378 protein-coding genes, 5 tRNA genes and 10 pseudogenes (1 of these 393 running past the window's edge) are annotated in these 461,373 nt (G+C 65.3%); 203 read left to right on the top strand and 190 right to left on the bottom strand.

Annotated features, from left to right (window positions below; all coding sequences use genetic code 11):
- Positions 1–51: 51 nt before the first annotated feature.
- The 4 genes from CVN68_RS12575 to CVN68_RS12560 are packed head-to-tail and all read left to right on the top strand — an operon-like array spanning position 52 to position 6,496.
- Entirely contained in the window at positions 52–1,446 is a 1,395-nt protein-coding gene (locus tag CVN68_RS12575) for a glycoside hydrolase family 140 protein (protein WP_100282513.1), read from the top strand.
- Positions 1,443–4,574 carry an alpha-L-rhamnosidase gene (locus CVN68_RS12570; protein ID WP_100282512.1) on the top strand — a complete coding sequence of 1,044 codons (3,132 nt, stop codon included), beginning with the start codon at positions 1,443–1,445 and terminating at the stop codon, positions 4,572–4,574. The genes CVN68_RS12575 and CVN68_RS12570 overlap by 4 nt, the downstream gene beginning before the upstream one ends.
- 12 nt (positions 4,575–4,586) lie before the next feature.
- Positions 4,587–5,252 carry an aspartate/glutamate racemase family protein gene (locus CVN68_RS12565; RefSeq protein WP_100282511.1) on the top strand — a complete coding sequence of 222 codons (666 nt, stop codon included), beginning with the start codon at positions 4,587–4,589 and terminating at the stop codon, positions 5,250–5,252.
- Positions 5,249–6,496: an MFS transporter gene (locus CVN68_RS12560; RefSeq protein ID WP_100282510.1), complete on the top strand. Its 1,248-nt coding sequence runs from the start codon at positions 5,249–5,251 to the stop codon at positions 6,494–6,496. Before CVN68_RS12565 ends, CVN68_RS12560 begins: the two co-directional genes overlap by 4 nt.
- A gap of 156 nt (positions 6,497–6,652) precedes the next feature.
- Here the strand turns inward: CVN68_RS12560 and CVN68_RS12555 are convergent, their stop codons facing one another.
- From CVN68_RS12555 to CVN68_RS12540, 4 genes are all read right to left on the bottom strand, one after another.
- A complete protein-coding gene (locus tag CVN68_RS12555) occupies positions 6,653–7,930 on the bottom strand; it encodes a four-carbon acid sugar kinase family protein (RefSeq protein WP_100282509.1) in 1,278 nt (425 codons plus the stop codon).
- Positions 7,927–9,201 (bottom strand): ribulose-bisphosphate carboxylase large subunit family protein, encoded by a 1,275-nt coding sequence (locus CVN68_RS12550; protein WP_100282508.1) that lies wholly within the window; start codon positions 9,199–9,201, stop codon positions 7,927–7,929. Before CVN68_RS12550 ends, CVN68_RS12555 begins: the two co-directional genes overlap by 4 nt.
- Complete coding sequence (locus tag CVN68_RS12545; protein ID WP_158298873.1) at positions 9,201–11,024, bottom strand: beta-L-arabinofuranosidase domain-containing protein; 1,824 nt, start codon at positions 11,022–11,024, stop codon at positions 9,201–9,203. The genes CVN68_RS12550 and CVN68_RS12545 overlap by 1 nt, the downstream gene beginning before the upstream one ends.
- A 77-nt stretch (positions 11,025–11,101) precedes the next feature.
- Entirely contained in the window at positions 11,102–12,217 is a 1,116-nt protein-coding gene (locus tag CVN68_RS12540) for an extracellular solute-binding protein (protein WP_233503328.1), read from the bottom strand.
- Between the two features lie 116 nt (positions 12,218–12,333).
- Between CVN68_RS12540 and CVN68_RS12535 the strand changes: the two genes are divergently transcribed.
- The 15 genes from CVN68_RS12535 (at position 12,334) to CVN68_RS23215 (ending at position 29,762) form a co-directional block, all read left to right on the top strand.
- Positions 12,334–13,506 (top strand): CaiB/BaiF CoA transferase family protein, encoded by a 1,173-nt coding sequence (locus CVN68_RS12535; protein ID WP_100282506.1) that lies wholly within the window; start codon positions 12,334–12,336, stop codon positions 13,504–13,506.
- 4 nt (positions 13,507–13,510) lie between these two features.
- Positions 13,511–13,966 carry a MaoC/PaaZ C-terminal domain-containing protein gene (locus tag CVN68_RS12530; RefSeq protein WP_100282505.1) on the top strand — a complete coding sequence of 152 codons (456 nt, stop codon included), beginning with the start codon at positions 13,511–13,513 and terminating at the stop codon, positions 13,964–13,966.
- Positions 13,967–13,970: 4 nt separating this feature from the next.
- Positions 13,971–14,990 carry a sugar ABC transporter substrate-binding protein gene (locus CVN68_RS12525; protein ID WP_100282504.1) on the top strand — a complete coding sequence of 340 codons (1,020 nt, stop codon included), beginning with the start codon at positions 13,971–13,973 and terminating at the stop codon, positions 14,988–14,990.
- The gene (locus tag CVN68_RS12520; RefSeq protein ID WP_233503327.1) at positions 14,972–16,489 is read left to right on the top strand and encodes a sugar ABC transporter ATP-binding protein; all 1,518 of its coding nucleotides are present in this window, start codon (positions 14,972–14,974) and stop codon (positions 16,487–16,489) included. The genes CVN68_RS12525 and CVN68_RS12520 overlap by 19 nt, the downstream gene beginning before the upstream one ends.
- Positions 16,486–17,622, top strand: a complete 1,137-nt coding sequence (locus CVN68_RS12515) for an ABC transporter permease (RefSeq protein WP_100282502.1) — start codon at positions 16,486–16,488, stop codon at positions 17,620–17,622. Before CVN68_RS12520 ends, CVN68_RS12515 begins: the two co-directional genes overlap by 4 nt.
- Complete coding sequence (locus tag CVN68_RS12510; protein ID WP_100282501.1) at positions 17,619–18,779, top strand: CaiB/BaiF CoA transferase family protein; 1,161 nt, start codon at positions 17,619–17,621, stop codon at positions 18,777–18,779. The genes CVN68_RS12515 and CVN68_RS12510 overlap by 4 nt, the downstream gene beginning before the upstream one ends.
- A gap of 86 nt (positions 18,780–18,865) precedes the next feature.
- On the top strand, positions 18,866–21,529 hold the full coding sequence (locus tag CVN68_RS12505) for a TonB-dependent receptor (protein ID WP_100282500.1): 2,664 nt from the start codon (positions 18,866–18,868) through the stop codon (positions 21,527–21,529).
- Positions 21,530–21,887: 358 nt separating this feature from the next.
- Positions 21,888–22,694, top strand: a complete 807-nt coding sequence (locus CVN68_RS12500) for an IclR family transcriptional regulator (RefSeq protein WP_158298872.1) — start codon at positions 21,888–21,890, stop codon at positions 22,692–22,694.
- Positions 22,694–23,884 (top strand): extracellular solute-binding protein, encoded by a 1,191-nt coding sequence (locus CVN68_RS12495; protein WP_100282498.1) that lies wholly within the window; start codon positions 22,694–22,696, stop codon positions 23,882–23,884. Before CVN68_RS12500 ends, CVN68_RS12495 begins: the two co-directional genes overlap by 1 nt.
- Positions 23,881–24,936, top strand: coding sequence for a Gfo/Idh/MocA family protein (locus tag CVN68_RS12490; protein WP_100282497.1), 1,056 nt, complete (start codon positions 23,881–23,883; stop codon positions 24,934–24,936). The genes CVN68_RS12495 and CVN68_RS12490 overlap by 4 nt, the downstream gene beginning before the upstream one ends.
- 33 nt (positions 24,937–24,969) lie before the next feature.
- Positions 24,970–25,701 carry an SDR family oxidoreductase gene (locus CVN68_RS12485; protein WP_100282496.1) on the top strand — a complete coding sequence of 244 codons (732 nt, stop codon included), beginning with the start codon at positions 24,970–24,972 and terminating at the stop codon, positions 25,699–25,701.
- Entirely contained in the window at positions 25,698–27,755 is a 2,058-nt protein-coding gene (locus CVN68_RS12480; RefSeq protein ID WP_100282495.1) for a beta-galactosidase, read from the top strand. Before CVN68_RS12485 ends, CVN68_RS12480 begins: the two co-directional genes overlap by 4 nt.
- Before the next feature lie 29 nt (positions 27,756–27,784).
- Positions 27,785–29,368, top strand: a complete 1,584-nt coding sequence (locus tag CVN68_RS12475; RefSeq protein ID WP_233503326.1) for an alpha-L-fucosidase — start codon at positions 27,785–27,787, stop codon at positions 29,366–29,368.
- Positions 29,369–29,370: 2 nt separating this feature from the next.
- Complete coding sequence (locus tag CVN68_RS23220; protein ID WP_158298871.1) at positions 29,371–29,574, top strand: hypothetical protein; 204 nt, start codon at positions 29,371–29,373, stop codon at positions 29,572–29,574.
- Between the two features lie 38 nt (positions 29,575–29,612).
- On the top strand, positions 29,613–29,762 hold the full coding sequence (locus CVN68_RS23215; RefSeq protein ID WP_158298870.1) for a hypothetical protein: 150 nt from the start codon (positions 29,613–29,615) through the stop codon (positions 29,760–29,762).
- Here CVN68_RS23215 and CVN68_RS12470 read toward each other — a convergent pair.
- Positions 29,749–33,108, bottom strand: a complete 3,360-nt coding sequence (locus CVN68_RS12470) for a glycosyl hydrolase (protein WP_158298869.1) — start codon at positions 33,106–33,108, stop codon at positions 29,749–29,751. The two genes, CVN68_RS23215 and CVN68_RS12470, sit on opposite strands and share 14 nt — an antisense overlap.
- A gap of 135 nt (positions 33,109–33,243) precedes the next feature.
- Here CVN68_RS12470 and CVN68_RS12465 point away from each other — a divergent pair, with 135 nt between their 5' ends.
- Positions 33,244–35,301, top strand: a complete 2,058-nt coding sequence (locus CVN68_RS12465; protein WP_100282492.1) for a beta-galactosidase — start codon at positions 33,244–33,246, stop codon at positions 35,299–35,301.
- Here the strand turns inward: CVN68_RS12465 and CVN68_RS12460 are convergent.
- Positions 35,277–38,096, bottom strand: coding sequence for an alpha-L-rhamnosidase (locus CVN68_RS12460; protein ID WP_158298868.1), 2,820 nt, complete (start codon positions 38,094–38,096; stop codon positions 35,277–35,279). The genes CVN68_RS12465 and CVN68_RS12460 overlap by 25 nt on opposite strands.
- A gap of 86 nt (positions 38,097–38,182) precedes the next feature.
- Between CVN68_RS12460 and CVN68_RS12455 the strand changes: the two genes are divergently transcribed.
- Complete coding sequence (locus tag CVN68_RS12455) at positions 38,183–39,370, top strand: SGNH/GDSL hydrolase family protein (RefSeq protein WP_100282490.1); 1,188 nt, start codon at positions 38,183–38,185, stop codon at positions 39,368–39,370.
- Here CVN68_RS12455 and CVN68_RS12450 read toward each other — a convergent pair whose 3' ends face one another.
- Positions 39,371–40,426, bottom strand: coding sequence for a glycoside hydrolase family protein (locus tag CVN68_RS12450; protein ID WP_100282489.1), 1,056 nt, complete (start codon positions 40,424–40,426; stop codon positions 39,371–39,373).
- Entirely contained in the window at positions 40,423–41,178 is a 756-nt protein-coding gene (locus CVN68_RS12445; RefSeq protein ID WP_199560077.1) for a FadR/GntR family transcriptional regulator, read from the bottom strand. Before CVN68_RS12445 ends, CVN68_RS12450 begins: the two co-directional genes overlap by 4 nt.
- A 593-nt stretch (positions 41,179–41,771) precedes the next feature.
- Between CVN68_RS12445 and CVN68_RS24465 the strand changes: the two genes are divergently transcribed.
- Positions 41,772–42,185, top strand: coding sequence for a DUF4832 domain-containing protein (locus CVN68_RS24465; protein WP_100282488.1), 414 nt, complete (start codon positions 41,772–41,774; stop codon positions 42,183–42,185).
- On the opposite strand, the gene bla is transcribed toward CVN68_RS24465, so the two are convergent.
- From bla to CVN68_RS12415, 5 genes are all read right to left on the bottom strand, one after another.
- A complete protein-coding gene (gene bla / locus CVN68_RS12435; RefSeq protein ID WP_100282487.1) occupies positions 42,112–43,071 on the bottom strand; it encodes a class A beta-lactamase in 960 nt (319 codons plus the stop codon). The two genes, CVN68_RS24465 and bla, sit on opposite strands and share 74 nt — an antisense overlap.
- A gap of 105 nt (positions 43,072–43,176) precedes the next feature.
- Entirely contained in the window at positions 43,177–43,926 is a 750-nt protein-coding gene (locus CVN68_RS12430; RefSeq protein WP_233503325.1) for an isocitrate lyase/PEP mutase family protein, read from the bottom strand.
- Between the two features lie 90 nt (positions 43,927–44,016).
- Entirely contained in the window at positions 44,017–45,147 is a 1,131-nt protein-coding gene (locus tag CVN68_RS12425; protein ID WP_233503324.1) for an alpha/beta hydrolase, read from the bottom strand.
- Positions 45,148–45,236: 89 nt separating this feature from the next.
- Positions 45,237–46,040, bottom strand: a complete 804-nt coding sequence (locus CVN68_RS12420) for a LytR/AlgR family response regulator transcription factor (RefSeq protein WP_100282484.1) — start codon at positions 46,038–46,040, stop codon at positions 45,237–45,239.
- Positions 46,037–47,146 (bottom strand): sensor histidine kinase, encoded by a 1,110-nt coding sequence (locus tag CVN68_RS12415; RefSeq protein WP_100284378.1) that lies wholly within the window; start codon positions 47,144–47,146, stop codon positions 46,037–46,039. The genes CVN68_RS12420 and CVN68_RS12415 overlap by 4 nt, the downstream gene beginning before the upstream one ends.
- Positions 47,147–47,544: 398 nt before the next feature.
- On the opposite strand from CVN68_RS12415, the gene CVN68_RS12410 reads away from it, so the two are divergent.
- Positions 47,545–47,973 (top strand): UrcA family protein, encoded by a 429-nt coding sequence (locus tag CVN68_RS12410; RefSeq protein ID WP_100282483.1) that lies wholly within the window; start codon positions 47,545–47,547, stop codon positions 47,971–47,973.
- A 139-nt stretch (positions 47,974–48,112) separates the two neighbouring features.
- Here CVN68_RS12410 and clpA read toward each other — a convergent pair whose 3' ends face one another.
- On the bottom strand, positions 48,113–50,434 hold the full coding sequence (gene clpA / locus CVN68_RS12405; RefSeq protein WP_100282482.1) for an ATP-dependent Clp protease ATP-binding subunit ClpA: 2,322 nt from the start codon (positions 50,432–50,434) through the stop codon (positions 48,113–48,115).
- Between the two features lie 138 nt (positions 50,435–50,572).
- Positions 50,573–50,770, bottom strand: a complete 198-nt coding sequence (locus tag CVN68_RS12400) for a DUF1192 domain-containing protein (protein WP_100282481.1) — start codon at positions 50,768–50,770, stop codon at positions 50,573–50,575.
- Positions 50,771–50,844: 74 nt separating this feature from the next.
- On the opposite strand from CVN68_RS12400, the gene CVN68_RS12395 reads away from it, so the two are divergent.
- The gene (locus CVN68_RS12395; protein WP_233503323.1) at positions 50,845–51,843 is read left to right on the top strand and encodes an NAD(P)H-quinone oxidoreductase; all 999 of its coding nucleotides are present in this window, start codon (positions 50,845–50,847) and stop codon (positions 51,841–51,843) included.
- A gap of 1 nt (position 51,844) precedes the next feature.
- On the opposite strand, the gene sciP is transcribed toward CVN68_RS12395, so the two are convergent.
- Entirely contained in the window at positions 51,845–52,144 is a 300-nt protein-coding gene (gene sciP, locus CVN68_RS12390; RefSeq protein WP_100282480.1) for a CtrA inhibitor SciP, read from the bottom strand.
- Positions 52,145–52,243: 99 nt separating this feature from the next.
- On the bottom strand, positions 52,244–52,438 hold the full coding sequence (locus CVN68_RS12385; RefSeq protein ID WP_324869772.1) for a hypothetical protein: 195 nt from the start codon (positions 52,436–52,438) through the stop codon (positions 52,244–52,246).
- 178 nt (positions 52,439–52,616) lie between these two features.
- Here CVN68_RS12385 and mnmA point away from each other — a divergent pair, with 178 nt between their 5' ends.
- On the top strand, positions 52,617–53,738 hold the full coding sequence (mnmA, locus tag CVN68_RS12380; protein WP_407695504.1) for a tRNA 2-thiouridine(34) synthase MnmA: 1,122 nt from the start codon (positions 52,617–52,619) through the stop codon (positions 53,736–53,738).
- A 26-nt stretch (positions 53,739–53,764) separates the two neighbouring features.
- Here mnmA and CVN68_RS12375 read toward each other — a convergent pair whose 3' ends face one another.
- From CVN68_RS12375 to pdxH, 3 genes are read right to left on the bottom strand one after another with little or no spacing between them, the layout of a single operon-like run.
- A complete protein-coding gene (locus tag CVN68_RS12375; RefSeq protein ID WP_100282479.1) occupies positions 53,765–54,553 on the bottom strand; it encodes a PhzF family phenazine biosynthesis protein in 789 nt (262 codons plus the stop codon).
- Positions 54,550–55,464, bottom strand: a complete 915-nt coding sequence (locus tag CVN68_RS12370; RefSeq protein WP_100282478.1) for a cation diffusion facilitator family transporter — start codon at positions 55,462–55,464, stop codon at positions 54,550–54,552. The genes CVN68_RS12375 and CVN68_RS12370 overlap by 4 nt, the downstream gene beginning before the upstream one ends.
- Positions 55,461–56,039, bottom strand: a complete 579-nt coding sequence (gene pdxH, locus CVN68_RS12365; protein ID WP_100282477.1) for a pyridoxamine 5'-phosphate oxidase — start codon at positions 56,037–56,039, stop codon at positions 55,461–55,463. The genes CVN68_RS12370 and pdxH overlap by 4 nt, the downstream gene beginning before the upstream one ends.
- A 93-nt stretch (positions 56,040–56,132) precedes the next feature.
- On the opposite strand from pdxH, the gene ku reads away from it, so the two are divergent.
- Both ku and ligD read left to right on the top strand, forming a co-directional pair.
- Positions 56,133–57,023, top strand: a complete 891-nt coding sequence (gene ku / locus CVN68_RS12360; protein ID WP_100282476.1) for a non-homologous end joining protein Ku — start codon at positions 56,133–56,135, stop codon at positions 57,021–57,023.
- A gap of 17 nt (positions 57,024–57,040) precedes the next feature.
- Complete coding sequence (gene ligD, locus CVN68_RS12355; protein ID WP_100282475.1) at positions 57,041–59,506, top strand: DNA ligase D; 2,466 nt, start codon at positions 57,041–57,043, stop codon at positions 59,504–59,506.
- Positions 59,507–59,627: 121 nt separating this feature from the next.
- On the opposite strand, the gene CVN68_RS12350 is transcribed toward ligD, so the two are convergent.
- Entirely contained in the window at positions 59,628–60,068 is a 441-nt protein-coding gene (locus CVN68_RS12350; RefSeq protein ID WP_100282474.1) for a hypothetical protein, read from the bottom strand.
- A gap of 92 nt (positions 60,069–60,160) precedes the next feature.
- Here CVN68_RS12350 and CVN68_RS23210 point away from each other — a divergent pair, with 92 nt between their 5' ends.
- The 9 genes from CVN68_RS23210 to CVN68_RS12300 all read left to right on the top strand — a co-directional run bounded on the left by CVN68_RS23210 (position 60,161) and on the right by CVN68_RS12300 (position 68,302).
- Positions 60,161–60,697: a hypothetical protein gene (locus CVN68_RS23210; protein ID WP_158298867.1), complete on the top strand. Its 537-nt coding sequence runs from the start codon at positions 60,161–60,163 to the stop codon at positions 60,695–60,697.
- A 132-nt stretch (positions 60,698–60,829) separates the two neighbouring features.
- Positions 60,830–61,450: a YqiJ family protein gene (locus CVN68_RS12335; RefSeq protein WP_100282471.1), complete on the top strand. Its 621-nt coding sequence runs from the start codon at positions 60,830–60,832 to the stop codon at positions 61,448–61,450.
- Positions 61,451–61,454: 4 nt separating this feature from the next.
- Positions 61,455–63,143 (top strand): flotillin family protein, encoded by a 1,689-nt coding sequence (locus CVN68_RS12330; protein WP_100282470.1) that lies wholly within the window; start codon positions 61,455–61,457, stop codon positions 63,141–63,143.
- Between the two features lie 156 nt (positions 63,144–63,299).
- Positions 63,300–63,914 carry a glutathione S-transferase family protein gene (locus tag CVN68_RS12325; RefSeq protein WP_100282469.1) on the top strand — a complete coding sequence of 205 codons (615 nt, stop codon included), beginning with the start codon at positions 63,300–63,302 and terminating at the stop codon, positions 63,912–63,914.
- A 71-nt stretch (positions 63,915–63,985) separates the two neighbouring features.
- Positions 63,986–64,861 carry a UDP-2,3-diacylglucosamine diphosphatase gene (locus CVN68_RS12320; RefSeq protein ID WP_100282468.1) on the top strand — a complete coding sequence of 292 codons (876 nt, stop codon included), beginning with the start codon at positions 63,986–63,988 and terminating at the stop codon, positions 64,859–64,861.
- 23 nt (positions 64,862–64,884) lie between these two features.
- Entirely contained in the window at positions 64,885–65,907 is a 1,023-nt protein-coding gene (locus tag CVN68_RS12315; RefSeq protein WP_100284374.1) for a glycosyltransferase family 4 protein, read from the top strand.
- A 116-nt stretch (positions 65,908–66,023) separates the two neighbouring features.
- Positions 66,024–66,707: a DUF1013 domain-containing protein gene (locus tag CVN68_RS12310; RefSeq protein WP_100282467.1), complete on the top strand. Its 684-nt coding sequence runs from the start codon at positions 66,024–66,026 to the stop codon at positions 66,705–66,707.
- Positions 66,708–66,763: 56 nt separating this feature from the next.
- Positions 66,764–67,624: a dienelactone hydrolase family protein gene (locus tag CVN68_RS12305; protein WP_100282466.1), complete on the top strand. Its 861-nt coding sequence runs from the start codon at positions 66,764–66,766 to the stop codon at positions 67,622–67,624.
- Positions 67,625–67,678: 54 nt separating this feature from the next.
- A complete protein-coding gene (locus CVN68_RS12300; protein WP_100282465.1) occupies positions 67,679–68,302 on the top strand; it encodes a glutathione S-transferase family protein in 624 nt (207 codons plus the stop codon).
- Between the two features lie 142 nt (positions 68,303–68,444).
- Here CVN68_RS12300 and CVN68_RS12295 read toward each other — a convergent pair whose 3' ends face one another.
- The 6 genes from CVN68_RS12295 to CVN68_RS12270 form a co-directional block, all read right to left on the bottom strand.
- The gene (locus tag CVN68_RS12295) at positions 68,445–68,876 is read right to left on the bottom strand and encodes an NIPSNAP family protein (RefSeq protein ID WP_100282464.1); all 432 of its coding nucleotides are present in this window, start codon (positions 68,874–68,876) and stop codon (positions 68,445–68,447) included.
- Positions 68,877–69,001: 125 nt separating this feature from the next.
- The gene (locus CVN68_RS23970) at positions 69,002–69,220 is read right to left on the bottom strand and encodes a hypothetical protein (RefSeq protein ID WP_100282463.1); all 219 of its coding nucleotides are present in this window, start codon (positions 69,218–69,220) and stop codon (positions 69,002–69,004) included.
- A 462-nt stretch (positions 69,221–69,682) separates the two neighbouring features.
- A complete protein-coding gene (locus tag CVN68_RS12285; protein WP_100282462.1) occupies positions 69,683–70,171 on the bottom strand; it encodes a hypothetical protein in 489 nt (162 codons plus the stop codon).
- A gap of 257 nt (positions 70,172–70,428) precedes the next feature.
- Positions 70,429–70,638, bottom strand: coding sequence for a DUF1289 domain-containing protein (locus CVN68_RS12280; RefSeq protein ID WP_100282461.1), 210 nt, complete (start codon positions 70,636–70,638; stop codon positions 70,429–70,431).
- Entirely contained in the window at positions 70,635–72,095 is a 1,461-nt protein-coding gene (locus CVN68_RS12275) for a DEAD/DEAH box helicase (protein ID WP_100282460.1), read from the bottom strand. The genes CVN68_RS12280 and CVN68_RS12275 overlap by 4 nt, the downstream gene beginning before the upstream one ends.
- 92 nt (positions 72,096–72,187) lie before the next feature.
- On the bottom strand, positions 72,188–72,646 hold the full coding sequence (locus CVN68_RS12270; RefSeq protein WP_100282459.1) for a hypothetical protein: 459 nt from the start codon (positions 72,644–72,646) through the stop codon (positions 72,188–72,190).
- A 74-nt stretch (positions 72,647–72,720) separates the two neighbouring features.
- Between CVN68_RS12270 and CVN68_RS12265 the strand changes: the two genes are divergently transcribed.
- Both CVN68_RS12265 and CVN68_RS12260 read left to right on the top strand, forming a co-directional pair.
- Positions 72,721–74,169 carry an FAD-binding oxidoreductase gene (locus CVN68_RS12265; RefSeq protein WP_100282458.1) on the top strand — a complete coding sequence of 483 codons (1,449 nt, stop codon included), beginning with the start codon at positions 72,721–72,723 and terminating at the stop codon, positions 74,167–74,169.
- Between the two features lie 51 nt (positions 74,170–74,220).
- Positions 74,221–75,000: a SapC family protein gene (locus tag CVN68_RS12260; protein WP_100282457.1), complete on the top strand. Its 780-nt coding sequence runs from the start codon at positions 74,221–74,223 to the stop codon at positions 74,998–75,000.
- Positions 75,001–75,093: 93 nt separating this feature from the next.
- On the opposite strand, the gene CVN68_RS12255 is transcribed toward CVN68_RS12260, so the two are convergent.
- The 5 genes from CVN68_RS12255 to CVN68_RS12235 form a co-directional block, all read right to left on the bottom strand.
- Entirely contained in the window at positions 75,094–75,729 is a 636-nt protein-coding gene (locus CVN68_RS12255; protein WP_100282456.1) for a TMEM175 family protein, read from the bottom strand.
- 41 nt (positions 75,730–75,770) lie between these two features.
- On the bottom strand, positions 75,771–76,334 hold the full coding sequence (locus CVN68_RS12250; protein WP_158298866.1) for a hypothetical protein: 564 nt from the start codon (positions 76,332–76,334) through the stop codon (positions 75,771–75,773).
- A 79-nt stretch (positions 76,335–76,413) separates the two neighbouring features.
- Complete coding sequence (locus CVN68_RS12245) at positions 76,414–76,626, bottom strand: hypothetical protein (RefSeq protein ID WP_100282455.1); 213 nt, start codon at positions 76,624–76,626, stop codon at positions 76,414–76,416.
- Between the two features lie 76 nt (positions 76,627–76,702).
- Complete coding sequence (locus CVN68_RS12240; RefSeq protein ID WP_100282454.1) at positions 76,703–77,890, bottom strand: glycosyltransferase; 1,188 nt, start codon at positions 77,888–77,890, stop codon at positions 76,703–76,705.
- Between the two features lie 53 nt (positions 77,891–77,943).
- Complete coding sequence (locus CVN68_RS12235; protein WP_199560075.1) at positions 77,944–78,291, bottom strand: glycine zipper 2TM domain-containing protein; 348 nt, start codon at positions 78,289–78,291, stop codon at positions 77,944–77,946.
- 118 nt (positions 78,292–78,409) lie between these two features.
- Here CVN68_RS12235 and CVN68_RS12230 point away from each other — a divergent pair, with 118 nt between their 5' ends.
- The 4 genes from CVN68_RS12230 (at position 78,410) to CVN68_RS12215 (ending at position 83,260) form a co-directional block, all read left to right on the top strand.
- Positions 78,410–78,835 (top strand): cupin domain-containing protein, encoded by a 426-nt coding sequence (locus CVN68_RS12230; RefSeq protein WP_100282452.1) that lies wholly within the window; start codon positions 78,410–78,412, stop codon positions 78,833–78,835.
- A 796-nt stretch (positions 78,836–79,631) separates the two neighbouring features.
- On the top strand, positions 79,632–80,033 hold the full coding sequence (locus CVN68_RS12225; protein WP_100282451.1) for a low affinity iron permease family protein: 402 nt from the start codon (positions 79,632–79,634) through the stop codon (positions 80,031–80,033).
- Positions 80,034–80,108: 75 nt separating this feature from the next.
- Positions 80,109–81,002: a phytanoyl-CoA dioxygenase family protein gene (locus tag CVN68_RS12220; protein WP_233503322.1), complete on the top strand. Its 894-nt coding sequence runs from the start codon at positions 80,109–80,111 to the stop codon at positions 81,000–81,002.
- A 746-nt stretch (positions 81,003–81,748) separates the two neighbouring features.
- Positions 81,749–83,260 carry an OprO/OprP family phosphate-selective porin gene (locus CVN68_RS12215; RefSeq protein WP_100282449.1) on the top strand — a complete coding sequence of 504 codons (1,512 nt, stop codon included), beginning with the start codon at positions 81,749–81,751 and terminating at the stop codon, positions 83,258–83,260.
- Between the two features lie 94 nt (positions 83,261–83,354).
- Here the strand turns inward: CVN68_RS12215 and CVN68_RS23205 are convergent, their stop codons facing one another.
- The gene (locus CVN68_RS23205; RefSeq protein ID WP_233503321.1) at positions 83,355–83,516 is read right to left on the bottom strand and encodes a hypothetical protein; all 162 of its coding nucleotides are present in this window, start codon (positions 83,514–83,516) and stop codon (positions 83,355–83,357) included.
- Between the two features lie 453 nt (positions 83,517–83,969).
- Here CVN68_RS23205 and CVN68_RS12210 point away from each other — a divergent pair, with 453 nt between their 5' ends.
- Entirely contained in the window at positions 83,970–85,493 is a 1,524-nt protein-coding gene (locus CVN68_RS12210; RefSeq protein ID WP_199560074.1) for a hypothetical protein, read from the top strand.
- Positions 85,494–85,511: 18 nt separating this feature from the next.
- On the opposite strand, the gene CVN68_RS12205 is transcribed toward CVN68_RS12210, so the two are convergent.
- Both CVN68_RS12205 and CVN68_RS12200 read right to left on the bottom strand, forming a co-directional pair.
- Positions 85,512–86,282 carry a S8 family peptidase gene (locus tag CVN68_RS12205; RefSeq protein WP_100282447.1) on the bottom strand — a complete coding sequence of 257 codons (771 nt, stop codon included), beginning with the start codon at positions 86,280–86,282 and terminating at the stop codon, positions 85,512–85,514.
- Between the two features lie 112 nt (positions 86,283–86,394).
- Entirely contained in the window at positions 86,395–87,552 is a 1,158-nt protein-coding gene (locus CVN68_RS12200; protein WP_100282446.1) for a serine hydrolase domain-containing protein, read from the bottom strand.
- A gap of 56 nt (positions 87,553–87,608) precedes the next feature.
- Between CVN68_RS12200 and CVN68_RS12195 the strand changes: the two genes are divergently transcribed.
- The 5 genes from CVN68_RS12195 (at position 87,609) to CVN68_RS12175 (ending at position 93,479) form a co-directional block, all read left to right on the top strand.
- Positions 87,609–88,493, top strand: coding sequence for a LysR family transcriptional regulator (locus CVN68_RS12195; RefSeq protein ID WP_100282445.1), 885 nt, complete (start codon positions 87,609–87,611; stop codon positions 88,491–88,493).
- A 94-nt stretch (positions 88,494–88,587) separates the two neighbouring features.
- Positions 88,588–89,622: an N-acetyltransferase DgcN gene (gene dgcN, locus CVN68_RS12190; RefSeq protein ID WP_199560073.1), complete on the top strand. Its 1,035-nt coding sequence runs from the start codon at positions 88,588–88,590 to the stop codon at positions 89,620–89,622.
- A complete protein-coding gene (dgcA, locus tag CVN68_RS12185; RefSeq protein ID WP_100282443.1) occupies positions 89,580–90,569 on the top strand; it encodes an N-acetyl-D-Glu racemase DgcA in 990 nt (329 codons plus the stop codon). The genes dgcN and dgcA overlap by 43 nt, the downstream gene beginning before the upstream one ends.
- The gene (locus tag CVN68_RS12180) at positions 90,566–92,125 is read left to right on the top strand and encodes an N-acyl-D-amino-acid deacylase family protein (protein ID WP_233503320.1); all 1,560 of its coding nucleotides are present in this window, start codon (positions 90,566–90,568) and stop codon (positions 92,123–92,125) included. Before dgcA ends, CVN68_RS12180 begins: the two co-directional genes overlap by 4 nt.
- Positions 92,126–92,234: 109 nt before the next feature.
- Positions 92,235–93,479: a dicarboxylate/amino acid:cation symporter gene (locus CVN68_RS12175; protein WP_100282442.1), complete on the top strand. Its 1,245-nt coding sequence runs from the start codon at positions 92,235–92,237 to the stop codon at positions 93,477–93,479.
- On the opposite strand, the gene CVN68_RS12170 is transcribed toward CVN68_RS12175, so the two are convergent.
- Positions 93,476–95,083 carry a class I SAM-dependent methyltransferase gene (locus tag CVN68_RS12170; protein ID WP_100282441.1) on the bottom strand — a complete coding sequence of 536 codons (1,608 nt, stop codon included), beginning with the start codon at positions 95,081–95,083 and terminating at the stop codon, positions 93,476–93,478. The genes CVN68_RS12175 and CVN68_RS12170 overlap by 4 nt on opposite strands.
- A gap of 162 nt (positions 95,084–95,245) precedes the next feature.
- Here CVN68_RS12170 and dacB point away from each other — a divergent pair, with 162 nt between their 5' ends.
- Positions 95,246–96,676 carry a D-alanyl-D-alanine carboxypeptidase/D-alanyl-D-alanine endopeptidase gene (gene dacB / locus CVN68_RS12165; RefSeq protein WP_100282440.1) on the top strand — a complete coding sequence of 477 codons (1,431 nt, stop codon included), beginning with the start codon at positions 95,246–95,248 and terminating at the stop codon, positions 96,674–96,676.
- Between the two features lie 27 nt (positions 96,677–96,703).
- Complete coding sequence (locus CVN68_RS12160; RefSeq protein ID WP_199560072.1) at positions 96,704–97,042, top strand: ribosomal protein L7/L12; 339 nt, start codon at positions 96,704–96,706, stop codon at positions 97,040–97,042.
- Here the strand turns inward: CVN68_RS12160 and CVN68_RS12155 are convergent.
- Together CVN68_RS12155 and CVN68_RS12150 are read right to left on the bottom strand one after the other, a co-directional pair.
- On the bottom strand, positions 97,039–98,046 hold the full coding sequence (locus CVN68_RS12155; protein WP_100282439.1) for a serine hydrolase domain-containing protein: 1,008 nt from the start codon (positions 98,044–98,046) through the stop codon (positions 97,039–97,041). The genes CVN68_RS12160 and CVN68_RS12155 overlap by 4 nt on opposite strands.
- Entirely contained in the window at positions 98,043–99,545 is a 1,503-nt protein-coding gene (locus CVN68_RS12150) for an MFS transporter (protein ID WP_100282438.1), read from the bottom strand. Before CVN68_RS12150 ends, CVN68_RS12155 begins: the two co-directional genes overlap by 4 nt.
- 298 nt (positions 99,546–99,843) lie before the next feature.
- On the opposite strand from CVN68_RS12150, the gene CVN68_RS12145 reads away from it, so the two are divergent.
- The 5 genes from CVN68_RS12145 (at position 99,844) to CVN68_RS12125 (ending at position 108,529) form a co-directional block, all read left to right on the top strand.
- Complete coding sequence (locus tag CVN68_RS12145) at positions 99,844–102,918, top strand: TonB-dependent receptor domain-containing protein (protein ID WP_199560071.1); 3,075 nt, start codon at positions 99,844–99,846, stop codon at positions 102,916–102,918.
- Positions 102,919–103,073: 155 nt separating this feature from the next.
- Positions 103,074–103,862 carry a ZIP family metal transporter gene (locus CVN68_RS12140; protein WP_233503319.1) on the top strand — a complete coding sequence of 263 codons (789 nt, stop codon included), beginning with the start codon at positions 103,074–103,076 and terminating at the stop codon, positions 103,860–103,862.
- A gap of 214 nt (positions 103,863–104,076) precedes the next feature.
- On the top strand, positions 104,077–105,702 hold the full coding sequence (locus CVN68_RS12135; protein ID WP_158298863.1) for a hypothetical protein: 1,626 nt from the start codon (positions 104,077–104,079) through the stop codon (positions 105,700–105,702).
- Positions 105,699–107,297: a Dyp-type peroxidase gene (locus CVN68_RS12130; protein WP_100282435.1), complete on the top strand. Its 1,599-nt coding sequence runs from the start codon at positions 105,699–105,701 to the stop codon at positions 107,295–107,297. The genes CVN68_RS12135 and CVN68_RS12130 overlap by 4 nt, the downstream gene beginning before the upstream one ends.
- Positions 107,294–108,529: a cytochrome P450 gene (locus CVN68_RS12125; RefSeq protein WP_100282434.1), complete on the top strand. Its 1,236-nt coding sequence runs from the start codon at positions 107,294–107,296 to the stop codon at positions 108,527–108,529. The genes CVN68_RS12130 and CVN68_RS12125 overlap by 4 nt, the downstream gene beginning before the upstream one ends.
- 50 nt (positions 108,530–108,579) lie before the next feature.
- On the opposite strand, the gene CVN68_RS12120 is transcribed toward CVN68_RS12125, so the two are convergent.
- Positions 108,580–109,614: an aldo/keto reductase gene (locus CVN68_RS12120; protein WP_100282433.1), complete on the bottom strand. Its 1,035-nt coding sequence runs from the start codon at positions 109,612–109,614 to the stop codon at positions 108,580–108,582.
- A gap of 288 nt (positions 109,615–109,902) precedes the next feature.
- Here CVN68_RS12120 and CVN68_RS12115 point away from each other — a divergent pair, with 288 nt between their 5' ends.
- Together CVN68_RS12115 and CVN68_RS12110 are read left to right on the top strand one after the other, a co-directional pair.
- Complete coding sequence (locus tag CVN68_RS12115) at positions 109,903–113,124, top strand: TonB-dependent receptor (RefSeq protein ID WP_100282432.1); 3,222 nt, start codon at positions 109,903–109,905, stop codon at positions 113,122–113,124.
- 136 nt (positions 113,125–113,260) lie between these two features.
- Positions 113,261–114,154: an ROK family protein gene (locus CVN68_RS12110; protein WP_199560070.1), complete on the top strand. Its 894-nt coding sequence runs from the start codon at positions 113,261–113,263 to the stop codon at positions 114,152–114,154.
- 118 nt (positions 114,155–114,272) lie between these two features.
- Here CVN68_RS12110 and CVN68_RS12105 read toward each other — a convergent pair whose 3' ends face one another.
- Complete coding sequence (locus tag CVN68_RS12105; protein ID WP_100282431.1) at positions 114,273–114,896, bottom strand: DNA-3-methyladenine glycosylase family protein; 624 nt, start codon at positions 114,894–114,896, stop codon at positions 114,273–114,275.
- Positions 114,897–114,959: 63 nt separating this feature from the next.
- Between CVN68_RS12105 and CVN68_RS12100 the strand changes: the two genes are divergently transcribed.
- Positions 114,960–115,277 carry a 2Fe-2S iron-sulfur cluster-binding family protein gene (locus tag CVN68_RS12100; RefSeq protein WP_100282430.1) on the top strand — a complete coding sequence of 106 codons (318 nt, stop codon included), beginning with the start codon at positions 114,960–114,962 and terminating at the stop codon, positions 115,275–115,277.
- Positions 115,278–115,283: 6 nt separating this feature from the next.
- On the opposite strand, the gene CVN68_RS12095 is transcribed toward CVN68_RS12100, so the two are convergent.
- Genes CVN68_RS12095 through CVN68_RS12085 form a run of 3 tightly spaced genes read right to left on the bottom strand, consistent with a single transcriptional unit; the run spans position 115,284 to position 118,323 of the window.
- Positions 115,284–115,946: a hypothetical protein gene (locus tag CVN68_RS12095; RefSeq protein ID WP_100282429.1), complete on the bottom strand. Its 663-nt coding sequence runs from the start codon at positions 115,944–115,946 to the stop codon at positions 115,284–115,286.
- Between the two features lie 17 nt (positions 115,947–115,963).
- Positions 115,964–116,710 (bottom strand): 23S rRNA (guanosine(2251)-2'-O)-methyltransferase RlmB, encoded by a 747-nt coding sequence (gene rlmB, locus CVN68_RS12090; RefSeq protein WP_100282428.1) that lies wholly within the window; start codon positions 116,708–116,710, stop codon positions 115,964–115,966.
- Entirely contained in the window at positions 116,710–118,323 is a 1,614-nt protein-coding gene (locus tag CVN68_RS12085; protein ID WP_100282427.1) for a M20/M25/M40 family metallo-hydrolase, read from the bottom strand. Before CVN68_RS12085 ends, rlmB begins: the two co-directional genes overlap by 1 nt.
- Positions 118,324–118,445: 122 nt before the next feature.
- On the opposite strand from CVN68_RS12085, the gene CVN68_RS12080 reads away from it, so the two are divergent.
- Positions 118,446–118,532, top strand: a tRNA-Tyr gene (locus CVN68_RS12080).
- Positions 118,533–119,106: 574 nt separating this feature from the next.
- Here the strand turns inward: CVN68_RS12080 and CVN68_RS12075 are convergent.
- Both CVN68_RS12075 and CVN68_RS12070 read right to left on the bottom strand, forming a co-directional pair.
- A complete protein-coding gene (locus CVN68_RS12075; RefSeq protein WP_158298862.1) occupies positions 119,107–120,096 on the bottom strand; it encodes a GGDEF domain-containing protein in 990 nt (329 codons plus the stop codon).
- A 479-nt stretch (positions 120,097–120,575) separates the two neighbouring features.
- Positions 120,576–123,182: an ATP-binding protein gene (locus CVN68_RS12070; protein ID WP_158298861.1), complete on the bottom strand. Its 2,607-nt coding sequence runs from the start codon at positions 123,180–123,182 to the stop codon at positions 120,576–120,578.
- Positions 123,183–123,782: 600 nt separating this feature from the next.
- Here CVN68_RS12070 and CVN68_RS12065 point away from each other — a divergent pair.
- Positions 123,783–124,046, top strand: a complete 264-nt coding sequence (locus CVN68_RS12065; protein ID WP_100282424.1) for a hypothetical protein — start codon at positions 123,783–123,785, stop codon at positions 124,044–124,046.
- Between the two features lie 491 nt (positions 124,047–124,537).
- A pseudogene (locus tag CVN68_RS12055) lies at positions 124,538–125,063 on the top strand (IS5 family transposase).
- A 346-nt stretch (positions 125,064–125,409) separates the two neighbouring features.
- On the opposite strand, the gene CVN68_RS12050 reads toward CVN68_RS12055, so the two are convergent.
- Positions 125,410–125,604 carry a hypothetical protein gene (locus tag CVN68_RS12050; RefSeq protein ID WP_100282422.1) on the bottom strand — a complete coding sequence of 65 codons (195 nt, stop codon included), beginning with the start codon at positions 125,602–125,604 and terminating at the stop codon, positions 125,410–125,412.
- A 117-nt stretch (positions 125,605–125,721) separates the two neighbouring features.
- Between CVN68_RS12050 and CVN68_RS23200 the strand changes: the two genes are divergently transcribed.
- Entirely contained in the window at positions 125,722–125,871 is a 150-nt protein-coding gene (locus tag CVN68_RS23200; RefSeq protein WP_158298860.1) for a DUF4054 domain-containing protein, read from the top strand.
- A gap of 119 nt (positions 125,872–125,990) precedes the next feature.
- On the opposite strand, the gene CVN68_RS12045 is transcribed toward CVN68_RS23200, so the two are convergent.
- Complete coding sequence (locus tag CVN68_RS12045) at positions 125,991–126,224, bottom strand: hypothetical protein (protein ID WP_158298859.1); 234 nt, start codon at positions 126,222–126,224, stop codon at positions 125,991–125,993.
- 434 nt (positions 126,225–126,658) lie between these two features.
- On the opposite strand from CVN68_RS12045, the gene CVN68_RS12040 reads away from it, so the two are divergent.
- Together CVN68_RS12040 and CVN68_RS12035 are read left to right on the top strand one after the other, a co-directional pair.
- Positions 126,659–127,252, top strand: coding sequence for a DUF6250 domain-containing protein (locus CVN68_RS12040; RefSeq protein WP_199560069.1), 594 nt, complete (start codon positions 126,659–126,661; stop codon positions 127,250–127,252).
- A gap of 12 nt (positions 127,253–127,264) precedes the next feature.
- Positions 127,265–129,979 (top strand): exo-rhamnogalacturonan lyase family protein, encoded by a 2,715-nt coding sequence (locus tag CVN68_RS12035; RefSeq protein WP_100282419.1) that lies wholly within the window; start codon positions 127,265–127,267, stop codon positions 129,977–129,979.
- Between the two features lie 86 nt (positions 129,980–130,065).
- On the opposite strand, the gene rdgB is transcribed toward CVN68_RS12035, so the two are convergent.
- Both rdgB and rph read right to left on the bottom strand, forming a co-directional pair.
- Positions 130,066–130,695 (bottom strand): RdgB/HAM1 family non-canonical purine NTP pyrophosphatase, encoded by a 630-nt coding sequence (rdgB, locus tag CVN68_RS12030; RefSeq protein ID WP_100282418.1) that lies wholly within the window; start codon positions 130,693–130,695, stop codon positions 130,066–130,068.
- Positions 130,692–131,405, bottom strand: a complete 714-nt coding sequence (gene rph / locus CVN68_RS12025) for a ribonuclease PH (RefSeq protein ID WP_100282417.1) — start codon at positions 131,403–131,405, stop codon at positions 130,692–130,694. Before rph ends, rdgB begins: the two co-directional genes overlap by 4 nt.
- An 86-nt stretch (positions 131,406–131,491) precedes the next feature.
- Between rph and CVN68_RS12020 the strand changes: the two genes are divergently transcribed.
- The 7 genes from CVN68_RS12020 (at position 131,492) to CVN68_RS11990 (ending at position 138,275) form a co-directional block, all read left to right on the top strand.
- Positions 131,492–131,992, top strand: coding sequence for a DUF6438 domain-containing protein (locus CVN68_RS12020; RefSeq protein ID WP_100282416.1), 501 nt, complete (start codon positions 131,492–131,494; stop codon positions 131,990–131,992).
- A gap of 118 nt (positions 131,993–132,110) precedes the next feature.
- Entirely contained in the window at positions 132,111–133,154 is a 1,044-nt protein-coding gene (gene hrcA, locus CVN68_RS12015) for a heat-inducible transcriptional repressor HrcA (protein ID WP_100282415.1), read from the top strand.
- A 13-nt stretch (positions 133,155–133,167) separates the two neighbouring features.
- Entirely contained in the window at positions 133,168–133,734 is a 567-nt protein-coding gene (gene grpE / locus CVN68_RS12010) for a nucleotide exchange factor GrpE (protein ID WP_100282414.1), read from the top strand.
- An 85-nt stretch (positions 133,735–133,819) separates the two neighbouring features.
- On the top strand, positions 133,820–134,218 hold the full coding sequence (locus tag CVN68_RS12005) for a hypothetical protein (protein WP_100282413.1): 399 nt from the start codon (positions 133,820–133,822) through the stop codon (positions 134,216–134,218).
- A gap of 44 nt (positions 134,219–134,262) precedes the next feature.
- Positions 134,263–135,072: a ferredoxin--NADP reductase gene (locus tag CVN68_RS12000; protein ID WP_233503712.1), complete on the top strand. Its 810-nt coding sequence runs from the start codon at positions 134,263–134,265 to the stop codon at positions 135,070–135,072.
- Positions 135,073–135,131: 59 nt separating this feature from the next.
- Positions 135,132–137,879 carry a [protein-PII] uridylyltransferase gene (locus tag CVN68_RS11995; protein ID WP_100282411.1) on the top strand — a complete coding sequence of 916 codons (2,748 nt, stop codon included), beginning with the start codon at positions 135,132–135,134 and terminating at the stop codon, positions 137,877–137,879.
- Positions 137,880–137,891: 12 nt separating this feature from the next.
- Entirely contained in the window at positions 137,892–138,275 is a 384-nt protein-coding gene (locus CVN68_RS11990) for a VOC family protein (RefSeq protein WP_100282410.1), read from the top strand.
- 94 nt (positions 138,276–138,369) lie between these two features.
- Here the strand turns inward: CVN68_RS11990 and CVN68_RS11985 are convergent, their stop codons facing one another.
- Both CVN68_RS11985 and CVN68_RS23195 read right to left on the bottom strand, forming a co-directional pair.
- Positions 138,370–139,689: a Gfo/Idh/MocA family protein gene (locus CVN68_RS11985; protein ID WP_100282409.1), complete on the bottom strand. Its 1,320-nt coding sequence runs from the start codon at positions 139,687–139,689 to the stop codon at positions 138,370–138,372.
- 139 nt (positions 139,690–139,828) lie between these two features.
- Positions 139,829–140,494, bottom strand: coding sequence for a hypothetical protein (locus tag CVN68_RS23195; RefSeq protein ID WP_158298858.1), 666 nt, complete (start codon positions 140,492–140,494; stop codon positions 139,829–139,831).
- 103 nt (positions 140,495–140,597) lie between these two features.
- Here CVN68_RS23195 and CVN68_RS11975 point away from each other — a divergent pair, with 103 nt between their 5' ends.
- Entirely contained in the window at positions 140,598–141,554 is a 957-nt protein-coding gene (locus tag CVN68_RS11975; RefSeq protein ID WP_158298857.1) for an AraC family transcriptional regulator, read from the top strand.
- On the opposite strand, the gene CVN68_RS11970 is transcribed toward CVN68_RS11975, so the two are convergent.
- The 3 genes from CVN68_RS11970 to CVN68_RS11960 form a co-directional block, all read right to left on the bottom strand.
- Positions 141,527–142,393: a glycoside hydrolase family 16 protein gene (locus tag CVN68_RS11970; protein WP_100282406.1), complete on the bottom strand. Its 867-nt coding sequence runs from the start codon at positions 142,391–142,393 to the stop codon at positions 141,527–141,529. The two genes, CVN68_RS11975 and CVN68_RS11970, sit on opposite strands and share 28 nt — an antisense overlap.
- On the bottom strand, positions 142,393–142,926 hold the full coding sequence (infC, locus tag CVN68_RS11965) for a translation initiation factor IF-3 (protein ID WP_100282405.1): 534 nt from the start codon (positions 142,924–142,926) through the stop codon (positions 142,393–142,395). The genes CVN68_RS11970 and infC overlap by 1 nt, the downstream gene beginning before the upstream one ends.
- A 164-nt stretch (positions 142,927–143,090) precedes the next feature.
- Positions 143,091–143,552, bottom strand: coding sequence for an acetyltransferase (locus tag CVN68_RS11960; protein WP_100282404.1), 462 nt, complete (start codon positions 143,550–143,552; stop codon positions 143,091–143,093).
- Between the two features lie 159 nt (positions 143,553–143,711).
- On the opposite strand from CVN68_RS11960, the gene CVN68_RS11955 reads away from it, so the two are divergent.
- On the top strand, positions 143,712–144,527 hold the full coding sequence (locus tag CVN68_RS11955; protein ID WP_100282403.1) for a TorF family putative porin: 816 nt from the start codon (positions 143,712–143,714) through the stop codon (positions 144,525–144,527).
- Between the two features lie 15 nt (positions 144,528–144,542).
- On the opposite strand, the gene CVN68_RS11950 is transcribed toward CVN68_RS11955, so the two are convergent.
- From CVN68_RS11950 to thrS, 3 genes are read right to left on the bottom strand one after another with little or no spacing between them, the layout of a single operon-like run.
- A complete protein-coding gene (locus CVN68_RS11950) occupies positions 144,543–145,667 on the bottom strand; it encodes a hypothetical protein (protein WP_100282402.1) in 1,125 nt (374 codons plus the stop codon).
- A gap of 9 nt (positions 145,668–145,676) precedes the next feature.
- Positions 145,677–146,360, bottom strand: coding sequence for a helix-turn-helix domain-containing protein (locus tag CVN68_RS11945; protein WP_199560068.1), 684 nt, complete (start codon positions 146,358–146,360; stop codon positions 145,677–145,679).
- Positions 146,361–146,367: 7 nt separating this feature from the next.
- Positions 146,368–148,365, bottom strand: coding sequence for a threonine--tRNA ligase (gene thrS, locus CVN68_RS11940; protein ID WP_199560300.1), 1,998 nt, complete (start codon positions 148,363–148,365; stop codon positions 146,368–146,370).
- Between the two features lie 153 nt (positions 148,366–148,518).
- Here thrS and CVN68_RS11935 point away from each other — a divergent pair, with 153 nt between their 5' ends.
- Positions 148,519–149,553 (top strand): glycoside hydrolase family 43 protein, encoded by a 1,035-nt coding sequence (locus CVN68_RS11935; protein ID WP_100282400.1) that lies wholly within the window; start codon positions 148,519–148,521, stop codon positions 149,551–149,553.
- A gap of 307 nt (positions 149,554–149,860) precedes the next feature.
- On the opposite strand, the gene CVN68_RS11930 is transcribed toward CVN68_RS11935, so the two are convergent.
- On the bottom strand, positions 149,861–150,679 hold the full coding sequence (locus tag CVN68_RS11930; protein WP_100282399.1) for an LD-carboxypeptidase: 819 nt from the start codon (positions 150,677–150,679) through the stop codon (positions 149,861–149,863).
- A gap of 41 nt (positions 150,680–150,720) precedes the next feature.
- Between CVN68_RS11930 and CVN68_RS11925 the strand changes: the two genes are divergently transcribed.
- The 3 genes from CVN68_RS11925 to CVN68_RS11910 all read left to right on the top strand — a co-directional run bounded on the left by CVN68_RS11925 (position 150,721) and on the right by CVN68_RS11910 (position 153,018).
- Positions 150,721–152,118 (top strand): glutamate ligase domain-containing protein, encoded by a 1,398-nt coding sequence (locus CVN68_RS11925; RefSeq protein WP_100282398.1) that lies wholly within the window; start codon positions 150,721–150,723, stop codon positions 152,116–152,118.
- Positions 152,119–152,219: 101 nt separating this feature from the next.
- Entirely contained in the window at positions 152,220–152,366 is a 147-nt protein-coding gene (locus tag CVN68_RS23190) for a hypothetical protein (RefSeq protein WP_158298856.1), read from the top strand.
- A gap of 576 nt (positions 152,367–152,942) precedes the next feature.
- Positions 152,943–153,018: transfer RNA gene (locus CVN68_RS11910), tRNA-Ala, on the top strand.
- Between the two features lie 221 nt (positions 153,019–153,239).
- Here the strand turns inward: CVN68_RS11910 and CVN68_RS11905 are convergent.
- Entirely contained in the window at positions 153,240–153,815 is a 576-nt protein-coding gene (locus tag CVN68_RS11905) for a TetR/AcrR family transcriptional regulator (RefSeq protein WP_233503318.1), read from the bottom strand.
- Between the two features lie 143 nt (positions 153,816–153,958).
- Here CVN68_RS11905 and CVN68_RS11900 point away from each other — a divergent pair, with 143 nt between their 5' ends.
- On the top strand, positions 153,959–156,922 hold the full coding sequence (locus CVN68_RS11900) for a DUF2339 domain-containing protein (protein ID WP_158298855.1): 2,964 nt from the start codon (positions 153,959–153,961) through the stop codon (positions 156,920–156,922).
- 2 nt (positions 156,923–156,924) lie between these two features.
- On the top strand, positions 156,925–160,362 hold the full coding sequence (locus CVN68_RS11895) for an acyl-[ACP]--phospholipid O-acyltransferase (RefSeq protein WP_233503317.1): 3,438 nt from the start codon (positions 156,925–156,927) through the stop codon (positions 160,360–160,362).
- A 273-nt stretch (positions 160,363–160,635) separates the two neighbouring features.
- Here the strand turns inward: CVN68_RS11895 and CVN68_RS11890 are convergent, their stop codons facing one another.
- From CVN68_RS11890 to CVN68_RS11845, 10 genes and pseudogenes are all read right to left on the bottom strand, one after another.
- Positions 160,636–161,337 (bottom strand): hypothetical protein, encoded by a 702-nt coding sequence (locus CVN68_RS11890; protein WP_100282394.1) that lies wholly within the window; start codon positions 161,335–161,337, stop codon positions 160,636–160,638.
- Between the two features lie 401 nt (positions 161,338–161,738).
- A complete protein-coding gene (locus CVN68_RS11885; RefSeq protein WP_100282393.1) occupies positions 161,739–162,137 on the bottom strand; it encodes a TrbC/VirB2 family protein in 399 nt (132 codons plus the stop codon).
- Positions 162,134–163,121, bottom strand: a pseudogene (virB11, locus tag CVN68_RS11880) (P-type DNA transfer ATPase VirB11). Before virB11 ends, CVN68_RS11885 begins: the two are co-directional and overlap by 4 nt.
- The gene (locus CVN68_RS23965; protein ID WP_233503316.1) at positions 163,118–164,203 is read right to left on the bottom strand and encodes a TrbI/VirB10 family protein; all 1,086 of its coding nucleotides are present in this window, start codon (positions 164,201–164,203) and stop codon (positions 163,118–163,120) included. The pseudogene virB11 and the gene CVN68_RS23965 overlap by 4 nt, the downstream one beginning before the upstream one ends.
- Complete coding sequence (locus tag CVN68_RS11870; protein ID WP_100282392.1) at positions 164,203–164,892, bottom strand: TrbG/VirB9 family P-type conjugative transfer protein; 690 nt, start codon at positions 164,890–164,892, stop codon at positions 164,203–164,205. The genes CVN68_RS23965 and CVN68_RS11870 overlap by 1 nt, the downstream gene beginning before the upstream one ends.
- A complete protein-coding gene (locus CVN68_RS11865; RefSeq protein WP_100282391.1) occupies positions 164,889–165,683 on the bottom strand; it encodes a virB8 family protein in 795 nt (264 codons plus the stop codon). The genes CVN68_RS11870 and CVN68_RS11865 overlap by 4 nt, the downstream gene beginning before the upstream one ends.
- Positions 165,680–166,921, bottom strand: coding sequence for a type IV secretion system protein (locus CVN68_RS11860; RefSeq protein WP_100282390.1), 1,242 nt, complete (start codon positions 166,919–166,921; stop codon positions 165,680–165,682). The genes CVN68_RS11865 and CVN68_RS11860 overlap by 4 nt, the downstream gene beginning before the upstream one ends.
- Entirely contained in the window at positions 166,918–169,272 is a 2,355-nt protein-coding gene (locus CVN68_RS11855; RefSeq protein ID WP_100282389.1) for a VirB4 family type IV secretion/conjugal transfer ATPase, read from the bottom strand. Before CVN68_RS11855 ends, CVN68_RS11860 begins: the two co-directional genes overlap by 4 nt.
- Positions 169,251–169,535, bottom strand: a complete 285-nt coding sequence (locus tag CVN68_RS11850; RefSeq protein ID WP_100282388.1) for a type IV secretion system protein VirB3 — start codon at positions 169,533–169,535, stop codon at positions 169,251–169,253. The genes CVN68_RS11855 and CVN68_RS11850 overlap by 22 nt, the downstream gene beginning before the upstream one ends.
- A 1-nt stretch (position 169,536) precedes the next feature.
- Entirely contained in the window at positions 169,537–169,821 is a 285-nt protein-coding gene (locus CVN68_RS11845; RefSeq protein WP_233503711.1) for a TrbC/VirB2 family protein, read from the bottom strand.
- A gap of 1,278 nt (positions 169,822–171,099) precedes the next feature.
- On the opposite strand from CVN68_RS11845, the gene CVN68_RS11835 reads away from it, so the two are divergent.
- Positions 171,100–173,013: a hypothetical protein gene (locus CVN68_RS11835; protein WP_233503315.1), complete on the top strand. Its 1,914-nt coding sequence runs from the start codon at positions 171,100–171,102 to the stop codon at positions 173,011–173,013.
- An 11-nt stretch (positions 173,014–173,024) separates the two neighbouring features.
- A complete protein-coding gene (locus CVN68_RS11830; protein ID WP_158298853.1) occupies positions 173,025–175,670 on the top strand; it encodes an RHS repeat domain-containing protein in 2,646 nt (881 codons plus the stop codon).
- Between the two features lie 722 nt (positions 175,671–176,392).
- On the opposite strand, the pseudogene CVN68_RS11815 reads toward CVN68_RS11830, so the two are convergent.
- Positions 176,393–177,149, bottom strand: a pseudogene (locus CVN68_RS11815) (IS5 family transposase).
- A gap of 377 nt (positions 177,150–177,526) precedes the next feature.
- Between CVN68_RS11815 and CVN68_RS23960 the strand changes: the two are divergent.
- The 5 genes and pseudogenes from CVN68_RS23960 to CVN68_RS23180 all read left to right on the top strand — a co-directional run bounded on the left by CVN68_RS23960 (position 177,527) and on the right by CVN68_RS23180 (position 184,834).
- Positions 177,527–177,847: a hypothetical protein gene (locus tag CVN68_RS23960; protein ID WP_233503314.1), complete on the top strand. Its 321-nt coding sequence runs from the start codon at positions 177,527–177,529 to the stop codon at positions 177,845–177,847.
- Between the two features lie 124 nt (positions 177,848–177,971).
- Positions 177,972–178,180, top strand: a pseudogene (locus CVN68_RS23955) (IS481 family transposase); the annotation flags it as partial.
- A gap of 1,376 nt (positions 178,181–179,556) precedes the next feature.
- Positions 179,557–181,554, top strand: a complete 1,998-nt coding sequence (locus tag CVN68_RS23185; protein ID WP_158298851.1) for an RHS repeat domain-containing protein — start codon at positions 179,557–179,559, stop codon at positions 181,552–181,554.
- A gap of 158 nt (positions 181,555–181,712) precedes the next feature.
- A complete protein-coding gene (locus CVN68_RS11795; RefSeq protein WP_158298850.1) occupies positions 181,713–184,460 on the top strand; it encodes an RHS repeat domain-containing protein in 2,748 nt (915 codons plus the stop codon).
- Positions 184,457–184,834: a hypothetical protein gene (locus CVN68_RS23180; RefSeq protein WP_158298849.1), complete on the top strand. Its 378-nt coding sequence runs from the start codon at positions 184,457–184,459 to the stop codon at positions 184,832–184,834. The genes CVN68_RS11795 and CVN68_RS23180 overlap by 4 nt, the downstream gene beginning before the upstream one ends.
- Before the next feature lie 436 nt (positions 184,835–185,270).
- On the opposite strand, the gene CVN68_RS11790 is transcribed toward CVN68_RS23180, so the two are convergent.
- Together CVN68_RS11790 and CVN68_RS23175 are read right to left on the bottom strand one after the other, a co-directional pair.
- The gene (locus CVN68_RS11790; protein WP_158298848.1) at positions 185,271–185,645 is read right to left on the bottom strand and encodes a tyrosine-type recombinase/integrase; all 375 of its coding nucleotides are present in this window, start codon (positions 185,643–185,645) and stop codon (positions 185,271–185,273) included.
- A gap of 98 nt (positions 185,646–185,743) precedes the next feature.
- Positions 185,744–186,175 carry an Arm DNA-binding domain-containing protein gene (locus tag CVN68_RS23175; protein WP_158298847.1) on the bottom strand — a complete coding sequence of 144 codons (432 nt, stop codon included), beginning with the start codon at positions 186,173–186,175 and terminating at the stop codon, positions 185,744–185,746.
- Between the two features lie 921 nt (positions 186,176–187,096).
- On the opposite strand from CVN68_RS23175, the gene CVN68_RS24185 reads away from it, so the two are divergent.
- The gene (locus tag CVN68_RS24185) at positions 187,097–187,222 is read left to right on the top strand and encodes a hypothetical protein (protein WP_267893697.1); all 126 of its coding nucleotides are present in this window, start codon (positions 187,097–187,099) and stop codon (positions 187,220–187,222) included.
- Positions 187,223–187,687: 465 nt separating this feature from the next.
- On the opposite strand, the gene CVN68_RS11780 is transcribed toward CVN68_RS24185, so the two are convergent.
- Genes CVN68_RS11780 through CVN68_RS11760 form a run of 5 tightly spaced genes read right to left on the bottom strand, consistent with a single transcriptional unit; the run spans position 187,688 to position 193,037 of the window.
- On the bottom strand, positions 187,688–188,125 hold the full coding sequence (locus CVN68_RS11780; protein ID WP_100282378.1) for a DMT family transporter: 438 nt from the start codon (positions 188,123–188,125) through the stop codon (positions 187,688–187,690).
- Between the two features lie 26 nt (positions 188,126–188,151).
- Positions 188,152–189,414: a Gfo/Idh/MocA family protein gene (locus CVN68_RS11775; RefSeq protein ID WP_100282377.1), complete on the bottom strand. Its 1,263-nt coding sequence runs from the start codon at positions 189,412–189,414 to the stop codon at positions 188,152–188,154.
- The gene (locus CVN68_RS11770; protein WP_100282376.1) at positions 189,411–190,253 is read right to left on the bottom strand and encodes an FAD:protein FMN transferase; all 843 of its coding nucleotides are present in this window, start codon (positions 190,251–190,253) and stop codon (positions 189,411–189,413) included. The genes CVN68_RS11775 and CVN68_RS11770 overlap by 4 nt, the downstream gene beginning before the upstream one ends.
- Positions 190,254–190,270: 17 nt before the next feature.
- Positions 190,271–191,584, bottom strand: a complete 1,314-nt coding sequence (locus tag CVN68_RS11765) for a Gfo/Idh/MocA family protein (protein ID WP_100282375.1) — start codon at positions 191,582–191,584, stop codon at positions 190,271–190,273.
- Positions 191,585–191,597: 13 nt separating this feature from the next.
- On the bottom strand, positions 191,598–193,037 hold the full coding sequence (locus CVN68_RS11760) for a 3-keto-disaccharide hydrolase (protein WP_100282374.1): 1,440 nt from the start codon (positions 193,035–193,037) through the stop codon (positions 191,598–191,600).
- Between the two features lie 277 nt (positions 193,038–193,314).
- Here CVN68_RS11760 and CVN68_RS11755 point away from each other — a divergent pair, with 277 nt between their 5' ends.
- Positions 193,315–196,323: a TonB-dependent receptor gene (locus tag CVN68_RS11755; protein WP_100282373.1), complete on the top strand. Its 3,009-nt coding sequence runs from the start codon at positions 193,315–193,317 to the stop codon at positions 196,321–196,323.
- 194 nt (positions 196,324–196,517) lie between these two features.
- Here CVN68_RS11755 and CVN68_RS11750 read toward each other — a convergent pair whose 3' ends face one another.
- The 4 genes from CVN68_RS11750 to CVN68_RS11735 all read right to left on the bottom strand — a co-directional run bounded on the left by CVN68_RS11750 (position 196,518) and on the right by CVN68_RS11735 (position 200,872).
- Entirely contained in the window at positions 196,518–197,210 is a 693-nt protein-coding gene (locus CVN68_RS11750) for a gluconate 2-dehydrogenase subunit 3 family protein (RefSeq protein ID WP_100282372.1), read from the bottom strand.
- Positions 197,207–198,913 (bottom strand): GMC family oxidoreductase, encoded by a 1,707-nt coding sequence (locus CVN68_RS11745; RefSeq protein WP_100282371.1) that lies wholly within the window; start codon positions 198,911–198,913, stop codon positions 197,207–197,209. Before CVN68_RS11745 ends, CVN68_RS11750 begins: the two co-directional genes overlap by 4 nt.
- Positions 198,910–199,650, bottom strand: a complete 741-nt coding sequence (locus CVN68_RS11740) for a 3-keto-disaccharide hydrolase (protein WP_158298846.1) — start codon at positions 199,648–199,650, stop codon at positions 198,910–198,912. The genes CVN68_RS11745 and CVN68_RS11740 overlap by 4 nt, the downstream gene beginning before the upstream one ends.
- 367 nt (positions 199,651–200,017) lie before the next feature.
- Complete coding sequence (locus tag CVN68_RS11735) at positions 200,018–200,872, bottom strand: AraC family transcriptional regulator (RefSeq protein ID WP_199560067.1); 855 nt, start codon at positions 200,870–200,872, stop codon at positions 200,018–200,020.
- Between the two features lie 637 nt (positions 200,873–201,509).
- On the opposite strand from CVN68_RS11735, the gene CVN68_RS11730 reads away from it, so the two are divergent.
- The 4 genes and pseudogenes from CVN68_RS11730 (at position 201,510) to CVN68_RS11720 (ending at position 208,474) form a co-directional block, all read left to right on the top strand.
- Positions 201,510–203,543, top strand: coding sequence for a hypothetical protein (locus tag CVN68_RS11730; protein ID WP_100282368.1), 2,034 nt, complete (start codon positions 201,510–201,512; stop codon positions 203,541–203,543).
- Positions 203,540–203,596 (top strand): annotated as a pseudogene (locus CVN68_RS24460) (hypothetical protein); the annotation flags it as partial. The gene CVN68_RS11730 and the pseudogene CVN68_RS24460, both read left to right, overlap by 4 nt.
- Before the next feature lie 21 nt (positions 203,597–203,617).
- Positions 203,618–208,045 carry an autotransporter domain-containing protein gene (locus tag CVN68_RS11725; protein WP_233503313.1) on the top strand — a complete coding sequence of 1,476 codons (4,428 nt, stop codon included), beginning with the start codon at positions 203,618–203,620 and terminating at the stop codon, positions 208,043–208,045.
- A gap of 6 nt (positions 208,046–208,051) precedes the next feature.
- The gene (locus CVN68_RS11720; protein WP_100282366.1) at positions 208,052–208,474 is read left to right on the top strand and encodes a globin family protein; all 423 of its coding nucleotides are present in this window, start codon (positions 208,052–208,054) and stop codon (positions 208,472–208,474) included.
- Positions 208,475–209,331: 857 nt separating this feature from the next.
- Here CVN68_RS11720 and CVN68_RS11715 read toward each other — a convergent pair.
- On the bottom strand, positions 209,332–210,156 hold the full coding sequence (locus CVN68_RS11715) for an SMP-30/gluconolactonase/LRE family protein (RefSeq protein ID WP_233503312.1): 825 nt from the start codon (positions 210,154–210,156) through the stop codon (positions 209,332–209,334).
- 50 nt (positions 210,157–210,206) lie between these two features.
- Here CVN68_RS11715 and CVN68_RS11710 point away from each other — a divergent pair, with 50 nt between their 5' ends.
- From CVN68_RS11710 to CVN68_RS11690, 5 genes are all read left to right on the top strand, one after another.
- Entirely contained in the window at positions 210,207–211,637 is a 1,431-nt protein-coding gene (locus CVN68_RS11710; protein WP_100282364.1) for an MFS transporter, read from the top strand.
- Positions 211,589–212,554, top strand: coding sequence for a 2-dehydro-3-deoxygalactonokinase (locus tag CVN68_RS11705; RefSeq protein WP_158298843.1), 966 nt, complete (start codon positions 211,589–211,591; stop codon positions 212,552–212,554). Before CVN68_RS11710 ends, CVN68_RS11705 begins: the two co-directional genes overlap by 49 nt.
- The gene (locus CVN68_RS11700) at positions 212,551–213,288 is read left to right on the top strand and encodes an SDR family NAD(P)-dependent oxidoreductase (RefSeq protein WP_100282363.1); all 738 of its coding nucleotides are present in this window, start codon (positions 212,551–212,553) and stop codon (positions 213,286–213,288) included. Before CVN68_RS11705 ends, CVN68_RS11700 begins: the two co-directional genes overlap by 4 nt.
- 202 nt (positions 213,289–213,490) lie before the next feature.
- Positions 213,491–216,154, top strand: a complete 2,664-nt coding sequence (locus CVN68_RS11695) for a TonB-dependent receptor (RefSeq protein WP_158298842.1) — start codon at positions 213,491–213,493, stop codon at positions 216,152–216,154.
- Between the two features lie 114 nt (positions 216,155–216,268).
- Positions 216,269–217,180 carry a dihydrodipicolinate synthase family protein gene (locus tag CVN68_RS11690; RefSeq protein WP_100282361.1) on the top strand — a complete coding sequence of 304 codons (912 nt, stop codon included), beginning with the start codon at positions 216,269–216,271 and terminating at the stop codon, positions 217,178–217,180.
- Between the two features lie 18 nt (positions 217,181–217,198).
- Here the strand turns inward: CVN68_RS11690 and CVN68_RS11685 are convergent, their stop codons facing one another.
- Entirely contained in the window at positions 217,199–217,999 is an 801-nt protein-coding gene (locus CVN68_RS11685) for an IclR family transcriptional regulator (RefSeq protein ID WP_100282360.1), read from the bottom strand.
- Between the two features lie 211 nt (positions 218,000–218,210).
- Here CVN68_RS11685 and CVN68_RS11680 point away from each other — a divergent pair, with 211 nt between their 5' ends.
- The 3 genes from CVN68_RS11680 to CVN68_RS11670 all read left to right on the top strand — a co-directional run bounded on the left by CVN68_RS11680 (position 218,211) and on the right by CVN68_RS11670 (position 221,050).
- Entirely contained in the window at positions 218,211–219,389 is a 1,179-nt protein-coding gene (locus tag CVN68_RS11680; RefSeq protein ID WP_100282359.1) for a mandelate racemase/muconate lactonizing enzyme family protein, read from the top strand.
- A gap of 147 nt (positions 219,390–219,536) precedes the next feature.
- Positions 219,537–220,721 carry a golvesin C-terminal-like domain-containing protein gene (locus tag CVN68_RS11675; protein WP_100282358.1) on the top strand — a complete coding sequence of 395 codons (1,185 nt, stop codon included), beginning with the start codon at positions 219,537–219,539 and terminating at the stop codon, positions 220,719–220,721.
- 38 nt (positions 220,722–220,759) lie between these two features.
- Positions 220,760–221,050, top strand: a complete 291-nt coding sequence (locus CVN68_RS11670) for a hypothetical protein (RefSeq protein ID WP_158298841.1) — start codon at positions 220,760–220,762, stop codon at positions 221,048–221,050.
- 842 nt (positions 221,051–221,892) lie between these two features.
- On the opposite strand, the gene CVN68_RS23170 is transcribed toward CVN68_RS11670, so the two are convergent.
- Genes CVN68_RS23170 through CVN68_RS11660 form a run of 3 tightly spaced genes read right to left on the bottom strand, consistent with a single transcriptional unit; the run spans position 221,893 to position 225,487 of the window.
- The gene (locus tag CVN68_RS23170) at positions 221,893–222,138 is read right to left on the bottom strand and encodes a hypothetical protein (protein ID WP_158298840.1); all 246 of its coding nucleotides are present in this window, start codon (positions 222,136–222,138) and stop codon (positions 221,893–221,895) included.
- Complete coding sequence (locus CVN68_RS11665) at positions 222,135–224,771, bottom strand: RHS repeat domain-containing protein (protein ID WP_100282356.1); 2,637 nt, start codon at positions 224,769–224,771, stop codon at positions 222,135–222,137. Before CVN68_RS11665 ends, CVN68_RS23170 begins: the two co-directional genes overlap by 4 nt.
- A 29-nt stretch (positions 224,772–224,800) precedes the next feature.
- Complete coding sequence (locus tag CVN68_RS11660) at positions 224,801–225,487, bottom strand: hypothetical protein (RefSeq protein ID WP_100282355.1); 687 nt, start codon at positions 225,485–225,487, stop codon at positions 224,801–224,803.
- A gap of 2,330 nt (positions 225,488–227,817) precedes the next feature.
- Here CVN68_RS11660 and CVN68_RS11650 point away from each other — a divergent pair.
- From CVN68_RS11650 to CVN68_RS11640, 3 genes are read left to right on the top strand one after another with little or no spacing between them, the layout of a single operon-like run.
- On the top strand, positions 227,818–229,488 hold the full coding sequence (locus CVN68_RS11650; RefSeq protein ID WP_158298839.1) for an NAD(P)-binding protein: 1,671 nt from the start codon (positions 227,818–227,820) through the stop codon (positions 229,486–229,488).
- Positions 229,481–230,281, top strand: a complete 801-nt coding sequence (locus tag CVN68_RS11645) for a hypothetical protein (protein WP_100282352.1) — start codon at positions 229,481–229,483, stop codon at positions 230,279–230,281. Before CVN68_RS11650 ends, CVN68_RS11645 begins: the two co-directional genes overlap by 8 nt.
- 1 nt (position 230,282) lies before the next feature.
- Positions 230,283–232,922, top strand: coding sequence for an ATPase domain-containing protein (locus tag CVN68_RS11640; RefSeq protein ID WP_100282351.1), 2,640 nt, complete (start codon positions 230,283–230,285; stop codon positions 232,920–232,922).
- Here CVN68_RS11640 and CVN68_RS11635 read toward each other — a convergent pair.
- Complete coding sequence (locus CVN68_RS11635; RefSeq protein ID WP_233503311.1) at positions 232,834–233,307, bottom strand: helicase-related protein; 474 nt, start codon at positions 233,305–233,307, stop codon at positions 232,834–232,836. The two genes, CVN68_RS11640 and CVN68_RS11635, sit on opposite strands and share 89 nt — an antisense overlap.
- Before the next feature lie 82 nt (positions 233,308–233,389).
- On the opposite strand from CVN68_RS11635, the pseudogene CVN68_RS24455 reads away from it, so the two are divergent.
- The 5 genes and pseudogenes from CVN68_RS24455 to CVN68_RS11610 form a co-directional block, all read left to right on the top strand.
- A pseudogene (locus CVN68_RS24455) lies at positions 233,390–233,671 on the top strand (tyrosine-type recombinase/integrase); the annotation flags it as partial.
- A gap of 357 nt (positions 233,672–234,028) precedes the next feature.
- Entirely contained in the window at positions 234,029–234,967 is a 939-nt protein-coding gene (locus CVN68_RS11625) for a radical SAM protein (protein WP_100284365.1), read from the top strand.
- Entirely contained in the window at positions 234,964–235,548 is a 585-nt protein-coding gene (locus CVN68_RS11620; RefSeq protein ID WP_100282349.1) for a 3'-5' exonuclease, read from the top strand. Before CVN68_RS11625 ends, CVN68_RS11620 begins: the two co-directional genes overlap by 4 nt.
- Positions 235,545–236,126 carry an AAA family ATPase gene (locus CVN68_RS11615; protein ID WP_100282348.1) on the top strand — a complete coding sequence of 194 codons (582 nt, stop codon included), beginning with the start codon at positions 235,545–235,547 and terminating at the stop codon, positions 236,124–236,126. Before CVN68_RS11620 ends, CVN68_RS11615 begins: the two co-directional genes overlap by 4 nt.
- Positions 236,127–236,139: 13 nt before the next feature.
- Positions 236,140–236,979 (top strand): aldo/keto reductase, encoded by an 840-nt coding sequence (locus CVN68_RS11610; protein ID WP_158298837.1) that lies wholly within the window; start codon positions 236,140–236,142, stop codon positions 236,977–236,979.
- 29 nt (positions 236,980–237,008) lie between these two features.
- On the opposite strand, the gene CVN68_RS11605 is transcribed toward CVN68_RS11610, so the two are convergent.
- From CVN68_RS11605 to CVN68_RS11595, 3 genes are all read right to left on the bottom strand, one after another.
- A complete protein-coding gene (locus CVN68_RS11605; RefSeq protein ID WP_199560065.1) occupies positions 237,009–237,767 on the bottom strand; it encodes a hypothetical protein in 759 nt (252 codons plus the stop codon).
- A 330-nt stretch (positions 237,768–238,097) separates the two neighbouring features.
- Positions 238,098–239,429: a hypothetical protein gene (locus CVN68_RS11600; RefSeq protein ID WP_100282345.1), complete on the bottom strand. Its 1,332-nt coding sequence runs from the start codon at positions 239,427–239,429 to the stop codon at positions 238,098–238,100.
- 82 nt (positions 239,430–239,511) lie between these two features.
- Positions 239,512–239,970, bottom strand: a complete 459-nt coding sequence (locus CVN68_RS11595) for an Eco29kI family restriction endonuclease (RefSeq protein ID WP_100282344.1) — start codon at positions 239,968–239,970, stop codon at positions 239,512–239,514.
- A gap of 68 nt (positions 239,971–240,038) precedes the next feature.
- Here CVN68_RS11595 and CVN68_RS11590 point away from each other — a divergent pair, with 68 nt between their 5' ends.
- The 3 genes from CVN68_RS11590 to CVN68_RS11580 are packed head-to-tail and all read left to right on the top strand — an operon-like array spanning position 240,039 to position 242,274.
- Entirely contained in the window at positions 240,039–240,458 is a 420-nt protein-coding gene (locus CVN68_RS11590; RefSeq protein WP_100282343.1) for a very short patch repair endonuclease, read from the top strand.
- Positions 240,455–241,630 (top strand): DNA cytosine methyltransferase, encoded by a 1,176-nt coding sequence (locus CVN68_RS11585; protein WP_100282342.1) that lies wholly within the window; start codon positions 240,455–240,457, stop codon positions 241,628–241,630. Before CVN68_RS11590 ends, CVN68_RS11585 begins: the two co-directional genes overlap by 4 nt.
- Positions 241,627–242,274 carry an Eco29kI family restriction endonuclease gene (locus CVN68_RS11580; RefSeq protein ID WP_100282341.1) on the top strand — a complete coding sequence of 216 codons (648 nt, stop codon included), beginning with the start codon at positions 241,627–241,629 and terminating at the stop codon, positions 242,272–242,274. The genes CVN68_RS11585 and CVN68_RS11580 overlap by 4 nt, the downstream gene beginning before the upstream one ends.
- A 24-nt stretch (positions 242,275–242,298) precedes the next feature.
- On the opposite strand, the gene CVN68_RS11575 is transcribed toward CVN68_RS11580, so the two are convergent.
- Entirely contained in the window at positions 242,299–242,511 is a 213-nt protein-coding gene (locus tag CVN68_RS11575; RefSeq protein WP_100282340.1) for a helix-turn-helix transcriptional regulator, read from the bottom strand.
- Between the two features lie 1,473 nt (positions 242,512–243,984).
- On the opposite strand from CVN68_RS11575, the gene CVN68_RS11565 reads away from it, so the two are divergent.
- From CVN68_RS11565 to CVN68_RS24450, 5 genes and pseudogenes are all read left to right on the top strand, one after another.
- On the top strand, positions 243,985–244,338 hold the full coding sequence (locus CVN68_RS11565) for a hypothetical protein (protein ID WP_100282338.1): 354 nt from the start codon (positions 243,985–243,987) through the stop codon (positions 244,336–244,338).
- Positions 244,339–244,765: 427 nt separating this feature from the next.
- Positions 244,766–244,891, top strand: a pseudogene (locus CVN68_RS23945) (integrase core domain-containing protein); the annotation flags it as partial.
- 132 nt (positions 244,892–245,023) lie between these two features.
- Positions 245,024–246,508, top strand: a complete 1,485-nt coding sequence (locus CVN68_RS11555) for a S1 family peptidase (RefSeq protein ID WP_100282336.1) — start codon at positions 245,024–245,026, stop codon at positions 246,506–246,508.
- 14 nt (positions 246,509–246,522) lie between these two features.
- Positions 246,523–247,635, top strand: a complete 1,113-nt coding sequence (locus CVN68_RS11550) for an AAA family ATPase (RefSeq protein WP_100282335.1) — start codon at positions 246,523–246,525, stop codon at positions 247,633–247,635.
- Positions 247,604–250,072, top strand: a complete 2,469-nt coding sequence (locus CVN68_RS24450; RefSeq protein WP_407695503.1) for an OmpA family protein — start codon at positions 247,604–247,606, stop codon at positions 250,070–250,072. Before CVN68_RS11550 ends, CVN68_RS24450 begins: the two co-directional genes overlap by 32 nt.
- Here the strand turns inward: CVN68_RS24450 and CVN68_RS11540 are convergent.
- On the bottom strand, positions 250,032–253,280 hold the full coding sequence (locus CVN68_RS11540; RefSeq protein WP_100282334.1) for a DUF7379 domain-containing protein: 3,249 nt from the start codon (positions 253,278–253,280) through the stop codon (positions 250,032–250,034). The genes CVN68_RS24450 and CVN68_RS11540 overlap by 41 nt on opposite strands.
- A 328-nt stretch (positions 253,281–253,608) precedes the next feature.
- Between CVN68_RS11540 and CVN68_RS24445 the strand changes: the two are divergent.
- Positions 253,609–254,367: pseudogene (locus CVN68_RS24445) on the top strand (IS5 family transposase).
- A 27-nt stretch (positions 254,368–254,394) separates the two neighbouring features.
- Here the strand turns inward: CVN68_RS24445 and CVN68_RS11530 are convergent.
- The 5 genes from CVN68_RS11530 to CVN68_RS11510 all read right to left on the bottom strand — a co-directional run bounded on the left by CVN68_RS11530 (position 254,395) and on the right by CVN68_RS11510 (position 261,160).
- The gene (locus tag CVN68_RS11530; RefSeq protein WP_100282333.1) at positions 254,395–254,643 is read right to left on the bottom strand and encodes a patatin-like phospholipase family protein; all 249 of its coding nucleotides are present in this window, start codon (positions 254,641–254,643) and stop codon (positions 254,395–254,397) included.
- 237 nt (positions 254,644–254,880) lie between these two features.
- Positions 254,881–256,158, bottom strand: a complete 1,278-nt coding sequence (locus CVN68_RS11525; RefSeq protein WP_100282332.1) for a VgrG-related protein — start codon at positions 256,156–256,158, stop codon at positions 254,881–254,883.
- A gap of 40 nt (positions 256,159–256,198) precedes the next feature.
- Complete coding sequence (locus tag CVN68_RS11520; RefSeq protein WP_100282331.1) at positions 256,199–258,886, bottom strand: hypothetical protein; 2,688 nt, start codon at positions 258,884–258,886, stop codon at positions 256,199–256,201.
- A gap of 829 nt (positions 258,887–259,715) precedes the next feature.
- Positions 259,716–260,933 (bottom strand): tyrosine-type recombinase/integrase, encoded by a 1,218-nt coding sequence (locus tag CVN68_RS11515; RefSeq protein WP_100282330.1) that lies wholly within the window; start codon positions 260,931–260,933, stop codon positions 259,716–259,718.
- Positions 260,934–261,084: 151 nt separating this feature from the next.
- Positions 261,085–261,160 (bottom strand) — tRNA-Thr (locus tag CVN68_RS11510).
- Positions 261,161–261,365: 205 nt separating this feature from the next.
- On the opposite strand from CVN68_RS11510, the gene CVN68_RS11505 reads away from it, so the two are divergent.
- The 6 genes from CVN68_RS11505 (at position 261,366) to CVN68_RS11480 (ending at position 270,483) form a co-directional block, all read left to right on the top strand.
- Positions 261,366–262,619, top strand: coding sequence for a PAS domain-containing protein (locus CVN68_RS11505; RefSeq protein WP_100282329.1), 1,254 nt, complete (start codon positions 261,366–261,368; stop codon positions 262,617–262,619).
- An 84-nt stretch (positions 262,620–262,703) separates the two neighbouring features.
- Positions 262,704–267,326 carry an NAD-glutamate dehydrogenase gene (locus CVN68_RS11500; protein WP_100282328.1) on the top strand — a complete coding sequence of 1,541 codons (4,623 nt, stop codon included), beginning with the start codon at positions 262,704–262,706 and terminating at the stop codon, positions 267,324–267,326.
- Positions 267,327–267,452: 126 nt separating this feature from the next.
- Positions 267,453–268,097, top strand: coding sequence for a PepSY-associated TM helix domain-containing protein (locus CVN68_RS11495; protein ID WP_100282327.1), 645 nt, complete (start codon positions 267,453–267,455; stop codon positions 268,095–268,097).
- A 15-nt stretch (positions 268,098–268,112) separates the two neighbouring features.
- Positions 268,113–268,634: a DUF2271 domain-containing protein gene (locus tag CVN68_RS11490; RefSeq protein ID WP_100282326.1), complete on the top strand. Its 522-nt coding sequence runs from the start codon at positions 268,113–268,115 to the stop codon at positions 268,632–268,634.
- Positions 268,635–268,648: 14 nt separating this feature from the next.
- Entirely contained in the window at positions 268,649–269,509 is an 861-nt protein-coding gene (locus CVN68_RS11485) for a DUF4198 domain-containing protein (protein WP_100282325.1), read from the top strand.
- 86 nt (positions 269,510–269,595) lie between these two features.
- On the top strand, positions 269,596–270,483 hold the full coding sequence (locus CVN68_RS11480; protein WP_100282324.1) for an FAD:protein FMN transferase: 888 nt from the start codon (positions 269,596–269,598) through the stop codon (positions 270,481–270,483).
- Here CVN68_RS11480 and CVN68_RS11475 read toward each other — a convergent pair.
- The 4 genes from CVN68_RS11475 to cobT form a co-directional block, all read right to left on the bottom strand.
- Positions 270,480–271,163 carry a Fe2+-dependent dioxygenase gene (locus CVN68_RS11475; RefSeq protein WP_100282323.1) on the bottom strand — a complete coding sequence of 228 codons (684 nt, stop codon included), beginning with the start codon at positions 271,161–271,163 and terminating at the stop codon, positions 270,480–270,482. The genes CVN68_RS11480 and CVN68_RS11475 overlap by 4 nt on opposite strands.
- Before the next feature lie 140 nt (positions 271,164–271,303).
- The gene (locus tag CVN68_RS11470) at positions 271,304–273,769 is read right to left on the bottom strand and encodes a TonB-dependent receptor (RefSeq protein ID WP_100282322.1); all 2,466 of its coding nucleotides are present in this window, start codon (positions 273,767–273,769) and stop codon (positions 271,304–271,306) included.
- An 88-nt stretch (positions 273,770–273,857) separates the two neighbouring features.
- On the bottom strand, positions 273,858–274,115 hold the full coding sequence (locus CVN68_RS11465) for a ribbon-helix-helix domain-containing protein (protein ID WP_100282321.1): 258 nt from the start codon (positions 274,113–274,115) through the stop codon (positions 273,858–273,860).
- Between the two features lie 37 nt (positions 274,116–274,152).
- Positions 274,153–275,976: a cobaltochelatase subunit CobT gene (gene cobT, locus CVN68_RS11460; RefSeq protein WP_100282320.1), complete on the bottom strand. Its 1,824-nt coding sequence runs from the start codon at positions 275,974–275,976 to the stop codon at positions 274,153–274,155.
- Between the two features lie 161 nt (positions 275,977–276,137).
- Here cobT and CVN68_RS11455 point away from each other — a divergent pair, with 161 nt between their 5' ends.
- Positions 276,138–276,914 (top strand): hypothetical protein, encoded by a 777-nt coding sequence (locus tag CVN68_RS11455; RefSeq protein ID WP_100282319.1) that lies wholly within the window; start codon positions 276,138–276,140, stop codon positions 276,912–276,914.
- Positions 276,915–276,992: 78 nt separating this feature from the next.
- Here CVN68_RS11455 and CVN68_RS11450 read toward each other — a convergent pair whose 3' ends face one another.
- Positions 276,993–279,173: a M3 family metallopeptidase gene (locus CVN68_RS11450; protein ID WP_100282318.1), complete on the bottom strand. Its 2,181-nt coding sequence runs from the start codon at positions 279,171–279,173 to the stop codon at positions 276,993–276,995.
- Between the two features lie 149 nt (positions 279,174–279,322).
- On the opposite strand from CVN68_RS11450, the gene CVN68_RS11445 reads away from it, so the two are divergent.
- The 5 genes from CVN68_RS11445 to CVN68_RS11425 all read left to right on the top strand — a co-directional run bounded on the left by CVN68_RS11445 (position 279,323) and on the right by CVN68_RS11425 (position 286,268).
- Entirely contained in the window at positions 279,323–280,069 is a 747-nt protein-coding gene (locus CVN68_RS11445; protein ID WP_233503308.1) for an ImuA family protein, read from the top strand.
- Complete coding sequence (locus tag CVN68_RS11440) at positions 279,987–281,831, top strand: DUF6504 family protein (protein ID WP_100282317.1); 1,845 nt, start codon at positions 279,987–279,989, stop codon at positions 281,829–281,831. Before CVN68_RS11445 ends, CVN68_RS11440 begins: the two co-directional genes overlap by 83 nt.
- Positions 281,828–285,169: an error-prone DNA polymerase gene (locus CVN68_RS11435; RefSeq protein WP_100282316.1), complete on the top strand. Its 3,342-nt coding sequence runs from the start codon at positions 281,828–281,830 to the stop codon at positions 285,167–285,169. The genes CVN68_RS11440 and CVN68_RS11435 overlap by 4 nt, the downstream gene beginning before the upstream one ends.
- Positions 285,170–285,180: 11 nt before the next feature.
- Positions 285,181–285,738, top strand: a complete 558-nt coding sequence (locus tag CVN68_RS11430) for a 2'-5' RNA ligase family protein (protein WP_158298835.1) — start codon at positions 285,181–285,183, stop codon at positions 285,736–285,738.
- A 62-nt stretch (positions 285,739–285,800) separates the two neighbouring features.
- Complete coding sequence (locus CVN68_RS11425) at positions 285,801–286,268, top strand: VOC family protein (protein WP_100282314.1); 468 nt, start codon at positions 285,801–285,803, stop codon at positions 286,266–286,268.
- Here CVN68_RS11425 and CVN68_RS11420 read toward each other — a convergent pair.
- The gene (locus CVN68_RS11420) at positions 286,265–287,269 is read right to left on the bottom strand and encodes a fumarylacetoacetate hydrolase family protein (protein WP_100282313.1); all 1,005 of its coding nucleotides are present in this window, start codon (positions 287,267–287,269) and stop codon (positions 286,265–286,267) included. The genes CVN68_RS11425 and CVN68_RS11420 overlap by 4 nt on opposite strands.
- Before the next feature lie 92 nt (positions 287,270–287,361).
- Between CVN68_RS11420 and CVN68_RS11415 the strand changes: the two genes are divergently transcribed.
- On the top strand, positions 287,362–290,742 hold the full coding sequence (locus CVN68_RS11415; RefSeq protein WP_233503307.1) for a PAS domain-containing protein: 3,381 nt from the start codon (positions 287,362–287,364) through the stop codon (positions 290,740–290,742).
- A gap of 128 nt (positions 290,743–290,870) precedes the next feature.
- Positions 290,871–292,160, top strand: coding sequence for an adenylosuccinate synthase (locus tag CVN68_RS11410; protein WP_100282312.1), 1,290 nt, complete (start codon positions 290,871–290,873; stop codon positions 292,158–292,160).
- 36 nt (positions 292,161–292,196) lie between these two features.
- On the opposite strand, the gene CVN68_RS11405 is transcribed toward CVN68_RS11410, so the two are convergent.
- From CVN68_RS11405 to CVN68_RS11360, 11 genes and pseudogenes are all read right to left on the bottom strand, one after another.
- Complete coding sequence (locus CVN68_RS11405) at positions 292,197–292,499, bottom strand: hypothetical protein (RefSeq protein ID WP_100282311.1); 303 nt, start codon at positions 292,497–292,499, stop codon at positions 292,197–292,199.
- Between the two features lie 131 nt (positions 292,500–292,630).
- Positions 292,631–293,697, bottom strand: a pseudogene (aroC, locus tag CVN68_RS11400) (chorismate synthase).
- On the bottom strand, positions 293,694–294,221 hold the full coding sequence (locus CVN68_RS11395; RefSeq protein WP_100282310.1) for a GNAT family N-acetyltransferase: 528 nt from the start codon (positions 294,219–294,221) through the stop codon (positions 293,694–293,696). The pseudogene aroC and the gene CVN68_RS11395 overlap by 4 nt, the downstream one beginning before the upstream one ends.
- Positions 294,218–295,021 (bottom strand): enoyl-ACP reductase FabI, encoded by an 804-nt coding sequence (gene fabI / locus CVN68_RS11390; protein WP_100282309.1) that lies wholly within the window; start codon positions 295,019–295,021, stop codon positions 294,218–294,220. The genes CVN68_RS11395 and fabI overlap by 4 nt, the downstream gene beginning before the upstream one ends.
- Positions 295,018–295,968 carry a YihY/virulence factor BrkB family protein gene (locus tag CVN68_RS11385; RefSeq protein ID WP_100282308.1) on the bottom strand — a complete coding sequence of 317 codons (951 nt, stop codon included), beginning with the start codon at positions 295,966–295,968 and terminating at the stop codon, positions 295,018–295,020. Before CVN68_RS11385 ends, fabI begins: the two co-directional genes overlap by 4 nt.
- Positions 295,969–295,974: 6 nt before the next feature.
- Positions 295,975–296,913, bottom strand: coding sequence for a DnaJ C-terminal domain-containing protein (locus tag CVN68_RS11380; protein ID WP_100282307.1), 939 nt, complete (start codon positions 296,911–296,913; stop codon positions 295,975–295,977).
- Between the two features lie 96 nt (positions 296,914–297,009).
- The gene (locus CVN68_RS11375; RefSeq protein WP_100284361.1) at positions 297,010–297,900 is read right to left on the bottom strand and encodes a transglutaminase family protein; all 891 of its coding nucleotides are present in this window, start codon (positions 297,898–297,900) and stop codon (positions 297,010–297,012) included.
- Between the two features lie 5 nt (positions 297,901–297,905).
- The gene (locus CVN68_RS11370; protein ID WP_100282306.1) at positions 297,906–300,389 is read right to left on the bottom strand and encodes a circularly permuted type 2 ATP-grasp protein; all 2,484 of its coding nucleotides are present in this window, start codon (positions 300,387–300,389) and stop codon (positions 297,906–297,908) included.
- Positions 300,390–300,462: 73 nt separating this feature from the next.
- A complete protein-coding gene (locus tag CVN68_RS23165; RefSeq protein ID WP_158298834.1) occupies positions 300,463–300,612 on the bottom strand; it encodes a hypothetical protein in 150 nt (49 codons plus the stop codon).
- 27 nt (positions 300,613–300,639) lie between these two features.
- Positions 300,640–301,647 carry a cobaltochelatase subunit CobS gene (cobS, locus tag CVN68_RS11365; protein ID WP_100284360.1) on the bottom strand — a complete coding sequence of 336 codons (1,008 nt, stop codon included), beginning with the start codon at positions 301,645–301,647 and terminating at the stop codon, positions 300,640–300,642.
- An 82-nt stretch (positions 301,648–301,729) separates the two neighbouring features.
- Positions 301,730–302,425, bottom strand: coding sequence for a winged helix-turn-helix transcriptional regulator (locus CVN68_RS11360; protein ID WP_100282305.1), 696 nt, complete (start codon positions 302,423–302,425; stop codon positions 301,730–301,732).
- Between the two features lie 78 nt (positions 302,426–302,503).
- On the opposite strand from CVN68_RS11360, the gene CVN68_RS11355 reads away from it, so the two are divergent.
- The 10 genes from CVN68_RS11355 to CVN68_RS11310 are packed head-to-tail and all read left to right on the top strand — an operon-like array spanning position 302,504 to position 308,410.
- Positions 302,504–303,214: a DUF899 family protein gene (locus tag CVN68_RS11355; protein WP_100282304.1), complete on the top strand. Its 711-nt coding sequence runs from the start codon at positions 302,504–302,506 to the stop codon at positions 303,212–303,214.
- A 20-nt stretch (positions 303,215–303,234) separates the two neighbouring features.
- Positions 303,235–303,675 (top strand): VOC family protein, encoded by a 441-nt coding sequence (locus CVN68_RS11350; protein WP_100282303.1) that lies wholly within the window; start codon positions 303,235–303,237, stop codon positions 303,673–303,675.
- Between the two features lie 10 nt (positions 303,676–303,685).
- The gene (locus CVN68_RS11345; RefSeq protein WP_100284359.1) at positions 303,686–303,916 is read left to right on the top strand and encodes a DUF4287 domain-containing protein; all 231 of its coding nucleotides are present in this window, start codon (positions 303,686–303,688) and stop codon (positions 303,914–303,916) included.
- A gap of 22 nt (positions 303,917–303,938) precedes the next feature.
- Positions 303,939–304,421, top strand: coding sequence for a VOC family protein (locus tag CVN68_RS11340; RefSeq protein ID WP_100284358.1), 483 nt, complete (start codon positions 303,939–303,941; stop codon positions 304,419–304,421).
- 11 nt (positions 304,422–304,432) lie between these two features.
- Positions 304,433–305,086: a glutathione S-transferase family protein gene (locus tag CVN68_RS11335; RefSeq protein ID WP_324869646.1), complete on the top strand. Its 654-nt coding sequence runs from the start codon at positions 304,433–304,435 to the stop codon at positions 305,084–305,086.
- Between the two features lie 15 nt (positions 305,087–305,101).
- On the top strand, positions 305,102–305,827 hold the full coding sequence (locus CVN68_RS24520) for a DUF1428 domain-containing protein (protein ID WP_100282301.1): 726 nt from the start codon (positions 305,102–305,104) through the stop codon (positions 305,825–305,827).
- A 14-nt stretch (positions 305,828–305,841) separates the two neighbouring features.
- Positions 305,842–306,618, top strand: a complete 777-nt coding sequence (locus CVN68_RS11325; protein WP_100282300.1) for a VOC family protein — start codon at positions 305,842–305,844, stop codon at positions 306,616–306,618.
- Positions 306,618–307,271: a glutathione S-transferase family protein gene (locus tag CVN68_RS11320; RefSeq protein WP_100282299.1), complete on the top strand. Its 654-nt coding sequence runs from the start codon at positions 306,618–306,620 to the stop codon at positions 307,269–307,271. Before CVN68_RS11325 ends, CVN68_RS11320 begins: the two co-directional genes overlap by 1 nt.
- 10 nt (positions 307,272–307,281) lie before the next feature.
- Complete coding sequence (locus CVN68_RS11315; protein WP_100282298.1) at positions 307,282–307,758, top strand: SRPBCC domain-containing protein; 477 nt, start codon at positions 307,282–307,284, stop codon at positions 307,756–307,758.
- Entirely contained in the window at positions 307,751–308,410 is a 660-nt protein-coding gene (locus tag CVN68_RS11310; protein WP_100282297.1) for a dihydrofolate reductase family protein, read from the top strand. The genes CVN68_RS11315 and CVN68_RS11310 overlap by 8 nt, the downstream gene beginning before the upstream one ends.
- Here CVN68_RS11310 and CVN68_RS11305 read toward each other — a convergent pair.
- Positions 308,407–309,024, bottom strand: coding sequence for a J domain-containing protein (locus tag CVN68_RS11305; protein WP_233503306.1), 618 nt, complete (start codon positions 309,022–309,024; stop codon positions 308,407–308,409). The two genes, CVN68_RS11310 and CVN68_RS11305, sit on opposite strands and share 4 nt — an antisense overlap.
- A gap of 36 nt (positions 309,025–309,060) precedes the next feature.
- Here CVN68_RS11305 and CVN68_RS11300 point away from each other — a divergent pair, with 36 nt between their 5' ends.
- From CVN68_RS11300 to CVN68_RS11290, 3 genes are all read left to right on the top strand, one after another.
- Positions 309,061–309,348: a BolA family protein gene (locus CVN68_RS11300; RefSeq protein ID WP_100282295.1), complete on the top strand. Its 288-nt coding sequence runs from the start codon at positions 309,061–309,063 to the stop codon at positions 309,346–309,348.
- Positions 309,345–310,247: a pirin family protein gene (locus CVN68_RS11295; protein ID WP_100282294.1), complete on the top strand. Its 903-nt coding sequence runs from the start codon at positions 309,345–309,347 to the stop codon at positions 310,245–310,247. Before CVN68_RS11300 ends, CVN68_RS11295 begins: the two co-directional genes overlap by 4 nt.
- A gap of 118 nt (positions 310,248–310,365) precedes the next feature.
- Positions 310,366–311,274, top strand: coding sequence for an alpha/beta fold hydrolase (locus CVN68_RS11290; protein ID WP_100282293.1), 909 nt, complete (start codon positions 310,366–310,368; stop codon positions 311,272–311,274).
- A gap of 159 nt (positions 311,275–311,433) precedes the next feature.
- On the opposite strand, the gene CVN68_RS11285 is transcribed toward CVN68_RS11290, so the two are convergent.
- Together CVN68_RS11285 and CVN68_RS11280 are read right to left on the bottom strand one after the other, a co-directional pair.
- The gene (locus CVN68_RS11285; protein ID WP_100282292.1) at positions 311,434–311,811 is read right to left on the bottom strand and encodes a DUF6157 family protein; all 378 of its coding nucleotides are present in this window, start codon (positions 311,809–311,811) and stop codon (positions 311,434–311,436) included.
- A 1-nt stretch (position 311,812) separates the two neighbouring features.
- A complete protein-coding gene (locus CVN68_RS11280; RefSeq protein WP_100282291.1) occupies positions 311,813–312,895 on the bottom strand; it encodes a DUF2332 domain-containing protein in 1,083 nt (360 codons plus the stop codon).
- Between the two features lie 62 nt (positions 312,896–312,957).
- Here CVN68_RS11280 and hisG point away from each other — a divergent pair, with 62 nt between their 5' ends.
- The 5 genes from hisG (at position 312,958) to CVN68_RS11255 (ending at position 318,523) form a co-directional block, all read left to right on the top strand.
- Positions 312,958–313,608 (top strand): ATP phosphoribosyltransferase, encoded by a 651-nt coding sequence (gene hisG, locus CVN68_RS11275; protein ID WP_100282290.1) that lies wholly within the window; start codon positions 312,958–312,960, stop codon positions 313,606–313,608.
- The gene (gene hisD / locus CVN68_RS11270; RefSeq protein WP_100282289.1) at positions 313,605–314,903 is read left to right on the top strand and encodes a histidinol dehydrogenase; all 1,299 of its coding nucleotides are present in this window, start codon (positions 313,605–313,607) and stop codon (positions 314,901–314,903) included. Before hisG ends, hisD begins: the two co-directional genes overlap by 4 nt.
- 2 nt (positions 314,904–314,905) lie before the next feature.
- Positions 314,906–315,367 (top strand): transcription antitermination factor NusB, encoded by a 462-nt coding sequence (nusB, locus tag CVN68_RS11265; RefSeq protein ID WP_100282288.1) that lies wholly within the window; start codon positions 314,906–314,908, stop codon positions 315,365–315,367.
- Between the two features lie 29 nt (positions 315,368–315,396).
- Complete coding sequence (gene thiL, locus CVN68_RS11260; RefSeq protein WP_100282287.1) at positions 315,397–316,245, top strand: thiamine-phosphate kinase; 849 nt, start codon at positions 315,397–315,399, stop codon at positions 316,243–316,245.
- 100 nt (positions 316,246–316,345) lie between these two features.
- Positions 316,346–318,523 (top strand): sodium-translocating pyrophosphatase, encoded by a 2,178-nt coding sequence (locus CVN68_RS11255; protein ID WP_100282286.1) that lies wholly within the window; start codon positions 316,346–316,348, stop codon positions 318,521–318,523.
- An 89-nt stretch (positions 318,524–318,612) separates the two neighbouring features.
- Here CVN68_RS11255 and CVN68_RS11250 read toward each other — a convergent pair whose 3' ends face one another.
- The gene (locus CVN68_RS11250; RefSeq protein ID WP_100282285.1) at positions 318,613–319,650 is read right to left on the bottom strand and encodes a glycosyltransferase family 2 protein; all 1,038 of its coding nucleotides are present in this window, start codon (positions 319,648–319,650) and stop codon (positions 318,613–318,615) included.
- Positions 319,651–319,759: 109 nt separating this feature from the next.
- Here CVN68_RS11250 and CVN68_RS11245 point away from each other — a divergent pair, with 109 nt between their 5' ends.
- The 3 genes from CVN68_RS11245 to CVN68_RS11235 are packed head-to-tail and all read left to right on the top strand — an operon-like array spanning position 319,760 to position 322,656.
- On the top strand, positions 319,760–321,049 hold the full coding sequence (locus tag CVN68_RS11245) for a glycosyltransferase (protein WP_100282284.1): 1,290 nt from the start codon (positions 319,760–319,762) through the stop codon (positions 321,047–321,049).
- A gap of 55 nt (positions 321,050–321,104) precedes the next feature.
- Positions 321,105–322,061, top strand: a complete 957-nt coding sequence (trhO, locus tag CVN68_RS11240) for an oxygen-dependent tRNA uridine(34) hydroxylase TrhO (RefSeq protein WP_233503305.1) — start codon at positions 321,105–321,107, stop codon at positions 322,059–322,061.
- A 37-nt stretch (positions 322,062–322,098) separates the two neighbouring features.
- Positions 322,099–322,656 carry a glutathione S-transferase gene (locus CVN68_RS11235; protein WP_233503709.1) on the top strand — a complete coding sequence of 186 codons (558 nt, stop codon included), beginning with the start codon at positions 322,099–322,101 and terminating at the stop codon, positions 322,654–322,656.
- Here the strand turns inward: CVN68_RS11235 and CVN68_RS24440 are convergent.
- The 5 genes and pseudogenes from CVN68_RS24440 to CVN68_RS11215 all read right to left on the bottom strand — a co-directional run bounded on the left by CVN68_RS24440 (position 322,653) and on the right by CVN68_RS11215 (position 326,851).
- Positions 322,653–323,420 (bottom strand): acyl-CoA dehydrogenase family protein, encoded by a 768-nt coding sequence (locus tag CVN68_RS24440; RefSeq protein ID WP_407695550.1) that lies wholly within the window; start codon positions 323,418–323,420, stop codon positions 322,653–322,655. The genes CVN68_RS11235 and CVN68_RS24440 overlap by 4 nt on opposite strands.
- Before the next feature lie 78 nt (positions 323,421–323,498).
- Positions 323,499–323,794 (bottom strand): annotated as a pseudogene (locus tag CVN68_RS24435) (acyl-CoA dehydrogenase family protein); the annotation flags it as partial.
- Entirely contained in the window at positions 323,791–324,570 is a 780-nt protein-coding gene (locus tag CVN68_RS11225; protein ID WP_100282282.1) for an SDR family NAD(P)-dependent oxidoreductase, read from the bottom strand. The pseudogene CVN68_RS24435 and the gene CVN68_RS11225, both read right to left, overlap by 4 nt.
- A gap of 9 nt (positions 324,571–324,579) precedes the next feature.
- Positions 324,580–325,677, bottom strand: a complete 1,098-nt coding sequence (locus tag CVN68_RS11220; RefSeq protein WP_100282281.1) for a CaiB/BaiF CoA transferase family protein — start codon at positions 325,675–325,677, stop codon at positions 324,580–324,582.
- 22 nt (positions 325,678–325,699) lie between these two features.
- Positions 325,700–326,851 carry an acetyl-CoA C-acetyltransferase gene (locus tag CVN68_RS11215; protein ID WP_100284357.1) on the bottom strand — a complete coding sequence of 384 codons (1,152 nt, stop codon included), beginning with the start codon at positions 326,849–326,851 and terminating at the stop codon, positions 325,700–325,702.
- 272 nt (positions 326,852–327,123) lie between these two features.
- Here CVN68_RS11215 and infA point away from each other — a divergent pair, with 272 nt between their 5' ends.
- The 5 genes from infA to CVN68_RS11190 all read left to right on the top strand — a co-directional run bounded on the left by infA (position 327,124) and on the right by CVN68_RS11190 (position 329,158).
- The gene (infA, locus tag CVN68_RS11210) at positions 327,124–327,342 is read left to right on the top strand and encodes a translation initiation factor IF-1 (protein ID WP_003049127.1); all 219 of its coding nucleotides are present in this window, start codon (positions 327,124–327,126) and stop codon (positions 327,340–327,342) included.
- A gap of 11 nt (positions 327,343–327,353) precedes the next feature.
- Positions 327,354–327,923 (top strand): Maf family protein, encoded by a 570-nt coding sequence (locus CVN68_RS11205; RefSeq protein WP_100282280.1) that lies wholly within the window; start codon positions 327,354–327,356, stop codon positions 327,921–327,923.
- Positions 327,916–328,863 (top strand): ribonuclease E/G, encoded by a 948-nt coding sequence (locus CVN68_RS11200; protein WP_100282279.1) that lies wholly within the window; start codon positions 327,916–327,918, stop codon positions 328,861–328,863. Before CVN68_RS11205 ends, CVN68_RS11200 begins: the two co-directional genes overlap by 8 nt.
- A gap of 3 nt (positions 328,864–328,866) precedes the next feature.
- Positions 328,867–329,052 carry a DNA gyrase inhibitor YacG gene (locus CVN68_RS11195; RefSeq protein WP_100282278.1) on the top strand — a complete coding sequence of 62 codons (186 nt, stop codon included), beginning with the start codon at positions 328,867–328,869 and terminating at the stop codon, positions 329,050–329,052.
- 30 nt (positions 329,053–329,082) lie between these two features.
- Positions 329,083–329,158: transfer RNA gene (locus tag CVN68_RS11190), tRNA-Phe, on the top strand.
- A gap of 35 nt (positions 329,159–329,193) precedes the next feature.
- On the opposite strand, the gene CVN68_RS11185 is transcribed toward CVN68_RS11190, so the two are convergent.
- From CVN68_RS11185 to CVN68_RS11155, 7 genes are all read right to left on the bottom strand, one after another.
- On the bottom strand, positions 329,194–329,706 hold the full coding sequence (locus CVN68_RS11185; protein WP_100282277.1) for a hemerythrin domain-containing protein: 513 nt from the start codon (positions 329,704–329,706) through the stop codon (positions 329,194–329,196).
- Positions 329,707–329,729: 23 nt separating this feature from the next.
- Positions 329,730–330,653: a DMT family transporter gene (locus CVN68_RS11180; RefSeq protein ID WP_100282276.1), complete on the bottom strand. Its 924-nt coding sequence runs from the start codon at positions 330,651–330,653 to the stop codon at positions 329,730–329,732.
- Positions 330,654–330,785: 132 nt separating this feature from the next.
- Entirely contained in the window at positions 330,786–331,586 is an 801-nt protein-coding gene (locus CVN68_RS11175) for a rhamnogalacturonan acetylesterase (protein ID WP_100282275.1), read from the bottom strand.
- Positions 331,583–333,178, bottom strand: coding sequence for a family 43 glycosylhydrolase (locus CVN68_RS11170; protein ID WP_100282274.1), 1,596 nt, complete (start codon positions 333,176–333,178; stop codon positions 331,583–331,585). Before CVN68_RS11170 ends, CVN68_RS11175 begins: the two co-directional genes overlap by 4 nt.
- A gap of 11 nt (positions 333,179–333,189) precedes the next feature.
- The gene (locus CVN68_RS11165) at positions 333,190–334,503 is read right to left on the bottom strand and encodes a family 43 glycosylhydrolase (RefSeq protein ID WP_233503304.1); all 1,314 of its coding nucleotides are present in this window, start codon (positions 334,501–334,503) and stop codon (positions 333,190–333,192) included.
- A 14-nt stretch (positions 334,504–334,517) separates the two neighbouring features.
- Positions 334,518–337,814 (bottom strand): TonB-dependent receptor domain-containing protein, encoded by a 3,297-nt coding sequence (locus tag CVN68_RS11160; protein ID WP_233503303.1) that lies wholly within the window; start codon positions 337,812–337,814, stop codon positions 334,518–334,520.
- 350 nt (positions 337,815–338,164) lie between these two features.
- Positions 338,165–338,857, bottom strand: a complete 693-nt coding sequence (locus tag CVN68_RS11155; RefSeq protein ID WP_100282272.1) for a helix-turn-helix transcriptional regulator — start codon at positions 338,855–338,857, stop codon at positions 338,165–338,167.
- Positions 338,858–338,942: 85 nt separating this feature from the next.
- Between CVN68_RS11155 and CVN68_RS11150 the strand changes: the two genes are divergently transcribed.
- Positions 338,943–339,347 (top strand): GFA family protein, encoded by a 405-nt coding sequence (locus tag CVN68_RS11150; RefSeq protein ID WP_100282271.1) that lies wholly within the window; start codon positions 338,943–338,945, stop codon positions 339,345–339,347.
- On the opposite strand, the gene CVN68_RS11145 is transcribed toward CVN68_RS11150, so the two are convergent.
- From CVN68_RS11145 to CVN68_RS11135, 3 genes are all read right to left on the bottom strand, one after another.
- Positions 339,344–340,222, bottom strand: a complete 879-nt coding sequence (locus CVN68_RS11145) for an NAD(P)H-hydrate dehydratase (protein WP_100282270.1) — start codon at positions 340,220–340,222, stop codon at positions 339,344–339,346. The genes CVN68_RS11150 and CVN68_RS11145 overlap by 4 nt on opposite strands.
- On the bottom strand, positions 340,219–340,989 hold the full coding sequence (locus tag CVN68_RS11140) for a histidine phosphatase family protein (protein ID WP_100282269.1): 771 nt from the start codon (positions 340,987–340,989) through the stop codon (positions 340,219–340,221). The genes CVN68_RS11145 and CVN68_RS11140 overlap by 4 nt, the downstream gene beginning before the upstream one ends.
- Before the next feature lie 63 nt (positions 340,990–341,052).
- Positions 341,053–341,385, bottom strand: a complete 333-nt coding sequence (locus CVN68_RS11135) for a winged helix-turn-helix transcriptional regulator (RefSeq protein WP_100282268.1) — start codon at positions 341,383–341,385, stop codon at positions 341,053–341,055.
- Between the two features lie 94 nt (positions 341,386–341,479).
- On the opposite strand from CVN68_RS11135, the gene CVN68_RS11130 reads away from it, so the two are divergent.
- Entirely contained in the window at positions 341,480–341,785 is a 306-nt protein-coding gene (locus CVN68_RS11130) for a putative quinol monooxygenase (protein WP_100284355.1), read from the top strand.
- Here the strand turns inward: CVN68_RS11130 and CVN68_RS11125 are convergent.
- From CVN68_RS11125 to CVN68_RS11120, 3 genes are read right to left on the bottom strand one after another with little or no spacing between them, the layout of a single operon-like run.
- Positions 341,782–342,732: an aldo/keto reductase gene (locus CVN68_RS11125; protein WP_100282267.1), complete on the bottom strand. Its 951-nt coding sequence runs from the start codon at positions 342,730–342,732 to the stop codon at positions 341,782–341,784. The two genes, CVN68_RS11130 and CVN68_RS11125, sit on opposite strands and share 4 nt — an antisense overlap.
- A complete protein-coding gene (locus CVN68_RS23160) occupies positions 342,729–342,875 on the bottom strand; it encodes a hypothetical protein (RefSeq protein WP_158298833.1) in 147 nt (48 codons plus the stop codon). Before CVN68_RS23160 ends, CVN68_RS11125 begins: the two co-directional genes overlap by 4 nt.
- Positions 342,875–343,108: a hypothetical protein gene (locus tag CVN68_RS11120; RefSeq protein WP_100282266.1), complete on the bottom strand. Its 234-nt coding sequence runs from the start codon at positions 343,106–343,108 to the stop codon at positions 342,875–342,877. The genes CVN68_RS23160 and CVN68_RS11120 overlap by 1 nt, the downstream gene beginning before the upstream one ends.
- Positions 343,109–343,209: 101 nt before the next feature.
- Here CVN68_RS11120 and CVN68_RS11115 point away from each other — a divergent pair, with 101 nt between their 5' ends.
- The 4 genes from CVN68_RS11115 (at position 343,210) to metH (ending at position 348,908) form a co-directional block, all read left to right on the top strand.
- Entirely contained in the window at positions 343,210–344,163 is a 954-nt protein-coding gene (locus CVN68_RS11115) for an ArsR/SmtB family transcription factor (protein WP_100282265.1), read from the top strand.
- The gene (gene metF / locus CVN68_RS11110) at positions 344,160–345,077 is read left to right on the top strand and encodes a methylenetetrahydrofolate reductase [NAD(P)H] (RefSeq protein WP_199560064.1); all 918 of its coding nucleotides are present in this window, start codon (positions 344,160–344,162) and stop codon (positions 345,075–345,077) included. The genes CVN68_RS11115 and metF overlap by 4 nt, the downstream gene beginning before the upstream one ends.
- Positions 345,078–345,163: 86 nt before the next feature.
- Complete coding sequence (locus CVN68_RS11105) at positions 345,164–346,210, top strand: homocysteine S-methyltransferase family protein (RefSeq protein WP_100282264.1); 1,047 nt, start codon at positions 345,164–345,166, stop codon at positions 346,208–346,210.
- 97 nt (positions 346,211–346,307) lie between these two features.
- Positions 346,308–348,908, top strand: coding sequence for a methionine synthase (metH, locus tag CVN68_RS11100; protein WP_100282263.1), 2,601 nt, complete (start codon positions 346,308–346,310; stop codon positions 348,906–348,908).
- Here metH and CVN68_RS11095 read toward each other — a convergent pair.
- A complete protein-coding gene (locus tag CVN68_RS11095) occupies positions 348,895–349,290 on the bottom strand; it encodes a GFA family protein (RefSeq protein WP_100282262.1) in 396 nt (131 codons plus the stop codon). The two genes, metH and CVN68_RS11095, sit on opposite strands and share 14 nt — an antisense overlap.
- A gap of 216 nt (positions 349,291–349,506) precedes the next feature.
- Here CVN68_RS11095 and CVN68_RS11090 point away from each other — a divergent pair, with 216 nt between their 5' ends.
- Positions 349,507–351,372: an ABC-F family ATP-binding cassette domain-containing protein gene (locus CVN68_RS11090; protein WP_100282261.1), complete on the top strand. Its 1,866-nt coding sequence runs from the start codon at positions 349,507–349,509 to the stop codon at positions 351,370–351,372.
- 66 nt (positions 351,373–351,438) lie between these two features.
- On the opposite strand, the gene CVN68_RS11085 is transcribed toward CVN68_RS11090, so the two are convergent.
- Positions 351,439–351,702: a DksA/TraR family C4-type zinc finger protein gene (locus CVN68_RS11085; RefSeq protein WP_100282260.1), complete on the bottom strand. Its 264-nt coding sequence runs from the start codon at positions 351,700–351,702 to the stop codon at positions 351,439–351,441.
- Between the two features lie 114 nt (positions 351,703–351,816).
- On the opposite strand from CVN68_RS11085, the gene CVN68_RS11080 reads away from it, so the two are divergent.
- Positions 351,817–353,403 carry an MFS transporter gene (locus tag CVN68_RS11080; RefSeq protein WP_233503302.1) on the top strand — a complete coding sequence of 529 codons (1,587 nt, stop codon included), beginning with the start codon at positions 351,817–351,819 and terminating at the stop codon, positions 353,401–353,403.
- Between the two features lie 10 nt (positions 353,404–353,413).
- On the top strand, positions 353,414–354,439 hold the full coding sequence (locus CVN68_RS11075; protein WP_100282259.1) for an alanine racemase: 1,026 nt from the start codon (positions 353,414–353,416) through the stop codon (positions 354,437–354,439).
- Here the strand turns inward: CVN68_RS11075 and CVN68_RS11070 are convergent.
- From CVN68_RS11070 to CVN68_RS11055, 4 genes are all read right to left on the bottom strand, one after another.
- Positions 354,436–355,419, bottom strand: a complete 984-nt coding sequence (locus tag CVN68_RS11070) for a 2OG-Fe(II) oxygenase (RefSeq protein ID WP_100282258.1) — start codon at positions 355,417–355,419, stop codon at positions 354,436–354,438. The genes CVN68_RS11075 and CVN68_RS11070 overlap by 4 nt on opposite strands.
- 82 nt (positions 355,420–355,501) lie before the next feature.
- Positions 355,502–358,777, bottom strand: coding sequence for a TonB-dependent receptor domain-containing protein (locus tag CVN68_RS11065; RefSeq protein ID WP_100282257.1), 3,276 nt, complete (start codon positions 358,775–358,777; stop codon positions 355,502–355,504).
- A gap of 251 nt (positions 358,778–359,028) precedes the next feature.
- Positions 359,029–360,201 (bottom strand): acetyl-CoA C-acetyltransferase, encoded by a 1,173-nt coding sequence (locus tag CVN68_RS11060; RefSeq protein ID WP_100282256.1) that lies wholly within the window; start codon positions 360,199–360,201, stop codon positions 359,029–359,031.
- 37 nt (positions 360,202–360,238) lie between these two features.
- Positions 360,239–361,249, bottom strand: coding sequence for an alpha/beta fold hydrolase (locus CVN68_RS11055; protein ID WP_100284352.1), 1,011 nt, complete (start codon positions 361,247–361,249; stop codon positions 360,239–360,241).
- A 68-nt stretch (positions 361,250–361,317) separates the two neighbouring features.
- On the opposite strand from CVN68_RS11055, the gene phaR reads away from it, so the two are divergent.
- A complete protein-coding gene (phaR, locus tag CVN68_RS11050) occupies positions 361,318–361,884 on the top strand; it encodes a polyhydroxyalkanoate synthesis repressor PhaR (RefSeq protein WP_100282255.1) in 567 nt (188 codons plus the stop codon).
- 33 nt (positions 361,885–361,917) lie between these two features.
- On the opposite strand, the gene CVN68_RS24295 is transcribed toward phaR, so the two are convergent.
- Both CVN68_RS24295 and CVN68_RS11040 read right to left on the bottom strand, forming a co-directional pair.
- Positions 361,918–362,958, bottom strand: a complete 1,041-nt coding sequence (locus tag CVN68_RS24295; RefSeq protein WP_324871786.1) for a methyl-accepting chemotaxis protein — start codon at positions 362,956–362,958, stop codon at positions 361,918–361,920.
- Positions 362,959–363,046: 88 nt separating this feature from the next.
- Positions 363,047–363,856 (bottom strand): class I SAM-dependent methyltransferase, encoded by an 810-nt coding sequence (locus tag CVN68_RS11040; protein ID WP_100282253.1) that lies wholly within the window; start codon positions 363,854–363,856, stop codon positions 363,047–363,049.
- Between the two features lie 27 nt (positions 363,857–363,883).
- Between CVN68_RS11040 and CVN68_RS11035 the strand changes: the two genes are divergently transcribed.
- Complete coding sequence (locus tag CVN68_RS11035) at positions 363,884–364,093, top strand: hypothetical protein (protein WP_233503681.1); 210 nt, start codon at positions 363,884–363,886, stop codon at positions 364,091–364,093.
- 245 nt (positions 364,094–364,338) lie between these two features.
- Here CVN68_RS11035 and CVN68_RS11030 read toward each other — a convergent pair whose 3' ends face one another.
- Both CVN68_RS11030 and CVN68_RS11025 read right to left on the bottom strand, forming a co-directional pair.
- A complete protein-coding gene (locus CVN68_RS11030; RefSeq protein WP_100282252.1) occupies positions 364,339–365,481 on the bottom strand; it encodes an aspartyl protease family protein in 1,143 nt (380 codons plus the stop codon).
- A gap of 44 nt (positions 365,482–365,525) precedes the next feature.
- The gene (locus CVN68_RS11025; protein WP_100282251.1) at positions 365,526–367,091 is read right to left on the bottom strand and encodes a CpaF family protein; all 1,566 of its coding nucleotides are present in this window, start codon (positions 367,089–367,091) and stop codon (positions 365,526–365,528) included.
- A 123-nt stretch (positions 367,092–367,214) separates the two neighbouring features.
- On the opposite strand from CVN68_RS11025, the gene CVN68_RS11020 reads away from it, so the two are divergent.
- Complete coding sequence (locus CVN68_RS11020) at positions 367,215–367,700, top strand: DUF6265 family protein (RefSeq protein ID WP_100282250.1); 486 nt, start codon at positions 367,215–367,217, stop codon at positions 367,698–367,700.
- Here CVN68_RS11020 and CVN68_RS11015 read toward each other — a convergent pair.
- From CVN68_RS11015 to CVN68_RS10985, 7 genes are all read right to left on the bottom strand, one after another.
- Complete coding sequence (locus tag CVN68_RS11015; RefSeq protein WP_100282249.1) at positions 367,657–367,911, bottom strand: ATP synthase F1 subunit epsilon; 255 nt, start codon at positions 367,909–367,911, stop codon at positions 367,657–367,659. The genes CVN68_RS11020 and CVN68_RS11015 overlap by 44 nt on opposite strands.
- Positions 367,912–367,915: 4 nt before the next feature.
- Positions 367,916–368,413 carry a hypothetical protein gene (locus CVN68_RS11010; RefSeq protein ID WP_100282248.1) on the bottom strand — a complete coding sequence of 166 codons (498 nt, stop codon included), beginning with the start codon at positions 368,411–368,413 and terminating at the stop codon, positions 367,916–367,918.
- A 1-nt stretch (position 368,414) separates the two neighbouring features.
- Positions 368,415–369,887 carry a F0F1 ATP synthase subunit beta gene (gene atpD, locus CVN68_RS11005; protein WP_100282247.1) on the bottom strand — a complete coding sequence of 491 codons (1,473 nt, stop codon included), beginning with the start codon at positions 369,885–369,887 and terminating at the stop codon, positions 368,415–368,417.
- 19 nt (positions 369,888–369,906) lie between these two features.
- Positions 369,907–370,479, bottom strand: coding sequence for a hypothetical protein (locus CVN68_RS11000; protein ID WP_100282246.1), 573 nt, complete (start codon positions 370,477–370,479; stop codon positions 369,907–369,909).
- Entirely contained in the window at positions 370,479–371,369 is an 891-nt protein-coding gene (locus CVN68_RS10995) for a F0F1 ATP synthase subunit gamma (RefSeq protein WP_100282245.1), read from the bottom strand. Before CVN68_RS10995 ends, CVN68_RS11000 begins: the two co-directional genes overlap by 1 nt.
- A 127-nt stretch (positions 371,370–371,496) precedes the next feature.
- Complete coding sequence (gene atpA, locus CVN68_RS10990; protein WP_100282244.1) at positions 371,497–373,026, bottom strand: F0F1 ATP synthase subunit alpha; 1,530 nt, start codon at positions 373,024–373,026, stop codon at positions 371,497–371,499.
- A gap of 2 nt (positions 373,027–373,028) precedes the next feature.
- A complete protein-coding gene (locus CVN68_RS10985; RefSeq protein ID WP_100282243.1) occupies positions 373,029–373,583 on the bottom strand; it encodes a F0F1 ATP synthase subunit delta in 555 nt (184 codons plus the stop codon).
- 186 nt (positions 373,584–373,769) lie between these two features.
- Here CVN68_RS10985 and CVN68_RS10980 point away from each other — a divergent pair, with 186 nt between their 5' ends.
- Both CVN68_RS10980 and CVN68_RS10975 read left to right on the top strand, forming a co-directional pair.
- The gene (locus CVN68_RS10980) at positions 373,770–374,078 is read left to right on the top strand and encodes a hypothetical protein (RefSeq protein WP_100282242.1); all 309 of its coding nucleotides are present in this window, start codon (positions 373,770–373,772) and stop codon (positions 374,076–374,078) included.
- Positions 374,079–374,234: 156 nt separating this feature from the next.
- Entirely contained in the window at positions 374,235–374,678 is a 444-nt protein-coding gene (locus CVN68_RS10975) for a hypothetical protein (RefSeq protein ID WP_100282241.1), read from the top strand.
- A 154-nt stretch (positions 374,679–374,832) separates the two neighbouring features.
- On the opposite strand, the gene CVN68_RS10970 is transcribed toward CVN68_RS10975, so the two are convergent.
- Positions 374,833–376,296 carry a DEAD/DEAH box helicase gene (locus CVN68_RS10970; protein ID WP_100282240.1) on the bottom strand — a complete coding sequence of 488 codons (1,464 nt, stop codon included), beginning with the start codon at positions 376,294–376,296 and terminating at the stop codon, positions 374,833–374,835.
- Positions 376,297–376,496: 200 nt separating this feature from the next.
- Positions 376,497–377,036 (bottom strand): hypothetical protein, encoded by a 540-nt coding sequence (locus CVN68_RS10965; RefSeq protein ID WP_158298832.1) that lies wholly within the window; start codon positions 377,034–377,036, stop codon positions 376,497–376,499.
- Between the two features lie 139 nt (positions 377,037–377,175).
- On the opposite strand from CVN68_RS10965, the gene CVN68_RS10960 reads away from it, so the two are divergent.
- Complete coding sequence (locus CVN68_RS10960; RefSeq protein ID WP_100282238.1) at positions 377,176–377,658, top strand: PilZ domain-containing protein; 483 nt, start codon at positions 377,176–377,178, stop codon at positions 377,656–377,658.
- Here CVN68_RS10960 and CVN68_RS10955 read toward each other — a convergent pair.
- A complete protein-coding gene (locus tag CVN68_RS10955; RefSeq protein WP_100282237.1) occupies positions 377,655–379,283 on the bottom strand; it encodes a glycoside hydrolase family 43 protein in 1,629 nt (542 codons plus the stop codon). The two genes, CVN68_RS10960 and CVN68_RS10955, sit on opposite strands and share 4 nt — an antisense overlap.
- Positions 379,280–380,770, bottom strand: coding sequence for an MFS transporter (locus CVN68_RS10950; RefSeq protein WP_100282236.1), 1,491 nt, complete (start codon positions 380,768–380,770; stop codon positions 379,280–379,282). The genes CVN68_RS10955 and CVN68_RS10950 overlap by 4 nt, the downstream gene beginning before the upstream one ends.
- 141 nt (positions 380,771–380,911) lie before the next feature.
- Between CVN68_RS10950 and ada the strand changes: the two genes are divergently transcribed.
- Complete coding sequence (ada, locus tag CVN68_RS10945; protein WP_100282235.1) at positions 380,912–381,952, top strand: bifunctional DNA-binding transcriptional regulator/O6-methylguanine-DNA methyltransferase Ada; 1,041 nt, start codon at positions 380,912–380,914, stop codon at positions 381,950–381,952.
- Positions 381,949–382,419 (top strand): DUF1203 domain-containing protein, encoded by a 471-nt coding sequence (locus CVN68_RS10940; protein ID WP_100282234.1) that lies wholly within the window; start codon positions 381,949–381,951, stop codon positions 382,417–382,419. Before ada ends, CVN68_RS10940 begins: the two co-directional genes overlap by 4 nt.
- A gap of 26 nt (positions 382,420–382,445) precedes the next feature.
- On the opposite strand, the gene CVN68_RS10935 is transcribed toward CVN68_RS10940, so the two are convergent.
- The 4 genes from CVN68_RS10935 to CVN68_RS10920 all read right to left on the bottom strand — a co-directional run bounded on the left by CVN68_RS10935 (position 382,446) and on the right by CVN68_RS10920 (position 388,588).
- Positions 382,446–383,990: a S1C family serine protease gene (locus CVN68_RS10935; protein ID WP_100282233.1), complete on the bottom strand. Its 1,545-nt coding sequence runs from the start codon at positions 383,988–383,990 to the stop codon at positions 382,446–382,448.
- A gap of 93 nt (positions 383,991–384,083) precedes the next feature.
- Complete coding sequence (locus CVN68_RS10930) at positions 384,084–385,619, bottom strand: hypothetical protein (RefSeq protein ID WP_100282232.1); 1,536 nt, start codon at positions 385,617–385,619, stop codon at positions 384,084–384,086.
- Between the two features lie 60 nt (positions 385,620–385,679).
- Positions 385,680–387,848 (bottom strand): primosomal protein N', encoded by a 2,169-nt coding sequence (locus CVN68_RS10925; RefSeq protein ID WP_100282231.1) that lies wholly within the window; start codon positions 387,846–387,848, stop codon positions 385,680–385,682.
- 56 nt (positions 387,849–387,904) lie between these two features.
- Positions 387,905–388,588 (bottom strand): DUF2490 domain-containing protein, encoded by a 684-nt coding sequence (locus CVN68_RS10920; protein WP_158298831.1) that lies wholly within the window; start codon positions 388,586–388,588, stop codon positions 387,905–387,907.
- Positions 388,589–388,748: 160 nt separating this feature from the next.
- On the opposite strand from CVN68_RS10920, the gene CVN68_RS10915 reads away from it, so the two are divergent.
- The 4 genes from CVN68_RS10915 (at position 388,749) to CVN68_RS10900 (ending at position 391,039) form a co-directional block, all read left to right on the top strand.
- Positions 388,749–389,138, top strand: coding sequence for a hypothetical protein (locus CVN68_RS10915; protein WP_100282229.1), 390 nt, complete (start codon positions 388,749–388,751; stop codon positions 389,136–389,138).
- 20 nt (positions 389,139–389,158) lie between these two features.
- Positions 389,159–389,815: a fructose-6-phosphate aldolase gene (fsa, locus tag CVN68_RS10910; RefSeq protein ID WP_100282228.1), complete on the top strand. Its 657-nt coding sequence runs from the start codon at positions 389,159–389,161 to the stop codon at positions 389,813–389,815.
- A gap of 75 nt (positions 389,816–389,890) precedes the next feature.
- Complete coding sequence (locus CVN68_RS10905) at positions 389,891–390,136, top strand: hypothetical protein (protein ID WP_100282227.1); 246 nt, start codon at positions 389,891–389,893, stop codon at positions 390,134–390,136.
- 9 nt (positions 390,137–390,145) lie between these two features.
- The gene (locus tag CVN68_RS10900; RefSeq protein ID WP_100282226.1) at positions 390,146–391,039 is read left to right on the top strand and encodes a tyrosine recombinase XerC; all 894 of its coding nucleotides are present in this window, start codon (positions 390,146–390,148) and stop codon (positions 391,037–391,039) included.
- On the opposite strand, the gene CVN68_RS10895 is transcribed toward CVN68_RS10900, so the two are convergent.
- The 3 genes from CVN68_RS10895 to CVN68_RS10885 are packed head-to-tail and all read right to left on the bottom strand — an operon-like array spanning position 391,036 to position 393,008.
- Positions 391,036–391,626, bottom strand: a complete 591-nt coding sequence (locus tag CVN68_RS10895; RefSeq protein ID WP_100282225.1) for a DedA family protein — start codon at positions 391,624–391,626, stop codon at positions 391,036–391,038. The two genes, CVN68_RS10900 and CVN68_RS10895, sit on opposite strands and share 4 nt — an antisense overlap.
- A gap of 4 nt (positions 391,627–391,630) precedes the next feature.
- Positions 391,631–392,590, bottom strand: coding sequence for a glutathione synthase (gshB, locus tag CVN68_RS10890; protein WP_100282224.1), 960 nt, complete (start codon positions 392,588–392,590; stop codon positions 391,631–391,633).
- A gap of 43 nt (positions 392,591–392,633) precedes the next feature.
- On the bottom strand, positions 392,634–393,008 hold the full coding sequence (locus CVN68_RS10885; protein ID WP_100282223.1) for a YraN family protein: 375 nt from the start codon (positions 393,006–393,008) through the stop codon (positions 392,634–392,636).
- 112 nt (positions 393,009–393,120) lie between these two features.
- On the opposite strand from CVN68_RS10885, the gene CVN68_RS10880 reads away from it, so the two are divergent.
- Complete coding sequence (locus CVN68_RS10880; protein ID WP_100282222.1) at positions 393,121–393,318, top strand: hypothetical protein; 198 nt, start codon at positions 393,121–393,123, stop codon at positions 393,316–393,318.
- Here the strand turns inward: CVN68_RS10880 and rsmI are convergent.
- On the bottom strand, positions 393,315–394,151 hold the full coding sequence (rsmI, locus tag CVN68_RS10875) for a 16S rRNA (cytidine(1402)-2'-O)-methyltransferase (RefSeq protein ID WP_100282221.1): 837 nt from the start codon (positions 394,149–394,151) through the stop codon (positions 393,315–393,317). The two genes, CVN68_RS10880 and rsmI, sit on opposite strands and share 4 nt — an antisense overlap.
- A gap of 53 nt (positions 394,152–394,204) precedes the next feature.
- On the opposite strand from rsmI, the gene CVN68_RS10870 reads away from it, so the two are divergent.
- Positions 394,205–395,374, top strand: coding sequence for a penicillin-binding protein activator (locus CVN68_RS10870; RefSeq protein WP_233503680.1), 1,170 nt, complete (start codon positions 394,205–394,207; stop codon positions 395,372–395,374).
- A 41-nt stretch (positions 395,375–395,415) separates the two neighbouring features.
- Here CVN68_RS10870 and hemW read toward each other — a convergent pair whose 3' ends face one another.
- The 3 genes from hemW to CVN68_RS10855 all read right to left on the bottom strand — a co-directional run bounded on the left by hemW (position 395,416) and on the right by CVN68_RS10855 (position 398,372).
- On the bottom strand, positions 395,416–396,561 hold the full coding sequence (hemW, locus tag CVN68_RS10865) for a radical SAM family heme chaperone HemW (RefSeq protein WP_100282219.1): 1,146 nt from the start codon (positions 396,559–396,561) through the stop codon (positions 395,416–395,418).
- Positions 396,562–396,680: 119 nt separating this feature from the next.
- Positions 396,681–396,754, bottom strand: a tRNA-Gly gene (locus CVN68_RS10860).
- An 85-nt stretch (positions 396,755–396,839) separates the two neighbouring features.
- A complete protein-coding gene (locus tag CVN68_RS10855; RefSeq protein WP_100282218.1) occupies positions 396,840–398,372 on the bottom strand; it encodes an MFS transporter in 1,533 nt (510 codons plus the stop codon).
- 101 nt (positions 398,373–398,473) lie between these two features.
- On the opposite strand from CVN68_RS10855, the gene CVN68_RS10850 reads away from it, so the two are divergent.
- Entirely contained in the window at positions 398,474–399,778 is a 1,305-nt protein-coding gene (locus CVN68_RS10850; protein WP_100282217.1) for an oligogalacturonate lyase family protein, read from the top strand.
- Between the two features lie 1,053 nt (positions 399,779–400,831).
- On the opposite strand, the gene CVN68_RS10845 is transcribed toward CVN68_RS10850, so the two are convergent.
- The 11 genes from CVN68_RS10845 to CVN68_RS10795 all read right to left on the bottom strand — a co-directional run bounded on the left by CVN68_RS10845 (position 400,832) and on the right by CVN68_RS10795 (position 418,066).
- Complete coding sequence (locus tag CVN68_RS10845; RefSeq protein WP_100282216.1) at positions 400,832–403,243, bottom strand: glycosyl hydrolase 115 family protein; 2,412 nt, start codon at positions 403,241–403,243, stop codon at positions 400,832–400,834.
- Positions 403,243–404,355 (bottom strand): beta-galactosidase BglB, encoded by a 1,113-nt coding sequence (bglB, locus tag CVN68_RS10840; protein ID WP_100282215.1) that lies wholly within the window; start codon positions 404,353–404,355, stop codon positions 403,243–403,245. Before bglB ends, CVN68_RS10845 begins: the two co-directional genes overlap by 1 nt.
- Complete coding sequence (locus tag CVN68_RS10835; RefSeq protein WP_100282214.1) at positions 404,355–407,327, bottom strand: glycoside hydrolase family 35 protein; 2,973 nt, start codon at positions 407,325–407,327, stop codon at positions 404,355–404,357. Before CVN68_RS10835 ends, bglB begins: the two co-directional genes overlap by 1 nt.
- Positions 407,324–407,638, bottom strand: a complete 315-nt coding sequence (gene rhaM / locus CVN68_RS10830; protein ID WP_100284350.1) for an L-rhamnose mutarotase — start codon at positions 407,636–407,638, stop codon at positions 407,324–407,326. The genes CVN68_RS10835 and rhaM overlap by 4 nt, the downstream gene beginning before the upstream one ends.
- A gap of 70 nt (positions 407,639–407,708) precedes the next feature.
- The gene (locus CVN68_RS10825) at positions 407,709–409,166 is read right to left on the bottom strand and encodes a rhamnogalacturonidase (protein WP_100282213.1); all 1,458 of its coding nucleotides are present in this window, start codon (positions 409,164–409,166) and stop codon (positions 407,709–407,711) included.
- Positions 409,166–410,362, bottom strand: coding sequence for a rhamnogalacturonan acetylesterase (locus CVN68_RS10820; RefSeq protein WP_100282212.1), 1,197 nt, complete (start codon positions 410,360–410,362; stop codon positions 409,166–409,168). The genes CVN68_RS10825 and CVN68_RS10820 overlap by 1 nt, the downstream gene beginning before the upstream one ends.
- A gap of 4 nt (positions 410,363–410,366) precedes the next feature.
- Positions 410,367–412,232: a rhamnogalacturonan lyase gene (locus CVN68_RS10815; RefSeq protein WP_158298830.1), complete on the bottom strand. Its 1,866-nt coding sequence runs from the start codon at positions 412,230–412,232 to the stop codon at positions 410,367–410,369.
- A 142-nt stretch (positions 412,233–412,374) separates the two neighbouring features.
- Positions 412,375–415,404, bottom strand: a complete 3,030-nt coding sequence (locus CVN68_RS10810) for a TonB-dependent receptor (RefSeq protein ID WP_100282211.1) — start codon at positions 415,402–415,404, stop codon at positions 412,375–412,377.
- Between the two features lie 266 nt (positions 415,405–415,670).
- Positions 415,671–416,459, bottom strand: coding sequence for a rhamnogalacturonan acetylesterase (locus CVN68_RS10805; RefSeq protein ID WP_100282210.1), 789 nt, complete (start codon positions 416,457–416,459; stop codon positions 415,671–415,673).
- The gene (locus CVN68_RS10800; RefSeq protein ID WP_100282209.1) at positions 416,456–417,220 is read right to left on the bottom strand and encodes an SDR family NAD(P)-dependent oxidoreductase; all 765 of its coding nucleotides are present in this window, start codon (positions 417,218–417,220) and stop codon (positions 416,456–416,458) included. Before CVN68_RS10800 ends, CVN68_RS10805 begins: the two co-directional genes overlap by 4 nt.
- 15 nt (positions 417,221–417,235) lie before the next feature.
- Positions 417,236–418,066 (bottom strand): IclR family transcriptional regulator, encoded by an 831-nt coding sequence (locus CVN68_RS10795; RefSeq protein WP_100282208.1) that lies wholly within the window; start codon positions 418,064–418,066, stop codon positions 417,236–417,238.
- Positions 418,067–418,270: 204 nt separating this feature from the next.
- Here CVN68_RS10795 and rhmD point away from each other — a divergent pair, with 204 nt between their 5' ends.
- From rhmD to CVN68_RS10765, 6 genes are read left to right on the top strand one after another with little or no spacing between them, the layout of a single operon-like run.
- The gene (gene rhmD, locus CVN68_RS10790) at positions 418,271–419,467 is read left to right on the top strand and encodes an L-rhamnonate dehydratase (RefSeq protein WP_100282207.1); all 1,197 of its coding nucleotides are present in this window, start codon (positions 418,271–418,273) and stop codon (positions 419,465–419,467) included.
- 15 nt (positions 419,468–419,482) lie between these two features.
- On the top strand, positions 419,483–420,343 hold the full coding sequence (locus tag CVN68_RS10785; protein ID WP_100282206.1) for a fumarylacetoacetate hydrolase family protein: 861 nt from the start codon (positions 419,483–419,485) through the stop codon (positions 420,341–420,343).
- Positions 420,322–421,089 (top strand): SDR family NAD(P)-dependent oxidoreductase, encoded by a 768-nt coding sequence (locus CVN68_RS10780; protein WP_407695542.1) that lies wholly within the window; start codon positions 420,322–420,324, stop codon positions 421,087–421,089. The genes CVN68_RS10785 and CVN68_RS10780 overlap by 22 nt, the downstream gene beginning before the upstream one ends.
- Before the next feature lie 49 nt (positions 421,090–421,138).
- The gene (locus tag CVN68_RS10775; RefSeq protein WP_100282205.1) at positions 421,139–422,041 is read left to right on the top strand and encodes an amidohydrolase family protein; all 903 of its coding nucleotides are present in this window, start codon (positions 421,139–421,141) and stop codon (positions 422,039–422,041) included.
- Positions 422,042–422,052: 11 nt separating this feature from the next.
- The gene (locus CVN68_RS10770; RefSeq protein ID WP_100282204.1) at positions 422,053–423,282 is read left to right on the top strand and encodes an MFS transporter; all 1,230 of its coding nucleotides are present in this window, start codon (positions 422,053–422,055) and stop codon (positions 423,280–423,282) included.
- A gap of 14 nt (positions 423,283–423,296) precedes the next feature.
- Entirely contained in the window at positions 423,297–424,367 is a 1,071-nt protein-coding gene (locus CVN68_RS10765) for a glycoside hydrolase family 43 protein (protein WP_100282203.1), read from the top strand.
- 84 nt (positions 424,368–424,451) lie between these two features.
- Here CVN68_RS10765 and CVN68_RS10760 read toward each other — a convergent pair whose 3' ends face one another.
- From CVN68_RS10760 to CVN68_RS10745, 4 genes are all read right to left on the bottom strand, one after another.
- Positions 424,452–425,717: a BNR repeat-containing protein gene (locus tag CVN68_RS10760; protein WP_100282202.1), complete on the bottom strand. Its 1,266-nt coding sequence runs from the start codon at positions 425,715–425,717 to the stop codon at positions 424,452–424,454.
- Entirely contained in the window at positions 425,717–426,871 is a 1,155-nt protein-coding gene (locus CVN68_RS10755; RefSeq protein ID WP_100282201.1) for a glycoside hydrolase family 88/105 protein, read from the bottom strand. Before CVN68_RS10755 ends, CVN68_RS10760 begins: the two co-directional genes overlap by 1 nt.
- Before the next feature lie 117 nt (positions 426,872–426,988).
- Complete coding sequence (locus CVN68_RS10750) at positions 426,989–429,715, bottom strand: TonB-dependent receptor (protein WP_100282200.1); 2,727 nt, start codon at positions 429,713–429,715, stop codon at positions 426,989–426,991.
- A 378-nt stretch (positions 429,716–430,093) separates the two neighbouring features.
- Positions 430,094–431,029, bottom strand: coding sequence for a Gfo/Idh/MocA family protein (locus CVN68_RS10745; RefSeq protein WP_100282199.1), 936 nt, complete (start codon positions 431,027–431,029; stop codon positions 430,094–430,096).
- A gap of 135 nt (positions 431,030–431,164) precedes the next feature.
- Here CVN68_RS10745 and CVN68_RS10740 point away from each other — a divergent pair, with 135 nt between their 5' ends.
- The 4 genes from CVN68_RS10740 to CVN68_RS10725 are packed head-to-tail and all read left to right on the top strand — an operon-like array spanning position 431,165 to position 436,237.
- The gene (locus CVN68_RS10740; protein ID WP_100282198.1) at positions 431,165–432,970 is read left to right on the top strand and encodes an IlvD/Edd family dehydratase; all 1,806 of its coding nucleotides are present in this window, start codon (positions 431,165–431,167) and stop codon (positions 432,968–432,970) included.
- Positions 432,971–433,010: 40 nt separating this feature from the next.
- Positions 433,011–434,162: an aldose epimerase family protein gene (locus CVN68_RS10735; RefSeq protein WP_199560265.1), complete on the top strand. Its 1,152-nt coding sequence runs from the start codon at positions 433,011–433,013 to the stop codon at positions 434,160–434,162.
- Positions 434,163–434,177: 15 nt separating this feature from the next.
- Positions 434,178–435,320 (top strand): cellulase family glycosylhydrolase, encoded by a 1,143-nt coding sequence (locus CVN68_RS10730; protein ID WP_100282197.1) that lies wholly within the window; start codon positions 434,178–434,180, stop codon positions 435,318–435,320.
- Positions 435,320–436,237 (top strand): family 43 glycosylhydrolase, encoded by a 918-nt coding sequence (locus tag CVN68_RS10725; RefSeq protein ID WP_100284346.1) that lies wholly within the window; start codon positions 435,320–435,322, stop codon positions 436,235–436,237. Before CVN68_RS10730 ends, CVN68_RS10725 begins: the two co-directional genes overlap by 1 nt.
- Before the next feature lie 63 nt (positions 436,238–436,300).
- Here the strand turns inward: CVN68_RS10725 and CVN68_RS10720 are convergent, their stop codons facing one another.
- Positions 436,301–438,151: a methyl-accepting chemotaxis protein gene (locus CVN68_RS10720; RefSeq protein ID WP_407695541.1), complete on the bottom strand. Its 1,851-nt coding sequence runs from the start codon at positions 438,149–438,151 to the stop codon at positions 436,301–436,303.
- 419 nt (positions 438,152–438,570) lie between these two features.
- The gene (locus tag CVN68_RS10715; RefSeq protein ID WP_100284345.1) at positions 438,571–439,317 is read right to left on the bottom strand and encodes a FadR/GntR family transcriptional regulator; all 747 of its coding nucleotides are present in this window, start codon (positions 439,315–439,317) and stop codon (positions 438,571–438,573) included.
- A 195-nt stretch (positions 439,318–439,512) separates the two neighbouring features.
- On the opposite strand from CVN68_RS10715, the gene CVN68_RS10710 reads away from it, so the two are divergent.
- Genes CVN68_RS10710 through CVN68_RS10690 form a run of 5 tightly spaced genes read left to right on the top strand, consistent with a single transcriptional unit; the run spans position 439,513 to position 445,567 of the window.
- Entirely contained in the window at positions 439,513–441,147 is a 1,635-nt protein-coding gene (locus tag CVN68_RS10710) for a sodium:solute symporter family transporter (protein ID WP_100282195.1), read from the top strand.
- The gene (locus CVN68_RS10705; RefSeq protein ID WP_100282194.1) at positions 441,138–442,010 is read left to right on the top strand and encodes a 2-dehydro-3-deoxygalactonokinase; all 873 of its coding nucleotides are present in this window, start codon (positions 441,138–441,140) and stop codon (positions 442,008–442,010) included. The genes CVN68_RS10710 and CVN68_RS10705 overlap by 10 nt, the downstream gene beginning before the upstream one ends.
- Positions 442,007–442,636, top strand: coding sequence for a 2-dehydro-3-deoxy-6-phosphogalactonate aldolase (locus tag CVN68_RS10700; protein ID WP_100282193.1), 630 nt, complete (start codon positions 442,007–442,009; stop codon positions 442,634–442,636). Before CVN68_RS10705 ends, CVN68_RS10700 begins: the two co-directional genes overlap by 4 nt.
- A gap of 40 nt (positions 442,637–442,676) precedes the next feature.
- A complete protein-coding gene (locus CVN68_RS10695; protein WP_324871761.1) occupies positions 442,677–444,170 on the top strand; it encodes a tryptophan halogenase family protein in 1,494 nt (497 codons plus the stop codon).
- Positions 444,167–445,567 (top strand): tryptophan 7-halogenase, encoded by a 1,401-nt coding sequence (locus tag CVN68_RS10690; protein WP_100282192.1) that lies wholly within the window; start codon positions 444,167–444,169, stop codon positions 445,565–445,567. Before CVN68_RS10695 ends, CVN68_RS10690 begins: the two co-directional genes overlap by 4 nt.
- A 5-nt stretch (positions 445,568–445,572) precedes the next feature.
- Here CVN68_RS10690 and CVN68_RS10685 read toward each other — a convergent pair whose 3' ends face one another.
- The 3 genes from CVN68_RS10685 to CVN68_RS10675 form a co-directional block, all read right to left on the bottom strand.
- A complete protein-coding gene (locus CVN68_RS10685) occupies positions 445,573–446,997 on the bottom strand; it encodes an efflux transporter outer membrane subunit (protein WP_100282191.1) in 1,425 nt (474 codons plus the stop codon).
- A gap of 134 nt (positions 446,998–447,131) precedes the next feature.
- On the bottom strand, positions 447,132–450,317 hold the full coding sequence (locus CVN68_RS10680; RefSeq protein WP_100282190.1) for an efflux RND transporter permease subunit: 3,186 nt from the start codon (positions 450,315–450,317) through the stop codon (positions 447,132–447,134).
- A gap of 6 nt (positions 450,318–450,323) precedes the next feature.
- Positions 450,324–451,541: an efflux RND transporter periplasmic adaptor subunit gene (locus tag CVN68_RS10675; RefSeq protein WP_100284343.1), complete on the bottom strand. Its 1,218-nt coding sequence runs from the start codon at positions 451,539–451,541 to the stop codon at positions 450,324–450,326.
- 390 nt (positions 451,542–451,931) lie between these two features.
- Between CVN68_RS10675 and hisS the strand changes: the two genes are divergently transcribed.
- From hisS to CVN68_RS10645, 6 genes are all read left to right on the top strand, one after another.
- The gene (hisS, locus tag CVN68_RS10670) at positions 451,932–453,176 is read left to right on the top strand and encodes a histidine--tRNA ligase (RefSeq protein ID WP_100282189.1); all 1,245 of its coding nucleotides are present in this window, start codon (positions 451,932–451,934) and stop codon (positions 453,174–453,176) included.
- Positions 453,173–454,246: a peptide chain release factor 1 gene (gene prfA / locus CVN68_RS10665; protein ID WP_100282188.1), complete on the top strand. Its 1,074-nt coding sequence runs from the start codon at positions 453,173–453,175 to the stop codon at positions 454,244–454,246. The genes hisS and prfA overlap by 4 nt, the downstream gene beginning before the upstream one ends.
- A 69-nt stretch (positions 454,247–454,315) precedes the next feature.
- A complete protein-coding gene (gene prmC, locus CVN68_RS10660) occupies positions 454,316–455,155 on the top strand; it encodes a peptide chain release factor N(5)-glutamine methyltransferase (RefSeq protein WP_100284342.1) in 840 nt (279 codons plus the stop codon).
- 123 nt (positions 455,156–455,278) lie between these two features.
- A complete protein-coding gene (locus tag CVN68_RS10655; protein ID WP_324871756.1) occupies positions 455,279–456,316 on the top strand; it encodes a DUF4167 domain-containing protein in 1,038 nt (345 codons plus the stop codon).
- Positions 456,317–456,419: 103 nt separating this feature from the next.
- Positions 456,420–457,790 carry a DUF4139 domain-containing protein gene (locus CVN68_RS10650; RefSeq protein ID WP_199560296.1) on the top strand — a complete coding sequence of 457 codons (1,371 nt, stop codon included), beginning with the start codon at positions 456,420–456,422 and terminating at the stop codon, positions 457,788–457,790.
- Positions 457,791–457,840: 50 nt separating this feature from the next.
- On the top strand, positions 457,841–459,367 hold the full coding sequence (locus CVN68_RS10645; RefSeq protein ID WP_233503678.1) for a DUF4139 domain-containing protein: 1,527 nt from the start codon (positions 457,841–457,843) through the stop codon (positions 459,365–459,367).
- 2 nt (positions 459,368–459,369) lie between these two features.
- Here CVN68_RS10645 and CVN68_RS10640 read toward each other — a convergent pair whose 3' ends face one another.
- Positions 459,370–459,669 (bottom strand): hypothetical protein, encoded by a 300-nt coding sequence (locus CVN68_RS10640; protein ID WP_100282184.1) that lies wholly within the window; start codon positions 459,667–459,669, stop codon positions 459,370–459,372.
- Between the two features lie 65 nt (positions 459,670–459,734).
- On the opposite strand from CVN68_RS10640, the gene CVN68_RS10635 reads away from it, so the two are divergent.
- Positions 459,735–460,163, top strand: coding sequence for a CBS domain-containing protein (locus CVN68_RS10635; RefSeq protein ID WP_100282183.1), 429 nt, complete (start codon positions 459,735–459,737; stop codon positions 460,161–460,163).
- On the opposite strand, the gene CVN68_RS10630 is transcribed toward CVN68_RS10635, so the two are convergent.
- On the bottom strand, positions 460,160–461,373 hold the 3' portion of the coding sequence (locus tag CVN68_RS10630) for a lipopolysaccharide biosynthesis protein (protein ID WP_233503677.1). 265 nt of this gene lie beyond the right edge of the window; 1,214 of the gene's 1,479 nt are visible here — the last part of the coding sequence; the start codon falls outside the window, past its right edge; it ends in the stop codon at positions 460,160–460,162. The two genes, CVN68_RS10635 and CVN68_RS10630, sit on opposite strands and share 4 nt — an antisense overlap.

Genomic DNA, 461,373 nt, shown 5'->3' with positions numbered 1-461,373 from the left:
CGCTCCGGCGAAGATACGCCGGGCCGGGGAGCCGAAGGAGAGAGGTCACCGATGACGCTGTTGCTTGGGCTGCTCGCCGCGCTGACTGCCGCCGCCGATCCGGGGCCTACGCCGCCGCTCGCGGTATCCGCCAACGGCCATTATCTCGAGGCGAAGGGCGAGCCATTCTTCTGGATGGGCGACACCGGATGGCTGTTGCTCAGCCGGCTCGATCGCGACGAAACCGAACGCTATCTCGCGACGCGCGCACGGCAGGGCTTCAACGTGGTGCAGGTGATGATCCTGCACACGCCGCAAATGACCAGCCGCTACGACGCGCCCGCGCTGATCGACGGCGATCCCGGCCGGCCGCGGGTCACGCCCGGCGCCGATCCGCAGCGCCCGGGCGAATATGATTATTGGGACCATCTCGACTGGGTGCTTTCGCGCGCCGAGGCGCATGGCATCTACCTCGCAATGGTTCCGGCCTGGGGCACTTTGGCCAAGGACAAGCAGCTCAACGCGAGGACCGCGCCTGTCTATGGGCGCTTCCTCGCCGAGCGTTATCGCAACCGGCCGAACCTGATCTGGCTGAACGGCGGCGATACCGGGTCGGAGAACAACACCCTGGTGTGGGAGAGCCTCGGCTCGACGATCAAGCGAATCGACCCGGACCATCTGATGACCTTCCACCCGATCGGCCGCACCGATTCTTCCTGGCAGTTCCACGAGGCGCCGTGGCTCGATTTCAACATGGTGCAATCGGGGCACCGCTCTTATGCGCAGGACGGGCCGAGTGTGCGCAGCGAAGACAATTGGCGCTATATCGCCGAGGACTGGATCAAACTGCCGACCAAGCCGGTGATCGACGGCGAGCCCTCCTACGAGAACGTCCCCCACGGGCTGCACGAGCCCGGCGCGCCGCGCTGGGGCGCCGCGGATGCGCGCCGCTATGCATGGTGGGCAGTGCTCGCCGGCGCGTTCGGGCACACTTATGGCGAGAACAACGTCATGCAGATGTTCGTGCCGGGCAAGTACGAGGCGAGCTTCGAAGCCGATCAGCGCTGGGACAGGGCGATCGACGCGCCTGGTGCGAACCAGATGCGGCATCTGCGCGCCTTGTTCGAATCGCGGCCGATGCTCGAGCGCATGCCCGATCCGTCGCTGATCGCCGATAATGGCGTCCGCTACGAACGCGTGCTGGCGAGCCGCGGACCGGGCTATGCGATCGCGTACAGCTATACCGGGCGGCCCTTCACGATGCGGCTCGGCGCGATTTCGGGGCGGCAGGTGCAGGCGCGCTGGTATTCGCCGCGCGACGGGAGCCTCACGCCCGTCGGCAGCTTCGCCAATCGCGGCACGCGGCGCTTCGATCCACCAGGCGACACCCGGCCCGGCAACGACTGGGTGCTGCTGGTCGAGGATGCGGCCGCACGCTTCCCCGCTATTGCGGTGCGGGCACGGTGACCTTGCGCGTGCTCGATCTCCGCGCGGAAAACGTCGCAGGGCTGTTCGGCACCGAAGTGCCGCGCCCGCGGCTTTCGTGGCGGGTAGAGGGCAAGCGGCGGGGCCAGGTGCAGGCCGCGTATCGCATCCGCGCCGCGGAAAGCGCGCGCGCATTGAACGGCGACGCACTGCTGTGGGACAGCGATATGGTCGAGAGCGATGCGAGCCTCGACATTCTCTATGGCGGGCCGCCGCTCGCGGCGATGCAGCGGGTGTGGTGGTCGGTCGAGGTGCGCGGTGCCGACGGCGAGACGGCGCATTCGGAAGTGGCGTGGTTCGAGGCCGGGCTGCTCGCGCCGGAGGACTGGCAGGGCGACTGGATCGAGGCCGAAGACGAAGCGGCGGCGGCGGATCGCGCCGCTGGGCTGACGTGGATCTGGAGCGAGACCGCGCTCGATCCGCGGCTTCACGCCTTTCGTCTCGATTTCGACACGCCGGCGGATCTGGCGCACGCCGAGATCCTGCTCGCGGGCAAGGACCATCTGCGCGGCGTCTGGGTGAACGGCGAAGCCGCGCCGCTCGACCGGCATTTCGATTGGGATAGCTATCTCCCCTTCTGGGGCACGCTTGCGCCTTATGTCGGCGTGGTGCGGCCGGGGCGCAACAGCATCTGCGCGCTGGTCGAGGCCGACACGGCCGGCTTCTTTCCGGTCGACGGCGGGGCGTTCGCCGCGCTCGTCCGCCTGCATCGTGCGGAGGGATCGGTCGAGCGGATCGTCAGCGGCCCGGCGTGGCGGCTGATGCCCGACCCGCCGCGGGGCTGGACCGAGCCGGGGTTCGACGCTTCGGGCTGGCACGCGCCGGTCGCGAGCGGCGCCAATGTCCATAACGACCCACGCCCGGCCGAACCGGCGATGCTGCTGCGCACCAGCTTCACCGCGCGCGGGCCGGTGACGGCGGCGCGGCTCTATGCGACTGCGCTGGGTGCCTATGAAGCGCGGATCAACGGGCAGCGCGTTTCCGGCGCGGTGCTGGCGCCCGAGGTCAGCGTCGCGCGCGATCATGTGCTGTATCAGGTCTATGACGCGACTGCGCTGGCCCAGGCGGGCGAGAACGTGCTCGGCGCGATCGTCGCCGACGGCTATTATGCGAGTGCTTTCGGCTGGCGGATCGAGCGCTACGGCTTCGGTCCCGCACCGCGACGCTTTCGCGCCCAGCTTCGGCTCGACTATGCCGACGGCAGCAGCGAATGGATCGCGACCGGGCCCGAATGGCGGATCGCTACCTCGGAGATTCTGAGTTCGGAAATCTATGACGGCGAAGTCATGGACGCGCGGCTTGCGCGGTCCGGGTGGGACGCGGCGGGGTTCGATGATTCCGATTGGGCGCCGGCACAGATCGGGGACCGCCCCGAAACAAGGCTCGTCGCGCAGACGTCGCCGCTGATCGAACGCACCGGGCGTCGGCAGGCGGTCTCGGTCGGCGAGCCGGTGCCGGGGCGCTATGTCTTCGATTTCGGCCAGAACTTTTCCGGCTGGGCGCGCATCCGCGCGTCCGCACCCGCGGGGGTCACGATTACGGCGAGCTACGCGGAGTTGCTGAACCCGGACGGCACTGCGGATCTCGCCAACCTTCGCCTCGCGCGCGCGACCGACCGCTTCACTCTGGCCGGCACCGGGGAAGAGCGGTTCGAACCACGCTTCACCTATCACGGCTTCCGTTATGTCGAAATCGAGGGCTATCCGGGCGTGCCGACCGCGGACGATGTCGAGGGCGTGATCGTCCACAGCGCCTGCCGCGAGACCGGCACCATGACCTTTGCCGACGCGCCTTTGCTCCAGCGCATCTGGGAAAACGCATTATGGAGCCAGCGCTCGAACTTCTTCGCGGTGCCGACCGATTGTCCGCAGCGCGACGAACGGATGGGCTGGACCGGCGACATTCAGGTGTTCCTCGACGCGGCGGCGTTCAACATGGAAGTCGATCCGTTCATCCGGCGCTTCCTGCTCGAAGTGCGTGCGGCGCAGCGGCCCGATGGCGGCTATCCGATCGTGGCGCCCCAGCCGCTCTCTTTCCCGGACGTGGTGACCGCCGGGTGGAGCGAGGCGGGGATCATCCTGCCGTGGCAGCTGTGGCAGCGTTATGGCGACACCGCGGTGATCGACGAGAATTGGGATGCGATGCAGGGCTGGATGGCCTTTGTCGCGCGCGACAATCCGGAGCATATCTGGCGAAGCGGGCGCGGGCTCGATCTGGGCGATTGGCTTTCGGTCGACGCAGTCAAACCCGACGACGAGACCACGCCGCGCGCGCTGTGCGCGACGGCCTATTGGGCATGGTCTGCCGAATTGATGGCGCAGATGGCCGAGGCGACCGGCCGCGATGCCGATGCCCGGCGCTACCGGGCGTTGCGCGCGGCGATCGGCGCCGTGTTCGCTGCCGAGTTCGTTGCGGCGGACGGCGTTTGCGGCAATGGTAGCCAAACCAGCCAGATCCTGTCGCTGTTCATGCGGCTGGTGCCTGAGGAGCGCTGCGCCGCCGCCGCACAGGTGCTCGCCTCAGAGATCCGCGGGCGCGGCATGAAGCTGTCGACCGGCTTTCTCGGCACGCCCTATCTGCTCGACGTGCTCGCCGATGCCGGGCTGTGGGAAGAGGTGAGCGGGCTGCTCCTCCAGACCGGCTATCCGAGCTGGGGCTATATGCCCGAGCAGGGCGCGACGACGATGTGGGAGCGCTGGAACGGCGACACCGGCGACCTGTCGATGAACAGCTACAACCACTACGCGTTCGGCGCGGTGGTCGGGTTCTTCTATCGCCGCCTCGCCGGCATCGCCCCCGCGGCACCGGGATTCCGCAGAATCGCAGTGCGGCCGATATGGCTGCCGGCGGTGGGCCGGGTCGCGGCGCGGTTTGAATCCCCCATGGGCCTGATCGCCACCGCGACCGACGGCGACTCCGAGGGCTTGACCCGGCTCTCGCTCACGATCCCCGCGAACACCGTCGCCGAAGTCGAGTTGCCCGCGCGCGAATGGCGCGAGGCCGGCACCCCGATCGACCTGCACCCCGACATTCGCGCCTTCGCTCGTTCCGACGACCTCGTCCGTTTCGAGCTCGGTTCGGGCGACTATGATTTCTCGATTTTGCCTTGAGAGGACCGTGTCGTGCCTACGCTAGGACTGATCCACAATTCGCCGATGCTGGCACCCGTGTTCAACGAAATCGCGGCCCGGATCATGCCCGATGTGCGGATCCTGCACTTCGTCGATGAGAGCACGATCAAGAACACGATCGCCGCGGGCTGGCTCGAAAAGGCGACAATGCGGCAAGTGATCCGGCTGGTCGGCTCGACCTTCGACGCGGGATGCGACGTCGCGCTCGTCACTTGTTCGTCGATCGGGCCGGCGGTCGACATGGCCGCCGAACTCTACGAACAGCCGGTCCTCCGGGTCGATCGGGCGATGGTCGAAAAGGCAGTCGCGACCGGGCGCCGGATCGGCGTGGTCGCAACCCTTGCCACCACCTTGCGTCCCACCGCCGACCTGGTCCGCCGGGTTGCCGCGGAGCAGGGCAAGCACGTCGAGATCATCGAACTGGTCTGCCCCGGGGCTTTCGACGCCGTGATGGCGGGCGACGGCGCGACGCATGATCGCATCGTCGGCGAGGGGCTGACCGAGGGCATGAAGGGAGTCGACGTCATCCTGCTCGCTCAGGCTTCGATGGCGCGCGTGGTGGCGAGCCTGGAAGGCGCGGTCCCGGCTCCGGTTTTCTCGAGCCCCGAACTCGGCATGGTGCGCGCCGCGGAAGTGCTTCGGGGACTCGCCAGGTGAAGAAGCGCCACGGCGTCCTTGCGCTGCTGGCCGTACTTTCGGTCATCACCTTCATCGATCGCATGGCGATCGCGGTGACCGGGCCGACGATCCAGAAGGACCTGAACATCACCCCCGATCAATGGGGGTGGGTGCTGAGCGCCTATGTGATCGCTTACGCCGTGTTCGAAGTGCCGTCGGGCGCGCTCGGCGACCGTTATGGCTATCGCAAGGAACTGACCCGGATCACCGTCTGGTGGTCGTTCTTCACTGCGGCCACGGCGCTGTGCCGCAACTTCTGGCAATTGACTGCGGCGCGGTTCCTGTTCGGGCTCGGCGCGGCGGGCGCCTATCCCAATATGTCGGGCGTGCTCTATCGCTGGCTGCCGGCGCGCGAGCGGGCGCGGGGGCAGGGCGTGATCTGGGCGGCGAGCCGGTTCGGCGGCGCGCTGGCGCCGCTGCTGCTGGTGCCGATGAACAAGCATTTCGGCTGGCAGGCGGTGTTCGTGATCCTCGGCGTGATCGGCTTCCTCTGGGCGATCGTCTGGTGGCGGCTCTATCACGATCGCCCGGCCGACCACCCGGGGATCACTGCGGAGGAGGTCGCCGAAATCGGCAGCGACGAGGCCGCGGGCCATTCGGGCACGCCGTGGAAGAAATTGCTGAGCCTGCCGCAATTGTGGCTGATCGCGCTGGCTTATTGCTTCTATGCGTTCGGCAGCTGGTTCTTTTTCGGCTGGTTCCCGACCTGGCTGGTCAAGGGCGCAGGCTTCACCGTGGCCGAGATGGGGCTGTACGGGTCGATCCCCTTCCTGCTCGGCATCGTCAGCAATCTTGCCGGCGGTGTGCTCTGCGATCGGTTGGCGCAGCGGATCGGCATCCGCAATGCCTATCGCCTGATCACCAGCATTTGTCTCGTCGGGACGGCGGCGTTGCTGTTTGCGATGAGCCTTGCGACGGGCAAGCTCGCGATCATCGTGCTCGCGGGCGCCGCCTTCGCAGTGATGGATCTGATGCTGCCCGCCGCCTGGGCGATGTGCATGTCGATCGGCGGGCGCTACGGCGGCACCGCGAGCGGCGTGATGAACACCGCGGGCAATCTCGGCGGGTTCGTCTGCACGGTGGTGATTGGCTATGTCATCGCCGGCACCGGCAATTACGACGTGCCGGTGCAGGGCGTCGCGGTGATGGTGCTGATCGCGGCAGGGCTGTTCGCGCTGATCGATTGCACCAAGGGCTTCGATCACAAGGTGGCGCCGATCTGACCGGGGTCGTGACACGATCACTCTCAGCCGTCATCCCGGATGTCAGGCTTTCCCGGAAAAACCGCAGGTTTTACGCTGGAAAGCCTTACAGTCCGGGATTCACCTCTCCGCCGGGACACGCCTCACGGTGGATGACGGTATTGAATCGCAGCGGTGTCAGCCGCCCAGCCGCACCGTCTCGAAGAAATCCTCGCCGCCGATCTGGCCGCCCTTGAGCACCAGCTCGAGCCCGTCCACTGCGGGGTCGGCGGCATGGGCGCGGACCAGCGGGGCGCCGGGCTCGATCGGCGCGGCCCAGGTCAGCGCGTCGATTCCGAGCTCGGCGACGCCGTGGCTCGACGTATCGCCGCCGGCGAACAGCAGCCGGCGAAGACCGGTGCGCCGGATCGCCGCCGCGGTGATCCGGCCCAGCGCCGCACCGAGCCGGTCGCCTGCAGCGGTCGCGTCTTCACCCAAGGGTCCCTGTGCCGAATAGATGACGCAGCGCCCGCCCTCGGCGAGCGCGGCGCAGGCAGTGTCGACCAGCCGCATCTCCGCCGCCGCGTCGCCGTGCAGCAGCGCCGGGACATCGGCTTCGAGCGCAAAATAGCCATTGGCGGCCGAGCGCGCGATTTGCCGCGCAGTGACCGGCGAACAGCTGCCGCTGACGACGAGCAGGCGCTCCGAAGCGGGGGCGCGAACCGCGGGGGCCGCAGCGTCGATCAGCCCGGCGTCGCGCCATGCGAGCACCAATGCGCGAGTCACGCCCGAACTGCCGGCGGCGAAGCGGACGCGATGGGTGCGCAGCACGGCGCCGGTCGCCGCGAGATCGGCCATCGAGACACCGTCGAACAGCACTGCGTCGGCTTCGCCGGCAACTTCGCGCCAAGCCGCTTCCGCTTCCCCCGTCTGGATCCGGTCGAGCGGCACGAGGGCGATCCGCGCGGTGGTCTGGTGGGCGAGATGGCGGATCAGATCGGCCTCGCGCATCGGAGTGACCGGGTGGCGCGACATGGTCGGGTGCCGATCGATGCGATACGTCTCGGCGCCCGCCGCGGCGAACAAATTGCCGAACGCAACATAGCGGCGCAGATGCGGTGCGCCGACCACGATCGCCGCGGTGCCGCCGACGCTGGCGCGGCCGATATCGATCGCCCGGCCGATCGAGCCGGTCCGCGGGCTGGAATCGAAGGTCGAGCAGGTCTTGTAATGGACAAGTCCGGCGTCGCTCAGCGCGGCGAAGGCGGTGGGCAGGTGCGCGCTCATCCACTCGGGCGAGCGGCTGCGGCTGTCGCCGGCGATGCCGATCGCGCGGGCCTGGGAAAATCGCGCGCGCAGTTCGGCATCGGGATGGCGCAGGAAGAGCACCGCGGGGACGCCACCCTCGGCGAGCTGCTCGAGGACATCGGTCGATCCGGTGAAGTCGTCGCCGTAGAAGGCGTAGAGCAACGTCACCCGCCAAAGGCTCCCATCGCGGCGCGCAATTCGGGTGCGTCCCTGGCCGCATCGGCCAGCGGCACCCCCGCCACCGCTGCCTCCCAGGCGAGCAGCAACGCGCGTACCCCGGCTGCCGGGCCGTGGGGATGCGCCATGATCCCACCGCCGGCGGCGAACATCAGATCGGTGGTGCCGAGCGCCTGATAGGTCGCGGCCGCCTGCATCACCGACTGGCCCGAGGAGAAGACCGGCAGGATCTCGCATCCCGGATGCGGCGCATCGAACATCGGCGTCAGGCATTCGCGGGCCGACGCGATCACGCTCTCATTGGTCTCGCAGAACTTGTTGTCGATGCCGTTGACATGGGTGTGGTCGATCCCGGCGAGCCGCCACAATTTCTGGAACGCGATATAGCTCATGCCGAGTGCCGGCGAGCGGCCGAGCATGCCCCAGCCGTTGCGATGGCCGTGGATCGGCAGCTGTGAATGCGCGCGCAGGACCTTCATCGCGGGCAGGCCGATCGAATTCATGCTCGCCATGATGCAAGTGCCGCCTTCGGCCAGCACATGATCATGGCGCGCGAGCATCTCGTCGATCTCGCCGGTGAGGTTGGCGGCGTACATCACCTTTTTGCCGGTCCGATCGGCGTGGTCGCGGATCACCCGCATCACTGCGGATATCCGTGCGTCGAACGGACAATGCGGGCCGTCGGCCTGCAACTCGTCGTCCTTGATGAAATCGACGCCGGCTTCGACGAGCACGCGTACCTGCTCGGCCGTGGCTTCGGGGGAGAGGCCGACGCTGGGCTTGATGATCGTGCCGATGATCGGGCGATCATGGACACCGGCCAGCGCGCGGGTGCCCGCGACGCCGAACTGGGGACCTTGATAACGATCGAGAAACGTCGGGGGCAGCTTCAGGTCGACGAGCTTGAGGCCGGAAAACGCCTTCAGCTCGGAAAGATTGCCGGCGATCGCCGCCAGCAGATTGGGGAGCGACGGGCCGAAGTTCGCCAGCGGCCATGACAAGGTGACGCGCGCGGTGCGCCGCCGCGCGTCGTCGCCGCCTTTCGGAAGCCCCGAGCCGGGCAGCGAAGGCGCGGCGACATCGCCGAGCTCGACCAGTTCCTCGACCCGTGCGGCATGCGCCTCGCGCAGCGCATCGGTCTCGCCCGGAACGCGGACGAAGGTGCCGGTCGATTGCTCGCCCGCCATGGTCGTCGCCGCCTGCTCGAGCGGGAAGGCGGTTTCGATGAGATAGGTAGCGGTGACCCGATCGCTGCTGGTCATCACGCGGTCTTGAAATAGGTGGCGGTGCGCTCGGTATCGACCGCGTGATAGGGCACGAAGACGAGATCGCGGCCGTCGACGCTGGTGCGATAGGCTTCCGGCTGGCCGGGCATCGACTGAAGCGCGCGGGGCAAAGCGACGACCTGGTTCTCGATCCCCTCCCATGGATTGATCCCGACATACATCACCGCACCGCGCATCAGCGCCTGTAGGTTCGGGTTCTGGTCATCGATGGCGAGCGTGCGCAGCGGCTGGGGCAGGACCAGATCGATCGTGTCGCCGGCCTTCCAGACGCGATCGACTATCGCCAGCTGGCCGGGCGTGGCGGGCCGCGCCTTGCCATTGACCGCAATGGTCGCACCCTTGCTCCACGCGGGGATGCGCAGCTTCATCGCGAAGCGGCCATTGCCCGGTTTGCGCACGGTGAGGCGCACCTTGTCCGCTGCGGGATAATCGGTTTCCTGAACCACCTCGACTGCGCCGCCGGGACGGTCCCATTTCACTTCCGACGGCGCGTACATGTTGACCAGCAGCGCGTCGTCGTCGTGGAAATAGAGATTGAGCACGTAGTCGGCGACGCCCTGCACCAGGGTGCCCGAGCAGCACGGCCATTTCTGGTGGTAATAACGCTTCTCGCCCTTGCTCCCGTAATCGGAATAATAGGGATAGCCGCCGTCGCTGTCAGGCATGCGGCTGGCGAGCATCGTGTTGTAGAGCGTGCGCTCGAGCCCGTCGCCATAGACCGGCTCGCCGGTGAAGCGGATCAGGTAACGCGCGAGCTTGAGGTCGGCAAAGGCGCCGCACGGCGTCTCGAAATGCGCCTTCGAGCTTTGCAGGCTCGCGGCCAATTTCCCCTGATGCAAATGGACGAACTGTTCCTCCGGTCCCCAGCCGCCGCTGGCGAAGCGCTGCGGCTCCATGAACTTCCACGCATTTTCCAGCGCCTTGCGATATTTGGCGTCGCCGAGATGGAGATAGGCCTGCGCACCCGAGCTCAATGCGATCGTGTGGCTGTAGGCATGCTTCTCGGGCAGCACGTCCTGCCCCGCGGCGAGCGGGTCGAACCATTCCTTGTCGAGCAGATAATGGATCGCCATCTGCCGGTACTTGTCGTCGCCGGTGATGTCGGCGACGTGGAACAAATTCTCCGACATGATGTACGTCTCGTCGTACGGCGGATTGACCTTGCCGATCCGGTCGCGCGAGACCGGCGAGATATAGGGGCGGCATTTTTCGATGATGATCGGCAGCAGGGTCTTCGCCTGCTCGACGCCGCTCAGTCGGTAGGCATCGATCATGCCGACGACGTATTTGTCCATGACATAGGCGGCCCACTGCGCCTGCGCCTTCGGGCCGGCATAGGGGTTGGACGCCCTGACGAACGCCTTGCCGAAGCCGTCGACCAGAGCTGCGACCTTGGCGTGCGCGGCCTTGTCGCCGGTCGCCGCGCCAAGGCGGGCGAGACCGGAGATGTACTGGCCGAGCGTCAGGCCGGGGACGAAGCCGTCCTGATCATACCAGCCGCCCATGTTGGGACCCGGCGCCGGCAGGCCGGCATTCTCGCGGAAGACCTTGAGTACGCGATCATTGTCCAGCGCCAGATAATGGGCATGGACCTGGTCATATTGGCGCTTGATCCGGCCGCCGGTGAGCCGCACCGCGCCATAGGGAAATTCGTGCACCGCTTCCTTGCCCGCCAGCGCAGGCGCGGCGCCGGCGGCATGCGCCGCAAACGCAGCGGGAAGCGTGCCTGCCGCACCGGCGCAAGCCGCGCAGTGCAGCATCGCGCGGCGGGAGAAAACCGCACTGTCGGAGCCGTTCATATCCATCCTCTGCTTTGCTTGTTCGGTGATCGGCACGCTTTTGGAGCCTGTTTGGCGGAACTCTATCACTCTATCGTTTATCTTCGCAATGCCGTAGAAGCGAAGCTATTCGAAAGTTCGTTGAGCGCGGCGACGGTCGCCGCTGCAGGCGCACCAAGGAGGATCGCGTCGTCGAGCAGCGCCGATGCCTGTTCCTGAAAGGCCATGTACCCGTCATGGCGTGGACGGAGCCACGCGGCTTCCAGCGTCGCGCGGGTGGCGGCGTAGAAATCGTGAGTCTCGGCGTTGACCTGTGCGTCGCGCCACGCGCGGTCGTGTCCCGGCTGGCCGCCGGCCGCGGCATAGAGGCCGGCCTGCACGGCGCCCGAGGCGACCCACGCGGCGAACCGCGTCGCTTCGGCTATGTGCTTGCCGAGCGCGGAGACCGCGATGCCGGTGCCGCCCAGCGCCGAACCGGCGACGCCGGCCGGTCCGAGCGGCGCAAGATCGGCGAACGCGATCCGGTGCGGCCGGAAGCCGGCACGGGCATAATTCGCATAGCCGTAGATGAACGGGGTGGCGGCCAGCCGCGAATCCGGCGCGGTCATCGCCTCGAACACGGCGATCGGATCCTGCGTCCGCGCATGTTCACGGACCACGGCCGCGAGCTCGAGCAGGCGCTCATAAGCTTCGCCGGCGACCTCCGGGTCGAACAGCCGGTCTCCGATGGAATCGGGCGAACCGCCGAGCTGACCGCAGAGCGTGAACAGCGTCATCAGCGCATGCGGCGGCCGCAAGGGACAAGCGAGCCGGCCCGCGCGCCCAAGCGCCAGGATTTCGTCCCAGCTGGCCGGTGGCGCGTCGATACGATCGGGCACATAGGCCTGGACCTGCGCCGCCGCGTCGATCGGGAGCGCCCATTGGCGGCCGTCGAAACGATAGCTTTCATACGAGCGACCGACCGAGCCTGCCGCCGTTTCCGCGAGCTGCGCCGTGTCGAGGAAGGGCGCGAGACAGCCTTGCTTCACGATCTGGCCGACATGGGGATGATCGATCACGATCAGGTCGAATCGACGGGCGAGATCGTCCAGCGGATAATGTTCGAAGTCCTGCAGCGAACGTGCTTCCCACGCGATCGGTGCGCCACCCAGCTCGACCCAGCGTGCGGACGCGGCGACCAGCGGGTCGAGGCCGCGCGCGTGGTTCCAGGTCATCCCGCTCAGCATCGCGCGCCCCCGTCAAAGCCTCGATCAATCACGTTGACATGATTTGCCAGCGAACATACCGTGCATCTACAAATAGACAAATGCAAATGGAGCGGATGCGGCGAATGGAACTTCACGAAGACGCGGTCGCGTCGGTCGAGGCATTGCCGCTCGACGGGATCGTCGTGCTCGACCTCAGCCAGTTCCTCGCCGGTCCTTCGTGCGCGCTGCGTCTTGCCGATCTGGGCGCCAAGGTCATCAAGGTGGAGCGACCCGCAGGCGGCGATACCGGCCGCTCGCTCGAATTGGCCGGGCAGCGCTTCGGCGATGCCAGCGCGCTGTTCCACACGATCAATCGCAACAAGCAGAGCTACGCCGCGGATCTCAAGGATCCGACCGAGCGCGCGCGGGTCGAGGCTCTGGTGCGCCGCGCCGACGTGGTGGTGCATAATTTCCGCCCGGGCGTGATGGACCGGCTCGGCCTCGGTTACGAGCGCATCGCCGAGCTCAATCCGCGCATCGTCTATGCCGGTGTGTCGGGCTATGGCGATACCGGCCCGTGGCGCGATCGGCCGGGCCAGGACCTGCTCCTCCAGGCGCTGTCGGGCATGGCAACGCTCTCCGGCGATCGCGACCAGCCGCCGATGCCCGCGGCGCTGGCGATCGTCGACATGACCGCGGGGGCGCAGCTGGCGATCGGGATACTCTCGCTACTCGTCCGGCGCGGCGTCACCGGGCGCGGGGGCCGGGTGGACGTCAGCCTGCTCGATGCGGCGGTCGATCTGCAGTTCGAGCCGCTCACTGTCTTTCTCAACGGCGGCGGCGCGCCCGAGCGCGGCGTGCGCAACGCCAATGTCTATCTGCCTGCGCCTTACGGCATCTACGACACCGCCGACGGCCATCTTGCGCTGGCGATGATGCCGGTCGATACGCTCGGCGAAGTGATCGGCAATGCGCGGCTCGCCGCGTGGCCGAGCGACCAATGGCTGGGCGAGCGCGACGCGATCAAGGCCGAGGTCGCCGGGCATCTCGCCACCGGCACGAGCGAGTATTGGCTGGGCCTGCTCGAAGCGGCAGGTTTGTGGGTTGCGCCCGTGCTCGATTGGCCGGCGTTGCTCGATCAGCCCGGCTTCAAGGCGCTCGACGCGATCCAGACGATCCACAGCGGCGGCGAGACGATGCGGACCACCAGTTCGCCGATCCGGATCGACGGACACCGGCTGAAGGCCCGCGCGCCGCGCCGCGGCTTGGCGAAGGCAATGCGCGGATCGATGCCGAATTGGGTGTCGCGGAGGTGAAGGCATGATCGTCGAACAATATTTCGAAGACTATGCCATCGGGTCGAGCCGCGAGAGTTTCGGGAGGACGATCACCGAGGCCGATTTCGTCGTTCATGCCGGGCACACCGGCGATTTCTTCCCGCACCATATGGACGCGCATTGGTGCGCCACCCAGCCGATCGGCCAGCGCATCGCGCACGGCACCCTGGTGTTCTCGGTCGGCGTCGGGCTGACCGCATCGACGATCAACCCGCACGCGATGTCGACCGGCTATGACCGGCTGCGCTTCGTCCGCCCGGTACATATCGGGGATACCATCCGCACGATCACCCGCATCGCGGAGAAGCGCGACCACAAGCGCGCCACGCACGGCGTGGTGGTGGAGACGGTCGACGTCCGCAACCAGCGCGACGAGACCGTACTGGCCTGCGAGCATCTCTATCTCGTCACGCGGCGCACGCCGTTCGCGGCGGGCTGAGGCGATGCGGCGCCGTCGCTTGCCAGGCATTGCGGGGGCGGGCGTCATTCTGGCCGTCGGCGCGGCTTCGATCGCGGCGCTGGCGGTGCAAGTGCGAAGCGGTCCTGCGGCGCCCGCCGCGGCAGTGAAGGCGAATGCCCCCCGTTATGGGCTGGCGAGCGCCGGGCTTGGCTATCCCTTCGCCGCGGCGATCGCCAAGGGCTTCGCAGACGCCGCGCGCGAGGCCGGGGCGCAAGCCGTAGTGCTTGATGCGCGCGGCGACATCCAGAAGCAGGCGAACGATGTGCAGGACCTGATCGTCCAGCGGGTCGAAGGCATCGCGATCATGCCGCTCGATGCCGTAGTGGCGCAGGGCTGGGTCAATCGCGCCGGCGCCGCGGGGGTGCCGATCGCCGCGGTCGCCGCGCAGGTCGGCGATCCGCGTGCCCGCGCGATCCACGATGTCTATCCCGGGCTGGTGGCGCTGGCGACGCAGGACGAAGTGACTGCCGGGGAAGCCGCCGGGCGGCTTGCCGCGACTTTGCTGCCCAAAGGCCGGCAGTCGCGAATCGCGATCATCGAAGGGGCGGCGGGCTTTCCCGAAGTCGAGCAGCGCGCGCGTGGGTTCCGCCAGGCGCTCGATGCCGCGGGCGCCGACTACCGCATCGTCGCGTCGCAGCCGGGCAACTGGACTTCCGACAAGGGCGAGGCGGCGTGCCAGAATATCCTGAGCGCACAGCCCGATGTCGACCTGTTCTTCAACGAGGCAGACGACATGCTGATCGGCTGCGCGCGCGCGGTGCGTGCCGCCGGATCCAAGGCGCGGCTGGTCGGGCTGGGCGGCTCGAAGCTCGCCGTCGCTTCGATCAAGGCCGGGGCAGTCGACGGGACGGTCTGCTTCAAGCCCGAGGCTTTGGGCGCGCTGATCTTCGCGGCGCTGCGGGCGCGGGCGGAGGGTGGCGACCGGCGCGAGCGCCGGTTCCTCACCTATCCGCTGCCGGCCGTGACCCGGGCGACCGTCGGCCAATGCGTGGGGCAATGGTGATGGCGCTGCTCGAGACACAAGGCGTCGCCAAGCGCTTTCCGAACGGGACCGTCGCGCTGGCGGGCGTCGATCTGATCGTCGCACCGGGGCGAGTGCACGGGCTGCTCGGCGCGAACGGCGCGGGCAAGTCGACCCTGATCAAGATCCTGTCCGGAGTGCTGGCGCCGAGCGACGGCGTCATGCTGTGGCGCGGCGAACCGGCCAGATGGCGCAGGCCGATCGAGGCGCGCCGCGCGGGGATTGCGACGATCCAGCAGCATATCCCGCTGGTGCCGACCCTGTCGGTGCGCGAGAATATCCTGCTCGATCGCGGTGGCGTGCTGCGCGAACGGCAAGGCGATCGCGACGTGGTGCGTGCGCTGCTGGCGCGGATCGACTGCGCGATCGATTCCGAGGCGTTGGTCGGCGAGTTGCGCATCGGCGACCGCCAGATGGTCGCAATCGCGCAGGCGCTGGCGAGTGGCGCCGAACTGGTCATCATGGACGAGCCGACCGCATCGCTCGCCGGCCACGAACGCGAGGCAGTCTATCGCATCATCCGCCGGCTGGCGCATGACGAGGGGCGGGCGGTGCTGTTCATCTCGCACTTCCTCGACGAGATCGTCGCGCTGACCGACACGATCACCGTGCTGCGCGACGGCCGCGCGGTGCTTGATGCGGAAACCGCAAGCGTTAGCGAGGCCGACATCGCCGCCGCGATCGCCGGCGAAAAGTTGAACGCGCTCGAGCGGACGCATCGTGCGGCGCCGACCGGCGAGGTCGCGCTCCGGGTAGAGCGGCTGGTCACCCCGCAGCTGGCGCAGCCTGTCGATCTGCGCATTCGCCGGGGCGAGATCCTGGGCGTGGCGGGCCTGCTCGGATCGGGTCGCAGCGAACTGCTTCACGCGATTTTCGGATCGGATCGGCGCGCGCGCGGGGCCGTGTCGCTCGACGGGAAGATCATTGGCCGCAGCCCCGAGGAAGCGGTGGAAGCCGGCATCGCACTCGTCGCCGAGGAACGCGTGGCACAGGGGCTGGTGCCGGGGTTCGAGATCTGGCGCAATCTCAGCCTGCCGCATGCGGGCGCATCCGGCTGGTTGCTCGACGAGGATGCCGAGCGCTCTGCGGCCGAACATGCCGTCGAGCGGCTGGCGATCAAGGCGGCGGGCATCGACACGCCGGTCACCGAGCTTTCCGGCGGCAATGCCCAGAAGGTGACGATCGCCCGCTGGCTGCGCCCCGAGACCCGGCTGCTGCTGCTCGACGAGCCGAGCGCGGGCATCGATGTCGGCGCGCGGACCGAGATCATGCGGCTGATCCGTCAGCTTGCCGACGAGGGGTTGCCGATCCTGCTCGTCTCTTCCGACTTCTCCGAGCTGCTCGCGCTCACCGATCGGGTGCTGGTGCTGCGCGATCGGCGGATCGTGGCGGACCGGCTGGCCGCCGAACTCGACGAAGACACTCTCATCCTGCTCGCCGGCGGATCGGCCGGCAGCGACAACAGGGAAATTGCCGCATGACCGCACGCGCCCATTGGCGGCGTTCGCTGAGCCTCAGGGAGGCCGGCGTCTATTATGCGCTCGCCTTGCTGATGGCCGCGCTGGCGGGCTTCGCCGCCGCGCGCGGGCTGCCGCCCTATTTCTCCGCGGGGAACATGACGAACATCGTCTACCAGGCGTCGCTGGTCGGGATCATGGGCGTGGCGATGACGATCGTGCTGATCACCGGCGCGTTCGACCTGTCGGTCGCCTCGGTGGCGGCGCTGGCCGCGGCGGTGCTGATCGGGCTGGCGCCGTCGATCGGGTTTCCATTGGCGGTGCTTGCGGCGCTGACCACCGGCGCGGCGATCGGGCTGGTCAACGGCATGATCGTCAATCTGGTCGGGATCAACGCCTTCATCGTGACGCTCGGATCGCTCACTGCGGTGCGTGGGCTCGTGCTGACGCTTACCGACGGGCGTTCGCTGATGGTCGAGGATCCGCAGGTGCTGGCGCAGTTGTTGGCGTTCGAGAGCGGGCGAGTGGCGGCGTTCTGGCCGATGCTGGCGCTGGCGGCCGGCCTGGTCGCGCTGGGAGCGTGGCAGATCAACAAGATGCGCGCTGCCGGTCGGCCAGTGCGGCCGGGCGCGGCGATCGGCGGACTGGTGCTGGCGGCGCTCGCGCTCGCGGGCGGGCCGGGGCTGCTGCTGCCCAACCCGGTCCTCTACCTCGTCGCAATCACCGCGGTCGCGGCCTTCGTCCTCCGGTTCACCGTGACGGGGCGGCGCCTTTATGCGGTGGGGGGCAATGCCGAGGCGGCCCGCCTGTCGGGCATCGACGTCACTGCGTACAAGATCGGCGCCTTCGTCCTCTCCGGGCTTGCCGCCGGGTTCGCCGGGGTGCTGTTCGCCAGCCGCCTCGGCGCGATCAACCCTACCGCGCTGCAAGGCGCCGAGCTGACCGTGATCGCCGCGGCGATCCTCGGCGGTACGTCGCTGTTCGGCGGTGCGGGCAGCGTGGTGAAGACCGTCGTCGGTGCGCTGATCCTGTTCACCCTGACCAATGGATTTAACATTCTCAATCTCGGCGCGAACTATCAGGGCCTGATCGAGGGCCTCGTCGTGATCGTCGCGGCGGCGATCTATACCATCGGCGGCAAGGGGGCCGGGCGATGAGCGGCCCGCGTCCGCTGGAGGGCCTGCTGGTCCTCGACATGGCGCAGTTCCTCGCCGGCCCTTCGGCGGCGCTGAAGCTCGGCGATCTCGGCGCGCGGGTGATCAAGATCGAGCGGCCCGGCCTCGGCGACATCGGCCGGACGCTCTATCTCAGCGATACTCAGGTCGGCGGCGATTCCACGCTGTTCCACGCGATCAACCGCAACAAGGAAAGCTTCGCCGCCGACCTCAAAGACCCGGTGGACCTCGAAGCCGTGCATCGCCTCGCCGCGCAGGCCGATGTGGTCATCCAGAACTTCCGCCCCGGCGTAGCAGATCGACTCGGCATCGGCGCCGCCGCCATGCGCGCGCGGCACCCGCGGCTGATCCATGCGACGATCTCCGGCTATGGCGACGAAGGCCCCTGGGCGCATTTGCCGGGTCAGGATCTGCTCGCTCAGGCGGTTTCGGGCGTGATGTGGCTCAATGGTTCGGCCGGCGACGGCCCGGTGCCCTTCGGTCTGTCGGTCGCCGACATGCTCGCCGGGCATGTGCTGGTACAGGGTATCTTGGCGGCTCTGGTGCGGCGCGGGATCACCGGCGAGGGCGCGACGGTCGAGACGAGTCTGCTGGAGGCGATCGTCGACTTCCAGTTCGAAGTGCTGACCACCCATCTCAACGACGATCTCCGCCCCCCGCAACGCGCCGCATTCAACAACGCGCATGCCTATCTCGCCGCACCCTATGGTGTCTACGCGACTGCGGACGGGCACCTCGCACTTGCGATGACGCCGTTGGCGGTGCTGGCACGGCTGCTCGAGCTCCCGGCGCTTGGCCAGTTCGCCGACGGCTTCCACGAGCGCGACACGATCAAGCGGATCATCGCCACGCGGCTGGCGGAGCATCCCACCGGGCATTGGCTCGACGTGCTGCGCGCCGAAGACGTGTGGTGCGCGCCGGTGATGGACTGGCAGGGGCTGCTCGAAGCCGAAGCGTTCCAGCGGCTCGACATGCTCCAGCGCGTCGAGCGCGACGGCATCGGCCTGATGACGACGCGCAGCCCGCTGCGCATCGATGGCACGCGTAGCCGGAACCTCGCCGCGGCGCCCGCGCCGGGGGCCGATACCGCGCGAATCCGCCACGAATTCGGCTTGGGACAAGGCGGCGGGAAGGCCTGAACTTTCCATCTTGCCAAGCCCGGCAAAAAGCATATGACTCGTTCGCAAATAAAGTAATACTACACATATAAACGGGAGAGAGAGGCATGAAGGCGAAAACGCTTCTGCGCGCGAGCGCATGGACTTTGGCACTGGCGATTGCCGCCCCTGCCTGGGCCCAGGCGCAAGACGCTGCTGCTACGGACGTGCCCGAAGCCGAGCAGGAAATCGTCGTCACCGGCATTCGCGCCAGCCTTTCCTCCGCCCAGTCGCTCAAGCGCAACGCCGACACGGTGGTCGACTCGATCGTCGCCGAGGACATTGGCAAGCTTCCCGACGTCAACGTTTCCGAAGCGCTCCAGCGGATCACCGGCATCCAGGTCCAGCGCGACGTCGGTGAGGGCGCCGGCCGTGTGCAGATCCGCGGCCTCGGCAGCGTCGAGACGACGATCAACGGCCGCGATGCCTTCACTGGCGTCGATCGCACCTTCAACCTTCAGAATTTGCCAGCTGAATTGCTTTCGCGCCTCGACGTCTACAAGGCGCCGACCGCGAACCTGCTCGAGGGCGGTCTCGGCGGCACGATCGACATCCGCACGCGTCGGCCGTTCGACTTCCCCAATTCGGTCGTCACGGGAAGCGCGCGCGCACGCTATGCGGATCTCGCCAAGAAGTGGGATCCGATGGTGTCGATCCTGATGAGCGACCGCTATGATTCCCCCATCGGCGAGATCGGCCTGCTCGTCGCCGCCGCCTATCAGCAGCGCTCCTATCGCCAGGACTTCAACATCACCGGCGCGCCGGTGCCACGCACCGACCTGATCGCGGGCCAGACGGTCAATTCGCCCAACGGCAGCTACAAGGTGCAGGTGCTCGGCCAGCGCCGCCGTGTCGGTCTCAATGCCGCGCTGCAGTGGCAGGCGGCGCCCAATCTTATGTTCTATCTCGAGGGGCAATATTCGCGCTTCCGCACCGAGCAGGATCAGAACGGCCTGCTCATCCAGTCGAACCGCAACGCCAACCAGCCGACGCTGCGCGTGCCCGTCGCGGGCAGTTTCACTACGATCGAGGGCACCAACAATCTCGCGACCGGATCGTTCGCCAACCAGCCCTTCTCGCTGATTGGCGTCTCGCGCGACTTGCTCGACGAGAATCAGACCTATGCGTTCGGCGGTGAGTGGCACAATGATAGCGGGCTGAAGGTCAGCTTCGACCTGAGCTACGACAAGTCCTATTCGGAGCTCGATTATCGCGAGCTCGACCTGCTCGGTGTCGCGCCGCGCTACAATCAGGACACGACCACCGACGTGCCGTCGTTCAGCCTCGACGGCGTCGACCTCAACAATCTGGCGAACTTCACCGCCGGGCCGCTCACCCAGAACGTCAACCAGTCCTACGGCAAGCAATATGCCGGCCGGCTCGACGTGACCTATGATCTGCCGGGCGGCTTCCTGTCGCAAATCGCGGTCGGGGCGCGCTATGCCGATCGTTCGGCGATCTTCTATCCGACCCGCTTCTTCCAGAATCCGGTCAGCAACAACGTGTCGAACGTGTCGCAATTCCTGATCCAGAACCCCGTCGACGACTTCTTCCAGAGTTCGGCCTCGGGGGTCTCGTTCCCGCAGAGCTTCCAGATTGCCGATCCCGACGCGCTGCGCGGCAATTTCGAGACGATCCGCACCGCGCTCGGCATCACTGCGCTTCCCGCGATCACGCCGCTCGGCATCTTCGACATCAGCGAGAAGACGCTCGCCGGCTACGCCATGGCCAAATACCAGTTCGAGATCGGCGGCATTCCGATCGACGGCAATGTCGGCGTCCGGGTCATCAAGTTCCGCGGCACGCTGACCGGCAACACCGCGACCTTTATCAGCGTCACCAACCCGGTGACCGGCGTGGTCACCCGGACCCAGAACGGCTTCGCGCCGATCAACGAGGAGCCGCGCCGCACCGATGTGCTGCCGAGCTTCAACCTGCGCGCGCGCTTCACCGACGAACTCCAGCTTCGCCTCGGCGCGTCGCGGGTGCTCACCCGGCCGGGCTTCTCGTCGCTCACCCCCTCGCTGACCCTGGTGCCGGCGCAAGGCGCGGGCTCGGGCGGCAATCCGTTCCTGAAGCCGTTCACGGCGAACCAGGTCGACGCCTCGCTCGAATATTACTTCTCGAAGACCGGATCGGTGTCGCTGGCGGGCTTCTACAAATGGGTGAACGCTTTCACCTCGACGACGATCGAAACCAATGTCGATATCGGCGGAATCCTCTACAATATCACCCGCCCGATCAACAGCGGCAAGGGCTTCGTCCGCGGCTTGGAAGTGGGTGGCCAGACCTTCTTCGACTTCCTGCCCGGCGCGCTCGACGGCTTCGGCGTCCAGGCGAACTACACCTTCGTCGACTCCGAGACTCCGACCTTGCTCAACGGCGCGCCGACTCCGCTCGGCAGTCTCTCGAAGCACAGCTACAACGTCTCGGCGCTCTACGAGAAGTTCGGCCTGTCGGCGCGCGTCGCGTATAACTGGCGCTCGAAGTTCCTCGAGGGCACTTTCGCGGGCACGCCGCCCGCGATCCCGGCGGGCCCGATCTACCGCAAGGGCTATGGCTGGCTCGACGCCTCGATCAACTACGACATCAGCGACAACGTCACGGTCACCTTCGAGGGTAGCAACCTGCTGCGCACCCGGCGCGAGAGCTATTACACCACGCCGACCTTGTTCAACGACCAGACGGTCGACGACCGCCAGTTCATGATGGGCTTCCGCTTCAAGTTCTGATCGCATTTCGCAGGCCGGGCCTGCGCAACTCAGCCCCTCCCTGCCAAGGGAGTTATCTTGCGGCCCGGACCTCCTGTCCGGGCCGTTTTTTTACCTGGAGCAGGCCCAAAAAAGGGGTTTGACAGCGTTCATTTGCAAACCTAGCGTGTGTCCATAAACATAATGATTGAGGGTAGGAGGGATGGCTGCGGCGCTCCAGCATAGCCACGAACGGGCTCCCGGACCTCGCCTGCGCGCCGTCCGGGCGGGGCATGGCGATCGCCGCGCGCGTGCTCGGCTGGACTTGGCTCCCGCGGCTCCTAGTGTCTGCGCCATCGCGCGCCGGGCACTCCGTCCGGCGCTTTCGGAGACATTCTGGATGAAGCCCGATACCGCCCCCGCAGCCGAGGAGAAGCGGCTCAAATATTCGGTCCCCGCGCTCGAAAAGGGGCTCGATATTCTCGAATATCTTTCCGACCAGGCGGTGCCGATGACGCAGGCGCAGCTGGCGCGGGCGCTCAGCCGCCAGCCGGGTGAGCTGTTCCGGATGCTCGCCTGCCTCGAAGGGCGCGGCTACCTGCATCGCGATCCGGCCGCGGGCGGTTATTCGCTGACCTTGCGCCTGTTCGAGCTTTCGCGGACGCACAGCCCGCACGAGGCGCTGCTGCGTGCCGCGCGACCGCTGATGCGCACGCTCGCCGACGAGATCCGCGAATCCTGCCATCTCAGCGTCCTGCATCGCGGCGAACTGGTCGTGCTCGCGCAGGAAGAGAGCCCCGAGCCCTTTCGCCTGTCGATCGAAGTCGGCTCGCGCCACGCGCCGATGCGGACCACTTCGGGCCGCGTCCTGCTCGCCGCGCTCGACGACGAGCAGCGCGCCGATGTGCTGGGCCGCCAGCGCGAATGGAAGCCGATGCCCGCGGCGGACAAGCGTGCATTCGAGGCGCGGCTGGATGCGATCCGAGCGACCGGATTCGACCAGTCGGTCGGCGAGCGCTTTGCCGGCAGCGCCGACATCGGCGTGTTGGTGGGCCGGCCGGGAGCGTCGATCACTGCGGCGTTGACCGTGGCGCGGCTGGTGGATGCCGGCAGCAATGACGGCCTCGATCGCGTCCGCGGCCCGCTGGTGCAATGCGCCGGGGCGATCTCGCACGATGCCGGCCTCGGCGCGGTCGAAATCGGCTGATGGGCGAGGTGCTTCGCATCGCGATACGCCGGTTCGATCCGTTCGAAAGGGCGATCGCGCGCCAGTTCGCGGATTTCGCGGCGGGGCAAAGCGTGGAAGTTGCGCTCGAGGCGGTGCCGATGGACCTGAACGCGCTCCACGCCAGCCTTTTCGCCGGGCATGGCCTGGCCGACGGCAGTTTCGACATCGCCTTTTTGAATACCGACTGGTTGGCGGAGGCGCAGGCCGGCGGCCTGATCGAGGATCTGGAGCCGTGGCTGGCAAAGGCGCCGATCCCCGACTTTCCCGATGCGTGGAGCCCGTCGCTGACCGGCCTGCAGCGCTTCGCCGGCGGCTTTTGGGGCATGCCCTATCATGACGGTCCCGAATGCCTGATCTATCGCCGCGACTTGCTCGAGGCGGCAGGGCTGGCGGTGCCGCAGAGCTGGGAGGCGTTTCACGCCGCAGCGCGCGTACTGAACGATCCGGCGGGCGGCATCAGCGGCACCGTGCTGGCGCTGTTCCCCGACGGACATAACGGCTTCTACGATTTCTGCATCCACATCTGGTCGCGCGGCGGTGCGCCGTTCGATGCGACCGGGCGCCCCCGCTTCACCGGCACCGAGGCCGAGGCGGCGCTCGATTTCCTGCGGACACTTGCGCGGGACCGGGACGCGGTGCCCGCCGATGTCGCCGATCTCGACAGCGTCGCGGCGGGCTTGCGCTTTTGCGAGGGCCGGGTGGCGATGATGGCGAACTGGTTCGGGTTCGCGGCATTGGGCGAGGCGGCGGACAGCCCGGTGCGCGGGCTGATCGATGTCGCGCCGCTGCCGGCGGGCGCCGGCGGCGAGAGCATCTCGCTCAATGTGTTCTGGGTGCTGGCGATCGGCGCGGGCAGCGGCCGCAAGGCGCTGGCATGGGACTTCCTGCGCCACTGTGCGACGGCAGGGATGGATCGGATCACCACCGACGAGGGCGCGATCGGCGTGCGGCGCTCGACCTGGGCCGATCCGCAAGTGAATGCGCGCGTACCCTATTCGCATCGGCTCGACTGGCTGCATACGCATGCCCGCCACATCCCGGTCCGTCCCGACATCGCGGCGATCAGTGGAATCGTCGACGATATGATCGGTGCGGCGATCGGCGGCGATCGTCCAACGCCGGAGCTGCTCGCCGAAGCGCAGGCGCGCGTCGAGGCGCTCGCCGCATGAGCGATGCGCCGCTCCGCCAGCTTTGGCCGATGCCTGCGAGCCCAAGGCCGATCGTCATCCTCGGCGCCGGCGGCATCGTGCGCGACGCCCATCTGCCGGCCTATCGTCGAGCCGGCTTCACTGTGGCGGGGCTGTACGACCGCGATCGTGCGCGGGCCGCTGCGCTGGCCGGCGAATGGGGGATCGGCGCAGTATTCGGTACGCTCGAGGAAGCGGTCGCGCAAAATGCGGTGTTCGATATCGCGGCGCCGCCGACTGCGCATGCCGATCTGCTCGGCGCGCTGCCCGCGGGTGCGACCGCGCTGATCCAGAAGCCGTTCGGGCGCGATCTGGCGATGGCGACCGAACTTCGCGACCTCGCGAAGGCGCGGAACCTCACGGTCGCAGTGAACTTCCAGCTGCGTTTCTCGCCGATGATGCTCGCGCTCCGCGATGCGCTGGCGCGGGGCCATTTCGGCACGCTGACCGAGATCGAGGTGCATCTGAACCTGGTGACGCCGTGGCATCTGTTTCCGCACCTGAAGGCGGACGAACGCGTCGAGATCCTGAGCCATTCGATCCATTATCTCGATACCATCCGCGCGCTCGTCGGCGGCCCGGCGGCGGTATTCGCGCGCTCTTATGGCCATCCGGCGAGCGATCTCGCGCCGACCCGGACCAGCGCGATCCTCGATTATGGCGCGCCGCTCCGTGCGACGCTGTCGATCAATCACCATCATGATTTCGGGCGGAAATTCCAGGACGCGAGCTTCCGTGTCGAGGGGAGCGACGGCGCCGCGATGGTCAAGCTCGGGCTGCTGCTCGATTATCCGGCCGGCGAACCCGACGAACTCTGGCTCGCCCGGCGCGGCGCGGAATGGGCGCAGGTGCCGCTCGAGGGGGCGTGGTTCCCCGACGCGTTCATCGGCCCGATGGCCAATCTCCAGCGCTACGCCGCGGGCGAGGATCCGGTGCTCGAAACCGGTGTCGACGATGCGTGGCGGACGATGGCGCTGGTCGAAGCTTGTTACCAATCGATGGACAGGGCCGGCACGCCGGTCGCGCAGGGCTGAGCCGATGTACGGCCCGCCGCAAGGAGTGAGTGGATGACGCAATTGAACGGCCGCACGGTTCTGATCACGGCCGCCGCCCAGGGGATCGGCCGGGCCTCCGCGCTCGCCTTCGCCGAGGCCGGCGCAGAAGTGATCGCGACCGACATCGACGAGGCGCGGCTGGAGGAACTCGCCGGCGACCCGCGGATCCGCACCGCGCGCCTCAACGTGCTCGACGATGTCGCGGTCGACCGGCTGTTCGACCAGATCGGCGGAGTCGATGTGCTGTTCAACTGCGCCGGCGTGGTGCACGACGGCGCAGTCGCCGAGATGACCGACAACGACATCGACTTCGCGTTCGACCTGAACGTCAAGGCGATGATCCGCACGATCCGCGCGGCACTGCCGTACATGATCGAGCGGCGCGACGGTTCGATCGTCAACATGGCCTCGGTCGCGTCGAGCGTGAAGGGCGTGCCCAATCGCTGCGCCTATTCGGTCACCAAGGCGGCGGTGGTCGGGCTGACCAAGTCGGTCGCGGCGGACTATGTCGCACACAATATCCGCTGTAACGCGATCTGCCCGGGCACGGTGGACACGCCTTCGCTCAACCAGCGGATCGCGCAGGGTGGCACCTACGAGCAGACCAAGGCGACCTTCGTAGCGCGCCAGCCGATCGGTCGCTTCGGCACCCCCGACGAGATCGCCGAACTGGCGGTGTATCTGGCCGGCGCGGGCTATACGACCGGCCAGATCCACGTCATCGACGGCGGCTGGACGCAATGAGCAAGGCTCTGCTCGCGATAGCCCTTGCCTTTGCCGCGCCAGCCGCCGCGGATCCACGGCCCGCGCCGACGGTCCAGTCCGAACGGCTGTGGCTGGGCTCGGCCTGGTATCCCGAGCAATGGCCTGAGGAGGCGTGGGAACGCGATATCATCCTGATGAAGCAGCACGGTGCCAATGTCGTGCGCATCGGCGAGTTCGCCTGGGCACGGATGGAGCCCGCGGAAGGCCGGATCGATCTCGACTGGCTCGCGCGCGCGGTCGCGCTTGCGAAGAAGCACGGGCTCAAGGTCGTGCTGTGCACGCCCACCAATACGCCGCCGGCCTGGCTGACCTCGGCTTATCCCGACACTTTGCGCATCGATGGTGCCGGCGTGCGGCTCGGCCATGGCGGCCGACGTCAATTCTCGATCTCCAGCCCGCGCTACCGCGAGCTCTCGCGCAAGATCGTCACTGCGATGGCCGAGCGCTTCGGCTCCGATCCCGACGTGATCGGGTGGCAGATCGACAATGAATATACCGACGAGTCGTACGATCCGGCGGCACGCGCCGCGTGGGTGGAATGGCTCAAGACCCGGTTCGGCACGCTCGACGCGCTGAACACTGCCTGGACCACGCAATATTGGTCGCAGACCTATAGCGACTGGGCGCAGGTCCCCTTCAACGACAAGCCCGGCAATCCGGGCTGGATGCTCGAGCTCAAGCGCTTCATCACCTCAACCTGGGTCGGTTTTCAGAAGAACCAGCTCGACGCGATCCGCGCGCATGCGGATCCGAAGCAGTTCGTGACGACCAATCTCGGCGGGCTCGGCTGGGCCAACCGCTTCGATCGCTACGCGATCAATCGCGATCTCGATATGGCGTCGTGGGACAATTATGTCGGCACCGGTCATCTCGAGCCGTATCGCAACGGCGCCACCCACGATCTGGCGCGCGGCTGGAAGCGCAAGAATTTCTGGGTGATGGAGGCGCAGCCCGGCTTCGTGAACTGGGCGCCGGTATCCAACATTCTCGATCGCGGCGAAACTCGCGCGATGGCGTGGCACATGATCGGCCACGGCGCCGACGCGGTCTTGTGGTGGCAGTGGCGCCCCGCGCTCAACGGGCAGGAGCAATATCACGGCGCGCTGGTCGGCCCCGATGGCGCCCCTCTGCCCTTTTACGAGGAAGCGGCCGAGCTGGGCCGCGATTTCGCGCGCGCTTCGAAAGAAGTCGCGGGCACCCAGCCGGTGTCGCAAGTCGCGATACTCCAGGACTATGACAGCCGCTGGGCGATCGATTTCCAGCTGCACCACCGCGACTACGATCAGATCAAGCTGCTGCTCGATTATTATCGCCCGCTCAAGGATCGGCTGGGCGCTGTCGACGTGGTCGAGGCGGCGGGGCCGCTCGACAATTACAAGCTGGCGTTCGCGCCGAGCCTCAACATCATCACCGACGAAATGGCCGCACGGCTGAGCGCATGGGTGCGCGGCGGCGGGCACCTCGTGCTGGGGCCGCGCTCGGGAATGAAGGACGAATATAATCGGCTGTCGGTGCAGCGCCAGCCCGGGCCGCTGGCCGAACTGCTCGGTGGCCGCGTCGAACAATTCTATGCGCTGGACGAGCAGGTGCCGGTCAGTGGTGCGGACGGCGGCGCCACCGCGCGGATCTGGGCGGAACAGCTTTCGGCCAAGGGTCCCGATACGCAGGTGTTGATGCGCTACGGCAAGGCCAATGGCTGGCTCGACGGTCATCCCGCCGCGATCACCCGCGCGGTGGGCAAAGGCCGGATCACTTATCTCGGCACGATGCTGGATGATGTGGCGATGCGCCGTTTCGTCGAAGGACAGGTGCAGGGCGCAGGCGTGACGATGCTCGATCGCTTGCCTGACGGCGTCGAGCGGATGACTCGCACCGGCAAGGGCCGCGAGATCACGATCCTCGTCAACCACGGCAAGACGCCGCGCACCATCGCGCTGCCGGCGCCGCTGCAAGACGTCCTCAAGGGCGGGACGGTGCGCGCGGTTTCGCTCGGAGCCTACGGCGTCGCGGTGCTCGGCACCGGTCGCCGTTGAACGATCCGATAACAGGAGAAGGAATGCCGATGCGCCGATTGATCCGCATGTCGCTCGCCACCGCAGCGTCGCTGCTCGCCGTTCAGGCGGCATCGGCCCAGACCTACAAGACCGAGGCCGTCGACAAGCAAGTCGCGCGGGTCGAGGCCAAGCTCAAACGCGGCAAGCTCAAGCCCGATTGGGAGTCGCTCGGTGGCTTCAAGGCGCCCGAATGGTTCCGCGATGCCAAGTTCGGCATCTTCATCCATTGGGGTCCTTATTCGGTGCCGGGGTTCGCGAACGAATGGTATTCTCGCAACATGTATGTTCCGGGGAATGCGGCCTATACTTATCATCAGAACGTGTTCGGGCCGCAGTCGCGGTTCGGCTACAAGGACTTCATTCCGAAGTTCAAGGCGGAGCGGTTCGACGCGGGCGAGTGGATCGCGCTCTTCAAGCAGGCCGGCGCGCGCTATGTGATCCCGGTCGCCGAGCATTGCGACGGCTTCGCGATGTATGCCAGCGACATGACCGACTGGAACGCCGCGGTGATGGGTCCGAAGCGCGACGTGACCGGCGAACTCGCGAAGGCTACACGCGCCGCGGGGCTGCATTTCGGCCTGTCGTCGCACCGCGCCGAGCATTATTGGTGGTATGGTGCCGGCCGCGGCTACGAGAGCGATGTCAACGACGAGCGTTACACCGGTCTCTACGGCCCCGCCGCCCCCCGCACCTTGCCGGCCGACAATCCCGACGGTGAGCCCAATCCGAGCCATCTCGAAAACTGGTTCCCGCCCGACGACGCCTTCCTGCGCGACTGGCTCGCTCGCGGTACCGAGCTGGTCGACAAGTACCAGCCCGAGCTGATCTATCTCGACTGGTGGACGATGGCGCCGCGCTTCGATCCCTATCTGCGCCAGTTCACGGCATATTATTACAACGAGGCCAAGGCGCGCGGGCAGGGGCCGGCGATCACCTATAAGGGCGAGCATTTCCCGGCCAATGCGGCGCTGTACGATGTCGAGCGCGGCAAACTCGACGCGCTGCGGCTGCTGCCGTGGCAGACCGACACTTCGGTCAGCATCGGCAGTTGGGGCTTTGCCCAGAACGACCGCTATCGCACCGCCAAATCGCTGGTCGGCGACATGATCGACGTGGTGTCGAAGAATGGCAATCTGCTGCTCAATGTCGGTCCGCGCGCGGACGGGACGATCCCCGAGGAAGCGGTGCGCGTGCTGCGCGGGATCGGCGCGTGGCTCGCGGTCAACGGCGAGGCGATCTACGAGACGCGGCCGTGGAAATATTATGGCGAGGGTACAACCTTCGCCGCCACCGGCGAGAAGTCGGAAGGGGCGAACAAGGCGTTCACGCCTTCGGACATCCGCTTCACCACCCGCGGCGAGACGCTTTACGCGATGGGCCTCGAACGGCCGGCCGACGGGCGTGTGCTGATCAAGACGCTTTATGCCGGATCGCCTTATCTCGAGCGGCCGATCGCGTCGATCGAGCTGCTCGGCGGTGGCGCGGTGGAATGGCGGCAGACCGACAAGGGGCTGGCGATAACGCTTCCGGCAGCGGACGATCCCGAGCGCATGCCCTATGCGTTGCGGCTCAGGTTCGGCGGCTCGCGCTGACGATGCGGCGAGTCCTTGCGGCGGCGCTGCTCACAGTAGCGCCGCCAGCATGGGCGCAGGAAGGGGTGCGGCAACCGGCGTGGTTCGCCGCGCCCTTTCCAGCGATCCCGGTGCTGGGTGCCGGACGACGGCGGCCATTCGAGAACCGGAGTGTCCACCAGTTTCTAACCTTCGAGGCCGATGGCGAGGCGCTACGGGCGGGCTGACCAACGAACTCGGCACGACGCAGCTTGACGTCGGGTCGGTGCGGATCGAGCGGGTCGGCGGCGATGATATGGTCGACTTCGCCGCTGCGGTCGCTGACCCGCACAACTCCGATCGGCTGGACCCGCGGTTCGATCCCGGCGATCATCTCCCTCCCAACGCGGCGGCCAAGGTGCTCAGCCGCCGCTGAGCCGGGTCACGCTGCGGGCGAGGATCCGGACCGGGCCGAGCAACCCGGCAGGGTCGAGCTCGGCACCTTCTCCGCCGGGAAGCCATGGCTGGCCTTTGCGGAGCATCGGAACGACATGGGTGACCCGCTCGGTCTCGGCCTTGCCGTGATCGCCGATCAGCCGGTTGCGCCAAGTATTGGCGACGTCGATTTCGATCGTCACGCGGCCGCCCAGGCCAGCGGGGAGGGGGACATGGAACGGCGGGCGCCACGCATAGCCGATCTGGCGTCCGTTCACGCGCACGGTGGCGAGATTGGCGACTGCGCCGAGATCGAGAACCAGTTCGCGATCGGTGCGCGCCCGGGGCAAGGCGACCGCGATCGAATAGGTCGCGAGACCCGAATAGAAGCGCAGATCGGGTTCCTCGAGCTGGGTCCATGAGCGGAGATGATCAAGTTTTACTGCGTGTGGCCGGGAGAGCTCGGCGAAGCGAAGGTTCCACGGGCCACGGATTTCGATTGGCACGCCGATGTAGGTTATCCGCTCGACTCCGCGGCTGGTGCGCCGGAAGCGGGGACCCGTGGCGGAAATATCGCTGACCGGCCGCCTGTCTGACTTTCCGGCGAACAGCACGAACACCGATCCACCCGGATCGAGCATCACGGGAAGGCTGGTGACCTTGCCGTCATTACGCCACGCGCCCGCCGCCTCGATTGCGCCACGATCGGCGTCCCAGAGCTCAGGCGCCGCGCCCGCGCTGCGGAAGTGGCCGACGAAGCGCGCCTCGCGGTCCGACGGATTGAACAGGAAGAACATCGTCCAATCGGGGCTGCGGCGATGGGTCCATTCGATACCCGTAGTGCCTTCGGCCACAAAGGCGGGGGCGCCGAGAAGACGCGCAAGATCGGCGGTTTCGGCGATCTTGCCGCTGCCCCATAGATCGGCGGCGAGGGCGGTCAGTCGCTCGTCATCTGCGGCGCCATTTTCGAGCCCCGGCAGTCGCGTCGGGCGCGGGCCGATGACCGTCGCGCCATCGGCGACCAGTCGGGCGATGCGCTCGGCAAGCGGCAGCGTCATGCGATCGGTTTGCGGAAGCACCAGCACCCGATACGAAGCGCCTCCGGGCAACTCGATCCGTCCATCGCGTACAGTGGCGAGGCGCAGCAGCGCGTCGCGGTTGATCGAATCATAAGCGAAGCCCGCAGGCAAAGCCGGCGACAGATTGCGCGGCATCAGCGCCCGCGTCGGTATGTCCTCGCCGATGAAATACGCCACGTCGGCGACTGCGCTGCCGGCCTGGAGCAGCGCCTGCGCGCGAACGACATAATCACGCCAGCCTTGCCCGGGCTTCCACCAGCTTTGCTGCGCAGCAAAATGCGATCCGATGCCGTTCAGCGTCATCCCTGGCGCGCGATCGGGCCAAGGCTGCATTGCCCAGACGTGCAGATGAAGATGGTTGATCCCCTCGCAGAAATTGTGATCGCCGATCCGCTTGAACAGATACGGGTGCTCGCGCCACGTCATCAGTCCCTGCGTGAACGCCTCTGCGCCGGCGATCTTGTTGCCGTAGATGCGCGCGCCGGAGACCGCGTCCTTGACGTCGTTGGGCTTGTCGTTGCGCGGGGTGTTGACCCAGAATTCGCCCATCGGCTCGTCGACATAACGTGCATAATCGAGCCCGTCGGCGAGGAAGGTGGGGTTTTGCGGCTCGCCGCTGAACCGGCATCCGCGGGCGTGCGCCATCGCGGCGACGGGGGCGTAGAAATGGTCGCGCGCCAGTTCTGCGATCGTGCGCCGCAGGTCGAACAAGAAGGCCTCGCTCGCTTCCATGCTGTCGATCGGCACGCCGGCCATCGTCGCCAGCCAGGGCAGCACATCATAGCCGCGCCGGCGGGCGAAGTCGGCAGGGAAGACAGGCGACCAGTTCTGGGTGTGTGCTTCCCAGCTGTCGACATGGACAATCTTGAGCGCGCGCTTGCCCGCCGGGCCCAGCCGGGCGAGCGCCTTGCCGAACCAATTGTCGAACTGGAGCTTGGCGGCTTCGGGGTTGAAGCGGTCGCATTCGAGCCCCTCGCCCAAGCCTGCCGCAGCGTTCTTCTTGCCCGTGGTGGTGCAGCCGATCCGCAGGATGCGCCAGCGGCCCGCCGGTGCGCGCCAGCGCAGACGGCCGTTCACGTCCATCGACTTGCTGAGGTCGACCAGCGCCGCGCGGTTCACGCAGGATGCGGGGGGCAGGACCGTGTCGTCCATCCGGCGGCTGCGGCCCCAGGCGGCGCCCGATTTGATCGGGAGATGGTGGACCGTGGGCATCGACGAGAGGTGCAGCCCCTTCAGCCGCAGTGCGGTCTCCTGGCCGAAATCCTGGTTCTCGTCATAGTCGAACGGCCCCTCCGGCCGATGCACGAAGCGGAAGGCGCGCGCGGTCGTCTCGGGCACGGCATGGGTGAGGGTGGTGAGATCGGTTTGCCAGCCATGGCCGGGATAGTCGAGCCGGCCGACCGGCCGCCAGACGGCGCCGTCGTCGCTCGCTTCGACCCGCAGGCTGTTCGCGGCACGCAGCACGCCGGGGGCGAAGCCGGTCTTTGCGTTGGGCGTGCGGACCGTCACCGAGCGCAGCGTGAACGGTTTGGCGAAGCGATAGACGATCGAGCCGCCTTGTTCGGTGTCGATCAGCACCGCGTCGTTGGCGAGATCGGCGAGCGCGGCGGGGTTGGCCAGCGGCAGGTCGCTGGTCACCGTCGCGGCCTCGCTGGTCGTTTCCCATTCACGGTCGATCGGCACTGCGATCACTGCCACGTCGCGGTGATAGCCGAGCTTGGTATCGCCGGTAGGCAGGGCCATGTCGATCGTCCGCCCGCCATCGACGCGAGTCTCGCCCCAGATCAAATGCTGCATAGACAGTTGGGGGGTGATCCACGGGCCGCTGGCGGTGGCCCAGCCGTCGCACATGTTCATCGCCAGTTCGACGCCGAGCCGCTCCGCTTCGGTGGCGGCGTGTTCGACCATTTCCCACCAGACGGAGGTGAGCGCATCCGCCGGCGGACTGACCTGCGGCGTCTTGCCGCTCTTGCCGATGCTGAACATCGCCGCGCGCCCGATGCCGCCCGCCTTCATCGCGGTCAGATCAGCGGTGATCCCTTCCCTGGTCACCGCGCCGCCCATCCAGTACCAATAAGCCGCGAGATGTGCGTCGCGGGGCGGGTTGCGCCAGCGCTCGGCGAGGTCGGGCGCGGCGGTGGGGAGTGCCTGCGGCAATGCCGCGGCGACTCGCCAATAGCCGGAGGTGCAGGGCACTGCGGAGGAGAGCGCGAGTGCGCCGCCTCCGGCCAGAAGCTCGCGTCGCCCGATTCCGCCAATGCTGTTCAACTCATCCACTCCCATCGTCCCGCTTGCCATAAGCGAGACCGATACGTACGCATATCATATTACTAATCACGGAGAGTGTCGGTGGTCCAGCGCAGCTTTGGTCTCTTTGCGACAATTGCGACGGCTGCCCTCGTCATGGCTTTGCCGTCCGCGGCGCAGCAAGCCGCGCGCGAGCCCGCGAGAGCGGCTCTGGCCGCACCCAAGGTCCCGCTGGCGATAGGCGTCTCCTGGTATCCCGAACAATGGCCCGAGGCGCGCTGGGTGACCGATCTCGCGATGATGAAACAGGCGGGGTTCAACACCGTTCGGCTCGCCGAGTTCGCGTGGAGCCGGATGGAGCCGGGCGAAGGCACTTTCGACTTCGCATGGCTCGACCGCGCGATCGCGGCGGCCAATGCGGCGGGGATGCAGGTCGTGCTGGGCACGCCCACCGCGGCGCCGCCGGCGTGGATGAGCCAGTCTTATCCCGAGATCCTGCGCGTCGACGAAAACGGCATGCGCGCCGAACATGGCGGACGGCGGCATTTCTCGTTCGCAAGCGCGCGCTATCGGACCTTCGCGACGCGGGTCGCGACCGAGATGGCGAAGCGCTACGGGCGCGACGCCCGCGTAATCGGCTGGCAGATCGACAATGAGGTCGGCCCGCCTTCGTTCGATGCGGAGGCGCAGGCGCGGTGGCACACATTTCTCGAGCAGCGCTACGGCGCGATCGACGAACTCAACCGTCGCTGGACCACCCAATATTGGAGCCAGCATTACGACAATTTCGCGCAGGTGCCGCTCCGCGCCGGTGGGCAGCACAATCCGGGGCTGCTGCTCGACTTCAAGCATTTCGTCACGGCGACCTGGGTCGATTATGTCCAGGCGCAGGCAGGCGCGATCCGCGCCGTCGCGGACCCGCGGCAATGGGTGACCACCAACACGATGTTCTGGAACGCCGGGTTCGACCATTTCGCGATGCACCGCGATCTCGATCTCGCCTCGTGGGACAATTACATCCCCGACGGCCGCCCGGATTGGCTGGCGAACGCCGCCAATCACGATCTGGTGCGCGGCTATAAGCAGCGCAATTTCTGGCTGATGGAGACCCAGCCGGGCCGAGTCGACTGGGTGCCGGTCAATCGCGCGCTCGACCGCGGTCAGACGCGCGAGCTGGCGTGGCAGGCGATCGGTCACGGCGCCGACGCAGTGCTCTATTGGCAATGGCGCTCGGCACTGAACGGGCAGGAACAATATCACGGCGCGATGCTGGGGGCGGACGGCACGCCATATCCGATCTTCGACGAAATCGCCCAGGTGGCGCGCGATGCCGCTGCCGCCGCCCCGGCGCTGGCGGGCACCGAGCCGGTCGGCAAGATCGCGATGTTGTTCTCCTATGACAGCCGCTGGGCGATCGACTTGCAGCGCCACCACCGCGACTTCGATCCAATCAAGCAGTTCACGGCCTGGTATCGTCCGCTGCGCAGCCTCTCCCAAGCGGTACATATCGTGCCGGTCGACGCCGATCTGAAGCGCTATCCGCTGGTGGTGGCACCGAGCCTGCACGTGATCACGAAGCCTGAGGCCGACCGGCTGGCGGTCTATGTCCGCGGCGGCGGGCATCTGGTGCTGGGCCCGCGCTCGGGGATGAAGGACGATGCCAACGCGCTATGGCCGCAGCGCCAGCCGGGGCCGCTCGCCGATCTGCTCGGCGCGCGGGTCGACCAATATTATGCGCTGGACGCCGCGGCGCCGTTGACCGGGACGCTCGGCAGCGGCGAGGCCAGCATCTGGGCCGAGACGATCGAGCCGCGCATGAAGGATGTCGAAGTGCTCGAGCGCTACGGTCCGTCGAATGGTTGGCTCGACGGCAAGCCCGCGGCGGTGACGCGGCGGGTTGGCAAGGGGCGGATCACTTATGTCGGCGCCTGGCCCGATGAAGTAATGCTGCGCACTTTTGCCCAGCGCCTGCTTGACGAGGCGAAGGTCGCGCCGGTGGTCCCGGATGCGTCCGCCGCGCTCGAGGTGATGGAACGCGCAGGAGGCGGAAAGCGGGTGCTGGTGCTCGTCAATCACGGTGACACGCCGCTACGGCCAACGCTGCCCGCGGGTGCAAAGCCCGTTACCGGCGATCTGCGCGACGGTGTGCTGCCTGCGCACGGCATCGCGGTGGTGGCGCTGCCCGGGGCTCAGACCGCCGCTTCGAACCGGTAGCGGCCGGAGCCCAGGAGGACCTCGAGTCCACCGGGCACAGGTGTGCCGGGCACCGGCTTGCCGCTCTCGGTCACGCGCTCGGGGGCGCTCGTCGGCACCATCACCGTTCCGCCAGGACCGGGAGGGATCGTCGCTTCGAGCACGAAGCGGCCGCCGTCCTTGTGCCAACGGCTGACGATCTCGCCCAGTACGCTGCGATGGCGTGCGGCGGCGGCGCGGGTAGTGCCCACCGGGCGCGGCGCGATGGTGACGATGCGCTGAGGCTCCGCGGCGGCGAAGTCGATGCGGATACCCGCCAGCGCGCCGTAGAGCCAACCTTCGCCATGACCGAGCATGAAATGGTTGAGCGACTTGGTCGGGTTCGCATCCCATGCCTCGGCGAGTGCGGTTGCGCCGCCCTGCAACTGCTGGCCATAGCCGGGGCGGTCGGTGACGCGCATCATCGCGTCGATCACCTCGTCGCGTCGATACGCGGTCAACGCATCGATGACATAGCGGAAGCCGACATCGCCGGCGGTCACGCCATTGCCATTCGCGCGGACGGCCGCGACCAGATTGTCGAGGACGGCGCGCTCCCGACCCGCCGGTACCATACCGAGCGCCAGCGGCATGGCGAGCGCGCACTGGCTGCCAGTGTCGTAGCTGGCGCGATCGACGTGGAAGAAGCGTCGGTTGAAGGCGTCGAGGACCGCACCGGCCTGCGCGGTCCAGCGCGCCGTCTCGGCCGGGCGGCCGATGACGCCGGCGATATCGGCGAGCGCTCGCAGTGCTTGATAGCGGCAGGCGGTGCCGGCCAGGGCGCGGCTGGTCAGTTGGGACTCGCCGGGCGGTCTGGGACCGAGATCGTACCAGTCGCCCATGCCGAAATCCACGATCTCGTCGGTGGCGCGTCCAGCGAGATACGCCATATAGCGGCCCATCGAAGGATAGGCCATTTCGAGAACCGTGCGGTCGCCGTAAGCGCGATAGGCGGCCCAAGGCGAAAGCACCGCCGCGACGCCCCATTCGGGCGAGTTGCGCCAGATCGTGTCGCCGCCATCCTTGTCCAGAAACGCGACATATTCCGGCGCGATCCCGGGGACCATGCCGTCGGCCTGTTGCGCATCGGCGATGTCGATCGCCATCTTCTCATAGAGGGCGGCGGCATCTCGATTGTAGAGGATCGTCGGGGCGTTGAGATGGGTCTGTTCGAGCCAGCCCAGTTTCTCGCGGTGCGGGCAATCGGTGAGCACGCTCGCCATGTTGCTGCGCAGCGCCTGATCGATCAGTCGGTGCGTATCGACGAACAATTTCTCGCTGCTGTCGAAATTGCCCACCTGAATCAGTCCGGCGTGAACGAAGTCGACTTCGACCTTCTCGATCCGCGGGGCTTCGCCGCCGCCTTCGGGGGGCAGCAGTTCGGCTTCGAGATAGCGGAAACCCTGATGGATGAAGCGCGGCTGGAAGACCTCGGCGCCGCGACCGGCGAGGATGTATTCGAAACGAGTCTCGTTCTTCGGGGAGGCATTGAAGCTGCGCTGGCTGACTCCGCCATCCGGACCGAGCGCCTCGCCGGGCCGCAGGCAAATCCGGCTGCCTGCCGGCCCCCGCAGCACCATACGGGCACGCGCCGAGCAGTTTTCGCCGAAATCATAAACGACCCGGCCATTGGAGAGCGGCGTCACGCGAAGGGGTGTGATCGTGCGCTGGACTTCGATGCCGGGAATGCCCTGCGCGCGCAGCGTTCCGCTCGGTCCCTCTACCCGAAACGGTGTGCGCCAGTCTGCGCCTGCCGCCCCCGGCCGATCCCAGCCGGGCACTTCGAGCCGGCCGTCGACATCCTCGCCGCCATAGACATTCGAATAGCGGATCGGACCCTCGCGGGTCTGCCAGTTGCGATCCGAAACGATGGTGCGCGTGCTCCCGTCGGTCAGCTCGATGTCGAGCCGCGCGATCAGCTTGGGCTGGCCGAAGCTGTCGACGAACTTGACGTAGCGTCCGGGCACCCGCTCGACATTGTACATGCCGTTGCCGAGCATCACTCCGATCGCGTTGGGGCCGGGCACGAGCAGCGCAGTGATGTCGTGGCTCGTATAGAGGATCGTGCGGCGATAGTCGGTCCAGCCCGGATTGAGCATCGAACGCGTGACCGGCGCGCCGTTGATCGTCACGTCGCCATGGCCAAGCGCGGCGATCGAGAGGATCGCGCGGCGCAGACGTCCGGACAGGTCGAACGTACGGCGGAAGATCGGTAACGGTTCTGGCAGTTTGGCTGGCGAGCGATCATTGCCGCGGCTGTGCGGTCCGCTCGGGCGATCGGGCGTGGCGGCGATCCATTCGGCTTGCCATTGATCAGCGGCGAGCAGCCCGGTGACGAAACGCGCGGGCGCGGATCGGCCGCAGGACTTGCCCGCCTGGTCCCAGGTTTCGACGGTCCAGTGATAGTCACGATGTGGATCGAGCGCGAGCGGGGTAGGGGGTTGTGCAGCGGGGCGGGACCCGGCGACGCGGCCGCTGTCCCACACGTTGCCGCGTTCGGCATTGAGGGCGGCACGGCTTCTGGCCACCAGAATACGCGAGGCGGATTGGGTGAGAGCACGGGCATCCGCGTCGCGTGCCATGGGCTCCCACGTGAAGCGCGGCCGCAGCGTGTCGATCCCCACCGGCGCCTCGCGCCATTCGACGCGCAGGCGATCGGCGCGAAGGGCTCCCGCAGGTTCCTTCGCCGCTGCCGGCAGCGCCGCCCCGATTCCCGTCAGCCCCGTTCCCGCAGCCTTGAGTGCGCCGCGACGGCTGACCTTCAAACGCTCCGACAAAACGCGTCCTCTTCACATCCCGCGCTTGAGCCCGGCGGCGCTATGCGTATCATATTACTAATTGCTGTCCACGGGAGATCGCCGCCATGTCCGCACGCCGAATCGCTGCGCTGCTCGCTTTGTGTTTGCCGGCATCGCTGGCGATTGCCGGAGCGGCCGCGCCCGAGCGCTGGCAGGCCGCGTGGGTGGCGCCGCCGATCGGCTGGGAGCCCAAGACCAAGGGCGCCTATCCCGATCCGATCCACAACCAGACCGTGCGTCAGACAATCCGGATCGGTGCGCACGGCGCGCGCATCCGCATCCGGCTGACCAACGAACTAGGATCCGAGGCGCTGCAGGTCGGCGCGGCCAGCGTTGCAGTCGAGGGCAGCGCGCCGGTGACGCTGCGCTTCTCGGGAGCCGGTTCGATCGTCATCCCGGCAGGTGCGCCGGCTTACAGCGATCCGCTACCGTTCGCAGTTGCGCCCGGCACGCAGTTGGTGCTCAGCATCTATTATCCCGACAAGGTCACGCCGGCGGCGCATGCGCAGAAGGTGCGGCTGACCGACGGCGACACCACGCGCAGCACGGGGCAGGGAACGGAGACGCGCAGCGCCGGCCTCGCTTCGGCGGTGGAGGTGCCCGGGACCGCGTGGGGACAGGTGCTGGTCGCGTTCGGGGACTCGATCACCGAAGGCGCCGGCGCATCGGATTCGGCGCGCACGAGCTGGCCGGCGCAGGTCGCCGCCTTGCTTGTCGCGCGGCGGGACGCGCGCTGCTGGACGATCGTCAATGCCGGGATCAGCGGCAATCGCCTGCTCCACGACGGGCGTGGGCCCAACGCACTCGCCCGCTTCGACCGCGACGTGCTTTCGGTCCCAGGCGTCACCCATGTCGTGCTGTTGGAAGGGATCAACGATATCGGCGCAAGCAAGGGAAATCCTGCCCAGGCGGCCAGCGCCGAGCAGGTGATCGCCGCCTATCGCCAGCTCATCCACCGGGCGCATGCGCGCGGGCTAAAGGTGCTCGGCGGCACATTGTTGCCCTTTGTCGGCGCCGCCTATCAGGATGCGGCGGGCGAGGCGAAGCGCGTAGCGGTCAATCAGTGGATCCGCACCGCAGGCGTGTTCGATGGCGTGATCGATTTCGACGCGGCGACCCGCGATCCGGCGCAGCGCGAGCGGCTGATCGCCGGGTTCGAGATCGGCGACCATCTCCACCCCAACGACGCCGGCTATACGGCGATGGCCCGCGCGGCGGCGCCGGTCATCGCGCGGCAGGGGTGCCCGCGCTGATTACCAGGCGCGGGAGCGTGCCACTGCGATCCCGCGCACCTCATTGGGCCATTTGCCGCTGACTGCGCAGTAGAAATGGTAGAGATCGCCCTCGTGGAAGATAACCGAGGGCTTGTGCGCATAGGTGTCGTCCACCGATCCCGGCGGGCCGACATCGACGAGGATCTCCGGCACCTTGACGAACTCGGTGGGTGAGGACCCTAGCGCGAGCAAGTCGCGCGCGCGCTTGTCGGTCGACAGGCCGAAATAGAACATCCCCCATTTGCCGCGATGCTCGACCACCACGGGGTCGCTGGCGAAGCGATCGTCCCAACTGCCGGTGGCGCCGTTGCGGATCAGCGGGCTGGCGGGATGGCGCGTCCAGGTCCTGAGGTCCTTCGACGTGGCGAGCCCGGTCTGCTCCTTCCACGGCGTGCCGGTGGTCTTTGCGTTGTAATAGAGGTGATACGTATCGCCGACGCGGATCAGATAGGGCTTGTAGAGTCCGCCGCGCTCCCATTCCGCGCCGTCCTGCGGCAGCAGGATCGGGTCGCCGCGCTGCCAGTTGATCAGGTCGTCGCTCCACGCGAGCCCGATCACCGCCGGACCTTCTTCATAGCCGGCACTCGGATAAGCATGCCACGCCCCGAGATAGCGGCCCTTCACCTTGATCAGCCGCGCCGGGCTCTCGAGCGCGTTCTCGCGCAGGATCGACGCCATCGCGACATTGTAGCGCGTCACTGGCGAAGCGGGGTCGCGCTTGAGGATCAGCCGCCGGTTCGACCAGTTTACCAGATCGTGCGATTCGGCGACGGCAGTCTGATAGCCGGTGCCGTCGAAGCCGACATAGGTCAGATAGAAGCGACCGTTGGCGGAGAAGGCGAACGGGCAGTCGACCGATTTCTCGTCGAAGTTGCCGGCGACGCGCGACGGGCCGATCACCAGTTTCCCGTATTTGTGCGGCGTGCGATAAGGCCCGGCGGGATCATCGGCCGCCGCCAGCGCCTTGCCGCCATGCGCCAGCAATCCCGCCGCGGTGGCGCCGCTCAATATCGTCCGTCGATCGAAGCCGCTCACTGCGTCGTCCCGTGCTGACCGGCCCCGCCTTCGTTGCGCGGCGCCGCATCGTTGATGACGCCGAGCATCGCCGCCGAGGCGGCGGCGGCGTCTCCGGCCACGATCGCGTCCAAGATCGCCTCGTGCTTCGCCACCGTCTCGGCGTGGAGTTCGGGATGTTCGCGCGGCGCGATCGGGCTAAACGAGGCCGCCAGCGCGGTTTCGATCACCGAAGCGATCGAGCGCATCAACAGATTGCCGGAGGCGGCGCCAATTGCGAGATGGAAGTCCAGATCGGCCTGAGCGAAGCGCACTGCTTCCTGATCGACGATCCGCATGCGATCGAGCGCAGTGCGGATCGCGGCAATCGCGTCCTCCGCGCGCCGCTCGGCCGCCAGTGCCGCGGCGCGCGGCTCGATCAGGCGGCGAATCTCGGCCATGTCGCGTCGGAAGTCATCGTCCAACCCGATAGCGACCTTCCAGCTCAGCACCTCGGCGTCGAAGAGGTTCCAGTGGACCGGATGCGTCACGCGAGTGCCGACGCGGGCCTTGGCTGCGAGCAATCCCTTCGCCGACAGGGTCTTGAGCACTTCGCGAAGCACGGTCCGCGAGATCTGGAACCGCGCTAGCAGGTCTGCCTCGTTGGGCAGGTTGCTGCCGACCAGGTGCTTTCCCGCGAGGATTTCCATCCCCAGCGCACGCGCGACCTGGTCATGGCTCGATATCGCGCGTTCCGACAGCGACCGGAAACTGATCATGCTGGCGTCAATCATCGCGTGCGGCTCCCTCCAGCGCTCCGGCAATCGGTGCCGAAAAGTCCAGACATCCGCAAGGTATATAGTATTATTATCTTATCGTTCCCGCGGCGTCACGCGGGACCCGGGCTCGAATCACTGCTGGGGGTGGCCAGCCGTCGCGCATATAAAGCGGCGCCATAGCTTGGCGGATGCCGCGGCTCGATCGGGACGAAGGCCCGGTGCGATCGAGCAATTCGACGAACGCCGCCCGCACGAATTGCTGTTGCGACAGAACGCCGTCCGATCAAGATATCGGCACCCGAGCGTCTTCGGGAAGCCCAATCGGCTGCGGGGGCAGTCGCCAGCTCCAGCAGCTCGCCCGGCCGCCGCCTCCAGGATTCGCGTGCGCCCGGATCCCCCCGCGGTAGCCGCCTGCGAGACCAGATTAGCCAGGCGGGCGATCTCGCCGCGCCAGGCCCTGGATCGCGATCCAGTGCGCTGCCCTCGCCATAAGCGGGCAGCCCGAAGAAGGCGAAGTCGAGCGCGGCGGGCGTGATTCCCAGTGCGTTGCACACTGTGGCTACGCCCTCGCCCAGCCGCCGCACGGCTTCGTCTGCGCCGACCTCGAGATGATAGGTGGTGCTGGTCACCACCCGCGTCGCGACCTGACCTTCACCATCGATGCCGGCCCCGTCTTGGTGCCCCCCTCCCCCGGCGTCGCAGCGTCGGTCGCCGGCGGCTTCCGGATCGGGTCCCACAATGATTGCTTGCTTGCCAGCCAGACCGATGTCGGCAGGTTCAGCGAGGATGCCGGTGCGCGCGCTACCGAGCAGGATTATATCGGTCTTATCGGCGACCTTTCTCCGTTCGGCGGCGAGAGGTGCAACCCTGCCGACGATCCCGGCGCTGCACCGCGTACGACATGCTCAGATATCCTGCGCGAAGGTGCCCGCTACAATCTGGCCTACCTCAAACCCGACTATATCGGCGACTGTTCCACGATTCGTGATCGCCGGCGGCTGCTCCAACGAAGTGGCAGGTAGGATGGGCGCAGGCTGCCGCGAGCGCCCGACCGATGCCGGCGTGGAGCGGGCGGCGCTGCTCGAATTCCAGCGTGCTGCCGGTGATGTAGCTCGCCACCACCAATGGCGCACGGTGCGGGGGCCAGACGATCCCGACCAGATTGTCGGTGCCGAAGCCGCCGGCGCCGGTCTTGTCGGCAACCGTCCAGTCTGCCGGCAGTCCAGCTCGCAGGCTTTTGGCACTGGTGCGGGTATCCTTCATCCACGCTACGAGTTGCGCGCGGCTCGCGGGCGCCAGCGCCCGTCCGAGCACCAGCTGGCGGGCAAGGTCGGCCATTGCCTCGGGCGTGGTCGTGTCGCGCACGTCGCCGGGCCTCGCTTCGCCCATCGCGGTTTCCCAGCGATCGAGCCGCGTCGCGGGATCGCCGAACGCGCGCAGCCGGCGAGTGAAGCCCTCGGGACCGCCGATCGTGCGGAGCAGCAGGTTGGCGGCGCTGTTGTCGCTCAGCGTGATCGTCGCGTGACAGAGTTCGCGCACGCTCGCAGTGGTTCCGACACGCTGCTCGCAAAAGGGCGAGAGGCTGACGATATCGCCCGCCACCACCGATATGCGGCGGTTAAGGTTCTCGTGCTTATGCTCCACTTGCTTGAGGATCGCGGCGGCCAGCGCGAATTTGAACGTGCTGCACATCGGGAAGCGCCCGCTAGCACGCCAACCGAAGCGTTCGCCTGAGGCAAGGTCGATCACTGACAGACCGAGCCGTCCGCCGCTGGTCTGCTCGACCGCGCGGACCGCCTTGCGGAAGTCGGGTCCGAAGCGGGTCGGTGCGCCGCCGCGGGGTGCCGCGACTGCCGAACCTGCCGTCATCGCGCCACCGCTGACCCAAAGGAATTTGCGTCTGTCCATGCGTCGTCGTCTCCCTCACGCACGGTTGATGCGGTGGAGGAGTGCGCGGCACAAAGGATCAAATCTCGGTGGAGCCATGAGAGGAATTCATGGCTCTGCGATTTGCTATTCGGCAAACGCCTCCCGCGCGGCGTCTTCGAATGCCTTGAGCGCACGCATGTGCGGGAAGGGGCCATGACTGATCCGGGCAATGCCGGTCTCGGCGACTGTTTTGGCCGAGGGCGCGCCGGGGAAGGCCATGAAATTCACCGGTAGCGGTGAGGCGGCGCAGACGCGTTCGAGCAGCTTCAGGTCGGCGAGGCCGGGCACGAAGAACCCGCTGGCGCCTGCCTCGGCATAAGCGTGGGCGCGTTCGATCGCGGCGTCGGCCTTGGCCCGATCGTGGGTGTCGGGTTTTGCCTGCAGGAAGATGTCGGTGCGCGCATTGAGAAAGAAGTTCGGGCCTGCGCCCCGGCGTGCTGCCGCGATCCGCCGCGCCTGCACGGCGATCGGGTGCATGCCTTCGCCGCCGATCACCTGATCCTCGAAATTGCAGCCGATGGCGCCGGTCGCGGCGAGCGCTGCGAAGTTGGCGGCGAGCGGTGCTTCCTCGACGGCATAGCCGCCTTCGAAATCGATCGTGACGGGCAGGTCTACCGCCGCGACGATGCGTTCGGCATTGGCGAACGCCAGTGCGATGGGAAGGCCCTCGGCGTCGTTTACACCGTGTGCGGTGGCGACCGAGGCGCTGCCGGTAGCGATGGCCTTGGCGCCGGCCCGCTCGGCAACCTTGGCCGATCCCGCATCCCAGACGTTGAATAGTATGACCGGCTTGCCCGGAACGTGCAGTGCCGCGAATGAATCGAACTTCGTCACGTCAATCTCTCCCGTTGTTCCCTGCTTGTTCTAGTTTGCGCGCGCTGGAGAGGCTAGTCCTTTCGCAAGCGCAACCAGTCGCCGGCTGGGTCAGATCTTGCCGCAGTCGCTCGGTGCCGCAGCCCGGGCGAAGCGCGCGTCGATCCAGTCGAGCGTGACGCCGGCCGAGTCTGCGCCGCTGGTCTGGTGGCCCTTGCCCGCGATCGCCAAATAACGCAGCCGGGTGCCGTTGCCGCACATCTGGCGGGCGAAGCGCCGCGTCACCTCGGCCCCGACAATGGCATCGTTCGGGTTCTGCGCGATCAGCAGCGGTACGCCATACGGCCTCGCCGCCGGGCTGTTCTCGCGGGCGATCCGCGCCCATGGCTGGATGAGGCCGAGATCAACGTTCTTAAGTGCGCTGCGCAACGAGAGCGTGCCGAGCATGGTGCCTAGCCGGGGCTTCATGCCAGGCTCATTGCAATTATTGCGCGCGAGGCGGGTGATCACGCCTTGCGTCGTTCGGTTGCCGAGCGTCGAGAGCGGCGCACCGAAATGCTGCGACCAGCTATAGGCGACGAAGGCGGTCAGGAATGCGCGGACGCTGGGGTTGCCGCCGGCGCGCAGATTCTCGACGAGATCAGTAGGCGGTGCCGCGGCGGCGACTCCGACGAGCTGGAGGTCGGGCGCATAAATGCGAGCGAGCTGCCCGGTCCATAGCGCCGCGTGGCCGCCTTGCGATTCGCCCCAGACGGCAAAGCGTGTGCTTGCGGCGGCACCCGGGATGCCGCGTGCGGACCGCACCGCGTCGAGCACCGAACGGGCCGTGGCGACGCCGCCGAGATAGGGGTGCGGCATAGCGCTGCCGAGCCCCGGATAGTCCGGCGCGACGACGGTGTAGCCACGGCGGATCGCCTCGTTCAGCCCCGGCGTCGAGGCGAAGAACTTTTCGCTCAACGACGGTGCGCAACGCTCGACCACACCCGAGGTGCCGTGGGCCCAGGCCAGTACTGGCCGCGGCGTCGCCGGCCGCGGATTGCGCGGCGCTACGACCATTCCGGTCACTTCAATCGGGCGCTCGCGATCGTCGGTAGTCCAGTAGCGGACCCGCCAGGCCTGCATACCCGCGGGCGTGACGGCGACCGGCTCGGCCGCGCTCAGCATGCCTGCCGATTGGGCTATCGCCTGCTGATACGCCAGCACCAGCCACAGCGCGGCAAGGATCGTCAAAACAGGCCTCATCATCGCACATCCTCCTGCAAAGGCGGACGGGGCGCCGTGCGCTGCCGTTCAGCCCGTGGTGGAGCCGAACCTTCGCGGAAGTGCCCGCATCAGTGCACGAAGCGCGCGACCACGTCGCGGTAGGACCGGCTGACCTTCACTGACGCGCCTGAATCGAGCACGAGGAAGCACTCGCCGTTGGTGTGCGGCTTGACCTGACGGACGAGGTCGAGGTTGACGATCGTCGAGCGGTGGACACGCTGGAAGCGGCGCGGATCGAGGCGCTTTTCGAGATCCTTCATCGTCTCGCGCAGGATCAGGGTATTGTCACCGGTGTAGATGCACATGTAGTCGCCGGCGGCATCGATCCGCTCGATCGTGTCGACGTCGACGCGGAAGATCTGGCCGCGATCCTTGATGTTGATGAGCTTTTCGAAGCGGTTGGAGGCCATCTCGCCGGTATCGGCAGCGGCCATCTCGTCAACGGCGTCGGGCGCGACTTCGGCAAGCACTTCCTTGAGGCGATCGACTTCCTCGACGCCGCGCTTCTCGGTTAGCCGCTGGCGCACGCGATCCAGCGTGTCGGCGAGCCGCGACGGCTCCACCGGCTTCATCAGATAATCCATCGCCTGCGCCTCAAAGGCGCGGATGGCGTGGTCCGAATAAGCCGTCACGAACACAAACAGCGGTGGTTCGACTTCCATCAGCCCCTGGACGACCGAGAAGCCGTCGAAGCCGGGCATCTGGATGTCGAGAAAGACCAAATCAGGTTTGTGGGTCTTGATTGCGCGGATGGCCTCGCGACCATTGGAGCATTTGTCGATGATTTCGACATCCTCATGCTCCTGCAGCCGGAGCTCGAGCCCCTGGATCGCCAGGGGTTCGTCGTCAACGAGGATGGTACGGATGGTCATGCGGCCTCTCGGTTCGGTTCCTCAAGTTGGAACGGTATTTCAATCTCAACGCTGAAACCTTCCCCAAGTTTCGTTCTCGTTTCGAAACGATGGTCAGGCCCGAAGGTCTGCGCCAGCCGCTCCTTGATGTTGGCGAGCCCAACGCCGGTTGAGAGAGTCGGCCTCGGTTTGCTTTCGATCAATCCTGGGCCGGTGTCGGATACGGCGATCTGCACTCGTTCTCCGGTGAGCCGAGCCGTGACGGTGATATCGGCGCCCTCCTCTTGCGGCGTGACGGCATATTTGATCGCGTTTTCGACCAAGGGCTGAAGCAGCAGCGACGGCAGTCGTGCCTTGGCGACCCGCGGATCGATGTCGAAATGGGTGCGCAGCCGTTCGTCGAATCGCATCTTCTCGATCTCGAGATAGAGCTGGAGCGTCTCGACTTCCTGGCTGAGCGTGACGTGCGCAGTGGGCTCGTTGGCCAACGTATAGCGCAGGAACGAGGACAGCCGGCTGAGCATCACGTTGGCACGCTCGGTCTGCTTGAGCAGCACCAGAGTCGAGATCGAGTTGAGCGTGTTGAACAGGAAATGCGGGTTGAGCTGGTAGCGCAGCATTGCCAGCTGCGCCGAGGATGCCTGGTTCTCGAGTACCTGCATTTGATCGATCTGCTCTTCGACGATCAGATAGAAGTTGATTCCGAAATAGAGCGCCGACCAGCCCGCGAGCACGGTGAAGTTGATGAACACCGTGCCGACCACCAGCGCGAAGGTGACGCCGGAATCGCCTTCGCGGATGAAGGAGAAAGTGAAGGCATCGATCACCGCGTAGATCACCGTCGCGCTCGCCAGCGTCGCGAGCGTCAGCAGGATCCCGGTGATCCGCGGCAGGCGGCGATAGACGCCGTACAGCGTCGAGAGCAGCAGAGTCAGGCAATAGCCGACGATCGCCTCGATGATTGCGGCGATGATCCGCTCGACCGCGAAGCCGTTCGAGATCGAGACGACGCTGCGCAGCAGAAGATAGCCGCTCCACCCGGCTGCCTGGAGCATCCAGAAGGCGCGGCCCTTGTCTTCGAAGAAGGGGCGCGAGAGCGGGCCGGGCGTGCTCGCCTGCCCCGGCATCAGCCGCTGTGCGGTTTCCACTGTCTTGGCCACGCGGCTCCTCTAACACTCACTATCAGCCGCAGCAAAGAGGGGGCGAATCGTCCCGCGTTGTTCCGCCCTTCGAGCGCGGCGAGAGCGGCTCAAAAATCCTCCTTCGCGCAGCGGGAGGGCGGTGCCGGCCGGCCGCGTCCCCCCCGTCACCCCGGACTTTGTTCCGGTCCACCGCGCCGCAACTGCCCGCAAAGCGCCTCTATCGCATCGCGCAGACGCCTGGACCCCGGAACAAGTCCGGGGCGACGACAGAATGCGGGATAAAGGCATGTCCAAAGATGGGACAAAGCGGCGTTTAGGTACGGTGCGACCCGGGGGCTTTCTGGAGCGTTATGGGGCCGTTATGATCGCTCGGGGATCAAGCTATGAGAAAGCCGTTCAGCCTCGTTGCGCTCGCCGCGCTGGTCCTTCCCGTTACAGCCCAGGCGCGCGACTATGAACGATACTCGATCCGCGTCGACGCCTCGGCGTTCGATCTGTCGACGCCGGCGGGGATGGACGAACTGGCGCGGCGGATCGGCCGCGCAGTGAACCGGATCTGCGGCAGCGACCGCGCCTGCCGCGACGAGGCCTGGGCGAGCACCGAGGATCAGGTCGCGTCGGCGATCGACCGCGATTGGTGGATGCGCAGGATGGCCGAGGAGCGGATCGCGCAGGTGGAAGCATGCCGGTGGCAGGACTGTGATGCGCCGCGGCTGACATATCAGCCGCTGCCCGAACCGGGAGCTCCGGCCGGAGGGGTCACGGTGGTGATCGTCCACAATGCCGCGCCGCCGCCGGTGTACCGGTACTAACCGTCGTCCCGGCGAAAGCCGGGATCTCGTGCCGCATCGCGCCGCCGCCTGAGGCCCCGCATTCGCCGGGATAACGGTCAGCAAAAGAAACGGGCCCGAGGATGACCTCGAGCCCGTCGCTTTGTCCGATCCGCCGAACCTATTTCGCTTCGATTTTCTCGGCCTTCTTGCCGCCGCCCTTTTTGGGCTTGGGCGCGGCCGGAGTGACTTCGAAAGCCAGCGCATTGTCCTTGAGCTTGACCGACACCTCGCCGCCATGGACGAGCTTGCCGAACAGCAATTCCTCGGCCAGCGGCTGCTTGATCTTCTCCTGGATCAGCCGGCCCATCGGGCGCGCGCCATAGAGCTTGTCGTAGCCGCGCGCGGTGAGCCAGGTCTTGGCCTCGTCATCGAGCTGGATGTGGACGCCGCGGTCCGCCAGCTGGAGCTCGAGCTGGAGGATGAACTTGTCCACCACGCGCGCCACAACCTCGGTCGGCAGATAGTCGAACGGCACGATCGCATCGAGGCGGTTGCGGAATTCGGGAGTGAAGAGCTTCTTCACGGCCTCTTCCTGGACGTCCTCGCGGCTGCTCTCGCCGAAGCCGATCGACTCCTTGGCCATGTCCGACGCGCCGGCATTGGTGGTCATGATCAGGATCGTGTTCCTGAAATCGACCGTCTTGCCGTGGTGATCGGTGAGCTTGCCGTTGTCCATCACTTGCAACAGGATGTTGAACAGGTCCGGATGCGCCTTCTCGATCTCGTCGAGCAGCAGCACCGAATGCGGCTGCTGGTCGACTGCGTCGGTGAGCAATCCGCCCTGGTCATAGCCGACATAGCCCGGAGGCGCGCCGATCAGGCGGCTGACCGAGTGACGCTCCATATATTCGGACATGTCGAAGCGCTGGAGAGGGATGCCGAGGATCTCGGCGAGCTGGCGCGCGACTTCGGTCTTGCCGACGCCGGTGGGGCCGGAGAACAGATAGTTGCCGATCGGCTTGTCCGGCTCACGCAACCCGGCGCGCGACAGCTTGATCGCCGAGCTGAGCACTTCGATCGCCTTGTCCTGCCCGAACACGACACGCTTGAGATCGAGATCGAGATTGGCGAGCACGCGGGTGTCGTCGGACGAGACTGACTTGGCCGGGATCCGCGCCATCGTCGCGATGACCTGCTCGATCTCCTTGGTGGTGATCACTTTCTTGCGCTTGTTCGGCGGTACCAGCATCTGCATCGCGCCGACTTCGTCGATCACGTCGATCGCCTTGTCGGGCAATTTGCGATCGTTGATGTAGCGCGCGCTGAGCTCCACCGCCGACTTGATCGCGTCCGGGGTGTATTTGACGTGGTGATGCCCCTCGAAGGCGCTGCGCAGCCCGGTGATGATCTTGATCGTGTCCTCGACGGTGGGCTCGTTGACATCGATCTTCTGGAAGCGCCGGAGCAATGCCCGGTCCTTCTCGAAGTGATTGCGGAATTCCTTGTAGGTGGTCGAGCCGATGCAGCGGATCGTGCCGCCCGAAAGCGCCGGCTTGAGCAGGTTCGACGCGTCCATCGCGCCGCCGCTGGTCGCGCCCGCGCCGATCACGGTGTGGATCTCGTCGATGAAGAGGACTGCGTGGGGCAGCTTCTCGAGTTCGTTGACGACTTGCTTGAGCCGCTCCTCGAAATCGCCGCGATAGCGGGTGCCGGCGAGCAGCGCGCCCATGTCGAGCGAGTAGATCACCGCTTCGAGCAACACCTCAGGGACCTGGCCCTCGACGATCTTGCGCGCGAGTCCTTCGGCGATCGCGGTCTTGCCGACGCCCGGGTCACCCACATAAAGCGGGTTGTTCTTGCTGCGGCGGCACAGAATCTGGATCGTGCGATCGACTTCGGGGCCGCGGCCGATCAGCGGATCGACCTTGCCGGCCTTGGCCTTCTCGTTGAGGTCGACAGTGAACTGCTTGAGCGCGCTTTCGCCCTTGCCCGATTTGGTCTCGGACTTGGTCACCTTTTCCTCCTCGGCGCCCTTGGGGGTGCTGGTCTCGCCGGGATTCGAGCCCTTGCCGACGCCGTGGCTGATGAAGCTCACTGCATCGAGCCGGCTCATATCCTGCTGCTGGAGGAAATAGACGGCGTAGCTCTCGCGCTCGCTGAACAGGGCGACGAGCACGTTGGCGCCGGTCACTTCGTCGCGGCCCGAGGACTGGACGTGGAGGATCGCGCGCTGGACGACGCGCTGGAAGCCGCTGGTTGGCGAGGGGTCGGTCGAATTCTCGACCTTGAGCGCCTCGAGCTCGGTGTCGAGATAATGCGCGACGGTGTTCTTGATCTCGCCGAGGTCGACGCCGCACGCGCTCATCACCTTGGAGGCATGCTCGTCGTCGACGAGCGCCAGCAGGAGATGCTCGAGCGTCGCATATTCGTGGCGGCGGGACGAAGCTGCCTCGAGCGCCTTGTGCAGGGTCGATTCGAGGGCGGAGGCGAAACTAGGCATTTGGATACAACTCCAGTGGGCCCGAAAGGATACACGGCCCCTTTCCCACTATGTCGGGATGGCGGTGGCCCGCATCAAGCATGCTACCCTCGCACCGGAGAAAACTGGCATATCGCCCCAGTTCCGATGCCTTCACGCTCATCTCTTAAATAGAGCGTCTGCGCTTGCGCGGTGGTTAACGGCGTATTGAATCTTTGCTTTGCACCGCGTGATTTCGGCTTCGAGCAGTTCGACGCGTTCGTTCAGCTCGTCGACTGAATAGGGGTCGAGGTCCTGCTTGCCCAATCGAGCGGCGAGATCGTCGTTGCGACGCGGCAGATTTTCGTCGGCGTCCATGCCGTGAACGTTGACCCTGACCGGGGCGATGTCAATAAGGCCCGGGTTTCTACCGAGGGCGAAGCGACAAAGTGATGACCGTCCCCGAAACGATGCTGGCCATCGATCCCGAACAGCCCGGCGGTCCCGAAGTCCTGGTGCCGGTGAGACGCCCCGTCCCCGTGCCGGGCGAAGGCGAAGTGCTGATCAAGGTGGGCGCGGCAGGGGTCAACCGCCCCGAGGTGATGCAGCGCATGGGTCTCTATCCCACGCCGCCGGGGGCGCCGTCGATCCTGGGCCTCGAGGCGGCGGGAACGATCGTCGCGGTCGGCGACGGGGTGGCGCGCGAGACGATTGGTCAGTCGATCTGCGCATTGGTCAGCGGTGGCGCCTATGCCGAATATGTCGTCGCGCCGGCCGGCCAGTGCCTGCCCGTGCCGGCGGCATTGACGATGGTCGAGGCGGCGGCGATGCCCGAGACGTTGTTCACGGTGTGGACCAATGTCTTCGAGCGCGCCTACGCCGCGGACGGCGACTGGCTTCTCGTCCATGGGGGGACCAGCGGTATCGGGATGATGGCGATCGCGCTCGCCCGCCTGTTCCGCCTGACCGTGCTGGTCACCGCGGGTTCGGATGCCAAATGCCAGGCCGCGCGTGACGCAGGCGCCGCCGAGGCGATCAACTACAAGACCGAGGATTTCGTCGCCCGAGTGAAAGATATCACCGGGGGGCGCGGAGTCGATATCGTGCTCGACATGGTCGGCGGCGATTACGTCCCCCGCAACCTCGAATGCCTCGCGGAAGAGGGGCGCCACGTTTCGATCGCGGTCCAGCGCGGTGCCGAGACGACGATCCCGCTCTGGCGGGTGATGCGCAAGCGGCTGGTGCTCACCGGCTCGACGCTTCGGGCACGCGATACCGGGTTCAAGAGCCTCGTCGCGGACGAAATCGCGCGAACCGTGTGGCCCTTTGTCGAGCAGGGAAGGCTGAAGCCGGTGATCGATTCGACCTTTCCATTCGCCGAAGCTGCCGAGGCGCATCGGCGGATGGAGTCGGGCGAGCATATCGGCAAGATCGTGTTGACGGTCGGCTAGCTCAATATTTCTGCTGACGTTCGTAGAGCGAACGATAATGCTGGATGCGGGTCACCCGCAGCCCTGGCATGCCCGAGCGATCGATCGCCCGCTGCCAGCCGGCGAATTCCTCGACGGTGAGGCTGTAACGCTCGCAGACCTCGTCCACGCTCAGCAGTCCGCCATTCACCGCAGCGACCACTTCGGCCTTGCGGCGCACGACCCAGCGGGTCGTGCTCGGTGGTGGCAGCGTATCGAGCGTCAGCGGTTCGCCGAGTGGCCCGATCACTTTCGCAGGACGTATCTTCTGGTTTTCAATCATCTACATGCCTCATCGGGGCGGGGGCCCCCGTTACTCAACTCAACCACCAATATGCCCAGCGCTTGAACAACGGCTAAAACGCCACGGTAAACGCCGCCTTCACTCCTCTTTCCACCGCCTCAGCGTTGCCGCCGAAGCGCGGTGGAATGCGCCGTGGGCAGGCGCGAGCAGCGCCTCGGCCGGCGCTGCAAGCGCGAGCCGCGTCTGGACGCATGCCGTTGGACTTGCTGCCTGCCGCGCGGCGATGCCGACGAGCAGCACTGCCAGCTCGATCGGCATGGCGGTGACCGCCACGTCCCGTTCCAGTCTGGCGAAGCTCAAATCCACAGTTACGAATCCAGTCTCTTCTCTCTTGGTTGGCCAGCTTTAGCCAATCGGGATGAAGGCGCCGTAAAGCCGATGGGAACGCTCGCTTAACCTGCCTTTCCAATCCGTTGCGGCGCCGGGCTGGATCGGGCGGCGACAAGCGCTTATGTGCGCACCCGTGAACCCTGCAGACTTTCAACTGGCCGAGCCGCTCGCCAAGCGGCGGATCGTCGTCGCCATGTCGGGCGGAGTCGACTCATCGGTGGTGGCGGCGCTCGCGGCGCAGACCGGCGCAGAGACGATCGGCGTGACGCTGCAGCTCTATGATCATGGCGAGGCGGTCGGGCGCGCCGGCAGCTGCTGTGCCGGCCGCGACATCCGCGATGCCCGCGCGGTATGCGACAAGCTCGGCATCGCGCATTACGTCTTCGATCATGCATCGAGCTTCCGGAGCACGGTGATCGACGATTTCGCCGACGAATATCTCGCCGGGCGCACCCCCATCCCGTGCGTGAGGTGCAACATGGGGCCCAAATTCACCGATCTGTTCGCGCTTGCGCGCGATCTCGGCGCCGATTGCCTCGCCACCGGCCATTATGTCCGCCGCGTCGAAGGTGCACATGGCGCCGAGCTCCACCGCGCCGCCGATCCCGCGCGCGACCAGAGCTATTTCCTGTTCGCGACGACACAGGCGCAGCTCGATTTTCTGCGCTTTCCGCTGGGCGGACTGCCCAAGCCGCGCGTGCGCGAGCTCGCCGCCGAACTCGGCCTGGGCGTGGCGGGCAAGCCCGACAGCCAAGATATCTGCTTCGTCCCCGACGGGGATTATGCGAGCCTCGTCAAGAAACTGCGCCCGGAAGTCGAGACATACGGCGACATCATCGACGAGACCGGCCGCAAGCTCGGGGCGCACAAGGGGCTGATCCACTTCACCGTGGGCCAGCGCCGCGGGCTAGAAATCGGCGGGGCGGCCGAGCCTTATTATGTACTTCGCCTCGATCCGGTGACGCGCGAAGTGGTGGTCGGGCCCAAGCGCGCGCTGGCCGTGCGTGGGGCGCGGATCGAGAACGTCAATTGGCTCGGCGGCGATCACACCGGGCCGCTGGCCGCCAAGGTCCGCTCGCTGGCCAAGCCGGTACCGGCCTGGCTTGAAGGCGATCGCGTGGTGTTCGAAATGCCGGAATATGGCGTCGCCCCCGGACAAGCGGCGGTGTTGTACGCTGGAGATCGTGTGTTGGGTGGCGGATGGATTGCGGAGACCGAGCGGGCGGAGCTGGCTGCCGCTTAACGCCCGCCCTGAAAGGGAGGAGGATTTCAGAGCCGGAACTCGCCCTCGATCACCGTCACGCACTTGCCGCCGAGGATGACCCTTTCCCCCGCAAGCTCGCAGCCGACATGCCCGCCGCGCCGGCTCGCCTGATACGCCGTGAAGTGGCCGCGCCCCAGTCGCTGTGCCCAATAGGGCGCCAGCACCGAATGCGCCGATCCGGTCACCGGATCCTCGTCGATCCCGGCCGCCGGCGCGAACACCCGGCTGATCACGTCGGTATCGCGGCCCGGCGCCGTCACGATGTTGAGCGTGTCGCCGATCGCAGCGAGCGCGCGGAAATCGGGTGCAACCGCTAGCACTGCCTCGGCGCTGTCCAGCACGGTCAGGTCATAGCCGCGCGGATGGCGCAGCGTCTCGCCCCGCACCCCCAGCGCGTCGAGCAGCCCCGGCACCGCCACGGGCTCGGCCGCATAGGCCGGCAGCTCCATCAGATATCCTTTGCCATGCCGCGCCACTTCGAGCATTCCCGATTTGCGCGTGCGGAAGCGCACCAGATCGCGATCCTGCTCGCAGGTCAGCACATAGTGTCCGCTCGCCATCGTCGCGTGCCCGCACAAGGCGACTTCGACTGCCGGAGTAAACCAGCGCAGCTCGTAATCCGCCTCGCCCTCCGCATCGGGGACGATGAACGCGGTCTCGGACACATTATTCTCTTCGGCGATCGCCTGTAGCACGGAATCGTCGAGCCACGTGTCGAGCGGGATCACCGCAGCGGGGTTGCCGGTAAAGGGCCGGTCGGCGAATGCGTCGATCTGGGCAAAGGGCAGTTTCATCGCGTGTCCTTGAGCAAATCGGTCTCGGCGAGCGGATTGCCGGGCTCGTCCACCTGACCCTCGGGGTCGACATGGATCAGCACTTCGGTGCCGGGAAATTCCTCGGCCAGCTCCTTTTCGAGCCGCTCGACCACGTCGTGCGATTCGAGCACGGTCATGTGCGGGTCCATCCAGATGTGGAACTGGACGAAATCCTTCACCCCGCTGGTCCGGGTGCGCAGATCGTGCAGGCCGATCAGTTCGGGGTGGCGCGCGGCGATCTCGACGAAGCGCTGGCGCTTCGCCTCGGGCCATTCCTTGTCCATCAACTGGTCGATCGCGTCGACCGATGCCCGCCATGCGCCGAACAGCAGCCACAGCCCGATGACGATCCCGAACACCGCATCGGCACCGGCAAGCCCGGCATAGCTTTCGAGCAGCAGCGCGACGATCACCGCGCCGTTGAGGAACAGGTCGGATTGGTAATGGACCCGGTCGGTGCCGATCGCGATCGATCCGGTCCGGCGGACCACCGATTGCTGATAGCGCGTCAGCGCCAGCGTCACGACGATCGCGACCACCGACACCCCGATGCCATATTCGGCGTCGGTGCTCGGCTGCTGCGCCATCAGCCGCGCGCCCGCGCGCAGCAGGATCGCGAACGCCGAAACCGCGATCACCGCGACCTGGAACAGGGCCGCCAGCGCCTCGGCCTTGCCATGCCCGAAGCGATGATCGTCGTCGGCAGGCTGTGCCGCCCAATGCACGCCGCCGAGAGTCACCAGCGACGCCACCAGATCGAGCACACTGTCGGCAAGGCTGGCCAGCACCGCCACCGATCCGGTCCGCCACGCCGCCCATGCCTTGAGGCTGCCGAGCAGCACTGCACAGGCGACACTGGCCAGCGCCGCGCGCCGCGCGAGATTGCTCACGGGTAGAGCAAGCCTTCGGACCAGCTCTCGCCGTCGCGCTGGAACAGTCGGCGTTCGTGTAGCCGATGTTCGCGGTCCTGCCAGAATTCGATTGCGGAGGGCGCCACGCGATACCCGCCCCAATGCGGCGGCCGCGGCACCTCCCCGCCTTCGAACCGCGTGCGCGCTTCTTCGTACCGCCTCTCGAACGTCGCCCGTGCATCGAGCGGCCGCGACTGCTCCGAAGCCCAGGCGCCGAGTTGCGAATCGCGGCTGCGACTGGCGAAATAGGCGTCGCTCTCGGCATCGGTCACTTGCACGACCGGTCCCTCGATCCGGATCTGCCGGCGCAGCGATTTCCAGTGAAACAGCAATGCCGCGCGCGGGCTCGCGAGCAAGTCGCCAGCCTTGCGGCTGCCGCGATTGGTGTAAAACACGAAACCGTCGGGCCCATGCCCCTTCAGCAGCACCATCCGCGCCGAAGGCTGCCCGCCGGCATCCACCGTGGCGAGCGTCATCGCATTGGAGTCGTTGGGCTCGCTTGCGCGCGCTTCGGCGAACCAGGAATCGAACAGCTGGAAGGGATCAATGGTCATCGTGCCTGCCTCCTACGCCGACACCATTTTGGTGTCGAGGAACGGACTCCGCTCTGGCGAATTGAATCGGCTTCGCAACGAGGAGTTTCCCGCATGGCCGCGCGCGCCTATTGGCAAGGACAGATACGGCTGGCGCTGGTCTCGATCCCGGTCGAGATCTATTCTGCGACCAAATCGGGCGCGCAGATCAGCTTTCACCAGATTCACGAGCCTTCGGGTAAAAGGATCAAGTACGAGAAGACCGCCCCCGGCATCGGCCCGGTGGATGTCGACGAGATCGTCAAGGGCTTCGAAGTCGAGAAGGGCGAATATGTCCTGCTCGAACAGGACGAGATCGACGCGGTGAAGCTCGAATCGAAGAAGACGCTCGAACTCACCCAGTTCGTCGACGCCGACGAGATCGACGTGCTCTATTACGAGAAGCCCTATTTCGTCGTCCCCGCCGACGATCTCGCCGAAGAGGCGTTCATCGTGTTGCGCGAGGCGCTGCGCCGCAGCCGCAAGGTCGGGCTCGGCCAACTCGCGATGCGCGGGCGCGAATATGTCGTCAGCCTCAAGCCGTGCGGCCGCGGCATGGTGCTCGAGACGCTCCGCTATGCCGACGAAGTCAACAAGGCGCAGGGCTATTTCCGCGATATTCCGGACAGCGAACCCGATCCCGAATTGCTCGGGCTTGCCGAGACGCTGATCGACAAGAAGGTCGCCAAGTTCAACCCCGCGGGATTCCATGACCGTTATGTCGATGCGCTCAAGGATCTGATCGAGCGCAAGAAGAAGGCCAAGGGCAAGAAGATCATCGAAGACAAGGAGGATGGCGCACCGAGCCGCGGCTCGAACGTCGTCGATCTGATGGCGGCGCTCAAGAAATCGCTCGAAAAGCCCGAGGCAAAGACGGGCGCGGCGGTGAAGACCAGACCGGCCAAGGCGCCCGCCAAGAAGGCGGCAGAGCCCGCCAAAAAGGCGCCGGCCAAGAAGCGCGCATGATCGGTTCGGAGTAAGAGATGGCCGCGAAGTCCGACCCCCTCGAAAAATACAATGCCAAGCGCGACTTTGCCCTGACCGCCGAGCCCGCCGGCAAGATCGTGCGCACCGGCGGCAATCGCTTCATGGTTCAGAAGCACGACGCGAGCCGGCTCCATTGGGATTTCCGTATCGAGGTGGACGGCGTGCTCAAGAGCTGGGCGGTCACGCGCGGCCCCAGTCTCGACCCGGACGAGAAGCGCCTCGCCGTTCGCACCGAGGATCATCCGCTGTCCTATGCCGATTTCGAAGGCACGATCCCCAAGGGCCAATATGGCGGCGGCACGGTGATGCTGTGGGACGACGGCGTCTGGGAACCGATCGAAGGCAAGAGCGCCAGCGACCTCGAAAAGGGCCACCTCCATTTCCGCCTCGAAGGCGAGCGGATGAAGGGCGAGTGGCTGCTCATCCGATTGAAGCCGCGTGGCAAGGAGAAGAGCGAGAACTGGCTGCTTCGCAAGATCAGCGACAAACATGCCGGCGCCACCGATTTTCTCGTCGAAACGGGGCTGACCAGCATCAAGACCGGCCGGACCATGCAGGAGATCGCCGAGGGCAAGAAGGTCGAGAAGCGGCCCGCAAAGGCATCGCCGCAAACTACCGCGCGCGTCGCCAGGCATGCCGCGCCGGCGAAGGCCAAATTGCCCAAATTCCAGCACCCCCAGCTCGCCACCCTCGTCGACAGCGTCCCGACCGGCAATCAATGGCTCCACGAAGTCAAATATGACGGCTATCGCGCGCTGATTGCCACCGGCGCCAAGGGCCCCAAAATCTACACCCGCTCGGGCCTCGACTGGACCGACAAATTCCCCGGCATCGCCGAGGCAGCGCGCGGCCTGCCCGCCCCCGCCCTGATCGACGGCGAGATCATTGCCTATAAGGACGGCAAGCCCGATTTCTCGACGCTGCAGGAGGCGATCTCCGCGGGCGGACAGGACCTCACCTTCTTCGCCTTCGACTTGCTCGCCGATCGCGAGGATACCACCAGGCTTCCCCAGCTCGCCCGCAAGGAAAAGCTGCGTGCGCTGCTAGAAGGCGCCGACGCGCGCATACAATTTTCCGAACACATCGTCGGCGCCGGCGAGGAATTGTTCGAGACGATGTGCCGCGAAGGTTATGAAGGGATTGTCTCCAAGCGCGCCGACGCGCCCTATCGCGGCACCCGCACCAAATCCTGGCTCAAGGTCAAATGCATCCGCCGCCAGGAGTTCGTCATCGTCGGCTGGACGCCAAGCGATGCCAAAGGCCGCAGCTTCCGCTCGCTCCTGCTCGCCGTCAATGGGCCCGACGGCCTGGTCTATGCCGGCAAGGTGGGAACGGGCTTCAATCAGGCGAGGCTCCAGGATCTTCGCGATCGCTTCGACAGGATCGCCGTGGATCAGGCCCCCGTGAAAGTCCCCCGTCCCGAGGCGCGTGGTGCGCGGTGGATCGAGCCGAAACTCGTCGCCGAAGTCGCCTTCAGCGAATTCACTGCCGAGAACGTCATCCGCCACGCCAGCTTCATTGCATTGCGCGAGGACAAGAAGCCCGGCGAGATCGTCGCCGAGAAGCCGGCGCCGCTTTCCGAAAACTCCGCAGCCCCGCAATCCAGCATCAAGATCAGCAGCCGCGATCGGGTGATCTACCCCGAATCGGGGCTCACCAAGGGTGAGCTCGCCGATTATTACGCGGCAGTCGCGCCGATCGCGTTGCGCTGGCTCGGCAACCGCCCGATCAGCCTCGTCCGCTGCCCGCAGGGGCGCGCCAAGCACTGCTTCTTCCAGAAGCACGACGCCGGCAGCTTCGGCGACAATGTCCACCATGTCGACGTCCGCGAGAAGGACGGCAGCGTGCAGCCCTATCTCTATGTCGACGATCTCGACGGGATCATGGCCTGCGTGCAGATGGGCACGATCGAGTTCCACGGCTGGGGTGCCCCGGTCACCGATATCGAGAAACCCGACCGGCTGGTGTTCGATCTCGATCCCGACGAGGGGCTCGATTTCGCCATGGTCAAGAAAGCGGCCGAGGATTTGAAAGTCCATCTCGCCGATATCGGCCTGACCAGCTGGCCGCTGCTATCGGGCGGCAAGGGGGTGCACGTCGTGGTGCCGCTGATCCCGCAGGCCGATTGGCCCGTGGTGCGCAGCTTCGCCGAGCGCTTCGCCCGCGCGCTCGCCCAGGCCGAGCCGGAACGCTTCACCGCCAATCTCAAGAAGCTCAACCGCAAGGGCAAGATTTTCATCGACTATCTGCGCAACCAGCGCGGCGCGACTGCGGTCCTCCCTTATGTCGCCCGCGCCCGCGAGAATGCGCCGGTCGCCGCGCCGGTCACCTGGAGCGAGCTGCGCGACCTCGAGGATGCCAAGCGCTATACGATCCGCGACGCTGCCATCTTGCTCGAGCGCGCCACCAGCCGCGCGCTGCAGGGTTGGGGGGAAGCCGGGCAGGCATTGCCCGACCTCTAGCCCGGTGTTTAGCCCCGGGGAGTGGCGGTACGTATTCGCAGGATGTGAGGCCGGGTAGCAGGCAGAGCGGTGGGCCTTGCCGCGGGTGTCGCTCCTCGCGCTGTTTGCAGGGAGGGAATTTCTACCCCACCAGGCGCAGCGGCGCGCGCCGCCCTGCGGCGAGGCGTCCGGCCGCGGGCAGGAACTCTGTTTCCTCCCATTGGCGCCGGGCGGCCATCATGCGCAGCTGGGCGCGCACCGCGAGGCGATATTCGCGCGGGTCGGCAGCGATCGCGTCCATCGTCCAATGCCCCATATGCGCGCTGCTCGACTGCCGCATCGACAGCAGGTCGCTAGTGTAGCGGCGGGCGAGCGCGCGGTCATAGGGATCGCTGCTCGCACCGAGCGGCATCAGTGCCAGACGCGCCTCGTTGGCGAGGTGCCGCGCCATTGCCTGTGCGATTTCGCGCCGTGCCGCGACCAATTGGGGCATGTGCGGCGGATCGAAGGCCGCGACCTCGATCAGCTTCTCGCCCAATCGCAAGATTTGGCGATGGTCTTCGTAGAGATCCTGCAGCGTCATTCGGGCACTCCTGCAGAGTCTTATAGAGAGACGCGGACGCGGCTGACCGCTGCGCAACATTTTGTTAAGCCGGCGAAACCTCGGGGGAAATATTGCGAAACGTCTTCGCGGGCGCGCTGATTGCCGTGCTCGTCGTCATCCTGCTGATCTCGAACCGCGACTGGGTGCTCAGCGACCAGCGCCGCGCAGTGGCCGACATCGCGGTGATTCCGGAGGGGCAGGCGATATCCTCGCGAATCTGCCCGCTATCGTCGCGCTGCGCGGCGTCCACGTCTCGCGCACGCCGACCAAGGCCGGGCAGCTCTAGCCTGCCGGTGCTGGGCGGCCGGGCGCCGCAGCCGCGCATCGACTTCGACGCGCGACGGCCACGATACGGCTATTCGGTGCGCGAATGGACCTTCCTCGGCATGCCCTTCGGCTGGTGGACCGAATATGGCTATGTGCTCTACGCAGAGGATCGCTACGAGCTGGTCGAAGTGCCGCTCGCCGACTCCGTGGCCGCCCGGTTCCGCAAGGAGGTCGGCCGCGACATGGGGCAGGGTTTCTTCTTCCCTTTCTGGGCCCATGCCTGGGGCTGGCTCTATTATCGGTCAGTCGTGCGCCGACGCGCGGAGCTGGGGCTCATCTGACGGTCGGCAAGGTGAAGGTGCAGCGGCAGGCGGCTGTCGTCCGGCGCTGCAGCCCTGAATCGCCGAACCGATTTCGCTAGAGAGTCCGGGGACGCGGCTCTAGACTCACTTTCGACTCGGGGGAGTGGAGAAGTGCTTTCGTTTCTTGGTGCATCGGAGAATCTCGCCTTCGTCACGGCGATAGTCCTGATGTTGCTGATCGGGCTGGTGCAGCTCGTCGGCCTCGGTGATCACGTCGGCGGGGAGGTGCACCCGGATTTTCACGCAGATGCCGACAATCTGCTGAGCTGGCTCGGCGTCGGGCAGTTGCCGCTGCTGATGCTCATCGTCGTCTTCCTCGCGATCTTCGGCGCGGCGGGTTTGATCCTCCAGCAGGCGATGTTCGATTCGACCGGCGCGCCGCTCGCTGCGTGGATCGCCGTCCCCGCCGTGGCATTCGCATCGCTGCCGATCACCGGTCTGGCGGCGCGGGGCCTCGCTCGCATCCTGCCGCGTGACCACACCACCGCGGTGCCGCTCGAGGCGCTGGTCGGCAGGTCCGCGCAAGTGGTCACCGGGCGCGCCACGCTGGGTTCGCCGGCCCGCGCCCGCGCCGAGGACCATCACGGCCAGGCGCATTACGTCATGGTCGAGCCCGACCGAAGCGGACAGGTCTTCGAAGAGGGCGAGCGCGTGCTGCTCGTCCGCCGCGAAGGCGAGCTGTTCCGTGCCATCTCCCGCGGCGATTTCCATTTGCCGCGTCTCGAAAGCTGAAACGATGAATGATCTCGTCCCCCAGGAGGCCACCTCGATGCTTCCCTATTTCATCTATACCGGTGTCTTGATCGCCGCGCTGCTGATCATCGGCCTGTTCCTCGCGCGGCTCTACAAGCGTGCTTCGAAGGAGATTGGCTTCGTCCGCACCGGCTTCGGCGGCGAAAAGGTGGTGATCAACGGCGGCGCGCTGGTGCTGCCGGTGTTCCATGAGACGATGCCGGTCAACATGAACACCGTGCGGCTCGCCGTCGAGCGCAAGGCGGGCGACGCGCTGATCACGCTCGATCGGCTGCGCATCGACGTGAAGGCCGAATTCTACGTCCGGGTGAAGCCCGACGCGCAGGCGATCGCCACCGCCGCGCAGACGCTGGGCATGCGCACGATGCATCCCGATGCATTAAAGGAGCTGGTCGAGGGCAAGTTCGTCGATGCGCTGCGTTCGGTCGCGGCGGGGATGACGATGGCGCAGCTCCACGAGCAGCGCGCCGATTTCGTCCAGAAGGTGCAGCAGGTGTCGTCGGTCGATCTCGCGATGAACGGGCTCGAGCTCGAGTCGGTCTCGCTGACCGGGCTCGACCAGACCTCGATCGAGCATTTCAACGCCAACAACGCGTTCGACGCCGAGGGTTTGACCAAGCTCACCGAGCAGATCCAGCTGCGCAAGAAGGCGCGCAACGACATCGAGCAGGACACCCGGGTCCAGATCGAGACCAAGAACCTCGAAGCCGAGCGCCAGTCGTTCCTGATCGGCCGCGACACCGAATTCGCTCGTCTGGAGCAGGAGCGCGAGATCGAGATGCGCCGCGCCGCGCAGGGCGCCGAAGTCGCGCGTGAGCAGTCGCTGCGCCAGCAGGAAGCCGATCAGGCCAAGATCGAGTCGAAGAAGCTCGTCGACGCGCAGCAGATCGAGGCGGATCGCGCCGTCCAGCAGGCCAAGATCGAGCAGGACCAGGCGCTCGCGCTCGCGCGCCAGGAGCAGCAGATCGCGGTCCAGAACAAGAGCCGCGAGGAAAGTCAGGCGCGGGCCAAGGCCGACGAGGCACGCGCCGAGGCGGTGGTCGCCGAGGAACGCGTCGGCACTGCGCGCGAGGCCGAGGTCGCCGAGCGCCAGAAGCGGATCGAGCTGATCGACGCGTCGCGCGAGGCCGAGCGCGCCGCGATCGGGATCAAGGTGCAGGCCGAGGCCGAGAAGTCCGCCGCCGCCGACCGTGCCGAAGCCACGCGCCTCGGTGCCGAGGGCGAGGCCGAAGCCGCCAAGCTGCGGGCACAGGCTGATCGGGTGCGCTTCGAAGTCGAGGCGGCGGGGCAGCGCGCAGTCAACGAAGCGGCGAACATCCTGTCGTCGGATCAGGTCTCGCTCCAGACCAAGATGGCGTTGCTCAAGGTGCTGCCCGAGATCATCCGCGAGGCATCGAAGCCGCTCGAGGCGATCGATTCGATTCGGATCGTCCAGGTAGACGGGCTCACCGGCCGGGGTGGTGCGTCGGTGGGAGCCGCGAACGACGGCGACGGCGAACGCAACCTCGCCAATGCGGCGGTATCGGCGGCGCTCCGCTATCGCGCGCAGGCGCCGGTGATCGACGGGCTGATGAAGGAGCTCGGTTTCGACGGCAGCTCGCTCGACACGCTCGTCGCCAGCGCGATCGCCGAGCCCGCGGCGGCGGATCCTCCGGTAAAGGCGGCCGAATAGCGCTGCTTTGATCCTCCTCGTGGCGGGGGAGGATTCGGGAAGTCCGCAAACCGCGGCTTTCACGATAAGCCCGCCTTGTCGTGCGCGGCCGGCTATTTGTTTGACGCGGGGGCCGTGGACCGCGGAAAGGCGCGGCACCAACGAGAGGGAGCATCCATGCCGTTTGTGCTGCACGAATATGCGCTGTCGGGAAATTGCTACAAGATCCGCCTCACCGCGGCGCATGTCGGGCTGCCGCTGGAGCGGCGGCAATACGACATTCTGAAGGGAGAGACGCGCACCGCGGAATTCCTGAGCGAAGTCAACGCCAATGGCCGAATCCCGGTGCTCCAGCTCGGCGACGATTTCCTGCCCGAGAGCAATGCCGCCGCTTTCTATGTCGCCGACGGCAGCGATCTGATCCCGGCGGACCGCTTCGCACGCGCCGATCTGCTGCACTGGCTGTTCTGGGAGCAATATAACCACGAACCCAACATCGCGACGGTGCGCTTCTGGCGGACCCTGGTGGGCGAGGCGAACCTGACCGATCTGCAGCGCGCTTTATTGCCCGGCAAGGTCGCGGCGGGCGAGGCGGCGCTGGCGCTGATGGACGCGCATCTCGGGCGAAGTGATTTCTTCGTGCTCGACCGTATCACTCTCGCCGACATCATTCTCTACGCCTACACCCACGTTGCCGAGGAAGGCGGGTTCGATCTCCAACCTTATCCCAATGTCCGCGCCTGGCTCTCGCGCGTCGCGGCCGATCCGGCGCATATTCCGATTACCGCCTGATCCACGATTCCGATTGTAACATTCGCAGGGCATAGGCCTGTCGCAGGACAAGCTCCCGCGGGGGAACGATCATGGCGACGATCACCAGGCTTCCGTTCGACGCAGCGCAGTTCGGCGACTTCCATGCGATCCAGCCGGCGATCCCCGAGCGGGTGATCGGCGGGCGCCGGCAATATCGCACGGTATGGATTTCCGACGTCCACCTCGGCACGCGCGGCTGCAACGCCGAGATGCTGATCGACTTCCTCGACCATGTCGACAGCGAGACCATGTATCTGGTCGGCGACATGATCGACGGCTGGGCAATGAAGAAACGCCTCTATTGGCCGGCGACGCACAACGACATCGTCTGGCGCGTGCTCAAGCGCGCCAAGCGCGGCACCCGGATCGTCTATATCCCCGGCAATCATGACGAGATGTTCCGGCAATTTTCGGGGCTGCATTTCGGCGGCGTCGAGATCCTCCGCCAGGCGATCCACGAGACCGCCGACGGCCGTCGCCTGCTCGTCCTCCACGGCGACGAATTCGACGCGATCACCATGTCGCATCGCTGGCTCGCGCATCTCGGCGATGCCGCGTACGAGGGCATGATGGCGCTCAACCGCTGGCTCAACAGCGTCCGCCGGCTGTTCAACCTGCCTTATTGGTCGCTCAGCAAATACGCCAAGCAGAAGGTCAAGAACGCGGTCTCGTTCATTTCGAAGTTCGAGGAGATCGTCGCGCACGAGGCGGCGCATCGCGGGATCCACGGCGTGATCGCCGGGCACATCCACAAAGCCGAGATGCGCACGATCCAGGGCATTGAATATTATAATGACGGCGATTGGGTGGAGGGTTGCACCGCGCTCGTCGAGCATTACGACGGTACCATGGAAATTCTCCATTGGGCCGACGAGATAGCGGCGCGCGACGCGCCCGAATCCGGGGCCAGACTAGAGGCGGCGTGACGGCGGCGGCGGGAGTCGACGACGTGCGCATCGCCATCGTAACCGATGCCTGGGAACCCCAGGTCAACGGCGTCGTCCGCACGCTCCAGTCGGTTCGCCGGGTGCTGGAGGCGCAGGGCCACCGCGTCGAAGTGATCTCGCCCGATCGCTTCTATTCGCTGCCGTGCCCCACCTATCCCGAGATTCGTCTCGCGCTCGCCAGCACCGGCAGCGTCGGTGCGATGCTCGAGGCCTTCCGCCCCAATGCGATCCATCTCGCCACCGAAGGGCCGCTGTGCGTCGCCGCGCGGCGCTGGTGCCTGCGCAACGACATGCCGTTCACCACGGCGTACCACACCCAATTCCCCGATTACGTCTCGGCGCGCTCGGGCGTCCCCGCCGAGTGGATCTGGCGCTACATCCGCTGGTTCCACGCGCCGAGCCAGGCGATCCTTGCCTCGACGCCGTCGATCCGGCAGTCGCTGATCGGGCACGGTCTCACCCATGTGAAGCATTGGGGCAGGGGGGTCGACCTCGCCAATTTCCACCCCGGCGTCGCGCCGCATCCGGCGATGGCGGATCTCGTTGGCCCGGTGCAGCTTTATGTCGGCCGCGTCGCGGTCGAGAAGAACCTCGAGGCGTTCCTCAAAACCATCCATCCCGGCACCAAGGTGGTGGTCGGCGACGGTCCGGCGCGATCGGCGCTGCAAGCGCGTTTTCCCGAGGCGAAGTTTCTCGGGCCGATGTTTGGTGCCGAACTCGCCGCGACCTATGCCGCCGCCGATGTGTTCGTGTTTCCCAGCAAGACCGACACCTTCGGACTGGTGATGATCGAGGCGCTGGCCTGCGGCGTGCCCGTCGCGGGCTATCCGGTCACCGGGCCGGTCGATGTGCTCACTCCCGAAACCGGGGCGATGGACAGTGATCTCACCGTCGCCATCGCGGCCGCGCTGACCAAAGACCGCGCGACCTGCGCCAAATATGGCCGCAGCTTCACCTGGGAGGCCAGCGCGCGCCAGTTCCTCAATGCGCTCTATGCAATGGACGATCATGAGGCGGCCGCCTGACCGCCGCGGCAGACTGCCGATTTGCAACCTTGCTCTTGCGACGTTCCCGCATTAAGTCCGAACCATAGCCCGGCCGCCCGTGATGGGCGGCCCTTATTGTTTCTGGAGACGAAAAAGTGGCCCAGCCGCTGATGCCGCATGCGACCGCTTCCTGGCTGGTCGACAATAGTTCGCTCTCGTTCGAGCAGATCGCCGAGTTTTGCGGGCTGCACATCCTCGAGATCCAGGCGATCGCCGACGACACCGCGACGACCAAGCTCACCGGCCGGGATCCGGTCCGCGCGCACGAGCTGACGCAGGAAGAGATCGACAAGGGCCAGGCCGATCCGACCTATGTCCTCAAGATGCTCAAGGGTCCCGAGCAGATCCGCCGCACCAAGGGGCCGCGCTACACGCCGGTCTCGAAGCGCCAGGACAAGCCCGACGGCATCGCGTGGATCCTGCGCCACCACCCCGAGATTTCGGACGGCGCGATCGGCAAGCTGATCGGCACCACCCGCACCACCATCGCCGCGATCCGCGATCGCAGCCATTGGAACATCGCCAACATCACGCCGAAGGACCCGGTCACGCTCGGCCTGACGTCGCAGCGCGAGCTCGACGCGCTGGTCGCCAAGGCCGCCAAGGCCGCCGGCATCGAGGCGCCGACCGACACGCGGCTCGAGGGTGATCGCGAGGCGCTGATCGAGCAGCTCCGCGCCGAGCGCACTGCCGCCGCGCATGCCGCCGAAGCGGGCGAAGGCGCCGAGGGGGCGACCGGCCCGGTCGAGCACACCGCGGAGACGCTGTTCCGCCAGTGACGCGGCGCGTGTAACTTCCCTGCGCGACTCGCCGGGTCGCGCAAGGGAGATGCCGCATGTGTGACGAACTGACTGCCGCCGATAACGAGCGCTTCCTGAGCGACGCGATGACTCGCCGCGGCTTCGGCGCTGCGGCCGCCGTCGCCGGCATCGGCCTGTTGCTGCCGAACCCCGCCAACGCGCTGGCGATCAAGGGCCGCGACGTTGAGATCCCCACGCCCGACGGGACAGCCGACGCCTATTTCGTCGCGCCTGCCACGGGCAGGCATCCCGCCGTGCTGGTCTGGCCCGACGTCTTCGGGCTGCGTCCGGCGTTCCGGCAGATGGCCGATCGGCTCGCCCAATCGGGTTATGCGGTGCTCACCATCAACCATTTCTACCGCTCGACGGAAGTGCCGTTCGTTACCCCTGGCCAAGGGTTCGACCAAGCGCTGCGCGAAAAGGTCGGCCCGTGGCGCGAACTGCTCACGCCCGACGCGGTTTCGCGCGACGGCGGGGCGTTCGTCGCATGGATCGACAAGCAGCGGGAGGTCGACCGGAAGCGCGGCATCGGCAGCACCGGCTATTGCATGGGCGGGCCAATGGTGATGCTCACCGCGGCGGGTTCGCCGGCGCGGGTGCGCGCGGGGGCGACGTTCCACGGCGGCGGGATGGCGGCCGACGACATGCTGGCGCGCGTGCCCTTGATGAAGGCGAGCTTCCTTATCGCGATCGCCGCGAACGACGATGCCAAGGCGCCGGGCGACAAGGACAAGTTGCGCGCGGCGTTTGCCGCAGCCAGGCTCCCCGCCGAGATCGAAGTCTATCAGGGGGCGATGCACGGCTGGTGTCCGCCCGATAGCAAGGTCTACGATCAGGCGCAGGCCGATCGCGCCTGGGCGCGGCTGCTCGCCTTGTTCGACAAGGCGCTCGCTTGACGCGAACATTTGTGTCGTTCACGTAATGTTCTAATCCGAATCGGGAGAACGGCCATGTCGAACGATCTTGTTTTTTATACCAACCCCCAGTCGCGCGGGCGGATCACCCGCTGGATGCTCGAAGAGACCGGTGCGGACTATCGTACCGAAGTCGTCGATTATGCCAGGATGAAGAGCGCGGAGTATCTCGCGATCAACCCGATGGGGAAAGTCCCCGCGATCCTCCACCACGGCAAGGTGGTGACTGAAGGGGGCGCAATCTGCGCCTATCTGGCCGAGGCGTTCCCGGAGGCCGGCCTCGCGCCGCGGCCGGAGGAACGCGCCGATTATTATCGCTGGCTGTTCTTCGCGGCCGGTCCGGTCGAGCACGCTGTGACCAACAATTCGGCCAAGTTCGAACCCTCGCCCGAGCAGGCGCGGTCGTTTGGTTACGGCAATTACGCGACGACGGTCGACGTGCTCGAGCAGGCCGTCAGCGCACACGATTATATCGCCGGCGATCGATTCACGGCGGCCGACGTCTATGTCGGCTCGGCGGTCGGCTGGGGCACCTTGTTCGGCACGCTGCCGAAGCGCGACGCGTTCACAGCCTATTTCGAGCGGTTGAGCGGGCGCGAGGCGTACCAGCGCGCCGCGGCGAAGGACGATGCGCTGGTGCCGCAGCCGGTATCCGCCTGACCGACTGTTGAAAGTCCAGTAGCAACGGGTCGGTGCTCCTGCGGAGGCAGAAGCCTGAAGCAGCGTAGTGCTCAGCTATCCCGGGCTCCTGCCCTGGCAGGAGCCCGAACCCAAACGACCGCTGCCGGAATCATCGATAGCCTCAGCGCGACGGCGCGATCCGCGGCGAATAGTCGGCCATCGTCATGAACACGCTGTCGACCTTCGTCACCAGCTTGCCACCCGCTTCCGAGGCCGCGACGACCGCGCGCCACTCGGGATCCGCGCCGAATGCCTTCCAGTCCGCGTCCCGTGCCTCCCGGCTGGGATAGGCGAGCACATAGATCACCCGCCCCTCGGGCGCTTCGCTGGTCGGCTGCTCGTTCCAATAGGCGACATTACGCATGCCGTGCTTCTCGAACAGTTTGAGCGTGTGATCGCGAAACCGGGCATTGAGCGCGGCAAGCTTGCCGGGCGCGGGATAGTAGATCCGCAATTCATAGACCGCCGCCTGCGGATCGGGCGCCGCAAGCTGCGCAAGCGCAGGGGCTGCAGTCACGGCCAGAACGAGGCCGGCGAGGAAGGCAGAGCGCATGGCGAACTCCCGAAGCAATGAAGGGACGAGAGATCGCACGTCACGCAGTCTCTCTGCCACCGGTAAAATCCAGCGGCAGGCGAATGACCAAAAACGATGGCGGTAAACGCCCCAAGGGCGGACGTTCAGTCTTCTTCGCCGAACACGGACGGCTCTAGGTCCATAGTCGCACCGGCCATCCGCTCTTTGGCGCAGTGGGAGTGAAGGTAGATGTTCTGGAAGGGATCATCCCTCCCGCGTCTGCCCTCCGCCCATCGCCATAAACCTTCGACGCTGACCAGAAGCGCGCCCCTATCGCTGCGGTCGATACCCTCGCCACAGATCCAGCATTGAAAGTCGAGCATGCAGAGTAGGGTGCAATAGACCTTCGGTTATCGCAATGTCCGCTTTCCACCCTATCCCGGTCGTTCCGGATCTCTGAGAATCCCGCTGGCCGGGTCCCAGCGCTCCACGCATCGCGGCACAAGGCGATTTCGTGCAAGCATCTGGAAATTAAGGCGTAGGCTTCGCTCAGGTGCCCTTCCGGGCGCTTCTTGTGAGGCCTTATGCCTGTAATCAGAGAACTTCGCGAGCGCGCGTCTCATTACCGCGCGGCCGCAGCAATTTGCGATTCGCCATCAGCATTGTCCGACTCGCTGAATAAGCGCGCTTTGCTCAAGATCGCCTTGGACTTCGAGGATGCGGCGGGGCACGCGGAAGCGATCCAAAGCGGTCGTACCTAGGCCGTAGACTCATAAAGCAGCCTGTCGGCTAACGCCCCAGTTGCCGCCGTTGATTGTCGAATATTCGGTGCCCAAAAGCGGCCATCAGCGAGTGAAGGTGAAAACCTCCGCGCCCGTACCGATGACGAAGGAGCGTCCCGTCGGTGAAAAGCCGAACACCCTGACCTCGGGAACGAAACCGGTGAAAATGCCCGGCTCGTCAGCGGTGCCGACCGGAGTGATCAATCGGATTACATCGTCAACGCTGTTCGACAACTGGCCTTCCAATCGCCAGCCGTCGTCGGTGACTTGCGACAAAGCGCCCCCGTAAATTTCCCCAGCGATAATAATTTCTTGACCCGCAATCGGACCGATCCCCTTCACCTTACGGCCATGCTCATCGAACGGCAACGAAGGATTGGGATCGCGCGCGACCAGCTCTCCGGAGATACAGTCGATGACACCTCGACCATCGTGTGTTGCTACCAGCAAGAGGTCCGAACTACTCGCAAATCCGACGCCGAATAAGCCTCCGGCTCTGATGATGTGACGGGTCGGCCATGAAGTACTGACGTTCTGATGGGTTTCGTGCATGCCTGAAGGCTAGCGCGAGATATGTCCACTTTCTACCGACTAACGTTCAAAGCGGCCTGTCTCAAATCCACCCAGGAACGGACATCTCGCCCATCGCTTGCAATGTAGGATTTCGCCTGCTTCCCTACGCGCCGCCCGGCCAAGCCGAGCCTGCTCTTTGACGCCGTCGATCTCTTGCCTATTCGAGTAACGAAATTTCCTGCTCGCGCAATTTCATTGCTGATTCACCGCGAAAATAGTGAAGTTGCGCGGCAATCCTACATGCGGCGCACGCGACTCGCTGCCATTCGTGCAGGCAACTGCGCCATCACCCCGTCCCGGTCCGCGCCGTCGGTGGTGCCCCAGCGCACGATCTCGTCGAGCGTGCGGCCGCAACCAACGCACCAGCCGGTGGCGTCGTCGATCCGGCAGATATTGGTGCACGGCGAGCGGATCGGAGCCGATCCGGCGCCCGCCGCTTCGCTCACGCGCCCAGCGTGTACTTCAGGAAGTCGGGGACGGGGCCATTCCAGCCGTCGTCGGGTCCGTCCTGCGAGGATTGCGCGTCGCGTCGCGGCTCGCGGTTCGGACGCTCGTCGCGTCCGCGGCCACGGCCGCCGCGCTCTTCGCGTTCGCGGCGGGGTGCGGCCTCGCGCTGCGGCACTGGCTCGCGGGCCGGACGGGCCTCGCGCACCGGTGCTGCTTCGGCTTCGATCTCCGCTTCGGGCTCGGGCTTGTGGGCAGGCTCTGCTTCGACCTTGCGGCCGCCGCGACGGCGGGGCGCGGCCTTGCGCTCTTCCGCTGGGGCTTCCTCGCGCGCTGCGTCGCCGCTCGCCGACTTCATCCGCTCGATTTTCATCCCGGTGAGCTTTTCGATCTCCGAAATGTTCTCGGCGTCCTCGGGCGTCACCAAGGTATAGGCGATGCCGGTCGCGCCCGCGCGGCCGGTGCGGCCGATGCGGTGGACGTAATCGTCGGGATGCCACGGCGCGTCGAAATTATAGACGTGGCTCACGCCCTTGATGTCGAGCCCGCGCGCCGCGACGTCCGAGGCTACGAGGATGTTGACCGTGCCCGCCTTGAACCGGTCGAGCTCGGCGATGCGCTGCGACTGTTCCATGTCGCCGTGAATCTCGGTCGAGCGGAAGCCGCTCTTCTGCAGGCTCTTGTTGAGATCGCGGACCGTGGTCTTGCGGTTGCAGAAGATGATCGCGGTGGTCACGTCCTCGGCGCGGAGCAGCTCGCGCAGCACATCGCGCTTCTTCGGCGCGGCGACGTTGACCACCCATTGGCGGATATTGACGTTGGCGGTCGCCGGGCGCGCGACTTCGACGCGCTTGGGATCGGTGAGGAACTTGTCGGCGAGCTTCTTGATCACCGGCGGCATCGTCGCCGAGAAGAGCAAGGTCTGCCGGGTCTTGGGCAGCTTGGTGCAGATTTCCTCGATGTCGGGGATGAACCCCATGTCGAGCATCCGGTCGGCCTCGTCGATGACGAGCAGACTGCAGCCGGTGAGCAGGATCTTGCCGCGCCCGAACAGGTCCATCAGCCGGCCGGGGGTGGCGATGAGGACGTCGACGCCCTTTTCGAGCGCCTTGACCTGATCGCCCATCTGCACGCCGCCAATGAGGAGGGCCATCGAGAGCTTGTGGTTGACGCCATATTTGTCGAAATTCTCGGCCACCTGCGCGGCGAGCTCGCGCGTCGGCTCGAGGATCAGGCTGCGCGGCATCAGCGCGCGGGTGCGCCCTTCGCCGAGGATGTCGATCATCGGCAGCACGAAGGCGGCGGTCTTGCCCGTGCCTGTCTGCGCGATGCCGATCAGGTCCTTGCCCATGAGGACGGAGGGGATCGCCTGGCGCTGGATCGGAGTCGGCTCGGTATAGCCCGAGTCGGTGACCGCACGCAGAAGGTCGTCAGAAAGGCCGAGATCGGCAAAGCTCATGTATTTTTCCGGAAAAGGGCGTGGTTACCCATGCCGCCAAAGCCTTCACGCGCTTGCGGATTTGGCCGCCAATGTCAAGCCGGAGGCTGCTCTCAGCGCGCCGGAACCAGCGACGCGAAGCCTTGGACGGCGCACTGGCGGCCCGATCGCGAACGGATCGAATCGCGTTTGGCGCACATCTTCTTGTCCTTGTTAGCCTTGACATAGAAGCCGTTGTAGAAGCCGAGCGCGGGGCAATCGTTGCCGAGCTTGGCGCGGAGCAGCGCTCCGTTCTTCAGCAACAAGTCGACGCTGTCGAAGCGATTGACCGAGAAACCCGCCAGATCCTCCATCTTGACGCAATCGTCGGCCTTTTTTTCGACCAGTGCCGCCGGCCGCGCGGTGCGGACCACGATCGTCGCCCGGCTGACGGTCAGGCGCGGAATATGGATGGTGATTCGCTGCTGCTGAAGCAGGTGTGCGGCCACATCCCAGTCGAGCGGCTCCGGCGGCGAAGCCGGGGCAGCGAACAACAGCAGGAGACCGGAAGCGGCGATCAGCGGATTCAACATGTCTGGCGGGGTTTGTAAGCCATAGTTTTGAACAGTGGATGAACTGGCGCCCGTCATGCTAACCGGGCGCGGCCATGACACCAGCACAAAGCCAGCTTGTCGAGACCGTTCAACAACGCTTCGGCCCCAAGGTCGCGACGACCGAAGCCGAAGCGATCGCGCCGTGGCTGACCGACTGGCGCGGCCGCTATCATGGGGAGGCGCCGGCTTTGCTTTCTCCCGGCTCGACCAACGAAGTGGCCGCGATCGTCGCGCTGGCGGCCGCGGCTGGGGTGCCGCTAGTGCCGCAGGGCGGCAATACCGGAATGGTCGGCGGCGCCACGCCGCCCACCGACGGCTCGGCGCTGTTGCTGTCGCTTCGCCGGATGAACCGGATCCGCGCGCTCTCGCCGGTGAGCAATCTCGCCGTCGCCGAAGCGGGAGTGATCCTCGCCGATCTCCGGACCGCGGCGGAGGTGGCAGGGCGCCGCTTCCCGCTCGATCTGGGCGCGCGCGGGAGCGCGACGATCGGCGGGCTGGTCTCGACCAATGCCGGCGGCACGCAGGTGCTGCGTTTCGGGACGATGCGCAGCCTCGTCGCCGGCGTCGAGGCGGTGCTCCCCGACGGTTCGATCCACAATGGCGTCGCCGCGCTTAAGAAAGACAATCGCGGCTATGATCTCAACCAGCTGCTGATCGGCGCCGAAGGCACGCTCGGCATCGTCACTGCCGCGACCTTGCGACTGGTTCCCGGGGCGGCGGCGCGCGCAGTCGGATGGGTGGGCCTCGAAAGCCCCGCCGCGGCGCTGCAACTGCTGCGGATGCTGGAAGCCGGCACCAGTGCAGTCGAAAGCTTCGAGATATTGCCCGAAAAGACGCTGGCGCTCGTGCTGCGCCATGTGCCCGGCACGCGACGGCCGCTGGCAACTGCGCATCCATGGCATGTGCTGATCGAGGCGGTGGCGACCGATCCCACAGCCGAAGCGCCCGCGGCTTTGCTCGAGCGGCTGCTCGGCCCAGCGCTCGAGCGCGAGCTGGCCGGCGACGCAGTGATCGCCGCCAGCGAGGCGCAGGCGGAGGATTTCTGGCGCATCCGCCATTCGATCTCGGAGGCAGAGCGCGCGGGCGGGCCGGCGCTCCAGCACGACATTTCGGTGCCGGTCGACGACATGCCGCGCTTCATGATCGAAGGCGGTGCCGAGGCCGAGGCGCGGTTTCCCGGGACCGAAGCGGTGGCCTATGGGCATCTCGGCGACGGCAACGTCCATTTCCACGTCCGCGCGCCGGCGGGGGTGGATCCGCAGGTCTGGTATGCCGAGGACGGCCCGGGGATCTCGCGCCACGTCCACGACATGGTCGTTGCTGCGGGCGGGTCGATCTCGGCCGAACACGGCATCGGCCAGATGAAGCGCGCCGAGCTCGAGCGGTTGAGTGCGCCGTCGCGGATGACCGTGCTGCGCGCGATCAAGACCGCGCTTGACCCGCATAATATTCTCAATCCGGGAAAACTGGTCGCGCTTGCGCCCGACGCCGCGAGACCATAGACCTTCGCGCGAATTTCACGCTTCCAGCAATCATTCTCAGGAGAGTTTCGGATGGCCAGTGCGCCACAACAGTCGCTTCCGTTGTTCTACAACCAGCTCGAGCCGCTTTCGAGCCAGACGCACGCCGACTTCCGCATTCGCGTTCGTGACAAGGCGCCCTTCCTCGCGAAGCAGCATGCCGTGCCGGTCACCGTCGAGGAATTCCCGCTGGTCCAGCGCTTCCTGCCGATCGTGTTCTCGGTGGGCGACGATCCCGTTCCGCTCGCTTTGATGGGCCTGAACGAGGGTGTGAACACCTTCTTCGACGATGAAGGCACGCTGCTCGAGCCGAACTTCTACGTCCCCGCCTATATCCGTCGCTATCCCTACCTGCTCGCGCGCCTGCGGACCGATGCCGACGAGCTGTCGCTCTGCTTCGATCCTTCTTCGGACACGATCGGTGCGTTCGAGGACGGCGACAAGCTGTTCGAGAATGGCGAGCCGACCGAGACCACCAAGAACATTCTCCAGTTCAACGAGCAGTTCGAACAGGCCGGCGCGCGCACTGCGATGTTCATGAAGGACCTCAAGGAACTCAACATCCTGATCGACGGTGAAGTCACGATCCAGCAGGAAGGCAACGAGCAGCCCTTCATCTATCGCGGCTTCATGATGATCGACGAGAACAAGCTCAACGAATTGCGCGGCGATCAGCTGCGCAAGATCGTTCAGAACGGCATGCTGCCGTTGATCTACGCGCATCTCTTCTCGCTGGCGCTGATGCGCGACATCTTCGGTCGCCAGGTCCGCCTCGGCAAGATGCCGCAGCCGCAGCTGGTCAACCCGGCCTGACAATGGTCTGAGCGCGGCGGCCAGCTTTCGGCCGCCGCGCTCGTCACCAAACAACTCGGAAAATCGCTGTCCTGGTCGGCGGGTTGAAGTCCTTCAACCGCCCCGGTTCAGGCGTTGCAGCAGGACGCGCCAGACGAAGATGGTCAGCAGCGCCGGCTGGCCGAGAAACGGCACGAACAGGCCGACGACCAGGCTGGTGACCGCGCCGAGCAAGGTCGCATAGCCGCGCAGGCGCAGCATGCCGCGCTGCTCTGCCGAAACCTGTGCGCCGACCACCGGCGCGGAGGTGACGACGCGCTGGAGCCAGATATTGGCGAGCGCCGCCAGCGCCAGCCAGCCGCTATAGAATGCGACCGGCACGCGGTGGCCGTAATATTCCGACGATAATGCCGTGAAGAACGGCATCGCCGCGATCGTGCAGAGCAGCACCAGATTGGGGAGGACGATCCGCGGATCCCAATGGCGCGCGCAATCGAACACGCGATGATGGCCGGCCCAAAATGAGCCGATCACGAAAAACGATACGAAGAAGCTGATGAAATTCGGAATGAGCCGGGCGAGCGCGATCAGGAACTCGCGATCGCTGCCGGGCCCGTGCACTTCGGGCACGTGAATCTCGATGATCAGCAGCGTGATCGCGATCGCAAACACTGCGTCCGAGAAGAAGATCAGCCGTTCGAGCGCATGCCCCGGCCCGTGAAGTTCCGGCTCACGACGGATCCTGCGCATACTTTCCCCGCTCCTATGTCCGCCTCGCCGTTAGCGGAGGATCATTCGGGTGTCTTGGGAGCTGTGGGTTTGCCTGGAGCGGGGCGGCGCGCCGCGCGCGGCTTGGCGGCGCTGCCATCAGCGGTTTTGCGGGTGCGACGTGCGGGCGGCTTGGCCGCGGTTTCAGCGGTAGCAGCCGGCGCCTTGCGGGTGCGCGTAGCCGGGGAAGCGGCGGCAGCGGGCTTGCGCGTGCGGCGAGTCACCGGCTTCGCCGTAGCTTCGCCGGCGGGCTTTTCCGCCTTTGCCGGTGTCTTGCGCGTGCGTTTGACGACGGGCTTGGCAACCGCGGTCGCCACATCGGCAGCCGCCGTCGCCACGGTTTCGGCCGTGCTGGCGGCAGCGTCCGCTGCCTTGGCGGCACCCTCCTGAACCTTGGGCTCGTTCTTGAGCTTCGCGGCGATCGCGACCAGCCCGGCGGCGAGGATGTCGGCGACGAGCGGGTGCTTTGCCAGGTCGCTCAGCTTGCCCCGCACCGATTTGGGGAGTTTCACTCCGGCGATGCTCTTTGGGAGGAACGAGCCCTTGCCGGTTGCGCCCTTGTCGTCTTTCTTCTTCTTGCCTGCCATCTAGATCCTCCGCGTGTCGCGACGCCAGTGTCACGGATCGACGCCCGTCGGTCAACGTCGGATCGCGGTCGCGGCGGCGTCAATGGCGCGTGTCGTCGCTTTCCTCGCGCTCGAACACTATCTCTAGGCCCTCGCAAGCCTTGCCGGTCCCGGTATCGCTGACATTGCCGCCGGCGTCCTCGGTGGTGGTCTGGTCCAGCTGGTCGGTCAGCGCGTCGCGATCCGGCACTTGTCCGGCGGCATCTGCGTCGCGCCCGATGATCGCGCTGTCGGGCTTTGGGTGATCAGCCATCTCGTCTCTCCATGACCCGCCCCGAGCTGGGTCAACGGTGCGCCCTGCCTCTCGTTCCACCCGCGCCACGAATCGATCAGGCGGCGGCTTTGCTCCGACGCTCGCTCGCGAGCCGTTGGAGGAAGCCGTGGAGCCGTTCGCTATTGGCCGCCCAGGTGAAGGGCGCGACGGTGGCTCGGACGGCAGCGGGATCCGGGGGAGAGGCAAGCAACGCCGTCAGCGCGCCGGCGAAAGCATCGGGCGTGCGCGCGACGATGCGGCCACCGGTGTCGTTCCGCACGACCTGCCGCGCGCCGCCGACGTCGGGGATCACTACCGGAGTACCGCTCGCGAGTGCCTCGAGCCAGGCATTTGCGAGGCCTTCGCGTTCCGACGCCAGCGCCATCGCGTCGGCAGCAGTGAGCAGCGTCGGAAGTTCGACATGCGGCACCGAGCCGAGCAACCGTACGCGACTGCCGAGACCGAGCCGGGCAATCTGCGCGGTGAGCTGGGCGTGGAAGGGGCCCTCGCCGGCGATCCAGAGCTGGACGCCCGGCAGGGTGGCGATCGCATCGATGACGATCTGATGGCCCTTGAGCGGGATCAGCGCGCCGACCGAGAGGATCAGCGGGCCCTCGACGCCGATGGCGGCCTTGGCTTCGGCGCGGTCGCCGGAAGTGAAGCGCGAGAAGTCGACCCCAGTCACGATGCATTCGGTGCGATCCCCCGGGAGACCGAGCGATGTCATGTCGTCGCGCATCGCTTCGGAGACTGAAAGCAGGCCGTCGGCGGCATGCGCGGCGGTGCGGATCTGTGCGCCGGTTGCCGGGTTGCGCGCCCAGTAATGGATATCCGACCCGCGCGCCTTGATCGACACGGGCACGTCGAAACGGCGGCCGAGCTCGACCGCGGCGACGCCGTCGGGGAAAAAGAACTCCGCGTCGATCACGTCGAAGGGGAAGTCACGGTGGATGTCGCGCAACAGCGGGGTCACTGCGTCGGCAAGCGCGCGCGCGTGAAAGCGGCCGTTGGTGCCGGGATATACCCGAAAGCGGGGACGGCGGACCTGCAGCCCCTTCCAGTCTTCGGACTTCGGAAGCGCTGCGATGGCGCGGTAGCGCGGCAGGCGATCGAGAGGGGCGGGGGGGAGGCCCAGCGGAGCAACCACGCGAAGTGCCACGTCGTCGCGTTCGGCCAGAGCGAGCGACTGGCGCTCGACGAAGATGCCGAAATTGGGACGCGAGGCGTCGGGGAAAAGCGTCGAAAGGACCAGCACGCGGAGCATAAGCGGCGCATATACAGCGCCAAGGTTAATGCTCCGCGTGCTGGCTTCAGGCCTTAGCGGCAGCGACGGCGATTGTTGCCGGTGCTCCGCTCGATCTCGCGGCCGGCGAGCGCGCCGGCGGCGGCGCCGAGCAGGGTGCCGGCGGCGCGATCACCGCGGGTGTCGATCGAACGACCGACCAGCGCACCGGCGACGCCGCCGACGACCAGACCGGTGGTGCCGTTGGGCTTGCGGCAATAGCGGCGCCCGTCACGACCGCGCCATTCACGATAGGTGCTGCGGCGGCGCTGGGTGTCCAGCTTATATTCGTACGACTTGGCTTCGGCCTTGGGGGCCGGAAGGGCAACGGCGGTGGGGATCGCCACCGCAACGGCGCTGAGCGCCATAATGAACTTACGCATGATTCACTCCCATAGATCGATTGTAGTTGCAGAAACCGTAAGCGAAACGTCCCGCGGCCACGCGCGGTTTCATGAACCTGAAACTACGTGCCGCTCATCTGACGTTGGAATTAGGCACATGAACGCACCACGAACGATCATCGATACGCTCGGCCTTTCGCCCCATCCCGAGGGCGGCTGGTATCGCGAGACGTGGCGGGCACCGCCGGAAGGTGGGCGTTCGGCGGGCACCGCGATCCATTTCCTGCTCGAGGAGGGGCAGCGATCGCACTGGCACCGGGTCGACGCCGACGAATTGTGGCTCTGGCATGCGGGATCGCCGCTCGAACTGCGGGTCGAGCAGGATGACGGCGCGATTCAGACGATTGCGCTCGGCGGCGACGTGACCCGCGGCTATGTGCCGCAATGGCGAGTGCCGGCGGGTCGCTGGCAATCGACCGAGGCGCGCTCCGGCTGGGCGCTGGTGAGCTGCATCGTGGTCCCCGGTTTCGACTTTGCCGGTTTCGAGCTTGCCCCGCCTGGATGGACGCCCGGTTCGCCATGATCGCATCCGTCCCCGTTATTCACGTTATCCACAGGCCCGAGAGATCATTTCGTCCTTTGCGCGACTCGGGATCGGTGACAGCATCAGTCTTGTAAGGAAGACGGTTCGGCAGCGGGAAACCAAAGCAGGATCAACCACTTACACGGATCGAGCGAGCAAGGTGCCTTCGGGAACCATGCTGGAACGAGACGGGGATGCGAGAGCATCGGCAGTCACGGGATCAAGGCGATACGCAAGCGTCGCGGCGATATCGGAAGACGCCGGAGCCGGGCGGAACGGATGCCGAAGCCGGCGCGCAAGCGCAGGCGGAAGCGAAGGACCTGCCTGATGGTCGAGACCGAAGCCGATAGGCCCGCGCAAGCGGCAGATCGACCGAAGGATCGCCCGGAAGAGAGAAGCCCAAGGCCAAGGGTGCCGCGCAAGCGAAAGCCGAAGCCGATGGATCGCTCGGGAAATCGTGTCCAGCAAGGCTCCATGGCTCCGCCTTCGGGCGAAGTCATGAAGCGGGCCACCGAAGGCCGGAAAATAAGCCCGTTTCCTCGGAAACAGGCGGATCGACCGGCCCCGGTGACCGACGCGAAGCTCGCATGCCCTTGCCGGCGCGAGCGGAGCATGCCGCCGAAACCAGGCAGCGCGGTCCTTCGGGATCAGCAGCCGAAGTCCGGTGACATGGGGACTGGCAGCAATGCCGGTCCCCTTTTGCATGTCTGCGCTTGCGGCGCGTACCTCCTGCGCACGGGCTGCTGACCACCGCCTCTGCCGGCGCTACCAAATGTCGAAATCGGGAGGGAGCGGCATGAGCGGTGTGTTCGAGCGGTTCGCGCAGTCGGTCGCGGCGTGGGCAGGAAGGCCGGCGTCATTCGCAGTCGCCTTCCTGATCGTTATGGGCTGGGGGATCAGCGGCCCGCTGTTCGGCTGGTCGGATACGTGGCAGCTGGTGATCAACACCGGTACGACGATCGTCACCTTCCTGATGGTGTTTCTGATCCAGAACGCGCAGAATCGCGACGCCGCGGCGATCCAGGCCAAGCTCGACGAACTGATTCGCGCGCTGGACAATGGCCGCAACGAGTTCATCGGGATCGAGCATCTCGGCGAGAAGGAGCTCATCGCGATCCGCGACAAGCTCGAACGCGAATGCGGACGCGAAGCACCCGAGCCGCATCAGGGTATCGGCCGGCTGCTTCGGCGGCGGTGACCCTCGCGCCATAGCCGGAGGGCATTGGCGAGTGCCCGTACGCTTCTTGCCGCCACGCCGCTCGACGCGCCAAGGTTGCAGAGTCCGGACGTGGAGGAAAAGGTGGGATTCGAACAGCCTGGGCTGCGTAGTGGCGTCGCCGACGGCGATTATGCCGCGAAATTCCGGCGCGACGGCTATGCGGTGCTGCGCGGCTTTTTCGGGCGCGAGGACGTAAAGGAGATCGGCACCGCGATCGATCAGATCCATGCCGAGGGCGTCGCGCATGGGCGCAGCTTCCGCCACGGCAATCTGTTCTACAATGTCGCACCACAGGAGGGCGGCGAGCCGCTGGTGCGGATGGTGCAATGGCCGTCTTATCATCAGCCGGTGTTGAACCGGGTGCGGCTCGATCCGCGCTTCGCGGCGATGCTGCTGCCGCTGATCGGCGGCGATATCAAGCAGATCATCAACCAGCTCCACTGGAAGACGCCCGGCGGGACCGGCGATTTCGCGTGGCACCAGGATTCGCGCTTCCGCAAGCCCGACCCATGCTATCGCAATCTCGGCACTTCCTATGTCCAGACCGGCCTCGCGATCGACCCGCATACACCGGAATCGGGCTGCATGCGCTTTTTGCCCCGCACCCATCTGGCAGGCGACATCGATCTCGACACCGCGACCGAAGTGCTCGGCAATGCGATGGCCGACGATGTGTTGCTCGCGGCGGGTCTTTCCCCCGGCGAGGCCTTCGATCTGGTGCTCGAGCCGGGCGACCTGGCGTTGTGGAACCCCTATCTGGTCCACGGATCGGGGACCAACCGGTCGGATCACCAGCGCAGGCTCTACATCAACGGCTATGTCCGCGCCGAGGATTGCGACCGCGGCGAATGGGCATTCCGCGGCGGCGAGCCGGTGCAGCTCGGGCCCGAGCCGGCGCTGGTCCATTATGAGGAATTGCGCGAGCGCGGCGAACCGCATTACGTTTGAGCACAGCTGGCGCGGACGGCGTCCGGCCGGCCCGCCGTCGCTTGCCGGGCATGTGCCTGCGTCGCTTCGCCAGCCAACCAGAAGGTTGGCCGTCCTGAAGCAGCCAACCTTTCGGTTGGTTCTATAAAGTGCTGATTTGCATTGTTTTTTTGCGTTGCGAACGCCCGAGTCAACCGCGCGCGATTGACTCGATATCCTATTCGCGAGTCAAGCGACCGACCGACTGCGGAGACAATTTGTCGAGGCGATTGCGGCGTCGGCATGGCCAAACAAAAGCAGAACAAATCCTACATTGCCAGCGCTAAGAAGGAAGCGGTTGTAACCGTCCGGCTCGCGGGCTTTCAGGCTCGATACGGGCATGCTGATCCGGCGACGGATATGGCGAAGCGATCCGCCCGGGCAGCGGCGCCAGGGCAAGCCGCTATAACTGCTCCATAAAATAAGTCGGTCGAAGACGGTTCTCTCGCCTGTCGCCTATAAGGAAAACATCAAGCCAGGCGGCAAGAAGAGACCATCTCGAAAAGTTCGTAATTCGGAGGAGCATCGCAAGCTTCTCGCAGCATTGCCCAGATGGCGCAGGCTGCTCCTGAACGGTTCGAAAAATGGCCCCCCGCCCGGGTTGAATCCAACCAGAAGCGCGACGTGGGCCATCAAGGCACCGCCCGCACACCCACGAACCACGACCAGGCATTGGCCCGCAAATATGCGGCCAAGCCGTTTGCTCGACCAACCAACCGGAACCTTGCATGAAAATCCTGCTCAATACTGGTGCGGCCCTGTCCGCTCTCCTCCTCGCTACGCCGGCGCTCGCGCAGACCACGCCGGCCGATCAGGCCGAACTCGCTGCGCTCGTCCGCGCCCAAGCCGCTGAAATCGCGGCCCTGCGCACGCGGCTCGACCGGATCGAAGGCCGCCAGCCGGCGCTGGATGTCGCTGCTTCCGCACCCGCTGCCTCGGCGCGGTCGCCCGCACGGACGGAGCAGGCAGCAAATCAGCGCCCGATCGCTGACGAAGAGAATGCGACAGCGTCTTTTGCGCCGCAGATCGTCGCGGCAAGCCCGGCCGAGCAGGATGTCGCGCAGGCCCGTGCCGCTGCCCGGGACGCCGCCGGCGTCATGGTCGAATGGAAGGGCGGCTTGCCGACGTTCCGCTCGCCGGACGGCAAGTTCATGTTCAAGATGCGCGGCCGCATCATATCCCACGCCAGTTCCACCTTCGGTTCGGAGTATGAGGGGCGGAACATCACGACGACGGGCATGCGCGCGTTGCGTATCGGCGTCGAAGGCGGTGTGGGTCCGCACTTCTTCTACCAGTTCGAAAACGACTTCGCAGACAACGTATCCGATGTCGGCACGGCGTTCATCGGTTGGCGCGACACCATCGGCAAGATCTCCTACGATGTGCGCGTCGGCAATATGTTCAACGACCGCAGCTTCGAGGGGTCGAGCGGATCCGATGCGCCGCCTTTCCTCGAGCGCAACGTCGTCGCGACGTCGATCATTCCGCAGCGCGGCTTCTATGCCATCTCGATCATGCCGCGGCTGTTCTGGAGCACCGGGCATGCCTCGATCACCCTCAGCGGTGATTCAGTCGACGCCAGCCAGACGGTCGGCGACAGCCGCACGGTGATGGCGCGGGCGCACTGGAACCCGATCAAAACCGGGCGCTCCATCGTGCATCTGGGGCTGTGGGGCTTCGACGAAGCGCTGGCCAAGGGGCCGGGTACGCTCACCCGCAACACTGTCATCGGCGGCCGTTTCAACGGCGCCCTGCGCGTCTCCAGCGGCCCGCTGGTCGGCGGAACGGGAACGACCGGTTATGGCGCCGAAGTCGGCGGCTATGTCGGACCCTTCTGGGTGATGGGCGAGGCCGGCCAGCGCCAGGCGCGGCTGGACAAGGGACGGCCCGATTTCGAGAGCCGCGCGTGGAGCCTGTCGAGCGGCTGGTTCATCACGGGCGATCTGCCACCCTATAACCCACGTCTTGGCACCTTTGCACAGCCGAAGGTGCTGCGGCCGGTCTTCGATGGCGGCCCCGGTGCGATCGAGCTTACCGCACGCTACGAGAATATCGATTATTCGGACCTCCTGACCGGGGGCAAGGGTTGGGCGGCGACTGCCGGCGCAAACTGGTATCTCGACAGCGTGATCCGCCTTCAGTTCAATGCGATCCACTGGAACACCGACAATCGCGCAGGTGCCTATATCGGCAAGGATTCCGGAGAAACCGTAACCGCAGGCGTCGGGGTGACTTTCTAGCACCAATTTGGCTAACACCCATTTGGCCGGTCGGCGTCAGGACCCTCGAGTCCGCGACGCTGACCGGCCAACAGCATTGCCTGGAGCGGCGCGCTCAATCCAGCCGCTGCGGCTTGGTACTGCGGAACTCGGTCCGGGGTCCTTCCTCTGCAGCGCGATATAGCCTTGTCGGAGTTGCACCTGCCCCCGCCGCGGCGATCCGCGGCGGAGGCGTCTTGTCCGCGGGATCCAGTTCGACCGCGGCATAACGCAGCACGGGTTGGGTGATCGAGCCGTCAGGGGGCACTTCGAGCCTGGCCTGGGGGCCAGCGGCGCACCGTCGCCGGCGCCTGTGCATGGAACATCAGCCCCGAATTGCTGGTCTGCCAGATCTTGGTCCCCGGTGATAAAAGCGCATCGAAAGCAATTGCAACGTACCGAAGAAAAGGACTAGCTTCGAAAGGCTGGGACGTTGAAGGTTGGCCAGTAACTGTCAGCTGTCGTCCCGGCCACGAGGAGAATGACATGACCAGATCGACAAAGTCGGAACAGTTGCGTGTCCAGCTCAAGGCCCTCGACTTCTCATTGGCTCCCGAAGCGGCTCGGGGACGTGTTCGGCCCGTCGCAATTAAAGTGTTCATAGGCGATGATCGAGTCTTCGGCGAAGCGTAGGCTCGACATTTTCCAACCTTCAGAGACTACGGCATAGATCGCGGTGTTTCACGCCAGGTTGGAATTCGATGATCTGACGTCCCCCATCGACCTGATCGATGGGGGATTGTTTCTGGGGCGCTCCCGGATATTTCCCGTCCGCCATCGTCTGCTGCGCACCGACGTGCTCGAAAGCGACGATCGCATAGCCATCGTCTCCTGCGAGCGATTCGCGGACGATCTGGAAGGCATCGGGCTCTCCCGGCTATCCGATTCGGCGCTTCAGGACAGGCTGGCCGAGCTCGAAGAACATCTTCTGGACTTCGCCGTCCTCACGATCGATCGCCGACGGAGGACCATATCCTATCGCGCATCGCCGATGGTCTCGATCCCGATCTATCTGCTCGCCGATCAAGGCGGCGTGTCTGTCGACTGGGACTATGCGCGATTGCTCGGTACTCGAGAGGTCGAGATTGTCTGGGAGATTGCCTTGGCCCAGATCGCCGGCTTGTCGACCTACGGCCCGACGACGATCGTCGCAGGCATGCATCGTGCGACCGCCGGCGCGACGCTCACGGCAAGCATGCGCGGGGTGGATGTCGAATTGCCTGTCGCCGTGGATCACGACGGCCCGCACGAAATCTCTCCGGGCGCCGATATCGAGTCGCGCTTGTTCGAGGCGGTCAAGGCGATCATCGAGGCGCGGCCGTTCGATCCATCCCGAACCGCAGTCGAACTGAGCGGAGGCATGGATTCGGCGCTGACGTCGATCGCTGCGGCGAGCGTTGCGGGCCCCGGCCTGATGAGCCTCGGCGCCCAGTTCGATGGTGAGATGGGGGCCGCGCAACGCGAACGCCGCGCAATGCTCCGCGAATATGGCGGGTTCGACGATTTGAGCATCCCGGCGGAGAGGTTCGCGCCTTTTTCGCCGGCCAGCCTGCGCCGCAACCGTTACGGCGTCTGGCCCGAGGACGAGAATTATCCCGAGATGTTCGAGGCGATGTTCGGCATGCTGCAGGCCGCGGGGATCGATACGATCGTCTCCGGACTGGGCGGGGACGAACTCTATATCGCTTATCAAGGCGAGGAAGGCGCGCCGGGACCCGATGGCCCGCCTGCCTGCCCGTTCCTGACCGACCGGGGGCAGGTGATCGCTAACGGCGCGCGGAGCCGCTATCCGACGGGGTGGCTCCAGGAGACTTGCTGGAGCGGAGCGGCAAGCCAGTCGCAGCGAGTGCTGCGCTACGGCCTGTGGCCGATCCATCCCTATCACAATCCCCTATTGGCGCGCTTTGTCTCGCGCCTGCCGCGCAGTTATCGGCGGGATCGCCGCCTGCTTCGCGACACGCTGAGCAAGCTCCTTGGAAACCAGGTTTTCGCGGCAGACTATGTCAAGGAAACCTTCAAGCCGGTGGCGCTTCGCGGAATAGCCGAAAACAGGGACTATTTAATCGATCTCCTGCGCAGATCGCGGTTGTCGCAGCATCCGGATATCGAGGATCGCGCGATCCTCGCTGCCTTGTCGGGGGACATCGGCGCTTTGGATCCCGATACCTACAACGCGCTGTTCCGGGTGCTGAAGATCTTCTGCTTCTTCCAGTAAATCGATCCGGAACGCGGGTCAGCGCGCCGCGGTGGTCCGGCTGGCGAGAAACCGCGCGGTCTCGAGCGGCGCTGCGAACGAAGTGCCGGTGCCGGTGACCGAGCGGCCGTCGATGGCGGCGGTGGGGACCTTCACGCCGAGCTGCCAGGCATAGTTATAGCCCTCTGGCGTGGCATCGGGGCGGTTGGTGCCGCTCCAGGGCTTTCCGTCGGAATCGATTGCGCCGACGAGCACTGCGTTGGGGAACGCGGCGCGCGCAGGGGCGAGATTGCCGGGATGGTCGTAGCCGTTGTTGCCGGCGGCGAGCACGACGCGGATGCCCCTGGCGGCGGCATCGGCGATCGCGGCAGTGATCGATGGGTCCGGATCGAGCGCGAGCGAGATGTTGATCGCGTCGACGCCGAGATCGGTGGCGCGGCGGATCGCGCGGGCGACCGGCCCGGCGGAGGGCTGACACGGCGGATTGGCGCCGGCGGGGCAGCCGGCGGGGTCGTCGATCCTCAGCGAGATGATATCGACCTGGCCATGCGCGGCGCGGGCGAGGATCGTGGCGACCATCGTGCCGTGATCGTAGCGCGGCTGGAATTCGGCGCGGCCGGGATCCGAGGCCATGTCATATTCGGCGGAGACGAGCGCGGCGAGTTCGGCGGTCCTCGCGACGCCGCTGTCGATGATCGCGACGCGCGGGCGCTGGACCGACACGGCAGTCGGCGGCACCACCGGCGACGGCACGGCGACGGGGGCGGCTGCCTCGAGCAGCGCGACGAACGAGATCAAAAGCGAGTTCACGGAACCCCGACCCCCCGGTCAAAGCGATACACTTCGTCCTTGCTATCCTACCCAGCTTTAAGGCGGGATTGCGGTAATGTGCGGGGCCTATGCTTAATAATTTGTGGAGGAATTAGCGCGGCGGTGCAGCCAGTGCTTCCTCGACAGGCGTGAACGCCGAGCGGGCGCCGGTCGTGTCGGGCACGTCGGTGGCGAAAAAGGCGATTCCGGTGCCCGCCGCCCGATCGACCCACAGCCCCGAGCGAAGGCCATAGGCCTCGCCGCCATGGCCGAGGCGCGGGCGCGCATCACCGAACAGATTATCGCTGCAGCCCGGACGTGCGGTGGGGAGGAAGGTCATCGCAAGGCCGTAGCTGCAATAGAAGCCATTGCTGGTATCGCCATTGCTGCCGTCGAATACCCAGAGCGGAGTCTCGAGCAGCGCGACCGATTTGCGGGTGAGCAGGCGGACGCCGTCCGCCTTGCCGCGATTCAAAAGCAGGCGGCCGATCTTTGCCAGTCCGCGGGCGGAAATCCGCAGACCGCCCTGCGGCGAGAAGATCGCGCCGTTGGCGCCCGCGCGCCATTTGGCGAGGTCGCAGCTGCCGTCAGCGGCGGGAGTCACTGCACAGGCGGGCGCAGTGCCCTGGTTGTCGTCCTTGGTCGGCTGCTTCGCGCGATAGATCACGACAGCGCGTGCGGCGGTCGCGGGTGCGCAGCTGGCCCAATTGTAGCACGCGTCGAGCTTGAGCGGCTTGAGCACGAGCCGGTCCATCAGCCGGTCGAAGCGCTCGCCAGTGGCCCGCTCGATTACGGCGGCGATCACCGGGAAATTGAAGTTGGTGTAGCGGAAGAAGGTCCCCGGCGCGTGTTCGGCATCCCAGGCCCTGGGGTCGGCGAGCACGCCCGCCATGTCGGCATCGAGCGGCAGGACATAATCGACAGTGTCGGTCAGGCTCGATCGATGCGAGAGCAGCAGGCGCAGCGTGACCGGGGTCTCGGGAAAGGCGGGATTGCGCAGCTTCCGGCCGAGTGCCTGCGAAACATCGGCGTCAAGGTTCAGCTTGCCCTGCTCGACCAGCCGCAGCACACCGATGGCGACGACGAGCTTCGAGACCGAGGCAATTCGGACCGGATCGTCGGGCGTGACCGGTCGCTTCGCCGCCAGGTCGGCATAGCCCGCCGTGGCGACCCCAGTCTCTCTTTTGGCATCGAACGCGACGCGCACGGTGGCGACGGGTTCGGGAGCGGTTTGGGGTACGGCCGCGAGGAGCAAGGCAGGGAGCAACATGCAGTCAGGATGACGGGCGCTTTCCCTTTTCGCAAATAGCGATAGTCTTCACACCCATGAACCTGCGGCATATCGAAATCTTCCACGCGGTCTATGTGAACGGCTCGGTCAGCGGCGCGGCGCGCGCGCTCAACGTGTCGCAGCCTTCGGTGTCGAAGATGCTGCGGCACGCGGAGTCCTTGCTCGGCTTCCAGCTGTTTCAGCGGACCAACGGCCGGCTGGTGCCGACCGAGGATGCGCACACCCTGTTCACCGAAGTCTCGGAGATCCAGGACCGGGTCTATGCCCTGCGCGAGGCGGGCAAGAATCTGCGGCGCGGGGCAGGGGGCATGTTGCGCGTCTCGGCGCTGCCGAGCCTGGCCTTGCAGGCGCTGCCGACCGCGGTGGCGCAGTTCCTGAAGACGCGCGAGAACGTCAAGTTCGACCTCCAGACTGTCCACCACGACGATCTGCTGCGCAAATTGTTCGAGCGCGAGACCGACATCGCCATCGCCTATGAAGTGCCGCCCGCGGCGCCGATCGATCACAAGCCGCTCGGCGAAGGCGAGCTGGTGGTGTTCTATCGCGAGCAGGACATGCCCGACGCGCCGCCGCGCTGCGACATGCGCTGCCTTGAGGGGCACCGCTTCATCAGTCTCGCGACCAGCGGGCCGATGGGCCAATTGTTCACACAGGAAGTTCAGCGGCAGGGGATTGTCCTCGACGACGTGATCCTCGCGCGGACCTTCTACATCGCCGCGGCTCTGGTGCAGCAGGGCGTCGGCATGACCGTGGTCGACAGCTTCACCGCGCAGGCTTCGCTGGCGCCGGGGCTGGCGATGCGGCCGCTGAAACCGCCGATCACCTTCGGCGTGCATGCGATGTATCTGCACAATCGGCCGCTCACTGCGCTCGCCACCGATTTCCTCAAGACGCTGCGGAGCGTGATCGACGTTGCATAGCGGGGGGTGTAGCGAGCCATAACAAGGGGCTATGCCGCGCGCGTCAGACGTTATGCGCAGACTTTTAAGCCCGCGCGATACGGATGACCCGGTGATGATCCCTGCTCCCTATTTGCTCTATCTCGGCCACAGCACCGACGCCGTCGGCATCAAGACTTCGCGCGGGCTGGCGGCTTTCCGTCCGCAGGATTGCGTCGGGGAGTTCCGCTATGACGATTGCCCGCTGACCGTGGGCATGCCGCGGATGACGATCGCCGAAGGCGCGGCGGCGGGGGCGAAGACTCTGGTGCTCGGCATCGCCAATTCGGGCGGGACTTTGGGCCGCGACCTGGTTGACGATGCAGTTGCGGCGCTGGAGGCCGGGATGAACGTCGCCTCCGGGCTCCACCAGCGGCTGCGCGATCAGCCGCTGCTGGCGGCGCTCGCGAGGGAGAAGGGGCTCCAGCTGTTCGACGTGCGCGATCCGCCCGCGGATCTGAAGGTGGGCAACGGCAACAAGCGCGCCGGTCATCGGCTGTTGACGGTCGGCACCGATTGCTCGGTTGGCAAGATGTACACCACGCTGGCGCTCGCCCAGGGCATGCAGGCGCGCGGGATCAAGGCCGATTTCCGCGCGACCGGGCAGACGGGCATCCTGATCGCGGGCGGCGGCGTGCCGATCGACGCCGTGGTCGCGGACTTCATTTCGGGTGGAATCGAGCAACTCGCCCCGGCCCGTGACGACGACGGCTGGGACCTGATCGAAGGGCAGGGCTCGCTGTTCCATCCGAGCTTTGCCGGCGTGTCGACCGGGCTGCTCCACGGCGCCCAGCCCGAAGCGATCGTGATGTGCCACGATCCGAACCGGCTCCACATGCGCGGCATTCCCGGACGGGCGCTTCCGGATCTGGGCGAATGCATCGAGATGAATCTGGCGGTAGCGCGGCTGACCAGCCCGGATGTCCGCACGGTCGGCATCTGCCTCAACACTTCGGTGATGGACGCGGCTGAGGCCCGCGCACTGTGCGCGCGAACCGCGGACCGCTACGGTCTGCCCTGCACCGATCCGATCGCCTTCGGCGTCGATGCGATTCTCGACCAACTTTTATGTCCCGTACCCTCCGCGCGCAGCACGATAGCTTCCCGCTGAGCCAGCCCTTCCGGATCTCCCGCGGCGTCAAGACGCAGGCGGAGGTGGTCACGGTGGAGCTGGCGCAGGGCGGGGTGGTCGGGCGCGGCGAGGGCGTGCCCTATGCCCGCTATGGCGAGAGCATCGAGAGCGCGCTCGCCGGTATCGAGGACGTGCGCGTCGCGCTCGAAGGCGGCGCGGACCGCGCGCAGCTGCTCGGGCTGCTCCCGCCCGGCGCTGCGCGCAACGCGCTGGACTGTGCTTTGTGGGATCTCGAGGCGCGGCTTTCGGGCCGCACCGTCGCCGCGAAGATCGGCGCGCCCGAGCCCGAACGGCTGATCAGCGCGCTCACCATCGGGATCGATTCGCCGATGACGATGGCGGTCGCGGCGAGCAGGATCGCCGATGCGCCGCTGATCAAGGTCAAGGTCGACGCGACGATCCCCGACACCCAGATCCGCGCGGTGCGCAATGCCGCCCCGAATGCCAAGCTGATCGTCGATCCCAATGAGAGCTGGGACCAGCAGCTGGTGCGCGCCATGCAAGTGGTGCTGGTGGCGCTGCGCGTCGATCTGCTCGAACAGCCAGTGCCCGCGGACGCCGACGAATGGCTCGAGGATTTCACGCCGGAAGTGCCGATCTGCGCCGATGAATCGGTCCATGTCACCGCGGATCTCGATCAGGTCGCGCGGCGCTACCAGGTGGTGAACGTCAAGCTCGACAAATCGGGCGGGCTGACGGAGGCGCTCGCACTCGCCCGGGGCGCGCGGGAACGGGGGCTGGGGCTGATGACCGGCTGCATGATTAGTTCGTCGCTGTCGATCGCGCCGGCTTTGCACATTGCCCGGATGAGCGACTTCGTCGACCTTGACGGTCCGATCTGGCTCAGGGAGGATCGGCCGGGCGGGGTGCGCGACGAAGCCGGCCGGCTCTGGCCGCCGCAACCGGGGTTTTGGGGAACGCTATGAAGGTCGCGCTGCTGCTCGGGATGGCGACCTTGTCGCTGGGAGCGGCATCGCCCGCCCCGCGCACGGTCGACCTGCTGATCCGCGGCGGCACGATCTACACCGGTTCGGCCGAGCCCTTTGTCGGCGACGTCGCGATCCTTGGCGATCACATCGTCTCGGTCGGCCGCCATGCCGATGTCACCGCGACGCGGGTAATCGACGCGAAGGGCATGATCGTCGCGCCGGGCTTCATCGATCCGCACACGCATATGGGCGGCGAGCTGACCGCGGACGACCCGGCGAAGCGGCTGGTCCCCGCCTTCCTGATGCAAGGCGTGACCACCGCTTTCATCGGCAATGACGGCGGCGGCAGTCCCGAGGTGGCCAGGGTGCTGGGCAGCGCCGCGGCGAAGCCGGTGGGAATCAACTATGCCGCCTATGTCGGCTTCGGCGCGGTGCGCGAGAAAGTGGTGGGCGAGGCCGATCGCGTACCGACCGACACCGAGCTGGCGCAGATGAAGAGCCTTGTCGCGAACGCGATGTGCGAAGGCGCGCTCGGGCTGTCGACCGGGCTCTTCTATGCACCACAGAGCTTTGCGAAGACCGGTGAAGTGGTGGCGCTTGCGCGGGAAGCGGGCAGGCGCGGCGGAGTCTATGACAGCCATATCCGCGACGAATCCAGCTACACCGTCGGACTCGCCGCGGCGATCGACGAGGTGATCGCGATCGGCAAGCAGGGCGGGCTGCCCGCGCATATCAGTCATATCAAGGCGCTCGGCGTCGACGTGCAAGGACAGGCGCCGGCGATCATCGCCCGGATCGCGGTAGCGCGGCGTAGCGGCCAGAAAGTGACCGCGGACCAATATCCTTGGTCGGCCTCGGGCACGAGCCTCGTCGCCTCGCTGATGCCGCTTTGGGCGCAGGACGGCGGCCGGCCGGTCTTGCTCGAGCGCTTCGACGATCCTGCGCTCGCCGGGAAGTTACGCAGCGGTATCGTCGAGAATCTGCGCAAGCGCGGCGGCGCGGACAAATTGCTGATCGTCGAAGGGAAGTACGTCAATCGGACGCTGGCCGATGTCGCAAAGGCGCTGGGGCAGGACCCGGTGAACGCGGCGATCGCCGTCATCCGTATCGGCGATCCGGGGGTGGTCTCGTTCAACCAGAGCGAGACCGACATCACGCGCTTCATGCAGCAGCCCTGGGTGATGACGAGCTCCGACGCATCGGGCGGCCATCCACGCGTCTATGGCAGCTTCGCGCGGAAATACGCGAAATACACGAGGGCGGAGCGGGCAATCACGCTACGCCAGTTCATCGAACGCAGCTCGGCGCTGACTGCCGACACCTTCGGGCTGACCGGACGTGGGCATCTCCGCGCGGGGGCGTTCGCTGATGTCGTGGTGTTCGATCCCAAGACCTATGCCGCGCGGTCGACCTATGAGCAGCCGACCTTGCTTGCCCAGGGCATGCGGACGGTGGTGGTCAACGGCGTGGTCGCGCTCGACAAGGGCGTGCTGACCGGCAAGGCGGCAGGCCGCGCGCTGGCACACAAGCCGACTCCCGGGACTTGCCGGTGAGGCCCGTGCTCCTGCCAACCCGTGCTCCGGCGAAGGCCGGAGCGTTGGCCGCATTTCGATCTGCTCCGTCTCCAGCGCTCCGGCCTTCGGCGGAGCACGACGGTGCACGATGCTAGGTCGCTGGTTCGCCATCGCGCTCTGGAAGCGCGTGCTCGCCGCGCTGGCGCTGGGGCTGATCTTTGCGCTCGTCTGGCCGCAGGGGACACCGTACGTCCAGTTCATGGGCGATCTGTTCGTCCGCGCGATCCGGATGCTGGTGGCGCCGATCGTGCTGGTGACGATCGCTGCGGGGATCACCGCGCTGGCCGATCCGCGGCGGCTGGGCGGGCTCGGCGGACGCACGATCGGACTGTTCGCGCTGACCACCGCGATCGCGGTCTCGGTGGGGATGCTGGTGGCGACCCTGGTGCAGCCCGGGGTGGGCGCGGCGCTGGGCACCGCGGCGCCGCACGCGCTGGGCGAGCCGGTGACGCCGTATCAGCAGTTGATCGGGATCATCCCGCTCAACATCTTCGAGGCGTTGGCCAAGGGCGACATGCTCGCATTGATCTTCGTCGCGATCCTGATCGGAGTCGGCACGGTGGTGGCGGGCGAACCGGGCAAGCCCTTCGCCGCGCTGCTGCAATCCACGTCGGCAGTCCTTTTGAAAGTCGTCGGGATCGTCATGGAGGCGACTCCGTTCGGCGTGTTCGCGCTGATCGCCAATGCAGTGGCGGCAAACGGCGCGGCGGTGTTCGTCAATGTCGGGTGGCTGGCGCTGGCGGTGGTGCTGGGCTCGCTGATCCAGATCGTCGTGGTGCACAGCCTGATCCTGAAGCTGTTGGCGAAGCTGCCGATCCTGCCGTTCTTCCGCGGGATCGTCGACGCGCTGGTCGTCGCCTTCTCCACCGCTTCCAGCTCGGCCACTCTGCCGGTGGCGATGCGCGTGGCCGAGAAAAATCTGGGCGTGGGGCGCCCGGTCTTTTCGACGGTGCTGCCCTTGGGGGCGAGCATCGGCAAGGACGGCACCGCGATGTATGTCGGGCTGCTCAGCATGTTCGCGCTGCAGGCGTTCGGCACTCCGCTGAGCCCGCAAGTCTATGGAATGGTGCTGCTGACCGGCGCGCTTGCCGCGTTCGGGACGGCGCCGGTGCCCTCGGCGTCGCTGTTCATGCTCGCCGCGGTGCTCTCGGCAGTGGGCGTGCCCCCCGAGCAGACGGCTTTGGTGGTCGGCTTCGTGCTTCCGTTCGATCGGCTGCTCGACATGACCCGAACCGTGCCGAGCGCGAGCGCGAACCTGGTGGTGGCGACGACCGTGGCGCGCTGGGAGAGTGAGCTCGACGAGGAGGTCTACCGGTCGAAAGCCGAGGCCTAGGGCGATTGCAACTGGGCCGGCTTTTGGCACCAGAAGTGGATCATGCCGGCAAACAGGAACGGGTGCTCCGCTTCCACGGCATCCCATAGATCGAGATCGAGCGGGTCCGACGCCGCGCCGTGCATGGCCTGGAAATGCGCCACTGCTTCGGGCGCCGCATCGAAACCCGCGAGGCGCAGCCCTGCGCCGGCCACCAGCGCGGCGATTTCGGGAAAGCGATACTGCCGCTCATGGACGTGGAAGACGAGATCGCGGCAGCCGCTGAGGCTGTAGAAATCCTCGCTGCCGCGCAGCATTGCGAGCGGATCACCGGCGGGCAGCGACAGGATATGGGCGCGAAAGGCGCGGATGCCCTCGGCGTCGCCCTGCCAGCCACGCTCCGCGATCAGCGCGTGCGCGGCGCGGACCGGCGCGCGGGCACGGTGGCTGTAGAGCGCGACGCGGATCACGCCCCCCGGACGAACCGCGCCGGCGACGCTGGCGAGGCCCCCATCGGGATCGGCCATATGGTGGAGCACCCCGGTGGCGGTGGCGACGTCGAAGGTCTCGTCGAGCGCAGCCAGCGCGAGGATATCGCCGTACAGGAAACGCAGATTCGCGAGGCCGAGTTCGGTCGCCTTGCGCCGGGCGAAAGCGAGACTCATGCGGCTGAGATCGACCGCAGTGACCGTCAGGCCGGGATCCATCCGCGCCATGTCGATCGCTTCATAGCCGGTGCCGCAGCCCGCGACGAGCAACCGAAGCGGCGCCGGCGGGAGCGCCGCGCCGTCGATGCCGGGCAGGGCGTCGAGGAAGCGCCGAAAATCGGTGCGGCGCGATGCCGGCGGGGCCTGCCAGCGGGGATAGGGATGCTCCTCATATTGGCGCCGGACCGCCTCCGACAGGGCGCCGACGGGCGGCGAAAAGCCTGGGATCGCCGCGGCGAGCGCGCGTTCGACCGATAGGTCGCGCGCGCATGTTGCGAGCGGCTGCCAGTCCGGATGGTCGGGCAATTCGGCGGGCAAGGCGGTGAGCGCCTTCACCGGTCCTTCGCGCGGGATCTCGGGTTCGGGCCAGACATATTGACTGGCAAAGGCGTGGAACGCGAGTGCGGGCAGCAGCGGCGAGTGGGCGTCGTCCGAGCGGATCAGCGTGTCGCGCATCGCGACGAGGCGCGCCTCCATGTCGGGATCCGTATTGATGCAACGCGTGAGGAAGGCGTTCCACAGAGGGTCCGCGTCTTCGGCATGGCGCAGCAGCGCGGCAGTGACCCGCGCCAGCGGCTGGGGGTCGAGTTGGTCGTCGGCGAGACAGGCGAGGAGATCGGCCGCGAGACGCGCGTCGTAGTCGGCGGGCCGCAGCATCGCGAGCAATGCTGCGAGCGGGCGGCGGATCGCGTGACGCGCGGCGGCATTGCCCCCGGCGCGTCCCAATGCTGCACGCAGCACCTCGATCGCAGGGATGTAGTCGCCGTGATGCGCGGCGAGGCCGCTCAGCGCCAGATAGCCGGGCAGGAAGTCGGGATGCGCATCGACGCTGCGGGCATAAGCGGCGCGCGCTTCGGGCAGGCGACCGGACCGGGCGAGTTGCTGGGCGAGGAGAAAGGGCTCGGGAGCGGCGCGCATGTGGGCTTACCCTAGGGGGCTTCTCCCTCACCGTCATCCCGGCGAAAACCGGGATCTCGTGCCTCGATCGCCTGAGGACGAAGAGCAGGACGATGCCCGGCGGTTATGCCCTGTTTCGCGCTGGGCGGTTGCCCCGGCGCGGTTTGGCTATAGGCTTTGGGCATGAAACACCTGCTGCTTCCGCTCCTCCTCGTCGCCAGCCCCGCATTTGCGCAGCAGAGCCTGCAGCAGCAGGTCGAGGCGCGGTTCGCCGAGGCGGCGACCGGAACCCGCTTCGGGCTGGTCGTGCTCGACGAGGACGGCAAGGAGATCGTCGCGGTCAATCCCGACGGGCGCTTCATCCCGGCGTCGAACACCAAGATGTTCACTACCGCCGCCGCCTATGCGTCGCTCGCCGGGCTCGATCAGCCCGATGCCTCGGGGGGCGCCGCGGTGCGGATCGAGGGCGGCGACGTGATCCTCGAAGGCCATGGCGATGCGCGGCTGTCCAGCGCCGGCGATTGTCAGGTCGACTGCCTCGCCACGCTGGCCGACGCGGTGGCCGCGAAGACGAAACAGGTGCGGCACGTGATCGGCGACGATACGCTGTTCCCCGACCAGCGCTGGAGCCCGGGGATGAGCTGGAACAATATCCCCAGCCGCTACGGCACCGGCATCTCGGCGTTGACGCTCGACGACAATGAGCTGGTGATCCAAGTGATGCCGGGCACGCTCGGCGCGGCGGCCAGGATCGCGCTGCCGCTTGGCTATTTCACGATCGACAATCGGGCGCTCACGGTGGCCGGTGCGGAGCGCAAGCTCGGCTATGACCGCGACGTCAACAGCCGCGTGCTGCGGCTGACCGGCACGATCGGTGTGGATGCGAAACCCGAACCGCTTCGCGTCGGCATCGACGATCCGGCGCATTATGCGGCATGGCGGTTCCGCGGCCTGCTCGCGGCGCGCGGGGTCAAGGTGACGGGTGCGGTCTCGGCGCGACACCGCGCGCTCGTGCTGACCGACGATCCCGAAGTGCGCAAGAATGCGCCTGCGACGCGTCCGCCGGTGCAGCCCACGCTGGCCCGGCTGACTCCGCCGCCGCTCGCCGAGGATGTGGTGCGGATCAACAAGGAGAGCCAGAACCTCCACGCCGAATTGCTGATGCGGCGCGTGGGCCTCCGCCGGGGAGCCGGCTCAATCGCCGATGGCGTCGCCGAGGTGCGCGCAATGCTCGAGGCGGCGGGCGTGCCGCGCACCGCCTGGGATCTGTCCGACGGTTCGGGGATGTCGAGCTACAACCGGGTGGCGCCGCGCGGGGCGGTCAAGATGCTGCGCTGGATCGCCGCCCAGCCCTGGGGCGCGGCGTGGCGGGCGTCGCTGCCGATCGGCGGAGTCGACGGGACGCTGTCGAAGCGCTTCAAAGGGACGCTGCTGGAAGGGAAGCTGTTCGCCAAGACGGGGACGCTCAACGCCACCAATGCGCTGTCGGGCTATCTGATCGCGAAAAGCGGGAAGACGCTGACCTTCTCGACCTTCGCCAACGACGTGCCGGCCGATGCGAGCGCGACGAGGTTCCTCGATGCTGCGCTGGTGCTGGTGGCGGAGGCTAACTAGGGTTCGCCGACCCGCGCAGGAGCAAAGATGTTCGTTCCCATCCCCATCCTGATCGCCGCGGGCGTCCTGATCCTCGTGCTGATCGCCATGATCGCGCGGGCGGGGCGAAGGCGCGATCCGCTGATGGGCGGTGCGCCGCCCGCTTACCGCCGCACAAAGTCGGTACCGGGGCCGGCGCCGGCCGCAACGCTTCCGGCTACGAGACTTCCGGTCGCAACGTTGTCGCCCGAAGTCGAGCAGGAGGTTCGCGCATTGCTGGCCGCGGGCCGCAAGATCCAGGCGATCAAGCTCGCGCGCGACGCGACGCATCTCGGGCTCAAGGAAACGAAGGATCTCGTCGAGGCGATGGAACGGCGGGCCCTTTAGCCTTCCCCATCCCATGCTCCGATAACGGCGTCGCCTGTCTCGGGCCGTAGCTGGAAGATTCCGCTCTCGCGATGCCGGGTGGGGTGGACGCGGTTGGTGAGCAGGGTCCAGGCGAGGCCGCGCTCGAAATCGACCCACAGCCCGGTGCCGGTGAAGCCGGTATGGCCGATCGTCTCGTCGGAACAGGCCTGCCCGCCCGACCAGCCGGGGAATTTGCGCTCCCAGCCGCAGGTGCGGTGCGCATATTGCGGGGTCCGGATCGCTTCGAGCATCGCGGGCGATGCGCCGCTGCCGTCAAGCAGGCCCTGCGCGAAGCCGAGCACCCCGGCGACGGTGCCGAACAGCCCGGCATGACCGGTCTGCCCGCCCATCGCGGCACAATTTTCGTCATGCACCTCGCCTTTGAGCACCCGATCGCGCCACGTGCAGTGTTCGGTGGCGACGGCGGGGCCGGGGGGCGGGCCGAAGCGCAGGCCTTCACCCAGCGGCCACGCGCCGAGCGGCTCGCCGGTGATCCGTTCGATCGCGATGCCGAGCAGGAGGAAGTTGATGTCCGAATAGACCGGCGGGCCGTGGCGCCATTCGCGCTGGAGGACGAAGGCGCGCAGGCGGGCCGGATCGTCGCCATAGGTGTAGATCGGCTCGACCGCGGGAAAGAAGCTGCGATGCGCAAGGCAGTCGCGGAACGTCAGCTTGCGTTCGGCGGCATTGGCGATGTCATATTGGCGCAGGTCGGGGATCGCATCGGTGAGCGGGCGATCGAGATCGAGCTTTCCCTGATCGGCGAGCCGGAGGATCATCGTAGTGGTGGCGATCACCTTGGACACCGAGGCGAGATCGAACCAATGATCCTCGGTCAGGTCCTCTGGCTCGGGCACCAATGCGGCCTTGCCGGCATGGCGCACCCGGCGGCGGCCATCGGCCGCGACCATGCCGAGCGTGGCGCCGGGAATGCGGCCATCGGCAATCGCGGCTGCGGCGGGAGCGAACGCCGCATCGATCATGCGGCCTCGCGATCGTCGGGGCGCGGTCTGGCGCGCATCAGCAAGGGCAGGAACAGCAAGGCCGCGAGGCTGATCACGCCCGAGGCGAGGAAGAACAGGTCGAAACCGCGCAGGCCGCGGCTGTCGAGCCATTCGACGATCTGCCCGCCGGCGCCGGAGAGCAGGCGCGGCAGCAGGAAGGCGAAGCCCGACAGGAAGGCATATTGCGCGCCGGGATAAAGCGGGTTCACCAGCATCGAGAGGTAGACGACGAACACTGCGCCAGCCATGCCGTTGCCGAACTGGTCGGCGGCGGTGGCGACGTAGAGCAGCCATTCGTCGTGCGGCTGGTGCGAGAGCCAGACAAAGCCGAAATTGCCGATCGCAGCGAAGACCGCGCCAATGGTCAGCGTCACGCCCCAGCGCCAGCGCGTCACCATCCACCCGCCGAGCCCCACGCCGATGATGCTCGACACGAGCGCGACCACGCCGTCGGCGCGGCCGATCTCGCTCTTGGTATAGCCGAGGTCGAGGATCATCGGCTTGGACAGATTGAGCGCGAGCACGTCGCCCATCCGATAGACCGCGACGAAGCCCATCAGCGCGATCGCGAAGAAGCCGTAGCGCCAGAAGAAATCCACATAAGGCCCGATCGCCGCCGAGGCGCGCGCCGGGGCGTCGGGCGCGAGCTTGCGGATGCGCGGAGTGAGCGCGGCCATGACGAGGAAGGGCAGCATGCAGAGGACGAGCACGGCCGGCGTGACGTTGGTCTTCGAGCTTATCCCTGCGCCCGCGGCGGCGCCGAGAACCAGCCAACCGATAATCGCCGTCGCCAGCGCCAGGGCGAGCAGGATCGCGATTGCCGCGGCCAGTCCGGTGATCAGCGATGCGCTGCGCCCGCCGCCGCAGCCGGGCTGACGCGGCAGCGAGGCGAGGATCGGCAGCGGCACGAACGCGCCCGCGGCGATCAACAGATAGGAGGCCTGCCAGCCCGGCTCGATTCCGAAGCTCTGCAGTATCGGCGCGAGGCTGCCTGCGGCATCGGCAAAGAGCAGCGCCCCGCTGCCTGCCGCGACCATTGCGCTCCGATAGCCCCACAGGTTCGACGCGGCGACCGGCCCCTGCTCCTCGGGCGTGGGTGCGAGTTCGATCCGCCACGCGTCGGCAGCGACTTCAAGCGTGGTGGTCCAGAAGGCGAGCAGCACTGCGAACAATGCAGTGAGCGGCAGGCTGGTATCGGTGGGGAACAGCGCCATCGCGAGCATCGAAGTGAAGATTCCGAGCTGCGACAGCATGATCCAGCCGCGGCGCTTGCCGAAGAAGCGCGCAAAGCCGGGAACATCGTATTTGTCGAGCAACGGCGCCCAGAGAAACTTGAAGGTGGGCAGCAGTTGCACCCACGCGAAGAAACCGATGATCGCCAGCGCGACGCCGTGTTCGGCGAGCCGTACGCTGAGCACCGTCGAAAACATGTAGAAGGGCAGCCCGGCCGAGAAGCCGAGCAGTACGTAGAGCGCCATGCGCGGAAAGCCGCGGGGAATGCCGCTCGCGCCGGCAGCGGCAGACTCAGCCAAAAGGCGCGACCGATCGATTGTGCAGCCGATGTTGCGCCATGATGCTCCCCGAACAGCCGATCGGCACGCTCGCCCGGCCTCTTGCGTCAGTCAATGGCGAAGGTGTTGCAACGGCGACGCCCCCCGGGCGAACATGCCGCGTGGCTATGGCGGTGCGAACAGAAACTATGGCGGGGTGCAACATTCTTGTTACTTAATGCCGCGGTTCCGCCGTGGGCAGGCGGGACGATGGGGGCAGATTCACATGGTTGGTATTACGGCGTTCAGGAATCTTCTTGTTTCGGGGACGGCGTTCGCCGCGCTGGCCGGCGCAATGCCGGTGTTCGCGCAAACCAGTACCGATCAGTCTACCCCCGAGGCGGCGACGCCGACCGGCGCGGCGCTGCCGGTCTCGGATGCCGCGCAAAGCACAGAACCGCAGGCCCGCGACAACGAGATCCTCGTCACCGGCTCGCGCATCCGCCAGGATCCGAACAATTCGGCGCTGCCCCTGCAGATCATCACCACGCAGGAGATCCAGCGCAACGGCATCAGCAGCCCTGAACAGCTGATCATGTTCCTGAGCACCAACGGCAGCGGCGCGGACAATCTCGCCTCGAACGCCGATGTGACTTCGGGCGCGCAGCGCGGCACCAACGGGCTTTCGGCTGCGAATTTGCGCGGCCAGGGCGCCGCCGCGACGCTGGTGCTGCTCAACGGCCGCCGCGTCGCGGCGCACGGCCTCACCGGCGGGGCGGTCGACGTCAACCAGATCCCGTTCGCGGCGATCGAGCGAGTCGAAGTGCTGAAGGACGGCGCTTCGGCGATCTATGGGACCGACGCGGTCGGCGGGGTGATCAACTTCATCACGCGGAAAGACTATCAGGGTCTCGGCTTCAACGGCTTCACCGACGTCACCGAGGCGGGCGGCGGCAGCATCTACCGGCTCTCGGGCATCGCCGGCTATGGCGATCTCGCCGAGGACGGCTTCAACCTCATGGGCGCCGTCGCCTATAGCTGGAACAAGGCGCTGCGCGGCGAGGATCGCCCGTTCGTCAACGGGTACCAGCCCAATCGCGGGCTCTCGATCGACACCCGCGGCACGCCGATCGCGACTGCGTTCAACATCGGCGCCAACACCCGGCCGAACAGCATCACGGGGGCCGGCACCCTGCTCACCGGCCTGAACCTGGTCGCCCCCAATGGCGCCAATGCCGCCGCCGGCGGGATCAACATCCTCGACCTGCCGGGCGGCGCGGGCTGCGAATCGATGGACGGCGGACTGCCTTATGACGAGGCGCTGTGGAACGCGCCGACCGCTTATTATGCCTGTGCCTGGGATACCGGCCGCGCCGCCGTGCTCCAGCAGCCGATCAACACGTTGACCTATTATGGCCGCGGCGTGGTCAATCTGGGCATGGGCCACCAGATGTCGCTCGAGATCACGGGCTCGGACGCGACCTCGGCCAAGCGCTTCTCCAATGCGCAGCTCACGGCGAACACTACCAACCTCGCCATCGCCTATCCGCTCAACAGCCTGACCGCGACGACCTACAACAGCGTGTTCAACGCGATCCGCGCGGCCTTCCCGGCGCAGGCGGCGGCACTCGACGGCCGCTATGGCCGGCCGATCGGCTATCGCTGGCGCTGCATCGCCTGCGACACGCGCGAATATGTCACCAACACCAAGACCCTGCGTGCGGCGTTCGGCGTCGAGGGTCCGATGTTCGAGGGCTGGGACTATCGTGCGGGCGCGTCCTATGCGAAGAGCGAATCCTCCTCGGTGCTCGGCACCGGCTATTATTATCGCGGCACCCTGGGCAACGGCGACTATGATCCGAACGCCCCGGCCGTCGCCGGCGCGGCGCCGATCACCGGGCTAAGCGGGCAACAATATGTCCCCCGCGGCCTCGTCGGCGTGATGAACAGCGGCCTGATCAATCCGTTCAGCACCGCCCAGACTCCCGAGGGCCTCGCCGCGCTGGAGTCGGTGTCGGCATATGGCGCCACGCTCTATGGCGGCCAGTATGAAGTGAAGCAGTTCGACGTGTCGGTGTCGGGGCCGCTGTTCCGCATCTGGGGCGGCGACATCCAGCTGGCCGTCGGCGCCGACGTGCGCCGCGAGACCTACGAGTTCAACGGCTCCGACGCCGCGGCGGCGACCGCGCCGGTGATCTTCCTCGCGGCGTTCGACAACATCAACGCGCTGACCCCGAAGAACCGCACCGTCAAGGCGGCCTATGCCGAAATGCTGGTGCCGATCCTGCCCGGGCTCGAAATCACCGGGGCGGTCCGCATCGACGAATATACGGGCTTCGGGTCGACCACCAATCCGAAGGTTTCGGTCAAGTTCCGCCCGATCGATCAGATCATGTTCCGCGGATCATACAATACCGGCTTTCGCGTGCCTTCGTTCAACCAGATATTCAACGGCATCACCGAAGCGACCTATGCCGGCAGCGATCTAGCCGATCCGGTTTTGTGCCCGGGCGGCGTGCCCACCAGCACGGTCGGCAGCGGGCAGCCTTGTGCGCAGATCCGTCCGGAAATCTACACGGGCGGAAACCGCGAACTCGGCCCCGAGACCGCGAAGCAGCTCAGCGCGGGCGTCGTGATCCAGCCGGCGCCGTTGTTCAGCCTCTCGGTCGACTGGTGGATGATCAACGTCGACAACACGATCCAGACGCTCACGCTGCGCCAGTTGATCGACAATGCGGCGCTGTTTCCCGAGCGTTTCCTTCGCGACCCTCCGGGCACGGGGATCATCCTGGGAATCGATCAACGCTGGATCAACGCCGGTTCGCGCCGCACCCAGGGCCTCGAAGTCTCGCTCCGCGGTGGCCACGAGTTTAACGGCGGCAATCGCGTCATCGCCGGCCTCGACGGAACCTTGCTGCTCAAAAAGCGCGAGAAATTGACGCCGACCGCGCAATACGGCCCCAGCCTGATCGGGGTGTTCAGTTTCGCCGGCGATCTCGGCGTGCGCTGGAAGCACAATGCCTTTGTCAGCTTTTCGAACGAGGACGTCGCGCTGTCGCTCAGCCAGATCTTCCGCAAGGGTTATCGGAACGGCGCGCTGCCCGGCATCGCCGCGGGCACGGTCACCCGGCCGGAGTATAACGCGTTCGTGAAGGACTATATCGTCTACAATCTGTCGCTCAGCTACACCGGGCTCGCGCCGGGCTACAAGCTGACGGCGGGTGTGCGGAACTTGTTCGATACCAAACCGCCCTTTGCGATCACCTATGACGGCAACACCGGCGCGGGCGGCTCATGGGAGCCGCGCGTCGCGGACCCGCGCGGGCGCAGCTTCACCATGGGTGTCGAAGTCAAATTCTGACCTTCTCCGGGGGGAGGTGAAGGGCCGCGGCGGGATCCTGCCGCGGCCCTTTTCTTCGCCCGGGGAACCGGGCGGTGTGTCGATCGATTGCTGCTACGCCTGCGAGACTGCAAGCTGACATCGGGCAAGGAGATCGCTGCGTTGGTGCGAGCATCGTGAACGAGATCATCATCGCCGGGGCGCTGGGCAGCCTCTGCGCGGGCATGGCGACCGGGCTCGGCGCGATCCCCGTGCTGTTCATGCGCCAGCCTAGCGACCAGCAGCAGAATTTGCTGCTCGGCTTCGCGGCCGGCGTGATGCTGGCGGCGAGTTTCTTCTCGCTGATTCTGCCGGCGATCGAAGTGGCGCGGCAGCAGGGCGCAAGCCAGGCGGGCGCGTCGGCCACCGTGGTCGCCGCCGTGCTGCTCGGTGCCTTCGTCATCGCCAAATTGAACGACTGGGTGCCGCCGCTCGACAAGCTCGGCCTCGGCCCGCCGGGCATCGCCGCAGCCACGGCTTCGGTGCGGCGGATCTGGCTGTTCGTCGCCGCAGTGACGCTGCACAATTTCCCCGAAGGCATGGCGGTGGGGGTGAGCTTCGGCGGTGGTGATTTCGATGCCGGACGCGTCACTGCGCTGGGCATCGGACTGCAGAATATTCCCGAAGGGCTGGCGGTCGCCGTGGCGCTGAGCTCGATTGGCTATCCGCGCGGCCGCGCGGCGCTGATCGCCGCGGGCTCGGGGCTGGTCGAGCCCGTCGCGGGGCTGATCGGAGTGAGCATCGTCACGGTGGCGCAGGCTTTCCTGCCCTGGGGGCTGGGTCTTGCGGCGGGGGCGATGATCTATGTCGTCGCGTCGGACATCATCCCCGACGCGCATGCGCGGATCAACGGTGGCGGCAAGGTCAGCACCGGGCTGATGATCGGGCTTGCCGCGATGATGTTCCTCGATACGACCTTCGGCTAGGCTGGCAAATCGTAGTTACGGATCCATTCGCTGCGATTTACCGCAAGGCGACGGCCTAAGTATTTGATTTAACGTGTCACAGATCTTGGCCTGTTGGCGCCTTTACATCTCTACAGGTCGCTTCTGTCCTATCTTTGTTGGAATTGCTGTGTGACATTCCTGCGCGACTCGCAGACTGCCGGGGGCGGCGGCGCGGGCGTGTAGGGGGATGTACATGCGGCAAACCACCTTGTCCGTGGCGCTCGAGGTCAAACCTGAGAGCTACGATCATTTGTCGTCGCTGCTCGACAAGCTGCGCGAGAGGCGTGATCCCGATCCCTCGGGCGGCACCGGCCCGTTTGCCGACTTCCTGACGCGGGTGCCGGCGGTCCATTTCATGTCGTTGAGCGTCTTTCCGGGTTTTGATTACGATCCGCTGTTCGTGATCGAGGCCAATTTCGATGGCGAGAAAGGGCCTTTCTGGGCACAGCTCGAATCGGCGATCGGCCCCGAGCTTCGCGCCATGCTGCGCTGCTGCAAGCGTCCGCTCGACAATGACGGGCCGCTGTTCGATTCGATCACCGCGAAGGACGCGCGCGCGCCGATCGCGCCCTATCTCGAGCGGCGATCGCTCACCCCGACGGTATTCCACCACGGCAATCGCGGAATGACGCGCGACCGCATCCTCGCCGAGCACAAATTGTTCGAGGCGACGCGGGTCGAACTGGGCTGCGCCAATGTCGATGGACCCAATCCCTATCGCTCGCTCACCCCGCGCCAGATCCACGCGAAGCTGCGCGCTGCCGTGCACCCTGATTTCACCTGGCTCGACGAGACGGCGCCCAAACGCATTCCGCTTGCCCAGAATATCGGCGATTGGGTGCGGCTGATCGGCTTCATCGTCGCGGCGGTGTTCGTGCTGTCGCTGCCCGGGTTGTTCCTCAGCCTCGCCATGCCGTGGGAGCGCTATCTGATCCTGCTGGCGGTGGTGTTCGTCGGCATCGCGATGCGGCTCAAGCAGATCGGCGTCGCCTTGCCGGGAACCGCGGTGGCGACCAGGTTCAGCTTTCTCAAATTCTTCTTCAGCCAGCTGATCCCGCTCGTGCTGTTCGTGCTCTTCTATCTGGTCGTCGCAGTGGCGATCGGAACGCCGCTGTCGATGCTGGCCACCGCGCGCCATTTCGACGCGGCGTGGCACGGCATGGTCATCTGGCTGCTGTGGGGGCTTGCCGGCGCACCGGTAGTGATCGCCGGCATCGTGTTGTGGCTGCGTGTGATCGAGCGGCGCGATGCGTCACAGGACGCGCCGCCGGTCGATCCGGTGATGCTGCGCGAGATGGCGCGGCGCGAGGACTGGATCCCGCAGAACCACATGGGCTCGCTGGTGCTGATCAAACCGGGTATCCTGCGGATGATCCTGATCCGAGCGGGGCATCGCGGGCTCGGGCTGGTGCTGCGGATCATTGCCCGCAAAGGCTATCTCGGCTCGATGCGGACGATCCATTTCGCCCATTGGGCGATGGTCAACAACAGGTCGCGGCTGATGTTCTTCTCGAACTTCGACCAGACTTGGGAGAGCTATCTGGATGATTTCATCGAGAAGGCCCATGCCGGGCTCACGCTGGCGTGGTGCTGCGGCGTCGGCTTTCCGCCGACCCGCTTCCTCGTCAAGGACGGCGCCAGCCATGGCCGCCAGTTCAAGGAATGGGCGCGGCATTCGATGGCGGTCAGCCGCTTCTGGTACTCGGCCTATAAGGACCTCACCGCCGAACAGATCGAGCGGAATTTCCGCATCGCGATCGGGCTGCGCAAGCGAACACTCTCGGACAAGGACGCCGCTTTGTGGATCAACGACCTGTGAGCGCCGCATCGAAGGGTCCGCCGAGCTGGAAGCTCGCACCGCCGCACGACACGCTGACCCAGGGCATGGTGGTCAGCGGCTTCGCCTCGCTGCCGACCGGGCGCGCGCTGTTCCTCCAGTTTTGCTGGGACGAAGCGCACAAGAAGGGCGGCGGCTGGCTCGCGGCGCTGCAGGCGGTGGCGCCGATCACCGACGCCGACGGCAAGGACGAACGTTGCGCAGCGATCGGCCTCACCTGGGAGGGAATGCGCAAGATGGGGCTCGACGCGAGCGCGCTCGCCTCGTTCGACCGGCCGTTCAAGGAAGGCATGTTCCAGGAAGATCGGCTGCGCCGATTGGGCGACCGGCGCGAGGGCGAATGGCTCTCGACGGTGATCCCGGGCGGCCCGAGATGGAGCGGCAACATCCCGCTCGACAATGCCGCATGCGACCGCGCCGACGAGCACGCCTTCGACGATCTGGAGACCGTGGTCGAGACGCGGGTGATGACGCCCATCACGGTGCATGCGCTGGTGCTGCTCTACGAGAAGGACGAGGAAACCGCCGAGGCATGGTGCCGGACCGTCGGCGCCGCGCTGGCGCCGCATGACATCAAGATCGTCCACGATCTGCCGCTCGATCTGCGCCCCGACGAGCGAGGGATCGCCCGCGAGCATTTCGGCTTTGCCGATGGCGTGTCGCAGCCCGCGCCGTTCGAATCCAGAGTGGTCACGGTGAAGGGCGGGGCGGACTATCCCAAGGACCCGTGGAACGGCGTGCCGCTCGGCGAAGTGCTGATGGGGCATGAGAACGGGCATCATGAGATCGCGCTCGGTCCGGTTGTGGCCGACACGCCGGAAGGCCGCGCGGCCGGCTTGCCCGAGCATCCGCGCGGCGTGGGCTTCCTCGATCTCGGGCTCGACGGCAGCTATATGGTGGTGCGCGAGCTCAAACAGGATGTCGCCGCCTTCTGGAATTCGATGGACGCCGCATCCGCGCGGATCAACCGGCGCGATCCTGAGCATTCGGGGCACATCGACGCCGATTGGATCGCCAGCCGGGTGATTGGGCGCGACCTCAACGGAAATCTGCTTTGCCCGAACAGCGCGAGCGGCGTGCTTCCCGTCGACAAATACGATCAGCCCGACAACGACTTCCTGTTCTACGATCGCGACAAGCTCGGACATGGCTGCCCGCTCGGCAGCCATGTCCGCCGCGGCAATCCGCGCGACGGGCTCGCGCCGACGCCGAAGGACAAGCAGACCTTGCTCGACGCGGCGAACAATCACCGCATCCTGCGCCGCGGCCGCAAATATGGACCCGACATTCCCGACAAGAGGACCGATGACGGCAAGGAGCGCGGCCTGTTGTTCATCTGCCTCAACACCGACATCACTCGCCAGTTCGAGTTCGTCCAGCAAACCTGGATGCTGAATCCGAACTTCGCCTTCCTCTATGACGAAGTTGATCCGCTGATCGGGCCTAAGGGAATGCTCACCATTCCCGAGAATCCGCTGCGGCGGATCATCGAGGTCGACACCTTCGTCCAGATGGCCGGCGGCGAATATTTCTTCCTGCCGAGCATGCCGGCAATTCGCTATCTGGCGTCGCTATGAGCATCCTCACCTCGCGCGACGTGCTCCGCCCGGGGCCGAAGGGGTTCAAGGCGTGGATCCAGCGGGTGGTGTTCGCGCTGATGCCGGGCTTCTTCACTTTCCTGCGGCGCTGGAAGCCGGTGATGAAGCTGGGCAACAACTATCTCACCTCGCGCTATGACGACGTCCGCGAAGTGTTCGCCACCGATCCGGCGTTCGGGGTGGTCTATAAGCCGCATCTCGACGTGATCATGGGCGGTCAGCCCTTTTTCCTCGGCATGGCCGACACCGAGCAATATCGCCACGATACCGATGCGATGCGCCGGGTGGTACGCCCTGCGGATGTGCCGAAACTCGCGGCGCAGACCGAAGCGCTCGGCGAGCAGATCGTCGCCGGGGCGGACGGCCGGATCGATGTGGTCGACACCTTGGTGCGACGCGTGACCTTCACGATGCTCGGCGACTATCTGGGGGTGCCCGATCCCCCGGGCGGTGATCTGCGCGTGTGGGGGACGCGGCTGTTCGAATTCCAGTTCGTAGATCAGGGCAATGATCCCGCGCTGCGCAAGGAGGTAGACGAGATCGCCCCGGCGCTGCGCATGCACATCCAGAACGAGATCGCGCGGCGACGGATCGAGCCCGGCAAGGACGATGTGCTGGCGCGCTGCCTTGCGCTGCAGGCGGCGGGCGACCCCGCTTATAGCGACGATTTCATCCGCACCTCGCTGACGGGCTTCATCGTCGGCGGGCCGCCCCAGCCGCCGATGGTGGTGCCGCAGGCAATGGAGCAATTGCTGCGCCGGCCCAAGGTCCTCGCCGAGGCGCAGGCTGCGGCCCGCGCCGGCGATGACGATCGGCTGCGCCGCTACGTGCTGGAGGCGATGCGCTTTGATCCGCTCGCGCCGGGGCTGCCGCGCGTCGCGCTCACCGACTGGACGCTCGGCAGGGGGACCTCACACGCCGTCACTATCCCGGCCGGCGCGCAGGTACTCGCCGCTTTCGCCTCAGCGATGATGGACCCGCGCCGCGTCGCCGATCCCCGGTTGTTCGATCCGAACCGGCCGGCGAGCGACTATATGCATTTCGGCTTCGGGCTGCACGAATGCTTCGGTCGCCACATCAACCATGCGACGCTGCATCTGATGCTCAAGCCTTTGCTGAGGCAGCCGAACCTGCGCCGCGCGTCCGGCAAGGAGGGCAAGTTGACGAAGAATGGCCCCTTCGCCGAACGGCTGGTGGTTACGTACGGCTAGGGGCGGACCGACCTGTGCTCCTGCTTTCGCAGGAGCACAAAAGCTGTAGATTACCGTCGCGGCGAAGGCGCGCCGCGATAGCCCCCTTGGCGCTCGAGCATCCAGCCGGGATACTCCGCCGGCAGCTTGCTGGCCGCATCCAGCCGCGCCAGTTCATCGGCGGTAAACGCCACGTCGATCGCGCCGAGATTGTCCGCCAGCTGCTCGGGCCGCTTTGCCCCGACGATCACGCTCGATACCGCCGGCTGGTGGAGCAGCCAGCCCAGCGCGAGCTGCGCTACCGAATGTCCCTTCGCCGCGCTCAGTTCGCGCAACACGTCGATCACCGTATAGCCGCGCTCCTTGTCGACCGGCGGAAAATCGAAGTTTGCTCGGCGGCCTTCGTTTTCGCCTTCGCGCGAATATTTGCCCGACAGGAAGCCACCGGCGAGCGGGCTCCACACCATCAGGCCGACACCTTCGGACTGGAGCATCGGGATCACCTCGCGCTCGAGATCGCGCCCGGCGAGGGTGTAATAGGCCTGTAGCGAGGCGATCGGTGCGTAGCGCTTCGCCTCGGCGATGCCGACTGCCTTGGCAACCTGCCATGCCGCCCAGTTGGACAGGCCAATATACCGTACCACCCCGCGCCGCACGAGGCTGTCGAGCGCGTACAGCGTCTCCTCGATCGGAGTCGCCGCGTCGAACCCGTGGATCTGATACAGGTCGATATGGTCGGTCTGGAGCCGTGCGAGGCTTGCCTCGACCTGATCGTGGATGTGCCCACGCGAGGCACCGGCGCCGTTGGGCCCGGGGTGCATCCGGCCGACCACCTTGGTGGCGATCACCACCTCCTCACGGCGGATACCCAGCGTCTTCAGCGACTGGCCGAGGATCATCTCGGAGCGACCCTCGGCATAGACATTGGCGGTGTCGAGGAAGTTGATCCCGGCATCGAGCGCCGCATTGATCAATGTGCCGGCCTCGTTCTGCTCGAGCTGGCCGATCGTGCCCCACATGCTGCCGTCGCTGCCGCCGAAGGTCATGGTGCCGAGGCAGAGTTCGGAGACGATCAGGCCGGTACGGCCGAGCTGGTTGTAGCGCATGGGTGACTCCGGATGAGGTCGCACCGCGCAGATGTCATCGCGCCCGTCTCTCGGCAATGGTCCACGCGTTCAGCGCCGACACGATTCGGAAATATTCGGGCGCAGATCTCGTGCCGCGGCAGCTGCTCATTGCTGCAAAGCGGTAAGTATCTGGACCGCTTGAAAAGACTTGGTACTCAAATGTATGAGTTGACAGCCCGCAAGGCGAGGCATAGCCCTATGTGACCGCTAACATCGGATCCACCGAGGCGGTGAATACGGCCCGCAAGAGGCCCATGGAGGGGACAAATGGACACTCGCACTGCACGCCGTCATTCCACGCGCCGCACCGCCGCGTTCGCCGCGATCCTGCTCGCCGGAGCCGCCTGGCCCGCGCTGGCGCAGACTGCGCCGGCTGATCCGCAGGACCCGCCCGGCAGCTCCGCAGAGACGGTCGCCGACCCGAATGACGAGATCGTCGTCAGCGGGTACCGCGCCAGCCTCGAGAGCTCGACCAACGCCAAGAAGAACTCGACCGGCTTCAGCGACACGATCTTCGCAGAAGACATCGGCAAGTTCCCCGACACCAACATCGCTGAGAGCTTCAATCGCATTCCCGGCGTGACGATCAGCCGCGAAGTGACCGGCGAGGGGCTGAGCATCGCGATCCGCGGCCTCGGCACCAATTTCACCAAGGTGCTGCTCAACGGCGCGCCCGTTGCCGTTGCCTCCACCGGCCGGACCGACTCGCAGAACACCAACCGCGAAGTTGATCTCGACCTGTTCCCCACCGAATTGTTCACTTCGCTGACGGTCAACAAGAGCGGCATGGCGAGCATGATCGAAGGTGGCGCCGCGGGCACCGTCAACATGCGCAGCGCGCGCCCGTTCGACCGCGAAGGCACTCGCGTCACTTATGGCGCGCAGCTGACCAAAAACACCAATTCGGACAAATGGGGCTATCGCGGCTCGCTGCTCGCCAGCACGACGATGGGCGATTTCGGCATCCTTCTCGGCGTCGCCGGCGTGCACAATCAGGTGCGCACCACCGGCTTCGAGACGATCGGCTGGACAAACCCGAACCTGAGCACCCCCAACAGCATCGCGGGGACGACCGGCGGGGTCCAGAATGTGCCGACGCCCGCGCAGATCGCCGCGTCCCAGTGCCGCGCCAACAATGCCAGCTGCAACAGTACCGGCGGGGGCAATTGGACGATCCCCGGAACGGTTCCGGCGAATGCCGGCAATGGCCTCACGGCGGGCGCATCCGTAAACCAGGACTTGCTGCTCGCGCGCAATCCGGGCGCCACGATCCAGCAGATCGACAACGGCATCATCCCCCGCCTCGGCCGGCCGATGTTCGAGGAAGGCACCAAGGACCGGATCAACGCGATCGCCAGCCTCGAATATAAAGGCGAGAATTTCCACGCTTATGTCGACGCGATGTACGGCTGGAAAGACAACCAGCTCGAGCGCGTGGACATGAACTGGGTGGGACGTAACGGCGCGATGATCCCGCTCAACACCACCTATGACCGAAGTGATTGCGCTACGGGATGCGTGGTGACTGGCGGCACCTATGCCAACGCGCAATTCTTCCTCGAATATCGCCCGCATCTGGAGACGGTGAAGTTCTGGGGCGTCAATCCGGGGCTCGAGTTCGAATTCAACGACAGGCTGAAGCTCGACATCCAAGGCAATTACACCAAGAGCGATTTTCACCGCGAATCGCCGACGGTGCTGGTGATCACCCCGGCGAGTTCGGGGGTCACGGTCACCTATGACAATCAAGACGGCAACATGCCGGTGATCGGCACCAATATCGACTTGAACAATCCTGCCAATTTTGGCTGGCCCGGCGGGCGCGTGAACATTCAGGACGAGCGCCGCAAGACCGAGACCAAGGGCGTTCGCGGCAATTTGACCTGGGGCGATGCCGCCTTCAACTTCCGCGCCGGCGCCGCCTATGACGACGTCTCGCGCCGGATCAGCGCCTTCGACAACAGTCAGGCATGGCAGAACGCAGTCTGCGGCAACCGGCCCAGCGTGTTCGTGCCGGGGCCAAACACTCAGCCGCCGTGCAACGGTCTGGTCCAGCCAGGCGCCGCGCCTGCCGGCTATCCGACCTATCCGGCTTTCGGCACCGGCTTCACCGCCGGGCAGACCGGCCCGGTCACTTATGCCGGGTCGCTGATCTCGAACGCGCAAGTGCCGAGCTTCCTGCGGCCGACCTCGAGCGGGTTCGTCACGGTCGACTGGGAGCGCTTCAAGGCCGCTTCCAATTACGACGCGTTCCACGACAGCGCGCCGGAGGCCGGATCGGCGAACACCGGGGCCAATGGCGGCTATGTCCGCGAGAAGTCGCTTGGCCTTTATGCCGAGCTCAACGGCGATACGTCGCTCGCCGGCGGGCGCATCAACTATAATGTCGGCTTGCGCTATGTCCGGACCAACCAGACGATCGGCGGACGCGTGTCGGTCACCGATCCGCGCAACGGCACCGATCCCGATGGCGCCGGCCCGCTGCCCAATGCCTGCCCCGGCACCGGCAATCCGCGCGACGGCTCGTGCTACCCGAACGTGGTGAGCGTCCTCTACACCGAGAGCGATTATGACAATTGGTTGCCCTCCGGCAGCGCCGCGTTCCACATCACCGAAAACGCCGTGGTACGCGCCGCCGCATCGCGGACGATGACGCGGCCGAACCCGAACACGATGCTGCCGGGGCTGAGCTTCACGTCGCCATCGGCGGACGCGGCGACGATCGGCAATCCGGCGCTCAACCCCTATCTGTCGACCAACTTCGACCTGGGCTTCGAATATTATACCGGGCAGGAAGGCTATGTCGGCTTCACTGCGTTCCGCAAGGCGCTGACCGGATTCACGGTCAACAGCACGACGACCGCGCCATTCTCGACGCTGGCGCCGTTCGGCATCACCTATGACACGCTCTCGGCGACCCAGCAGGCGGCGATCACTGCGCGGGGCGGCCCCGCCGCCGCCAACATCACCCTGCAACAACAGGTCAACGCGAGCGGCACGCTCAAAGTCAACGGGCTCGAGGCGACCTGGGTCCAGCCGCTCGATTTCCTGCTCGGGCGCTATCTTGGAATCAACGGCTTCGGCTTCAACGCCAATCTGACGCTGATCGAACAGACCGGTTCGGGTGCGGCGCCGGCGGTGGCGGTGGGCGTGTCGCCGGTGACGTACAACATCACCGGCTATTACGAGCAGAACGGGTTGAGCGTGCGGCTGTCGACCACGTTCCAGCGCGGCTCGGTCTCGTCGGACCCGAACCAGAACGGCATCGCCCTCGCCCGCTTCTATTCGGACGATTATCAGCAGTTCGATCTGACCGCGAGCGTCGACTTCGCCGATCTGTTCGACGTCAAATGGGCACCGCAGCTCACTCTCGACGTGATCAACCTGACCAAGGCGCAGCAGCGGAGTTATTTCCAGTTCGAGAATGCGGCCTACACGCTCTACGAGCCCGGCCGCCAGGTGATGATCGGGCTCCGCGGCCGGTTCTGAGCCGCGGAGAAGGGGCGCGGCCGCCGGTATTTCCCCCGGCGCCGCTGTCCGTTTGCTGTCCGCGAACTGGCCGCTTTCGGGCGGCCTTTTTCGTCCTCGCTTTCCCCCGGCTATCGACTGAGCTACCGGGCATGTCATGGCTTCTACTGTTCCGTTGATCGCCGGGATCGAACTCGGCGGGACCAAATGTATCGCATTGCTGGGAACCGGCCCCGACGATGTCCGCGCGCAGCGGACGATTCCGACGACCGACCCGGAGGCGACGCTGGCCGCGATCGAGGCGGCACTGGACGAGTGGACGTTCGACGCGATCGGCATCGCCAGCTTCGGCCCGCTCCAGCTCGACTCCGTTGCGGCTGATTTCGGCGCGATCACTGCGACCACCAAGCCGGGCTGGACCGGCACCGATCTCGTGCGCCGGCTCGAGCGGCGCTACGGCCGGCCGATCGGCTTTCAGACCGACGTCAACGGCGCGGCGCTGGCCGAGGCGCGCTGGGGGGCAGCGCAGGGTCTGACGACGCATGCCTATATCACCATCGGCACGGGGGTTGGCGTCGGGCTGATCGCCGGGGGCCGGCCGGTGCAGGGCGTGGCGCACGGCGAGGCGGGGCATATGCGCGTGCCGCGCGCGCCGGGCGACGAATATGCCGGCTGGTGCCGCTTTCACGGCGACTGCGTCGAAGGGCTGATCTCGGGGCCCGCGCTGGCCGAGCGTTTCGGCTGCCCGGGCAAGGAACTGCCGCACGACGGGCCCGAATGGGATCTGTTCGTCCACGATTTGGGCGGGCTGCTCCACAATCTCGTCACCGTCGCGGCGCCCGAGCGGATCGCGATCGGCGGCGGCGTGATTACCGCCCGCGAGCACCTGTTCCCGCGGCTGCGTGCACGGCTGGCGGAGAGCCTCGGCGGCTATGGCTCGCTGATCGGCTATGCCAGGGAACTGGAGGCGCGGCTGGGACCGCCCGGGCTCGGCGCGATGGCGGGACCGCTCGGGGCGCTGGCAGTGGGGATGGGGGCAATGGGGACCTAGCCCACATCTTCCGCTCGTTCTCCTGCGAAAGCAGGAGCCCAGGATGACGGAGTACGCAGCTACCCTAGGCTCCTGCCTTCGCAGGAGCACTGCGCATTAGGGAAGCGATCAGGCCCCCTCAGATCACCTCCATGTCGATCTTGTAATGGTGCCACGCGAAGATCGCCGCGGCCCCCCGGTGCGGGCTCCACGGCGCCGACCATGCGCGCAGCAGCTTTTCCGAGGGCCGCTCGGCATGGCCGAGGATGCGGCCGATCTCGATCTGCACCGCGAGGTCGCCCGCCGGCCAGATGTCCGGACGCCCCTCGGCGAACAGCAGATAGATCTCGGCGGACCAGCGGCCGATGCCCTTGATCCGGGTGAGCGCCGCGACCGCCTCCTCGTCGTCGTCGGGGAGATTGGCGAGATCGAGCCGCCCGCTGGTCACTTCCTCGGCAAGGCTGCGGGCATAGCTCACTTTCTGGCGCGACAGGCCGACGGCGCGCAGCGTCTCGTCCGATGCGTTCGCGACGGTGTCCGGATCGGTCAGGTTGCCCAAAGCGGCCGCGAGCTTGTTCCAGATCGATTGCGCCGCGGCGACGCTGACCTGCTGGCCGATGATGGTGCGCAGCAAGGTCTCGTAGCCGCGATCGCGGATTCGCGGCGGGGGATAGCCGGCGCGCTCGAGCGCCGCGGCAAAGGCGGGCTCGACCTCGATCAGTGCGTCGATCGACTCCTTGAGCCGGGTTTCGCTCAGGCCCATGGCCGATATCCTTGAATCGAGGGGGCTTCGGCGGCATGGACACGGCCGACCAAGGAGGATTGCATGCCCAAGCTTATCGTCGTCACCAGGGAAGGGGAAGAACGCGAAGTCATGGGCGATGCGGGCCTCAGCGTGATGGAAGTGATCCGCGACAGCGGCTTCGATGAGTTGCTCGCGATCTGCGGCGGCTGCTGCAGTTGCGCGACTTGCCATATCCATGTCGATCCGGAATTTGCGGCCAAACTGCCGCCGATGAGCGAGGACGAGAACGATCTGCTCGACAGCTCCTCGGATCGCGACGAGCGTTCGCGCCTGTCGTGCCAGGTGCAGTTCACCAATGCGCTGGACGGCTTGCGGATTACGATCGCCGCGGAGGATTGACGAGGGTTAGAGCGCCTCGACCTTCAGCACCACCGTCGGGGCGATGTCGGTATCGGGCGTGACCTTCCAGCGGATCGTATTGTTTCCGCCGCTCGGCCTTGCGCCATCCGCATGGTTCTGGCTGACGATCTCGGCGTCGGTGATCAGCGTGAAGGTGCCGTCGAGGCGGGAATTGCTGCCGTCGTGGTCCGGACCCTGTCGCGCGGCGAAGCCCGGCGCCTGGACGCGGACCAAGTCCTTGCCGCGAAGCTCGATCGCGAAGAAGGGGAAGATCATCTTCGCGTCCTGATTGTACGGGAAGACGAAATTGTGGGTCAGCTTGCCCGAGATTTCGTAGTCGACATCGAACACGCCGTCGCCCCGATATGCCACGCTGCGATAGCCCGTTTCCTTGGCCATCTTTGCAGCGACTTCTCGAAATACGGCTTCCTTCCGCGCCTTCTCGGCCGCCGCTTCAGTGGGGTCGGGAACCGTCCCGTCATCGGTGAAATTCTCTGCCGATGTCGTCTCGAGCGCATCGGTGGCGATGATCTCGCCCTTGTATGCGTAGCTAAAGCTGCGATCCGCATGGATCGTCAGGGTCGACTGAAATTTACCAGGAAGTAGCAGGCACGCGGCAAGCGCGAGCGGCGTGATGAGCGCAGCAGCGAGCACCTTCCAATAGTTCATTCGGTCTCCCCTCTCGCTTACCCCCGCGCCGCGATCGCATAGAGCGCGACGGCCGCGGCGTTCGACACATTCAAGCTCTCGACCTTGGACGAGATCGGCAGCCGGGCGAGCTGATCGCAATGCGTCTCGGTGTTCTGACGCATACCTTCGCCTTCGGCGCCGAGCACCAGGGCGATCCGTCCCTGGCCCATCACTTCGGCGAGGGTGCCTTCGGCATGGCCAGTCAGACCGACGCGCCAGAAGCCCGCCGCGGCGATCTCCTCCAGCGCGCGGGCAAGATTGACCACCCGCACCCACGGCACCGTCTCGAGCGTGCCCGAAGCCGCGCGGGCGAGCGCGCCCGATTCGGGCGGCGCATGACGATCCTGGGTGATGATGCCGAGCGCGTCGAACGCCGCTGCCGAACGCAGCACCGCACCGACATTGTGCGGATCGGTGACCTGATCGAGCACCACCAATGGCCGCTGGTCACCCTCACCCTGGGCGAGCAGGTCGCCGAGCCAGATCTCCTCGAGTGGATCGACTTCGGCAACGAGACCCTGGTGCGGGGCGTCGCCGGGCACGAGACGACCGAGATCGGCGACGTCGGCATAGGTGATCGGAATCGTCGGCGGGATGTCGAGGCCGGCCAGTGCCTCGTGCGTCCCCCAGATCTTGCGCACCGTGCGTTCGGGGTTGGCGAGCGCTGCCAGCACCGCGTGGCGCCCGTAGAAGCGCGGGCGCGATGCGTGTGCCTTGCTCGGGCGATGTCCTTTGCGTGCCATCAGTCGAGATCATCCGGGTTGGGGTAAGCGAACGGATCGGTCACGTTCGGCTCGGTGGGGAAGGGCATGCGCGGCAGTGCCTTGTCGGCATTGGCGGCGTTGAGCAGGAAGCTTGCGAGGATCACCGCGCCCTGGCGCATGTCGTCAGCCTTGATGTGATCGAAGGTGTCGATGCTGGTGTGGTGGAGACGGCTGCCATAATCGAGCGGATCCTGGATGAACTGAAATGCGGGGATGCCGACCGCGGAGAAGAAGACGTGATCGGTGCCCCCGGTCTTGCGAATCGCGACGGTGTTGGCTCCCATCGAACCGAATGGCGCGAACCATTCACGGAAGATCGGCACCACGGCGCCATTGCCTTCGGCGTAGATCCCGCGAACCTTACCCGATCCGTTGTCGAGATTGAAGTACGCCGCCAGCTGTCCATAGCCCGGCTGACGCGTGATCGGCCAGCGATTTGCCCAGCCATAGAAGCGCGCGAGCCCGGTGTCGGCGCTGCCCGGCTTGCGCTGCCGCGCCGCGATATGCTGCTCGACATAGGCCATCGAGCCGAGCAGGCCCTGCTCTTCGCCGGCCCAGAGCGCGAAGCGGATCGTCCGCTTCGGCTTGACTCCCATCGCCTGCAGGATGCGCGCGGCCTCCATCACCATCGCCACGCCGGCGCCATTGTCGACCGCGCCATCTCCCGCGACCCAGCTGTCCATATGCGCGCCGGCCATCACATAGGCGCCCGAGGGATCGCTGCCGGGGATGTCGGCGATGATATTGTAGGCCTTGGTGTCGGTGTCGACGAAATGGACGACATTCTCGAGCTCGACCACCGGGGCTGGACCCTGTTTGGCGAGCCGCGCGAGGCGGCGATAATCCTCGGCGGCGATTTCGACGCCGGGGACCTGCTGGGTCTCGCCCGCGCCGAACAGATAGCCTGCGCCGTGCACCAGCTTGCCGTCGCGCGGCGACATGGTGGCATAAGCCACCGCGCCCTCGGCCTTGAGGAAGGCGTCGAGCTTGCTGGAATAATCGAGCCGCTTCATCCGGCGATCGCTCGCCTCGGGATCGTATTTGGGCTGGTCATAGACATCGAGCTTGGCCAGCTCGTCGCCGCTATAGCGCCGGAACGCCGGATCGCCCGGCTCGGAACCGTCATTGGGAAGCGTCACCAGTACGATCTTGCCGGCGAGCTGGCCGCGATAGCGCGCGAAATGGCGCTCCTCGCTCATCGGCGCGACGATCACCGGCGCGCTGATCTTGCCGGCGGTGGCAGGAGTCCAGGCGATCGGGATCGCAGTCAGCGCGATCGGCCGCGGGCTGACCATGCGGGCGCTCGCGCGCTCGATCCACCAGCCGCGGCCGAAATCGAAGCCTTCCTTGTGGGCGTTCTTGAGGCCCCAGTCGCGGAATTTGGACAGGGTCCAGTCCTCGGCGGCGCGCATGCCCGGCGAATTGGTGAGGCGTGGGCCGATATGATCGGTGAGATGCTGGACGGTACGCATCACTTCGGAACGGTTGAGCCCTTCGTCGAGGATGCGCCCGACTTCGGCGCGGTCCACCGATTGGGCGCCGAGCGGCGAGGCGAAAAGGGCGAGTGCGACGATTGCGGCAGCGGTGCGCATGGAACTCCTGCGGAATTGGAGGGATGCGCGCGACGCTATGCGGCGCAGGGCCTGCGCGCAAGGCGTTGACAGGCCGGGGTCGCTTCGGCATTGGACCGCCCTCGCTTCGCTGGCGGCACCATGGACAGGTGGCCGAGTGGTTAAAGGCAGCAGACTGTAAATCTGCCCGGGTTTCCCGTACGCTGGTTCGAATCCAGCCCTGTCCACCAGCCGCCGCGAAGCGTAACCTCCTGAAAAGATTAGGGATTTTCCCGCTCGGTTAGTGCCGGGCTGGAGCGCGTATCGCCCTTGCGATCATTCCCGTGCATTCCCACCGTTTCCCACGGTTTTCCGCCATTTTTTTTGGCACGTGCCGGAGGCTCCACCGTACACGGCGTGTACACGAACGTACATGGGATTGGGCCGAATCGCAGTGTGGGCTGCTCGTTGAGACAGGTGGCGAGCGGTGCCTCTGCTGGGCTCGTGGACGTGCGACCAGCATGGGGGTGGTCCAATTACGCTTCCTGACCGTCGCCATCTTCGCGCTCCCCCTTTATGCTTACCGCACTGCGGAGTGCGGCAAGCGCTATTTCTCGAAGGCGTTGGTCTGCCTCTAGATCGAACGATAGATTGAGTCGGGTTTCGACCTCGAGAGTGAGCGTCCGCTGGCCGCCGCCGCTTGTTCAATCCGGGTGCGCATCTGACCTGTTGTCCGGATCGGCAGCACTACATTTTTCAAGTCTGTGCCGTGGAATAGCGACGGCTTTCAGCACCTCGTTCAGACGCCTCCGCCCAGACGCGTTGCTACTGATTGCTGCCGACATCGATGAATCGATGCTCGCCCATCACGACGTTGCGGCCGCAGCGCTTTGCCAGCTCTAGCAGCACTTCGGCAGCGCCAAAAACCGATCCTGCATCCCGCCCTCGCGAAGCTGCCACGCCGGCTGAAAAGGTGATCGTTCCGAGCGGCTGATCGCTCTCGCGCACCCGCATTCGCTTTTTGGCAAGCCTCGATCGCGCGTCGTCGACGAGCGTCACGCTGCTCGCCAGATCGAGGCGTTCGAGCAGGATCAGGAACCGTCCTCCTTCCCAACGGCAGACAACGTACGGCGCGCAGCTCTCGGCGAGGTTGGTCGCAATGACCTGCAGCACGCGATCGCCAACCGCCGTGCCGTGCGCTTCGTTGACGTGCTCCAACTGATCCACGTCGATGAAAGCCGCGCAATAAGGGCTCCCGGCTATGGATTTCAGATGCTCGTCGAGACCCGTCCGATTGACCAGCCCAGTAAGAGGATCGCGATGGGTTTCCACCACGCGCAGCCTGCTCAGCTCCTGCCTTAACGCGTGCGCCTGTTGCATGGCGTCGACAAGCCGCTTCTCTGCCGCAGCAGTGACTGCAATCATACTGTTCACCGCAATTCGAATATTCGATTCCTGATCGACAAGGAGTGACGTCGATGCCTGGATGAGTTCCTGGCTCAAGGTTCCGGATGCATCGAGCGTGCCGCGAATGATCGAGAGTATCTTGATAGTCACTTCATCGAGTCGCGGCGTGAAGCGGTCGAGTAGATCGTTCACTTGAACCGCTTCCGTGTCGAGCCGGCGAACCTCGGCCGGCGTCAAGCTCGGCCGCTGATTGATCGCCTCGCGGACTCTTGCCGCGAACTGATCATCCCGCTCAAAGAGGAAACGGTGCCCGAAAGCATAGTTTGCAGGGCTATGCTCGAGATCGTGATCTTCGAGAAAGCGGATCACCTCGCTACCGATGTCCGATGTTGCTCCAGGGTCGGCCATCAACATCCTCTTGCAAACCTGTTATTTCGTCCGCGCCCGCGATTGTGCGCGGCATGGGGCTAAACCAGAGGTGGCCCTACCGAACTCTGATATTCGGGAACGCTCGACGAGGGTACTCCGTAGATCCAGGGTCGTCCGTTCAACTCGCCGGCGTGGGTAGCGGCTTTCATCTCGGAACGGTCCCGAGCCGTGTAGGGACGTCGCTTGCAGGATCGCCGACAGCCTCGAATCGTGCGATTCCGCATGATGGGCTCGCTACCTTTATTCTTTATCAAATTTCTCCTTTCGTTTCAATTCTTCGGCCACCTTGTCAAACTCGTCGTAGCGTGCCTCGCAGAGCTGACGATTTCTCGATTTCATCCCGCACTGCCTCCAGGCCGCGAAGGCCAAGCGTGCAGGTCCGCACGCGCGCGAGGTTTGCGCATCGACGCCGGGATGCTCATCAAGGCCTGGCAGACCGGCGTCGGTGCTGATCGCCTTCAGTTGACGATCTGGGCTACTTCACTCCGAAGGCGCATCTGTGAGACAGCACCTGCGGCCTTGGCGGCGCGTTCTTCGGCTGCCCAGATTGGGAGATCGTCCTCGAACGACGACGCCAGCTCGCCCAACGCGGCCTCGCCGAACAGGCCGGCAGAGCCAGCCAGCTTGTGGAACAGCCCACAAAGCTCCTCGACCTCACCTAGCGTGAAGGCGCCCGAGGCGATGATCTCGTCGGCGCGGGTGAAGGTCTCGCGCTTGCGCATCTCGAAACGGTCGCGCAGCGCCGCGCTGATCTTTAGCGGCTCGGCAGCGGCAGTGGCGGCGGGCACGGGCAGCCGGCCCGCGGGGGTCGTCCACTTCTTCAAGATCGTATCGAGGTCTGCAAGCGGCACCGGCTTGGCGAGATGCGCTTGCATTCCCGCCGACAGGCACGCCTCGACATCGTCGGAATAAGCATTCGCGGTCAGCGCGACGATCGGCAGTTCGCTCCCGGAGATGCCCATGGCGCGGATCCGGCGCGTCGCCTCGACTCCGTCCATCACCGGCATCTGCATGTCCATCAGCACTATATCGAACGCTTGCGGCGTGCCGCGCGTCTCCTCGACGCGCGCGAGCGCCTGGGCGCCGTCGGGCGCGATCACCGTTTGGTGCCCCAGTCGCGACAGCATCGCCTGCATCAGCGCCTGGTTGACGTCGTGATCCTCGGCCAGAAGCACACACAACGACTTGGCCTCTTCCGAAGCTCCATTGGGCGCAATCGCCGCGCCCTTAGATGCCTTCTCAGCAACGGCGGCATGCAGCGGCAGGCGGACGTGGAATATCGTGCCGATGCCGAGTTCGCTTTCCACGTCGAGCGCGCCGTCCATCAATCGCGCGAGCTGGCTGCTGATCGCCAAGCCCAGTCCGGTGCCGCCAAAGCGCCGCGCGGTGTCATCTTCGGCCTGCACGAATTGCTCGAAAATCGCCTTCTGCCGCTCCGTTGAGATGCCGATGCCGGTATCGGCGATGGCGATCTCCAGCTCCGGCCCCAACTTACCGCCGACCGCGCGCGCGTTGAGCGAAACGAACCCCTCATCCGTGAATTTGATCGCGTTGCCCAGCAGGTTGAGGACGATCTGGCGAATGCGCAGCCCGTCGGCCACGATCTGCTCCGGGACCGATTCGTCGATGTGTACCCGCAGCTCGATCCGCTTCTGAGACGCGGCCGGATTCACCAGCTTGACGCAGTTCTTGAGCGCGTGGCGAAGATCGATGTGCTCGGGCGCGATCTTCATTTGCCCGGCCTCGATCTTCGAGATGTCGAGGATGTCGTTGAGCAGCCGCATCATCGCCTTGCCTGAATCGACGATCATGCTGGCGTGGCGCTCCTGGTCCGGATCGAGGCCGCTGTCTGCCAGCAGTTCGGCAAAGCCGAGAACGCCGTTCATCGGAGTGCGGATCTCGTGGCTCATATTGGCAAGGAAGCTCGATTTCGCGAGCACGGCCGCCTCGGCACGGGCCCTTGCGGCGCTGAGCTCCAGCTCCAACCGCTTGCGGTCCGTCACATCTCGCAACGAAGCGATGACTTCCACGGGAGCGCCATTGACGGAGTCGCGGACCACCGCACTGTTCGCTTCCAACCATCTCCACTCGCCGGGATAATTGGGATTTCGCGACCTGTAGCTAATGATTCCACGCTCCATAGCGCCGCTCGCGAGGGATTCATGGAACTGCGCAAGTTCGGCGCTATCATCGGCATGAATCAACTTGTCCGTCTGGCGTCCCAACAGCATTTCGGGAGGCACGCCGACAACATTCAGGGTCGAGGGCGAAGCATAGACGCACACCCCGCGCGGATCGAGACGCAGCACCGCATCCGTGGCGTTCGTCGCGAGCAGGGCGAGCTGCTGCTCGACTGCATGGCGATGGATCAGATCCTCTTCCAGGCGAGCATTCGTATTGCGAAGCGCAAGCATGCGATGCCGCCGCTCACGCGCCATCAGCCCCGCCACGAGCAAGATCAGGATCAGGCTGCCGACCAGTGCTGTCTTAGCAAGCTGGTCGACCCAGCTAGATTTTACGCTGCGCTCCTGCAGGAGGCGCAACTCTTCTTTCCGGGTAGCATCTATCAACGCGCCTGCATGGGCAATCCCCGCCCGCGCCTCAAGGCCGTTGGTGACTGCCGACGCTTCCGCGACACGCCCTTGCTTCCGCAGGGCGACGGAATATTCCATGTGCGTCAACCATCCGGTGAGCGCTTTACGCAGCGCTGCGATACGGTACTGCTGGCCGGGATTGTCGGATGTCATCAAGGCGAGCGCTGCCACCGCCGGCAGCAACGAACGTCGTGTGGTGTCGAAGTCCTGCAGGTCTCCGGGAACTCCGCTCGAGACATAACCCCGCCGATGAACCTCTGCGCGCAATGCGATATTCTGGACGCGTGCAACTTGCTCGCTCACCTGGAAGGTGTATCGGACATGCTGCTGGGCCACCTGTTGCTGCCACGAAAGCCAAATCGCCGACGTGGCGCAGCAGATGAGCAACAATGCACCCAGCGTGGTAGCCACTGCCGAACGGCTAAGAGCGCTGATTGTCATGGCGTCCTCACAGGCAACGGTGTCTTTCAACTGAGGAACATGTCGCGCAAGCGAGGCCGGATGTGCCGGACGGGTGCTGACCACGCAGGGTCCGCTGCGATCAGCGACAACTTCTAGACACTACTAACTTACGAACTGAAACCAAGATACTCCGAAGTGTTCCAAGTACCTACCGGCTCCACGTTAACTTCAGAATAAGCTAGCCTACGTAGTTCCCGCTGCGCCGTCATTTCAGTCGCATCGGGATCGCTCCGGTATTCTGCACCAAACAAGATCGACTGCTCAAGCTCGCGAAGCGAACTTCGATCTGTTCCCTGCGGAAGGCGAACGGTAGGCGCCTTATTGATGGCAAGGTCCGTGCATCCCAGGAGCCCGTCTTCCTGGCGCGCAAAGCCCAGACGGTCCCCCCAACACCGGCCACGGGCAATGCAATTTGGGCAGGTCAACGGCGCCCGCTGCGGTTCGGGCGGCGCGGATCCGCTTCGGCATTGAGCACGGCTCCGAAGGCGGCCACTCACTGCTCTGAGGATCTGACGGCGGCGATTGGGTGGGAAGAAGACAGTCGGCTTTTGGCTGAAAAAGGTGAGAAGCGGACGTTGCGAGTTTGATGGCACGAGCTAAGCTAAGGCGGTGCCCACCCTGACCACGCTTAAACCGCTAGTCGACGAGGAACCGACGAACTTTACGGCGTTAGAAGTCTCGTGCGGCAAGTTCATTGATGCGTGGCTCGCTGACGGCGGCGAGCCAACCGACGATGAGGTCGTCGGCTTCTACAGTCTTTGGAGTCAATCTTTAGACGCGCGTGGTCGCGATGAAGACGACTTCTATGATTGGGCTTACCCCTTCTTCGTTCGCTACCGGGATGAAGTGCGAGCCTACCTTGATCGGGCGTAATGTCGACAACTGGTGGGAAGCGAAGGGCAGCTTTAGGCCGTGAACCCATAAACGTCTGAGGTGCTGCGGCTACGAAGGTTGTGTAGCTCTGCGCTTGATCTTGGAGAGGGCAAGGCTGCCGTAGTAGGCGGCGACCGTGACGAGCACCACGATCATGAAGGGAGCAAGATGATGCCCAAGCCACGCTCGTCGGCTCCTCGGCTTTGATCGCTGTCTGCGTAGGTCACCACGAAGCACGACAACCACCAGGCAGCAAACAAAGCTGGGGCGAAAAGCAGGTGTATGGGCCATGCCGTCGTCGATCGGCGTGCCAGGCGCTTGAAAATCGTTAGCAGGTAAATGGGGCCGAACGTCGCAGCCAGCCACCCTCCCAAACCCAAGATGAACCAGAGCAACGACATGCCTGGAGCATGTCTCGATCTTCGTTGAAGCGCAACTATAGACCCACCAGCAGGCTTCCATGCTGCACCCGGCTGTGATTCAGCATCGGCATGAGCCGATATGATCTGACCGACTTCGAGTGGCGCGTGATCGAGCCGCTGCTGCCCAACAAGCCGCGAGGCGTGCCGCGCGTCGATGATCGTCGCACGCTGAACGGCATATTCTGGGTGCTGCGCTCCGGTGCGCCGTGGCGCGACCTGCCCGAGCGCTCCCGATCCGGCTCGGCCTGACGGCAGGACAGACGCATGACGGGCCGATCGCCGATACGCTGCTCGACCACCTCGGCCCACGCACCATCGTGCTGGCCGACAAGGCCTACGACGCCGACCGCATCCGCGAGCTGATCCAGAACCAGGGCGCTACGCCAAACATCCCGCCGAAGAGCAACCGCAAGTGGAAGCCGTGCTTCAGCAAGCGTCTCTACCGCGAGCGCAACCTGATCGAGCGGTTCTTCTCCAAGCTGAAGCACTTCCGCGTGTCGCCAGGCGCTACGAAAAGCTCGCCGCCAACTTCCTCGCCATGGTCCAGCTCGCCTCAATGCGCCTGTGGCTCCGGGCTTATGAGTCTACGGCCTAGTCGAGCTCGCAGACCCTTTCCCCGTCTGGGTTGTACCAGCAATGGAAGCCGGGTCCTCCGGGTTGTCCCGGCTCAGCGGGCGGGCATCCGTCGATGAGAGTTGCGGTGCAAATCGAGAGGCTTGGATAGCCGAGGGCCTGCCATTTGACCCTGCACATCGCGACGGACTGCTGGATGCAGCGATTCCTCGGTTCGTCCTGCAACGGTGTTGAGTTAGCGGTGGAAGCGGCCATCAACAAAGTGACAGCAAGAACAACGGGTTGAAAGATCGGCGTAATCTTTCGCATGTGGTGTTCTCCCGAGTTGTGAGAACGTCAGGCTATTTGAACATCGTGTCTACCGCGTGTCAGCGTCGACGGCTGATCAGCTGGTAGGGGATTTCGACGAAGCTTAAGCCGAGCACCGCCGCGAGACCCAGTAGAGCGTAGGACAAGGCTGGCGTGTCGCTATACAGTGCACCCGCAACGCCGGCGAATGCGAACGCCGTCAGAAATGCTGAAGTGAGCGCGAGATATGCGACGAGAGTTCGATAAACGGGCATTGTGGATCTCCTTGTAACAATTCTCCTCCGCCGCCGCGGCGCCGTCCAGTACCCTGCTGAAAGAAATCTGGACTGACGGCGGTAACTTCGGGGACCACGCGTCTCCAAAATGACCCCATGGCCTATGTCCAGCCCACCGCCGCGACGCTGAAGCTGCGCTTCCCCGGCTTCGCCGCAGTCGATGACGTGCCGATCGAATACTGGCTGACCGATGCACACCTGACGGTCACCGACGACTGGATCGAAGTCGATCGCGCACCCGGTTAAATGGTCGGCTACTTCTCCAATGGGCTCATGAAGCGCTTGGATTAGGTCCGCTATCGGGCAACGCAAACCGTGACACCAATGGCCGACTTTGGGCGTTAGCTGCCGCGCCGCACCAACGCTCAGCTGTCGCCCCATGCCTTCTTCATCGCTTCCGGAATCTCATGCTGGGCGAGCATGCGGTTGAACGCGGTCGACCCCGATCCCGCCTCCTCAGCGCGATAGCGCGCCTGGTGCCGCAAGACGTGCGAGGCTACCGGCTCGGCGCCGAGCCGGAGATCACGGGGTGTCCTGAGGTTGGTGTCGCCGCCGAAGGCCCACGCAGCGGGGGGCACACGCAACCGTACATAAACCATACACGCGCTCCAAGAAGCTCAGATTTCTGCGCCGTTTCAGCAGACTGTAAATCTGCCCGGGTTTCCCGTACGCTGGTTCGAATCCAGCCCTGTCCACCAGCCGCCGCGAAGCGTACCTCCTCCAAATATTTTGCCTCTTAAGTCACCTCGGCGAGAGCCGGGCGACGGGACATTCGCGCGCCTCGCTGGCTTACGCGGAAGTCATCTCACAATATGATCAGAAATATCATATATCGTGAATTGGCTTCCAATTCTCTTTCGCGTGGCTATCCTGTGGCCGTGTAGCTGAACGGGTTCGAGGCGCAGCCGCTGGAGGAGGAAGGGTGGGGCGAATGCGACAGCCGAGGCGAAGTCTCGCGCCGCCCTGCGGCGTCGTGGCCGTCGGATGTCTGCTCCTTTCCGGCTGCGCGGCCGGTTCCATGGATCCCCGGCCATTGAGCGCGAATGCATCGCAATGGAAAATCGAGGCCGAACAGGCGGCATTCGTCACCTTCGGCGCCGGCATCGACATCGAGACCCCCGCTGGACTGTCCCTCTGGTATACGCGTGAGCTTCGCGGCCCCGTCGCGATCACCTTCGAGGCGCTGGCAGTGTCCGAGGGCGGCGCCGATGACTCGGTCAGCGACCTCAATGCCTTCTGGATGGCGCGGGATCCAGGCGTGCGCGGCGGATCGATATTCGCGGGGAAGCGCTCGGGCGCTTTCGCCGAATATGACGATTTGAAAACCTATTATGTCGGGATCGGCGGGAACCGGAACACCACGACGCGCTTCCGCCGCTATGTCGGCGCGCCGGGCAACCGGCCGCTATTGCCCGGGCACGATCTCAAGGGCGTCGAGAATCTGCTCGTCCCCAATCGCTGGACGCAGGTTCGGCTGATCGCCGATGGCCGCCACATCGCCGTCGAACGCGACGGGCGGCGGATCTTCGCGCTCGAGGATGCCAAACCCTATCGGCGCGGCTGGTTCGCGCTGCGCACCACCAAAAGCCATTTGCGCATCCGCAATCTGCGCATCGGAAAACCATAAAAGGGGAGAGGCATGCGCCTGACGCGACGGACGATGATGCAGGGGACGATCCTGTCGGCGGCAGTCGCGCAGGCAGGTCCGGCGCTGGCGCAATCGCGAGCGCGGCGTGGCGTCGAGGCGCCGCTCCGCTGGATCGACGGCGCCGCACCCGAGCTCCACACCGGTCAAACCTTCGGCGTCGCCTGGGCGCGCGGAACTCTGTCCAAGCGGCAGGCGCTGACGGTGTGGGGGCCCGGCGAGGCTTTGCCCTCGCAAAGCTGGCCGACGGCATATTGGCCCGACGGCTCGATCAAATGGACGGCGCATGCGGTGCCGGCAGGGGCCGGGGCCGACAAGCTCGCCGTTGTCCGCGGCCGGTCGATTTTGCCCGCCGCACCGGTATCGGTGCGCGAGACCGAAGACGCGATCGTGATCCGCTCGGGCGCGCTCGAATGGGAGATCGCGCGCAGTGGCCCTGCGGCGCTCCGCTCGGCCCGGCGCGGCGACCGCGTGCTGCTCGCCAATGCAAGGCTGCTCGGCGAACTGCGCGCCGGATCGCCTGAGGGCGAGCGGGTGGCGCTGACCGGAACGATCGAGCGCGCGGTGGTCGAGCAGAATGGCCCGGTGCGCGCGGTGGTGCGGCTGGAAGGCCACCATGTCGGCGGCGGGCGCTCGGTCCTGCCCTTCGAGGTGCGGCTCTACGCTTATGCCGGCTCGGACGCGCTGCGCGTGGTCCACAGCTTCATCCTCGATCTCGACGCGACCGATCACCTCTCCGCGCTCGGCGTCGCCACCGACGTGCCGATGCGTGGGCCGCTGCACGACCGCCATGTCCGCCTCGCCACTGCCGACGATGCGATGTTCGTCGAAGCCGTCCGCCCGCTCACCGGGCTGCGCCGCGATCCGGGCAAGGCGGTGCGCGACGCGCAGATCGCCGGGCGCGCGGTGCCGGCCGAGATGCGCGATCCGGTCGGCAAATTGCTCGAGCGGATTCCGGCCTGGGGTGATTTCAGCCTGTCGCAGCTTTCGGCCAACGGCTTCACGCTGACCAAGCGCACCGGCGAGGGCCATGGCTGGATCGATTCCGACGAAGGCCGCCGCGCCCCGGGCTTCGGCTATGTCGGCTCGCCGCAGGGCGGGGCGGGGATCGCCGCGCGCTATTTCTGGCAGCGCCACCCGACCCAGATCGACATCCGGGGCGCCGCTTCGGACACTGCGAACCTCACCGCATGGCTCTGGTCGCCGGACGCGAAGCCGATGGACGTGCGTCCTTATCACGGCACGATGGGGATGGAGAGCTTCGCGGCGCAGAACGAGGGTCTGGAAATCACCTATGAGGATTACGAACCCGGCTGGGATGATCCAAACGGGATCGCGCGCACCAGCGAACTGATGCTCTGGGCGTTCGACGCGACGCCCGAAACGCCGCGGCTGCAGGCACTCGCCCGCGCCGCGGCGACGCCGCCGCAATTGATGGCCGAGCCCGCGCATCTCCACGCTGCCGGGGTGTTCGGCGACTGGGGGCTGCCCGACCGCTCGACTCCCCAGCGCGCGTTGATCGAGGACCAGCTCGCCAACCTCGTCGATTTCTATGACGGTGAAGTCGACCGGCGCAGCTGGTACGGCTTCTGGGATCATGGCGACGTGATGCACAGCTACGACAGCGACCGGCACCAGTGGAAATACGACATTGGCGGCTTCGCTTGGGCGAATAGTGAACTCTCGCCCGATCTCTGGCTCTGGTACACCGCGCTCCGTTCGGGCGACGCGAAGAGCTGGCGGCTCGCCGAGGCGATGACGCGGCATACCGGTGAAGTCGATGTCTACCATCTGGGCCGCTTTGCCGGGCTCGGTACGCGCCACGGCGTCCAGCATTGGAGCGACAGCTCGAAGCAGCCGCGGGTCAGCAACGCCGCCTATCGCCGCATCTATTATTACCTCACCGCTGACGAGCGCGTCGGCGATCTGATGCGCAATCTGGCTACGTCCGAGCAGGCGCTCGGCAATGTCGAGATCGGGCGCAAGACCGGCGCGCCCAAGGAGCAATTGCCCGAGGGCGTGATCCAGATGTCGTTCGGAACCACCTGGGCGGTGTGCGCGGGCGCGTGGCTCACCGAATGGGAACGGACCGGCGACGCGAAATGGCGCGACCGCATCGCCGCGGGGATGGACAGCATCGGCCGTATGCCGAACGGCTGGCTGACCGGCGGCGCGCCCTATGACTTGAAGAGCGGACGCTTCCTCATCCGCGACACTATCGGGGTCTCGCACCTCAACGCCGTATTCGGCGCGGTCGAGATCCAGGCCGAATTGATCCAGCTCATCGAGATGCCGCGCTTTCGCGAGGCGTGGCTCGATTATTGCCGCTGGTACAATGCGCCGCGTGCCGAGTGGGCGGCGCGGTTCAGCCGGCCTTATGGGGGACGCAACTTGAAGCAGGGCCATTCGCGGCTCACTGCTTATGTCGCGAAGGCGACGGGCAATGCGGCGCTGGCGCGTCGTGCGGCGGAGGAATTCTATTCGGGCGAGGCGGGACAGCGCATGGCCCAAGGCGACCCGCGGGTGAAGCTGCGCGGCGGCATCGTCGAGTGGCCCGGCGTATCGACCAACGGCGCGGCGCAATGGGGGCTTGCCGCGATCCAGACGCTGGCGCTGGTGCCCGAAGCGCTCGATGCGGTGCCAATCCCCACGCGCGCGCCACGAACGGACCAGGCCAACCCGGAGCAGGCGCCGGGTTATCGGCCGTAACCGTCGTCCCGGCGAAAGCCGGGACCTCAGGCCTCGAGCCGTTCGCTTGCCGCCTGAGATCCCAGCTTTCGCCGGATGAGGTTGGCTTAGAAAACCGCCGCCACCAATTGCCGAAAGGCGTCCGCCCGGTGGCTCATCGCATGCTTGGCCTCGGGGTCCATCTCGCCATAGGTGAGGTCGTGGCCGTGCGGCACGAACACTGGATCGTAGCCGAAGCCCCGATCGCCGCGCGGCGGCCAGACCAACACGCCGTCGGCGCGCCCTTCGAACCACTCGACATGCCCGTCGGGCCAGGCCAGCGCCAGCGCGCAGACGAAATGTGCGTCGCGGCCGGTCTCGGGCGGCAAGGCGGCGAGCTTGTCCTCGACCCGCTGCATCGCGACCGAGAAGTCTTTGGCCTCGCCCGCCCAGCGCGCCGAGAAGATCCCCGGATCGCCGTTCAGCGCCTCGACGCAAAGCCCGCTGTCATCGGCCAGCGCCGGCAGGCCCGACAAATCTGCGGCCTGCAGCGCCTTCAATTCGGCATTGGCGACGAAGGTCACGCCCGTCTCCTCGGGCTCGGGCAAGTCAAGCTCGGCCGCGGAGATCGGCTCGATCCCGTACGGCCCGAGCAGCGCCTTGATCTCACGCACCTTGCCCGGGTTATGGCTGGCGATCACCAGCTTGCCGGGCGGTAGCTTGCGGATCGCCTGGGGTGTCTCGCCTTCTCCGCTCATCCTATTGCCTTCAACTGCGCGGCGAAGATCTGGTTGCAACCGATCCGCGCGAGGCGGAGCAGCCGGAGCAGGCCTTCCTCGTCATAGGTGGCACCCTCGGCGGTCGCCTGCGCTTCGGCGATCTTGCCGTCGGCGAGCAACACGAAGTTCGCATCGGCATCGGCCGCGCTGTCTTCGTCATAATCGAGATCGAGCACCGGATTGCCTTGATAGATGCCGCAGCTCACCGCCGCGACCTGCGTGAGGATCGGGTCCTTCTCGAGCAGTCCGGCGGCGAGCAGCTTGTTGGTGGCGATGCGCAGCGCCACCCACGCGCCTGAGATCGCCGCGGTGCGGGTGCCGCCATCGGCCTGGATCACGTCGCAATCGAGCGTGATCTGGCGCTCGCCGAGCAGCTTGAGATCGGTGACGGCACGCAGCGAGCGGCCGATCAGCCGCTGGATTTCCTGGGTGCGGCCCGATTGCTTGCCCTTGGCCGCCTCGCGCTGGCTGCGGGTATGGGTGGCACGCGGCAGCATGCCATATTCGGCGGTGACCCAGCCTTCGCCCTTGCCGCGCAGCCACGGCGGAATGCGCTCCTCGATGCTCGCGGTGACCAGCACGCGCGTGTCGCCGAAGCCGATCAGCACCGATCCTTCCGCGTGACGCGTGAAATTGGGCTCGATGCTGATCGTGCGCATCTCGTCGGGGGCGCGGCCGGATGGGCGCATCGGTTCATTCTCCTGAAAAGTCGAACGGGGCAAGTAGACGGTGGACAGCGAACGCGCCAGTGTCGGCGCATCACGGAAGGGGCGTTATGAAGCAGGCTTTGGGGTTCGGCGTGATGATGTTGGCGCTGGGCGGCTGCATTCCGGAGAGCCGCATACCCGCCGGGCCGGTGCCGATCGAAGGCGATTCGATCCGCTATGAGACCGGCCCGTGCTTCGGCCGCTGCCCGGTCTATTCGGTCACGGTGCGCCCCGACGGCAGCGGCGTGTTCGACGGCAAGCGCTTCACCGCGGTGACCGGCGAGCGCAGCTTCACGCTGAGCCGTGCGCAATATGAGGCCTTTGCGGCCAGGCTCGCGCCGTATCGCCCGGCGAGCGGCGAGGTCCGCTATGCGCACGGCGAGGCCAATTGCACCAACGCGCCGACCGACATGCCGAGCGTGGACGTGCGCTGGACGCGGGCGATCGGCGACAGCCAGGGGCTGTATTTCTATCTCGGCTGCCGCCGCGGCAACGAAGCCGTGGCCGAGGCGCTGGGCGGGGCAGTGGAATTGCTGCCGATCGAGCCAATGATCGGGCCGCGGCCCTAGCCTGATATCCCCTCCCCCGACCCCTCCCGTAAACGGGAGGGGTCGGGGGAGGGGCTGCGATTGCCGGGAACGATGGGCGAGTGGTTGAGCGCGTCGCCACCTTCGCTACATAGGATCCATGACCACCCCCCCGATCCACGAACTCACCGATCGCGCACGAGACGTGTTCCGGATCGTCGTCGAATCCTATCTCGACAACGGGGCGCCGGTCGGATCGCGCACCATTTCGAAGATCTCCACGCTCAGCCTCTCGCCCGCCTCGATCCGCAATGTCATGCAGGATCTCGAGGAAGCCGGGCTGCTCGCCGCGCCGCACACCAGCGCGGGCCGGATGCCGACCGAAACCGGTCTGCGCCTGTTCGTCGACGGGATGATGCAGGCAAGTGCGCCCTCCGCCGAAGAGCGGGCCGCGATCGAGGCCCGCGCGGGGCAGGCTGGCCCGGTCGAGGAAGCACTCGCCAACACCACTGCCGCGCTCTCCGGCCTGTCGGCCTGCGCGGGGCTGGTGCTGGTTCCCAAAGCCGAGCCGGTGATTCGCCAGTTCGGTTTCGTCCCGCTCAGCCACGATCGCGCGCTGGCGGTGCTCGTCGGCGACGACGGCTCGGTCGAGAACCGCGTGGTCGAGATTCCCGGCGGGATCGATCCGGGCGCGCTGCAGCAGGCGGCGAATTATATGAGCGCGATGCTCGCCGGACTCACACTCGCCGAGGCGCGGACGCGGATCGAACATGATCTGCGCCAGCAGCGGCAGGCACTCGACAGCGCTGCCGCCACTCTGGTCGAGCGCGGGCTCGCGGTGTGGAGCGAGGATAGCGGCCGCCGCCCGGTGCTGATCGTGCGCGGACAGGCGCGGCTGATCGACACCGCCGCCGCCGAGGATCTCGATCGCGTCCGCCAGTTGCTCGACGAGCTCGAAGGCAAGGAGGAGATCGCGCGGTTGCTCGACAGCGCCCGCGAAGGCGAGGCGACGCGCATTTTCATCGGATCCGAGAACAAGCTCTTTGCGTTGTCGGGGTCGTCGGTGATCGCCAAGCCGGTGCGCTCGCTCGACGGACGCGTGGTCGGCGTGGTGGGTGTGATCGGCCCAACGCGGTTGAACTATGCGCGAGTCGTACCCATGGTGGATTTCACGGCCGCCACACTGGCCCGATTATTAGCCTGACGAACAGGGAATCATGTCGAACGAGAATGAGAAGATGAGCGCGGAACTGACCGAAGCGGAGACCAGTCTTCGCGAGGAAACCGCGGAAGCCGCCCCCGAAGTGGCAGAGCATGACCGCAGTGCCGAGCTCGAGGCACAGCTCGCCGAGGCGCGGGCCGCGGTGCTCTATGCCCAGGCCGAGACGCAAAATGTCCGTCGCCGCGCCGAGAAGGAAGCGCAGGACGCCCGGGCCTATGCCGCGACCAGTTTCGCGCGCGACATCCTGTCGGTGTCGGACAATCTCAGCCGCGCGCTGGCGGCGATTCCGGCCGATCTGCGCGATGACGAGAAATTGAAGGGGCTGGTCATCGGGCTCGAGGCGACCGGGCGCGAGATCGATTCGGTGTTTGCGCGCCATGGGATCTCGAAGATCGTCGCGGTCGGCGAACCGCTCGATCCCAATCGCCATCAGGCGATGATGGAAATCCCTACCGTTGATGTCGAGCCCGGCAGCGTCGTGCAGGAAATCCAGACGGGATATATGATCAAGGACCGGCTGCTCCGTCCGGCCCTGGTCGGCGTCGCAAAGAAGCCTGACTGATCGACATCCGCTATTGCTAATCATTCGCAGTAAACGCTAGAGGTCGAATCGGCTCGCTGTCGGGTCGGCCTCGAGCGGGGGTGTCGTGTATCAGTATCTCGATCGATCGGTGTCGGACCTCCCGGCTTCGGAGGCCTTGCTCGTCTGGGCGATGCGGCAATGGGTCGGCGCGATGCGTGGCGGGCGCTGCCCGTGCGCGGCGCTCGGCCCGACGCTGGCGTCGCGGCAGCTTGCGGCGATGCTGCCCGACTTCAACATCGCGATGATGCTGCTCGACCGCGAGGGGCATGCGCAGCTCCAGTTCCGCACCGTCGCCTGCGGCCGGGTCAGCGATGACGAGGCCCTGCTGCTTTCGCTACATGCTGCGGCTGCACGCGGTGAAGAAATCCTTGTCGGGCGGATCGCCGAAGCGCTGGTAAAGCCCGACGCGCAGCGCGCGCTCCGGTTCGCCGCCGGACGCATCGCCCTGTTCATGGCGGCCTGAAAGCCGTCTCTCTCTCCCATCCCAATCAGGACCCTTCGATGAACATGCATGCCCGCCCGCCGCAGCTGCTTCCCGAGCATGCCGCTTTCCAGACCTGCGCGGTGCGCTGGGTGCGCCACTGGAACGAGCACCTGTTCAGCTTCGCGATCGAACGGCCCGCGAGCTTTCGCTTCCGCTCGGGCGAGTTCGTGATGCTGGGCCTCGAGGGCGAAGGCAAGCCGCTGATGCGGGCCTATTCGATCGCCAGCCCGACCTGGTCCGACGAGCTGGAATTCCTGTCGATCAAGGTGCCCGACGGCCCGCTGACCTCGCGGCTCCAGACGATCCGCGCGGGCGATCAGCTCTATCTCGGCAAGAAGCCGACCGGCACCCTCGTCGCCGACGCACTGCTCCCCGGCAAGCGGCTGTTCCTGCTGTCGACGGGCACCGGCCTCGCGCCGTTTCTCAGCATCGCGCGCGATCCCGACATTTACGATGCGTTCGGCCAGATCGTCATCGTCCACAGCACCCGCCGGGTGAGCGATCTCGCTTATCATGACGAGCTCACCGCCCAGCTCGCTGGCGACCCGCTGGTCGCAGATCAGGCGCTGCTCCAGTTCCATTATATCCCGACGGTCACGCGCGAGCCATTCCGCACCACTGGCCGGATCGGCCAGCTGATCGAGGAGGGGTGGCTGTTCCACCCGCCGGTCTCGGGCGAGCGTGCGCTCAACCCGGAGACCGACCGGGTGATGCTGTGCGGCAGCAGCGAGATGATCCGCGATTTCTCGGCGATGCTCGAACGCCACGGCTTCGACGAAGGCTCGAACGCCAAGCCCGGCACCTTCGTGGTCGAACGCGCGTTCGTGGGATAGGGAGAGGGGTGTAACGACGGCGGGGTGACGGATGCTGCCGCACCGCCTATCTCCTTCTCATGTCCTCGCGTTTCGATTCCGTCCCCAACCGCCGCGCGCTGATCGACCGGCGGGTCGTCGCCGAACGTCTTGCCGGGATCGAGGCGCAGGATGCGACTGCGCTTCGCCACGCCGCGACCGCCGAACTGAAGGCCGCGCTCGATGCCGGGCAGGCGGAGATTGCCCGCCGCCTCGCCGAGCATCCTTCGCGCGGGCACGAGATGGCGGCGGCGGGGGCGTTCCTGATCGATCAATTGCTCCGCTTGCTCTGGGATTTCACGACCCAGCGGCTCCATCCCAACCACAACCCCAGCGCCGGCGAGCGGCTGACGCTGATCGCGGTCGGCGGCTATGGCCGCGGCGAGATGGCGCCGCATTCGGACATCGACATCGGGTTCTTGACGCCGTGGAAGGTCACCGGCTGGTGCGAGCAGGTCATCGAATCGATGCTCTATTCGCTGTGGGACATGCAGCTGAAGGTGGGACATTCGTCGCGCTCGCTCGACGAGATGGTGCGACAGGCCAAGGGCGATGTGACGGTGCGTACCGCCTTGCTCGAGGCGCGCTATGTCTGGGGCGACATCGCGCTCTACGACGAGGCTGCAGCACGCTTCAAAACCGAGGTTCAGGCCGATACCGCGCGCGATTTCATCGCCCAGAAGCTCGCCGAACGCGATGCCCGGCACAAACGGATGGGCGACAGCCGCTATGTCGTCGAGCCCAATGTCAAGGAAGGCAAAGGGGGACTTCGCGATCTCCACGCGCTCTTCTGGATCGGCAAATACGCCTATAATGTCCGCGAGCCGGCCGAGCTGGTCGAGGCGGGGCTGCTCACGGCGCAGGAATACCGCCAGTTCCGTCGCGCCGAGAATTTCCTCTGGGCGGTGCGCTGTCAGCTCCACTTGCTCACCGGCCGCGCCGAGGATCGGCTGACCTTCGACGTCCAGCCAGAGATCGCCAGCCGGATGCGCTATGCCGACCGGCCGGGCAAGTCGAAGGTCGAGCGCTTCATGCACTTCTACTTCCTTCAGGCGAAGGTGGTGGGCGACCTGACTGGCGTGTTCCTCGCGCATCTCGACGAGAAGTTCGCTGCGCGCGGCAGCCGCTTCGGCTTCCCCCGTCTGTTCAAGAGCCCGCGCAAGCTCAACGGCTTCACCCTCGAGCGCAGCCGGCTGGCGCTTCCCCGCGATACCTTCTTTCGCGAGGATCCGGTCCGGCTGGTCGAGATCTTCCAGCTTGCCGATCTCCACGGGCTCGAGATCCACCCCACTGCGATGCGCGCCGCGGCCCGCGACGTGCGGCTGGTCGACGATGTCCGGGACGATCCGCGCGCCAATGCGCTTTTCCTCGACGTGCTGACTTCGCCCCGCACGCCCGAGATGGTGCTGCGCTGGATGAACGAAGCGGGGGTATTCGGCCGCTTCGTTCCCGATTTCGGCCGCGTCGTCGCCCAGATGCAGTTCGACATGTACCATCATTACACGGTCGACGAGCATTCGATCCGCGCGATCGGGCTGCTCAACCAGATCGAGAAAGGCGAGCTCAAGGAGGATCATCCGCTCGCCACCGGCATCTTCGAGCAGATCGTGTCGCGGCGCGCCTTGTTCGTCGCGGTTCTGCTCCACGACATCGCCAAGGGCCGCGGCGGCGACCATTCGGTGCTCGGCGCCGAAGTCGCCGAGCGGCTGTGCCCGCGGCTCGGTCTGAGCCCTGCCGAGACCGAGGCCGTCGCGTGGCTGGTCCGCTGGCATCTGCTGATGTCGGCGACTGCGTTCAAGCGCGACCTCAGCGACTTCAAGACCATCCTCGATTTCGCCGCGCATGTGCAGAGCCCGGAACGGCTGCGCATGCTGCTGATCTTGACGATCGTCGACATCCGCGCGGTGGGTCCGGGCGTGTGGAACAGCTGGAAGCGCCAGCTGCTCGCCAATCTGTTCGACTCCGCCGAGGAAGTGCTGCGGCTCGGCCACAAGCAGAAGGGGCGCGGCGAACGCATCGCCGCCAAACAGGCCGAACTGGCGGAGATCCTCGGCTGGACCGACGCCCGACTGGCAGCGCTGAAGCGGCGGCTGACCGAACCCTATTGGATCGCCGAGCCGCTCGACGTGCTCGAACGCAACGCCCGCCAGATCGACGCGGCGGGCGCCTCGCAGCTATCGATTGAGGCGCAGGTCTATCCCGATCGCGGCGCGACTCTCGTCACGGTCTATGCCTCGGACCATCCGGGGCTGTTCTACCGTATCGCCGGCGCGATCCACGTCGCCGGCGGCAACATCATCGATGCGCGCATCCACACCACGCGCGACGGCATGGCGCTCGACAATTTCCTCGTCCAGGATCCGCTCGGCCGCCCGTTCGACGAAGAGGCGCGGCTCAACCGGATCAAGACGAGCATCGCCGATTCGCTCGCCAATCGTTCGAGGCTGCAGGAGCGGCTCAAGACCCGGCCGCTCTCGCGCCCGCGCGCCGATGCGTTCGCAATCGAGCCCAATGTGCTGATCGACAACAAGGCGTCGAACCGTTTCACGGTGATCGAGGTCAATGCCCGCGACCGGCCGGCGTTGCTCTGCCACCTTGCCTTCGCTTTGTTCCAGTCGAAGGTGACGATCCATTCGGCGCATGTCGCCACTTATGGCGAACGCGCGGTGGACACCTTCTATCTGACTGATCTGATCGGTGATAAGATCGAGGGCGCGGCGCGGTTGAAGACGATCGAGCGCCGTTTGCTCGAGGCGGCTTCGGGTCAGGATATCGCGCAGGCCGCCTGAAAGGGGATTTGCATGCCGGTGATCGGAATTGGAGGCTTCTTCTTTCGTGCGCAGGATCCTGACGCGCTGGTGATCTGGTACCGCGAGACCCTCGGCATTGGCGTTGGCTGCGGCAAGGACGAGCAGGGCGAGACGAGCGACTGGTTCTGGTACCCCGAGCCTGGCCCGGTGGTTTTCGCGCCGTTCAAGGCGGCCACCGATTATTTCGCCTCAGACAAGAGCTACATGCTCAACTTCCGCGTCCGCGATCTCGACGGGCTGCTCGAGCAGCTCAATGCGCTGGGGATCGCGATCACTACCAAGGACGAATGGGACACGCCGGAGACCGGCCGCTTCGCGCGGATCCACGATCCCGAGGGCAATCCGATCGAGCTTTGGGAGCCGCCAGCGGCGTAGCGGCGCACGGAGACGGCGGTAGATCCCCCGTCGTTTGCGCTCCGCAAACCAGGCTCCCGAGCTCTAAAGCCAGGCCACGCGCAAAGCGACCCGCTTACGCCGGCAGGCGGTAAGGCGCGCGGTAGCGCGGCGTGATCAGGGCGTTGGCTTCGGCATCCCCCTTGAACCGGCCCGCCGGGGCGTCCCAGTGGACCTTGCGGCCGGTGCGCCACGCGACATTGCCCATCTGACAGACGGTGGCGGTATTGGCCGCCGATTCGATGGGGCAAGCGGGCGTGCGTGCGCGATCCTTCACACAGGCGATGAAGTCCGCAGTGTGCCGATCGAGCCCATTGTCCGAGGCCTTGGTGACGGGAATTTCGCGGGTCAGCGCCTTGTCGTCGCGCGTTTCCGGCGAGACCCACCATTTGCTGCGGTCGACCACCAGCGTGCCCGTCTCGCCCACGAAGGCCACGCCATGGTCATGGCCGCCGAAGGGGCCGCGACTGATGCCGACCGCATGTTCCCATTCCACAGAATAGTCGCCGAAGTCGAAGATGGCGGTCTGGGTGTCCGGAGTCTCCATGGCCGAGCCTGGATATCCGTACGCGCCGCCCAGCGAACTGACCGAGCGCGGCGCCTGCGCCTTCATGCCCAGCAGGGCGATGTCCATCAGGTGCACGCCCCAGTCGGTCATCAGGCCGCCCGCATAGTCCCAGTACCAGCGCCAGTTGAAGTGGAAGCGGTTGGGATTGAAGGCGCGCTGTTGTGCCGGGCCGAGCCAGCGGTCATAGTCGACGCCCGGAGGTGGCGGCTGGTCCGGCTGGATCGCGATGTTCTTCATCCAGCCCATATAGGCCCAGGCCTTGACCTTCCGGACCCGGCCGATGCCGCCGGAATGAACGTGGGCGATGGCGTCGGCCCAGTGCTGGTTGCTGCGCTGCCACTGGCCGACCTGCACGACCCGGTTGTGGCGCTGTTTGGCGGCGACCATCGCGCGGCACTCGGCGATGGAGTTGCCGAGCGGCTTTTCGCAATAGGCGTGCTTGCCCGCCGACATGGCGTCGATCAGCTGGAGCGCGTGCCAGTGGTCGGGCGTGGCGATGATCACCGCGTCCACGGATTTGTCGTCCAGCATGCGGCGATAGTCGTCATAAAGCCGCGGCGCGCGCCCGGAAACCTTCTGCAGCTCGGCGCCTCGGCCGGTGAGGACCTTGGCGTCCACGTCGCAGAGGGCGACGGGCGTGACGTCGCCCCCCTTGACCATCGCGGTGAGGTTCGCCCAGCCCATGCCCTTGCAGCCGATCAGGCCCACCTGGACCTTGTCGTTCGCGGACACACGGCGGCGCTGGGCGAAGGCCTCGCTCAGGGGCGTCAGGGCCGAGGCGGCGAGGCCACCGACGAGGAGCGTGCGACGATCGAAGCTGACGGTCATCCTGGTCTCCCCTTGATCATTGTTCCGATAATGTTAGCGCTAAAATGCCCCTTCGCAAGGGCGCAAAGTGCGGGTTACCGGACAGACGGGATGACCACATTCCAGTCCATCGTTCGCACAGGTTGACGGCCTGGCGACGTCAGCTGCAGTCGCGGAGGTTGCGGAAGGCGCCGCTCGAATTGTTTCCCACCCAGAGCGCGGCGCGGCCGCCGGTTCCCTGGGTCAGCAGGGGCAGGTCGAGTTGCGGCGTCGCGGCTCCATTGACGAACGCCTGCATCCGCCCGCTGCGAAAGCGAACCATCAGATGCATCCAATGGTCCGGATCGGGCGCCGAACCAATCGCGCTTTCGTAAACGCCGGGTGAGCGCTCGCGCAGCACCGGCCAGGGATGGTCCGGCAGCGACATATATTGCAGCCCATGGGCTGCCTGGGCGGGATCTTCCGCGCGGAACCGGAACGGCCGCACATAGACGACATCATATGTGTCCTTGTCCACGCCGCGGAAGGCGATGCCCACGAAGCTGCGGCCGAATTCGTTCGACCCGCGCACGTCCAGCGAAAGGCAGCCCTCGTTGCGGGCGATGCCGGTGATCCATGCCAGTCCCGCATCGGTCGAGGCGTTCAGCCGAATCTCGCCATTGGCGGCGGTAGCGGTGCGGTTGAAGAGCTCGAGACGATCGAGGGCGAGCGCGACCGGCGCCCCGGCGCGCTGCAGCGCCCCAACGGTCTGTGTGGGCGCCGATGTCGCAGCGAGCAGAATAGCGAGGCTGCATATTGTCCGGGCAGGGTTGGTGAATTTCCGCATGAGAGCATCTCCTTTGCTCCCGATGGTTACGGCGGCGGCACAATGGCGCGCTATCCGCCGCTTTCCGATTGGCTTTCACTATTTTCCGGTCAATCTTGCGGCCGTGAAAACGATAGCCAAGGGACGACCCCAGCAGGGTGGTGGAGCGCGGGTGGACCCGTTCCGTGCGCGCATCCCCTTTCACGACCCGCATTTTCCGCTGCGCACGAGCCATGTCGCGCCGCTGTCGCCGGCGTTCGGCTATCTGCATTGCCACCCGGAATATGAGATCGCCTATATTCCCGAGGATCACGGCGCGTACATGATCCAGGACGCCGAGATTCCGATCACGCCGGGCGATGTCTTCATCGTCAACGCCAATGAGATCCACCAGCCGATCATCCCGCGCCCGCACAATCAGGGGGCGCTGGTGACCTATTTCGGCGCGTCGCTGTTCGGCGATCCGGAGGAGTGCTCGCAGTGGATACAGCCGTTTCTTCATGCCGCCGAATTCGGATGCAACAAGCTCCCTGCCGATCCGCAGCTGCGGTCGCTCATTCTGCAATTGCATGCGACCGCCGATCCGCAGGTGCGCAATTGGCAGATCGCCAGCCGCGGGCTGATCACGCACATATTGTCGATCGTGGCACGGCTGTTCGCCGAGCAGTGCGATGCGTTGGGCGTGTCGGGGCGGATCGCGAAGACGCATCGCTTCGCTTCGGTCATGGCCCATATCAACCAGCGGCTGGGCGATCGCATCGAGGCGGAGGCGCTCTATCGTCTCGCGGGCTTGTCGCACTCGCGCTTTTCCGAAGCATTCCGGGATGCCTTCGGCGTCAGCGCGACGCGTTATATCCAGATCCAGCGCCTGAAACGGGCGAAGCGGCTACTGCGCTCGACCGAATTGAGCGTGACCGAGATCGCGTTCATGTGCGGATTCGGCACGATCAGCTTGTTCAACACGGTCTTCAGGAGAGAGGTGGGCGCTTCTCCGACGCTCTATCGCCGCCAGCGGGTGACGCCGGTCTCGATGCATGAGCGACGCGGGCCGGATCAGCGCTTCTGCCACACCCGGACGTAATCGACTTCCATCGTCGCGGGGAATGCCGCGTCGTCGATCCCCTTCTGCCCGCCCCAGCCGCCGACCGCGACGTTGAGGATCAGATATTCGGGGCTGGCGAAGGGCCAGGTCGCGGGATCGCGCTTATGGTCGTTGTCGAAACGCATATGTGCGTGGCCGTCCACGCCGATCAGGATGCGATCCGCGTTCCAGTCGAGCTGGTAGTTGTGAAACGCGGTGCAGGCATCGGGCACCATGACGCTGGAACCCTTCTGGGTCTTTGCGACGTGATTATAGGCCTTGGTGTGGACGGTGCCGTGAACGCGGCCGGGGTCCCAGCCGACATGCTCCATGATGTCGATCTCGCCAATCGCCGGCCAGCCGGCGCTGCCGTCCGAGGCGAGCATCCAGATCGCCGGCCAGATCCCGCGCCCGCAGGGGAGCCTGGCGCGCACTTCGATGAAGCCGTATTTCCACTGGGCGAGGCCGCTGGTGACGAGCTTGCCCGAGGCAAAGTCCTGTCCGCCGAAATCGGGCTTGTCGGAGAGGCGTTCCTTGCGCGCCGTGAGGATCAGGCGGCCATTCTCGACTCGCGCGTTCTCGGGCCGTTCAGCGGCGTAATATTGGCGCTCTTCATTGTACCAGCCGAGCTTGTTGCGGCTGGTGTCGTACGCCCATTTCTTAGAATCGGGCAGGCCGGGGCGGTCAAACTCGTCGGCCCACACTTGGCGATAGCCGTCGGGAAGCACGAGCTTCTCGTTGGTGCCGGCAGTGATCGGAGGGGAATGGACGGTTTGCCCCGAAGCGGCGGCCGGGAGGAGGGCGGCGAGGGCCGCAAGCGGCAGCCCTCGCCAGCACATCACTTGGGCGAGATGACCATCAGCATCTGGCGGCCTTCCATGCGCGGATAGCTCTCGATCTTGGCGATTTCGGCGGTGTCGTCCTGCACGCGCTTGAGCAGGATCATGCCGAGCTGGCCATGCGAAAGCTCGCGGCCGCGGAAGCGCAGGGTGATCTTCACCTTGTCACCCTCGCCGAGGAATTTGTGGATCGCCTTCATCTTCGTATCATAATCATGATCGTCGATGTTCGGACGCATCTTGATCTCCTTGATCTCCTGCGTCTTCTGCGATTTCCGCGCGATGTTGGCCTTTTTCTGGGCCTCGTATTTATACTTGCCCACGTCGAGGAACTTGGCGACGGGCGGATCGGCGTTGGGCGACACTTCGACAAGGTCGAGCCCGACCGACTGGGCCTGCTCCATCGCCTCGCGCGTGTACATCACGCCGAGATTCTCGCCGTCCTGATCAATCACCCGCACCTTGGGCGATTGAATGAATTCATTGAAGCGCGGGCCGTTCATCGGCGGCGGAGCCAGAGGGCGCCGGGACATGGGAGGACGTATAAGGACTGCTCCTGTACTTGTTGATCACACGAATTGGTGCGGCAGGATAGCGCGCGCGCGCTGTTCCGAACAGGGGAAGAACGCGCGAACTGCCGATTTGTCGCGTGCCGATGCCCGGCCGCAACAGTTCTGATATCGGGGCAAGGGGGGATTTACGCAAGCGGAGAGACTCTAATCCTCCCCGCATAGCGCAAATGGACCAGCGGATAGGGTCGTCCCTGCGGATCGGTTTCCGAGCGCCCGGTGCGGACGAATCCGCGCGCTTCGTAGAAGGGCAGGGCATTGCTCGCCTGTTCGCTCGCGTCGACCACTGCATCGGGCGCTAGCGAGAGCGCGTGATCGAGCAAGGCAGTGCCGATCCCTTGCCCGTGCACCGCGGGATCGACGAACAGCGCATCGATCATCGCGCCATCCATGACGAGGAAGCCCAGCGCCCGATCCGTGGCGTCGACGGCCAGCCACAGCGCCACGTTGGGCAAGAATTCTTGCGCGACCATGATGTCGATCACGGCGCGGTCCGCCGGCGTCAAAAAGCCATGCGTCGCGTCCACCGCCGCGCGCCAGATCTCCAGCGCGCGCGCTACGTCGTCCGGCCGGCCTTCGCGGATCCGCATCGTCTTCCTCCTTCGCTGCGTCGCAGCAACACTTCGTTACACACCGGCAGGATTTCTTGCGATACCTCGTAGAGTGCTGGAACGGAGCCCGCACGCCCAGAGGCTGGCCCGATCCCGCCCGCAGGGGACCACCACCCAAAACAAGAGGGGGAGTCCTACATGAAAACACGTCTCGCTTTGGCCATGCTGCTCGGCTCGGCCACGCCCGCTTTGGCGCAGGAAGAGCCGCCCAAGGCCATCACCGTCTCGGGCAGCGCCGCGCTCGTCTCCGACTATCGCTTCCGCGGCGTCTCGCAGACCGACGAGGAAATGGCGGTTCAGGGCGGCCTCACCGTCAGCCATGAGAGCGGCCTCTACGGTGGCGTCTGGGCATCGAACCTTGCCGGCTGGGGCACGTTCGGCGGCGCGAACATGGAGCTCGATCTTTATGCGGGCTACAAATTCCCGATCGGCGGTGGCGGTACGCTCGACGTCGGCCTGACCTGGTACATGTATCCGGGCGGCTTCCAGAACACCGATTTCGCCGAGCCCTATGTGAAGCTCTCGGGATCGCTCGGCCCGGTCACTGCGCTCGCCGGAGTCGCCTATGCGCCCAAGCAGGAAGCGCTCGGCAATTTCTCGGCGACGCCGGAGAGTAACGGCCAGTCCGAGGACAATCTCTACATCTGGGGCGATCTTTCGACCGGCGTGAAGGGCACGCCGCTGACGCTCAAAGGGCATGTCGGCTATTCGAACGGCAATCCCGGCCTCGGCCCTAACGGTACCAGCCTGTCGCCGACCGGGGAGTATCTCGACTGGATGCTCGGCGCGGATCTGGCGATCGCCGGCACTCCGCTGACCCTCGGTGTGGCTTATACCGACACCGACATCAGCGAGAGCGAGTCGGCGTATTTGCTGCCCAATTTCTCCTCGACCAAGGACGGGTCGAGCATTGCCGGAAGCCAGGTGGTGTTTTCGGTCTCGGCCGCCTTCTAGACGCGGCGCGCGCGTTCAGAGCGGCCAGAGCCTGTCCATCGGCCGTTCGAGAATCCGCGCGGCCACCGAATGCAAATTGGTGGGCGAGAGCCTGCCGGTGCGGGTGGCGCGATCGAGCCAGGCTTCGATCGCGCCGCCGGTGTCGCTCCATCTGTCCTGCCGGAGCATGCCGTAGAGACCGGCGGCGAGGACGTGGATGCCGTCGTCATTGTCGCGCCAGCGATCGGCGGGGTTGCGCGCGACGCCGAGCCGCTCGCTGATCAACTGGTCGAGCGCCTGCACCATGTCTTCGTTCAGATAGCCGTCGAGGCTGGTATAGCCCCATTTGGGATCGTGTTCGCGGACGATGCGGGGGATCAGCGGGTCCCTGGCCAGCACCGCGAGCGCGGCCTTCGCCACTGCGCCATCCATCAGGATCGGTGGGTGGAGCATCTCGTGCGCGGCGTTGCGGACGGTGATGGCGAGGTTCCAGTCAGCGGCCTGGAGGAAGGTCTGCCCCTGCACCTTGATCCCGTGCGGCTTGCAGAACTGGAGCAGCACCACTTCAATCTCGGGCGAGAAGCTGCGCCCGGTAAGCTTCTGCTGCAGGCGGACGACATCGAAGGGCGCGAGATCGCGCTGGAGCTGGGGAATGCGCGAGGCGATCTCGCCTGAACGCGCGTTACGGAAGCCGGGAAAATCCGCGTCGCGCATCGCCGTGAACACCGCGACGAGGCGGGGCGCGTTGGCGGCCAGCCATTTCCACTCGGCTTCGTCCCAATAGGGGCTCTGCCGGAGACTGGGACGGATGCGGGTTTCGGGATCGGCGAGCGCGGCGATGACGGCGTCGAGCGTGGAGACGTCGGTGCCCGAGATCTTGCTCGAGAGGACCGGGCCGAGCAGGCCGAAGCCGCTGGTGCCGGCCTCTTTCCACAATGCCGCGATCTCGCTGCGCACGGGATCAGGAAGCGGGAAGGCCTTGGCGTCTTCGGCGTAGAATTTCTGGTAGAGCGCCTCGCCCGATAGCGGCCCGAGAAAAGCTATCGCGTCATGGCCCTCCGAGCTGGTGACCTTCCAGCGGGTGATCGGCGCTGTCTGGGCGACGGCGCGGGGCGCAGCGAATGTGCCGAGCGTGGCGGCAAGGAAGAGGCGGCGATCCATGCGCCCGGTCTAGCGGATGGCGACTTCCGCGGATTGAACGGACTTTGCCTTGAGGCGCGCGGGCGGATGGCCGGTCACCGCTAATACCGAGCGGGTAAAATGGGCCTGATCGGCAAAGCCGTGCTCGGCGGCGAATGCCGCGAGGCTGCCCCGCCAGCGATCGAGCGCCAGCAGCGCGCGGCGGGTGCGCGCCTCGAGGCGAAAACGTTTGGGGCTGACGCCGTAAGCGCGCGCGAATCCGCGGCTGACCGAGGCGGGATCGAGACCCATCCGCTCGGCCCATGCGGCGATCGGGACGGCAGGAGCGTCGCGCAACGCGGCGGCGAGCAGATCGGGCCAGTCGTTTGCGCGCGCGGCGTCGGGGCGGAAGCTCTCGCGGACCAGCGCGGCGGCCGCCAGCGGATCGCGTTCCGCCACGCGGGCAACGGCGTCGGGATCGGCGACGCTGCCCGCGCCGGCGAGGCCGGGCAAGGCGGGCAGGTTGAGCACTCGCGCGCCGCCGCTGGCGAACCGATCCTGATGCGCAGCCCAGCGATCGTGGATCACCACGGTGCCCGGTCGCGCGACGAGGCGGCCATCGTCGCCGGCTTCCTCATAGCCGCCGGCGAGCACCAACGCGACATAGCCCTCGACATGGCGGTGCCGCGGCAGGCGCTCGCCTGCCGCGTGCCGGCCGATGCCGCACGGGCTCACCGATCGCTCACTGCGCGCGCAGATCCGGGGCGGTTGCCTCTTCGATCAGTTTGGCGACCACCTCGTCCAGTGACAGCATCTGCTGCCCCTGGCTGCCGAGAACGCGCAACGCCACGGTGCCTTCCTCGGCCTCGCGCTTGCCGACGACGAGCAGGTTCGGAACCTTGGCCACCGAATGCTCGCGCACCTTGTAGTTGATCTTTTCGTTGCGCAGATCGGTCTCGACGCGGATGCCCGCCGCGCGCAATTTGTCGGTGACTTGCTGCGCATATTCATCGGCGTCCGAGACGATCGTCGCGACCACGGCCTGGGTCGGCGCCAGCCATAGCGGCAGCTTGCCGGCGAAATGCTCGATCAGGATGCCGATGAAGCGCTCGTACGAGCCAAAGATCGCGCGGTGGAGCATCACCGGGCGGTGACGCTCGCCATCCTCGCCGACATAGGACGCGTCGAGCCGCTCGGGCAGCACCCGGTCCGACTGGATCGTGCCGACCTGCCATGTGCGCCCGATCGCGTCGGTGAGATGCCATTCGAGCTTGGGCGCATAGAAGGCGCCTTCGCCGGGCAGCTCTTCCCAGCCATATTCGTCGGTAGCGAGACCGGCGCGGACCACGGCGTCGCGCAGCTCGGTTTCGGCCTTGTCCCACATCTCTTCTGTGCCGAAGCGCTTGTCGGGGCGCAGCGCCAGCTTGATCGAATAAGTGAAGCCGAAGTCGCGATAGATGCGGTCAGCGAGCCGGCAAAATGCCTGCACTTCCTCGACGATCTGGTCCTCGCGGCAGAAGATGTGCGCGTCGTCCTGGGTGAACTGGCGGACGCGCATCAGCCCGTGCAGCGCGCCGTGCGGCTCGTTGCGATGGCAGCAGCCATTTTCGTACAGCCTGAGCGGCAAGTCGCGGTACGATTTGATCCCCTGACGGAAGATCAGCACGTGCGCCGGGCAGTTCATCGGCTTGAGCGCCATCCATTGCGCGTCGTCCGAGACGATCGGGCCCTCGTCCTCGACATTGGGAACCTCGTCGGGGATGACGAACATATTCTCGCGATATTTGCCCCAATGGCCGGACTGCTCCCATTGGCGCGCGTCCATCACCTGCGGGGTCTTCACTTCGCGATAGCCCGCGGCGTCGATCGCGCGGCGCATATAGGCCTCGAGCGCGCGCCAGATGGTGAAACCGTGCGGGTGCCAAAAGACCGAGCCGTGCGCTTCGGCCTGCAAATGGAACAGGTCCATCTCCTGGCCGAGCTTGCGGTGGTCGCGCTTGGCGGCCTCTTCGAGCCGCATCATGTGCTCGTCGAGCTGCTTCTTGTTGAGCCAGCCGGTGCCGTAGATGCGGCTCAGCATCGCGTTCTTCTGATCGCCGCGCCAATAGGCGCCCGAGACGCGCGTCAGCTTGAACGCGTTAGGATCGACCTTGCCGGTGGAGGCCAAATGCGGGCCGCGGCACATGTCGAGCCACGCGTCTTCGCCCTTGCCGGCGCGGTACACCGTCAGCTCTTCGCCTTCGGGAAGCTCCTGCGCCCATTCGGCCTTGAAGGTCTCGCCCTGCGCGGTCCAGCGCGCGATCAGGTCGGCACGCGACCAGACTTCGCGGATCAGTGGCTCGTCCGCGGCGATGATCCTGCGCATCTCGGCTTCGATCGCGGGCAGATCCTCCTCGGTGAAGGGGCGGTCCTTCGGCGCGAAGTCGTAATAGAAGCCGTCATCGGTCGACGGGCCGAAGGTGATCTGCGTGCCCGGGAAGAGATGCTGCACCGCTTCCGCGAGGATGTGCGCATAATCGTGGCGCGCGAGCTCGAGCGCGTCCTTCTCGTCGCGCGACGTGACCAAAGCGAGCTTCGAATCGCCTTCGAACGGGCGGCCGATGTCGCGCAATTCGCCGTCGACCCGTGCGGCCAAGGCTGCCTTGGCGAGCCCCGGACCGATCGCCGCGGCGATGTCCGCCGGGGTAGTCCCCGGGGCTACCTCACGGACGGAACCGTCGGGCAGCGTGATACGGAACATCTCGGACACGGGATCTCTTTCGAAAAAGGGTCAGGAGCGCGGCTTATGCCCGCGCAGGCGCGATATAGGCAAGGCGCGCGCTCAGGGCCAGTTCAGGCGAATAGTCTGAGGATTGTACTTGCGCGACGCGAGCCGATCAGGTTGAGGAATGTCATGCGGAACCACATCATCAATCGGCGCGCATTGATCGCGGGAGGCGCGGCGGTCACCATCGGGGCGGTAATGCCCGGCATCGCGCAGGCGAAGGAGGCGAAGATCACCAACCCCCTGATCCTCCAGCGAGCGGACCCGCAGATCCTGCGCCATGATGGCTGGTTCTACTTCACGGCTTCCGTCCCCGAATACGACCGGATCGTGCTGCGCCGCGCGCGGACTGTGGCGGGGCTCAAGGACGCACCGGAGACGGTGATCTGGCGCCGGCCGGCCAGTGGCAAGATGGCCGGCTATATCTGGGCACCGGAGATCCATCATTTCGACGGCGCGTGGCATTTCTACTTCGCCGCGGGCAATGGCGACGACAAATTCCATATCCGCACCTATGTCCTCCAGGGCCGTGGCGCGAACCCGCTCACCACCGACTGGTCGCTGCTCGGCCAGTTCGAGACGCCGTGGGACACCTTCACTCTCGACAGCACGATTTTCGAGCATAGTGGCGTCCGCTACATCTGCTGGGCGCAGCGCGAGCCGGGGATCGAGACCAACTCCAACCTCTATCTGGCACCGCTGAAGACGCCGACGACGCTTGCTGCGCCGCCCGCGCGGCTGACGGTGCCGACGCTCGATTGGGAAGTGCAGGGGTTCAAGGTCGCGGAGGGGCCGGCGCTGCTCGTGCGGAACGGCAAGCTGTTCCTGACCTATTCGGCGAGCGCCACCGATGCGCGCTATTGCATGGGGATGCTGACTGCGGACGCCGATGCCGACATCATGAACCCGGCGTCGTGGCGTAAAGCGCCGGTGCCGGTGTTCGCGACGGCGGAGGCGAACAAGGTGTTCGGCCCGGGGCATAACAGCTTCGTCGTCGACGAGCATGGCCGCGACCTGCTGGTCTATCACGGACGCGATTATCGCGAGATCAAGGGCGATCCGCTGTTCGATCCCAACCGGCATGCGCGGGTCCAGCCGGTGCATTACCGCGCCGACGGGACGCCCGATTTCGGGGTACCGGTGAAGAACGGAGCCATTCGCTGAAATCCTCCCTCGCGAAGCGGGGGAGGGGACTACGAAGTGGTGGAGGGGGCCTCTCCGCGAGCATCGGCCGGGCGCCAAAGCCCTTGCAATGTAGGATTTCGCTTGCTTGGTTCGTCTCGACGGGACTCGTCCCGCCGCTCTTTGACAGCACGGCAACGCACCGCATCGCGAGAGAATGTTACGAGATGAATCGCGTTTCCGTGAACTGAGTCAAGCTAAGGCCGGTCAAACCCGCTTTGGGCGCGCACCGAAGCCCCTCTTTAGCGGCGCGATCGAGTCGCCCTGTCACGAGGCGGATGACTGCTCCCTAGGCGACGCCAAACGGCACCACCCGGTTCAATTCGACATGGCCGATCTCGGCGCGGCCGAGATACGGGACCTTCATGTCGCGGCACCAGCGCGTGATGATCTGCTCGATCGTCTCGCCAAAATCATTGCCGTTGTCGACCACCGAGGTGACCGCGCCGAGCCGCACCCCGGCGATGCCCTTGAGCTGGGTGGCATGCGCCATCTGAAACAGCATCCGGTCGATCCGGTAGAGCGGCTCGTCGACTTCCTCGATCATCAGCACGTGATCAGTGAGGTCGGGCAGCCACGGCGTGCCGATCATCGTGGTCAGGATCGCGAGGTTGAAGGCGGCCGCGGGACGCCCGTCGGCAAGGCTGGGTTCGAGCGCGCGGCGATCCTTGTCGATCAGCCAGCCCAGCGCCCAGCCCGCGGCTTCGCCGGTGTCGTTCTTGCCGAGGCTGCTCGCCATCGAGGCATGGACCGGACGCCCGATCCGCCGGGCGTAGAGCGCGCCGAGCAGGAAGCCCATGTCGGAAAAGCCCATATAGGTCTTGCGCCCCGCCGCGGCGTTGAGCTGGGGCATCACCGTGTCGAGGATCCGGTTCGAGCCATAACCGCCACGGGCGAACCAGATCGCGTCGAACGCCGGATCGTTGGCGAATTCGAGGAACGCCGCCGCGCGCACGGCATCGGAGCCGGCGAAATGGCCCTCCTCGAGATAGCATTGCGGGTGAAACACGATGTCGTGATCGGGGTAGATGAGCGCCATGAACGCCGCCAGCCGCAGCGAGGATTCGCTGCTGACGGTCCGTGCCGGTGCTACCACTCCGATGCGCATGCGCTTGCCCCTTGCGTTCAAACCGCCGATAGCGCGACGCCATGCAGGACGGCAAATCTTACTTCTTCGTTGGCATCGGCGGGTCGGGAATGATGCCCCTCGCGATGATCCTCGCCGGGCAGGGCGCGACCGTCGCCGGGTCGGATCGCAGCCTCGATGCCGGCCGGCTGCCCGCCAAGTTCGACGATCTGAAGCGCCGTGGCGTCGGGCTGTTCCCGCAGGACGGCAGCGGGATCGTCTCGCCCGGGCAGGTCGTGGTGGCCTCCGCCGCGATCGAGGCGAGCGTGCCCGACATGGTTCGCGCCGCCGCACTCGGCAATGCGCAGATGACTCGCGCTGAACTCAACGCGGCTTTGTTCAACGCCGCGCCGCAATCGATCGGCGTGGCCGGCACGAGCGGCAAATCCACTGTCACGGGCATGATCGGCTGGATCCTCCACGCCTGCGGGCGCGACCCGACGGTGATGAACGGCGCGGTGATGAAGAACTTTGTCTCTCCGCAAGCCCTGTTCGCGAGCGCGCTGGTCGGCGCGGGCGACGCCTATGTCAGCGAAGTCGACGAGAGCGACGGTTCGATCGCACTTTATTGGCCCAAGGTCGCCGTGCTCAACAATGTCAGCCTCGATCACATGCCAATGACGCAGTTGATCGCGCTGTTCGGGGCCTTCATCGCCAAGGCCGGCACTGCGGTGGTCAATCTCGACAATGGAGAAGGCGCGGCGCTGGCCATGACCTTGCCCGCCGACCGGCTGGTCACCTTTGCGATCGAAGGCGACGCCGATCTGGTCGCGCGCGACATCGAGCAGCGGCGCTCCGGCGTGACGTTCGATCTGCACGCGAAAGGCGCCGCGCCGGTGCGGGTCACGTTGCAGGTGCCGGGACGGCACAATGTGTCCAACGCGCTGGCAGCGCTCGCTGCGGCCCAAGCGGCGGGCGTGCCGCTGGAGAAGGCTGTCCGGGCGATCGCGGACTTCACCGGGCTCAAGCGCCGCTTCGAACTGGTCGGTGAGGTCGGTGGTGTCGTGGTGATCGACGATTTCGGGCACAACCCCGACAAGATCGCGGCCACGCTCGAGACGCTCCACGCCTTTCCCGGCCGGCTGCTGCTGCTGTTCCAGCCGCACGGATATGGCCCGCTCAAGGTGATGCGCAGCGAACTGGTGGCGATGTTCGCATCGAAGCTGACGAAGGACGATCTGCTCGTGCTGCCCGATCCGGTCTACCAGGGCGGCACGGTCACCCGCGAAGTGACCAGCGCGGACATCGTCGCGGATGTCGCCGCCACCGGCAAGCGTGCGCTTCACATCCCCGATCGCGAGGCCGCCGCCGCGCATCTGGTCGCGCAGGCGCGGTCGGGCGACCGCGTCGTCGTGATGGGCGCGCGCGACGACACGCTCAGTCTGCTGGCGCAAAGCATGGTGGACAAACTGTCGGGCTAACTTTGCTAAATGTAAATGTAGCCCGCCTTGCCGATCGTCGGTGCGATCGCAGTGAGGGGGCTACCTCGTCGAGGAGACCGACGAGTGATTGCCAGCTGCATGTGTCCGGCACCGGCGTTCTGTTGTCGGTCGCCACGGTCTACAATTCCGATCTGATCCTCATGGCGTTTCCGCTGTGGTGCGCCTCGTGGGGCCCGGCGCAATGCGGGATCGGTTTGCGCGATCATCTTGCGGCGCGCGGCGCATGAACAATCACCTCCGCGTGCTGCGCGCCGAGCGCGCATGGAGCCAGCAGCATCTGGCCTGGTGCAGGTCAACGGCTTCAGCGGTGACGATCCACCCGCCAACCTGAAGCCGGGATTGCTGGAGGGAATCGTCGCCGATCTGAACAGCCAGACCTGACCACCGATACGCGTCCTGAGCTCAAGGCGATTCGTGCCCGGTGACTCTCGTTTACGCATGGAACGACCAATATCCGCGCCAGGACCGCGCGGATGTGTTCTTCGCAGTCAATATGCTGCGCTTCCGCACGCCACTTATACCGGGATTGGCGATTTCGCGCACTTCGTCATGCTCGATCAGCCCGCGGCGTTCCGCGCGGCAGTGGCTGCCTTCCTTGGGGCTGAGCCCAAAGAAGGACCTCGGGGATCCTGCGCCAGACGCAGGATCCAGCGTGCGAAGGACAGGTTCGGTGCCGCCATTTTCATCGGATCTGAAGGCTGTTCCGCGCGCGCAGCCATCCATCCTCCGCGCCTCAACGCAGTTGCATCGAAGAAAGCGTCTCGCTAATGGATGCGCCTCCCGGCACGCCGGGGACCAGCGGCGGGGCTGTAGCTCAGATGGGAGAGCGCTGCAATCGCACTGCAGAGGTCAGGGGTTCGATTCCCCTCAGCTCCACCAGCCGCCATTGATTTTATTGCTTTTTTCGCGAGAATCGCAGTTCGGTCATAATCTCGGTCATAATATCGACGGTAGTTAGCGGCGGCTCCGTGCGGACTTGCGCGAACTGTCTACCTAAATCTGGACCCCGGACACCGGTGAGTCTCCTGTAGTAAGGTGAGTCGCTGACGAACGGCAGCTTTGCGCCCACTTCCAGTCGTTCGGTCGTGCGGTGGAAAACGCTAAAAGCGGCCAGTATCGGCCGGCGATCCACTACGCGCGGCCTCAAGCGCTTCGCGCGCGCGAGCTAGCGCAGCCTCGCGTGGATGCTCTTCTTCGAGCAGCGCGAAAGTGCCGTTCAATAGGAAAACGCAGTGTCCGTGCACCGTCGCTAGCAGCGAGCGCGCCAGCGGAGGGGCAAGGTCCTCGCGATCCGGCGGCAGCACGCGAGCGATCTCCTGCTCGACGATAATGGTCAACCTGCGGCGATCCTGGGCGTAGCGATCGGGGAAAGGCGCGCCTTCCGGCAGCCGATGGTCGTAGATCGCCATCCACAGGTTGCGATTGGCGGTGGCAAAATCGAAATAGCTGTCGACGAGTACCGCGATGCGATCCTCGCCGGCGGTTTCCAACCGCGCCGCGATGGCCGCCGCCCATTCCAGGAAGGTCCGGGTGTTGATCGCCAGCATGAGATCGTCGTGGGTGTCGAACACATTGTAGAGCGTGCCCACCGAATAGCCGACTCGCTTGGCGACTTCGCGTGCGGAGAATGCCGCGTAGCCTTTTTCGGCCAGCAGCGCGTGCCCGGCGGCAATCATCAACGCCTCCAGCTCCGTGCGCGTGTGATCCGATCGACGTCCCATTCCCGTGAAATACCATCGATATTGAACACTGTGGAATTTTTAATTGAACACCGTTCAATTTATGCTACTGCAATGCCACGAACTGCGAGGGGTCGATGATGCTGGTGGCACTTGTCCTGATTGGCCTGATCATGGCCTGTGCGAAATTGTGGCACCGGGCCGAGGCCTTGGATGCGCGCCTGAGCGCCGTGGAAATGGGCGCGTTAGCGTCCCCTGCGCTGCCGGAACCGAGCACGCGCCCGATGGTGCGAACCGCCTATCGCTCGGCGCTCGAAACACAGACCGTCTGGGAACCGGAAAGCGTCCTCAATGAGGTGCCCGAATCCGCGCTGCCGCCGGTGCCACTGGAAACCGTGGACATCTTGCCGGTCGAACCGGTGGCGGAGACTCCTGCTCCGGACTGCGATGTCGAGCCGGTCGAGCCCTATTGGCCCACGCCGGAGAGCAGGGAACCCGGCCCGCGCAGCTTTTCCTTCGAGGATGTGTTCGGCCGCTATCTCCCGATCTGGGCGGGCGGCGTGACGCTGGCGGTCGCCGGCTTCCTCATCGTCAAATATTCGATCGACGCCGGATTGTTGTCGCCCCTGGTGCGCGTGATCTGCGGCCTGCTCTTTGGCGCGGGCCTCATCGCCGTGGCCGAACTGGCGCTCCGCAAGGACGATCTGGTCCGCGATGCGCGGATCCGGCAGGCGCTGTCGGGCGCCGGTATCGCGACGCTTTATGCCGCGATCTTGGTGGCGGCCAATCTCTATCATCTGGTCGGGCCGATGACGGCGTTCATGGGCCTCGCCGTGGTGACTGCGCTGGCGGCGATCCTGTCGATGCGCTTCGGGGCGCCGAGCGCGGTGCTTGGCCTGGTCGGCGGTCTCGCTGCGCCGGCGCTGGTGGGCGCGGGATCGCCCAACGTGCCGCTGCTTGCGACCTATCTCGCGCTGACCGTGGGCGGCTTGTGCGTGCTCGGGCGATCGCAGCGCTGGTGGTGGCTGGGCGCGCTCGCCGTCACCGGCGGCTTCGGCTGGGGAGTGCTGCTCATTGGCGGTGGCCTGAATGATATCGCCGCGACGCTGTCGGTGGGGGCGCTGACACTGGCGCTCGCCATCGCTTTCCCCTTGCTGCTGACAGGCGGCCAGGCGCGGGCATTCCAATTGGTCAGCGCCCTGGCCGGCTGCGCCCAGATCGCGGCGATCGTCGCGACCGGCGGCTTTGCCGGGCTCAACTGGGGCCTGTTCGCGCTACTATCGATCGCGCTCGTCTGGCTGTCGCGCCGCGAGCCGCGGTTCGCCGACGCATCGCTTGCGGGCTTGGCCACGGGACTGTTGCTGAGCATCGCCTGGCCGAGCCCCGCCGCTTTGCCACTGGCGTTCGTGCTCGGCGGAGGCGCCCTGATCTACGGCGCGCCCGCGCTGTGGCGGTTGTGGCGGAGCGAGGGACGACTGGGTGACGCCGTCCAGCTCGCCGCGATTGCGCTGGGCACCGTCCTCGTGCCGATCGCGCAGTTTTGGGATCAGACCGGACGCGCGACCTTCGTGCCGCTCGCATTGCTCGGCGCGGCGATTGCCGGGGGCGCTGCGGCGGTCGGTTGGCGGAACACCGCCCGCATTGCTGACGCCCGCTTCGCCGCGCTCGCGCTTGCCGGGCTCGGGCTGAGTCTGCTCGCGGCCGGGCTTGCGCTGCCGGCCTGGGCGCTGGCGCCGGCCACCGCGGTCGCTGCAGTGGCGGCGTTGCTGCTCGCCAGGACATCCTCCGACGATCGCGTCGAACAAGGCAGCTATGCCTTTGCGTTCGCGGCGCTGGCGTTCCTGCTTGCCCAAGGTGGCACGGACGAAGTGCTGCGCGCGGTCGTCCCGACCGACGTCCCGCTGACGCTGTCAGCATGCATCCGCTGGCTGGTGCCCGCTTTCGCCGCGCTCGGCTTCGCGCGGTGGTCGCGCGGCAATGGCGTTCGTCAGCTGGGCCAAGCCTATGCGGTCGCGTTCGGCTATGTCGCAATCGCGCAGCTGGTTCCACATCAATGGCAGGCGCTCATCCCCGCGGTTCTGCTCGCCGCATTCGCACTGGCCGGCATACGGGCACCGGTCGCAGCGCTCGGCGCCGCGGCGTTGCTTTCGGTGGGCTGGGCATTGCAGCCGCTTGGCGTCTGGCTGGCAGCGGCCAGCGGCGCGCTCGTCGGCGAGCCTTTCGTGGTGACCGCGCTTCCTGCCGCGGTCGACATCGCGGTCCGCATCGTCGCGCCGATACCGGGGCTCGTCTTCCTGCTGTGGCGCGGCGGATTGCCGGCACGGGTGGGGGAGATCGGCATGCTCGTCACCGCTTTGCTCGGCATGGTCGCGCTGCATGCCGCGTGGAAGCACGTGTTCGTCATCGACGCCGCAGACATGTTCATCGCGCGCGGCATGGCCGAGCGGACCTTGTGGGAAATGCTGCTCACCGCCGCGGGCATGCTCGCCTGGCGCGCGGGCTCGCAGCGCATCGCCGCGGGCTTGGGACTGGCCGCCCTGCTCCACTTCGGCTGGTTCAGCGTGCTACTCCACAACCCGCTCTGGTCGCAGCAGGCTGCGGGTCCATGGCTCGTGCCGGCTTATGCGACGGCGTTCTTCGCGATCTGGTGGTCGGCGCGCATCGTCGACGACGCGCCGGCCGGACGGGCTCGCGACTGGGCACGCATAATGCTGATCCTGCTGCTGGCCGCGTCTCTCCTCAGGCAGGTCTTCCACGGCACGCTGCTTTCCACCGGCCAGACCTTCCAGAGCGAGGACATCTGCCGCTCGCTGCTCGCGATCGTGCTCGCCATCGGGTTCCTGCAATGGGGTATCCGTCGGGGGCTGCGCGACTGGCGGATCGCATCGCTGCTCCTGATGCTCACCGCCATCGGCAAGGTGTTCCTGTTCGACGCGGCGGGGCTCGACGGCCTGCTGCGCATCGCGTCGTTCGCCGCCTTGGGCTTCAGCCTGATCGGGATGGGATGGCTGTACAGCCGCTATCTGCCCGATGCGGCCGGCGAAGCTCCGTTGACCGATGAGTCATACTCCGCCGATACCGTTCTTGCCGACACCCGGGGGTAATCATGTCCGCGCCAGATTTTTCGTTGCTCGCGAAGCGTCGCTTCGGTCCGCTGTTCGTCGTCCAGTTCCTCGGCGCGTTCAACGACAACGCGCTCAAATATGCGATGCTGTTCCTCGTCAATTTCACGCTCTACGCAGCCGATCCCAATCATTCGGCGATGCTGGCGGCGATCGCGACGGGCGTGTTCTTCCTCCCCTATTTCCTGTTCTCGGCGGTGGCCGGGCAGATCGCCGACGCCTGGGACAAGGCGAAGCTGGTGCGCGCGGTCAAGGCGGCCGAAGTGGTATTCATGGGCGTGGGGCTGGCCGGGCTCTGGTTCCAGTCGGTGCCGCTGCTGCTGCTCGCCTTGTTCTTCATGGGCTGCCACTCGACGATATTCGGACCGGTCAAATATTCGATCCTGCCCCAGCACCTTGCCCCCGGCGAGATCATGGGTGGCACCGGGATGATCGAGGCGGGGACATTCCTCGCGATTCTCGGCGGCCAGCTGCTTCCTAATTTCGTGCCGCCCTGGGAAGCCGGGCTGATTGCCACTGCGCTGGCGGTGGTCGGGCTGGTCGCGAGCCTCTGGGTGCCCGCCGCGCCGCCGACGAGCCCGAGGCTGCGCGTCGATCCCAATCCCCTCCGCTCGACCTGGCAGGTGCTGCGCACCGCGCATGCCGGGCGCGACATCTGGCTGTGCATCCTCGGCATCAGCTGGTTCTTCGCGGTTGGCGCGGTGCTCCTCAACGATTTCGCGCCCTTGGTGTCGAACACCCTGGGCGCGGGCAAACCGGTCGTCACCTTGTTCCTGCTGGTCTTCTCGGTCTCGATCGCGCTGGGCTCGCTCGCCGTCAACCGGTTGCTCAAGGGACGGGTGTCGGCGCGCTTCGTGCCGGTCTCGGCGCTGGTGATGGCGGCGAGCATGATCGACCTTTGGCTGTCGACGCGCGGCTTCGTGATCACCGCGCCGGGCGCCGACATCGCTGCCTTCGTCCAAGCGCCGGGAAGCTGGCGCGTGCTGCTCGACTTGGCGGTGCTGGCCTTTTCGGGCGGCATGTTCATCGTGCCGCTCTACGCCTTGCTCCAGACCAACAGCCCGGTCGCCGAGCGTTCGCGGATCATCGCCGCCAACAATATCGTCAACGCGATCGTCGCGGTGCTGGTGATGGTGGTGGTCGCCGGGATGGCGGCCTTCGGGGTGTCGATCCCCGCGGTGATCGCGGTCATGGGCTTCTCGACTCTGATCGTCGCTTTGATCTCGTGCTGGCTGCTGCCCGAGACGGTGATCAAGCGGCTGATCCGTGCGACGCTAAAATTCCTCTACCGCGTCGAGGTTCATGGTGCCGAGAATATGCCGAAGCCCGGCGACCGCGCGGTGGTGGTGGTCAACCACGTCTCGTGGCTAGACGGGCTGCTGCTCGCGGTGTTCCTGCCGGGCAAGCCGGTATTCGCGGTGCACACCGCGGTTGCCAACAGCTTCTGGATCAAGCCCGCGCTCAAGCTGTTCCGCGCCTTCCCGGTCGATCCGACCAATCCGATGGCGACCAAGGCGATGGTCAAGGCAGTCAAAGCGGGCAACACGCTGGTGATCTTCCCGGAGGGCCGCATCACCGTCACCGGCGCGCTGATGAAGGTGTTCGACGGGCCTGGCATGGTCGCCGACAAGGCCGACGCGCCGCTCGTCCCGGTGCGCATCGACGGGGCGCAATATTCTTCCTTCTCGAAGCTGCGCGGCAAGGTGCGGCTGCGGGCGTTCCCCAAGATCACGCTGACCGTGCTGCCGCCGCGGCATGTGGAGGTCGAAGGCGCAATGACTGGGCGCCAGCGCCGCGCGATCGCCGGCCGCCGCCTGTACGACGAGATGAGCGCGATGATCTTCGCGACGTCGGATACCGATCGCACGCTGTTCCAGGCCCTGCTCGACGCCAAGGACGTCAATGGCGGCGGCACGAAGATCGTCGAGGACATCAAGCGCGAGCCGATGAGCTACAAAAGGCTGATCATCGGCAGTATGTTGCTCGGCCGTGCCTTCGATCCGCTGGCCCGTCAGGGTGGGGCGGTCGGCGTGCTGCTTCCCAATGTATCGAGCGTGGTCGCGACCTTCTTCGCACTCCAGCGCATCGGCCGCGTGCCGGCGATGCTCAACTACACCGCCGGCCTCGCCAATCTGAAGGCGGCATGCGCTACGGCGGAGGTCCGCACGATCGTCACCGCGCGCGCCTTCGTGACGCAAGGCAAGCTCGAGCCGATCGTCGAGGGTCTCGAGGCCGACGGGCGCCGGATCGTCTATCTCGAGGACATCGCGGCTGGCATCAATACTCTCGCCAAGCTGCGGGCGCTGTTTGCCGCACGCTGGGCCGGGCGGCTCCATCGCCGCCTGGGCGTCGCGCCCGACAACCCGGCGGTGATCCTGTTCACAAGCGGCAGCGAAGACCTGCCCAAAGGCGTCGTCCTGACCCATCGTAATCTGCTCTCCAATTGCCAGCAGCTCTCGGCGCGGATCGACTTCAATTCGTCGGACTTGGTGCTCAATGCATTGCCGGTTTTCCACAGCTTCGGGCTAACCGGCGGTACCTTGCTGCCGATCCTGAGCGGCATCCGCACGCTGCTCTATCCCAATCCGCTGCACTACCGGATCGTGCCCGCGCTCGCCTACGACGCCAATGCGACGATCCTGTTCGGCACCGACACCTTTCTCGCCGGCTATGCGCGGATGGCGCACAGCTATGATTTCTACTCGGTCCGCTACATCTTCGCCGGTGCCGAGCGCGTCCGCGACGAGACTCGGAAAGTGTGGGGCGAAAAGTTCGGCGTGCGCATCTTCGAAGGCTATGGCGCGACCGAGGCCTCGCCGGTGATCGCCGTCAATACGCCGATGCACTTCAAGGCCGGCAGCGTCGGGCGTCTGCTGCCGAACATCGACGCGAAGGTCGATCCGGTTCCAGGCATCGAGGAGGGCGGCAAGCTTTCGATCCGCGGGCCCAACATCATGGCCGGCTATATGAAAGCCGACGCACCCGGCGTGCTGCAACCGCCCGAGGGTGGCTGGCACGATACCGGCGACATCGTCACGATCGACGAGCAGGGCTTCGTCACGATCCACGGCCGTGCCAAACGCTTCGCCAAGATCGGTGGCGAGATGGTCTCGTTACCCGCGGTCGAGGGCTATGCCGCCAGCGTGTGGCCCGATGCAGACCACGCCGCCGTTACGCGCGCCGATCCACGCAAGGGTGAGCAGTTGGTGTTGTTTACGACGCGCAAGGACGCGAAGGCGAGCGAGCTCCAGGCTTGGGGCAAGGCCAACGGCATCGCCGAACTCGCGATACCCCGCGATATCCGGTCGGTGCCGGAACTGCCCGTGCTCGGGACGGGTAAGCTCGACTATGTCACCATGACCGCGAGTGCCAGCGAGATGCCGGCCGTCACGTCGCCTGCGCTGCAACCGAGCCTACTATGAATCCGTAATGGGAAAGCGCGCGCGCATGCACTGACTTCGGATGGACGTGGGAAGATGTCGGCGCGAACGGCCGCTTTCCCATCTCCGGCTCCAGAAAGCTGCCGCTCCGCTTTCGGCCCAATAGCTGTCATCGCAGCGCCCGGCGCACTGAACGGCTGGAACTGGGCCGGTCGTGGACCGGCAGGTTTTCGGCGCGCTGACGTTTAATGCGAACCCCCATTGCGGTGACCAGCCGCGTGAATGATATGTGGATCGCCGCCACCGCGGCTGAAGCTATTTTTTGACCACCCGCCAAGGCACGACCGCCGTGGAAGGCCTCCAGCACGTCTCCAGGCTCGCTGCAAAGTCGTTCGCCCACTCTCCCGGACTGCCCGGCTTCAGCCAGCCTTCGTAGCGCGACCTGGTCAGGTACTCGCCAATCTCGAACGCTACCGTGTCAGCGTGCAGCACGATCTCGGGTGGCTGATCGGTCTGATTTATTGCCGATGAGAACTTAAGGTCTCGACCGGTGGCGAGATGAGCCATCGCCGTTGGGCATTTGCGGACATCGGCCTCGAGCCACTCCAGTCCGGATTTGTCGAGCAACCGGATTAGCGCGTCGTCGCTTTGCGGCTTCGCTTGTGCAATGGCAGCGAATAGCCGTTGCCCGCGGGCCCGCGGCCTCGGCGGCACACCTTCGAAGGGTGCGCGGACCATCCGGGCCACCAGTCGCTCGCCGCATGTTCGTCGTGCCTCGCCTTGGTCGACTTCGGTGCAGCCCCTGCGAACTGCAATCGCGTAAACCGGAAAGCCGTAATCGTCCCCCAGGTAGCGGACGGACATCGTCGGTTCGGACCGTTCGGGGAAAAAGAGAAGCGGGTTGAATGCGAGCGCGCGAGTGCGTTCCCGGAAGTCGTAAGATGGACCATCCTGTGCGGCCGAGGGCGCCACCAAGCCAATAACAAGTGCCGCGGCGATAGAAGCACGTCCGATCATGCCCCTAGGATGACACGGCGTATCAAGACTGCCTAGCCGGTTTCCCCGGGGTCGCGAACGGCAGCTTCCTGCCTCCCCCACATCCGGTTCAGCGCTCGCGGCTCGAACTTGAACCGACCGCAGGTATTGGGGAGCGGAAGGGTGCTCAGACGGGCAGGGTTTGGCGCCTAGCGGGCGCGAGCTGTGCCGCCACGTTCCGTTAAATCTCACGCCGAGTGTGGAGAAAAGTGTGGGGCAGCCGTCAGAGGGTCAAGATATTCATACGGTAAATCAAACAATAGAGCAAAATCTTGGATTCCTCCCGCGCTTCGCAATCGTAGCTCCGTCCCTCACCATACCGAAGTCTCGCACCCTCCGGTTTTGGTCTAACGATTCCGCATTTCTTGGCCGGTTCTCGTGGGTCAGCGCGGGGGTACTGAGGCGCCGGCGTACGGATCATAAGCTGGTACAGGAGGTGCCGGCGCTTTGGGAATCGACGTGAGGGGCGACAGTGTAGCCTCCGCCTGTCGAACCTCTACGGTGGCTGACCTGCCTCGAACCATGCCCAAAATACCGCCCGCTATTCCGCGCGCGCCAAACAAGACGAAGCAACCGATGACGACGGTCAGACCCTTGCGCCAATGGATGCGGCCGGCGAGCATGGAAAGCCCGATGCCGGCCACGACCAGGACCCCGACCGTGGTCGCAACTGTTCCCAATGCGGTTCCCTCAAGCCACGTCACTGCTTCCAAAAGCGGACCTGGCTCGACGGGGTCGGCCAGTGAGGGAGAGACGAAGATCGCAAATGCCTGGCTGGTCATGCAAGCGTCACCTCCGACACACGACGCTTTCCGCCGGTGCGCGACAGATGAACGAATACATCCACCGTGCTGCGGACGTAGTGCCGTACGTCTTCCCGGCCGAGCTGGGTCCCAGCCTGGAGCACCAGCAACACGATCTGCTCGATGGCACGCTCCGCGGAATCCGCATGGACCGACGTCATCGACCCCGGGTGGCCGGTGTTGACCGCGCGCAGGAAGGCATACGCCTCCTCGCCGCGTAGCTCGCCGAGAATGATGCGATCGGGGCGCATGCGCAGCGAAGCGGCGAGCAGATCCGTGGCGCTCACTCGGGCCTCGCCCAAGGCCCCGCGCACCGCGACCAGCCCGACCAGATTGTCGTGGTGCTGCTGGAGCTCGGGGGTGTCCTCGATCAGGATCAGCCGCTCCTCCGCGGGGATCTCGCGGATCAGTGCGTTGAGGAAGGTGGTCTTGCCGGTGGAGGTGCCGCCCGAGACGAGGATGTTCTTGCGCGCACGCACTGCGGTGGCGAGCATTCCGGCAATGTCGCCGGCTTTGAGCATTGCCGCGAGCCGTTCCCCTGCCGCGTCGCGCTCGGCTGCATCTCGCGTCGAATCGAAGGCGCCCGCTGTGACATAATCATCCAGCGAGAGATCGGAGGAGACGTTTGCGGATAGCGATCGCCATCGGTCCACGCGTCGCCGGCGGCGCGGCGATTTGCACGCGTGCGCCGTCGGGCAGGCTGGCGGAAAGCAAGGGGTGCTCGCGGCTGATGCCTTGATGCGAGAGCGCGGCGATCTGGCGGGAGAGCCGCTCGAGCGTCGCGCTGCCCAGCGCCGGCGCGTCGTGGCGCTCTATCGCGCCGCCCAGCGTCTCTACCCAGATTTCGTGCGCGCGGTTGACGTAAATGTCGGTCACGTCGGAGCGCGCGAGCATGCCGGCCAGCGGCGCGAGATAGGAGCGGAGATAGACCGGCTCCTCGCTCTCAGCCGCGACCTTGGTCATCGCGTCTCGACGCCAGTGAAGTCGAGGTCGCGCGCGACGAAGATCGAGATGCTGGTCGCCGCCTTGACCTTGAGCGTCGGCCGGATTTGATTGGGAAAGCGCATCACCCCGCCCTGAAGCCCGCCGCCTGGGAGGAGGACGACGGAGGAATCCACCGAGCGCGAGGCGAGATTGACGCCCACGTCGAGCGCGGATTGCAGAATCGCCCCTGCGAAGCGCTCGAAGAAATGGGTGTTCACGCTGGCCCGGATGCCGCCGCGTCCGAGCGTATCGCCTGCCGGCGAGCCGATCGCGATCGTCGCGCCGTCGGGGCGGATCAGCCGGATCCAGTTGACCAGCATGCGGTTCTGGCCGGCTTCGGCGTCCGAGCGATATTCGCCGATCAGCCGGCTGCCGCGCGGGATGAGCACCCGGTTGCCGTCGAAGCCGCGAACGTCGCGTGAGACGATCGCGCGGGCGAGCCCCGGCCGCGTCGAATCGAGCGCGGTCTCGAGCACTGCGGGGATCAACGTGCCCTGCGGCACCGTCGTCGCGCGATTGGCCAGCACGCCGGCGCCGGCACGCGCGCCGGCGAGGCTGCCGCCTGGATTGCCGAGCGGCGACATCTGGACTTGCGGTCCGCCCTGCGCATTGGGGCCGGCCGGCGCGGGGCCGGTGGTGTCGATCACCAGCGCCGGTTCGGTCGTCGCGCGCCGCGGCGGCAACGGCGCGGGTGCCGGCGCGGCCGTCGGCTGGGGGACGTAGATGACTTGCGGCGATGGCGGGGGTGGGGCCCGGTACGTCGGGGCCGGCTGCACCACCGTCACCGGCTGAATGACGGGCGGTGGCGGCGCGGGCTCGGGGGGAACATATAAAGCGGGCGGGGGCGCCGGCGTGGTGACGAGGTCGGCGGAGCGCGCGCGCACCGCGGGCGCCGTCAGTGACCGGCGCCGGGCGTCGAGCGCGACGAACAGCAGCAGCCCGACCAGCGCGACGCCGAGCATGATCGCCCAGACCGGCGGTCCCGATCGCGGCCGCGCGACTGCCGGAAGGACAGTGGCTTCGCTGGCCGTGCGGGGGTCGGTGGAAGGTGCCGTCGCCATCAGCGGCCCCCGGCCGCGACGCGCACGGCGGTCGCCTTGCGGTCGTCGATGCGGAAGATCAGCTTCTGCTGGACGCTGTCGATCACCATCCGGCCCTCGCGCATCATGCCGTTGACCAGCGTCTCCTTGCCCGCGTCGTTGACGGCATAGATCGCCGGCAGTGTGCGACCCGGCGGCCATTCGATATAGGTATGGGTGCCGTCGTCGTGCATGCCGCTCGGGATCAGCGCCTCGCTGCCGCGCATCTTGTAGCGACCGGTTTCGGTCTCGGCGGCGGTCTTCGCCGGATCGGGTGACGGATCGGGATAGCGAAAGCGCAGGGCATAGGCCATGTCGAGCGTCGGCCCGGGCAGCGGCACCAGCTCGAATGAATAGAGCCGCGCATCGGTGACCACCGTCATGTTGGTCGTCACTCCTTGCTGCACTGCCTTGACGAACAGGCGATCGCCGCGGCGATTGGCCGTGACTTGCCACGCGCCGCTGTCGCCGACCGCGACATTCTCGATGCGCTCGTCCGGGGCGAGCTCCACCACCACCTGATAGCCTGGCGCCGCGCGCAGGGTGAACACCGTGTCCGGACTATATTCGACCGACTGGAAGCGCGGATTGGGCGGGAGCGGGGGCAATGCGGACTGCGCCAGTGCAGCCGCGGGCGCGAAGATCAGCGCGATGACCAACCACCGTCTCACAACTCCACCTCGGGCCGGGCGGGACGCGGCGCCGGCTGCGGAGTCGCGGGCGCGAGCGGGGCCAGAGTCGCGCGGGGCTGCGGCATCGCGGTCGGGCCGGGTTCGGGGGGCGGCGGGGCTTCGGCGTTGCGCTGATAGCGCGTCACTTCGAAGCCCAGCGGGTTCACGAAGCGATCCTCGAGACTCATCGGCTCGCCCGCGTAACGATAGCGGATCACCGATACCCAGGCCCGCGGCGGCTCGGTGCGGCCGCCCGCATCGCGCCGGATCGTGTCGAAGCGGACCAAAGCCGCGTTCTGGCCGAGCGGCGACACGCTCTTCACGCGCGTCTCGATCACCGTGCTGCGGGGGAGCCTGGCCAACGGGCTGTCCGGGTTGGAAGCCTGGACACTCGCGACATAGGCCGTGCGCGCGTCGCCCTGCGACCACAAGGAGACCTTGCGGTAATTGGCCTGTACGGCGGAGATGTCGAAGCTCTCGCGCGCGATGACATATTGGACGAGGAAGCTTTGGGTGAGTGCGGTGTTGCCACTCACCTGCTGCGGGTCGAGCGGCTTGAGCGCCTGGACGAAGCCGGTCTGCTTGTCGACGAGCAACGTATAGGGCTCGACCGTCTTGAGCGGCATCAGGAGCAGCAGCGCGAGCGCGAGCATCAGCGCGACCGCAGTGGCGATGGCTGCAACGATCCACGCGGCGCGGCGCGAGGCACGCAAGGTCGTTTGCCGGTCCTCCGCCCAGCTCCCGGCCTCGCGATAATAAGCGTCGAGCGCTTCGCGCGCCTTGTTCTTCATGCGTTGCTGTCCCTTCGCGCCGCACCCGCGGAGACCCGGCTCTGGGTTCGACGGCGGTGGCTCTGGCCGAGCGGTGCCGGCGCCGCCGCCGGCATGTCGCGCCCGGTGGCGGTCTTGATCGCAGCCTGCGCCGGGATGCCGCCGACCCCGGTACCGGCAGCCGCTGCCTCACGGCGCTGGCTATGCGCCACGGCCTCGGCCACCGCGGCGGCGCGCGACAATTGCTCGGCGGGGGTGTGCGCGTGGCGTTCGGCGAGCGGCGCGCGGGCGCGACTGTCGGCGCGAAGATCGGCGATGATCTGTGCCGGCACGGTCCGCCAGCGCGGCGGCAGGCGGAAGGCGACGGCCAGTCGCGCCGCCATGCCGAGCCCGGCGACCAATGCCAGCGCGAAGGCGGAAGTCACCGCCAACAGCTCGGTCGGCGCGCCGCCGATCGGCAAGGTCGCCTCGCGCCGCGCGATCAGCTCCGTCAGCCACGGTTCGAGCAAGGCAAGCTCGACCGCGAGCAGCAACGTCGCGGCCACTGCGCCAAGCATCGCCGCAGCGAGCGCGCGTATCCACCCGTCGAACAGGCCGCGCGTCGCCTCGAACAGCAGGAAGGCTACGAAGAAGGGGCCGAGCGCGAGCAGCAGGCCGGCGAGTAGCCGGACCGAGGCGAAGGCGGCGATGGTGGCGGTCAGGAACACCCAGCGTGCGGTGCCCAATGCAGTCGGGCCGAAGATGGTCTGCGGATCGCGCTGAGGCGGCGGCACCACGACTTCGCGGCCGTCGACGACGCGGATCTCGCCGGTCGTGTTGACGGCGGCGATCTCCAGTCGCCCAAGTGCGAGCAAGGCCTGATCGACGAGCTCGAGTCGCGTGGCCATGCCGCCGGTCGTGCCGGGGAGGCCGGCCGGCGCGCCAACGCTGGAGACCAGTTCGGCGGGTCCATGGAAGACGGTGTCGTAGAGCAGGGTCCGATAGGCCGGCCAGCTGGTCGCCATCGCCAGCACGATGCCGACTTTGACCAGAGCGAGTACGCCGTCGCGCATCCCCGGCGTTTCGCCCAGCAGCATGCGATAGCCGACGAACGCAACGAACAGAGTGAGCAGCCCGGTGAGAAACAGCGACAGCGGCGATCCTGGCGCCGACAGCGCCTGATAGCCGGCAGCGCCGAGCGTCTGGGCCTGGCAGTCGACAAAGCCGAGCACGCTCTGGAGGAACGCGTCGTCGACCACGCCGGGGCAGGGAATGCTCATGCCACTTCCAGCAGGCGCGGCAGCCAGTCCGCCGGATCGTCGCCGCTGGTGGCGCGGATGTCGTCGAGCAGCCGGACGGTGCGTTCGCGCCCCGACAGGATGGTGAGCAGGTCGCGCTCGCCGGTCAGGTTGAGCCGGGCGACGACGCTCTCGTTGCCATGCTTGATCAGGAAGCAATGGGCATTGTCAGGAAGCGTGCGGATCAGCTCGAACTCGTGCGGCGTCAGGCCGAAGCCGTGGACATAATCGTCGGCGCGCGCCTTCGGGTTGGCCATGAAGATCTGGGTCGCGGCCTGTTCGATGATCGCGCTGGCGATGCGGCTCTCGAGCGCGTCCTGCGCGCTCTGGGTGGCGAAGCCGACGATGCCGTTCCTTTTGCGGATCGTCTTTTCCCAATCCTTGATCCGCCGGACGAAGACGTCGTCGTCGAGCGCCTTCCAGCCCTCGTCGACCACGATGATCGCCGCAGTGCCGTCGAGCCGCTCCTCGACCCGGTGGAAGAGATACATCATCGCCGGGGTGCGCATCGCCGGATCGTCGAGGATCTGGGTCATGTCGAAGCCGACCGTGTCGGCGGTGAGATCGGTCTCGTCGCTTTCGTTGTCGAAAAGCCAGGCGCGTTCGCCTTCGCCCCACCACGGGCGCAGCCGCGCCCACAAATCGGCGCCATGCGGACGGTGGCCGCCACGGAACAGTTCGGCGAGGTGGCGCAGGCGCCTTTGCTCGATCGGCTGGCCGAAATTGGCGTCGATCGCGTCCTTGATCCGCGCAATCTCTTCGATGTCGGCGCCGCCCGCCAGCAATGCGATCCAGTCGATCAGGAACTGGCGGTTGGCGGGATTGTCGTCGATCTGCAGCGGGTTGAGGCCCGAAGGCGTGCCGGGGCGCAGCAGATCGTAGCGGCCGCCGATCGCGCGCAGAAATAGCTCGGCGCCGCGGTCCTTGTCGAAGAAGATGATCCGCGGGGCGAATTTGCGCGCCTGGGCGAGGAGGAAGTTGAGCACCACGGTCTTGCCCGATCCCGACGGCCCGATCACCGTGAAATTGCCGAGATCGCCCTGGTGGAAATTGAAATAATAGGGACCCGCGGCGGTGGTCTCGAGCAGAGTCACCGCATCGCCCCAGTGATTGCCGGCGGCACGCCCCTGCGGCAGATTGTGGCCGCTGGCGAACCCCGCGAAATTGCTCGTCGAGATCAGGCCGCGCCGTGCGATATATTTGAAATTGCCGGGGAATTGCGCCCAGAACGCCGGCTCGAGGGCGATCTCCTCCCGAACCGCGATGATCCCCATATCGGCGAGCACCGCCTGGACCTCGGCGACGCCTTCGTCGACCTGGGCCGGCGTGCCGCCCTGCACCGCGATCGTCATGTGATGCTCGCCGAAACCGGCGCGGCCGGCGGCAACATCGTCCTTGGCGCCGGACAGGTCGGCGCGCAGGCTCACTGCCTCGTCCTCGGCCGAGCGCATCCGCCGGAGCGCGAGGTTCATCTTCGACAGCGCCGCCTGCCGTTCGACGAAGCCGAAGCTCTGCGCGACGGTCAGCTCGAACGGCAGCCGCAGCAGCTCGTCGAGCATGCCGGGCGCGGTCTGACCGGGATAGTCCTTGATCGAGATGAGCCCGGTGAAGCTGCGCGCCAGCGTGCCCGTCGGGCCGAGCTCGACCGTCTCCTGGCCGAAGCTCACCCGGCGATAGGGCAGATAGGCGCCGAGATCCTGCAGCGGCAGCAGCACTGGCCGCACCTCGCCATTGTACAGCGACGACAGGAATTCGAGCGGTTCCGAACAGGTGCCCTGCGGCGTCTGATAGACGCCGAGCAGCCGCGGGTCGTAGCTGCCCAAAGCCGCGAGCAGCGCATCGCGGGCGACGTCGAGCTGGCGCAATTCATGTCCGGTGCTCGCCTCCGTCGTGCCGCCGCGCAGCCGGTCGAGAAGGCCGATGCGACCCGGCAACGGGCGCCGGACGAGGGTCAGAAACAGGTCGTTGACGTACAATTTTTTCTGCGCGAGCCGCGCGTTCCACGTCGCGTCAAGCCGGGCCGAAAAGGCGTCGGGGAAATCGGCGGTCAGCCCCGCATCGACGCGCCGCCGGACGACATGGCTGTAGACTGCGAAGCGCGACGACCCGATCGACTGGAGCATCGCATCGCGCAGCCGCTTGCGATAGTTGATCTCATCGGTGTCGGCGGTCTCGAACAACAGGCCGCGCAGGTGGAGCACCTGCATCAGCAGCCCGTCGCGCGTCTCGATCGTGCGATCGTCGACGTGCCGGGCATAAGGCAAATGGCGCCCGGCCGGCGCCTCGCGCCGCACGACCCCGGGATCGCTGGTCAGGGCCGGTAGGAGTTGCATCGCCAGATCGCATAGTTGCGTACCCGCGGGCAGCGGCCGAGCCGGGTCAGCCACAGATCGAAGAAGCGCGGCTCGCGCAGGCAGAGGATCACGCCCGCGAAATGAATGGCGAGCGCCACCACGACTGCCCAGGGCGACTTGAAGATCAGGAACAATTCGGTCGCGATGACCGCATTGGCGATGAAATAGCTGTAGGTGACGCCCGCGAACATCTGCGGACGCGTGAGCGCGACGAACAACTGGTCTTGCTCGAGACCGTTCATCCTATTGTCCCAGTTGCGCGGTCGACTGGATCCCGGCGACGATGCTGGCAGCGCCGAACAGGATGAAGCAGCCCAGGATAACCGTTGCGCCATAGCGCCAGTTGATCCGGCCGGTGAGCATCAACAGCCCCACCGTGGCGACCGCGATCACCGCCACGACGGTTGCGACCGTTCCCAGCAACGTCCCCTCGAGCCAGCGCACCGCGGACACGATCACGCCCGATCCCGCGGGATCAGCGAGGCCCTCTTGCGCACTCACTGCATGGGGCAACACGAGCGCCGCCACGAGAAAAGCGCGTTTTAGCCACGCCAATTGATGTTTCACGGTGTGCCCCCCCGATTCGAGACCCCCATGTGCTGGCATTTTTCCTATTTGCCAATGCCGACGATGTTCTCGTCACCGCGCCTTGGGCCGATTTTAGATGTCAGACAATCGTAATATAACAGTAATAGTTTTCGACTTGAGATAAGCGATGTTCTATATTTTTCGCTGTTGACTTCTGCCCCGTAACAATGGACGCTTAATCATCGATTCTGATACCCGCTCCGTGTGCGTGGGCTTGCTGGGGGCGGGGATGAAAGTATTATTGCAGTTGTGGCGCGGTGTTATTAGCCAGCCGGCGTTGGGCGCGACAGTGGCATTGATTGGAGGCTGGATATCACCAGCGGTGGCCCAAGAGGCCTCAACCTATACTTATGACGCTTTAGGTAGGCTTATCCAGGTCACGGTCTCCGGCGGCCCCAATGCGGGCACGACCTCGACCGCACAGTTCGATGCATCGGGCAATCGGTCTCGTTATTCCGTCACGCAGGGAGGCGGAGGCGGGGGCTGTATTCTGACCGCAGAAAGCTACAACTATGAAAGTTCCGGTGAGGCCTCAGTCTACCCCGCCTTGGTGCGATCTGGCGCGTGCTCGACTCCCATCAGCGTCAGTTTCACGACGCAATACGTCAGCGGCGGAGGCGGTTACGATTCCGGTTGGCATTTAACGTCGGCCCCATTTGATCCGAATGATAACTCAACCAGCGGCACAAAGAGGACTGTGCGAGTAAGTCCGTATCCGGGAACCATTCCGGCGGGTGACCCGCTTCAACTGAAGATAGTGTGGGTAATTACATCGGGAAATGCCACCTTTGCGAGAGATTTCACGAACGTGACATTCTATAATGAAGATTGTTTCTGTTAGTTTCAGGCGCGAAAGCAGCGTCTGCGTGAGGCATAGCACACTTACGATGAGCTACGCTGAATGCGCTCTCCTGGTCCTCGTTGGCGGCCGCGTGTATAAATAACGTCGTTCAAGCCTATGCGCGGTGAGTTCAATGTATACGCAATGTTGCCGTCTCGAAGCGACGTGGCGCTAGGAAAGTGATGTCTCTGATTTGGAAGGCGTGTGACTAGTTGATGTCACAAAAGTCAATGCCGTGGTGACAATATGGGGTGACAGCTGATGCTCGGGGGATTTTGATCTTCGATCACGCCTATCGGATTAACTCACTGATTCACGTGATATGATGGGGGCTTCGTTCGGTTATGCGGTACATGTTTAGAATGGGCACCAGGAAGATGACGTTCGCCCTGCTGGCATGTGCGGCAACGGGCAATGCGCCGGCGACGGCATTCGCACAGGATCGGGTTGAAGCGGAGCCAGACGCGGGGGTGAACAGCGTGGGCGGTGGCGGCGGGGGCGGCATCGCCGAAGCGGTGCCGCTTCCGGCAGAGAAACTGATGGTCAGCCCCGGGGGTGTCGACATGCGCACCGGTCGGTTCGCCTATAGGCACGCCGACCTGTCGATCGGCGGCGATAAGGGCATGGCGCTTGAGCGGATTGGGACGACTCAGCGCGGCCAACCCGAATTCGCTTTCGGAAACTATTTGATCCACAATTGGCTGATTACGCTAACCCAGCGAAGAGTTGCGATCCCAGAGGCGCAATATATTAGCGAATACGATTATCTCACCACGGTTCATGTCGGGGCCAGTGCAATCAGCTTCCGCAAAGGTAGCTACCAAGGCAGCTTCCTTGAGCAATCGGTGATCTCGCGTGCTTATGTATCGATCGTCGAAAGCCACCAGTCCCCCACGCCACGGGGCGGAACCGAGCTAGTGCCAGACCTCTATCAATTCCGAGATGAGGAAGGATCGATATTCAACTTCAGGCGAATGTCCTTCGCGGGGGACTGCGGCGGAGAGTGCGTTTACGTCTCCGACATGACGAGGCCGGACGGCACGCGCTATCAGTTTGGCTATGAGAGTATGCCGCAAGCCGGAACCTCCAGGCTTCGCTCGGTAACAAGCAGCCTGGGATACGCTATTCTGTTCGACTATGGCCTGGCGGCACAGCCCAAGTTCGTTACTAGAGCTTGCGTCATCAATCTGGCGACTCGAGCGCAGCCCGCGGCATCGTCGTCTTCCTGCCCAGCCGACGCGCCGAGCGCCACTTACAACTACGCCAATGGCGTCCTAACCGGCTTCACGGACCAATCCGGCAACGCGACGACGATGAACGGCCTCGGCCAGATTTACGTGGCGGGATCCGCTCAACCCGTGGTCACTAACGTGATGAACGCGCAGGGAGTGGTGAGCTATCAGTCCTTCGCCGATGGGCGTTCGTACAGCTATGTGTGGGACATTGATCCAAACTTCGCGGGAGAGGCCAAAGGCAATCTTCCCGCGGGTGGATATTATGTGGACAACGAGAGCCGCAAGGTTACCGTCAAATACGGCGCCTATCGGCACAACCCCGGCACGATCGACTTTAGCTACGACATCACGCCGGGGCCTGAGCTGATTAGGGACGAGCTCGATCGCGAATCACGGTTCGAATATTGTCGCTATGATCAGATCGGCCATGTCGGCACGTGTAGCGTGGTCAGCGACCGCATTGCCTCCGTCGAGCCCTCCGGCATCCGGCGGGAGTTCGAATATGGCGTATCGCATAATCTCACAAAGGTGACTGTCCATCCCAAAATCGGGGCGGGGCTGCCGGATATTACGATGTCCGCAACCTATGATTGTACTAACTATTTGATATGCAATAAGCCACAAACTGTCACTGACGCCAACGGCAATATCAGCCGCTACACATACGACGCTGCCCACGGGGGCGTGCTAACCGAAATGGGGCCGGGGGTAGGCGGTTTGTCGCCGCTAAATCGCTATGTCTATTCGCAGCGTCGTGCCTGGATCAGCAACGGGGCAGGCGGGTATGTGCCGTCCGCGACTTCCGTGTGGTTGCTTAGCGAGGTTCATACTTGCCGCAATGGCGCTACGACGAATGCCGGCTGTGCCACAGGCGCCAGCGACGAGGTGGTGACCACCTACGACTACGGTCCCGACGCCGGCCCGAACAACCTCTTGCTACGTGGCAAGGTCGAGACGGCGGACGGCGTAAGCCTGCGCAGTTGCTACCAGTATGACGTCACGGGGAACAGGATTGCCGAGACCAGCCCTCGCGCGGCTCTGGCGCAATGCCAGTAAGGGGGATGCAGATGAAGCGGATCGTCGCGAGCGTCCTCGGCCTTTGGGGCCTGGCGCATACCGGGGTTGTGATGGCCCAATCGGCGCCCTCGGACTTTACCACCGGCTACCGGTACAACGCGGACCGGCAGCTGACGGGCACGCTTTCGCCCGATCCGGACGGGGGCGGGCCCCTGCACTATCCCGTGACTCGCAACACGTATGATGCGGCCGGGAGACTGATCCGAGCGGAGAAGGGTGAGCTTGCCGTCTGGCAGTCCGAAGCTGTGGCCCCCGAAAACTGGACCGGTCTCACGATCTTCAGCCAGGTCGACACGACTTACGACGCGATGGGCCGCAAGACGATCGAGAGGGTGTGGGGGAACGGTGTAAATTACGCCGTCACACAATATCACTACGACCCTGCAGGGCGATTGGATTGCGCCGCTGTTCGTATGCAGCAAGCGGTGTTCGAGGCGCTGCCGGCGAGCGCGTGCTCGCAGAGCGTGAGCGCGCCACCGTTCGATCGCATCACGCGCAACGTCTACGATGCTGCCGGGCAACTGGTGCAGGTGCGCAACGGAGTCGGCACCAGCCTCGAGCAAGCCTACGCTACGTACGGCTATGCGCCGAACGGCAAGAAGGAATTTGTAGTTGATGCCAACGGTAACAAGGCCCAATTCGTCTATGACGGGCACGATCGCCAGGTGCAGTGGCGCTTCCCCTCGAATGCGCCGCCGCCAGCCGGCTACAATCCATTAACCCAGGCCAACGCGCTGGCAACGGCGGGTGCGGTCAACAGCAACGACCGCGAGGAATATGGCTATGACGCCAATGGCAACCGGACCAGCCTGAGAAAGCGCGACGGCCGGACTTTCACCTATGGCTACGATGCGCTGAACCGGCTCACGAGCAAGATCGTGCCGGACGCATGCGTTTCCGGCTATGCCTGCACCAACGTCTCGGCGAACGCGACGCGCGACGTCTACTATAGCTACGATCTGCGCGGACTTCAGACGTCGGCGAGATTCGATGGCCCAAGCGGTGCGGACGCAGTGATCAGCACCTATGACGGGTTTGGGCGGCTGGCCAACAGCACGACGAGCATGAGCGGCTCCAGCCGCATGCTGAGCTATTCCTATGACGCCGATGGCAATCGCGTGCGCGTCACGCATCCCGATGGAAACTACTTCAATTATTACCGCGAGGGTCTGGGGCGGATTTACTATGTCGATGCTAACGGGGCGTCGCCGCTATTCTATCCACCTTATGACGCCGCGGGTCGTACCAGGGAGCTGAACCGTTGGAATTATTCGACTTCAAGCTGGGCGAACTATTCGGCCTACGGCTATGATGGTATCTCCCGGCTGACGTCCATCGCCCATGGGTTCGCCAGCCCCGGGAACAACGTGACTGTGAGCATGGGCTACAACCCCGTGAGCCAGATCGTCACGCGGACGCGCAGCAACAACGCCTATGGCTTCACCGATTATAGAAGCATCGACCACGGTTACGCAGTTAACGGGCTCAACCAATATACCGGGGTAGGAGGGAACAGCTACGGCTACGATTCAAACGGCAACCTGACGTCGGACGGTGGGACCGCCTATACCTACGATTCCGAGAACCGCCTGGTTGCCACTTCGGCGGGCGCCAGCCTCACCTACGATCCGCTTGGGCGGCTTTTTGAGACCTACAAGGCCTCCACCGGCACTACGCGGTTCCTGTACGATGGCGACCAGCTTACCGCCGAATATGACGGCTCGGGCAATATGCTCCGCCGCTATGTCCATGGCGACGGCGAAGACGATCCGCGGGTCTGGTACGAGGGCTCGGGCGCTTCCTCGCCGCGCTACCTCTATACCGACCACCAAGGCTCGATCATCGCGGTCACAGACGCTTCGGGCAACGTCACCAAGGTCAACGCCTATGACGAATACGGCTTTCCGAATCCGGGGAACGATCTGACCACTGCGGGCCGGTTCCAATATACCGGCCAGGCATGGCTTCCTGAGCTAGGGATGTACCACTACAAGGCGCGCATTTATTCGCCGACGCTGGGGCGGTTCCTGCAGACCGATCCGATCGGCTATGACGACCAGATCAATTTGTATACGTACGTGGAGAATGATCCCGCCAACAAGGTCGATCCGACCGGCACGGGCGGCGAGGAGATCGTTGTAACTGCAAAACGCGCGCTTTCCAGCGCCTGGAATTCGGTTGTGGAATGGTGGAACAGGCCGCGCACCGTCAATATTCGAGGATCGATTGCATACGCGAAGGCGGGCGGTTGTCTGGCCGAGAACGTGTGTGGGCTGAAAGGCGAATACGAAACCACTAATGGAGAGCAAATAACTAGTGTTGCGGCGCTGGCGGCACTGTTCGCCCTGCCCTTAACCGCGGCCGAGCTCGCGCCGCTCGGCGCCCTCTCGCAGGTTGAGCATACGGCCATTACCAGCCTTTTCGGCTCCTCGTACACAGGCACAACCCGAGTGATGGGGCAACTTGCTAACGGCAGCTTCAAAATCCCGTCCGGCCTGACGCGGGAAGCGCTCCTTAAATATCGTATGGTTGCTCGCAGAGCATTGGCGAACCCGGTGAAGGCTACTGGTAAAGCACGAGTTCTTCAGGCTCAAAGGCTAAGCATTGTTGAATCGGTCCTGAAGAGGCTGCCATGATACTAGATAAACTTAAGAGACTTCTTTTGGAACGTGGATGTGCACTTAATCGTCCACATGTTAATGCTGATAATATTTATCAATGCAGCCCAGTATACCTAGAGCTATTGAAGGTATTTGATGGCATGGAGACAGGTTCTTACGATGCAATCACCTACATTAGGTTTTGGTCATTAGAGGAGCATATCGCCACCTGCCGGCTAGAGAACGGACTTAAGTTGTGGACCATTGGAGACTACTTGTTATTGTCCGATGAAATTTACGTCGATGAAAATGGGATCGTTACGATGAGCGACATCGAGGCACTCACCCCCACTCGATTTGATAACTTCGTAGATAGCTATATTCGTGGGGAATATAATCTTTGAGATGAGAAGTTTGGCGGCCTAGACTTGGCAAAAATTTACCAGTCCTCAGTTGAAACCATTCGATCGGATGGCGCAAAACTAATCAATGAGAGTGCGAAATATATAGCAGAGGTCGCAAACGATTCCATAAATCGCACTGATCCGAGTGGTGAAAGCGGGGAGGGCGCTGTGATCACCGGTCAGAGGTGCCCGTGGACTGCCCGCGATGACTGGTCCGGTTGCATAGTTAGTTGATAGGCGCCTGCCGATGCCGGCCTGGACGGTAGGCGGAGCGCAGCGGAGCCGAGCGGCCAGGCTGGCATCTTGACCGTTTCTGGCGCTGGCGGGCGATAACCTAGAGTCAGGACTCATTGATCAGAGCCAGAAGATGACGGTTGCAGCGAGCGCGACGGCGGAGAAGAAAGCCGTCGGGCACCGGTCATAGCGGGTGAACGACGCGCCGCCAGTCTTTGAGGCGGCCGAACATGAGCTCGATGCGGCTGCGGCGCCTGTAGCGGCGCTTGTCGTACCTGACCGGCTCGTTTCGGGATTTCCGGCGCGAGATGCAGGGCTGGATGCCCTTGGCCTGGAGGGCGTCCCTGACCAGTCGGCGTCGTAGCCCCGATCACCGAGCAGCCACCGGGCTCTTGGCAGATCGTCGAGCAGCGCTGCCGCGCCGGTGTAGTCGCTGACCTGGCCGGCGGTTATGAAGAAGCTCAAAGGGCGGCCGTTGGCATCGGCAAGGGCGTGGAGCTTCGTATTCATGCCCCCTTTGGTGCGGCCGATCAGGCGTCCGAGATCCCCCTTTTTACCCGCAGGCTCGATGCTGTGCGGTGTGCCTTCAGATAGGTCGCGTCGATCATGACCGTCTTCGGCTCGGCATCTGCCGCAGCCAGCCCCTCCATCATGCGGACGAACACGCCTCGCTCGCCCACCGCTTCCCTCGGTTGTACAGCGTCTTGTGCGGTCCGTAGGCGCTGGGCGCGTCACGCCAGCGCAGCCCGTTGCGGTTGACGAGCACTATGCCGCTCAGCACCCGGCGGTCATCCACCCGCGGCTTGCCGTGGCTTTTGGGAAAGAACGGCTGCAGACGCTCCATCTGCTCGTCCGTCAGCCAAAACAGGTCGCCCATCCCAGTCTCCTCTCGGAGCCTGAATCAGATCGCAACCCTCACATCAATGGGTCCTGACCCTAGAAGCTGCAGTTTGAGAACCGTCTTGCGACTAGTAGGGCCCTCACAAAACCAACCGTTTCCACGGATTGACGACGGAACATGAACCTAGGGCAGCTTCCAAATCGCCAGCGATGTTCGCTGAACGGCGGAAATTGGGCGCAAAGCGGTCGCGAGCCGTGCCGCATCATGTCGTGAAATCTCACGCGAGATCATAATCATGCCGGGAGCTCCGAACCGCAGTCAGGAAATAAAAAGAGGGCCATATGTTGAAACGTCAATCTCTGGCAAGAAGGTAACGGTTTCATTGACCGGAAACTCAAATTTGGCGGTAATTGATGAGAATATTTGAAGCTAACTTCCTAGAAGATCACTCTGAAGATCTATATGGATTATGGGAGGTAAGATGGTATCTCGATGTTAAAAATGTACATACGATAGATGAGCAAATTATATTCTTAATAGACCTTGTTGAGCGCCGACTTGTTGATGTGTTCATCGCATATGATCCGAGTAATCATGGTGAGGCTCTGTCTCGCACTCCCGCATTAGATAAAGTGAACGATCTAGGATACTGGAACGCTCCGGAGCAAGGTTTTCGCGGTCCGCTATGCTATATTTCAGCCTCTCAGAATGGCAGTTCGTTGCAGAATGCCTAGGTGTTTGATACCACGGTTTGATGGTGCGATCCTTTCGTTGGAATGGAAGGAAGCCGTATGGGACAGGTTCGTCACAGGAGCGCCACGACTACGCACGCCGTCCGAGCAGGAATACAGCGATCGCAAGGAGGCGACCGTGGAACGCTTCCACTGCGAAAGCCATGAGCAGCTCCGGACGCAGCTCGCCGATTTCATGGCCGCCTTTACTTCGCCCGCCGGCTCAAGACGCTCAGCGACCTAACACCCTGCGAATACATTGCCAAAATCTGGACCTCAGAACCAGACCGGTTCATCGTCAATCCAATCCACCAGATGCCAGGACTAAACACCTAGGCAGCGTACTGCGGACACGATCACGCCGGACCCCGCCGGATCGCCCAGAGAATCCTGCGCGGCCGCAGCGGGCGCCCAGACGATGCCGAACATCCCGGCCAAAGACCACATAATTCTGCGAGACTGCACTTGATTTCACTCCCGATTCTGACTCGGAATTCGGGAGCAGACCGTTTTTTTGCTATATTTTTTCGTCAGCTGGAGGTCTTTTATTAGAACTACTGCTTATTAGAACTCCTGAAAGTCCGCGTGCTATCATCCAGGCTCTAGGTGCTGCATGCGAAGCCGGCCTGCCAAAACTGCAGCCGTGGAGAGATAATCTAAGAGGTCTTCTGGCAGCCGGTGTATACACAAATCCGTAACAAAGGTATGGTGATGTGTGTTCAACGTCGATGGGGCTTGCAATGAATTCGAAGACTGTGCGCTATGCAGTGTTTGGCTACCAAACTATAGCGTTTCTGGCACTTTGTGTCCCGACAGTTTGCCAAGGACAAGAGGCAACGTCATACTCGCACGATGCGCTAGGAAGACTTGTTGCTACATCCACCACGGGCGGCCCCTCTAATGGCGCTTCTGGATCATACTCCTATGATTCTGCTGGAAACAGAGTGCATGTTTCAGTAGTGGCTCCCGGTCCTCCGAGTTCCTCAACATGTACAATCTCCGTGGGTGGCAGCGGATCTGTGGATTATTATCACGATCCTTATCCGCATCTCTTCTATGTATTTCGTTCTGGTGATTGCGCGGCGCCTACAACAATAACATATGCGACGCGCAATGGTACTGCACGCGCCGGTGTGAGCTACGCCGCAACATCAGGAAGCTTAACTATCACATCGAATGTGACCATCATATCGATACCCAAGATTTCGGGATGGGAGGACCAGCCTGGTCAACCGCAAGCGGAAACGGAGTTTCATCTGGATGTCAACGTGGTTAGTGGCGCGATGACGGGGACCTACTCAGCTACCACGTATCGCGAGACGCTTTAGTCGGGACGTAATCACGAGATAGCGCGGTTGCAATAATGAGCAATGTCGAGCCGATATTTGAGTAGGATCTCTCTGTTGCTATGGTCGGCGAATTTTCGACGACAAATAAGCGTTGTTTATCGTTAAGGGCGCAGCGGTCAGAACTAGCGCCACAATTCGGAATTGGTAGTGTTTGATATCACGGGTACATTGGAAAAGTTATCCATATCGATTTAAGTATTCGCATGACGGGAAGGCCGCAGAGAATTCACGTAGGGATCGGGTCGATTAAATAGCCAGCTCGCGCTGTCGGCGTAAAAAATCACCGCGTCCAAGCCAATGACGATCATGACGTCTATGTAACGTGCCGCGCTGTGACCTAGAAGCGGGCAAAGTGCGAGGAAAATGATGGTTGAAAGTAGAAATATCGGCAAAACGGAATGTCGTTTGCTACCCGAGGTCTGGCGTTTAGCTAAAACGGTGAAGCGCGCCTCTTCTTGTGTGCTTACATTTGGCGTTCTGTTTGCGGAACCCTGTGCGGCACAATATGCGGTGCCAACGGCGACCGTTCCTATCCCGGTTGTACAGACCCTTGATGCCAACGGCGTCGATTTGTATTCCCGAAGAATGATCGTTGCGCACGATCCACTGGTCATCGCTCCCGGTCAGCCACAAGAGCTGTCTTATCAAAAAGTGATCGTCGGGGCGAACTGGAGCGACAGCCTACCTCGTTTCGAAGTGGCGCAAGATTGGCAATATGGCAGCCCCGCGGCCGGCGCTCCGATGATTAAGCTGTGTGACGATCCCTTTAGTGGCCTGGAGGGAGCGCAGGTCGTCACGCTCAGCATCTTCGGGCATTCAGAATCTTTCGTCGCATGTGGGGGGAGCGCCTATGTGCCGACGAGCAGCACTCGATATGTTTCCACCTTAGGCACTGGGTCTCGGCTGGTCTACGATCTGAATACCAATATTTACACCTTTACGAAGACAGATGGCACGGTCGCGCGATTTGGCAGCGTCCAGCCAGACGGGACGACGAGGCCCGCGTCGCCCATCCTGCTGGATATTGTTAATCCAGCAGGAAAGAAAACGACCGTGAGGTACCGGAGTGACTCTTGGCTTACCAAGGATTTCGAGACGTGTGTGCCCGACGCGGACGGTCAGTTTAGATGTCCCGCTAATGGTAGGCTCCATCAAGAGACTGTTCTAAGAATTGAAGAGATCGTAAATAATTACGGATTTGCCATCAAGTTTGGTTATGTGGTCAACGATGCTGCAAACTTTAACAATATGTATAAGTGGAAAATAATTACCAAGGCTTCGACATTTAACATGTCAAATGCCGACACTCCGCTGGGGTGGCAGATATATCAGGAGGATGATTTCACCAAGCCGGCGGGCTCTGGGAACCCGACCTACAGGAAATCGGTGACCGACTCGGAAAATCAAAGAACGGAATATACTTGGACTATGTACAGCTACGATGGGATTTACCCGCGACTGTCGCACATACAACGCCCTGGGCGTACCGCCCCGAACGTAAGCATAAGCTATAATCCGGTGATGTTGCCGGACCCTTATTATGGGCGAGATGCGGCGCAGGTATCATCCGTTTCAGCCGACGGTGTTTTGTCCAATTACCAGTACCAAAATCCTGGTGATTTGACCAAGGTGACGACTGCTGCGGGTGAAGCGACGTACACTTTCAATGTATTTCGTCGCATGGCTTCGATGACAGATCCATTGAACAAAACGTCGAACTGGCAGTACGATTCCATCGGGCGTGTGACCGAGTACACGAAACCTGAGGGAAACAAGGAGATCGTCCGCTACGACGAGTTCGGGAATGCCGACAAGAGCACCAGGCGTGCCAAGGCAGGTTCGTCATTGCCTGATATCGACGTCTTCGCGACATATTGGACCGGATCCGCGACGGTACGGAATCGGCCATCGACCATCACCGATGGCCGGGGGAATGTCTCGGCCTATAGCTATGATCCGACCCATGGCGGCGTTACGTTGGAAACGGGTCCGGCAGTGGCTCAGGTCTCGCCGCAGACCCGGCACGAATATGCGCAGCGCTATGCCTGGGTGAGAAGCAGTGGAGGATATGTCCGCGTCGAAGCGCCCGTGTGGGTCGAGACCAGGGCTGCATCTTGTCGGGTGACCGCTGCCGTAGCCGGTGGGTGCGCTGGTGGCGCCGCCGATGAGGTGGTCACGCAATATGATTACGGACCAGATGATGGGACGGTCGGCAACAATCTTTTGCTTCGCGGCAGAGTGGTCACGGCTCAAGACGGAGATGGCGTGATCCGAAGCTATCGCACCTGCTTTGGCTACGATGCGGTTGGCAACAAGATCTGGGAAACCAGTCCGCGCGCTGACCTCCCCCGATGCCAGTGAATCGTAATGTTGTGCCGCCTTATCCGCTCGCGATGGACCCTCCTTTTCGGTTCTTAAGCCGTGATGGGGCGCTGCCGCTGAGGAATGTGGCGGAGAGCAACGGGTCGGATGAAGAATCATCAGTGTCTGTCCAAAAAACAATTTCATGGGAGCAGTTCATGGCTTTTTGGGAGGGTGACGCTGTGGTGCGCAAGGTCGCGCGCGCGTCGATCGCGGCGCTTGTCGCGGTCGGGTTTGGTGGCGAAACGTCCGCACAGACGGCAGCATCGCCGTTCACCGCCGCGATCCGCTATGACACGGTACACCGCGTCACTGGCACCATAGACCCGGATCCCGATGGCGCCGGTCCTCTCCGCCATGCGGCGGTCCGGAATACCTATGATCCGGCGGGCCACCTAGTGAAGGTCGAAAAGGGCGAGCTGGCCGAGTGGCAATCAGAGGAAGTATCTCCCACGAGATGGGAGGCGCTTACCAATTTCACGGTGTTCCAAGCCGTGGACATCACATATGGTTCGATGGACCGTAAGGTGAAGGAGAGCGTGTCCTCTGCTGGCGTGGTCTATCAGGTTGCTCAGTACAGCTACGATCCGGCAGGGCGGCTGGAGTGCACGGCCGTCCGCATGCAGCAGGCGGTGTTCGGGGCGCTGCCGGCGAGCGCGTGTTCGCAGAGCGTTGGCACAGCGCCGTTCGATCGCATTACCCGGAATGTGTACGATGCTGCCGGGCAGCTGGTGCAGGTGCGCAAGGGCGTCGAAACCAGCCTCGAGCAAGCCTACGCTACGTACGGCTATGCGCCGAACGGCAAGCAGACGGTCGTTGTCGATGCCAACGGCAACAAGGCCCAGTTGGTCTATGACGGGCACGATCGCCAGGTGCAGTGGCACTTTCCGTCCAGTGCAGCGCCGCCAGGGGGATATAATCCATCGACCCCTGCCAGCGCGCTGGCAACGGCGGGTCCGGTCAACGGCAACGACCGCGAGGAATATGGCTATGATGCCAATGGCAACCGAACCAGCCTGAGAAAGCGCGACGGCCGGACGTTCACCTATGGCTATGACGCACTGAACCGGCTCACGAGCAAGATCGTGCCGGACGCCTGCGTCTCCGGCTATGCCTGCACCAACGTCTCGGCGAGCGCGACGCGCGACGTCTACTATGGCTACGATCTGCGCGGGATTCAGACATCGGCGCGGTTCGACAGCGCGAGCGGCGCGGACGCAGTGATCAGCGCCTACGACGGGTTCGGGCGGCTGGCCAACAGTACGACGAGCATGAGCGGCTCCAGCCGCACGTTGAGCTATTCCTATGATGCCGATGGCAACCGCACGCGGGTTACGCATCCCGATGGAAATTACTTCAATTATTACCGCGAGGGCTTGGGAAGGGTCTACTATGTCGACTCGAACGGCGCCTCCCCGCTTTTCTATCCGCCCTATGACGCTGCGGGCAGGGTGACGGCACTGAACCGCTGGGTGTCCGGGGGCTGGAACAACAATACCGGGTTCAGTTACGACGGAATCTCACGCCTGAGTTCTGCGACGGTTGCCCTGCCCGGCACAAGCTACAACCTGACCACGACGTATGCTTACAACCCGGCGAGCCAGATCGTCACGCGGACGCGCAGCAACAGCGCTTATGCCTTCGCCGGTTATGTAAGTGTCAATCGAAGCTATGCGGTAAACGGCCTCAACCAGTACGGGGCGGTGGGCGGGAACAGCTATGGCTACGACTCGAATGGCAACCTGACCTCAGACGGGACGACTGCCTATACCTATGATGCCGAGAATAGACTGGTGGTGACGTCGGCGGGCGCCAGCCTCACCTACGATCCGCTCGGCCGGCTTTTTGAGACCTACAAGGCCTCCACGGGCACCACGCGGTTCTTGTACGACGGCGATCAGCTTACCGCCGAGTATGACGGCTCGGGCAATATGCTCCGTCGCTACGTTCATAGCGAGGGCGAGGACGATCCGCTAGTCTGGTACGAGGGGGCGGGCGTGTCCTCACCACTCTACCTCTACGCCGATCACCAAGGCTCGATCATCGCGATAACCGACAACAGCGGCAACGTCACCAAGGTCAACGCCTATGACGAATATGGCATACCGAACCCCGGGAACGATGTGACGACGGCGGGCAGGTTCCAGTACACTGGCCAAGCCTGGATTCCCGAGCTTGGCATGTACCACTACAAGGCTCGCATCTACTCACCGACGCTCGGACGCTTCCTCCAGACCGATCCGATCGGGTATGATGATCAGGTAAATCTGTATGCGTATGTCGCAAACGATCCGGCCAATGGGGCGGACCCGACTGGGCTGGATACGGTCGTCACCGTGCAGAAGTATGGTGTGCACGCATATGTCGTGTTGAGGGACACCGAATCGTCGAGGACGGTGATCGTTCGAGGTGGGCCGAGTGGAGACTATCTTGGCCATTATCTTTCGCCCGGTTCTGCTGCGTCCTCTGGCTCTTCGTCGTCGGGCGGAAGCTCATCGTCTTCCTCATCTCGCGTATCTTCCGGGATCGCTTCCGGGACTAGTGCTGAGCGCTCGCAAGGCAGTTCCAGCGGGAGCAGTGGTAGAGGGGGGCTCCAGCTTGTTGGGGAGGTTCGGGCACCAGGCCAAAGTTTAGATAGGGACGCTTACAATTCTGGGGACTCGACTGTTTTGGGTTCCGCTACCGTAACTGGAAAGTTCTCTGACACACTGCAAGCTGCAAATACTTTTACAAATTCAGTAAATTCAGCTAATCTTGATTATCGATTGCTTGGTCAAAATTCAAACTCGTTCGCGGGAACGGCTTTCGAGCAACTTACTGGGCAGGTCCGTCCCGGTAATCCAGACTTGAAGCCTCTGCCTGCTTATTCGGTCGATCTTTGCAACCGGGGTGTGCAGTGCGAATGATCCTGATACTGGCTGTTGCGCTGGCTCCGACAGGATGCGGTTCACCTCAATTCACAGGACAGGGTAAGACCATGAGCGACGCTGACCGCGTTTCCGACGGTATTATGAAAACAAATTTCTCATCCCTTGATGATCTCAAGAGATATATGAATGATTCGGGTGTGGGTTACACACTGGAAACGGAAACCGACCCTTTGCTTGTGGTGCAGCCCTCACGTTGCTTAGTGAATGATAGGACTCAACTCCGTTTCTCATATTTGAGATTGGAGGGAACTAAGGGTGCCAAGGTATATCGCTATAGAGTTTATGAAAACGGCTCAGGATCATTGTGCATTGAAGAAGACTTCGGATTTAAGAATCCGTATCAGCAGTAAATCGCAATGCGTTATAGCGATTAATGATGCAATGGTCATTAGGGTCAGGACCCATTGATGCAGGCGTCGCGATCTGATTCAGGCTCCGTGAGGAGACTGCGGATCGGCGCGCAGCGGTCGCAAGCTATGCCGCATCCTACCGTAAGATCCCACGCCGAGTGTGGGGAAAAGTGTGGGGTAGCTGGCAGTGGCGAAGACGATTTTGCTGTTAAATCAATTGACTACAGAAGGCTTTAGGGTTCCTCCCGCGCATCCCACTTCCGAGCGTGCCGCATGACGATGGGGCATGCGGAACGTCGGTTCCAGTCGGGCGTGATGAGCTGGTATGTCCGAAATTGGGTGGTTAGCTGCCGGCCTGCTTTCTGGCGGCGGACACCAGTTCATGCGAATAGGTGACCATGGGCGCTCTGCATGAATCCGCCGCCACGATTGGCTTCTATGGTGACGCCGTTCCGTGGACCGTGTAATCTCCATATCCCATCCGCCGGAGGAGCATCATCATCGACATCTGCGAGAGCGGATTACCTTCGGACACGGCGAAGACGTAGTCGTCGCTTTTCAACTGCTCGCAGAGGGGCGCGACGATCCCAACAGCGCGATCGCTCAAGGGTATGCGATGCTCCCTACGCATTTTGGTTCGCTCCGCAGGGACGATCCACGCGCGGCGCTCTAGGTCGAATTCCTTACGTTTCGCCTTCAGGGTCTCGTTCGTGCGAGTGGCGCAAAGAATGGTGAGCTCCAGCGCCCTAGCGGCCAAGGCGGAGCGTTGGCGCAACTTGTAAATGAACTGGGGGATCTCTTCGAAGGGCATTGCCGCCTGATGCCCGCGGGCAGTGAGCTTACGACGCGGCGGTAGCAGGTGAGCAAGATGCCCCCGCCATCGCGCTGGGTTCTCCCAAGGTGAGGCGATCAGACCCCTGGCTCGAGCCGCATCCAGAACTCGCTCGATCCCCGAACTCGGCTCGCCGTCTCGTTCTGCGAAACCCATAGAGGCCTCAGAACATCAAGCACCGCGTCCGTGGTCACGTCCTGAAGTTCTAGGTGTCTCAGAATTCTTGCCTTGGTTCGGAAGGTCTCACGCCATTGCCGCAGGTGAACCGGATTAGTCCAGCCGGCTGAAAGTTCGTCCACCAATGCGTCGGCAAACTCTCCGAAGTTCTCAAACTTCTGTTTTCGAGAGGCCACCTTCGTCGCGGCCCGCTCGGCGAATGGATCGTGCCCCTCGATGATCGCCTGGCGCAACTCGGCCGCACGCTGGCGGGCATTGCTCAGGCTGACGTCGATCGCTGGGCCCAGCCCTATTTCTCTGCGCTTACCTCCGACACTCGAGACAAAGAACATGAGGGTCCACGGTTCGGTCTCACCCGAAGATACAACCCTCCGCCGTCGCTGTACGCGGCGGCTTTTTCGGCCTCACGGTTCAAATGAGCAGCTACTCCCCGCGCAGAGAGCTTGTTGTGCATGGCCGACGGTCCTCTCGCCCGGCCATAAAATCGGCGGGCTTCTGGGTCACGATTTCGGCCATAATATCGGCCATAAAATTGGCTGCGGAAAGCCCCAAACGAAGCCGAACAGCTCCGGATCGGATGCATTCGTTCCTCCGGCATAAATCCAGTTATTTCAATGTTATAATGGACGAATGCGCATCGCTGCGGCCCCCTGCGCACGTGGCCCTTCGATTCCCCTCAGCTCCACCAGCCGCCGCCCGATCGCCGACTGACGCAAATGCGGCGGGGCGCGGTCGCCTGTTCGCAAACGGACACGTGCCGGCCCGATGACCCCTCAAGGGGAGCTTTGGAAACCGATCGGCTAATCGAGCAACGAGCCGAGCCTTGCCGACGGAGGGCCGCCCATAGGGAGACATGCAGCCGCGGCTGCGCTGAGTAAGGCATATTCCTGCTTGGGGGTAAGATCCCCTCGGGCCGGGGGCGGACTTGACTGGTTTCGGCAGAGAGGTGCTTTAACGTCGCATGACGTTACCCGACGCCAACCTGTCCGCACGGCTTTTCAGGTCTCGCGCAGACTGGCCGGAAGAGGTGTCGCTCTATCCCATGGAGGAAATTGGCCAAGGCACCCTTCGCAGGATGGTGCGGATCGCGTTGAGCGACCCGGACGAGGCGATCTGGGCCTACGTAATATCGGCAGCGGGGCGGTCCTATAAGGGTCGGGAGATCTTGACGCTACGCCCTCTCGCCGATCGGCCGGTCTGACGGAGCGGTCCCAGGCATCGCCAACCCCGGCGAACAGGCCGTAATCGAGTTGTTGCCCGGCAAGACATGCTACCACCACGGTCCGGCAGGCGTCCTGCAGGTCAACAAGCGCCGCGGGCGTCATCCATTTGCCGGGCTCGCCGACGATCTCGACGACGAGCTCTCGGGTCGGGGGTGAACCGAATATGCGGATCATCCTGCCGGATCGCACGCGGTGCGGACCAGCCGAGAACCATCGAGCTTCTTCCATCTGCGCGAACACCTATCGTAGATGGTGTCCCCGCGAGACAAGTGCTCATGCGCAGAAATCGCGGCCTTAAACCGATGAGGATTCGGAGACGCCCGTCCTTGCAGGCCCGCAATTCGATCACTCGCGAAGATTGGCCGGTCGCAGCTCGGTTCGCATGTCGTTAGCAGACGTTGGCCGGCTGATGAACGGACGACTGCTTTCGGGCGACGCCGCGAGCATCTCGGATGGCCGACTTTAGGCGCGTTGCTGCCCCGGCAGTTCTTACGGCTGGAGCTGGGCCGTTAGCGGACCGACGGCTTTCAGGACCTTCTGCACGAATCGCTGCCGCACTGATCGCGTTCGGGGCTCGTAGTGGAGCGAAGCGGCGCCGCGAAGTAATACACTCCACTGCGTTTACCTTCGCACCAGCAACACCCCTGCGAGGATGAACGCTACGCCCAGGATCCGTGGAAGCGTGACCACCGTCTTGTCGAGGCCCAGCACCCCAAAATGGTCGAACACCACCGCGGCGGTGAGTTGGGCCGCGATGGTGAGCGTCAGGGTCAGGGCAAGACCAAGCCTCGGCGCGGAGAACGCGACCGCGGCAACGAAGAACGCACCGTAGAATCCGCCGATCCATGCCCAGGGTGGCGCTTGCCGGATCGTGACGAGCGGGGTCCGGTCGACCACCGCCCAGATCGCGAGCACCAGCGCCGTTCCACCGAGGAACGAGGCGGAAGCAGCGAGCCACAAGGAGCCCGTGCTGCGAGCGAGCATGGCGTTGCTGGGGGTTTGCACGGCGACGCACAGGCCGGCGATCAGAGTCAGGAGGACAGGCAGCAGGTTCTGCATCGGTAATCGGCCCTATGCGGGATTCGTCAGACGCGGACCAGATCTCCCGGCCAGGTCATCGCCTCGCCCCGATCCATCGCCTGTTCGCCGAGCAGCGAGGCGACGCTGGCCTGATAGGCCTGCGCGAGCATCCCCGGCAGCGGCTTGCCGGATCGCACCGCCTCGCCGAACCCCTCGAACTGCAGCATCGTCTCGTCATATTCGCCCCAGCCGAGCAACTCTCCCGGCGTGGTTACCGGCAGCTCGGGGAACCAGGTGGCGCCGCCGATCGGGATGGTGCGCTTATGCCCCCGCTTGACGTCCTCCTGCATGCGCTGGAGCGCGAGGACCTTGGGCGGCACTTCCGGATAGATCCGGCCGAGCTCGGGCTCGATCGTGCCCTTGCTGCCCTGGATCTGCTCCTCGCAGCCATAGCGGGCATTGTTGAGCAGCGAGGTATAGACGAATTTGCGACCGTCCGAATATTCGTAGACCAAGGCGACATGGTCATAGACCTCGCGCCCATCCTTCCAGAAGCAGATGCTGCCCGAGCCGATCACCCGGGTCGGCGCCGCGTCGAGGAACCAGCTGCCGATCTGCAGCTGGTGCGTCGCCAGCTCGGTCATCAGCCCGGCCGACGCGTCGCGGTACAGGCGCCAGTTGATCTTGCGATCGGTACTGCCGGGCGGGATCGGACGCCGCCAGCTGGTGTTGCGGTGCCAGCTCGCCCGGATCTGGGTGACAGGGCCGATCTCGCCTGCCTTCACCCGCTTGAGCGCGGCGAGATAGGTCGGGTGGAACATACGCTGATGACCGATCTGGAGCACCTTGCGGCTGTCCTGCGATTGCTTCACCATCGCACTGCAATCCGCGATCGTGCGCGCCATCGCCTTTTCGCACCACACGTGCAGGCCGGCACCAAATGCGTCGAGCGCGAGGGGGGCATGGCTGTCGAGCGGCGTGGCGATGACGACCGCGTCGAGGCCGCCGGCGTCGAGCATCGCGCGGTGATCGGCAAAGGCCGGCGTGCCGGCAGCGACGAGCGCCCGCCCCTTCGCCAGATGCGGCTCGAAAGTGTCGCACACCGCCGCAACGGCGCAGTTGCGGGTCTTGAGGATGTTGCGGATCAGGGTCCTGCCGCGATCACCGGTCCCGATCACGCCGAGCCGCACGCGATCGCGCTGGAGCGGTTCCGCCGCCGCCGCAGAGGCCGCCCAAGGCGCGGCAGCGCTCATTCCTGCGCCGGCCGTCGCGATCAGCACGTGGTCGAGGAACGCGCGTCGCGTCAGGTCGAAATCCTTGTCGGTCATTGCAGAACCACCTCGTACGCGTGAGCGGGCATCACCGGCTCGGGACTGAAATTGAATCGAAAGCGACGCCCTTGCGCGGGGTCGAGCAGACATTCGGCCTGCGCATCGGTGGCGACCAGCAGTGCCGTGCTCATCACTTCGCCACGCGCGCCAGAGCGGTCGATCGCGACCGTCGTGCGTGCCGCCGTCACCTGCGAGCCGTCGCTCGGCCGGAGCATCGGCGAGCGCTCGGGCGCGTCTGTGCCGGCGCCCACCGTGGAGGAAATCGAGAGCGCTTCGTCGCGGAGTTCGAACTCGACCAGCGTTCGTTCGGGATCGAGCGGGTGCGGAATCGTGATCGGCCAGCCGCCGCCGAGCGGATGCGCGCCGATCACGGCGATCGAGCTTTCGCCCGCGCACAAAAATGCCGAGGCAACCCCCGCGTCGCGTAGAACATCGCCGGCCCGATCGAGCGCGAAACCCTTGCCGAACCCGCCGAAGTCGAACGCCAGTGGCAGCGACGCCGCGACACGCGCCGCCTGACGATCGAAAACAACCGCGCCCCATCCCGCCCCGGGGCGCGCGACATCGGCGGCCGGGTCGAACAGCCCGAGCGCCAACCCCTGGGCAGCCTCGATCTCGACAAGCGCATCCAGCAACAGCGGATCGTCGACCTGGCAGGGACGCCCCGCCAGCAGGCAGTCGTTGAGCGCAGTGACCGGGGACGGACGATGAATGGTCAGTGCGTCGTCGGCGCGCTCGATCGCTCGCCGCGCCGCCCGCGCCACGGCGGGGTCGGCGTTACCGAACAGGTGAAGCTCGAACCGCGTGCCCATCGCCGCGAACCGCTCGACATACATCGGAATCCCCGGCGCAGTCAGGCCTTGACCTCCCAGCCGGGCTGATAGTCCACCGACCAAAGCTTCATCGCGTCCGAGCCCTTCGGCTTGCCCGTCGCAACGTCGAGCGAGAGCTGCGAATTGGTCCGATAGGCGATGTTGCCAAGGTGGCAAAGCGCAGTGCTGATATGCCCTTCGCGGACCGGCGAAGCGAGCGCAGGCGCGCGGCCGCGGATCACGTCGACCAGATTGCCGGCATGATAGATGTCGAGCGCGCCCTCTCCCACCGTACCGGTCGTCTCCGATGTTGCCGCGGCCTTCATTTCGCGCACCAGTTTTCCCGCGAGATCGAACTGCTCGTAGCCGTTGCGATCGACCACCGCCGAGCCCTTCGTCCCGAGCAGCAGCACCCCGCGACCCCGGCCATAGCGCAGCATGCCATTGCAGCTGTTGCCGTCCCAGCGGATCGTGCGCCCTTCGGCATAGGCCAGGTCGAGCGTCAGCGTGTCGTACATCTCCCAATCGTCGCCGCGGAAGAACTGGCGCGACCCGCGCGCAGTCACGGTCTCGGGAAACTCCAGACCCATTGCCCAGCGCGCCACGTCCAGTTCGTGCATCGCGTTGTTGCAGGTCTCGCCGGTCCCGTATTTCCAGAACCAGTGCCAGTTGTAGGGCACGAGATTGGAGCGATAGGGTCCGCGCGGCCGCGGCCCTTGCCACAAGTCCCAGTCGAGATGCGCCGGCGGTGCCACTTCGTGCCCGCGCCCGATCGACACGCGGTTGTTCGCGTACCAGGTCTGCGCCTCGTAGACATTGCCCAGTTCGCCGGCCTTGACCAAAGCGACGAGCTGCTGCGTCTCGGCGCTCGATCGCTGTTGGTTGCCGACCTGGAGCTTGCGGCCAGTGCGCTGCTGCACCGCGATCAGCGCCTCGCCCTCGGCAGGCGCCATGCCGATCGGTTTTTCGAGATAGACGTGGTGGCCCGAATCCATCGCGTCGATGCCCAGCTTGGCATGCCAATGGTCGGGCGTCGCGACTGTGACGATGTCGACTGCCTTGCGATCGAACAGCCGGCGATAGTCCCGCTCGGTCTGCGGAGCCCTGTGCCCCTTGGCAGTGAATTCGGCCGCGCGCTTCGCCAGTATCTGTGAATCGACATCGACCAGATGGCTGATCTCGACATTGGGCAGCTTGGTGAAGGCGCTCATATGCGCCTGTCCGCGGCCATTCACGCCGACCACTGCCACGCGCAGCCGATCGTTCGCGCCGTTGATCCGCGCATAGCTCTTTGCGCTCATCGCCACCCCCAGCGTCGCGCCCGCGCCTTTGATCATCGTCCGGCGATTCAGCATCGGCCTCCTCCTCTCAGAATTCGCGCAGCTTGACCGAGCGGAAGTCGACGCGGTTGCCGTGGTCCTGCAGCAGGATCGGTCCCGCATCGCGCTCGCCGAAATTCGGCCATTTCGCGTATTTGCTCTGCGCGACCAGCGCGCGATAATCGGGCGACCCGCGCTCGTACTCGACCACCTTGTAGCCATTGAGCCAATGCTCGACATGGCGGCCACGGCTCACGACGACCGCGCGGTTCCATTCGCCAGGCGGGTTGAACCTTTTGTTCGTGCTGTCGGGATCGGAAAGGTTGCGCGCGGTGATCAGGTCGTAGAGCGATCCGAGTGTGCGGTTGCCGTCGCGGCCCATTTTGGCGTCGGGGTGCCGCGCATCGTCGAGCAGCTGGAATTCGAGGCCGATCGCCGAACCCTCTCCCTTGAGGAGGTCGGGGTCGACGAAATATTTGATACCGCTATTGGCCCCCGGGGTCAGCCGGAAGTCCAGCGACAGCTCGAAGTCGCGATAGTCGGCGCGCGTCGTGATGATGTCGCCGCCATTGGTCGCCTCCGCACCGTCGGCACCGTCGACCGACAGCACCCCGTCGCGGATCGACCAGCCCTTCTTCGGAAAGTCCGTCGCCCTCGCGCTGCGCCATCCCTTGGTCGTCTTGCCGTCCCACAGCAGTTTCCAGCCGGCGCGCCGCTCGGTATCGGTTAGCTGATTGGCCAGCCATCCCTGCTGTTCGAGCGGTGTCGCTTTGGAGGCGAAACGCGACGGCGCATTGGTGATGATCCGAACGTTGCGGAAGCGCACCTCGGGCTGCCGGCTCGCTTCGGTGTCGGAGATCGCGTGCACCTGAAACGCGATGAAACCGCGTGCGTCGGTGTTGTCGGCGATGTCGGCCGCCGGCACGCCGTTCAGCCAGGTACGCAGGCGATTGCCGATCGCCTCGACTCGATAATGGTTCCAGTCGCCGGGCCGAAAGGCCTTTCGCGCGGCATCGTTGCGGCCGAGCGTATAGAGCCATTGACGGCGCTGCTCGTCGTAAATGCCGGCGCTCCAGCTCCGGGCCGAGGGATCGATCTCGGCCTGATAGCCGTGCACCACTCCGCCGCGATAGTCGGGCCGGCTCTGCCCGCGGATCATCACCCCCGAATTGAGCTTCGGATCGGTCTTGGCGTCGAATTCGAGGATGAAATCGCCATAGCCGGTGTCCGACACCAGCCAGCTGTTCGTCGACCCCGGCGCAGCGCGACCAACGAGCTCGCCGTTCTCGATTTCGAACTTCGCATTGCCTCCGGTGACGTGCCACCCGGCCAGGCCTGGTACCGGGGTCAGCGCACGCCAGGGTGCGGATTCCTGCCCCACCGCGGCAGAGCTCGCGAGCGTAGCGACCAGCAGGCCGGCCGTCACCGAACAGACCAATTTGCGGAATCCCGATCCCGAAATCGAGCGCTGCGCTATTCCTGACGCCATCTCACATCCTCGCCTTGTGCCGCGCGCGTCTATCGACGCGTCTCCGCAGATTGATATTGGTCAGGCCACTTGCAACATCTATATTGCACCGCGTCCGCCTGAAAGAGCCCCGATTTGACAAGAGGCCAGACCAAATCGTCGAGTCCCCCGCTGCCGTGATTGCCAATGTGGTATGACCATGATAGCAATCCCAACATAAAGCAAAACAAAAACGGAATACCGACGACACTCCCGGGCGCGGAAACTGCCGATGTCCCCGGGTCAATGGGAGAGGGGAATGAGTCGCGATCGCTTCTACAGGTCCGGGCTGCTTGTCTCGGCTAGCCTGGCAGGCCTCCTGTCTGCCGCCTCGGCGCAAGGTCAGACGACTCCCGAGGCACCTGCACAGGACAATCAACAGGCAGCCGAATCTGCCGCACCAGGAGCCCAGGAACAGGATATCGTCGTCCAGGGCTTTCGCGCCTCCCTCGACAATGCGCTCAACCTGAAGCGCGAGGAGACCGCTGCCGTTGATTCGATTATCGCGGAGGACATCGGAAAGTTCCCGGACAGCAACCTGGCCGAATCGATGCAGCGCATCCCGGGTGTCGCCCTGTCGCGCGGTGACGGCGGCGAGGGCCGCAACATATCGGTCCGCGGCCTCGGCGCGCAGTTCACCCGAGTGCGCATCAACGGCATGGAAGGCGTGTCGCAGGTTAGTGGCACCGACATCCGCGGCGGCGTCGCCACCGGGCGCTCGTTCGACTTCGTGACCTTCCCGACCGAGATCTTCTCCTCGCTGTCGGTCCGCAAGACGTTGTCCGCCGATGTCGAGGAAGGTTCGTTGGGCGCGACGGTCGATCTGCGCGCGCCCAAGCCACTCGATCAAAAGAACGACTTCGTCTTTTCGGGCACCGCGCGCGGCATCTATAACGACATCAGCAAAAAAGCCGACCCGCGGCTGTCGGCGCTGATCTCGAAGAAGTTCGGCGACACGTTGGGCGTGCTGGGAAGCATCGCCTATTCGAAGCGTCACATCGAGGAATACGCTTATTCGGCCGTCGATGTGGTGCCGACCACCCTCTACGGTCTGGCGCAGCCTGCGGGCACGGCGAATGCCGGCGTGATCTTCCCGTTCTGCACACCAATCGGGTACGTTTACAAAGGGGCGCCGGTGGCGAGCCCCGTGGTCGGCTACACCCAGCCTAACGGCACGCCGATCGGCTCGGACGCTAACAATTGCAGCACCGGCAATCCGCGCACCAGCACGCAGGCAGCCTATGACTATATCATGAGCCGCACCGGCGTGAACGGCCGTCCGGGGGGCGGCGTTTACCTGCCGCGTCTGCCGCGACCGGTAAAGAGCACCCAGAATCAGGAGCGTCTCGCCGGCACGCTGACGCTGCAATGGAAGCCGAGCGCCGATACCGACATCTCGATCGACGGTCTCTATTCGCGCTTCAAGGTTAACCGGCTCGACCAGATGTTCGACGCACGTTCGTTCGGCCGCGCGATTTCGAACAACGGGCAGCCGCTGACGTCCGTCCGCGAGATCGAGGTCGATGATAACGGGTCGCTGATCCACGGCCTGTTCGATGGCGTCGATTTGCGTTCGGAGATGCAGGACGAGCGGTTCACCTCGACCTACCGGCAAGTGAATCTCAACGTGGACCACCGCTTCTCGGATAGCTTCCGCGTCTTCGGCCTGGCCGGCATCAACGAGTCGAAACTGGATGTGAATCGCCTGCAGGTGGCGATCGATTCGAACGATAGCCGCAACTTTTCGATCGATTTTCGCGACAACCCCGATATCCCGAAGATTGACTACGGGATCGACACCACCAACGCGGCGCTGTTCCAGTACGGCCCGCCACTTGCGAACGGCGACCAGCGTGGCCAGCTGTCGAACTTCATCCGTCGTAACACGATCACCAGCAAGACGTTCGAGCTGAACACCGAATGGAAGGCCGCGCCCGGCTTCACGGTGCAGACCGGCGGGCAGTATCGCACCAACAAATACACCGCGCGCGAGCGGCAGCTCGCCACCGGCACCCCGCTTGCCCTGCCAGCCGGCGTCGCGCTGTCGAGCTTCACCACGGTGACCAGCGGGGTAGGCAAGAATCTCGACGGGCAGCTGCAGGATTTCGTCTCTGTCGATCCCGACAAGTTCCGTAGCGTGGTCAACCTGGACAGCTACGTCTACTGTAACGTCGAGTGCGCGAAGGGCACCTATGGCGGCGTCGAGGAGAAATACTGGTCGGGCTATTGGATGTTCAAGTTCAACACCGAGAACACATTGCCCTTCACGCTGCGCGGTGATGCCGGAGTGCGCTACGTCCATACCAGGCTGGACACCTACGGTCCGATCACCGCCGCCGCGCCGGCCGGATCGCCTTACCCTTCACGCTTCGTCATCTCGCAGGTCGGTCGCAGCTACGAAGACTGGCTGCCGTCAGCAAACTTCGCGCTGGACATAACACCCAAGCTCATCGCCCGTGCGTCCGCCGCTCGCGTGATATCACGTGCGTCCTACGGAGATCTGATACCGGCAGGATCTGCCAACCTCGTCATCCAGACCGCGTCGTTCAGCAACCCGTTCCTCGAGCCGATCCGCGCCAACACGTTCGACGCCGCGCTTGAATGGTATTTCGCCCCCGGCTCACTCCTCTCGGTCGCCTATTTCTACAAGAACATCGAAAGCTACATCCAAACGACGAGCCAGCAGGTCGCGTTCCAGGACATCGGCCTGCCCTTGACGCTGCTCGAAGGCACGCAGCTGCGCCCGACCGACCAGTTCACCGTCCAGCGCCGCAACAACACGCCAGGCGGGCCGCTGCGCGGGTTCGAGCTGAACCTGCAATTGCCGTTCCGCTTTCTGCCGGGAGCGCTGCGCAATTTCGGTGCGCTCGGCAATTACACGCGCGTTCGCTCGAACATCAACTACGTCATCTCGCCTACGCTCTCGCGCACCGCGCCGCTGGTCGGCCTGTCGCCGGAGACTGCGAGCGGGACGCTCTACTACGAGGACGAGAAGTTCAGCATCCGCTCGACGGTGAACTACCGGGCGGCATTCCTTACCGCGGTGCCGAGTGGCTCGGTTGACGCCGACTCGACCTCGAACGCGAGCTCGATCTTCGTCGACGCCTCCGCCTCGTACAACATCAACGACAACATCAAGCTGATCGCCGAAGTGTCGAACATCACCAACGAGACCAATCGGCTGACCGTGGACACGGTGCGGCAGGACCCGCTGTACACGGCGTATTTCGGGCGCACCTTCGCGCTGGCGGTGAATTTTCAGTTCTGACGCTCTGCCGCGCGCGCTGGCCCCCTGGCGGGTCCGCGCGCGCGGTTCTCTCTCGATCGCACGGCCGTTGTGATGCTGATGGTTCAAACGATGCGCTGGTTCGGCGCGTCGGACCTTGGGCCGCGCGTGTCGCCTCGCCGAGCTGCGCGGAGTCGAGCGGGGAATCGCGCATGTGACGCCGGATGGCTCCAGGATTATGAAACTGCCAGACCGAGCGCGGCGAGTATGGCTGCGAAATGCGTCAGCGCCTCCGGGCTCGGACCCGGATAGTCGCCCGGTGTCGGCTGGTCGCCGATAAAGCCCATGTCCGCCTTGCCTTCGGGCAGGCTGTAGAAGCCGAGCACGAAGAGATGGCGCAGCGTGTCCATGAACGCGACCGGCTTCGCCATCATGGCGACCGGCGCCGTAACGGTGAGTGCATCGAGCAGTCCGGCGCGCTGCGCCGGCGTGATCGCAGCGAACGCGGCTCCGTGTAGTGCCCGGCTCTGCGCTTCGAGCCAGATCAGCCCGCCGAGCACCTGCTCCCGGTCCTTCCGCTGGGTCGGATAAGGCGCACTGATCCACTCGTCCACGAACGCCCCGACGCCGAGCGTGCCGGCTCCCGGCGACCGCTCGTCGGCAGGAAGGATCAGGTCGCCCAGCAGGTCGACGGTCGCGCGCTGCGCCTTGCTCAGAATCAGCGGCCAGGTCACCTTGGGCGCCATGAGGTCCGGATCGCGGCCATAGCCCTGAGCCGGCGGTGGCGGTGGCAGCGCAGCAGGCCAGTCCACGACGACAGTGAACGGTGGCGGGTGCCCTGCCGCCATCGCGGGCGGCGTCCAGCGGGCGAGCGGCAGCGCCGCCGCGGCCATCATCCACTGCAGCGTTTCGCGGCGCGACGGCGTCATGCGAAGGCTCCCGATTTGAAACGGGCGGCAAGCCGCTCGGATGCGCGCAACGCCAGCGCCAAAATGGTGAGCGTCGGGTTCTTGTGCGCTCCCGAGGCGAAGATCGCGCCGTCCATCAACACCAGATTGGTGACGTCCCAGGTCTGGCCATAGCTGTCGACCACCGAGGAGCGTGCATCGGCGCCCATCCGCGCGCTGCCCAGTTCGTGGATGATCTCGCCACCCGCGGTGATCAGCTTTTCAGGTGGTAGTTCGGGATCGAGGATCGTGGCGTTCATTCGCTTGAACACCGCATGCGCGGTCCGCCGCCCGTGCGCGACCTGGTTAAGTTCGTGCTGCGACCAGCGGAAGGCGAAGCGCAATACTGGAATGCCGAACCGGTCCCTTACTCCCGGATCGATCTCGCAATAGGTGTCCTTGTTGGGGATCATCTCGCCGCGCAAGGTCATTCCGATCGTCGCGCCCGAGGCCGTGCGGACTGCTTTCTTCAGCCCCGCTCCCCAGACTCGCGGCAAGGCCGCGGCAGGCGGGATGCCGAACCGGCCGCCGATCTCGAAATGATAACCGCGCGCAAAGTCCAGTTCGCCGCGCTTCTGCTCCTCGTACAGCCAGAACGGAATGTACACGTGCTGCCCGCCGATGCCGTCCTCATTGTAGCGCGGACGATCGGCAAGCGCAGGGACATAAGCGCGGAACGAGGCGCCGGTCGAATCGGTGAGATTGCGCCCGAGCTGGCCGGAGGCGTTGGCGAGGCCGGCGGGACCGTCGCCGGAATTGAGCAGGAGCCGCGTCGTCTCGCAGGTTCCCGCCGCCAGGATTACTGCCCGCGCGTTGACCTGGTGGCGAGCGCCGGTCTTGCGATCGACATATTCGACCCCCGCAGCGCGACCCGCACCTGCCATCGTCACCCTGGAGACCATCGCATCGGTGACGATCGTCAGATTGCCGGTGGCCTTCGCCATCGGCAGGAACGAAGTCGTAGTCTGGAACATCGCGCCGATCGTGCAGCCGCGGGTGCACGGTGTCGCGTTGAAGCAGGCGCTGCGCGGTGCGACCTTGTCGGGCATGTCGCGCGTGATCACCGCCGTGTGCGCCGTCCGCACCGGGATCCCCATGCTCTCGCACGTCGCCTTGAGGAGCATTTCCGGCACACGCGGTTTCGGAGGCGGCATCAGGCAGCTCGGCGGCGAGTCTGGATGGTTCTCCAGCTCGATCCGCCCGCCATTTACTCCGATCATCCGCTCGACGCGGTCGTAGAATGGCGCGACATCGTCATACCCGATCGGCCAGTCGACCCCCAACCCATCGCGCGAGAAGGGCTTGAAATCGTAAGGGCCCCAGCGCGGCACGTGGCGGCCCCAATGATTGGTCCGCCCGCCGAGCATCCGGGAGCGGTACCAGCGAAAGTTCGTGCCCTCGCGCATGGTGTAGGGCTCGCCGTCGACCTCCCAACCGCCCCCCACGGTCGCGTCGAAATAGCCGAACGGCTTGTCGGGCGTGGATGCCCCGCGCAGGGGAGCGTCACTCTCGGGTGCGAACATATTGACTTCGGCCTGGGGGTCATAGTCGCGACCCGCCTCGAGCATCAGGCAATGCAGACCCGCTTTGGTCAGGCTATAGGCCGCCATCCCCCCGGCGGCACCCGAGCCGACGATGATGACATCGGCTGCCGTCGCCGCGGGATCGAACGGGGCCGCCGTCATTGGGCGCTCGCGCCGAGCTTGCGGATCTTGATGTTGCGGAATGCGACGGGCTCGCCGTGATCCTGCAGGCCGATCACGCCGCTCGGGAAGGTGCCGAACAGCGGCATCGCGGCGAACTTCGACGCCGCCACGCGCTTGCGCCAGGCGTCATTGCCGAAGGGCACGTCGGCGGTGAGCGTGCCGTTCAGCCATTGGCGGATACGGCCCCGCTCGACCCGCAGCCGCGCGTGGTTCCAGCTCCCGGCGGGGCGCGCCGCGCTAAGCCGCGGCACCGTGATATCATAGAGCGAACCGGCGCGGTGGGACGGGATCTTCCCGTCGGGATGCCCGTCATTGTCGAGGACCTGCATCTCGATACCGGTCTCGTAGATGTTCCTCGTCCCGGGCGTGTTGCGGGCAAGGTAGAATACGCCGCTGTTGCCGCCACGCTCGACCTTCCAGTCGAGCGCCAGTTCGAAGGCGCCGTAGCTGTCGGCGGTGACAAGATCGCCCCCGCTCATCTCGCCGGTTTTCGATGTGAGAACGAGTGCCCCGTCGTGCACCGCCCAGTTTGGCGACGCCGCACCGCCGCCAAAGGAGCGCCAGCCGCCGAGGTCGCTGCCGTTGAACAGCAATTGCCAGCCTTCGGCGCGTTCGCTGGCCGTGAGCGTGTTGGGTGCGACCGCCTTCTGGCCGGCCAGCGCGGGCGTGGTCACCACCTCAAAAAGGCAAAGGCCCGCAATGGTCAATCTATGCATCAGGTCTCTCCCATCGCGCGATCGTCTCCACGCGGGCGATCGCATTGACAACGCAGCCTCGTCACGATTCACCAGAATTGTGCGCCAGTGAAGCGAAACGACCACAGCTTGGCACCGTAACTCCGACGACCACTTGGTCGCAATAATAAACGAATTTTGTTTTTTGGTTTCTGCTGCAGATTTCCTTCGATCTCTGATCGCTCTGTAGCCATCAATCGCACAGATTATGTGACATTCGCTCGGACACCGCGTGGCTGCCAAGTAGCGGCTCGCCGCTGCCTACGCGATTCATCATCCAGATGCCGTGCCGTTTCCGGCAGGGCACAGAGGCTGCCAATGATCCGGGCAGCCGCGCTGCGACCAGTCCCTACCGCGCCGCGGTGGGGCTGCAGCCGAACCGGCGCTTGAAGCTGCGGTTGAAATAGGAGATGTCGCCGAAACCGACTTCGAATGCGATATCGCCGATGCGCCTGTCATTGAAGCGCGGATCGCTCAGCATCGATTTGGCGTCCTGCAGGCGCAATTCCAGGATGCGCTCGGAAAACCCGATTCCGGTGGCCCTCAGTAAATCCTGAACGTAGCGCTGGGACAGGCCAAGCTGCAGTCCGACGAGAGGCGCGGAGAGAGCGGGGTTGCGATAGTTACTGCGGATCTGGTTCAGGATTGCCTGCAGGCGTGCGACCCTCAGCCCCCGCATGCCGGCGAGTTCAGCTTCGTCACCCTTGGCGCCGGTGACGAGGCCGACAAGGTCCACGATCGTGGTGGAGATGTGGTCCAGCGCGGCTGATCCGAGCGGCAATATGCCGGCATCGAGCATCTGGAGATAGCTCCGCATGAGCCGCAAGGTTTCGTGGTCCGGGGCGATCACGAGGCCTTGCTTGTCGTCGATCCGGGCGAACGCGCTCTGAAGCAGTGTCCTGGGCAGGGATAGATTGACCCAGGTGTTGTTGGCGCCGCCGGTGAAGTCTTGTGGCTCCGCAGCGTCAAGGAACGCGCCCCCCGGCGCCAATTCCAGTTCGCGGGTCTTGTACGTCCCGGCTATCGCCGTTGGGCCGAGATTGATGACCAGTGAATAGCTGTCGTGTTTGTCATGGCGGATGCTCTGCGTTGTGCGGGCCACGCGATTGATCGTCCCGGACATCTTTGCATAGATCACCGATCCGATGGATGCGGCCTCGAAGGTCGCGTCGAAGGGGCTGTCCTCCGAGATGCCGAACTCCACGGCTGCGATCTCGGACGCATAGATATCGCGCCACAGATTGAAGCGCGCCCGGTGGCTCAGATGCTCGGGAAGGTCCGCAGAGGAAAACACATGTCTCGGTGGCACGGCAGGCCTCTCTTCTCGGTCGAAACTCCCGGTTTCGAGAAAGCGTGTTTGGCTGCTGGTCAGAGCAGCGGCTGCGTGGATTCAGCATGCGTTCCGGGCGGAGGCTGCCCAGAGGGAAATTGGCGTATCGTGCTTGGCACGAGGGCGACTGATGGAGCCGGACGTGTATCCACGCGCGGGCGCGGGTGTCGTCACCCCAAAGTATGACGCCGTGAAATTCGTACCCTAGCCGAAAAGCAGCGTTCGCACCGGGCAGCGCATCGCGCTGACGACGGGGCGGCTCCCGCTGACGGAGCGCCGAGTTCGAGCTCCTTTCAATGCGTGTCCGCGGCTGGATTGCCCCTTTTTTCGGCCGTCTCGAGACTTGCGCCGGGGAGCGGACACACGTGTTTCGCTATGAAATCTCCCACGACGGCAGAAAAAGCGACAACGCGTGCCGTGGTCCTAATCGAGTGCGGCCTCGTCCAAGACCCCTCGAAAATCCGGTGACATAGCCCCCGCAAGCACACTGATTATCACGTCGGGGACTAATATGCGCACGAACAAGTATCCAAACCGCAAGATTGCGGCGTTGAGGCATCTTGCACTGGCCTCTACGGCAATAGTCGGCATCGTCCTGCCGATGAGCGCAGCGGCTCAGAACTGGGTGGGCGGACCGGGAGGCCCCCTTACCGGCGGCGACTGGTTCAATGCATCGAACTGGGATCCCGCGTCTGTCCCGACGTCTGTCACCGATGTGACGATCGATACGACAATCCCTGCGGCGACTTTCATCGATGGCGGAAACGCGCAGGCGGATACCATCGTCATCGGCGAGAGTGCCGAAGGCGCGCTGGGGGTTCTGAACGGCGGAACACTTTCCACCAATCATGGTGTGCTCGGCAACGGTGCCGGCTCCATCGGCACCGTGACGATACAAGGGGCCGGCTCGACCTGGTCCAACGGCGGCAGCCTCACCATCGGTGGCTCCGGCCACGGCGCCCTGAACATTACCAATGGCGCGGTCAGCAACGTGGGGCTTGGACTCATCGGTGATGGCCCCGGATCGACGGGCACGGTGACCGTCGCCGGTGCGGGTTCGACCTGGACCAATACCGATGATCTGGTGCTTGGGGTACGCGGCGACGGGACATTGAATATCCTGAATGGCGGTGTAATCACTGCTGGCGGCGGGTTGCTTGGCAATTTTGGCAGCGGCTCATCGGGCACGATGATCGTCGATGGCGCCGGCTCTAAGTTCACCTCCGCTGGTGCCTTTTATGTCGGATTCAACGGCAGCGGCGCGCTGAAGGTCTCTCACCGTGCGTCGGTCAGCAACGGTAACGGTATTCTCGGGAGCGCGGCCGGCGCTGTTGGACAGGCGGCAATCGACGGCGCAGGCTCGACCTGGACCAACAGCGGCAGCCTCACCATCGGTGGTTCCGGCCACGGCGCCCTGAACATTACCAATGGCGGTACGGTCAGCAACGTGGGGCTTGGACTCGTCGGTGATGGCCTCGGATCGACGGGTATGGTGACTGTCGCTGGCGCGGGTTCGACCTGGACCAACACCGATGATCTGGTGCTTGGCGTGCGCGGCGACGGGACGTTGCACGTCATAAATGGGGGTGTAGTCACTGCGGGCAGCACGTTGCTAGGTAATTTTGGCAGCGGCTCATCGGGCGTGATGATCGTGGATGGTCCCGATTCGATGTTTACCTCGGCCGGTGCCTTTTATGTCGGATTCAATGGCAGCGGCGCGCTGACAGTCTCTAATCTTGCTTCAGTCACCAGCGACAGCGCCATTCTCGGTAGCGCGACCGGCGCTATTGGGCTGGCCGTTATCGATGGCGCAGGCTCGACCTGGACCAACACCAATTCGTTGACCGTTGGAGCGTCCGGCGCAGGCACCCTGAACATTCTGAACGGCGCGTCCGTCAGCAATGCGCACGCGTCCGTTGGGCTAAACAGTGGTGCATCCGGCGTGGTCAAGGTCGACGGAACAGGTTCGTTGTGGACCAATGCCGCAATTTTGAATGTGGGTTCGAGCGGCACCGGCAATTTGACGATTTCGGACGGTGGTCGCGTCAAAAGTGCTGAAGGGGCGGTCGGCCTTTTCGGCCAGGGGAAGGTGGCGGTCTCGGACGCAGGGTCAGATTGGTCCAACGCCGGTGATCTGACGGTCGGGTATTTTTCCTACACCGGCACGCTGACGGTCGCGAACGGCGGCACGGTCGGCAGCGGAGCCGGCTATATCGGCCGCAACGCTGGCGGCACAGGGTTTGTTACGGTCGATGGCGCAGGCTCGACCTGGACCAACACCGCAGATCTCACTGTCGGTAACGACGGTAAAGGCACGTTGACCATTTCAAACGGCGGCGTGGTCAGCAGCAACGCAGGTTATATCGGTTTCAACTCGGGATCTACCGGCCTGGTGACGGTCACGGGCATGGGTTCGACCTGGACGAGCGGTATAGCTCTCGATGTCGGCTATAATGGCACCGGCGCGCTGACCATCGCTGCGGGTGGAACGGTGACGTCGGATTCCGGCAACATTGGCCTGTTTGCCGGGGGGGCGGTACGGTGACCGTCGACGGCGCCGGGTCGGCCCTCACCTTTGCCAAAGACCTTGTCTTGGGCTTTAGTGGCGGCGCGGGCATCTTGACGATTCAGAATGGCGGCAACGTCGCCAATCAGAACGGCACGCTGGGCTCCCAGCCCGGCTCGGTGGGCACGGCGCACGTCGCCGGGGCGGGGTCGACCTGGACCCATGCCGGAAACCTCGTTGTCGGCCACCACGCCGCTGGAACGCTTGTCGTGTCGAGTGGCGGCATGGTGGCAAGTACCTCTGGCATTGTCGGCCGGTTCGACGATTCTATTGGTATGATAACCGTCACCGGCGCGGGCTCGGCATGGACCAACAGTGCCGATCTCACTGTCGGCGGCGACGGCCCCGGCACGCTGACAATCGCCAATGGCGGATCGGTGTCGGCGGGTGGCATGGTCACCCTGGCGGCCAATGTCGGCTCGAGCGGTGATCTGAATATCGGTGGTTCGGTCGGCGCGGCCGCCACCGGCGCCGGCGCGCTCGGCGCGGCGAACGTTCACTTCGGCGCGGGCGCGGGGCGCATCAACTTCAACCACACGGGCGCCAACTTCGCTTTCTCCGCCGCGATGAGCGGTGCGGGCACGCTCAATCACCTGGCCGGCGCAACCCACCTCACGGGCGACTCGAGCGGCTATACGGGTCCCACCCACGTTCTCGGCGGCACGCTGCTGGTGGACGGCAAGCTCGGGGGCGGTGCGGTCGACGTTCAGACTGGCGGCACATTAAGCGGCATCGGCATGATCGGCGGGACGGTGACCATCGCCTCGGGCGGCACGCTCAGTGGGCTGCAGGGCCAGATGCTCACCGTGCAGAATCTCGATCTCGCGGGCGGCGTAAACGTCGATGTGACGTTGAGCACTCCCGGCGGCGCTGCGCTGTTCCACATCACCAACGACCTGACGCTGGACGGCACGCTGAACATCACTTCCGGCGGCATCTTCGGCCCGGGCATCTACAGCTTGATGACCTATGGCGGCGCCCTGACCGATAACGGTCTGGACGTCGGAACCACGCCCAGCGGTACGACGACGAACGACTTCGCCGTGCAAACTGCGGTCGCCGGACAGGTAAACCTGATCAGCACCGCCTTGCCAAATCTAGGTTTCTGGGACGGCGACGCGGCAGGTTCGGCCGACAACAACGCTATCGATGGCGGGTCGGGCGTCTGGAGCGCGACCTCGACGAACTGGACCGATTTCAACGGCACGATCAACGGGGTGATGCACCCCCAACCCGGTTTCGTCATCTTCCAGGGCCTCGCGGGAACGGTGACGGCCGATGCCAGCGCCGGCGTGATCGCGGTCACGGGAATGCAGTTCGCCAGCGACGGCTATCAGATCAACGGTGCGCCGATCACGTTGGCCGATGCCAATTCCATCATCCGGGTCGGTGACGGTTCGGCGGCGGGCGCCAATTTCACGGCGACCATCGGTTCGGTGCTGACCGGCACGGGTGGTCTGAACAAGACCGACCTGGGTACGCTGATCCTGACTGCCGACAATGACTATGCCGGCGGCACGACGATCACCGGGGGCACGCTGCAACTGGGCAATGGCGGGACGAGCGGCTCGGTCACGGGCGACATCGTCGATAACGGCACGCTGATCTTCAACCGTTCCGACCTGACGACCTTCGCGGGTGCGATCTCCGGCGCCGGCACGATCAGGCAGAGCGGTACGGGCACGACCAACCTGACCGGCAATTCGGGCGCGTTCACGGGCATGATCACCGTCAACGGCGGCGGCCTCGGCATCATGAGCGGCGGCGCGCTGAATGCCGGCAGCTTCTATGCGGCGCTCGACGCGGGTTCGACCGGCGCGGTGGCTGTGGATGGCGTGGGTTCGTCACTGACCAGCACCGGGCCGCTGGTCATCGGCGCGGGTGGCGCGGGAACCCTGACCGTGGGCAATGGCGCTACGGTGAGCGATAACCAGGCGTTCGTTGGCTACCTCGCCGGCTCCAGTGGGACAGCGACGGTCGATGGTGCGGGTTCGATCTGGGCGACCACCAACGACCTGACCATTGGCTCGGCGGGTTCCGGCACGCTGAACATCGCCAATGGCGGTTCGGTCACCAGCGCTTCTGGCAATCTGGGCGCCGCCGCGGGCGCGCAGGGCACGGTGACCGTCAGCGGCGCCGGCTCGAGCTGGATCAACAGCGGGGAGATCGGCATCGGTGGAAGCGGCACGGGTGTGCTGACGATCGGGAATGGCGGCAAGGTCCGCAGCGACTTCGGTAGTTTGGGTGTAAACGTCGGTGCAATCGGGACGGCGGCCGTTAACGGCGCGGGTTCGATCTGGACCAACACCGACGATCTCATCGTGGGTGCGCGCGGGACCGGCACGCTGACGATCGCGAATGGCGGTGCTGCCAGCAACATCGATGGCGTTCTGGGCCATGACCCAGGCGCGAGCGGCTCGGTGACAGTCGATGGTGTCGGCTCGACCTGGACCAACAGCGGCAATGTTTTTGTCGGCGGCAGCGGCGTCGGCACGCTGAACATCGTCAACGGCGGCGCGGTCAGCGGGGTGATCGGCAATCTGGGTTTCGGTGCGGGATCGATCGGCACCGCAACGGTGGATGGCGTGGGCTCGACCTGGACCAACACCGGCAATTTGAATGTCGGCGCCGACGGCTCGGGCACATTGACGATCGCCAATGACGGTGCGGTGTCGGCGGGTGAGGCGTTCGTCGTGGCCGGCAATGCGGGCTCGACCGGCGTTCTCAACATCGGCGCCGCAGCGGGTTCGCCTGCAGCCGGGGCTGGCGCCCTGAACGCCGCAAATCTGCAGTTCGGCAACGGCAGCGGCGTAGTCAACTTCAACCACAATGCTACCAACTACCTGTTCGCGACGAACATGGCGGGCGCCGGCACGATCAACCAGCTCGCCGGCAACACCAACCTGACGGGCAGCTCGAACGGGTTCGTTGGCGCGGTCAACGTCAAGGGCGGCCGCCTGGCGGTGAACGGTTCGCTGGCAGGTGGCCAGGTGACCGTCAGCAACGGCGCCACGCTCGGTGGAAACGGCGTCATCGGCAGCCTCACGGCGCAGTCCGGATCGATCATTGCGCCGGGCAACTCGATCGGCACGCTGAACGTCGCCGGCAATGCCAGCTTCGCCAGCGGCTCGACCTATCAGGTCGAGCTCACCTCCACCGGCCTCAGCGATCTGATCAACGTGGCAGGTGCCACGAGCATTGCGAACGGTGCGCGTCTGAGCGTCGTCAAGACCGATGCCGCACCCTACGTCCTCGGCACCCACTATACCGTGCTGAAGGCGGCTGGCGGCGTGACCGGCAGCTACACGTTCGACAATCTCCAGCTGACCAACTTCATCGGCCTGGTCGCCGGCGCAGATGCCAGCAGCGTGTATCTCGATGTCGCCAAGACCAAGACCTTCGGGTCCGCCGGCGCAACGCCGAACGAGACGGCGACGGGCCAGGGGCTGGACAGCCTGCCGCTGACCTCGGTCCTGGTCGGCGCGGTCGCGAACCTGCCGACCGATGCTGCCGCACAGGGCGCGTTCAATCAGCTTTCGGGCGAAATCCATGCCTCGATGGCGAGCGGGATGGTCGAGGACGGCAGGATCGTGCGGGAATCGATGCTCGACCGCCTGCGCGGCTCGATCGACTCGCTGCCGGCGACGGCCGATGGCCGCGTCTCGGTCTGGGGCCGTGGCTTCGGATCGAGGGGCCGCTTGGGGGGTGACGGCAACGCCGCATCCATCAAGCACGACGATAGCGGCTTCCTGATGGGCGTCGACGGCATGGTCGGCAGCGACTGGCGGATCGGTTTTGTCGGTGGCTACAGCCATTCGACGGTCCAGGATGCGGCTCGCGCATCCTCGGGCAAGAGCGACAATTACCATGTCGGTGTCTATGGCGGCGCGCAACTGGGCAAGCTCGGCCTTCGGTCGGGCCTCGCCTACACGCTGCACGACGTAACGACGACGCGGGCCGTCGCCTTCGCCGGCATCTCGGATGCGCTGCGTGGCGAGTATCAGGCGCGGACCACCCAAGCGTTTGGCGAGATCGCCTATGCCCTTCCTATGGGCAAGGCCTCTCTCGAGCCTTTCGCCAACCTTGCCTATGTCGACCACGGGGCGGGCGGCTTTGCTGAAAAGGGCGGCGCGGCGGCGCTTTCCGGCAAGGGAGGGCAGGCGAATGTCACCTTCTCGACCGCCGGCTTGCGGGGCGTATCGCAATTCGAGCTGGGCGGTGGCGCCCTGGTCAAGGCGCGCGGTGCGATCGGATGGCGGCACGCTTTCGGGGACGTCGCGCCCGAGGCGACAATGGCCTTCATGGGCGGTTCTTCCTTTGACATCGGCGGTGCGCCGATCGTCAGGGAGGGGGCGGTAATCGATCTCGGTGCCGATGTGGAGCTCAGCGACAAAACCAATTTGGGCCTCTCTTATGGGGGGCAGTTCGGATCGGGTTCCTCCAGCAACTCCCTGCGCGCCACGCTCGCCGTGAAGTTCTGAGGCGGTATGAACCCCGAGACGATCGTGCTGGTCCAGAAGAGCTTCAAGGTGGTCGCTTCGATTGCTGACGAAGTCGGGCCGATGTTTTACGCGCGGCTGTTCGATGTTCGCCCCGAGCTTCGTCCCTTGTTCGCAGATAATATCGAGCCACAGGCCAGAAAGCTCGTGCAGATGCTGGCCATGGTAGTGAACGGCCTGCACAGACTCGACGCTCTTATGCCGGCGATCGAAGATCTCGCTCGCCGACATATAGATTACGGGGTCGTCGCGGAGCATTATCCGGCTGTAGGCGACGCCCTCATCTGGACGCTGGAGCAAGGATTGGGCGATGCCTTCACACCACCCGTGAGGCGAGCCTGGGTCACAACCTATGCGGCCTTGTCTCGGGCGATGATCGCCGCGACCCGAGAGACTTCCGGCATACATTAGCGTCAGTCGCCCGCGCGGTGGGGATCCACCGCGCGCGCGCATTCGAGACTGGTTGGAAAATCCAGGCAGCATGCAACCTCGGCAAAGGGGCATGTGACGGATCAATTGCGAGGCTGGGCGGCGCTTTAGCCCTCCGGTGGTCGAGATCGCGTCTACGGAGGTCCGAAGACGCTCCATCAGATCCCCGAAGGTATATGGGACCGTAAGTGGGACCGAAGTCACCTTCTGATAATTATCTTTATTTATCAGATCAGTAAGAGGAGGAAGTGGCGGAGAGGGTGGGGCCGCGAAATGCGGACATTCCGCAACGCGCCCAAATGTTGCCGTTCAGGCCGGTCGCCGCCGCTCCCGAAAGGTGACTTTCGGCGACCCAGCGGTCGAAGCTACCGAAATCCCGCTCGCCAGACCGGCCGCGTGCCGCGCTCCCTTGCCGGAAGCGGGCGAAATGGAGCTCATGCAGGATCATCGAGTTCCAGGCGATCAGTTCCTCGCGCTTGAGCCCCGTTGATCGTGAACCCCGGCGCAGTCACGGGGCGAGGCTGGCGAACTGGGTGGTGGTAGCGCCTAGCCGCTTCACTGCCCCGACATGATTGTTGTCATGATGGCTCACGAGCAGCTTTTCGGAAAGTCCCGGGACCGACGCCAGATCGAACGGCAGTGGCTGGGCGTAATGGCCCGCGCAGGAGCCTGTCTGGGCCGTCGCCGAGGCGACACTCGCGGCAACCTGTCGTCATTGCCCGTCCCGAGCGTTGCGCCGCCTGCAAGCAGGCGGCGGAGGTTGATATCGGCATCGGACATGCTGCACTCAGGCAATTCGTGCGAGACTTCCACAACGGGCATCCGCGCCTTTTGACTGGCTATTCCGAAAATCGCCACATGCCACCAGCAGCGTAGCCCGCGACTGGCACGCCTGCTACCGGCGCATCGAATGCGAGAATGCTGCCGGACTTGCCGAAATGTTCAGTATCGGCTGGATCCAGACCATAGGTCGCCGAAGTCACAAACAGCGTCCGTTGGTGGTTGCCGCCGAAGGCACAGCTGGTCGGACGTGGACACGGCGTATCTACCCATCCGACCTTCTCACCCGCAGGCGAAAGGACCTGGATGCCGCTACCATCCCACATCGCGCACCAGATATTTCCCTCGACATCGACTGCCAGCCCGTCCGGCTTGCCGGGCACTTCAGCGAAGTCATGGAGTACGCGCCGATTCGCGATGCTGCCCGTCAGCGGGTCGAAGTCGTAGCGATAGAGAAGGCGCGGCACCGTATCGACGAGATAGAAGGCCTTGCCCTCAGGGCTCCAGCCCATGCCGTTGCAGACGTCGAAACCGCCGGCCATTTTCTGCACGACGCCGCTCCGGTCCAGACGGTACAAGTTCCCCTGCCCAGCCGTCCCGTCGTTTGCGCGAGATCCTACCCAGAAGCGCCCGGCGGCATCGCATTTGCCGTCGTTGAAATGCGTTCCCGTCATGTCCGATGCGGCGCATCGACGTAGCGATCGGCCGTCTTGCAGCCAGAGCCCGCTTTCGAGCGCCAGCAAGATCGTACCAGCCGGGCCCGACACGGCCGCCCCCACCTTCGCCGGCAGAATGGTTGCCGTCGAAACGCCCGTGGCAATGTCGAGGATGTTGACGGAGGGCGCGGCGATGTCGACCCACAGCAGCGCCTCAACGTCCGGCATCCAGTGCGGACATTCGGCAAGCCCGGCGCCCACCGCCCAAGACGCGCGCAATGGCAGCGACCAGTTTTCGGACAGGGGTCTCGCTCCTCGCAAGGGCTGCGCATCGTTCACCACAGTGTTGCTATAAACGATACAAGCAGCTAGCGAAAGTGCTGCATCGGGCGGACGACAGGACAGAGCCGGGCAGGGGAGAGTCGAAGATGGTGGCCGAAGGGGCGAAGATTGCGCGGTTCCGCTGGCTGGTGGTCGCGATGCTCGCGTTCGCCGCCGTGCTCAACTATCTCGACCGCCAGACGCTCGCGCTGATGGCCGGAGCGGTGCAGGGCGAACTGAGCATCGATGACCGCGGCTATGCGATGGTCGTCAATGCGTTCCTCGTCGCCTATATGATAGGCGGGCTGATCTCTGCCCTCATCGTGGATCGTATCGGCGCGCGCTGGGGTATGATCGTCTTCGTCGGCTGGTGGTCGCTCGCCAGCGCGCTTACCGGGCTCGCCCAGAATATCTGGCAGCTTGGCGCCACGCGCTTCGCGCTGGGGTTGGGCGAGGCTGGCAATTGGGTTGCATCGCCCAAGCTGGTGCGTGAATGGTTCCCGAAGCGCGAGCGCGCCCTGGCGATCGGCATCTACTCCTCCGCTGCCCATTTCGGGGCTGCGGTCGCACCCGCCTTGATGGCAATTCTCTTCGTCGCCTTCGGTTGGAGGCTGACGTTCGTGATCACCGGGGCGTTGGGACTGATCTGGCTGGGTGCCTGGCTCGCGCTGTATCGGCCGGCGCGACCCTTGCCGATATATTGCGAAGACGCGGCCGGCTCTCACGTCGAGGCGCGACCCGCTGAGCCTATCGATGATTCGGGATGGAAGGGCTGGGCCAGCGTGATGCGAACCCGCGGCGTGTGGTTCTACGCGATCGCGAACTCGCTCACCAATCCGGTGTGGTTCTTCTACCTGTTCTGGTTTCCCAAATATCTGGTTCAGGAACGCGGCCTGACCATGGCGGAGATGGGCCGCACGACGTGGGTAGTATACGCTGCCGCCGGCTTTGGAGCGGTGGGCGGCGGCATGCTGTCCGGGCTTGTCGTCAGCCGGGGCGTGCGCCCGGCGCGGGCGCGGGTGGCCGTAATGGGCCTGGTTGCGCTGGTCGCCCCGGTCGGTGCGCTGAACGCGCTCCAGCCGAGCGTCACAATGAGCCTGGCGCTGGGCGCGATCGTCGCATTCTGCCATACGGCGTGGGTGACGAACCAGACTGCGCTGCCGGTCGATCTTTACCCAAGCCGTCACATCGGCAAGGTGATGGGCATCGGGGGTATCGTGACCGGCATTGTCACGATCGGCTCTACCTATCTGGTCGGCCAGCTGGTGGCGGTGCTGACATATCGTCCGATGTTCCTCGCCATCGCCATTGCTTACCCCCTCGGCGTGATCGCGGCCTATTGCGCGACGACTGGGCGATCGATGGCGGATCGGGAGAGCGCAGCGTGAACAACGCGACGTTCATCGCGGTTGAGTGGGGAACCGCTCGTGTGCGCTCCCGCCTCCTGACGGCGAGCGGCGAAATCGTCGACAGCACCGTCGAGGATGTGCGGCTCGCCGAACTCGATCGTTCCGCTCAGATCGGACGGCTGCACAGGGTGCGCGCGCGGTGGCCGGAAGCTTCGGGTATTATGTGGCTGGCGGGGATGATCGGATCTCCCATGGGCCTCGAGCCGGTCCCGCAACTGCCGTGTCCGGCGACGCCGGCGATGATCGCCGCGCATGGCCGGCACCTGCCGATTGACGGCTTGTCTCTGGCGATACTGCCTGGCCTGTCGTGCGTCTCCCGCTTCGGAGATCCGGACTTCCTGCGCGGCGAAGAGGTTTCGGTCGCCGGACTGATCGGGACCGGTCGGTCCGAAAATGCCCTGTTGCTGTCCGTCCCAGGTATGCACGGGAAATGGATCGAACTTAGCGCGTCTCGTGTCGAACGGTTTCACACTGCGATGACCGTCGAGCTGTACCGCGTGCTGGCCGAACGCAGCATCCTGGCGCCGCTGATGGCGACGTCGGCGCAGGATGGCGAAGCCTTCAGGGCCGGCCTGTCCCGTTCGATCGAGGGCGGCGCGCTCGCAAGGCTATTATTCTCTGCCCGGACTGCCGTCCTGTCGCGGCGGTTCAGCGAGGAGGAGGCCGCATCTTATCTATGGGGCGTCCTGATCGGATCGGACGTGCGCGACGGCCTGCCGAGGGGGGAAGGGGTCGAGCCTCGATGCTTCGTCACCGGTGCCGATGACGTTGCCCCTCTTTTCCGTGCGGCGCTCGATCACATGGGAATGCGCGTCGAACTGGTCGATGACAATCGGCTGTCCGCGATCGGGTTCGCCAAGATCCGCCAGGCCGCGGTGCAGGAGGAATTGGCATGAGACCCAGGTTGCAGGGGCATAATGCAGTGGTCACGGGAGCCGCGGGCGGGATCGGCGGCGCCATCGTCAGGCGTTTCGCACAGGAAGGGTGCCGCGTGGCGGCGCTGGATGTGGCCGAGCCCGTGGACGGCGATCTCAACCTGATATGCGATCTGGGCGACGACGCCGCCGTCCGGTCGACCGCCGCCGCGATCGCTTCGTCCGGGCTGCAGCCGACAATCGTCGTCCACGCGGCCGCTTTGGGCAGTGGGGGCGCAACATTGGAGACCGACAGTGATTTTCTCGGCCGAATGATGGATGTGAACGTCGGCGGGGCGTTCCGTCTGGCGAAGGCCTTTGCGCCGGGCATGCAGGGGCAAAGGCGGGGAGCGTTCCTCTTCATTTCGTCGATCAATTCCACCTTCGCCACGCCCGGTCTGGCGGCATATGCCGCCTCCAAGGCCGCGCTCGACAGCTTCACCAGAACGTTGGCGCTCGAACTTGCCCCCGATCAGGTGCGCGTGAATGCCATTCGGCCGGCGTCGATAGACACGCCGCTGCTTCGCGAGGGATTTCTGTCCCGGCCCGACCCGCAGGCGGCGCGCAACGTCAATATCGCGCGGCACCCGCTCGGCAGGCTCGGCACGCCCGACGACGTTGCCGCGCTGGCCCTGTTCCTTTGTTCGGACGAAGCCTCGTGGATCACCGGTGTCGATTACCGAATCGACGGCGGCGCCGGCATCACCCGGCGCTGACACAGCCCTTTACCGGTGGCGCGCTGAGGACGAGTCTCTTGGGTTCCCGATCGTCGCCATGATTTGGGCGGCGAACATTCACCGCACGACCCCCGTTGACATGTCGCTAAATGTGCAACAATATTTGGTCAAATAATGATCAAAAGGGGAGAGTGACATGCGAAGGACGAGCCTTTGGCTTGGCGGTGTATGCGTGGTCGCCGTGGCTGCGACATCCGCGGAAGCGCAGACGACGCCGCCCGCGCAAAGCGAAACCAGCGTGCAGGGCGAAGCGCCGGCCGCAGAGGACATCGTCGTCACCGGCTATCGCCGAAGCCTTGCAGAGGCACTCGACGTGAAGCGCGAGACTGCCCAGTTCCAGGACTCGATCGTCGCTACGGACGTGGCCAAGCTTCCCGACAACAATATCGCGGAATCCCTGCAACGGGTGTCGGGGGTGCAGATCCGCCGGGCGCTGGGAGAGGGGACCAGCGTTTCCATCCGGGGGCTTCGGCAGAACCGTACCGAGATCAACGGCAGGACACTGGTCAACCCCAACGGCCGCGGTGTCGGCATCGCTGCAGTGGCGGATTCGGATTACGGGCCGCTTTCGCTGTTCCCGTCGGAGATGATCGGCCGTCTCGATGTCATCAAGCTGCAAGGCGCCGACCGGGTCGACGGCTCGCTCAGCGGCACGGTCGACATCATCACGCGCAAGCCGTTCGACAAAGTGGGTCAGCTCGTCTCCGTATCGGGTTCCGCGGTCTATTCCGAACAGGACAAGCGCTGGGGGTATGACGGGTCGGCGCTCTATTCGAACACCTTCGCCAACGACACCGTGGGCATCCTGCTAAACGCCACCTATTCGAACAAGCCCGTCAACGAGGACTCGTTCAATTCCTTCATCGGCTACACGCCGCTCACCTCCGCGTTCAACACCGTCGCCAACCCCAAAGCGAACGATCCCGACGGGGACGGCATTCCGGGCACCTACCTCGCCGACTTCCGTTTCCAGCGGCTGCGCGAGAAGCGCGAAAAGATCGGGGGCAACGCGGCATTCCAATGGCGGCCGAGCGACAGGTTCGAGCTCTACGGCGATGTCGCGTATTCGCACCTGAACACCCAGCGCACGCGGGACTGGTTCTCGGTACCGCTGAGCAGCAATGCGGCGGACTATACGCGCTACACGTTGTCCGACAACGAGATCCTCACCTCGGGGACGATCAACCAGGTGGCGCAAGGCAATGCCGAAGCGCTGAAGGTCGAGAGCGATACCATCAGTAGCGGCCTCGGCTTCAAGTGGAAGACCGAGGACGGCCGCTTCTCGGTCAAGCCCGAGATCAACTATTCGCGTGCGACCATGGACGTGACGCAGGAGTTCGTCCGCGTCCAAAGCGTCAACAAATATCTGTTCGCGTTCGACGTGAACGACGGCGGGATTCCGACGATTGCCGCGCCAGCCGGGCTCGACGTCACCGCCCCGGCGCAATTCCGCTATTCCAACGTGTTCGACAATTTCAACCGCAATACGGGCCAGGAGACCGCGGGGAAAATCGACTTCGCGTTCAAGCCGGTCGGCTCGTTCGTCCCCCAGATCGATGCCGGCCTCCGATATTCGGCGCTGACCACGACGCGCGACACCATCCAGCGGCAAGTCGGGTTGGCCGGCACCACCCCGGCGAACACCTTCATCGTCGCCAATGGCCCCCAGATCTACAGCGTGCGGGACTATGCCAATCTGCTGGGGGGTAGTGCGCCGCCCGTCGCGACGCGGTATCTCGCGGCGATCGCATCGAGCCTTCCGGTGGGGGCCGCGTGCGAGACGATCGCCCCGAATAGCGGATTGTGCCCGACCCGTCTCGTCGACCCGTTGCAGTCCTTCCGGATCTCGGAAAAAACCATGGCAGCCTATCTCAAGATGGGCTTTGCCGCCAATCTGGGAACGATGCCTTTGTCGGGCAATGTCGGGGTGCGCTACACCGATACCGAACGCAACGCACTCGGTGCGATCAGGCGCGCAAGCGGCCTCGTCGATCCTCTCGAGATCAAGTCCCGCTTCGTCGACTGGCTGCCGAGCGCCGTGGCCAAGCTCGAGCTGACCGACAAGCTTCTGCTGCGCGCAGGCTATGCCAAGGTGCTGGGCTTGCCCGATTCGGTGGATCTTTCGCCCGATCTGATCCTCAACCGCCTCTCCCCCTACAACGGCTCGTCCGGGAATCCGCGCCTCGATCCGCTGCGCGCGGATCAATATGATCTGGCGCTGGAATGGTATTTCGCACGCGGTGCGGCACTGACGTTCGGCGCCTTCTACAAGAACGTGAAAACCTTCATCTTCAGCCGCGCCGCCTACGAGATTCCGCCGGGCGAAGCGGCGCCGCCGGGCCAGCCCGAAGGCTTTCTCGTGACGCGGCCGTTCAACGGAACCGGGGGCAAGGTGAAGGGCGTCGAGGTCCTGTTCCAGGCGCCCTTCTCTTTCCTGCCGGCCCCGCTCGACGGCTTCGGCGTGGTGGCGAACTTCTCCTATATCGACAGCACGACGTCGCTGCTCGATCGCAACGCGCAGGAACTGCCGCTCCAGGGCCTGTCGAAGGTGAACTACAACCTCGTCGGCTATTATGAGAAGGGTGGCTTCGGCGCCCGCGTTGCCTACAATTACCGCGACAAGTTCTTCGACAGCGTCGGCCCCGGCAGCACGGCGATCTATTATGCGCCGTATCGCACGCTCGATGCCTCAGTGCGATACGAGTTCGGGGCGTTCACGGTGTTCGCCGACGCCTCGAATCTGACCAATCAGGTGCAGAGGCGCTATGTCGAATCGCCGGAGGCGACATCCTTCTACGGCTTGCAGGGGCGTCGCTTCTCGGTCGGGTTCAACGCGAAATTCTGAAGGCCGCACCCGTCGGAACAACCGGGACCGGAGGACGCCCTTCGGTCCCCACCTTTTATCCACCGGCGAGCGCTGGAATGCGCGCATGTGCCGGGATCGCGTCTGGAGACTGGAATGACTGATACTATCGGCGGCGTCTTTCCCGTGCTGCCCACCATCTTTGACGGCTCAGGCGGCGTGGATGAACGCGGATTGGCCAACGTCGTCGACTTCGCGATCGCATGCGGAGTCGACGGCGTGGTGTTTCCCGGCCTCGCGAGTGAATATGATCTGCTGACACTGGACGAACGCGAGCATCTGATTGCCCTCGTCGGCGCGCAGGTGGCGGGGCGCGTCCGTTTCGTGGTGGGTGCAAGCAGTGGCAGCCTCGTCGAAAGCACGCAGCTCGCTGCCGCCGGAGCGCGGGCAGGGGCCGCGGCGGCGATGGTCATGACACCACGGCATATCGGTCCCGAGCCAGCGCTGCAGGGCGAATTCTACGCCGCGCTGGGCAAGGGCGCCGGCTTACCGCTAATGGTCCAGAACGCGCCGGCGCCGATGGGCCTCGGCCTGTCCAGCACGCAACTTCGCGCGATCGTCGTCGCGGCCGATGCGATCCGCTGGGTGAAGGAAGAGAATATGCCATGCGGGCAGCGCATCAGCGCATTGCTGGCCGATCGGCCCGCCACCCTCGACGGCGTGTTTGGCGGCGCGGGCGGACGATACATCACCGACGAGCTGGCGCGAGGCGCGATCGGCACGATGCCTGCGGCCGAAACTCCCGAAATTCATGTCGCACTGATGGCGGCGCATCGAACTGGCGATCACGGCAAGGTGTGCGACCTCTACGAAGCTGTGCTGCCGATCCTCATGATGCAGGCGGTGTTTCGGTGGCGACTGACCAAAGAGGTGTTGCGCCGCCGGGGGCTGATCGCGAACGCCCATACGCGCGCGCCCGGGCCTGAATTCGATCCAGGCGATCATGCCGAACTGACGCGGATCCTGGCGCGCCTCGAACCGTATTTCGGGAGCGTGGCGGGCGCCTAGATGTGCCGCTGTCTGCGGTCATACAGCTACGCGATAGTCCAATGCGGGGTCGGCGAGGCTCAGTTGCGGGCCGCGCTCGTCGCCGCTTTCCTCGATCCGGCGCGCCGCCTCGCGGAGAGCATCGAGCATCTCCGGCATGGCGACCGTCGGGATCCATCCCGAAAGGCCGATCGCGGCATAGACGGGCGTTCCGATCGTGATCGCGACGGTGTGTTGCTCGCGCTCGTCCTTGACGCGGAGCCGGACATAGCCGGCAGACCGGACCTCTTCGAGCGCGGAAAGCAGCTGCGGGAGATCGTCATACCCCGGGATGGGATGGCCCGCATAGGTTTCTTCGACCTCGAGATCGTCGAGCGCAGCCAGCAATGCCATGCCGATGCCGCCGCGCGTCGCCGGGTAGAGGCCGATCCGGCCCAAGGCATCGGTTTCGGGCATATTGGGCGGTGCGTGGAAAAGGTAGCTGACGTTGTCGCGCCAAAGAACGCCCATGGCAACCGTGTGACCGAAGCGACGCAGCCCCTCGAGCGCCGGCAAGGCGCGACGCAGCAGGCCCGACGCGAACAGACTTTGTGCGGCTAATACAGTCATGCCTGACCCGGGGCGGTATTTGCGGTCGCTGGTCTGACGGGCGATGCCGAGATAGGTCAGGGTCTTGAGCAGCCGGTTGACCTTGGTCGGATCGAGGTCGACGCGCCGGGCAAGCTCGCGGCATCCGACAGGCTCGGTGGAGATCGCCAGCGCTTGCAGCACGGTAATGCCGTCGATCAGGCTCTGGTTGGGCTGCGCCCCCGCTTTCGCTCCTCTCGCGCCCTCGCGCATTGCTCAGTCTCGCTCTGTTGCTTGTTCAGCCTCATGGCGAACGCGTGGTTGTACGTGCAGCTATCCCGGCTGCCGGCTTTCGTCCAGTGCTACGGGGCAAGCGCCGTCTCGATAACGGGGTGCGGCATATTTAGTGTTGCTAATAAAGCTTCATATACGCTATGTGATACATTGAACGGCCGCAAAGGTCTGAAATGGGAGAGCGGGTGGCATGGCTTTGGATGGTCGGATCGCTTCGATCGAAATCTACTCGGTCACGATTCCGCAAGACGATGCCTATCTGGGAGCGCTCGGCCCGGGCGAATCGGTCAACAGCGCCGGTTATTTCGTCCGCAGCGGCAACCGCACGATCTACCCGGTCAAGATGCGTTCCGCTGTGGTCCGTGTCACGCTGGATTCGGGCGAGGTCGGCTGGGGCGAAACTTACGGCCTCGTCGCGCCCACCGCCATCCACGGGCTGATTTCCGACATTATCGCGCCCATCATCGCGGGCCGCTCTCCCTTCGACGTGCAGGCGATCTGGGACGATCTGTACGATCTGATGCGCGTGCGGGGCTATACGGGCGGCTTCTGGCTCGATGCGCTGGCCGCTGTCGACATCGCGCTTTGGGATCTGATGGGCAAGCTGACGGGCTTGCCGTTGCACCAGTTGCTCGGCGGAAAGCATCGCGACCGCATTCCCGCTTATGTGTCGGGGCTGCCGCGGCCGACGATCCCGGAGAAGGTCGCTCTCGCGCGGAGCTTCGTCGACCAGGGCTTCCAGGCGGTGAAGATCGCCGCGTCGGTAAGCTATGACGGCGTGGAGCGCGAAATCGCAGCATTGCGCGCGGGGCTCGGCCCTGACATCGCGATCATGCTGGACTGCCACTGGATGTATACGCCGGCAGAGGCGGTCGCCTTGCTGCGGCAGCTTGCCCCCTACAACATCTATTTCCTCGAAGCCCCGTGCAAGACGGAAGACGTCGCGGGACTCGCCGACATCGCCGCCCATGCCGAGGTTCCTGTCGCGGCCGGAGAGGAATGGCGCACTGTCTACGACGCGCGGTCACGACTGGAGGCCCGTGCCGTCTCCATCGTCCAGCCGGAGATGGGGCATACCGGCATCACCCAGTTCATGCGCATCGCCCATTTAACTCAGGCGCACCATGCCAAGGTGATACCGCACGCCACCATCGGCGCCGGGATTTTCGCCGCCGCCAGCCTGCAGGCATCGGCAACGGTGCTGAGCCTGCCGTATCACGAGTTCCAGCACAGCATCTTTCCCCATTCGGCGAAGCTGATGACCGGACGTCTCGAATGCAGCGAGGGGTATTTCGCTCTGCCGGAAGGGCCTGGGCTCGGCGTGAGCCCCAATGCCAGCTTTTGGGAGAATGCGACCAGGCTCGGCTGAGACCGGCGGCGCCGGGTCCGGCGGCCGTACCTGAATTCATCCGGGGGATGTCACGGTGCGTTAGACGCCGGGCACCAGGCCAGCCCGGACTCGATTGCCACGGGGTGTCGGCACCCGATCGTATCGTCGGCGAAGAGGAGAGGACGCATGAAAACCAACACTCGGGCTGCCTTGCGCAGCATCGCGGTCCGGCGCGCGCTCGCGGTGCCGCTCGCGGCTTTGACAATCGTTCCTTTTAATGCGGCGCGCGCGGATCCGCCGTCGCCGCTCTATGCCCTGGTCTGGGAAGAATCGTTCGGCGGCACCACGATAGATACCAGCCGCTGGAATTTCCGCACCGACGTAAAGGCGCTCAGCGCCCAGCTTCCCGCCAATGTCGCGATCGTCAACGGGCAACTCAGCCTGCTGATGAAGCAGGAAAATGTCAGCGGAAAGCAATATACCGGCGGCGGCATCGTCAGCAAACAGGCGTTCGGATATGGCTATTACGAGGTGAAGCAGCGGACGACGAGCAATCTGGGCTGGCACAATTCCTTCTGGATGATGGCGGGAAATGGGACCGATACTTACGCCGCGGGGAAATACCTCGAGATCGACAGCGTTGAAATGGACTCGCAGAGCCCGACTCGGATCAACACCGGCTTAGTATTGTGGAACGGCTCTGCGGGGAGCAATGCGATTTCTTACGATCGCTGCCAGATCTTCAACACGTCCTATTCGACGGCGGACGGCTTCAACACCTTTGGTGCGGACTGGCGTGAGGGCGCGGTCGATTTTTACCTGAACGGAACGAAATACTGCACCGTTGCCTACTCGACCACGACACGTCGCCAGGACCCGATCAACATCTGGCTTACCGCGATCGCGTATATCGCGCCGGTCACGGTCGGGGGCACGCCGCAGCTTTATGACGACGTTCGCTTCTACAAGCGCGACCAATATGTGATGAACGGCCGCTATGGGTATAGCGAGAGCGGCACAGGCTGGCAGGACAGCACGGTCGCTGGATTCGGCCTGATCCCGCAGCGCTACTCCTGCACGGCCGGTTCGAAATCGACTTACGCCCCAGGGTTCAATCAGAGCGGCGACTATCGAGTCTATATCTGGAAGACGGTCAACGCCAACGCGGACACCCAGGCCGAGGTGCGCGTCCAGGCGCCATCAGGCACCACCACCACGACGATCAATTTCGCTACCGGCACTTCGGGCTGGGTCGACATCGGACAGCATCATTTCAACGCCGGCACGACTAACCCGGCTATTGGTGTGACCAATACCACCCAATCGGGGTGTCAAAGGGCCGGTGCAGTCAAGTTCATCCGGGCGGCGTGAGCTGCGTTTGTCACAAGACCTGTGGAAGTGGAGTAGCCATGGAACGCAGACCTCTGAAGGCATTGGGGCTATGTATCGTGGTTGCGGGGTTGGCGGTCTGGGCCAACCTCGTAACCGGAACGCCGGAAGGCGATCGGAATGGCATCGTTGTGGTGCCTGAAAACGTCAGCTCGATGCCGATGCCCGAGAAGCCGCTAAAACCCGGCGTTGCCGGAATGCCGTCGGCCGCAGGAGTCGGGGTCCCGACGGTGACGGCCGAGGCGAGCCCCGAGCGCAATGAAACTTCCCCGATAAACTATGCGGATTTGGGAGTCTTGCCCGCGCTGTAGAACCTGTCGCTCAAGGTGCATTGAGCGCGTGTCGCCGTGGAAGCTCATCTGTGCCCAAAAGCCCACGATGCCGGGTGAAGCGAACCGCTTCGCCATCATCTGAAATCCCGCTGATTGACGAAGAAGGGCGCGCGGCTTCAGCAGCGCGCCCCTTACGGGTGGAGCGTGACTCCCTGGTGCCGATCATCGGCGCGTTGGCGCTGTGGCGCCACGCGCCGGGATGACTGCCGGAGCCATTGAATCCTGTCGCGGTCATGCGCTTACGGCGGGTCTCGGGGGGTGGACGTGGAACGGGTCGCGGCGGTTCTTCGCGAAGCGTCCGCCAAGGCGGAGCTTCCCGCGGATAGGCGGTGGGTCGAATGCTACGTCTCTGCAGTCGAGGCCGAGTGCGCGACGCCGTCGAACCGCATAGACCCGGGGCTCGCGTCGCTCGGGGCTCCACCTAGAAGCGGTGTCGCGTGGGCCAGGACGTTTCGCTGTCCAAAGACGTCCCGAGCGGCCGTGGAGCCGAATGAGCTTTCACAAGGGAGCTATGGATTTCTAGGGTTAAAGGGATGGTGCTTACAGGACTCGCACTCGATGGCTAGTGGTTTGAAATAACTCGAAAATATCTCAGCTCTCGCGTCGGTGGCCCCAGCCGTGGCCCCACACAAAAATCGGGACCCGAACCCGCGCCTTATGACAAAGACCGTCGATTCCGACGCGTCCTGGAACGTCCGATCTGGCCGCTGGCGACGACGCCTTCCCAAAGCGAGAGGAAAACAGCGGAAGCTTGGCGCTCTTCTGATGGGGCCGGAGGCAATACAGCACTATAAAGATACGCATTCAGGACTCAGGAACGATCAAGGTGATGGATTTGACATCGATGCTCCGGAGACGTTCACGCCATCGATTTCCGCGACACAGGTAACACCTGGCGGCGCGCTCAAAGTGATGGTGTCATCTTCGAGGAGCTCCATCTCCTCCGCATGTTGGTTTTCGCTAAAAACAATATCGATTGACTGTCCACGGCGAATAACAAATTCCGCTGCCCAAGGCTCTACCACAACGGTTAGCTTATCTTTGTGACAGGAAATGATCATTTTCAATACACCCAAGTTACCCAATACAACAGCTTCGCTCTGTACACCGCAGAAAAATTGCTAGGGTTCGCCCTTGCTTCTTGCTTGTAAAACTTCGCGTATGCGCGAATAGCCTCTCGCGACACGTTTTCCGCCTTCCAGGCTCTCGCTGCCTGACCAGCGGCGGCCCATCGCGCCCGCACCCCTTTTGCCATGGCGTCTTTTGAAGCTTCAAGAGTCTTTGGCCAGCCTGCGATTGTGCCAAATCTACCGGCTGTCATGCCTTTCGGTAGCAACTTTCCGATTTCTTTGGCGGATGCAACCGCCGACTGCCTGAGCCCCCATCGGATAGCCGCCCTTCCCGCAGTGCTTATCCCGGATTTAACGAGCCCGCCAATGCCCATCACCGCGCCGGTTATATTGTCGTCCTCAAGCGGGGCGTCGTTGGGCATCGGCAGCATGCGCTCTCCCTTGTGCTTGAGTTCCGCATCCTGCGATCCTGGTACAAACCCGTTCCGCCTCGCGGATGTTTGTATCGGAAGGCGAGCTTGACTCATCGTATCTATCTGGTCGACCTCGTTACGGCATATGTGAGTACCCGTCGGAATCTCACATTGCCCATCGGGGTCCCTCCCGTTGACCGGATCGTTGTCTACATAGGCGTAGAGGTTCATTTGATCCTCGTAACCGGTTGGATCGGTCTGAAGAAAGCGGCCGAGGGTGGGCGAGTATATTCTAGCTTTGTAGTAGTACATCCCGATATCCGGAATCCAAGCCTGCCCGGTGAACTGAAATCGTCCGTTGTTCCCGGTCCCCGGTATCCCGTATTCGTCATAGCGATTGACTTGGCTAACGTTGCCATTGCCGTCCGTTATTGCAATGATGGACCCTTGGTGATCACCGAATAGGTAATTCGGAGCGCTTACAGTTGGTCCACTATATTGAACGAGCGGATCGTCGTCACCGTCGCTATGAATGTAGCGCTTGAGAATGTTTCCCGATCCGTCGAATTCCATCGCCAAGGCGTCGCCATCGTACAAGAACTGGGTTGTTCCTACTGGTGTCCCCGAGGTTTGCGACAGTCGACCCAGCGGGTCGTAGGTTAGCGAGGCGCCGTTCGAGACAGATATAAGACGATTTTCGATATCATACCCAAAACTTAATGTCCCGTCTGAAGTCAGGTTCCCGTTCGCATCATAGGCGAAAGACGCCGGCCCTGCACTGGAGTACTGATTGAGGCCGTTCACGACGTAGGAACGATCTACGCCGACATACGCATTGAAGGTGTATGTGGTATTGTCACGCGTTCTGGTCACAACCTCGTCGTCTGGGTTGAACGTGAATGAGGTGGCGACGTTGTATCCGCCGCTTGCGAAGGCATGGGTGTAGCTCTGCATTCGTGACACGTCGTCATATCCGAACGTCGTCCAGAAGCTCCAGGCGCCCGAAGCAATCCCGTAGCGGTATAGCGTGGGGATGCGGCCCGTTGCGTCGACAGGTGTGTGGAAAAGCGGCGTCCCATCGATGTCGGCGTAATACAAATCGTTTGTATCATACCGATTGTAGTGGACCTGCTTTCCGTCGGGATAGGTTAGGCCCGTTCGAGCCGCATCCGCGTTGTAGAGGTAACCCAGCGAGCGGCTGATCCCTCCCATGATCGTGCTACTAGAAACTTCACGTCCGAAGCCGTCCCACCCGGTCACGACAGCATCGGCGCCGGTGGTGCTATCAAACCTCGCCGCTGTCCGAAGACCTCGCAAATCGTAGGCGTAGTAGACCGGGCGTGCCCCTCCCGACGGGTATGTCTTCGACGCGACCCGGTTCAAACCGTCATATTGGAAAGATATGCCTCTTCCGTCGCGTTTCCGAATGAAGGTGCGATTGCCGTTGCCATCATATTGATAAGCTTCAAAGTCGGTGGTGGAAACTAAGCCCGCGGTCGTCGAGCTTGGCAGCCTCCACTCCTTGACGCGATCTAACCCATCATAGATGAACTGAGCCTTATTGCCGTTGGCGTCCGTGACGTATTCTCGTAGTCCGTTTGCCGTATAGGTAGTCGTGGAATACGCTTGCTCGATCGATGTCCCGACGGCTCTTCGGATTTGCGTAGTCTGACCAGCCGCGTCGTAGATATTCTTGGTTATTCGGTCTGGACCATAGGTTCCAGCGCCTGTTTGGGTGCAGGCACCCGTCGCAAGGCTGCCAAAGTTCGCAGGATTCATTCGAACCGCTGTACATTCCAGTCGACCGAGTGGGTCGTAGCTGAACTGCGTATATCTCACGATAGCGCCACCAGCCGATGGCGGCTTGGAGACGGCTTCGCTGGTTTTGCGGCCTTGGTTATCATAGGTGATAGTCGTCACGCGGGAGACGGTGAATCCGCTCCAGTTAGCCGGATCGATCGCTTCGGATTGCCAGGTGGCGAGCGAGCCTTGTTCGACCTTGGTGAGCTGACCTCCGGTGTCGTAGGTGTTCCTTATTGCCTGAAACGGGAGGCCACCCCCCCATGTGCGATCCGGATCAGGACTGATCGTCCCCAAGATCTGCCGATTTGCATCATATCGAGCCCCCGAGGTGAAATCCGATGGCGACGACTGCGCAACCGCGGGCGTCGGAGCCATAGCGGCGATCGCGCCAATTAGCGTCAGAACCTGTCGCATTCGGAAGTTCTCCCCCGTCGCGGTGCAACTCAAGGGCAACTCGTCAGGCCCGCCCTAGCGGACGTTTCGCTGATCTTGTTGCCGATTTGATCGTAGCTGAAGCAGGTGCGAAGGCTCGCACCGTCCGCCGTAACCACCTTGCCTCGTAGCCAAAGATTGTTCGGCCCCGCGTTGGGGCCATAGTCGTAGCTGACGACCACCTCATCGCTCGAGCCCGCGGCGCAGGCATCCCCAACTGTTGCGCTCGTTCGGCAGACCTTCTCGCTGAGGACCAGCCAAAGCGGACGATTTGCCTGAACATATGCGCCCGCGCTGTTTTTGACCCATGCATAGCGCTGAGTATAAGCATAGCGCTTGACCGGTCGTACTGCTCCAGAGCTCGGCGTTGGCCCGGTCGCAGTCAAGACGCCGCCATGCACGGGGTCGTAAGTGAAGTCTGTCGTGTTGTTGTTCGCGTCGGTGACGCTAGATGGCTTGCCGCAACATCCCGTGGCATAGGCGTACGTCGTTGTTGCGTTTGCCGTTCCCGAACCTGGCTTCGACACGAAGGAATACGACGTTGTATCACCGTTGGCGTCGTAGGTAGCCACATGCTTGTTTCCGTCCGGATGGATCACCTCGGAAATCTGATATTGTGGTGTATAATTGTAGGCTTCGACATTGCCGAGCTCGTCGGCAAATTTCCAGAGCCGGCTCGGGATTTCTGTTTCGCCCACAGTAGGGTCTCCCCCGGAGTCCCCGGGGAATCTTCTATATCTCCTGATTCCACCCTTTGGATCTTGGACTACGGCGAGCTGGCCACTAACTCCGCCCAACACTGGGTCGCTGGATGGGTAGGAATATGTCCAGGTTTGGCCATCACGGGTCGCGCTGGTTATCCTCCAATCATACATGCCAACAGTGTTTACCGGCATGTAGGTTTGGGACGTCCAGCTTATCCCCGGCGTCGCCTGACCCGGTGCCTGTAGGCCGGCTGTGGATCGCGTCCAAGTTTGTCCCGAGTTAGTTGTGTATGTGATGGGGTAGGTCTGCGATATGGAAAGACTTGGCCAGGGATATGATAGTGCGCAGATCGTAGCGTTCGGATCGCAATATTCATAGGCATTATTTATGAGCGTTATCTTGCTTCTGTTTATAGTTCCGCCAGTTGGGTAATCGTACTTTATTTGATATCCTCGATTTGATACTATGGATTTCGCCCTGCAAGTTGGGCCGCCGAGGGGCCACTCAATGTAATATGTCAGTACCTCCCCATCGGGTTTTTCGATGCTCGTCGCGCACATGTTTATAGGTCCCACACTAGACCCTATGAACTGCGGATATGAGTAAGTTATAACTGTGCCGTCCCGCAGGTAAACGTATGCGTCGTATGAATCCTGGATGAAATATGCACCCGGCTCGTTGACGGATTGCCCAGAGAGGAAGGCCCAGCTTTTTGGTCCGATAGTTGCCGTGACTCGCGTTGAATTAACATTTGTTGGATCCGCGATCCTAAGATTAGACGTGAATGTATCTCTGTCTGTAGGAAGAAAGTAACTGACATTAATCGGGTCTTGGTCTGGCGGCCCGATTGAGATCTTTCCTAGTTCAAATGAGAATGTCCAATTGACGAGGTCGACCCCGTTTTCGTCTACAGCGCTAATCATTGGCATCGGGTTTGCCGACTGAGCCCAAGCGGTCACGGACATGGCTTGCGATACTGCCAAAATCCAAGCATGACACCGCCAGTCAAGCAACCTATAAGGACGGTAAGCGCTAAGACATTTGGGTCGTCCGTAACCCGAACGAAACTGGGGAATGTGTGGATTTTGTGCCGACGCTCTTGCGCCAGCGCTCAGACCGCGCACCCAGCTGATCATATTGAGCTCCGCCTAGATTGCTAGAGGTGGTGGAGTGGGATGGTCCCGAGCTACCTACCTTGCGCGCTAGATGCGCGACGGCTCTGCTCGAGCTGCTTCATCAAACTCGATGTCTGGGTAGCACAAGTGGGAAGGCCGCTTGAACTTACCACATGTTGCGCCCGATTCCCGGCTGCATCGAAGCAAGTTCCGGTTGATATGCCGTTGGCAGGTCCGCCAGATATAGTGGTCTGGACTAAACGGCCGAGTGCGTCATAGCGGTATGCGGTAACTTCCTGCCCGGCGGCGGCAGATGCAAACAACGAGATCAACGCCATCGCCGCGGCGGGAGAAAAAAACCTCCGAAAGGTCATTTATGCCCCCTTCGTAACTGTAGGCGATCATCGCAAAGTTTCCGCGAGAGTCAACGTTCATATTTATACGCAAAATCAAATCACTTAACCTCTAAATGTGAAATGTTAGCGCCCCGAGCGATGACGCGTCGGCGTCCAAACCCTTGCTGTTGCGGGGCATTGATAGCTTCACCTCGCGCTTCGCCGGAACGCGCCGCAGTCAGAATCGTAAACATGAGGGCGTCGCGCCCGGCGCTAGGAGGGAGTTCCAACAGCAGCTTCATGAACCTTGGGGCCTCAACATATCTAGCTGCCGCTGGAGTAAGCCGCGAGTCAGGTCGCCGACTTCCCTTGGGGCGTCCGAAGACGCCTGTTCTGCGACGCATGTCGCACTGCTGCGGATCGCGTGGTGCGCCCCGGCTTGACGATCACTCAGGACGCGCCCCATGGACCACAAGGCCTATCCGAGCGAGAGCGGGTGGAAACGGAACGTCGCGCGCTTCCTCTCAGATGAAATCTCGCGCGCTATCGTTCCCATCAGGAAGACATTGCGCCATAGCGTGCGAAGGCTGTCATCGGCTACAGCAGGCGGCAAATCCCGCGAATGACAGACGTCAGCTTTCGGGATCGCTCGGCAGCGCTGCAACCGAAAGTGAGGAGCAACGTAATCAGCCCAGGCAGTCTCCCCCACGCCAGGCTTAGCTTGAGCCTATCAGTAGCGGCGTCCTAGAATCGCGCTTCCCCCGAATCACTAGATACGCCTCGTATCGAGCGGATCATTCGCGGCACCTTGGAACACCCAACGAGGAACCATCCGCAGTGGTGCCTTGCGGATGCACCGCAATCGGCGGCACCGTGAAAATCGCGAACAATTCTCGCAGCATGATCAATCGGGAGCATTTTAACTCATCCAAAACCGAATTTTTGTTACAATTCGCTTGCACGGATAAGCGATTTCTTGGCAGTCATTCGAAATGGGGGTGGGGTTTGTCTGACAGCGCGGCAGTCGATCCGGAGGGAATCCTTCGGCCAGCCCGGATCGATTCTTACGAACGCGTCTTCACGGTCGGGCCTTTTGGCGCTCGGGTCAGTTTCGCTTCTCAGCAGCAACGAGCGTTCAACATAGTTTGGGCGCTAAGTGAAAAGAATATGGTCGGCGAGGGCAAGCGCGTCGCAGTGGTCGGAGGCGGCCTCTCGGGAATCACCACCGCTGCGGCACTCTTGGCCAAACGATGTTCGGTTCATTTGTATGAGACGCAAGGGCGCGTGCTCGGCATTCAGAAGCAAGCGGCACACCGCTTTATCCATCCCACGATCAACTTCTGGCCGGAGATTTTCGAAGAGACGGCATTTGGTCCGATGATCATGCCGACGACCGAGCTACCGTTCTTTGACTGGTACGCGAACATCGGCTCGACGATCATGCTCGCGCTACGCGAGGAATGGCGGCGCTATTTCAAACCGCGCCTGTCCGCGCATAACATCAGCACGACCGTTACGAGCCTGAGTGAGAAGAATAAGAAGGTTACGATCTTCGCCACGGGCCGCGGACCGGAAAAGAGCGAACCGTTCGACGTGGTAGTGCTCGCGATGGGGTTCGGCCCAGAGCGCACCGTCGCCGGTGTCGAACCGGTTGGCTATTGGGAGAGCGACGACTGGTACGATTCGGAGGGTGATGGACCGACCCCAGTCGTCGCCGGAATCGGCGATGGCGGTCTCATCGACGCGCTGCGGGCCATTCACACCCGATTCGAGGCGGGCCGCCTATGCGCGGAGGTTGTGAGATTGCTCGCCTCTTCCAGTGTTCCCGCGCTCGTTCGAGACCTTGAAGGGGAAGTGCTGGGCGCCAATTTGGACAAGGACGCGGCGGCGGAGGCTTATGCGCGGGGCTACGCGCGCATTTATGAACTCGACACTCCGGACCTCGTCAAGGACGTGCTGAACACGTCGTTGCGCAAACCCCCGTTCGATCCGGTGCTGCTGGTAGGTCCGGCTGCCTTCCCATTCTCCAAGACCGCCGCGCCAATTCACAAGTTCATGATCACCCACGCCTTGGATCGCGAAGCCGTGGACTATCAGCAAGGCAGGCTCGAGGATGGCCCGATCCTGAAGCGCGATGGCGCGGAAGAACCGATCGGGGACCGGCCGAAGGTAGTTCGACGGGGCCCTGAGCGGAATTTCGGTGGCGTGATCGCCACCGATCTCGTGGACAAGGTAGCACAACGGCAAGTCGTGATGGGCGATCTGCTCAAGCCGGCGCCCTATGGCGCGTCGGATTGGATGTTCCCCGGCTATCCGCCGCATAGACCGGCCGACCCCATCTTCGCCAAATTTCGCTTGGACAAAGCGGAGGAATACATCAAAAGCGCGCTCGGCACGCCTCTTTCGCTCGGAGTCTCCAGGGACGGTGTGGTCACGTATTTCGTGGCGCCTGAGCTTGGACGGACCGATCTGGAGGAGAGGATCCCGCCGCGCTTGTTTGGCGTACGCACGCTCCTTGGAGATTGCCCGGTGATTCATGTCTGACCGAGAGGAAAAACAGTTCCTCACAACGGGGGAGCGGCTTCGCTCGTCCGCCGGCGAATTCAAAAGCGTGGTTGGCGGCTTGGTCTCCAGTGCGGCGAGGGGGGAAATCTACGCGGTCAGCGTCGCGCACACGCTCGAATCGGATGACGACGACGTGGCGACGGAATCGGGCATTTCGCTGTCCGGAATCTTCCGTGAGATCCCTCGCGGCGGCGTGGGGTCCTATCGATCGATCTCAAACGCACTCTCCCTCTCGACGGTCGCAGCAGACCAGTTGCTCGAATTCGACTACAACGCGAGTTGGGCTGGCGACGCCGGCGTTTGCGCGCCGCAAGACGCGTTCCAGACTCAGGTGACGATCGGGTTCCGGGGTGGGCGGCAAGTCTTCGGCTTGGTCACGGAACTTGGCGCAGTGATCATGCTGAAACGGGGAGATATCGCCCCGGTCGGATATCATGGCGCGTTGAAGATCACGGCGTGCGAGGGTACCGACTTCGTGACGCGTGAGGAGGCCGGTACGCCAGTGTTTGCCGAAGACGGCTCGCTGCTGGGATTTCTCGTGATCGCGGTGGACGACTGCGCATACGTCGCTCCGGCCCAGCCGCTGTTTGATGAGGTATCGATCTATCCGGTCGATCGAGCCGCGATCGGGCGTCACAACACGGTCGCAGAACATCAGCTCGAGCTGCGCGGCCGGCGATCCGCGAGCGACCAGGACTATCTCCAGGTCGCTCGCTTCTCCGAGCGGTTACCAGCCTGGCGTTACCGCGAATTGAGAGCTCGGGTCGCCTGAGTTGCGCGACACCGCGCCTTATGATGATATCGTCTATGATCTGCTGGCGAGCATCATGCGCGCCCAGGCTGATATCGCGACGCGTTTGTCCAGCACCGCGCTTGGCGATATCCCCGATGGATTGATCAATCGCCACTTCGAGTGGCTCACGCTACATTACCCGGAAGGCGAGAACCGGCACCTCTTCGACAGTTTTGGGGGGACTTTTCCGCTCCGCACCCAAGCGCTGCGAGCTCGCAGCCAGTTGCCGCGAGCAATGCGCGCCACACTTCGGGCCCGACACGCCCTACCCTGGGAGTCCGACGAGGACGACCTCGAGGCGCACGCTGAATCGGAAGCGTTCGTGCAAGCCGAACCGACACGCATATCCCGGCTCATCAAGCAGTCCTTCGTGTCCGTGCTGGATCGCGAGCGCGCTCGCTACGAGACAACCTTCGATGAGGATGGTCAGCTCGTTTATTTGACCGGCAGCAACGACAGCCAAGTTGAGATCAAGTCGCCGCTTAGCGTTTTGCGAGAGTATCTCACCATTCCCGGCGTTCCCGGATCGGAGGCCTATGCTCTCCTGCCGCTTCGAAACGTCATATTCCAGCTGTTCCAGATTTACCCTGATGGCGTTGGACCCTCCAGCAAGGCGTCATCCTTCACCGTCTCCGACATTGAGGCCGCGCTCTCCCACATTTGGACGTCGCTTCGCGTCCGTCATTACTCCAAAGGACAGGACACACTGCCGCCGGAGGGCCGAAGTGAGGAGGGCGGCATGCTTCGCCATTTCCTCGCGGCCATGGAAGTGCTGTGGGTGCGCTTCGCCAATTTAGACGAATGTCGAGACTATCTGTCGCACGCCGCTCTGCGACCTGAGAGGGCGGAGTTCGCGTTCGTCCGCTCAAAACATCTCGAGCGGCTTCCCGAGTTGGGCGAGGTGGTCAACCAGCTCTGGGGACTGCCGATTCCGATTAGAGGGGCTGACACGCTCTTTCGCGGTGGCTTGAAGTTCTCGGGCCGGCAGGGGTTGGTTGTCGGCGTGCACGGCGGACCGGGCGCAGGCAAAACCAGTTTGGCGCTCGCGCTGGGTGCAACGCTCGCGCCTTTTGGTATCAACACCTTGTTTATCACGGCGGAAGAGACGACGGAGGATCTCGAGGCGAAGATCGAGAGCCTCGTTTCCGACGATCTGCGGCGTCTCTCCTTCTTCCCGAAGCATCCGACAGAATGGATACAGTTCCAAAACCTCTCATTCGGTTGGTCGGAACCCAAGGAGGAGGATTCGCTCAAGACGCTCGAGTCGGCGCTTCTGCGCCTGTCGCAGGCTCTCGGGGAGGGTCTTTCGGAGACCGACGAGCCTGGCGCCTCCAAGCCATGCCGAGCAATCGTCGTCCTTGATGGTATCCACGACCTCGTGATGACGTCGCACCATAGTGAGGGAAAGAACGGCGGCTCGCTGCGGCAGCGTTTGCGAGAGTTCATTTTCGCCTGCCGCGAGCTTCGGGCACTCGTCATCCTGACAGCAGGTGAGGATTGGGCGGGAGACCGGGCCCTGGACTATCTGGTGGATGTCGCGATCCGCTTGTCTCATGAGTCAGTCCGCGAACCCGGACGCAAGCCGGATCGACGGATCACGATCTCGAAGGCTCGACACCAACTCTGCGCGATTGGCACACATGGCATTCAGCTCGCGGGGGCCAAGGGCGTGCGTTTCTCGCCGCAAATCAACTACCAACTTGATCGTAAGGCGATCTGGAAGACCCGGCTCGCGGAAATGGGCGTGTACAAACGGGTGCTGGAGCTGGCGCTAAGCCAAAAGGCTTTTGAGAACTTCTCGCATTCCTCTTCCAAGCGTATCGGCCGGGGCCGGTTGGATTTTCAACCGAGCCAGCTTGGCGTCCGGCTGTTTCGAGGCTCGAACATCTTCCTGAACGGACAGGGCGCCGGCGGCAAGGCGGCGCTGGCGCTGAAGATGGCGATCTCACCTACCGTTGATCAGGATGAAGTGCATATTCAAGTTCCTGAAAAGGTGCTGGTCGTCTCATTCCTATATCCGCAACAATATTACATAAATATCCGCGAGGCGCTGCTGCGTTTGCGGCGCTACGAGTATGGCATCGGGATGCGGGAATTACGCCCGACCGTGAACGTGATGCATCTCTATCCTGGCAATTATCGCCCCGACCAGCTCTTCAATCGGATCGATTGGGAATTGGAGAGCGCGGACTTGGCCGGTGATCCCTACACGACCATCGTCATCGACGGGCTGCACAATGTCGCGCGCCAGTTTCCCGAGATCCAAGAGTATCCGCTGTTTTGGCCGCAAATCTACACGGCGCTGCGCGCTCGGCCGATCACCATCATCAGCACGCACACAACATTTCTCTCAGATCACGATTCGATGACGCTCAATGATCGGCGCATCGATCCGATCATGCATCTGCTCATTCAGAACACGGACTTCCGGTTCGAGATTGATCCGCTGACTTCTAATTGGCCTCCGCGTCCGCGAGAGAAAATCACCTCCGATGATTCGAACATCTTCTGGTTGCGGACCGTGGCGGCGATCAATCAGCCCATCCCGCTGCCCGGACTCCTTTGGAGCCGTGATCGCCTCTTATTATTTGAATCTGGCCAAGCCAGGCTGCCATTCTAGACCTCGACCGACGGACGGACATTCGCTGGTTGACTGTTGGTGAATGCGTATCTCTCGTCTCGAACGACCCGTCGCTCAGTCGAACCAAACGCACTTTGACACACCCACCCTCATTGAACAGATGCACCGTGCAAAGAACGTCGATCGAGCCGCGTTTGAAGTGGGACATAAGCTTGTCGCACTCGCGGGCGGGAGACGCGCCAAACATCTCCTCCGCCCGAAAACCAAACAATCGCAGCATGGCGGTGAAGTGCTCGGCGTGTTCGACACTCGGAGAGAAGACCAAGGCGGACTTGCGATTCTCGCTTTTGAATATTTCAGCGAAGATCCGCGCGGTCTCCTCATCCCTGGTCGGGATGATCAAGCGACGATTGAGCTCGAACATGGTGTATCCATAGGCCGACGCGTTCTGAACCAACTCCCAGTCAATATTGTCCGCGAGCAAGCGGTAGTCGACGTCGCTCAGATATGCGGCTGGGGAGGTCACGGCGCATGGCCTTCGTACAACCGCATCCACACTTCTGAGCGAAAGCGGCATGTGGAGCGCCGACCCGATCGAGCGTTCTCTCGCCCATGCGGACAAGGATGCAGTCCGCGGCATTTATAGCCGCAGGGCTTATTGGGACGAGCGCGTCGCCATGCATCAATGGTGGAGTGACTATCTCGACGGGCTACGGGCCAGTGTCACCGATGAGCCTACGGCGAAACGCGGGTTTGCAGGATCTAGTACGGGTGAGGACGGCAACTAACGCCGCGTTGCGAGCCGCGGGATCCGGACCATCGGACGATGAAAATAGGTCGAGAGGTGTCGCACAACGTGGCGAATCAGGCGCGACCTCGGATGCAATAGTCGTGGACCTTCCGACACGCATGTCCTAGCTTCGCGTCAGTCCGCCGGGGGAAGCGGATGGAATGGGGCAAATATGGGAGAGAAAAAGGCGGCGCTGCGTAGGGCGCCTGACGCCTTGACGGGCGATCTTCGTCAAATTGTTGAATATCGGAAGTCTGGGCTTAGCCTAAACCACGTCGTCGGCTGTCCACTAGACTGCGGCTATTGCGTGCGACACCTCTTCGGCAATTTCGATATGAAGCGCCCTCACCTCATCATGGACGACGACCTAGCAGTCGCGAACCTGATTTCCCATTGGGCCTTTCGGCGAGACGTTACTCCGATCCAGATTTTCAACCGGGCTACCGATCCCTTCCTGCGGGGCGTGAAGGAACACCTCCATCGCACGCTGCTGCTTCTGGACGCGATGAAGCTACGCAACCATGTGCTGGTGATCACTCGCTGGAAAGTCTCGGCTGACGACGTGCGCCGCCTAGAAGAATTGGTGAATTTGCGAGTCACGGTGCTGGTGACATGGTCCGGCATCAAGGACCAACGTATCGAACCAGTAGATAGCAGGGTCGCCGAGCAATCACTCGCGATCCTGGCCAAACTTGCCAAACGGACCAAGTGCATCCTCTACTGGCGCCCTATCGTGGCTGGGCTGAATGACGGCGAAGACGATATTTCTCGGGCGATTGAGCTCTCCCGTCTGGCTGACGCCACCGTCTTCACGGGCCTTTTTCATCGCGCAGAAATTCGTGAATATCTACGTTCGCTCGGCGTGGAAGACCTCTACCAAGATGCGCCACGCCGCAAAGTCATGCCGCGAGAGGTTGAGCAGCGGGTTCTCGAGGGGTTCGACGGTGAACGGCTCTTCCGCAAGACATCGTGCGCCATCGCGTTCGCGCACGGCGTTGCCGACTGGAACGGGCATTACGGCATCGATCACATCTGCGATATCTGCCCCGCCGACCAAGTCTCGATTTGCGCGAGCGCGCATCGGCTGCCGGAGCGAAGTGCGGTCGAGGCGCTGGCGAGTGCTGCGGGCCTATCGTGCGCTGATCTTGAGATTGGCCCCGGCCACATCACCGTTGCTGACAGCACGGAGCAGCAGCGATACTTCATTCAACACTCGCTCGGATTTCAGGTGCATGACCGGGCGATGCCCCATTTGCCTGGGCGGCATGGCCGTGCGGAGGAGGGTTGGGAATGAATGAGCGAATGTGGGCGGTGGACATCGAGGGCAACGGCAAAACGCCTCCCGAGATCGTCGAGATCGCCATCGTTGAGCTGCGCGGACTGGAGCGGACAGGTCTGCGCCGCAACTGGCGCCTGCGCCCCCCAAGCGGCATCGCGCCAATGGCCTCGCGCATCCATGGCATCTGGGACCGCGACGTCGCCGATGCGCCGGATCTGGAGGACGTCGCCGACGACATCCTTGTGTGGCTAGAGGGTGCGCCGATTGTCGGACACAACGTCCGTGTCGAACTGGAAGTGCTTGGCCGCGCCCTTGACGAATGGTCGCCGGCATCCGCCTATGATACGCTGAAACTCGCAAGGGCGATGTTGCCAGACGCCCCCAAACACGGTCTCGAAGCGCTGGGAGCGCGACTTGGGCTTGACGTGCAAGCAGCGAGCGAGACCGGATCAACCGCCCATTCCGCTCTATACGACGCGACGCTTTCCGCCATTCTTCTAAAGTATCTCCTTCAGCCATTGTCCGCCGAGGAGCGCCGTCGTCGGCTTGCCGAGATCGACCTTCTCGAGCCTCCGCCACAGGGTCAGTTGATTTGACCAGACCCTTCAAGATCGCCGTCGCCGGCACGCACTCGACCGGCAAATCTACATTTGTCGCCGCACTGCTGAGCGCGTTGGCGGAGGCCGGGTTGGCCGCCGAGGGGGTGCATGACAGCGCCGCCGATGCGATGTCGCTTGGCTTTCCAATCCTCGCCAACCATTCATTCGAGAGCACGGCGTGGCTGATGTCGCAAGCCATCCGACTGGAAACCGAAGCTTCGCTGCGAGCCGATGTGATCGTTATCGACCGCCCCGTCCCGGACGCGCTCGGCTATATGCGGGCTGCGCTGCGCCACCAATCACGCAAGCTCGAGCCGGGCCGGCTCGAGCGCTTGGAAGAGATCTGCCGGACTTGGGTGGGCGAATATGACTTGATCTTCGTGACTGTGCTGGATGAGCAAGTGCCAATTGGTCCTGGCCGACCGGACAACGAGGCCTTTCGGCGCTTGGCCGCTAGGTGCGTCGCGGACGTGTTCGAAGAGATGGCGCCTAGCGCCATTCCGCTTCGCAATGGCGAGGTGGGCGCGGCGGTAGCGACTTGCATGGCAGCGGTGCGGCGCCATGCATCCCGCTGACGAAGCGGCGAGATTGGCGGTCGAGCTGGCTGGCGCGCAGCGTCTCGCGCTCGGAACGATGGGCCTGGCTGGCGTCTATGGACCGGTGCCGTCGGACATCGCCCAGCAGACGATTAGGGCCGCGCTCGATGTGGGCATCACGCTATTCGATACGGCTCCGCTGTACGGCAATGGAATCGCGGAGCGTCTGTTGGGCGCTGAACTCGCGGGACAAGATGCAGCCGTCGTGACCAAATTTGGATTGGCGGCCGGTCGGGATGGAATGCTCTTCAGGGACAGCCGGCCAGCGAGCGTCCGCCGCTCCGTCGAAACCTCGCTCCGACGACTGCGTCGCGACCGCATCGATATTCTCTTGCAGCATAGGCCGGACCCGGCAGTCGGCGAAGAGGAAGTCGCCGGGATGTTGCAGCGGCTCGTAGAAGAGGGAAAGGCCGCACAGGTCGGTCTGTCGGGTAGCAGTCTGACTCGTGCCGTTGCGATGGGCGCGATGGCGCCGATCCGCGTCGTCCAAAACGAGTTTTCGGCCGCCAGCGAGATCCTTCCTCGCGAAACTCCGGCGGACTTCTCTGCCGCCGGCCTGATGCTGATGGCGCATTCACCGCTAGCGCGAGGGTTGCTCGCGCGTACGCAGCCACGACTGTTCCCGGTCGGTGATCATCGCGCGACGATGCGATCGCTCGATCAGGCTGGTCAAATAGCGCTGCTCGCCCGGGCTGCGCTACGCTTTTCGGACTTCGCGACCCTCTCGGACCCGCGGGTGGCGATAAGATGGGTGTTGGACCAAGGCGCCGCTGTCGTAGCGGTGATTGGCGCCCGCTCGCCGGCTCAGGTTCGCGGGCTGATGCACGAATAGCTTGCAGAAAGCGCCCGGTTGGCTCGAGGTCACCCAAGGATGACCCAGAGCTTTATGCAGCCCAGCACAACGGTGATCACAGGGGCCGCGATCGCGAACCCCACCGCCACGGGATGTCCCTTTGCCCATTTGATCCAGCCTCCCGCCGTGGCGACGCGGTCGCGGAACGTAGTCGCCGTCTTGAGTCGTCCCTCTAGCGTTCGGGTCGCCACCACGTACATGACATCGATGCGGTTCAGCAGCGACCGCGTGCCGACGCCGAACTCTCGTCGCTCGAGCGCCTCGCCCTGCGGCTGACCGTCGACTAGATGTGGCAACGGGATTCCATTGATGTCCGCGAGGGACCGCAACCGGTTGGCTGTATCGGCGTAACTGTCGCCGTGGATGTCGGCGAGACGGTCGGCAAGATCCAGACGGTATCCATCGGGAATGGCTGCGGGGTATCCGCCGAGTTCGCGATAACGGTTCTCCAGTCCGAGGAATCCGAACACAGAGTTGCGCATGTTCCAATGCAGCCAGAAATGGTTCGGATGGGCGCGAGCGAAGGCGTAGAAGGCATCCAACAAGCGGCGCTCGGCCTTGTCGAGCTGCTCGGCCGAGGCTGCCATCGGGTCGATCGCGGCACCGCGCAGTTCCGCTTCCACTTCAAAGCAGTGGGTTACGCCAGTGCCCATGTTGCGCGCTGCGACGGCGGTCACGCGCCTCTCGGCCGACGCGAAGGTCGCCCCGATATAGTGAAGTACAAAGGCATGATGACGCGACGCCAGCGCGCGCTCCAGTTCCGCCATTGCCGCCCTCCGACGGTCGTGTGTTCCGCTCATCGCGCCAAGGCTAATGCGAACGGCTCAATTCACAACGGCTACGCAGCTTATAGCCGAAAGTTTACAGCAAGTGGGCCGGCGAAAGCTCGCCTTTTGTCAACTGAACGACCGGGAAAGGGCGCGCAGCGGTGGAAATGTGTGGGGCGCATACGTATCCCACCAATCGCAGGCGTTGACCGCCATGTTTTTCCGATTCTCAAAAGCGGACACAGGCTCCCAAGGCTGGACGGGGTGCTAAGCTGTGTTTTTCGAGCGCGAGGCGCGATCTGATGCGCGTCAGGAGAGGCGAACCGTCCGTTAGGTAGACTGGAGCAAATGCTCGTCGACCTGACCCGAGATCACCGGATCAAGACGGTCCGCTTCGGCCGCGGCCCAGCTTTTCCATTCAACGAACACATTTGCATCGAGCGAACGATGGCCTTTCTCCATTGCCGTGCCGACCGCAGCGATCAAGGCACGAAGATCGTTGGCCTGCCGCAGCATCTCGGCACTTCGGTGCAGCGCGGCGAGACGCTCCTTGTTTCGTCGGACGAGGGCTTCCTGGCGCTGTTCCTCGCGCCACGCTTCCATGCGGGCGATGTGTTCCAGTCGTTCGACGATTCCGAGACGATAGCGCGCTTCTCCCGCCGCAATGACGGCGGCGGCGACCTCTGAAAGCTTGCTTTCGAGCTTTTCGGTATCGTCATGCCAAAGCCGCGGGAATCCATCGGGCAGCGCTGGAAACAGCTCGATGGTGAGGGGTGTCTTGGCGGGCGCGGGAAGCGCGTCATTATGGCGCCTGTATGTCGCAGTCTCGGCGCCGGGGTGATGGATCTTCACATGGACATCCTGGTCACCGACTGTCGCATGGAAGCTGGGCAGATCGACGCCGCCGAGCTTGCAGGGATGTCCGAGCTTGGCCAAGGCGTTCATCAGCGCGTTCGCGACGCGGAGCTTTCGGGCGGCGTCCGGCACGTCGAAGATCGGGGCCAGCTCCCAGTTTGGATAGGTCGAAGTCGCGATCTTTTCGCGGCGGCGTTCGTCCTGACGTAGCAAGGTCCGCAAGGCCTGGTGCGGCCGCTCGAGCGTACCGTCCGGGGTCACCAGGTCATAATCGCGGGACTCCCCAAAGTTCGGGGCATCCTCACCGGCGACGAGGCGCTCGACCGCGCGTGCGACGTTGGCCGGTGTGACCTGGCGTTGCAGTTCGCTGGTCAGGCGCTCCACTGATATCCTCCAGCGCTGAAGTTTCAGCATCGCTCGCAGGCTCTGAGCGGACTGACCGCGCACTTCGATGCGAAGAGCCTTGGTCGAGTTCCCGCCGACGGTGCCGGGTTCCTGGCCCCATTTGCGCGCGGTCTGGCGAATGCGCGTGATGAGCGCGCTATCGGTGAAACCGGAAATCTCGCCAGCGCTGACGAGGATTCGCTCGTGCCGGGGGCGAGGGCGCGCAAGCGTACTGTCGATCAGGATATCGTCGATTTGCTGACCGAGGATTTTCTCGTGCGCGCGTAGCCGCCGGATAATTAGCTCAAGGACCTTTTCGTAGTGCGAGTTGCGAGGCGGGCCGCCGCTGCGGCTGTGCAGCAAGACTGCTCCGTCCTCGATTTCGATGCGCGCATCGAGCTGCGGACCGCTATCCGTTTCCACCGTTGCGTATATCACGTCAGTTCATCCCTCCCCGGAATGTCGGCCTGTATCAGAGCCGCAACGGCCAAATAGACCTGACGCTTCAGTCAAGTTTTGGAAAGCGGTCGGCCCAGCGGCTGACCAAGCCGGTGCCTGGCCGGCCTTTCCCCGGCACCTTGCTGCCGTAGCCACTTCCGTTCCAGTCCGGCGAGTAATGGTTGATCAGGGCGAACTCGGCGGCGAATACCCACCATTCGCTTTCGAACGTGAGGAAGCGGCATTGCATATCCGTCACCGTGATATTCTGTCGGCCGCTGATCTTGGTAACGTGCTCGCTCAGTCGCTTTCGCAGCGTTCGCCCGCTCTTTGTCGTGTCCTTGGACGCCTTGCCAATGTAGACGAGGGCGCCGTGCCAATAGAGAGCGTAAATGCCACTCGCGGCGGGGCCGACTCCTCGGCCAAGCGCGACCATGGGGCTTGCTTCCAGCCGCTCCACTGCTTGTTCGCGGATCGCTCGATCGAGGTCGAAATCGAAATGATGGGCATCGGCGCCATTGGTCATCGTCCAATCTTGGCGGATCGATACGCTAGAGTCACGATTGGCGATTCTGGGCGGGGACGCTTGGCCTGATGTCCGATACCCTCGACCCAAGCGGCCGCAGCGAGCGAATGAGGCGCATCAAGGGCCGAGACACTCGGCCAGAGCTGGCGGTGCGCCGGATTCTTCACTTGGCCGGATATCGTTTCCGGCTCCATGCGAAGGATTTGCCGGGCAAGCCGGACATCGTCTCCCGCCGACGGCGTAAGGCGATCCTCGTGCATGGATGCTTCTGGCACCGCCACGACGATCCGACCTGCAAACTTGCCCGGCTGCCCAAATCCAGGCTGGATTTTTGGCTGCCAAAGTTGGAAACGAACCGGGAACGGGATGCGCGTGCTCTCGCGGCGCTGGAGGCGCTGGGATGGCGAGTCCTGGTTGTTTGGGAGTGCCAGATGCGGAATAAGGACGAGCTGGCGAGCCGGGTGCTTACATTTTGGGGGAACGAGTGAAGGCTATCGAACTGTTCGCGGGTGCCGGCGGCCTCGGAATCGGTGTCAGCCGCGCGGGTTTCAAGCCGACGAGCGTCGTCGAGTGGGACCATTGGTGCTGCGATACGATTCGTGAGAATCGCAAGCGCGACGCGAGCGCTATCGCGCACTGGCCCGAGCCCATCGAGGGGGATGTGAGCCACGTGGATTTCACCTCGCATGAGGGGAAGGTTCAGATCGTCACCGGTGGCCCGCCCTGCCAACCCTTCTCGCTGGGAGGAAAGCATCGCGCGCACCAGGACAGCCGGGACATGTGGCCGCAGGCGGTCCGCGCTGTTCGCGAGGTGAAGCCTCAGGCGTTCATCTTCGAGAATGTGAAGGGCCTCACGCGCGAGACCTTTTCGACCTATTTCAGCTACATCTTCCTGCAGCTCACCTATCCTGAGATCGAGCGCGGCAAGACCGAGAGCTGGGTCGAGCACCGCGCGCGCCTTGAAAGCCATCACAGCAGCGGATCCAACTCGGGCCTGTCCTATCGGGTGATTCCGCCGCGGGTGCTGAATGCGGCGAATTTCGGCGTTCCGCAGAAGCGCGAGCGCGTCTTCTTCGTCGGCTTCCGCTCCGACCTCGGCGTCGAATGGTCGTTCCCCCAGGAAACCCATTCGCGCGAGGCGCTGCTCTGTGCCAAACACAGTGGAGTCTATTGGGAGCGGCACCAGATCGCGAAGCGACAGCGTCCGGATCTAGGCGATTTCCGCGGCGGTTCCGCCGAAGCCCTCGCCCGCAAGCCCTGGCTTACGGTGCGCGATGCCCTTGAGGGTCTTCCCGATCCCGAGTTCTCGCCGACCGCGGCCGCGCGCTTCTTGAATCACAAGTTCCAACCGGGCGCGCGGAGCTATCCCGGCCACACCGGTAGTCCGATCGACGAGCCCGCGAAGGCGTTGAAGGCGGGCGTGCATGGTGTCCCCGGTGGCGAGAACATGTTGGTTCGCACTGATGGCTCGCTGCGTTATTTCTCGGTTCGCGAGAGCGCCCGGCTCCAGACCTTCCCCGACAATTTCGCCTTCCATGGATCGTGGTCGGAGACGATGCGCCAGCTTGGCAACGCGGTGCCGGTCACCTTGGCCGAGGTTGTCGCGAAGTCGGTCGCCGCGCATCTGAAGGCGTCTGGCAGGAAGCCCGGACGCGCATGAGCGCGGTCTATAACCCACTCGACAAGATCAATCTCGGAAAGTCGGTCGCCGAGGCCCTGCTGGATCAGCCGCATCATCCCTTGGGGAACGTGCCAAGCTTCGAGGGGGCCGGTATCTATGTGATCTACTACAGTGGTGGTTTTCCCGCCTACGCCGAACTCGCCAGGGAGAACGCCGAGGAGCCGCGCTGGCCAATCTATATCGGCAAGGCTGTCCCGGCTGGGGCGCGGCGTGGCGCCAGCCTGAGCGCCAGCGCGACTGGTCGCGCGCTCTACAATCGTATTTGTGATCACCGCGACAGCATAATCGCCGCCGAGGCGGGGGACGGCGGCCTGGCGATAGCGGACTTCCGGGTGCGCTATCTCGCCGTCGACGACATTTGGATCCCGCTTGGCGAAAGCCTGCTTATCTCTACGTTCAAGCCGGTCTGGAACCGGATGCTCGATGGGTTCGGCAACCACGATCCCGGCGCCGGGCGCTATAACGGCCTTCGCCCGCTCTGGGACTTGCTGCATCCCGGGCGAGGTTGGGCCGACAAGTGTCGGGTTCGCGAGGAAAGCCGCGACGAGGTTGCCGAACTTGTTCGGACGTTCCTCGTGGACAACCCCGCGCCGCGCTCCTCGCATATGAAGTTCGGGCGCTAACCTCTTCCCGAGCCAGCGCGCGCCTCAGCTGTTGGGCTCCTCATAGAACATCGGGTTCTTGAGCCATTCGGTGATCGCGGATTCCCGCCAGCCGGCGCAGCGCGTGCTGATCTTGATCTGCCTGGGAAAACTTCCTTGCTTCATCTTGCGGTACATGGTCGCGCGGCTGAGGCCGGTGCGCTGGAGTACGGTCTTGATGCGGAGGATGCGGTCGGGGGTGTCGGTCTGCGGTGACATTGTCTCGTATCCTGTGCTTCTCGGTGGTGCCTCCTGGAAAAGTTACCCGCGGCTGCGGCTCGGGTTAATGGCGCTGTTGCGCCAACTAGGGCCAACTATGGCCATCTTTGTCGGTTTGACGTCTGGCGATTCCCGACGTGAAGCTTCTGGTTATTCGGGGGAGGTCTCATTGCGTCTCACGCCAGCAGCGTGACCGCGCTCTACGCCGCTTGCGCGCCGCCGAGTCGCCTGTGGCGTCTCCGTCCATGCGGATAACGATCGACTGACGCATGCCGGCTGGCGCCGGCACATGGAACGCGGGGATTATTGAGCGCGCACTGGCACTTCTTGCGAAGTCGCCAGAGGTCGGAGCCTCTTCGTTTCCGCGTGGCACGCTCGAGCCTGCCGGAAGGCGCGGCGGCGGCTGGCGCACAGGCCCGCGCGCACGCCGCCGCGACGGCCGGCCGGCTTCGAGAGTGCTGCTTTGATGGCTCCTGGCGGAGCCGGCACCGCCGCGCGGTGCATTCTGCGGACGCGCCGCTTCGCGTCACGGCGTTGGCCTCCGGCACTCGAACTGGCGGGGGTGGGCGTCGCTAGCCGAGCTCGATGCAGCCGCCATAGAAAGCGACGTCGCTTAGCGAGCCAATCGAAGCATGGTCCAGCCATCTGCCGTGCGGCGGCCCAGCATACGAACAGCGCGTTTGATGTGGGCATCGGAGCGCCAGCGCCGCCGGACCGCGAGATAGACCTTCGCAGCGCGGACGCACTCGGCGGCGTCGCTCTCGGAGCCGTGCGTGAAGGCCTCCGGCACTCCGTTCCCTTCACTGAGCTCCCCGTTCGGGTCGACCAAGATCCGGCCGTGGGTTAGGAAATTATGCCGTCCGGTCACTGCGTGGGCTCGCAACTCTTTGGCAGGCGAGGGTGGTTCGCTTGCGCATGAGGATTACGTCGCGATCGAAGGCTGTTTCCGAGCAAGATCTAAATCCTCCCGCTCAACACGCAGCCTTGATACCCGAATGCTAAGACTGCTTTTCGGATCGAGCAAGTCGATGACGGATGGCTGCCTTCGGGGCGTTAGCGGTCGTTCGGACGACGAGGCCGACGGCTCTTGGGGCCGATTCCGCTTACGGTCCAAAAGCGGACTTCCATGTAGAGGCGAGGCAAGGCGCCGAGGGATGCAGTCAAGGGCGGGCAGCCGATAAGAGGCTTTTAACGCCAATTGATGACCGCCGCGCTATGCCTATCCTTGAGATCTCTTGACACTACTTGCAGCTAAAGGTAATCAAATCCTATGGCTCATAGCTAAATACAAGTTAATGTGGCCAGATATTGGGTAACGGTGTAGTTAGGCGAAAGTAGATTAGGCAAACTGTTCAAATAGATAGTTTAGTTTTTCGAGTTCTCTTCTGGGACAGGCTCGCCCTCATCAAACGAATTGGCGCGCTATGGTATGAACCTTGGATATTCGACGGTGAGAAACTCGACGCAGAGCCGATGATCCCCGTCGATCCCGGCGTTCTATACGCCTACGACCCGGGGGACGATGAAGCGAAGCTAACCAAGCTCGCGTTCGAGACTTGCCGCACCCTTCTCGAGGGACGCGAGTATATGCTCGATTCGCGTCCGTTCGATGTGCTCGTCCCCCTTACCGTGCATCGGCGGACGCCGGCGCTGCGGGGTGTAGCGCGCCTGCGTGTCGAAGCCGATACGCCGGGGGGCCGCCTATCTTACAAGAAGCGCCGGGTGTTGATCGAACAGTACCTCGCGGGCTTCCAGCAAATCAAAGAAGATGCCGAAGCTGCGCGGTTTGATCGACCGATGCAGCTGGGCAAGGCGCGAACCAGCTGAGATGATACAGATCGCGTTCGACGGCACCGCCTTTGCGGTAATGTGCGGCGGGGTGGCCTCGATCATCACCGCTACGGCAGCACTAGTCTGGGCCGTCCGGCGCGATCCCAAAGGTGGTAGGGACGGGGGCCCGAACCCTAACGAAGGTGCTGGCCGTTACCTTCCCCCGGCCGAATAGCAGTTACGAATTTGGCAAAGGTGGGGTGCAAGCTGATAGCGCCGAGTATCGGATCTTGGGCGGGAGCAGTCGCGATTTGTTGCTGTTCGCATCGAACGGATTTGTCACAGCGGTATCGCCCAGCTGCACGGCCACAATCATATTTCCCTGTCAAACTCGACTTCGAACCCCCGAACGACTGGTTCCTGCGCAGGCAAGGCCAGCAAATGGGTGTGAGTATTCGTCAGCTCTTTACGGATGAAATTACGGCAGATCGAGTGGGACTACATCGTGCGGGGCAAGCCGCAGCAGAACGGCTTTGTCGAAAGCTTGAATGGTCGCTTGCGCGGCGAGTGCCCGAACGACACGCTGTTCGCGTCGTTGAGCCACGCACGCTTGGGCGAGGGCATCCCAATTATTGTCTGGAGAATAGTCCTGTCTCGATCATGAGAACCAATACTTCAAGCTGGCCCCGTTGCCTATCAAGAGGATTGATCGTAACCTTCGGGAATCGAACGGGGGTTCTCGATGGATGCGATCGCGCGGCATCGCTGTCAGGTCCGGTTGCTTGACGGGGCGGGAGCGCCGGTGGGGTGCGGCTTCATTGTGTCATCCTCGAATGTGCTGACCTGCACGCATGTCGTGGAATCGTGCCTAGGGCGCGCACCCGTATTCGGGGATATCGTCGACGCTACTTTTCCCGCCGACATCGAAGGACATAGGGCAAAGCTGGTTGTTCAGGCCGCCTACGCAGCCGATCCGCCGGAGGGAGCCGACGAGCAAGCGCGTATTTGCAGGGACATCTGCGTGCTCGGCTTGGCTCCCGATCAAGTATTTCCCGCCGGCTTCTCAGTCGCGCACTCGCGCTTGGTGCAATTGGCCGAAAGCCTGAAATTTGTCGGCGTGGGCGTGACGGAAATGCGCGCTCCGAGCAGTTTCGGGCGGATCGTGCGACGCGAGGGCGTCCAGATTTCGGGGGATACGGGAGAGTATGACGGGGTCAACCGACTGTTCGCCACGTCGTTGCTCGAAGAGAAGTCGATCCGGAGCGGCTGTTCGGGCGCAGCGATCTTCAATCCGGAATTCGGTTTGATCGGAATGGTCACCGAGAATCAGGAGAAGGTCACTGGCCTGATCGTCCCGATTCAGATCTTGCGCCGCGTGACTGAAATCCAGGGTGTTGCCGTGGCGGGCTCCGATAGGAGCTGGTTGCGCCGCTTCCGGAAGTTCGATCGAACGCAACCGGTCTCGGATTTCGGAACGCTCCTGAGGAAACATTGGCTGGGCGACGGTCGCGGCTTCATCTGCGCGATTGGAGGGGTGCCGCGCGATGACACGTCCAATTGCCGCGACCGATTCGCTGAGCGCTATCTCGCGGATTGTTTCCCCGATCTCGCAGGCAAGGAGACCTTGCCGGACCTGATCGACCTGGAGTGGCCGACGACGCTCCAATCGTTCAACGTCGAGCAACGTTATGAACGGCTCTGCAACAATCTGGCGGGGCAATTCGGGGCGGACACCTCCGATCCGACGACCGTGCGGGAGGCGTTCAATCAGACCAATGTCGCAACGATGTTCTTCAGCGTTCTCGACGTGCGCAATGCCAAGGGTGCGCAACTCGAACTGCTGCGCCGCTGGGGCCGGTATTTTGCCGAGATCAACGCCAAGCGGCTCGTCCGTCCGCTGATCCATGTTTTTCAGATCGAGATCGATGAAGGTCTGTTCGCTCCCGGCTCTCCGGAACCCGAAGCCGAAGTGCGAAAGGCATACGAGAGGCTTTGCGACGCGGTGAATGCCGATTTGCCCGATGCGGGGCAGCTCCGCGCGACCGAGCTTCTGGAGTTCTTCCGGCCGGATGCAGTGACGCGCTGGATCAAGAACACCGGTCGCTTGATGGCGCTCGACGATGTGAAGATCGGCATGGTCACCGACAGCGCGGACCGAGCGCTCGGCGGCAGAGCGCATTTGCGGTTGGAGGATGTGGCACAATGGGTGCGTCAAATGGCGCCCTAGGAGGGGGATAGGCTTTGGCTAGATTTGTTGCGGTTACCAGCAAGGACGGAGAGCCGCTGCGGCTGTCGCGCCCGCTGGTCGAGGATCACAAGGGAATCGATGGCTATGTTCCCGCGCCGGGACTGATTGAGGCGATCGACGTCGCGATGCTGCTGGGCGTGCCGTTGCTGCTGACCGGCGAGCCGGGCACCGGCAAGACTCGCGCCGCCTATTGGCTGGCTAAGAAACTCGGCGTCGATAAGCCCAAGCCGTTCGACGTGAAATCCACTTCGACCGGCCGGGATCTGCTCTACAGCTTCGACGAGATCGCGCGGTTCCGGGATTCGGCGCCCGGCAGCGTGCACCGACCGCTGGTCCGCTATCTCCGCTTCAGCCCACTCGGCGAGGCGATCCTACGCGCTGCGGGCGGGCAGGCAATCCTCACGGACCTCGGGGAGAAACCCCTTGAGGGCGAGGAATTCGAGCGGCATGAGGAGCTAATCGCGCAGGCCTTCGGCGCCGACCAAGTGAAGGCGGGCGCGGTGCGCGCGCATTGGCTGCTGCCCGACGAACCCAAATTCGCTTCGTCCGACCCCGAGCACCGGGTCGTGTTGATCGATGAACTCGACAAGGCGCCGCGGGACACGCCAAACGACTTGCTCGCCGAGATCGACAATATGGCCTTTGCCATCCCCGAGCTCGGCGTTCGCGTGTCGGCCGGAAAGGCGTTTCGTCCGATCGCGATCATCACCAGCAATTCCGAAAAATCGCTGCCCGAGCCCTTCCTCAGGCGTTGCGCCTATTTCGATATCCCGATGCCGGACAAACAGCTTCCCGACATCGTCGCGGGAGCGATCACAAGCCTTAAGGGCAGCGAACCGCTCGTCGCTGACGCGATCAGCTATTTCGCGGCGCTCCGTCTGCGCGGAGAGATCCGCAAGAAGCCGGGGACCGCCGAATTGCTCGCTTGGATCGAAGTGCTGCTGCATCGCGCCAAGCTTGATCCGCGGCAGCCGTTGCGCGAAGTGCTGCGCGGCAATGCGACCCGGCTGGACGCACTGCTCGGGGCGTTGGTCAAGTCGCCGGATGACCTGAAGCTGGCGCGCGAAGTTCTGAATGAAGAATTCGGATCGAGTGAGGCGAACTGACGACCACTTCGCTACCGCTGAAGCGGCGTTGCGCGTGCTCCGACGCGGACCGGCTGATCATGTCCGCTTCGCGACGCTCCGCCTGAACCTAATCGCGCGCGGAATCACGGGGGACGACCCGCGCATCCCCGGCTGGATGGCGGCGGCGCTGTGCCGCACGCCGCAGGAACGCGCCGGCTTCATGGCCGGATTCGCGATCGATCCTGCGATTGATACCGAACGCCCCGAATCTGAGCCAGCGGATCGGGCGCAAAGGGGCGCTCCGGAACCTGCGCCGTCGCATCGCAGTAGGAGTTTGGGGCTAGCGGCGGGGCTCGCCGCGGCCCTGATCCTTGCCACCTGGTTTTATCTTCCCGTCCGCAATCCCGGCGAGGAGCCTTCCAGTTCCCGGACACCGCAAGTGACTGCGATCAGCGCTACTCCTGCCACTCCGACCGTCACGGCGAGTCCACGATCACCGCCGCACGCTCCGGCGCGAATGATCGACTGGATCGCGATCCTGACCGCATTGCTTCCGCTCGCATTGGCGCTCTTGTGGATCGCGTTCGAGCGTCGGCGCCTGCGCCAGTTGCGGCGCGATTTCGCTCCCGAGCCCGAGCGCTGGGCGCCGCTCGCGGTCGCGCAAATCCGCGATGCGCACTTCGCCGATCGCAAGACGCGAGAGGCGCTTGCACGGCTGAGGCGCCATTGGGCAGCGCCGTCCCCGCGGCTCGACACTCCGGCGAGCATCCGCGCGACGCTCCGCGCCGCCGGCTTTCCTACGCTCGCCTTCGCCACTGCGCCGCGCACGCCCAACTACCTGTTGCTGGCCGAGCGCCAGTCGCCACGGGACCATCTGGCCGCCTTAGGCCGCGCGCTCGATCAGCGGATGCGCGAGGAACAGCTCAATCACAGCTATTTCGAGTTCTTCGGCACACCGTCGATTGTGCAGCCATTCATAGAGGGGCGCCCCGAGCCGCTCGAACCCTTCGCTGCAATTGCCGCACGCAACCCCGGCGCGCGCGTTCTGGTGCTGATCGAGGCCTATGACAGCGTGATCGGCGGCCAGCCGCCCAACTGGCTTCAGGATATGGGCGGACTGGGGCGCACGGCTCTGCTGGATCCGCGGCCGACAGTGCGGTGGAATCGCGGAGAACAGGTGCTTGCAGCCTCGGGTGTGACTCCGTTCGCGATCGGCAGCGACGGACTTGCGGCCTATGGCACGTCGCTCGCCGCGCCTGTCGTGGTTGCGTATCGCGGCGCGGCCGGAGGTTTCGACCTGCCCGAGCGGCTTGCCTCGCACCGGCGATTGGTGCTCGACGAGCGCGAGCCCGCCGCCGCGCTCGTCAGCGGGCTTGCCTATGACCTTGAAGCGAGCCTGGATCCGGCGGCGATGCTCTGGTTGCGGGCGGTTGCCCTGTCGCCCCGCATTGAGCCCGCGCTGACGCTACACCTCGGCAGCGAACTGATGGACGCGGAGGGCGCGCCTCTGTTTACTCAGGCGCGCTTCGTGGCGCTCGCGCGACTGCCCTGGTTGCGCGTGGGGCGTATGCCAGGCTGGCTGCGTGCGGTGCTGGTGCGGCAGCTGAAGCCCGAACAGCTGAAGGCCGCGACCGCGGCGATACAGGTCTATCTTGTGCCTGGCGCCGCTGCGGGTCCAGAGAGGCTGCAGGTCGATCTCCCGCGCTTGCGGCGCAAGCTTGTCGCCTGGTTGCAGGCCACGCCGGAGAACATGCTCTCCGATCGCATCCTCATCGAGGCGCTGCAGGGCCGCGCACCGGAGCGGCTCGCGATCGAGATTCCCGGCGGCGTCGCCGACCGGCTACGGCGTCTCTACATGGGCCGCGAAACGCGCGCGCTTGCCGCCGCGCTGGTGGCGGGCGTGGCAGTGCACCTGTTCCGTCCGCCGGTCATGCAGGGTCCGGTGCCTCCCGTGGCGACACCGACCGCAACGCCCGTTCCGACGCCGACGGTTCCGACGCCGCAGCCTACCGCCGTGACGCCCGCGCCGACAGTCACACCCACGCCTCCAGCAGGAGGCACGCCATCACCGTCACCGTCATCGACAACTCCGCAGCCTGCAATTCCGGCATTGATCAGGATCTTCTTCGAGTGGGATCAAAGCGATCTCGCGAAGGATGCGCCGAGCGGTCTGGATCGCGCCGTCGCCGCCTACAATAAATTGGCGCGGTCCAATCAATGGGAAATCTCCGTCATGATCGCCGGGCATACCGACCGCAGCGGCTCCGCGAGCTATAATGTCGGCCTCTCTCAGCGCAGGGCGGACTCGGCCAAGGCCTATCTCACCGCCCATGGCATTCCAGACGGCGTGATAGGCACGGAAGCGTTCGGTGAATTCAGGCCGCTCGTCCCGACCGCGGACGGCGTGACGCTTCGTCGAAACCGGCGCGCGGAAATCACTTTCGCAATCGTTCCGGCTGCGCCTGCTCCCCAATAGCGCCGACGATCCGCGCCATTGGGTTGCCGTACACGGTGTAGGCCAGCCAAGTGAAATCCGATCCATCAGCACAAGCCTTGCGTGCCAAGGCTGCGGCTTCGACCAGCGTGGCGCCCGCGAGCAGGGCCTCGTAAAACGCATCGACGAAGGTCAGCGACAGGCTGTCGCTGATCGACCACAAGGCGCCGACAAAGGCCATCGCGCCGTTGCGCGAATAGGGGCGCAGAAACGCGTCCGCAAAGCCGCCCACGCCAACGATCCCTTCGCCGGCGCGACCCGTCTGGCAGCTGTTGAGAAACACCAGCGTGCACGCGTCCGGCGCGAGCGAAAGCGTCGTCTTGACCTGATCGGCACTCAGCCGGTCGTCGAGCACATTGCCGTTGCGCGGCAGGCCTTCCATCAGCAGGTCCGCGCTGATTACGGCGCGTTGCTCGGCAATGCCGTGGCAAGCGAAATGCAGCAGCTCGCACCCGTGCGGCTCGGCGAGAAAGTCCTGCACCGCAAGGCTGGTCGGGGTCACCTTCTCGATGTCCGGGAAATGCCCTTTCAGCACCGCCCGTTCCTCCAGTGCGCCGCTCAGCGTGTTGGCCGGGTCAAGATATTTGGGGATGACATAGTGCGTGCGCATCCGGTCTCGCACCAAATCTCGCCCGGCCGGCCGCACGCCATGCAGCCAACGCACCAGCCCCCATTCGGTCAGGAAGCCGCGTTTCTCATTCGATTTCCCGGACGGGTCGGTGATGTACATTAACTCCCATGGCAGCAGCGGCTCTTGGGAAATGACTTGAATTGACTTGATCTCGTCGCGGTGTGCCCAGAGTGTTTCGCGCAATGCCTTGGGCACGATCTCGTTGGTGCGAACGATCGCCCTGGCGCGGAAGGCCGCGATGAAGGTGGCATAGGCGGCCTGTGCTTCCTGGGCTGCCAGTGAGCCGGGTACCGCCGAGCCCGAAGCCGTCCACGCCGCCTCGATCTCGTCCAGCGTGTCCAGGACATAGCTCCTCAAGTCGAAGCTCGGCGGCAGCGTGCTTTCACCGGACTCGGCGTAGGCGGGCTTGTCGCAGATCAGGTCGAAGCGAAGCGTTAGCGCACCGTTGGCGCCGTAGAACTCGTAGATTCGAAGCACCGGGAAATCACCGCCGGCCAGTTCGGGGGAGGCCAGCGGCTGACTTACCGAAAGCGGCGCCTGGACCTGCGCAACGAAGATCGGGGCAAGCAGGAACGAAGCGACGGTCGCATTGCCCTGCCGCGCCTCGATGAGTAGCTCGGCCGAACCGGGGGAGATGCCATCAATGGTGAAGCGTAGCACCTGCTCGCCCGGCTCGGCGACGTCGATCGAGCGGACTGCGTCGCCCCGGACCGCGCAATTGCAATGCGGGATCAGGGCCACGTCGAGCGGGAGCGCGCTGTCGAGCGTGATCCGCGCTTGGCTCGCGGTTGCGGAGGCAAGTGCGATGACCGATTCGGGAGAGACTGTCACATAGACATTCGCCGCGCGCTCGATCACCGGATACGATTCCATCTCGGCAGCGATAAAGCGATCGACTGGCGCCGGGGCGGAGGGCGCTGGCAGAGTGGCCGGAGACTCGAGCAGCGCAGCGCCGGGCCCGCGCCGCAGCCGTGAAAGGTCTCGCGCGCTGCCAGGGAGGCTTACGCGCCGACGCGGGCCGGCATTTGCGTCCAATGTCCTGGTCAGACCATCCGCGGGGGTGAGCCAGGAGGCGAGCACCTGCGCCACCGCGGCTTCCCCGAAGTAGACAGTGTGATAGATTTCGCCATCGTCGAGCGGGTGGACCGCCGCGGGTTCCAGCTTGCGGTCTCCGAATTCGGTCATGGCGCGGGTATGCACGACGAGGTCGTTGTCCTCGGCAAACAGGCGATCGGTAATGCGATCGGCGAGGAACCCGGCCAGCTCGGTGCTCAATGCCTTGCCCGCCTGCATGCGCGGTTCAAAATTCGCCGTAACGGCCAGGTAGCGCGCCGGGGCCGGCTGTGCTCCGGCACGGTTGAGCCTGCGTACCAGCTCACCGTCAGGCTCCATCGCGGCGAGACCTGGGACTCGCCTTTCGCTGATCGCAACTTGCGAGAACATCTGCACAAAACGCCCAAGCGTGCGGATCGAGACTGTTACGACGGGCGACAACGCCCCGCCCGAAACTGCTGCCGACAGGGCACGCGCGCCGGTGACGAGGATGTTGGTATAGGTATCGACCATGGCCGCCCAATTCTGAGGCTCGGCCAGGTTGGTGCCGCCATTGGTGCAGCCGACGAAAACGGCGGATCCCAGCGTCGCTTCGAGCCCGGACAGCGGCAGCAGCTCCTCGGCGAGCACGCGATAGACCAGCCCGCCGCGGCTGTATGCGACCGCGTCGATCGTCGAGCCCGATGGCAGCTTCAGCGAGGTCAGCGTTGCAAGGATGGCTTCGGCGTTGGCACGCGGTTCCTCTGCCAGTGTCTTGTGATCATGCCCAAGGATCAGATCGTACCGGCTCAACGCGGCGTCCAAAAAGCTCCTGCCTTCGGCGAGCCCGGCCAGATGTCCGAAGCTGCCTACGGTCGATGAGAAAGTGCCATGGATCATCAGCAGAATGCGCAACGGCCGCCCCTGCGGCAACGTGTCGCCGATCGGTGCTGTCACCCATTGCGAAGGATCGATGTCGCGGATCAGCACCGGTCCCGTCGGGTTGTCGCCCTCGATGCGTTGCACGGCAACGTCGATCGCCTTGGACACGACGAACCGTAACACGATGGTACGAACTGGATCGATCAGCTTGTCGGCGATCCAATCAAGCACCGGGCCGCGCCGCGCGGGCGGCTCCAGCGTATCGCCGACGACTTGGGTCAGATCGAACCGTGCCAGGCCACCGCGTCCCCCGCGCCGTTGCGCCGTTCCCTCGTCACGCACCTCGGGCAGAGCCCAGTGCAGGACCCCGCCCGCAGTTTCGATCAGAAGCACGGCGCCTTCATTGGCGCCAATGGCAACGGCCAGTTCGGGCCGCGCGCTGCCGCGCAACGGCCGACCGTCGGCGGTGAGATCCAATTCGGCGACAATGTCAAAGTCCGCAGCGATCAGGGCGGCGCGCAGGTCGGTCGCGACCGGCGCCCGAGCCTCTCTGCCACGCACCGCCGCGCGGACTTCGTTCGACTCGGCAATCGTGACGACAAGACCTCCGGCCTCGACAAAGACGCCCTCGCTGACCCGTTCCAATATTGCCTCCCCGGCGGACGATTGCGCCCGGCGAGACAATATCCACTTCCGCGTGGTGCAAGACGGAGCGGCACCAAATCGGGCAGAAGGCCGGTCCTAAGTCATTAAATCTATCACTATGTCGAATCGGGCGCAACCGCATTGGCGCCTGTACTTTGGAGAATGTCTCTAAGTCTTTGACCATCATCTGAAGTTGCCATCCGCGATGGCGCCCACCGCTGGCGAACTGGAGAGCCGCATCTGCTATTACGTCACCTTCTCCAATTAGGGCCGGGACCCATTGATGTGAGAGGAGCGATCTGATTCCGGCTCCGCGAGAAGACTGGGCATGAGCGACCTGTACTGGCTAACGGATGAGCAGATGGCGCGTCTGTGGCCGTATTTTCCCAAGAGCCACGGCAAGCCGCGGGTTGATGACCGATGGGTGTTTGAGCGGCATCGTTTCCGTCAATCGCAACGGGTTGCGATGGCGGGATGCCCCGAAGGACTATGGTCCGCACAAGAAGCTCTACAACCGCTGGAAGCGCTGGGGTGAGATGGGAGTGTTCGTCCGCATGATGGAGGGGTTGGCTGCCGCCGGTGCCGAACCGAAGACCGTCATGATTGACGCGACCTACCTGAAAGCGCATCGCGCGGCATCGAGCCTGCGGGTTAAAAAGGGGATCTCGGGCGGCTGATCGGCCGCACCAAAGGCGGCATGAACTCGAAGCTTCATGCTGTCACCGATGCCAACGGCCGCCCCTTGAGCTTCTTCATGACCGCCGGGCAGGTCAGCGATTACACCGGCGCGGCAGCGCTGCTCGACGACCTGCCGAAGGCGCAGTGGCTGCTCGGCGACCGCGGCTTACGATGCCGACTGGTCAGGGATGCCTTGCAGGCCAAGGGCATCCAGCCCTGCATCCCAGGTCGCAAATCCCGGCTCGAGCCCGTCAGATACGACAAGCGCCGGTACAGGCGCCGCAGCCGCATCGAGATCATGTTGAGCCGCCTGAAGGACTGGCGCCGCGTCGCCACCCGCTACGACCGGTGCCAGACGGCTTTCTTCTCCGCCATCGCTCTCGCGGCCACCGTCATCTTCTGGCTCTGATCAATGAGTCCTGACCCTAAGCGCGAACTAAGCAGTCGCCGTAGATGCTCGATCGGGTCTTCCTCGACGGGGGCCTCTCGTCTTGGCGGGGCTGGACGGCGATGGCAGCCGATCCTTGGGATCGAGGAACAGCGCGCCAAAGAAGCTGCCGATATAGCTGCCGCCCGAGACAGTCGAGAGATAGTCGATGCCGGCGATGCAGCGATGCTCGCTCAGCGCCTGAAGGATTCCCAGACTGAACGTCGCACTACGGATGCCGCCGCCCGACAATGCCAAGCCGGTCGTTGGTCCGGCCGTGGGCTTCGTTGTCGATCATCGTGCCCTCGCACCGGGCTGAGCGGCCTCACCACGCTTCGTTTTTCCAAACACCGCCATCATGTCCCCCAGCATTACGATCCTTCGCCCAGGTAGAGGTCGTTCCCCGCGCCGTCCGAGCCCTGTCCGATTCCGGATGTCATCCAGCGCGCGACGAATGGTGCGTCGTTCTATCCACCCACCCCACAGGTCGGACGATCACTTCGGGTCGTATTCAACATGGAGGTGGTTCCTTGCCGGGTTTGCGAATGTTTCGAAGATGACGTCGTAGCCCGCTCCCAACCGTGTCGCGACATCGGCGGCCAGCCTCTGGCCGACGGAAATCTTTAGATTGTTGCCGCGAAAATCGAGCGCGCGGTTCTTGAAGTGGAGCGATCCTGTCATGTGCCCGCTGTCGTTGCCCGAGGTGATCACTGGCCGTGGCAAGCCCAGTGATCTCGCGACATCGGCGATCGCCACGATGACCGGACCCATGCGCGCGTCCAGCTTGGCGATTTTGACACCGCTGTTCTTCACATCAACGCCGTTGGCGGCCGCCACCTCATTACCGTCGATCGTATCAGCGTTGATCGAGACGAGCGGGAGCGGCGCGGGAGCCTTCGCAACCTGGGGGCGCTCTGACGCAGCGCCGGCGAGTTTCAAAGGAACTGCCGCCGTTGGTGCCGGCGTACTGTCGTAGAGCGCTAACGCCTTCGCCAGCTCCTTGGGATACCGGTTCTGGGTGATCGACAGGAGCTGCGCGCGCTCGCCAGCGCTGAGCTTGCCGTTTGCGGCGACGCCTCGGACGTAGGCGATGCGGGCGGCATAGATCGCTTCGATAAGTTTACGATCGTAGTCGGGTGCTGCCCGATTGATCGAGCGATCGGCCACATCGATCGCCTGGATCACGATGTTCGGCGCGCCTCGATGTTGCACTGCGCACGACCAGATGACGTCGCGTAGCGCATCGCACCGCGCGTCGAGCTCTAGGCCTTTGCGCTGGACGATCGCGGCGACCACCGGCCGATAATGGGTGCGCTCGATGAAGCTGTGCTGAGCTGCGCGGAAACCCTTGGGATCGCGTTTCGCGACCGCCTGCCAAGCCTCGGAGAAGGCGTCGCTACCGGGTGGGTTGCCCGCCCAGTCGGTGGCCCAAGGACGCCCCTCACCCTTCACGAACGCTGTACAGGTACCTGCCTTGCTCGCGAATTGATACACGCCATAGGACACGCCGCCGGGATCGTTGCGACCACCCGACACGGTGCCGGGACCGCGTCCGCTGCTTTCATATTCTTCCGAAAGACCGCCCAGGACATGGACTACGGGCGAGGCCTGTGGGGCGACGATCCGTTTGGACATCGCCGGGATTTTCGGCGGGATGGGCTCGACGGCCGCCTCGGCCAGATCGCAGGCGTCATCGAGGGCTTTGATCTCGGCGGCGGCGAACCCACGACCTAACAATACGCGCACAGCGTCGAAAATCGGCTTGCGGTTCATTATTTTCCCCCTCGCAATCGATTCGCTTTCCCCGCGACGATCAGACCCCGGCGTGGCTCAACACGATAGTCTCTGGCCGACCTTGCGCAGCTTTGCGCCACATCGTGAGCGATGCTCTCTGCGCGAGATCGACGCCGCCGAGCGTTGCGATCGCGTCGAGGAAAGCGAGCGTGCGCGGGTGAACCTTGGAATTGGTCCAGAACAGCACCGCGTTGAGTTGGAGCCATCCGCGCACGGCCTTGACTGCGGCATATTCCGCGTCGCGATAGTCCGTCGGACCCCAGGTGAGGGGGTCCTTGTCGGCGCGGGTCTCGGGCGTCGAGAAATAGATCTGCCGCAGTGCCTCGACCATGCCCAACATGCCGTGTGAGAGCTGCATCGCGCCGTCGAACGGTTCATGATGGCTCGCGACACGCGGAATGCGGGAACTAGGCACATCGATCATGAGCGCGCGGTGCGTGCGCTGACGATCCATGAGGAAATCGTCACGCGAGCGATCATTAAATTGGTCGCGTAGCTCGGCAATCGTTTCATCGACCGCTCGACGCGTTTCGGGATCGGCGTCGATCAGCCTGTCGAACGCTGTCGAGACGATCGCGCGACGTCGATCGGCGGACAGCCCGGCGGATTGTTGCAGCTCGAGCAGCGTCGACAGCTCGGCACGATCCAAGGAGAGCTTGAGTTGCAACGTGCCGGCGAGTTTGTCCTCCGCACCGACGGCGCTTGCCCAAAGGTCGAAGACGCTGCGCGCGGTGGCGAGCGCCGAGGCGTCGATGACCCCGCTGTCGACCAGGCTGCCGACGAAACGCTCGACCTCGTGACGCTCGAGATCCTGATCGATGTGTCCCATGGTGATCCCCAGTCCCAGACTGCGGTCGGCCGCCGGTGAGGCGGTGGCGAGCGCGCGTGCGCGAACCAGCGCGAAGCCGCTCAACAACTCGATTTCACGATCGGCATCCAAGCCCGAGAAGCGCTTGCGGAGCCGCGATTTGGCGTCGACCTGAACCTTGCCCGTCCCGTCGATCAGCACGTCAGCCTCGGCGCTCAACAGCGCGCTGCCGGTGAGGCCGAAGCCCAGCAACACCAGCTCGATACCGAGCGTTTGGCTGCGGCCGGCGAAACGGCGGATGCTCGAGCGCGCTGGATCGAGCATGAAGTCGCCGTTGCCGGGCGTATCGATCAAACCGATCATTGCGCCCAAATCGCCGCGGGTCAGCGCCGCGAATGCCGACCGCGCGGCGTCGGATCGTGCGACGAACACGCCCTCGATCTCGGCGGTGGTGGCGCCCAACCGGCTCTCGTCGATCTGCAGCGCTGCCGACACTTTGGCATTCGCGGCGTCTTCCGTCGCTGCGAGCAGCTTTCGGAACAGCGCGTCGTAGCGCGCGATGAGCGCGCGCACGCCAGCCAACGCGGCGTCGGCGTCGGCAAGGCGGTCGCTCACTGTCACGCCGACCGACTTCAACGCCTTTCCAAGAGATTTTTGACCGCTCGTGAACAACGCGTCGACTTTCGCCTCGAGTGCCGCATTGGCGCTCGACACAAGTTTGTCGGCAGTCGGTGCGAGCAGCGCGCGTAGATCGGGCTGCGCGAACGCGGGAAGCCCGCGACCCAATGTGTCGAGCATATCGACCGCTGCGTTCGCTTGATCGTGGGCCCAATCGCGTGCGGCATCGAGCGCACCCGTCAGCTGCGTTTCTAGCCATTCGATCAAGGCGGGGGTATCGATCTGGTGGAAACCGGTCACACCTTGGAGATCGCGAACGAGCGCTGCACGAAGGGCGGTGTCGCCGACCAACGCCGCGGCTTCGCATTCGATCAGTCCACCGCCCTGCGCGCGCAGCCAACTGCCTGGCGATAAGAAGGGCGTGACGGCCTGCAGAACCTCGTCCCAGCGGCCCAATGCTTGCGCCAGCACGCCGTGCAACTTGGTCGCGAGGCCAGCGAGATCGATCGTCGCACCGAGCTTTAGGCTGCCGTCGACACTGCGGTTCCGTTCGCGCGTAACGCGCGCGAGGATCTGTCGTTCGCGGTTGGCGCCGACGTCGCCGGCGCGCAGTGACACGACAAAGCATCCGCCCAGCGAAACGCCAACTGCAATCGTTGCACCGAGCTCGGCGGTGACCAAGCTACCCAAGGCGGTCGTGTCGGCCACCGACACTGAGACGGCAAGCTTGGCGGAGCCATCCATCTCCAACCCGATTGCGGCGAGGTGGCCCGTTTGAAATGCTTCCCACACCGCGTCGAAGTCGAAGGGATCGACAAGATCGAGCAACCGATCGCCGACAACACGGCCGTAGATCTGGTCGGGATCGCGCAGTGTGAAATGATAGTCGAGTTTGCACGCCGCGGAGGCTTCGGCCGATGCCGATGCCGTCCCAAAACTGAAAGGTAATGTCGCGCTCGCTTTGGGCTTCAATTCGCCTTTGACGCCCATCCTCAGCAACGCTGGAGGGGTGGGGTCGGCATAAGGCCATGCGCTGCCGGCCTCGATCGTCACGCCCGCGCTCGCAGCCAAGGCATAGGGGTGCTGCGACCTCTCGCCGGCCGTCGGTGCAGGCGCGGCGTGGCTGAGGGAGAGGATCGGCCAGTCGATCAAACCGGGCGGCGTCGAAGCAGTCGGTTCGAGGAAGTCGCGGATCGGCGTGAGCAAGGCGACTATGCTGTCGGGCAGCGCGTCGAGCAACGCGGCAAGATCGTTGGCGGCCGCCTCGATACGTGCCAGCATGCCTTGCGCGCCAATCGCGTCGAACGCTGTTCTGAGCCTAGGGTCGAGCGCACCTCTCGAAATCGCGCGCAACGCGTCGAGCGGTGATGTCTGGTCGGCGACGTCGCGAGCTAACCGAGGCCAAAGCTCGCGCAGTTCGGCGACAGCTGTGAGCAAGCCCGCGCTCTGCGCGAAGCCCGGGCCGCTTAATGTCTCGATAAACAAGGTTGTTGCTCGAGGCATGCCTTCTCCCAGTGACGGTGAGGCATCGCTGACCAAGAGTGTGTCTCGGTCGAGCCCCATTGACGAACACGCGAACAGCAACAGGTAGAAATATGACACGGCGGTGTCGCGACGATCAGCTAGGCGTCGCCCGCCGGAGCACATGTTGAACGCTATTTCACGTCTGGGCAAGTTAGAATCAAACCGAAATGAGTATGAAAATCCCGGCTGTTTCAGTACTCAGCAGCTTGCTGCCGATTCAGCTTCAATCGCTCGACGAAAGCTCGCTTAATTGCGGGAACCGAGATTGCCTCGAATAGGGTTCCGACCGCATTGCGCGGCAACTCCACTGCGTCCATGCATTCAATAATGCTTTGCCGGATCGACAACGGGTTCGAACTGTCGGATCACCTAGGGAATCGCATCACATCAGCTTCTACGGTTTATGGTATCGATCATGGTACGAGGAATGGAGTTGCAAAATAATAGTTACGAAATCAGATACTTAGAGCGGTTTTCGAGTCCTCTTCTGAGAGATCGAGTTGCTGCTTAAATGATCGACATTCACGCGGTAGAGCAGCTATCCTTGCCGATGGATAAGACTGGCAATTGTTGCCGTGGCGACGCCTCACGCGCGCTCGCGGAATTTCGCTTTAATCACTTTGCCGCCCACACGAAGCTGATCGAGATAGTCAGACCACCACTGCGCCATCCGCACACGTTCGGCCCAGTGCGCGCCCCGATGATAAGCGGCGCGTACGCGATCTCGCTCTCCGTGCGCCAACGCTCGTTCGATCGCATCAGGATGCCAAAGCCCTGACTCGTTGAGCAAAGTGCTGGCCATCGCGCGGAACCCGTGACTGGTCATTTCGTCATGTTCAAAGCCAAGCCGGCGTAGCGCGACATTCAATGTGTTGTCCGACAGAGGGCGCCTTGTCGTATGAAGCGCCGGGAACAGGAATTCGCCCGAGCGCGACAATGATCGCAGATCCTGAAGAATGAAAAGCACTTGACGGGAGAGCGGCACAGCGTGCGGCTGCTTCATCTTCATCCGTTCAGCGGGTACCCGCCAAACCTTCTCGGCGAAGTCGATCTCGCTCCACTTCGCCTGTCGCAGCTCGCCAGGCCGGAGGAAAACCTGCGGGGCCAGGCGGAGCGCGTAGAGCGTCTCCGGGCGGCCCTTATAGTCCTCGATGGCGCGGAGCAGTTCGCCAACTTTCTGAGGCTCGACGATCGCGGCGTGATGCTTAACCTTTGGGACGATCAACGCGCCTCGAAGAATGTCGGCCGGGTTCCTTTCGGTTCGCAGCGTCGCGAAGCCGTAGCGGAACACGCGGCCCGCAAAGGCACGGAGCCGCAGCGCCGTCTCGTGATGGCCGCGGCGCTCGACGCGCTTGAGGACGTCGAGCAACTCGTGCGGGGTTATGGACGCGAGTGGACGCTTGGCGATGACCCCTAGCAGCTCAAGAAACCAACGCGCTTTTTTGATGGTGGCTGGCGCGCGCCCTTCGCGCTCCATCTTCTGAATATATTCTTCGGCGACAAGTCCAAACGTCGTCTTCGCTGCCAGCTCTGCCTGGAGCCGCTTTTGCCGCTTCTCCTCGACAGGATCGATTCCGTCCTCCAGCTCGCCTTTGGCTTCGTCGCGTTTCCGACGCGCCTGCGACAAGGTCACATCCGGGAATTTGCCAAGCGAGAGCTTCCGCTCGATGCCGCAGCAGCGGTAGCGAAAGCGCCAGAGCAGCGCCCCGGAAGGTTGGACCAATAGGTAGAGGCCGTCCGAATCAAAAACCTTGTACGGCCGCGCTGCGGGTTTGAGCGCCTGAATCTGCACCACGGTGAGCATGGGGCCACGCCTCCTTGCATGTTCGTGGCCCCACGTTTTGTGGCCCCTTTTGCGTGGGCCACGGCGGAACATAATGGGAAAATATGGGACCGCGTATGGCCCATAATACCGCAGAATTGCTGGGTTTTCTAGAGATGTTCTCGTTATGGACTGGTGCCGCTTACAGGACTCGAACCTGTGACCCCCGCATTACGAATGCGATGCTCTACCAGCTGAGCTAAAGCGGCCCTGTCGAAGCGCTGCGCTTCGAAGAGAGCGGGCGCTTACCAGCATGATCCGTAGCTGACAAGCGTTGCGATTTGTTTGCGGTGCCGCGGCCCCGGCGCCCGCCCCCGCAACAATACCTACCTGTCGGGCTTTACGCGTCGTTTACCACGGGAGGTGCACAACGGGCTCAAGGACCGGGCCGTTCGCCCGTAATGGAGCACGCGCATGGACATGGCTCGCGGCATCAATGAGCCGCTCGACCCGGCCCGGAGGGGCTCGAATGACGACGCCGTCGCCGACCGCCCGCTCGACATCGGCGCCGACGAGCGCCGCATGCACGTGCGCGCCTATAATCACTGGGTCTCGCTGCTCCACGGGCGTGCTTACCCGTCGATCGAGGATCTCGATCCCGACAACATCACCGATTTCGGCCCGCACAGCGTGCTTCTCGACTTCACCCGTGGAGTCGAGGATCCGGCGATCCGCTATCTCGGCGGGATGCTGCGCGAGGAATGCGGCTTCACCCCGGCGATCCAGCATGTCGGCGAAGTGCCGAGCCGGTCGCTGCTCTCGCGGCTGACCGACCATTATCTCCAGATCATTGCGAATCGGGCGCCGATCGGCTTCGAGGCCGAGTTCGTCGGGCAGCGCGGGCACAACACGCTGTATCGCGGCATCCTGATGCCCTTCTCGTCGGACGGCAAGACGATCGACTTTATCTATGGCGTGATCAACTGGAAGGAACTGGTCGACGCCGAGACCCAGGCCCGGCTCAACGCCGAGGTCGAGGAATCACGCCGTGCCGCACCGCAGAACCCGGTCGCCGCCGCGGTCTGGGCCGACGGCCCCAGCGCGGGCTTCGAATCACCCGAACCGGTGGAGGCGCCGCTCCACGGATCGAGCCTTGCCGACCAGCTGCTTCTCGCGCGCGAATCGGCTGCGGCGGCCCGCGCTTCGGATACGCGCAGCCGTTCGGCGCTCTATCGGGCGCTCAGTCGCGCTTATGATTTCGCCCGTGCCGCCGAAGAGGCGCCCGAGGATTATCAGGGGCTGCTTCGCGATTCTGGCCTCACGGTCCAGGCGCGTGCGCCGATGACTCCGGCGGTCAAGCTGGTCTTCGGCGTGGATTACGACAAGACTCGCGTGACCGAATTCGCCGCGGTGCTGAGCTATGCCCGGCGCCAGGCCGTGCCGCAGGGCGGTCTCGACGCCTTTCTCGAAGTCGTCGAAGGCGGCATCAAGGGCGTGGTCAAGGCCGAGCGCGAGCATCGCCGCCCGGCGCCGAAGCGCGACGTCCTCGCGCGCGCCGCGGAGGAGATGCGCAGCCGTCCGCCGCTCGGCCATGTCGCGATTGAGGCCGGGCAGGACGAGTTCGTTGTCCTGCTCGCGCGGGCGGGCAATCGGGGCCTCGATATCGTCGCGCGCTTCGCCGACGATGCGGCGCTCACCGAACGGGCGATCCGCAAGGCCGCGGCCTGAGATTCTCGCAAAACCGGTAGCAGGCGTTACTTTCTGCCGCACCGAGTCTTGAGGTCGCGCGCCGGGCGGAGCATAGCGGCGCCCATGAAAAGCATGATGACGTCGCTCACGCAGGCGTTCGAGGCGCGGCTGCTCGAAGGAGCGCTGCCAGGAGAGCTGGAAGGTTTCGACGAGGCCGAGCGCGCCGAAGCGGCGAGCTTCGTCGCCGAGGCCGCGGCGGTGCGCCCGCCGGGCACGCCCCAGATCCGGGTGGAGACCTATATCGACGAAGAGCGCCGCAGCATGCGGCTCGCGGTCGTCAACGACGACATGCCTTTCCTCGTCGATTCGATTTCGAGTGCGATCGCCGCGCACGACATCGCGATCTACCGCATCATCCACCCGGTCATCGCAGTCGAGCGCGACGGCACGGGCAAATTGGTATCGATCGGCGCCGATGCGGCGGCGGCACGACGCGAATCGATGATCTATATCGAGATGGAACGCAGCGACGCGCGGACCCGCCGGGGCCTTGTCGCCGAGATCGAACGGACGCTCGAACAGGTTCGCGACGCAGTCGATGACTGGCGCGCGCTCCAGGCCGCGATCACTGCCGACGCTGCCGATCTGACCTCTCCGGAAGGCGCGGCGTTGCTCCGCTGGTTCCACGACGGCGCGATGACCCTGCTCGCGCACCAGAAGTGGCGGACCGACGGCAGCGTCACGGATCAGCTCGGGCTCGCGCGTTACACGCTGGAGACGCCGATTCTCGCCGAGGCATCGCGCGAGGCTGCGGTCGAGTATTTCCGCAAGGGCGGCGAGGCGCCCTTGCTGCTCAAATCCAATTCGATCTCGACCGTGCATCGCCGCGTGCCGCTCGACATCGTCGTGGTGCCGATCGTCACCGGGGCGGAGGTCGCCGGGCTGTCGATCCATGCCGGATTATGGACCAGCGCGGCATTGTTCGCCGACCCGCAGGACGTGCCGGTGTTGCGCGCGCGGCTCAACGGGCTCGAGAAGAAGCTGGGCTTCGATCCCAGGGGGCATACCGGCAAGGCGATGGCGCATGCGCTGACTGCGCTGCCGCACGATCTGACCACGGCCTTCGATGCGGCGTCGCTCGAGAATCTGGTGCTCACGTCGATGTCGGTCGCCGATCGGCCGCGCTCAAAGCTGACCCTGGTGCGCAGTCTGCTCGGGCGGCACCTGTTCGCCTTCGTCTGGCTGCCGCGCGACGAAGTATCGACCGGACGCCGCGAGGCGATCGGCGAGATGCTGAGCGAGGCCGCCAATGCGAGGCTGATCAACTGGTCGATCGCGCTCGAGGACGGTGTCGTCGCCTTGCTGCGCTACACGCTAGATCTGCGCGGCGGCGGCGTGATGCCCGATGCCGGCGAGCTCGACGCGCGGCTCGAACGGATGCTGCGCGGCTGGGTGCCCGCCGTCGAGGCGGCGCTGGCCGAGCAGGCTGGCGCGGCGTCGACCCGGCTGGCCTTGCGCTTCGCCAATACCTTCCCCGCGGTTTATCGTGCGACCAGCACTCCCGAGGAAGCGGCGCGCGACATCCTGTGCATCGCGACGCTCGAGGCCGCCGGCGATCGTTCGGTCCGGATCGTCCCGGATCCCGACACCAGGGGCCAGTATCGCATCAAGCTCTATGCGCTAGGCGGCGCGCTGGCGTTGTCCGACGCGGTGCCGGTGTTCGAGAATTTCGGCTTCCGCGTGATCGAGGAAGTGCCGACCCAGCTCGCCAACGGCATCTTCGTCCACGATTTCGAAGTCGCGCTGGCTGGCGGTTCGCGGACGCTCGATGCGGAGCCGAAGCTGGTCGAGGACGCGATCGCCGCAGTGCTCGAAGGCCGCGCCGAGAACGATCTGTTCAACCGGCTGATCGTCGAGATCGGGATGCGTCCGACTTCGGTCGTGCTGTTCCGCGCGTGGTTCCGCTATCTGCGCCAGACCGGCCTGAGCTACGGCATGGCCACCGTGGTCGACGCGTTGCGGCGCGCGCCCGTGGTCGCCGCCGCGCTGATCGAGCGGTTCGCGGCCGCACACGATCCCGCGCGTGCCGGCAAGGACGAGAATGCCATCAAGGCCGCGACCAAGGCGATCGACGCCGGGCTCGACCAGGTCTCGGCGATCGACGACGACCGCATCCTGCGCACGCTGCGCGGCGTGGTATTCGCGACGCTGCGCACCAACGCCTTTGCGCCTGCCGCCGCCGAGGCGCTCGCATTCAAGATGGATTCGGCCAAGGTTCCGGGGCTCCCGGCGCCGCTGCCGTGGCGCGAGATCTGGGTATACAGCCCGCGGGTCGAGGGCATCCATCTGCGCGCCGGGCCGATCGCCCGCGGTGGGCTGCGCTGGTCCGATCGGCGCGACGATTTCCGTACCGAGATTCTCGGACTCATGAAGGCACAGCGCGTCAAGAACGCGGTGATCGTGCCCACGGGCGCCAAGGGCGGCTTCTATCCCAAGCTGCTGCCTTCGCCCGCGCAGGATCGCGACGCGTGGCTGGCCGAGGGTACCGAAAGCTATCGGATATTCATCCGCTCGTTGCTGTCGATCACCGACAACATCGTCGCGGGCGAGGTCGTCCACCCCGATGGCGTGGCGATCCTCGACGGCGAGGATCCCTATTTCGTCGTCGCCGCCGACAAGGGAACCGCGACCTTTTCCGACGTCGCCAACGCCCTCGCGATCGAGCGCAATTTCTGGCTGGGCGATGCCTTCGCCTCGGGCGGATCGCACGGCTATGATCACAAGGCGATGGGCATCACCGCCAAGGGCGCGTGGGTCTCGGTCCGCCGGCATTTCCTTGAAATGGGCGTCGACGTCCAGTCCGAGACGATCCGCGTCGCCGGCTGTGGCGACATGTCGGGCGACGTGTTTGGCAACGGCATGCTGTTGTCGAAAGCTTTGAAGGTCGTCGCGGCCTTCGACCACCGCCACATCTTCCTCGATCCCGATCCCGATCCGGCGAAGAGCTGGGACGAAAGGGCGCGCATGTTCGCGCTGCCGCGGTCGAGCTGGGCGGACTATAATCCGGATCTGATCTCGAAGGGCGGCGGGGTGTTCGCGCGCACCGAGAAGTCGATCCCGCTGAGCGCCGAAGTGCGGGCGATGCTCGGGCTCGACATTGCGGAGATCGATCCGACCAGCCTGATCTCGGCGATTCTCAAGGCGCAAGTCGACTTGCTCTGGTTCGGCGGCATCGGCACCTATGTGAAGGCCGCGAGCGAGAGCCATGTCGATGTCGGCGATCCGGCCAATGATCGCCTGCGTGTCAACGCCGAACAGCTCCGCGCAAAGGCGATCGGCGAGGGCGCCAATCTCGGCGTCACCCAGGCAGCGCGCATCGCCTTTGCGAGCCTCGGCGGGCGGCTCAACACCGATTTCATCGACAATTCGGCGGGCGTCGATTGCTCGGACAACGAGGTCAACATCAAGATCGCGCTCAATCGCGAAGTGATCGAGGGGCGGCTCGATTTCGAGGACCGCAACACACTGCTCGCCGAGATGACCGACGAGGTCGCGCACCTCGTGCTCGAGGACAACCGGCTGCAGACGCTCGCGCTCTCGTTCATGGAGAATGACGGCGCGGTGTCGCTGGCCAGCTATGTCCGGGTGATCGAGATCCTCGAGGCCGCCGGGCGGCTCGACCGCGCGGTCGAAGGGCTTTCGTCGAACGAGGAATTGCTGCGCCGCGCGCAGGAGGGCAGGGGGCTCACCCGGCCGGAATTGTCGGTGCTGCTCGCCTCGACCAAGCTGGCGCTGCAGGATGCGATCGAATTGGGTCAGCTCGGCGCCGATCCGGAACTCGAGGAGGATCTGCTCGCCGCCTTCCCGCGGGCGATGCAGGCGCGGTTCGCTACCGCGATCGAGGAGCATCGTCTCCGCAACGAGATCGTCGCGACCAAGCTTGCCAATCGCATCGTCAACCGGCTGGGCGTACTCCATCCGTTCGAGCTTGCCGAAGAGGAAGGTGCGGCAATGCGCGATATCGCCGCGATGTTCGTCGTCGCCGAGCGGCTATTCTGTCTGCCCGACACCTGGGCTGCAGTCGAGACGGCGCAAATCAGCGAGGGTGCGCGGCTCGCCCTGCTCGATGAGATGGCGGTAGCCGTGCGCGGGCAGGTTGCCGATCTGCTTCGCGTTTGCCGGCCGGGGGCCAGCCCCTCCGAAGTGATCGCGCGGCTGCAGCCCGGCATCGACGCGCTCGGTCGCGAGACCAAGGCGCTGCTCCTCGACGAAGTGAAAAGCCAGAGCGGGCGCATCGCTGCCAAGCTCGAAGCCGCCGGGGCGCCGGTCGAGCTCGTCCAGAAGGTCGTCCGGCTGTTCGAGATGGACGGTGCGGTGGGCCTCGCCGAGCTCAGCACGCGCAAGGCGATCGACGAGACCGTGCTCACTCGCGCCTTCACCCATCTCGGGCAAGTGCTCGGGCTCGACTGGGCGCAATCGACCGCGGCGCGGATCACCACCGGCGATCCGTGGGAGCGGCTGCTCATCGCCGGCCTCGCGCGCGACTTCCAGCAGCTCCGGCTCGAATTCCTCAGCCGATCCGAAGGCGATCCGCAGGCCGCGGTCGAGGCTTGGCTCGAAGCGAATCGCCCGCGGGTCGAGCAGTTCGCGAATCTGGTGCGCCGGGCGCGGCAGGCGGCGGTTCCCAATGCGGCGATGCTCGCCCAGATCGCCGGGCAGGCGCGAGTGTTGCTGGGCAGGGTTTGAGCTGAGGTGGCTCCTGCTCCTGCGAAGGCGGGAGCAGGAAGCGCGACCCGAACCCCCTGCGCGATTGCAATTGCGAATCGTTCGCGTTATCGACGGTTGCCACAATCGTTGAGTTTGTCCCTGTCCATGCATGGTACCACTGCAGCGCCCGCCAAGGTGAAGCGCAGCCGGAAGAGCTTCTGGCTGAAGCAGCTTCATATGTGGCACTGGATGAGCTCGGCGGTGAGCCTGATCGGGTTGCTGCTGTTCGCGATTACCGGCTTCACGCTCAATCACGCCGCCGATATCGAGGCGACGCCGAGGTCAATCGAGCGCGCCGTCCAGCTCCCGTCGCCGCTGCTCGCGCAAGTCAGGCCCGACGAGGCGCCCGACAGCAAGAGGCCGCTGCCCGCGGACGTCGCCAAGTTCGTCGGCGAGAAGCTGCAAATGCCCACGACCGGCAATGCCGAATGGACGATCGACACCGTCTATCTGGCGCAACCGCGCCCGGGCGGCGACGGCTGGATCTCGATCGATCGCGCGACCGGCGAAGTGACCAGCGAGATCAGTTCGCGCGGCTGGATCGCGTATCTCAACGACCTCCACAAGGGCCGCAACGCCGGCGGGGTGTGGAAGTGGTTCATCGACATCTTCGTGCTCGCCTGCGTGATCTTCTCGCTGACCGGACTGGTGCTGCTCCAGATGCACGCGAGACATCGCAAGAGCACCTGGCCGCTCGTCGCCGCGGGGCTGATCATCCCGGCGCTGCTCGCCATTTTCTTCATTCACTAAAGGGGTTCGCCAGTCATGCAGATCCGCCTCACCGGCCTCACCGTCACTGCATTGGGAGCGAGTGCGCTCGTCGCCAGCCCGGCCGGCGCGCAGACGCTCGACCTGACAATCACCATCCCCAAGCTGAGCGTCGCCGAATATCACCGGCCCTATGTCGCGGTCTGGCTTGAGAAGGAGGGGGCAGCGCCACGCAGCCTCGCGGTCTGGTATGATTTCGACATGAAAGCCAATGAGGGCACCAAATGGCTGCGCGACGTGCGCCAATGGTGGCGCGCGGCGGGCCGCTCGATGTCTTTCCCGGCAGACGGCGTCACTGGCGCCACCCGCGCGCCCGGCACGCACAAGCTCACCTTCACTGCCGGCCGTGGTCCGATGCCGGCGCTTAGCGGCGGCAAGTACACGCTCGTCGTCGAGGCGGCGCGCGAGGTCGGCGGGCGCGAATTGCTGCGTCTGCCGTTCAGCGTCCCCGCCGGCGGCACCGCCACTGCGCAGGGATCGGGCGAGCTCGGCGCCGTCCGCCTCACCGTTCGCCGTTGATCAAGGGGGTTATCATGAAGCTTCGCACACCGCTCCTCGCCGCTGCCGCGTTCCTGGCTCTGGCCACACCCGCCGCCGTGCAGGCGCACCGGATGTGGATGCTGCCTTCCGCGACGATCGTGTCGGGCGACGATGTATGGGTGACGATCGACGCCGCGGTCTCCAACGACCTGTTCTATTTCGAGCACCAGCCGCTGCGCGGCGATCCCAAGGTGCTCGCGCCCGACGGCAGCACGCTCGAGGTCGAGAACAAGGCGACCGGACGCTATCGGACGACCTTCGACGTGCATTTGACCCAGAAGGGCACGTACAAGGTCGCGATCGTCAGCGAAGGCGTGATGGGCAGCTATATGCTGGGCGGCGAGCGCAAGCCGATCCCGCGCGGCACCACCACCGCCACGCTCGCCAGCGTGATCCCCGCCGGCGCCACCGAGGTGCGCACCAGCGAGAGCGCGAACCGCAACGAGGTGTTCATCACATCGGGCGAGCCGACCAATACGGTGTTCAAGCCCACCGGCAAGGGCATCGAACTGATCCCGGTGACTCATCCCAACGATCTCGTCGCCGGCGAGACCGCGACCTTCCAGTTCACCCTCGACGGCAAGCCGATGCCCGAACAGGCAGTGACGGTTATCCCCGGCGGTATCCGCTATCGCGACAAGCTCAACCAGATGGATCTCAAGACCGATGCTGCGGGCAAGGTCCAGATCAAATGGCCCGAGCCCGGCATGTATTGGCTCAACGTCACCACCGGCGGCGGCCGCGGCCCGGGAATGGGTCCGGGGGCGGAAGGGCAGGGCGCGTCTGCCGCGCCAGCCGGTCCGGCGCCACGCCGCGCCAATTACGTGACGACGCTCGAGGTGCTCGCCCCCTGAGGATCGCGATCCCGCCCGCGCTTTCGGCGCAGGCATTCCATCGCCGCACTCCCGGCGCCACGCTGACCGCGCTCGGCGGCGCCACCATGGGCACCAGCTGGATGGTGCGGATCGCGGGAACGCGGCAACGGCTGTCGGCTGCGGTCGAGCCGGCAATTCGTGCCGCGCTCGATCGGATCATCGCACAGATGAGCCAGTGGGAGCCGGAATCGGACCTCAGCCGTTTTAATCGCGCGGCTCCCGGCAGCTGGCATATGCTGCCACCGGAATTCGCCCGCGTGCTCGCCGCCGCGCTGGACGTCGCCGCACGGAGCGACGGTGCGTTCGATCCTGCAATTGGAGAATTGGTCGACCTGTGGGGATTCGGTCCTTCGGGTCCGCGTCCGGGCCTTCCGCCGATAGCGGCGCCCGGCGTCCGCCAGATCGAGTTCGATCCGCTGCTGCTCCGCGCACGCCGCGGCGCCGGCGCCGCGCTCGACTTCTCGGGCATCGCCAAGGGCTATGCGGTCGACGCGGTGGCGGAATGCCTGCTCGGGCTGGGCCTCGAGGACTTCCTCGTCGAGATCGGCGGCGAACTGCGCGGCAGCGGGGTCAAGCCCGACGGCCAGCCCTGGTGGGTCGATGTCGAGCAGGCGCCGGGTGCATTGGTGGCGCCGATCCGGATCGCGCTGCACGGGCTCGCGATCGCCACTTCGGGCGATTATCGCCGGCATTTCGAGGCGGGCGGCCGCCTTTATGCGCATACGCTCGATCCGCGGACGGGCGCGCCGCTCGACAATGGAGTCGCCTCGACGACGATACTCCACCCACAATGCGTGCTGGCCGACGCCTGGGCGACCGCGCTGACGGTGCTCGGACCCGATCAGGGACTCTCGGTGGCCGAGCGCGAGGGGTTGGCGATGCACATGGTGGTGCGGGGCGAAAGCGGCTGTCGCGAGTATCTGTCGTCGGCATTCGCGGCGCTGTTCGATTAGCTGTCCGCCCAGGTCCGCAGCAGATTGTGATACACCCCGGTCAGCTCGATCACCGAGCGGTCCGCACCGCCGAGCTGACCGGTCAGTCGCTGCACTGCCTGATCGAGGTCGAACAGGATCCGGCGGTTGCCGTCGTCGCGGATCATCGATTGCAGCCAGAAGAACGAGGCAACCCGCACGCCGCGGGTCACCGGGGTGACGTGGTGCAGGCTCGATGACGGATAGAGCACCGCGTGCCCCGCGGGCAGCTTGACCCGCTGCACCCCGAAATGATCCTCCACCACCAGCTCGCCACCGTCATAGGCGGCCGGATCTTCGAGGAAGACAGTGATCGACAAGTCGCTGCGGATGCGGAACTCGGTGCCGCGCTGGATGCGGATCGCATTGTCGACATGGGTGCCGAAGGCCTGGCCCTCGCCGTAGCGGTTGAACAAGGGCGGGAAGACCTTGAGCGGTAGCGCTGCGGCGAAGAACAGAGGCGACTTGCCGAGCGCATCGAGGACGATCGCACCCGCCTCCTTCGCCGCCGCGCTGCTCTCGGGCAATTGCTCGTTATTCTTGGCCAGCGCCGACTGGTGCCCCGAAGTGACGTTGCCGTTGACCCATGCGGCGGCGTCGATGATCGCCCGCAGCCGCGCCACCGCGGCGGTGTCGAGGAGGTCGGGAATCGCGATCATCATGCGCGTGCACTCTCGATGGGAACGCCTGCCGAAACGGGTCTACTGCCTCGGCTGCCGCAAAACGCGTCCCGGATCAAATGTCGGAGCGGACGGCGGGCCTGCCTGGGGAGACCACCCGCCGTCCGCTCCTCCCCCTTTTCTCAGAAGCCGTACGTAAGCGACAGGATCGCCGCGCGGCCATCGCCGGGGGTCGCCCAGCCATTGTTGCGGACACGGGTGTAATAGACCTTATCGGTGAAATTCTTGACGTTCAGCTGCGCCTTGAGCTGCTCGTTCACCTTGTAGGTCGCTACGGCCGAATGGACCAGATAGCTGTGCGAGCGGTACACCGGGGTCAATCCGTTGCTGCCAGCCACCAGCGGCGTTGCCAGTGCAGGCAGGTTGAGCGCGAAACTCCCCTGATAGGTCGCCGAATAGCCCAGCGTCAGCCCGAACGGGAATTCGTAGGAAGTGAACAGGCTGCCAGAATGCTTGGGTGTGTTCTGCAGTTCTGCCCCGGCCGCCGGATCGAGGACCGCCGTGGTGTTGCCGCACCCGTTCGAGGGCGCCGGGGTCGTTGCGGGCGGGACCGGCAGAACCGGACCCGGATGCGTAAGGCAGAAGTCCGACACCGACTGGAGCAGCCTGGGCTTCAGATAGGTGTAGTTCGCGGTCACCGACCATGCCCGGGTGATCTTGCCCACCGCGCTCAGCGCCACGCCATCCACCCGCGACTTGCCGTCCAGCACTTGATCGGGGATCGTGATATCGTTCGAAGGCACGCGGTAGCTGTCACGTTCGTTACGGAACAGCGCCGCGCTCAGCAGCAGCTTGCCGTTGGCGACTTCCGCCTTGACGCCGGCTTCGTAATTCTTGGCGCTTTCCGGCTTTACGTTGCAGGTGATCGCGGTGCAGGCGCCGTTGACCGCGCTGATCGACGGCGTCCTCGAATTGCCGTGCGCGACGTAGAGCGTGACTTCCTCGACCGGCTTGTAGACCAGCCCGACGCGGTAGGAGAACAGCTTCGCCCGGTTGCGCAGTGTCGGGCCGATGACCAACGGACCCTGCGGAGTCGTCAGCGTGGCGGCCGAAGCCAGCGCGTCGGTGCGATAGTTGCCGCTGTTCGATTCCCAGCGCACGCCGCCGTTGAGTTCGAACTTGCCGATCTTCATCGCGTCGAACAGATAGAGTGCGTAGTTGCTGACCTCGCCCTGCTGGCGGCCCGTCGGCGTCGGGTTGATTGCGCCGGTCCAGACATTGCTGCCGTAATTGAAGCCCGCGGGGCCAGCGATCACTTCGTTCGGATTGGCGATGTTCACCAGCGGATAGGCCGGAAGCAGTGTCGTGTCGGCGTTCCGGTACGCGCTGCCGCTGATCAGATTGTATTTCTCCCACGTCGCCGATGCGCCGATTACGAGCGTGTGTTCGATCCCGCCGGTGTCGAACACGCCGCGCAGATCGAACTGATCGTACATCAGCTGGTTCTTCGAATCGCGATACGTGCCGCGCGGACCGCCGATGAGGTAATAACCGGCGGGAGTGGTCGTCGGGCAGGCCGCGCCGCTCGGTTGCACATTGGTGGCCAGGCAATAGGTGCCCTGCGGCGGGCCGACGATCGTCAACTGGGTAACATTCTGCCAGCGGGCGAGATTGCGCAGCGAGAAATTGCTGCTCAGTTCATGTTCGAAGGTAATCGTAGCCTGATCGACCGTGATCTCCTGCGTATCGACGTTGCGGAAGCCGTAATAGGAGCTGCGATCGACGCCCGCTACCTCGCCGTCGTTCACTGCGTTGATGAAGTACGGCACGCCGTATTGCGGGATGTTGTCGTCCTCCTGGTGGAGGTATTGCAGCGTAAGTTTGGTCGGCCCGCCGACGCCGAGGGTGATCGCGGGCGCGACGCCCCAGCGCTTGTAATCCTCGACGTCGCGGCCGGGCACGTCGTTCTGGTGGGCCATCGCATTGAGGCGTAGGCCGATCAACTCACTGGCGCGCAGGTTGAGATCCACGGTGCCGCGATAGTATTTGTCGGTGCCGATACCGGCGGTGACGATGCCGCGCGTCTCAGCCAGCGGCCGCTTGGTGACGATGTTGATCGACCCGCCGACCGAACCCGAACCACCGGAGACCGAGTTGGCGCCGTTGACGATCTCGAGCTGCTCGAGATTGAACGAGTCCGAACGGCTATAGGCGGCGCTGTCGCGCACGCCGTCCTGGGTGATGTCGCTGCCTGCTGAATAGCCGCGCAGCGTGATCGAATCCGCTGGCGGGCTGCCGCCCTCGGCCGCGCCGAAGGTGATGCCGGGAACGGTCGACAGCATGTCGCGCAGCGTCAGCAGATTCTGCTGCTCGATCGTCTCGCCGGTGATCACGGTGACGGTCTGGGGCGTGTCGCGCACCGTCCGCGTCGCCTTGGGGCTCTCCTGGTGCGGCTGATAGGCCTGACCGGTGACGATGATCTGTTCGCGTTCCTGCGATGTGCTGGCCTGACCGCCGGATTGGGTCTGGTCGTCGGCGAGCACCGCCTTGTCCTTGTCGTCGGCCGCGCTGGCAGGCGAGGAGGCGATGAAACCAACGCAGGCGAGCGCAAGGAATGCCGGCGTGGCGGCAGGCGTGGAACGCGTCACGATGATCCCCCTGATGGTGTCGTTACGCGTCGCTATTGCGAGGCATTCGCAGTGTCAATCACTATTGCGAACGACTTGCAGATTTGTATCAGACCAACTCAGGTAGAAGCCGGTCGAGCAGCCATGTCCGGATTGCGCTGGCAAGGTTGGGCGGGGCATCAGCCTGGATCCGTGCGTGATCGATCGCCGCGACCAATGCGTTGAGCGGCAGCGCGAGATCGGCTGCCGCGGCTTCCAGCGCGTCCCAGAAGATCGGCTCGAGGCTGATCGAGGTCTGATGCCCGGCGATGGTGACCGATCGTTTCACCGGACCGTGAAATCCGGCGCGGGGGGGATCGACCTTCATGCCTCCAAACCGCCGGGATGACGAAGAAGGCGGAAGATCATTCGGTATCGAACAGCGCCGCCAGTTGCTCGACCATCGTGCCGGCAAGCTGTTCGGCGTCCATGATCGTCACCGCGCGGCTGTAATAGCGCGTCACGTCGTGGCCGATGCCGATCGCGACCAGCTCGACCGGCGAGCGCGCCTCGATCCAGCCGATCACCTGGCGCAGATGGCGCTCGAGATACGAGCCCGAATTGACCGACAGCGTCGAATCGTCGACCGGCGCGCCGTCGGAGATCACCATCAGGATCTTGCGCTCCTCGGGCCGCCCGATCATCCGCTGGTGCGCCCAGAGCAGGGCCTCGCCGTCGATATTCTCCTTGAGCAGCCCCTCGCGCATCATCAGCCCGAGCGCGCGCTTGGCGCGGCGCCACGGCTCATCGGCCTGTTTGTAGATGATGTGGCGCACGTCGTTGAGCCGCCCGGGCTGGGCGGGGCGACCTTCGGCGAGCCACTTTTCACGCGCTTGCCCGCCTTTCCATGCCCGCGTCGTGAAGCCGAGGATTTCGGTCTTCACGCCGACGCGCTCGAGCGTGCGCGCGAGGATGTCGGCGCTGATCGCTGCGATCGAGATCGGCCGTCCGCGCATCGATCCGGAATTGTCGATCAACAGCGTCACCACGGTGTCGCGGAATTCGGTGTCGCGCTCGATCTTGTACGACAGCGATTGCATCGGATTGACCACCACCCGCGCCAGCCGCGCGGCATCGAGCAGGCCCTCGTCCTGATCGAAGTCCCAGCTGCGGTTCTGCTGCGCCATCAGCCGGCGCTGGAGCCGGTTGGCCAGCTTGGTGACTGCGCCCTGCAGATGGATCAACTGTTGGTCGAGATAGGCGCGCAGCCGGTCGAGCTCCTCGGCATCGCAGAGTTCGGTCGCGGCGATCACTTCGTCGAACTGGGTAGTGTAGGGCCGGTATTCGAATTGCGGCGGCATGTCGCTCCACGGGCGATTTGGGCGGACCGGCATCATGCCCTCGCCGTCGTCGCCGGGTTCGCCGTCGCCATCGTCCATCGCTTCGGACTGGCTGTCCTCGCCTTCCTCGCTCTGATCCGATTCGCGCTGTTCGCCGCGGGCCTCGACTTCGCCTTCGCCCTGTTGGGCTTCGCTGTCGCCTTCCTCGTCGCCGGGCTCGTCCTGGTCGTCGGTGCCCTCGTCCTCGCCGCCGCCTTCCTCGGCTTCGTCGGGGATCATCTCGCCTTCGACCAGTTCGAGATCCCGAAGCAGCCGGGTCGCGAGGCTGGCGAACGCCTGCTGATCGTCGATCGTCAGCGCGAGCGCGTCGAGATCGGCGGCGGCGCGCTCCTCGATCCAGTCGCGGATCAGCGCTATGCCCATCGCCGCACTGGCCGGCGTCTCGCGCCCGGTCAGCCGCTCGCGGACGAGCAGGCCTACAGCGGTCGACAGCGGCACTTCCTCACGGTTGCGCGCGCGGGCGATCGGGTCCGAGCGAAGCCGGACATTCAACGAATGCTCGAGATTGTCGGCGATGCCAGCATAACCGCGCGAGCCGAGCGCTTCGACCCGCGCGGCCTCGACTGCGTCGAACACCGCGCGCGCGACAGGCTCGCCCGGCGCGCCGCGCACATGCAGCGCCGTGTCGTGATGGCGCATGCGCAGCGCGAACCCGTCGGAGAAGCCGCGCGCTTCGGCCACCTGCTCGGGCGGAAGGCTGCGGGACGGGAGCGGCACCTTGATGCTGCGGCCGTCCTGCCGCGGCGCCTCGGACGTGAAGGAGAGTTCGGCCTCGGCTTCGCCCGACAACGCGCGTGCGGTGCCGCCTAATACGTTGCGCAAACGCTCGAGAGGGGAATCGGCAGCCATATTCGTCTTTGTGAGGATCGGGCGCCAGGATGCAAGCACGCAACGCAAGAGGCAGGGAAAGCGGGTCCGTCGTCACCCCGTGCGCGAGCCCGGACAGCTGCGATTAGCGAAATTCTAATTTTCTCGCAGCACAGTGCGCCCGACGGCCTCGGGAGGCGAAGATGCGGACAGGTGGCAAGTTCGTGCTGGCGACGATCGGCGCCGCGACGTTGTTGGGGGCATTGGCCGAGCCGGCCGAGGCGCGGCGCCGCATCCGCTTTGGCGGCTGGGGCAGCAGCAACAGCAGCAGCGGTTATGCCGAGAAGATCGACAAGGTCTATGACCTGCCCGACACCGGCACCTATTTCAACGACGGCAAATATTACGATCTCGGCGCATTCTATCAGATTCGCGACGGTGCCGAAGTTTATCCGACCGAGCCCAGCTTCGTGCTCTACAATGGTGATCGCTACGTGAAGCTGGGCGGGGCCGAGCTCACGATGCTCACTGTCGAGCTGGGGATGGACCCGACGGCCACGTATCGCGCGAATTATGCCGCCAAGATTCCCGCGCGCTCGAAAAGCGCCAACGAGATCGAACGCCGCGAGGGCGAGACGACGGAGCAATTCCGCGCGCGTGTCCGCGGCATGGCCCATGCGCGTGGGACCGGCAGCGCCGAAATACCCGCGGTCGCGCCAGCGCGCGGGGGCGGGATCGGTATGCTGTTCCTGCCGATGCTGCTGATCGGGGCGCTGTTCGTGCTCGGATTACGCAAATTCCTGCGCCGGCGCGTTGCGACGGTGCTAGCGTCAGGAGCAGAACCCGTCGAGGAAGTGAACGCGGCTTCGTTCGATCAGCGCATCGCCGCGCGCCTGCGCGAGCTGGAGGGCGGACAGGATCAGAAGGCTATGGCGCCGGCAATCCCGGCGCCGCGCACATTCGGACGCAAGCTCGCCTAGGGTCAGACCCAATCCGCAGCACCGCGGAACATGCGGGATGGCGGAGATGACGCGCTAACTGAAAGGGGAACCTGAGAATCACTCCACGGGGAAGCCGCGCCGCTTGAACAGTGCCTTCACGTCAGGATCGCGCCCGCGGAACGCTTTGTAGGCCGCCTTCCGATCGGTCTCGTTGCCGGTCATCAGCAAGGTGGTGCGGAATTTGTCGGCGGTCGCCTTGTTCCAGACATTGCCGGTTTCCTCGAACGCCGCCCAGGTGTCGGCATCCATCGTCTCCGACCACAGATAGGAATAATAACCCGCCGAATAGGCGTCGCTCGAGAACAGGTGATTGAACTGCGGCAGCCGGTGCCGCATCACGATCTCCTTGGGCATCCCGATGCTGGCCAGCGTTTCGCGCTCGAACGCGTCGGGATCGGTCACCGGCGTTTCGCGGTCGTGGAGCTTCATGTCGATGATCGCCGAGGACAGATATTCGACTGTGTCGAAACCCTGATTGAAGGTTTCTGCTTTCTGGATCTTGGCGACCAGATCGGCGGGAATCGGCGCGCCGGTCTTGTAGTGCCTGGCGAAACGATTGAGCACATCGGGGGTGAGCAGCCAGTTCTCGTTCACCTGGCTGGGATATTCGACGAAGTCGCGCGGCGTGCCGCCCAATCCCGGATAATAGACGTTCGAGAGCAGGCCGTGCAGCGCGTGGCCGAATTCGTGGAACAAAGTCGTCGCGTCGTCCTTGCTGATCAAGGTTGGCTCGCCGGCGGCACCCTTGGTGAAATTGTTGTTGTTCGACGCGAGCACGATCTTGTTGCCGCGCAGCCCCGAACGGCCGCGATAGCCGGTCGCCCACGCGCCCGAGCGCTTGCCCGCCCGCGCGAAGTTATCGAGATAGAAGATGCCGATTTCGGCACCGGTGGTACGATTGGTCACCAGGAAGGTGCGCACGTCCGGATGGAAGACGGGCAAGCTGCCGGTATTTTCCTTGAAATCGAGGTCGTAGAGCCGACCCGCGGCATAGAAGGCCGCCTGAACCATCTGGTCGAGCTGGAGGTACGGCTTCACTTCGTTTTCATCGAGGTCGTACTTCGCCTTGCGCACCTTCTCGGCATAGAAGCGATAATCCCATGGCTCGATCACGAGACCGGCGGCTTCCCCCCTCTTTGCTTCGGCGTTCGCCAGCGCCTGCATGTCGGCGACTTCCTCGCGCACCCGCGCCACCGCGGCGGGCCACACCGCCATCATCAGCTTCGACGCATTCTCCGGGGTCTCGGCCATGGTGTCGTCCATCCGGTACCAGGCATGGTTCTTGAACCCGAGCAGCTTCGCCCGCGCCTGCCGCAGCTTCAGGATCTCAGCGATGGTCGCATTGGTGTCGTTGGCGTCGCCATTGTCGCCGCGGTCGACAAAGGCCTTGTAGACCTTCTCGCGGAGTGCGCGGCTGGTCGCGTACATCAGGAATGGCTGGACCGACGACCGCGTGTTCTTGATCGCCCATTTGCCCGCAGATCCACGCGCTTTGGCTTCTTCGGCAAGGCTTGCCTTGAAGTTGTCGGCCAGCCCCGCGAGATCGGCCTCGCTGTCGAGGAGGATTGCGGTCTCCTCGTCGGCGAGCACCTTGCGGCTGAACTCGGTATAGGCAGTGGCCAGCGCCTGGTTGATCCGCTTGATCTCGACCTTGCCGGCTTCGTCGAGCAGCGCGCCCGACGTCACATAGTCGCGATAGGTGCGCTCGAGCAGCCGCAATTGCTGGGAGTTGAGCCCGGCATTCGCACGGTGGTCATAGATCGCCTTCACCCGCGCGAACATCTTGGGATCAAGGCTCATCTCGGTGAAGAAGGCCGAGAGCTTCGGGCTCCATTCCTTCGCGATCGCCTGCACTTGCGGAGTGGCGAGGTTGCTCTGATAGACCCCCCAGACCGCGAACAGCCGGCCCATTTCCTCGCCCGAGCGCTGGCTGGCCTCGATCGTGTTCTGGAAGCTGGGTGCGGCGGGGTTGTCGCGGACCTTCGCCATTTCGGCACGCGCATTGGCCATCGCGCGCTCGAACGCGGGCGGAAACATCGCCGGGATTACCTTGTCCCACTGCGGCACGCCTTCGTGCGGCCCCGGCCATTTGGCGAGCAGCGGCGTCGGATCGGGCGTGGTGGCAGGTGCCGGAGAAGTCTGGGTCTGGGACTGGGGCATTGCGAATCCGATGGCAGGCGTGGTGGTGGCGGCGAGCGCGGTGGACGCGATCAATGCGAGCCGAAGCGAATGGGTCATGAAAGGCTTCCCGAGTGCTTTAGAATGCCAGTACACTAGGGGCGACCGGGCATAACGCAAGCCGTCAGGCAATGGATTGACTCTCACTCGCATAGGAACAAAATAGGAACATAACTGTTCCCCGAGTCGTGAGTAGCCGCTGCCGCCTTATGGCCGACCCTGCCGTTCTTGCCCAGCTTCGCGAGCAATTGCGCGCGATGGAAACCAAGGATTTCCGTCGGCGCCCGGCATTGCCGTTCGGAATGGCGGCGCTCGATTCGCGACTTGCCGACAAGGGGCTCCGGCTCGATGCGTTGCACGAGATCGCCGCCGCTTCGAACGACATGGCCGAGGATTGCGCAGCGACCTTGTTCATGGCCGGGATCGCCGCGCGCGCCTGGGGGCCGATATTATGGGTGGTGCGGCGGCGCGATCTGTTCGCGCCGGGGCTCTCGCAAGTCGGGCTCGATCATAAACGCCTGATCTATGCCGAGGCGCGCGACGATGCCGAATTGCTCGCGGTGATGGAGGAAGGCCTCCGGCACCGCGGGCTGGGCGCGGTCATCGGCGAGGTCAAGCGCGCCGATATGACCGCGAGCCGCCGGCTCCAGCTCGCCGCCGAGGGCGGCCGCACGATCGCATTGCTGATGCGCCGGCATGCGCGCGAAGGCGCCGACCCGCTGGCCGCGCCCTCCGCGGCGGTGACGCGCTGGCGCGTTGCCTGCGCACCGTCGACGCCGCTGCCGGTGGCCGGAGTGGGCCGCGCGCGCTGGCAAGTGGCGCTGGTGCGCCAGAAGGGCGGCGAATCTTTCGAGACGCAAGTGGAGGCATGCGATGCAACGGGTCGCTGCGCTCTTCCTGCCGATGTGGCCGATCGAAAGGCTACGGCAGGCGGAGCGGCGCGCCGCGCCGCCTGAGCCGCGCGCGCCCGCCGCACTCGATCCGCTGCGCGAGGCCGCTGCGGCGGAGCAGGAACATGCCTGCTCGGTGCCGCGCGGCGGCGGCTGGCGCCCCGGTGCCCGCTGGGCGCGCGAGGAACAGCTCGGCAAGGTTGCGGTGCCTCCGGCGCACCGTCTGCCGGCCAGGCACGAGATCGGCCGGAGGGACGAAGCGGCGGGACACCCGTTCCGCGCAATGCCGTCGGATGCGGGCGGTCGGTCGGACAGTGGGACCCGGCAATCGCCGCTCCTCGTCACCAGCCTCCGCAACGGCAACCGCGTCGAAATCGCCGCTGCTTGCCCGCAAGCACGCGCGCTGGGACTCGCGCCCGGAATGGCGCTCGCCCAGGCGCGCGCACAGGTCGCGGGGCTCGACATCCGTCCTGCCGATCCGGAAAGTGATCGCGCCCATCTCGCCAGCCTCGCGGTCGCACTGGCGCGGCGCTGGACCCCGACAGTGGCGATCGAAGGCGACGACACTTTGTTCCTCGATCTGACCGGCGTCGCGCATCTGCACGGCGGCGAAGCGGCGATGGCGGCGCGGCTGCGGCGCATGCTGGCGCGGCTGGGCTATAGCGCGCGGATCGCGATCGCCGACACGCCCGGCGCGGCCTGGGCGCTCGCGCACTTTCGCCGGGGTGACGGAATTTTATGCGCGCCAAAGGAGCAAGCCGAAGCGCTCGCCTCGCTTCCGATCGAGGCGCTGCGCATCGATGCTGCCGCAGTCGAATTGCTCCACCGGCTGGGCGTGACCCGGATCGCGCAGCTCGCGGCGATGCCGCGCGCGCCTTTGGTCCGCAGATTCGGCACTGCGATCGTCGCCCGGCTCGAACAGGCATTGGGCGGGCTGCCCGAGCCGCTGTATCCGGTGATGCCACCCGAGCCGATCGCAGTCGTTCAACGCTTCGCCGAGCCGATCGCCACCGCCGAGGCGATCGAGCATTGGCTGGGGACGCTCGTTCCGCGCCTCACTGTCGTCCTCGAAGCGAAGGGGCTGGGCGCGAGCCGGATAGAATTGGTCGCCGACCGGATCGACGGGGTGCCGCAGCGCATCCGCATCGGTCTTGCCCGCCCCAACCGCGACGGCGCGCACCTGCTGCGCCTGCTCGTCCGTCGCATCGAGCAGATCGAGCCGGGCTATGGCATCGACGTGCTCACGCTGCATGTCCGTCGCGCGCTGCCATTGGGTCCCGAACCCTTCGTCGAGCGGCTCGACGAGGAGGCGACGCCTGACCTCGCGACGTTGGTCGACACGCTTGCCACGCGCATCGGTCTGGGCGCGCTGTGGCGCAGCCGGCCGGTCGAGAGCGACGTGCCTGAGCGCTCGGTCGCGCCTATGGGCGTGCTCGACTCGCCCGAGCGTGCCGGCGCCCGCACGAAGATCGACGCTGTCGGCCAGCTCGATCGCAACCCGGCGCTGGATCCCTGGCATCCGCAATGGCCCAAGCCGGCGCGGCTGCTGCACCGGCCCGAACGGCTCGACCATGTCGTCGCCGAACTGCCCGACCATGCCCCGCGCCGTTTCACCTGGCGCGGGCAATCGCACCGCGTGGTGCGCGCCGACGGGCCCGAGCGGATCCACGGCGAATGGTGGAGACGCGCAGCCGAGACGCATCATGTCCGCGATTATTTCCGCGTCGAGGACGATGCCGGCCGCCGCTATTGGCTGTTCCGCAAGGGCGATGGCGAACGCCCGGTGACAGGGGATCTCAGCTGGTATCTTCACGGGGTGTTCGGATGACCTATGCCGAGCTCCAGGTGACGACGCATTTTTCGTTCCTGCGCGGGGCATCCTCGCCCGAGGAATTGTTCAGGCATGCGGCGCTGCTCGGCCTGCCCGCGCTCGGCATCGTGGACCGCAACTCCGTGGGCGGCGTGGTGCGCGCGTTGGTCGCCGCCGAGCAATTCTATGCGCTCGGCGTGGACATCCGGATGATCGCGGGCTGCCGGCTCGATCTGGTGGACGGCAGCTCGGTGCTCGTCTGGCCCGACGATCGGGCGGCATGGTCGCGCCTTACTCGCCTGCTTACCTTGGGCAAGTCGCGCGCCGATCCCCAACATGGCGAAAAAGGCAAATGCTTCCTCCATTGGGAGGATGTCGCGGCGCATGCCGAAGGGCTGACAGGCGCGCTGGTGCCTGGACTCGCCGACCCGGGCGATCCCCTGTCGCTGCGCTGGATGGCCGATGTGTTCGGCGCGCGCGGCCATGTCTGCCTCACCCAGCATCGCCGCCCCGGCGATGCGGTGCGGCTGCACCAGTTGAACGCCGCGGCGAAGCGCTTCGGGCTGACGCCCCTCGCGACGGGCGACGTGCTCTACGATACGCCCGATCGCCGCATGCTGCAGGACGTCGTCACTGCGATCCGCGAGAAATGCACGATCGACGAGCTCGGCTTCCGCCGCGAGCGCAATGCCGACCGCCATCTCAAATCGCCGGAAGAGATGGCAAGGCGCTTCCGCGACTATCCCGAGGCATTGCGCGCGTCGGAAGCGATCGCCGAGCGCTGCACTTTCTCGCTGCGGGATCTGGAGCATCAATATCCCGAGGAGCATGTCCTCGACGGCAGGACCGCGCAGGAAGCACTGCACAAGCTGGCGTGGAACGGACTCAAGCAGAAGTTCGCCGGCAAGCCCTCACAAGCCCATCGCGATCTGCTCACCCACGAACTCGGGCTGGTCGAACAGATGGGCTATGCGCCCTATTTCCTCACCGTCAATTCGATCGTCCAGTTCGCGCTCAGCCAGCAGATCCTCTGCCAGGGGCGTGGCAGCGCGGCCAATTCGGTGATCTGCTTCGCGCTCGGAATCACTTCGATCGATCCCATCGAGCACCAGTTGCTGTTCGAGCGCTTCATCTCGACCGAGCGCAAGGAGCCGCCCGACATCGACGTCGATTTCGAGCATGAGCGGCGCGAGGAAGTGATCCAGTGGATCTATGAGAGCTACGGCCATGATCATGCCGCGCTGACTGCGGTGGTCAGCCGCTTTCGCTCGCGCGGCGCACTGCGTGAGGTCGGCAAGGCACTGGGCCTGCCCGAGGATCTGACCGCGGCGCTGTCGAGCCAGGTCTGGGGCTGGTCGAACGATGTCGACGACAAGCATGCCGATGCGCTCAATCTCGATCGCACGGATCCGCGGCTCGCGCTGACGCTGCAGCTCGCACGCGAATTGATCGGCACGCCCCGCCATTTGTCGCAGCATCCGGGCGGTTTCGTGCTGACCCGCGACAAGCTGCACGACCTGATCCCGGTCGAACCCGCCGCGATGGTCGCTCGCCGCGTGGTCGAATGGGAAAAGCTCGACATCGAGGAACTCGGCTTCATGAAGGTCGACATCCTCGGCCTTGGCATGCTCGGCTGCATGCGCCGCGCCTTCGATTTGCTCGCCGGGAACAAGGCGACGCATCTGACCATGGCATCGCCGCTGATGCAGAAGGACGACCCGCTTACCTTCGAGATGATCCGTCAGGCCGATACGCTCGGCGTGTTCCAGATCGAAAGCCGCGCGCAGATGTCGATGCTGCCGCGGATGAAGCCGATGAACTTCTACGACATCGCGATCCAGGTAGCGATCGTCCGCCCCGGGCCGATCCAGGGCAATATGGTCCACCCCTATCTCAAGCGCCGGAAGAACCCCGGACTGGTCGACTATCCCTCGCCGGCGCTCGAGAAAGTGCTCAAGAAGACGCTGGGCGTGCCGCTGTTCCAGGAACAGGCGATGCAGGTCGCGATCATCGGCGCCGGCTTCGCACCCAGCGAGGCGGACCGCCTTCGACGTGCAATGGCGACTTTCAAATCCACTGGCGGAATCGGCGAGTTCCGGCCCAAGCTGATCGAAGGCATGTTGGCCAACGGCATCAGCCCCGACTTTGCCGAACGGCTGGTCGCGCAGATCGAAGGCTTCAGCAATTACGGTTTCCCCGAAAGCCACGCAGCGAGCTTCGCCAAGATCGCCTACGCGTCGTCGTGGATGAAATGCCATCATCCGGACGTGTTCTGCTGCGCGCTACTCAACGCGCAGCCAATGGGGTTTTACGCACCGGCGCAATTGGTCCGCGATGCGCGCGCGCATGGCGTCGAAGCGCGGCCAGTGTGCATCAACCAAAGCGACTGGGACACGCGGATGGTGTCCGAAACGCATGCGCGGCCACGCCATGAAGGCTTTTGCGGGACCGATGCGGACTGGGCGAGCATGCAGCCTCTGCGGCTCGGCATGCGGATCGTGCAGGGGCTTTCGAAGGACGATGCCGGGAAGATAATCGATGCGCGTGCACAGTCGCCGTTCGTCTCGATCGAGGATGTCTGGCGGCGCTCGGGCGTGAAGCCGGCGGCGCTCGAACGGCTGGCGCGCGCGGACGCGTTCCAGGTGCTGGGGCTCAACCGGCGTCAGGCGCTGTGGGCGATCAAGGGGCTGGGCCAAAGGCCGCTCGACCTGTTCAGCGCTGCCGATGCGCGCGAGGGGCTGACCGTGCCGGAGAGCATCGAGGCGCCGGTGGCGCTGCTCCCGCTGACCGAGGGCCGTGAAGTGGTCGAGGATTATCGCGCGACCCAGTTGAGCCTGCGGGCGCATCCGGTGACTTTCCTGCGCGAGCGGCTGGCGGCGCGGCGGATCACGAAGTGCGCGGACCTGGCGGGGTTGAAGGATGGCGCGCGAGTCGAGGTCGCCGGGCTGATCCTCGTCCGCCAGCGGCCGGGCAGCGCCAAGGGCGTGGTGTTCGTGACGCTCGAGGACGAGACCGGCATCGCCAATGCGGTGTTCTGGGCCGACCGGTTCGAAGCCAATCGGCGCACGGTGATGACGGCGACGATGCTGGCGATCCGCGGCAAGGTGCAGAAGGAAGGCATCGTGATCCACCTCGTCGCCGAGGCGATCACCGATCTGACTCCGTGGTTGCGCGAAGTCGGCGAGCTCGATTTGCCCCGGATGACCGTGCCCGGCGACGGCGCGACGCATGGCGGGACGATCGATCCGCGCGACCGGCTCAAGCTGCCGCCGCAACGCGCGCTGGAAAGCTGGCCACCGCGGCGCAGCCTCAAGGCGCCGGATCTGATTCCGGTCAAATCACGCGACTTTCACTGAGGAGAATGACGATGATGTTCGCGACCACCGGGGGAAATGTGTCCGGCCAGCAGATACGCCGCGACGACCAGATGCTCTATTTGATGATCAAGCCCGATCCGGAGGCAGCCGCGGCGATGGACGGTCTGCGGCACCAATATGATCTGGCGCGCAAATATGCCCTGGAGCGTTTCCACTTCACGCTCGTCCCGTTCGGCGACATCCGGCTGCTCTCGCCGGAAAACCTCGAACTGATCCGCCGCGCTGCCGCATCGCTGCAGACCGAACCCTTCGAGGTTACCCTCAATCGTATCCGCGGCAATGGGCTGGTCGGCAGCCGAATGCTGGCGCTACGCGATTTCCAGCGTGCGCTCGTCGCCCGGCTCGACGCGTTCGGAGTCGATCGCCCGGATTATGCGTTTAATCCGCATGTCTCGCTCACCTATGAGGAATGGCAGCAGCGCAACATCCCGGTGTCGCCGATAAGCTGGCGCGTCCGGCAACTCCTGCTGATCAACAGCGTCCACGGCAAAGGCCATGAACTGCTCGGCAGCTGGACGCTCGCACCGCGGCAGGGATCGCTCTTCTAGACTTTGGTCCTACTTCCGCTGACGCGCCGGGATGATAGGCTGAGCAAAAGGGGAGACTACGAATGAAATTGCGCGCACTGCTCTTCGCTGGCCTTCTTCCGCTGGGGTCACCTGCGTTCGCACAGGACAAACCGGCGCCCGTCGCACGGCTCGATCATGTCGCGATCTGGGTCGCGGATCAGCAGAAGAGCATCGACTTTTATCACGAGATGTTCGGCCTCGGCGAAATCCCCGCGCCGTTCCCGCCGGGCGGTCCGCGCTGGATGCGGCTGGCGGGCGGGGTCGAGCTGCACATCCAGCCGGGCCGCACTGCGCCGGTCGAGCAGCCGCGGCGCGTGCACATGGCCATCGCCGTCGCCAGCCTCGATCCGATCCTCGCGCTGCTCAAGGCGCGCGGCCAAGGCTGGAGCGACATCGCGGGTAAGCCAGGCGCGATCAACGCCAGCCGCACCGACGGCATCCGCCAGATCTTCATCCAGGATCCCGACGGCTATTGGATCGAAGTCAACGACGCGCTGAAGCGGCGCTAGCCGCCAACCGTCTGCTCGATCACCCCGAAGATCGCGTGGTGCCTGTCGTCTTCAGCCCAGATGCGCACGATATCGCCGGCCTTTAGGAAGGGCGTCTCCGCCTTGCCGCCGCGGATCGTCTCCACCGTCCGCACCTCGGCGAGGCACGAATAGCCGACGCCGCCCTCGGCGATCGGCTTGCCGGGGCCGCCATCGGCGTCGCGGTTCGAGACGGTGCCCGAACCGATGATCGTCCCAGCGCCCAGCGCACGGGTCTTTGCTGCATGCGCGATCAGCGTGCCGAAATCGAAGGTCATGTCCTCGCCCGCCTCGGCGCGGCCGAAGGGCTTGCCGTTGAGGTCGACCATCAGCTTGCGGTGGAGCTTGCCGTCCTTCCACCAGTCGCCGAGCGCGTCGGGCGTGACGAACACCGGCGAGAAGGCACTGGCCGGCTTGGACTGGAAGAAGCCGAAGCCTTTGGCCAGCTCGCCCGGAATGAGATTGCGCAAGCTCACATCGTTGGTGAGTCCGACCAGCCGGACCGCTGCGAGCGCCTCTTCCCGCGATGCGCCGAGCGGCACGTCGCCGGTCACCACCACGACTTCGGCCTCGAGATCGCAGCCCCAGGATTCATCGGCGAGCGGGATCGGATCGCGCGGGCCGAGAAAGCCGTCGCTGCCACCTTGGTACATCAAGGGTTCCTGCCAGAAGCTCTCGGGCATCTCGGCGCCGCGCGCCTGACGAACGAGCGCGACATGGTTCACATAGGCCGAGCCGTCTGCCCATTGATAGGCCCGCGGCAGGGGCGACGCCGCCTGGCGCTCGTGAAAGCGCAGCATCGGGATCGTCTCGTGCTCTAGATCGGTCGCCAGATTGCGCAGATCGCCCTCCACTCGATCCCAGTCGTCGAGCGCCCCCTGCAGCGTCGGCGCGACTGCGGTCGCGTCGGCGCACCACGCCAGATCGTTCGACACCACGACGAGCTTGCCGTCACGACCGTGCTTGAGGCTGGCGAGTTTCATGCGGGTTCTCTCCTGTTTTGGTCAGCATAGGGCCGCGCGCGTCCAAGTCGAGCGGTTGACACCAAGCAGCTGTATCTCCATCGCTTTTGACGATGTCCTCGTCGCTTCGCTTTCTGGATCACGGCGGCGAGATGGCCCGCCGGATCCGGACGCACGACTGGGCTTCCACGCCGATCGGCGCGATCGAACATTGGCCGCAATCGCTTCGCTTCGCGATCAACATCGCCTTGGGATCGAGCTTCCCGACCGCGATCTATTGGGGCCCCGAGCTCCGCCTCCTCTACAACGACGCCTGGGCGCCGATCCCTGCCGATCGCCACCCTTCGGCGCTGGGCCGGCCGGGTGCGGAGGTCTGGGCCGACATCTGGCATCTCGTCGGCCCCGAGATGGAGCAGGTGCTCGCGACTGGCGACGGCTTCTCCACCTATGACCAGATGCTACCGATGGAGCGAAACGGCCGGCCGCAGGAAACCTGGTGGAATTACAGCTTCACGCCGATCCGCGACGAGCATGGCGCCGTGGTCGGCATCCTCAATCAGGGCAGCGAAACCACCCGCACTGTGCTCGCCGAGCGTGCCCGCCTCGCCGAGGTCGGGCGGCTGCGCGAATTGTTCGAACAGGCGCCTGGCGCGGTCGCACTGCTGCACGGCGCGGACTTCGTGTTCGAGATCGCGAACCCCGCTTATCTCAATCTGATCGGTGGTCGCGAAGTTGTCGGCCAGCGAGTCCGCGATGTGCTTCCCGAGGTCGTCGACCAAGGCTTTGTTGAACTGCTCGACCGGGTGTTTCGGAGCGGCACGACCTATCGGGCCGATTCGGTGCCCATTCTGCTCCAGCGGATACCGGACGGCGAGGCTGAGCGGAGGATGCTCGATTTCGTCTATCAGCCGATCAAGGACGCGAGCGGGAAAACCACCGACATTTTCGTGCTCGCCAATGATGTGACGGAGCGCGCCACCGCCGAGGCGGCGTTGCGCGCCAGCGAGGAAAGGCTTCAACTGGCGCTCGATTCGTCGGTGGGGGTCGGCACCTGGTTCTGGGACGTGCCCGAGAACCGCGTCACCGCCGATCTGCGTTTCCTTCGACTATATGGCGTCGACGAGACGCTGGACGGCGTCGGCGCACCGGTCGAGGCGTTCCTCGTCAACGTGCATCCCGAAGATCGTCAGGCGCTCGACGCAGCGATCGCGCAAGCGTTGGCGAGCGGCGAACATTTTTCGGAGGAGTGCCGGCTGGTCCAGCCTAATGGCTCGATCCGCTGGGTCGCGGCGCAAGGGCGTCCTTTCCTAGACGCGGAGGGGCGACCTCTTCGTTTCCCCGGCGTCAGCTTCGACATCACCGAGCGCAAGCTCGCCGAGCAAGCTGCGCGCGCCGCGGCCGAGGAGCTTCGCGAGGCGAATGAGGCACAGTCCTTTGTTTATGCGCTGGCCGAGAAGCAGCGGGTGCTCGACACGCCCGACGGGGTCATGGCCGTCACCGCCGATGCGCTAGTGGATCAACTTCGGGCGAGCCGCGTCGGCTTCTACCGGATCGTCGGCGGCGACACGATCCTCTTCGGCCCGTCTGCGACGCGCGGCGACTTGCCGTTGTTGGGCGGAACGATCCCGCTCAAGGGGATCGGCGCCAGGGCAATCGAGGCGTATCGCGCCGGCCGAACGCTGATTTCGCACGATACTGAACGCGATCCGGCGCTGGACGACAGCGATATCGGCCAACGCACGGCAGCGGTGATCGGCGTGCCGCTGCTGCGCGGGGGTGAGTGGGTCTCGACGATGTTCGTCAACGAAGCGACCCCCCGGCAGTGGAGCCCCGACGAGATCGTCTTTATCGAGGCGATCGCTGAAATGTCATGGGACGCCGTCGAGCGCGCGGGCGCACTGATGGCGCTGCGCGAAAGCGAGGAGAAATTCCGCGCTATCGCCAATTCGATCGATCCGATGGTCTGGTCGACTTTGCCCGACGGCTATCATGATTATTACAACGACCGCTGGTACGAATTCACCGGCGTGCCCTACGGCTCGACCGACGGCGAGGGCTGGGCGGATGTGTTCCATCCCCATGATCAGGAGCGGACCTGGGCGCTGTGGCGGCAGTGCCTCGCCACCGGCGCGCCTTATCATATCGAATACCGTCTGCGGCACCATTCGGGCACGTATCGCTGGGTGCTTGGCCGAGCCCAGCCGGTGCGCGACGATACGGGGCGGATCATCCGCTGGTTCGGCACCTGTACCGACATTCAGGAGATCGTCGACGCGCGCGAAGTGCTGGCGCGCTCGCGCGAGGAACTCGAGGCAGCGGTCCACCAGCGCACCGAACAGCTGATGCAGGCCGAGCAGCAGCTTCGCCAGGCCCAGAAGATGGAAGCGGTGGGGCAATTGACCGGCGGCATCGCACACGACTTCAACAATATGCTCGCCGTGGTGATCGGTGCACTCGATCTGCTCGAGCGGCGGATCGCACAGGGCCGGACCGACATCGATCGTTATATCGTCGCCGCGCGGGACGGCGCCACCCGCGCCGCCGCGCTGACTCAGCGGCTGCTCGCTTTCTCGCGCCAGCAGCCGCTGGCGCCGACGCCGGTCGACGCAAATGCGATGGTCGCGGGGATGATCGAGCTGCTCGCGCGCACGCTCGGGGAAGCCGTAACCGTCGAAACCCGTCTCACCGATGGACTCCGCCCGGCGCTGGCCGACCCGAACCAGCTCGAGAATGCGATCCTCAACCTGTGCGTCAATGGTCGCGATGCCATGTCGGGCGGTGGCAGGCTGACGATAGAGACCGCGTGTATCGCGGCAAACGCGAGCGAGGCGCAGGCACTCGGCGTGGAGCCCGGCGACTATGTCGCGATTGGGGTGCGCGATACCGGTTCGGGCATGCCTCCCGAAGTCGCTGCGCGCGCGTTCGACCCATTCTTCACCACCAAGGGTGTCGGCAAGGGCACCGGACTGGGCCTCAGCCAGGTGTTCGGCTTTGCCCGGCAGTCGGGCGGCACGGTGCGGATCGACACCGAGCAGGGCAAAGGCACCCGCGTCTGCCTTTATCTCCCGGTCTATCACGGCGCAGTCGACGCGGCAGCACAGGCCGGCGACGTCGCCGCTGCCGAACGCGCGCGGTCAGGCGAAACCGTGATGGTGGTCGAGGACGAGGAACGCGTGCGCAGCTATTCGGTCGAAGCGCTGCGCGAGCTTGGCTACGGCGTCGTCTCCGCCGCCGACGGCATCGAGGCGCTGGCCATGATCGAGCGCGGGCAAAGCGTGTCGTTGCTGTTCACCGACGTGGTGATGCCCGAGATGAGCGGTCGCGAGCTGGCGAAGCGCGCCCGCGAGCGGCTGCCCGATCTCAGGATATTGCTGACCAGCGGCTATACCCCCGACATCGCCGGGCTCGACGATTCGATTCTCACCAAGCCGTTCGACATCGATCGACTGGCGCGCCGGGTGCGTGCCGCGCTCGACGAACCCAAAGACACTTGACGCGGCGCCCGCCTGGCGCCATTGGCCCCGCGGCTTCGAGGCGCTGACCTCGGCCCCGATCCCGCCCTGCCGCCGAGTCCTGTCGAAGGGCGGCCAGGGTCCGCCCCGGCAGGCGGAGAATTGTATTCATGGCAAATGTCGCAGTGATCGGCGCCCAATGGGGTGACGAGGGCAAGGGCAAGATCGTAGATTGGCTCGCCGAGCGTGCCGACGTCGTCGTGCGTTTTCAGGGCGGGCACAATGCCGGGCACACGCTTGTCGTCGGCGAGAATGTCTACAAGCTGTCGCTGCTTCCTTCGGGCATTGTCCGCGGCACGCCCAGCGTGATTGGCAATGGCGTGGTGCTCGATCCTTGGGCGCTCAAGGCCGAGGTCGAGAAATTGCGCGGTCAGGGCATCGACATCACGCCAGACACGCTCAAGATCGCCGATACCTGCCCGCTGATTCTGCCTTTCCACCGCGATCTCGACGCGCTGCGCGAGGATGCCAGCGGCGCCGGCAAGATCGGCACTACGCGCCGCGGTATCGGCCCGGCTTATGAGGACAAGGTCGGCCGCCGCGCGATCCGCGTCTGCGACCTCGCGCATCTTGACGAACTCGGTCCGCAGCTCGATCGCCTCGCCGCGCACCACGACGCGCTGCGCGCCGGCTTCGGCGAGCCGCCGATCGACCGCGCCGGGCTGGTGGAGGAACTGCGCGAAATCGCCGGTTTCGTCCTGCCTTTCGCCGAGCCGGTATGGCGGATGCTCAACGAGGCGCGCAGCCGCGGCCGCCGCATCCTGTTCGAAGGCGCGCAGGGCGTGCTGCTCGACATCGATCACGGCACCTATCCGTTCGTCACTTCCTCCAACACCGTCGCCGGCACCGCCGCGGCCGGTTCGGGCCTCGGGCCGAGCGCAGTGGGTTTCGTGCTGGGGATCGCCAAGGCCTATACGACGCGGGTCGGTTCGGGACCCTTTCCGAGCGAGCAGGACAATGAAGTGGGCGAGCGGCTCGGCACGCGCGGGCGCGAGTTCGGCACGGTCACGGGACGCAAGCGGCGCTGCGGCTGGCTGGACGCGGTGCTGCTTAGGCAATCGGTGGCGGTATCGGGCATCACCGGCATCGCGCTCACCAAGCTCGACGTGCTCGACGGCTTTGACGAAATCCAGGTGTGCACGGGCTACAAGCTGCGCGGCGAGACGCTCGATTATTATCCGGCCAACGCAGCCGACCAGGTGGCGATAGAAGCGGTCTATGAGACCGTGCCCGGCTGGCACGAATCGACCGCGGGGGCACGCAGCTGGGCGGATCTGCCGGCTGCGGCGATCAAGTACATCCGGCGCGTCGAAGAGCTTATCCAGTGCCCGGTAGCGCTGGTTTCGACCAGCCCGGAGCGTGAAGACACCATTCTCGTCCGCGATCCCTTCGCGGATTGAGCCCCGGCGGCGCTGCCGCCGGGGCCTCGCCGTTCGTTAGCGCTGCGGCGTCGGAGCAGGAGCGTCCGGCGCCGTCGTGGGCGTTGTGGTATCGGCGCTCGGATCGGTCGTGGGAGCCGAGGCATCGGGCGCCGGCTCGGTCGTGCCGCTGCCGGTCGTGCCGCTGTCGGGCGTCGGTGCAGTGGTGTCGGCGCTCGCATCGTCGCCGCTTTTCTTGTCCTTCTCGTGCTTCTGATGATCCTGGCTGGTGCTCGGATCGCTCGACTGCGGCGTCGATTGCGCGATCGCAACGGTCGGAAGCAGCATGGCACCGGCGAGGAACAAGGTGAGCTTACGCATGTTTAATACTCCTGCATTTTAACCGAAATGGCAGGACGTGAACGGCCTCGGCGCGCGCAAGGTTGCGCGCGGCGAGGTCGCTTCGCCGCTGCAACGAAACCGATCGACCGCGAGCTGACTTTAGTACGGGATCAGCCGCACTGCGCCCGGTGCAACAGCTTCTGATCGGCCAGCACCAGGGCCACCATCGCCTCGACCACCGGTGCGCCGCGGATGCCGACGCAGGGGTCGTGCCGGCCTTTGGTACGGATTTCGGTCGCCGTGCCTTCGCGGGTGATGGTTTCCACCGGGGTGAGGATCGAGCTGGTCGGCTTGAACGCGACACGCACCAGCACCGGCTGGCCGGTGGAGATTCCGCCGGCGATGCCGCCGGCATGATTGGCGAGGAAATGCACGCCGTCATTGCCGGGCCGCATCGCATCGGCATTCTGCTCGCCTGTGAGCGTCGCTGCGGCGAAGCCGTCGCCGATCTCGATGCCCTTGACGGCGTTGATGGACATGCACGCCGCGGCGAGCTCGCTGTCGAGCTTGGCGTAGAGCGGTGCCCCCAGCCAGGCGGCACGCCGGTCGCCTCGCAGGCGACCACCGCGCCTAGCGACGAGCCGGCCTTGCGCGCATCGTCGACAATCTTCTCCCAACGCGCCGCGGCGGCGGCGTCGGGGCAGAAGAAGGGATTGTTGTCGATCTCGGCCGCGTCGAAATTGGCCGGATCGATCGCGTCGCCGCCGATCGCCTCGACCCAGGCACGGATCTTCACTTCCGGGAGGGCGAGCCGCGCTACCGCACCCGCGGCGACCCGCGCCGCGGTCTCGCGCGCCGAGGAGCGCCCCCCGCCGCGAAAGTCGCGGAAGCCGTATTTCTGATCGTAGGCGTAATCGGCATGTCCGGGCCGATACGCCTGCGCGACCTCGCTATAGTCCTTAGAGCGCTGGTCGACATTCTCGATCATCAGGCTGATCGGGGTGCCGGTGGTGCGGCCCTCGAACACGCCCGAGAGGATACGGACCTGATCGGGCTCCTGCCGCTGTGTGGTAAAGCGCGACTGGCCGGGGCGACGCTTGTCGAGAAAGGGCTGGATATCGGCCTCGGACAGTTCCAGCCCCGGCGGGCAGCCATCGACCACCGCGCCCAGCGCAGGCCCATGGCTCTCGCCCCAGGTGGTGAAGCGGAAGACGCGTCCGAAAGTGTTGAAGCTCAAATTTCCCCGCCCAGCTGTGCGAACGCCTTTGCGTGCGTCGCCGCTCCGCGCTCGCCGCACGGCATGGCGCCGCCCTGGAGCGGCAGCGCCATCAGATAGTCCCCCACATAAGGCGAGGCAAATCCGCGCGCCCAATCGGCCGAAAAGCCGAAACGTTCATAATAAGCAGGGTCGCCGAGCACGAAGACGAGCATCGCGCCGGCATCGGCAAGCTGGGTCAGGCTCGCGCGGACCAGTGCCTCGGCGACGCCTTGCCCGCGCTGGCCGGCATCGACCGCGAGCGGGGCGAGCGCCACCGCCGCGATCGGCTTGTCGCCGATCGCCACTGCCATCCGGCTGTACGCGATCACCCCGGCAAGGCTGCCGGTCTCCTCGTCGTCGGCGACGAGCGTCAGCACCATGTCGCCGTCGACGCACAGCCGCTGGACGAGCATCGCCTCGCCCGCATCGGGAAATGCTTTGCGCAGCAATGCGTCGATCGCGGCCACGTCCCCGCCCGTCGCGGGGCGGATCGCGATGCTCACGCCAGTGCGATGTCGGGCGCGTCCTCGGCCTTCATGCCGATGACGTTGTAGCCGGCATCGACATGGTGGGTCTCGCCGGTGACGCCCGAGGCAAGATCCGAGAGCAGATAGAGGCCGGCCCCGCCGACATCCTCGATCGTCACGTTGCGCTTGAGTGGCGCATTGAGCTCGTTCCACTTGAGGATCAGGCGAAAATCGCCGATCCCGCTGGCGGCGAGCGTCTTGATCGGGCCGGCCGAAATTGCGTTGACCCGGATATTGTCGCGGCCGAGATCGACCGCGAGATACTGGACGCTGCTCTCGAGCGCGGCCTTGGCGACGCCCATCACGTTGTAATGCGGGATCACCTTCTCGGCGCCGTAATAGCTGAGCGTCAGCAGCGAGCCGCCATTCGGCATCATCGCCGCGGCGCGCTTGCAGACCGCGACGAACGAATAGACGCTAATGTTCATCGTCATCAGGAAATTGTCGAGGCTGGTGTCGACATAGCCGCCGCGCAGTTCGTTCTTGTCGGAGAAGCCGATCGCGTGGACGACGAAGTCGATCGTCGACCAGCGCTCGGCCAAGGTCACGAAGGTCTTGTCGAGCTCGGTCATGTCCGAAACGTCGCACTCGATCAGGAAGTCGCTGCCCAGCTGCTCGGCGAGCGGACGCACGCGCTTTTCGATCGCTTCGCCCTGATAGCTGAACGCGAGTTCGGCGCCGTGCTCGCGCAGTTTCTGGGCAATGCCCCACGCCAGCGAACGATCGTTCGCCAGTCCCATAATCAGCCCGCGCTTACCCTGCATCAATCCCGTCACGACGTCCCGTCCTTCTTCTCGTGCGCCTCCTCTAGCCGGTTCGGAGGCGTTTCGGCTAGGGCGGCGTTGAGTTCGGCGCCAGCGACCATGCCGAGCCCGATCAGATAGAAGAAGATCAACGCGATCATCACGCCCGCAAGGCTGCCATAGGTAAGGTCATAGCTGCCGAGCAGGCTCAGCATTTTAGGCAGCATCGCGGTGACGAAGAGCCACCACAATGTCGTGAACAAGGCCCCTGGCCATTTCGGACATTTGGAATGGCGGAAGCGGCTCGGCGTCAGCGAATAGAACAGGATGTAGAGCGCTCCGAACAGCGCGAGCGCCGGCGCGAATTTGGTGAGCGAGACGATCGTCTGCGCCTGCGAGGCCCAGGGCAGCAGCTTGTAGATGAACTGCTCGACGCCGGTCAGGATCACCTGGAAACTGAACGCTGCCATCGCCAGAATGACCGAGGCGACGATCATCCCGATCGCACCCAGCCGATAGCGCCAGAACGGCGTGCTCGACTGGACGCCGTAAGCCTGGCGCAAGATCCCGCGCAGCGTCTCGATGAAGCCCGCGGTGGTCCACAGGCCGACGATTGCGCCGAACCACAGCAAATTGCCGGTGCGCGCCTGGAGCACGTCGGTCGCGGGCTTGCGCAGCACATCGGCGACGTCGGGCGGCACGGTCTGGAGGAATGCCTCGAGCGTCCGGATGCCTTCGCTGCTTCGGCCGACCAATTGCGCGATCGCGGCGGCGACGATCACGAAGGGGAAGAGCGTGACCAACGACAGATAGGCAAGGTTGCCGGCATAGGTGAAACCTTCGTTGAAGGTGTCCACCGCCACGCGCTTGACGACGTAGAAGAAGCGCGGACCAGCGCCGACCTTTCCAAGCGTCGTGCGAAGCCGGGCGCCGCGCGTCGGCTTCGCCTCGGCGGCGTCGGCGGATTCCCCTTTTTTCACAAGGGCTCAGACGCCCATGCGGCCACGTGGGTTCCCCTTGTTCTGCCAGCCCTGCACGAACTCGACCAGCGCGTCGTCATCGACCGGCAGATCGACCATCAAAGTGACGAGCAGATCGCCGCGACCGCTCGGCTTCTTGTGGAAGCCGCGTCCCTTGAGGCGGAGCACCTTGCCCGAGGTCGAACCCTTGGGCACCTTGAGCATCACCGCGCCGTCGGGAGTCGGCACGCGCACTTCGGCGCCGAGCACCGCTTCGGACAGGCTTACCGGCAAGTCGAGCCGGATATCGTCGCCCTCGCGCACGAAGAAGCGGTGCGGCTGGACGTCGATCGTGACGATTGCATCGCCGAAACCGCCTGGGCCTTCCTCGCCCTTTCCGGCGAGGCGCATCTGGGTTCCCGTCTCGACGCCCGCCGGAAGCTTGAGGTCGATCGTCTTGCCGTCACGCAGGGTGATCCGCTGCGGTGCGAGCTTCGCCGCGTCCTCGAATGCCACCGCAAGCCGATAGGCCACGTTGGCGCCCTTGGCCGCTGGCTTGCGCCCAAAGCCGCCGAAACCGCCGCTGAAGCCGCCGCCGCCACGCCGGCCGGCACCGCCGCCGAACAGCCCTTCGAAGATATCGCCGATATCGCCGGCCTCGCCGCCAAAGTCGAAGCCCCCGCCGCCCGGGCGAAAGCCTGCCTGCTGCCCGCCACCGCCGCCGAAGCCGAACGGAGTCATGGGGTTGCCGTCGCCGTCGATCTCGCCGCGATCGAAGCGCGCGCGCTTGTCCTTGTCGCTCAGCAGGTCATAGGCTGCAGTCACCAGGCTGAATTTCTCGGACGCCTTGGGATTGTCCTTGTTGCGGTCGGGGTGCAGCTCTTTGGCGAGCTTGCGATAGGCCTTTTTGATATCGGCCTCGCTCGCGCCCCGCGCGACGCCCAGAGTTGCATACGGATCGGCCACGCATTTCCCCGTTCGAAATCACTAAATTCGAGCGCCCCTTACAGGAGCTTTTCGCCTGCGAACATCGGCGCGACATGCGCTTTGCGCAAGTCCGGCTCAGGCGGCAACCTGCTCCAACGGCTCGACATCGACCGAGACGTGCATCTCCTGCGCTCCCCAACCGAGGACGATCCCGTCGATCGGCGCGACATCGGCATAGTCCCGGCCGATCGCTACGACGATATGATCGCCCGCCATCCAGATGCCGTTGGTCGGATCGACGCCGACCCAGCCCAGCGCAGGCCCTGCCCAGACCAGCACCCAGGCATGCGTCGCATCGGCGCCCACCAGCCGCGGCTGCCCGGGCGGTGGCAAGGTCCGGATATAGCCCGAGACATAGGCCGCGGGCAGGCCGGCCGCGCGCAGGCCCGATATCATGATCTGCGCGAAATCCTGGCAGACGCCGCCGCGTTTGCGAAAGGCTTCGACAGGCGCGGTATCGACGAGAGTTGCCGTGGGGTCGAAGGCGAATTCGCGCTGGATGCGCAGCGCCAGCGCGAGCGCCGCTTCGAGCACGCCGCGGCGCGGGTCGAGCTCGGCCGCGCACCATTCGGCGATCTCGCGGTCGAGCGCGATGCGCGGCGAGGGAAAGAGATAGGCGGCCGGGCCGGCCGGCGAGGTGTCGCGGCTTGCGCGTGCCCATTCGGCGATCTCGGCGACGCCGGGATCACTCGGGGCGAAGATCGGGATCGGGCGGTCGACACGGACGCGGGCGCGGCTCTCGATGGTCAGGGTGCGGGCGGGTTGCTCGACCACGAGGCGGACGACATTGGCGAGCCCGGCCTCCGCGCGGGTCGGGAAGACGCGGCCCTGGGGCTCGATGATCAGGGCATAGTCTTCAACGTGCTGGCCCGACCAGAGGATCGGCTTGAGGCGGAGATTGTTGCGCGCGAAGGCGACCGGCTCGGCATAAGCGAAGCGGGTGACGTGCCGGATCTGGTACAGCATCTGGCTCACGCCAAAACCATCCCCGCGGCGCGCAGGGGTTCGGCGCCCTGCAGGAAGTATCGCCGCGCGATTGCCTTGGAAAGTCGGATGAGCCGGGTCTCGAGATCGGCGAGCAATGCGTCGTCCATGCGCGTCGCATTGGTCGTCACCAGCAACGCCGCGATGCCGCGCGCCTGTTCCTGCTGGGGCTCGGCGAGGCCGTCGTCCGACAGCACCGGCAATTTGTTGAGATGCGCCGAGATCGCCGCGACCTGAAAGGCCAGCGCCCGCGGATTATTGGCGTCGAGAGTCACCAGGTCGAGCACCGGAATGCGCGCCATGCCGGTCAGATAACGTTGGCGATAGCTGATCTGGCTGTCCATCAGATCGAGCAGGGTCGACAGGTCGTCGCTCGTCGCATCGGGTCCGCCAAAGGCGCGGAGGAAGCGAATCGCGCCGAGCGCGCGCTCGATGCGCCGTCCGATATCGTGGAAACGCCACGCATCGGTGCGCGTCATATGTTCGCTCGCGAGGCCATTGAGCGCCGAATAGCGCCGCTGGAGCGAGCCCGCTTTGTCGAGCAGCACCCCGCGCTGCGGGAAGGGCGCGTCGAGCAGGCGGATCATGTCCGCCGACAGCCGCTCGCGTGACACCGCGCCGATCAGCCGCGCCTGGCAATTGATCGCGCGAACGCTGTACCAATCCTCCTCGCCTTCGAGCGCGGTGCGGGCGAGCTGGGTCAGGTCGGCCCGCTTGACGCCTTTCGGCTCGGGCGCGGCGCCCGAGGCGACGATCAGCCGAACGAGGCGGGCGACCGTGTCCGCGGCGAGCGCCGCGCCGGTATCGGCGCTGATCGAATGGCCGAGCAGCACGCGAAGCAGCCCGAGCAGTGCCTCGCCGCGCTCTAGATAGCGGCCTAGCCAGAACAAATTGTCGGCCACGCGGCTGGGCAAGGTCCCGGGGTTGCGGCGAAGCTGGGTGGTGTCGTCCGAAGGCAGCAGCGAGATCGGGGGGACCGGATCGGGGCCGTGGATGCAGACATCGGCGGACCACATTCCCTCGCCCATCACTGCGGCGCGCGGATCCGGATGCTCGCCGATCCGCGCGAAGCCGCCGGGGAGCACGGTCCAGCCGCCGTCGGCGCCCCGCGCCGCGAAGACGCGCAGCATGAAGGGGCGCGGGACCAGCGCGTCGTCGGCGATCGCGGGCATGGTCGAAAGACGGATCACTTCCTGGCCGACATAGTCCTGCGGCCGACGAGTCATATCATCGAGCAAGGCGGCGCGGGCCTCGGAATCGAGCGCGGTGCCAAGCGCCGCCCTGCCGCCGGGGAGCCCGAGCGGCGCGACCCCGAAGGCGGGGGCGACCAGGAGCGAATCGAGATTGGCGGCGACATGATCGCGCTCGGCTTGCTGTCCGCACCACCAGGTGGCGATGTTGGGGAGCGCGAGCGGCCTGCCGGTGAGCACTTCGGCAAGGCGCGGCAGGAAGGCGGCGAAGGCAGGCGATTCGAGTAACCCGGCGCCGGGCGCGTTGGCGACGACGACATTGCCCGCGGCCATCGCGTCGACGGCCCCTGGCACGCCGATGGTGGAATGCGAATCGAGCGCGAGCGGATCGAGCAGACGCGGATCGAGCCGGTGCCACAGCGCGTCGACGCGTTTGAGCCCCGCGATCGTCCGGACGTAGAGCTTGTCGTCGAGTACCGCGAGATCGGCACCCTCGACCAGCAGGAAACCCAGATAGCGCGCGAGATGCGCCTGCTCGGCATAGCTGGGATTGAGCCGGCCGGGGGTGAGCAAGGCGATGCGCGGTTCGGCGCGTCGGCACGCCGCGGCGAGACCTTCGCGAAAGGCGGCGAAGAAGGGCGCATGACGCTCGATATTGAGCCGCGCCGGAAGCTCGCCGAGCGTACGCGCCATCGCCAGCCGGTTTTCGAGGGCATAGCCGGCGCCGGCGGGCGCGCGCAGATGATCGGCGAGCACGCGCCACTCGCCCGATGGCCCGCGACACAGATCGGCGGCGACGAACTGGAGATGATGCCCGCCGGGTGGTGCGAGCCGCGCAAGCGGGCGCAGGAAGAAGGGACTGCCGGTGACGAGCGACGCGGGAACATGACCCTCGGCGACGAGCCGCGCTTCGCCATACAGATCCTCGAGCACGGCTTCGAGGAGTTGGGCGCGCTGGGAAATCCCGGCGGCGATGCCATCCCATTCGCTTTTGTCGATCAGCAGCGGCACCGGCGAAAGCGGCCAGGGACGCTCTTCGCCTTCATCGACGATGCGAAAGCCGGTGCCGATATCCTCGGCATGGCGTTGCGCCCGCTCGCGGGCGACAGCGAGGCCATCGCCGGACAGGGCGGCGAGTTCCTCGAACAGCGCCGTCCATGCAGGATCGCGGCCACCCGCGCACAGCACGTCGCTCTCGGGAACATGACCGCAATAATCGGCGATCCACCGGTCCGCGATGGTGGCGGCGTCGAACAACGATGTCGCGGCGCGGCTGGCCAAGGGGTGTCCTCCGATCGGGGGCAGGTGATGGGGGAAAGCATGTTGCGTGGCAACAAGGGAGATGTTTGTCGGGCTACGGCCACGGCAAAGGCGCGAACATGCGCCGGCCATCGATGACGCGCAGTACGGTCACCGCAGCTTCCTCGACACGATGCCTGTTTCTGCGTTCGAACACATCCGAAGCGAAATCGTCGCGCGGAGTGCCGCGCGGCGAGTCTGCCACCCTGATGTCGATACGACCCGAAGCGACCTAAGCGGTCTTGTTCACCACGCTTTCGGGCAGATCCTTGCCGAACACTCGCTGATAATATTCGGCGACCTGCGCGCGCTCGGCCTCGTCGCATTTGTTGAGGAATGACAGGCGGAACGCGAAGCCGACATCGCCGAAGATCAACGCATTCTGCGCCCAGGTGATCACCGTGCGGGGGCTCATCACGGTCGAGATGTCGCCGTTGATGAAGCCTTTCCGGGTCAGATCGGCGACGCGAACCATGTTCTCCACGGTCTCCTTGCCGCCCGGCTTGTCATACTCGCCCGACTTGGCGAGCACGATTTGCGCCTCGACCGCGGCGGGGAGATAGTTGAGCGTCACCACCACGTTCCAGCGGTCCATCTGGCCTTGGTTGATCTGCTGGGTGCCGTGATAGAGCCCGCTGGTGTCGCCGAGGCCCACGGTATTCGCGGTCGCGAACAGGCGGAACCACGGGTTCGGGCGGATCACGCGGTTCTGGTCGAGCAGAGTCAGCTTGCCCTCGGTCTCGAGCACGCGCTGGATGACGAACATCACGTCGGGTCGGCCCGCATCATATTCGTCGAAGACGAGCGCCGTCGGGGTCTGCAGCGCCCAGGGGAGCAGGCCCTCGCGGAACTCGGTGACCTGCTGGCCGTCCTTGAGCACGATCGCGTCGCGGCCGATCAGGTCGATGCGGCTGATATGCGCATCGAGGTTGATCCGGATGCACGGCCAGTTGAGCCGTGCCGCCACCTGCTCGATATGAGTCGACTTGCCGGTGCCGTGATAGCCCTGGATCATCACGCGGCGGTTGTGGGCGAAGCCGGCGAGCACCGCGAGCGTGGTGTCGGCATCGAAGACATAAGCGGGATCGAGATCGGGGACGCGCTCGTCGGCCTCGCTGAATGCGGGGCATTCCATATCGATGTCGATGCCGAACACGTCGCGCACCTTCACCGTCTTGTCGGGCGAATCGAGGATTGTCGTCTCGCGACTGTCGGGTTGCGTGTTGGGGATGTCGGCCATCATTGCTTCCTGCAAGAACGCCTGGCGCATTGGTGAAGCGTTTGCCGCACCGCAACGTCAAAGCGCAGGGGGCCTCCGCCTATCAGTCGTTGGAGAAGACGGGAAGACCAAACAGGTCGACGAAGCGCTGGCCGAGTACAATGTCGCCCGCCACCGTCACCCGGCCTTCGCGCATCGAGACGATCAGCGGTGCCGAGCCGTAGAAGGTCGCGGCGAGTTTCGAGGGCTCGCCCGCGAAAATCACTTCGGCCCCGTCGGGGTCACGCCGCTCGATTTCGAGCATCCCGTCGACGATCTTCGCGCGGAACGGATCGCCGCCGATACGGAAGCCGAGATCCGGGGCGAAATCGGGATCCGCACCAGGGTTCATCATCGTACGCAGCGAGAGCATGAAGGCGGTATTGCTCAGGGGCAGCGTCACGTCGTGCGCCGGCGATCCCGCCGCCCAGCGGCTGAGTGCAAAGATCGGCTCCTCCAGCGCGCGGCCCCATTTGGTCAGCTCATAGACCTGCGCGTTGGCGGGGGAGGGCAGGGTGCGGCGCCGCAATATGCCCGCTTTCTCCATCCCTTCGAGCCGCTGGGTCAGGATGTTGGCGCTCAGCCCTTCGAGCGCGCCGCGGATCTCGCCGAAGCGCCGCGGCCCGAGCAGCAACTCGCGCACGATCAGCAAGGCCCAGCGTTCGCCGATCAGGTCCATCGCCAGCGCCGTCCCGCACGCGTCCTTGTACCAGCGGCGCATCTTGCCCAAATCGATGTTAGTTATTTTTTGTGACTTCATAGTTGCTTTTAATAACTCCATCGCGCATCAGGATCAAGAAAGCGATTCGCGACAGCGGACAAGCGGAGGTTGTAGACAATGATCGCCACGATCCTTCCCCCGGCTGAGGTCCTCGCCGCACGTTGCGAGGCGCGCTGGGCGGGTGAAAGCGCCGAATATCGCGCCGCGCGGACGGCTTTGCTTGCCGAGGAGATCGCGCTTCGCCGCCATATCGAGCATGTCGCCGAGCAGCGCCGGGCGCTGCCCGCCGGCCCTGCGGTCACCCGCGACTACAGCTTCGAGGGTCCCGAAGGTGCCGTGACGCTGGCCGAGCTGTTCGGCGACAAGGAGACGCTGGTCGTCTACACCTGGATGTACGGGCCGCAGCGCGAGCGGCCGTGCCCGATGTGCACGTCGCTGCTCTCGGCATGGGAAGGCGAGGCGCTCGACATCCGGCAGCGCGTCGCCCTCGCAGTGACGGCGCGCTCGCCGCTCGACAAGCTCGAAGCCTTTGCTGCCGAGCGCGGCTGGCGCCATCTGCCACTCTATTCGGACGTGAACGGCGATTTCAGTCGCGACTATAACGCGATCACCCCCGAGGGCGACGACATCCCGCAATTGCTGGTGTTCACGCGCCGCGACGGAACGATCCGCTTCTTCTGGGCTGGCGAGATGGACGACAGCACCGCCGATCCCGGCCAGGATCCGCGCGGCGCGCCCGATTTGATGCCGCTCTGGACGATTCTCGACTCCACCCCCGAAGGACGCGGTGCAGACTGGTATCCGTCGCTGACTTACCCCGCAAAATAACCACACTCAGGAGAGACAAGATGCCGCAGATGATCTTCGTGAACCTGCCCGTGAAGGACGTGGCGAAGTCGACCGCCTTCTACGAGGCGATTGGCTGCACCAAGGATCCGCGCTTCAGCAACGAAGTCGCCAGCGCGATGCAGCTTTCGGACGAGATCGTGTTCATGATCCTGTCGCACGACTTCTTCAAAACCTTCACGGCGAAGCCGATCGCCGACGCGCATGCGACCACCGAGGTGCTGATCTGCATCTCGCGCGACAGCCGCGCGGCGGTCGACGCGATCGTCGAGAAGGCGGCGGCGGCGGGCGGCAAAGGCGACGTTCGGGAGAAGCAGGACATGGGCTTCATGTACGGCCGCAGCTTCGAGGATCCCGACGGCCACATCTTCGAGCCGATGTATATGGACATGGAGGCGGCGATGGCGGCGCATGCCGACGGTCCCGCGCACGAACCCGCCTGAGGAGGATGCCATGTCGTTCCAGGGGTATCTGACCAACATCGAGGCCAAGACGGGGAAGAGCCCGGCGGACTTCCGCGCATATGCCGCGTCGAAGGAGTGGCTCGCCGAGGGCAAGCTGCGGCCAGACGTCAAGGCCGGCATGATCGTCGCGGATCTCAAGGAGCAATTCGCGCTCGGCCATGGCCACGCGATGGCGATCGTCGCCTTGCTCAAGGGCATCAAGAAGGAAGGCGACGCCTGAACGTCGCCCGAGGAGAGGAATGATGGCACAGAAGATCACCCCGGTTCTCTGGTTCAACAAGACCGGAGAGGAGGCCGCCAATTTCTACGTCTCGCTGCTGCCCGACAGTCGCGTGGATAAGGTCGCGCGCGCGCCGGGTGACAACCCCAGCGGCAAGGAAGGCGAGGCGATCGTCGTCGAGTTCACGCTTGCCGGACAGACTTATGCGGCGCTCAACGGCGGGCCCAATTTCACGCCGAACGAGAGCGTGTCGTTCCAGATCCTCACCGAGGATCAGGAAGAGACCGACCGGCTGTGGAACGCGATCATCGGCAATGGCGGTGCCGAGAGCATGTGCGGCTGGTGCAAGGACAAATGGGGCTTCTCGTGGCAGATCACGCCGCGCCGCCTGATCGAGCTCGCTTTCGGCGATGATCCCGATCGCGGACGCCGGGCCTTCGAAGCGATGATGACGATGAAGAAGATCGATATCGCGGCGATCGAAGCCGCGGCGAACGCAGGTTGAGGAGGATGCCGATGTCGATCGAGATCAGCGGGTTCAACTGGGTGCCCGATTTCGCGCGCGGCTATGTTCGCGATCTCCGCCCGCGCTGGGCGTGTGAGGAAGTGGGGCTGGCTTATACGATGCGGCTGCTCAGCCCGGTCCCGCCCAAGCCCGCCGCCTATTTCCACGAACAGCCCTGGGGCCAGGTCCCGGTGCTGCACGATAATGACGTCCAATTGTTCGAGAGCGGCGCGATCCTGCTCCATCTCGGCGAGCGCGACGAACGCCTGCTGCCGCGCGAGCCGCAGGCGCGCGCGACTGCGATCGCCTGGCTGTTCGCCGCGCTCAACAGCGTCGAGCCGTGGCTGTTCGAGCTCGCCAATGTCGAGATCTTCTCGGCCGGCGAGGAATGGGCGAAGTTGCGCAAGCCCAGCCTGCTCAAAGACACTGGCAAACGGCTCGACGGACTAATGGAGGCGCTGGGCGGCCGCGAATGGCTGGGCGATGCGTTCAGCGTTGCGGACATCGCGATGGTCACCGTGCTGCGCAACGCCGATCACGCGGACCTGATGTCGAGCCGCCCGCGGCTCGCCGACTATGTCGCGCGGGGCACTGCACGCCCTGCATTCCAGCGCGCGCTCGCCGCGCAACTAGCCGACTTCCGGCCCGAGCCGGTGGCGGCATAATCAAGGAGAGAGACGATGACTTATGTCGATGGTTTCGTAACCCCGGTCCCAACCGCGAACAAGGAAGCCTATCTCGCGCACGCCATCGAGGCTGCCGATCTGTTCCGCAAGCTCGGCGCGACCCGCATGGTCGAGGCCTGGGGCGATGACGTACCCGACGGCAAGCTCAACGATCTCAAGAAGGCGGTGCAGGCCACGCCCGACGAGACCGTGCTGTTCAGCTGGATCGAATATCCTGACAAGGCGACTGGCCTCGCCGCGGGCGAGAAGATGATGAACGATCCACAGGCCGCCGAGATGATGAAGGACATGCCGTTCGACGGCAGCCGGATGATCTTCGCCGGCTTCGATTCGATCGTGGAGCAGGGCGCGCCGGGCGGCATGGGATATCTCGACGGCTACGTCTTGCCTGTCCCCGCGGACAATGAGGATGCCTATCGCGCGATGGCCGAAAAGGCGGCCGGCATTTTCCGGGAATATGGCGCGCTGCGCGTGGTCGAGGCCTGGAGTGAGGATATTCCGGCCGGCAAGGTCACCGACTATAACCGCGCCACGTTGCGCGAAGAGGGTGAGCGCGTGGTCTATTCGTGGGTCGAATGGCCCGACAAGGCGACCCGCGACGCCGCCTGGCCGAAGATGATGGAAGACGAGCGCATGAAGCCCGACGGCGCGATGCCGTTCGACGGCAAGCGCATGATGTGGGGCGGGTTCGCGCCGATCCTCGACCAAAAGCTGGCCTGAGCAGGAGACGGACGATGACCGACCCGCACGGAACCCCGATCTGGTACGAGCTGATCACCGGTGACCCCGATGCCGCCGGCGCCTTCTATCAAAAGGTAGTCGGGTGGCAGGACGGCGGCTGCCCCGGCGCCACGGCCGAGGGCCCGGAGAATTATCACGTCTATCTGGCGCCCGACGGGCAGGGCGTTGCGGGCATGATGAAGACCCCCGAGGGCGCGCCGCCCGAGCCGCGCTGGTTCAGCTATATCGGGGTGGACGATGTCGATGCCGCGGCGGCGAAGATCGCCGCGGCCGGCGGCGGCATCCACATGCCGCCGACCACGATGGAGGGGGTTGGCCGGATGGCGATGGTCGCCGATCCGCAGGGCGTGACCTTCTATGTGATGAAGGGCGCCAGCCCCGAGGCGAGCACCGCGTTCAAGCGCATGGTGCCTGGGCACGGCGAATGGAACGAGCTCCAGACCAGCGACGATCAGGCCGCGCTTGCCTTTTACGGTGAGCAATTCGGCTGGAAGAAGGACGGCGCGATGCCGATGGGCGAGATGGGCGATTACAGCTTTCTCGGCCATGACGGCGGCATGATCGGCGCGGTGATGAAGGTCGCGCCGGGCGAGACGCCGGGGTGGAATTATTTCTTCCGCGTCGGCGATATCGACGGGGCGAAGCAGCGCATCGAGGAGGCCGGCGGCAGCATCAGGCAAGGTCCGATGGAAGTGCCCGGCGGCGATTTCGTCATCTATGCGGCCGATCCGGCCGGTGCGAGGTTCGGCGTGGTGGGGTCGCGCGGCTGATGCTTGAGCTCTACGCGCACCCCTTCTCGTCTTATTGCTGGAAGGTGCTGATCCCGCTCTACGAGAACGCCACGCCGTTCAAATATCGCATCCTCGAGCAGGAGTTTCCCGAGAATGGCGCCGAATTCGGCCGGCTCTGGCCGATCGGCAAATTCCCGCTGCTCGTGGACGACGGCCGGCCGGTAATGGAATCGAGCGTGATCATCGAGCATCTTCAGCGCCATCACCCGGGTCCGGTTACCTTCATCCCGGAGGGCGACGCGGGGCTCGAGGTGCGGATGCTCGACCGCATCTTCGACAACCATGTTATGGGCCAGATGCAGCGCGTGGTCGCCGACGCGCTGCGTGGCCCCGAGCGTCACGACCCCGTGGAAGTCGAGCAGGCCAAGGCGGCGCTGCAGAAGAGCTATGCGTGGCTCGATGGCTGGATGGAGGGGCGCGAATGGGCGGTGGCGGGCGCCTTCTCGCTCGCCGACTGCGCAGCGGCGCCGTCGCTCTTCTACGCCGATTGGGTCGATCCGATCCCCGAGGCGCTGGCCAATTTGGGGGGCTATCGCGCGCGGCTGCTCGCCCGGCCCTCGGTCGCGCGCGCGATCGACGAGGCGCGGCCCTATCGCGCCTATTTCCCGCTGGGCGCCCCCGAGCGAGATTGAGGAGAAAGAAATGCCCGCCAATGACGAAACCCGGGAGCTTTCGGTCGAGAAGCGCATCGACGCGCCGATCGATGCGGTGTGGAAGGCGTGGACCGGTCATCTCGAGGAATGGTGGTGCCCGAGGCCGTGGACCACCGAGTTGATCGAGCGGGATCTCCGCCCGGGCGGCCGTACCGCGATGATCATGCGCGGCCCGAACGGCGAGGAGAATGTGATCGAGGGCGTGACCCTCGAGGTCATTCCCGGCCGCAAGATCGTCTGGACCGATGCCTTCAAACAGGGCTGGGTGCCCAGCGATCCGTTCATGGTCGGCACATGGGAGTTCACGCCGGAGGGCGACAAGACCCTGTACCGGGGAAGCGCCCGCCACTGGTCCGACGAGACCTATGAGCAGCACAAATTGATGGGGTTCGAACTGGGCTGGGGCGTGGCTGCCGATCAGCTCGAAGCGGTGGCGAGGCGGATCGCCGAGACGGTCGATGCGTAAGATCATCGGCGGGGTGTTTCAGTCGCTCGACGGCGTGATGCAGGCGCCGGGCGGGCCGAGCGAGGACTGGACCGGTGGCTTCGCGCTCGGCGGCTGGTCGGCGACCTTCTGGGACGAGGCGATGGGCAACACGATGGATGCGCTGTTCGGCGGCCCGTTCGATTTGCTGCTCGGGCGCAAGACGTGGGAGATTTTCGCGGCGCACTGGCCCTATGTCGGCCCCGACGATCCGATCGGTCCGGCCTTCGACAAGGCCAATAAATATGTGCTGACTCGCGGCGATGCACCGCTCGAATGGCAGAATAGCCATCGCGTCAGCAGCATCGAAGCGGTCGCCGACATCAAGGTGGGCGAAGGACCCGACATCCTGATCCAGGGCAGCACCACGCTCTATCCGGGGCTATTCGCCGCGGGGCTGATCGATCGGCTGTTCGTGATGACCTTCCCCGTCGTGCTCGGCGGCGGCAAACGGCTGTTCGGCGACGGCACGCCATCCTTCGCGCTCAAGCTGATCGAGCAGCAGGTCAGCACCACCGGGGTGACGATCGCGACCTACGAACCGGCTGGCGCGGTGCCGATCGGCAGCTTCCAGATGGCGGAACCGAGCGCCCGCGAGCAGGCGCGGCAGGAACGGATGAAGCGCGAAGGCTAGGCGAAGGCGGGCGCGCTCTTGAGGTGCTGATAGGCGGCGATGACCTCCTGAAGTTTGCCCTCAAAGCCGCGGTCGCCGCCGTTGCGATCGGGGTGGTAGCGGCGGACAAGCTCGGAATAGCGCTTGCGCAGCGCCATCCGGTCGGCATCGATCTCGAGCGCCAGCGCGTGCATCGCATCGCGGTCCTTGCCGGATAGCGGTTTGCCGTCCTTGCGCTCGGCCCGGTCCTTCATGCGATCGCGGAAGCGTGCGTTGATTGCGTCGAGCGGATCGGCGAAGTCGGCCCAGCGCGGCGGCCGGTCGGCGCCGCCGGTGGCGTTGAACGCGCGGGTCTCGCGCTCCCAGCCCGCAAAAGGGCGCTGCGCGTCGTTGATCTCGTCGGGGCTCATGCCCTTGAAGAAATTATAGCCCGAATTGAACGCGCGGACATGATCGAGGCACATCCAGCGGAACGGCGGCGGGCCGTCGCCGGGGCGACCGGTGCCTTCGAGCGGCGGCGCGCGAAACTCGCCTGGCTCGGAACAGCCGGGCTCGGCGCACAACCTCCCCGGCGCCTCCACGCGACCGTGGAACCGGGCATTGGGTCGATCCTTTCTCGGCTGGCTGTCCGCCACGCTATTTCCCTCGAACAAACCGCCTATATAGGCGCGATGACTGACCCTGCCAGCGGCGGACTCGCCGACATCATCACCGCCCGCCTCACCGCCGCGCTCGCACCGACGCAACTCGAGGTGATCAACGACAGCCATCACCATTCCGGCCATCTCGGCGACGACGGCACCGGCGAATCGCACTGGACGGTGGCGGTGGAGAGCGCGGCGTTTGCCGGGCTTTCGCGGGTTCAACGGCAGCGGTTGATCAACAACGCGCTCGCCGATCTATTGGCGGAGCGCATCCACGCATTGGCGATCCGCGCCCGCGCACCCGGAGAGGCATGATGACCGACGATTTGTTCCTCCACACGATCGCGCCGGTCACCCACGATCTCGGCGGCTTCAAGGTGCACCGCACCTTGCCGTCGCGGCCGCGGACGATGGTCGGCCCGTTCATCTTCTTCGACCAGATGGGCCCGGCGCATCTCGACGTGGGCACCGGCATCGACGTGCGCCCGCATCCGCATATCAACCTCGCGACGGTGACCTATCTCTACGCCGGCGCGATCGACCATCGCGATTCGCTCGGCACCTTCGCGACGATCGAGCCCGGCGCGGTCAACCTGATGACCGCGGGGCACGGCATCGTCCATTCGGAGCGCTCGCCTTCGGCCGAGCGTGCGGTCGGCCCTGAATTGTCGGGGATCCAGACGTGGCTCGCGCTTCCCGAGCGCGACGAGGAGCGCGATCCGGCGTTCGAGCATGTCGCCGCGGCGGACCTGCCGGTGGTGCAGTCGGGCGGCGCGACCGCCCGCGTGATCATGGGCGACCTGTGGGGGGCGTCGGCGCCGACCACCAATTATGCCGAGACCATCTATGCCGACATCGTCCTCGAGGCCGGCGCGAGCATACCGATCGATCCGGGTGCCGACGAACGCGCGCTCTATGTCGCGATCGGCGAGGCGAGCCTCGACGGGATGCGGCTGGAGCCGATGACGCTCTATGTGCTGCGCCCGGGTATCGCCGCGACGCTGCGCTCGGAGCAGGGCGGACGCGTGATGCTGTGCGGCGGCGAGGCGTTCACGACGCCGCGCCACGTCTGGTGGAACTTCGTCTCGTCGAGCCGCGACCGGATCAACCAGGCCAGGCAGGACTGGACGGCGGGCAATTTCCCCAAGGTGCCCGGCGACGACAAGGAATGGATCCCGATCCCGGAAGTGCCCAAGACGGTGAGTTATCCGTGACAGCTGTGCAGGTATCTCTTCTCCGTTCGCGCTGAGCTTGTCGAAGCGCCGCTTTTTGCCTTAGCTCTGGAAAAGAAGAACGGCCCTTCGACAAGCTCAGGGCGAACGGGAGGTGGTGATGGCCGGTTTCGATCTTCAGCGCATATCGCTACCCACCGGTGTCGAACTCGACGTCGCCATCGCGGGCGATCCCACCCATCCGCCGATCTTCCTGCTCCACGGCTTCCCTGAATCGCACCGGACGTGGCGGCACCAGATCCCGGATCTGGCGCGCGACCATTATGTGATCGCGCCTGATCAACGCGGCTTTGCGCGCTCGTCCAAGCCCGAAGGGGTCGCGAATTACACGCCGGACAAGCCGGTCGGGGATCTGCTCGCGCTTGCCGACCATCTCGGCATCGAGCATTTCACGCTGGTCGGCCACGATTGGGGCGGGGCGATCGCGTGGATGGCGGCACTGCAAAATCCGCAGCGCATCGCACGACTGATCATCGTCAACGCGCCGCATCCCAAGGTCTTCCAGAAGTCGCTGTTCGACGATCCAGCCCAGCGCAAGGCGAGCCAATATATCACGCGCTTCCGCGATACCGGAATCGACAGGGGGCTGGTCGGCGCGGGGCTGGAGCGCTTCTTCGCCTCGACCTTCGCGCAGCATATCGTCGGCGGGATCGCGGGCGAGGACAAGGCCGCGTATATGGACGAATGGGGCCAGCATGGCGCGATGACGGCGATGCTCAACTGGTATCGCGCCTCCGCCATCGCCGTGCCCGCGCCGGGCGAGGATGCGCAGCGACCGGTCTGGCTCGACGCGCCGTTTCCGCCGATGACCCAGCCGACGCTGGTGATCTGGGGGATGAAGGATTTCGCATTGCTGCCGGTGCAACTGGAGCTGGACGAGCTGGTGCCCGATCTGACCATCACCCGCATCGAGGATGGCGGGCATTTCGTGCCGTGGGAGAAGCCCGAAGCCGTGACCGCGGCGATTCGCGACTGGCTGAAGCAAGGCGGCCAGGGCGACCGGGGGTAGCCCGAAATGCAGTCTCCTCCCCAGTTTTGACTCTTTTCACGGAAACGCGCGCAATCTCGTAAGATTATTGCGCGGTGGATCGACGAGTCAAAGAGCGGCCGGTGGGATTCCGACGCGAAATGCAAGCAGGCGAAATCCTACATTGCAAGGCCGAAACCGTCAGCGCTTGCTGCGCATGCCCGGCGTCTTCTTGACGGCGTCGTCGTCCAGCAGGCGGCGATAGCCGTCGCCCTGCGGATCGAGCAGCGCGATCCGGCCCTCGGAGTCGTGGTGGATGCCCCAGCCGAACTGCTTGACCAGTGGCGAGGCGCGCAGACAGGCCTGGGGCCTGGCGAAGAAGTCCTCGCGGCTCTTGTCACCGCCGCGCGCGCGGTGGGTTTCGTGGAGCAGGTCGTCGCTGGTCATCGCATAGGGCCGGGCGAGCAGCGCGTGCTGGACCGTGGCGATGGTGCCGGGCTTTTCGGGGATCGTGCCTTCGGACACAGGGCAATCCGCGGATACCGTGATCAGCGTGTCGCGATAATTGGTCGTGTGCATCTCAATAAGCTCGCATCACATAGGGCCGGGTCTCGTACGGCGGTTCGAGCGCCTCGACCCAGGCGCCGTGCGCGTGGGTGAGGGCGACGAGTTGCATCGGCGTGTCCCCCGGCCAGCCGCGGACACGAATCTCATGGCGGTGGAGGTCGCGATTGGGCTCCATCATCACCCAGCCGAGCGGGCGTTCGGGCGTCGCGCGCGCGCCGGCGGCGGTCATCGCATCGGCGATGCGGCGCTGGGTGGCGTCGGGCAGATATTGCCAGACGACCGAGTGCATCAGCACGCGTGTCACGCCCTCGGGCTGCGGCTCGGCGAGGCGCGCCTCGACCCAGTCGGCGGCGTCGCCCTGCACCAGATCGACGCCCTCGGCGCGGACCATCGCGATGGTGTTTTCGAGCCGGGCCTGGCGCTCGGCATTGTCGACCCAGCAATAAGCCTGCAGCCGTTCGGCATCGCGGTCGCCCGACAAATCGAGCGGCTGGATGTCGACACCGCGCGCCGAGATGATCCCGACCGGCGCATCCGGCGGCGGCGGGCCGCGCCATTCGGGCTTGATTGCGACCGGCGAATCGGCGGGGCCGGGGCGGACACCGGCCAGATCGAAGCGATAGCGGCCGATCAGCAGGTTGAGCCCCGCGCTCGATCCGATTTCGAGAACTTCGAATTGGGGGCCGTAGCGTGCGGCGAGATGGAGGATGCCGGTCATCAGACCGGCCGAGCGCCCGGCCTCGTTGGTCTGGGGCGGACCATCGAGCCAGGGGAGCAACTCGGCATCGTGCGTGACGAACACGTCGTGCAGGATCGCGGCGACCTCCGCCTCGTCGGTCACCGCGCCGCTGAACGCTGGCGCGATCTCGGGAACGCCGCGGCGGTATAGCGCGTGGAGCCCGCCGATCAGCCGCAGCACCAGCGCGTCGGCCACCGGCTCGCCGGGCCAGTCGAGCACGCGGCGCCCGGTCGCGCTGTCGCGGGTGAGGCTGGGGCCGAGGACGGTGGCGATCCGCGTGGTGATCGGCGCGGCCATCGCGGCGCAATAGCCGGCCTGGATCGCGAAGCTGTCGCGGTTGGTCTGTTCGCCGGCCATGATCCCCCCTTAGCAAGGCTTTGTTGCGCCGGGGGCACCCCCCAAGTAAAGCCCCCGCACCCATGCAAGAACCGCTCATCCTCGCCGTGCCCAAGGGCCGGATCCTCGACGAGGCGCTGCCGCTGCTCGCGGCGGTCGGCATCGTGCCCGAGCCCGCCTTTTCCGATCCGGACAGCCGGGCGCTGCGTTTCAAGACCAACAGCCCCGCGATCGACCTGATCCGCGTGCGCGCTTTCGACGTGGCGACCTTCGTCGCCCATGGCGCCGCGCAGCTCGGCATCGTCGGATCGGACGTGCTGGCGGAGTTCGATTATTCGGAGCTGTACGCGCCGGTGGATCTGGGGATCGGGCATTGCCGTATCTCGGTCGCCGAGCCCGTCGACATGGCCGAGAAGGACGATCCGCGCGGCTGGAGCCATGTCCGCATCGCCACCAAATACCCCCACATCACCCGCGCCCATTTCGAGGCGCGGGGGGTGCAGGCCGAATGCGTCAAGCTGAACGGCGCGATGGAGCTGGCGCCGGTGCTCGGGCTCGCGCCGCGGATCGTCGATCTCGTTTCGTCAGGCAAGACACTCAAGGAGAATGGCCTGGTCGAGGTCGAGGTGATCGCGCAGGTCACCAGCCGGCTGATCGTCAACCGCGCGGCGTTCAAGATGCGCGCGGGGGAAGTGGTGCCGCTCGTCGATGCGTTCCGGAGGGCGGTGGCGTGATCCGCCTCGACGCCGCCGCACCCGGTTTCGCCGGGAAGTTCACGACCCTCGTCAACGCGCGCCGTGAGGCGGACGAAGATGTCGCACGTAACGTCACCCATATTATCAAGCGGGTGCGCGACGAGGGCGATGCCGCGGTCAAGGATCTGACCCGGCTGTTCGACAAGCACGATCTCGACCAGACCGGCTGGAAGATCGATCGCGCCGATTGCCTCGCGGCATGGGAAGGGCTGACTCCCGAATTGCGCGACGCCCTCGAACTCGCGGCGGAGCGGATCGCAGTCTATCACGCCAGGCAGAAGCCCGAGGACAGCGACGGGATCGACGAACTCGGCATCCGCCTCGGCGCGCGCTGGCGGGCGGTGGATTCGGCAGGCGTCTATGTCCCCGGCGGCCGCGCGGCCTATCCCAGCTCGGTGCTGATGAACGCGATCCCGGCAAAGGCGGCTGGCGTGCGCCGGCTGGTGATGGTGACCCCGACTCCGAACGGCGAAGTAAATCCGCTGGTGCTCGCCGCGGCGCATATCGCCGGGGTGGACGAATTGTGGCGTGTCGGCGGAGCGCAGGCCGTCGCGGCGCTTGCTTACGGGACTGCGTCGATCGCGCCGGTCGACGTCGTCACCGGCCCCGGCAATGCCTGGGTCGCCGAAGCCAAGCGCCAGCTCTACGGCGTGGTCGGAATCGACATGGTCGCCGGGCCGAGCGAGATCGTCGTCGTCGCAGACGGCAAGAACGACCCCGAATGGATTGCCGCCGATTTGCTCAGTCAGGCCGAGCACGACCCGACCAGCCAGTCGATCCTGTTCACCGACGATGCCGCTTTCGCCGACAAGGTGGCCGCGGCGGTCGACGCCCAGATCGAGACGCTCTCCACCGCCGCGACTGCGCGGGCGAGCTGGGACGCGAACGGGGCGATCATCCTGGTGCCGAGCCTCGTCGAAGCGATCCCGCTCTGCGATCGCCTGGCGCCGGAGCATCTCGAACTCGCCTGCGACGACGCGGAAGGGCTGTTCGACATGGTCCACCATGCCGGCTCGGTGTTCCTTGGCCGGCACACGCCCGAGGCGGTGGGCGATTATGTCGCGGGCCCGAACCATGTGCTGCCGACGGGGCGGCGCGCGCGCTTCGCTTCGGGGCTGTCGGTGCTCGATTTCATGAAGCGGACGAGCTTCCTGGCCTTGGATGAAGCGGGACTCGCTGCTATCGGACCGGCCGCAGTCGCGCTGGCCAATGCCGAAGGGCTGCCGGCGCACGCCAGATCGGTCGCGATCCGCCTCCGGAACCAAGAAGAGTAGTCATGCCAAGTCCCAAGGCCCGCACCCGTTCCAAGGCTCGCGCCGCCGCGCGGCTCGCCGCCGTGCAGGCGCTCTACCAGCTGGAAATGGAGGGCACCAAGCTCACCGTATTGCTCACCGAATTCCACCAGCACCGGCTCGGCGCGACGATCGAGGATGTCGAATATGCCGATGCCGACGTCACCTTCTTCGACGATATCGTCAAAGGCGTCGACGCGCGGCGCGAGGAGATCGACGGGCTGATCGCGGCGAAGCTGACCGCAGATTGGTCGCTCGATCGCCTCGACAAGCCAATGCGACAGATCCTCCGCGCCGGCACCTATGAGCTGCTGGCGCGGGCGGATGTGCCGGTGGGCGCGGTGATCAGCGAATATCTCGACGTGACCGACGCGTTCTACGACCGGCGCGAGAAGGGATTCGCCAACGGGATCCTCGACGCCATTGCGAAGGAAGTACGGGGTTGATCGATCCTCCCCGTTCCGGGGAGGATCTAGTGGACGAATCCGGTTTCATCGCTGCGCTGCGCACGCTGCCGCTACATCCCGGTGCGCAGGACCTTCGCGATGACGCCGCCGTGATCGAAATCGGCGGCGAGGCGCTGGTGGTCACGCATGACGCGATCGCCGAGGGGGTGCATTACCGCGCCGGCACCGATCCGGCCGACATCGCGTGGAAGCTCGTCGCGGTGAACCTGTCCGATCTCGCCGCAAAAGCTGCGGAGCCGATCGGGGTGCTGATCGGAGCGACTCTGATCCAGCGCGCCGAGCGTTTCGTGGAAGGCCTGCGCGACGTGCTCGAGGCTTACGGCGTCAAGCTGCTCGGCGGCGACACCATCGCGCATGGCGGACCCGCGACTTTCGGCTGCACCGCGATCGGCCGCGCGACGGTGCGGCCGGTGCCGGCGCGGAGCGAGGCACAGGCGGGGGACGCGCTCTATGTCACCGGCGCGATCGGCGCGGCGATGCTCGGTTTCGAGGCCGGCGACGGCGCGGCCTATTTGCGGCCGCGACCGCTTCTGGCCGAGGGGCTGGCTTTGGGGCCGCACGTTCACGCGATGATGGACGTGTCCGACGGGCTGCTGCTCGATACGCGCCGTATGGCCGAGGCGAGCGGGTGCACCGCTGCGATCGAATTCGACGCGATCCCGTTCGCGCAAGGCGTAAGCGACCGGCTGGCGGCGGCGCGCTGGGGCGACGATTATGCGTTGCTGTTCACGGCGCCGGCGGATGCGGCTCTGCCCGTATCGGCGACGCGGATCGGCACGATGCTCGCAAAGGGCGCCCAACCACTTCTCCTCGACGGCAAATCCCCCCCCGAACGCCTCGGCTACGAGCACCGCTGAGGCGGGTTGCGCCCGCTTCGGGTGCCCGATACCTTCCCCGCCTCCGCACGACCGGCACAAGACCGGCGCGGTTCCAGTTCTAGGGGAAGGACTTCGCCTGATGACGATTGTGTATCTCGCCATCGCCTGCGGTTTGCTGGCGTTGGCTTATGGCTTTCTGACGAGTCAGCAAGTGCTGCGGGCGTCGCCCGGTAACGAGAAAATGCAGGACATCGCCGCCGCCATTCAGGAGGGGGCCAAGGCCTATCTGGCGCGGCAATATATGGCGATCGCCGTCGTCGGCGTGATCGTCGCGATCGTGTTGTTCTTCGCCCTAGGTGCGCTGCCGACGCTCGGCTTCGTGATCGGCGCGGTGCTTTCCGGCCTCGCCGGGTTCGTGGGCATGAACATCTCGGTGCGGGCCAACGTCCGGACTGCGGAAGCGGCACGGCATTCGCTCCAGGCAGGCCTGACGCTGGCGTTCCGTTCGGGCGCGATCACCGGCATGCTGGTAGCGGGGCTGGGTCTCCTCTCGATCGCAGGCATCTTCGCCTATCTGGTCGAGGGTGCGGACCTTGCGCCCAATTCGCGGCCGGTGATCGAGACGCTGACCGGGCTCGCCTTCGGCGCCTCGCTGATCTCGATCTTCGCGCGTCTCGGCGGCGGCATTTTCACCAAAGCGGCCGATGTCGGCGCCGATCTGGTGGGCAAGGTCGAGGCCGGAATCCCCGAGGACGATCCCCGCAACCCCGCGGTGATCGCCGACAATGTCGGCGACAATGTCGGCGACTGTGCGGGCATGGCCGCCGATCTGTTCGAGACCTATGTCGTCACGCTCGGCATCACCATGGTGACGATCGCATTGCTGATGCGCGGACTGGCGCCTGACACATTGCTGGCGCTGATGACCTTGCCGCTGATCGTCGGCGGGGTGTGCATCATCACCTCGATCATCGGCACTTATTTCGTCCGACTGGGCAAGAGCCAGTCGATCATGGGGGCGCTGTACAAGGGCTTCTGGGTCACCGTGATCCTGTCGATCCCGGCAATCATCGGGGTGACGCATTACACGCTGGGCGGGCTCGACACGCTGATCGGCGGAATCGGCGATCCCTCGGCATTCCTAGAAGGGTCGACCGGCCTCGCCGATCAGGCCAATACCGGCCTCGCCACGGGGCCGAGCTTCACCGGCTGGGATCTCATCTACTGCATGATGATCGGCCTTGCGGTGACCGGGCTGCTGGTGTGGATCACCGAATATTATACCGGCACCAACTATCGCCCGGTCCGCTCGATTGCCAAGGCATCGGAGACCGGCCACGGCACCAACGTGATCCAAGGCCTTGCGATCAGCCTAGAGTCGACGGCGCTGCCGACTTTGGTGATCGTGATCGCCGTGATTGCGGCGTACCAGATCGCCGGGGTGATCGGCGTGGCGTTCGCGGCGACTTCGCTGCTCGCGCTCGCGGGCATGGTGGTCGCGCTCGACGCCTATGGCCCAGTGACCGACAATGCCGGCGGCATCGCCGAGATGGCTGGGCTCGACGACGAGGTCCGCCACAAGACCGACGCGCTCGACGCGGTGGGCAACACCACCAAGGCAGTGACCAAGGGCTATGCGATCGGCTCGGCGGCGCTCGCGGCGCTCGTGCTGTTCGGGGCATACACCACCGACCTCCACGAGTTCTTCCCGAACGTGGATGTCGATTTCAGCTTGAGCAATCCGTATGTGATCGTCGGGCTGCTGCTGGGTGCGCTCTTGCCCTATCTGTTCGGCGCATTCGGCATGACGGCGGTCGGCCGCGCGGCGGGATCGGTAGTGCAGGACGTGCGCGACCAGTTCCGCGAGAATCCCGGGATCATGGAAGGGACCAGCCGGCCGAATTACGGCCGCACGGTCGACATCGTCACCCGGGCGGCGATCAAGGAAATGATCATTCCGTCGCTGCTGCCGGTGCTGAGCCCGATCGCAGTGTACTTCCTGATCACTGCGGTAGCGGGGCAGCATGAAGGCTTCGCAGCGCTCGGCGCGATGCTGCTCGGCGTGATTGTCTCGGGGTTGTTCGTCGCGATCTCGATGACCAGCGGCGGCGGCGCTTGGGACAATGCCAAGAAATATATCGAGGACGGCAATCACGGCGGGAAGGGATCCGAGGCGCACAAGGCCGCGGTGACGGGCGACACCGTCGGCGATCCGTACAAGGATACTGCGGGTCCCGCAGTCAATCCGATGATCAAGATCACCAACATCGTGGCGCTGCTGCTGCTCGCGGCGCTCGCCGGACATGGCGCGGGCTGAGCCTTCCGACTGAACTGCGACCCCCGTCCGGAGCGATCCGGGCGGGGTTTTCTTTTGCGCAACCCTCCCTCTGGCAGGGAGGATTGAGATCAGGCCACCAGCCGCGCGAGCTCCTGCTGCATTCCCAGCAGTCGCATCTGGGTCCGCGCCGTTTCGAGATTGTGGCGGACGAGATGGCTGCCGCAGCCTTGCAGGCTGCCTTCGAGATCCGGCCGCTCGCCGATCGCCAGACACCGTTCCCACGCGCCGATCGCCAGCGGCAACCATTGGTCGAGCGCCTGCACCGGATCGGTCTGCGCGCGATCGTGGAGGAGATTGCCGAGTACGAAGAACAGGTCGGGCGACTCCGGATAATGCGCCATTTCGGCGTCGGCGAGCGCCAGCGCGGTGTCCATCCGATCCGTCCTGCCGAGGCAGTGGAGCTGGCGCACGACCAGCGCGTGGCGCCAATTGGCTTCGAGCGGGCTGGCCTCGAGCGCCGCGGCATAATGCGCGCATGCCTCCACGAGATCACCGCCGATCTCTGCATCCTTGGCGAGCTGGTAGAGCAGATAGGGATCGCCCGGGCGGTCCCGAAGATCGCGCCGCAGCAACGGGGGGTTGCGGTCACGCTTGCGGGCCAGCTGGCCCGCGAGATAGCCGTCATGCCGGATGTGCAGTTCGATGCGTGCACGCGGAAGCGGCGATACCGGCTGTTCGTGGACGCGACCCTGATAGCGGACGCCGCGCGGCAACAGGCGCGTGAGCCAGTTGCGGCGCTCGGCGCCCGTCGCGGTACCCTCCATCGCGCTGTGCACGCAGAGCTGGCCGAGCCGCGGCGCGCGACACCAGCGGCGCAGTTGCTCGCCGCCCGAGACGATCCACTCGTCGGCGTCGAGCACGAGGTTCCAGTCGGCATCGACCAAGTCGAGCGCATGGTTGCGCGCGGCGGAGAAGTCGTTCGGCCAAGGCAAGTGATGGACCTGGGCGCCGCATTGTGCCGCGAGCAGCGGCGTGCCGTCGGTCGAGCCGGTGTCGAGCACCAATATCCGGTCGACATGCGGGCGGACGCTGTCGAGACAGCGCGCGATGCAGCGCGCCTCGTCGCGGACGATCAGCACGGCGGCGATGACGGGTTTGCGCGACAAAAGGAAGAGCCCGGATAGTTGGTACGGGCAAGAAACATCGGCGAACAAGGCAAACATAGTGTTAACCAAAGCGACCTAACTTCGCGGGCGCACCGTGAGGAACGCGACGATGATCCCGAAGCTGATGCACTTCATCTGGGTGGGCGACCAAAGTAAATGCCCCACCAACTGCATGGACACGTGGCGCGCGCTCAATCCCGATTGGGAATTCCTGCTCTGGGGCAATCAGGATCTCGCCGGGCAGGACTGGTTCAACCGCGATCACATGAATGCGATGCACGGCGTCGAACTCAACGGCGTCGCGGACATGATGCGCTGGGAGATTCTCCACGCCAAGGGCGGAGTGGTCGTCGATGCCGACAGCATCGCGCTGCGACCGCTCGACGACCATTTGCTCGATTGCGAGGCCTTCGCCTGTTGGGAGAGCGAAATCGCGCGGCCGGGGCTGATCGCCGCGGGCTATTTCGGCTGCGAGGCGGGCAATCCTTTCGTCGAGCAGATCATCCGCGACATCCATGACTCGCCCAGCGTGACGCATGCCAAGGCATGGAAGACCGTCGGGCCACAGCGGCTGACCGACAGCTACCGCAAATACGGCTATTCGCACCTGCGCATCTATCCGAGCCATTATTTCATCCCGCGGCATTTCACCGGCGTGGCCTATGAAGGCGGCGACCCGGTCTATGCCGACCAGCTCTGGGGCTCGACGCTGCGCGCCTATGACGAGATCCACAAGCGCGAGGTGCCTGCCCCGGCGGCCGCGCCGGTGCCGGAGGTGTCGGCGCTCGAAGTGCGCAATGCGCCCTATTTCGTCCAGCGCGTGCAGGTGAGCAACGAACTCGAAGGGCTGGGCCGTGGTGTGGTGCTGGGCAATTTCTGCGAAGGCAAGCGCGTGCTCCATGTCGGCTGCGCCGATTGGCCGATCACCAATCTGAAGGCGTCGCTGCACCTCGCGCTGGAGCAGGTCTGCGCGCAGCTCGACGGCGTCGACCCGCACACCGAAGCGCTCGATCAGCTCGCGCCGCACGTGAAGGGGCGGCTATTCTCGAGCCTCGATCAGGTCAGTGATTCCTACGATCTGGTGCTCGTTCCCGAAGTAATGGAGCATGTGCCCAATGTCTCGGATTTCCTCGCCCAGCTCGAGAAGGTCGACGCCGGCGCGTTCCTGGTCTCGGTGCCCGATGCGTTCCAGTGCGGCGGACGGCATTTCGACTATCTCGCCGACAGCGCGACCTTCGTCGAGGTCGTCCACCCCGATCACAATGTCTGGTACACGCCCTACACCCTCACCAATACGATCCGGAAATATAGCGGGCTGCGCATCGAGCAGATGTGGTTCTTCAACAAGATCTCGCTGCTGGCGCTGCTTTCGAAGGAGCAGATGCGCCTCGCGGCATGACGGGGCGCCATCGCTCTGCTAGGGGCACGCGACCGTAACCCGTTGGAATGCCTTCGTGACCGAACCTGTTCTGCCCTTCCACGTCGCCGCGCTCTACCAATTCGCCCGTTTCGACGATTGCGAGGCGATCAAGGCGCCGCTCGCACGGCTGTGCGGCACACAGGGCGTGAAGGGCACCTTGTTGTTGGCCCCCGAGGGGATCAACGGGACGATCGCGGGGAGCGATGCGGCGATCGAGGAAGTGCTCGCGCACATCCGCGGCCTGCCGGGCTGCGCCGCGCTCGACGTCAAGCATTCGCGCGCGGCGAGCATGCCGTTCCACCGCATGAAAGTGCGGATCAAGCGCGAGATCGTGACGATGGGCGAGCCCGATCTCGATCCGACCGACGCCGGCGAATATGTCGCGCCGGAGGACTGGAATGCGCTGATCGATGCGCCCGACACGATTCTGATCGACACCCGCAACGACTATGAAGTGGCGATCGGCAGCTTCGCCGGCGCGATCGATCCGAAGACGCATAGCTTCAGCCAGTTTCCCGAATGGGTGCGGGCGCATCGCCATGAATGGGAGGGGCGGCGCGGGGAGAAGCCCAGGATCGCGATGTTCTGCACCGGCGGCATCCGCTGCGAGAAGTCGACGGCGTTGCTCAAGGCCGAGGGGCTCGATCAAGTCTATCATCTCAAGGGTGGGATCCTCGCTTACCTGGAGCAGGTGCCGGCCGGGCAGAGCCGCTGGCAGGGCGAATGCTTCGTATTCGACGAGCGCGTCTCGGTCGGGCACGGGCTCGAGCTCGGCAGCTACGGCCTGTGTCGCGCCTGTCGCAGGCCGGTCAGTGAGGCGGACCAGCGTTCGCCGCTGTTCGTCGAAGGCGTCGCATGCCCCGCCTGCCATGCCGAGCGGACCGACGCGCAGCGCGAGCGCTACGCCGAACGGCACCGCCAGGCGGAGCTGGCGGCGGCGCGCGGCGAGGCACATATCGGCGCGAGCTTTGTGGAGCACGAGGCTGACTGAGCCGATCCTCTACAGCTTCCGCCGCTGCCCCTATGCGATGCGGGCGCGGATGGCGCTGACGGTCAGCGAGACGGTTTGCGAGATCCGCGAGGTCAGGCTTCGCGACAAGCCCGCCGAACTGATCGCCGCTTCACCCAAGGCGACGGTGCCGGTGCTGGTGCTTCCCGATGGCTGGGTGATCGACGAGAGCCTCGACATCATGCGCTGGGCGCTCGGGCGCAACGATCCCGAAGGTTGGTTGGCCGGCGACGACGCGGCGTTGATCCATGCCAATGACGGCCCGTTCAAGCACCATCTCGATCGCTACAAATATCCCGATCGCCATGCGTCCGATCCGGCGGAGCATCGCGCGCTGGGCCTGGCGATGCTGGAGAGGTTGGAAGCGCGGCTGGCGGCGGGGGCGTATCTCTGCGGCGAGCAGCGCTCCCTGACCGATGCGGCGATCATGCCCTTCGTGCGGCAGTTCGCCGCGGTCGACCGCGACTGGTTCGCCGCGCAGCCGCTGCCCGGGGTGCAGCGCTGGCTGGCCGGGCAGATCGCGTCCGACCTGTTCGCTGCGGTGATGGTCCAGCGTCCGCAATGGCGACCAATTTAGAGGCTCCGCGCGATCAGCAGCTTCATGATTTCGTTCGAGCCGCCATAGATCCGCTGCACCCGCGCATTCCGCCACATCCGCGCGATCGGATAGTCGTTGACATAGCCATAGCCGCCATGGAGCTGGAGGCATTCGTCGACCACCTGCCATTCGCTCTCTGTGACCCATAATTTGGCGATCGCCGCGCTGGTCAGGTCGAGCGTGCCCGCGAGCTGGCGTTCGATGCAATCGTTGACATAGACCCGCGCGACTTCGGTTTTGGCCTTGCACTCGGCGAGTTTGAACTGGGTGTTCTGGAAATCGAACACGCGCTGGCCGAATGCCTGGCGCTCCTTGACGTATTCGGTGGTGACCGCGACCGCGCGCTCCATCGTGATCACGCTGGAGACTGCGATCACCAGCCGCTCGCGGGGTAGCTCGGCCATCAGCTGGCGGAAGCCCTGGCCTTCGCTGGTGCCCAGCAAATTGTCGGCGGGGACCCAGACGTCGTCGAAGAACAGCTCGGAAGTGTCCTGCGCATCGAGCCCGATCTTGTCGAGCGCCTTGCCGCGGCGGAAGCCTTCGGCTTGCTCCGTTTCCACCACCAGCAGCGACACGCCCTTTCCGCCCGCCGCAGGATCCGTCTTCGCGACGACGACGATGAAGTCAGCAATCTGTCCGTTGGAGATGAAGGTCTTGGCGCCGTTGATCCGATAGCCGTTGCCGTCGCGGACTGCCGTGGTGCGGATCGCCTGTAGGTCCGATCCCGCGCCGGGCTCGCTCATCGCGATCGCCGCGACGCTCTCGCCCGAGCATAGCTTGGGGAGCCAGCGGCGTTTCTGCTCCTCGGTGCCGTGGGCGAGGACATAGGGCAGGATGATGACGTTGTGCAGCGACAGCGCGAAGCCCTCGACTCCGTCACGGCCGACTTGCTCGACGAGGGTGACGTCATGACGGAAATCGCCGCCCGCGCCGCCATATTCAGGGGGATCGAGACGCCAAGCAGCCCGGCCTCCCCCGCCTGGCGCCAGAAGGCGCGTTCGACCTGGCCGGCGTCGCGCCATCTTGCGATCCGCTCGGGCGGGGCTTCGCGGGCGAAGAAGCGCGCGGCGCCGTCGGCGAGGGCGACGAGTTCGGGGTCTTCGCGCCAGTTACTCACCGCGGCGCCATGCGGATCGCGCCGTCGAGGCGGACGTCCTCGCCGTTGAAATACGGGTTGCGCAGCATCTCGAGCGCGAGGCTCGCATAATCCTCGGGCACGCCCAGCCGCTTGGGGAAGGGGACCGACGCCGCCAGCGCTTCCTTCACTTGCGGCGGCGCGGCGTTCATCAAGGGCGTGTCGAAGATGCCCGGCAGGATCGTGTTGACCCGGATGCCCTCAGACGAAAGGTCGCGCGCGATCGGCAGGGTCATGCCGACGATACCGCCCTTCGACGCCGAATAGGCCGCCTGGCCGATCTGGCCGTCCTCGGCGGCGACGCTCGCGGTGTTGACGATCGCGCCGCGCTCGCCGCCTTCGCCCGGTTCGAGCGTGAGCATGCCGGCGGCGCTCTTCACGATGCAGCGGAAGGTGCCGACGAGATTGACCTGGATCACCCAGTCGAACGCCGCGGCGGGGAATTGGCGGATCTCGCCGCTCGCCTTGTCGCGGCCGACGGTCTTGAAAGCGTTGCCGACGCCGGCGCAATTGACGAGGATGCGCTCCTGACCGTGCGCCTCGCGCGCTCTGGCGAAGCCGGCATCGACGTCATCGTCGGAGCGGACGTCGACCTTGCAGAAGATGCCGTGGATCTCGGCGGTGAGCGCCTCGCCTTTTTCGGTGTTCATGTCGAACAACGCTACCTTGGCGCCTGCGGCGGCGAGCGCGCGCGCAGTTGCGGCACCGAGGCCGGAAGCGCCGCCGGTCACCACGGCTGCCGTGTTTTCGAAGTTCATTCTGCTCTCCTAGCCAATCGTGCCTACGGCCCTGAGTGCCGCGATCTGGGGTGAGTCGTAGCCGAGCTCGGCGAGCACGCGATCGGTCCATTCGCCAGGTTGCGACGTCTTTGGCGGTGGTGCCGGCGTGGCGGCGAAGTGCGGCGCAGGCGCAGGCGCACCCGCGGCGAAGGTGCCGCGCGCTGCATTATGGGGGTGTGCGGCCGCCTCGTCGAAGGTGAGGACGGGAGAGACGCACGCCTCGGGTGCGAAATGCGCGGTCCAGGCGTTGCGGGTGCGGGTGGCGAAGATCGCCGCGAAGCGTTCGGCGCGCGCGGGCCAGGCGGCGGCGTCCATCTGGCCGGCGGCGTCTTCGCCGAGACCTGCGACGAGCGCGGCGTAGAATTGCGGCTCGATCGCGCCGACCGCCACATGCTTGCCGTCGGCGCAGGTGTAGGTCCGATAGAAGGGCGCGGCCCCGCTCAGCAGGTTCGCTCCGGGGCCGTCGTGCCACATGCCGGCAACCTTGAAGCCCCAGCTCATGCTGGCGAGCAAGGCGGCGCCGTCGGTCATCGCCGCGTCGACCACCTGCCCGGGCGCGCCCATTTTCACTGCGAGCAGCGCGCTGACCATGCCGAAGGCGAGCAGCATTCCGCCGCCACCGAAATCGCCGAGATAGTTGACCGGGGTAGTCGGTGGCGCGCCGGGCTGGCCGATGCCGTCGAGCAGTCCCGCGACGGCGATATAGTTGATGTCGTGACCCGGCGCCTGCGCCAGCGGCCCGTCCTGACCCCAGCCGGTCATTCGGCCGTAGACCAGCGCCGGATTGTCGCCGAGCAGCACGTCCGGGCCGAGCCCGAGCCGCTCCATCACGCCGGGGCGGAAGCCTTCAATAACGCCGTCGGCATCGCGGCAGAGGGTGCGGGCGATTTCGATGCCCTCGAGGGCCTTGAGCTCGATGCCGATCGCCTTGCGCGAGCGTGTCAATGCGTGCGGGCCGAAGCTGGCGCCGGGGCGCTCGATGCGGATCACTTCGGCGCCGTGATCGGCTAGCATCATCGCGGCGAAGGGGGCGGGGCCGATCCCGCCGAACTCGACGATGCGGAGGCCGGAAAGGGTGCCGGGCACTAGATTCCTCCCCCGCCTACTCTCACAACGCCTCGACGATGGTCACATTGGCGATGCCGCCGCCTTCGCACATCGTCTGGAGGCCGTAGCGCAGGCCGCGCTTGCGCAGCGCGTGGATCAGCGTGGTCATCAGCTTGGTGCCTGAGGCGCCGAGCGGGTGGCCGAGCGCGATCGCGCCGCCATTGACGTTAAGCCTGGCCGGGTCGGCGCCGGTATGTTCGAGCCACGCGAGCGGCACCGGGGCGAAGGCTTCGTTGACTTCGTAAAGGTCGATGTCGCCGATGGCCATGCCTGCGCGCTGTAATGCCCGGTCGGTGGCGAACAGCGGCTCTTCAAGCATGATCACCGGATCGCCGGCAGTGACGGTGAGGTTGTGGATGCGCGCCAGCGGCGTGAGGCGGTGCGCCTTGAGCGCGGCCGCGCTGACCACCATCACTGCCGAGGCGCCGTCACAGATCTGGCTGGCATTGCCCGCGGTGATCACGCCGCCTTCGACTAGGGTCTTCAGGCTGCCAAGGCCTTCTATGCTCGCGTCGAAGCGGATGCCTTCGTCCTGCGCGTGACTTCGGGTGCCATCGGGGGTGTCGATCTCGATCGGCAGGATCTCGTCGGCAAAGTTCCCGCGCTCCACTGCCGCGGCGGCGCGGCGATGGCTTTCGAGCGCATAGGCGTCGAGCGCCGCGCGACTGTGGCTGTATTTCCGGGCGATCATCTCGGCGCCGGTGAACTGGCTGAACCCGCGCACGCCGAAGCGGGCGAGCTGCCGTTCGCTATAGGGCTTCGCGCCTGCGACGCTGGTGCCCATCGGCACGCGGCTCATATGCTCGACCCCGGCGGCGATCACCACGTCCTGCGTGCCCGATAGCACGGCCTGCGCCGCGAACTGGATCGCCTGCTGCGAGCTGCCGCATTGGCGGTCGATCGTCACCGCGGGGATGCTGGCTGGCAGGCCGGAGGCGAGCACGGCGTTGCGGCCGATATGGAGCGCCTGCTCGCCGGCCTGGCCGACGCAGCCCATGATCACGTCGTCGATGGCGGCGGGCTCAATACCGCTGCGCGCCACGACTTCGGCAAGCACTGCGCCGGCCAGATCGACCGGGTGCCAGCCCATCAGCCGGCCATTGCGCCTGCCGCCGGCGGTGCGCACTGCCGCGACGATATAGGCCTCCGCCATCTCGCTCTCCCATGCAGCCTTGATGGCCGTCAACTTACATCAGTGTAAGTGGCGCATGGCCGCGGAAGCAAGTGGGCAGTCGCCGTGATCGCCTTCATTGCTCGCGATACGTGAATCCACGAGATTCGCGCATTGTTCCGCGCTGGACTTTTCGGTAGGGACACCCATCTTGGTATAGTGGACGCAGCAGCTTGCCGTCCGCCTTCCCTTTTCACGCGTAGCAGAGTAAAGGCACCGCCACTTTTGCTGGCGCTCACCTGAGAGGCATATTTTTGGCCAAAGAAGAACTCCTTGAAATGCGCGGCCAGGTCGTTGAGCTTTTGCCCAACGCCATGTTCCGCGTCCGGCTCGAGAACGATCACGAGATTCTCGGCCACACCGCCGGCAAGATGCGCAAGAATCGCATCCGCGTGCTGGTCGGCGACGAAGTCTTGGTCGAGCTCACGCCGTACGACCTGACCAAGGGCCGTATCACCTACCGCTTCAAGTGAGCGGCGGGCCTGTGCGGCTCGTCCTCGCTTCCACTTCGCCGCGTCGGCTCGATCTGCTCCGGCGGATCGGGGCCGAACCCGTGCGCGTCGCCGCGCCCGATGTCGATGAGGATGTCCGCGTCGGCGAGCTGCCGCGCGCCTATGTGTTGCGGGTCGCGATCGACAAAGCGCAGGCGGTGGAGCGCGCCGCGGACGAGATCGTCCTTGCCGGCGACACGACGATTGCGGTCGGCCGCCGCATCCTCGCCAAGCCCGCGGACGAAGCCGATCTGCGGCGGATGCTGACGTTGCTTTCGGGCAGGCGGCACCATTGCCTGTCGGCGGTGTGCCTGATCGGGCTCGACGGCAAGCCACGCACGCGCCTCTCCGACACGGTCGTCACCTTCAAGCGGCTGAGCGACGCCGAAATCGACTGGTACATCGCGAGCGGCGAAGGGATGGGCAAGGCCGGCGGCTATGCGATCCAGGGCAAGGCGGAGGCATTCGTGCGCTTCCTGTCGGGGAGCCATTCGGGGGTAGTCGGGCTGCCGGTGTTCGAGACGCGCGCGCTGCTCGAAGCCGCAGGACACCAGCTTGGCTGAGTGGCTCTACGAGGCCGGGATCGGTGAAAACCGCGCTGCTCTGGTTTCGCGCGGCGTGATCTGGAAGGCGCGGATCGAACTGGAACAAAGCGGGCCGCGGCATGGGGCGGTGCTCAACGCGCGGCTGATCGACAAGAGCACCGGCAAAGTGACGTTCGAGGGCGGCGAGGCCCTGTGCGATCCGCTGCCGCAGGGAATCACGCAGGGCGCTACGCTGCGGGTGAAGATCGTCCGCGAGGCGATTCCCGAGGCCGGCCGACCCAAGTTGCCCAAGGCGGTGCCCGCGGGTGCGGATGCGCTGCCGGGGGAGGGCGCGGACCTGCGGACCCGGATCACTGCGAGCGGCGTGCCGGTGCGGATGCTGCGCGCACACGAGACGGATCTGCTCGAAGAAGCTGGCTGGTCCGAAGTTCTCGAAGAAGCGGTGACCGGCGAGATTGGCTTTCCGGGCGGTGCGCTGCGGCTGTCGCCGACGCCGGCAATGGCATTGTTCGACGTCGACGGCGGCGGGCCGCTCGAGCCGCTCGCGGTGGCGGCGGCGCATGCGGTGGCGCGGGCGATCGAGCGGCACAATATCACGGGCTCGATCGGCATCGACTTCCCGACCCTGGCCAACAAGGCGGCGCGGCAGGCGGTGGCCGAGGCGATCGACGCGGCGCTGCCACAGCCATTCGAGCGCACCACGGTCAACGGCTTCGGCTTCCTGCAGATCGTGCGGCGGCGGACGCGGCCTTCGCTTCCCGAATTGCTGCGCGCCGATCCGGTGGGGGCCGAGGCCCGCGCCGAATTGCGGCGCATCGAACGGCTTCCCCCGCCGCCGCCGGCTACCCATATGGTGACGAGGCGAATCGCCAACCGGCTGGCGCAGCGGCCCGAATGGACCGCCGAGCTGGCCCGGCGCATCGGTGGCGCGACTTTGTTCGTCGCCCCCAAGGAGTAGACATTGGCAAAGCGTGACGGCTGTCCGATCTGCGGCACAGCAACCGAACCCGAATTCAAGCCCTTCTGCAGCCGCGGCTGCAAGGATCGCGACTTGCTGCAATGGTTGGGCGAAGGTTACCGCGTTCCCGGCGAACCCGTCGATCTGACACGAGAAAGCGGGCTAGACAGCGCGCGGGACGCCGACTAAGAGGCCCGCTCCCCGGCCATGTCGGGGCATGCCCGGGTAGCTCAGTTGGTAGAGCATGCGACTGAAAATCGCAGTGTCGGCGGTTCGACCCCGTCCCCGGGCACCACTTCCTCCTCCGGAAAATGGTGCCCTTGGCGGCCGCTAGAGAGTGGTTGATTCGAGCGTCGTCGTTTCCGGCTTGGGTAGACCGTTGGCCTTGTAGTCGGCGATCAGCGCCTCCTTGCGGGCGCGCATTTCTTCGCCCAGCGCGTCCATGTCGAGCCCGGCCTTGCGCGCCTGCGAGAACATGCCCTCCATGCGCTTTTCCTCTTCCTCGACATGGTGCTCGATCTGTTCGGAGAGCACCTTGACCTTGGCGTCGTAATATTCGTCCTCGGGGCTGCCTGCCTCGATCTCGGCGATCAGCACCTTGGCGCCGTCATGCTCGACATAGGCTTCCTTGAGCAGATCCTCTTCGATCCTGCCCTCGCAGGCAGGGTAGAAGATCTCCTCCTCGATCTTGGTATGGACGATCAGTTCGAGGCAGATCTGGTTGGCGATCTTCTGCTTTTTCGAAGCGCCGCTCGCGCTTTCGAACTGTTCGAACAATTCCTCGACCGTGCGATGATCGGCCTTGAGTAATGCGACTGCGTCTTGCTTGGTGTCCTGAGCCATATCCGTCTCCTCTTCAGGAGGGCTCAACCGCGCGCGATATCGTTCGTTCCACTGCGCAGGCGGACAACTGCACTCACCATGATACCACCGAGAATCAACGCCATACCCGCGAAGTGATGCGCGTGGAGCTGCTCGCCCAGCGTGAGCGCCGCGAGCAGCGCGCCGAACAGCGGCATCAGCGTGATCGCCTGTCCCGCGCTGGCAGGCCCCACCGTCGCGACGGCGGCATTGAACAAGGTATAGGCGACGACCGAGGGCAGCAGCGCGACATACACCACGGCGCCGATCACTTGCGGCGTAAAGTGCATCGCGGCGATCTCGCGCCATTCGGTGGCCGCGAGCGGGAGCATCGTGAGCACGCCGATTGCGAAGGTGACCGCAAGGAAGCTCTGGCTATGGAGCTTCGGGCGCAGCCGCAGAAGCGAAGTGTAGAACGCCCAGGTGACGACCCCGCCGAGGATCAGTGCGTCGCCGCGATTGAAGGTCACTTGCGAGAGCGCAGTGAGGTGGCCCTGAAGGACGATGATCACCACGCCGAAGGTCGACAGCGCGACGCCAAGGATCGCGCCCAGCCCTGCGCGCGCACGGAAGATCACGAAGTCGACGAGAAGCACCAATGCCGGAATCGCCGCCTGGAGCAGCATCCCGTTGCTCGCCGTGGTGTAGCGCAGCCCCGAATAGAGGAAGCCATTGAACGCCGCGACGCCGAGCAGGCCGAGCAGGACGATCACCGGCCAGTTCCGCGCGATCGCGGCGCGATCCTCAGCGAAATGGCGCGCGGCGAGGGGGACGACCACCAGCAGCGCGCCGGTCCAGCGCAGCAGCGCGAGGAAGAAGGGCGGAATGGCGTCGTGCACTGCGCGGGCGACGATCGAATTACCGGCCCAGAGCAGCATCACGAGCGCGAGCATGGCATAAGCGGCGGTCTGGGGGCGCAGGCGGATCATGTCTCCGCTCTAGGGGGCGGGGCGCGGGTTCGCCAGACGGGAAGGGATGAGGGGCCTCCGTCGACGACACGGTTGTGGTCGGCCCTCTAATCCCGGCCGCTGACTAACATCCGGTCGTCGTGCCACGGTTGGTCAGCGTACCAGCAGCGGACGCATCTCCGGAACCGCTGCGGCGAGCTCGCGGGTGACCATCGCGGCGAAGTAGTTCGCACCCTCGACGCCGAGATGGGTACGGTCGAACGACAGACGCGGCTGGGCCATCGGCTGGACCACCATTTCGGTCGCCGCCGGCGCGCCGGCGGCGGGGCCGGTGGGTGCCGAGCCGGGGGGAAGCTGGGCGAAGCAGTCCGCCGCCGCTTCGCCCATCGCCTGCACCGCGGCGCTGCTTTCGGCATTGAGGTCGAGCAGCGGCACCTGCTTGTCGGCCGCGACCTTGCGCACCGCGGCGGCCCAGGCATCGAGATCGTTCTGGAGTTTGCCCACCTTGAACATCCGCCGGGTGAGCGGGGTGAGCAGCACCGGCTTCGCCCCCGCCGTGCGCGCTTCATCGACATAGCGCGCGAGATTGGCGGGGAATTCGATGGAGAGGTCGGTCGAGCGGCCGGGTTTGCCGGGCTGGTCGTTGTGGCCGAACTGGATCAGCACCCAGATGGTCTTGTAGCCTGGCGTGCGCATCTCGGAGAGGGCGAGGTCCCACGAACCTTCGGCGCGGTAGCTGCCGGAGCTGCGCCCGCCGCGCGCGAGGTTGACGCAGGCGGCGAACGACGTGACGTGATAGGCGCAGAAGCTGGGTCCCCAGCCGCCGATTACTGCCGTGGTCGAATCGCCGACGAGGACGATCTTGGACGCAGCGATCGGGCGCGGCGGTTCGGGTGCGGTCTGCGCAACGGCGGCGGGTGCGAGCAGCAGCGCAACGAGGCCAGGGCCCTTCACAGCGCGCGAAAGCGGAAATCGCGGAAGCGCGCCTCGCCTTCGCCTGCCGAATAGAGGCCGGGACGCAGCATCAGGAAGCCGCCGCGGACATTGTGGTGGTAGCCCGATACTTCCATGCCGCGATCGAAACGTTTCCACGTCTGCCCGCCGTCGCTCGAGGTGTGGAAGGAAATGACGTGGCGGTTGTTGGTCACCCGCATCCGCATCCGGCGGCCATGCGGGTTGGCGGGCCGGCCGCGCTCGATGCCATATTGGTGGGTGACGAAGCGCTTCTCGTCGAAGCCGAGACCGCAATAGAGCTTCTCGTCATAGAAGAGCAGCAGGCCCGCGGTGCCGCCGGGTGCGATCTCGACGTCGCATTCGAATTGATAGGCCTGATCGCCGGCGATGAGGAGCAGCGGCGCGGAGTTGCTCGGCGCGGTGCCCGAGGCCTTGAGGACGAGCGCACCGTCTTCCACCCGCTGACGGCGATTCTCGTCGGGCGCTGGCTTGAAGAAGTTCCATTTGCGGCCGAGCTGGAGGGCGGCGCCGAAATCATCCGAGAGCGGCTGGCCGTGGGGGAGCGCGGCGCCGCCCTTCGGCTTGCGGATCGGCTGCGAGAGGTCGCCGCCCTTCATCCGGAACCAGCCGTCCTTCGTCCATTCGATCGGATCGAGCAGCGCCTGGCGGCCGAGCGTCCAATAGCCGTTCTCGAAGCCGTGATAGAGCGACCACCAGCTGCCGTCGGGCGCCTCGACCAGCGAGGCGTGACCGCGCGACCACCATTTCTCGTTTACGCTTCTGGTGTGCACCAGCGGATTGGCCGGGCAATTCTCCCATGGGCCGTGGATCGAGCGCGAGCGCGCCGCGATGACCATGTGGCCGGTGGGCGGTCCGGCGGTGCCGCCGACCGCAGTGATCATGTAGAACCAGTCGCCGTGGCGGACGAGCTTGGGACCTTCGGGCGCGAAGCCCTCGACTTCCCAATCGTCGGGATAGCGCCACGGATCATAGACATGCTCGGCCTCGCCCACGGTCGACAGCCCGTCGGCGGCGAGGCGGATCCGGTCGCCGCCCGACAGGAACAGCCAGCGCGAGCCGTCTTCGCCGACCACGTGGCACGGATCGATATGGCTCGGCATCTGCAAGTCGATCGGGTCGCTCCACGGCCCGTCGATATGATCCGCCCAGATCACGAAGATCGAGTTCGGCTTCGCCTTGACCGGAATGTAGAGGAAATAGCGGTCGTTATGCTTTTCGAGGCTGACTGCCCAGACCGAGCCGATATTCTTCGTCAGCGCGGCCCTGCGCGGCTGCCAGTTCACCAGATCGCGCGAATGCCAGATGGTGAGCCCAGGATAGGAATCGAAGCTCGAGAAGGTCATGTAATAGTCGCTGCCGTCCTTGAGGATGGCGGGATCGGCGCGGTCGCCAGAGAGCAACGGGTTGAGGAACTTGCCGTTGCCGAGATCGGCGATGCGCTGATTGTCGAAGCCGCGCTTCCAGTCCGGCGCCGGCTTGCGTGCCTCGGCTGCGGCACCGTCGGGGCGGATCAATGCCGCCGCGCTTCCCGCCAGCGCTGCTGCGAACGCGTCCCGTCTGCTGATGTCCATGCTGTCCTCTTTCAGGTTCGTGCGAAGGGCTGGTCTTTGGCGACGATCACGCGTCCGTCGGGGGCGAAATCGACGCGGACGAGGCCGGGCTTTTCGCGCCACGGGCTCGCTTCGTCATTGCCGAAGAAGGTGACCCACCAATTGCCTTGCCGGTCGCGCAGGAAATTGCCGCCGCCGCAGCAGGGCGGACCCTCGTGGCGGTCGCGCCACGGGCCGGTCGGTTTGTCCGACATCCACATGGCGAACGAATAGCGGCCCTCGTAGCGATCGACTACGCCGAGATAATAGGTGCCGTCACGCTTGAACATCGTCGCGCCCTCATAGCCGAAATGGCGAAGGCCTTTGGCAGCACATTCCTTGCGGTGGTGTTGCGGGTCGAGATCATATTCGCCTTCGGCGGCGACCACCTTCTGCCACGGGCCGGCGAATCCGCTCATGTCGTCGTTCAGTCGGACGATCTCGTCGGCCGAGCCCAGCGTGAACCAGACCGAGCCGTCGTCATCCTCGAACAAAGTCGCGTCGATCCCGCCGCGCAACGGCTTGTCGGGCGAGAAGGCGTGGACATAGGGGCCTTCAGCGCGGCCGGTGCTGCTCTTGAGGATCGCGACGCCGGCGCGGCTCATCGAGTGGACGATCCAGTAATTGCCGCCGATGAAGTGGATCTCGGGCGCCCAGAGCGCCCGGAAAGGCACGCCCTTGCGCATCCGCCAGTTGCGCTCCCAGACGCCGTCGCGCTCGATGCTCCAGACCAGCCCGAGATAGCTCCAGTCGCGCAGATCCTTCGAGCGCCACGACTCGACGCCGTCGTTAACCGCCCAGATATTGTCGCCGGTCGAACCGGTCATGTAATAATGGCCGTCGCCGCCGAGGCAGACGATCGTGTCGCGGATATGGACATCGTGGAGCGGACGGATCGACGGCAGCAGGCCCGCCGCCACGGCGCTGCCGCTCGCCGAATCATCCCATGGCGCGAGCGGATAACGCGGCTTGTCCGGCCCCTCGTATCGCACATTCGGCAGGCCCGAGACCCAGCCGCCGCGCGCGCTGGCGGCATCCGGCTTTCGGCCCGGACCGCTCACGCCCGAATAAGGCCAGTAATCGCGCGGGGGAGCAGGCACGATACGACCGCTGTCATCGCTGGTCGCATCGAGCTGCCCGCCCGCGAGCGGGGCCGGGCCATAGGGCCGGTCCTGTCCGCGCGCCGCGCCGCCGAGCGCCAGTCCGCCGCCGAGCGAAATGCCGCCGACGAGGAGAGATCGGCGATCGAGCCGCGAATGTTCCGAGGGCTTGCGCGTCGAAGGCGGGCGGCAGGGCAAGAGGTACACTGCCGCCCGTGCCCTCAGAACGCCAGCCGCAAGCCGGCGGTGACGATCCGTCCGGTGCTGGCATAGGTCTGCGTTACCGGGCTGGCCCCGTACATCGTCCGGTATTGCGGATCGTTGGTCAGGTTGCGTGCCTCGAGCGTGAGCTTGGCGAAATCGGTGACGTTCCACCCGAACGCCACGTCGAGGTTGAGCGTGTTCTCGTTGTAGCCGAAATCGGCGACCACCGGTGAGTTGCAAGCGGCGCCGCCATTGGTGGTCGTGCCGACCGAGCAGGTGCCGGTGGCCAACGGAAAGCGGTTGACGTAGCGCGTCCGGTACGCCCCCGACACACGCGCCGACCACACGCTGTTTTCGTAATAGAGCGTCGCGTTGAACGAGTCGGGCGAGGTGTTGAGGAACGGCCCCTCGGCATAGCTGTTCGCTGCGGTCGAGGCGGTGCCCGTTTGCGTGGTGCTCAGCGCCGTTCCGGTCAGATAGCTCAGGTTCGAGTCGATATGGGTGTAGTTGGCGGTGATGCCCATCTTGTCGAACGGTGCGGGCAGGAACCAGAAGTCGGTCTGCAGATTGACTTCGACGCCCTTGATCACGCCACCGGGCGCGTCGGCGAACTGGCGCACGCCCCACGTGCCGCCCGCCACGGTATAGGCGCGTAGCGCGGGGTTGGTCATGCCGGCGATCAACTGCTGGTAGATCGCCGGTTCGAACACCGACGACAAGGGCGCTTCACCGGCCAGCTGCTGCGGGAAGGACGCGATGTCCTTTCTGAACAGGTTCACGGCGATCAGGCCGTTGTTCCGGAAATACTTCTCGAAGCTCAGATCGATATTGGTCGCGCGGAACGGGTTGAGATAGGGATTGCCCACCGTCAGCGTCGGGGCGGTGCCGTTCGCGTTGAGGCTGGTGGTGTAGGCGGTGGTGCCGGGCGTCAGGCTGGCGAGTTGCGGCCGCGAGATCACGTCGGCCACGGCGAAGCGGATCAGCAGGCCGTCCGCGACTTCCCAATTCGCGTTCATCGACGGCAGCCAGTCCCAATATTCGTTCGTCGCGGTGACCGGCAGCCCCGCCACGCCGTCGGCGCCGCCGACATTGCCCTCGCCCATCACGCGGGTGTTGGCGATGCGCATACCGGCATTGCCGCGCAACGGCCGGCCGAACAGGTCGAAATTCCAGTCGACCTGGAAATAGCCCGACAGATCGCGCTCCTCGATCGCCGAGCGCTGGCGACCATCGACCGAGGCGCGGAAATCGCCCCATTTGTTGACGCAATTGCAGTCGATGCCGAACTGATTGATGAACTTGTTGACATCGGGCGCATAATAGCTGGTCGGCGTGCCCGCGGTGACATTCAGCCCCTGGCCGAAGCCGATCGTCCGGCCCAGATCGGTGATCTGCAGCCTGGCTTCGGCCAGCGTCGGGTTGATTGCCTCGATGGACTGGTTGCGGCGGCCCTGGTCGCCGTCATATTTGAACAATTTGTAGGTGCCGCCGAATTTCAGCGACATCTCGGGCAGCGCCTCGAAGGTGAAGTTCGCCCGGCCGACGCGGAACTCGTTGTCGACGGTGTTGCTGAAATAGCGGATCGTCGAGAGACCCTTGACCAGCGACCAGCTCGCCGGGTTCGCCACGTCGAAACCGGGGCTGAACACCGGCATCTTGCCGCCATCGCGATCGTCGAACGTATAGCCGTCGCGATCGAGCGTATTGAACTCGGCGAGCATGCCAGTGGAGCGGAATTCCGATTTCGACCAGCCTGCGGTGACATCGACATAGAGGCCGTCGAGCAGGTCCTGGTGCAAATTGGCGGTCAGCTGCTTGAACTCGGTGCGGCCGAACTGGGTGTCGGTGAAGCTGCGCCAGTCGACATTGTCGAGCACCAGATAATCGGCCTGGTTGGCACCGTTGACGTGGGCCGCGCGGATCTGGGTGTTAGGCCGGCCGATCAGCTCGGCATACATGCCGGTGCCGTTGGCGGTCGCGACATAACCGGGCGAGGCGGGGTTGTTGTAATAATCGAACGGATTGAGGTTGTTGGGATTGAGGCTGTTGAAATAGCCGGGCAGCGCCGTCGCGCCGACTCCCGTTCCCGCCGCGTCGCCATTGCAGTCGATCGCGGCGCTCGGCACGCAATTCGGATAGAGCGCGACGCGATCGGCGAAATAATTGGCATTGCCCACCGGGCGCAGCCCCGCCGAGCCGGTCTGTGCGGCGCGCGCATTGGTGCCGTTGCGGTTGAGTCCGATCGTGGTGATGCCGGTCGAATCACTGTCCTGATCGTAACGCGAATAGACGCCATCGATGATCAGTTCGGTATGTTCGCTCGGCTTCCACTGCAGCGTCGCGGTTGCACCGAGCCGCTCGTAGTTCAGGAACTGGCGGCCCACCGAAGGCAGGGTCGGGATGATCGTGGTCGGTCCGACCAGCGCATAAGCGGCGGGATCCGATCCGAACGTCACGCCGGTGCCGCCCGGCCGCGCAAAGCCGTAGGTGATCGGCGTCACGCCGTTCAGCTGCGAATTGCGATAGGTATATTCGAACGCGCCGATGCCGCGGCGGTACGAATCGATCTGCTGTTCCTGCTTCTGATAGGCGACCGAGCCGAGGATCCCGAAAGTGTCGGTCACCCGGATCGATGCGAGGGCGGTGAGCCGCGGGTTCCAGCTCTTGCCGTTCTCGCGATATTCCGCTTCGGCGCCGACCGCGAAGCGACTGCGGGAACTGGCGAGCGGCCGTCCGGTGGTGAGATCGATGATCGCGCCGAGCGAGCCTTCGTCATTCTCGGCCGCAGTCGACTTGGTGACCTTGATTCCGCCGAACAGTTCGGAGGCGAAGGTGTTGAAGTCGAACCCGCGCGAGCGGTTCGCGCCGGCATCCGACTGGTTGCCGCCGGCGACGTTCTGCGCGTCGGCACCGTTGAGGCGCACCATCTGGAAGTCGCCGCCCAGGCCGCGCACGGTGATGGTGCGACCCTCGCCATTGTCGCGGTCGATCGAGACGCCGGGCAGGCGCTGGATCGATTCGGCGAGATTGGCGTCGGGGAAGTCCGCGATGTCCTCGGCAGTGATCGCATCGACGATCTGGTTCGAGTTGCGCTTGATGTTCAGCGAGTTCTGCAGCGAGGCACGGAAGCCGGTGACGACGATGTCGTCCCCCTGCGCCCCGGCGGCATCATCCTGCGCGTCGGCTGCCTGTTCGTCGGCGACGGGCGTCGCGTCCTGCGCGACGGCGACGCTGCTCCAGCTCGCGGCCAGCACGATCGCGGCGAAAGACGCTCCGGTGCGCAGGATCGCCGAGCTCAGGTTCTTCTTGATCATCATTCCCCTCCCATTGGACGGGCGCCGCAATCCTTCGCGGTCGTCCCGTCGACATTTGCCCGTGCGGGGAAGCGTGCGGCAGGGCCGCAATACCGACGAGGCCAGGGCGATCTTCGTCGCTGTATGGCTCGCGGGCGTTCACCTCTCCCATTCCGCGACCTTTGCGGTCGTCTCTCCCGATGGCGCTATAGACACCGGTAGCATGATGGTAGCGGCAAGACTTGCCTCGAGCAACCATCGATGACAGGAATAAAATCTATTAAAACCAATATGATGACAAACATGATACCGGTATCATCATGCTGGACAGGATGTACCGCGTGTCGCTTGCGAATCGCGCCGCCGCTTATTCAGGCGGTTCGCGGCATCCCCAAAGTCGCCCGCCATTTTCGGCGCAGGGCGCCGGGATCGCTGGGTATCCGGTCTGGGAGGAACGTCACCGCGTCGATACGATCGAGGCGGAAGGTGCGGAAACCCTTGCGGAGTTCGCACCACGCTATGAGCACGCGGGCCGAATCGAGGTAACCGATCACCAGCGGCCATATCGTTCGTTCGGTCCCGGTGCCGGAAGGATCGGTGTAGTGGATGGCGATCTTGCGCGCGGCGCGGATCGCGCCGCGGAGCTCCGCGGCGTCGACGCGGTGGACCACCGGGTCCCAGGCGGGCGGCGTACGTGCCGAGGGATCTTCGAGAAAGCCGCGCATCTCCTCGGGCAGCACCGCCGCGACTTTGGCGAGCACGTCCTTCGCCGCGCGGGCCAGCGCCGGATCGGCATGGCCGGCGACCCATTGGACGCCCAGCGCAACCGCGTCGATCTCGTCCGCGGTGAGCATCAGCGGCGGCAAGTCGAAGCCGCCTTCGAGGACATAGCCGATGCCCGCCTCGCCGCGTATCGGCACGCGCTGGCCGATCAGTGCCGCGATGTCGCGATAGACCGAACGCTTCGAGGTCTCGAGTTCTTCGGCGATCGCATCGGCGGTCACCGGCCGCGCCGTGCGGCGCAGGATCTGGACAATCTGGAAAAGACGGTCGGCCTTGCGCATCGAAGGGATCCTACTGCCATGCTGCTGACACCATGCTGGCAGCAGCATGGCAGTAAGTCGACCTTGCAATCGAGGGAGACAGACGATGCAGAAGACATATCATGGCAGCTGCCACTGTGGCGCGGTCCGCTTCGAGGCCGAGATCGACCTCGCCGAGGGCACGGGCAAATGCAATTGCTCGATCTGCACCAAGCGGCGCAATTGGGGCGCGCTGCTCAAGCCCGAGGCATTCCGGCTGCTCAGCGGCGCGGAAGTGCTCAGCGACTATTCGTTCGGCACGGGGCAGGGCAGCCACCGCTTCTGCAGCAAGTGCGGCTGCGCGCCGTTCAGCCAAGGCGACGTGCCCGAGATCGGCGGGGCGTTCGTTTCGGTGCAGCTCGGCGCGCTCGATGACGCGACCGACGAGGAACTGGCGGCGGCACCGGTCCGCTACAGCGACGGGCGCAACAATGCGTGGTGGAATTCACCGGCGGTGACGAGCTACCTCTAGCCTGCCGCCGCGAGCAGCCGGGGGATCTCGCCGAGCAGTTCGCGGCCGAGAAAGCCGAGCGGGCCGATCCGCTCGGCGAGGCGGCGTCCTGCCTCGCCGTGCAGCCATACGCCCCAGGCGGCGGCGGTGCGCGGCGCGGCGCCGCGCGCGAGCAGTCCGCCGATGATGCCGGCAAGCACGTCGCCCGAGCCGCCGGTGGCGAGGCCGGGGCCGCCACCGGGATAGCGCAGCAAGCCTTCCCCCGGGCAGGCGATCCACGTCTCGGCGCCCTTGAGCAGCACAATTGCGTGGAAACGGCGCGCGGCTTCCTGTGCGAGTCCGGCGGGATCGGTTTGGATACGCGAAGGGTCGCAGCGCATCAGCCGGATCATCTCGCCCGGGTGCGGGGTGAGGACGATGCGGCCGTCATGCGCCCGGATTTCGTCGGCCATATCGGCGGCGGCGGCGATGATCGCGGCGTCGAGGACCATCGTGCGCGAGGCGCATGGCCGCGCGACGACGGCCTTCAGAATGGCCTCGGCCGGCGCCTCTGCGCCGGTGCCGGGGCCGAGTACCAGCGCGTCGCAGCGTTCGAGATAGCCGGTCAGCACCTGGCCGGCCGCGTCGCCGAGCTCGCCTGCGGGGTTGGCGGGAAGCGGGAAGATCGCCGCTTCGGGCACGAGCACGCCGAGAGCAATCGCCGCGCGCTCGACCGTGGCGAGCTGGAGCTTGCCCGCGCCGGCCCGCAATGCGGCCTCGCCGGTCAGGCGGAGCGCACCGGGGACGGTCTCCGAGCCGCCGGCGACGAGCACGCGGCCGCGGCTGTTCTTGTCGGTATCCGCGCCGGGCTCGGGAAGCGGGTGCGCGGCGAGCCAGCTGGTATCGAGCGGGGTCATCCGCGTGGGCCGACCAGCGCGTCGGGCGCGGACGTGGTCTCGGCGGCAGGGTCTTCGTCGACCGGGGCAGTGGCGTTGTAGCGGACGAGGACGAGGCCGCCGTCCTTCCCCGCATCCGGATCGTGCGCATATTCGGTGATCGAGCAATTGGCGACGTCGCCGTCCTTGTCGATCGCGAGTATCTCGGCCTCGGACAGATTCTCGATGATGTAGCGCAGACACAATACCACGACCTGGTGGGCGACGATCATCACGTTCCGGCCGGCATAATGGAGCGACACCGTGTCCATCAGCGAGCGCAGCCGGAAGATCACGTCGCACCAGCTCTCGCCGCCGGGCGGACGGTGATAGAATTTGCCGAGCAGGCGACGGAACTCGGCCTGTTCTGGCTGCACCGCGCGGATGCCCGCGGTGGTGAGGCCGTCGAGAATGCCGAACTCCTTCTCACGCAGCCGCTCATCGACGCAGATGCTCTCGTACGGGGCGGCGCCGCCGGCATCGCGGAAGCGCCGCGCGGTCTCGCGGGCGCGAAGATAGGGGCTGGCGAGGATCACGTCGGGGCGGCCATTGCCCTCGCCACGCGCAAACCAGCGGCCGAGCGCTTCAGCCTGGGCGTAGCCGAGCACGGACAGCGGCACGTCGACGTCGCGGCCCTCGATGGCGATGCGGTGCTCGCCCGATGCATGGGCGAGGTCGCGCGCGACATTGCCGGCGCTCTGGCCGTGGCGGACAAGCCACAGGCGTGCGGGCCAGCGATTGGTGGTCATGCGGTGCGGCGGCTCACGAAGGACATATCGGGAGAATGCGGCAGCTCGCCCGGTGTTCCTCCGCTACGGTCGGATCGTGACCGGCAGATCTTCGACCAGAACATTGCCCCAGCGGTACAGGGCTTCGAGCACCGGGCGGAGGCTCTCGCCGCGACCGGTCAGGTGGTAGACGAGTGCGGTGCCGTCGCTTCGCTTCTCGATCAGGTCGAGCCGCTCGAGGTCCTTGAGGCGCTCGGTCAATACCTTGTCCGAAATGCCGTCGATCCGCGCCCGCAGGTCGCCATATCGCTGCGGCGCTTGTTTGAGCCGGGCAAGGATGACGGTTTTCCACTTGCCGCCGACGAACTCGAGCGCGAGTTCGACCGGGCAGCCATAGGTCGCTTTCAATCGCTTCATGCTGCCTCCGCGCGCACCAACTGGTGCGTTGAAAATGATCGGCTCGCGCCGCACGACGGCCCGGCAAGCGACTTCGTATGTGCAAGGAACCGTGATGACGATCGAATATATCCGCTATCTGCTTGTCGAGCACGAACCGGCCGCGCTGATCGCGGCATATGAAGCTGCCCGCGTGCATCTGGACGCCGCGCCCGAATGCCTCGGCTACGACCTTGCGCAATGCGACGACGCGCCAAACAGCTTCGTTCTGCGCATCGAATGGACGAGCGCGGCAGCGCATATGCAGGGCTTTCGCCGCGGGCCGCATTTCCCGCCATTCCTTGCGGCGATCCGGGAATTCGTCCCCGAGATCGCCGAAATGCGGCATTACACGCCGCGGATGGTATCCGGACTGCGCTAGGCGCCCGCAGCCGTTAGACGATCGCGTTGGTCGCGGGTCAGTTCGACTTCCGCCGCGCCGACCAGCTCGTCGAGCTGTTCGATGCTCGTCGCGCTGGCGATCGGCGCAGTGACGCCGTCCTGCGCGGCGAGCCAGGCGAGGGCGATCTGGGCGAGGCTCGCGCCGGTCTCGGCCGCGACTTCGTCCATCGCCGCGAGCACCGCACCGCCCTTGCCCTGCAGCAACGCCGCCATCCGCCCGCCGCGGACGCTTTTGCCGAGATCGGCGGTGCCGCGATATTTGCCGGTGAGAAAGCCCGAGGCGAGCCCGTAATAAGGCACCACGCCGATATTGTGGGTGATGCACAGATCCTGCAGCTCGCCCTCGAACTTGTGGCGGCTGACGAGATTATATTCGGGCTGGAGCACGCGGTAATGCGGCAACCCGTCGCGCGTCGCCACGTCGAGCGCGGACTTGAGCCGCGCGGCGTGGAAGTTGGAGGCACCGAGCACGCGGACCTTGCCGGCCTTGATCAGCGTATCGAACGCAGCGAGCACGTCGGCTTGCGGCACATCCTCGTCGTCCTGATGCGCGAAATAGAGATCGATCGCGTCGACCCCGAGCCGCCGCAGCGAAGCCTCTGCTGCGGAGACGATGCGCGCCGGGGCGAGCTTGCTCCCGCCGTCGCCGTCGAGCATCCCGACCTTGGTGGCGAGCAGCACCTTGTCGCGCTTGCCCGAAGCGCGCAGCCATGCGCCGATGATCGTCTCGGATTCGCCGCCTCGATGGCCGGGGATCCAGCTCGAATAGACATCCGCGGTGTCGATCATCGTCCCGCCGGCATCGACGAAACGATCGAGGATGCGGAAGCTGGCAGCCTCGTCCGCGGTCCAGCCGAAGACATTGCCGCCGAGCACCAAGGGTGGTGTCATCAGGCCGCTGGCGCCGAGTTCCCGGGGCGGAGTCATTGCTGCGCGCTCGCGGCATTGATGTCGGTCGCCGCCGCCGCTGCGTTGAGCTGCCGCGCCTCGTCGGGGCTGCTCCCGCCATCGTCGCCCGACCCGCCGCAGGCGGCGAGCGCGAGCAGGAGAAGCAGCGGCAGCCCGCGCATCACTCCTCGATCTCGTTGCCGGCCGCGACTGCGTTGCCCTCGTACGAATTCTCGGCTTCGGTGAAGGCGGATTCGGTGGCGGCATTGGCAGCGTTCACGTCGCTGACCGCTTCGCCCATCGTGTTGCTGTCGCCGCTGATCGTCTCATTGGCTTCGGCGGCCTCGTTTTTGGCGCCACTGCAGGCACTGACCGCGAGAAGCGCCACGGGGAGGAGGAGCAGGGTCTTGCGCATGGGGTGATCCTCTTGTTGGGTGTCCTGAGGGCTAGCCAGCGGCGACGCGCGGCGCAACTGCGTTGACCTGATATAAAGATATCTTTATATCTATATCCGACATGGTCCAGGCTCTCGCCATCTTCCGCGCCCTCGCCGATTCAACGCGGCTGCGCATCGTCGCATTGCTGCGCGCGATGGAGCTGTCGGTGGGCGAGCTTGCGCAAGTGCTGGGACAGAGCCAGCCCCGAGTCAGCCGGCATGTGAAGATCCTCTGCGACGCCGGGTTGGTCGAGCGCCGCAAGGAAGGCAGCTGGGTGTTCGTCGCGTTGGGCGCGCAGGCCAAGGTCCAGCCGATCCTCGCCGCACTCGACAGCTGGGACGAAGCCGATCACTGGACCGTCGCCGACGAGGCGCGGCTGGCGGCGGTGCGGGCCGATCGGGCGAGCGCCGCCGCCGAATGGTTCGAGGCCAATGCCGGCGAATGGGACGCGATTCGCTCGCTTCATGTCGCCGACAGCGAAGTCGAGGCGGCGATGGCCAAAGCCTTGGGCGATACGAAGCTCGGCTGCCTGATCGACATCGGCACCGGCACCGGGCGGATGCTCGAACTGTTCGCGCCGCTCGCCGAACAGGCGCTTGGGATCGACCGTTCGTCCGAGATGCTGCGGCTGGCCCGCGCCAAGCTTTCCGAGCGTGGGCTCGCCAATGCCGAGCTTCGCCAGGCCGATCTTTATGCGCTGCCGCTCGCCGATGGCGGGGCCGATGCGGCTATATTGCATCATGTTCTCCACTTCGCGCAGCAGCCGGGCGCAGCGATCGGCGAGGCGGCGCGGGTGCTGAGCGACGGTGGACGACTGCTCATCGTCGATTTCGCGCCGCACGACCGCGAGGAATTGCGCTCGCGCGACGCGCATACCCGGCTGGGTTTCTCGGACGAGCAGATCCTCGGCTGGTTTGCCAATGCCGGCCTCGCGCCGGTGCTGGTCGAGACGCTCGAGGGCGGCGAACTGACGGTGAAGTTGTGGCTGGGTCGCAAGACCGGCGAGAAATTGAAGGAAGTGAAGGCGGCATGAGCATCCTGGACCCGCTGGCGGCGCCGCTGTTTGCGGACGTGGCCGGCGACATCGAAGTGAGCTTCGAATTCTTTCCGCCCAAGACCGAGAAGATGGAAGAGACCCTGTGGGAATCGATCCAGACGCTCAGCCCGCTGGGGCCGCGCTTCGTCAGCGTGACCTATGGCGCGGGCGGGACGACGCGCGAGCGGACCCATAACACGGTGGCGCGGATCGCGCGCGAGACAAGGATCCCGGCCGCGGCGCACCTCACCTGCGTCGAGGCGACCCGCGAGGAAATCGATCAGGTCGCCGAGGAATATTGGGCGGCGGGCGTGCGCCATATCGTCGCGCTGCGCGGGGATCCGCCGCGGGCGGGCGAGAAGTTCGCGTCGCACCCCGGCGGTTATGAAAATGCCGCGGCATTGGTGGCGGGGCTGAGCAAGCTCCACCCGTTCGAGATTTCGGTCGCAGCCTATCCCGAATGCCATCCGGACTCGGCGAACGCCACTGCCGACCTCGACAACCTCAAGGCCAAGATCGATGCGGGCGCGACGCGCGCGATCACCCAGTTCTTCTTCGAGCCTGAGACCTTCTTTCGCTTCCGCGACAATGCCGCCAAGGCGGGGATCACTGCCGAGATCGTCCCCGGCATCATGCCGGTGATGAACTTCGCCAGCGTCCAGCGGATGTCGGCGATGTGCGGCACTGCGGTGCCGGCATGGATGGGCAAATTGTTCGAGGGATTGGACGAGCATCCCGCAGCACGGCAGCTGGTCGCGGCGACGCTCACCGCGGAGCTGTGCCGGAAGCTATACGCCGGCGATGTGCGGCAATTCCATTTCTACACGCTCAACCGCGCCGAATTGAGCTACGCGATCTGCCATCTGCTCGGGCTGCGGCCAAAGGTCGGCGCGGAGCTGGTGGCGGCCTGACGTCATCCCGGCGAAAGCCGGGATCTTGTGCCGCAAGGGCACGCCAAGACTAGGGAGATCCCGGCTTTCGCCGGGATGACGAGATTATGACTGCACGCGAAACCCTGTTGGCCGAAGCGCAAAAACGCATCCTGATCACCGACGGCGCATTCGGGACCGAGATCCAGAACTGGAAGCTCGACGAGGCGGCCTATGCCGGCAACCTCGGGCTGAGCCATGACCAGAAGGGCAATAACGACATCCTCGCGCTGACCATGCCCGAGGTGCCCGCGTCGATCCACCGCGCCTATTTCGAGGCGGGGGCGGACATCGCCGAGACCAACACCTTCTCGGCCAACCGGATCAGCCAGGCCGATTACGGCGCCGAGCATCTGGTGCGCGAGATCAATGTCGAGAGCGCCAAGCTGGCGCGCAGCATCGCCGACGAATTCGAGGCGAAGGACGGCCGCCCGCGCTTCGTTGCCGGCGCGCTCGGGCCGACCAACAAGACCTTGTCGCTGAGCCCCGATGTCAACGACCCCGGCTATCGCGAGATCGACTTCGATTATCTCAAGGACGTGTATCGCGAGCAGATCGACGCATTGGTCGAGGGCGGCGTGGACTTCATCCTGATCGAGACGGTGTTCGACACGCTCAACGCCAAGGCCGGGATCATGGCGGCAATCGAGGCGGCGAACGACCTCGGCCGCGACTTGCCGATCATGATGTCGATGACGCTGACCGATCTGTCGGGTCGCAACCTATCGGGGCACACCGTCGAGGCGTTCTGGCACGCGGTGCGGCACGCCAAACCGCTGACGATCGGGCTCAATTGTTCGTTCGGCGCCGAGCAGCTTCGCCCGCACGTCAAGACGCTGAGCGCTTTGTGCGACACGCTGATCATGGTCTATCCGAACGCCGGACTGCCCAACGAGCTGGGCGCTTATGACGAGGAACCCGCGACGACCGCGGCGCTGGTCAAGGAATGGGCCGATGCTGGGCAGGTCAACGTGCTCGGCGGCTGCTGCGGATCGACTCCGGCGCACATCGCGGCGATCGCCGAGGCAGTGAAGGATTTGCCGGTGCGGCCGATCCCGACACCGGAAGTGCGGACGCGGTTGGCCGGGCTCGAGCCGTTCACGATGGCGGTGTAACCGTCACCCCGGCGAAAGCCGGGGTCTCCGGATTGCTTAAGCGTGCGCTTGCCGCATGAGATCCCGGCTTTCGCCGGGATGACGATTAGGATCAACAATGACCACCGCCTCCTCCACCAGCTTCGTCAATATCGGCGAGCGCACCAACGTCACCGGCTCCGCCCGCTTCAAGAAGCTGGTGATGGCGGGGGATTATGCCGCCGCGGTCGAAGTCGCGCTGCAGCAGGTCGAGGCCGGCGCGCAGGTGCTCGACGTCAACATGGACGAGGGTCTGCTCGACGCGCACGAGGCGATGACCACGTTCCTCAAGCTGATCCAGGCCGAGCCCGACATCGCGCGGATCCCGGTGATGGTCGACAGCTCGAAATGGGATGTGATCGAGGCCGGGCTCAAATGCGTCTCGGGCAAGCCGATCGTCAATTCGATCAGCATGAAGGAAGGCGTCGACCAGTTCCTCGAGCATGCCCGCAAGTGCATGGCCTATGGTGCAGCGGTCGTCGTGATGGCGTTCGACGAGACCGGCCAGGCCGACACCAAGGAGCGCAAGGTCGAGATCTGCTCGCGTGCCTATGATCTGCTCGTCGGGATCGGCTTCCCGCCCGAGGACATCATCTTCGATCCGAACGTGTTCGCAGTCGCGACGGGGATCGAGGAGCATAACAACTACGGCGTCGACTTCATCGAGGCGTGCAAGGAGATCAAGGCGCGCTGCCCGCACGTCCATATCTCGGGCGGGCTATCGAACCTGTCGTTCTCGTTCCGCGGCAACGAAGCCGTGCGCAAGGCGATGCACTCGGTGTTCCTGTATCATGCGATCCCCGCCGGGATGGACATGGCGATCGTCAACGCGGGGCAACTCGACGTCTATGACCAGATCGAGCCCGTGCTGCGGACGGCGTGCGAGGATGTCATCCTCAACCGCGATCCCGATGCGGGTGAGCGGCTGGTGGCGCTTGCCGAAAAGTTTCGCGGCACCGACGCAGTCGCCGAGAAGCAGGCGGCCGAATGGCGCGGCTGGCCGGTTGCCAAGCGGCTCGAACATGCCCTGGTCAAGGGCATCGACGCGTTCGTCGTCGAGGATACCGAAGAATGCCGCCTCGCCTTTGCGCGGCCGATCGAAGTGATCGAGGGCCCGCTGATGGACGGGATGAACGTCGTCGGCGACCTGTTCGGATCGGGCAAGATGTTCCTGCCGCAGGTGGTCAAGTCGGCGCGGGTGATGAAGAAGGCGGTCGCGCATCTGCTGCCCTATATCGAGGCCGCCAAGGAGCCCGGTGCCAAGGGCAAGGGCAAGATCATCATGGCGACCGTGAAAGGTGACGTCCACGATATCGGCAAGAACATCGTCGGCGTGGTGCTCCAGTGCAACGGCTTCGACGTGGTCGATCTCGGCGTGATGGTGCCGTGGTCGAAGATCATCGAGGCGGCGAACGAGAACGACGCCGACATGATCGGGCTTTCGGGGCTGATCACGCCGTCGCTCGACGAGATGGTCACCGTTGCCGAGGAGATGCAGCGGCTCCAGATGACGATGCCGCTGCTGATCGGCGGGGCGACGACGAGCCGGGTGCATACCGCGCTGCGGATCGAGCCGGCCTATAAGGGACCGGTGGTCCATGTGCTCGACGCCAGCCGCGCGGTCGGCGTCGCAACGACTTTGGTGTCCGAGACGATCCGCGACGATTATGTCGCCAAGATCGCGGCCGAATATGAAGCGGTGCGGGTAGCGCGCGCCGGGCGCGGCCAGAGCGAACTGGTGCCGATCGAAAAGGCGCGCGACAATGCGTTCGAAGCGGACATGGCGCTCAAGCCGGGCAAGCCGCGGATGCCGGGGGTGCACGAGTTCCTCGACTGGGACCTGAGCGACCTGCGCAAATATATCGACTGGACGCCGTTCTTCCGCGCGTGGGAGCTGGCGGGCAATTATCCGGCGATCCTCGAGGATAAGGTGGTCGGTGAGAGCGCAACTTCGCTGTTCGCCGATGCGCAGGCGATGCTCGACAAGATCATTGCGGAGAAATGGCTGACCGCGCGCGGCGTCGCCGGCTTGTGGCCGTGCCGGCGGCAGGGCGACGACATCATCGTCCATGTCGAGGACGAAGTGCATTATACGCTGCCGATGCTGCGCCAGCAGATCGCCAAGCGCGAGGGCCGCGCCAATATGTGCCTCGCCGATTTCATCGACCATGACGGCGACTGGATCGGCGGGTTCGCGGTGGGCCTCCACGGCATCGAGCCGCATCTCGCGCGCTTCAAGAACGCGATCGACGATTATTCGGACATCTTGCTCAAGGCGCTGTCGGATCGCCTTGCCGAGGCATTCGCCGAGCGGCTGCATCTGTTCGTTCGGACCTCGCTCTGGGGCTATGCCGAGGGCGAGCAATTGACCAACGAGGCGCTGATCAAGGAGCAGTATCGCGGGATCCGTCCGGCGCCGGGCTATCCGGCCTGCCCCGAGCACAGCCTCAAACCGATCCTGTTCAAGATGCTCGACGCGCACAAGCGCACCGGCATTTCGCTCACCGAGAGCTTCGCGATGCTGCCGACTTCGGCGGTGTCGGGATTTTATTTCGGCCACCCGCAGGCCGAATATTTCGGTGTCGCGAGGATCGGGCAGGACCAGCTTCAGGAATATGCCGCGCGCCGCGGCATCTCGCTCGAATTAGCGACGCGGTACCTGCGGCCTAACCTCGACTGACACGGGGTCCGGGCCAGCGATCGCGCGGGTTCGAATCCTCGACGGTCATGTTCGCGCCCTCGGTCGCGCGCACCGGCGGCGCAGCGAGCTCGAAGTCGTGGAGGCAGCGGGCGTTCACACCGAAATGATCGGGCGCCGCCCGCTTGCGGTGGAAGACATAGATGCCGCAGCGGCTGCAGAAATAGTGGCGCGCCCGGTGCGTATTCCACTGATAGAGCGTGAGCAGCGCCTCGCCTGCGGTCAATTCGAGCGCGGTCTCCGACACCTTCGCCATCAGCGCGCCGCGCATTGCGCAGAGCGAGCAATCGCAGGTGGTGAGTTCGTCGATCTGCCGATCGATCTGAAAACGAACGCCGCCGCAATGGCATGAACCGTGGATCATCTCGCCCTCCCTCGCAGGGGTGCGAATAACGATCCGATTTGCCGGCGCCAAGCTGAGGCCCGACAAGGCGATGAGGAAGCGCGGGCGAGACCTCCGTCGGGCGACCGCACGGCCGCGCACGCACAATGTCGGATCTGTGCAAATATCGATGGATGTCATGCTGCAGGTGCGAAAAGCTTGGGTCCAGGCGCCGGGAGTGCTAGGGGCGCGCGCATCATGCTCAACCTGACCGACATCACGGTGCGCCTCGGCGGGCGCACGATCCTCGACAACGCCACCGCCAAGCTGCCCCCGCGCGGCCGCATCGGATTGATCGGGCGCAACGGCGCCGGCAAGACGACTCTGGTCAAGGTGATCGCGTCGCAGCTCGAACCCGATACCGGCAGCGTCGACATGCCGCGCGGCGCGCGACTCGGCTATATCGCGCAGGAAGCCCCGCATGGCGATGCCACGCCGTTCGAGACGGTGCTGGCGGCCGACCTCGAACGCGCGGCCTTGCTCCACGAGAGCGAGACGAGCCACGATCCCGACCGGCTGGGCGAAGTCCACGAACGGCTGATGGCGATCGACGCGTATACCGCGCCGAGCCGCGCGGCGCAGATCCTGGTCGGGCTCGGCTTCGACGAGGAGATGCAGCACGCGTCGCTCGACAGCTTCTCGGGCGGGTGGAAGATGCGCGTGGCGCTGGCCAGCCTGTTGTTCTCGCAGCCCGACGTGCTGCTGCTCGACGAGCCTTCAAACCATCTCGATCTCGAGGCGGTGCTGTGGCTCGAAGATTTCCTGAAAAGCTATCAGGCGACGATCCTGCTGGTCAGCCACGAGCGCGACTTCCTCAACAATGTCGTCGACCACATCCTCCATCTCGATCGCGGCAAGCTGACGCTGTATCCCGGCGGCTATGACGCGTTCGAGCGGCAGCGGGCCGAGCGGCAGGCACAGATCGCCTCGGCGCGCGCCAAGCAGCAGGCGCAGCGCGAGCATCTGCAGGAATATATCGCGAAGAACTCCGCCCGCGCCTCCACCGCCAAACAGGCGCAGAGCCGGCAAAAGGCATTGGCCAAGATGCAGCCGATCGCCGAATTGCTCGACGATCCGACGCTGCATTTCGATTTCCCCAACCCCGACGAATTGCGGCCGCCGCTGATCACGCTTGATCTCGCGACGGTGGGCTATGGCGAGACGCCGATCCTCAAGCGGCTCAATCTGCGGATCGATCCCGATGACCGGATTGCGCTGCTCGGGCGCAACGGCAACGGCAAGACCACGCTGGCGCGGCTGCTCGCGGCGCAACTGACGCCGATGGAAGGCGCGATGAACGCCAGCGGCAAGATGCGGGTGGGCTATTTCACGCAGTATCAGGTCGAGGAACTCGAACGCAGCGAGACGCCGCTCCAGCACATGACCGTGCTGATGAAGGGGGCGAGCCAGAGCGCGGTGCGCGGCCAGCTTGGGCGGTTCGGCTTTTCGGGGCAAAAGGCGACCACCGAGGTCGGCAAGCTCTCGGGCGGCGAGCGCGCGCGGCTGGCGCTGGCGCTGATCACGCGCGATGCGCCGCACATGCTGATCCTCGACGAGCCGACCAACCATCTCGACGTCGACGCGCGCGAGGCGCTGATCCAGGCGCTCAACGAATATACCGGCACCGTTGTGCTGGTCAGCCACGATCGCCACATGCTCGAGATGACCGCCGACCGGCTGGTGCTGGTCGACCAGGGCACTGCGAAGGAATTCGACGGGTCGCTCGACGATTACATCGCGTTCGTGCTCAGCAAGGAGGGGCAGGGCCCCAAGCTTTCCAAGGCCGACAAGAAGGAAGCGCGCCGCGCCGCGGCCGAGGCGCGCGAGAAGGGTACCGAGCTGCGCAAGGCCGCGAAGGCCGCCGAGGCGGAGCTGGCGAGGCTCACCGAGCAGCGCAGCGCGGTCGAGCGGGCGATGTTCGATCCCTCTACCGCCGATGCCGCGCTGACCAGCCTCACCATGACCGAGCTGATGAAGCGCCGCGCCGAACTCAGTGGCAAGATCGACGCGGCCGAGGCGGCGTGGATGGCGGCGAGCGAGGCGCTGGAGGCGATCGACGCCTGAGGTCGCGGCGACGCGCTGCTGCCTGCACTCTGGTTACGACAGCACTATCGAGCAAAGCCGCCGCTGCTACCGGAGTTGGCTGTCCTTGCTGCCGCGGCGATTGATTCCGGCGCTGCGCAGGTTCGCGTCGCGGCCAGATTGGCACGGCACGCAGGTGCGCACCCCGGGCAGTGCGCGGCGGCGCGCTTCCGGAATGTCGTCGCCGCAGACCGCGCACCATATCGCGCTCTCGCCCGAGGGCATGCGCGCCCGCGCGGCGGTCACTGCGTCCGCCACGGTATCGTCGATCTGATCCTGCACGGCGCCATCCTGCGCCCACCCGTTCGCCATTCAGGCTATCCCGTTCACTTCGCACTGAAATAGATATCCTCGCCGCAGGTTCCAAGGCTGCCCTTGCCGCCGCGCGCAGCCGCGCTACACCATCTGCCAAACAGGAGGGGCAAGATGGCCAGTGCGGCGGCCGAACCGAGTGCGAAAGACATGCGGCTGGTGATCGGTGCATCGTCGCTGGGCACCGTGTTCGAATGGTACGACTTCTTCATCTACGGCACGCTGGCCGCGTCGGGGATCATCGGGCGGACCTTTTTCCCCGCGGGTAACGAAGTGCTCCAGACCTTGCTCGCCTGGGCCGGTTTCGCCGTGGGATTCGGCTTCCGCCCGCTCGGCGCGGTGCTGTTCGGCTATCTCGGCGACAAGCTGGGGCGCAAATACACCTTCCTCGTCACGATCACGCTGATGGGGGTGGCGACCGCCGGCGTCGGCCTGGTGCCGAGCTATGCCGCGATCGGCATGGCGGCGCCGGTGCTGATCATCCTGCTGCGCATCTGCCAGGGGCTGGCGCTGGGCGGCGAATATGGCGGCGCGGCAATCTATGTCGCCGAGCATTCGCCGCCAGGCCGCGCGGGCTTTCACACCAGCTTCATCCAGGCGAGCGTGGTCGGCGGGTTCATCCTCAGCCTCGCGGTGGTTTTGCTCTCGAAGTTCGCGCTCGCCGGCGTGTGGGACAGCTGGGGCTGGCGTGTGCCGTTCCTGTTCTCGATCCTGCTGCTCGCCATCTCGCTGTGGATGCGGCTCAAGCTTTCCGAGAGCCCGGTGTTCAAGGCGATGAAGGAAGCCGGCGAGACCGCGGCCAATCCATTCATCGAGAGCTTCACCTATCCGGGCAACGGCAAAAGGCTGTTCGTCGCGTTGTTCGGGATCGCGGCGGGACTGACGGTGATCTGGTACACGTCGATGTTCTCGGTGCTGTCGTTCCTTTCCGGGCCGATGCGGCTCGATCCGACCGCGGCGCAGCTGATCACCGGCGGGTCGGCGATCCTCGGTATGGGGTTCTTCCTGTTCTTTGGACACCTCTCCGACCGGATCGGGCGCAAGATCCCGATCGTCGCGGGCTATGCGCTGACCCTGGTGCTGCTGTTCCCGCTGTTCTGGGTGATCGGCAGTGCGGCCAACCCCGAGCTGGCGAAAGCGGCGCGTCGGGCGCCCGTGGTCGTCTCCGGCCCACAATGTGGCTATGATCCGTTCGCGGCGAAGCAAGCCGACGAATGCGGCAAATTGCTCGATCATTTCTCTAAAAAGGGCGTCGCCTACACTACCACCCGCGCGCCCGCGGTGACGGTGTCCGTCGGCGGCGTTCCCGTCGCCGATACCGACCCGGCGGGTCTCGACGCCGCGCTGGCGGCGGCCGGATACGATCTCAAGCCGATGGTGCCGCCAGTGGGCAACATCGCGATCATCGCGCTGGCGATCCTTGCGTTGATGGCGCTCTCCGGGGCCACCTATGGGCCGGTGGCGGCTTTGCTATCGGAGATGTTCCCGTCGAAGATCCGCTACAGCTCGATGTCGATCCCTTATCATATCGGCACTGGCTATTTCGGCGGGTTCCTGCCGCTGATCAGCCAATATATCGTCGCGCGGACCGGCAATCCCTATGCGGGGCTGTGGTACACCTTCGCGGTGGTGGCGATGGCGCTGGCGGTGACCGCCTGGGGCCTGAAGGAGACGGTGGCGCGCGCGCCCGCCAGACGCTAACCGCGCTGGCATGACGCATTCCCCCCTGAGGCTGAGGCTGGACGGCGACGCGCTGGTCGCCAATTGGCAGTTGCTGCGCGACCTGAGCAATGGCGCGGCGTGCGGCGCGGCGGTCAAGGCCGACGGCTATGGCCTGGGCGCGCGCGAGGTCGTGCGGCGACTAGCGGCTGCCGGCTGTCGCGACTTCTTCGTCGCGGTGTGGAGCGAGGCGCGCGCGCTGGCGGATCTCGGTGTCTCGATTTCGGTGCTCCACGGAGTGCGCGATGCCGACCTGGCCGATCGCCCACCCGACGCCCGGCCGGTGCTGAACACGATCGAGCAGGTGCGTCGCTGGCGCGCGGCGGGCGGCGGGCTATGCGACGTGATGGTCGATACCGGCATGAACCGGCTCGGCATCGCGCCCGAGGATATCGCGGCGGGGCTGCTCGACGGGCTCGAGATCGAAACCTTGATGAGCCACCTGGCATGCGCCGACGAGGACGTGCCGCTGAACGAGCAGCAGCGGACGGCGTTCGCTGTGCTGCGCGGGCGGACTGCGGCGCGACGAATGAGCCTGGCCAATTCGGCAGGCATCGCGCTCGGTGCGGACTACGCCTTCGATCTGACGCGGCCGGGGATCGCGCTCTATGGCGGACGCCAGCGCGCCGGACATACCGGCATCCGGCAGGTCGCGTCGCCGGAGGCGCAGATACTCCAGCGGCGGCGCGTGCGCGCGGGCGAGATCGTCGGGTATAATGCGACCTTCGTCGCTTCGAGGGATACTGAAATCGCAGTGCTCAACCTCGGTTATGCCGACGGCTATCTGCGCTGCTTCTCGGGCAAGGGGCGGGCGCGTGCCGGCGACACGATGCTGCCGGTGATCGGGCGCATTTCGATGGATCTGACGGCGGTCGCGGTCGATGCGGCACCCGCACTGGCGGAGGGCGATTGGCTGACGCTCGATTATGCGCTGCCGGAGACCGCGGCGCTCAGCGGTCTGTCGCAATATGAACTGCTCACCGGGCTGGGCGACCGGTTCGATCGGATGTGGGGCTAGCCGGCGTGAATCGTCCAGGGGTCGATCGCCTCGGCGCGGATCCAGCGCGTGGCGAGCCATTTGGCGCCGGCAGTCACCGGGGCGCCGGCGTGGAGGGTGCGAGTGTCGGGTGAGCCGTCGGGCAAAATCGTGTCGAACACGATCGCATCGCCGCCGCGGGGACGGACATCGAGGCCGAGCATCGGGAATTGCGTCTCGCCGCCGCCAAAACCCTGGTTGAGATAGACCAATACGGTCCGGATGCGCTGGTTGCGCGCGCCTGCAATGGTGTCGAGATGGCGGCGATATTCCTGTCCCGGACTGTAGCGTAGCACCGTTAGCGGCTCGCCCTGTTCGACTCGCGTGCCGCTGATCGCGGCGATCCGCAGGTTGAGCGCGCGGATCACCAGGTCCTCGCGCGTCGGGCCGATCGCGCCGCCGTCCGAGGTGCGGATCGGATGCGGGACGAGGCGGCCGGTCTGCGGATCGATCACCTGCGCGGGTTCGAGCAATCCGGCACCGACCGACGCCACATGCGCGCACTCGCGCTCGCTCAGCAATGCGGGATAATGGACCACCCGCGGCGATGCGCTGATCACCTGACCTTGCGGAACGCGCAGCGGTGCACCGTCGCTAGTGAGCGCCATCGCACCGATGAGCGCGCGCTGCGCTGTAGCGACGGGATCGCCGGCCGCAGCCTTGTCGAGCAGTGCGATTGCGCCTTGCCAGTCCGGTGCGCGTGCATTGCCATTGCCGCTGGCGGTGAGCGCGACTTCCATCAGCGCGCCGTCGACATGGCCGATTGCGACTGCGCGACGCAACGTGACGCGGGCGGCGTCGAGATCGCGCGCTACATGGGTGCCTGCGAGCTGCCAGACGGCGAGCTGCATCAGTGCCTGTGCATCGCCCGCCGCGCCGGCCGCCTCGAGCAGCACGACTGCCGGCCTGGTCTGGCCGCGCGATGCCAACAGATGCGCCTGCTCGATCGGATTGCTCGCCATGGCCCTCGTCTAGCGCGGATCGGGCACAAAGAAAAAGGGCCGGGGAACGAACCCCGGCCCTTTCAGTCTGGTCGTGTCGCTATCAGAACTTCGCGGTGACGCCCGCGTAGAAGAAGCGGCCACGGTTGTCGTAGATGCCCGAACCAGCGCCGATGCCGGTGAAGCCGTACGGCGGCTTGGTGTCGCCGACATTGGCCGCGCCGCCGTAGAAGTTGAACTGGTCGTTCACTTCCAGATCGAAGCGGATGTCGTGATAGGTCACCGACGGGAGCTGCGCGATCTCGGCATAATCGGGGTTCTGGGGCGGGCCGCCGTTGACGGCGTTATAGTCTTCCCAGGTGTTGATATACTGCCGGCCGAGGTAGCGGAAGCTGTGGCCGAGCGTGAGCGGCCCGAGCTTCAGATCGGTGCTGATGTTGAAGTTATCTTCCGGATCGCCAAGCTCGCCGACGAGGACGTTCTTGAAGGTCGGACGTGCCGGATCGGTGAAGTTGTCGCGCTGGATAACGTGGGTCCAGACGCCCTTCATGCTCAGCTTGCCCCAACCGAAGTCACGGTTGTAGCCGATCTGCGTATCGATGCCGCGCGCCTTGAACTGCGCGTAGTTCTGCGGCGAGTCCTGATACGAACCTTCCAGAATGCGGAACGGCTGCTCGCCGCGCGGGCCGCCGCCGGCACCCGCACGCTCGAACAGTGCGCAGAACTGGTTGTTGAGATCAGGTGCGTCGTAGCAGGCGTTCAGGGCAGACTGGACCGCCGGCGACGTGATCACGTCGTCCACGGTGATGTCGTAATAGTCGACCGAGATTGCGAGGCCGGGCACGAAGCTCGGCTGGAACACGCCCCCGATGGTCATCGACTTCGAAGTCTCAGCCTTCAGGTTGGGGTTGCCGCCGCTGAGGATCTCCAGCGATGCCGTGTAGACAAAGTCGTACCCAGCCGGACGGCCCGCTGCGTTACAATTTGCTTCGCGGGTTGACGAACCGGTGTTGATGTTGCGTGCCGAGCAGGGATCGGCCGGAGCGGGGGTGAAGTTCTGCCCCGGAACCGAGTAGAGATCGCCGAGATACGGCGCGCGCACCGACTTCGAGTACGACCCGCGGAACATCAGGTCGCGGACGGGACGCCACGTGGCGCCGCCGCTGAACGCGTAGACCGTGCCGGTGCCGCCCTTGTAGTCGGCGATGCGGCCCGAACCGGTGACCGTCAGCTCCTGCATGAGCGGAACGTCCTTGATCAGCGGCAGCGAGATTTCGCCGAACACTTCCTTCACTTCGAACGACGGCGCGGTGAAGCTGGGGATCGCGTTGTAGAAGGCGTAACCGGCCTGGGTCAGATCGTCGAGATCGTAGGAGAGCGTCTCCTTGCGATATTCCGCACCGATCGAAACGCCGATGGCGCCGCCCGGAAGGTTGATCGGGAGGTTGCCCGACACGAAGCCGCTGGCGACGAACTGGCTGGACTTGCCGACTGCCGTGGTCGGGGTGACGAGGTAGTTGAGCGCGGCCTGGCTGACCGAGCCCTCACCGAACGGATTGAGCGGAACGCAGGCCGCGACGTCGGCGGCAAGCTGCGCGGCATTGCCGGCGACGTCGTCACCCGCATAGCGACCGTCGACCTGCGAGCGGCAGACGATCTGGCCGGCGGCGTTGGTCGTCGTGTCCAGCGCCAGCAAATAACGCTGGGTGTTGACGTTGCCGGTGATGACGCTCGACTCTTTGTGCTCGCTGTAATTGGCCGAGACTTCATAGTTCCAGTCGGAACCGAGATCGCCCTTCACGCCGACGACGGCACGGTACAGCTCACGCTTCATCTCTTCGTCGCGGGTGCCGAGATCGACCCAGTTGCGACGCAGCGAGAAGCGGTAGGTGCCGGCAGCGATCTGCGCGAGCGTAGTTGCCCGGTTGGCGGTACCCGCCGCCACGACCGCGGCGTACTGCGCGTCGGTCTGCGTCGCGGTCCGGGCCGGAATGTACAGCGTGCCGGTGTTCGGATTGACGCCCGAGTTGACCGCCGCGGTCAGCTGTGCCTGGATCGTGTTGCGGGCCGCAGCCGACAGAAACGGGTTGTCGACGCGGATGCCTTCGCGGTTGACCACGCCACCCGCTGCGCCGCCGGTGCCCGAGGCGTAGGAGCGGTCGTTGAAGCCGGCGATGGAGATGCCGTCACCCAGGGTCTGACCCTGCGAGAAGAACGGGCCGCTCTGCGTGCCGAAGGCTTCGGTGCGGACATATTTGGCTTCGAAGAACGGCACGAAGGCCGGCGAGACTTCGAAATGGCCGAGAGCGTTGAAGACGTAGCGCTTCAGATCCGGCGAAAGGGCCATCAGCTTGCCTTCGCGGCTGCTGGTACCGTTGCCGCCGATATAGTTGCCGTTCGGACCGAGTCCGACGCGAAGGCCCTGCTGCGCAACCAGGCTGCCGTCCGGCTGGAACAGGAAGCCGCAGGTGAAGGACGAGCCGACCGCGTCATTGCCGCAGGGCGCGCCCGCAGTGTTCGCATAACGGAAGCCGAGCTGCCCACCGAGGCCGATCGTCGCGCTGCGGATGTCGTTAAAGTAGAAGCGGTCCGGAACGTTGTCGAACGACGCGCCGGTATCGGTGTCGACGATGACGAAGCCGTTGTTCTGGCGCAGGTTCGGGCGGCCCGACGCATAATAGTCGTTCTGGTGCGCGAATTCGGCGTTGAACGCGATGTTGCCGCGGCCCTCGGCGAAGTTCTTGCCCGCGACGATCGAGACATATTGGTTGCCGGCGTCGCCATAGGTGCTGATGCCGGCTTGGGCGCGCATCTGCACGCCGTCGTAGCTGTCCTTCAGAATGAAGTTCACCACGCCCGCGATCGCGTCCGAACCGTAGATCGACGAATTACCGCCGGTCACGATGTCAACGCGGTCGATCAGGTCGGTCGGCAGCGTGTTGATGTCGATCGCATTGCCGTTGTTGATGATGTCGGCCGAGGTCTGGCGACGGCCATTGATCAGCGCCAGCGTGCGCGCGCGGCCGAGGCCACGCAGATCGAGGAAGTTGACGCCGCGCGTACCGAGACCCGAGGTCGAGTTCTGCGAACCCATCGACGAGCGCAGCTGCGGCAGGTCGTTGAGGACGTCGCCGACCGAGACACGGCCGGTCTGGAAGATTTCCGCAGCAGTGACGGTGGTCACCGGCACGGGCGAATCGTCGTTCGGGCGGCGGATGCGCGATCCCGTCACGACGATCGTGGCATCGTCCTGGGTCGCCTCGGTCGTGTCGCTCTGCGCGGCCTCGACGGGCTCGCTGGATTGCGCCTGCGCAACGAGAGGAAACAGGAACGCGGCACTCGCCAGAGCGGTAGCACCGAGAAGTCGGCTGGTTTTCATGTTTAAGGCCCCTGCGGGCGAGAATGCCCGATTGGAACCATGACTTCCCGTGCGGGTGTCGTGGCGCAAGGCCGTTTGTGAACTGCGGATTAATTACCGGCAGCCTGTTGCAGATATGCTACAGCGATTTGCGTTTTGTTGCGCTGCGTTGCGAAGTTCGGTAATTTTGTAACATTAGTGACTAAGTGTCATATGACGGTAAGTCGCATAGAGATGCGGCGCAGCGATTTCGTCGCCGCGCCGCCGAACGACTAGCGTTCGATGCACATCGCGATGCCCATGCCGCCGCCGATGCACAGAGTTGCGAGGCCCTTTTTGGCGTCGCGCTTCTGCATCTCGTAGATCAAGGTGGTGAGCACGCGCGCGCCCGAGGCGCCGATCGGGTGGCCGATCGCGATCGCGCCGCCATTGACGTTCACCTTATCGGCATCCCAGCCGAGCTCCTTGCCGACCGACAGCGCCTGCGCGGCGAACGCTTCATTGGCTTCGATCAGGTCGAGATCGGCGATCGTCCAGCCGGCCTTTTCGAGCGCCTTTTTCGACGCCGGAACGGGGCCGATGCCCATGATCGAGGGATCGACACCGACGCTCGCCCAGCTTTTGATCGTCGCGAGGATGGTGCTGCCGCGCTTCTCGGCTTCTTCCCGGCTCATCATCACGAGCGCCGCGGCGCCGTCGTTGAGGCCCGAGGCGTTGGCTGCGGTTACGGTGCCGTCCTTCTTGAAGGCGGGGCGCAGCCCGGCGACGCCCTCCACCGTGGCGCCCGCGCGGATATATTCATCATCGGCGACCACGGTGTCGCCCTTGCGACCCTTGATCGTGACCGGGGCGATCTCGTCCTTGAAGCGGCCCTCGGCGCGGGCCTTTTCGGCGAGGTTCTGCGAGCGGACGGCAAACGCGTCCTGATCGCCGCGGGTGACCTGATATTGCTCTGCGAGATTCTCGGCGGTGATGCCCATGTGATAGCCGTTGAACACGTCGGTCAGGCCGTCCTTGATCATCGTGTCGACGAGGCTGAGATCGCCCATCTTGGTGCCCGGCCGCAGCGATTGGGCATGGGTGCTCATCGACATGCTCTCCTGCCCGCCGGCGACGACGATCGTCGCGTCGCCGGTCTTGATCGCCTGAAAAGCGAGCGCGACCGCGCGCAGGCCCGAGCCGCAGACCTGCTGGACGCCCCAGGCGGGGACTTCCTTGGGCACGCCCGCGGCCATCGACGCCTGGCGCGCCGGATTCTGGCCCTGCGCCGCGGTGAGCACTTGCCCCAGGATGACTTCGCTGACTTCCTCGCCCTTCACTCCGGCCTGTTCGAGCGCCGCCTCGATCGCGACGCGGCCGAGCTCATGCGCGGGAGTCGCGGCGAAGGCGCCGAGGAAACTGCCCACGGGCGTGCGCTTGGCGGCGGTGATGACGATGTCGGTCATGGAAGAACTCCTGCGCGGGTGTCTTTGTGGTTGGCGGCTATCTAGTGGGGCCGAGCGCGCTTAGCCAGTCCACGAGCGGCTGCCACAGCGCGCCGCGCGCGCGGCCGCCGACGATCATCCCGACATGGCCCATCGCCAGCTCGCGTACCGTGCCGATGCGGGCGGCGCTGGCGGCGGGCACGATACGGTCGGTGGTCGAGACGAAGGAGAGGGCAGGCACATCCAGCGCCTCCGGATCGACAGTGCGTCCGCCGACCTTCCAGCGCCCGCTGCCCGGCAGATCGGCGACGAAGAACTCGTCGAACAGCTGGCGCCCGGCGGCGAAGGGGAGCGGCGCGCCGCCATTGGCCCAGTCCTCGAGCCGGACAAACGCGCGCGATTCGGCGCTGTCCGGACCGAGACGGGCGAAGCGTTCGAACTTGGTGACGGTGCGCTTCGGATCGAGCTGCCAGAAGCCCGCCTGCAGCACTTCCATCGGCACGAGGCCGAGTCGCTCGCAGGTGAGGTGCGCCTCGTCCCACAGCGCCGAGATCGGTTCGAGCGCGTCGCCATAGCCGGCGAAGCGCCATGGCGCGGCGATGGTGACGAGGCCGGCGGTGTCGATCGCCGCCGCCGCGGCGGTCGCAATGGTGCCGCCGAGGCAATAGCCGGCGAGGACCGGCGGGCGATCGAGCGTGGCGAGCAGCGGCAGGAGGAGCTGCTCGACATGCGTAGTGACGTCCTGCGCGCGATCCTCGGGGGTCGGGACGCCCCAGTCGACGAGCAGCGGTCGAACGCCCTGTTCCGCGAGCCAGCCGAGCAGCGAATTGTCCTCGGCCAGATCGAGCACGAGCGGCGGATTGATGAGCGAGGGCACGAACACCACCGGCATGCCGCTGCCGCCATAGTCGCGCAGCGTGGCGCGGCCGGTTTGTGCGATTGCGGGCCGAGGCGGGCGGGGGGCGGGGCGAGGCGCCTCCTGATAGGCGCGAAGCCCGGCAAGTGCTGCGGCGCGTCGTTCGGGCGATGCTGCAGTTTCGCTGCGCAGCAGGGCAAGGAACAAGGGCAGCGGTCGAGGCCCTTGTTGCGATGCGGCAAAGGATGTTAGGGTATCATCATTCACGCGCGGGGGTGTCCATGAAGAAAGCTGCTGCGGGCTCGGGTCCGGTGATCATCAAGAAATACGCCAACCGCCGACTCTACAACACCGAAACCTCGTCCTACATAACGCTCGATCATCTCGCTGCGATGACGCGCGAGGGCCGGGACTTCAAGGTGGTCGACGCCAAGACCGACGAGGACATCACGCACAACGTCCTCACCCAGATCATCATGGAAGAGGAATCGCGGGGCACGTCGATGCTGCCGGTCAATTTCCTCCGCCAGCTGATCTCGCTCTACGGCGATTCGATGCAGGCGATGGTGCCGGGCTATCTCGAAGCGTCGATGGACAGTTTCCGGCGCAACCAGGAGCAGTTCAAGTCGGCAGTCGAGGGCGCCTTCGCCAACTCGCCCTTCGCCGAGATCGCCAAGCGCAACATGGCGATGTTCGAGGCGGCGGCAGAGGCCTTCAAGCCGGGCGGCGCCGGTGCCGTGGCTCCGGGCGCCCAGCCGGCCGCGGCGGCAGAGGGTGGCGACGATGTCGCCGCGCTCAAGGCCGAGCTGGCGCGGTTGCAGGACAAGATCGAGAAGCTCGGAAAGTGACGGGCCTGCTCTCCTCCCTTGCCGGGAGGGGAGTCAGATGCGCTTTCGCGTCCCGAATCCTCCCAACGCCGCCTGGATTTCCTCGGCGCTGATCATCTTCTGCTCGATCACGCAGCGCAGGCCCAGCCCGTCGAAACCGTGATAGCTGGCGGCGGTGGCGAAGGCGATCGTGGTGTCGGCACGCGCCTCGGCGCCGCGGACCGCTTTTGCCGGGAGCGCAATCGTCTCGCCGAAGCGCGTGCCCGCGGAGTCGGCGACGATCCGCGCCGCCGCATCGACGATCGAGATGCGGGTGCGTCCCCATTCCTTCTCGCCGAACAGGGAGCGGTCCGAGATGATCCCGGGGATGCGCTCTTCCCAGTCGAATTCGACATAGAACACGCCGGCTGGTCGCCCCTCGGCGCCGCGCGGGCGGATACCCGTGACGAAGACCAAAACCGCGCGGTGATCGGACCAAGGATTCTGCCAGACTTCGTCGGTGAACCACTGATCGGGATGGGCGCTGCCCATCGCCTTGAGGAATTGCGGGGCATTGACGACATTGGTCTGGCGGACGCGCGCATTGGGATCCGACGACATGATGATCCGGCCTTCGCGATCGGCGACGAAGGCATTGAGATAGAAAGGCGAGGTTTGCGTGAAGCTGGCCAGCCGCGCCTGCGCGGCGGCGAGCTTCTCGGGCGTGGGGTCCAATGTGGCGGCGATCACTTCGGCATCGGACGCCAGCAGCCGCAGATCGATGCTGCGGCCGTAGAGATGTCGAGTGACGTTCTGGATCAGCGCCTGGGCGAGTTCGACCAGCCGGGTGCCCTCGATCTCGCCGACCATCTCGTCGGCGATGCCTGCGCCCATCGCGAGACGCTCGCGGACTTCGGAGCGGAATGCGAGGCTGGCATGGCGTGCCTGCTGGGCGAGCGCCTTCACTTCCTGCGCGACCACCGAGAAGCCGCGGCCGGCCTCGCCCGAGCGGGCAGCCTCGATCGCGGCGTTGAGCGCGAGCAGATTGGTGCGCGCCGCGATTTCCTCGCTCGTGCTGGCGAAGCTGTCGACTTCGTCGCGAAGGACGGAGAGCAAGGAGCGGATCCGGCGTGGCACGGATCAAATTGCTATAGACGATTGGTTAATGGAGCGTGGAGGATTCGCTACCGCAACAAGAAAATGTTCAGGGCTTCCTGAACTTTAGCGTCATCCGGTCGCTCTCGCCGATCGCTTCGTATCTGGCGCGATCCACGTCCTTGAGCCGATAGGTCGGGGGCAGCGTCCAGACGCCGTTCTCCCACTCCGTGGTGTCCTTCGGATTCGCGTTGACTTCGGACGCGGCGACGAACTTGAAGCCGGCCTGCTCGGCGAGCTGGCGCACGGTCGATACCTTGATATAGCCGCTGCTCTTCTCGCGCTCGGCGCTGGCGCTCTCGGGCAGGCGATGGTCCTCGATGCCGAGTACGCCGCCCGGCTTGAGCATCGCGAACATCTGCGCGAACGCCTTTGGCGAATAATCGCCATCCTTATTGCCCATCCGCCAATTATGGACGTTGCGGAAGGTGAGGACGATATCGGCGCTGCCGTCGGGAACCTTGGGCTGGCCCTCGGCCCAGGGGAAGGCGGCGAATTTCAGATGGCCATAGGCCTTGGCGTCCTTGGCCTGGAGCGCCTGCGCACCCTTCACCCCGTTGGGCCAGGGCGCCGCGGCCCAGAGCGTGCCCTTGCCGGCAGTGAGCGGCCCGAGGATCTCGGTGTACCAGCCGCCGCCGGGCCAGACCTCGACAACCGTGTCGCCCGGCTTGACTCCGAAGAAGCTCAGCGTCTCGACCGGATGGCGATATTTGTCGCGCGCGACATTGGCGGGGGTGCGCGTGGCAGCGGACACCGCGTCCTGGAGCGCGTGGCGCTGGGTTCGCGGCTCGCCGGCGGCGACGCTGGCGACTGCAATCGCAGTGGTGAGAAGGCCGAGCACGGTCAGGGTCTGGCGCATCACATTTCCTTGCCTAGATGCATCGCCATGTGGGAGTTTTTCGAGTCGATGCAACAACAATTATGGGCCGGCGCGGCGGTGGCGGTCCTGGTCGCTATAATCGGCGGTTTCGGCGAGCATCGACGCCGTCGCCGGCGCGACATGGACGAGGTCGGATTCATGCCGTGGACGCTCATCCAGGTGCTGGCGATGCTGATCGCACTGATCCTCGCGAGCGTGGCGCTCAACCTGCGCTAGATCGCGAATTTGGGGAGCGGAGCGGCCGCGGACGACCCACTTGCGGGTAATTCCCACCCTCTCCCCTTGTGGGAGAGGGTGGAGCCGACGAAGTCGGCGGAAGGGTGAGGGGGAGTCGTAGCAAGACACATCCCTCCCATCCTTCCCACTCGATTTCATCGAGCGGGCCCCTTCCTTCTCCCATAGGGGGAGAAGGAATCATGGCCGCTAACCACGATCTCGCCCTTCGCTCATGCGCCGGTGACCTAGTAGAAATCGGCGAGGGTGAGGCTGCGTTCGGTGCCGTCGCATAGCCGCAGCCGGACGACGCGTCCCGGCGCACCGACTGTCCACTCGACCGCGCCGTCCTTGACGTCTTCGGGCACCGGGACCCCGTCGGCCGAGCAGATCTGCTCGCCTGCCTTCCAGCCGCCTGCCGCAGCTGGAGAATAGCGCATGACATGGACGACGCGAAGCGCGGTCCCGGCGAGCTCGATCAGCAGGCCGCTGGTCGAGCGCGGGAACGGGGCGGCCACGGCCTTGCCCGGCTGAAGGATCATCCGGCCCGCGCGCGGATCGAGCAGCACGCGATAGCGCTGCAGCATTCCGGTGCCGAGTCGCCCCGCCGCGCCCACCGAAGCGGAGAACCCGCCTTCGCCCTCGATCCGCACTTCGGCCTCGCGCTCGGGCATGCCGGCGAGCGAGAGGGACGGAATCACCAGTGTGTCGGTGACAACCGCGCCGCCCATGCCCCAGCCGAGAGTGGTAGTGATCCGTGCACTGCGATAGCCCGTCGATGTCCATGCGGTCCGGCCCAGCGTCAATGCACCGCCGTCGCCGGTGTCGACGATGATCGGCTTGAGCCGCTTGCCCGCGACGGTGACTTCGGACTGGTAGACGCCGTTGGGGCTCCGGCGTCGCAGCGGCGCGGTGCTGCCGGTGAACGGCATCCGGCCGCTGGAAAGTATGCGGAAGCGGCGCGCGTCATAGTCGATGTCGAGCGCGCAGCAGCTGAGGATGTCGGCGCCCACCAATATGTCCGCGCCGAACCGGATTTCGCCTGCCGGATCGGCGATCCCGACGCGTCCGTGCGTCCGGGTCAGGCCGCCGAAGCGGACCGATGCCGTCTCGGCCCAGCCGACCTCGACTCCGCCGCCGATCGCAAGCGCCTGTTGGCGCCGCGTCGGGGTGAGGCCGGCGGTGCGCGCGAATCGGCTGGCGACGATCGTGTCGCTGAGGCCGGTGTCGAGGATCGCCCAGCTCGCATGGCCGTTGAGCTCGACTGCGAAGCGGATCTGGTTGTAGGCAGTGAGTTCGAAATCGATCCAGCGCGCCTCGGTGTCGGGGGCGAGCGTCGTCGCCGGCTGAAGCTGGGCGAGCGCGACGACGGGGAGGAGAAGGGCGAGCACGGCCCAGCCTTACCGCCGAAATGCCCGGTGTCGCTAGCGCAGGGTCACAAACACGCCTCGAGCATCGCCTGGTCGAAGCCATATTGCCTCGCCTTGTCGAGCGTATAGGGGCGCAGGCCCATCGAGCGGTACTCGCCGATGATCTTGCCGTCGGCCGATTCGTCGAGATATTCGAACTTGAACAGCTCCTGCGTCACGATGACGGGGCCTTCCATACCGATCACTTCGGTGACGTTGGTCACCCGGCGCGAGCCGTCGCGCAGGCGCTTGACCTGGATGATGAGGTCGACGGAGTCGGCGATCTGGCGCGAGATCGCTTCCTTGGGCACCTTGATGTCCGACATCATCACCATGTTTTCCATACGCGCGAGTGCCTCGCGCGGGGAGTTGGAGTGAAGCGTGCACATCGAGCCGTCATGGCCGGTGTTCATCGCCGAGAGCATGTCGAAGCACTCGGATCCACGAATTTCGCCGAGAATGATGCGGTCCGGACGCATACGCAGCGCGTTCTTGACGAGATCGCGGATAGTGATCTCGCCCTGGCCCTCGAGGTTGGGCGGGCGCGTTTCGAGCGGGAGCCAGTGCGGCTGCTGCAGACGAAGCTCGGCGGCGTCCTCGATCGTCAGCACGCGCTCGCCGGGGTCGATCATCTTCGACAAAGCGTTGAGCATCGTCGTCTTGCCCGAGCCGGTGCCGCCCGAGATGACGATGTTGAAGCGGCTGGCGCCGGCGATCTTGAGCGCGGTGGCCATCTTCTGGCTCATCGAGCCGCCATTGGCCATCATGTCGAGCGTGATCGGCTTGGCCGAGAATTTACGAATCGAGATCGCCGTGCCGCGCAAGCTCAGCGGCGGAACGATCACGTTGACGCGGCTGCCGTCCTTGAGGCGGGCGTCGGCGAGCGGGGTGGTCTGGTCGACCCGGCGGCCGACCGAGTTGCAGATCCGCTGGGCGATCTGAAACAGATGCTCTTCGTCGCGGAACTGGATGTTGGCGAGCTCGAGCTTGCCCTTGCGCTCGATATAGGTCTGCTCGGGGCCATTGACCATGATGTCCGAGATCGCCGGATCGGACAGCAGTTCCTCGAGCGGCCCGAGGCCGAGCAGCTCATCGACGAGCACTTTTTCGAGCGCGAATTGCTCGCGGCGGTTGAGCGTGAGCTTCAGTTCGGCGAGCACTTCGCCAATGATCGGGCGGAATTCCTCGGCAAGCTCGTCCTTGGTGAGCGTCGCCGCGGCTTCGGGATCGACTCGCTCGAGCAGGCGCGGGAGCACCTGTTCCTTGATCCGGTGGATCGAGGCCTCGAAGCCTTCGACGCGCGAATTGCCGGCGTCGCCCGACGTCGCCTGGCGATCGGCAAGGCGCTGCATCGCTTCGCTGTTGGCCGGATTGCCGGCAGCCGGATCGCGCTGCTCCATCGGATCGGGCGCTGCCGACGCACCGGGAAGGGGTACGCTGTTCAGCGGCGGAAATTGCTCGCCGCCCATCGGCATCGGATCGGAGGGGCGCGGCGCCGGTCCCGGGCCCTGCATCGGCCGCGCGACACCGAAAGCAGGGCGCCCGCCTGTTGCCCCGCCACCCAGTCCGTTGCGTCGTCCGAAAGCGCTCATCGGTTAACCTGTAATCCCGCGATTGAGCAGGCTTAGCCGGCAAGCCTTTAGAATTGCCTAACCAAATCCCGGATCGATTGCCGGGTGCCCGGTGCCGTGTCATTCTGGGCGGGGAGAACGGGCATGTTGACAGGGTTTCTGCTGTTGGCGGCTGCTGCGGAGCAGAGCACTACGCCGCTCGGCTGGCTGATCGGGACGTGGTGCACCGATCCCGGCGATGGCGAGCAGACCTGCGAGACCTGGACCGGTTACGATCGCATGCGGGAGGCGCATGGCGTCAGCGTGACGCATGGGCGCCGCGGCACCACGCGCGAAGTGATGACGATCGTGAACGATGCCGGGCGGCTGGTATTCCACGCCGAGCCAGAGGGCCAGAAACCTACCGACTTCTTTTCGACGGCGCGCGATTATGCGCCGCTGGCGCTCGAGTTCGTCAACGCCGCGCACGATTATCCACAACGCATCCGCTATTGGCGCGAAGGCGCGTTGCTGATCGCGGAGATTTCGCTGGCCGACGGTGGCAAGCCGCAGCGGTGGACCTACCACCGCGCGGCGCGTGCGAAGCCTATTCGGCCTTTTCGGCGAGCACGGTCAGGCCGCGCTCGTTGACTTCGGCGAAGCCGCCTTCGATGCGGATCGTCTCGGGCGTGGTGGCGCCGGACTTGTAGATTTCGAGATTGCCGTCGCGGATCGTCGACATCAACGGGGCATGCCCTTCGAGCACGCCGAAATCGCCCTCGGTGCCGGGGACGACGACCATGTGCACGTCCTCGGAGCGGACGAGACGTTCAGGCGTGACGAGTTCGAAGTGGAGGGACATGCGATCAATCCTTAAAAGGCGTGATGTAAAGCTGAGGAAGTGGGCGGCCGCCGGATTTTGTAACGCCCACATAAGTCAGGTATTTATGTCCCCGAAATGGAGTAAGGACCGGACGCGGACGCCATGCCATCTGCGCCAACATCTTGCCCACATCAACGTTCGGATGAAGGCTGTGCGCCAGCCATTTCCAGTCCCGCTGAAACTGTTCGCTGTCATAGGCGTCCGAAATGATGCAGATTTGTTCCTGCACTCGAAAAACGACGCGAATGCCCTTCGACTCCGCCATCAGGATGTGATCGGTATCGCTCTTCAACGTGAAGCCGGTCGCGCTCAGATGCACCGGATCCCGCATCCAGGCTCCCTCGCTATTGAGGGCGGACGGGCAGACGACTGAAACGGCACCGGCAAAATCGTGCACCACCGGTGGATCATTCTGCGCGGCGGCCCAAGGGGCCAAGATCGCGCAGAGCGCGAGCAAGGTCGCTTGGGCCATCGCCTTCATATTACGCCTCGTCGGCGAGCTTCTTGGCCTTTTCGACCGCCTGGTCGATGCCACCGACCATGTAGAAGGCGCTCTCGGGCAGGTGATCATATTCGCCATTCACCACCGCCTTGAACGACTTGATGGTGTCCTCGATCTGCACGAACGCGCCGGGGATGCCGGTGAACACTTCGGCGACGTGGAACGGCTGGCTGAGGAAGCGCTGGATCTTGCGGGCGCGGCTGACGGTCAGCTTATCCTCTTCGGAAAGCTCGTCCATGCCGAGGATCGCGATGATGTCCTGCAGCGACTTGTACTTCTGCAGGATCGACTGGACGGCGCGCGCCGTCTCGTAATGCTCCTGGCCGACGATGCGGGGTTCCAGAACGCGGCTGGTCGAATCGAGCGGATCCACTGCCGGATAGATGCCCAGCTCCGAGATCGCGCGGTTGAGCACGGTCGTCGCGTCGAGATGGGCGAACGAGGTGGCCGGCGCCGGATCGGTGAGATCGTCGGCGGGGACGTACACGGCCTGCACCGAAGTGATCGAACCCTTGTTGGTCGAGGTGATGCGCTCCTGCAGCGCCCCCATGTCGGTCGACAGCGTCGGCTGATAGCCCACTGCCGACGGAATGCGGCCGAGTAGTGCCGACACTTCGGCGCCCGCCTGGGTGAAGCGGAAGATGTTGTCGACGAAGAACAGAACGTCCTGGCCTTCGACGTCGCGGAAATATTCGGCGATGGTCAGGCCCGAGAGCGCCACACGCGCCCGGGCGCCCGGCGGCTCGTTCATCTGGCCGTATACGAGCGCGACCTTCGAGCCCTCCGACTGGGCATTGCCGTCGGCATCCTTGGCGATGACGCCCGCGTCGAGGAACTCGTGATAGAGATCGTTGCCCTCACGGGTACGCTCGCCGACGCCGGCGAACACCGAAGTGCCGCCATGGCCCTTGGCGATGTTGTTGATCAGTTCCTGGATGAGCACGGTCTTGCCGACGCCGGCGCCGCCGAACAGGCCGATCTTGCCGCCCTTGGCGTAGGGCGCGAGCAAGTCGATCACCTTGATGCCGGTGACGAGGATCGAGCTTTCGGTCGACTGGTCGACGAACAAAGGCGCAGGCGCGTGGATCGGCATGGTCAGATCGGCGTCGACCGGGCCGCGCTCGTCGATCGGCTCGCCGATGACGTTGAGGATGCGGCCGAGCGTCTTCGGGCCGACGGGGACGCGGATCTGCGAACCGGTGTCGGTGACCTTCTGGCCGCGGGTGAGGCCCTCGGTCGCGTCCATTGCGATTGTGCGAACCGTGTTCTCGCCGAGATGCTGGGCGACCTCGAGGACGAGGCGGTTGCCGTTATTGTCGGTCTCGAGCGCCGAGAGGATCGCCGGCAGCACGCCGCCGTCGAACGACACGTCGACGACCGCGCCGATCACCTGGCTGATGCGGCCGACATTGTTGGTGGTACCCGGACGGGTGATTTCAGCGGCGGTTGCCATCGTCTCTTCCTTGCGGCTTTTAGCGGTTGGCGGGGGCACTAGCCCCGGTGCGGTGGAAAGTCACGGTGAGGCGGTCTGCCGCCTTCTCGATTGCATAGTCGATGCCGTCGAGCTGGCCCTTGCCGGCCTCGCCTTTGGCGATCTTGTCGTGGATCGGCTTGGAGTCGATCTTCGACTGGAACAGGAAATCGCGGACGATGTCGGCGAAGCGCTTGTGGGCGAGCCCGGCACTCGGGGCGTCGGTCAGCATGAGGTCGAAAGCGAGCGTGTCGATGCGCTCGGCGGTCTTGCCCATTGCCGCGAAGCCGACACTGTTGGGTTTCTTTGCGGCAGTGTCGGTGACCATCACCGGCGTGCCGACGCTGATGAAGCCTTGCTTGGCTGCCGCATAAGCCGGGGCGTGGAAGCCGAATTGGTTGGCACCCGCCACTGCCACGTCGGGCTGGAAGGCCCGTGCCCAGCCGGTGACCTTGGCCAGATCCGCCGCGCGCGCCTGCTCGTGCTTCTGCAGCGCCGCGCCATCCTGCGAAGGCGCGCCGCCGCAGCCGGCGAGTGCCAGCGGAGCGAGCAGAAGGGCGGCGCGGCGAAGCATCAGAGCGCTTCGGCGCCCGAGATGATCTCGACCAGCTCGGTGGTGATCGCGGCCTGACGGGCGCGATTATACTGGATAGACAGCCGCTTGATCAGGTCGCCGGCGTTGCGCGTGGCATTGTCCATCGCGGTCATCTTGCTGCCCTGCTCGGACGCGGCGTTCTCGCGCATCGCCCGGAAGAGCTGGATCGCGACGTTGCGCGGCAGCAGGTCGGCTAGGATCGCCTCCTCGTCCGGCTCGTAGATCACTGCCGCCGGGGCCGCAGTGCTGGGCACCGTGCCTTCGGGGACCGAGCTCGGCGCGACCGGTATGATCTGCTGCTCGGTAGGCTCTTGCGTCAGCACCGACTTGAAGTGCGCGTAGAACAGATGCGCGACGTCGAACTCGCCGGCTTCGTAGCGTGCGACCAGATCGTCGGCATAGCCGCGGGCATCGGCGAAGCCGAGCTTGCCGAGATCCCCGGGCTCGATCGAGTGGACGAAGCTCTTGGGAAACAGCCGGTTGAGCACCGCGCGGCCCTTGCGGCCGATGGTGTAGAACTTCACCGTCTTGCCCTCGGCGATCATCTCCTGCGCGCGGCGGCGGGCGAGACGGGCAATGTTGGTGTTGAACGCGCCGGCGAGGCCCTTGTCCGAAGTCGCAACGACGAACAGGTGGACCTGATCCTTGCCGGTGCCGGCGAGGAGCTTGGGGCTGGATTCGCTCACCGTCACCTTGGAGGCGAGGCTCGCGACCACGCTCTCGAGGCGCTGGGCATAAGGACGCCCGGCCTCCGCCGCCTCCTGCGCGCGGCGCAGCTTGGCAGCGGCGACCATCTTCATCGCCTTGGTGATCTTCTGGGTCGATTTGACCGAGTTGATCCGGACCTTGAGTGCCTTGAGAGAGGCCAAAATCTGGTTCCTTCTTCTCCCTCTCCCCGCTCGCGGGGAGAGGGCCGGGGAGAGGGGCCTATCCGCAAGCGCATCGCACTTGCCCCTCTCCCTGACCCTCTCCCCTGAAGGGGAGAGGGAAACTAGCTTAAGCGAACGTCTTGCCGAACTCGGTCAGCGCGGCCTTGAGCTGGTCGCGGACGTCGTCCTTGAGATCCTTCGAGTCGCGGATCGCGGTCAGGATTCCGGCGTGCTTCGAGCGCATTTCGGCGAGCATCGCCGCCTCGTAGCGCACCACGTCCTGCGTCGCGACCGAATCGAGGAAGCCCTGCGTGCCCGCGAAGATCGACACGGTCTGCTCCTCGAACGGCAGGGGACTGAACTGCGGCTGCTTGAGCAGCTCGGTCAGCCGCGCGCCGCGGTTGAGCAGGCGCTGGGTCGAGGCGTCGAGGTCCGAGCCGAACTGCGCGAACGCCGCCATCTCGCGATACTGGGCGAGCTCGAGCTTGATCGAGCCGGCGACCTTCTTCATCGCCTTGGTCTGCGCGGCCGAGCCGACGCGGCTCACCGACAGACCCACGTTGATCGCCGGGCGGATGCCCGCGAAGAACAGGTCGGTCTCGAGGAAGATCTGGCCGTCGGTGATCGAGATCACGTTGGTCGGGATATACGCCGAAACGTCGCCGGCCTGCGTTTCGATGATCGGCAACGCGGTGAGCGAGCCGCCGCCATTGGCGTCGGACATCTTGGCGGCACGCTCGAGCAGGCGGCTGTGGAGATAGAAGACGTCGCCGGGATAGGCTTCGCGGCCCGGCGGGCGGCGGAGGAGCAACGACATCTGGCGATAAGCGACTGCCTGCTTCGAAAGATCGTCGAACACGATCAGCGCGTGCATGCCGTTGTCGCGGAAATACTCGCCCATTGCAGTGCCGGTATAGGGCGCGAGGAACTGCAGCGGGGCGGGCTCCGAAGCGGTCGCGGCGACGACGATCGAATATTCCATCGCGCCGTTCTCGGTCAGCGTCTTGACCAGCTGCGCGACGGTCGAGCGCTTCTGGCCGACTGCGACATAGACGCAATAGAGCTTCTTGCTCTCGTCGTCGCCGGCGTTGACGCCCTTCTGGTTGATGAAGGCGTCGATCGCCACGGCCGACTTGCCGGTCTGGCGATCGCCGATGATCAGCTCGCGCTGGCCGCGGCCGACGGGAACGAGTGCGTCGATCGCCTTGAGCCCGGTCTGCATCGGCTCGGACACCGACTGGCGCGGGATGATGCCCGGCGCCTTCACTTCCACTCGCGAACGCTGATCGGTGACGATCGGGCCCTTGCCGTCGATCGGATTGCCGAGGCCGTCCACGACGCGGCCGAGCAGGCCCTTGCCGATCGGCACGTCGACGATGGTGCCGGTGCGCTTGACGATGTCGCCTTCCTTGATCTCGGCGTCCGAGCCGAAGATCACGACGCCGACATTGTCGGCCTCGAGGTTGAGCGCCATGCCCTGGATGCCGTTGGCGAACTCGACCATCTCGCCGGCCTGGACATTGTCCAACCCGTGGATGCGCGCGATGCCGTCACCGACGCTGAGCACCTGGCCGGTCTCGGAGACCTGCGCATCGGTGCCGAAGCTGGCGATCTGGTCCTTGATGACCTTCGAGATTTCTGCGGCGCGGATATCCATGTTCAGCCTTTCATCGCCTGCGCGAGGGAGTTCAGTCGGGTCTTGATCGACGAATCGATCATCTGGCTGCCGATCTTCACGACCAGCCCGCCAAGGAGCGAGGAATCGACCGAGAGGTCGACATTGACGTCACGGCCGAGCCGGGTGCGCAGCTGCTGCTTCAGCGCGGCTACCTGGTCATCGTCGAGCGGATGCGCGGAGACCACTTCGGCGGTCGTCTCGCCGCGATGTGCGGCCGCGAGCTGACGGAACGCGCGGATGATCGCGGGCAGTTGGTTGAGCCGGCGGTTGTGCGCGAGCACGCCGAGGAAATTGGTGGTGGTCGGGTCGAGCCCGAGCACGCCCGCGGTCGCTGCGATCGCATTCGCGGCAGCGCCGCGCGCGATCAGCGGGCTGGTGGTCAGCGCTTTGAAATCTGCCGATTCGTCGAGCGCCTGGCGCACCGTGGCGAGGCTCGCCTCGACCTGGACCAGGGATTTCGAATCACGCGCAAGCTCGAACAGGGCGGTTGCATAGCGTCCGCTTAGACTTGCCTGAATACCGCCGGAATTCTCCACGCGTGTCGGTTCCTCTTGGAGGGTTCGGAATTGGCCCCATGCAAAAAAGGGGCACGCCGGATGGGCGCCCCGATGGGTCGCGGCGCGGTTAGCATCGGTGTCACGGGGATGCAACCCGACTCCTCTGGACAAGCGGCCGTGAAGGTGATGCTCTATGCTGCGTAAACATCGAACCGGGGGGTTGAGATGAAGCGAAAGGCGTCGCTCGTGGCCTTGGCGCTGGCATGGGCCGGCGTCGCACAGGCCGAGGTGCTGGAGATCACCGGCGAGTTCCCCGCGAACAATCGCGAGGCGAGCTTTCTCGAATCGGTATCGGTCGATCGCTTCGGCGGGAGCGACGGCGCGGCGCTGCAGATTGCGATCGAGCGCGCGCTGGGCGGGAGCCAGTTCGAATTGCTCGGCGGGCGTACCGGGCGCGACACCGCCGAGGGTTCGATCTCAGGCAGCATCTCGTCCGGAGTCGACGAGAGCAATTTCCGCAAGAAGGAGAAGTAGTGCGTCTCGAAAGACGATAAGGGCAAATGCCTGAAGGAGGAGCAGGTCGAGATCGGCTGCAAGCGCCGGATCATCGACATCAAGGCTGACATCCGCATCGTCCGCAACACCGACGGCCGCATCCTCTATTCGCAGCCCAAGCCGTTTCGCGAGGAAGTGGAATGGTGCCGCGGCGGTAATCCGGCACGCACGACGGAGGATGTGATCGAAGGGGCGATCCGCGACATCGCCGGGTCGCTGCGCGGCGACCTCGTCCCGCATGTCGATACCTACAAGATCCGGGTGCGCGAGGGCACCAAGGGGCTTTCGAAGGAGGTCGCCAACCGCTTCAAGGAGCTGGTCAAGCTGACCAAGCGCGACGCGCGCGGCGCGTGTGCGGGCTGGGACGCGATGCGGGCGGAGGCGGCGGGCTATCCGTCGCTGCTGTTCAACCTCGGGCTCTGTGCCGAGCAGCGCGGGGAATATGAAAAGGCGCTGGGGCTATACCAGGATGCGGCGCAGGCCGGCGCGAACGAAGGCCGCGAGGGCTTCGAGCGCGCGACGCGGCTGATCGCGGGGCGCGCTGATGCGCAGGAGCGGGCGAAGCGGCGGCGGGGGTGACCTCATTCGTCATCCCGGCGAAAGCCGGGATCTCGTGCCATGCCCCTGCGCTTGCGGCCTGAGACCCCGGCTTTCGCCGGGGTGACGCGCAAACAAAAGGGGCGGCGGTGCCTGATAGCACCGCCGCCCCTTCTCTTGTCTGCTTTAGCGAAGCTTAACGCCCGCGGCCACCGCCGGCATTGGCCGGACGTGCCGGGCGGGCGTGGAACTTGCCTTGGGGACGCGCATAATTGCGGGGAGCGTCACCGGCGGGCCGATCGCCACGCGGTGCATCGTTGCGGCGCTGTTCGCCCGAACGCTCGCCACCTTGTGCCGGACGGCGATCACCGGAGGGCTGGCCCTCGCGGCGCTGGCCCTGGCCTTGGCCGGGACGCTGGCCGCCGCCGGAGCGACCGCCATGCTGCATCGCGCGGCCGTTGCGGCCGTTGGTCTCGTCGCGGCCTACCGGCATCGGCGAGCGCGTCGACTTGATCTTGTTCGATTCGTTGATGAAGTCGGCCGGCAGCGGCTGGATCGCCAGCTTCTGGCGGGTCAGCTTCTCGATGTCCTTGAGGTAGGGACGCTCGTCATCCGCGCAATAGCTGATCGCGAGCCCGGTCGCCCCGGCGCGCGCGGTGCGGCCGATGCGGTGGACATACTGATCGGGCACATTGGGCAGCTCATAGTTGAACACGTGGCTGACGCCCGAGACGTCGATGCCGCGCGCCGCGATGTCGGTCGCGATCAGGATCTTGACTTTGCCGCTGCGGAACTCACCCAGCGCGCGCTCGCGCTGCGGCTGGCTCTTGTTGCCGTGGATTGCATTGGCGGCGACGCCGTTCCCCGCGAGCAGGCGGACGACCCGGTCGGCGCCGTGCTTGGTGCGGGTGAAGATCAACGCGCGATCGACGCTCGGATCGCGCAGTGCGATGGTCAGCAGCGCCTGCTTCTCGGCCTGCGCCACGAACGTCACGTGCTGCTCGACGCGCTCGGCGGTGGTCGCCTCCGGGGTGACCTTCACTTCGACCGGGTTCTTGATGAACTGGCCGGCAAGCTCGCGGATCGTCTTGGGCATCGTCGCCGAGAAGAACAAAGTCTGACGCTTCGCGGGAAGCTCACGGACGATGCGCTTCAGCGCGTGGATGAAGCCCAGATCCATCATCTGGTCGGCTTCGTCGAGCACGAGGATCTCGATGCCGAGCAGGATGGCGTAATGCTGATCGAGCAAGTCGACGAGACGGCCCGGCGTGGCGACGACGATGTCCATGCCGCGCGCCAAATCGGTCTTGTTCTTGTGGATCGAAGTGCCGCCGAAGATCGTGCAGACCGAAAGCTTCGAGCCCTTCGAATATTCGCGGGCGCTTTCGGCGATCTGGCTGGCGAGCTCACGCGTCGGCGCGAGGACGAGCATGCGGCAGCCGCGCGGCTGGGCGCGCTTGCCGCTGGCGATCAGACGATCGATCGAGGGAAGCATGAACGCGGCGGTCTTGCCGGTGCCAGTCTGGGCGATGCCGAGCAGGTCGCGGCCTTCGAGCAGCGACGGGATCGACTGCGCCTGGATCGGCGTCGCCTCGGTGTAACCCTTGGTGGCAAGCGCAGCGAGAACGGTCTCCGAGAGACCGAGTTGATTGAATTGCATTAGGGACCTTACGAATACGGCCAGCGAGCGCGCACGGAAAATGGGCGCACGAAGGCGGGGTCAAAAAATTGACGACCCGCGTGACTAGGGAAGCCGTGGTTTAACCGAGGCAGAGCCGGGGCGACGGCCCATGGGCTGTCGTCCGATCACGCTGCATGATGCCTCGCTGGGCGGCTATATGGTAGCAAAACTGCTCTAAGTCAATCTTCGCCCGGCATGCCGCCGACGCAACCGTGCGATTGCGTCGCCTCGATCGGAGTGTTGGCCGCCACTTGACGGGCATAGTCGAGCAGCGCCGCATGGGCTCGTCGGTCGGCCTCCTGTCCCTCGGGGCCATAGAAGTCTCGAGCGGACAGTGCGATACGGGACCATATCGCCTCCGCGGCCATGGCTTCGTTCTTGGAGCAGAAAGCGAATTTAGGTCCTGCGACGATATTGTAGTTCAGTGTGATGCATTCGCCGCCATCCTCTGGGCAGAAAAGCCGTTCGGAGAGGGGATAGCACGCGGTCTCGCCGGCCTGCGCGACAAGGAGTTTGGTTTTCTTTTCCAATTCGTCCCAGCAATGATCGACACCGGGGACATTGCCTAACCGGCGCGCACATCTGCACCCGGCGTCCGCAAGCGCCTGGATTTGTGCGTGCCGCAGGCGCGGCGTGCGAGACTCGCGCGCCACCAGCCACGCCGGCAAAATCAGTGCGGCCGCGCCGATGCAGATCGCTGCCCAATTAACCATTTTCATGATGCGCTACCCCCCGAATGCCATAAGCGATCGGGACGCACGGAAGATCAAGTATGCCGCGCGCTCATCTGGTTGTGAAAGACATTCTTAACCAATCGGCGCGTAGCCCGGATGCTCCTGTAGTTTTGGGGAATGCGTCGTGCTCGTCGCGCGTCTGGAAGTCCTTGGGGAAGTCGATCCGCGTGGCGCGATCCGCTTTCATGTCGCGAGCGAGAGCATTTTGCGCGGCGCCGACGGGCGGCCGATCGAAGTGTTGGTCGACAATTTCTCGCGCACCGGATTCCTGTTCGTCTCGGAAGAAGCGTTTCCCGCGGGCACGCTGATCGCGATCGGCCTGTCGGGCGCGGGATCGCGCGAGGCGCAGGTGGTGTGGCAGGAAGGCAGCCGCCATGGTTGCGAGTTCCTCGTGCCGCTGCCGCAATCCAAGATGGCGCGCGCCTTTCAGGGCCAGGCCGACATACTCGCCAATCTAGAGGCCGAACTCCGCAAGCGCTTGCCGCAAGGCCAGCCGGCTGCGGCCAAGGCCCCCGATGCGCTGCGTCCGCGGCCCGAAACTTCGCCGGCCCGCCACGTGCGCAAACAGAAGCTGGTCGACGCGATCCGGCAGTTCCTCGACGATTAGTCGCGGGTCGGGTCCGCCCGATATGCCCGCTCGCGATACGCGAACCAGTCGAAATCGGCGGGCCGGCCGGTGCCCGCCATGTCCTGGCAGGCCATCCCCACGAACGCGCCGGTGAAATTGGGCAGGCCGGGCTGAGTCGCCTCATCCGAGAGAATGCTGGCGTCGAATTGTTCGGGGAGCCAGGTCCAGTCTCCCGCGCCCAAGCGGAAGGCGAAGCGGAGCCGCTCGAAATCCACTTCGACGCGCAGTTCGATCCGGCCGTCGGGGATCGCGATCGGGGCAGTGAAGGCATCGGCTTGCGGCGAATCCGGCAGCGCCGACATCACCCGGACATGGCGGCCGATCGTCTCGTCGTGGCTGACATGGAGATAATGGAATTTGCTGCCGTTATAATAAGCGACCAGCCCGGCGGCCTGCTGGAAATGCTCGGGCGCGAATTCCATCGCGCACGATGCCGAATAGCAGAAATCCTGCTGGCGCCGCGCGACCAGCGCCTGGGTGAACAGGCTGCCGATCGTCTCGCGGCCGTGGAGCCGGAGGTGCCCCGGGCGGGCCGCCAGGCTGAAGATGCGGTCTGGCTCGGGAGTGCGCAGCCATTGCAGATCGCGCGGGAGCTCCGCGCCGTCAAAGTCGTAGCGCGCCTCGGTCTCGCGGGGCGGGGAAGCGGGGATGGGCAGAGCGGGGGCCTCCAGCACCGGCATCCCCACACGGTCTTCGGTGTAGAGCCAGTCGTCCTCCCAGATCACCGGCTGGATTGCGGTCTCGCGGCCAAGGATGCAGCGGCCGCGATTGGGGAGGGGACGGCCGCAGAGATAGGCCATGAAAGTCTGACCATCGGGCGTCTCGACCAGATCGGCATGGCCCGCGCGCTGGAGCGGCGCATCGGGGCGCGTGCGGCTGCTGAGGATTTGGGCGTGCGGGTGAAGCTCATAAGGGCCGTGCAGATTGCGCGAACGCGCCATGGTGACTGCGTGGTTCCAGCCGGTGCCGCCCTCGGCGACGAGCAGATGATACCAGCCGTTCCGCTTGTAGAGGTGTGGCGCCTCGGTGAGGCCGAGCGGAGTCCCGGGGAAGATGTTGACGCGTTCGCCGATCAGCCTTTGCCCGGCGTGCGAATATTCCTGCAGCACGATGCCGGCGAAGCGGCTTTGGCCGGGACGGTGGTCCCAGAGCTGGTTGATCAGATATTTGCGGCCATCCTCGTCGTGGAACAGCGCCGGATCGAAGCCGCTCGAATTGAGCGCGACGGGGTCGGACCAGTCGCCGTCCACCTGTTCGCACGTGACCAGGTAATTGTGGAAGTCGCGCAAGCTGGCGCCCGACGCCCCGCCGACGGTGGTGCGGCCATAGCGCTTCACATCGGTGTAGATCAGCCAGAAGCGCTCGCCGTCATGGCTGAGATCGGGCGCCCAGACGCCGCAGCTGTCGGGAGCGCCGCGCATGTCGAGCTGCAACGCGCGATTGAGCGGCCGGGCGACCAGCCGCCAGTTGGCGAGGTCGCGCGAATGGTGGATCTGGACTCCGGGAAACCATTCGAAGGTCGAGGTGGCGATGTAATAATCGTCGCCGACGCGGCAGATCGAGGGATCGGGGTTGAAGCCCGGCAGGATCGGATTGCGGATCATGCGGTGCGGTTCCTTTGGGCACGAATTTCGATGACTATGCCGAGCAGGGCGAGCGCCAGCCCGAAGCCCCAGATGCCGCGCATCGCGATCGGCACCTCGCAGGCGCTGAAGCTGGTGAAGAAGCCGCACGGCGCGGGTGCCACACCGCTCGCATAGAAAAGCGTCAGCCCGCCCGAGAGGATCGTCCCCAGCAGGATCGGGATCCAGCCGCTCTCGCGGCCCTGGTCCTGATCGGGCTTGCGGACCAAGGTCCAGAGCAGGGCCGCCGCGATCAGATCGAGCACGCCGAGTGCGATGAAGAACGGATCATAGCCGATGCGGACCACGAGCGCGCCGATCAGCAAGGTGAAGATCAGCACGCCCAGATTGGCCATCGTCCCCGCCATGCCCGCAACGGTACCGACTTCGTTCTTGCGGAACAGATCGCTCGCCATGGTGATGCAGGTGACCGACAAGGTCTGGTGCGCGAAGGCGCCGATGCTGAGCAAAGCCACCGCTATATAGGGGCTGGTGACTCCGCCGACGAAGATCATGCTCGTCATCAGCAGCGCGCCGAGCGTGAAGGTCCAGCGCCGCGCGTCGATCAGCGCGATGCCGCGCCGCTCGAGCCAGAGCACCAAAGCCGGGCCGAACAGGCAGCCGATATCGGCTGCGACGAAGGGGAGGACCACCGCGATCGCCAGCTCGCGCAGATCGAAGCCGCGGACTTCGCTCAGATAGAGCGGCAGCCAGAAGGTCAGCGTCGCCCAGGTCGGATCGGCGAGGAAGCGGGGCAGGGCGATGCCCCAGAAATTGGTGCGTCCGAGCAGCGACAGCACCGGCGGCTTCGCCTCGCCACTCGCCTGGACATGCGCTTCCTGTCCCGATTCGATCAGTGCGCGCTCCTCCGCCGAAATGCCGGGATGGTCCTCGGGGCTGCGATAATAAACCAGCCAGAGCACCACCCAGAGCAAAGCGAGGCCCCCGGCGACGTAGAAAGCGGCGCGCCAGTTCCACCAGACGATCGCAATCGCGACGATCGGCCCCGCCATGGCGATGCCCGCGGAGGCGCCGAGATTGTAGATGCCGCCGGCAAGGCCGCGCTCGCGCGCCGGAAACCATTCGGAGACGACCTTGAGCCCCGCGGTGTGCGAAGTGCCCTCGGCGAAGCCCAGCGCGCCGCGCAGCACCGCCAGCCATTGCCAGCTGGTCACCCAGCCATGCGCGAAGGTGAGCAGTCCCCAGCCGGTTGCGAACACCGCCATGCCGGTGCGCAGCCCCACGCGATCGAGGATATACCCCACCACCGGCTGGAGCATGATGAACGCCTGGAACACCCCGGTGACCCAGCTATATTGCTCCTTGGTCATCGGCACATCGGTCTGGAAGGCATCGGTCGCGACGACCACGCCCAAGGTCTGGCGGACGAGATAATTGATGATCGTGCCGAGCATCACGATCGCGATGATCCACCAGCGCAGCGCGCGGGTCCGTTGCCAGAAGCTCATGCACCTCTCCCTGCGACGTCCGTGCATGCGGAGCGCTGTTAGCGGTAACAGTGCCGGCTGTCGGCGCGAAGGGCAAGGGGTATCCGCTTTGATCGCAAGCTGCGGGATGTAGCGCCCGGCGGGCGAGTCTATATCGGTGGCATGAGCAACCAGCAGACCATCAGTGACGACACCGCCTGGGCGGCCTTCGACGCGCGCAACCGCGCCTATGACGGTCGCTTCATCGTCGCGGTGACCACCACCCGGATCTATTGCAAGCCGACCTGCCCCGCGCGGCGGCCGAAGCGCGAGAATGTTCTGTTCTACGCCGATGCGGATGCCGCGCGCGCCGCCGGCTTTCGGGCCTGCCTGCGCTGCAAGCCGGACGAGGTCGGCCGGGATCGGATCGCGGTCGCCGAGGCGGTGTCGCTGATCGAGGCGGCCGAGGATCCTCTGGGGCTCGAGGAATTGGCCGCCCGCGTCGGCTATGCCCCGCACCATTTCCAGCGCCTGTTCAAGCGCGCGACCGGAGTGACTCCGGCCGCTTATGCCCGGGGGCTGCGCGCGCGGCGCGCCGCCGCCGCGCTGACCGCGGAGGATCGCGTGACCGATGCTATTTACGAGGCGGGCTATGCCGCGCCGAGCCGCTTCTACGAGACTGCCAATGCCCGGCTGGGCATGACGCCGAGCGTGTGGAAGCGCGGCGGCGCAGGCGCGACGATCCGCTGGACGATCGCCGAGACCAGCCTCGGGCCGCTGCTGATCGCGGCGACCGACAAGGGGCTGTGCCGCGTCGCCTTCGACGAGGATCAGTTCGCGCTGGCCCGGCGCTTTCCCGCTGCGGAGATCGTGTCCGGCGGCGCGGCGCTCGCCAATCTCGCCGCGCGGGTCGTGCGCGAAGTCGAGACACCGGGACGCGACATGGATCTGCCGCTCGACGTGCAGGGCACCGCCTTTCAGGAAGCCGTGTGGCAGGCGCTCAGGGCGATCCCGCCCGGCGAGACGCGCAGCTATGCCCAGCTCGCCACCCAGGTGGGCAACCCTCGCGCGGTGCGCGCGGCGGGGACGGCGTGCGGTGCCAATCACGTCGCGGTGCTGATCCCGTGTCATCGCGCCCAGCGGGCCGACGGCAGCATGGGCGGCTATGCGTACGGCCTCGATCGCAAGCGGGTGCTGCGCAAGCGCGAAGGCGTGGCGGAATGAGCTATGCCATCGCCGGGCTCGATCCCGCACCCTTCAAGCGCTTCTATGGCCTGTCGGAGGCGGCGCTCGCCACCGGGCAAGTCGTGCGGATGACCGCGGACAGCCGGCCGGGCTTTCCCTGCCGGGTGACGCTCGAGGACGCGGAGCCGGGCGAGGCATTGCTGTTGCTCAATTACGAGCATTTGCCCGACGCCAGCCCCTATCGCTCGCGCCACGCGATCTTCGTGCGGGAAGGGGCCGAGACGCCAGCACTCTATATTGACGAGATACCGGAGCAACTCGCGACTCGACTATTGTCGGTAAGAGCGTTCGATCGTTACGCGATGATGACGAATGCCGACGTCGTGGAGGGAAATGGGCTCGAACCGTTGATCGAGACGATGTTCACCGATCCTGCCGCCGCGTTTCTCCACGTGCACAATGCCAAACGCGGCTGCTTCGCGGCGCGGGTCGACCGGTTCGGCTAGCCTGATCAGGTGGTGGTGCCGACGACCTACTTCTCCACTGCCGCCGCCGGCGGGCCGGAGGATGCCGGGCTGCAGCTGTAGACCAATTTCTCGTTATAGACCGGCGGCAGCGCCGCGCGCAGCGCCTGTTGCTGGGTGGCGAGGTTCGCCCGCGCCGCCTGATCGGCCGAGCACGACTTGAGCGGCACGCCGGTGCGCAACTGGCGCGCCTTGGTCATTTGCGCCGACGACAGCAGATAGCGCGTGTTGGTGTAGGTCCGCGTCGCCGGATCATAATCGAGCAGCGACACCGACTGATCCTGCTCGGGGACGAGGACGCGCTGCCAATGGGTGCCCGACTCGGCATATTGAGTGCGGCCGTTGATGCAGCCATCGGCGCCGATGTCGAGATCGACTTTGTCGATCGCAGTGACGGTGACCCGGCTGCGTTCGGGAACGAGCTTGCATATCATCCGACCCAGCGCCGCCTGGCTGGGCACTGCTGCGCCGGCGCCGCTCGCCTGCGGCACCGGAACCATCCGCGACTGATCGAAATCGGGCCGGCTGAGGAACAGCACCACCGCGCCCAGCATCAGCACGCCGCCCCCCGCCGCCAGCCAGATCGCCTCGCGTCGGCGATCGCGCGACAGCAGCATTCCGGCACCGCCGAGCGCCAGTGCGCCGAGGACGAGCAACACCGCCGCGCCCGCCATATAGTTTTCCCGGGCGACCACGTTGCGCGCCCGCGCCTGCGAAATCGCATCCTCGCGCTCGGTCGCGCTCTTCGCTGCGTCAGTGCGCGCCCGGGCTTCGGCATCGAGCCGCGCCTTTTCGTCGGCGCTGCGCTCCTGCGCGATCTGCTCCTCGACGCTGGTGCAGGGCACCCCCACCGACGCGAAGGGCTGGCGCGCGCCGCGCAGGAAGGCGGCGAGTTCGGTCCCCGCAATCGCGAAGGCGAAGGTCGAATCGCCTTCGTCGCCGCGGGTGATCGCCGAATTGACCCCCAGCACGCGCCCGCAGCGATCGAGCAGCGGGCCGCCCGAATTGCCGCGCGCGATGCTGGCGGTGTGGAGCAGCACGTTGACGCCCTGCAGCGTGCGGTTGCCGGCGAACCCACCTTGCGACCGTACCGGGGATTGGGGCGTGATGAAGTCAGCCGCCGATCGTGCGGTGGCAAGATCGACATTGCCGGGATAGCCCAATGCGATCAGCGCCTCGCCGTCGCCGGGCGCGCCGGTGAACAGCGTCAGCGGCGCGAGCCGGACGCCGCTGAACTCGATCAGCGCCAGGTCGCGCTGTTGATCGATCGCGATCAGCTTGCCCTGATAGGATTTGTCGCCCTCCGAAGGCACGATGCCGATGACGACGTTGCCGGGGTAGCGATCGGCGAGTTCGACGACATGCGCGTTGGTGACGATCCGGTTGGGCGCGACCGCAAAGCCGCTGCCATGGCCGAAGCCGACGACTTCGTCGTCGACCACCGCAATCGTGACGATTCGCACCACGCCGCGGGCCGAGGCGGAGATGTCGTCGGCACGCGCGGGCGGGATCGTTGCGACGAGCAGTGCGAGTAACAGCCAAAACCGCGTCATCAACCTGCTTTCCGGCCTGCACCGATCATTGCCCAAGCGCGGCATAGGCGCAGCCGGCCGCGGATGAAAAGGGGCTATCGGGGATAGCGGGCGCTATTCCTTGTCGCCCTCCGCGGCGCCCGCGTCGTCCGGTTGGCCGTCGAGGGTCACCAGCGCCTTTTCGGTCTCGCCCTTGTCGATCATCGCGATCAGCTGGCTGGCGACGACGGCAATGCCGCGGCCATGCGGCTGATAGGCGAGCGGCGCGAGCATCTCGCGCGCCCGCGCCTTGTCGCCGTCGCGCAATACCAGGGCGGCGGTGTTGAGGCGCAACGTGTCGTCCTGCGGTACGAGTTCGAATGCGCGTTCCAGCCCGCGTTTCGCGGGGTCGGTCGGCGCTATGCCGGCCTGGCCGAAGCTGCGAAAATAGAGGATCAGCGGCTCGGGATCGTCGGGATCGATCCGGTTTCCCGCGGCGATGATATTGCGAATGCCCCGCCATGTTTTCGGCGTCTTGTCGCCAGCCTTCACAGCGACCGCCATTCGCGCCATCGCCTTGTAGACATAGCCGTCTACTGCCTTCGAATCGGCCGCAATCGCCCGGTCCGCGGCCGCTTCCGCTGCGGCATAATCGTGTGCGTCGTACGCGGCTTCGGCAAGAACCAGCTGGGCGCCGCGATCATTGGGATAAGGCGCGGCCGCGCGCTTTGCCCGCTCGTAGGTGGGGGGCGCGGTCCGGGCGTTGACGCCGACCTTCGAGCGGATGCGGACGTCCATGGTCGCCGCCTCGCCCGGCGTGAGCTTGCGCAGGATCACTTCTCCGGTCGGCACTTTATCTGCGGTGATCCGGATGCCGGTAAACCGGCCGGTCTTGTAGCGCTCGAGTTCGCGATCCAGTGCCTTGAGATCGCCGAAGGCAGCCGCGGCATCAAGCGACGATTTGCCGTCGTTGAGCGCGCGCAGATAGGTGGTCAACTGATCGGGGCGCTTCCGCGAAAAGAGCATATAATGCGTCAGCAGCCAGCCGCGGCCATAAAGTCCTTCGCGCTGCTCGTCGCTGAGCTTCAGTGTGTCGGCGATCATCAGCTTGCCGATCGGCAGGGCATTGCCGCTGAGCAGGCCATGGCCGCGATATTGGGGCGGATTGCCGAGCACAATCGAGCCATCGCGGTCGAACGCCGCAGTGGCGAGCGCCTCGGCGAAACCCTCGATATACCAGGACGGATAGACGACGTTCGGGGAAAAGCTCCACATCAGGTGATGCGCATATTCGTGCAGCAGGATCGCCTGCGGGCTGAGGTCGAAGGCGTTGCCGGATCCGGACTGGCGCGGCACGATCGCCAGCGATCCGCTGGCGCGCGGCACGTAGAAGCCGGCGACGAACCGGCTCGAAATCAGTTTCGCCACGTCCCCCTGATCGTCCACCATATAGATGGTGAGCCGGTTGGCCGGGCCGATCGGTTCGTCTTCCATATTGCGGAGCAGGCGCATGGCGCGATCGAAGCGCTCGAGCTTGCCCGCAAACTCGCCGAGCTTTTTCGGGTCCTGTTCGGAATATACCACGAAATGGCCGGTGCTCGCTTCATACCAGTCGGCACTTGCTGGCACCGGGGCGAGCAACAGCAGCAACCCCAACAGTTTGCGAACCATCGAACCCCTCCGTGGCGGCGATCCTATCGAGGATTGTCTGCCTGCATAGGGTAGAATCGATTACAGGAAACTATAGGGATCGACGTCGACCGCAACCCGCACCTTGGCGCTCCATTCGAGCGCGCCGAGCCAGTCGCGGATCATGTCCTGCACGTCGAAGGCGCGGCGGGCGTGGACGAGCAGGCGGAAACGGTGGCGGCCGCGCAGCATCGCCAGCGGCGCAGGGGCGGGGCCATAGACATGCATCTCGTCGCGGCGCGGCGCAGTGCGGCCGATCATCCGGGCGGTTTCGTCCGCAGCTGCCTTGTCCTCGCTCGACACGATGATCGCGGCATAGCGGCCATAAGGCGGGGCGCCCGCCTCGCGGCGTGCCTCGGTCTCGGCGGCGTAAAAGGCGGCGCTGTCGCCCGACACCAAAGCGTGCATCACGCGTGCGTCGGGGGCATGGGTCTGGATGAACACGCTGCCCGGCTTTTCGCCGCGCCCCGCGCGCCCCGAAACCTGCATGATCTGCTGGAAGGTGCGCTCGGCGGCGCGCAGGTCGCCACCGTCGAGTCCGAGATCGGCATCGACCACGCCGACCACGGTGAGGTTGGGGAAGTGATAGCCCTTGGTGACGAGCTGGGTGCCGACGACGATGTCGATGTCTTTATGCTCCATCCGCTGGACGAACTCGGCGGCCTTGGCGGGCGACCACATCGTGTCGGACGTGACGATCGCGATCTCGGCGTTCGGCCACAGCAACGCTGCTTCGTCGGCGATCCGCTCGACGCCGGGACCGCAGGCGACGAGGCTGTCGGCCTCTTCGCATTCGGGGCAGATCTCCGGAGTCGGTACGGTGTGCCCGCAATGGTGGCAGGCGAGGCGGCGGATCAGCCGGTGCTCGACCATCCATGCAGTGCAATTGGGGCATTGGAAGCGATGGCCGCAATGCCGGCAGAGCGTGAGCGGCGCATAGCCGCGGCGATTGAGGAACAGCAAGGACTGCTCCCCACGTTCCAACGCTGCGTCGATCGCGAGGATCAGGCGCGGGCTCAGCCAACGCCCGCGATCGGGCGGCTCCTTGATCAGGTCGATCGCTTCGATGTCGGGCAGCTCGGCGACGCCGAAGCGCCCGGGCAGCTTGAGTTCCGCGTAGCGGCCGAGCTCGACCTGATGGCGGCTCTCGATCGCCGGAGTCGCCGAGGCGAGGATCACCGGGCAGTCTTCGAACCGCCCACGCATCACCGCGACATCGCGCGCATGATAATGGACGCCTTCTTCCTGCTTGAAGCTGGTCTCGTGCGCCTCGTCGACGACGATCAGCCCAAGTTTCGGATAGGGCAGGAACAAGGCCGAGCGCGCGCCGACGGTGACCAGAGCCTCGCCGCTGGCGATCGCCCGCCACGCGCGGCGGCGCTGCGACGTGCGCAGCCCCGAATGCCAGGCGACGGGCTCGCAGCCGAAGCGCGCGGCAAAGCGGGTGAGAAAGGGCTCGGTCAGCGCGATCTCGGGGAGCAGCACGATCGTCTGCTGGCCGGCGGTGATGGCTGCGGCGATCGCCTCGAAATAGACTTCGGTCTTGCCCGATCCGGTGACACCGTCGAGCAGGAAGGGCTGGAAGCTTGCCGCCTCCACCGACTGGCGCAGGATGCCCGCCACATCGGACTGTTCGCGGCTGAGTTCCGGCGGGCCAAAAGCGGGGTCGGGGAGGGGATAGGGGCTGTCGGTGTCGACCGTCACGGCTTCGATCGCGCCGACCTTGCACAGCCCGCGGATCACCCCTTCGGAAACGTCGGCGATCGTGGCCAGTTCGCGCACCAGCCCCTGGCGCTCGCCGATCCGCTCGAGCGCCTGCGCGCGCTGCGGCGTCAGGCGTTCGGGCACCACCCCCGTCGCGCGATATTCGGTGATCGTCGGCGCGCTCTCGAACGCCGCCGAGGTCCGCACTGCCATCGCCAGCACGGCGGAGGGCGGGCTCAGATAATAATCCGCGGTCCATTCGACGAGGCGGCGTACCGGCTCGGGGATCGGCGGCGCATCGGCGACCGCGATCAGGTTGCGCAGGCGATTGTCGCCGATCTCCTCGGTCGGCAGCCGCTCGGGCTCCCAGACCACGCCGGCATATTGGCGCGGGCCGATCGGCACGACGACGATCGACCCCGGCTCGACCGCCATACCTTGCGGCACGCGATAATCGAGAGGGCCGAGCGCAGGGTGAAGAACGAGAATGCGGGCGCGAGACGACATCGGACCTCATGTAGGACCGGCTTCCGGGACGCGAAAGCCCGCGCATCAAGGCGCCTTTAGTCGCTGTCGCCGATGCTCGCGACGTTGAACGAAAGCGTGAAGGTGGCGGCGTGATCCATTTGATCCCGGCGGCCGTCCCGGCCGAAGCGGTATTGGTTGAGATAGCCGACCTCGCCGCGCAGCTTGCCGCCAAGCCCCAACGACAGCCCGGTGGCGTTGCGCATCCGCTCATAGCCGCCGCGCTGGCCCCAGGCTGTGGTGTTCAAGTTGAGGAAATGCTCCTGGGTGGCGAAGAGCTTCAGGCCTTTGTCGTTCAGCGGCGTATCGAAGCCGAGCCGCGGGCGCAGCCGCACCCCGATTTCGCTGCCGCTGCTGTTGAACCGTTCTTCCAGCCGCAGCCTGCCCGAGAAGCCGCCGCCGAACGGGACCAATATCATCTGCCGCAATCGCTCTTCGTTCGGCAATTCCACGCCGCGATTCCAGTCCGCGACATGCCGATAGCCGATCGACAGCTCGATGCCGCCTTCGGTGCTGTGCGTGAACAATGCGCCTGCCTCGGCGTGCGAGAAGCCCTCGGCGCGATCGCTGAAGCGGCCGATTCCTTCCAGCGTGACCTTTTCGCGGCTGCCGATCATCACCGTGCCGTTGGTCTGCAGCCATAGCTGGTGATCGACCTGCTGGGCATGGGCGAGGGCCGGCGCGAACAGCAGGGCTATGGATAGAAGGGGGAGACGCACCACGATTGATATCCTCGGAAACGGCGGATCCGCTTCCGGCGGCTCCTAGCAACAATATAGCAATAGTGTCACCAGCCTGTCGCATTTGCCGCGGTTGCTACGCGTCCCCGGTCCGCTTATGTTCCGCGGGGCCGGCAGGGGCCGGCGTCAGGGGGAATTGGCCATGCTGCTGACTGCGCTCGCACTGTCACTCGCCACGCAGACCTGCCGATCTTATGATACCGCGCTGCCGGCGCCGCTGAGCGGATGGACGCGATCCGGGCGCGGTCTGGACACCGGGCATGCCGTGACGCTGGCCCGCAGCGGCGATTCGATCCGGACCACGATCCGCATCCGCAAGGCGGGAACCTTCGGCATTGCGCTTAGTGAGGCGGGCTGGATCGACGTCGCGCCTGATCGCGGCAAGGCGCTCGACTCCACGGCACATGGGCACGGCCCCAAATGCTCCACGATCCGCAAGATCGTGCGCTACAAGCTGCGTCCGGGGACCTATCGCGTGACGGTCAACAAGCTTAAGGCGACCCGCGCACGGCTGATGCTCGTGCATTACTGATTCGCCTTGGGGACCCGCGCATGAAATTCTTCGCCGACACCGCCGACACTGCCGACATCCGCGACCTTGCCGATGCGGGCCTGCTCGACGGCGTCACCACCAATCCGTCGCTGATCCACAAGGCCGGGCGCGATTTCCTCGAAGTGGTCGCGGAGATCTGCGCGATCGTACCGGGCAAGCCGGTGTCGGCCGAAGTCGTCGCGCTCGACTATGAAGGCATGATGCGCGAGGCGGAGGTGGTTCGCAGGATCGCCGACAACATTGCGGTCAAGGTGCCGCTGACGATCGACGGCCTCAAGACCTGCAAGGCGCTCACCGACGACGGCACGATGGTCAACGTGACTCTGTGCTTCTCGGCGAACCAGGCGCTGCTCGCCGCCAAGGCGGGGGCGACCTTCGTCTCGCCGTTCGTCGGCCGCCACGACGACAATGGCTTCGACGGCATGGCGCTGATCAGCGACATCCGGCTGATCTATGACAATTACGATTTCGCGACCGAGATCCTCGTCGCCAGCGTCCGCCATCCGATCCATGTGCTCGAGGCCGCGCGGATCGGCGCCGACGTGATGACCGCGCCGCCTTCGGTGATCCGCCAGTTGGTCAAGCACCCGCTGACCGACAAGGGGATCGAAGGCTTCCTCGCCGACTGGGCGAAGACCGGGCAGAAGATCGGCTGATGTGGTCGCGGCTTTTTGGCAGGGAAGCAACCTAAGCCAGAACCGGAGCCGGCCGATAACGAGCCGCTTGTTATCGTGCCGATCCCGCCACTGCTCGCCCTGCTGCTCGCGCAACGTGAGCAAAAGGGCAAGGATCTGACCGAGGCCGAAGTGCTTGAATGTCGGAATGGCGCAGTCTGCATGACTATGCGCCTCAGCCAAGCGCGGCAATTGGCCGAAAAGCGTGGCTATGACGACCTCGCACCCGAGAGTGTATGGGAAGATTGGCAGACGTTTCTCGCCGGCGATGTCGCGAATGACGGAGTCGACGAGAAGGGTTAGGGTGCGTCCGTGACCGAACCCGCGCTTCCTCTCCTCTACGGCCAGCACCTCGCCCGCGACCGTCGCCGTTCGGCGCACACCGTACGCGCTTATGAAGCGACCGCGGTGCGGCTGATCGGCTTCCTCCAGTCGCATTGGGGCGAAGCGGTCACCGCCGAGCGGCTGGCGCGAGTCGAAACCGCGGACCTCCGCGCGTTTCTCGCGCATCGCCGCAACGACGGACTGTCCAACGCTTCCGCTGCCCGCGAGCTTTCAGCAGTGCGGGGATTCCTCAAGTTCGCCGCTGGCGACGGCGCCGAATTGCCGCAGCTGCGCGGCCCCCGCGTCAAGAAAGGGCTCCCGCGCCCGATCGCGCCGCACGAGGCAGTGGCGCTCGCCGAAACCGTCGCCGAGGAAGCGCGCGAGCCGTGGATCGGCGCGCGCGACTGGGCGGTGCTGCTGTTGCTCTACGGTGCAGGGCTGCGCATCGGCGAGGCGGTCGGGCTGACCGGCGCAGTGTTGCCGTTGGGGCCGACGATGCGGGTCACCGGCAAGCGCGCCAAGACCCGTGCGGTGCCGCTGCTGCCGCAAGTGCGCGCAGCGATCGAGGCCTATGCCGCGCTCTGCCCTTATGGCGTGTCGCGCGATGCGCCGCTGTTCCGCGGCGCCAAGGGCGGGCCGCTGCCGCCGGGGATGATCCGCAAGGCGGTGCGCTCGGCGCGAGCCGGGCTGGGACTATCCGAGCGGACGACCCCACATGCGCTGCGGCATAGCTTCGCGACGCATCTGCTCGGGCGCGGCGCCGATCTGCGCGCGCTACAGGAATTGCTCGGCCATGCCAGCCTCAGCTCGACCCAGATCTACACCGCGGTCGACGCGGCGCATCTGCTCGACGTCTATCGCAACGCCCATCCGCGCGCCTAGCGTTTCGCGCGGGGCTTCCACGTCGCGACTCGCCAAACATAGCCGGCCAGCGCGAGCATGACGATCGCAGTGACTCCCGGCGCGATCCAATGGTCGATGGTCTCGAAAGTGGTGCCGAGCCAGAAGCCCACCCCGACGAGGATAGCGTTCCACACGAGGCTGCCGGCGGTGGTGTAGATCACGAAGCGCCAGAACGGCATGTGCATCAGCCCGGCGGGGATCGAGATGACCGTGCGCCCCAGCGGCATGAAGCGGAACACGAACACCGTCACGCCGCCCCAGCGATCGAAGAAGCGGCGCAATTTCTCGACGTCCTCCCATTCCATCGTCAGCCAGCGGCCCCAACGGTCGACCATCGGCTTGAGGCGTTGATAGCCGTAGCGCCGGCCGACCTCCCACCAGAACAGATTGCCGACCACGCAGCCGAACGTGCCCACGGCCACGAGCAGGGCGAAGTCCATCTTGCCCTGGCCCGCGGCGATGCCGCCCACGCCCATGATCACTTCGGACGGCACCGGCGGAATCACATTCTCCAGCACCATCAACAGAAAGACGCCGAGATACCCCCAGTCGAGCCAGCCGCCCATCGTCTCAAGCAGCGCGTTCGGCGACGCGGCGTTCGATCGCCTGCCAGATCAATGCCGCGGTGTCGGTGCCGTTGAACCGGTCGATCGCGACGATCCCGGTGGGCGAGGTGACGTTGATCTCGGTCAGCCATTCGCCGCCGATCACGTCGATCCCGACAAACAGCAGCCCGCGCTTCTTGAGCTCGGGTCCAAGCGCGGCGCAGATTTGCTTCTCGCGCTCGGTGAGCTCGGCCTTCGCCGCCGATCCGCCGACCGCGAGGTTCGAGCGGATCTCGCCTTCGCCGGGGATGCGGTTGATCGCGCCGGCAATCTCGCCGTCGACCAATACGATGCGCTTGTCGCCCTGCGCCACCGAAGGGAGGAAGGCCTGCACCATATGCGGCTCGCGCCATGCGGTGTTGAACACTTCGATGAGCGAGGAGAGATTGGCGCCGTCGCTGCCGACCTTGAAGATCGCCTTGCCGCCATTGCCGTGGAGCGGCTTGATGACGATCTCTCCGTGCTTCGCGAGGAAAGCCCGCGCCTCGTCGAGGCTGCGCGTCACCAGGGTCGGCGGCATGAACTCGGCATAATCGAGCACGAACACCTTTTCGGGTGCGTTGCGGACGTTGGCGGGATCGTTCACCACGAGCGTGCGATCGGCGATGCGCTCGAGCAGATGTGTCGCAGTGATGTAGCCCAAGTCGAACGGCGGATCCTGCCGCATCAGCACGACATCGGCCTCCTCGCCCAGATCGAGGCTGACCGGATCCTCGAAACGGAAGTGATTCCCTTCGACCCGCTGTACGCTCACCGGATGCGCGCGCGTCCAGACGCGTCCGTCGGAATAATTGAGGTCTTCGGGGGCGTAATGGAACAGCCGATGCCCGCGCGCCTGTGCCGACAGCATCAGCGCGAAGGTCGAATCCCCGGCGATGTTGATCGCATCCAGCGGGTCCATCTGCACGGCAACAACAAGCGACATTCGGCCTCCTCGAGACGCGGTGTAGGTGACTTATAGAGATAAGTCACCCCATCCAGGCGTTCTCGATATGGCGAGGCAGCTTGCCGGGAGCAATGAGGACCACGTCGACGCGGATATCGTCGCCCGGCCCGGCATAACGCGGCATCAGATATTCCGCCGCCGCCGCCACTCGGGCCAGCCGCCGCTCGTCGATCGCGAAATCCAGTTCCGCGGCGGTGGCGCGGGTCTTCACTTCGACGAAGGCGACGAGGTTTCCCTTGCGCACGACGAGGTCGACTTCCCCCGCGGGGGTGCGCACGCGGCGATCGAGGATTCGCCAGCCGCGCAGCCACAGCCACCACGCCGCGCGTCTTTCGCCCTCGCGACCGCGGTTTTCCGCGGCTTTGCGGTCGTTTGTCGCTTGCCGAGGCCGCTTCATCTGCACAAGTTCCCCCAAGGGCTTGGCGCCTGTGGATAACTTTGGTTAGTCTATGTCATTCCGACTCAGAAGAAGCCGGGTCGCATTTCGTCACCGGGGGGTGCCGAGGATTATGGAATCGAACGAAAGCTATTACCGGCGTCGCGCCATCCAGGAAATCGTGGCCGCGCGAAATGCAATTACTGCCGACGCCAAAGCGCGGCGGCAATCGCTCGCCGAGAGCTATGTCCGGCGCCTTTCCGAACTGACCGGTACCGATGCGAGCTTCATGCTCGATGCCAATCCCGCGCGACTGCACGAGATCGCCTAGGTCTTGAGCGCCATGGCGCGGGCATACAGCGCCTTGCGGTCCAACCCGAGCTTTTTGGCGACTTCGCCCGCGGCCTTGGCCGGCGGCAGCCGGGTGAGCGCCTCGGCCAGCGCCACGTCCCCGTCCTCCACGCTCGCCGGTGGCGCTTCGCCGGGAGGCGCGACCACCACCACGATCTCGCCTCTGGGCGGCGCATCGGCATAGCGCGCCGCCAGTTCGTGCAGCGTTCCGGTCACGCATTCCTCGAAGCGTTTGGTGATCTCGCGTGCGACCGCCGCCTCGCGATTGCCGAGACCCTCGGCCAGCGCGGCGAGACAGGCGGCGAGGCGCGGACCCGATTCGTAGAGCACCAGGGTCGCGCGGATCGCGGCGACTTCGGCAATGGCTTCGGCGCGTGCCTGCTGCTTGGCGGGCAGGAAGCCGAGAAAGAAGAAACGATCGGTCGGCAGCCCGGCGAGGGTGAGCGCGGCGATCGCGGCGCAGGGGCCGGGGATCGTAGTCACGACATGGCCGGCGGCGCGGGCATCGCGAACCAGTTTGAAGCCGGGATCCGAGATCAACGGCGTCCCGGCGTCGGAGACGAGGGCAACCGCCTCGCTCGCCATTCGCGCGATCAGACCCGGGCGCACGGCGTCCGCGTTATGGTCGTGATAAGGCAGCATCTTGCCCCTGGTGCCGAGATGGCGGAACAGCCCGGCTGTCACACGCGAGTCTTCAACCGCAACCACATCCGCTTTCATCAGTATTTGTGCAGCGCGCGGAGTGAGATCGCCGAGATTGCCGATCGGCGTCGCGACGATGTAGAGGCCGGGCGAGAGAATTAGATCATCCATCGGGGAGAGTCATGGCAGACGCCAGAGCAACAGCGCAACCGGGCCTGAGAAACATGGTGCGCGCCGCCGCGATCGGCGTGACCCTGTTCCTCGCGGCCTGCGCCAGCGGTCCGCGGATCGTGCCGGAGGCCGAGCGCCCGACACCGGCAGAGCGGCCCATTCCGGTGGCCCCGCGCCCGATCCAGCCCGGGCTGCCGCAGGACGTGCAGCGGCACCGCATCGCATTGCTGGTGCCGCTCAGCGGACCCAATGCCGGCGTCGGACGCTCACTCCAGAACGCCACTCAGCTCGCGGTGCTCGACACCAAGAGCGATGCGCTGCGAATCACCACCTATGACACCGCCGCACCCGGCGGCGCGGCTGCGGCGGCGGCGCAGGCGATCAGCGACGGCAACCGCCTGATCCTCGGGCCTCTGCTCGCCGAGGAAGCGCGCGAAGTCGCGCCGATCGCACGGCGTGCGCGCGTTCCGGTGCTCAGCTTCTCGAACGATGCCGGCGTGGCGGGCAACGGCACCTATATCCTCGGCTATGTCCCCGCCCAGTCGATCGAGCGCGTGGTCAATTATGCCAAAAGGTCCGGGATAACCGAGTTTGCCGGCCTCATCCCCAGCGGCCTCTATGGCGAGCGGGCGTCGACGGCGTTTCTCCGTTCGGTCGAGGAAGCCGGTGGCAAGGTCAACGCGCTCGAGACCTATGACGGCCGGCCCGGTTCACTGGCGACGGCGATTGCCAAGATCGGCCGTTCGCCGTTCCAGGCGATTCTCGTCGCCGGGAGTGCCGACGGGGCGGTCGGCGCCGCGCCACTGATTCGCCGCCAGGCCAGCGGCAAGGCCGCGCGGCTGCTCGGCACCGAATTGTGGAACACCGATTCGGCGATCGGCGGCAAGACGGCGCTGTCGGGCGCGTGGTTCGCGAGCGTTCCGGACAATTATTATCGCCAATATGCGACCAAATATCGCGCACGCTTCGGGGCGGCGCCGTACCGGCTGTCGACGCTGGGCTATGACGCGGTGCTGCTGACCGTGCGGATCGCGCGGGAGTGGCGGCCGGGCAGCGAATTCCCCGCGGCGCGGCTGACCGAGCGGGAGGGTTTTGCCGGGCTCGACGGCGCATTCCGCCTCGGCCGCGACGGCGTCGCCGAGCGCGCGCTGGAAGTGCAGGAGATCCGCGGCGGGACGACCGCGACGGTGTCGCCGGCGCCGCCGAACTTCAACGGGAACTGAGTCCATCGTCATCCCGGCTTTCGCCGGGATGACGGATACGCCTAGGCGATCACCAGCGCGCGCAGGATCGCCTCGAGCACCGGCATGCCTGCCTCGGTGACGCGCAGCCTGCCGGTGTTGGAAACCACGAGCCCCTGCTTGCCCAGGCCGGTGAGAGCGCTCCGATCCAGCGGTGCCTCGCCCCCGGCAAGCGCATCGACGCGCGCAAGATCGACGCCCTCGGGCAGGCGCAGCCCCATCACCAGTGCCTCGACCGCGCGTTCGTGGCTGCTCAACGCATCCTCGATCTGGGTGCCATGGCCGTTGCGCGCCACGGCGCCGAGCCAGTTCTCGGGTTTCTTGTGGCGGACGGTGGCCAGCCCGCCGCGCCGGCCATGCGCGCCGGGGCCGACACCGGCATAGTCGCCATAGCGCCAGTAGATCAGATTGTGGCGGCTCTCCGCGCCGGGGCGGGCGTGATTGGAAATCTCATAGGCGGGCAGGCCGGCCGCGGCGGTGATCGTCCGCGTCGCCTCGAACAGGTCGGCTGCGGCATCCGGGTCATAGGCGGCGAGCTTGCCTTTCTCGAACAAGGTGGCGAAGCGCGTGCCCGGCTCGATGGTGAGCTGATAGAGCGAGAGATGCTCGGTGCCGAACCCGATCGCGCGGCGGAGCTCGGCCTCCCATGCCGCGAGATCCTGGTCGGGCCGGGCGTAGATCAGGTCGAAGCTGACCCGGTCGAACGTGGATTGCGCCGTCTCCAATGCGGCCAGCCCCTCCGCCACCCCGTGCGCGCGGCCGAGGAAGCGGAGCGCGTCGTCGTCGAGCGCCTGCAGCCCCAGCGAGACGCGATTGACTCCGGCGGCGGCGAGATCGGCGAAGCGCGCCGCCTCGACCGAGGAGGGGTTGGCTTCGAGCGTGATCTCCACGCCGGGCTCGAACCCCCAATGCCGCTCCGCCGCCTCGATCACCGCGGCGACGGTTTCGGGCGGCATCAGCGAGGGCGTGCCGCCACCGAAAAAGATCGAGCCGAGCCGGCGCCCCGGCAATTGCGCGGCCTCGTGCGCAAGATCGGCGAGCATCGCACTGCGCCACGCCTCCTGGTCGACGCTCTCGCGGACATGGCTGTTGAAGTCGCAATAGGGGCATTTCGACACGCAGAACGGCCAATGCACGTACAGTGCGAGCGGGGTGGTGTCGGTTGTCATGCTTTTCGCGAAACGCCGGGAATCGAACCACGCGCGCAGCCCGGCAGGGCGTAGCGCCACAAAGGACTCACGGGTTCATGCGGCCGTTCGACGTGGACGCACTCTCACCATGAGAGGGCTGGAGCGGGTAACGGGAATCGAACCCGTGTATTCAGCTTGGAAGGCTGCTGCACTACCATTGTGCTATACCCGCGAGCCGGCTGCGCGCCTGCCACAAGCCGCGGCCCTTGGTCAACCTTCTCGCGCACCGGCCGCGACTGCCGGTGCGGCGAGCAGCATCAGCGGCGGATGCCGGCGACCGGATTGTTGCCCCAGAGCTGTTCGTACTTCCAGCCGGTAAGATCCTCGACGATCGCCCGGGTCTCGGGTGTCGGCGGATTGGTGTCGCCTGCCTTCAGCCGGTCGATCTCCGCCATCAGCACGTCATGCGTCGCCGAATTGAGCTTGAAGCGGAACGAGACGAGGATGCCGCACGCCAGCACCGCGATCGTGCCGATCCCGAGCACGATCGCCAGCGTGTTGATCGCCTGGTCGCTCTGGACCTTGGCGCCAGAGATGAAGCCGCCCCAGCTCATGATCGTGGTGACGCCGAACACCGCGGCCGACTGAGTCATCTTCCGGACGAAGGTCATCACCCCTGCAAACGCGCCTTCGCGGCGGCGGCCGGTGACGATCTCGTCGACATCGGCCATGTAATTATAGGTCGCCCAGGGAATGTAGTTGAGCGCGCCGCGGCCGAGCCCGGCGAAGAAGATCGGCACCCAGATCAGCGCGTCGGTCGAGCGGACGCCCGCGTTCCACAGCACCAGCAAGGCGACGACGCCGATCGCGAAGCTGATCGCAGCGAGCTGATAGGCCCGCGACGGCGACTTGCGCAGCGCCACATAGCTGGCGATCGCCACGGCGACGAACTGGACCATGTACATCGTGCCGAGCAGCGAGGAGGCGACAGTGATCGACCCGGCCAGCGCGAACACCACGAAGAAGGTGAAGGCGGCGTTGAACACGTCCTGGCTGATATAGCCGCCCAGATACATGCCGAGGTGGAGCCGGAAGGCACGGATGCGGAAGGTGGAGAACAAATTGCGGTACAGCGCCTTCACTGCCGATCCGAGGCTGGGCTTCTGATCGCCCGCCGGGCGCAGCGCCGCGACTTCCGATGCCGGGCGCTCCCAGCTGAACAGAAAAAGCAGGCCCGCCGCCAGCATGAACAGCGCCGTGAACAATATGCCCATGTAGAGGAAGGTGTCGGCGCTGTCCTTGCCCAGCGCCTCGATCAGCCAGCCGGGCAGGAAGCCCGCGAGGATCGCGCTGGCCTGGGCGAAGAGGATGCGGGTGGTGGCGAACTTGGCCTTGGTCTTGAAGTCCTTGCCCATCTCCGCGGCGAGCGTCTCGTACGGGATGATCTCCATCGCGTAGACCAGTTCGAACAGGACGTAGGTGACGAGATAATACCAGAAGCCCTGGCCGGCGATCCACATGATCGCGAAGCTGGGAAGCAAGGGAATCGCGGCGAGGATGAAGAAGCGTCGCCGGCCGAAGCGGCGGCCGAGCGGGGTCTGGCCCATATTATCGGAGATATGGCCGATGATCGGCGAGGCGATCGCGTCGAGCACGCGCGCGACGAGGAAGATCAGGCCTGCCTGCCACGCATCCAGCCCGCAGAAAGTGGTGTAGAAGAACAGCACCCAGCCCGAAATCACCGCCATCGAACCCGCGCCGAGCACGTCGTTCGAGCCGTAAGCGAGATAGTTGATCAGGCGGACGGGGCGTTGCCCGGAAGCGGTGGGCGCGGGCGCGCTGGTGGCCATGCAGATTCCTCTCGGGCGACAGGCCAAGCCTGTTCTTTACTCCATATTTTGAACGGCTATCATGATATGTGGAACGACATCAAGTCGTCGGGAGAGCGAGGATGCGGCCGGGACGTGCGATTTGCCAAGGCCTCGCGGCAATGGCGCTGGCGCTGGCGGGAACCGCGGCGGCCGATCCGGCGGCGGAGTGGGTGGACACGCTCACCGGGCACAGGGTGATCCGGATCAGCCGAGAGGCGGGCACGGCGAGCCTCTATTTTCACCAGAACAGCTATACGCCTGAGGGCGACAAGATGGTGGTCTCGGTGCCCGGCGGGATCTCGGTGGTCGATCTCAAGACGTGGGAAGTGACGCCTCTGGTCAGGCAGAACGGCGCCATCCTGCTGTTCACCGGCCGCAAGACCCGCACGGCTTATTATCAAAGACGCGGGCCGGACGGCGGGTCTTGGGCGATCTTCGCGGTGGATATCGACAGCGGCAAGGTGCGCAAGATCGCGGAGGTGGATCGCGGCTTCATCGGATCGATCAACGCCGACGAGACCCTGCTGCTCGGCCAATGGGCGGAGAACGACAAGCCGCTCCAGCCGGGCGCGAAGCCTGCCGACAACAGCCGCTTCGGCCAGGCGCAATACGCCGCCAACTGGCCCGACGGCCGCCCGATGACCTATGCCGAGGCCAAGGAAGTGCGGCTCAACGAGCGGCTCGAGGCCAAGATCCCGATGGAGATCTTCACGATCGACGTGAAGACCGGCGCGCGCAAGCTCGTCACCGCCTCGACCGACTGGCTCAACCATGTACAGTTCTCGCCGAGCGATCCGCAGCAGATATTGTATTGCCACGAGGGGCCGTGGCACAAGGTCGACCGGATCTGGACGATCCGCGCCGACGGGAGCGACAAACGCCTCGTCCACAATCGCACGATGAACATGGAGATCGCCGGCCACGAGTTCTTCTCGCCCGACGGCAAGACGATCTGGTACGATCTCCAGACCCCGCGCGGCGAAGTGTTCTGGCTCGCCGGCTACGACCTCGCGAGCGGAAAGCGCCGCTGGTACAATGTCGAGCGCAATGAATGGTCGGTGCATTTCAATCAGGCACCGGGGCGCGCGCAATTCTCGGGCGACGGCGGCGACAGCGAGATGGTCGCGCACGCGCCGGACGGCAAATATCTTTATCTGTTCACGCCCAGGGACATTCCCGACGTCGCCGGCATCCATGCGCCTGGCGCGGAGAACCTGATCGCGCCGGGGACGCTCGATGCCGAAAAGCTCGTCGACATGCGCAAGCACGATTACCGGCTCGAGCCCAACATGACCTTCACCCCCGACGGCAAATGGATCGTTTTCCGCGCCAATTTCGAAGGCGCCAACCATGTCTATGCAGTCGAGGTGGCGAAGCGGAGATAGGCTCGGCTTGCCCTCCCTCCAGGGGTCTATATATGTGAGTGATCCACTGGCCTGAATGACCGCTAACGCCCCATTTGCCGCCAATCAGGTTGGCCGGCGCGAAACCCGAAAGCGGAGGCTGACGCTTACAGACATTCTCGGCTCGTAACGACTCGCCGATTTTCCAAGCCGCGAATTTGCTCAAGTAAATACGTCCTCTGCCTGTCCCGTGCGGAGGCGCGACGATCTCTATTCCGGTTGAGCTCTTTCAGTTGCGATTGAACGACACCTTCGCGTTTGTCGATTAGGCGAAGGGCAAGGCGACAATCATTAGCGTCTTGCGCTCGGATCAGAGCCCGAACGAACTCCCCTTCAGAACGCTGTTGTTCGGTCGTTTGCGCATGCAGGTCTTCTGCACTGAGCGTCAGGATAAAAGCGCATGCTAAAAGAACTGCTTGTTTCACACCACGCCACTCCAATGCCCGCACCCGCAGCTTTGGCGCCGCCACTACGCCTTCGATCGGCCGTGGTGGCAGCCTTTCCAAATCTTCGCAAATCGGCGATCTGAGCCGACGAGATTTCCGCGTATCAACGGCAGCTATTGGCCGATGGGCGCCCAAATTCCGCCAGGCGGCTTTCCACCAATTCAGGACATTCGCACGAAAAGGCCCGGCGGGTCAGGTCGGGCGTCTTCCTCAGTTGGGCCGGCTACCGACCAGCTCTAGGCAACATCCTCGGGTGGGCTTCGGTCGCCTTTTTTGCGCTTTCCTCAAGTTCGACAGGATCAACGCCAATGAAGCGCTTGCGTGCTTCATCAAATGGCATATCCAGGCCGAGCGGCTTTTCCCTTCGCCCGCCAATTGCGCAAAGCTTGCAATGTAGGATTTCGCCTGCTTGGCTGGCGCGGTCGGCTCGTTGCCGGGCGCTCTTTCAATTGTTTGGGACAGGATCAGCGCGCGAAATGTGCGCAAGAATATTGCGAGATGAATCGCGTTTCCGCAAACCGAGTCAACCTAAGACCCCTCGGCCCGCTGCGCTCGCACCCATCGCCGGGTCCCCTTGCGGGAGGGGAGTCTAGTCGGGCACGAACCGTACCGCCTCGATCAGAATCCCGCCGCTCGCCGCCAGCAATTCGACGCGGTGGCGCCCCGCGGCGATCGTCCCCGGCACCGCCAGCGAAATCCGGTTGTCGAGCACTGCCAGCGCCCACGCTGCGTCGCCGGTGTTTCGCGCCACCGCGAGAGGCCAAGCTTTGCCGTCGACCCGCAAGGTGAGGCGCAGCGGTTCGCTATCGGCATCGGCATAAGCCGGAATCAGGTCGATCTCGGCGCGCCATTGGCCGGCAGGAAGATCGACCGGTGCCGCGCCCGTGACCGCACGACCAACGCGCGAACCGAGCACCAGTCCGTTGCGGCCGAGCCCGGAAACCTGCCGCCAGCTGCCCGCCACCTTCCGCAGATCGAGCATGATCTTACGACCGGAAACCGGCTCGACGAGAACCGGCACGGCCGGAACCGTCGCGCCCGGCGCTGGCAGGATCGGCGGCGTCAGGCGATAGCTTTTCCACTGCCCGTCGGCGGGCTCAACCGCGATGAAACCGCGCCACTTGCCGCCGGCGAGTGCGTCATAGGCCTTGGTCAGCTCTGCGATCCGCAGGTCGGCGGCACGCGCCTCGGCGCCGAGATGCAGCGCGCGGGGCAGGTCGGCGTCGCGGAGCCGGTCATGCGCTTCGGCGGCGAAGAAACGGCGATTGGCGCTGGCGGCGGCCTCGACCGAATAGCCCAGCAGTTCGAAAAAGGCGTCGCGTCGCATATCCGGGATCCGTCCGACGACCGTCTGGAGACGAAGGAGATTGCGATCGAACGCGGCGAGGCGAGCATCGGCCTCCGCAATCGAATACGGGCTCATCCGCGCCTTCTGTCCCGGCAGATACCATTGGAGATGTTCGGGCCGCCGCGCGAAATTGAGCCGGTGATGCTCGGCGAGGATCGCAGCGATCGCGTCGGCCTCGCCCGCGGCGATGTTCTCCGCCGCCCAGCGCCGCGTCCAGCCCTCGACACCCAGCGCGCGAGTGCCCGGCACGTCCCAGGCGAGCGACAGGAAATAGTCGGTCGCCAGCTCGGCGGGCTTGATGTCGCCGACATTGGCGATCCACATCCGATCGGCGCCGAGATCATAGGCCCGGCCCATCTCCTCGCCGATCAGCGCGGGCGGCGTGGTCGACAGCCACAGATACGACAGCGGCGCGCCCAGATAGGAGAGGTGGTAATAGATCCCCGCGCCGCCGCCGCGCTTGCGTTCCTCGGGGGTCGGGAAGCGGCGGATATAACCGAAATTGTCGTCGGGCCACATCAGCGTCACATCGTCCGGCACCACCAGCCCGGCACGATAGATGTCGAGCACTTCCTTGTAGGGCGTGAACACTTGCGGCACGTGTTCGACTGTCGGCGAAACGTGCCGGGCGAGCATTGCGCGCTGATCGGCGAAGATGCTTTCGAGGAATTTCCGTCGCGTCGGCATGTCCCCGGCGCCCTGCATCCCGCTGTCGTGGATGCCGCGCATGCCGAGCGTCCAGATGCTCTCATATTTCCCGTTGGTACGGGCGCGCTCCTCCCAATAAGCGCGGACCCCGCTGGGGTTCTTGCCGTAATCATAATCGTGCGTGTCGCCGGTCCATTCGCCGACATTGTTGCGCAGCATCGGCTCGGCATGCGACGAGCCCATCACGATGCCATAGCGGTCGGCGAGCTTGGCATCCTCGGGGTCGGCGTTGAAGGCGGGGCTGATCTTGTGCATCGCCGGCCACAGGGTGTTGGCCTTCAGCCGCAGCAGCAGCTCGAACACCTTGGCATAGGTCTTCGGCCCCATGCCGCGGGTCCCGGGCTCGAAGACGGTCGCCGACCACGGGGTGAGCCCCCAATCCTCGTCGTTGAGGAAGATGCCGCGATATTTGATCGAAGGCGGGCCGAAGCGGCGCGTGCCGGGGCGGACATGCAGCGCAGGCTGCCTGAGCGGGGTCACGTCCGCCCACCAATGCCACGGCGACACCCCGATCGCGCGGCTGACTTCGTAGACCCCGTAAGCAGTACCGCGCCGGTCGCTTCCGGCGATCACCAGTGCGCTGGGGACGCCCGGGGCCGGCTGCTTGACGGTGGCGATGACGAAGCTCTCCCACGCGCCGTTCAGCTGCCTGGCGTCGAGCTTGCCGGTGGCGATCAGCCGGTCGATCGCCGGGTTCTTGCCGAGCGTCCCGGCCCAGATCTGGGTCGTGCCGCTCCCCTCAGGCTTGCCGGTGACTGTCTCCAGATCGCGGCGCAGATCGGCAGCCGCCAGCGCGACGACGGCGTGATCGCCGGCGCTGGTGACGACCGTCGCCCCGGCGAGCGGCAAACCCGGTGCGTCGGTGCTGATCCAGTCGGGGCGTTGGGCGCGCGCCGACTGGGGAAGCAGGACGGCGAGCCACAGGAGCCACGCCGCCCGCAGCATCAGATATAGGTCCGCAGGAACTCGCCGAGCGCGCAGATCGCGAGGCTCTGGCCATAGGGCATCGAAGTCAGCCTGATGTCCTTGTAGAATTGCAGCGTGTCGCCCATCGCGGTGCCGAAGCTGACTTGCTGGAGCTCGCCGGCCGCGTCGATATTGGCGAGCACGCCGCGGACCGCCCTGATCCCGACCGCTTCATATTCGCGCGGCAGATACCCCTTCCGCACGCCCTTGAGGATGCCGTAGGCGAAGCCCGCGGTGGCCGAGGCCTCGAGGTACGAGCTCGGGTCCATCACCAGCGTGTGCCACAGCCCGCTTGCGTCCTGCGTCTCGGCGAGCGTCTTCACCTGCGCGGCGAGCGTGTCGATCAGGAAGGTGCGGAAGGCGTCACCCTCGGGCAGATCGAGGATCTCGATGATCTCGGGGATCGCGATCGTCACCCAGCAATTGCCGCGCGCCCACAAAGCCTCGGCGAAATTGTGCCGGCCGTTGAAATCCCAGCCGTGGAACCACAAGCCGGTCTTGCGATCGAACAGATATTTGATGTGGACGAGGAACTGGCGCTTGGCCTCCTCCACGTACTGCGGCCGGTTCAGCAGCAGTCCGATCTTGGCGAGCGGCAGCACCGACATCATCAGCGTGTCGTCCCACATCTCGCCGGGATTCTCGTCGTTATAGACGATGTGCTGGAAGCCGCCTTCCTCGGTCTTGGGCAGCCCGTCGGGCGCCATCAGCCATTCGGCCCAGGTGTCGAGATAGGGCAAATAGCGCGGATCGGGCTCGTGCTCGTAGAGGTACGCCAGCGTGATGAACGGTGCCATCGTGTTGATGTTCTTGGTCGGCGTGCCTTCGGCGAAGCGGTCCTCGAACCATTGCTTGATGATGTGGAGCGCCTCGTCGTCGCCCGTCTGCTCGTAATAGCGCCACATCCCGAACAGCCCGACGCCGTGGGTCCATTCCCAGCCGGCCCAGCCCTTGGTGTCGATGACACGGCCGTCCTCTAGATGGAGCAGGAACTCGCCGGTCTCGTCCTTGATGTTGACGAGGTTGTCCATCAGCAGGTCGATCCCGGAAGTGATCGCGCTGCGCGGAATGTCGTGAGTGAGGGCGGCCATCAGTCTACCTGTTTGAGTTCGGAAGGTGTGGAAGGGGCAGCGACCATGCGGACGGGAATTCCGCCGCGGACGTTGCGAAGCGTGACGAGCTTCACTTGCTCGAGCCCGTTACCGCGCACGCCGTCGGCTGTCACCGCGAGCGCGACATGGTTGCGGCCGCGATGGTTGAGAATGCCCTCGGGCAAAGGGAAGACGCGCTGCGGGCCGACATGGGCGATGAACTGGCCCATGTTCCAGCCATTGACGAAGATCAGCACGCGATAGGCATTGGGCGAGCGCGGCTTGCTCGTGTCGCCGAAAGCGAGGCCGATCGTCGCGTCTTGCCCCTTCGGCACGGCAAGGTCGAAGCTGGTGCGGAGCCAGATCGTGCCGGACGGCGCCTGGTTGCCCGGCACAGTGTAGCGCTTCCAGCCACGATCGTCGAAGCCGGGCAGGTGCCAGCCGCGGCGCTCGCCATCGAGCCCGCCGTTGTTGGGAACGCCGCGGACCGGATCGGCAATATCCTCGCCGCCGGCGCGGCCCTGGATCTTCCACGCGATCGGCACCGAAAAGCTGGGTCCGGCGATGGGCTCGATCGATGCCGAGACCAGTCCGCGCGCCTCCTTGTGGAAGTCGTCGGCGTCGAGGTCCCAATTATGCCCGTTGTTGCGCACCATCACCGACAGGACATGCTCTCTCGGCGCATGCGCGGCATCGGGAAGCGCGAAGCTCGGCGCGCCGGTGGTGAGCGGGCGGGGCAGGCCGGCGGGGATCTCGTCCTGGCCGATCAGATTGCCGTCGAGGAACACCTGCACCAGCCCCGATCCGCCGGCGCCATAATGGAGCCTCAGCCTCTGCGCGTCCGGCGTCCCGGTGAAACGACCGCGATACCAGACGTCGCCTTCGTGGAAGCCATAGGCGTCCATCAGCATGTTGGGCTGGCCGTCGGCGCGCGCGGTGATGCTGGCATAGGGCCGGTTGTCGATCTTCGCCCAGTCGCGATCGTCATAATCCGGGGCGGCCTCGGGCGAGCCCCGCGAGACGCGCCAGTCGGTGAGCGCGGGCAGGGAGAAGTCGGCGGGTCCGGGAAGGCTGGCGCCAGTGACCCTGGCTCCATTCCAGCTGATGTTTCGAACGCTTGCCGGCGCCCAGATTTCAAGCGGCGTCGCTTCGCGGGTGTCGCCGGTGAGCGCGAGCGCGCTGCCCTTGATCTTTGCGCTCCGCACCAGCGCCGGGCCGCGCACCAGCACGTCGCCGACATGCCAGAACTTCGCGCCTTCGGCCTCGTCGCCGATCAGCAGCAACAGGTCCGGGCGCCCGCCGCCGCTGATCCGCACGCGCGTGAGTCCGCGATGCGCGTAATTAAGCTTGAGGTCGCCCTTCGCCGAGTCGAACGTCGAGGTCGCGCCGCCTTCGAGCACGGTGACCTTGGGCGCGCTGGCATAGCGCAGCACGGTCTCGCCGGCTTCGCCCTCGCGGCCATAGATCAGCGCGATGTCGCCGCCATCCTGCTTGAGCAGCGTCTGCAGCTCCGAGGTCGAATAGACCAATCGCTGCCCCCCGAGATTGACCCCCGCGACGAGCCATTTGGCGTCGAACCCGTCGAGCTGCATCGGCAGCGTGTAGCGGCCGTCGGGCAAGTCGGCAGTGACGGTGAAGCGGTCGCTGGTCTGGCCGTTCGAGGGCTTGTGGGTGACGAGCAGGAAGCGTGCGTCGGTCTCGGGGCTCTTGTTGTGATAGACCTGCACCTTGTCGGTCGAGATCTGCACCGGCCCCGCCGGCACCATCCCGGCGAGATCGGGCACCGCCGCGATCAGCCCGCCGAGTTGTTTGAGCTCCTCCGCCTTGGGCCGCACTTCGCGCGTTTCGGAGAAGGCCGCGCCGTAATCATAGCTGGTGAACACCACCGGTGCCGGCAGCCAGCCCCAGCTCGTCCCGCCGAACCCCATATAGAAGCTTTGGATGCCGATGCCGTTGGCGAGGTTGGTGCCGTAGAACACCCGCTGGAAGCGCTTGCCGCGCTGGATCGCGTTGCACTCATAGCCGCCGTTCGAGCCCCAATAATCGAACCAGCCGCCGCCGAATTCGGCAAGGAAACCCGGCGTGTTGGGCGAGGCCGAGGCGCCGCCCTTCGCGCCGCCGGGACCGTAATAGCCCCAGTCGGGCGCCGCCGAGCCGCGCGTCGGCTTGCCGTTCACCGTGCAGGTGCCGCCGGGATAGCCGTCGAACGCATACATGTCGTTGGGGCCGGGAACGGTCTTCTCGACCTTGCTATCCTCGGGCACCCAATAGCCGTTGCGGCCCTGATCGTTGTGGAACAGCGGCACATTGATGCCGTCCGCCCGCGCCTTGGCGTAGAGGTGATCCATGTAGCGGCGCTGCGCCGGAGTGGTCAGCGCCAGCTCGTTCTCGATCTGGTGGAGGATGACGTTGCCGCGATTACCCTTGCCGTCGCCGTTGATCTGGTGGCGCGCGATGATCGCGTTGATTCGGGTCAGCCATTCGTCGGATGCGGCGAGATATTCGGGATCGTCGGTCCGCGCGCGGCCGCGCTGGTTGACCAGCCAGCCCGGAAAGCCTCCGCGCGTGAGCTCGGCGTTCACATAGGGGCCGGCGCGGGTGATGACGTAAAGGCCTTCCTCTTCGGCCATCGTCAGCAGCCGGTCCACGTCGCGGATGCCGCTGAAATCGTAGACGCCCTGTTTCGGGCTGTGGAAGCCCCAGTCGAAATAGAAAGCGACGGTGTTGAACCCGCTCGCCTTCATCTTCTGCAGCACGTCGCGCCACAGATCGGGCGATGGCAGGCGAAAGGCGTGCATCTCGCTCGACCAGATGATCGTGCGCTTGCCGTCGATCATCAGCGATCGGGCGTCGTACGAGACGCGGCCGAAGCTTTTGACCGGTGCGTTGAAATTGGCGGTTTGCCTGGCCTCCTGCGCGGCGGCGGGGATGGCGATGGCCGCGGCGGCGGCGAGCAGGGCTGCGCGGATCATGCGAGGTGGAACACCGGCTGGAGCGCCCATTCCTTTGGCTTGTTGTCGGGATCGACCTCCATCAGCGGCGCCATGTAATCCCACCATTTCCGCATCACCGGATGCTGGGGCAGCGCCGCGCGGCTATTGTCGTCGGTGAGCTTGAGCACCGCGAACAGCGAAAGCGTCTCCTCGTCGAGGAAGATCGAATAGTCGCGGATCCCGCTCGCATGGAGCAGTTCGGCGAGCTCGGGCCAGATTGCGTCGTGGCGCGCTTTATATTCGTCGACGACGCCGGGCTTCAGCTGCATCCGGAATGCGTGAATGCTCATCATGCCTCTCCTGACGCCCATTATATGGGATTATAATACAACATTTGGATAGGCGAGTACGCCCGCGGCGTCAAACCTTGTCAGGCCAATATTGCGCATCCTCAGCCCGCGCATGGGCGTCGTCGAGCAATACGGGTGGGCGACGATCGCCACTTTCGCGCGACAGCCGCAGCTTCTTGACCTCGAGCCCGATCACATGGCGCGCCCAGAAGCCCCAGGCGGGCGTGGGGCCGAACATGCTCGGCTCGGGATAGGCGTCGGCGAGTTCGGGCGGGCTCGCCGGCACCGGCTCGTTAAAGCCGCCGCGAAACGAAAGGTCGATGTCGCGCAACTGAACGCATTCGATGCGGTGATCGGGCAATCCGGCGACGATCGCGGCAAAGCGCGGATCCACACCGGTCGCCTTGAGCCCGCGCACTTCGATATTGCGCATTGCGCCTGGTTTCGTCCCTTCCGGGCCGCGGAGCCGCGCGCCGAGGCGGAGGAACAGCGGCGCGGTGGTGACATCCGCCATCTCGATATTCTCGGCGAGCACGTCCTCGATCGTCCCGCCGTCGACGGTTTCGAGCGCGAGGCCGCGGCTGCGTTCGAAGCGGCAATTGGCGATGCGGATGCGGCGGAAGTCGCCATTGCTCTCGGTGCCGAGCTTGATCCGCCCGGTGACGCGGTCGCGGTCGGGTGACAATTCCTGGGTTTGCCGGCGCGTGCCGTCGAGCATCGTGCCCAGATCGAAGCCCGAAACCGCGCAGTCGCGGATCTCGATGTCCTCGCAGGACGAACGCTTGCCGAGGCCGAGGCTCGTCTTGAGGACGATCGCGTCGTCGTTCGGCGTGTTGACCCGGCAGCGCTCGACGCGCGCGCCGCGGACGCAATCGAGATCGAGCCCGTCGCGGTTGGTATCGATGTCGAGGTTCGTGATGTCGAGCCCGTCGATCTCGCTCGCCAGCACCGCGAAATGCCCGCCCTTGAAAATGCTGAACCCGTCGAGCTTGACCCGCTTGCAATGCGCGAGTGCGATCGCCTTGTTGCCCATGCCCTGCATCGCTTGCCGCGTGCGCTCGAGCTTGCCGACATCGGCGGCCGGCATTACCGCCATCGACAGCGGGCGTTCGCCGGCCTGCTTGCTCCACGGCGTGCCGGGTCCGTTGCGGGTGAGGCCGAGCCCGAGAATCCGGCCCTTGCCGATGATCGCGATATCCTCGGCATGCTCGGCCCAGATCAGGCTGTTGTGCCAATGGCTGTGTCCGAAATCCTGATAGAGCTGCGGTCCGCGCTCCTCCGGCAGGTCATAGCCGCCGAGCGGTCCCTTCTCGGCAGCGATGAGCGTCGCGCCGTCTCCGAGCACGAGGGTGACCCGGCTCTTCAAGCGGAGCGAGAAGCTCAGATATTTGCCCGGCGTCAGAATCACCATCCCGCCGCCGGCGGCCTCGGCAGCGAGTATCGCGGCGTTGATCGCCGGGCTGTCGAGCGCGACGCCGTCGCCGCGTGCGCCATGATCGCGCACGTCGAAGGTAGCGCCGGTACGCATCAGCTTCCCGCCGGTCGGACGTTGCTCTCGGCGAGACTGGGAGCAATCGCGCCTTCGGTGAGATCGGGGTTCGCTGGGTCGAAGCTGCGTGCCGAGGGTCTGAGATGCACGGCCAGATCGGGCACCTGCGTCGCGATCTCCGCCGCCACCGCGCGGGCCAGGAACCACGCACCGGGATTGTTGTGGTGGGTTCGGTCCTTGCCGCCGTCGTTGAACAGCGAGGCGGCCTTCGCCTCGCCCAGCGCCTCGTGCAGCATCACCGTTTGTTCCTGCAGATCGAGCAGCGGCACCTTCTCCTCGCGCGCCACCTTGCGGGCCGCCTCGCCATATTCGGCGAGCGTCCGCCGCACTTTGCTGCCGTCGTAATTGCGTCGTTCGGGCGAAGTCACCAGCACCGGATGGGCGCCGCGTCGCCGTGCCTCGGCGATATAGGTGCGCAGCCAGGCGGGGTAGGTGAGGTCCGGGTCGGCATAGGTCTGCGGCCACTGCGCCTTCTGGTCGTTATGGCCGAACTGGATCAGCAGCCAATCGCCGGCTTTGATCTGCGACAGCAGCTTGTCGAAGCGCAGCTCGGTGACGAACGATTTCAAGGTCTCGCCCGATTCTGCATGATTGGCGATCGCCACGTTCGGCTCGAACAGCGCCGTCAGCATCTGCCCCCAACTCGCGGCCGGCTCCGCGCGCTGGTCGGTAACGGTCGAGTCCCCGGCGAGGAATACCGTCGGCAGCGTAACCGGCTCGATATCGATCGAGGCCACGCGCGGATCACCGAGGAATTCGAGCGTCAATTTGTCGTCCCAGGTATAGCTGCCCGCCTCCCGGCTCTTGAGCTTCACTTGGCTGCCGCCCGGCGCATTGGCCGGCGGCGGCGCGAGTTGCGCGTTGCGGACGTTCACGACGAAGCTGGCCGTGACGTACCGGCCCGGCTCCGTGGTGACGTCGCGCAACATCAGCCGCCGCGATTCGGCCTTCACCGTCACTCGCCCGCCAAGCCGCACGGTAACGCGGTAATTGCCCTCGGGCACCGCGGCGGAGAACAGGAATCCCTTGCCCCGGCGCTGGGGCTCATAGCCGTAGCCGCCCGTCTCGTAAGGTTTGTCCGCCGCCACGACGAGGCGCCCGGTGGCGCGCTTCGGCGGTTCGAGGTCGAAGCGCAGCACCGGGCTTGTCGCGATCAGCATCGCCGCCAGCAGCATCGTCTCACTTCGCTCCGAGGAAGTAAGATGTGTGCGGCGGCTGGTTGTACGCCGTATTCTGCCACGCAACGCCGAGGCGATAGACCGGGTCGTGCATCAGGGTGACGATGCGCTCTCCGGTGGGGATCGGGGTAGCGTAGATGCGCAATTCGCGGCTGTCCTCGCTCGGGACGAACAGCTCCTCGCGCCAGTCGCCAAGAATGTCGGCCGAGAGCGACGGGTTGGCCTTGGTGCCGTTGTTCGAGACCACGCCCGGCGGATCGAGCAGCACCTGCTCGGTGGCCGTATTCCAGTCCCATTTGGTGATTTTCTTGCCATCCAGCAGCTCGCGCAGCCGATCGCCGTCCCACCAGATCCCGAAGTTCGCCGCGCGCGGATGCCCGCCGGGGATGACATTGCCTTTCACGTCGTAGAGTTCGCGCGAATTCGAGGCCCAGGCCTCGGCACCGGGATGGCGCGGGTCGATGTCGATGGCGATGCCGCGACCGGTGTCCTTGTCGGCTGGCGTCGACCAGAGGATCGCGCCAGTCTTCGCGTCGAGCAGCCCCGCGCCGCGATTGCCGCTCATTCGCATATTCTCGTGGACCCCGAACTTCTCCAGTCCCGGACGGGTTGGATCGAGATCGGAGAGATGCATCGCGTCGCCATGGCCGAGCCCCGAAGACCACAGGCCTTTGCCGTTATCGTCGATGACCATCGATCCGTAGAACACTTCGTCGCGGCCGTCGCCGTCGACATCCGCAACCGAGAGCTGGTGGTTGCCCTGGCCGCCGAACTTCTCGTTGCCGGGCATCGCGCTGTCGAACAGCCAACGCATGTTGAGTTTGCCGTTGCGATAGTCCCATGCGGCGACGGTCGACCGGGCATAATAACCGCGTCCGAAGACCAGGCTCGGCCGGTGGCCGTCGAGATATGCGACTCCGGCGAGATAGCGTTCGGAGCGGTTGCCATAGCCGTCGCCCCAGGTTGCTTTCATCTGGTCGTAGCTCGGGTTGTTTCCGCTTGGATCGCGCGAGGGGGCATAGGGTGCGCTGGCGAGCGCGCGGCCGGTCGCGCCGTCGAATACGGTGAGATATTCGGGGCCCTTCAGGACACGGCCTTTGAGTTCGGAGACTTTCCGTCCGTCGGGAAGCAACTTGGCGCCGGTGCGGTCGTCGATATCGACTTCGCCCTCGCGGCTCACCCAGCTGCCGTGCGGATCGCCGATCATCCGGTTGGTGCCATCGACGGTGCCGTCGGCGGTCTTCATCGCGATCTCGGCTTTGCCATCGCCGTCGAGGTCATAGACCATGAACTGGGTGTAATGCGCGCCCGAGCGGATATTGGGGCCGAGATTGATCCGCCAGAGCTTCTTGCCCTCGAGCGTATAGGCGTCGATTAGCGTCGCGCCGGTATAGCCGGAAAACGCATTGTCCTTTGCGATCGTCGGATACCATTTGACGATCAGCTCGTAACGCCCGTCGCCGTCGAGATCGCCGACAGAGGCGTCGTTGGCGGTGTAGCTGTAGGCCTCGCCGTCTGCGCGGCCGTCGGCGGGCTTGTCGAGCGGGATCGGGAGATAGCCGTTGGCCCACGCCGACGCGCCCGGGTCGCGCGCGGCGAGCGCGTAGCGCGAAGTCGGGGTACCGGTCGGGTCGAGATAGCTCGCCGCCTGATTACCGGCGATCTTCGCGATCGGCTTGCCGTCGCGATAGAGCGTGAAGCGCGCCCCTTTCCGATCGGTCGCGAGCAGGCGCCACGAGACATGGTTGCCGCCGCCCGCCGCCGGCACCGCGACCAGCCCGCGATCGAGCCGCTCGATTTGCCGCCCCGCCGCCACGGGAGCGCCGTGCGCTGGAATCGCCGCCGCGATGATGAATGCCGCCAGCATGATCTCTCCCCGGGGTCGTTTTGCCCGAAGCTGCGCCGGGAGTGCGGCGGAGTCAACAATATCCCAAGAAATGGCACGGCAATTTACATTGCGGGAGCAAAAAATGGACCGCCGCGAACGACGGCCCACAGGGAGGCAGGGTTCAGAACTGGAAGTTCACACCGAAGTTGAAGGTCCGTCCGATACGGGTCTGGAACAGCGTGTCCCGGCGGGTGCTGTCGATATAGAGGTTGTTGCGCTCGTCGGTGAGGTTCTGCGCTTCGAGAATGACCTTGACGTTGTCGGTCACTGCGTAGGAGGCGGAGGCGTCGACGAACAGGTTCGGCGAATTGCCCTGCAGATCGCTGCCGGCGGGTCCGGGAATCCCGCGGATGTACCGGTCGCGATAGCTGGCGGTGCCGCGGATGCTGAACTTGCTGTCTTCGTAGAACAATGTGCCGCTGGCGGTATTCTTCGACAGGCCGATCAGGTCCGCAGTGGTGCCGACCGTGCAAACGCCGTTCACGCTGGTGAGGCAGTAATCGATTGTTGAGGTCACGCGGGTGTAGTTTGCCAGCACCCCGAAATTACCGAGGAAACCGGGCAGGAAGTCGAGCTGCACCTGCGCATTGACCTCGACGCCTTCCAGTGGGCCGCCCGGCGTGTTGAACGGCTGGCTTACGTTGAAGAAGTCGGAAGGCGTCGAAGGCGTCCCGGCCAGCAACTCGGCCGGGAGGCCCAGTTCGCTGAACTGGATCCGGCTGGTGATGCGCTGAACGAAGGTTTTGATGTCCTTCCTGAAATAGGCGATCGACAGCAGCGAGCCCGGCTTGAAATACCATTCGAGCGACGCGTCGAACGTATCGGCGCGGATCGGCTCGAGGAACGGATTGTTGATCGTGCCGCTCTGGGTCGTCGCGGTGATGCTGCTCGTCGGCGTCAAGCTGGGAAGATCCGGACGCGACATCACCTTGGCGGCCGCGAGGCGCAGGAACAGATCGCGGTTGATCTCCCAGACCACGTTGGCCGAGGGTAGCCAGTCGGTATAGCCGCGGTTGACCTGGGTGTAGACCCGGCGCGTTCCGGTGGGGCTAGATGCGGCGGTGATCGGCACATAGCCGGAGGCCAGCATGTCGGTGCGGACGTAGCGGACGCCGACGTCGCCGCGCAGCGTGAGCGGAAACAGCCCTTCGGTGTTGAAGGTCGCCATCGCATAGACGCTCTTGACCTCCTCGCGAACCCGGGCGCGGCTGCCGCCGCAATCCACGTCGCAGAAGCGCACCGCGTCGAGGTCGTAGAGCGCGTCCCACTTGTCCGGATCGATCGCCGCCCAGCTCGCCGGGGCGCCGTTGCCCCACAAATTGTCGAGCCCGCTGATCTGGCGCGTGATGCTGGCGAGATTCGTGCCCGCCGGAAGCGGGCGGATGGCCAGGTCGGCGGTGTAGGGCGCCAAATTGTACGAATTGAAATCGCTATCGCGATACTGGCCACCCACCTTGAACTTCAGGCCGTCGTCGACATTCCACAGCGTGTTCAGCTCGAACGTGCCGTTGTCGGTCTGCGCCTTGGACGGCTTGCCCTGGAAGCTGAAGCCACCCGTCACCGGTGCGCCGGCGTTCGCGCGCGGCCCGTATTGGAAGTTCGCCGGGTTCGCCACGTCGAAGCCGAAGCCGATCTTCGGAACCGCGCCGCCGTCGCGGAAATCGATGGTGAAATTGTCGGTGTGAATGGCGTCCATAAAGGTCTGGAAGCGCTTCGGACCCCACCAGACCGACTGATTGATGCCGAACAGGCCGGTGATTTCCAGCGTGTCGTTGAAACGATGCCGGAAGTTCAGATTGCCTTGCTTGAAGTCCGAGATGAAGTGGTCGACCAATCCTTCCGAGCGCACATTGACGCCGTCGAACTGTCCGTAGACGAGCGAGCCATTCTCGTCGAACTGGATGTCGCGCACCGAAACCGCGGCCTGGCCGAGTTCGTTGACCAGACGGCCGAACGACATAGCGGCGATATAATTGTCGCGGCGCTCTACGTCGTAGCGCGAATAGAGCATGTCGAAGCTGATATCGGTGTCGTCATCCGGCGTGAACTGGATGGTGAGCGTGCCGCCGATGCGCTTGGTGTCCTGTTCGGAGTTCACGTAGCGCGGCAGGCGCGGCAGGAAGGCGCCGCTGCCCGGGATGGCGGCGGCATCCGCGCGACGCAGGTTGAAGACCGTCGCGTAAGCAGCCTGGGTGCTGGTGCGCGGATTGCCCGCGCTGCAGTTCGCCGCATTCGCGCCGATGTTCACGCCGCTATTGGCGGTTGTCGTGGTCGGGCTGACATAAGTCACGCCATTCTGCACGAAGCCGCCCACCGGGGTGCAATAAGGCAGGATCGGGATAGGGCCGTTTCCGTCGGTATCGAGGCCGTTCGCATTCGCCGAAAGAACGTCCACCGCCGAATAGCCGACTTCGCGGATGTGGCGCTTCTGATAGGCGACCGAGGCGAGCACGCCCCAGCTGTCGTTCAGCTTCTTCGACACGATCAGCGAGGCGCGCGGATCGACCTTCTTGCTGATCGTGTTGTACACACCACGCGCGGTTGCCGAGAAGACGAAGTCCTTGTCGAAGTTCATCGGCTTCGGCGCATTGAGATCGACCGTGGCGCCGAGGGAGCCTTCCTCGACATCGGCCGACGTGGTCTTGCGCACTGCCAGAGACGAAAAGATTTCGGTGGGGAAGACGTTGAAGTCGAAGCTGCGGCCTGAATTGCCCGCGCCATAGACGTCGGAGGAGCCGGTCTGCGCGGTGCCTTCCATCCCGTTGATGCGCACGCGAGTGAACTGCGCGCCAAGGCCGCGCACCGAGATGTTGCGCCCTTCGCCGCCGTCGCCACGCGACAGCGCGACACCGGGCACGCGCTGCATCGATTCGGCGAGGTTCGAATCGGGGAACTTGCCGATGTCCTCGGCGACGATCGTATCGACCGAGGCGGTCTCTTCGCGTTTGATGTTGAGCGCGGTGTTGAGCGAGGCACGGAAGCCTTGGACGACGATCTCGCCTTCGTCGGTCGTCTCCGTGCCCTGCTGTGCGGCCGGGTCGGCGGCCGGCGCGTCCTGCGCCATTGCCACCGGTGTCCATGCCAGCGCCACGACCAGCGCCGCGCCCGAAACCCCGGCGCCGCGAACACGCGAATTCGATGAAAGCCTCATAGTATCCCCTCCTCTTATTCTGCCTGACCGCCACGCTTTGTGCGCAGGTCGATCTCATTTCTTGTTCTTATTTCCCAATATATATGACGTATCCAAAACGTCTCGCCAATCCCCCTTTTGGGATTAGTCCGCATTGTGGGGATTTGGCCACACCCCCGACACAGGCCCGCGCAGGCAGGGCCGAGTTGCGGTGTCCACCGGTGTCAATTCGAGCAACTTCACGTCACCCCGGCCTTAGTCGGGGTGGAAGAGCGGGGCTGCGGCCTTCAGTGGCAGGCGGTGCTGCCGAGCGGCGTGGTACGGGTGAGGTCGGGGCGTTCGGCGAGGACCTTTTCGGCCACGGGCACCTTCAGCCCCTTGAGCTCCTGTGCCACGAGGTTGGCCATTGCCCGCGCGCCCAGTTCGCTGAAATGGGTGTCGTCGGCGATGCCGTTCGGGAAGGCGGCGACTTTGTCGGCGGGGGTGTAATGGAGATAGTATATCTTCGATCCCGCCTCGCCGGCGCGGCTGACCAGATCGAGCGAACGCGCCTCAAGATCGATCAGGGGGGTATTGGTGCTCGCGACCAATTCGCGCTCCACTTGCGAATATGCGGCAAAGTCGGGCTTGGCGCGCGCGCCCTCGAACGAGCGGCGGGCAGGGGGCGTCACCAGCACCGGTATCAGCCCGCGGCCGCGCGATTCCCAGATCATCCGCAGCAGATTGTCGCGGTAGAGAGACGCCGCGGGCGCATAGCGCTCGGGGCGCGAAACGCTGGCATCGTTATGGCCGAACTGGATCAACACGACGTCGCCCGGCCTGGCTTCGGCGAGCAAGGCATCCCATTTGCCTTCGGAAATGAAGGTCCGGGTGCTGCGCCCGCCGACCGCGCGATTGATCACCTCGACTTGCGGATCGAGCCCGCATTTGAGCATCATCCCCCAGCCGGTCTGGGGATAGCGATCGGCATTGTAGTTCGCCGCGGTCGAATCGCTCGCGATCAGGATCCGCTGCTGCGCCCTGGCGGGCAAAGCGCAGGCGACCAGCATCGCGCCCGCCGCGAGCAGCGCCCTCATTGCAGGTTCACGAATGCGCCGCCGTCGACCAGCAACGCGGCGCCGGTGACATAGGCGGCCATGTCCGAGGCGAGGAAGACGATCGGGCCGGCGAGATCCTCGGCTTGGCCGAGCCGGCCGAGCGGGATGCGCGCTTCCATATATTTGCGCTTCGCTTCGTCGGCGAGATCGTCCTTGTTGATCTCGGTCAGGATCGTGCCGGGCAGCACCGAATTGCACCGAATCCCGTGCTTGCCGAGCGCGATCGCGGTCGACTGCATCAGCGAATGGAGCCCCGCCTTGGTCGGCGTGTAATGCGTCTGATATTCGCCGCCGACCAGCGCCGAGATCGACGAGACCGCGATCAGCGCGCCGCCATGGCCTTGGCGGACCATCTGGTTCGCCGCCGCCTGGCACATGAAATAGCCTCCGAGCAGATTGACCTGCACCGTGCGCTGGACGGTCTCGACCGGCATGTCGAGGAAGGAGTGGAACGGGCAGATGCCCGCGTTCGAGACCATCACGTCGACCTTGCCGAAGGCCTCGACCGCCTTGACCACGAACTCGGTCGCGGTCTCGGGCGCGGCGACATCGCCTTTGATCGCCAGACCGCGCTGGCCGGCCGCCTCGATCTCGGCGACACAGGCCGCAGCTTCGTCGTCCCGGCTGTGATAGTTGATCACCACGTCGGCGCCCGCTTTCGCCGCGCCCACCGCGGCGGCGCGGCCGATACCCGTCGATGCGCCCGTGACGAGCACGGTCTTGCCTTCCAACAACTTCACCTGGCTCTCCTGATATTATCTGCGTGAGCGGCGCGGCGGCCGCACCTCGGGGCTCCAGCCCAGATCGGTGCTGATCCGCTGCGCGGTGTCGCGGACTTCGGCGCTCAGCGACTCCATCCGCTCGTCATCCATATATTGCGCGGCGCTCGACACGCTGATCGCCGCGACGATCTTTCCGGACACGTCGCGCACCGGGGCGGCGACGCAGCGGATCTGGTCCTCATTCTCTTCGAGATCGTATGCGTGGCCCGCATCGGCATAGCCGCGCATCCGCTCGAACCAGAGTTCGCGGTTGGCGCGCGGCGCGCCATGCGCCTGGTCGGCATCGAACAGCCGCGTCCATTCGGCCTCGCTGCCGTCGACGAGCAAGGCCTTGCCCAGCCCGGTCGAAGTGAGCGGCTGGCGATCGCCGATCCGGCTTGAAATCTCGACGCGGCGCCGGCCGGGGATCTTGTCGAGATAGAGCGCGAGGTCGCCGTCCATCCGGCCAAGATGCACCGTATCCTCCGAGGATGCGGCGAGTTCTTCCATCCGCGGGCGCGCGATCTGGACGATGTCGGCCTGGCTCTGCGCGAGGAAGCCGAGCTGGATCAATTTAGGGCCGAGCTGATAGCCGTCGCGCGGCAGATAGGTGAGGAAGCCGCGATCGATCAGAGCATTGGCGAGGCGGTGCGTGGTCGAGCGGGTGAGCGACATCCGCGCCGACAGTTCGGCGAGCTTGATCGGGCCGTCGATCACCTTATCGAGCATGTCGAGCCCACGGATCAGCGTCTGGCTGCCCTGCACCTTGGGGCCCGCCTTCTTCTCGGCCGGTTCCGATTCAGCGTTTGACGTGTCGCGTCTCATCTCGTAACATCCTATCCCATAAAGTGAGAAAGTAAAGCATCAGGAGGGGTGCGAAGCGGCGGAGCATTTCGGCTCGCGCCAGACCCATTCCATCAGGCATAGCGGCGAGGCGTATCACATGATGGTATGCCCCGCTCGTAATTTTTCACATTATCAGGCTCTGTGCCCAGATGTGGTACGGCGCCGCAAAAGGGATCAGAAGACGTGGCGGCAGCCGGCCTTTCGAAGATCAAGCACGTCCGTGCCTTCACCGTCCGCGGCGGCGGCGCCGATTATCACGATCAGGGCGAAGGCCATTGGATCGACAACCACATCGCCACGCCGATGGCGCGCTATCCCGAATATCGCCAATCGCGCCAGAGCTTCGGGATCAACGTGCTCGGCACGCTGATCGTCGAGATCGAGGCCGAGGACGGCACGATCGGCTTCGCGGTGACCACCGGCGGCGAGCCCGCCGCATTCATCGTCGAGAAGCATCTCGCGCGCTTCCTCGAGGGCCGCGACCCGCGCGAAGTTGAGAAGATCTGGGACCAGATGTACTTCTCGACCCAGTACTATGGCCGCAAGGGCCTCGTGGTGAACGCCATCTCCGGCGTTGACCTCGCGCTCTGGGACCTGCTCGGCAAGTTGCGCGGCGAGCCGGTCTATCAGATGCTCGGCGGCGCGGTGCGCGACGAATTGCAATTCTACGCCACCGGCGCGCGCCCCGATGTGGCGAAGGAACTCGGCTTCATCGGCGGCAAATTGCCCCTCCACCACGGCCCCGCCGAAGGGCTTGAAGGCCTCCACAAGAACATCGCCGAACTCGCCGAGATGCGCTCGCGCGTCGGCGACGATTTCTGGCTGATGCTCGATTGCTGGATGAGCCTCGACCTCGATTATGCCACGCGGCTTGCGCACCGCGCATATGACGAGTGCGGCCTCAAATGGATCGAGGAGGCGCTCAGCCCCGACGATTACTGGGCCTATGCCGCGCTCAAGAAGAACGCCCCCAAGGGCCTGCTCGTCACCACCGGCGAGCATGAGGCGACCCGCTGGGGCTTCCGCATGCTGATGGACATGGAATGCTGCGACATCATCCAGCCCGATGTCGGCTGGTGCGGCGGCGTCACCGAGCTGATCAAGATCGCCAATTATGCCGACAGCAAGGGCGTGATGATGATCCCGCACGGCTCGTCGGTGTACAGCTATCACTTCGTCATCACCCGGCATAACAGCCCGTTCGCCGAGTTCCTGATGATGCATCCCGGGCCGACCGAAGTCGTCCCGATGTTCCACCCGCAATTGATCGGCGAGCCGGTGCCCGTGAACGGGCGCCTGCACGTGAGCGCGCTCGACAAGCCCGGCTTCGGGGTCGAGCTCAATCGCGAGCTGCCGATGCACCGCCCCTACACGCATTAAAAGCGAGAGACCGACATGAAACTCTGCCGTTTTGGAACCGCCGGTAGCGAACGCCCCGGCCTGATCGACAAGGATGGCCGCATCCGCGATCTCTCCGCGCACATCAGCGATATCGGGCCCGACCAGCTCCTGCCCGAGGGCCTCGCCGCGCTCGCCGCGATCGACCCCGCCTCGCTGCCGCTCGCGCCCGAGGGCGTGCGCTACGGCCCGCCGGTGTCTGTCACTCGCCAGTTCATCGCGATCGGCCTGAATTATGCCGATCACGCCGCCGAATCGAACCTGCCGATCCCCGAAGAGCCGGTGATCTTCACCAAGGCGGTCAGCTGCATCCAGGGCCCGCACGATATTGTCGTGATCCCGCGCGGATCGGTGAAGAGCGACTGGGAAGTCGAGCTCGGCGTCGTCATCGGCAAGGGTGGCTCGTATATCGACGAGGCCTCGGCGCTCGATCACGTCGCCGGCTATTGCGTCGTCCACGACCTCTCCGAGCGCGATTATCAGATCAACCGCGGCGGCACGTGGGACAAGGGCAAGGGGTGCCCGACCTATGGTCCCGTCGGCCCGTGGCTGGTCACTTCGGACGAAGTCGGCGATCCGCAGAATCTCCGCCTCTGGCTCGACGTCAATGGCGAGCGCAAGCAGGACGGCACCACTTCGACGATGATCTTCCCGGTCTCCAAGATCGTCGCGTACGTCAGCGAGTTCATTAAGCTGCTCCCCGGCGACATCATCACCACCGGCACGCCCCCGGGCGTCGGCATGGGGCAGAAGCCAGAGGCGGTGTACCTCAAGGCTGGCGACAAGGTCGCGCTCGGCATTGAGAAGCTCGGCGAGCAAGCGCAGGACGTCATCGCATGGTCGGAGGCACGCGCTTGACGCTCTATGCCGATCGCTTCGCGGGCCGCACCGCGATCATCACCGGCGGCGCCTCCGGGCTCGGCCGTGCCGTCGCCAGGCGCTTCGTCGCCGAGGGCGGCAAGGTCGCGCTCTGGGATGTCAACGCTGACGCAATCGCCGAAGCGGCAGCCGAGGTCGGCGCGACGCACACCGCGTCGGTCGATGTGTCGGACGCTGCGTCGGTAGCGCGCGCCGCGGACGAGACCGCCAAGGCGCTCGGCCGGGTCGACGTCCTCGTCTGCTCGGCTGGGATCACCGGCGCCACTGCGCCCGTCCACGAATACCCGCTCGACAGCTGGGCGAGCGTGATCGGGATCAACTTGAACGGCCTGTTCTATTGCTGCCGCGCGGTCGTCCCGCACATGCTGGCGAACGGCTATGGCCGGATCGTCAACGTCGCTTCGGTGGCAGGCAAGGAAGGCAACCCCAACGCCTCGGCCTATTCGGCGTCGAAGGCAGGGGTGATCGGCCTCACCAAGTCGCTCGGCAAGGAACTCGCGGGCAAGGGCATCATCGCCAACGCGCTGACCCCGGCGACCTTCGAGAGCCCGATCCTCGATCAGCTTCCGCCGAGCCAGGTCGATTATATGCGCTCGAAGATTCCGATGGGCCGCCTGGGCGAGGCCGAAGAGAGCGCCGCGATGATCCTGTTCATGGCGAGCGAGGAATGCAGCTTCACCACGGCGTCGACCTTCGACACCTCGGGCGGACGGACGACGTACTGACGATTCCCGTCATCCCGGCGTTCGCCGGGATGACGATGAGGAGAGGAAAATGGCGCGGGATCTGCCCTTCATCGATGCCCATGTGCATCTCTGGGACCTCGATCGCATTTCCTATCCGTGGCTGACCCCGCCCTTCGCCGATGACGGCCCGAACGGCAGCGTCGAGCCGATCGCCAAAACCTATCTCCTCGACGATTATCTCGCCGACGCATCGGGCTGGGATGTCCGCGGGATCGTTCATGTCGATGCCGGTGCCGATGCCAGCGCCGCGCTGGCCGAAACCGAATGGCTGCAAGGCGTCGCCGCCCACCGCGGCGCGCCCAATGCGATCATCGCCTTCGCCGCGCTCGACGACCCGAACGTCGAGGCGCAGCTCGAAGCCCATGCCGCGCATCCGAACGTCCGCGGCATCCGTCACATCGTCAACTGGCATCCCGATCCGCGGCGCAGCTACACTCCGCGCGATGTCACGCAGGACGAGGCTTGGGCAAAGGGCTTCGGGATGCTCGCCAAATACGGCCTCAGTTTCGATCTCCAGGCCTATCCTGGCCAGTTCCCGGGTCTCGCCAGGCTGATCGCCCGCCACCCCGAAACGCAAGTCATCATCAACCATACCGGCATGGCCGTCCCCGGCGAGTGGGAGCAGTGGCGCGCCGGCATGGCCGCGCTGGCAGCCTTGCCGAATGTCGCGACCAAGCTCTCGGGCATGGGCTTTACGCATCGCCCGTGGTCGCTCGATCAGGCACGCGGCTATATCCGCGAGGCGATCGAATTGTTCGGAGCCGATCGCGCAATGTTCGCCAGCGATTTCCCGACTGACAAACTGTTCGGCAGTTTCGCGAAGCATCTCGACGCCTATGCCGAAATCACCAGCGATTTCATGGAAACGGAACGCCGCGGCCTCTGGGCGCGCAACGCCAATCGCATCTACCGGCTCGGGCTGGACGTCTAGGGGAACACAAGTTGAGCGACACCCAGGACCATAAGTGGCGCAACACGATCCTTGCGGGGCTCGCCAATTATATCGACGCGGGCTCGATCGTCGCCGGTTCGGTGGCGCTCGCGCTGTGGAAGGAGATCTACGGCCTTTCGGACGGCTTTATCGGGCTGATCGGCGCGTTCAGCGCCAACGCCATCTCGGCCGGCGTCGGCGCGCTGATCGGCGGCATCCTGTGCGACAAGTTCGGCCGCAAGAAGATCTACCAGTACGATATGATCTTCTACGCGTTCGGCATGCTCTTCCTCGTCTTCGCCTCGGCGCCGTGGATGATCGTGCTGGGCTTCGTGCTGGTCGGCCTCGCGGTGGGCGCGGATATTCCAGCCTCCTGGTCGTTGATTGCCGAGCAGGCGCCCGACGACAAGCGCGGCGCGCATTCGGGCGTGGCGCAATTGCTCTGGTATCTCGGGCCTGTCGCGGTGTTGGTCGCGGCCTATTTCCTCCAGCCCTGGGGGATCACCGGCGTCCGCTGGATCTTCGCGCATCTGGCGGTGCTCGCAATCGGGCTGACCTTCCTGCGCTCCCGCATGCGCGAATCGCAGCGCTGGGAGGAAAGCCAGACGGCGCAGCAGCGCACCGGCTGGCGCGAACTGTTCAGCCCGCGCTATTTCGGCGCGGTCCTGTTTCTCGCGTCGATGTACGGCTTCTGGAACCTGTGGGCCGGGTTCAACGGCTTTTTCACGCCGTATCTGGTCAAGGAGCACAACCTGCCCGAATGGGTCGCGACGATCGTGCCGGCCGCCTATTTCCTGATCGGGATGATTTCGATCCTGACGATCTTCATGACGCTGTCGGACAAGGTCAATCAGAAGCTGCTGTTTGGCATCTCGGCGGTGCTGCACGTCGTTGGCATGGCCATCCTGGCGATTTTCGGCTTCACGCTGGAAATCTACATCCTCCATGTGGTGATCATGGGCGTGGCCGGGGGCTTCGGCGCGCAGAGCTTCTTCCAGCTCTGGTCGGCCGAACTCTTCCCTACCGCGATCCGCTCGACCGCGCAGGGGCTTACCTTTGCGATCGTCCGCATCGGGCTCGGTATCTGGAGCTTCTTCGTGCCCTGGCTGGCGTCCTACGATTACACTACGCTGGCGTGGATCCTGACCGGCTTCCTCGTCGCCTCGGGCGTGATCGGGCTGATCTGGGCGCCGCGCAACGAAGGCAAATCGCTCGAGGAGATCGCGGCGGCGCGGGCGTGACGGGAAGGAAGCGAATGCAATTCAAGCATCTGCTCGCGGCGCTTGCCATGCTGGTGGTGATCCCCGCGGCCGCGCAGCAAAAGCCGGCCCAAGCCCCGCTCCTGCTGCCGCAGATGCAGCTCCACGATCCCTTCATCGTCGCCGACAAGGCGACGAAGACCTACTACCTCTTCACCCGCAACGAGGCCGCGATGACCGGCGACCGCCGGCTCGGCACGATGGTCTATTCGAGCAAGGACCTTAAGCACTGGACCCGTCCGCGCATCGCCTTTGCGCTGCCCGAGGGCATCTGGGCCAAAGGCGGCGCCTGGGCGCCCGAGGTTCATCCGTGGAAGGGCAAATGGTATCTCTTCACCACCTTCCACGACGAGGCGGCAACGCTTCCGCCCGAGGGTAATCGCAAGCCCTATCGCCGCGGCACGATCCTCGCGGTCGCCGACAAGGTCGACGGCCCGTACCGCGTGGTGCGGAACGCCGCGCCGATCGCGCCCAAGGAGCTGATGACGCTCGACGGCACGCTGTATGTCGATGCCGCAGGCAAGCCGTGGCTCGTTTATGCGCATGAATGGCTGCAGACCACGATCGGTACGATCGAGGCGATCCCGCTCGACGACAGGCTCGCCGCTGCCGGCCGGCCGTACGTCCTGTTCCGCGCCAACGAGGCCGGCTGGGCCAAGGGCCAGCGCCAGCCCGACGGCGACAGCGTCTGGGTCACCGACGGCCCCCAGTTCCATCGCACCCGTACGGGCACGCTCCTGATGCTGTGGTCGAGCTATGGCGAGCGTGGCTATGTCCAGTCGATCGCCCGTTCGAAATCGGGCAAGCTTGAAGGGCCGTGGGAACAGCTCGAGCCTCTGGTCCGCCGTGACAGCGGCCACGGCATGCTGTTCCGCGCGTTCGATGGCCGGCTGATGATGGTGCTCCACCGCCCCTTCACCTTCGCGCTCGGCAAGCTCTACGAGATGAAGGACGCGGGCGATCGGGTGGAGGTGATCCGCGAGGCGACCGAGCTCGATCTCGAAGCTTATCCCACTCATCCCTGTATTCAGCCGCACACGCCGAGCGAACGAAAGGTCGATTGCTGAGCTCGCCGGTGCTCCTGCGAAGGCAGGAGCCTAGGGGCGTGCAGCACTCCGCTATCCTGGGCTCCTGCCTTTGCAGGAGCACGATTAGGGGAGCACCAGCCGCAACACGCTTGCCTCCGGCACATCCTCGCGCGGCAAATCACGGTTGGCCGGCAATGTCGCCCACGCAATCGCAACGCCGGATGCGTCCTCGACGGTATTGAGCTGCATCCCCGCCGGCACCCCGATACGCGCGCTCAACCGATCCGCCAGCTTCGTGCCCGGCCGCTCGCCAACGCGCGCGAGCGTATCGCCGTCGAGCAGCAAATCGATCGGCTTGCCATCGCGTATCACCGGCACGCGTAGCGTCTTTCCGTCCACCACCGGCGCCGCGATCCGCAATCGAAAATCGAGTGAGCCGTTGCCGCCGAAGTCCCAACGAAAGCCTTTCCAGTCGCTTGCCTGCGTGACCCGCCAGCGCCGGTCCTCGCGGCGTGCGACGAATATCTGGGTGTCCCCCGCCGAGTCAAACTTGTGGAAGGCGATTACGGGGCGGCTCGGCGCATCGAAGCCGATCGGCGTATTGTTGTTGATCATGCCACCGTGCGACCGCACCGGATCGACGATCTCGGCGTCGCGCAACCGGATCGGCAAGGGCAAAGGCGTGCCGTCCGACCGCTCCCAATGTAAAAGGTCAGGGCTCCGCGCGTAGGACAGATCGTGGTTGGTCGCCGCATCGGGCGTGTCGCGCCACACCCAGCTCAGGTGGAACCAGCCGTCGGGACCTGGCACTGGTCCGACGAAATAGGCGCTGCGCTTGCCCTCGCCATCCACGAGCGGCGCATCGGTCAGCCGCTTCCAGCCGGCCCCGTCCAGCACATTGTAAATTTCGCGCCCGCGTCCGCTGCCGCCGTCGCGATATTTGAAGATCAGCCGCCCGCCCGCATCCTTGAGGAACGTCGGATAGGTCATGCTCCGCTCGGCCGCCGGCTCGACCATCGCCGGCACCCGCGTCAGCGTCCGCACGTCGCCGGCGCCAGTCGTGCGGAAATAGACCAGGGGATCGTTGTGCATGTTCGCCGCGACGTGGAGCTGGCCCGCCGCATCCACTGCCATCGCGATGCGGTTGTGGCTGTCCCAGCCGACCCAGCCCGGCAGCTTCGTAAAGGTCCACCATGAGGACTTGAGCGGCCGGCTGGCGACACTCAGCTGACGGGCCGCATCGTAATAGCCGACATAGATGCGGTCCATAGTGACGACGAGTGCGAAGGGCACTTCGTTCCCCGCCCAGACCCGGTCGACCGCTTCCAGTTTCTGCGCCGCTGCCGGCACCGCGCACAGCAGCGCGAGCGGCGTCAGCAGCCGCAGCATCAATCGAGCCCGAGATCCGCGACCGCCGCCGCCGCCAGCAGGAACGCGCCGACGCCGTAATATTGGGTGTCGGTCGCCAGCACCTGCTCGGGGCGATCGCTGACCTGCTGCACCCAGCCGAGCCGCCCGTCGGGCTGGATCGCGCGAGTGAGCGCGGACCAGCCTTTGCGGATCGCCGGCGCATATTCCGCGCGCGGCAGCAGCCCCGCCTTGACCCCCCAGGCGAGACCATAGGTGTAGAATCCCGTGCCGCTCGATTCCGGCGGCGAATCCTCAGGCGCGAGCAGTGACGGCGCCCAATAGCCGTCGGGCTTTTGCACCGCCTTGATCTTGCCCGCCATCTCGATGAACAGCGTCTCGAGCTTCTTGCGCTCGGGATCGCCTTTCGGCAGCTTCGGTATCATCAGCGCGAGACCGGCGAGCACCCAGCCATTGCCGCGGCTCCAGAACATCTTGCGGCCCTGCGTGTCGCGCCGGTCGAAGAAGCGGCTGTCGCGATAGAAGAGCCGCTCGGCCGGATCGTAAAGGAAGTTGGTGGTCGCCCAGATCTCGCGGAGCGCATAGTCGCGATAGCGCGGGTCGCCGGTCTGCTTCGAAAGCTCGAGCATCGCCGGCGGCGCCATGAACAAGGCGTCGCACCAGCACCAGCGCGCGAGGCATTCGGTAGCGCCGTAGCCGCCCTTTTCGGGGACGACGAAGGCGAGCGTCACGCGCGGCGCGTTGTCGACGACATTGTCGAACGTCCGGCGGACCGACTGGAGGGGCGCCGCGTCCGCATTGTGCTTCGCCGCCCAGAGATAGCTCTGGGTGATCGCGTGATCGTCGGCGAAGAAGGGAAGGCGGCCCGGCTGCCATTGATTGGCGGCGCCCATGTCGAGGATCGCCTTGCCGATATCGGCGGGCGCGCCGTGATCGGCGAGCGCGGTCATGCCGACCCAGAATGCCGCTTGCTCCCATGCCCGTGGATTGCGCGTCTCGCCGCCGGCGCGGGAGATATGGCTGGTATCGGTCATCCGCGCGAGCTGCCAGCGCGCCAGCTTCACTGCCGTGGCGATCGCCGCACGCGGGCTCGCTTCGGCGCCCGGCCGGGCGAGCGCGGCGCCGGGTAGCGCGCCGGCTGCAGCCAGCAGAAGCAAGGCGGTGCGCAGCGACATATCGGGCTTCCCCTCTCCATTGTGTTTGGCAGAGGTCATAGCAAAGCGCCGGAAAAGAAGAAGGCCGGAGGACGGCATAGCGTCCCCTGGCCCTCAATGGCTCTCTGGCGGCTCCGATCAGAAGCGGAAGCGCACGCCCAGCGAATAGACGCGCTCCAGATATTTGGTCTGGAAACGATAGCTGTCGCCCGCCGTATTGTACTCGCGATAGGTCTTGATCGGCTGTGCGAGGATGTTGAGCAGATCGAACGCGACCGTGACGTTCTTGGTTGGGTTGATCGAGGCCGAGAAGTCGAGCGTGCCGAGCGAATCCTGGTAGAGCGGCCGCAGGAAATTGGCCTGCAAGTTCTGATACTCGACGACGAAATCCGAGCGCCAGTTATAGGCGAGCCGCGCCGAGAAAGGCCCGCTCTCGTACATACCGACCAGATTGTACGAATGCTCCGACACGAACGGTACCGGCTGCTGCCCGGGAAGCTGCAGCGCCTGGGTCGGCGAGAGCTCGGTGCCGGCGTCGATATAGGTGTAGTTCGCCTGGACGCCGAACCCGTGCGCCCAATTGGGCAGCGATTCGAAGTCGAGGAAGGTGGTGAACTGCGCCTCGATGCCCTGGATCCGCCCCTTGCCGCCGTTGAACGGGAGGTTGCCCCGCACGTTCGGCGCGTTCGGGATCTCCAGCACGGTCTGGTCGCGGAAGATGAAGTTGTTGGTGTCGCGCCGGAACGCCGCGAGGGAAACCAGCCCGGTGCGCGAGAAATAATATTCGAGCGACGCATCGTAGTTGGTCGAGGTGAGCGGCTTCAGGTCGGGATTGCCGCCATTGTAGTCGACGACGCAGTTGACGTTGTCGACTCCGCCGGTCGTGCAAACGCCGGGGGGCGTGCCGAGGAATCCGCCCGGGTTCAACTGATCGAAATTCGGCCGGGTGCGCGTCTTGGTATAAGCGAGGCGCAACTGCAGCTTCTCGGCGAGGCCGAAGCGGATGTTGGCGCTGGGCAGATAGTCCCAATATTTGTTGGTGCGGATGATCGGCGAGGTCACTTCGGTGCCGGTGCCCGGATTCTGCCGCGACGTGCCGTTCAGCGTTGTCTCGGTATGCACCGCGCGCAGGCCAATCGTGCCGTCCACCGGGATGCCGAGGTCGAAGCCGTAGCGGACCTGGGCATAGCCGGCGAAGACCTTCTCGCTCGCCGTAAAGGTCTCGAGCGGCTCGTACGGCGTCGCGCCGGTCGGGAAGCCGGTCAACGTGCGCAGTGCATCGATATTGTCGAACACACTGTCGAAGGTCGGCGCCGGGAATTTGGTGTCGGGCTGGAGTTTGTCGAAGCGGAACCCGCGCGGATATTGGTCGATCTCGACCGGGAGCGCCGACAGTCCGATGCCGCGGCCCAGCGTGTTGATGTAGCGGCCGCCGTTGCTGCGGGTGGCGCTGCGGTCGTTGTAGCGCACGCCCAGGTCGATCCGCGACAGCCAGTCCATGCCGGTTTCATATTGCGCATCGAGGCGACCTTGGATGTCGTCGCCCGCCGCCATGTATGAGCGGTCGAACAGGCCGCGCCACAGATAATTGGCGGGGTCGGCGCTGTTGAAGTTCAGGAAGTCGAACGTACCGCCACCATGGCCGTCCTGTACGTCGAAATTGACGTTGCGCACCGGCGAGCTGCTCAGCGCATAATCGATATTGGCCTGCGATTCGGTGTAGGTGCTGTCGGTATAGGCGACGTCGCCGGTGATCTTCAGCCCGCCGCTCGACCAGATGAAGCCGCCCGCGACCTGGTAGGTGTCGGTCTTGGCGTCGCGGAATTCGTAATAGCCGTCGGGCGTCGCCGCGTTGGTGACGGTCGCGCTCTGGAGCGAGCGGCTGCCGTCGTCGCGCAGCACCACGTTGCTGAACTGGGTGGCGCCGAAGGTGGGGACGAACATCCACATGTTGCTGTCGTGCCCGCGATAGCCCTGGAACAGGCCGTCGACGTAGAATTCGAGATTGGGGCTCGGGCGCCACTGGAGCGCGCCGTTGACCGAAGGTCGCCAGCGATCGCCGCGGCTGTAGAAGATGCCCTGGCCATTGGGGCGCACGAAATCGCCGGGGGCGGGGGTCACATTGGGGTCAGGGGTGATGTAGCGGTCGTTCTCGCGGGTCGCGTCGAGATACTGGATGTTCGTCATCGCGACGTTCACCAGCGCGCCGAACTCGCCGATTCCGGTATTCCAGCGATCGCTGACCAGCAGATTGCCGTTCCACGTCAGGTCCTGGCTCTGCTCGAAATGCACGCCGTGGGCCGAGCCCGACAGATGGAAGCCGTCAAAGTCGAACGGACGACGCGAACGGACATTGACCTGACCGCCGATACCGCCCTCGACGAGGTTCGAAGTGCCCGATTTGTAGACCTCGAGCGCGGCGACTGCGCCGGCGGGGAAGTCCTGGATCGCAACGAAGCGGTTCTCGGCGGTGAAGATCTCGCGGCCGTTATAGGTGGTCGAGATGTCGGGAAGCCCGCGCACCTGAACCTGCGCCGCCTCGCCGGCTGAACGGTTGACCTGCACGCCGGTCACCCGCGCGAGCGCGGCGGAGGCCGTGATGTCGGGGAGCTTGCCGATGTCCTCGGCGACGATCGCGTCGACGATGCCTTCAGACTGGCGCTTGATGTTCTGCGCCGATTCAAGGCTGCGGCGATAGCCGGTGACGACGATGGCGTCTTCGGCGGAGTCGTCCTGCGCCGTGACCTCGGCGGGCGCGGTATCGGCTTGTGCAGCGGGCGTGGCCTCGGTCTGCGCGAAGGCGGGAGCGGCTCCCGCCAGAATGAGAATCGAAGTCGAAGCGAGAATCGCAGTCTTCAGGCGCATCGCACACCTCCCCTTGGTAAATGACGAACAGGGCCCTTGCCGAGCCTCTCTCCAGGAAGTTGCGCCTATGCTACTGCTCCCCGGCGCCTGACAAGTGATTAATCATATCAATAAGACGGGGTGCACGGAATAGCGCCGGAGCGTGGCATGCAGGACACACTATGGGAGTCGTGTGGGGTGAGTCCCGGATCGTGGTGTGTTTGAAAGGCTCGGCCGATTTTGTGGGAACGATGCGCCGTCGCGCAGGGGGCGCGTTCGGCAGTCGCTGATCGAGCATGCTCCTCTTCTCGAGGGGCGATCGCCTCAACCCGGTTCCGACCAGGATCCGCCCAGGAAGCGGACCCTGATCTGCGCAAATCCTCCCCCGACAGGAGAGTGTTAGAATTCGAACCGTGCCGTCGTTCGCCGCTCGGCCATCATGAAGGCGTCGGCGACGATCTGCAGCGGCCGTATGTCGACATCGCTCTCGCCGGCCGCCACCAGTTCGGCGAAGCGCGCATAGAGCCGCGGATATTCGCGGTCCGGCGCCTTCTGCTCGTCGTCGCCCGGGAGCTGCAGGATGCTGCCGCCCATGCCGAGGCGCAGCGTGCCGGCGTCGGTGTCGATCTCGATGTCCCAGGTCTGCGGACCGGTCTGCAGAAAGTCGAACACCACATCGACCTTGGCATTGCCGCTGCGCATCTTGAGCTCGGCGGCGAGCGGCGAGCCGCGGCCTTCGGGCACTTCCATCCAGCCGGAAAGGAGCAGCAGCGGATCGGGCAAGATCTTGGTGGCGATCGACAGCGCATTGATGCCCGGATCGAACACGCCGAACCCGCCCGCCGCGAGGATCCATTCCTGTCCCGGATGCCAGCGGCGGATATCCTCGCGCCACGTGATCCGCACTGCCTGGATTTGCTTTCCTTGCAGCCACGCTTTTGCGGGCTCGACCCCCGCGGCCTCGCGCGAATGCCAGGTGGTGAACAGCACCACGCCCTTCGCCCGGGCCCGATCGGCAAGCGCCGCGATCTCGGTCAGCGTCGTCGCCGGCGGCTTTTCGAGCATCACGTGCAGCCCGGCGTCTATCGCCGTCACCGCTTGTTCGTAGCGGCCATCGGGCGGAGTGCAGAGCGAAACCGCGTCGAGATCGTGCCCGGCGATCATCGCTGCCACGTCGGGATATCCCGGGACGTTATCGAGTTGTGCGTTACGGCTGGCGGTTGCCGCTAGTTCGAAGCGAGTATCGGCCGCAAGGGCAGGGAGGTGCTGATCGCGTGCGATCTTGCCGATCCCGACCAGCCCGAGCCGGATCCGCTGCGAATTGGTTTCCGCCATCCTCTGCACTTCCTTTTATAAGATATATATGCTCTTCCTATTGCCACGCACTGCCGGTATCAAGCCCGCACGGCATCGCCGAGGCGAACAAAGTTGGTGCTGGAGTACAAGGCAATTACCCCACCGGAGAGGTGAATGAGCGACGCGGAAAATGGTTCGAATGGCGGACGCCCGCCCCTGAGGTCGCGCGCCTGGTTCGACAACCCCGCCAATCCCGACATGACTGCGCTCTATGTCGAGCGCTATCTCAATTTCGGCATCAGCCTCGAGGAAATCCAGTCGGGCCGGCCGATCATCGGCATCGCGCAGACCGGCAGTGACCTTTCGCCGTGCAACCGGCACCATCTTGTGCTGGCGGATCGCCTGCGCGAAGGGATTCGCGACGCCGGCGGCATCGCACTCGAATTCGGCACGCATCCGATCCAGGAGACCGGCAAGCGTCCCACCGCGGGGCTCGATCGCAACCTGCAATATCTCAGCCTCGTCGAGTCGATCTACGGCTATCCGATGGACGGCGTCGTGCTGACGATCGGCTGCGACAAGACCACGCCGGCTTGCTTGATGGCCGCGGCGACGGTGAACATCCCGTCGATCGCCTTGTCGGTCGGCCCGATGCTCAACGGCTGGTTCAAGGGCGAGCGCACCGGATCGGGTACGATCGTCTGGAAGGCGCGCGAGATGCTCGCTGCCGGCGAGATCGACTATCAAGGCTTCCTCAAGCTCGTCGCCTCCTCGGCGCCGTCGACCGGCTGGTGCAACACGATGGGCACCGCGACGACGATGAACTCGCTGTGCGAGGCGCTTGGTATGTCGCTGCCCGGCTCGGCAGCGATTCCCGCACCCTATCGCGACCGCCAGGAAAATGCCTATCGCACCGGCCTGCAGATCGTCGAGATGGTCCATGCTGACCGCAAGCCCTCGGACGTGCTCACCCGCACTGCCTTCATGAACGCGATCAGAGTCAATTCGGCGATCGGCGGATCGACCAACGCGCCGATCCATCTGAACGCGATCGCCCGCCATATCGGCGTCGAGCTGAGCCTCGCCGATTGGGAGGCGCACGGCTCGGATATTCCGCTGGTCGTCAACCTCCAGCCTGCCGGCAAATATCTCGGCGAGGATTTCTATCGCGCTGGCGGCGTTCCCGTGGTGATGGGGCAATTGCTCCGCGCCGGGCTGATCGACGGCAGCGCGCTGACCGTCAACGGCAAGACCGTCGCCGACAATGTCGCGACCGCCGAATGTGAGGATCTCGATGTGATCTTCCCGCTCGACGCGCCGATGAAGCCCGCCGCGGGCCTCACCGTGCTGTCGGGCAATCTGTTCGACAATGCCGTGATGAAGCTCAGCGTGATCTCGGACGAGTTCCGCAGCCGCTACCTCAGCAATCCCGACGACCCCGAGGCGTTCGAGGGTGTCGCAGTCGTGTTCGACGGCCCCGAGGACTATCACCACCGCATCGACGATCCCACGGTCGGCATCGACACCAATTCGATCCTGATCATGCGCGGCGCGGGTCCGGTCGGCTATCCCGGTGGCGCCGAGGTCGTGAACATGCGTCCGCCCACCGCCCTGATCCAGGCCGGCGTCCACGCGCTGCCCTGCCTCGGCGACGGCCGCCAGTCGGGGACCAGCGGGTCGCCTTCGATCCTCAATGCGGCGCCCGAAGCCGCGGTCGGCGGGGGACTGGCGATCGTCCGGACCGGCGATCGCATCCGCATCGACCTGAAGAACCGAACCGCCGACATGCTTGTCGACCCCGCCGAGATCGCACGGCGCCGCGAAGCGCTAGCGATCGATTACGTGCCCGAGGCGCAGACGCCGTGGCAGGAGATCCACCGCAATCTGGTCGGCCAGTTCGATACTGGCGCGGTGCTCGAAAGCGCAGTCAAATATCAGCGCATCGCCCAGACCAGAGGCATCCCGCGCGACAGCCACTGAATTCAGCCGCAATCAAAACAAAAATCGAGGGAGAGAGACGATGAAGACCATGACAGCCCTGGGCGTGCTGGCCGCGATGGCGATCGCCGCACCGGCCGCCGACGCCGCCACCGCGAAGCGCGGCACTTTCGGAAAGCTCCCCGACGGCCGCACCGTCGATTCGGTGCTGCTCACTAACGCGCGTGGCGTTTCGGCGAACATCATCGCGTATGGCGCGTCGATCCAGTCGCTGGTGATGCCCGATCGCGCCGGCAAGAAAGCCGATATCGCGCTCGGCCACGACACGATCGGCGACTATCTGAAGTTCCCCAACTTCATCGGCGCCACCGTCGGCCGCTTCGCCAATCGCATCGATGGCGGCCGCTTCAAACTCGGCGGACGCGAATATCAGACTCCGCTCAACGATGGCACCAATTCGCTCCACGGCGGTTCGGCCGGTTTCGACAAGGTGCTGTGGCAGGTCGTATCGGTGAAGAACGGCCCGACTGCGTCGGTGACCCTGCGCTATGTCAGCCCCGACGGCGATCAGGGCTATCCCGGCGCGCTGACCGTCGACGCCACCTATGCGCTCGACGAGGCGAACAACCTGACGATCGAGTACACCGCGACCACCGACAAGACGACGATCGTCAACATCTCGAACCATGCTTACTGGAATCTGTCGGGCGAGGGCTCGTCCAACGGCGCGATGGGGCATATCGTCACCATCCCCGCCAAGACCTATACCCCGGTCGACGAGACGCTGATCCCGACCGGCGAGTTCCGCCCCGTCACCGGCACCGTGTTCGACTTCAACAAGCCGCGCGCGATCGGCGACCGCGTCCGTGACGCGCGCGACAAGCAGATCGTCTATGGTCGCGGCTATGATCATAATTGGGTGATCGGCAGCAAGGTGACGACGAGCCAGCATCTGATGGCGCGCGTCTCCGATCCCGTCTCCGGCCGCAGCTACGAGCTCTGGTCGAACCAGCCGGGGCTGCAATTCTATTCGGGCAATTTCCTCAACGGCACCTTCGCGGGCAAGGCGAAGAAGATTTATCGCGAGGGCGACGCGATCGTGATGGAGCCGCAGATTTTCCCCGACGCGATCAATCAGAAGGGTTTCCCCGAAGCGCGACTCGAGCCCGGCCAGACCTATCGCAATGTGATGACCTACAAATTGAGCAGCGGCGCGGCCGCGGCGCGTCGTTGATCCGGGAGAGATAAGATGATCCGTCGCAGCTTCCTACTCTCCGCCGCCGCGCTCGCCCTCGCCACGGGGATCGCCCCCGCCGAGGCGCGCGATGCGTGGACCAAGGCGCAGGCCAATGGCTGGTACGATCGCCAGCCCTGGATGGTCGGCGCCAATTACAATCCGCGCACCGCGATCAACCAGTTCGAGATGTGGCAGGCCGAAACCTTCGATCCCGAGACGATCGATCAGGAGCTCGGCTGGGCGCAGTCGATCGGCATGAACACGATGCGCGTCTATCTCCACAACGTGCTGTGGGAAGAGGATCCCGAAGGCCTGAAGCGGCGCATGGACCAGTTCCTCGCGATCGCCGACAAGCACAAGGTCCGCATCATGTTCGTGCTGTTCGACAGCTGCTGGGATCCGGACCCCGTCTCGGGCCGCCAGCGTCCGCCGATCCCCGGTGTGCACAATTCGGGCTGGATGCAGGCACCCGGCGCCGCGCGCCTCGCCGACAAGCGCCAATATGACAAATTGCTCGCCTACGTCACCGACGTGGTCGGCCACTTCAAGAACGATCGGCGCATCGTCGCGTGGGACGTGTGGAACGAGCCGAACAATGGCGGCGGCGGCAATTACAAGCCGATGCCGAACAAGACCCAGCTCGTCGCCGGTTTGCTCGGCCGGGTGTTCGACGCGGCTTACGCCGTCGATCCCATCCAGCCGCTGACCAGCGGCGTGTGGATCGGCGAGAATTGGGACAAGCGCGCGACGCTCGACGCAGTCGAGAAGATCCAGCTCGATCGCTCGGAAGTGCTGAGCTTCCACGACTATAACTGGCCCGAGCAATGGGAGCGCCGCGCAAAGCAGATGCTGAGCTATGGCCGCCCGGTTCTGTGCACCGAATATATGGCGCGCGGCAACGGCTCGACCTTCGACGGCTCGCTGCCGCTCGGCAAGAAATACAATATCGCGATGATCAACTGGGGCTTTGTCGACGGCAAGTCGCAGACCCGGCTCCCGTGGGACAGCTGGAAGAAGCCGTACACCTATGACGAGCCGACGATCTGGTTCCACGAAGTGTTCCGCGCCGACGGCAAGCCCTATCGCCAGGCCGAAGTCGATCTGATCAAGCGCCTTGCCGCCTCGCCGAAGGGCGTGGTGCCCGCAGGCCAGTGATGCGCGCGCTGGTGCTGATCGCGGCGCTGCTGGCGGGGCTCCCGCCGGCAGCCTCGGCGCAGGAAGTGAAGTCGGTCTTTGTCGGCGCCGATCCCGATATCGAAGCCGCCGAGGGACGCTGGTGGATCTATCCGACCGGCGGCGACGGGCTGTCGGCCTGGTCCTCGCCCGACAAGGTCAAATGGACCAAAAGCGATCCGCTGATCCGCCTCAAGGACATCGCATGGGCCGATAACGATCGTGCGCCGCGCCACTATCTCTGGGCGCCGGACATGGTCCAGGCGGCCGGCGGCTGGTATTTCTATTATTCGGTCGGGCCGCAGAACCCGACTCCCAGCCGCCTCGGCGTCGCGGTGTGCAAGGGGCCGGCGGGGCCGTGTACCGACAGCGGCAAACCCTTGGTCACCGGCGGCAAAGGGTTCGAGGCGATCGACCCGGCGGTGTTCATCGATCCGAAGAGCAAGACCCCGTATCTCTATGCCGGCGGCAGCGCCGGCGCGACGCTCCGGGTCTGGGCGCTCAAGCCCGACATGGTCAACATCGACCGCGAAGTGCCGGTCGAGACCCCGCCGAACTTCACCGAGGGTGCCTTCGTGCACTATCGCAAGGGCATCTATTACCTGTCCTGGTCGGCCGGGCGGTGGAATGATTCGAGCTACCAGGTCCATTACGCCGTGGCGCTCTCGCCGATCGGGCCGTGGCGCTATGGCGGCGCGCTGCTCGTCGGCGACCGCAAATATCGCGGTCCGGGCCATCACAGCTTCTTCGAGGATCCGAAGGACGGGCAATGGTACATCGTCTATCATCGCTGGGAGGGCCAGATCGGCGACGGCCCCTATAGCGGCGACCGCCGCGTCGCGATCCAGAAGATCGCATATCGCGACGATGGCGCGATCCTCCCGATCAAGATGAAGTAACCCGAACGAAAAAGGGCGCTGCGGCTTCTGCCACGGCGCCCTGTTTTCTCCGGGTGAGAGCCTCTAGAAAGAAGCCCAATTGTCCCCTTCGGTGCCGGCCATCGCCGTCACCGGCAGCGCCTTGACCGACGAGACATAGCCCGCAGCCTTGGTCGTCGATCCGGCCGAAGCGCTCGCGCGTGCCGCCACCGGACGCACCCCGGCGCCGACGTTGAACCGCGACGCCTGTTCGCTCAGCGCGGCGACTTCGCCGCTGAGGTTGCGTGCGGCCGCCGAGGTTTCCTCGACCATCGCGGCATTCTGCTGGGTCGACTGATCCATCGTGGTGATAGCGATGCTGATCTCGCTGATCGCCGTCGACTGGGCCTGATTGTCGTTCGCCATCTCGCCGAGCAGCTTGTGGACTTCGCTCACGTCGCCCGAAATGTCGGCAAGCGCGTGATCGACCTTCTGGACCATCTCCACTGCCGCGACGATGTCGGTCTGGGTGGCGGTCAGCTGGTCTCGGGCGCGGCCGGCTTCCTCTTCGGCGCGCATCGCCAGCGCAGAGACGAGATCGGCGACGACTGCGAAGCCGCGGCCGGCTTCACCGGCACGGCCGGCTTCCACGGCGGCGTTCATTGCCAGAACCCGCGTCTGGAAGGCGATCTTGTCGAGCCCCTCGATCACGCTGTCGATGCCCTTGGCCGAATCCGCCACGCGGGTCATCGCCTGCACTGCTTCGTCGGCAATCGCGCGGCCGCCCGAGACGGTGGCGATGGCGCCGTCAGCACGCCCGACAGTACGTCCCGCGGACGCGGCGGTCGCCTTGAGACGGCCGTCCATCTGGGTCACTGCCGCCGAAGTCTCCTCGAGGCTCGCGGCATTGGCTTCGGTACGCCGCGCGAGATCCTCGGAAGCCTGGGCGATCTCGCCCGAACCGGTGCGGATCGTCATCGCGCTTTCCATCACGGTGCCGATCAGGTTGCGCAGTTCGGAGACCGCGGCGTTGAAGTTGACCTTCACCGATTCGTACGCCGGCGAGAACGCGTCGTGGATCTCGCTGGTCAGGTCGCCCTGCGCCAGCTTGCCGAGGCTTGCCTCGAGCGTGTCGACCACGCGCTGCTGTTCGGCATCGGCGATCTTCTTGGCCGCGTCGGTCCGTTCCTTCTCGACTGCCGCCTCGCGGAACACCAGCACGGCCTTGGCCATCGCGCCGATCTCGTCGCCTCGATTGGTGCCGGGCACGTCGACTGCGTTGTTGCCGCTGGCGAGCTTGTTCATCACTCCGGTCATCTGCGCCACCGGCGCCGCAATGCCACGTGAGAGCAACCAGCCGAGCAGCACCGAAAGCGCCACCGCGAACGCGCCGCCGATCCAGATCGCCCATTTGGCCGCGGCGACTGCCGCATTCTCGTGCGCGATCTTGTCCTCGACGCGTTGCTCCTGGGTGCCCGCGATTTCCTTGATCAACGGCCGGATCTCGCCGAGCATCTTGACGCCCGAAAGCGCACCCGCCTCGCCCCGGGTCGCGGGATTGCGCGCCAGCCGGATGATGTTGTCGAGCTTCTCGCGCAGCGCCTTGACGTTGGTGATCAGCTGGTCGGCGCGGGCATGCTGCTCCTTCGAGGTCGAATATTCCTTGAACTCGTCGACCGCCTTGAAGAACTTCTCGCCATTCTCGTCATAGGTCTTGGTGAATTCGTCTTTGCCGAGGATGGCGAAGCCGCGCGCGGCGTTTTGCTGTTCGAGCACGCCGGTGAGCAGCTTCTGGCTGATCTCGAGCGCGCGCAGCGAGCGTTCCTTGTCGTTGGCCGCGGCAGCCAGCGACGAGAGGTTCATGAAGACGATCACGCCGACACCGGCGAAAATTACGATCAGCGCGGCAAAGGCCCCCGCGAGCTTTCGCGAAATGGGGATGTTCTGCAAAGACATCATTGGCTCCGTAACAACAGTGCCGGCAGAGCGTCCGCAATTGCGGAGGTTCGCGAACCCGTCCCCCGCTCCCGCGGGTTCGACATACCGGTCATCCATACCATCATAGGAAGCGCGCCGAACGGGCGGAGCATGCCGCGCCGATATAGTTAGCGGCCGCGTCGCCGCCTTTTGCGTCTACGGAATATTTTTATTTAATTTCTAGAGGTTAGATGGATTTTTGAAGATAGAGGAATTTTCTGCATATTGCAGTCATCCGCGCTTCAGGACATCTCCTGAACCCGCGGAGGCAGCCACTGCGTTGTTCCGGGGGCTTTTTTGTTCCTTTCGTGCACACGGCGCGGCCTGAAAGGGACGGTTAAGGCGCAGTTGCAATGAGGCCGTCGCACCGACGTGCGGGCGTCGCGCGTCCGAGAGCGTCAGCCCTGCGCGTCGCGCGCTTCGACATGGTCAATCAGATCGAGCACGTCACCGATCAGCGCGCGCATCGCGGCGCGCGCAGCGTCGGGGTCGCGCGCTTCGATGGCGTCGCGCACTGCGGCGTGGTCTGCGACATTCGCGGTGCGCCCCTTCAGCCGATTGGTAAAGCGGATCGAGGTCCGCAATGCGGTGCCCACCACGTCGCGGAACTGCGCATAAAAGGGATTGCCCGAGGCGCGCAGGATCGCGACGTGGAACGCGATATCGGCCTCCAGCGTGTCCTCCAGCCCTTGTTCGGCGGCTTCCATCCGTTCGAGCCCTTGCGTGATCCGAGCCAGTTCGTCCGGCGTGCCGACGCGTGCTGCCAGCGCAGCCGCCTCGGGTTCGATCGCCACGCGTAACTGGTTGAACTGGCGCAGCAGATCGACCGAAAATTGTCGCTCGAGCAGCCAGTGCAACACATCGGTATCGAACAAATTCCAGTTGGTCGCCGGCTGGACCACCGTGCCCTGGCGCGGCCGGGCGCTCAGCAGACCCTTGGCAGTGAGCATCTTCACTGCCTCGCGCGTCACCGAGCGGCTGACGCCATGCTGCTTGGCGAGTTCGGCCTCGGTCGGGAATGCCTCGCGTTCGTAGCGCCCGGTGACGATCGCGCGCCCAAGGCTGTCGAGCATGCCGTAGGTGAGATTGCGTCCCAGCTGGGGCCGGGCATCCTCCGCGCCCAGCTGCGGGTAATTGTTCGACATCGACTGCCGCCCCTTGATCGACCCCGACAACGGTGTCAGGATCCTCTCCACGCCATTGTTTGACCTACGTTAGCGCAGTGGCGGCGCTGGACAAGTCCAATAAATACGATAAATGAACCAACGTCGTCGATCAGGGGCGGCACGGCGGGCTAGAGCGCGGCATGAGCCGCCCGGCCCGGGGGCAGGGAGGAAGCCATGACGAGTCTTTCGAACATCGATCTCTTCGTCGTAATCGCTTACGCCATCGGCATATTCGGGCTGGCGCAATGGGTGAGCCGCGAGAAAGCGGGTCATACCAAGGACACGTCGGACTATTTCCTCGCCTCCAAGTCATTGCCGTGGTGGGCGATCGGCGCCTCGCTGATCGCCGCGAACATTTCCGCCGAGCAGATCGTCGGCATGGCCGGTTCGGGCTATGCGATCGGCCTCGCGATCGCCTCCTATGAGTGGATGGCGGCGCTGACGTTGCTGATCGTTGGCAAATACTTCCTGCCGATCTTCCTCAAGAACGAAATCTACACGATGCCGCAGTTCCTCGAGCAGCGGTTCGGCCGCGTGCTCCCGGTGCTGATGGCGGTGTTCTGGCTCGCGCTCTACATCTTCGTGAACCTCACCTCGATCATCTGGCTGGGTTCGATCGCGGTCAACAAGGTGGCGGGGGTCGATCAGACCGCGGCGCTGATCGGGCTCGGCGGCTTCGCTCTGCTCTATCAGCTCTATGGTGGCCTCAAGGCGGTGGCGCTCACCGACATCGTTCAGGTGACGTTGCTCGTGCTCGGCGGCCTCGTCGTCTCTTATCTCACGCTCAATCAGATCGGCGGCGATCAGGGGGTGCTCGCGGGCTTCAAATTGCTGACCGAGCGCGCGCCGAGCCACTTCGACATGATCCTCGCGCAGGATAATCCCTTCTACAAGGATCTGCCCGGCATCGCGGTGCTGGTGGGCGGCATGTGGATCGCCAACCTGTCTTACTGGGGCTTCAACCAGTACATCATCCAGCGCGCGCTGGCCGCGAAGAACCTCGGCGAGGCGCAGAAGGGCGTGGTATTCGCTGCCTATCTCAAGCTGCTGATGCCGGTGATCATCGTCCTGCCGGGCATCGCCGCGGTGGTGCTCGCGCCCGAGCTGGCCAAGCCCGACGAAGCCTATCCGACGATGATGAAGCTGCTGCCCCCGGGCCTGCTCGGCCTCGTCTTCGCGGCTTTGATCGCGGCGATCATCGCCTCGACCGCCTCCAAGATCAATTCGATTGCGACGATCTTCACCCTCGATCTCTATGCCAAGGCGCGCGGCATGAAGACCCGCGGCGAGGACGGCATCGCCGTGGTCGAAGGACAGGAGAAGCACCTCGTCCTCGTCGGCCGCGTCGTCGCCGCGATCGCCGTGGTGATCGCGATCATCGCCGCCAAGCCGCTGATCGGCCAGTCGGACCAGGCCTTCCAGTTCATCCAGGAATTCTCGGGCTTCTTCACGCCGGGCATCACGGTGATCTTCCTGCTCGGCCTGTTCTGGAAGCCCGCCACCGAAGCCGGCGCGATCGTCGCGGCGCTCACGTCGGTGCTGCTGTCGACCTTGCTTAAATATTCGGTGCCGGCGCCGTGGCTGCCCGAGGTGTTGAACGCCTATCTGCTGCCGTTCATGAACCGCATGATGTTCGTGTTCGTGGTGAGCCTGTTCCTTGCGATGGTCGTCTCGCTGCTGGTGCGTGGACGCGGTGACGCCAATCGGGTGACGATGGAGGGCGTGACCTTCCGCACTACCGGGGCGTTCAACATCGCCGGTATCGGCGTGATCGCCATCCTGATCGCATTGTACGCGACCTGGTGGTGAGTTTCGGCAGCCGCTTCCTCGCCGTCGACTGGGGCACCACCAACCGGCGCGTGTTCCTGATCGCCGGCGGCGCGGTCGCGGAGACCGGGCGCGACGATCGCGGAGTGACTTCGGTCGAGAATTTCGAAGCCGAAGCGGCGGCGATCCGCGGGCGGTTCGGCGATTTGCCGATGCTGCTCGCCGGCATGGTCGGCTCGAACATCGGTTGGCGACCGGCACCCTATGTCGCCGCGCCGGCCGGCGTGGCCGAGATCGCGGCGGGGCTGTTGTGGATCGACGACCGCACCGCGATCGTCCCGGGCATTTCGACCTTGGTGGGCGGTCGGCCCGACGTCATGCGCGGCGAGGAAGTCCAGTTGCTCGGTGCCGCAGCGGCGGGGCTGGTTCCGGCGAGTTCGCTGCTCGCCCAGCCAGGCACGCATTGCAAATGGGTCGAGATGCAAGACGGCAAGGTGGCCGATTTCGTTACCGCGATGACCGGCGAGCTGTTCGCATTGCTCCGCAAGCACGGCCTGCTGGCGGCGCAGCTGGACGGCGAGGTAACGCTGGGCGCCGCATTCCTCGAAGGAGTGGAGGAGGGCAAGCGACAGGATATCGCTGCCTCGTTGTTCGGCATCCGCGCCGCCAAGATGTTGGGCCGGCGCGACGACGCTGACGCCACTTCTTTTGCCTCCGGCCTGCTGATCGGCGCGGACGTGGCCGCCCGGCTCGCCACCTCCGGGCACGACACCGTCCATATCCTCGCCGATCCGATGCTCGGCGGGCTCTATTCGGCGGCGATTGAGGCCCATGGCCGCGCCGCGCATTTGATCGACAGCCATGCCGCGTTCGTCGCGGGCATCAACGAGATTGTGAAGCAATGAGCCATGTTCCCGCCTTCGACGCCGCCTTTGCGCGCTGCCCGCTGATCGCCATTTTGCGTGGCGTGAAGCCCGACGAGGTGGAGGGGATCGGCGACGCGCTGGTCGAGGCAGGCTTCACCCTGATCGAAGTCCCGATGAATTCCCCCGATCCGCTCGATAGCATCGCGCGCCTCGCCCGCCGCTTCGAGGGCAAGGCAGTGATCGGTGCCGGCACCGTGCTGAACGAAGGCCAGGTCGAGCAAGTATTGGCGGCGGGTGGCACGATGATCATCTCGCCCAACGCCAACACCCGCGTGGTCGCCGCCACCGTCGCGGCCGGCATGGTCTCGCTTCCCGGTGTCGTCACCCCGACCGAGGCCTTCGCGGCCCTCGAAGCCGGCGCCACTGCGCTCAAGCTGTTCCCGGCCGAGGGATCGAGCCCGGCGATCCTCAAGGCGATGCGCGCGGTGCTGCCGAGGGACCTGCGCCTGCTCCCGGTAGGCGGCGTTACCCCCGACACTATGGATCCGTGGCGCGAGGCCGGGGCAGCGGGCTTCGGCCTGGGCTCGGCCCTCTACAAGCCCGGTCTCACCGCTGCCGAAGTCGGCGAGCGGGCACGGGCGTTCGTCTCGGCACTGGCACGCTGACCCGATAATCGCCTAGACCCGCTCCGGGAGAGGGGGCGAGGTGAACCAGCCACGCAAGAAAATGATTGTCGTCGGCGGCGGCACGGCCGGTTGGATGGCTGCGTCGGCGATCGCCAGGATGCTGCCGCATGCGGCCAGCGTCGAGCTGATCGAATCCGCCGAGATCGGCATTGTCGGGGTAGGCGAGGCGACTCTTCCGCATCTGCGCGCCTACCTCCAGACGCTCGGGCTCGACGAAGCAGAGTTCATGGCCGCCACCCATGCCACGTACAAATTGGGGATCGAGTTCCGCGATTTCGGCAAGCCGGGCGACGCCTATCTCCACCCGTTCGGCGATTTCGGCCGGCCGCTCAACGACGTGCCGTTCCTCCACTGGTGGCTGCGGATGCACGCGCTGGGGCAGGGTGGCGAGATCGCCGATTATTGCGTTGCCAACGTCATGGCCGCGCAAAAGCGCTTTTCGCCGCCCGCCGCCGATCCGGACGCTTTGCTCTCGGCGTATAGCTATGCCTATCAGTTCGATGCGACTCGCTTCGGACCCTTCCTGCGCGGCTTCGCCGAGGCGAGGGGGGTCAAGCGCACCGAAGGCAAGATCGTCTCGGTCGAACGCGACGGCGGCACCGGCGACGTCGTAGCTTTGGTGCTCGAGAGTGGCACGCGGATCGAAGGCGATTTGTTCGTCGATTGCTCGGGCTTTCGCAGCCTGCTGCTTGGCGACGCGCTGGGTGAGGCTTGGGAGGATTGGTCGCACTGGCTCCCCTGCGATCGTGCGATGGCCCTGCCTTGCGCCTCGCCGTCGGGCGAGATCGAGCCGCTCACGCGCGCCACTGCCATGCCGGCCGGATGGCGCTGGCGCATCCCGCTCCAGCACCGAGTGGGCAACGGCTATGTCTATTCGAGCGCGCATCTTTCCGACGACGCGGCGTCGGCAGCGATCCTCGGTGCGATCGAGGGTGAGCCGCTCGCTGATCCCCGCGTGCTCCGCTTCAAGGCCGGGCGCCGCAAGCGCAGCTGGTCGCACAATGTGATCGCGGTGGGTCTCGCCTCGGGCTTCCTCGAGCCGCTCGAATCGACCAGCATCTATCTGGTGCAGATCGCGATCCAGCAGCTGGTCGATCTGTTTCCGATCGGCGGGATCCAGGCTGCCGACCGTGACGAATTCAACGCCCAGGTCGACTATGAATATGACCGGATCCGCGACTTCCTGATCCTGCATTACCACGCCAGCACCCGCGACGATTCGGACTTCTGGCGCGACGTGCGGCACATGCCGATCCCCGACAGTCTCGCGGACAAGATCGAACTCTTCCGGCGCGCCGGACGCATCCAGCGCTATAGCCGCGGGCTGTTCTTCGCGCCGAGCTGGATCGCAGTGCTGATCGGGCAGGGCGTGATGCCGCAAGGCTGGGACCAACGCGTCGACACCGCCAATCCGCACGAGCTCGGCCAGGCGCTCGGCCGGCTGCGTGTGCAGATCGCCAGCGACGTGGCAACGCTCCCCGGCCACCGCGTGGCGCTCGGTCTGCAGGCATGAGCGACCGCGCGATCCGCAGCATCGCGATTCTCGGCGGCGGCATCACGGGATTGTCCGCCGCGGCCGCCTTCGCCCGCGCGCTGCCGCAGCTCGCGATCACCGTGATCGAGACGCCGCCCGATCCCGCCGCACTCGCCGATCGGCTGCCCGGCAGCACGAGCGCGATCCACCGCTTTCATGCGAGCATCGGCCTCGACGAGCGGGACTTGCTTCGCGCCGGCGCCGCAGTGCCGCGGCTCGGGTTGCGTTTCGAGAACTGGTCCACAGGCGCCGCGACCTGGTATCATGTCCACGGCGAGCATGGCGCGCCGACGGGGGCCGTCGCCTTCCACCAGCTCTGGGCGCGGGCACGGCGCGAAGGTCGCGCCGAGGCGTGGCACCGTTACGCCGCTGCGGGGGTGCTCGCCGAGGCGAGCAAATTCGTCCACCCGCAGCCGGGCACTCCGCTCGCCACGTTCGACTATGCGCTGCGGCTCGATCCGGAACGCTATCGCCCGATGCTGACCGCCTTGGTCGATCGGCTCCGCGTGGCGCGGTTCGCGGGCGCGTTCGGCACGATCGAGCGGCGTGCAGACGGCGGTGTCGCAGCGCTGATGTCGGCCGACGGACGGCGAGTCGAGGCCGATCTGTACGTGGATGCTTCGGGTCCCGCCGCACCTTTGGCGGACGCGGTTGCGCAAGACTTCGAGGATTGGGGAAGCGTGTTGCCCTATGACCGCGTCGAGATCGGCGAGGCACCGACGAGTGCGGCGGATCCCAACGATACGATCATCGGCGGCGCTGGCGGTTGGCAATTCGCCGCGTCGTTGCCGGGCAAGACCTTGCTCGGCCGCGTCCACGCCGATCGGGGGGAAGGGACCTCGATCGCGATCCGCCCCGGCCGGCGCGCTGCCCCATGGGTCCAGAATATCCTCGCAATCGGCGATGCCGCTGTCGCGCTTGATCCGTTGCACTGGCCCAATCTCCACCTCGCCCAGAGCAGCATCGCGCGCGCGATCGAGCTGCTCCCGGGCCGCGATTGCCATCCGGTGGAGACCGCCGAATATAATCGCCGCGCGCGGGCCGAGGCCGAGCGGATGCGCGATTTTCAGGCGCTGCATTATCTTCGCGCCGGCGCGAAGATCGAAGTGCCGGACAGCCTCGCGCGCGTCGTCCAGCAATTCGAGCAGCGCGGGCGGTTCGTTCATCAGGACGAGGACGGCTTGCTCGAGGAAATCTGGATCTCGGCGTTGCTGGGGCTGGGCGTGGTGCCGGGTGCGACCGACCCGCTGGCCTTGGCGGTGTCTGCCGACGCAGCTGCCTCACGGATGGCCGAGATGCGTGCCGGCCTCGCCACGCTTCCCGCGCGACTGCCCGGCTACGCCGATTATCTCGCGCGGTGCGGAATGCCGACCTGACGGGGTTAAGGCTGCGGTATCGCCGCCTGCGGTCCTTGCGAGGTTACTTGCAGCAGCGAATCGCCGCCCAGCGTGCGATATAGCGTCACGAGATTGCTCGCCCGCACCAGTCGAGTATTCACGAGGGTACGCCGAGCCGAATACAGCGAGCGTTGCGCGTCGAGGCTAGACAGGAAGGTGTCGATCCCGCCGCGATAGCGCGCCTCGGCGAGCCGGAACGTGTCGGCTGCCGCATTGGTCTGCGCCTCGGTGGCGCGCAATTGCTCGGTGATCGTCCCGCGCCGGGCCAGCGCATCGGCCACCTCACGGAACGCCGACTGGATCGCGCGCTCATAGCTGGCCACTGCCGCCTCGCGCTGCGCTTCGCTCAGCCGGACATTGGCGCGGCCGGCGCCGGCGTTGAAGATCGAATAGCTCGCATCGGCACCGCCGGACCAGTTGAACCCGCCACCGCTGAACAGCCCGGTCAGCGCATTGCTCGCGAGTCCGAGCAGCCCGGTGAGCGAGATGCGCGGGAACAGGGCGGCCCGCGCCGCGCCGATCTCGGCATTGGCGGCGCGGAGCGCATATTCGGCCTGCACTACGTCGGGGCGGCGGAGCAGTATGCTCGAATCCACTCCCGCGGGAAGCTCGGTGATCGTCGGTGCGGCTTCGTCGAGCGATGCGGGTAGCAGCGCCGGATCCACCGGTGCCCCGATCAGCAATTGCAGCGCGTTGACGTCCTGCGCCAGCGCCGTGCGCTGCTCGGCAAGGTCAGCGCGTGCGCCTTCGAGCACTTGCTCGGCCTGACGCAGATCGGTGCGCGGCGCGATCCCGCCTTCGAGACGCGCCCGGGTCAGGCGGACGCTGTTCTCGGCATTGGATGCCGTGTCCTGCGCGATCTTGAGCAGACTCGCGTCCGCTGCATAACGCAGCCACGCGTCGGCGATGTCGCCGACCAAAGTCAGCCAGGTCGCTCGCGCGCCGGCTTCGGTCGCGAAATAGCGGTTCTGCTCGGCGCGAGTGAGCGAGGCGACCCGGCCGAACAGGTCGAGCTCGAACCCGGTGATCCCGGCGTCGGCAGTAAAGCGGGTGCGGGTGCCCGATCCCGCAGATGCGCTGCCGCTCTGGCCATTCGAAACCGTCGCGCCGGCGCCGGCCGTGACTTCGGGGAGACGTTCGGCGCGCTGGATGCGATATTGCTCACGCGCGACACGGATGTTCGCCGCGGCCACGCGCAGATCGCGATTCTGGGTCAGTGCCTGTGCGATCAGCTTCTGGAGCCGGGCATCGCGGAAAATGTCGCGGTACGTCACGGCCGGCAGCGTCGCTTCGCTGTTGATCAGGTAGGCGTCGCCGACCGGCCACGAAGGCGGTACCGGCGCCGCGGGCTGTACGTATTTGGGCTCCACCGAGCAGCCGGCCAGGGCGAGGGCCAGAACCGCTCCCATTGTCGCCCCGGCCTTGTGCCGGGGTCCACCGTGCGGCTTGGCAAGGGGCGAGAGGCGAGCGGCGCTCGGTTGCGGCACCGTGGACCCCGGCACTTTGGCCGGGATGACGATGTTGGAGCGGAGAACCCTGAACATCATGCCGTGGCCTCCGGAGGCTTGCGCCGCTCGCGCACTGCCTTGAGCCCATCGCGCACTCCGCGGCGGACCAGCACGAAGAACAACGGTATGTAGAAGATCGCAAGGATCGTCGCGGTCAGCATGCCTCCAATCACCGCAGTGCCGATCGCGATGCGGCTGTTGGCGCCCGCGCCGGTCGATATCGCCAGCGGTAGCACGCCGAAGATGAAGGCGAGGCTGGTCATCAGGATCGGCCGGAGGCGGATGCGGGCCGCTTCCAGTGCCGCGTCGATCACGCGCTTGCCCTCCTTCTCGGCGCGCTCGGCGAATTCGATCATCAGGATCGCGTTCTTGGCGGCAAGGCCCATCGTGGTGAGCAGGCCGATCTGGAGATAGACGTCGTTCTGCAAGCCCCGCAGCGTGACTGCGAACACCGCGCCGACCAGCCCGAGCGGAATTACCAGCAGCACCGCCACCGGGATCGACCAGCTCTCGTAGAGCGCCGCGAGGCACAGGAACACGACGAGCAGCGACACCGCATAGAGATACGGCGCCTGCCCCGACGACAGCCGCTCCTGGAAGGAGAGGCCGGACCAGGCGACGCTGGTGCCCGGAACCTGCGTAGCGAGTTCCTCCATCCGGCGCATCGCGTCGCCCGAACTCTTGCCCGGCGCGGCCTGGCCCTGGATTTCGAACGCCGGAATGCCCTGGAAACGCGACATCGTCGTCGGCGCGGTCGCCCAGCTGGTCTGTGCGAAGGAGGAGAAGGGCGCCATCTCGCCGCTGCGGGTGCGGACGAACCATTCGGCGATATTGTCGGGCGCGGCGCGATATTGCGCATCGCCCTGGACATAGACGCGCTTCACCCGGCCGCGATCGATGAAGTCGTTGACGTAGCGGCCGCCCCAGGCGGTCGACAGGGTGGAGTTGACGTCGCTCTGGTTCACTCCCAGCGCGGCGAGCTTCTGCTGATCGATATCGACCTTGAGCGTCGCCACGTCGGGCAGATCCGAGAGGCGTACCTGCGCCAGCTCGGGATCGTTGTTGGCAGCGGCAAGCAATTTGTCGCGCGCGGCGAGGAACTGTTCGCGCGGCATCCCGCTCGAATTCTGGAGCTGCATCGTGAAGCCACTCGATTGGCCGAGCCCGCGGATCGCCGGCGGCACCAATGCGAAGACCTGCGCGTCGCGGAAGTTGCGGAATGCGCCCGACGCGCGCTGGACGATCGCTTCGGCGCCATTCTCCTTGCCTTTGCGCTCGGACCAGTCGGCGAGGTTGATGAAGCCCTGTCCGGTGTTCTGGCCGCTGGCGCCGCCACCACCGCCGCCGCCGGTGACGGTGAACATCGTCGCCAGGTTCTTGCTTTCCTGCTCCCTGAAGTAACGCTCGACCGCACGCTGCACTTCCTGCGTGCGGCTCTGCGTCGCGCCCGCGGGCAGGCGGAACTGCACCGATGCCGCGCCCTGATCCTCGGTCGGCAGGAAGCCGGTGGGGAGGCGGGTGAACATCAATACGAGCAACAGGCACACGGCCGCGTAGAGCAGCAGGAACAGCCATTTGCGGTTGACCACCGTGGTGACTGCGCCGGTATAGCGCTCGACGCCGCGATCGAAATTGCGGTTGAAGCCGTCGCGCGCGCGGCCGAAGAAGCGACCGACTGCGGGGAAGCGCCGCTCGACCCAACCGCCCTGATGCTCGCTCTTCTTCTTGAGCAGAGTAGCGGTCAGCGCCGGCGTCAATATCAGCGCGACCAGCACCGACAGCACCATCGCCGAAACGATGGTCACCGAGAATTGCCGGTAGATCACGCCCGTAGAGCCGCCGAAGAACGCCATCGGCAGGAACACCGCCGAGAGCACCAATGCGATGCCGACCAGCGCCATCTGGATCTGATCCATCGACTTGATCGTCGCGTCGCGCGGTGAAAGATCGGGATCCTCGTCCATCAGCCGCTCGACATTCTCGACCACGACGATCGCGTCGTCGACGAGCAGGCCGATCGCGAGCACGAGACCGAACAGGGTCAGCGTATTGATCGAGAAGCCGAGCGCGTAGAACACCGCGAAGGTCCCGAGCAGCACCACCGGCACTGCGACAAACGGGATCAAGGTCGCGCGCCAGCTCTGCAGGAAGACGAACATCACGATCACGACGAGGACGATCGCCTCGATCAGCGTCTTCACCACTTCTTCGATCGAGAGCTTGATGAACGCGGTCGTGTCGTTGGCGTAGGCGAACTTGAAGCCGGCTGGGAAGCCGCGTGCGATTTCCTCGACCTTGGCCTTGACCAGTTCGGCGGTCTCGAGCGCGTCGGCGCCGGGAGCCAGGCTGACGGCGATGCCGGCGCCGGGATGGCCGTTGACCCGGCTGACTGCATTGTAGCTCTCGGCGCCGAGCTCGACCCGCGCGACGTCCTTGAGCAGCACGTTGGCGCCGCTGGTCTCGGTCTTGAGGATGATTCGTTCGAACTGCGCCGGGGTCTGGAGACGCGACTGGGCGGTCACCGTGGCGTTGAGCATCTGGGTGCTCGGTTGCGGCTGGCCGCCGATCTCGCCCGCGGCGACTTCGGTATTCTGGTTGGTGATCGCAGTGATCACGTCGCTGGGCATCAGCGCATAGCTCGCCAGCCGATCGGGGTTCAGCCAGATTCGCATCGCATAGGGCGCACCGAACACGTTGGTCTCGCCGACGCCGGGGATCCGCGCGAGCTGGTCCTGCATGTTCGAGGCCATCCAGTCCGATACGTCCTGGTTGGTGCGCTTGTCGGTCTCGTCATAGACGCCGACGATCATCAGGAAGTCGGGGTTGGACTTGGTGACGCGCAGCCCCTGCTGCTGGACCTGCTGCGGGAGCCGCGACAGTGCCTGCTGGACCTGGTTCTGGACCTGGACCTGCGCGATGTCCGGATCGGTGCCCTTCTCGAACGTCGCCGAGATGTTGACCTGCCCGCGTGACGTGGAGGACGAGCTGAAATAGATCAGCCCGTCGATGCCGGTCAGCTGCTGCTCGATCACCTGGGTGACCGAATTCTGCACTGTCTCGGCCGAGGCGCCGGGATAGGAGGCGCGGACATTGACCTGCGGCGGCGCGACGTCGGGATATTGCGCGATCGGCAGCGACATGATCGCGCCGACGCCCATCAGCATGACGATGATCGCGATCACCCAGGCGAAGATCGGGCGATCGATGAAGACGCGTGACATGGGCGGTCAGCCGCCCTTCTTGGCGGCGGCGCCCTGTGCACCCTGGTCGCCCTTCGGCGCCTCGATGCGCTGCGGGGTGGTGACGGGGACGGGGCGAATCTCGGCGTCCGGGCGCAAATTGGCGGTGCCCTGGACGATGACCTTGTCGCCGGGCGCGAGGCCCTGCGTCACCACCCAGTTCGCGCCGAGGGTGCGTTCGGCGATCACGGTGCGCGCAACCGCGCGGTTGCCCGGCCCGACGACATAGACGGTGGCATTGCCGCGCGGATCGCGCGACAGCCCGGCCTGGGGCACGAGGAACGCCTGACGGTTGATCGCCTGCGCGAACGCGGCGCGCGCGAACATACCGGGCAGCAATATGCCCTCGGGATTTGGGAATCGGGCGCGCAGCGTCACTGTCCCGGTGTTCGCATTGACCATCACTTCGGAGAATTCCACCGTTCCGGTCTGGCCATAGTCGCTCCCGTCCTCGAGCTTGAGGCGGACCACCGCGCTGGCGGGCGCGAGCCCGCCTTGCGCCAGCGATCTGCGCAGCGCGAGCATGTCGGCGCTCGATTGCTGGATATCGACATAGATTGGGTCGAGCCGCTGGATCACCGCGAGCGGATCGGCCTGATTGGTGGTGACGAGTGCGCCTTCGGTAACCAGCGAGCGGCCGATCCGGCCGGTGATCGGGGCAGGGACGCGCGTGAAGCGCAAATTGATCCGCGCGGTGCGCAACTGCGCGTTGGTCTGCGCCACGCCCGCCGCCGCCTGCCGCGCCTGCGCTGCGGCATCGGTGTAATCCTGCTGGCTGACGGCCTCCATCTTCGCGAGCGGGCGATAGCGATCGGCGCGGATTCGGGCGGCTTCGGCCGTGGCGCGCGCGCTCTGCAGATTGGCTTCGGCCTCGGATGCCTGCGCCTGATAGAGGCTGGGATCGATCTGGTAGAGCGTCTGGCCGGCGCGGACGATCGAGCCCTCGGTGAAGAAGCGCCGCTGGACGATCCCGGCGACTTGCGGCCGCACTTCGGACATCTGGAACGCAGTCACCCGGCCGGAAAGCTCGGTCACCACCGGCACGCTGGTCGGTTGCACCACGACGAAGCCGACCTGCGCCGGACCGCTCGCGCCGCGTCCGCCCTTTTTCTGCGCGTCGGCGCCACTGCTGCCGCACGAGGCGAGGAGGAGTGCCGTAGCCGCCAGCGCAAGAGCCGATCGGCCGGGAAGGTTCGAAGGTTTCAGATTCAATTCGCAGACCCGCTCGTAGCGCCTTGGGGAGGCGCAGTTCAGTTCCGAAACTCGCCCATAGGACAGCTGGTTGCGCGGCTACCAGCGTAGAAATGTATCAGAATGTGTCAGCCATGTCCCCGGATACACGAAAGGCCGCTTCCCTCGCGGGAAACGGCCTTTCCATTGTCAGCCGCTGCGGCCAGCGACCCGTATTCAAAGCCTCAGCGGGCGGCTCCGACGAAGCCGACCGAAGTCCGAGTGCGCACCGCAGACGGCGTTTGACAATGAGACATTCGATCACCTCCTTCCATGTTGTTGAACTCGAACGGGAATATGGGCGGGGCGCGGCGCATTTAAAGGGAGTGGCGCAAATTTTATGAACGCCCTAGAAACCCGGCCGAAATGGCACGTATCGAAACCCCCAAGCGCATCCGGGGCACTCAGGACATTTTCGGCGACGAGCAGCGACGTTTCGCTACGGTGCTCGACACGTTCGAACGCGTCCGGCGGCTCTATTGCTTCCAACGGCTCGAGATTCCGATCTTTGAGGCGACCGGCGTCTTCGCCCGCTCGATGGGCGAGACCAGCGACGTCGTCTCCAAGGAAATGTACACCTTCGAAGACCGCGGCGGCGATTCGCTGACCTTGCGCCCCGAATTCACCGCCGGCATCGCCCGCGCGTACATCACCGAGGGCTGGCAGCAATATGCGCCACTCAAGCTCGCTACCTCGGGTCCGGTGTTCCGCTACGAGCGCCCGCAAAAGGGGCGGTTTCGCCAGTTCCACCAGGTCGACGCCGAGATCATCGGCGCGGCCGAGCCGGCCGCCGATGTCGAGTTGCTCGTGCTGGCGGACCAGTTGCTGAAGGAGCTGGGCATCACCGAAGGGGTGACGCTCCAGCTCAACACCTTGGGCGACGCCGAGACGCGCGACGCGTGGCGCACCGCTTTGGTCGCGCATTTCGAGGCGCACCGCGACGCGCTGTCCGAAGACAGCCAGGTCCGGCTCGACAAGAACCCGATGCGCATCCTCGATTCGAAGGACCCGCGCGACCGCCCGATCGCCGACAGCGCGCCCGATATCGACGCGTATCTGACCGAGGAGGCCGCGGCTTTCTTCAAGGCAGTCACCGACGGCCTCGACGCGGCCGGGGTGCAATGGACCCGCAACAGCCGTCTCGTCCGCGGGCTCGATTATTACCGCCACACCGCCTTCGAGTTCGTCACTGATCGCCTCGGCGCACAGGGCACCGTCCTCGCCGGCGGTCGCTATGACGGACTGATCGGCTCGCTTGGCGGGCCCGAGACGCCGGGCGTGGGCTGGGCCGCGGGTGTCGAGCGGCTCGCGATGCTGATCGAGGAGCCGGCGGCGGAGCAAGCCGACGTGATTCTCGTGATCGAAGAAGATTCGGCGTTGAATACTGGCTTTCGAGCCCTGAAGCTGTTTCGCGAAAACGGCCTCTCCGCTGAAATGATTGCATCCGGTTCGCCTAGAAAGCGATACGACAAGGCAGTGAAAGTCCGCGCTAAAGTGATTGTGTCCATTCGCGGCGATGAGGATTCGTCGAATATCAGCACACGGGCGGACACGGGCGTACAAGAGCATGAGCAGGTCAAGGAGCTGATCCTGCGGTTGGTCGACGCATGATCAGCATCCCCGCCGACCGTATCGCCGCGATCGAGGCGCGGCGCGACGAATTGCAGGCGCAGATGGCGACCGGCGACTTGCCGGGCGACCGATACGTCCAGGTCTCCAAGGAATATGCCGAGCTCGAGCCGGTGGCACAGGCCGCGGGCGAGGTCCGGCGGCTGCGCGCCGAGGCGGGCAGCCTCCAGCACATGACGCAGGACGCCGACGAAGAGCTGCGGGCGATGGCGGTCGAGGAGCTGCGCGCCAATAACGATGCTCTCGCCGCCGCCGAACGGTTCCTCGCGCTCGCCTTGCTGCCGCGGGATGCCGCCGACGAGCGCCCGGCGATGCTCGAAATCCGCGCCGGCGTCGGGGGCGACGAGGCGGCGTTGTTCGCCGGCGATCTGCTGCGCATGTACCAGCGTTATGCCGATCGCATGGGCTGGCGGATCGAATTGATCACGGCCTCCGAATCGGAATTTGGCGGCTATAAGGAAGTCGTGCTCAGCGTCACCGGCGTCGGCGTGTTCGCCAAACTGAAGTTCGAAAGCGGCGTCCACCGGGTCCAGCGCGTCCCCGCAACCGAGGCGGGCGGACGCATCCACACGTCTGCCGCGACGGTGGCGGTGCTGCCCGAGGCCGAGGAAGCCGATATCCGGATCGACGACAAGGATCTCCGGATCGACATCTATCGCGCGTCGGGGCCGGGCGGGCAGGGGGTCAACACTACCGATTCCGCCGTGCGCATCACTCATTTGCCGACGGGCACGATCGTCATCCAGCAGGACGAGCGCTCGCAGCTCAAGAACAAGGCCAAGGCGATGAAGGTGCTCCGCACCCGCCTCTACGAGGCCGAACGCGACCGGCTCAACTCGGCCCGTGCGGGCGCGCGCCAGACGATGGTCGGCTCGGGCGATCGTTCCGAACGCATCCGGACCTATAGTTACCCCCAGGGCCGGGTGACCGACCACCGCATCAATCTGACGCTCCACCGCCTGCCCGAAATCCTCCAGGGCGAGCTGGACGAGTTGATCGGCGCGCTGACCGCGCAGGACGAGGCGGACCGGCTGGCGCAGCTGGATGGGTGATTTCTGCTTAATTCCCCTTCCGCTTGCGGGAGAGGTTAGGGGAGGGGAGTGCCGCGAGCGGGCTGCGGCATGACAGCCCCTCCCACAACCAAGGGAGTTCGGACGACACTTGCCGAAGCGACGCAGTTACTCTCGACCGTCACCGACACGGCCCGCCTCGATGCCGAACTGCTCATGGCCCACGCGCTCGGCATCTCGCGACAGGAGCTGCTGCTCCGCCATCTCGACGTTTCCGTCCCGGCTACCTTCGAGCCGCTCCTCCAGCGCCGTCTCGCGCATGAGCCGATCGCCTATATCACCGGCATTCGCGCCTTCTGGACGATCGAGCTGCAGGTCGGCCCCGGCGCGCTGATCCCGCGGCCCGACAGCGAGACGCTGATCGAAACCGCGATCGACTATTTCGACGAGCGCGCGCCGATGCGGATCCTCGATCTCGGCACCGGCCCTGGCACCTTGCTGCTCGCCGCGCTCGATCAATGGCCCGAAGCGCATGGGCTCGGCGTGGACGCGTCCGAGCCCGCACTTGGCTATGCCCGCAGCAATGCGGATCGCCTCGGCATGGGGCACCGCGCCGAATTGCGCCTCGGCGATTGGACCCGCGGTCTCGATGGCCGCCAGTTCGATCTGATCCTCGCCAACCCGCCTTATATCGGCACGCACGAGCCGCTGCCGGCCGAAGTGCGCGACCACGAACCCGCTTCGGCGCTGTTCGCCGGGCCTGACGGTCTCGATGACTATCGCCGCATCATTCCAGCGCTCCCCGATCTCCTCGCGCCCGGCGGCGCGGCTATGCTGGAGATCGGCTGGACGCAGGCCAAAGCCGTCTCCGCGCTGGGGCTCCAGAGCGGCCTGTTGCCTGCGGTTCATTGCGATCTGGGCGGGCGTCCCCGCGTGGTACTACTTACTTGAAACCGACGCGCCGGCGCCCCATATTTCCTCTTGGAGATTGGTGCTCCACGGGCTAAGACGGCGCCGGGGCGAGGCACTTTCAACCAAGTTGTTGAAACATAGGGCTAAGGCTCACTCCAGGTCATGTGTGCCGCTGCAGTCCGGCGGCCATGGCGAGCGGAAGTGCCGGGATCGGCGCTGTCCGCAATTGCAACGCGCATCCGGGACCCCGATGGATCGACGGACGGCTTTAGTAGACAGGACATACAGACCTTGATGAACAATCGTCAGGCTAATAACGGTCGCCGTCGCGGCCGTGGTGGTCAACAGCGCCAGGGTGGCGGCAGTCCGAACCAGGGCAATGGCAATCGCATCGACAATCGTGCCCGCGGCAATGCCGCGCAGCTGCTCGAGAAGTACAAGAACCTTGCTCGCGATGCGCAGATGCAGGGCGATCGGGTTAACGCCGAATATTATCTCCAGTTCGCGGATCACTATTTCCGGGTGCTGAGCGAGACTCGCACGCGCTTCGAGGAGGCGAATCCGAACCAGCCCCAGCAGCGCCGCCCGAGCAACGATATCGACGGCGACGACGAGGATTTCGATTTCGAGGCCGAGGGCAATCGCGGCGACGAACCGCAGCGCGACGATCGCCCGCAGCAGCGCGAGCCGCGCTACGAGCGTGAGCCTCGCCAGGATCGCGAGCCGCGCCCGGACCGCGAAGCGCGCCCGGACCGTGAGCCCCGCCAGGACCGCGAGCCCCGCCAGGACCGTCAACCGCGTCCGGATCGTGAGCCCCGTCAGGACCGTGAAGCGCGTCCGGATCGCGAACCGCGCCAGGACCGCGAACCGCGCGAAGGCCGCCGCGACCGCCCGAATGGCAACGCTGCGAATGGCTATGCCAACGGTCATCAGGCTGAGGCGCAGGAAGCGCCCGCTCCCGAACTCTTCCCTGAGCAACGTGACGCTGGCGAAGCACGTCCCGCGCGTGCCGCTCGCGGCCGTGGGCGCCCGCGTCGTGACGAAGCTGCCGAGGCCGAAGCCCCGCAGGGCATCGACGCGGCGATCCTGCCCCCGGCCTTCGGCGACACCGCTGCCGCGAACGATGCCGAGGAAGCGCCCAAGAAGCCACGCCGCCGTCGCACCGTGAAGAGCGACACCGAGGTGCCGCCGGCCGCCTGATATCTCCCGCGTTGGGCTAGCCCTTCGCGATCAACCTGCTAGCATCCTCCCTCGGAACGGTCCGGGGGAGGATGCTTTGCGTTTGACGGCTCTTATTGTGTTGGTGATTCCTTTCGCCGCGCACGCCCAGGTCCAGCCGGCATCGGTGCCCGCGCCGGATCAGACCGCACAGGGCGACGTGGCGGTCACCATCTACCAGAACGGCCAGTCGTTGGTGCAGGACGTGCGCCAGCTCGATCTTCCCGCCGGCCGCACACGCCAGGATTTCCCCGACGTGTCGGCGCAGATCCGTTCGGAAACGGTGACCCTGTCCGGTCCCGGCCTCGGCATCGTCGAGCAGAATTTCGATTACGACCTGCTCTCGCCCGACAAATTGATGGAAAAGGCAGTGGGTTCGGTCGTCACGATCGTGCGAACCAATCCCGCGACCGGCGCCGAGACGCGCGAACAGGCGCGGGTGCTCGCCGCAAATGGCGGCATCGTCCTCCAGATCGGCAACCGCATCGAAGTATTGCGCGACGACGGGCTGCCGGTGCGCGTGATCTTCGACAAGGTGCCCGAAAATCTGCGCGCCCGCCCGACACTGTCGGTGACGCTGCAGGCCGCCCGCGCGGGGCGCGTGCCGGCGACGCTCACTTATCTGACTCCCGGGCTCGGCTGGACCAGCGACTATGTGATGCTGTTCGACGAAGCCAAAAGCGCGATCGACATGCAGGGTTGGGTGACGCTCACCAACAATACTGGCACCACCTATCGCAGCGCGGACGTTCTGCTGATCGCGGGCAACCCCAATCGCGGCGGCAATGGCGGCCTGGCGCAGCTCGGCGATTCGACGATCGAGCAGGCCGGCACCGAAAGCGGCCCGCGCGAGACATTGGGCGATTATTATCTCTATCCGCTCGGCGAACGGACCACGATCGCCAATGCCCAGCAGAAGCAGGTCAGCTTCCTCGACGTCAAGAACACGCCGGCGCGCAAGACCTATGAATGGACCAATGGCTGGCTGGAGACCCAGTCGGATCCGCGCAGCGCCGCGACCGTGCTCAAATTCTCGACTTCGAAAAATGGCGGTCTCGGCGATCAGCTCCCTTCGGGGACGATCCGCGTCTATATGCGCGACACGCGCGGCGACCCCCAGTTCATCGGCGAGAGTCGCGTCGCGGCGGCGCCGATGGGTTCGGCGATGTCGATCCGCACCGGGGACGCATTCGACGTGAAGGGCGCGGCCGTGCTGGTCGAGCGCAAGCGGCTGTCCTCGTCGCGCTGGCGAACTTCGATGCGCTATGATTTCACCAATGCCCGGCCCGCGCCGGTGACGGTCGATCTCGCCCAGAACGGGCTGTGGGGCGACGTCCGGCTGGTCGAGCAGAGCCAGCCCGGCGAGCGCGTCTCCGCCGACCGGATGGAGTGGAAGGTGCCGGTGCCCGCCAACGGCAAGGCGTCGGTCACCGTGGTGTTCGACACGCGCTACTGATGCGCCGGATCGCCCTTTTACTTTCGCTTTCGCTCGCCGCCTGGCCTGCCATGGCGCAGACCTTGGTAGAGTCCGACAAGATCGATGCGGTTTCGGTCACGCTCTATCGCGATCCGGACCGGCGCGATGGCGCGATACCCGCAGGCGGCTGGCCGGGCGGCTATGCCTTGGTCACCGAGACCCGCACGATCCGTGTGCCTGCCGGCAAATCGGTCATCCGCTTCGTCGGGGTTTCCGAAGGGATGATGCCCGAAACCGCGATCGTCACTGGCCTGCCGCAGCAGGTCGGCGAGAAGAATCGCGACGCGCGGCTGCTGTCGCCCGCGGCTTTGATCGATGCCTATCTCAAGCGCCGCGTGACGATTCGCCGCACCAATCGCGCGACGGGGAAGGTCACTGAAAGCGAGGCCCTCATCCAGTCGGGACCCGGCGGCGGCGTGCTGCTGACCACCGCGCAGGGAGTCGAGGCGCTGGGCTGCTCGGGCATGCCCGAAGCGCTTCGCTATCCCGGTGTCCCCGCCGACCTCTCGGCGAAGCCCACACTGTCGGTGACCACCAACAGCGCCGCAGCTGCGACCGTGACGGTGCAGATCTCCTATCTGGCGCAGGGGTTCGACTGGTCGGCCAATTATGTCGCGCAGGTCGCCGAGGATGGCGAGACGCTCGACCTGTTCGCCTGGCTGACCGTGGTCAATGGCGGCAGTCAGGGCTTTGCCGGCGCAAGCACCAACGCGGTGGCGGGCGCGCCCAACAAGGAAGCCGCCGCGGCGCTGCCGAAAGCGCCGGCGCCCGAGCTCCATCTGCGCTGCTGGCCGATGGACACCACCAGCACCTATCCGCGCTGGGGGATCGAGCGCCTGCCGTCGCCTGAGCCCATGTTCGAAGAGGGCGCTTCGGATATCGTCGTAACGGCGCACCGGATGCGGGTGGAGGGCATGGTGATGTCGGCGCCTGCGCCGGCGCCGATCGCGGTGATGATGGCGCAGCAGGAAGAACTCGGCGACCTCAAGCTCTACCGTGTTCCCGAACCGGTCACCGTCGCCGCGCAGAGCCGCAAGCAGGTCGCGATGATCGACCGCAAGAAGGTCGGCTTCGCACGCGTCTACACCGGTGTGTTCCAGCCGTTCGGCTATAGTCCGGCTGGCGTTCTGCCGAGCGTCGCGGCGTCGCGGATATTGCGCACCCGCAATGTCGATGAACGGGGGCTGGGGCTTCCCCTGCCGGCGGGCAAAGTCGCGGTGTTCGAGCAGGCGCGTTCGGAATCGCTGTTGGTCGGCGAGAGCGATCTGGCCGACCGCGCCATCGGCGAAGAAGTCGAGTTCACCACCGGCCAGAGCAACGACGTCCGTTACAAGATCGTCCCTCGCCCGCCTTCGAGCAAGCGTCAGCCCTTCACCATCGAAGTCACCAATGCGCGCTCGACGCCCGAGACCTTCGAGATGGCGATTCCGGGCACGCTCGCCTCGGTGGACGCGGAACTGGTCGAGCATAAGGGCGTCAAGACATGGCGCGTGACCGTCCCGGGCAATGGCAGCGCGAAGCTGGAATTCGCATTCAAGCTCGAGAAGAGGCGCTGACCTCAGTCGAGGTCGATCTCGTCCTTCAGCCGGTCCTCGACTCGTTCGTCATGGCCGCTGCCCGAGCTAAGGAACATCAGCCCCATCAGCGCGGCGGCGAGCATCATCGTCAGGAACACGCCGAGGAAAGTCGCGCTGGCGGTGACGAAATCGAGCCCGCCCAGCCAGCGCCAGAGCACCAGCTCGGCCACACCGACGGTCCCCAGCGAGACCAGAGCCATCACCTCGAGCATCCGCTTGTACCGCCCCCAGGCGAAGGCGGAATATTCCGGATCGTCGAGATCGTGGCGGGGCGTGCCCATGGCTTTGCAATTGGGCGCGAATCATGGGAGAAACAACCGCCTGAACCCGAAAGCGGAGACGAGCGATGACGATCTCGGCAATCCTGGGGGGAAAAGGGCGCGACGTGGTGTCGATCTCGGGGGATCGCACCGTGGCCGAAGCGGTAGCGTTGCTCGCCAGCCGCCGAATCGGCGCCATCCCGGTGATGGACGGCGAGTCTGTGGCGGGCATTTTCTCCGAACGCGACGTGATCTACGGCCTCGAGCGCGAGGGCGCCGCGGCGCTCGACCGCATGGTCCGCGAGGTGATGACTGCGCCGGCGCTCACCGTCGCGCCTGACGAATCGGTGCTCGGCGCGCTTGCGCTGATGACCCGGCGGCGGATCCGCCATCTGCCGGTGGTAGAGCGCGGCCGCTGCATCGGCTTCATCTCGATCGGCGATCTGGTGAAATATCGCATCGAGCGCATCGAATCGGAAGCCGACGCGATGCGCGCCTATATCCAGGCGGTCTAGCCGCGGCGGTTGCGGATCAGCGCGACGACTTCGTCGAGCGTCTCGCGCGCGAACAATGCGAGCCATCCGCCATAAGCCATGACTCCGGCGCATCCGAGCAGTGCCAGCTGTGCGAGTGCCGGCATCGGCGGCAGCACGCGCGCCAGCAGCGATACGATCAACGCCATCGCGACCGCCGCGAACACCGGCGGAGTGAGTCCATCGACAAGGTCGCGCAGCCGAACGCCGATCACCGGCAAGGTCCGCCAGGTCGAGATCGCCAGATAGAGCGGGTAGGCGGCGAACCATGCCGCGATCAGCCCCATGATCCCCCAATGCACCCCGATCAGGAACGCCGCCGGCAGCAGCAAGGCGCCGGTCGCGCCGTTCTTCGCGCTGATTCCGGGCCGGCCGCAGGCGTCGCTTGCCGGCGCATAGAGCGTCTGCAGCGTCATCATCGGCATCGCCAGCGCGAGCCAGTGCACCACCGGCGCGGCCTCGATCCATTTGGCTCCCAGCACCACTTCGACCAGTGGATGCGCGGTCACTGCGAGCCCGAGATAGAAGGGCATCGCGACGACGAAGATCACGCGCGCCGATTTGACGAACGCCGCGGCGACGGCGGCGCGATCATCCTTCATTCGGGCATAGGCCGAGAAGGCGACTTCGTTGAGCGGCGGCACGAACTTCGAGACGAAGATCTGGGTGAGGAACAGGCTGGTCGTATAGATGCCGAGCATATGCGGATCGAACAGGCGGCCGGCGATGAACACATCGGCCTGGCTCTGCAGGAACCAGAAGATCTGCCCGGTCGCCATCACGCCGCCATAGCGGGCGATGTCGCCTGCGCCGCGAAAGTCGAAGCTCGGCCACATCAGCGCATTCGCCGCCCAGGTCATGCCGACCGCGCGCACCGTGAACAAGGCGATCGGCGCTGCGACCAGCGTCCACACCCCGAGTCCCGCCCAGGCGCCCACCAGCGCAGTCGCCGCGCCGGCGACTCCCGAGACCAGATTGACCTGGGCCTGTTTGCGGAAATCCATCTCGCGCGCGAGCAGTGCATAAGGGAGGGCGATGAACGGCGTCGCCACATAGAGCAAAGCCTGCACGCGCAGCAGGTCGGCAACCATCGGCTGGCGATAATAGGCCGCGGCGAACGGCGCGCATCCGAACTGGATCGCCGCGAGCACGAGGTTGAGCAGGATCAGCATCCCGAACAACTGGCGCTGGG

It is taken from the genome of Sphingomonas psychrotolerans (genome assembly GCF_002796605.1).
Lineage (GTDB): Bacteria > Pseudomonadota > Alphaproteobacteria > Sphingomonadales > Sphingomonadaceae > Sphingomonas > Sphingomonas psychrotolerans.
The sequence above is the reverse complement of the archived record's forward strand: the minus strand, read 5'-3'. Positions and strand labels throughout refer to the sequence as shown.

Excerpts from the sequence above, each read along its gene's own strand:
- CVN68_RS12530 (WP_100282505.1), top strand. The coding sequence starts at position 13,511 with ATGATCGTCGAACAATATTTCGAAGACTATGCCATCGGGTCGAGCCGC.
- CVN68_RS11060 (WP_100282256.1), bottom strand. The coding sequence starts at position 360,201 with ATGACCGACATCGTCATCACCGCCGCCAAGCGCACGCCCGTGGGCAGT.
- CVN68_RS10805 (WP_100282210.1), bottom strand. The coding sequence starts at position 416,459 with ATGAGGGCGCTGCTCGCGGCGGGCGCGATGCTGGTCGCCTGCGCTTTG.
- CVN68_RS23970 (WP_100282463.1), bottom strand. The coding sequence starts at position 69,220 with ATGCTCGACTTTCAATGCTGGATCTGTGGCGAGGGTATCGACCGCAGC.
- hisS (WP_100282189.1), top strand. The coding sequence starts at position 451,932 with ATGGCACGTATCGAAACCCCCAAGCGCATCCGGGGCACTCAGGACATT.
- CVN68_RS12425 (WP_233503324.1), bottom strand. The coding sequence starts at position 45,147 with ATGAGGCCTGTTTTGACGATCCTTGCCGCGCTGTGGCTGGTGCTGGCG.
- CVN68_RS12520 (WP_233503327.1), top strand. The coding sequence starts at position 14,972 with ATGCGTGGGGCAATGGTGATGGCGCTGCTCGAGACACAAGGCGTCGCC.
- thrS (WP_199560300.1), bottom strand. The coding sequence starts at position 148,365 with ATGTTCCGTATCACGCTGCCCGACGGTTCCGTCCGTGAGGTAGCCCCG.
- CVN68_RS12510 (WP_100282501.1), top strand. The coding sequence starts at position 17,619 with ATGAGCGGCCCGCGTCCGCTGGAGGGCCTGCTGGTCCTCGACATGGCG.
- CVN68_RS11140 (WP_100282269.1), bottom strand. The coding sequence starts at position 340,989 with ATGACCACCAATCGCTGGCCCGCACGCCTGTGGCTTGTCCGCCACGGC.
- CVN68_RS11130 (WP_100284355.1), top strand. The coding sequence starts at position 341,480 with ATGACGATCGAATATATCCGCTATCTGCTTGTCGAGCACGAACCGGCC.
- CVN68_RS11680 (WP_100282359.1), top strand. The coding sequence starts at position 218,211 with ATGGCTTTGGATGGTCGGATCGCTTCGATCGAAATCTACTCGGTCACG.
- CVN68_RS10940 (WP_100282234.1), top strand. The coding sequence starts at position 381,949 with ATGAGCTATGCCATCGCCGGGCTCGATCCCGCACCCTTCAAGCGCTTC.
- CVN68_RS11645 (WP_100282352.1), top strand. The coding sequence starts at position 229,481 with ATGTCTGACCGAGAGGAAAAACAGTTCCTCACAACGGGGGAGCGGCTT.
- CVN68_RS11505 (WP_100282329.1), top strand. The coding sequence starts at position 261,366 with ATGGACATGGCTCGCGGCATCAATGAGCCGCTCGACCCGGCCCGGAGG.
- CVN68_RS10740 (WP_100282198.1), top strand. The coding sequence starts at position 431,165 with ATGAGCGACGCGGAAAATGGTTCGAATGGCGGACGCCCGCCCCTGAGG.
- CVN68_RS12330 (WP_100282470.1), top strand. The coding sequence starts at position 61,455 with ATGAATGATCTCGTCCCCCAGGAGGCCACCTCGATGCTTCCCTATTTC.
- CVN68_RS11995 (WP_100282411.1), top strand. The coding sequence starts at position 135,132 with ATGTCCTCGCGTTTCGATTCCGTCCCCAACCGCCGCGCGCTGATCGAC.
- CVN68_RS12125 (WP_100282434.1), top strand. The coding sequence starts at position 107,294 with ATGAGCATCCTCACCTCGCGCGACGTGCTCCGCCCGGGGCCGAAGGGG.
- CVN68_RS10870 (WP_233503680.1), top strand. The coding sequence starts at position 394,205 with ATGGTGCGCGCCGCCGCGATCGGCGTGACCCTGTTCCTCGCGGCCTGC.
- CVN68_RS12200 (WP_100282446.1), bottom strand. The coding sequence starts at position 87,552 with ATGTTGCTCCCTGCCTTGCTCCTCGCGGCCGTACCCCAAACCGCTCCC.
- CVN68_RS10730 (WP_100282197.1), top strand. The coding sequence starts at position 434,178 with ATGATCCGTCGCAGCTTCCTACTCTCCGCCGCCGCGCTCGCCCTCGCC.
- ligD (WP_100282475.1), top strand. The coding sequence starts at position 57,041 with ATGGCCGCGAAGTCCGACCCCCTCGAAAAATACAATGCCAAGCGCGAC.
- CVN68_RS11665 (WP_100282356.1), bottom strand. The coding sequence starts at position 224,771 with ATGCGACAGGTTCTGACGCTAATTGGCGCGATCGCCGCTATGGCTCCG.
- dacB (WP_100282440.1), top strand. The coding sequence starts at position 95,246 with ATGAAACACCTGCTGCTTCCGCTCCTCCTCGTCGCCAGCCCCGCATTT.
- pdxH (WP_100282477.1), bottom strand. The coding sequence starts at position 56,039 with ATGACCATTGATCCCTTCCAGCTGTTCGATTCCTGGTTCGCCGAAGCG.
- CVN68_RS12235 (WP_199560075.1), bottom strand. The coding sequence starts at position 78,291 with ATGCGTAAGTTCATTATGGCGCTCAGCGCCGTTGCGGTGGCGATCCCC.
- CVN68_RS11670 (WP_158298841.1), top strand. The coding sequence starts at position 220,760 with ATGGAACGCAGACCTCTGAAGGCATTGGGGCTATGTATCGTGGTTGCG.
- prmC (WP_100284342.1), top strand. The coding sequence starts at position 454,316 with ATGACAGCCCCTCCCACAACCAAGGGAGTTCGGACGACACTTGCCGAA.
- gshB (WP_100282224.1), bottom strand. The coding sequence starts at position 392,590 with ATGTCGCTTGTTGTTGCCGTGCAGATGGACCCGCTGGATGCGATCAAC.
- CVN68_RS11420 (WP_100282313.1), bottom strand. The coding sequence starts at position 287,269 with ATGAAACTCGCCAGCCTCAAGCACGGTCGTGACGGCAAGCTCGTCGTG.
- CVN68_RS10680 (WP_100282190.1), bottom strand. The coding sequence starts at position 450,317 with ATGTCACGCGTCTTCATCGATCGCCCGATCTTCGCCTGGGTGATCGCG.
- CVN68_RS11675 (WP_100282358.1), top strand. The coding sequence starts at position 219,537 with ATGAAAACCAACACTCGGGCTGCCTTGCGCAGCATCGCGGTCCGGCGC.
- CVN68_RS11445 (WP_233503308.1), top strand. The coding sequence starts at position 279,323 with ATGGCCGACCCTGCCGTTCTTGCCCAGCTTCGCGAGCAATTGCGCGCG.
- CVN68_RS11715 (WP_233503312.1), bottom strand. The coding sequence starts at position 210,156 with ATGCCGGACGTTGAGGCGCTGCTGTGGGTCGACATCGCCGCGCCCTCC.
- CVN68_RS12045 (WP_158298859.1), bottom strand. The coding sequence starts at position 126,224 with ATGGTTTATGTACGGTTGCGTGTGCCCCCCGCTGCGTGGGCCTTCGGC.
- CVN68_RS11300 (WP_100282295.1), top strand. The coding sequence starts at position 309,061 with ATGACTGACCCTGCCAGCGGCGGACTCGCCGACATCATCACCGCCCGC.
- CVN68_RS12250 (WP_158298866.1), bottom strand. The coding sequence starts at position 76,334 with ATGGCAGGCAAGAAGAAGAAAGACGACAAGGGCGCAACCGGCAAGGGC.
- CVN68_RS11145 (WP_100282270.1), bottom strand. The coding sequence starts at position 340,222 with ATGACCCCGCTCGATACCAGCTGGCTCGCCGCGCACCCGCTTCCCGAG.
- CVN68_RS12545 (WP_158298873.1), bottom strand. The coding sequence starts at position 11,024 with ATGAACGGCTCCGACAGTGCGGTTTTCTCCCGCCGCGCGATGCTGCAC.
- CVN68_RS11580 (WP_100282341.1), top strand. The coding sequence starts at position 241,627 with ATGAGCGCGGTCTATAACCCACTCGACAAGATCAATCTCGGAAAGTCG.
- CVN68_RS10825 (WP_100282213.1), bottom strand. The coding sequence starts at position 409,166 with ATGCGTACCGGCGCTACCTTCGACGTGCGCGATCATGGCGCACGCGGC.
- CVN68_RS12115 (WP_100282432.1), top strand. The coding sequence starts at position 109,903 with ATGGACACTCGCACTGCACGCCGTCATTCCACGCGCCGCACCGCCGCG.
- CVN68_RS23220 (WP_158298871.1), top strand. The coding sequence starts at position 29,371 with ATGCGGCGAGTCCTTGCGGCGGCGCTGCTCACAGTAGCGCCGCCAGCA.
- CVN68_RS11730 (WP_100282368.1), top strand. The coding sequence starts at position 201,510 with ATGCGCACGAACAAGTATCCAAACCGCAAGATTGCGGCGTTGAGGCAT.
- CVN68_RS11225 (WP_100282282.1), bottom strand. The coding sequence starts at position 324,570 with ATGAACTTCGAAAACACGGCAGCCGTGGTGACCGGCGGCGCTTCCGGC.
- ku (WP_100282476.1), top strand. The coding sequence starts at position 56,133 with ATGGCCGCGCGCGCCTATTGGCAAGGACAGATACGGCTGGCGCTGGTC.
- CVN68_RS12575 (WP_100282513.1), top strand. The coding sequence starts at position 52 with ATGACGCTGTTGCTTGGGCTGCTCGCCGCGCTGACTGCCGCCGCCGAT.
- CVN68_RS11500 (WP_100282328.1), top strand. The coding sequence starts at position 262,704 with ATGAAAAGCATGATGACGTCGCTCACGCAGGCGTTCGAGGCGCGGCTG.
- CVN68_RS11590 (WP_100282343.1), top strand. The coding sequence starts at position 240,039 with ATGTCCGATACCCTCGACCCAAGCGGCCGCAGCGAGCGAATGAGGCGC.
- CVN68_RS12035 (WP_100282419.1), top strand. The coding sequence starts at position 127,265 with ATGCGCCTGACGCGACGGACGATGATGCAGGGGACGATCCTGTCGGCG.
- CVN68_RS10785 (WP_100282206.1), top strand. The coding sequence starts at position 419,483 with ATGAAACTCTGCCGTTTTGGAACCGCCGGTAGCGAACGCCCCGGCCTG.
- CVN68_RS11955 (WP_100282403.1), top strand. The coding sequence starts at position 143,712 with ATGAAAACACGTCTCGCTTTGGCCATGCTGCTCGGCTCGGCCACGCCC.
- CVN68_RS10745 (WP_100282199.1), bottom strand. The coding sequence starts at position 431,029 with ATGGCGGAAACCAATTCGCAGCGGATCCGGCTCGGGCTGGTCGGGATC.
- CVN68_RS11710 (WP_100282364.1), top strand. The coding sequence starts at position 210,207 with ATGGCAGCGACCAGTTTTCGGACAGGGGTCTCGCTCCTCGCAAGGGCT.
- grpE (WP_100282414.1), top strand. The coding sequence starts at position 133,168 with ATGTCGAACGAGAATGAGAAGATGAGCGCGGAACTGACCGAAGCGGAG.
- CVN68_RS11085 (WP_100282260.1), bottom strand. The coding sequence starts at position 351,702 with ATGGCGAACGGGTGGGCGCAGGATGGCGCCGTGCAGGATCAGATCGAC.
- CVN68_RS11015 (WP_100282249.1), bottom strand. The coding sequence starts at position 367,911 with ATGTCCCTCCACTTCGAACTCGTCACGCCTGAACGTCTCGTCCGCTCC.
- rsmI (WP_100282221.1), bottom strand. The coding sequence starts at position 394,151 with ATGGATGATCTAATTCTCTCGCCCGGCCTCTACATCGTCGCGACGCCG.
- CVN68_RS11620 (WP_100282349.1), top strand. The coding sequence starts at position 234,964 with ATGAATGAGCGAATGTGGGCGGTGGACATCGAGGGCAACGGCAAAACG.
- rph (WP_100282417.1), bottom strand. The coding sequence starts at position 131,405 with ATGCGCCCATCCGGCCGCGCCCCCGACGAGATGCGCACGATCAGCATC.
- rhaM (WP_100284350.1), bottom strand. The coding sequence starts at position 407,638 with ATGAGCATTCACGCATTCCGGATGCAGCTGAAGCCCGGCGTCGTCGAC.
- CVN68_RS11095 (WP_100282262.1), bottom strand. The coding sequence starts at position 349,290 with ATGATCCACGGTTCATGCCATTGCGGCGGCGTTCGTTTTCAGATCGAT.
- CVN68_RS11555 (WP_100282336.1), top strand. The coding sequence starts at position 245,024 with ATGGATGCGATCGCGCGGCATCGCTGTCAGGTCCGGTTGCTTGACGGG.
- CVN68_RS23160 (WP_158298833.1), bottom strand. The coding sequence starts at position 342,875 with ATGCGCGGGCTGCCGCTGCTTCTCCTGCTCGCGCTCGCCGCCTGCGGC.
- CVN68_RS11000 (WP_100282246.1), bottom strand. The coding sequence starts at position 370,479 with ATGCTTCGCCGCGCCGCCCTTCTGCTCGCTCCGCTGGCACTCGCCGGC.
- CVN68_RS12260 (WP_100282457.1), top strand. The coding sequence starts at position 74,221 with ATGGCCAGTGCGCCACAACAGTCGCTTCCGTTGTTCTACAACCAGCTC.
- bglB (WP_100282215.1), bottom strand. The coding sequence starts at position 404,355 with ATGGCCGCCCTCACTCACGACATTCCGCGCAGCGCGATCACTTCCGGG.
- bla (WP_100282487.1), bottom strand. The coding sequence starts at position 43,071 with ATGGACAGACGCAAATTCCTTTGGGTCAGCGGTGGCGCGATGACGGCA.
- CVN68_RS11795 (WP_158298850.1), top strand. The coding sequence starts at position 181,713 with ATGGCTTTTTGGGAGGGTGACGCTGTGGTGCGCAAGGTCGCGCGCGCG.
- CVN68_RS11120 (WP_100282266.1), bottom strand. The coding sequence starts at position 343,108 with ATGCGCAAGACCCTGCTCCTCCTCCCCGTGGCGCTTCTCGCGGTCAGT.
- CVN68_RS12495 (WP_100282498.1), top strand. The coding sequence starts at position 22,694 with ATGGGCGAGGTGCTTCGCATCGCGATACGCCGGTTCGATCCGTTCGAA.
- CVN68_RS23965 (WP_233503316.1), bottom strand. The coding sequence starts at position 164,203 with ATGGCGACGGCACCTTCCACCGACCCCCGCACGGCCAGCGAAGCCACT.
- CVN68_RS11985 (WP_100282409.1), bottom strand. The coding sequence starts at position 139,689 with ATGACCGTCAGCTTCGATCGTCGCACGCTCCTCGTCGGTGGCCTCGCC.
- CVN68_RS11850 (WP_100282388.1), bottom strand. The coding sequence starts at position 169,535 with ATGAACGGTCTCGAGCAAGACCAGTTGTTCGTCGCGCTCACGCGTCCG.
- CVN68_RS12515 (WP_100282502.1), top strand. The coding sequence starts at position 16,486 with ATGACCGCACGCGCCCATTGGCGGCGTTCGCTGAGCCTCAGGGAGGCC.
- metH (WP_100282263.1), top strand. The coding sequence starts at position 346,308 with ATGACCACCGCCTCCTCCACCAGCTTCGTCAATATCGGCGAGCGCACC.
- CVN68_RS11765 (WP_100282375.1), bottom strand. The coding sequence starts at position 191,584 with ATGCTGAATCGCCGGACGATGATCAAAGGCGCGGGCGCGACGCTGGGG.
- CVN68_RS11075 (WP_100282259.1), top strand. The coding sequence starts at position 353,414 with ATGACGCATTCCCCCCTGAGGCTGAGGCTGGACGGCGACGCGCTGGTC.
- CVN68_RS10635 (WP_100282183.1), top strand. The coding sequence starts at position 459,735 with ATGACGATCTCGGCAATCCTGGGGGGAAAAGGGCGCGACGTGGTGTCG.
- CVN68_RS12110 (WP_199560070.1), top strand. The coding sequence starts at position 113,261 with ATGGCTTCTACTGTTCCGTTGATCGCCGGGATCGAACTCGGCGGGACC.
- CVN68_RS11245 (WP_100282284.1), top strand. The coding sequence starts at position 319,760 with ATGATCCCGAAGCTGATGCACTTCATCTGGGTGGGCGACCAAAGTAAA.
- CVN68_RS11025 (WP_100282251.1), bottom strand. The coding sequence starts at position 367,091 with ATGAGCGCTTTCGGACGACGCAACGGACTGGGTGGCGGGGCAACAGGC.
- CVN68_RS12155 (WP_100282439.1), bottom strand. The coding sequence starts at position 98,046 with ATGATCGATGCGGCGTTCGCTCCCGCCGCAGCCGCGATTGCCGATGGC.
- CVN68_RS23180 (WP_158298849.1), top strand. The coding sequence starts at position 184,457 with ATGATCCTGATACTGGCTGTTGCGCTGGCTCCGACAGGATGCGGTTCA.
- hisG (WP_100282290.1), top strand. The coding sequence starts at position 312,958 with ATGCAAGAACCGCTCATCCTCGCCGTGCCCAAGGGCCGGATCCTCGAC.
- rdgB (WP_100282418.1), bottom strand. The coding sequence starts at position 130,695 with ATGAGCGGAGAAGGCGAGACACCCCAGGCGATCCGCAAGCTACCGCCC.
- sciP (WP_100282480.1), bottom strand. The coding sequence starts at position 52,144 with ATGATTGAAAACCAGAAGATACGTCCTGCGAAAGTGATCGGGCCACTC.
- CVN68_RS10755 (WP_100282201.1), bottom strand. The coding sequence starts at position 426,871 with ATGTCGCTGCGCACCGCCTTGCTTCTGCTGGCTGCAGCCGGCGCGCTA.
- CVN68_RS11430 (WP_158298835.1), top strand. The coding sequence starts at position 285,181 with ATGATGTTCGCGACCACCGGGGGAAATGTGTCCGGCCAGCAGATACGC.
- CVN68_RS11740 (WP_158298846.1), bottom strand. The coding sequence starts at position 199,650 with ATGCATAGATTGACCATTGCGGGCCTTTGCCTTTTTGAGGTGGTGACC.
- CVN68_RS12410 (WP_100282483.1), top strand. The coding sequence starts at position 47,545 with ATGAGAAAGCCGTTCAGCCTCGTTGCGCTCGCCGCGCTGGTCCTTCCC.
- CVN68_RS10795 (WP_100282208.1), bottom strand. The coding sequence starts at position 418,066 with ATGAGACGCGACACGTCAAACGCTGAATCGGAACCGGCCGAGAAGAAG.
- CVN68_RS10750 (WP_100282200.1), bottom strand. The coding sequence starts at position 429,715 with ATGCGCCTGAAGACTGCGATTCTCGCTTCGACTTCGATTCTCATTCTG.
- CVN68_RS11935 (WP_100282400.1), top strand. The coding sequence starts at position 148,519 with ATGCGGAACCACATCATCAATCGGCGCGCATTGATCGCGGGAGGCGCG.
- CVN68_RS11360 (WP_100282305.1), bottom strand. The coding sequence starts at position 302,425 with ATGAAGTCACAAAAAATAACTAACATCGATTTGGGCAAGATGCGCCGC.
- hrcA (WP_100282415.1), top strand. The coding sequence starts at position 132,111 with ATGACCACCCCCCCGATCCACGAACTCACCGATCGCGCACGAGACGTG.
- CVN68_RS12375 (WP_100282479.1), bottom strand. The coding sequence starts at position 54,553 with ATGAAACTGCCCTTTGCCCAGATCGACGCATTCGCCGACCGGCCCTTT.
- CVN68_RS11475 (WP_100282323.1), bottom strand. The coding sequence starts at position 271,163 with ATGATGATCGCGATTCCCGACCTCCTCGACACCGCCGCGGTGGCGCGG.
- CVN68_RS11070 (WP_100282258.1), bottom strand. The coding sequence starts at position 355,419 with ATGGCGAGCAATCCGATCGAGCAGGCGCATCTGTTGGCATCGCGCGGC.
- CVN68_RS12265 (WP_100282458.1), top strand. The coding sequence starts at position 72,721 with ATGACACCAGCACAAAGCCAGCTTGTCGAGACCGTTCAACAACGCTTC.
- mnmA (WP_407695504.1), top strand. The coding sequence starts at position 52,617 with ATGTGCGCACCCGTGAACCCTGCAGACTTTCAACTGGCCGAGCCGCTC.
- CVN68_RS12465 (WP_100282492.1), top strand. The coding sequence starts at position 33,244 with ATGGCTTTGCCGTCCGCGGCGCAGCAAGCCGCGCGCGAGCCCGCGAGA.
- CVN68_RS12550 (WP_100282508.1), bottom strand. The coding sequence starts at position 9,201 with ATGACCAGCAGCGATCGGGTCACCGCTACCTATCTCATCGAAACCGCC.
- CVN68_RS12505 (WP_100282500.1), top strand. The coding sequence starts at position 18,866 with ATGAAGGCGAAAACGCTTCTGCGCGCGAGCGCATGGACTTTGGCACTG.
- CVN68_RS11325 (WP_100282300.1), top strand. The coding sequence starts at position 305,842 with ATGACCGACCCGCACGGAACCCCGATCTGGTACGAGCTGATCACCGGT.
- CVN68_RS24520 (WP_100282301.1), top strand. The coding sequence starts at position 305,102 with ATGACTTATGTCGATGGTTTCGTAACCCCGGTCCCAACCGCGAACAAG.
- dgcN (WP_199560073.1), top strand. The coding sequence starts at position 88,588 with ATGATCCCTGCTCCCTATTTGCTCTATCTCGGCCACAGCACCGACGCC.
- CVN68_RS12500 (WP_158298872.1), top strand. The coding sequence starts at position 21,888 with ATGAAGCCCGATACCGCCCCCGCAGCCGAGGAGAAGCGGCTCAAATAT.
- CVN68_RS10835 (WP_100282214.1), bottom strand. The coding sequence starts at position 407,327 with ATGATCCGCGCAGCCCTGCTCGCCGCCGCCGCGGCCATCGCCATCCCC.
- CVN68_RS12105 (WP_100282431.1), bottom strand. The coding sequence starts at position 114,896 with ATGGGCCTGAGCGAAACCCGGCTCAAGGAGTCGATCGACGCACTGATC.
- CVN68_RS12305 (WP_100282466.1), top strand. The coding sequence starts at position 66,764 with ATGTGTGACGAACTGACTGCCGCCGATAACGAGCGCTTCCTGAGCGAC.
- CVN68_RS11830 (WP_158298853.1), top strand. The coding sequence starts at position 173,025 with ATGAAGCGGATCGTCGCGAGCGTCCTCGGCCTTTGGGGCCTGGCGCAT.
- CVN68_RS11775 (WP_100282377.1), bottom strand. The coding sequence starts at position 189,414 with ATGACCGACAAGGATTTCGACCTGACGCGACGCGCGTTCCTCGACCAC.
- CVN68_RS10735 (WP_199560265.1), top strand. The coding sequence starts at position 433,011 with ATGAAGACCATGACAGCCCTGGGCGTGCTGGCCGCGATGGCGATCGCC.
- CVN68_RS12135 (WP_158298863.1), top strand. The coding sequence starts at position 104,077 with ATGCGGCAAACCACCTTGTCCGTGGCGCTCGAGGTCAAACCTGAGAGC.
- CVN68_RS12000 (WP_233503712.1), top strand. The coding sequence starts at position 134,263 with ATGCATGCCCGCCCGCCGCAGCTGCTTCCCGAGCATGCCGCTTTCCAG.
- CVN68_RS10810 (WP_100282211.1), bottom strand. The coding sequence starts at position 415,404 with ATGAGGCTTTCATCGAATTCGCGTGTTCGCGGCGCCGGGGTTTCGGGC.
- hemW (WP_100282219.1), bottom strand. The coding sequence starts at position 396,561 with ATGACAACCGACACCACCCCGCTCGCACTGTACGTGCATTGGCCGTTC.
- CVN68_RS12525 (WP_100282504.1), top strand. The coding sequence starts at position 13,971 with ATGCGGCGCCGTCGCTTGCCAGGCATTGCGGGGGCGGGCGTCATTCTG.
- CVN68_RS12170 (WP_100282441.1), bottom strand. The coding sequence starts at position 95,083 with ATGCGCGCCGCTCCCGAGCCCTTTCTCCTCGCCCAGCAACTCGCCCGG.
- CVN68_RS11865 (WP_100282391.1), bottom strand. The coding sequence starts at position 165,683 with ATGAAGAACAAGGCGCGCGAAGCGCTCGACGCTTATTATCGCGAGGCC.
- CVN68_RS11700 (WP_100282363.1), top strand. The coding sequence starts at position 212,551 with ATGAGACCCAGGTTGCAGGGGCATAATGCAGTGGTCACGGGAGCCGCG.
- metF (WP_199560064.1), top strand. The coding sequence starts at position 344,160 with ATGAGCATCCTGGACCCGCTGGCGGCGCCGCTGTTTGCGGACGTGGCC.
- CVN68_RS11040 (WP_100282253.1), bottom strand. The coding sequence starts at position 363,856 with ATGCGCCAGACCCTGACCGTGCTCGGCCTTCTCACCACTGCGATTGCA.
- CVN68_RS11350 (WP_100282303.1), top strand. The coding sequence starts at position 303,235 with ATGCCGCAGATGATCTTCGTGAACCTGCCCGTGAAGGACGTGGCGAAG.
- CVN68_RS10700 (WP_100282193.1), top strand. The coding sequence starts at position 442,007 with ATGAGCCATGTTCCCGCCTTCGACGCCGCCTTTGCGCGCTGCCCGCTG.
- CVN68_RS11415 (WP_233503307.1), top strand. The coding sequence starts at position 287,362 with ATGTCCTCGTCGCTTCGCTTTCTGGATCACGGCGGCGAGATGGCCCGC.
- CVN68_RS11960 (WP_100282404.1), bottom strand. The coding sequence starts at position 143,552 with ATGCGGATCCGCGAAGGCCGGCCGGACGACGTAGCGCGCGCGCTGGAG.
- CVN68_RS12415 (WP_100284378.1), bottom strand. The coding sequence starts at position 47,146 with ATGCCGGGGCAGGCGAGCACGCCCGGCCCGCTCTCGCGCCCCTTCTTC.
- CVN68_RS11565 (WP_100282338.1), top strand. The coding sequence starts at position 243,985 with ATGATCCCCGTCGATCCCGGCGTTCTATACGCCTACGACCCGGGGGAC.
- CVN68_RS10720 (WP_407695541.1), bottom strand. The coding sequence starts at position 438,151 with ATGTCTTTGCAGAACATCCCCATTTCGCGAAAGCTCGCGGGGGCCTTT.
- CVN68_RS10655 (WP_324871756.1), top strand. The coding sequence starts at position 455,279 with ATGTGTGCCGCTGCAGTCCGGCGGCCATGGCGAGCGGAAGTGCCGGGA.
- CVN68_RS10915 (WP_100282229.1), top strand. The coding sequence starts at position 388,749 with ATGCTGCTGACTGCGCTCGCACTGTCACTCGCCACGCAGACCTGCCGA.
- CVN68_RS11520 (WP_100282331.1), bottom strand. The coding sequence starts at position 258,886 with ATGCTGGCACGTATCGAGGCGGCCGCCAACGATCTTGCCGCGTTGCTC.
- CVN68_RS11480 (WP_100282324.1), top strand. The coding sequence starts at position 269,596 with ATGGGCACCAGCTGGATGGTGCGGATCGCGGGAACGCGGCAACGGCTG.
- CVN68_RS12395 (WP_233503323.1), top strand. The coding sequence starts at position 50,845 with ATGACCGTCCCCGAAACGATGCTGGCCATCGATCCCGAACAGCCCGGC.
- CVN68_RS12285 (WP_100282462.1), bottom strand. The coding sequence starts at position 70,171 with ATGCACGAAACCCATCAGAACGTCAGTACTTCATGGCCGACCCGTCAC.
- CVN68_RS10935 (WP_100282233.1), bottom strand. The coding sequence starts at position 383,990 with ATGACGCGGTTTTGGCTGTTACTCGCACTGCTCGTCGCAACGATCCCG.
- CVN68_RS11010 (WP_100282248.1), bottom strand. The coding sequence starts at position 368,413 with ATGAAGGCGATGGCCCAAGCGACCTTGCTCGCGCTCTGCGCGATCTTG.
- CVN68_RS11440 (WP_100282317.1), top strand. The coding sequence starts at position 279,987 with ATGCAACGGGTCGCTGCGCTCTTCCTGCCGATGTGGCCGATCGAAAGG.
- CVN68_RS10640 (WP_100282184.1), bottom strand. The coding sequence starts at position 459,669 with ATGGGCACGCCCCGCCACGATCTCGACGATCCGGAATATTCCGCCTTC.
- CVN68_RS12275 (WP_100282460.1), bottom strand. The coding sequence starts at position 72,095 with ATGAGCTTTGCCGATCTCGGCCTTTCTGACGACCTTCTGCGTGCGGTC.
- CVN68_RS12160 (WP_199560072.1), top strand. The coding sequence starts at position 96,704 with ATGTTCGTTCCCATCCCCATCCTGATCGCCGCGGGCGTCCTGATCCTC.
- CVN68_RS10710 (WP_100282195.1), top strand. The coding sequence starts at position 439,513 with ATGACGAGTCTTTCGAACATCGATCTCTTCGTCGTAATCGCTTACGCC.
- fsa (WP_100282228.1), top strand. The coding sequence starts at position 389,159 with ATGAAATTCTTCGCCGACACCGCCGACACTGCCGACATCCGCGACCTT.
- CVN68_RS11090 (WP_100282261.1), top strand. The coding sequence starts at position 349,507 with ATGCTCAACCTGACCGACATCACGGTGCGCCTCGGCGGGCGCACGATC.
- CVN68_RS12145 (WP_199560071.1), top strand. The coding sequence starts at position 99,844 with ATGGTTGGTATTACGGCGTTCAGGAATCTTCTTGTTTCGGGGACGGCG.
- CVN68_RS11320 (WP_100282299.1), top strand. The coding sequence starts at position 306,618 with ATGCTTGAGCTCTACGCGCACCCCTTCTCGTCTTATTGCTGGAAGGTG.
- CVN68_RS12215 (WP_100282449.1), top strand. The coding sequence starts at position 81,749 with ATGAAAATCCTGCTCAATACTGGTGCGGCCCTGTCCGCTCTCCTCCTC.
- CVN68_RS11285 (WP_100282292.1), bottom strand. The coding sequence starts at position 311,811 with ATGCACACGACCAATTATCGCGACACGCTGATCACGGTATCCGCGGAT.
- CVN68_RS12195 (WP_100282445.1), top strand. The coding sequence starts at position 87,609 with ATGAACCTGCGGCATATCGAAATCTTCCACGCGGTCTATGTGAACGGC.
- CVN68_RS11720 (WP_100282366.1), top strand. The coding sequence starts at position 208,052 with ATGAACCCCGAGACGATCGTGCTGGTCCAGAAGAGCTTCAAGGTGGTC.
- CVN68_RS11170 (WP_100282274.1), bottom strand. The coding sequence starts at position 333,178 with ATGGACATCAGCAGACGGGACGCGTTCGCAGCAGCGCTGGCGGGAAGC.
- CVN68_RS11895 (WP_233503317.1), top strand. The coding sequence starts at position 156,925 with ATGTCCGCGCCAGATTTTTCGTTGCTCGCGAAGCGTCGCTTCGGTCCG.
- CVN68_RS12085 (WP_100282427.1), bottom strand. The coding sequence starts at position 118,323 with ATGCGCACCGCTGCCGCAATCGTCGCACTCGCCCTTTTCGCCTCGCCG.
- CVN68_RS11755 (WP_100282373.1), top strand. The coding sequence starts at position 193,315 with ATGAGTCGCGATCGCTTCTACAGGTCCGGGCTGCTTGTCTCGGCTAGC.
- CVN68_RS12240 (WP_100282454.1), bottom strand. The coding sequence starts at position 77,890 with ATGCTCCGCGTGCTGGTCCTTTCGACGCTTTTCCCCGACGCCTCGCGT.
- phaR (WP_100282255.1), top strand. The coding sequence starts at position 361,318 with ATGAAGAAAGCTGCTGCGGGCTCGGGTCCGGTGATCATCAAGAAATAC.
- rlmB (WP_100282428.1), bottom strand. The coding sequence starts at position 116,710 with ATGGCACGCAAAGGACATCGCCCGAGCAAGGCACACGCATCGCGCCCG.
- CVN68_RS23200 (WP_158298860.1), top strand. The coding sequence starts at position 125,722 with ATGGCCTATGTCCAGCCCACCGCCGCGACGCTGAAGCTGCGCTTCCCC.
- CVN68_RS10685 (WP_100282191.1), bottom strand. The coding sequence starts at position 446,997 with ATGGGAGCGGTTCTGGCCCTCGCCCTGGCCGGCTGCTCGGTGGAGCCC.
- CVN68_RS11625 (WP_100284365.1), top strand. The coding sequence starts at position 234,029 with ATGGACGACGACCTAGCAGTCGCGAACCTGATTTCCCATTGGGCCTTT.
- CVN68_RS11635 (WP_233503311.1), bottom strand. The coding sequence starts at position 233,307 with ATGTTCGAGCTCAATCGTCGCTTGATCATCCCGACCAGGGATGAGGAG.
- CVN68_RS10775 (WP_100282205.1), top strand. The coding sequence starts at position 421,139 with ATGGCGCGGGATCTGCCCTTCATCGATGCCCATGTGCATCTCTGGGAC.
- CVN68_RS10885 (WP_100282223.1), bottom strand. The coding sequence starts at position 393,008 with ATGAAGCGGCCTCGGCAAGCGACAAACGACCGCAAAGCCGCGGAAAAC.
- CVN68_RS12225 (WP_100282451.1), top strand. The coding sequence starts at position 79,632 with ATGAGCGGTGTGTTCGAGCGGTTCGCGCAGTCGGTCGCGGCGTGGGCA.
- CVN68_RS10855 (WP_100282218.1), bottom strand. The coding sequence starts at position 398,372 with ATGGCCACCAGCGCGCCCGCGCCCACCGCTTCCGGGCAACGCCCCGTC.
- CVN68_RS11135 (WP_100282268.1), bottom strand. The coding sequence starts at position 341,385 with ATGAAGCGATTGAAAGCGACCTATGGCTGCCCGGTCGAACTCGCGCTC.
- CVN68_RS10980 (WP_100282242.1), top strand. The coding sequence starts at position 373,770 with ATGAAGCGAAAGGCGTCGCTCGTGGCCTTGGCGCTGGCATGGGCCGGC.
- CVN68_RS24450 (WP_407695503.1), top strand. The coding sequence starts at position 247,604 with ATGAAGAATTCGGATCGAGTGAGGCGAACTGACGACCACTTCGCTACC.
- CVN68_RS11255 (WP_100282286.1), top strand. The coding sequence starts at position 316,346 with ATGACGATTGTGTATCTCGCCATCGCCTGCGGTTTGCTGGCGTTGGCT.
- CVN68_RS11465 (WP_100282321.1), bottom strand. The coding sequence starts at position 274,115 with ATGAAGGTCGATCCCCCCCGCGCCGGATTTCACGGTCCGGTGAAACGA.
- CVN68_RS12490 (WP_100282497.1), top strand. The coding sequence starts at position 23,881 with ATGAGCGATGCGCCGCTCCGCCAGCTTTGGCCGATGCCTGCGAGCCCA.
- CVN68_RS11450 (WP_100282318.1), bottom strand. The coding sequence starts at position 279,173 with ATGACCCATTCGCTTCGGCTCGCATTGATCGCGTCCACCGCGCTCGCC.
- CVN68_RS11035 (WP_233503681.1), top strand. The coding sequence starts at position 363,884 with ATGTGGGAGTTTTTCGAGTCGATGCAACAACAATTATGGGCCGGCGCG.
- CVN68_RS12485 (WP_100282496.1), top strand. The coding sequence starts at position 24,970 with ATGACGCAATTGAACGGCCGCACGGTTCTGATCACGGCCGCCGCCCAG.
- CVN68_RS11685 (WP_100282360.1), bottom strand. The coding sequence starts at position 217,999 with ATGCGCGAGGGCGCGAGAGGAGCGAAAGCGGGGGCGCAGCCCAACCAG.
- CVN68_RS12540 (WP_233503328.1), bottom strand. The coding sequence starts at position 12,217 with ATGACCTGGAACCACGCGCGCGGCCTCGACCCGCTGGTCGCCGCGTCC.
- CVN68_RS12075 (WP_158298862.1), bottom strand. The coding sequence starts at position 120,096 with ATGGCCGACCCTGGAGCAACATCGGACATCGGTAGCGAGGTGATCCGC.
- CVN68_RS11115 (WP_100282265.1), top strand. The coding sequence starts at position 343,210 with ATGGTCCAGGCTCTCGCCATCTTCCGCGCCCTCGCCGATTCAACGCGG.
- CVN68_RS11155 (WP_100282272.1), bottom strand. The coding sequence starts at position 338,857 with ATGCGCAAGGCCGACCGTCTTTTCCAGATTGTCCAGATCCTGCGCCGC.
- CVN68_RS11020 (WP_100282250.1), top strand. The coding sequence starts at position 367,215 with ATGTTGACAGGGTTTCTGCTGTTGGCGGCTGCTGCGGAGCAGAGCACT.
- CVN68_RS10820 (WP_100282212.1), bottom strand. The coding sequence starts at position 410,362 with ATGCTGCTGGCGGCGATGCTGATCGCGACAAGCCCGGTGCTGCGCTTC.
- CVN68_RS12445 (WP_199560077.1), bottom strand. The coding sequence starts at position 41,178 with ATGATTGACGCCAGCATGATCAGTTTCCGGTCGCTGTCGGAACGCGCG.
- CVN68_RS11990 (WP_100282410.1), top strand. The coding sequence starts at position 137,892 with ATGCCGGTGATCGGAATTGGAGGCTTCTTCTTTCGTGCGCAGGATCCT.
- CVN68_RS11080 (WP_233503302.1), top strand. The coding sequence starts at position 351,817 with ATGGCCAGTGCGGCGGCCGAACCGAGTGCGAAAGACATGCGGCTGGTG.
- CVN68_RS10930 (WP_100282232.1), bottom strand. The coding sequence starts at position 385,619 with ATGGTTCGCAAACTGTTGGGGTTGCTGCTGTTGCTCGCCCCGGTGCCA.
- CVN68_RS12050 (WP_100282422.1), bottom strand. The coding sequence starts at position 125,604 with ATGCCCGTTTATCGAACTCTCGTCGCATATCTCGCGCTCACTTCAGCA.
- CVN68_RS12420 (WP_100282484.1), bottom strand. The coding sequence starts at position 46,040 with ATGACCATCCGTACCATCCTCGTTGACGACGAACCCCTGGCGATCCAG.
- CVN68_RS11215 (WP_100284357.1), bottom strand. The coding sequence starts at position 326,851 with ATGGCGGAGGCCTATATCGTCGCGGCAGTGCGCACCGCCGGCGGCAGG.
- CVN68_RS12535 (WP_100282506.1), top strand. The coding sequence starts at position 12,334 with ATGGAACTTCACGAAGACGCGGTCGCGTCGGTCGAGGCATTGCCGCTC.
- CVN68_RS11905 (WP_233503318.1), bottom strand. The coding sequence starts at position 153,815 with ATGATTGCCGCCGGGCACGCGCTGCTGGCCGAAAAAGGCTACGCGGCA.
- CVN68_RS11890 (WP_100282394.1), bottom strand. The coding sequence starts at position 161,337 with ATGATCGGACGTGCTTCTATCGCCGCGGCACTTGTTATTGGCTTGGTG.
- CVN68_RS11310 (WP_100282297.1), top strand. The coding sequence starts at position 307,751 with ATGCGTAAGATCATCGGCGGGGTGTTTCAGTCGCTCGACGGCGTGATG.
- CVN68_RS12120 (WP_100282433.1), bottom strand. The coding sequence starts at position 109,614 with ATGCGCTACAACCAGCTCGGCCGTACCGGCCTGATCGTCTCCGAACTC.
- CVN68_RS12095 (WP_100282429.1), bottom strand. The coding sequence starts at position 115,946 with ATGAACTATTGGAAGGTGCTCGCTGCTGCGCTCATCACGCCGCTCGCG.
- CVN68_RS10895 (WP_100282225.1), bottom strand. The coding sequence starts at position 391,626 with ATGGGCGGCTGGCTCGACTGGGGGTATCTCGGCGTCTTTCTGTTGATG.
- CVN68_RS12325 (WP_100282469.1), top strand. The coding sequence starts at position 63,300 with ATGCCGTTTGTGCTGCACGAATATGCGCTGTCGGGAAATTGCTACAAG.
- CVN68_RS12480 (WP_100282495.1), top strand. The coding sequence starts at position 25,698 with ATGAGCAAGGCTCTGCTCGCGATAGCCCTTGCCTTTGCCGCGCCAGCC.
- CVN68_RS11885 (WP_100282393.1), bottom strand. The coding sequence starts at position 162,137 with ATGACCAGCCAGGCATTTGCGATCTTCGTCTCTCCCTCACTGGCCGAC.
- CVN68_RS10955 (WP_100282237.1), bottom strand. The coding sequence starts at position 379,283 with ATGATCCGCAATCCGATCCTGCCGGGCTTCAACCCCGATCCCTCGATC.
- CVN68_RS11295 (WP_100282294.1), top strand. The coding sequence starts at position 309,345 with ATGATGACCGACGATTTGTTCCTCCACACGATCGCGCCGGTCACCCAC.
- CVN68_RS10845 (WP_100282216.1), bottom strand. The coding sequence starts at position 403,243 with ATGCTGCGGGCGGCGTGGCTCCTGTGGCTCGCCGTCCTGCTTCCCCAG.
- CVN68_RS10765 (WP_100282203.1), top strand. The coding sequence starts at position 423,297 with ATGCAATTCAAGCATCTGCTCGCGGCGCTTGCCATGCTGGTGGTGATC.
- CVN68_RS11780 (WP_100282378.1), bottom strand. The coding sequence starts at position 188,125 with ATGCAGAACCTGCTGCCTGTCCTCCTGACTCTGATCGCCGGCCTGTGC.
- CVN68_RS11495 (WP_100282327.1), top strand. The coding sequence starts at position 267,453 with ATGCATGGTACCACTGCAGCGCCCGCCAAGGTGAAGCGCAGCCGGAAG.
- CVN68_RS11575 (WP_100282340.1), bottom strand. The coding sequence starts at position 242,511 with ATGTCACCGCAGACCGACACCCCCGACCGCATCCTCCGCATCAAGACC.
- CVN68_RS12175 (WP_100282442.1), top strand. The coding sequence starts at position 92,235 with ATGCTAGGTCGCTGGTTCGCCATCGCGCTCTGGAAGCGCGTGCTCGCC.
- CVN68_RS11855 (WP_100282389.1), bottom strand. The coding sequence starts at position 169,272 with ATGCAACTCCTACCGGCCCTGACCAGCGATCCCGGGGTCGTGCGGCGC.
- CVN68_RS11770 (WP_100282376.1), bottom strand. The coding sequence starts at position 190,253 with ATGTATGTCGAGCGGTTCGCGGCGATGGGCACGCGGTTCGAGCTTCAC.
- CVN68_RS11970 (WP_100282406.1), bottom strand. The coding sequence starts at position 142,393 with ATGTGCTGGCGAGGGCTGCCGCTTGCGGCCCTCGCCGCCCTCCTCCCG.
- CVN68_RS11455 (WP_100282319.1), top strand. The coding sequence starts at position 276,138 with ATGCGGACAGGTGGCAAGTTCGTGCTGGCGACGATCGGCGCCGCGACG.
- CVN68_RS10715 (WP_100284345.1), bottom strand. The coding sequence starts at position 439,317 with ATGTCGAACAATTACCCGCAGCTGGGCGCGGAGGATGCCCGGCCCCAG.
- CVN68_RS11150 (WP_100282271.1), top strand. The coding sequence starts at position 338,943 with ATGCAGAAGACATATCATGGCAGCTGCCACTGTGGCGCGGTCCGCTTC.
- CVN68_RS11160 (WP_233503303.1), bottom strand. The coding sequence starts at position 337,814 with ATGATCAAGAAGAACCTGAGCTCGGCGATCCTGCGCACCGGAGCGTCT.
- CVN68_RS11235 (WP_233503709.1), top strand. The coding sequence starts at position 322,099 with ATGCGGGCGCGGATGGCGCTGACGGTCAGCGAGACGGTTTGCGAGATC.
- CVN68_RS11335 (WP_324869646.1), top strand. The coding sequence starts at position 304,433 with ATGTCGATCGAGATCAGCGGGTTCAACTGGGTGCCCGATTTCGCGCGC.
- prfA (WP_100282188.1), top strand. The coding sequence starts at position 453,173 with ATGATCAGCATCCCCGCCGACCGTATCGCCGCGATCGAGGCGCGGCGC.
- CVN68_RS11125 (WP_100282267.1), bottom strand. The coding sequence starts at position 342,732 with ATGACTCCGCCCCGGGAACTCGGCGCCAGCGGCCTGATGACACCACCC.
- CVN68_RS10815 (WP_158298830.1), bottom strand. The coding sequence starts at position 412,232 with ATGCTGGCGGCATTCATCATCGCGGCGGCGATTCCAGCGCACGGCGCT.
- CVN68_RS11760 (WP_100282374.1), bottom strand. The coding sequence starts at position 193,037 with ATGGCGTCAGGAATAGCGCAGCGCTCGATTTCGGGATCGGGATTCCGC.
- CVN68_RS11900 (WP_158298855.1), top strand. The coding sequence starts at position 153,959 with ATGCTGGTGGCACTTGTCCTGATTGGCCTGATCATGGCCTGTGCGAAA.
- CVN68_RS11605 (WP_199560065.1), bottom strand. The coding sequence starts at position 237,767 with ATGGCGGAACTGGAGCGCGCGCTGGCGTCGCGTCATCATGCCTTTGTA.
- CVN68_RS12255 (WP_100282456.1), bottom strand. The coding sequence starts at position 75,729 with ATGCGCAGGATCCGTCGTGAGCCGGAACTTCACGGGCCGGGGCATGCG.
- CVN68_RS10880 (WP_100282222.1), top strand. The coding sequence starts at position 393,121 with ATGGAATCGAACGAAAGCTATTACCGGCGTCGCGCCATCCAGGAAATC.
- CVN68_RS11860 (WP_100282390.1), bottom strand. The coding sequence starts at position 166,921 with ATGAGCATTCCCTGCCCCGGCGTGGTCGACGACGCGTTCCTCCAGAGC.
- CVN68_RS24440 (WP_407695550.1), bottom strand. The coding sequence starts at position 323,420 with ATGAGCGAGCCCGGCGCGGGATCGGACCTACAGGCGATCCGCACCACG.
- nusB (WP_100282288.1), top strand. The coding sequence starts at position 314,906 with ATGCCAAGTCCCAAGGCCCGCACCCGTTCCAAGGCTCGCGCCGCCGCG.
- CVN68_RS10725 (WP_100284346.1), top strand. The coding sequence starts at position 435,320 with ATGCGCGCGCTGGTGCTGATCGCGGCGCTGCTGGCGGGGCTCCCGCCG.
- CVN68_RS11515 (WP_100282330.1), bottom strand. The coding sequence starts at position 260,933 with ATGCTCACCGTGGTGCAGATTCAGGCGCTCAAACCCGCAGCGCGGCCG.
- CVN68_RS23195 (WP_158298858.1), bottom strand. The coding sequence starts at position 140,494 with ATGCGGAAATTCACCAACCCTGCCCGGACAATATGCAGCCTCGCTATT.
- CVN68_RS23185 (WP_158298851.1), top strand. The coding sequence starts at position 179,557 with ATGATGGTTGAAAGTAGAAATATCGGCAAAACGGAATGTCGTTTGCTA.
- CVN68_RS24465 (WP_100282488.1), top strand. The coding sequence starts at position 41,772 with ATGATAGGTGGTGCTGGTCACCACCCGCGTCGCGACCTGACCTTCACC.
- CVN68_RS11425 (WP_100282314.1), top strand. The coding sequence starts at position 285,801 with ATGAAATTGCGCGCACTGCTCTTCGCTGGCCTTCTTCCGCTGGGGTCA.
- CVN68_RS10965 (WP_158298832.1), bottom strand. The coding sequence starts at position 377,036 with ATGAAAATGGTTAATTGGGCAGCGATCTGCATCGGCGCGGCCGCACTG.
- CVN68_RS11185 (WP_100282277.1), bottom strand. The coding sequence starts at position 329,706 with ATGGCTCAGGACACCAAGCAAGACGCAGTCGCATTACTCAAGGCCGAT.
- CVN68_RS11340 (WP_100284358.1), top strand. The coding sequence starts at position 303,939 with ATGGCACAGAAGATCACCCCGGTTCTCTGGTTCAACAAGACCGGAGAG.
- CVN68_RS11930 (WP_100282399.1), bottom strand. The coding sequence starts at position 150,679 with ATGCGCATCGGAGTGGTAGCACCGGCACGGACCGTCAGCAGCGAATCC.
- cobS (WP_100284360.1), bottom strand. The coding sequence starts at position 301,647 with ATGGCCGACATCCCCAACACGCAACCCGACAGTCGCGAGACGACAATC.
- CVN68_RS11410 (WP_100282312.1), top strand. The coding sequence starts at position 290,871 with ATGGCAAATGTCGCAGTGATCGGCGCCCAATGGGGTGACGAGGGCAAG.
- CVN68_RS11180 (WP_100282276.1), bottom strand. The coding sequence starts at position 330,653 with ATGATCCGCCTGCGCCCCCAGACCGCCGCTTATGCCATGCTCGCGCTC.
- CVN68_RS11525 (WP_100282332.1), bottom strand. The coding sequence starts at position 256,158 with ATGAACCGCAAGCCGATTTTCGACGCTGTGCGCGTATTGTTAGGTCGT.
- CVN68_RS12020 (WP_100282416.1), top strand. The coding sequence starts at position 131,492 with ATGAAGCAGGCTTTGGGGTTCGGCGTGATGATGTTGGCGCTGGGCGGC.
- CVN68_RS12475 (WP_233503326.1), top strand. The coding sequence starts at position 27,785 with ATGCGCCGATTGATCCGCATGTCGCTCGCCACCGCAGCGTCGCTGCTC.
- CVN68_RS11375 (WP_100284361.1), bottom strand. The coding sequence starts at position 297,900 with ATGCTGTACCAGATCCGGCACGTCACCCGCTTCGCTTATGCCGAGCCG.
- CVN68_RS12245 (WP_100282455.1), bottom strand. The coding sequence starts at position 76,626 with ATGGCTGATCACCCAAAGCCCGACAGCGCGATCATCGGGCGCGACGCA.
- CVN68_RS11280 (WP_100282291.1), bottom strand. The coding sequence starts at position 312,895 with ATGGCCGGCGAACAGACCAACCGCGACAGCTTCGCGATCCAGGCCGGC.
- CVN68_RS12400 (WP_100282481.1), bottom strand. The coding sequence starts at position 50,770 with ATGGACGCCGACGAAAATCTGCCGCGTCGCAACGACGATCTCGCCGCT.
- CVN68_RS11485 (WP_100282325.1), top strand. The coding sequence starts at position 268,649 with ATGAAGCTTCGCACACCGCTCCTCGCCGCTGCCGCGTTCCTGGCTCTG.
- clpA (WP_100282482.1), bottom strand. The coding sequence starts at position 50,434 with ATGCCTAGTTTCGCCTCCGCCCTCGAATCGACCCTGCACAAGGCGCTC.
- CVN68_RS12320 (WP_100282468.1), top strand. The coding sequence starts at position 63,986 with ATGGCGACGATCACCAGGCTTCCGTTCGACGCAGCGCAGTTCGGCGAC.
- CVN68_RS12230 (WP_100282452.1), top strand. The coding sequence starts at position 78,410 with ATGAACGCACCACGAACGATCATCGATACGCTCGGCCTTTCGCCCCAT.
- CVN68_RS11690 (WP_100282361.1), top strand. The coding sequence starts at position 216,269 with ATGACTGATACTATCGGCGGCGTCTTTCCCGTGCTGCCCACCATCTTT.
- CVN68_RS10850 (WP_100282217.1), top strand. The coding sequence starts at position 398,474 with ATGCGGCCGGGACGTGCGATTTGCCAAGGCCTCGCGGCAATGGCGCTG.
- cobT (WP_100282320.1), bottom strand. The coding sequence starts at position 275,976 with ATGGCTGCCGATTCCCCTCTCGAGCGTTTGCGCAACGTATTAGGCGGC.
- CVN68_RS11065 (WP_100282257.1), bottom strand. The coding sequence starts at position 358,777 with ATGAAAACCAGCCGACTTCTCGGTGCTACCGCTCTGGCGAGTGCCGCG.
- CVN68_RS12295 (WP_100282464.1), bottom strand. The coding sequence starts at position 68,876 with ATGCGCTCTGCCTTCCTCGCCGGCCTCGTTCTGGCCGTGACTGCAGCC.
- CVN68_RS12100 (WP_100282430.1), top strand. The coding sequence starts at position 114,960 with ATGCCCAAGCTTATCGTCGTCACCAGGGAAGGGGAAGAACGCGAAGTC.
- atpD (WP_100282247.1), bottom strand. The coding sequence starts at position 369,887 with ATGGCAACCGCCGCTGAAATCACCCGTCCGGGTACCACCAACAATGTC.
- ada (WP_100282235.1), top strand. The coding sequence starts at position 380,912 with ATGAGCAACCAGCAGACCATCAGTGACGACACCGCCTGGGCGGCCTTC.
- CVN68_RS12300 (WP_100282465.1), top strand. The coding sequence starts at position 67,679 with ATGTCGAACGATCTTGTTTTTTATACCAACCCCCAGTCGCGCGGGCGG.
- CVN68_RS10950 (WP_100282236.1), bottom strand. The coding sequence starts at position 380,770 with ATGAGCTTCTGGCAACGGACCCGCGCGCTGCGCTGGTGGATCATCGCG.
- CVN68_RS10925 (WP_100282231.1), bottom strand. The coding sequence starts at position 387,848 with ATGTCGTCTCGCGCCCGCATTCTCGTTCTTCACCCTGCGCTCGGCCCT.
- CVN68_RS11595 (WP_100282344.1), bottom strand. The coding sequence starts at position 239,970 with ATGACCAATGGCGCCGATGCCCATCATTTCGATTTCGACCTCGATCGA.
- CVN68_RS12350 (WP_100282474.1), bottom strand. The coding sequence starts at position 60,068 with ATGACGCTGCAGGATCTCTACGAAGACCATCGCCAAATCTTGCGATTG.
- CVN68_RS10970 (WP_100282240.1), bottom strand. The coding sequence starts at position 376,296 with ATGCAATTCAATCAACTCGGTCTCTCGGAGACCGTTCTCGCTGCGCTT.
- CVN68_RS11435 (WP_100282316.1), top strand. The coding sequence starts at position 281,828 with ATGACCTATGCCGAGCTCCAGGTGACGACGCATTTTTCGTTCCTGCGC.
- CVN68_RS11745 (WP_100282371.1), bottom strand. The coding sequence starts at position 198,913 with ATGACGGCGGCCCCGTTCGATCCCGCGGCGACGGCAGCCGATGTCATC.
- atpA (WP_100282244.1), bottom strand. The coding sequence starts at position 373,026 with ATGGATATCCGCGCCGCAGAAATCTCGAAGGTCATCAAGGACCAGATC.
- CVN68_RS12180 (WP_233503320.1), top strand. The coding sequence starts at position 90,566 with ATGAAGGTCGCGCTGCTGCTCGGGATGGCGACCTTGTCGCTGGGAGCG.
- CVN68_RS11750 (WP_100282372.1), bottom strand. The coding sequence starts at position 197,210 with ATGACGCCGTCGCGCCGCGAAACGCTGCAGTGGATGATGGCCGCGGCG.
- CVN68_RS11950 (WP_100282402.1), bottom strand. The coding sequence starts at position 145,667 with ATGGATCGCCGCCTCTTCCTTGCCGCCACGCTCGGCACATTCGCTGCG.
- infC (WP_100282405.1), bottom strand. The coding sequence starts at position 142,926 with ATGTCCCGGCGCCCTCTGGCTCCGCCGCCGATGAACGGCCCGCGCTTC.
- CVN68_RS12150 (WP_100282438.1), bottom strand. The coding sequence starts at position 99,545 with ATGGCGCTCTACGTACTGCTCGGCTTCTCGGCCGGGCTGCCCTTCTAC.
- CVN68_RS10690 (WP_100282192.1), top strand. The coding sequence starts at position 444,167 with ATGAGCGACCGCGCGATCCGCAGCATCGCGATTCTCGGCGGCGGCATC.
- dgcA (WP_100282443.1), top strand. The coding sequence starts at position 89,580 with ATGTCCCGTACCCTCCGCGCGCAGCACGATAGCTTCCCGCTGAGCCAG.
- CVN68_RS12455 (WP_100282490.1), top strand. The coding sequence starts at position 38,183 with ATGTCCGCACGCCGAATCGCTGCGCTGCTCGCTTTGTGTTTGCCGGCA.
- CVN68_RS10645 (WP_233503678.1), top strand. The coding sequence starts at position 457,841 with ATGGCGCAGACCTTGGTAGAGTCCGACAAGATCGATGCGGTTTCGGTC.
- CVN68_RS11290 (WP_100282293.1), top strand. The coding sequence starts at position 310,366 with ATGGCCGGTTTCGATCTTCAGCGCATATCGCTACCCACCGGTGTCGAA.
- CVN68_RS11315 (WP_100282298.1), top strand. The coding sequence starts at position 307,282 with ATGCCCGCCAATGACGAAACCCGGGAGCTTTCGGTCGAGAAGCGCATC.
- CVN68_RS12270 (WP_100282459.1), bottom strand. The coding sequence starts at position 72,646 with ATGTTGAATCCGCTGATCGCCGCTTCCGGTCTCCTGCTGTTGTTCGCT.
- CVN68_RS11835 (WP_233503315.1), top strand. The coding sequence starts at position 171,100 with ATGACGTTCGCCCTGCTGGCATGTGCGGCAACGGGCAATGCGCCGGCG.
- CVN68_RS23960 (WP_233503314.1), top strand. The coding sequence starts at position 177,527 with ATGAGAATATTTGAAGCTAACTTCCTAGAAGATCACTCTGAAGATCTA.
- CVN68_RS10760 (WP_100282202.1), bottom strand. The coding sequence starts at position 425,717 with ATGCTGCGGCTGCTGACGCCGCTCGCGCTGCTGTGCGCGGTGCCGGCA.
- CVN68_RS10780 (WP_407695542.1), top strand. The coding sequence starts at position 420,322 with ATGGTCGGAGGCACGCGCTTGACGCTCTATGCCGATCGCTTCGCGGGC.
- CVN68_RS11105 (WP_100282264.1), top strand. The coding sequence starts at position 345,164 with ATGACTGCACGCGAAACCCTGTTGGCCGAAGCGCAAAAACGCATCCTG.
- CVN68_RS11790 (WP_158298848.1), bottom strand. The coding sequence starts at position 185,645 with ATGCCCTTCGAAGAGATCCCCCAGTTCATTTACAAGTTGCGCCAACGC.
- CVN68_RS11405 (WP_100282311.1), bottom strand. The coding sequence starts at position 292,499 with ATGCGTAAGCTCACCTTGTTCCTCGCCGGTGCCATGCTGCTTCCGACC.
- CVN68_RS23175 (WP_158298847.1), bottom strand. The coding sequence starts at position 186,175 with ATGTTCTTTGTCTCGAGTGTCGGAGGTAAGCGCAGAGAAATAGGGCTG.
- CVN68_RS11355 (WP_100282304.1), top strand. The coding sequence starts at position 302,504 with ATGATCGCCACGATCCTTCCCCCGGCTGAGGTCCTCGCCGCACGTTGC.
- CVN68_RS11345 (WP_100284359.1), top strand. The coding sequence starts at position 303,686 with ATGTCGTTCCAGGGGTATCTGACCAACATCGAGGCCAAGACGGGGAAG.
- CVN68_RS11925 (WP_100282398.1), top strand. The coding sequence starts at position 150,721 with ATGCAGGACGGCAAATCTTACTTCTTCGTTGGCATCGGCGGGTCGGGA.
- CVN68_RS11490 (WP_100282326.1), top strand. The coding sequence starts at position 268,113 with ATGCAGATCCGCCTCACCGGCCTCACCGTCACTGCATTGGGAGCGAGT.